Source organism: Paenibacillus sp. FSL H8-0332, assembly GCF_037963835.1.
Taxonomy (GTDB): domain Bacteria; phylum Bacillota; class Bacilli; order Paenibacillales; family Paenibacillaceae; genus Paenibacillus_AQ; species Paenibacillus_AQ rhizoplanae.
On record NZ_CP150145.1, the window covers coordinates 6,684,171 to 7,145,543 of the forward strand.

Genomic DNA, 461,373 nt, shown 5'->3' on the forward strand with positions numbered 1-461,373 from the left:
CGCTCCGGGTTCCAGTCAAGCATTCCGTTGTCATTATAGAAGCTGATTCCGGCCTTGTTCACCTCACCGGGCAGCACACAGGTATTGGAGATGCTGGCGATAATGCCGCTTGCAAGCTTCAAGGACACGGTGCCCACATCGGCTACGGTCACCCCTTCATGCTTCTCATGCATAATCCGGTTGCCGAACATGCCGTAGACCTCTGTCACCTCACCAGCCAAATAACGCACCAGGTCAACGATATGCGTCGTCTGCTCCGTGAATTGTCCGCCAGACTGCTCCTGATTGCGCCACCACGCCACGCCGGGCATTCCGCCCATCCATTCTCCGGTAATCATCCCTACCTTGTCTCCGGCAAGCGTCTGCTTCAGCCGCTGGATATTCTCCTGATAGCGGAAGTGATAGCCTACCGAGGTCAGCAGCTGATGCTGCTTGATATCCTCCAGCAGACTGGCCGGAATGGCCGTACTTGAGCCTAGCGGCTTCTCGATGAAGAAGGGGATATCCCTGCGGATCAGCGCCCGTTCAATCGCCCCGTGCGACTGCGGCGGCACACAGACGTAGACGGCATCCAGCTTATGGCTGTCCAGCATCTCGGTAATCTCCCCGTAGCCTTCGGCCCCGTAAGGGCGGGCCATTTCCTCCCCCTTGGGCTTGCTGCTGCCGCAAACAGCCTTCAGCGACACATCCTCCATGCCCGCCAGCAAATCTGCATGTACCTTGGAGAACCAGCCTGTTCCAACGAGTCCGATATTAAGCGTCATGTCATTACCTCCTGAGTTGTCTGATGAATGCCTTTTCAATAGATTATACCCGCTTAGGTCATGACAGAGTAGTCCTGCCACTCCTCAGGAAGCAGCTGCCGGTAGGAATGCTGCATGAAGCGGTCGTCTGCGAGTATAATGACCCCGCTGTCGTTCTCGCTGCGGATCAGCCGTCCTCCGGCCTGCTGCACCTTGCACATTCCTGGGTAAATATACGCATAATCGAAGCCGTTCTTGCCCTGCGACTGGAAATAGCTCCGCAGCAGATTGCGCTCCAGACCGACCTGCGGGAGTCCGACCCCCACGACCATCACCCCGTTCAACCGGTCACCGGGCAGATCCACCCCTTCTGAGAAAATACCGCCCAGTACGGCAAAGCCGAGCAGCGGCTCCGGGTTGTCAGGACGGAAGGCCGCCAGGAAGCTCTCCCGCTCCGGCTCGCTCATGCCACTGCCCTGCAGCAGCGTAGGGACTTCGGGGTACTTCTCAGTGAACACCTCATAGACATTCCTCAAGTACAGATAAGAGGGGAAGAAGACCAGGTAGTTTCCCTTCTTCGAGACCAGGCCTTTGAGGGCATCGCTAAGCGGCTGTATAGAAGCCTCCCGGTCATGAAACCGGGTCGATACCGGCAGCACAGCTACCTGCCATTGCTCTTTGTGAAAAGGCGAGGCCAGGCTCAGACTGTAATCCTCCTCTCCCGCACCAATCATATCCCTGTAATACGAGAGCGGTGAGAGGGTCGCAGAGAATAGAATCTGGCTGCGGAAGCTCTTGCCCATTTGCTGCAGCAGATGCGACGGATCGAGATTGAACAGCTTCAGATACACATCTCCGCTGCGCACCTCGGCATAAGTAATGTAGCGTTCATCGTAGGTTTTGAAGGTACGGAGCATCCCCTGAACAGCGTAATAGGTATCCAGCAGGCTGACTGTCCCGTCCTCCTCCGCCTGCGCAGAGCTTGCCGGGGAAGAGTTGTTCAGCAGCTCCAGCTCGGCTTCGGCCGCGAAGTTCTCCAGCAGCTCCGGCAGTTCTTCCGGATAGTCCGTCCACTCTCCCGCCCGCTTGTCACCGCAGCTCTTGCGCAGCGCAATGAAGAAGGCATTCACCGCTTTGGCGGCAGTGCCGAGCCGGGGATTCGCCGCTTTGTAGGTCCGGCTGAGCGCCAGGAAGGGCGCCTTGGTCAGCGAAGCAGAATACATCTCCCGGCCCCGGTCCACCAGATTATGCGCTTCATCCACCAGCAGCACGGTGTTCTTCTTACGCTCCTCAGACATGCGCTTCAGACTGATGCGCGGATCGTAGATATAATTGTAATCGCAGATGACGACATCGCTGGCATAGGCAGCATCCAGGGAGAATTCAAACGGGCAGACCCGATGCTTATGGGCATAGTCCGCGATCGTCTCCCGGGTCATCAGCGTCTCCTGCTCCAGCATATCAATCAGCGCGCCGTTGATCCGGTCATAATACCCCTCCGCATAAGCGCAGGAATCATTGCCGCAGATTCCCTCCTCCCGGAAGCAGGCCTTATCCTTCGCCGTCAGGGCAATGACATGCAGATGCAGCCCCCGGCGGTTCAGCATCGTGGCCGCCTCCTGTGCCGCGATCCGTGTAACGGTCTTGGCGGTCAGATAGAAGATACCGGCCGCTTTGCCTTCGCCCAGCGCTTTGATGGCCGGGAACAGGGTAGACATGGTTTTGCCGATGCCTGTCGGTGCCTGGGCGAAGAGATTGGCCCCCTCGGCTATCGAGGTGTAGACGGCGGCAGCGAAATGGCGCTGGCCGGGCCGGTAAGCCGAGAACGGAAAAGACAGATCCGGGATGCTCTCTCCTCTCTTCGCCTTGTAACGGACCATCATCTCAGCATACGGTGCATACCTGCTTACTGTTTCTAGCGCAAAGGCCGTCAGTGCTTCGCGGGTCATCTCCCGGTAGAGACTGTACTGCGCCTCGCTTCCCCGCTGCACATAGGTGAGCTTCACCTGTATATAGGGAAGCGCAAGCTCCGTTGCCAGCATGTAGGCGTACATGTAAGCCTGGGCCCAGTGGACCTCCTTCCCTTCAAGCGCAGGGTCCGGAATTCCGGCCATGGACTTGATCTCCTCCACCGTCAGGCTCCCATCCTCAGCTGTAAGCAGACCGTCGCAGCGCCCGTCAATCTGGAACAGCAGGTCCCCGTAAGGAATTGCGGTCTTCAAGTAGACCTCCTTGCGGTCCCCTTCCTTATATTGCTTCTGAATCAGCTGATGGCTGCGCGTCCCCTCCGTCATGGCGGCTCCACTGCGGAAGCCCGGCTCCAGACTGCCGCTGCTGTAGGCAAATTCCACGAGCGCCCTCACGGACAGTGTGATTTCTGTATGCTCCATCTGTCCCCACCTCCAATAATTTCCGCCAGCTTCCGTTGCGTAAGGCTCATATTCTTCGTTTAACGCCGATATTAACGCGCCTGAGGGTATGGTCTGCGCCGGGTGCATTCAGGCCGTAGTTTACGCGCGCTCCAGGGAGTATACGGCCGCTTCTGATTTTGACATTCGTTCCCTGGCACTGCATAATAAGTTCTATTGATAATGGTATTCTTATGTCCTCATGCTGCTGTTTCCTCTCAGCCGGGAAACATGTTCATTCTTCAGAAAGAAGGCGAAGCTGTGTCATCCCAAACTGTGAAACGATGGCTCCTTAAGCCATTTGTGTTCTTTTCCATTCTTTTTCTGTTCAAAAGCCTCTTGGCCTGGGGTGTAATCTTTGATGATTTACAGTTCTGGCAATCCGTATTGACGGAGCTGCCCTTTGTCTGGGCACTGTTTTTCCTGATTGAGCGCTTTGCCTCCAGACGGAAGCTCGGCTATTACATGACGGTCAATCTGCTGGTTACCGCGATCTTTTTTGCCGCCATTATGTACTTCAAATATTACGGGGTCATTGTCACTTACCATGCCGCCGAGCAGGTGAACCAGGTCACTGCCGTCAAGAACAGCGTGTTCTCATTGATGGACCCTTATTATCTGCTGATCTTCACCGATATTATCGTGCTGGGCTTCTACTTCTTCATTAACAAGAACGGACGCAATTATAAAAAAGACCAGATCAACCGGCGCAGTGGCCGGACGCTGCATGTCGTACTGTTCGCGGTCTCGCTCGGACTCTGCCTGTTCAATATTCTTCCGAATAAGGCCAGCATGAATGAGATCAAGAAGGCCCAGGAGATGGGCATCCTTAATTATGAAGCATACACGATCTTTGCCAAAGATAAAACCGAGCTGGTCCAGGCCAGTGAAATCACACAGAGCACGATTAACCAACTCAAGGGCATCGACTCTTCGGCAGTATCGGCTTATGCTGGTGCCGCCAAGGGCAAAAATCTGATTATAATCCAGCTGGAGTCCTTCCAGAGCTTCCTGCTGGGTCTGAAGGTCGACGGCCAGGAGGTTACCCCTAACCTGAACCGCCTGATGGAGCAGAGCCTGTACTTCACGAACTTCTATCAGATGGTCGGCCAGGGCAATACCTCCGATGCGGAATTCGTGGTCAATTCATCCTTCTATATTCCTCCGCAGGGTGCGGCTACCATGTCTTATATCGACAAGCAGCTGCCGAGTCTGCCCCGTCTGCTGGGAGACAACGGCTATCAGACGGCCACCTTCCACACCAATGTGGTGGAATTCTGGAACCGGGGTGAGCTGTACAAAGCACTGGGCTGGGAGAATTATTATGACCATAAATTCTTCGGAGACGAGGATGCCTTCTTCTTCGGTGCTTCCGATGAAGTGCTCTACCGCAAATCCTCGGAAAAGCTGAAGGAAATGAACGACGCCGGGAAGCCGTTCTATGCCCAGGTCATCTCCATGTCTGCGCATCACCCGTTCACTATTCCTGCAGAGAAGCATAAGATGAAGCTTCCTGAACGGTATGAAGGTACCTTTGTCGGAGATTATGTCCGCTCACAGAACTACGCGGATTATGCCTTCGGACAATTCGTGGATGAGCTGAAGGCGGACGGATTATGGGAGGACAGCCTGATTATGGTCTATGGCGACCACATGGGACTGCCCATCTATTCGCTTGATAATGACGACAAGGAACTAATGAAGGAAATCTACGGCCATGAATATAGCTACGCAGATATGCTCAATATCCCGCTGCTCATTCATGGCGAGGGACTGGCTCCGCAGAAGCTTGAGCAAGTAGGCGGAGAAGTGGATATTATGCCTACGGCTGCCAGCCTGCTGGGGGTATCGATGGATCACAACCTGCATTTCGGCCAGGATCTGCTCAGCCAGTCCTACAATCTGCTGCCGCAGCGCTACTATCTGCCTACCGGATCGTTCATTTCCAGCTCCGCCCTGCTGATTCCGGGGAACAGCTTCGAGGATAACACCCAATATCCGCTGGCTGCCGGAGGTACTGCTCCTGCCGGCAACGAGGATGAATACAACCGCGCTCTGCGGCTGCGCCAGCTGTCGGACAGCTACGTCACACAATTGCCGGACAAAGAACCTGCCGGAGAATAATTTCTTGATAAGCAGATTCACAAGTGGACAAGTGGAAACGGCTTTGCCGTCCTTTTAAAGGCCGGCACCGTTTCAGCGAGAAATAGAAGGATAAGTTATCATGTGAAACATATAAATTCGTATATTTAGACACAAGGCAGCGCCTCTCCGTAACGGGAGAAGCGCTGCCTTGTTGTAATGTTTATATTAACGTTCCTGATTCTCCAGCATGAGATAATAATCCGCGAAGTTCTCCAGCTCTTCCGGCTCTAGAACGGCCAGATGCTCCTCCAGCAGCAGCAGCGAACGGCGCTGTGCTTCATCCAGCACCTCTTGCCCTTTAGTGGTGATCGTGACGATCACCGCTCTGCGGTCGTTCTCGTCTGGAACGCGGGCGATCAGCCCCAGCAGCTCCAGCCGGTCCAGCATGACGGTGACTGCACTGGATTTCACTTCCATCTTGTCCGCCAGTTGAATCACCCGTGCCTGCTTCTCCTGAAAGATCATATGCAGCAGCCCGAATTGCGGCACGGTCAACCCTAATTCCTTATGCATTGACATCTGCGACATGATTCTGCGCTGAACCTTCCACATGGATAATCCCACACGTTCGATCAACGGATTGATTTCTTGCGACATCCCTTTCAGCTCCCAGTCCGTTCGTTCTGCCTCAAGCGTACCATTATACCGGTTAGACATACAAACATTTTTGGAAATAAAATAGGATTCCACGCCTATTAATCTATGATTTTTTATACATAATCCATCATTTTCCGACATAAAAATTCTTTTTTTTTGACGTCTGCTCAAACCTGAGCGTATGCGCTATAATCGTAGCAGTGATAACTAAAACTTACTTAATATTAAAGAGTCAGGACTGGTGATATTTGTTATGAAATTAGCAACAAAATTAACATGGATGATGCTGATTGTATTGCTACTGGTTGGTTCATCCATAGGCTTCTTCGGTTATCATGCAGCTTACAAGCAGATCGATGAAGCTGCAGGCATTGAATTGGTAGGCTGCGCGAATATAACAACCGGCCTTATCGATCCTGCCGACATAACCGCTCTGGCTGCCGGGGATACCGGCAAGCTAACTGCGATTGAAGACCGCATCGGATGGATCAGTGATCACAAGCCTATTTTCAAAGAAGCCTTCATCTTGTCACTGGACGGCAAGGTGCTGGCGGCTGACAAAAACTTCAAAAAACGCGGCTACAAAGCTGGAGACCCCTTCTACTTCTCAGATGAAGATAAAGAAATGATAACTGCCATGAAGCATTCCGCCTACTCGAAAGTGTATACATATCAGGGCACCTCCCTCAAAACCGGCTACGGTCCCATCTATCAGGACCATGACCCTACCAAACCCATCATTGCATTAATGGCGATTAACTTCGACGGCCCGTTAATTCAATCCCGGACAATGGATATCATTACCCAGCCCTTCCTGATTGGCAGCTCGATTCTAATTATTGCGATTCTCGCCGCCTATCTGCTGATCCGCCGGATGGTCAGCCCGCTGACCAAGCTGTCCGCATCCGTCAACACGGTAGCCAAAGGCGATTTGACCCGGGAACCGCTGCTCTTCACAGCCAAGGACGAGATCGGCAAGCTTGCCCGCGACTTCAATGCGATGACCCTGAATCTACGTGACCTAATCACACAGGTCAACGATACGTCCATGCTGGTTGCCTCCTCTTCCCAGGAGCTGTCCGCCAGCGCCCAGGAGACCAACCGCGCCGGAGAGCACAGTGTTAATGTCACCCTGGATCTGGCCGACGGGGCACATACCCAGCTGCAGAATCTGGAGGGCAGCTTCAAGGCCATACAGGATATGTCGCATTTCATTACCGAAATTGCAGGCAATGCCGACAGCGCAATGAACCAGGCAGCCATCAACTCCCAGAAGGCCCGTACAGGCCGGGAATCTATGGACTCGACCACCTCCCAGATGGCCATTGTGGGCGCAAGCATCTCGGATCTATCCGGCATTATTGAGACGCTGGGCAGCCATTCCAAAGAGATTGAGAATATCGTCGGCACCATAGCCAGTATTGCCGAGGAAACGAACCTGTTATCCCTTAATGCGGCTATTGAAGCTGCACGGGCCGGAGAAGAGGGCCGCGGCTTCGCCGTTGTGGCAGGCTCTGTACGCAAGCTGGCTGAACGTTCGGCCGGATCTGCCCGCCAGATCGGTGAGCTGGTCAGTCTGATTGTCCAGCAGATGGACAAGGCTGGAGACACCATGAAGCATTCCACGGCAGAGATGCATCACGGTAAAGAGATGATTATCGCGGCCGGACATTCCTTCTCCGAGATTGAGGCCTCTGTCTCCGAGATGTCTACTCATAGTCAGCAGATTTCGGCCACGGTCCGAGAGCTGGCCCTGCTCTCTGACGGACTTGTCACTTCGATTCAGAAGATCGTAGCGGTCTCCAATCAGACGGCCGAGGGTGCAGAGACCTTGTCCGCCTCGTCCCAGGAACAGCTTGCGGCCATGCAGGAGGTCGAATCCTCCGCTGCATTCCTCTCCTCCCTCGCAGAGAAGCTGCAGGTATTGGTCGAGAACTTCAAAATTTAGGACGGAACTTTATATATTATTCGAACAAAATCATCCTGCGGGTGAACGATGCTAATGCCTCCCTCACCGGCCGCTTTTAAGGAGCGGTAATGTTGCACTTTTGGAAGGATTTCTCTATCCCTTTTACTGGTTGAAGTACATTGTTGCATTATTTGCACAAATTTCGGTGTTCAGAGCAAGTTATCGCTGAATTTGTTGCAGTTCGTGCAGGATTTCTCTTAAAATGTTACTAGCTGTGATGCATGGGGCCCTTCACTCGGCGCAGCAGCACCCATATGTATTCAGTTTTTCGATTACATGCCTGACTGGCTTATCCACAATAAAAGAAAATCATAATTTCCTAATCAGAAACAAAAGGCTGCCCTGATGTGGTACACCCCCACATACAGGACAGCCTTTTATTCCATCGCAGCCAGTCACATTAGGCCGTATTCTCAATAAACCATTGGCCCAATTCTTTAACCGGCATCGGACGTCCGTAATAGAAGCCCTGCATCACCCGGCAGCCCAGCGATTGCAGCAGCTCAATCTGCTCCGTAGTCTCCACGCCCTCGGCCACAACCTCCATGTTGAGATTGCTGGCAATGGCAATAATGTTGCTGATGATCGCTTTCTTGGAATGCATCTTGCTCTTGCGGATGAAGACCTGATCAATCTTAAGGGTGTTGACCGGAATCTCATCCAGATTGCCAAGCGAAGAGAAACCGGTTCCGAAATCATCCAGGGATACCCGCACCCCCAGCTCCCGCAGCTTGGAGAGCTGGGCTACCGTCTCCTCCATATTGTTCATCGCAATCGATTCGGTAATCTCCAGTTCAAGGAAATGCGGCGCAAGGCCCGAACGCGTTAGCGCCTCTTCCACTACCTCATACAGGCTTTCGCCTTCAAACATCCGCGCCGACATATTGATCGAGACTGCTACACTGGCAACCTTCGCCTGATGCCAGAGCATATTCTGTCCGCACACCTCATGCAGCATCCAGTATGTAATAGGGACAATCAGGCCGGTCTCCTCGGCGATCGGAATGAACTCTCCCGGAGAGATGACGCCATGCTCCGGGTGTCTCCAGCGCAGCAGCGCTTCGAGCCCCACGGTGACATTCAGCAGCGAATCCCATTTGGGCTGGTAGACCACCATGAATTCCGAGCGGGCCAGCGCCTTGCGCAGATCCTTCTCAAGTGACATCCGCCGTACCTGGTGACGGTTCATCTCCAGATCGAACACACTGAATTTATTCTTGCCCGAATCCTTGGAGGTATAGAGCGCCGTATCGGCTGCTTTCATTAGCGCCGAACGGTCGGTGCCGTGCGCCGGAGTCATGCTGATTCCCACGCTCGCAGTCACGTACAATTCATTGCCTTCAATGCTGTATGACTTCTTAAGCTCCTGGAGGATATGCTGTGCCACTTCCTCCGCCGCCACGACGGCGCAATCCGGCAGCGCTATCAGGAATTCATCGCCGCCAAGCCGGAACACCTTCCCCTGCCCGCCCACGCAGCAGGTTAGCCTGGCAGACACCTCGCGCAGCAGCAAGTCTCCAATATCGTGCCCCAGCGTATCATTAATTGACTTGAAGCGGTCCAGATCAACAAAAAACACAGCACCCGAGATCCCGCCGAAGAAATCATCCTTGAAGTAGCGCTCCAGCCCATGCCGGTTCGGCAGCTCGGTGAGCGGGTCATGATAGGCCATGCGCTCCAGGACATCCCTGTCCAGAAAAACGGTACCGCCGGAGATCGCCAGCACAAACAGGGTAACCAGTGAAATCCCCGTCAGGAGCACCACATCGGTCTCCAGCAGCATGGGCGCGGCCGCCTGCCAGTTGTAATTGTGCAGGTCGCTTGCTCTCAGACTCGTATAATGCATACCGGTAACCGCCAGGGCGATGAACAATGCCGAATACAGCTTCCAGCGGCTAAAGCCTGTATGATCCTTAAATCTGCGAAACATTAATACTCCGATGTAAGAAGCGGTAAAGGCAATTAGTACGGATACAGCCTGATCCACCATCCTGTAATGAATCTTGGCTTCCATCTCCATGGAGGACATTCCTGCATAATGCATGAACGATATCCCGCCGCCCAGTATGCCGCCGGCCGTAAGGAACCGCCAACTTCTCTGGCGGGGAGCCGTCACAATCTGAAGGGCTGCATAACAGAAGGACAGCACAATAAGCAGAGACAGCGCAGCCATCCCCGGATGGTAGCTGACCTTGAACGGCAGACGGCTGGCCATAATGCCGACAAAATGCATCGCCCAGATACCGCCTCCAAGCACACAGGTACCCGAGAGCAGCCAGAGACGCCTGACTCGGCCCGCGGAATGGGAAACCTGAGAAATCAGATTAAGCGCGGAGTACGCTGCGGCGGCAGCAAGCGCATAGGATAGTAAAACAATCCAGATATTATTGTGGATTCCCATTTGATCCATAGTTGACCTCTTCACCGGTTATAGTATCAGCGTCGTTTCAGTGTCTATCTGAAGGTAAAATCAATATACGAATAGCGGATAAATGGAAGAGTATATAAAGATTACAGGTATTCTCTGAAAACTTACTTCAGCTGTATTTTACCTTGTATTTGCCGGGCTGTCTAAGTAAATACTGGAACTTGGACCCTTTTTTGAACACCGGCAAAAATTGTCCATATTTGGCCTCAGCCGCCTGCGCGGAGGGTTGGAAAATTGCCGTCCTGCGGCAGGTCCGGCCGGAAGACCCTGTGCCAGATCCAGCCATTTGCAGCTACCAGAATTACCATATAGATGTATATTCCCGCAGGAATCAGGGTGAAGACATAGTGCACTCCGGCCAGCCCCGCCAGAATGAACAACTGTACAAAAGCGCTGCCGGTGAATTCCTTCCGCTGGGTGGCCTCATACTTCTCCGAGAACGGGAGCGCCTTCGGGAACGTAAGGAAGCAAATAACGGCATACAGCAGCAGAGCAAGCAGAACGACTATCATATCTGCAATAATCCAGGGGCCCATAAGCGCGATGAACACCGCCGCCTCCAGCAGAAAGAGCGGAACCAGCAGCTTCACGACCGCTGCCTTCAGCATTCCCCGGTAGACCAGCCCCTTGCCCGGCAAAGGAATCACCTGGTAGATCCATGCCCCCTTGTAGCTGGCCGAGTAACGGATCATCTGTACGACTGTCATCAGCAGCAGTGCACAGTAGTAGATGAACAGATAGGACTTGGAGCTTCTGACCCCGGCCAGATCGCCGCTCCATACCTGATTGAAGATGAAGATAAAAGGAAAAATCATCGAGAAGCCGACGGTCGGATATACCCGGAGCTTGAACTCGCGTTCATTCTTCATCATCGACCAGGTGAAGCGGAAGAATACGGCCTCGGCCTTGTTCCGGCACACAATCTCCGACAGCACCCGGGCCAGCCACCCGCTATCCCGGCCCCCTGCGCCATGCTCAGCCAGCTTCTGAAGGCTGCGTTCAAATAGCGGCATCAGCCGGATATAGGCGGCGAACATCACGGCAGGCACCACTACAGAGAGCGCCGTCAGAATAATCACTGCCCGGCTTCCTGTTCCGCCGTCCAGCAGCTCAAACGGCGCCCCGAACCAGACCGGAGCCAGCAGGAAATGCCACCAGGCGGGAGTGAAATCCAGGCCCAGCGCCGATAGATTGAACATCCGGCTAACCAGCTGCGCGCCGACAGTTACTGCCACAGACAGGATAATCTGTACATAGTTGATGATGTCCTTGAGCTTTTCCCCGTCAAAGAACCTCAGGATCAGCAGATAGATTAGCGCCGTGAACACCAGAATGAAGCCGTCCATCAGCAGAATCTCAGCCGCGTACACGAAGAAGAAGCCCGGCCCGTGCCGGAATAGAGAGAACAGCAGCGAAGGGCCGGTGAAGGTCAGTGTTAAGGTCAGCAGGTAGATCAGAATATGTAAGCTCTTGGCCATGTTCAGTGTGCGGCGGTCCACCGGCTTGGAGAAGAGGATATTCTTATCGCGTAAATCCAGCATCACCGTCGAGAAATCGGAGATCAGCGTCGTGGTGATCAGGAACATCACTATACTGAACAGCAGACTCATCATCAGCATATGATGATCTCTGGGCACAACCATGGCGATCAGCATCAGCCCCAGCAGCAGATAGATCCACTGTATCCTAAAGGCGGAGCCCTCCATCTCCAGCTTGGAATTCTGTGACCCGGAGAACAGGGTAGGTGTCCGCCTGCCATCCATCGTCAGCTTGACCTGAAGAATGCGGCGCATGAGCGCATAATCGGCTCCCAGGCCCTTAAAGATCCACTGTACCCGGTCAAGCAGCTTCAGAATCCGGAATTCAGTCATGCGCCGCACCCTCGCCAATCACGGCCACGAACTCACTGGCGATATCCCTGTATTGATCGAACCCGGTCAGCTGATTAAAAATCTCCTCCAGCGACCCCTCACGGCTCTGCTCCCGCAGCTGTGTGAAGGTTCCATCGGCTACAATCACGCCTCCATCCAGCAGGATGATCCGGCTGCTGATTCTCTCGACCACATCCATAATATGCGAGGAATAAAAGATCGTCTTGCCCCTGGCCGCAAGCGTGGCGAAGATCTCCTTAACCACCATTACACTGTTGGCATCCAGCCCGCTGAGCGGCTCATCCAGGAACAGAATATCCGGGTCATGCAGCATACTGGCAATCAGCAGCACCTTCTGCTTCATTCCTTTGGAGTAGGAGGCAATCCGCATATCATAGGCCTTCTCCATGCCCAGCAGTCCTATCAGCATCCGCGCTTTGTCATCAGCATCCGCCTGCTTCAGTCCATACAGCTCACCGGTGAAGGTCAGATACTCCCGCGCCGTCAGGCTGTCATACAGCTCCGCCACCTCTGGCACGTAGCCGATCCTTCTTTTATACGCCGTATCTCCGTCCGAGATATCCCTGCCAAAAATCCGTATGGTCCCGTTGTAGCCCTCCACCAGCCCGAGCATAATCTTGACGGTAGTGCTTTTGCCCGCACCATTGGGTCCGATGTAACCGATAATCTGTCCCCGGTAGACATTCAGATCAATCCCCCGCAGCACCATCCGGTCACTGTAATTCATCCACAAGCCCTCAATTGAAATGACCGGCTCTTCCGATAAGCCCATTGACGTTTCTCTCCCTTCGGTAAGCATACTCTTCGTTCCAGTAACAGAAAGTACCATTAACCCTATTCTAGCAAATTTTAGCACTTGATTCCTGTGATTTATCGCAGCGGGAATTCTGCATAGATCCGAAAACAGCAAAAAGAGCAGCCCTTAGGCTACTCTTGATGAATTTGCTATGCTACATCATGAAAAATAATTACCTTAGGCTGATTCGCTCACGTCTCCGGGCTGACTCCAGGCAGCTCTCGATCAGCTTCATATTCAGCAGCGGGTCCTCTTCCGCAATCCAGGGCTTGCCGCTGAAGACCGCCGTAGCGAAATGGTCAGCCTGCTGGACGTACGGGTTGGCTCCGAAGGCTTCGACTCGCCGGGGCTCTCCGCCGCCGTACACGAAGAACTCCGCATCATCGAATCTCGCATTGAACGGCATCGGAATCTCAATGCGTCCCTGCGTACCGAGCACCTCCAGCAGCTGACGGTTGTACGCCCACATCCCGCAGTCGAAGATCAGGCTCTTCCCGCCGGGAAACTCCACTAGCCCGGAGGCCATCATATCTACATTATCATGCTCCGGCGAGAACAGCGCGTGCACGGTTACGGCCTCCGGCTCTGTACCGAACAGCAGCCGCGCGGCTGTGAGCGGGTAGCAGCCGACATCATAGAGTGATCCGCCTCCCCAGGCAGCGTTGAAGCGGATGTTGGAGGTATCCGTAGCATCGTTGTAGGTGAATGTGCCGCGGATGGAACGCACCGCACCAATCTCGCCGCTGGCGATAATCACCTGCAGCTCATTGATGCGCGGATGATGGCGGTACATGTAGGCCTCTGCCAAGTGCACTCCCGCCTTCCGGCAGGCCTCTATCATCTCCGCCGCCTCACGGCTGTTCAGCGCAATCGGCTTCTCACATAAGATATGCTTGCCTGCTTCAGCCGCACGGATCACCCACTCATAGTGGAGATGATTCGGAAGCGGAATATAGACGGCATCCACCTCCGGGTCGGCAAGCAGCTCTTCATAGCTGCCATAGGCCCGTTCAATGCCGAATTCGGCGGCTACGCTACTGCTCTTCGTGAGTCCGCGGCTGGCAACTGCATGAATTACCCCGGTCTCGGACTCCTGGATAGCCGGCATTACCGAGCCTGTAGCGATCTGCGCGCAGCCCATAATTCCCCAGCGAAGCTTCTCTGCCATAGTTATCACCTTCCTTATCTTAGTGTGACCCATATAACAGCTATACCCAGCACAAGGATTCTTGCCGCACTCATAAGCACGAAATTCTTCACCGCCAGGATGAAGGTCGTGCCTTTATGCTGCTCCTGATAGAAGCGTGCAATATTGCGGCGCAGCGGAATCAGGGTCAGCAGGAGCAGCAGAACCAGCACCGGATGGACTCCGAGCAGCACCAGCACAATCAGATCGGCAAAAGACACATAATACAGCAGCCTCCACAGCAGCAGCGCATTCTCCCGTCCGATGTACACCGGCAGCGTGTATCTGCGGTTGTCGATATCATCCTCGATATCGCAAATATTGTTCGCCAGCATAATTCCGGCAATACCTAGAATAGCCGGGACGGAGAACCAGAACAGATACAGCACCTCAAGGAAATTGATATGCAGGCTGATCCATTCCCCCTTCAGCAGCAGAGTGACCACCGCCTGATCCGAATGGATATAAGCCGAGATAAAAATAATAACAAACCCCATGAACAGCCCGGAGAACAGCTCCCCGAGCGGCATCCGCGAGATGGGGATCGGTCCGAAGGAGTACAGGATGCCGATCAGGAAGGAGAGTCCCCCGAGCAGAAATACCAGCAGTCCGGTCTGGAACACCAGGGCAATGCCCCCGCCTGCCGCCAGCACAAGGAGAATGACGATCAGCGCCACCACTGTAGACTCCTTCAGCTTGAAGCGGACAATCGGATTATGGGTCTCATACCCGTAGCCATGGGTTTTGGCGGCTTTTTTGAAATCATAATAGTTGTTGATCGCTGTTGTCGCCATATCAAAGCTTAAGAGGGATACCAGCATCAGCACGAAGCGCAGGATGTAGAAATCCTCGAACCGGTACAGGGCATACAGCGTTCCCAGCAGCAGCGGGAGCATACTGGCGACCTTCGTCGGCAGCTCGACAAACTTGAAGAAAGTTCTTATATTCACGGCCATTCATCCTTATCAGTCATATGGGCACGTTACTGTGCGGTGGTTGTAATAGTAATCGGCGACCATTCTGCGATAACCGTCTGTCCGTGCGCCGACACGCTGCCTTCCGGGGTCAGGTCCTTCTCCGTCATGATGCCCAGAGCAATGGTGAAGCTATTGAATTTCACGGGCACATTCCGCTCGCGCCGCACTTCATTACCATTTACATAAAAGACAGCTTCATTGTTGCCCCGGTGGTAGGTGATGGCGTACGTGTTGAATTCGCGCGGCTTGAAGTCCGTATCCTCCTTGAAAATACAGAAGTATTTGGTTCCCCCTGTCTCGGGTACGGTTACCCCGGGGAACGGAAGGATTCCGTACACACTGGCGTATTTGTCGTTACCAGCGAAAAAATCAAGCGCAGCGCCTGTGGTGAAGTCCAGCAGATTCAGCGACACATAGCCGTCATAAAGATCCCCCGGAGCAGTGCCCTGCGTGCGGGCGCGGATCTGCAGCTCGAAGCGGATTTCACCTTCCTCCGGGATGTCTACCGGCTGGGCGGAATAATACATATGCTTGGCATTATCCAGAATCTGCACCTGATCATGACGGCGGCTCAGCTGAGCCCGCACATACAGATGATCATTACGGACGATCACCACCGCTTCCGGCTCACGATACGCCCAGAACGAGCCGTCCGGCAGCTTGAAGCCGCCGGTTTGCCAGACCTTCCCTTCCTCCAGAATCGTATGGAAATTCCCGATTACCGTTTGCTTGCCCTGTACAGCAGGCATATCTTTGTTCGCTGGCAGATGCTTGTCCATGAATTCTCCCGCTTTCTGTAATGTAGTCATGTATCAATGCTTATATTAGTAGAATAGACCCTGGATCAGCAGCGCTGCCGCCATGATCACCCCGCAGCGTACGGATGCGCGCTGTGAAGCACCCATGAGCGGCAGGTAGGCTTCCGAAGGGTTCTCCGGCTGGAGGCTGCGGTAGATCCGTATCGGTGCAATAGCCGTCAATAGAGCGAGCAGCGCATATACCGGCAAGATATGAAGCAGCACACATGCAATCAGCGAAGCATAAGAGATGTAGAGCAGTACCTGTGAGAAGATCAGCGCCCTGCGCTCCCCCCATACCACGACCAGTGTGCGCTTTCCAGCCTGCTTGTCAGCTCTCCAGTGCAGAAAGTGATGATTGAACAGCAGCAGGGTGGTGAGCAGGCCGCTTGGCAGCGACAGCAGCGCAGGCTTCAGACTGAACGCTCCGGTCTGAACGAAATAAGCGCCCAGCACCGGCATTAATCCAAAGGCCAGGAAGATCGCAAGCTCGCTGTAGCCCTTGCCCCGGTATCCGAACCGCAGCGGCGGCGCCACATAGAAATAAGCAATCAGCGCCCCTCCGGCCACAAACCACAGAATCTCCCAGCCGCTATACAGGCTGAGCAGCAGACCGCAGCCAGCCGCAACAGCCAGCAGCCCCCAGGTCAGCAGGGCAAACAGCGACTCACGCATGACGCCCCCGGACAGAAATCCGGAGTTCGTAGAGATGGCTCCAGGAGTATGCTGGGCCTCTGTATCGGTTCCGTTGCGGAAATCCCACAAGTCATTCACCATATTGGAGAATAAATGGGCCGCAGCCGCTCCGACGAACGTTATCACAAATAAAAACGGATGGAATACTCCCTGCCATACATATGCCCCGACCGTTCCCAGGACAACCGGTATGAGCATAACGGGAATCACTCCAAACCGTGAGGCTTTCTTAAATATGGTCCACTTCTCCATCATGCCAAGAAATATCTCCTTTTATAATTATTTGATAATGATTATCATTAAATTATTATACATCAAAATTCGACACTTTGGGCAGATTTACGCTGCAAAATATTCCCTAATCGTGGTACACTATTATGGATGGTACTTATTTCCTATTAACTCTTAAATAATGAAGGGGATCAGATGAAACTCCGTAAAAAAATAATCATCTTCATTAGTTTTGTCGCTATCCTCGGAATTGGCGCCACCTATCTGATGCTTCACGTGTTTCTGTTGAACCGCTTCGAGAAGCTGGACAAGGCAGAGCTGGAGCGCAACCTGAGCAAGGCTGTTGCTGCTTATCATCAAGAGCTGGAGAAGCTGAGAACCGGGCTGCTGGATGTTGCTGTCCGGGATGAAACCTATCAATTCATAGAGACCGCAGCGGCTACCGGCTCTGCGGACTCCGGCAGTACGGCTGCCGCCTTCATCCGCAGCAGCCTTGAACCGACTACTTATCCAATGAATCATTTCGATATGATTGCCCTGCTGGATCTGGGCGGACAACCGCTGTACGGCGGATCTTATGATCTGCCGGCAGGAACAGTCACCCCGTTAACCCAGGAACAGCTAACGCTAATCAAGCTGATCAGAAGCCGTCTGCCTGTGCCGGGAACTCCCGGCGAGAGCCGGAGCGGCTTCGTTAATCTGGACAAGGGGACTATGCTAATTACCCTTACCCCTATTCTTAACAGCAGCAAGGACAAGCCGGTCATCGGAACGGCCATTGCCGGACGGATGCTGCACCAGGACGGGATCGCACAGCTCTGGGAGGATACCCTGTCCACGATGGAGATGTCGCGCCTCTCCACCCCCCTGCTTGCGGACAGCGGAGGCGAACGCATCTGGACCAGCCCTGTCTCAGGCGGGCAAATGTCCATTCATACCCTGCTAGACGACCTGTTCGATGCTCCGGGAATGGTCCTCACCCTGAAGGAGCCGCGCCAGTTCTACAACAGCGGGATGAAGTCGCTCTCCACCTTCCGAATGTTCTATTTCATCTCTATTATGTTAATGTTGGGTTCCAGCATACTCTTCGTCAACCGGTTTATTCTGAGAAGGATGTCTTCTCTGGTACGCAACATCCGTATGATCGGCAGCAGCAAGGATCTGTCCATCCGGATTCCCAGCTCCGGGCAGGATGAATTCAGCGAAGTCGAGGTCGAATTCAACCGGATGATTGATTCACTGGAGCAGACCCACGATGAGCTGCGGCAGCAATCGATGCTGGACCCGCTGACCCGGCTGCCCAACCGCTCGCTGTTTTTTGACAAGCTGAATGAAGCAATTGCCGCCGTCAAGGGAAGTGACCGCCAGATCGTGCTGGTCTTCATTGATCTGGATCATTTCAAGACGGTGAACGATACCCTGGGCCATGACTTCGGCGATGCCATCCTGAAGGAGACTGCCTTCCGCATCACACAGGTTGTCGGCAGGCATGATGTGGTCTCCCGTCTCGGCGGGGATGAATTCACCATCCTGCTCTACGATGTTCCAGATGAAGACAGCATTGCCCGGCAGCTCTCCCGGATTCAGGAAGCCCTCTCCATGCCGCACCGGATCAAGGGGCATCTTCTATATAATACCGCCAGCATCGGCATCAGTATTTATCCGCAGAACGGGGAAGACGCCGATTATCTGGTCAAGCAGGCAGACCTGGCCATGTTCCATGTCAAGGAGACCGGCCGCAATAACATTTTTCAGTATTCAGAGGATCTCGAAGCAGGTATCCGCCGTAAAAAAGTGCTGGCCCAGCAGCTTCTCTCCGCTGCCGCCGGGAACGAGTTCGAGCTGCACTACCAGCCGATTGTCAGCACAGGACAATTCCAGGTATCCAAGGTGGAGGCTCTGCTGCGCTGGAATAGTCCAAGCTATGGAAACATCTCACCGGCTGAATTCATTCCGCTGGCGGAGAGCAGCGGCTCCATTGTCGGCATCGGCAGCTGGGTGCTGCGCCAGGTCTGCGCTGATATGCGCGAATTCCGCAGCCGGGGTCTTGAGCTTACCGCAGCGGTAAATATCTCCGCGCTACAGCTCATGCAGCCAGGCCTGCTGGAGCTGCTCTTAGAGCTGCTGGATGAATATGAGCTGCCGGCCTCCAGTCTGGAGCTGGAGATTACGGAGAGCGTGCTCGTCTCCGGGGATGGCATCTTCCTGTCACTGCAGCAGCTTCGGGCCCATGGCTTCCGGATCTCACTGGATGACTTCGGCACCGGCTTCTCCTCCCTCAGCTATCTGCGCCGCTTTCCGGTCGATGTGATCAAGATTGACCGCTCCTTCATCTCCGAGATGTCACGGGAGGCTCAGGGGGATGTACTCGTCAAGGCGATTATCGAGCTGAGCCATAACCTGGGACTACGCGTGGTCTCGGAAGGCATTGAGCAGAGAGAGCAATTTGATATGCTGTGCGAGCTGGGCAGCGACGAGCTTCAGGGATACTATATCAGCAGGCCGCTTCAGGCCCAGGCCCTTTATTCTTTTCTGGAGCAGGGGAGTTATTACACCAGACGATAAGACACTTCTTTTATAGGCAAGCTACTGACGATATGATATGATAGGCAGGCTGATAACAGCACCCGCCTTAGGGTGCTGTTATCCTATGCGTACACTTATGAAAATTGGAGGCTTTCATTGTCATGTCAGCTCAACCTCACACCGCTCAGTCCGTCAAAATTGTTACCGCCGACCCCAGCGCCATCGGCTTGTTCGGACTAGCCATCGTTACCCTGGTCGCTTCTTCACAAAAGCTCGAAATCACAACAGGTCTCAGCTACTGTATTCCTTGGGCCATCTTCCTCGGAGCCTTCGCCCAGCTATTCGCATCCATCCAGGATGCCAAGCACAACAACACCTTCGGCATGACCGCTTTTGGCGCCTATGCGTTCTTCTGGTTCGGCATGGGGGCAAGCTGGCTGATCAAGCTCGGTGTGTTCGGTGCAGTGCTGGCAGAGGGCGTTGATCCCAAGCAGCTGGGATTTGTTTTTGCAGGATATCTTGTGTTCACACTCTTCATGACGCTCGGCGCCGTTGAGGCTAACCGTGTGCTGCTGATCATCTTCATCCTCATCGACTTCCTGTTCCTCGGCCTCTCGATGGATGCCTTCGGCGTTGCTGCGGAATTCTTCCACAAGCTGGCTGCCGTATCGGAAATGGCTATCGGTATCGTATCGCTCTACGGCTGCGGCGCATCTGTGCTCAATGCCCACTTCGGACGTACCTTCCTGCCCATTGGTGCCCCGCTAGGCATCTTCAAAAAATAGCATCCGGCCTTACAGCCGGTCAACCATCCCCTTCTTTCCAAAAGCCCGGATAAATACTTACTGCCCCTTTATGCAGACGGTGTTTATCCGTTTTTGGATTCAAGCGTTTTTTGTTAGGAATCCCCTTGCGCAAATACGATAAAAATGACATGCTATAGAAACATTAACGACATATATCGACATTTTTCTGCGGTCTAGGAACCGCTTTTCATAAGCTTTGACATCTGCGGCTTTCATTTTTCCGGTATCGGGGGCAATCTATGGCTTTCCTTAGTAAAAAGCCTTTAACCATCATCATTGGCTTCATTATCGCTCTGCAGCTCAGCCTGTTCTATTACTATTCCGTTTCCCTGGCCCGGGAATACAGAGCCGTGAAGGCCGATCTGGCCTCCCAGGCGGTCATGCTGGCTTCGAACATCGAAGAGAGAGTGGCCATTGTGAAAGGGGTCAGCTCCTTTATTCAAACCGTCGGCTTCGATGCCGATCCTGCGCTGATCCATAACTACCTGGTCACCGCACACGCCAAGAACACCGGCAACGTCACCAATATCATGATCGCTCCGGACGGTCTGATCCGCTACCTCTACCCTCTTGAAGGCAATTCGTCACTGATAGGCAGAAGCCTGCTGCTGGATTCCTCCCTGGCCTCTCCCGGCATGATCCAAGAAACGCTCCGTTCCCGCAGCATTACAGTAGACGGTCCGCGCACACTTGCCCAGGGCGGCTATGGCATGGTGATCCGGCAGGCCATCTATAAGAACAATTCTCTGGAGGGCATCGTCTCCGTCACCGTGAAGGTAGATAATATCGTTAACCAGCTTGTGTATAAGGACAACAATATATATGTCACCACCAAGGATAATACCTTCCTGTTCGGCAATGAACCCCATACGAAGGACCCGCAGCTTACCGTTCCCGTGAACACCTACAACCAGCATTGGCTGATGGGTATTTCCCTGCCCGCCCACAAGAAATGGCAGGTGCTGCTCAGCGTGCTGTGGATCGATATTGCTTTTCTGCTGGTGATTGCCTTCATTCTTTATATCTTCTGGTATCAGAGCCGCTTTAACCGTGAACTGGAGCGGGTAGTCAGCATCCGGACCCGTGACCTGCGGATTTCCAAGCGTCTCTATGAAAAGCTTGCACATTACGACAGTCTGACGGAGATCCCCAACCGGCGTTTCTTCATGGACGAATTCGAGCGTCTGCTGCAGAGCTCGGAGCCGACGCAGACCTATACCTTATTCTTTTTCGACCTGAACCGGTTCAAAGAGATCAATGATACGCTCGGCCACTCTACGGGGGATCAGGTGATCAAGACCCTGGCTGGACGGCTGAAATCCGGGAGCCTGCCCTTCAAGCTGTTCGCACGTACCGGCGGAGATGAATTCGTGATGATCTTCGCGGGCCTGCCGCACACGGATATTCCTGTGATCGCCGAGCGGATCAGCACGCTGATCTCCCAGACCCTCCTGATCGCCGGAGCTCATCTGAGCCTGTCCACCAGCATTGGCATTTCCCTGTACCCCGAGCATTCGCAAAATACGGACGATCTGCTGAAATTCGCCGATATGTCGATGTACCAGGCCAAGTTACAGGAGGGCACCAACTACTTCATCTTCGACTGGGAGCTGCGCGAGAAGCTGGAGCAGAAGACGATGATTGCCAAATATCTGCACTCCGCCCTGGAGCGGGAAGAATTCGTGCTCTACTATCAGCCCCAGATCAATGCCGTCACAGGGGAAATGATCGGGATGGAGGCGCTGATCCGCTGGAATCACCCCGAGAAGGGGCTGATTGGACCGGGGACATTCATCACCGCCGTCGAAGAAGCCGGACTGATGATCCAGCTGACCGACTGGGTGCTGCGTGAGGTGTGCCGCCAGCTCTGCGAGTGGCGCAGCCTGGGGATGCCGCTGCTGCGGACCTCGATTAATATCTCCAATAGCTGGTTCTACAACCGTAACCTGATTGAGAATCTGTTCGCCGTGCTGGAGGAGTACGGGCTGGATACCGATGTGCTGGAATTCGAGATTACCGAGAGCACCGCGCTGCTGGAGGAGCATTATCCGCTGCTGCAGCAGATGCGCGATCACGGGATCATCGTCTCCATCGATGATTTCGGGACGAAATATTCATCGCTGAATTACCTGAAGCATTTTCCCGTGAACAAAATCAAAATTGACCGCACCTTCATCACCGGCATCGGCGTCAGCTCCATTGATGAAACCATCATCAAATCCATCGTCTTCGTCGCTTCCCAGCTTGGCTATGACCTGATTGCCGAAGGGGTCGAGACGCAGGAGCAGCTGGCCTTCCTGCTGCAGCACAATTGCCCGCATATCCAAGGGTTCCTGTTCTACCCTCCGCTGCCTGCCGATGAGATCCGCAAGCTGGCTTCCTGAGCCCGGCAAGCCTCTTTGCACGCGGAATGGAGGATCGGTATAATTAGCTTAATTCGATGTTAACCCGAAAGGATTATGAGACCATGAATACATTGACTACCGGCGAAATGGCCGGAACCGCCCTCTTTGCGCTGATCCTCGCCCTCCTGGCGTACCGCATTATCCGAGGCATGCCAAAGATGGCCGGAGACATTACTGCCTTCCGCAAACGGACCCTCGTCTGGACCCAGGTCGCCCTGGTGCTTACCGTCCTTCAGCTCAACTTCAAGGCCGGGGACTGGCGCTTCGGCATCATCCTGGGCCTGATCGTCCTGTTCACCGGCAGCATCTGGCTGTCCGCCCGCCGCTATGACAACGCCCGCCAGGCTCAGTCTGCAGCAGATCAGCAGGAGAACAATAAAGAATAACCCGCGATATGAAGTGAATTCAAGCATCGAATATGCTGTACTGTTACTATACAGAAGTCTTGAGCTTGGACTTGTGCTCGTACATTGCCTTGTCGGCATACGTAAAAACAGTATGAATATTATCCCGGCCCCTTGTAATAAAAACAGAGTATCCATACGCAAGCACAATAGGGAATACCCGGTTGCTGTTGATATCTTTGGCTGCATGATCGAGCTCATTCAAAGCCCTGTCCACTTCCGCCGCTGGTATATCCTTGCACAGCACACAAAATTCATCACCGCCGATTCTAAAGGGGCTTCCGATGCCCTTGAAGCTCTGTTTAATGACATTTGCACAATCCAGAATGGCTTCATCTCCGGCAGTATGTCCAAAGCAGTCATTGATTGTCTTCAATTGATTCAAATCTATGACCACAACCACCACTTGCTCGCTGGTATTTCCGTAATGTTCTATAGCCTTTTCAAATGCAGCACGATTCTTGATCAGGGTAGGTGCATCATAAGTAAACTGCAGCTCACGCAGATAAACATAGTACATCAACAGGGATATTGCGACGCTTGCCCATATCACGATGATATCGGCATACATGATTTGGATCACCATGCATAGGACAGGCACGAGTAAAATGAGGATTAATACCTTGTTATCCTCCTGTTCGTATCCTGCGTGATTTCTCAGAAGAGCCATGGTGAGCCCAATAACATAATACGTACTTACGATTGCCGGCAACATAAAGAAGCTCCCGCGTATATAATGGCCTGTGGCATCTACATCAAAAACCCAAGCTGTCCGGTAGCTAAGCATACATATACATGCATTAATAAGGAGCGGTGTCCACAGCAGCAGGCTACTAAGGACACTACGCTTGCTGTTCCTGTTTAGATAAAGCAAAAGCAAGGGCACAAGGGGGCTAAGAGAAAAGCCCAGACTATTCATAATCCGGTGCGGAATTACATAGCTTGCGCTACTGTTATTCCCAAGATAGACTGTTCCGGTCTCCAACAACAGCAAAACAATGGTGGTAACCGCCGCACACAAATAAATTTTGGTTTTTTGACGGTTAACGACGTTATTCTTCTTCGCAAAGCTGATGGTCAAGCATAATGAAAATATACCAAGGGTATTCTCAACAATAGTAGCTGTCATATCTTTATCCCCACCAGCCCATCCTGTCCTTATTAACTGAATTCCGTCACCTGTTGCAGCTTTCCTAGATTATACATCCATTTCCGGACGTTTCCCATCATTTCCTATAGCCAGTATAAGAACCACATTGCTCAACGCTTCCTAACTTTAGGATTTTGCAGCTTGACATTTTCGCAGGCATATTTCCCCTCTCCACAACCATACTAATGACATTCTATGGATACCGATGGAGGGCTGATGAATGGGCAAAAAACTGAATCTGCTGATGTTCAGCGGGGAGTATGACAAGGCAATGGCCGGGCTGATTCTGGCGAATGCGGCCAGGGATATTGAGGTGGAGGTTACGATGTTCTTCTCGTTCTGGGGGCTGTTTCTCGTCCGGGACCCGGAGACTATGACGCTAGAGGATAAGAGTATCTACGAGAAGCTGATGGACGTCATTACTCCCAAGGGGCCGGAGCAGCTGCCGCTCTCGCGGATGAACTTCAGCGGGCTTGGCAAGCTGATGCTGGAGGAGATGATGGAGGACCAGGGGGCACCGAAGCTGATACATTTTCTGAAGGGGGCGCGCAAAAAGAACATCAAGTTCTACGCCTGCAAGCTCTCGGTGGAGATCATGGGCTTCAAGCCGGAGGAACTGCTGCCCGAGGTGGAGATTATCGATGCCGCCGCATATCTGAAGGATGCGCTGGAGAGCGATATCCAGCTCTTTATCTGAGGGATATGGGCTTTAACCTAATTACGCCACCGGGCATATACTGAGGCTGACGAAGACGGATTGGTTACGCCCGGCGGGTACGCGGAGGCTACGGCCCGCATGATACTTGCCTTGCGCAGCACCAGAGCCTGCCGGAATCCGTCTGATTGATAGAGCATTCATTGCCTGGAGGGATTGCCCGTGCTGAGTATCCACCGCGCCGCTGCGGCAGACGCGCCTTCTTCACTGCAAGAGCATTTCGCGGCATTCCGTGAGCACACTGTCGGCAGCCGCCATCTGATCTCCACCCCCTACGGACGTCAGCCGCTGCTGTATGCCGACTGGACGGCCAGCGGCCGCCTGTATGAGCCGATTGAGCGCAAAATACAGGAGACCTTCGGCCCCTATGTCAGCAATCCGCATACCGACTCCAACACCACGGGCCTGACCATGACCCTGGCTTACCATGAAGCACGAAACATCATCCGGCAGCATGTGAATGCCGCCCCCGCAGATGCCCTGCTCTTCTGCGGCAACGGCACCACCGGCGCGGTGAACAAGCTGCTGCGGATCATGGGCCTGAAGCTGCCGGAATGGCTGAAGCCGGAACCCCTCTGCGCACCGGAGGAGCGCCCGGTTATCTTCGTCAGCCATATGGAGCATCATTCCAATCTGCTGCCCTGGCAGGAGAGCTTCGGCGAGGTAGTTACCGTTCCCTCCGGGCCGGGCGGAGAGATGGATCTGCAGCGGCTCGGGGAGCTGCTGGAGATCTACCGGAACCGCCGCTTCAAGATCGGCTCCTTCACCGCCTGCTCCAATGTCACCGGCATCGACACCCCGTATCACCAGCTTGCTGCGCTCATGCACCGGCATGGCGGGGTATGCTTCGTGGATTTCGCAGCCAGTGCCCCTTACCAGGAGATCAATATGCATCCGGCAGCCCCGCAGGAGAAGCTGGACGCCATCTTCTTCTCGCCGCATAAATTCCTCGGCGGCCCGGGAACCGGCGGCGTGCTGCTGTTCGACACCGCGCTTAGTAACGGCCGTCTGCCGGATGAGCCCGGCGGCGGCACCGTGGTATGGGTGAACCGCTGGGGCGGACGCCGCTACATTGATGATGTTGAGGTGCGCGAGGACGGGGGCACCCCCGGCTTCCTGCAGGCGATCCGCACCGCGCTCTGCGTGAAGCTGAAGGAGCAGATGAACGGAACCGGACAATATATGATCGTCCGCGAACAGGAGCTATGCGGGAATCTGCTCTCGGGGCTTGCGCAGATTCCCGGCTGCTCCGTGCTGGAGGGCGTACACCGTAAGCGGCATGGTATTGTCTCCTTCACGCTGAAGGAGATTCATTACAACCTAGCGGTACGGCTGCTGAATGACCGCTTCGGCATTCAGGCGCGCGGCGGCTGCTCCTGTGCCGGTCCGTACGGCCATCAGCTGCTCGGGCTGAACCCGGCGCAGTCCCAGGCGTTCATCCAGGCGATCCATGCCGGGGACCAGTCGCTGAAGCCGGGGTGGGTCCGCCTGTCCCTGCACCCGATCATGACGGACCGGGAGGTCGAGCATATGGTCTTCGCCGTACAGTCTATCGTCAGCAATATTGGGGAATGGAGTAAGGATTACCGCTACAATGCTGTCACCAACAGCTGGCTTCATACCGGGGAGAGAGGCGTTATAGAGGAGAATGAGGAGATCCGTAAATTATTTGTGCTGTAGCGGAGCGTTGCCGCGCAGCTCCCGCTCCCGCGCCAGCCGGGCGAATCTGGCTTCAATCGCTTTAACCCCCCAGAGTGAAGCTCCGATAAACAGCAGCACATAGATGATCTCCGCCGGATGACGGATGAACCGCTGCACATCATTGCCGATATAGGATACCGCAAATACCATAATGGCTTTGCCGGCGCACAGCGCAATCAGGTACGAGCGCAGCCGCATTCCGGCCAGCCCCGCCGCCATATTAATCACCACGAACGGACCCACCGGAAACAGACTAAGCAGGAACACATAGCTGAACCCGCTCTGGCGGACCCAGGTCATCGCTTTGGCTACCTTGGGCCGCTTGGCCCATTTGCTGAGGTAGGGATGTCCAGCAATTTTGCGGATAATCAGGAAAGTGACCGTACAGCCTGCAACCAGACCGATCCAGGAATACAGGAACCCCAGCCATAACCCGTACACCGCCCCATTCAGCCCCACAATCGCTATAGTCGGCAGCGGGGGCACGAACGATTTCATGAAGGTAAGCCCCACACCGGGCAACGGCCCGAACGAGCGGTATTGCTCCAGCAGCAGAAGCAGGCGCTCCTCGGTCAGCCATGACATAATATTTAAAAAGAACATTTCTTCAGCGCTCCTCAAGTACGATCTGAAATTCAATTATACAACACTTCCGGCGGGAATTAGAAGGAGGCTGGACAAGCGCAAGCTGCCGGAGATATGATGAAATTATGAGAACCTTTGATTATAGTCTGCTGGCCAAAAGAGTGCTCGCCCTGTTATGCATCGGCCTGCTCACCGCAGTGGTGCTGATTCCCCTGCTCGGCTCCTCGTCTGCCTGCTACAGCCCACGGTCAGGATGGGCCGATTTGTCCTCCTGCACCTTCGATAATTCTGCCGTCTACCCGCTCAGAGGGGAATGGGAATTCTACTGGCAGGAGCGGCTGGAACCCCAAGAGACCCTATCCCGAACCGCAGAGGCGCCGGCCTATATGCCCGTGCCCGGCGCTTGGGGCCGGGGGTCAGAGGCTACCGGCTTCTCCCGCTACGGATATGCGACCTACCGTCTGCTGGTTCAGCTGCCGCCGGGAGTTCCCGCCTTCGCCCTCAAGGTGAGCAATATCCGCAATGCCAGCGAGGTATATGTAAATGGCGAGCGCCTGGGCGGAAGCGGAACGCCGGGGGAATCCCGGGAGACCAGCAAGCCGCGCAACCATCCGTATTCCCTGACTTTTCACAGCAGGGATAACCTGGCGGAGATTCTGATACATACGTCTAATTTCACTTATTCTAACGGAGGCATTGCGGAGCCTATCCGGATCGGCACTCCTGCTGCTATAGCTGCCATCGACCAGCGGAACCGGACCTACGACACTTTGCTGGTGGCAGGTTTTGCTTTTATCGGCTGCTATTTCATCGGCCAGGGCTTGCAGCGCAAAGAGGACAAGTCTTCGCTCCAGCTGGCCGTCTACTGCTTCGTGATCGCCCTCTACATGCTGACTCACAGTGAGAAGCTGCTCTTCGAGTACCTTCCATCCCTCTCCTATGAAGGATTCAGCAAGCTGCAGGCGGTGTCGGGTGTAGTCGGGTTCTATTGTGTATCCAGCTATACCCATTCTTTGTTTCCCGCACTCTATTCCCGGCTTTTCAAGCGGATCTGCTTCGTATATGCCTTGTGCTTCTGCACCATTGTACTGTTCACCACACTGCCTGTATATTCGCGGATTACAGGGGTGCTGCTGGCCTTCAGCTTCATCTCTGTCTGCTATACCTTCTATGTCATGGTCAAGGCTGCCTGGCAGAGGGAGACCGGTTCTAACTATCTGCTAATCGGTGTGATTGCCGCAGTCATGTTCACCTTATCCTTAGTCAGCAATCTGTTCTTCGGTACCGAACTCTACGCGGTTCCGCCGGTAGCCGGCCCAATCTTCATTCTTGCCGAAGGGCTGTTCCTGTCTGCGCGCCACGCCCATGCCTACGAGACCATTAAGCAGCTGTCCCGGCAGCTGGAGCGCAAGGACAGGGATAAAGACGAGTTCCTGCTGAAGACCTCCACCGAGCTGCGTACGCCGCTGAATGCCATCATTAACGTGGCTTTATCTATGCATGAGGGAGCCGGAGGACCGCTAAGCCCGTCCCAGCGGGAGGATATGCGGCTGATTCTCGGTACTGGCAGAAGGCTGGCCTTCCTGGTCAGGGATATTCTCGATTACGAACAGATCAAGCGCCAGCGCATCACCCTGCAATGGGGGACTGTCGATATTCAAGGGGTAGCGGCCATCGTCATTGAGGTCTTCCAGTTCCTGAATAAAAAGGGCAGCATCCGCATCAAAAATCACATCCCGCCGGGCCGCTTCCTGGTCCAGGCCGATGAACAACGGCTGATGCAGATCCTCTATACCCTGCTGGATAATGCGCTGAAATTCACGGACCGCGGCAGCGTGGTCATCGAGGCCGCCTGGCAGGAGGAGTTCCTCTCCATTGCTGTCACCGATACCGGAAAGGGCATTCCCGAAGATCAGCTGGACTTTATCTTCCGCGACTATGAGCAGATCAGCGAGGCCGATTCCCTTGAGTCCGGAGGCCTCGGGCTGAGCCTTGCGATCAGCCGTAAGCTGGTAGAGCTGCATGGCGGGAGCATCTCAGTCTCTTCCCTGGTTGGCCGGGGCAGCACATTCACCTTCACGCTTCCGGGCAATGTGGCGGAAGCCGCCGCTGCTGCCCAGACCGGAGAGCAGGCGCTCTTAAGGCAAGCGTATACCCCGCCCGAAATGCTGGATGATCTCTGGAAATACAGGTCGGCTGATCCGCCGCAGTCCAGCGGACAAGCCGTTCCCTATGCGCCGCGAATCCTGATCGTAGATGACGACTATGCCAACCTGAAGGCACTGACCAACCTGCTGGCGCTGGAGAATTACAGCATCGCAAGCCGCAGCAGCGGCAAGGAGGCGCTGGCGCTGCTGGCTGTAGACCGTAATTTCGATCTCTGCATAATCGATGTCATGATGCCCGAAATGTCCGGGCTGGAGCTGTGTAGGATCATCCGCCAGACCTACACCCCGCTGGACCTGCCGATCCTGATGGCTACAGCCGGGCAGCAGCTTCACTTCAACGAGGCGGCGTTCCGCGCCGGAGCCAATGATTTTATCCATAAGCCTTATATCTGGAGCGATCTGAAGGGACGGGTCAACACGCTGGTTCAACTACGGCGCTCTGTCTCCGAACGGCTCAGCTCGGAGATCGCCATGCTGCGTGCGCAGATCAAGCCGCATTTTCTATACAATGCTATTAATACAATCATCTGGATGAGTACACGTGACACCGAGAAGACGCAGCAGCTGCTATACGATCTAAGCCATTTCCTGCGCGGCAGCTTCGACTTCAGCAACCAGGAGACCGCCATTCCGTTCGAGAAAGAGCTGGAGCTGATCGAAGCCTATCTGTCACTGGAGCAAGCCCGGTTCGGGAAACGGCTGAATGCCGAGTATCGTATTGAGGTCAGTGAATTCCCGTTGCCGCCGCTGATTGTTCAGCCTATTGTAGAGAATGCTGTTCGTCACGGACTGATGGAGAAGATCGATGGAGGAACGGTGGTCATCTCCACCCGGCAGGCGGGTGGTGATATCCTGATCACCGTCTCGGACAACGGGAAGGGAATGAGCGATGAACAGCTAGCCTCGTGGATGAAGGACGACTACCGGTCTTCGCATGGCGAAGGCACCGGAATCGGCCTGCGGAACATTAACCGCCGGCTGCTCACACAGTTCGGGCGTCCGCTGATCCTTACACGGGGAGCCAGCGGAGGTATAGATGTACTGATAACTATCCCATGGAAGGAGGAGGTCTCCTGAGTATGAGTATCTCTGTAATGGTAATTGATGACGAATGGCCGGCACTGGATCAGATGAAGCGGCTGCTGCTCCAGTGTGAAGGCGTTTCCTCTGTCCTGACGTACGATAACCCGCACGAAGCCCTCGCAGCCGCTGCCGAGCTGAAGCCGGATGTTCTGTTCTTGGACATCCAGATGCCGGAGCTGTCCGGCCTCACTTTTGCCGAGAAGCTGTTGCCAGTATCTCCGGACACAGACATCGTATTCGTAACCGCCTACCGGAATTATGCTGTCGAAGCCTTCGACCTGTCTGCGATGGATTATCTGCTGAAGCCCGTTGATCCTTCGCGGCTGCTGAAGACCTGGAACAAGCTGCTCAGTAAGCGTCTATCGCCAGCGGCCGCCGGGGCAACCGGAGCAGCCAGAGAAGCAGGGAGGACAACTGCGTTCCGTCTCCTGGGGGATTATGAGCTAACCAGCCCTCAAGGCTTAGTGAAGTGGAGAACACATAAGGCCCAGGAATTATTTGCGTATCTGTGGATTCACAGGCAGGGCAGTGTCAGCGTCATTCTGAATGATGTGTTTCCGCAGTGGAATTACGAGAAGGGCAAGCAATATCTGCACACTACGGTCTACCAGATCCGCACCACCTTGAAGAAAGCCGCGCTGGAGGACAAGATTGAGCTGACCTTCGGCAGGGAGAACTACAGGCTGGAATCGAGGGGGATTGAGGGGGACATTGAGAAATTCCAGGAAGCCGCAGCTCTTGCAATGCAGAATAGCCAGCTGGAGGAACTGCAGAAGGCCTGCGCCCTGTACACCGGTGATCTGCTTCAGTCGCTGGACAGCCTCTGGGTGTATTCTGCCCGTGACAAATACCGGAGGCTATATCTCAAGCTGCTGGAGCAGCTTACCCTAGGATTGGTGCAGGCTGCACGGCCACACGAGGCCGAAGATTACGCCGTGCGCCTGACAGAGCTGGAGCCGCTGGAGGAGAGCTACGCCCTGCGGTTAATCGCCATCTATTACGAAACCGCCAAACCCCTGCGCGCCCAGCGCAAATTCACCCAGTTCAGTGAATCCTACATCGCAGAGACCGGCGATGCGTTGCCGGACTGGTTCGTGGACGAATACCGGGGGCTGGGTAGATAGGGGCTGGGGAATTTTCAGGGGCAAATTGGATTGTGTTATACTATCATAAAATAAATCCCAATATTCAAGTGAGGTGCTATCCTAATGCTGCCCCAAAGAGAAGAATTACAACGGTTACTAAAAAAGGCAAACCAGCATGCAGTCGCAGAAGCTAAGAAAGCAGGAGCTTCCATCTATTATATAAAAAACGGGAAACGAATTCGTGAAGATGCCACTGGGCAAAAATTCGAAATTACTTATGATGTAGCCGGTAACCGGACTGAGCTTGTTAGTCATGAGTGAATCTAAATCTGTAATGACGGTTTTTGCCGGAACTAATGGAGCTGGGAAAAGCACAATTAGTTTCCAGTTGAGGGGCTATGTTGGAACCATTATTGATCCTGACCAGATTGCTAAGAGGATTAATCCGGAAAATCCCAGAAGTGCAGATCTGTCTGCTGGACGAGAGGCTGTAAAGCAAATAAGGGAACTAATCAGTCGTAAAGAAAACTTCGCTATAGAAACTACTCTATCGGGAAGTTTTGTCTTACGTCACATGAAGACAGCTAAGCAACAAGGTTATAAAGTCGTCATGTATTATATTGGATTACAAGATGTGCAAATGCATATAGATCGGGTAGCTTCAAGAGTGGAGCAAGGAGGGCATTGGATTGCCGAAAAAGATATCCGCTGGAGATACGGTGAATCCTTGAGCAACCTGAAACCTGCATTAGAGATCTCAGATGAAGTCACCATTATCGACAACACCAGTGAACCTGAGGTGGTGATGGAAATCCAGAACTCACAAATCGGCTTTTGCAGAGATGAAATTCCTGCATGGGCTAGAGGAGCTTTAGAATTTTATATATAATCCCGGCATTTTTTCGATATTTTACGCCATGGTTCGACGTTTATCAGTATTTTATCAGTGACAATTGTTACCATTGTTCATATACAAGATCATTCATGCATAGGGATGCATCATTATGATGGCAATGGGGGATGTAACATGAATAAAAGGAATAGATTCAAGCGGGCAATCAGAGGGATGAAGGTACTGCCGCTTATGATGTCCATGATTCGTGAGGCTGCAGCGGATAACACCGCACCTGCGATGTCTGTTGAGGTTACCACTGACAAAGAAACCTATAATCCGGGGGAAGAAGTTACCGTGCTGGTGCATTTAAAAGACTTCGCGCCAAATGACCACGGCTACAGCTATCTTAATTTCATCATTCAATATGACAGCCAGGTATTCGATAACCTTGAATATACACAGCACTCGGTCTATGCGGAAGGAAATTATACGGCTGGGAGCGAGGTCGATAACCTGTTCCAGTTCAATTTCCAGAGCCCTGTGGATGGCAGTATCTATCTCGGAAAAAACACAAGTATGCGCGGCATTGATATTCAGGTTGAAGCGAGCAGCGGACAGCAGACGATTCCGGCGGTAGATCAGACTCTGGTTACGTTCAAGCTGCGGGTCAAGGAACTTACGCTTGCCTACTCCTCAACGATCAGCCTGGCCAATGAATTCACCAGAATCCGCACCTCCGAAGCCGCGAACAGCTTCTATCTCTACTCGCCCGATGTCACTGCAAACTCCCCGGCAAGGCTTGAAATTACCCAATCCCCGTCCGTCTCCGTCTTCTCTTCAGGGTCCAACACGAACCAGTTACTCTAATTGGAAACGGCTTTGCTGCTTCCACGCATTCCGCTTACAGAAGGGACTCTTGGGCGGAAGCAGCCTGCCTGCTTCCGCCCACAAGCAGCGTCGTCACATGCTTGCGCGCGTCCGCTGTGAGCAGCAGCAGCTCCACCGGCCCGCCGGCCGGCTCACTGCGGATGAAGGTAACCTTAGCACCATCCAGGTCCTCATAGATCCCGACAACCGTGTAGCCCAGCCCGATTAGATTATCGATTTCCTGCCGTTCCCGGTCGAACTCTGCAAATGCTGACATCTCAGACCCCTCCTCCGCTGATTTCTGTCTGGGCCGGGCGGGGAGCTTCGGCCCCGAAGCGCTTGCGGTGCAGGTATTTACCCTGGCCTGCGGCACCGACAAATGCCTTGTCCCGGATCACGAACTCTCCCCGGCTCAGCACAGAGACCGGCTCTCCCTTGACCTCCAGCCCCTCGAACGCATTATAGTCCACATTCATATGATGGGTCTCTGCCGACAGTGTCCGTTCCACTGCCGGGTCGAAGATCACAATATCGGCATCGCTGCCAACTGCAATCGTTCCCTTACGAGGGAACAGGCCGAACAGCTTGGCGCTTGAGGTGGCGATGATATCCACGAATTTGTTCAGCGTGATCCGGCCCTTTTGCACCCCTTCGGAGTAGAGGATACTGAACCGGTCCTCGATGGTCGGGCCACCGTTCGGGATCTTCGAGAAATCACCCCGCCCCAGCTCCTTCTGCCCCTTGAAGTTGAATGAGCACTGGTCAGAGCCAATGGTCTGCAGCGTCCCGCTCCAGAGGGCATCCCAGAGCACATCCTGGTTCCACTGTTCGCGCAGCGGAGGGGACCAGACATACTTAGCGCCTTCGAAGTCCGGCTTCGCCAGCGCCGACTGATCCAGCACCAGATACTGCGGGCAGGTCTCACCGTAGACGCGCAGCCCTTTCTTGCGGGCCTCTGCAATCTTCCAGGCCGCCTCGGCGCAGGTGACATGCACCACATAGAGCTGTGAATCCGTCAGTCCGGTCAAATAAGCCGCCCGGCCAGTCGCCTCACCCTCCAGTTCAGGGGGACGGGTCAGCGCATGATAGAGCGGATCGGTATTTCCTGCGGCCAGCGCCTGGTCCACCAGATATTCGATAACATCGCCGTTCTCGGCATGCACCATTACCAGCGCCCCTTCGCGCTTCGCCGCCTGAAGCGTCTTATACAGAACCCCGTCGTCAGCCTGGAACGTGTTTTTGTAGGCCATGAACACCTTCAGCGAGGTGATGCCCTCCTGCTCGATAATCTGCGGCAGCTCGCTGAGCACCTTGTCATTCAGCTCTGACACCATCAGGTGGAAGCTGTAGTCGATGACCGCTTTATCCTGCGATTTGTGATGCCAGATATCTACGGCCTGCTGGAGCGGCTGCCCCTTCGTGGTCAGGCAGAAATCGATCACCGTGGTGGTTCCGCCATATGCGGCGGCAATCGTGCCGGTCTCGAAGTCATCGGCGGTAACCGTACCGCCGAAGGGCATATCCAGATGGGTATGGGGATCAATCCCTCCCGGAAAGACATAACAGCCGGAAGCATCAATGATCTCCGCTCCCGGCGCTTCCAGATTCAGGCCGATTCCGCTGATGATTCCATCCTCAATCAGGATATCCCCCGTATACGTATCTGCCGCTGTAACGATAATTCCGTGCTTGATGATCTTCTTCATCTTAACCCACCTCCGCTTCCGAATACGCACCGTTGACCCCGCTGATGATCCGGCTGCGCTGATTCCAGCTCATCGGGGCCGCCCCGCTCTCAAGGGTAATCATATCAATGGCTCCGTCTGCCGGGCAGACAATCGAACACAGATTGCAGCCTACACAATCTTCCTCACGCACTTGCAGAATCGCCTTACCCTCCGCATTCGTCAGCATATCGATGCATTGATGAGAGGCGTCTTCACAGGCAATATGGCATTTATTGCAGTTGATACAGTTCTCCTCGTTGATCCGCGCAACGACTTGATAGTTAAGGTCAAGATCGCCCCAGTTGGAATACTTAGGCACTGACTTGCCAATCAGCTCGGTTACCGAAGCCAGTCCCTTCTCGTCCAGGTAATGGTTCAGACCGTCGATCATCTCCTCCACAATCCTGAAACCATGATGCATAACCGCTGTGCAGACCTGAATTCCTGTCGAGCCCATCAGCATGAATTCGACGACATCCTGCCAGGTGGAGATGCCGCCGATGCCGGAGATCGGCACGCCGACTTCGCGGTCCCTGGCACATTCCGCCACCATGCTAAGGGCAATCGGCTTGACAGCCGGGCCGCAATAACCGCCGTGCGCTCCCTGGCCGCCGACATTCGGAATCGTATTCCAGCTGTGGATGTCCACCCCGGCCAGACTGTTGATGGTATTGATCAGGCTGATTGCATCCGCCCCGCCCTTGACGGCATGCCGGGCCACAACGGTAATGTCGGTGATATTCGGCGTCAGCTTCACAATGACCGGGGTGGTTGCCACCTCCTTGACCCAGGCGGTCTGCGCCTGCACCAGATCAGGCTGCTGGCCCGAAGCTGCGCCCATGCCGCGTTCAGCCATGCCGTGCGGACAGCCGAAGTTCAGCTCCAGACCGTCTACGCCGATGGCCTCCACGCGCTTCACAATCTCATGCCACTTCTCCCGCTTCGGCTCCACCATCAGGGAAGCAATGATCGTATGGTCCGGGAATCTCCGCTTCGTCTCATAGATTTCCTTCAGGTTGACCTCCAGCGGACGGTCGGTAATCAGCTCAATGTTGTTGAAACCCGCTACACGCTGTCCGCCAAAATGAACAGCGGCGAACCGGGCCGAGGTATTGATGACCGGCTCTCCGAGCGTCTTCCACACCGCGCCTCCCCAGCCTGCCTCGAACGCACGCTGCACCTGATAGCCTGTATTGGTAGGCGGCGCAGAGGCCAGCCAGAACGGATTCGGTGACTTGATGCCTGCAAAATCAATACTGAGATCTGCCATTGCCATTCCCTCCCCCTTCTATGAAATCCGCGTTATACGGCAGAGCCGACTACGCTGTCCTGACGGCCTGACCACTGCTTCACAATCGCATAGGCAGCCTCCTTGCCCTGCTGCGCGGCAGAGACCACCATGGCCTCCCCCGTCCCTGCGCCAAAAACAATATCGCCGGCAGCATAAATCTGCGGATCAGAAGTGCGTCCGGTAGCGGGATCAATCTCCACTACACCCCGCGTATGCTTAAGCCCCAGCGCCTCAATAAGGTCAATCCGCCGCTTCTGGCCGATAGCCACCACTACGGCATCCACCGGGAGCAGGAATTCCGAGCCCGCCACCGGCACGGGAGACAGGCGTCCATCCGGCCCGGCCTCACCGGTCAGCTCCATCCGCACACATTCCAGTGCCGCGACATTCCCCTGCTCATCCCCGACAATCCGCTTCGGCAGGGTCAGCCAGTTGAATTCCACACCTTCCTGCTTAGCGAATTCATATTCAAAATCATAAGCCGTCATCTCCCCGCGCGTCCGTCGGTAGATCATCTTCACGTTCGCCGCGCCAAGCCGCACCGAGCAGGTGGCCGCATCAATCGCCGTATTGCCCGCACCAATGACAGCCACACGCTGTCCCATCAGCTCCAGAGCAGGAATCCCGGTCTTGGTGGTCTCCACCAGCTCGATCGCATCATAGACACCGGACAGCTTCTCGCCTTCAATCCCCAGCGGAGGGACGTAGCCCATCCCGGCCGCCAGCACAATCGCATCATATCCGGCCTTAAGCTCTTCTATGGAGATATCCACGCCCACCTTCATTCCCGTGCGGATCTCTACGCCCAGCTTCTCCACCTGCTCCACTTCCCAGAGCGAGATGTCCTGCGGCAGCCGGAAGGAGACAATCCCATGGGTATCCAGGCCTCCGGCCAGCGGCTTCGCCTCATAGATCACCACCTGGAAGCCTTCGCGCGCCAGCTCTCTGGCCGCAGACAGACCTGCCGGTCCGCCGCCGATCACCGCTACCTTCTTGCCGTTAGGCTCACCTGCCCGGAAGAGCTGGAGCCCGCTGCGGATCGCCCAATCCGTGGCATAACGCTGCAGCAGGCCAATCTCAATCGGTGCGGAAGCGCCGTTCAGCACACAGGCCCCCTCGCACAGCTCCTCCGTAGGACATACCCTTGCGCAGCTTGCGCCGACTGGATTAGCCTCCATGATGGTCTGCGCCGCCCCTCTGAGATTGTCGGTAGCGATTCTTTTGATGAAGGATGGGATATTGATGCTGGTCGGACAGGCCTGGATACACGGCGCATCATAGCAGTACAGACAGCGGTTGGATTCCTCGGTCGCCCCCTTGCGGGTAAGCCCCGGCTCTGCCTCGGCAAAATTACGCATGAACAGTTCAGGTGTCAATGTGGTTAATGGTGAAGAATGCTCCATCGGGTACCCCTCCTTCTGGCCAGAGTAGCTTCCACTCTCAGCTTTGATTTATGTTATATAATATAACATTATTACGATGACCGCCTTAATATTTTGCATACTTGTAAGAATTATTGTAGTAAAATAAACTTCAAGCCGATAAAATCGCTAATCACGCTCCAATTTAAGTTAAGTTTCCTGACATATTATATTCAAACTATAGTCAATCCGTTTTTTCGTTACATTAGACAGATTGTCTAATTTCAAAAGTCTATTTTTTACCTGTGAGAATGGCCTGAGAACGGAGAGGCTGCAAAGCACCGGCTGAGAACTAATTGAACGAGGGGGATGCTTATGGATTGGGAACTTGTATTAACGGTCCGCGACGCACTGAAGCGGCCGCTGTTCGCAGAAGCTGAGCTGATCGGGGGAAGAAACGGCCTGAACCGGGCAGTCCGCTGGGTGCATGTACTGGAGAGCGCGAGCCTGGAGAGTCTGATTCACGGGGAAGAGATGATTCTGACCACCGGAATGAGCGCAAGCACAGATCTGGGTGCTGCCCTGTCTTTCATGCAGAATCTGATCGATAAGAACGCCGCCTGCCTGTGCATTGAGCTGGGAGCCTACTTCAGTACCATTCCGCAGGAGATGACCGATCTGGCGAACCTGCATGATTTTCCGCTGATCCAATTCACCCGCACTGTACGATTCGTCGACATTACACTCGATCTGCATTCCCTCATCATCAACCGCCACCACCGGATGCTGCAAGAGCTGGAGAGCATCTCCCGCGAATTCCACCGGCTGACCCTAACCTCCCAGGGAACCCTTAAGGTCCTGCAATTGTTATGTAAAAGCACCCGCACACAGATTCTCTATATGCAGCTGCAAGGCAAACCTCTCTTCTTCCCGGCCCTGGCGCCCGAGGAGCAGCGCCCGCTGCTGGGCTTCTTCGAGACCTTCAGCGAAGAGATGGAGGGAGCAGCGCCGGAGGCCGCCCCCTATATCTGCGAATACGGCCACAAGACCATCGCCGTGAAGCCCGTTGGGGCCTTGGACCAGACCTGGGCCTATATCCTGATGGTCTGTAATCACAAGCCGCAGGAATTCGACTGTCTGCTGCTCGATTCAGCCTCTTTATCCATCGCACAGGAGCTGCTGCGCACGCGGTACATGGAGGAACGGAAGCTGTTCTCGGAGAATCTGTGGGTGGAGGAGCTGGTCGGGGGACGCAGCCAGGACGACAACCGGCTCAAGGGGCTGGTCGGCCCGGACTTCAACCTGGTCAACGAGCTGCCCTACCGGGTCTGCCTGATCGAGATCGAGAATCCCCGGGATGTCAAATGGAACAGCTCGGAGAATGACTGGGAATCCATCACCTTCCATCTCTCACTCATCCTGCGCTCCATCTTCGAGAAGTACTCCCTCCGGCCGCTGATCACCCTGAAGAACAACCGGCTGACCGTCATTGCCCTGGATATCCAGTCCAAGCTGCCTGGCAAGCTGCGCCTGCAGCAGGCGCTTGATTCCCTGCAGCTTATCCGCGCGGACGAGAAGCTGAAGGACCTGCAGCTCGTCATCGGAGTCAGCAAGTCCCACCGGGGCCTGAAGCATGCTCATGCCGGTTATCAGGAAGCCATACAAGCGCTGTCCCTTTATTCCTGTTACCAGAAGCCGGTCCTCATGTATGAGGAGTTAGGCGTCTTCCAGCTGCTGCTGAGCCTGAACGACGGCAAGACGCTAGAGAATTTCATCAGCAGCTATATCGGCCCGCTGATTGACCATGATGAGTTGAAGGGCAGCGAGCTGCTGCTGACGCTGCGCGTCTACCTCGATCATGACGGGTCGAAGCAGATCGCCGCCCGCAGCCTCTTCATCGTCAGGCAATCCCTCTACTACCGGCTGGACAAAATCACCGAGCTGCTCGGCGAGGACTTCATGCTCCCGGAGAACCGGATCTCCATTCAGGTCGCCCTGCGCGCCTACCAGTTCCTCTACCCGGAGAAATTCACTCTGCCCAGCTCCCGTTCAGCACAGCTGTGAAGGTATCGATGATGAACTGCACATCCTCATCGGCCGAGGATAACGGCGGAGCGAAGGTGAGCACATTATTGAAGCCCGCCACCGTATCGCCGTTCTTGCCGATGATCAGCCCCTTGGCTTTGCAGTCCGCAATAATCCCCTTGACCACACTTAGCTCAGCAGGCACCCTGGTGGCCTTATCCGCCACCAGCTCAATCCCAAGGACCAGCCCGAAGCTGCGGATATCGCCAACCAGCTTATGCTCCAAAAGCCCGGCGAACCCGTCCGCCAGCCTGCGGCCCAGAATTCCGGCACGCTCCACCAGCTGTTCCTGCTCCAGAATCTCCAGGTTGCGCAGGGCAAGCGCACAGGCAGCCGGATTGCCGCCGAAGGTGTTCACATGCCGGAAGTGCCCGTAGTCATCGCTGTTATCCTTGAAGGCCTCATAGATCTCCTTGCGCACAGCGGTAGCCGATAACGGCAGATAGCCGCTCGTCAGCCCCTTCGCCATCGTGACAATATCGGGCTTGATTCCGAAATTGTGGTGTCCGAACTTGCGGCCGGACCGCCCGAAGCCGCAGATCACCTCGTCGATAATCAGCAATACGCCGTGGGTCCGGCAGATCTCCTGCACCCGGTCCATATAGACCTGATGCGGCACAATCACGCCCCCGCCGGTAATGACCGGCTCCATAATCACCGCCGCTACCGACGCTACGCCTTCCCAGACGATCATATCCTCAATCGCCTGCGCACACTGGAGGTTGAACGCTTCTTCGGTCATGCCAGCCGGACGGCGGTAGCTGTCCGGCGGTGCTACATGCAGGAACCCGCCGCCCAGCGGCTCGTACTTGTACTTGCGCTGCGCCTGCCCGGTCGCCGCCAGGGCGCCCAGCGAGCTTCCGTGGTAGCCCCGGTAGCGGGCAATGAATTTATGGCGGTCAGGCTGGCCGGTCTGCTGCTGGTACTGGCGGGCGATTTTGAAGGCTGCTTCGTTCGCTTCCGAGCCGCTGTTGGAGAAGAAGATGACATACTCATCCTCCAGCCATTCATTCAGCTTCTCGGCCAGCGCGATGGCCGGCATATGGCTCTGCGTCAGCGGGAAATACGGCAGGCTCAGCAGTTGGTTGTACGCCGCCTCCGCCAGCTCCTTGCGCCCGTACCCCACATTCACACACCACAGGCCGGACATGCCGTCCAGGAATTTATTGCCGTCGATATCGGTAACCCACGAGCCGCTGGCGGAAGCTGCAATCATCGGCGGATGCTGCTCACTGTAAGGGGTCATATTATGCCACAAATACCGCTGGTCCTTTTTAACCGCCAGCTCGCTTTCTTTGCCCAGACTCTGCACGGCACATTCTCCTCCTTGGCTATCCTTCTTTTAGTAACGCGCGGTAATCATTTTCTTGCGGGTGTAGAATTCCACACCGTCACGGCCGTTCGCATGCAGATCTCCATAGAACGATTTCTTGTATCCTGAGAAAGGGAAGAATGCCATAGGTGCCGGTACACCCAGATTGACGCCCAGCATCCCGGCATCGATCTCCTCGCGGAATTCGCGGACCGCCCTGGCACTGTCAGTATAGATGCAGGCCCCATTGGCAAAAGAGGATTGATTCGTCACCGCTATCGCCTCCGCCAGATCCTTCACCCGCACCACTGACAGCAGCGGCGCGAAGATCTCGTCACGCCAGATCTTCATACCCGGCTGCACATGATCGAAGATCGTCGGGCCGAGGAAATAGCCGCGGCCCGCGGCCGCAGCATCCTTCCGGCCATCCCGCACCAGCACCGCCTTCTCGGCAAGCCCAGCTTCAATGTAATCGATCGTCCGGTCTTTGTTCGCCTGCCGGATGACCGGGCCGAGGAACACGCCCTCCTCCTTGCCGTTCCCGATCCTCAACCCGTCCGCGGCCTCTGCGATCCGGTTCACCAGCTCATCGGCAATATCCTCCTGCACCACAACCACAGCGCAGGCCATGCACCGTTCGCCCGCGGAGCCGAAGGCCGCGGATAGAATATTCTTCACCGCATGGTCCAGATCGGCATCCTTCAGCACAATCGAATGATTCTTCGCGCCGGCCAGCGCCTGCACCCGCTTGCCGTGCGCAGTCCCCTGCTTATAGACATATTCCGCCACCGGCTGTGAGCCGACGAAGGAGACCGCCTTCACCTCCTCATGCGCCAGCAGGCCGTCCACCACCTCATGTGCCCCGTGTACCACATTCAGCACCCCCGGCGGGAAGCCCGCTTCTGCGAACAGCCCGGCCAGCCGGTTCACCAGCAGCGGTGTCCGCTCGGAGGGCTTCAGCACAAAGGTATTGCCGCAGGCTATCGCCAGCGGGAACATCCAGCAGGGCACCATCATCGGGAAGTTGAACGGCGCAATGCCGCCCACAACGCCCAGGGGATAACGGTACAAGCCGGACTCTACGCCTGTCGCGATATCCGGCAGCTGGCTGCCCATCATCAGCGTGGGAGCACCGGCGGCGAATTCCACGCATTCGATGCCGCGCTGCACCTCGCCCAGCGCTTCCTCCAGGCTTTTGCCGTTCTCCAGCGTAATCAGCTCGGCTAGTTCCCTGCTGTGCTGTACCAGCAGCTGCTGGTACTGGAAGAAATAGCGGGCCCGGCGTGGGACGGCCACTCTTTTCCACGCGGAATAAGCTCTGGAAGCTGCCCGCACGGCTGCATCCAGCTCCGCACGGCTGGAGATCGGCACATAGGCAATCACTTCACCTGTCGCCGGGTCGAACACTTCCTCCTGCCGCCCGGATGAGGACTCCACCCAAGCTCCGTTCACATAGTTCATCACTTTACCGGCCTGACCCGTGAGCAGTGTCATCGTCTGCACCTCTTTTCCTGTGTTCGTCCGCTACCCTAGAAGAGATGACCGCCTTACCAGGCGGCCATCCGCTGCAGCTATGAAGGAATCCTGTTACCTGTTATTTTGCCGCCATCTCCACAATCTCGTTCGTGTAGGCCCCCTCCACCTTGGAAGCCGTCTTAATGACCCCGAATTTCAGCGCGATATCGGCGGTCTGCTGGAAAGCGGCAGCATCCGTATAGCCCAGCTTGGCAGCATCGAAGCCCTCCGGCTGGATCAGCTTGGCAACCTCCGTCATCATCGTCAGCTGATGCTCCCGGGTCGTGCTGCCCGCTTCGGCAAGCTTCATCACACTGTCCACAGCCGCTTCGGGATCAGCAATCGCATCCGCCCAGCCCTTCAGGGAAGCACGGACGAACTTGGCCGCCGTCTCCTTGTTGCCCTCCAGCCATTCCTTATTGGCGAACAGATTGTCTTCGAGCATCGCCACACCTTCGTCATTCATATCAATGACACTCAGGTCCTCTGCCTTAATGCCCGACTCCAGCACCACCTGGTATTCGTTATAGGTCATGGCCGAGGCCGCATCCAGCTCACCGCCGAGGAACTGATCCATCGTGAACCCCTGCTTGGTGAAGTTCAGATCCTTGCCTGAATCCAGCTTGTATTTATCAAAAAGCGCCAGAATCTCAAACTCATTGCCGCCCATCCAGTTGCCCACCTTCTTCCCCTTCAGCTCACCAGGTGTAGTGATGCCCGCCTCCTTCTTGGATACCAGCACCAGCCCGCTCTTCTGGAAAATCTGGGCGATCTGCACCAGCGGCATCTCCTGCTCCTGGCTGGTCAGCAGGCTCGCCACCCAGTCCACCCCGATATCGGCCGAACCGCCGGCCACCTGCTGCTCAGGCACGATATCCGGCCCGCCCGGCAGAATCTCGACCTTCAGGCCCTCTGCCGCATAATACCCTTTGTCCTGCGCCAGGAAGTACCCTGCGAACTGGGCCTGCGGCACCCATTTGAGCTGCAGCTTCACGGTGACCGCCTCAGCCGCCGGTTCTGTGGTTGCCGCCGCTTCCGGCGAAGCTGCCGCCGCATTCCCCGCAGTCGCTTCTGCTGCGGAGGGACTGGCGTTGTTGTTGCCGCCGCAGCCCGCAAGCAGAGAGATCAGCATTAGAACCGCAGCAAGCCATAACCCGCCACGATATTTGCCCTGTTTACCCTTCATCATAGCAACTCCCCCTACCAATCATTTTTTTGTAAGACGGCTTGATACAGCATGATTGCGCTCTTGTTGCTATATGCATACGGCTTGTGCCTGGCAGCTTCTCTATCTCCCGCGAGGGTACAAACCGGATGTAACAGTTCCAGGGTTGCGGGTATTACACACTACGTACGCCGGGAAGGGTGCCACTTGATAAATACCTTTTCCAGCCGCTCCACGACCAGGTAAAAGATTACTCCGGCAATCGCGGCAAGCACGATGCAGGCCCAGCCCAGCGGCATCTTCGCCACCTTGATCGAATTCGAGAGCAGATAACCCAGCCCCCGCGAGGAGAAGAAGAATTCCCCGACAATCGCCCCGATCATGCTGGCGGTAGCGTTGATCTTCAAGGCGGTGAATACATAAGGCAGACTGTTCTGAATCCGCAGATGGCGGAATACCGCCCGTTTGCCTGCCGCATAGGAATGCATCAGGTCCAGCGCCAGCGGGTCCACAGCGGCCATGCCCTTGTAGGCATTGATCGCCATCGCAGCCATCGTGGTCGCGGTCACAATTGCCGCCCGCGAGCCGATGCCGTCTCCGAACCACAGGTTCATGATAGGGGCAAGCGCCACAATGGGCACGGCATTGAGTGCAGCTACCATCGTGAGGCTGCCGCCGCCCCAGCGGGGCCAGGCCGTAGCAGCCAAGGCAATCAGGAAGCCGCAGCCGGAGCCGATCAGCATACCAAGAACGGCTTCAGTGAGGGTATACCCGGTGTAGGAGAGCAGCAGACTGATATTATCCCGCATCGCTTCAGCGATGGCCGAGGGTAGCGGCAGCTGATATTTCTTCAGATCGAAGATGCGGTGAAAGATCTGGAGCTCCCACAGCAGCAGGAACAAAACTCCGGCAAGCAGCGGCAGCACGAACCCGGGGTTCAGCCATTTCAGGAATTTCCATGGATCTCCACCCTGGTCTGTATCTGGCGAAATAACGTTGTTAGATGACGGAAATTCGTGGACCGTATTACTTTCCATTAGCGGCTGCCCCCTTGGGGACGGAATTCCGGCTGCCAGGGGGCTACCAGACGTTCCACCAGACTCATCAGCCAATAGCTGGCCATACCCAGTAGAGCACCGACCAGTACCGTGGACCAGAACATATACGTATGGGAGGGTCCGTAATAGAGATTACGGAGCATAATAACCCCGATCCCGCGCTGCGCACCCATCAGTTCAACCAGAATTGCGCCCGTTACAGCCAGCGGCGCTGCAATCTTCAGCCCGCTGAACAGCCCCGGCAGTGCTGCCGGGAAGCGCAGCTTCCAATATACAGCCCACGGCTTAGCGGCATAAGAGTGCATCAGCTCCAGGGCAGAAGGGTCCACACTCCGCAGACCGCGCAGCATATTCAGTGCCACCGGGAAGAAGGTGATATAGCCGGAGATGATGATCCTCGACATCTGCTCATCCCGCACAATTCCGTATATGATCGGCGCCAGCCCCAGAATCGGAATCATCTGCGAAGCAACGGCATACGGGAAGGCAAGCTGCTCTATCGTCCGGGAGAAGCTCATCAGCACGGCCAGCAGCACTCCGGAGAGCGCTCCGATCAGGAAGCCCACCCCGGCATTGCCGAAGGTAGCTCCCCCTTCCCGGAGAAGGGTGCCGCTGTACTGCCACAGGGTGAGCGCCACCTCGTGGACATAAGGCAGCTTGGACTGGGCCAGCGGCGTCTTTGCCACATGCAGCAGCCACCAGGAGACCGCCTCCCACAGCACCAGCAGGCCGCAGATCCAGACAAGCAGCGGCAGAGCGCGTCTCTGCATTAATGCACGGTTCAGCTTCATCCCTACACCCCTTCGAAGCTGTCGCGGATACGGGCAATCAGCTCGAAGAACTCCGGACTGTTCCTCATGTCCGCTGTACGCGGACGGGGCAGCGGAATATCAACAACCGCCGAGAGTCTGCCCGGATGCGGAGACAGGACGAATACCCGGTCCGACAGGAAGATCGATTCGGGAATGCTATGGGTAACGAACACAATCGTGCTCTGCACCTTACTCCAGACGGAGAGCAGCTCTTCATTCAGCCGCTCGCGCGTGAATTCATCCAGCGCGGAGAACGGTTCATCCATGAGCAGAATTTCCGGCTCCATAGAGAGCGCCCGGGCAATGGCTACGCGCTGCTGCATCCCCCCGCTGAGCTGCCAGGGATACTTGTCAGCGAACCCCTGCAAGCCCACGAGATCAAGCAGCTCCAGCGCTTTGTCCTCACGGACGGATTTCTTGACGCCCAGCAGCTCCAGCGGCAGCGTAATATTATGCTTGACCTTCCGCCAGTCATACAGCACCGGACTCTGGAACACAATGCCGTATTTTTGGGCCAGCCGGGCCTCCTTGGCGCTTTTACCTGCCACCATGATATTCCCTGCCGTTGGTGTTATAAGATCTGCCATCAGCCTCAGCAGCGTAGTCTTTCCGCACCCGGAAGGACCCAGCAGGGAGACGAACTCCCCCTTGGCAATATCGAGACTTACCTGATGCAGGGCCAGCACATCTGCCCTCTCTGTCTGGTAACGCATTTCGACCTGCTCCAGCTGTATTTCAGGAATTTTTGCTGCTACTAGTGACATCTCCCGTCCCCCTCCATCCCTGAATCTATTAAATGTTAATTAACATAACATAATTATCGCAATATCTGCACTTATTCTTATATCATGTAGGATTAATTAACATGTTACACGTTGCCCGCGAATCCCACATTAGACAAAGCGTAACATTGAGACTATGAAATTCCGTCACTTTGTCTAGGGAGCCGCTTACAGTGTAAATAATAGAGATGATTGCCGATAAGAATAGTAAGTAACTATAAGTGGAAACGGCTTTGCCGTCCTCTCAAGGACGGTACCGTTTACATTTCATTTTGTGTCCAGGAGACTATTCACAATGTCCAATGCTTATCCCAATCCATGGAGGCGCTCCCCATGGCATCTATGATTTCCAACTACATTATTATCGTTTCGATCTCCGGTGTGCTGAATGCCTTGCTCGCCCTGTTTGCTTTTTACAGGAAGACTGACTTCTCAGGCCTGCGCGCATTCATCGTCAGCTCCGCCGCCTCGGCGGTATACACATTCGCCTTCGCGCTTGAGCTCTCAGGGAACTCGATGGATCAGATTAAGTTCTGGATCAAGCTGGAGTATCTCGGGATGCCGTACATCGCGCCCTCCAGTCTGCTGATGATCATGCATTTCGTGGGCCTGGAGCGTCTGGTCTCCAAAAAACTGCTGGTCCTCCTCTACTCCGTCCCCGTGATCTCCACGGTGCTTGTCTGGACCAACGACTCCCATCACCTGTTCTATAAGTCTATCTACTTCCGGGGAGACGCACCTACACCGCTGGTGGATATCGTCATGGGACCCTGGTATATCGTGCAGGGCAGCCTGACCTTCGGCTGTATGCTGGCCGGTATGTGCCTGATCCTCTGGCGCTGGGGGCGGATGCGGCGGGCTTATCTGCGGCAGATGCTGATTATTTTTGTCGGACAATTCCTGCCTGCGCTGGGGGCCTTCCTCTATCTGATGGACCTGACTCCGTATGGAACAGACCCTGTTCCCGTTGTGATGAGCGTAACCTCGTCCCTGTATATATGGGCCATTCTGTCCAGAGGGATGCTGACCGCCGCGCCGATTGCCAGAGAGAATCTGTTCGAGAGCATGCGCGACGGCGTACTGGTCATGGACCTCTCCGACAAGCTGGTGGACTATAACCGGGCCGCTGCCGAGATGCTTGAGGATCTGGATGCCGCCGCCATCGGCCGCCCGCTGGCCCAGCTCTTCCTGCCTGCCGGCAAGGAGGCGGTCGATTATGTAATGAATTCCAATCCGCAGATCAGCGAAGAGCAGGAACTGGTGTGGCATTCCGGCGGAGAAGTCCGTTATTATCAGGTCCGTTCCTCCCCGGTGCAGAAGCATGACGGCCACCTTGCCGGGCGGATGATCATGCTGATTGATGTTACCGAACGCACCCTGCTCCAGGAAAAGCTGCTGCAGCTCGCCACCATCGACAGCCTGACCGGTATCTACAACCGGACCCACTTCATGGAGCTGAGCCGGCAACGGCTGAAGGAAGCGGCCGACTCCGCTGCCCCCTTCTCGGTCATCCTGCTGGATATCGACTTCTTCAAGAGCATTAACGACCGCTACGGGCACCATCACGGGGATATGGCCTTGCAGCATGTAGTAGGCGTATGCCGCCAGCATGTCCGGGAGGGGGATGTCTTCGGACGATACGGAGGCGAGGAATTCGTCTTAAGCCTGCCGGGAGCCCCCTTGAAGGAAGCAGCCCTGATCTCTGAGCGCATCCGCAGGGACATCGAGCACAGCACCTTCTCCACCTTCACAGGAACAATTAAAATCACAGCCAGCTTCGGCGTGACTGAAGCCTTCCGCCGTTCAATCTCACTGGAGGAGCTGCTCTCGGAAGCAGACCATGCCCTCTACTCCTCCAAGCGGAACGGCCGTAATGCTGTTCATCTGTATGGCGTCTCCTCCATCACCCGCTTCAAGCCCATGTGATGGAGGCAAGCCCTCTTTTCCTGCCCCGCATGGCACCTCCCGCTTCCCCTGCGCATAACAAGTAGAAACAGCTTTGCCGTCCTTTTAAAGGACGTCACCGTTTCAGCGAGAAATAGAAGGATAATTTATAGCGTGAAACATAAAAATTCTTATATTTGAATAAATGGCACCCGCCGGGTATATCTGCCTGCTCTTTTGGTGATACCAGCTTCCATAGCCCCTTTTTTCTCCAGTTCTTTCCTGGATCCGCACTGATTTCCGTCATTCCTGTTCTCCTCTTGTTTGCATAGGCGGGTTTTCAGTTTAATAAGAGTTAGCCGATCCATTCGGTCTTAATTCCGGTAGTTGCGAGGGGGAGGGGACTATGATCAAGATTGGGCTGACCGGCTTCGGAGACCATGAGGAGCTGTACGGCAAAATCAAACCCGCCGACCGCCTGCCCGCCTACAGCGCCCATTTTCCCATTGTGGAGATTGACAGCTCCTTCTATGCGGTTCAGCCGGTCCGAAATTACGAGAAGTGGGTACATCAGACGCCGGAGGCGTTCCAATTCATTGTAAAGGCTTATCAGGGAATGACCGGACATCTGCGGGGGAAAAAGAATTACTACGATACGCCGGAGGAGATGTACCGGGCCTTCCATACCTCTATCGCTCCAGTCCGCTCAGCGGGGAAGCTGGCGATGGCCCTGTTTCAATTTCCGCCCTGGTTCGACTGCACCAAAGACAACGTGGATTTCCTGCGTGAAGCGAAGGAGCTGCTGCTGGATGTGCCCGCTGCCATCGAATTCCGTAATGATTCCTGGTACAGCCCTGAGATGCGCGAGCGGACTCTCCGGTTCCTGGAGCAGGAAGGCTGGATTCATACGATAGCCGACGAGCCGCAGGCAGGTTCCGGCTCCATTCCGATTGTCCCTGTCGCCACCCGGCCGGACCTCACCTACGTGCGGCTGCACGGGCGCAACACCGCAGGCTGGAATCAGAGCAGCCACCCGGACTGGCGCAAGCTTCGCTATCTGTACCGTTACAGCACCGAAGAGTTAACGCAGTGGCGGGACCGGCTGCTGGAGCTTGAACAGACCTGTAAGAATATTTACGTGGTATTTAATAATAATTCTGCCGGGGATGCCACTCCTAATGCCCAAGAGCTGCAATCGCTGCTTGGGATGGACGGCGGACTGGCCCCGCGCCAGCTGGACTTATTCAACTGATGTACAGAGGTCTACATATATCTCTTCTACTCCTTGCTGAAGTGCCAGTATTACCAGAATCTCCAGATCAGATAACTGTCGGAGTCGTCTTACCCATGTAAAGGAGGCCTACCTATATGAAGAGAAATCATACTATGATGCAATTTTTTGAATGGCATGTCGCGGCGGATGGACAACACTGGAAGCGCCTTGCCCAGATGGCCCCGGAACTGAAGGCGGCCGGAGTAGATGCGGTGTGGGTTCCCCCTGTTACCAAGGCTGTCTCCCCCGAAGATACCGGTTATGGGGTCTATGATCTCTATGACCTCGGTGAATTCGATCAAAAGGGTGATGTGCGCACGAAATACGGAACCAAACAAGAGCTGATCGATGCCATTGCCGAGTGCCTGAAGAACGGCATTGCGGTCTACGTGGATCTGGTCATGAACCATAAAGCCGGAGCGGATGAGACGGAGGTGTTCGAGGTCATTGAGGTGGACCCGAATGACCGTACCAAGGATATCTCCGAGCCGTTCGAGATTGAAGGCTGGACCAAATTCGATTTCCCGGGACGCGGGGATGAATACTCCAGCTTCAAGTGGAATCATACCCACTTCAACGGAACCGATTTCGATGCCAAGGACGGCCGCAACGGCGTCTTCCGGATTGACGGCACGAATAAAGGCTGGAATGAGAATGTGGATAGCGAATTCGGCAACTACGACTATCTGATGTTCGCCAACATTGATTACCTCAATGCAGATGTGAAGCAGGAAATGTTGAACTGGGGCAAGTGGCTGGTCGATACGCTGCAATGCAGCGGATACCGGCTGGATGCGATCAAGCATATCAACCACGAGTTCATCAAGGAATTCGCCATGGAGATGAAAAAGAAACGCGGCGAAGACTTCTACATCGTCGGTGAATTCTGGAACTCCAATCTGGAGGCCTGCCGCGAATTCCTGAACACTGTCGATTACCAGATCGATTTGTTCGATGTCTCTCTTCATTACAAGCTGTACTCCGCTGCACTGGCGGGCCGGGATTTCGACCTGACGCATATCTTCGATGATACGCTGGTTCAGACGCATCCCGCGAATGCTGTCACCTTCGTCGACAATCATGATTCCCAGCCTCATGAGGCGCTGGAATCCTGGGTGGGCGACTGGTTCAAGCAAAGCGCCTATGCCCTGATTCTGCTGCGGCGCGACGGATATCCCGTGGTCTTCTACGGGGATTATTACGGCATCGGCGGCCCTGCCCCAATGGAAGGCAAGAAGGACGCCATCGATCCTCTGCTCTGCGCCCGCTACACCAAGGCTTACGGGGAGCAGGACGATTACTTCGACCATCCGAACACCATCGGCTGGGTCCGGCGCGGCGTTCAGGAGATCGAAGGCTCCGGCTGCGCTGTAGTCATCTCCAATGGAGACAACGGAGAGAAGCGGATGTTCGTGGGCGAAGCGCGCAGCGGAGAGGAATGGGAGGACTTCACCCATAACCGCGAGGAGTCCGTCACCATCGGCGAAGACGGCTGGGCCGTATTCCCGGTGAACGGCGGCAGCGTCTCCGTCTGGGCGCTGCCCGAGCCGAAGCCGGCCGATGCCTGCGCGGAGGAGTGAGGTAGCGGGGCTGCGGGCAATGTAACTTCTAAAAACAAACAATGCCGTCCCTTGTGTTATGGGGACGGTATTGTTTTATCTACATTCGCTGAAATCAGGTGCACTTGTGCTCTTCATTGCCACACTTTAATTTCTCTATTCTCCTGACGATTTCAACTACCGAGCACTCACATCCCATTTTATCCACAAATTATCCTTACAGTTAATTCGAGACACAACTCAGGCAACTCGGCAACCTCAACCGCATCTGGCCAACTTTTGACTCAATCAGTGGAATTTATCCCTCTGATTTCTGCATCCCGCCTACCTTTGGCCCGATCAGTGGGATTTATCCCTTTGATCTCAGCATCTAGCCAACTTTTGGACCAATCAGTGGGATTTATCCCTTTGATCTCAGTATCTAGCCAACTTTTGGCCCAATCAGTGGGATTTATCCCTCTGATCTCAGCATCCGGCCTACTGTCAGCGTATGCGCGCAGTCTCGTCGTAGAAACAAATTAGTCTTTCGTAGGATTCAGCTCCAAAGCTACTTATCCACAACTTTATCCACATTTTGTGCACAACGGACTGAATATCAGATGAGGAGCTGTCTAGTAAACTGTTAAACAACGCAAAATAGGCGATTCCAAGCCTCAATGGCTAGGGAATTGCCTATTCGAGTGGAGCAGATATACCTTAACGTTAGCGGCTTGTGGTTGTGTTGTCCCCGTCAGCCCAGACGCCTGTGTCATGGTTCAGAATACGTTCGATCGGATATACCTTCCAAACCGCTGTTACTACAGCCGAACATAGGACTGCTTTGAGCAGGTCGCCCGGAAGAAACGGCCACATGCCTGCCGTCAATGCCTTGGTCAATGAATCCATGCCAGTGGAATAGGCCAGCCACCCCACACCGCCCGGATAAACTAACAGTGCCCCAAAGATAAAGTTGGCGGCCAGCAGCTTCACGAAGGTATATTTGTCCTGCTTAATGCGTTCCGCGAAAAAGCCGATTAGCCAGGCCACGAACGGCCAGGAGAAGATATATCCGGCGGTAGGGCCAACCAGGACCGCTAATCCTCCGCTTCCGCCCATCACCTGGAATCCGGCAGCAGCGAGTCCGATCACGATCAGTACAGCAAGCGTCCCGTAACGGGCCCCAAGGATAGAACCAGCCAGCATTACCGCGAGGGTCTGCATGGTAATGGGTACCGTGGAGAAGGGCAGCGAGATTTTCAAATAACTCAGAGCTATCATGACAGCGGCGAATAAGGCACTGAATATCAGGCCGCGGGTTGTCCATTTCTTCATGGCCGGGAGGTCCCCCCTTTTTTAAGGATCACTATAACACCCCCCTCCAGATACATCAATCCTGAAATGTTTGTTATAATGGGTAGCAATTGTTGACTAGAGCTGGACGGAAAGCAGGCATGAGGATGATCAGGGCGCATAATGTAAGCTTGTCCGTGCGGGAGGGGCAGCATCGCCGTACGGTACTGCAAGGGATTAACATTCAAATAGAGCCCGGGGAATGGGTAGCCCTCACAGGAGCCAACGGCTGCGGCAAAACCTCACTCATCCGCTCCTTCAACGGACTGAACACCCCCTCCGGCGGCAGTCTGTCCGTGGCCGGACTGGACCTGCGCCTGCCGGAGAACCGTACGGCAGTGAAGCAGCGGGTACAGCTTGTATTTCAGAATCCCGAAGCACAGACGGTTGGCTCCACCCCGTTCGAGGATATCGCCTTCGGGCTGGAGAACCGGGGACTGGAACGGGAGCGGATGATAGCACGAATCCATGAGATTCTACAGCAGGTAGGACTAAGCCATAAAGCGGAGGCAGAGGTATCTACGCTGTCCGGCGGAGAACGCCAGCGCTTGGCGGTAGGCTGCTGCCTGGCACTGGAAGCTGAGATGATTATCTTCGATGAGGCTACCTCGATGCTGGACCCTGAGGGAAGATCGGATATTCTGGAGCTGGCCCGGGGGCTATGGCAGGCCGGCACTACCATCCTCTGGGTCACCCAGCGGATGGAGGAGCTGGCCGCAAGCCCGCGCATCGCGGTGCTTGGCGAGGGACAATTGCTCTATGACGGCAGCCCGCGCAGCCTGTTCTATACCTCAGAGCTGCCGGAGACCCTCGGCTGGCTTCCTTCTCCGGCCGTCCGGGTCGGGAAGCTGCTGCTGAAGCAGGGCTGGCCGCTTCACCTGCTGCCGCTTACCGGACAGGATCTGGAGGAGCTGCTATGAGAATTCATACGCAGCAGCTCTCCTTCTGCTATGAAGGCGGCAGGCCAGCGGTTCAGGAGATCTCTCTGGATATCCCTACAGGTACGCTGACCGTTCTTTGCGGGGTGAACGGGAGTGGTAAGTCTACGCTGCTCCGTCTGCTCGCGGGTCTTGCACAGCCTTCCTCCGGGCAGATACTTTACGATGACGGGAAGAAGACGGACAACATGACCGCCGAAGCGGTATCCATGGTATTCCAGCAGCCGGAGACGCAGCTGTTCGCGGGTACGGTGCATAAGGATATTGAATACGGCCTAATGGAGCGCGGGCTGTCCAAAGAGAAGCGTCCGGAGATCATCGCCAGCGCCCTGGCGAAGACCGGGCTCGCTTACGATGAATTCGCCGGGCGCTCACCCTTTCTGCTTAGCGGGGGTGAGAAGCGGCGCGTATGTATTGCGGGTGCCCTAGCCGTACAGCCCGGGCTCCTGATTCTGGATGAGCCGACCGCAGGGCTGGACCCGCAGGCGGCGCAGGCACTGCTCGAAATGGTGCAGGAGCTGCGTAGCAGCGGCCTGACCCTAATCATCGGCACCCATGATCTGGACAGCTTCCTGCCGGTTGCCGACAAGGTTATCGTGATGAAGCAGGGCGTAATCCATTATGACGGTCCTGCTCCGGCATTGACTGCCGATCCCGGCCTGCTGGCAGACGCCGGACTCACGCCCCCCGTCTATGCTTCCATGGGACGCAGAGCAGTGCAACGCGGCTTGCTGGGAGCAGTCCCGGACAATCTGGAGGAGCTGCTGGCCGCACTGGAAAAGCACCCGCTGCCTATACCGCAGGCGGACAACTGGCCGGCAGGCTCTGGCGACTCTACAAGCAGCGGCGCACCAACACCCGGCAGCCAGAATACCAAAACCAGCGAACAACACAGCGCGGAATACAGCTTAGAAGGCACCTGGAAGCGAGTTAATTCTCCTCGATCCTCCAGAACTGAGAGGGTTCAGACGATAATCAGGCCTGGCAATCCAAGACAAGAACAGAACACCCCGCGCAGGCCCGGCTGGCAAGGAATCGATCCCCGGGCCAAATGGCTGGGGATGATTCTCGGCTCGCTGGTCCTGCTAGGGATGAACACTCTTCTCCCGCTGCTGCTTACCGCCGGGCTGCTGGCCGGGCTCGCGGCTTCGGCCCGCATCTCCTGGCGCCGGGCCCTCCGCTTTTTTCGCCCGTTCCTGCTGATGTTCCTGTTCCTCTGGCTGCTGGCCGGGCTTAGCTGGAGCTCTCCCGACTTCGCACTCGGGCCGCTCAGCTTCAGCTACGAAGGACTAATGCGCGGGGGAATCAGCGTGCTGCGCTTCCTACTGCTGATTGCCCTCGGCTTCCTGTTCACCGAGACGACCACCGGTGCCCCCTTGCGCGAGGGTCTGGAATGGGGCATCGCTCCGCTGCGGACCCTAGGCATCCGCACCCGTAACTGGTCACTTGCTGTATCCGTGACCCTGCAGTTCGTGCCGTGGATTCTCGGTAAGCTGGCCCAACTACAGCTTGCGCTGGGCTCACGCGGAAGACGGGCCCGCGGGGTGGCCCGCTGGTCCCCGAGACAGATCGCCCTAATCATCGTGCCTCTGCTCATTCTTGTCCTGGGTATGGGCGACGAGCTGGCGACAGCCGTAGAATCACGGGGGTATGATCCCGCCAAGCAGCGGACCCCCGTCTATCAGCTCCGCTGGAGCAAGCGCGATACGCTGGCAGCGCTAGGTATCCTGGCGGTTGCAGCTATGCTGTGGTGGGTAGCGCGGATTAGCTGAGCGGATTCGGAGCGATTCAGCGAACAAAATCACCTTAGCGGATCGATCATGCGATAACTTATACGTGCTTCGCAGCTAATATAGTTAACCCCACCTACTTACCGCCCACTTGTGGGGCATCCGGCGAACTCAGGGGCAACAGTGCCCCTGAGTTTTGCTCCATTGGCCTTAATTCGGCCTACGCTCCTTCGCGTCAGCTCATTGTATGCTGTTTTTCACATACAGTCTTGGCCCCTCATTTACTCATTCAGCATGCGTCCGGGCACTCCCCCCCCCCAATCCTGTGCACACTCCTAATCACAAGCAAGCCGCCCCCTCCGGCTATCGGAGAGGGCGGCACCTTTTTTTGCAGCTACAGCAGCTTTATTTACTTCAATGTACTCGCAATCACCGAGATATCACCGGAGGAATAATCCAGGAAATACGCTGTTTTCGACTTTACATTAGCGTACAGGAATTTGGTGGTGCCATTCTTCGGCCATACCTGATCCTTCAGCAGCACCGCGCCTCCCTGAGAGAATAGGGACCATGAGCGCCCCTGCAGATCCCCCACAAAAACCTGACTATTAACGGCCTCCGTAACCCAACCGGAAATGACACCCTCCTCTTTGAAGATTTGTTTTACAGAAGCCGATTCTTTTCCGGTGGATTTGCTGATTAACCGGAAGACTTTCTGAGCCTCATCGGCTGAAGGACGGCTGACATTCCCCGGCACAGGCTGATAAGTGTAGGAAGTGTAGGCCGCATAGAAGTTCCCGCTGGATTGAATGGAGAAGTCCGTATTGAAGTCCTTGATTACCGTCTCATTTCTTGAATACAGATTAACCAGCTTCACCAGATAGTCCGTGCTCATAATGCCTTGTGCCTGATACTTAACCGCCAAATAAGGATATCCCTGAAAATCCCAATCCATTACGGATACATTCTCATATCCCTTATCAACAAACTTGGCATTGTAAGTAACACTCGGCTTCGCCCAGGGATACTGATAAAGGCTGAAGGTGTCCCCCGCTTGGACCATGATCCGTTCATTGATTTTGCCGGTTGGAGCTACCCATTTCACTTTATCCCCTGCCGTTTTTAGCCGGATTCCCGTTTTGCTGAGGAGACGTCCATTTGAGGAGAATACGGATTTTGAAATTTCAGTGCCTTTACCTTGTTTAAGCAGCACAATTTTCGGGGGACTGCTCATCACCTGTAAGTCCAGGATACGGCTGGAGTCCTCTGATATCGTAGTCACAGTGTTTGTATGTAAGTCAACAATATCTGCTTTATTATTCACATGATCCACAAGTGCCACTGTATTTCCGCTAACCCATACCACATCCGTCTGCTCATTAACCGGCTGCTTTTTGGGACTGGCATTCGCCGGACCGGCGGAAATCAGCAGGCCCATAGTCAATGCAGTAATAACCAATAACTTCTTGAACATAGAATGATCCTCCTGTTACGCTATTTTCCGTCTACTACAAGGCTTATTCGCCAACCGCCAGCAGGCTATTCATCTCCCTCCTCCTCCTCCGGATGCCTGGAGACCAGCCTCACCAGATCCAGGGTCAACAGAGGGAGCGTCACCGCAGCGGGATAGGCCAGATAACGCGGCTCCCATACCGGGTTGAACTTCTCCTTATACCGGCGCAGGCCGGAGAAGCCGTACCAGTGGCCTCCGCGTTCAAAAACCAGCCGGGCCAGCTTCTCCTCCCGCAGCGCGCCAAAGCGGCCCCCGACATTAGACAGCGGGGCAGACCCCAGATTGAAGCTTTTGTATCCGCGCGCTTTCGCCCATGCCAGCAGACACAGAAATAGGTAATCCATAGTCCCGTTCGGGGTATCCTTGTGATGGCGCATCAGATCCACCGAGACGCTCTTCTGCCCGTCATAACCAGGAGCCATGGAGGCAAAAGCCAACAGATGGCCCTCTGGTCCGCGCAGCAGCGCCAGCGGTGCGAGCTGGAGGTACGGCTCGCTGAACCAGCCCAGCGAGTAGCCTTTTTCCATTCGCCCGGCCAGCCATTCCTCTGACAACAGGCGAAGCTCCTGCAGCAGCTCCTTCGAATGCTGTGCCTCTGTGATCTCGAAATGGTGGCCCTCGCGCTCGAACCGCCCCTTCACATTGCGCAGGCTAGCGTTCCGCGAACCGCTAATGCTGAATTCCGCCAGCGGGACCAGCGCCTCTTCCCCCAGCTTGAAGAACCGGTAGCCCTGCTCATGATAGAGCGGAAGATACGCCGGGGTCGCCTGATAGAAGACCACAGAGAGTCCATACAAATCCGCAGCCTGCCTGAACTCACTGATTCCGTTATTAAGCAGATTCATCGGCCCCAGCGGGTCACCCAGCACCACCAGCTTGTCCCGGACTCGGGCGAAGGCGAACAGCACCCTGCCTTCCTGGGCCCAATAGAAGCTTTTATCGCCGAGAAACAGCATGTGGCTTAAGGCATTGCCCCAGCCTTCTGAGAGGAAGCGCTCCAGCCGCGCCATATCCTTATCCGCGAAAAGCGTATCTGCCTTGTGCTGCGGCCTGAGAGCTACAAACATCGTCAGCAGCATCCAGGAGAAGATCAGTCCTCCTGCTGCCGTAACGGCCACATTACTGTGCTGCCGCAGCCATTCCGGCTGGATGCCGGGCGGAAGATGCTTCAGGAAGCCGTGATGGGTATAACTCGCCAGCCCGTAATAGCTTAGAGCTACAGCCGAAGTCAGGAGCAGCCACCATAAGATACTTTTGGCGCTAAACGGAACGCTGATCCGGTAGAACCGGCTTCGTGAGATCCAGAGGATCAGCGCTACCACCAGCAGGAACAGAGCCTCCTCGTAATCGAACCCTTTCGTAAATGCAAAGACCGCCCCGCTGAGCAGCAGCAGGCTTGTCCAGACATAAGCCCTGCGGACACGCAGGGAGATCCCCCGCGACAGCAGAATCAGCATAAAACCGATCAGCACGGACAGATGGTGCGAGATCTGCATCACGGGCAGCGACAGCAGCTCCTCTGTCACCTTCAGCCGGTAGAGCAGCTCAGGCGTAGCTGCGGACAGCAGCAGAAGCAGGCCACTGGCCAAGACCAGCTTGCCGAGTGCCCATACCCCCAGATCGCTGAGGAAGGTATATTGGCCGGGCCAGCCCCATATTTTCTGCCAGACCGTCAGGGGGGCTTCCACTCTGTCGCCGCTGCGTTCAGCGCCCTTCGTACCCGGCAGCCCGAACTCCAGCGCAGCCAGCACCAGCCCGATCAGCCAGGGGATAATGTAATAGAATAATCTGTAGATGAACAGGACTGCCATGGCATGGTCGCTCTTGATGCCCAGCTGGGTAAGTCCGAGCAGCGCAATCAGATCGAACGCGCCGATGCCGCCTGGAGCCATACTTAGAATTCCGGCTATCGCAGCCACAACATAGATACTGAAGACGGTGAGAAACGGAGTGCTCCCGAGCAGCTCACCGGCAATGAACCAGAAGGTCAGACCGGCGAACACCCACTCCAGGAAGGACGCACCCACAGAAGCAACTACAGTAAGCCAGGCGGTTCTCCCCTCGCCCCGGTTGACCCATTTGGCGAAGAGCGCGGAGCGCTGGAGGAGTACAAAGAACGGCAGATACAGCGCCATCCCCCAGACCGCAAAATCAAGCCAGCGATGCGCCTCCAGCAGCCGGTCCGCCGGCAGAAGTCCGGTAATCGTCCCCCATCCGAGCAGCGACAGCCCCGTAATCATCAGCGGTGACAGAAACACAATCGCCGGCGCGAGCAAGGACGCAGGCACACTGCTCCGCTTATAGAGCAGCGTTCTAAGGCCCGCGCCAGCCAGACCGGCGAACCCGATCATATTATTGAACGTATTGGCAATCCAGGCATAACGGAAAGTCCGCAACCAGCCGATCTCAAGGCGGAAATGCCGCCGGATCAAGTAATCATAAGTACTCATAACCGCCACCGACAGCAGCGATATTCCCAGCATCTGCATGATAGAGGGTACGGGAACGGATTTCAGATCACGGATGATTTTGCCTAAATGAATCTGCTTCAGCTCATGCTGCCCCTCCAGATAGACCAGCCCGATAATCAGCAGCGGAAAAAGCGCCCGCACCGCCTTAATCCGGTAGATGGATATCAGCAGCCGTACGATTTTAAAGCGTTCCAATTTATTTTTGATTACAGTATGCATGACTTCACCTGTCCTCACTGCCGAACGCTCTTGTTGCCTGAACATATTCAGCCCTCTTCATGCGAACCCATTATAACAAGATCCGCAGCAGAACTCCCGTATAATGGTCACACGCTTACAAGAGTTAGACGGCGGGCGGAGGGTAAGTCCCTGCACAGAGGCTATATTTGTTCCAGTGATGGTGTGAAGCATATACAACTATATTTGCATAAAAGCACCCGGACTGCGATTAGTCCGGGTGCTTTTATCATCGTGCCAAGGGTCGTCATCCCCTACCGGAGAGCCTGTAACCACGGCAATGGCGGCTCTCTTCAAATATATCCCTTTTCTCTACAATCAACGTTAAAATGCGCTGAAGGTTTGCTGAATATCCGGTCTTTACTCCTTGCGCGCCCTCCGGTTCACCAGCATAACGCTCAGCAGGATGATGACCAGCCCGGCGATGGTGTTGGCATAGATCTGCTCCTGCAGGAAGATTACGCCCCACAACAGGCCAAATACAGGCACGAGGAAGGTAACACTAACGGTCTTGACCGGTCCGACACTGGCAATCAGCCGAAAGTACAGCAGATATGCCACAGAGGTGCAGATCAGCGACAGGCCGAGGACAGAATATACAGCGGCGGAAGAAGGCAGATGATCCGGGGCAAAAAACACCGCCAGCGGCAGCAGCACCACACTTGCGCCCAGCTGCTGTCCCGCAGCAAGCGCCAGCGGAGTGAGACCGGAGCCTACGCGTGACGCGTATAATCCTCCGAACGCATAGCAGAGCGCAGCTCCAAGTGAATAGCCTACAGATAAAAGAACCGTGCTGGTCAGCGGGAGCGGACTCCAGCCGACCAGCACGCCCACACCCACAAGGCCTATTATCAGCCCTACTGATTTGGCCGCCCCCGGCTTCTCCTTCCGGGTTCCCCACGCCGCCAGTGCCGCGAACATCGGGGTTGTAGCATTCAGAATCGCCGCCAGCGAGGCGCTCAGATGCAGCTCGGCCATACAGATCAGCGTGAACGGAAGTGCCGCGTTAATCGCACCGAGCAGCAGGAAAGACTTCCAGTGCTTCAGGAGGCCCAGCCTGCGCCGGGTCAGCAGCGCATAGAGCAGCAGAGCAGCTCCGGCAATCGTAACCCGCAGCTCTGTTGTGAAGACCGGACCAAGCTCCGGCGAGGCAATCCGCATGAACAGGAAGGAAGCTCCCCAGGCAAAAGCAAGCAGCAGCAGGGTAGCAAAGTCCTTGCGGCTCACGGCTTGACCTCTCTTCTGCACAGCAGCAGATAGGACAGAATGGACAGGAGGCCTGCTCCCGCGATGACCAGCGCCATCGGCAGGGCCGAGCCGCTGCCGCCAAGTCCGACCAGCGGAGCCGCGCAGCTCCCCAGCAGCAAGGGAAGCAGACCCAGGAGCGCAGATGCGCTGCCTGCCGTCTCTCCCTGATCCTGCATCGCCAGCGAGAAACTGGTCGTGCCCACAAGACCTACACTCGCAACCACAGCGAACAGACAGATCAGGATCGGCAGCAGCCCGCCTCCGGCGAGGAGGGTAATCAGCAGCAGAATACCTCCGGAGGTACTGAGCAGAAGGCCGCAGATCAGCAGCTTGCGCTCACCCACCCTGGCCGACATCCGCCCGGCAATCTGCCCGGTCAGAATAATGCCGAAGCCGTTCACGGCGAAGATCAGGCTGTACATTTGCGGGGATACCCCGTAAATCGTCTGCAGAACAAAGGATGATCCCGAGATATAAGCGAACATGCCTGCCATAACAAAGCCTTGAGAGAGCGCATAGCCCATGAATCCGGCATTGCCAAGCAGAGTGCGGAAGGTACGCAGGGTCCCTCTGAGCCCGCTGCGTATACGTCGTTCCTTAGGCAGGGTCTCCGGCAGCCGCAGGAGAATGACCGCCGCGAAGAGCAGTCCGCATACGAACAAGACGACAAATACGCCCTTCCAGTCCGTCACTCTCAGCAGCTGCCCCCCGATGACCGGAGCTGCAATGGGGCCCAGTCCGTTGACAATCATCAGCAGCGAGAAGAACCTGGTTAATTCCGAGCCGCTGTACATATCGCGGACCGCCGCGCGGGAGATCACCACCCCTACCGATCCGGCCAGGCCCTGGACGAAGCGCAGCACAATCAGCAGTCCGATGGACGGGCTGAACGCACAGAGGAGCGAGGACACCGCATAGATGATCATTCCGAACAACAGCGGAATCCGGCGCCCATGCACATCACTGAGCGGTCCGGCTACAAGCTGGCCCGAAGCCAGCCCCAGCAGGAAGAAGGTCAGGGTAAGCTGAACCATGGCCGGACTGGTATCGAAATAGAGGCCAAGAGCAGGCAGGGCAGGCAGATACATATCAATCGACAGCGGACCAATGGTAGCAATGGCTCCCAGAATCACGGCAAGCTGCAGCCGCTGGCTTCTGGACGGCCCGCCCTCGGCTAGGCTTGTCACCGAATTTTGCTTCATCATAAACAGGATACATCCTTTCTTGCCCGTAACCTTTAGTAAGACGGCAGAGCCATTTATGTTCAGGTCCGTTTATATATTTCTCCATACTACCCGATTATCGCCGGATTGTTCAATGAATTTATGGTTGGGCGGGAAAGCGCGGCAGCGGGTGGCCGGTGAAATTAGGGGGACTGATGCAGAGGGTGCAGATGAGTAGGTGCTGTCTGATAAAAGCGGGTTTGATAGGCGGCTTGATTGGTGTGGCTTAGGAGGAGTGGCTCGGCAGGCCTGCATGGAAATCCTGCAGAAAATACAACAATGTTGCTCATGTCGGGCGGCTTATCAGCAAATCCTGCACGAAATGCAACATTCGCAGCCCTAACTTGCCCCAAATCGCCAGAATTCCTGCAAAAGATGCAACAATGAGCCATAGCCAGTAACAAATTTAGAAAAGTCCTTCACGAAGTGCAACAATGCAGCTAGATAGGAGCGGCCTGCGCGCAAATCCTGCACAGTGTGCAACATTCGCAGCCCGCACACCCCCAACTCTGCCCATTGTGTTCGGTTTTCGCGTACTTCCTGTCCGCCCTCCCTCCCTCCGACAGCACACAATAGACGATAAGCATCACTTCGAATACAACAAAAAACCGCCTGCCGTAGCCGCCAATCCTCTCTGTGATCGGCAGGCCCGCAGGCGGTTATTCCAGGTGGTGCTGTGGTTACTTCACTGAATCGCTAAGAGCGGCCAGCCAATCTCTTGCCGCCTCCGCCTCGGAGGCGCTCAGGCGGTGTCCCTGATTGCCCCAGTGCGAGGTAACCTCTGCTCCGGCTCCGCTGAGCAGAGCTTCCAGCTCCCGGGTCTCCTCGGAGCGGATAATTGGATCATTGGTCCCTGCCCCGATAAAGACCGGAACCCCCTGCAGCGGAGGAATTGCCAGGCCGCGCAGCGGAACCATCGGGTGCAGCAGCACTGCCGCCCGGAAGAGCGGTCCGTAATGGAAGAGCAGGCTGCCCGCGATGTTCGCACCGTTGGAATAGCCGACGGCCACCAGATTACCGGCATCGAAGCCATATTTTGCAGCCGCTTCTTCCAGGAACTGCTTCACCTCATGGGTGCGGAAGATCAGATCCTCCTCATCGAAAATCCCCTCCGCCAGCCGCCGGAAGTAACGCGGCATACCATTCTCCAGTACGTTGCCGCGGATACCCAGCACAGATGCTCCGGGTGCCAGCAGCTCAGCCAGCGGCAGCAGATCACGCTCATTGCCGCCTGTGCCATGGAATAAAACCAGCGTTGGTTGTGTTACGTCCGTACCTTGCTCAAATACATGAATCATACCGGCTTCACCTCCAGTTCGCGGATTTCAAACGGGCTTAGGTTCGCTTCAATCGCCGCACGCTGCGGCTCAAACCATGCCGGAAGCATCAGCTTCTGCCCCAGCGCCTCAGGTGCTTCATCACGGGCGAAGCCTGGAGGATCGGTGGCAATCTCGAACAGAATTCCGCCTTCTTCCCGGAAGTAGATGGCATTGAAGTACTGGCGGTCCTGCACCGGAGTCGGCTGGTAGCCGTGACTCTGAACCCGGCGGCCCCACTCCAATTGCTCACTGTCATCTGCGGCCCGCCAAGCAATATGGTGAACCGTACCTGTACCGCCGCCCCCCTGCGGAACCGGAGTGGCCTTCAGATCAATAATATTACCGATATTGCCGGAAGCTCTGTACCGGATGTAGCCGTCCCCTTCAGCGATACGCTCCATTCCCAGGGTGCGGGAAAGTGTATCCGCTGTCCGGTCCGGGGCCGTGCTGTAGAGGACAGCACCTCCGAAGCCTTTGACCGCATGCTCTACCGGAACGCCGCCGAACGACCAGGTGCTCAGCGCCCCCTCTTCACGCTCCACCAGTTCAATCCGCAGTCCGTCATAATCCGGGAAGGAGAGATACGACTCGCCAATCCGGGTAACCTTAGTCACAGGAATCTGGTAAGCGGCCAGCCGCTGCTCCCAGAATCCGAAAGAGCCGGCCGGTACAGCATAAGTGGTCACACCGACCTGGCCGCCGCCGATTCTGCCTTTACGGCCATGAGCCCATGGGAAGAAGGTGATGATCGTCCCCGGCGCACCCTGCTCATTGCCGAAGTAAAGGTGGTAGACCTCGGGGGCGTCGAAATTGATAGTTTTTTTAACGAGCCGCAGGCCCAGAATTCCGGCATAGAAATCAGCATTACGCTGAGCGTCTCCCACAAAAGCGGTAACATGATGAATCCCTGCAGTATGCATAGTCATGAGTGAACCCTCCTGATAGTTGTGATGATGATGCGCTTATTTTAATTGAAGAATATTGCGTCCAGTGAAATCGAACCCGCGCCTGTCAGCGCTATACCTACAGCGACCACCAGCACCGTTAATGGAAACTCAATCCCGTTCGCCGTGGACCAGAATCCGTTAGGAGCATGCACCTTCACAATGGCACCGAGCATCGTTGCCGCAATCAGCACCGCAGCCACCGGAGTCAGCAGACCCAGAGTGAACAGCAGCCCACCCACCAGTTCCATCAGACCTGCCAGCACAGCCATACGCACGCCCGGCTTAATGCCAATCGACTCCATCCAGCCGCCTGTCCCCTTAGGCCCATATCCGCCGAACCAGCCGAACAGCTTTTGTGCACCATGCCCGATGAACGCTACACCAATCACCAATCTCATCAACAATAAACCTACACTAACCATTTTAAACACTCTCCATTCTCTTGGTTTTAATTATCTTAACATTAAGACATTGGCTAAAAAAAAGCTGAGCTATTATTCTCTCCATTAGTTCAGCGTGCTGAAAAGCAGTCAACCATGCCATCGCTGGGCTGCTACGGACTCACTTCTATACGCCCTTGCCCAGCTTCTTCAGCAGCAGTGTGGCCTGAGCCTTCTCTTCGCTGTCCAGTCCGCCCATCAGACTATGAATAGAATCGACATGCTGCGGAAAAATATTGTCGAACAGCTCACGCCCCGCCTCCGTAATCTCGGCATACGTAACACGGCGGTCATCCTCGCAAGGAACGCGCTTCAGCAGTCCCCGCTTCTCCAGCTTGTCGATATTGTAGGTGATGCTGCCGCTGGTGACCAGAATCTTCTCGCCAATCTGCTGAAGTGGAATCCGATTTCTATGATACAGCACCTCCAGCACCATGAACTCCGCCGATGCCAGCCCGTGACTCTTCATATCCTTCACCGCCTGATCCATCAGGCTCTTGTACGCCTTCGACAGAACGACGAACAACTTCAGCGATGCTGCCTGCTCTTGTTCCTGCGTAGTGTCCGGTTCTGTTCCTGCTGTCTTGTTTTTGCTGCTCATATACTGCACCTCCTGTCCGGCTGCGTTTATCTTTAAGTTAATCATCTTTAAGTTAAGATAAATATACGTTATTGGGAGAAGTCTGTCAAGGGTGGGAAGTGAATTAATTTCATTCCGCCCACCCGGCCTCTGCAACAAACACTCAACCTTCAACTCCTGCGGTAAATACTCCCCCCAACCCGCGCAACAATTATCTCCTCCAACTCCCGCAACAAACAAGTGGACAACTGTATCTTAATTATTCTATTTTCGTAATTTATACGGAAGCAAGTGGAAATCTACATCTAATAGAGCTGAATTTCGCCACTTTGGGTGAAGCATCCTTAATTAAGTGCCTTTTATCCAGCTGCTGTTTTAGCAGGGTTTATTCGTCCATCAGCAAGTGGATAAAATCCATCTATCTCCCGCTCCGCATATTTGATTTGTTCTCTAAAACGGCGTAGACTTTCATAATACTTCAAATGAATCCTATCCCGACTTATACCAAGGCTACAAAAGGAGGCTGATTATGCAATCGATGGATCATCATCATTCCGGGGCCGCCGCGCGCAGTGCTGCGGCGGAAGAAGCCCCCGCGCCGCGCGTGCTGATCGTGACGGCAGTCGCGGCTGAGCGCGAGGCGGTCCTGCGCGGCCTGGCCGGCAGCCGCCGCTTCGACGTCATCGCGGCGGGCGCCGGCACCGCAGCAGCAGCGGCGGGCACCGCCGCCGCCCTGGCAGCCGGCTCGTACGGCTGCGTCATCAGCGCCGGGATCGGCGGCGGCTTCCCGGGCCGGGCACCCGTAGGCTCGCTGGTCGTCGCCAGCGAGATGCTGGACGCGGCCCTCGGCGCAGAGACGCCGGAGGGCTTCCGCAGCGCTGCCGAGCTGGGCTTCGGCAGCGTGTCCGTGCCTGCACCGGGCGCTGCGGTGCAGGCCCTTGCGGCCGCGCTGGCAGCGGCCGGCCTCACGGTAAGCACGGGCACCGTGCTTACCGTCTCGACCGCGACCGGCACCGCCGGGACGGCCGCGGCTCTGGCCGCACGCCACCCGGAGGCGGCGGCGGAGGCGATGGAAGGCCACGGGGTCGCCGTGGCCGCCCAGGCTTTGGGGATCGCGGCGCTGGAGCTGCGCGCGATCTCGAACCCGGTCGGCCCGCGCGACCGGGCCGCGTGGAAGATCAATGAAGCGCTGGACGCTCTGGCAGCGGCGGCGGTTATTTTACGGGAGGTGCTGTAATGACACAAGAGCTTCATATTGCTTTTTCCCCTTGTCCGAACGATACCTTTGTCTTTCATGCCTGGGCGCATGGCCTGATTCCCGGCGCACCCAAGCTGGATGTAATGTTTGCCGATATTGATATTACAAACGGCCTAGCGGCAGACGGCGCAGGGCCGGAGGTGCTCAAAATCTCCTACGCCGCCCTCCCCTGGGTGCTGGACAAGTACAAGCTGCTCTCTTGCGGCGGTGCGCTGGGACGGGGCTGCGGTCCGCTGGTACTCACGCGCAAAGGCGCAGGTGCCATCAAACATCCGCGCGAGCTGTCCGGCCGCAGAATTGCCGTCCCGAGCGAACGCTCTACGGCATACCTGCTGTTCCGTCTTTGGGTAGCACAGCAGGTGCAGGGCGGTCCGGCTGAGATCGTCGTTATGCCTTTTGATGAGATCATGCCTGCCGTACAGAAGGGAGAGATTGATGCCGGACTCGTCATTCACGAAGCCCGCTTCACTTACCCGTCCTACAATCTCAATCTGCTGACTGACCTCGGCAGCTGGTGGGAGAGCGATACCGGCTTGCCCATTCCGCTGGGTGCGATCATTGCCCGCCGCGATCTGGACCATGACGCCATTACCGGCTGGATTCGCAGCTCACTCCAGTATGCCTGGGACCATCCTCTCGACTGCCAAGAATACGTGCTAAGCCACGCCCAGGAGCTATCGCCGGAGGTGGCCAAATCGCATATTGATCTCTACGTCAATGAATTCACGATGAGCCTTGGCGAGGACGGCTATGCGGCCATCTCTGCACTGCTTAACCGGGCTGCTGCCGAAGGGCTTGTACCCGCTGTTGATCCTTCGCTTCTACGTTAGTGAAATCAGTAGATAATCCATCCCGCGAGGAGGCTATTCCTATGATTCCTTCAGGCAACAGCAAGGCTAATATCGACCGTTTCCTAGGGTACCAAAATGACTACGACCGTTACCGGCCGGAAGCCCCGCCGATGGTTATTGAACTGCTCACCAGTTACCTGGGCCGCCGTCCTGCCCATGTTGCAGATATAGGCTGCGGCACCGGCCTGTCCACCTTTCTGTGGGAGGCTGCCGCCGATGCGGTAACCGGAGTGGAGCCTAACACGGATATGCTGGGCAAGGCTCAGGACAAGCTCCGTCTTCTCGGCAGCGGAGCGGGTAACCTGTCTTTTGTGCAGGGCTACTCTAACCAGCTTCCTTTCGATACGGAGAGTGTGGACATTATCACCTGCTCCCAGTCGTTCCACTGGATGGACCCGGACAGCACTCTTCAGGAAATCGCCCGTTGTCTGCGGCCCGGCGGAGTCTTTGCCGCCTACGACTGTGACTGGCCTCTGGTGCTGCAGCCCGCTATTGAAGCCCGTTACAACCGGCTGATCGCGGCTTCAGACGCCCTGCTTGCAGAGCTTCAGCCCGGTGCCGACCAGGCCAGCAAATGGGACAAGGAAGGTCATTTGAACCGGATCAAAGCCAGCGGATGGTTTACGTACGCGAGAGAGATTGTTTTTCACAATATGGAATCATGCGATGCTCATCGCTATATCGGGCTAGCCCTCAGCCAGGGCGGCGTCCAATCCCTCCTGAAGCTCAGCCCGGCCTCACTTGAGCAGGATATTGCCGAATTTTCGGCAGAGGTAGAGGAGTTTTTTCAGGGCCGGACCTTGCAGGTACCGATTAGCTACCGGATGCGGACCGGCGTGAAATAGGCCTTATTTTTACTGCATTCTAGCTTTACCCCAGCATATGCCCTATACTTAACACCAGCGAGACGAAGAACGTCCCGGTTTCCCTCTGTGGGGGAGCCGGGGCGTTTTCTATTTTCCGTGTTGCGCCATCAACCTGACCTCTCCTCAATCATTGCCGTGGTATAGAGAGTAAGGATGAGGAATAGTGCTATTACATAATCGCAGCGGCGAGACTTACCCTGTTTCTTTCTTAGCGTTGCAACCCTATGACATACAGCATCAGATGCATGATTGGGAAAAAGGCTTCGACTGGTCCATATATTTCAGCCAACGCGGAATCGAAGTCTATAAGATGGTGATATGCGGAAATGCAGTTATTCAAGGGGCTATATCTCTTGAGGGAAAGGAAGATCATGTCTGGGTACATCTTATTGAGAGTATTCCTCCACAGCGCAAGGAGTTTAGCGGAGTTGGATTGCATTTACTCGCCTTTGCTTGCAAGCGAAGCAGCGAACTTGGATTTGGTGGTGCTGTCGCCTTGCAATCGAAAACCAAGCCAAGGCTGATACATTATTACACGAGTATCGTTGGGGCTTCACATTTTGGCGGCGGCCTAATCGTTATTGACGAGACTGTCGCCAAACGTCTCATTATGTTATACTTCCCTTAAAGAGGTGATGATCGTGAAGAAGTATCCCGCTGCTGATCTCGATGATGTTGTCCGCCAGTATGCTGACGGTCATTACGTGCAACAATCGATGCCTGGCCCCAATCCGGAACGCGATAAAAAGGTCAGTGACGCTATTGCTAAGTTGAAAAAGGAACGTTCGTCTGCTCGGGTTCGCCAATAAAAAGGCGAGCCTTTTTTATTGGTGAAGACTGGGCTGGTTCCCCCAAAGCACAAAATCACCCTACTCGTAAAAGATGCCGAGCCTTGTGTTCGTTACATCTCCCCTCTCGTCAGCACATTGCAATGTATTCAGTTTTCCGCATACAACCGGCCCATGTACCTTCTCACAAGCACATTGTATTCGGTGTTCCGCACACATCCTAGGCTCATCCTGCGGATGATTCACAACCCAAAAAGCCCCCGCCTGTGCATACGCACAAACGGGGGCTTCTCCGCAGGAATGCTGCCTGCCAGCTACTTCTTATTCATCTTAAACATCAGGAACAGCTCATTATAGTGGGCAAGCATCCGCTTGCCGAGGTTGTCGTAGACCTCCAGCCGGTCGGTGAGCTCGGCGGGCGGGTAGAAGCGCTCGTCACCGGAGATGTCCTCCGGCAGCAGCTTCAGGCCGGGAACGTTCGGCGTGGAGTAGCCAACGTATTCCGTATTCTGGGCCGCCACATCAGGCCGCAGCATGAAGTCGATGAACTTGTGTGCGCCTTCGACATTGCCTGCAGTACGCGGAATGACCATGTTGTCGAACCATTTATTCGAGCCTTCCTCCGGCACGACGAAGTCCAGCTTGTCGTTGTCATCCATGATCTCCGAAGCGTCGCCGGACCAGACAATGCCGACCGCCGCTTCTTCGTTGGCGAGCAGCATTTTGACCTCGTCGCCCACAATGGCCTTCACATTCGGGGACAGCTTGTTCAGCTTGGTGAGCGCCTCCTGCAAATGCTCCTCCTTCGTGTCGTTGACGGAATAGTGCAGGCTGTTCAGCGCCATGCCCATGACCTCACGGGCTCCGTCCACGAGGAAGATATTATTCTTCAGCCTCTTGTCCCACAGGGAATCCCAGCTGCTGAAATCGATGCCCTTCGTCATCTCCGGGTTGAAGATGATCCCCACCGTCCCCCAGAAATAAGGAACCGAATACTTGTTACCGGGATCGAAGGACAGATTCATGAACTTGGAATCGATGTTGGCGAGATTCGGCAGCTTGCTGTGATCCAGCGGCAGCAGCAGATTCTCTTCCCGCATCTTGGCGATCGCGTAATCAGACGGGATTACAACATCGAAGATCGTACCGCCCTGCTCGACCTTGGTCAGCATCGCTTCATTGGAATCGAACGTCTGGTAGATGACCGTAATCCCGGTCTCCTCCTGGAATTGCTTCAGCAGATCAGGGTCCACATAGTCACCCCAGTTGTAGATCGTGAGCGTATTCCCGCCAGAATAGCCCTGAGCCGAGTTCAGCCGGGAGGCCAGGAACATCAGTCCGAAGGCGACGATCAGAATCGCCAGGAATGTATTGACTAGCTGCTTCATCTAGGCACCCCCGCTTCGGCAACCGGCTCGGCAATCTGTACCGCCGGGCGGTTCTTACGCTGGTTCAGGTAGTAATAACCGATGACCAGCAGAATCGTGAAGAGGAAAATCAGGGTCGATAGCGCATTAATCGACAGCGAGACCCCTTGCCGCGCCAGAGAATAGATCTCCACCGACAGGGTGGAATAGCCGTTACCCGTGACGAAGAAGGTAACTGCAAAATCATCCAGGGAATAGGTCAGGGCCATGAAGAACCCGCTGAAGATTCCCGGCTTGATGATCGGCAGGATAACCTTCGTAAGCACATCGCGGCGCGAAGCCCCGAGATCCCGCGCAGCATCCGTCAGGGTCGGGCTCATCTCCTGCAAATGCGGCAGGATCATAATGACCGCAATCGGAATACTGAACGCCACATGCGAGAGCAGCACGGAGGTGAAGCCCAGCTTGATCCCGACAATCGTGAACAGGATCAGGAAGGAGGCTCCGATAATGACATCCGGGCTGACAATCAGCACATTGTTCAGCGAGAGCAGCGTGTTTTTGGCCCGGCGGCTGCGGACATGCTGGATCGCCAGCGCGCCGATCACCGCTATTATGGTCGCAATGGTCGATGACAGGAGGGCTATGACCAGTGTGTTAATCACAATAATCATCAGCCGGGTGTCGGCAACCACCTCACGGTAATAATCCAACGTGAAGCCCTCGAACTTATGCATCGTGCCGCCGCTGTTGAACGAGTAGTACATCAGATAGAAGATCGGCGCGTACAGCACCAGGAAGACCAGCACCAGATAGATATTGGCGATGCCGTTCTTGTTCTTGACCCTGCGTGTGTTCTTCATCCGCGCACCCCCTTCCGCGAGCCACCGGTCAGAATCATGAACAGCGCCATAATGGCGATCAGGAACACCGCAACGGTTGAGCCCATGCCCCAGTCCTGAGTGACCAGGAAGTGCTGCTCAATCGCGGTGCCGAGCGTAATCACCCGGTTCCCGGCAATCAGACGCGTAATCATGAACAGCGACAGCGCCGGAATGAACACCGCCATACAACCAGAGCGCACACCCGAGATCGTCAGCGGAAAAACCACCCGCCGGAACGTCGTCCACCCCGATGCGCCCAGATCGCGCGCAGCATCCACCAGCGACAGATTCATCTCATCCAGCGCACTGAAGATCGGCAGAATCATGAATGGAATGAAAATATAGACCGACACAAACACGAAGCTGAAGCCCGTGAACAGAATCTGCTGCTCGCCCAGACCCATCAGATCAAAGAAATTATTGACCGGACCGAAGCTGCCGAAGATCCCGATGAAGGCGTATGTTTTGAGCAGCAGGTTGATCCAGGTTGGCAGAATAATCAGCAGCAGCCACAGCTGCTTGTGCTTCGTTCGCGTTAGCAGATATGCGGCCGGATAAGCCACCAGCAGCGAGAACAGCGTGATCAGAAAAGCATACCAGAACGAATTCAGCATCATTCTCATATAAACCGGCGTGAAGAAATTGACGTAGTTATTCAGCGTCAGCTTCCCCTCCAGATCGAACAGGGAATAGTAGACCACCAGCAGCACCGGCGCAATGACAAACAGCGCAATCCACAGGTAGTACGGAATGAGATAATACGACTTGCCCTTAGTCTTCATGGCTCTCCACCTCGGCGTAAGCCTCCAGACGCTTGTCGAACTCCTCCTCCGTTTCACCGAAACGCATAACATGGATCGCTTCCGGGTCAAAATACAGCCCGATCTCGGAGCCAACCTCCGCCTTTCGGGTAGAATGGACGAGCCATTCATGACCGGAGCCGTCATAGCAGCTGATCTCGTAGTGAACGCCGCGGAACAGCTGGGAATCCACACGCACCTTCAGCTTTCCCGCTTCAAGAGTCGCTATCTCCAGATCCTCAGGGCGGATCACAACCTCCACCGCTTCATTCGGCTTCAGACCGGCATCGACACATTCGAACCGGTGGCCGCCCCACTCCACCACATAGTCCTCAATCATCACACCAGGCACGATGTTCGACTCTCCGATGAAGTCGGCCACGAACCGGTTAATCGGTTCATCGTAGATATCATTAGGCGTGCCGCTCTGCTCAATTTTGCCGCCATTCATAACAAAGATCCAGTCGGACATCGCCAGCGCCTCTTCCTGGTCATGGGTGACGAAGATGAACGTGATGCCCAGCCGCTGCTGCATCTCCCGCAGAATATACTGCATCTCCGTACGCAGCTTCAGATCAAGTGCAGACAACGGCTCGTCCAGCAGCAGCACCTGCGGCTCGTTGACAATGGCGCGCGCAATGGCGACACGCTGTCTCTGCCCGCCGGACATTTCATTAATGGCCCGCTGATCATAGCCGACCAGGTTGACGAAGCGCAGCGCTTCCTGCACCTTTTGCTGAATGACATCCTTCTTCAGCTTCTTGATGCGCAGTCCAAACGCCACATTCTCGAATACGTTCAGATGCGGAAACAGCGCATAGTCCTGAAACACCGTATTAACCTGCCGCTCATTGGCGGGAATGTGGTTGATTTTTTTGCCGTTCAGATAGATCGAACCTTCAGTCGGCTCCGCGAAGCCGGCGATTAGACGCAGAATGGTCGTTTTTCCGCAGCCCGAAGGGCCCAGCAGCGTGTAGAATTTACCGCGTTCAATTTCGAAGCTCACGCCTTTGAGTACAGCCTCTTCGTCGTCGTATTGCTTAATCACCTGGTCAAAAGAAATAATAGTGCCTTCCGGGGTAGCTATAGCTAACAACCTCCCTTACTTATGTAGTACAACCTATTTTACCCGCTTCTTGCGGGAGACAATCCGGCAGCAGCATGCTCAGCACGGATAAGCGACAATTCCTGCCTTGGTTCGACAGCTTCAATATATAGCATATAGGAATGTTCCGATATATGCGATAGCTTACATTGTGAAATATAGCACAGAAACTTAACAAGTTCGTAAAATCTTGGCCGCGTCCGGTCTGTTTTGAGGTGCTATAATGAAAACGACTGAAAGATCATAAAAATTTTCTTATTTTCACGAAAGAAGTTGACAACATGGACGAGGGGTTACAGGACCGCCTTGAGAAATTTGGATTATCACTATATATGATACGCATTACGCTGGCTGCTTCGCTCTCCTGGCTGGCGGTACACAGTATTTATGGAGATCAGTATCTCTACTTCGCGCCGCTGGCAGCGATTCTGATCACCCAGAGCAGCGTCAAGGCCTCTCTCGAAAAAGGGGTCTACCGCATGACCGGCGTGCTCCTTGGCGGCATCGTCAGCCTGATCGTAGGCAAGTTCTTCGATGTGGGCGCGCTGTCGATCCTGCTGATGCTGCTGATCGGCATTGGGGTGGCTACAGCCTGCCGGATCAATATCCAGGCCGTCTCCCAGGTCGGCGTCACCTCAGTTCTCGCACTTACCTTCTATCATGACCAATATATCGTCTGGAGAGTCGCCGAGACGCTGATCGGTGTGCTGATAGCCCTGATTATCAATATGATTATCGTGCCACCCAAGAGCTTCGTCAAGGTCAAGGACCTGGCGCTGAAGGGCAGCCTGACATTATCCGATGCCTTAACCGGATTCGCTGCAAGCGGCCGGGATGCCGCACAGGCCAAAGCTGCTCTTGAGAGCTCCGGCGAGCTGCTGAAGAAGAGCGACCGGCTGCAGAAGGAGATGCATTACACGCTGTCTCATTACCAGTGCCGTAAGGACATTGGCAAGCTGACACAGACGACCTCCCATCTCATCAAGGTGCACTCCTATGTCAAAGCCATAAGCGAAGAGATCGCCCTGCTGCCGGCCCATTATGCCGCAGCTGACTGGATGCTGGAGGTTGTAACCGCAACGGCAGACTGTATCGCACTGTATGGCACACGGACGCTATCGGATGCCGAATGCAGCGGACGTTCACTCCCCGAGAGTCTGAGAAGAGCCCGCGATGTGCAGCTAGCCTGGTTCTCGGAGCTGCAGGATCAGTGTTCGCTCGCGGCATTCCGTGATCTCGGTGCGGTGTTCTCCCACCTGAACCGGATTCTTGAAGAGATTGAACGCGCCGATTACGCGGCTCTTTCCACCGCACCACAACATGTCAAGGCACAACCTGCACGCGCCATCCAATTCATACAAAAAGGACTCTTCCACAAGCTATAAGCTTGGGAGGGTCCTTTTTTGTATTCTATCAAGGTCAGTCACTCCGCACCCATCCGACTCTCAAGCTCCCCACAGAAGCGGTTGGATAAAGTACATCTAATCCGCCGAATTCTATGGAATCCCTTAAAAGCGAGCAAAATAAGTGTTGTTTATCCATCTGCTGTTCCCATAGGAGGTATTCCACCAGCAGCAAATGGAGAAAATCCAACTAATTACTACATGTATCCCGGTGACGCAAAATGGGATATCCAAATCTCACCTGCGTACATTGCCGCACTCAGAGCTAAATGCCTAAAACGGTAGTTAATCTGCGGGCAGATATCTCCAGCCCCCGTAAGCCGTAACGTTCTCGGCTCCGGCGGCGGCATAGCCTTCGCAGATGAAGCCGGTCACTTCCCGGCCGTCCGCAAGTATCACCCGCCCCAGGCCCAGCGGGGCAGGAATGAGCGACGCGAACGACCCCAGCGATGCCACCGGCATCTGCCACAGCTCCAGCTCGACAGCACTTCCCCCTGCCGCCTGTCTCAGCAGGCCCGGCTTAGCCGGCACGGTAGGGAGCTTAACCAGCTCATAGCATGCAGCAGTCCGCGCTTCCTGCCAAAAGCGCGCGCCATGCTCCAGCATCTGCTTCTCCAGCGGGAAGCCGCGCATGTGCAGCCCGCAGACCGCCAGGGTAACCATGCTGGACGCTGGTAGTTCGGCACCAGCAGCAGCACCAGTACCTCCAGCCTCACCAGCTTCAGCCCCAGCAGAAACACCTGTAACACTAGCACTTCCGCTACCCTCCGACTCCAGCGATTGGTGCTCTGCCAGAAGTTGAGTCCCGGCCCCAGCAGAACTACTCGCACTCTCACCAAGACCATCCTCCCACCCCGGAGAATCCCCCTCCGCCAGAACCTCCGCGGCTCCGGCAAGCAGATGCTCGCTGTCCGCCAGAGCGAACAGCGTTATGCCGAACGGCAGGTTCTCCGCCGCTTCCCCGGCGGGAATTGCAACCGCCGACAGGTCAAGCAGGTTGCAGTGATTGGTGTAGCGGCCCATATCGGAGTTGGCCCCTACCGGGTTTGCAGCCACCTGCTCGCGGGTCCAGGTTCCGCCGCAGGTCGGCAGGACCAGCACCGCGTCCCGCAGCAGCAGCTCCGCTGCCCGCTTATACTGCTGCAAGCGGTGCATGGCCTGGAACAGGCTCGAAGCGGTGTGGCGCTCCGCTGCCCCGGAGGAGAGAATCGACTCCGTCACCGGCAGCACAGCTTCACGGTGACTCTCTACGAATCCGGCCAGATCCGCCCAGCGCTCGGCTACCCAGGGACCGTCGTACAGGATGGCTGCCGCTTCGGAGAACAACGTACAGTCCACCCGTTCAACCGGCAGCCCCAGCGCCTGTACCGCTGCTTCGGCCCGTTCCCAGGCCCGGTGGTATTCGTCCGCATGGGGTCCATAGAAGTCCAGCGGCGCTTCCGGCAGCAGCAGCTTCCCCGGCAAAGCGGCAGCTTCCCACTTCACGGAACGTGACCACGGATCGGCTGCATCGAAGCCACGTGCTGCGCGGTCCACCGTGAGTGCATCCTCCAGATTGTGCGCGAATACAGTGACACAATCTAGGCTGGCACACGCCGGCACTACGCCGCGCACCGGCCAGGCGCCTAGGCTGGGCTTGTAGCCGACCAGCCCGTTCAGCGCAGCCGGCACACGGCCCGAGCCTGCGGTATCGGTGCCCAGGCTGAACACCGCCTGGCCCCGGGCTACGGCAACCGCCGAACCGGCGCTGGAGCCGCCGCTGATGTATTCGGGACGCAGGGCATTATGCGTCTCGCCGTAAGGGCTGCGCACACCGACGAGTCCGGTGGCGAACTGGTCCAGATTGCTTTTGCCGACAGGGATCGCCCCCGCAGCCACCAATCTCGCCACAACTGCTGCATCCGCGTCCGGCTGATAAGCGAATTCAGGACATGCCGCCGTCGTGGGCAGCCCCTTCACATCGATGTTATCCTTCACCGCGAACGGAATGCCCCACAAGGGATGCTCCTGCGGATTCAGCTCTTTGAGCGCTGCCAGGAAGGGAGCGATCTGCGCCGCGGCGGGCGGTTCAATCCAGATGTTCATCTCCTTGTCCCGCTCAGCGCGGCGGATGATCTCCCGGATGACCTCCTCCGGGTCCAGCGTGCCGTTCAAATACTGCCCCCGCAGCCAACCGGCAGTCAGCTTGGCGGGCCATTCTGTTGTTGCTGTCATCAGGCTTCATCTCCTTCTCTGTGTATCGGTGCCGGACCTGCGACCCTTGCCCATCTCATGCAGCTTCAGCGCGAGCTGCAGCTCCAGCATATCGTCACCGTCATCCTGGCTTAATCCCAGCAGCTCACAGGCCCGGTCGATCCGGTAGGTGACCGTATTATAATGAGTGAACAGCTCGCCGGAGGTCCGCTTCACGTTGCGGTTGCACTTGAAGTACAGCTGGAGCGTCTGGAGCAGCGAAGCGTTATGCTTGCGGTCATACTCCAGCAGCGGGACAATATACTGATCCCTGTACTCGCTGATTTCCTCCAGCTCAGGCAGATGGTACAGCAGCCGGAAGACACCCAGCTTCCGGTAATCGACATAAGACCCGCTGTAACCGCTGATTTGGCGGATACGGGCGATTTTGCGGGAGGATTCATAGCTGAACCGCACCTGATCGGGGCCATCCGCAAGATCGCCAATACAGAAGGCGCAAGTCTCACTGACAAACACCCGGTTCATCTCGGCCAGCAGACGCCCCAGCGTCTCCTCCAGCGGAAGCTCCGGCTGCTCCGGCACGGTCAGGACCAGCTCCCCTTCAAGGATGGTGAGCTTCACATGCTGAAGGTCTGCCCGGGCACGCACCCGCTTCACTACCTGCTGCAGCTGCTTAAGCTCGGGCTTATCCTCCAGCCATCCGGCGGATACCGCACGCAGCGGGCGCTCCGGGAGCGGACAGCCGCAGGCCGCGCCGCGCAGCTTCAGATCCTCGGCAGCAGCAATCCGGCCGCTGATCCAGTCCTGCAGGAACTGGTCCACATACTTCAGCTCCACCTCGCGGCGGGCCCCTGCGTTGATCATCTCCAGCCCGACCAGCACACCGACCCGGTCAATCGTTAACTGATCCACTACCGACAGCTCGCTGTTCCACTCCAGCAGCACCAGCAGACATTGGTCTGCCCCCTTGTCATTGACGGCCGAGACATAGGCGCGGATACGCCGTTCTCCAACTGTGAGGAATGTAATGCCGAGACTGCCTTCCTGGCGGAGCTGTATCCAGGCCGGAAGCTGCTCTTCTAACTTCAGCGCCTCCGCCTGCGGAGAACAGAAGACCTGATCGGTATCATCCAGCAGGACGACCGGATTATGCAGCATGCCGTCCAGAGTCAGCAGGAAATCCTCAATCCCGTCGCCATGGAGCAGCTGCTTCGACAGCTTCTGGAACCGGCTCTGGAGCTGCGAGAGCTCCCGCGCCTCCTGCACCAGCACCCGCTCCATAATGTCGCGTACCACATCGGAGAAGGAGGTGGAGGCGGGCAGCTCGAAGATCGGGAACCCCAGCTGATCCGCGAGTTCCAGCGCCCTCGGCGGAATCTCATCGATATAACGTTTGGTTTTGATCCCGAGCGCGGACACTCCCTTCTGGTTCAGCTGGGGAATAATCTCTGCGATCAGCTCCGGCCGGTTATGAAAGGGGAAGCCGCTCGTAATCAGGAACTCCCCCGGACGCACCCAGTCAATGACATCGGGAACCTCCATTACATTGACCCGGTTAATATAACGCCCAAGGCCCCCGGCTCCGGCCAGCAGGGCCGCTTCCTTCAGGTCGGGAATCAGCAGAATATCGCTGCAGGTCAAACCGGTAATTACATTGCTGCCCATGGCTCCGCCGCCTTTACTATAGCTTGGAAGAATAGATATCCTCGATTAGTGTAGTGCCGAAGAAGCTGTTGGACGGCACCTCCGCCTCCGCCGGTACAAAAATACTGATCTGCTCCGAAGGAGAATCCCCTGTATTCCTGACAGAATGGACTACGCCCGCAGGCACATGGAACGTATCTCCGGCCCGGTAGCTGTGCCACTCCCCGTCACATAGCAGCTTGACCTCTCCTACGGTAATATGAATGATTTCGACTACATCATGATAATGCGGCAAGACTTGGCCACCGATCCCCAGCTTCTCCCACAGAATCGAGCTCATCCGGATACCCAGGCGGTCCGCTTCCTTTGCCGAGACAATCTCCCGGTGATACAGCTCTATGTGATTCGGCATAAGCTCCCATGTCATATCTGCTGCTGCCAGCACTTTCGTTTCCTGTGTATGCATATTCGATTCCCCCATGATGGATAAAATGTAGTTGTATCCCAACTCTGCTACTTACGGCGGAACACAGCCGCCACCGGCCCTCCGCCCTTTGGCCCCTGATGCTCGCCTCCGCCGGAGACGTAGATCATCGGGTCGCCGCCGACATAGGCCAGCACACCGCCGACTACAGCCCGCGCATGGCGGGTATGATTGATATCCGAGTCATCCAGCATGATATGGCGGCGTCCGCGGATGACACCATCGGGATCGGCTTCTGCCTTGGCCAGCACCTGCACCAGCTCTTCACCGGGATAACGGTCCAGCAGGCCCTGAAGCGCAGCGCCATCCACAGCATCCTGCATGACGGCATGGTCGATGTGGTACGGGCCGTCCGCAGACAACGAATTCCCGAACACAATCACTTCACAGCAGGACAACTCACTGCCCGCCGAAGTGGAGGCTACCGCGCTGAATTGAGTCCAGTCCGTGCAGATCTCTTCTTCCTGCAAGGCTGCACGATCCACCTCACCCAGCGCTACCCCGGCACCCAGTGCAGAGGCCCCTCTGGAATATCCCATCGATTTATAAGTATCCTCTGTGATGAGCGATACCTCACGGCTATGCGCGTCATAGATCTGCTCAGCGGTAAGCAGCGGACACTTGATTTGTACAAAATGCACATCTCCTGGCGAGGTAATGCCCGCATCCTTAACCGCACGGGCTACAGCATCCGCCACGGCGTCTACCTGAGGGAGCCGTCCCAGCTCCTCCGGCCGGAAGCTCCGGGTTCTTGCCACACCAATGGCGAGCGACTTCAGGCCATCAGCAACCACACCCGGCTCCCCCCGTCCGCTGCGGCTGATGACCGTGAAGTGCGGGCTGAGCACCCCTTCCGTACCGCCGGACATCACATAAGAGATGTCGGCAGCTCCTCCTTTTGCCGCTTCAGCAAAGAATCCTTTCAGCGCCATAACCGCATAACCCCGCGTAAAATCATTCACACAGCCGTTGCCCTCCGTCTTCCCCAGCACCGCGACCACTTCCTCCGGCCGGAACAGGCCTGCTTCCACCGCTGCGCTTAATCCCGACATATCATGCGGCGCGCCTGCTGGGATGCGGATTACCGAGCAGTTCATCATAGATCATCGCTCCTTGTCCAGAAAATAACCCGTTTCTCCAGCAGCCCGATACCCCAGAACAACAGCAGGCCGCACAGCGCCGAAGCAATAATGGCCGAGAACATCACCGGCGTATCCATATGATAGGAAGAGACAAGCACTACATAACCGAGTCCCTTATTGGCACCGACGAATTCGCCGACGATGGCTCCGACAATGGCAAGCGAGGTGGAGATTTTGAGGGCAGAGAAGATATAAGGCAGACTTGTCGGCAGCCGCAGCTTCCAGAAGATTTCGCTCTTCGTCCCTTTATAGGTCGAGAACAGCTCCCAGGCTTCGTATTCAATGGCCTTAAGACCTTTAACACTGTTCACCAGAATCGGGAAAAAGCAGATCAGCATCGAAGCGATCACCTTCGAGGTATATCCGGTCCCCAGCCAAACGACCAGCAGCGGGGCCAGCGCCACCAGCGGCGTAGTCTTAAGGGCGATGGCCAGCGGGAACATCCCCTTCTCAATGGGCTTGGAATGCACGAAAATCACTGCGGTAGCCAGGCCGAGGATATTGGCAAGAATGAACCCGGTCAGAGCTTCGCCCAGCGTAACCAGCGTATGCGACCAGAGCGAGCCATTAATAGCCGAGACTACCTGCGTAGGCGCAGGCAGCAGATACATAGGAACCGACAGGAGACGTACAGCCAGCTCCCATAGAAGCAGGAAGCCGAGCGCAAACGTGACCGGGTACAGGGTGTCTTTGATTTTGACCGTCATAGATGCTTCACCCGCTTTCTCAGTTCCTTGACAATCCGGTGGAATTCCGGCAATTCTTCCATACCTGCCTCACGCGGGGAGGGCAGCGTTACCGGAATGATATCCGTCACACCGGCGGGCCGGGGAGACATCATCACGACCCGGTCTGACAGCAGCGCGGATTCATGGATCGAATGGGTGACCATCACAATGCTGCTTAGACTGGTCTCCGGGCTCTCCCACAGCCGCAGCAGCTCGAAATTCAGCTTCTCACGCGTCAGCTCATCCAGCGCACCGAACGGTTCATCCATCAGCAGCACTGTCGGATCGGCCGCCAGAGCCCGGGCAATCGCTGCCCGCTGCTGCATCCCGCCGCTGAGCTGATGCGGGAAGTGGTTCAGATAATCCTGGAGACCGACCAGGCGCAGGGCACTTTCCGCTTTTTCACGTGCCTCAGCCTTGCTGAATTTCTTCTTCTCGCCCAGTTCAAGCGGCAGCATTACATTCTGCAGCGCACTGAGCCACGGCATCAGGACCGGCTTCTGAAAGACCATGCCCAGGGACAGATCCGGGGAAGCATACGCCACCTCTCCACCGGCTTCCGGGCTTAACAGCCGCAGCATCAGCCGGAGTGTTGTGGATTTCCCGCAGCCGCTCGGTCCGAGAATCGAAATGAACTCATTGCGGTATACATCAAGGCTGACCTGATCCAGCACAGGCACGTTGCCGAAGGAAAGAGAGCAATTGCGCAGGGAGAGCATGGTTTCCCGGGTACCGGGATGCTGCGCGGCGGCAGAATTCAGCTGTTCTTTGATCGCTGTTGTCATTATCGGGTCCCTCCTTATTTCAAAAACTCGTTGGTGAACAATCCGCCTAGGTCCTGTTCCTTTTTCACAAAGCCCAGCTCGACCAGATTCTTCTGCAGCGTCTCCCAGGACGCCTCGTCCATCGATCCCAGCGGGAGCTTCTCCGGATCAAGCAGCGGAATGCTGGCCTTCATCATATTGACCTCATGCTTCAGATCCAGCTTCTCGCCATATTTCAGACCGAATTCCGCCGCCTCCTCCGGATGCTTGACCGCATAATCCCAGCCCTGCATAGACGCCTGCACGAAGCTTGCGACCATCTCCGGGTCCTTCTTGATGACAGACTCCGTAGTGAACAAGGTATCGGCATAGAAATTGATGCCATAGTCGTTCGGGTCGATAATATTCACTTCCTTGCCCTGCTCCTCTACAGCCAGAACTTCATTAATAACATATCCGGGCCAGGCCTTAACCTGACCGGTTAACAGCGGACTCAGATCATATTTGACCGGCATTTCTTCGATTTGCGAAGGGTCGATGCCCGCGCTTTTCTCCATGGCACGGAAGGTCAGCTCTTCGTTGCCGCCCAGCTTAATGCCCACCTTTTGCCCGACAAGATCCTCCATCGTCTTAATCCCGGACTCTTTGAGCGTGAACATGACGAACGGGGTTTTGCGGTAGATCGCGGACAACGCTTTGACCGGGACGCCTTTCTCTCTGGCGATAACGACCTGGTCAGCACCGGTAACTCCGAACTCCTCACTGCCGGAAGCTACCATCTGCACAGCCGGGAAATCCGAGCCCCCCGGACGGATCTCAACATCCAGCCCCGCTTCTTTATAGAAGCCTTTTTCCACTGCGGTATAAAAGCCGGCAAACTGCGCCTGGTGAATCCACTTCAGCCGGAGCACCACCTTTTTCAGCTCGCCCGAGCCTTCCGCTCCCTGGCCTTCGGCCTTCCCGGCTTCCGTATGGTTACCGCAGGCAGTCAGGAGCAGCATTAGCGAGGTTAACAGCATCAGCGCTTTCGTTCTGGACTTGTTCCACATGGTTATTCCCCCGTTTATGAATGATTTAGTATTGCTCCAGCGCACGCAGCACCGCTTGTGAATCACTTACACTGCCGAACACCCCGCCCTGCATTTGAACCATACTCAGCGCCGCCAGGTGATTCGCTTCATCCGTTGCTCCCGTGCAATCCGCAAGGATCAGACACTCGTACCCGCGGTCATTGGCCTCCCGCATCGTGGTGTGTACACAGACATCGGTAGTAATACCGGTCAGAATCAGATGGGTAATTCCTTTATTCTTCAGGATCAGGTCCAGGTCCGTTGCATAAAAGCTGCCTTTGCCCGGCTTGTCTATAATGTACTCTCCGTGGGCAGGCGCCAGCTCCTCAATGATCTGCCAGCCGCGCTCCCCCCGCACGAGGATTCGTCCCGCCGGTCCTTCGGAGCCGATCTCGGCCCCGATCTGGCGGCTGCGCCACCTTTTGTTCGCCGGCAGATCCGACAGATCCGGCTTATGCCCCTCGCGGGTATGGATCACGGTGAACCCTTCGATGTCCCGGATACGTGCCAGCAGCCGCTGAATGGGCTGAATCGCTCTTGCCGTTAATGAGAGGTCATAACCCATTCTCTCGACGTAACCGCCCTTGCCGCAAAAATCCGTCTGCATGTCGATAATCATCAGCGCTGTCTTCGCCGGGTCAACTGCCCCGTCATAAGGCCAGATGTAAGGTGTTGCTGCAATCTGCATGATTTATGCTCCTCTCCTGATGTCGCTATCTCCATTAATGTTATTTTAGTTAACATTAATTCGCGTTTCCTTGGTATGAGTTAGATTATATTACAATGAATTTGGGATGTCTTCGGTTTTATTACGAAATAATATACTGAATGTTTGTGTTTATTTACATATCTAACATATACATTACACAAAAACACAAAGCTTGGTCGTCGCTGCCGTGAACATTTGGCCGTCCGCTGCTTTTTTCTTTTTCCACCTGCCGGGCGCAGAGGACAGTTCCCCCTTTTCTTGTTCTCATGGCTTCCATAAGATGTAAGCGCTGGGAAACCAGTTTTTTTGTCGAAATAGAGCTGCATATTTCGAGTTTTTTGATAAATAGGCATAATATAGTTGAAAAATAGCTCTTTAAGTACTAGAATTAAGCTTGTTTGCAGAAGTTAATGCCACGCAAGAACTATTTATGACTCTTTTTGTCGATTACAGTCGACTACAAATAACCACCTCTACAGGATGTATATCATTGATCTATTTCTAAAGGCAAACTTCCCGAAAGGGCAGGACGCAAAGCCATGGGCCTAAGAACGCCAAATCCCGCGTTTAAGGTCGCCAGGCTGCCAATAGAGACCACTTAAGCCGGCTGTTCACGGGAAGTCCTCCCGGGCTTGATGATGTTCTTTTTCTGTACGAATTGCCATTGATCATACGAAAAAGTGAGGTTACAACCATGCCGCAGCATTATATCGAACCAAGCCGATATGAATTCGTAGAGTCCCTGATGCTCGAACGTAAAGGGCTCCTGGATTCATTCTCTGTGGAGGGCCGAGCTTCTGACGGGACACATGGAGATAAGAATGGAATTATCCTCGTGCAGGACAACCAGATATTCATTACGCCTCCGCTGCCCGGAGGCGCTCCCGCCCGGATTTCTGCGATCCACCCTGTTGTCCTGAAGATCAACTGGAAGACCGTTACAGAACCAACCGAGGTGACGAAGGCGGATTATATCACCTGGGAGATCTGCGAGAAGCCGCAATACGAAATTACCGTATCGCCTGACAAGCTCAAGGTCCACTTCACTCTATACCGTGCAGAGAAGTACGCCTGGAATCTGGTCAACTGTCCCGCTGCTTTCGAGGCGGTCGTCCGTGCCCAGCCCAACCCGGCGATGCTGCTGTCCACGCTCACTATAGAACAGATTATCGCCTCACTGGACAACCGTTTTATTCTGCGCAACCTGAACATTCCCGCCCTGTACGCGGAGCTGGAGAACCCTACATATCTTCCCGTATGCATCGCTGAAGGAAGAGCCCCGCTGCCCGGCAAGGAAGCACGGCTGGAATTCCTGCTGCCTGAGCATACACTAGAGGGGAACCGGATGTTTCAGGGACAGGGAGCCCCGGATCAGAAGCCTGCGGAACCCTTGGAGTATCTCCGTTTCCCGGGAGCCCCCTTTACCTTCGCAGGCGAAGTCTTCGCCCGCAAACTGCCGCCGGAAGAGGGCATTCCCGGCTTCGACACAGACGGCAGAGTCCTGCCCCCTCCCCCGCCGCAGGATATCTACTTCGCTGCCGGTAACCATGCCAAGCTCCTCCCCTGTGGTAATATCGTGGCCCGGCATACCGGCAGACCCCGCATCTGCGGAGGAAACGGCAGCGTCCGGATATGTGATTTCCCTCCGGTCCGTCTGCTGACCAGGGAGACGGCGGATACTGCGGGCGATGTTATGTTTGCAGGCGACGTCATTGTACCGGGAGATCTGGAAGGACCTGTACGTATCGAAGCCCTGGGTAATGTGTACGTCTATGGAGATATACGCCAATCCACAATTATAGCTACCGGCAGTATTTATGTTAGCGGCCAGGTCACCGGCAGCGGCCTGTACGCCGGACACGCGGGGGTACAGCAGCATCGTCTGCACAGCCTCGCAAGCCTGCTGCGGACTGAGGCGGACGGACTGCGTGAGGCAGCGCGCCAGCTGGCCAAGAACGTGGAATCCCGCCAGCAATCCGTGAAATACGGCCTGGTGGTCATGCTGCTGCTGGAGGGTAAATACAGCCACCTCGAAAGCCTGATCCGCGATCTCCAGGCTGCGCTGAGCCGTATGAACGGGGCGTTCGGCTCCGGCACGGACCAGCTCTGGCAGATGCTTGAGGTATTCGCCCATCCGGGACAATTCACCGGGTACATCACAGACAGTGTCCTAAGCCGCTTCTCCAGGCTGCTCCTCAAGCTGGGCGAGGAGATTGAGCTGCTCCAGGAGGAGCATGCGGTGATTAATCTTGCCCGGTCGCAGGAGAGCCGCCTGGAGTCTGGCGGCAAGCTGCTTGTGCGTGATTCCTGCTAAGACTACTACTATATAAGGAGAAGTGAGAGCGTGCGATATAACCGTCTGGGCAATAGCGGCCTGCAGGTATCTGCTCTGGGTCTTGGAACCAATTCATTCGGCAAACGCGCAGATCAGGAGACCTCGGTCCGCATTCTGCACACCGCTATGGATCAGGGCATCAATTTCATCGATACCGCCAATATCTATGCCGGCTCTGAATCGGAGCGGATCATCGGCCTTGCGCTTGAAGGCAGACGCCAGAGCGCAGTGCTGGCGACCAAAGCCGGATTGCCGAAGCATGAGGGACCCGGCGGCAGCGGCTCTTCGCGCCATCATCTGATGCAGGAGCTGGAGGGCAGCCTGCGCCGCCTGAAGACAGACTATGTGGATCTGTATCAGATCCACACCTTCGACCCCTACACACCGCTGGAGGAAACACTGCGCACGCTGGATGATCTGATCTCCGCAGGCAAGGTGCGGTATATCGGAGCCTCCAATTATGCCGCCTGGGAGCTGATGAAAGCGCTCGGGATCAGTGAAGCCCGTAACTGGGCGAAATACATCTCCATCCAGTGCAGCTATTCGCTGGCTGACCGCACGCCCGAAGCCGAGCTGCTTCCGCTCTGCCTGGATCAGGGCCTGGGCATCATCCCGTACTTCCCTCTGGCGGGCGGCATCCTTACCGGCAAATATGCCGGAAGCAGCCGCGCCCCTGCCGGCTCCAGAGCAGAGACTGATCCGAACTTCCGCCGCTTCCTTACCCCGGAGCGCATCTCGCTCGGGGAGCAGGTTCAGGCCATTGCGGAGGGGCAGGGCACCTCACCTGCGGCTCTATCCCTGGCCTGGCTGATGAACCGGCCCGCCGTCTCCACGGTGATTGTCGGCGCGACTACAGTAGAGCAGGTAGAGCATAATCTGCAGAGTCTCTCTGCTTCGCCGGATGCGGGGATACTTGAGCAGCTCGACCAGGCCAGCGCCGCCTTCCGCACCGGCGAGCCGTTTGCGGTCTACCGGCTGCCGTAAGCGCTGACGTTCATATCCATATACAAACAAAGCGAGCCCCCGTATACGGAGACTCGCTTTTGTGTATTTTGGCTAATGATGAATTTGTATTATACCGCAGCGATGAACCGTTCCATGTCTTCCTGTACGGTAGTAATACCGCCGATGCCGAAGGTATCTACCAGAACCTTGGCTACATTAGGCGACAGGAAGGCCGGAAGTGTAGGGCCCAGGTGAATGTTCTTCACGCCCAGATGCAGCAGCGCCAGCAGTACAATCACCGCTTTTTGCTCATACCAGGCAATGTTATAGGAGATCGGAAGATCGTTGATATCCGCAAGACCGAAGACTTCCTTCAGCTTAAGCGCTATAACCACAAGAGAATAGGAGTCATTGCACTGGCCGGCATCAAGCACGCGGGGAATTCCGCCGATATCGCCAAGCGCCAGCTTGTTATATTTGTATTTGGCACAGCCTGCGGTCAGGATCACCGTGTCACTCGGCAGCTCTGCCGCGAAGTCGGTGTAATAATTCCGGCTCTTCATCCGTCCGTCGCAGCCGGCCATGACGAAGAATTGCTTGATGGCGCCGCTCTCTACTGCTCCAACCACCTGATCCGCCAAATTCATTACAGCCGCATGGGCGAAGCCGCCGATGATCTCGCCTGTCTCAATCTCCACTGGAGCGCTGCAGCTCTTAGCCTGCTCGATCAGAGCTGAGAAATTCTTCTCTCCGTCCGCGCCTGCCGCGATATGCTGAATTCCCGGATAACCGGTATTGCCGGTAGTGTACAGCCGGTCCTTGTAGCTGTCCTTCGGCGGCACGATGCAGTTCGTGGTCATCAGAATCGGACCGTTGAAGCTGGCAAACTCCTCATTCTGCTTCCACCATGCATTGCCGTAGTTGCCTACGAAGTGGCTATACTTTTTGAAGGCCGGATAGTAGTGGGCCGGCAGCATCTCACTGTGCGTATACACATCTACTCCGGTACCCTCGGTCTGCTTCAGCAGCGCCTCCATGTCCTTGAGGTCATGACCGCTGATCAGAATACCAGGGTTCGTGCCTACTCCAATATTGACTTTGGTGATCTCCGGATTACCGTAGGCTGCGGTGTTAGCGCGGTCCAGCAGCGCCATCACATCCACGCCGAACTTGCCGCATTCCAGCACCAGAGCCGTCAGCTCACCGCCGCTCAGATTGTTATCCAGCGCAGCTGCCAAGCCTTTTTCCATAAAAGCATGTGCTCCTGCTTCGTAGAAGCCCAGTACCGCGGCATGCTCCATGTAGGCAGCCATTCCCTTCAGGCCATAGGTCAGCAGCTCGCGCAAGGAGCGGATATCCTCATGCTCCGTAGCAAGCACCCCCACCGTGGCCGCCTTGTCCATCAGCTCTTCATCCGTCACTGCATTCCAGATCGCCGCGTCATGCTCCGACAAATAGGCCATCACTCCGGCATCAGCCACTCTGCTGCGCCACAGATCCCGCAGGGCCAGCCCTTCCCGGATCTTCGCAGTAAAGTATTCCGGCACAAAGTTGGCATTGGTAATCGTAGCGAACAAGCTCTCTATGATAAATTTCTCCGACACCGCATCAGTAATCCCCAGCTCACGCCCGCTGCGCGCGAAGATGGCAATACCCTTAAGTGTATACACCAACAGATCCTGCAGATTCGCTACCTCACTGGTCTTGCCGCACACCCCCTGAATCGTACAACCCGTCCCCTTAGCTGCCTCCTGACACTGGAAACAAAACATTTCGCTCATTACCTGATCACTCCTTATCATTAATGGAATCGCTCTGTGCCTCGCCTTTACAGTTACCAATAATTGTAGTAGACTTTCGTCTATCAATCGGTAACGAATGTTACCAATCACTACACATCGGGAGGAAAAGTATGAGACCGGAGCCTGCTTCGCTGCAAGCCTGCCTGCTATTTCGCGGAAAATCCGCAGATGAGATCGAACAGCTGCTGCATACATTGGCTTACGCGGTCAGCTCCTACCATAAGAATGCGATTATTCTGGCAGAGGGTGATCGGGCAGAACGGCTTGGAATTCTGCTCTCCGGCCGCATCGAGGTGCAGAAGACACACCCCACCGGCAGCAGTGTGACCATCGCACATCTGAAGGAAGGCCAGACCATCGGGGAAGCCGTATTGTTCCGCAGGAATAACACCGTGCCCGCTACGGTTACAGCCACAGGCCCCTGCAAGGTAATGTTCATCAGCAAGCAGGAGCTGCTGAGATTATTCGCGGCCGACACCGATATCCTCACCCGCTTCATCGAGAATCTGTCCGAACGGCTGGTGCTCGTGAACCGGAAGATTGAGAACCTGTCTGCCGGGCCGCTGCGCCGCCGTATCGTAGACTTCCTGCTGGAGCAGGGAGAGCAGCAGGAATCCGATATCCTGAAGCTCCCGTTCAGCCGGAAGGAATGGGCCGAGCATATGAATACCGCCCGCCCTTCCTTGTCGCGGGAGCTGGGCTTCCTGCGCGATCAGGGCTGGATCGAATTCAAGGGCAATGAAATCACCCTGCTGAACCGGAGCCGGATGCAGGATTACATCCAGACTCTGCCCTCTTCGGCAGGCAACTTATAGAGACCGCAAATGACCAAGGAGGGTACAAGCATGTCACCGTTCACTGCACAACAGATCGACCAGCTGCTGGCTGAGCACAGACAATGGTTCGCCAGCGGAGTCACGAGAACCCCCGGCTTCCGGCTGGAGCAGCTTCAGAAGCTGAAGGAGGCCATCTCACGCAATGAAGCCCGGATTATTACAGCACTGAACCAGGATCTGCACAAAAGCGAGTTCGAGGCTTATGCGACAGAAATCGGATTCACGCTGGACAGCATCGGCTATATGATGAAACATCTAAGGCGCTGGATGAAGCCGGTCAGGGTAGGTTCCCCGCTGCATCTGTTCCCGGCCAGGAGCAGAATTATCGCCGAGCCTTATGGGACGGTGCTAATTATCGGGCCGTTCAACTACCCGTTCCAGCTGCTGATTGAACCGCTGATCGGCGCCATCGCCGCCGGGAACTGCGCCGTACTGAAGCCCTCCGAGAGTACACCGGCTACCTCCGCTGTCATCGAGGATATGATCCGAGAGACCTTTGATCCCGCCTATATCAGGGTAGTACAGGGCGAGAAGGAAACGACGAATCTGCTGATTCATGCCGCGTTCGATTATATTTTTTTCACCGGAAGTGTGCCTGTAGGCAGAATTGTCATGGAAGCGGCGGCGAAGAACCTGGTGCCCGTCACCCTTGAACTGGGCGGCAAAAGCCCCGTAATCGTAGACCGGAGCGCCGACCTGGAGACCGCCGCGAAGCGGATTGTCTGGGGGAAGCTGATCAATGTGGGGCAGACCTGTATTGCGCCTGATTATCTGCTGGTCCACAGCGAGGTGGCAGCGGAGCTGATTGAGCGGATGAAGCGCTGCGTCACCGATTTCTATGGCACCGACATCAGGCATAACACAGACTACGGACGGATCGTGAATGAACGCCAGCTGCGGCGGATCGGGGCTATGCTGGAGCGGGACCGTGAGAAGCTGATTCTCGGCGGGACCGTGATCCCGGAGGAGCTGTATATCGAGCCGTCCCTAATCTATCCGGCGGATTGGAGTGACGCTTCGATGGAGGATGAAATCTTCGGCCCGGTGCTGCCGATTATGGAGTACAACCAGCTTGAAGAGGTCATTCAGAGCATCAATGCCCGTCCCAAGCCGCTCGCCCTATATCTGTTCACCGGAGATAAGCAGGTCGAGCAGCAGGTGATGAGCCAGGTATCCTTCGGCGGCGGCTGCATTAACGATACCATCTCCCATGTAGCCAGCACCCGGCTGCCGTTCGGCGGTGTCGGGAACTCCGGGATCGGCGGCTACCACGGCAAATACAGCTTCGACCTCTTCTCCCATCACAAAAGCATTGTTAAGCGAAGCACCCGACTCGATTTCGGGATTGTCTACCCGCCTTACGGCAGCAAGGTCAAGCTGGCGCGGAAGCTGCTGAAGTAGCGCGGAGTGAGACGGATAGCGCCATTGTCACGTGAATTTGCCGCATGAACACATGGCATCTCGGGCTTCAAGTTGCAACAATTACAACACTTTCACTGATGCAGCGTGTATTTAACCAATTAGAGGCGGCTGTGCCGTCCTTTTAAAGGACGGCGCCGTTGGATTTGCTCATTTAGTCCGCGTCCGGGGAATTCAGGTGCACTATTGCTCCTCATTGGCTCATCTAGCCCGCGTCCAGTCAATTCAGGTGCAATTATACTCTTCATTTCCTCATTCAGCCCGCGTCCAGGGAATTCAAGTGCACTAATGCTCCTCATTGGCTCATTTAGCCCGCGTCCAGGTAATTCAGGTGCACTATTGCTCCTCATCACTCTCCTTCAACCACACTCGGCAGAATCAGAGGTCCCTTTGTTCTGAGCACAACTTCCCTCAAAAAAAGAAAGCCACCTAATCAATAGGTGGCTGATGCTGCTACCAATACAGTAACCCAACAAGATGCAACAAACCCAATAAGCCCATTGGATATATAATTAATCTAGAGAATAGGTTCTTAAAATTATTACTTGGATGCTTCTCAAAGAAAAAATGAGCGATCGAGTGAAGAATTAAAAATATATCTATTATTATGAAAGATAACAGATATTGACTTATCAAGGAAAACAGTAAAAAGGCATATAGCGGCAGATGCAAAATTGTAAATACTTTGAAGGCACGTTCATCTGTCAACTCTCTCAGGAAGATAAACATTCTCCATTCTTTGGCTCGGATTGCATCCATTTCGTGCACAAGCAGGAGAGCAAAATTAATCGAAAAAATCATTAGTAGAATTGATGACAAACCTACACCTCACTTATTGATATACTCAGGAGTTAATCACATCCTAAATAGATAGTTACGTTTCGAGACACGGAAGGGTTCCATGTGAACTACATAATCCCACTTCTTCTCCATGTTGCCGTATTACTCTGCGAGAAAACCCGGACTTATCCGGTTCACAGCTTAACCTCACCCCTCAACCCGCAATTCGCCCCGCCACCCAGCCCGCGACCTCTTTCTCCGGAATAGGCTTGCTGATATAGTAGCCCTGAATCTTGTCACAGCGGGTCCGCTCCAGAAAGGCAAGCTGTTCCAGGGTCTCCACCCCTTCAGCGGTAACGTTCAGTCCCATATCATGGCCGATGGTGACGATGGAGCTGGCCAGCGACATATTGTTCGGGGTATCGATGCTGTCGATGAAGGACTTGTCGATCTTCAGGGTAGTAATCGGGAGCTGCTTCAGATAGCTGAGTGAGGAATAGCCCGTTCCGAAGTCATCCAGCGCAATGCCAATGCCCCTCTTCTTGAGCGCTTCCAGCTTAGAGCTGATCGCCTCGAAGGATTCCATGAAGATCGACTCGGTAATCTCCAGCTCCAGATATTCCGGCGCAAGTCCGGTATCCTCCAGCACGCTCAGCACCATCTCCGTGAAGTCGCCTTGCATCAGCTGAATGACGGAGATATTAACCGAGATATGATAGCCCTCATAGCCCTGATTCTGCAGATCCTTGGTGAACCGGCAGGCGGCGCGCAGCACCCACTCACCTATGGGAACGATCAGGCGGCAATCCTCGGCAATTTTGATGAAGGATAAGGGGGAGACGAAGCCGAGCACCGGGTTGTTCCAGCGGATCAGCGCCTCGAAGCCCCATATCTCACCGGAGCCGGTATCCACCAGCGGCTGGTAATGCAGCGACAGCTCATTATTGGATATGGCGCTTCTTAAGTGATTCTCAATAATCATCCGTTCGTCAAAATACTGCTGCATCTCCTGCCCGTAGATCATATAGCTGCCCTTGCCTGCTTCTTTCGCCTTATACATGGCAATGTCGGCATTCTTCAGGAGCTCCTCCGCATTCTTCCCGTTCTCCGGGTATTGGGCAATTCCGATACTGGCCGAGATATGCACCACACTCGCATGAAGCTGGAACGGTTCCTTGAAGCCCTGTACCAGGGAATCCGCATAACGGATCACCTCACCCGCCTCAGCCACATCCTTGAACAGAATCACAAATTCATCGCCGCCGAAGCGAAAATGCTTACTGCGGCCGTCAGAGCGGCTAAGCAGCCGTTCACCAACCTGTACCAACAGCTCATCCCCGAAGGTATGGCCCATGGAATCATTAATGTACTTGAAGTTATCGATATCCAGGAAGAACAGCGCCGCATGGCCACCGGAATGCTCCTTAATGAATCTTTGTAGTTCTTCGGACAATGACAGCCGGTTCGGCAGACCGCTGAGTACATCGTTATAGGCCAGCAGCCGGTATTTCTCCTCACTGGTCTGCAGCAGCGTCTGATTCTCTACCACCTTGTTGTACTGCTCCAGCAACTCATCCTGCAGGGCAGTCAGCTCCTCATAGGTCGATTCCAGTTCCTGATAGCTCGTCTGCAGCTTGCTCTCATAACCCTTGCGGTCCGTTACATCCACCATCGACCCGGCAAACCGGATATATCCGCCGCCCGCATTACGCAGTACCTTGCCCCGCGCCTGAAACCACTTGTATTCGCCTGCCTTGCTCCGCATCCGGTATTCAGCGTAGTAGTAAGAAGAACGACCCTCCAGATGCTGGATGCGCAGCCGGTTCTCCTGCTCGGCATCCTCCGGATGGAGGATATCCCGCCAGCCGCCGCGGCTCTCATTAATCTCATCCCGGGCATACCCGAGCAGCTCATACCAGCTGTCCGAGAAATAATAGATCATCGTAGACATATCAACGTCCCAGATTACCGCATCCGAGCCGTAGGTTGCCAGGCTGAAGCGTTCATTGCTTTTTTCCAGGTTGCTTCTAATCCTTCTGACCAGCTGCACATAGAATAACAACACCAGAATGAAGGCTACCAGCACCGCAAAAGCAGCCACGATGCTCAGCACCAGCACCTTATAGGTCTGATAGAACGAGAACGGCTCGTTAATCACTTCGCTGCCCTTCGGCAGCTTATCCGGTGATATCTTGAACCGCTGCAGCTCGTTATAATCGAACACCTTGCGCACATTGCTGTCGGTTACGACCGGGATCTTCCCCGCCTGCTCCCCCTGCAGGATACGCTGCGCCAGATCGGCCGCCGTCTGGCCCTGAATTCTACCGCTGATCAGACTGCCCCCGAAGGCGCCATGATTCAATCCAAAATCATAAATATGATACACCGGAACACTGCTGCTCTTGCCCAGTTCACCTGCAAATCTGTCGAACTCGACAATTCGTCCGGTAGAGTCGCTAAAATATGTAGTCATCAGCACAATACTGTCCGGAGACAGCGCCGACGCCGTTGCTTGGATCTGTTCCATGGACAAGCGGTTCATGGGGAACAGCTCAAGTCCCAGCTTCATTGCGTCGATCTGATCCATCACCATCTGGCCGGTTGACAGCCCGCTCTCCGAATTATCATAGACAATATACACCTTCTTCAAGGAAGGATTGATGTCCATGGCCATTCGGATGGTAGGTGTGGGATCTATTTTTTCGATAACGCCTGTAATGTTGTGGGGATTCGGGATAGCGGCCACTCCCAATTCGTTGATCCCGCTGAAAATGATCGGAGCATCATTCAAAAGCTCGTGGCGGTACTTCATCGCGAAACTCAGCGCCGCATCGTCCGTTGTGATGATCGTATTAATATGGATGTTCTGATACTTGAAGCGAATGGTCTCGTAGAAATTCCCGAGGTTACCCTGCGTGGGGTACCTTTTCCAGTCCATATATTCAGTGTAGATGACGGGGGGATTAGCTGTGCCCTTGAAACGTTCCTCTATTCCGGCACTTTGGTCATCGGTCCAGGCAAAGCCCTTCTGATAGGAATGCAGCACCAGCACATTCTGTGCGGGCAGCTCTTCGGCAGCGGCGTGGGCAGCTCCTGTTGTACACCATAAGATAAACAGAGGCAAGAGCAGGGTTCTTAACAACCTGAGATGAATTTGATCTACACGCATTCGCACACTCCCGTTCATCTATCTCAAAGTCGGATTCTGGCAAGTAGAAGGAACACTTCTGGCATGAGGCTTACAAACGAGGACTGCTTGGATACAATTATAGGGGGTAACTGTGTTTTTAGGAACAACAAAAAGCCTAAGCATTCCTTATAGGATCTTAGGCCATTTAATAAATTCAGTATTCAGGTATTTTGCATGGTACACACAGCTACTGCTTCAAAATTTCCGGCAGCACTTCAACCAGCTTCTCTCTCACAAGCGGATCAGTTGATACACCCAGGCTTGCATCAATGAAATACACTTTGCCCGCCTTAACAGCCGGGAGATCTCTCCAGATCGGCTCGGAAATCATTTTTTTGGCCGCTTCGCCTTCTTCTGCATCCATGTAGACGATAAAAATACGGTCACCCGCCAGCTCCGGCAGGATTTCAGAAGAGATATCGACGTAACCGTAGCCTTTCGGATCTTCGATCAGCTTTTGAATCGCTTCTGTCGGTTTAAAGCCGTTCTTATCATATACAAAGCTTGCCAAATAGCTGGTCGTATAGACGCTCAGTCGGTTAGCTTTTAACATATGCTGAAATACCGAGGCTGTTTCGCCCGCTTGGATCGTTCCATCCGCCTTCATCGCCTTCCACATGTCAGCTACCTTCTCTTCATGTTTGCTCAGAAAGGCTTCTGCTTCCTTTTCATGACCGAACCATTCACCAACCCGTTTAATACGCTCTGCCATGGGGTCCCACTCGTTCGTTACGAGAACCGGGGCAATTTTGGACATCACTTCAATTTGTGCGCCATCCGTAACCGAGGTGATAATCACATCCGGCTGAATCCCGATCAGCTTCTCTGCACTAATAGGCCAGCCTACATCAGGGATATCTTTAATTTGCTCTTTATATACAGCATTCTCCAGACCGCCTTGAACCAATCCTACAGGCTGGATGCCCAGTAACAAAATATCGCCTACCGTATTATCTGTATATACGACTCGCTCCGGTGAGCTTGGAATCTCCACTTGTCTGCCCGTTGAATCCGTAACGGTTCTCATTGCAGGTGCCGCTTCTTCTGCATGGTCTGTTGCAGTTGGCACTGCCGCTTCCCGGCCCGAACTAGCCTTGTTGCCGCTGCCGCAGGCGCTGATCATCATTGCCATTACAATAAACATAAGGCCTGTCCATAACCATGGTGTCTTCTTCAATATAGCTTTCATTCTGCACATCCCTCTCGAATTATCGATAATGATTATCAATATCAATTATTATATCGCTCTGCTCAGCCGCACCACAATGGATAGAACGGCTGTTTTTTTGCACCAATCGGATGGATCAGCGGGGAAGCGGATGCCTTGTAATGATTGTTCATTTGGTATAGAATCAGTTCAATTGATAATCATTCTCAAAAGGAGCTGTTTGCTTTGAATTTGAAGATGCTGCATGCTGTCAGCCCGGTAAACTCCCTGTCCTTTCAACTGCATGGCTTGCTGCAAGGCAACTTCTCTGACCCCATAGTCGTACCACAGCAGGAGCTTGCAACACACACGCTAATCTTCACACAACAGGGAGAAGGATGCCTGACTTGGGACAATGAAGAGTTCTCCATAATGTACGGAACCTGCTTTCTGCTGAATCCCCATTGTACGATTGAGATCCGCAATTCAGGCCAATCCCCGCTCTCACTGTGGTTTTTAACCTTTTCCATGCATATGAACCAAAGTCACCCGCCCGCCTTACTAGAGGCCGGAGAATTCACAGTCCCGCACTTCGAGGTGTTGGTCCGGGAGTTACAGGAAATCGCCCAGCATCAGTATACAGCTGACACACTGCAGCAAATGGCGGCACATCACAGCTTCCAGAAGCTCATGGGCAGTCTGCTTCAACATCTGGGACCACACCAAAAAACAGAAAATTCCCGGCAGGCTGTGCTGGAAATCATTGCTTCGCTGAAGGAAAATTACCAGCAGGACGTATCCGTTGAGGAGCTTGCCCGGCAAGCTAAAATCAGTAACCGCCGTTTTACCCATTGGTTCAAGCTGTTGACCGGCACCAATGTGTCGGGCTATATGACCGCTTTACGGATCAATCATGCGAAGGAGCTGCTGCTGGGCGGCGGACGCCTCCAGGAAATTGCGAATACGGTTGGCTATCGGGATGAGTATTATTTTAACCGGCGCTTCAGGCAAACCGTAGGAATATCCCCCGGTCGATTCATTCGCAATCATCACAAGAAGCAGGTGAACATTTGCGCAATGAGCTGTCTCGGCCATTTGCTTGCGCTTGGTATTCGCCCCATTGCTGCCGCCAACAACCTGACGAACAACCTGCATCTGCGCGAGCTAAGCTACGATATTCACAAGGTCAACAGCATCCCGATGCAGCTTGATGAAATAGCAAACCTTCAGCCCGAGCTCATTCTGGCTCCCTGTCAAAATGATTACGACAAGCTGTCGGCCATTGCTCCGACATTATTATTGTCAGGGAACGAACATAACCCGCTGTCCTTGCTTCGGATGCTTGGGGAAACGTTAAATAAGCAGCAGGAGGCCGAGCAGTGGGTTGTGCAATACAACCGGAAAACCCAGCGGCACCGGGCGCGGTTAGCTGCGATTTACTCGAGGGATGAGACGTTCTCCTCTATTGAAATCCGTTCGGATTCGATTTATGTATTCGGCAATTTCTGGTGCAGAGGCGCTTATAATTTGTATGACGGTCTGGAGCTCTCCGCACCAGTCATTATTCAGCAGGAAATGATAAATAAAGAGGCGTATCGTATTATTACTGAGGAGCAGCTCCCGCTTTTTGTAGGTGATCATCTCTTTTTGACGATAGTCGATCCCGGACGGTATAAGCAATTATCTGCGACTGCAAGATGGAAATCACTGCCGGCGGTCAGGAACAACCAAGTCTATCACACACCATTGGAGAAATTCCGGGTAAGCGACCCCATCTCGCTGCATAAACAACTGGACACGCAAATGAAATTGCTGCTTGCACGCTGATCAGGCAGCTATACGGTGATATTGGCCCGGGATTCAGCAATCATGCCTTAATATGAAATGAACTTAAGAATCCATCTCGCTGCACTAACGCAATCCTTGATGTACAAGGTTGCGTCCGTGAGCTGGTCAGCATTCTTAAGTTCAGCTAATATAACTATTACTTCCGCTATTAGTCTTTCTGCCCGCTCTCTTCATCCTCAATTACGCCTAATGCGCGATTCTTCTCTTTAAACTTCTCATTATGCGAGGATACATAGGCCATCATCGGGGCTTCAGGGTCCAAATATTGCTTGGCGCTATTGAGTGCCATAATGCCATCGGTAAACGTCCCGGCGATCAGCTCCACTTTGCAGCCATATGTCACGAAATCGCCTGCGGCGAACACGCCCGGGAGGTTCGTCGCCATATGCTCGTCAACGGTTACATGCCATGGTCCGAGATCTAGCCCCCAACCCTCCACCGGCCCGAAATCGCATTTCATCCCGTGATTAACGATAACCGCATCGACTTCCAGCAACTCACGTCCTCCCGTTTCCAGATGAGCGATGGCGACCTGTTCAATGCTGGTGCCATTGCTGCTATGCAGAGCTTCTATGGTATAGGGCGTACATATTTTCACTGATGAATTCCTCATATTCGAAACATGCCGCTCATGTCCGCCAAATTGGCTGCGGCGGTGTACAATCGTTACGCTTGCTGCAATCGGCTCCAGTTCATTCGCCCAATCCACCGCCGAATCGCCGCCTCCCGAGATGAGCACATGCTTAGCCCGGAAGCCCTCCAGCTCCTGAACGGTGTAATACAAGTTCGTTACTTCGAAACGGTCTGCTCCTTCGATCTCCAGCTTGACCTGCTTGCGGGCACCATAACCGATGGCCAAAATGACGGTTCTTGTATGATGCCGCTCTCCACTCGATGCCGTCAGCACAATCGTGCCATCCTCCTGGCGTTCAAAGCCTGAGATTTGCTGACCCAGTACAATCGTCGGCTCGAAGGTTCTGGCTTGCTCCACTAATTGGGCGATCAATTTCTCTCCGCGGATCGGAGTTACGCCCCCTACATCCCAGATCATTTTTTCAGGATAGGTCAGGATTCGCCCGCCCAGTTCTGGCTGCGACTCGATCAGCTTTGTCTTCAGATCGCGCATGCCGCTATAAAAGGTTGTGTACAATCCGGCTGGACCGCCACCGATTATCGTTACATCATAAAGCTCCATTGGTTTATCCATCGTCTGCCTCCAGCTTCTATAAGTTCGCTGGTAGTGTATATTTATTGCCGATAGCTGACAATGGACACAACTGCATGCCTTTATCAAATCATCTGTCTTAAAGTACATTACATTATTTGGAAAACTAAAAGATGATGCGGGATTCAGGAAGTCAGCGAACCACGGAACTACACTGCCCGGCCGAGTTTGCTCCCAACGGACCTGAGAGACCCTATTCCCAGAATAACACCACGTTTTGCAGTTTAACGGACGGAGTGGACCTTATCGTCTCTCTACGAGATGTTTAAGAGTAGAAATTCCAAGAATAAGCTCCATGGGGTCCGTTCCTTTGCCCAAGTAGTGACTTTCATCCGGAATAAGTGCGCCTCAGTCTGTATCGCCTTGCCAAACACCCTAATGAACAACTACCCCCCTCTTCATCTGGGAATACAACTTGAAGGGAGGACCTCCACTTTTGTACTCCTTCAGGTATTATAGAGATCCATCCACCTTTTTAAATCTGACGCTGTACTAGATAAAACTTGTCCTCCAAGATTCGTCTCAGTTTAATGGGGCGAGTCTTGTTCTATCTATTAAACATACGTAAGCGTCAAATAGCCTGCACCAGTTGGCCATCGTCCACGGGAACAAGGTGAAGGCCGCCGGGAGGGGGAGCTGATAGGGACTAGTTGGATTTCCTACACTTACTGATGAACAAATAAACGCGTCTAGAACAGGAGTTGGATAAACAACACTTAAATTCCCCCATTTCACCCAAAGTAGGCAAAACCAATATAAACAAATGCCCTTTTTCCACTTGCTTCCTTATATTCTTGAGAAATCGAGGAATTAAGGTACCTTTTTCCACTTACTTAATCCAGGTTATTTGCCAACCGGCTCGCCTTCTTCTTATACTCGGACAAAAAGCCCTGTTCCCCACTCAAATGTGGAGAACAAGGCTAGCTCAATCCCCCTTGCCTGCGGAGCGGGGGACTGTGGAATACTACGCCCCCGCTCCCGCTGCGCGGACGCGGATTCCACTGCACGGCCACAGCCTCCCGGGGGTGGCTAATGCCCGAACAGCTCAAGCAGCTTCCCGGCGTCCAGCGCCGCCGTGGAAGGCAGCACCAGGTCGGCCGCGCCAAGCTGCTCGGCCGCCCCGATGCCCACAGCCTTCATGCCCGCCGCCCGGATCGCGGCCACGCCTGCGGCTGCATCCTCCACGCCGATGCAGTTGCCCGGCGTGACCCCAAGCAGCTCTGCCGCCTGCAGAAAAATCTCCGGATCGGGCTTGCCCTTCCGGAGCTCTGCCGCGTCGGCAATCGCCTGGAACCAATGGGCTGCGCCGAGGCGCTCCAGAATCTGCGGCGCATTCAGGCTGGCCGAGGCCAGCCCCACGGAGATTCCCCGCTCCCGCAGGGAATCCAGCAGCTCAGGAATCCCCGGCAACAGGTCCGCCGGGGTGATCCGGCCGATCATCTGCCGGTAGTGATCGTTCTTCTTCCCCGCCAGCCGGAGCTTCTCGGCCTCGGGCAGCCGCGCTAGCTCGCTGCCCTCCAGCACGATCTCCAGCGATTCCATCCGGCTGACGCCCTTCAGCCGTTCATTCTTTTCCCGGCTGAAGGGAAGGCCCAGCTCATCCGCGAGCGCCTGCCAGGCCAGATAATGGAATTCAGCGGAATCGGTGATCACGCCGTCCAGATCGAAGATGACGGCCTCCAGCCGCTGCGCCAGCGAAATCCGCACCGGCTCCTGCGGAAGCAGCCGCAGCGGCTGCTTCTTATTCCTGATCTCAAGCGCCGTCCCCTCCAGCAGCGTGTACACTGCCGCCTCCCGTTCAACGAAGATATCCAGCAGCTGACCGCCCACTGTAACCTTGAAGCGGTAGCTCTCCCACTGCTCCGGCAGGACCGGAGCGAAGCTCAGCTCTCCCTGAGCCAGCCGCATGCCGCCGAAGCCGTTCACAATCGACATCCAGGACCCGGCCATCGCCGCCATATGCAGCCCGTCCTTGGCATTGTGGTTGATATCGTCCAGATCCATCCGTACCGTGCGGCTGAAATAACTGTATGCCCCGGCCAGATCGCCGATCTCCGCAGACATAATACTGTGGATGCAAGGAGACAGCGAGGAGTCATGCGTCGTTAATGGCTCATAATAATGATAGTTGCGGAGCTTATCCGCCAGGCTGAACTTGTCCCCGAGCAGGAACAGAGCCATGACCAGATCGGCCTGCTTCAGCACCTGATGCCGGTAGATGACCAGCGGGTGATAATGGAGCAGCAGCGGATACTGATCCGCAGGCGTGTGCTCGAAATCCCATTTTTGCTTACTCAGAAAGGTGTCATCCTGGGCATAAATGCCGAGCGGTTCGTCAAATGGAATAAACATCGCTGCGGCGGCAGCTCTCCAGCCCTCCACCTCTTCGGGAGTTAACCCGATCGCCTGCCGCAGCCGTTCGTAATCCGCAGGATACTCCCGCTGAAGCAGCAGAGCCGTCTCATAGGCATAGCTGAGCTGGTCCTGCACCATGAGATTAGTATAAGCATTGTTGTTCACAATCGCGGTATATTCATCCGGTCCTGTTACTGCATCTATACAAAAGGCGCCTCCGCGCGCGGGGTTATAGTGGCCCAGATCGGCCCAGAACCTTGAGGTCTCGAACAGCATCTCTGCCCCCCGGTTAACCAGAAATTCCATATCGCCTGTGGCCTGGACATATTGCTTCAGGCCGTAGGCAATATCGGCATTGATATGCGCCTGGGCAGTGCCTGCGGGGAAGTAGGCGGAGTTCTCCTCGCCGTCAATGGTCCGCCACGGGTACAGCGCCCCCTTCTGCGACATGACCGCCGCCCGCTCCCTGGCCTTGCCGAGTGTTGCATAACGGAATTCCAGCAGCGCCCGGGCGATCTCCGGCTGCGTGAAGGTGAAGAACGGCAGCATGTACATCTCCGTGTCCCAGAAATAGTGCCCCTCATAGCCTTCCCCGGTTAAGCCCTTCGCTCCGATATTCGTTGCTCCGTCCCGGCCCACGGATTGCAGCAGCTGATAAGCATTGAAGCGGATGCCCTGCTGGAGTGCAGGATCACCGCTAATCTCCACATCCGCATGGGCCCAGAAGCTGTCCAGATACGCCTGCTGCTCCCCGGCCAGACCGGCGAAGCCCAGCTCATTGGCCAGCGCCAAGACTTCAGCACTCCGGCCGGGCAGCTCCTCCTCCCCGTAATCTTTGGAGGTATGATACGTTATATATTTGGTAAGTGTCACCGTCTCTCCGCTGCGGACAGCAGCGGCGTAACAGACGGAGATGCGCTGCCCGATTAATTGGTGGCTCATCTCGCGCCCGGACTTCGCCTGCAGTGCATGGCTGACAGCGGTCAGCAGCGCAAATCGCGTGTGGCGGGTGCGCTGCATCATCCACAGCTTCCGGGCGGCAGCGTCATATCCGGTATCCTCCAGCAGCAGGCGGGACTCGCCGCCGCCCGCCCCCAGCCTCGGGTCACCGGTAACCTCAGGCCGGGCAATCTCGCTGTCCACCGCTGAATCGAACTTCAGCGTGCCGGAGAAATTCAGCGCCGTCACCGCATAGTCGATAGCAGCCAGGTGCTTATGCGTCAAGGCAACCATCCGGCGGATCACCAGCAGCACCCGGTGCCCGGCGGGAGATTCCCACTCCAGCTCCCGGTGCAGCATACCGCTCCGCATATCCAGCCGGCGCTTATACCGGTGCAGCTTCCCCTGATCCAGCCGGAACTCATGGCCTTCGATGCTGAGCCGGATGAGACGGGCATCGCTCACATTCAGCATGGCCTGGTTGCGGGAGGGGTACCCGAAGGCCCCCTCAGGATAGACAACCGGCTCAGAATCAAAGAAGCCGTTCAGATAATTTCCGGCTACCGAAGTCCCCGCCTTGCCGTGATAGCCTTCCTCGAAATTGCCGCGCATGCCGATATAGCCGTTGCCGAGTGCAAAGACACTCTCGCTCCGCTGATTGTATTCATCCTCGTAGTGTTCCTCTTCAATACTCCACTCCCTGTAAGGATATAATGCCGGTGGAGCTTCATGGGACTTCATCTTCATCGCTACTTTCTCCTCCTGATTGCAGACTTCTCCGGCCTGCCGGCAGATCAGCCTTTGACTGAGCCGCCCATCAGACCCCGGACGAAATACTTTTGCAGCAGGAAGAAGATCGCCAGCGGCATCAGCATCGAGATAAAGGCTGCCGAGGTCAGCAGATGCCAGTCATTGCCACGTGAGCCGACCAGATCGGCGATCTTCATCGACATGACCTGCACCGACGGCTGGTTCCCGATGAAGATCAGCGACACCAGATAATCATTCCATACCCAGAGGAACTGGAAGATCCCGATGGAAGCGAGCGCGGGCACGGATAGCGGCAGAATCAGTCTGCTGAAAATAGTAAAGTGGCTGGCGCCGTCAATAAAAGCCGATTCAAACAGATCCTTCGGCAGCTGGCTGATGAAGTTGTACATAAAGTACGTAACCAGCGGCAGCCCGAAGGCCGTATGTGCCAGCCAGATTCCAAGATAACTGCCGTTCAGTCCAAGCGCCGTGTAATCCTTGAGTACCGGGATTAGCGCAACCTGAATCGGAATGACCAGCATCGCAATAATGATGACGAACAGCGTCTTCCGTCCCGGAAACCGTAGCCAGGAGAAGGCATATGCGGCAAAAGAGGCGATCAGCACCGGAATCACCGTCGCCGGAACAGCAATCGTCAGTGTATTCCAGAACGCCTGCGATAATCCGCTCCCCTTCTGTACCGTTTCACTGCCGTCTGCTTCCTTGAGTGTGTACTCCTTGCCGGACAGCACATTCTTGTAGTTGTCGAGCGTGAGGTCAGGCACCGCCTGCCAGCCCTGTTCCTGCATATTCACCGTGCGTGCCCTGCGGTTCTCCCACATCAGGCGGCTGCCGTCCGCCTTCACGCCTGCCTTCAGCTGTTCATCCGTATAGGTCTTGCCATTCACCTCAATCGGCTCCCGCAGATCAACTTCCTTGGGGAGCTGCACCGTCTGGCCCGCTTTCCATTCCTGATGGGGGAACACCTTCCACCAGCCCGTCTGCAAAATATCCGCTGCGGGTCGGAAGGAGGAGGCGAAGAGTCCGAACGTCGGCAGAATCCAGAGGAAGCAGATGACGCCCAGAATCAGATTGACGGCCGTTTTGCTGCCCTTTTTTTTCTTGGTGCCCACCATTAGAATCCCCCCTGCTTGCGGAATTGCCGCAGATTAATAAGGATAACAGGCAATACCGCGATCAGGAGCACGATAGCCAGCGTAGAGCCGTAGCCGAAGTTTCGGTACATGAAGAACTGCCGGTAGAACTGCGTCGCTACAACTTCTGTATCGTATTGACCTCCTGTCATCACCATGACAACGTCAAATATTTTCAGCGTAAAGACAATAATCGTGGTGGTCACCGTCAGAATCGTCGTGGAGATGTAAGGAATCATGATGCCAAAAAAGATCTTCACCTCACTAGCGCCATCCACCCGTGCAGCCTCCAGAATATCCTCGGGCACTCCTTTGATGGCCGCTGAGAAAATAACCATCGCAAACCCCGTCTGCATCCAGATCAGAATGATAATAAGGAAGAAGTTGTTCCACGGCTGCAGCATACTCGTCCAGGCCTGCGGTTCACCACCGAAATAGGTCACAATCGCATTCAGCAATCCAATCTGCTCATCGCCCGGCTGATAATAATAGACGAACTTCCAGATGACCCCGGCGGCAACAAAGGAAATAGCCATCGGCATGAAAATAATAGATTTAGCGATCCGCTCATAGCTGCTCCGGTCGGCAAGAATGGCAATCAGCAGCCCGAAGCAGACACAGGCCAGCGTGCCCACGAACACCCAGAGCAGGTTATTGCGCAGGGCAGTGCCCATCAGACGGTCGCTGAAGATGGCGGCATAATTGCTGAGTCCGACGAACTTCTCGGAGGACGCGTTGAAAAAGCTTAAGTACAGCGTCCGCAGGGCAGGCAGAATCAGCAGCCAACCGAGAATAAGGACCGCCGGTCCGACAAAAACATAAGGCAGCACCTTGCTGCGGACATGGTCCGGGTACTGCTCCACTGCCCAGGTCAAGGTGTAATAGATCAGATATACGCCCAGCACGCCCCACAACACGGCAAGCACCGCAGTAAGCAACGGATGAAGCGTTGAATCGCGGAAAAACAGGAAAATCAGCCCGTTGACCACGATATTCGCAAGCAAAACGCCCAGTGATAGCAGGACTGCCCTGCCGCTGATTCTCTGCCTGGCCCGTGCCCCGGCGGCACCCGGCTCCGGCCTTATTTGTACATCCATATCGGTTCCCCCTATGGGCTCTGTTAGAGCAGAGCCCTCTTCATAAGCACCCGTTAACACCAACCGAAGGGCAGGCTTGACTGCTCAAGACCGCCCCCTTCAACCTCTTGGCGCCTAAGTCCCGTGCTTCCTGGTCCTTAGTTCTTCCAGCCTGACTGAATCTGCTCCAGGGCCTGATCCAGCGTAGCAGTTCCGCTCACATAGTCAGTCATGCCTTTCCAGAAGGTACCTGCACCCACCTTGCCCGGCATCAGGTCCGAGCCATCGAAGCGCAGAGTCGAGGCATCCTGTACCAGCTTCGCCATCCGGCGGTCGGATTCGGACTGGTACCAGTCCAGGGAAGCATCATTCATCGGGGCAATGACACCGCCGGATTGCACCCAGCTTTTGATCGATTCGCCAGTAGTGAAGAATTCCATTACAGCGCGTACCTCCGGGCGGTCATTGAACATGGAGTAGATATCGCCTGCCACCAGGACCGGCTTGCCATACTGCTCATCAATCGGCGGGAGATAGAACCAGTCATAGTCTGTATCCACCTTGGCCGTTTCCGGGAAGAAGCTGGTAATGAAGTTCCCCATCAGGTTGAACCAGGCCTTCGGCGGATTGTCGAACATCGGCTTCGGGGCATCACCGAACGCAGTAGTGACAATCGATTTAGCACCGCCGTAGACATAATCCTTGTTCAGCCAGATCTTGGACATCACTTCCACAGCGTTCTTCACTTCCGGCGAAGTGAACGGCAGCTCACCGCTTACCCACTTGTCGTAATTCTCAGGCGTCGTGGTCCGCAGCATGATGTTCTCGACCCAGTCTGTTGCCGCCCACCCGGTTGCCGCGCCGCTCTCGATACCAATCGCCCAGGCTGGATCACCGTCTTTGGCGATTTGCTCCGTCAGAGCCATCATTTCATCCCAAGTCTGGGGAACCGTATAGCCCGCTTCGTCAAATTGCTTCTTCGGATACCAGACCAGGCTCTTCACGTTACTGCGGTTCCAGATCCCGGCCATAATCTTGCCATCCTTGCCGTCCATGGTGGACATATCCAGCCAGCTCTTATTGTAATTAGCCGTCAGCTTAGCCTGATCCAGCACCCCGGTCAGATCGATGACCTTGCCGGTCTTGGCAATGGAGGCCAGAAGCCCCGGCTGCGGGAAGTCCGCGATATCCGGCGCATTGCCGCCATCGACCCGGATATTAATCGTAGCTTCGAACTCCTTGGAGCCTTCGTATTGAATATCAATGCCGGTTTTCTCTTCAAAATCCTTAATGCTGCTCTCAAACTTCACCTGGTCCGCATCGACAAACGGGCCGAACATCGTGACCTTCGTGCCCTTATATTCACCCTTCATCGCCAAGTCCAACGGACTTCCGGCCGTTGCTGGGTCTGGAGCATTCGTCGATGTTCCGTTGTTATCTGCCGAAGGTGCCGGTGTTGCCGCTTCTGTTGCTGCCGGAGCTTCCGTCGGCGCAGCAGCGTTATTATTCCCGCCGCATCCGCTGAGCATCATGGTGAAGGATAGACACAGCACCATCGCGAGTGACAGTTTACGTGCTGGAGCTTTCTTCATTGTTTCATACATCCCCTTTAATTGTTTTTAGAGACTGCATCAAGCCAGCTTCATTACCGGAACCCTTCCGGCAGCGCAGCAACTCACCTCCTCAACCTAATTCACAGACAACAGGCACCTTCAACACCGTTAATTCACCCGCGCACTTTCCCGTATCCCCCTTAATGTATGCGCTTCCAACAGTCTGTTAGTACCTTCTGCTGTGGGAACGTTTCCTGAAACAGTTCCTTAAACGGTTTCGGAAACGATTCACTCACCTTCCTCTAACTCGGCATTCTGAAAAGCTTTTCAGAACAGTGTAAAGAAACCGTGCTGCCCTATCAGGCAGCCGTGCTTCAGCCCGCCGGATCTACATCTCATTTCTCACGCGAGGATTCTCTTACGATTAGCTTATGCTCCATCTTCTCTTTCATGACAGCCACCTTGCCTGTGGTCAACAATTCATGCAGCTTCTCCGCCGCCCGGTATCCCAGCTGATAGATGGGCTGTGCGATTGTTGTCAGCTTCGGAATGAACATCCCCGACATCCGCAGATTATCGAAGCCAATGACCGACACCTGACCCGGAACCAGAATATTACGGTCCTTCAAGTAAGAGATCGTTCCCATGGCGAACTCATCTGCTACACAGAATACAGCAGTTAGTTCCGGATATTCAGTAAACAGCTCATGCGTTGCTTGATAGGCGTGCTCAAAGCGGTGGTTCGCGTACTTGATTTTCCCGATATTATGCTCCAGCCCCGATTCGCTCAAGGCTCTCACGAACCCTGCCATCCGCGGTGGCCCGGACACTGAATTATCATGATTGAAGCCGATCATCCCAATCTCTTGGTGCCCCAGCTCAATCAGGAATTTCACAGCATCATACGCCGCCTTCTCATCATCCACCTCCACCGACGCTACTTCGTACTCATCGGAATGGGAGGAGACCAGCACGAATGGAATTCGGCAGCCTACCAGCTTCTCATAATACTCAGGGTGCAGAATATCACTGGCGAACACAACACCATCCACCTGCTTCTCATGAAAAGTATCCATATAGGACAGTGTCCGCTCCTTGTCACGGTCTGTATTGCAGATCATCAGACTGTAACCGAGCTTAATGCAGGCATCCTGCATTCCCCGGATCACCCCTGCGAAATACAGGTTCTCAATATCGGGAATGAGTAGCCCGAGGGTGAATGACTTCCTGTAAATTAGACCCCGTGCAAATGCATTAGGCTGATACTTGAGCGCTTCTATCGCTTCGATGACCCGGCTGCGCTTGCTCTCCACGACCGTATCCGGTGCATTCATTACACGGGACACAGTGCTGATGGATACTCCGGCCATCTTGGCGACATCTCTGATTGTTGGCTTCATATGTCTGACTTCCTTTGTGATCTTTTGGCTCGAAACGTATGCCCTCCTTATCAGGATTGGCCTAGCCGCTTAAGTTAGAAAAGCTTTTCAAAGCGATTATAGCAAGGCTCCCTTAAATTGGCAAGCAAATTGTTATGCGCTTACATTTTTACCTGTGGAGCCCTGGCTGTACGGTTGTTACAGTTCAAAGTCAGTTCAACTCACTCCAAATTCACTCCACAAGTTAATGTACTTTTCCCCCTGTAAGTCCCCTCCCTTCCATGACGCTTACTTAAAGTGTGTAAATTATATTATTTCATGTTATAATTGTCGGGTATATTGATTTATGGCTGCAAATACTGTTACTGATGCTGTAGGCATCTACTATAGGAGGGATTCATGTGAAGCAATTGCACGACATACCATTCTCCGTACTGGATTTAGCCCCTATCCGGGAGGGCGGAACGGCGGCGGATTCTTTTCATAACACCCTTGATTTGGCCCGTCATGCTGAGAAATGGGGGTATAACCGTTACTGGCTGGCAGAGCATCATAATATGACCGGCATTGCCAGCTCCGCTACCTCCGTTGTTATCGGACATGTGGCAGCCGGAACTAACACCATCCGCGTAGGTTCAGGCGGCATCATGCTCTCCAACCATGCCCCGCTGATGATTGCCGAGCAATTCGGCACACTGGAGTCCCTGTATCCGGGACGGATTGATCTGGGTCTGGGCAGAGCCCCCGGCTCGGATCAGGCAGCCGCCAGAGCACTGCGCCGCGGCCTGGGCAGCGATGGCAGTGAATTCCCCGAGCAGCTAAGTGAGCTGCGGGCTTATTTCGACCCTGAAGGATCAGCCTCCCGGCCGGCCGGTGTCCGCGCTGTACCCGGTGAAGGACTGAACATCCCGATCTGGCTGCTTGGCTCCAGCGGCTTCAGCGCCCAGCTTGCGGGCCAGCTGGGTCTGCCTTTTGCTTTTGCCAGCCACTTTGCACCGGATTATCTGCTGCCGGCCCTGCATCTGTACCGCACCAGCTTCAAGCCTTCGGCTGTACTCGACAAGCCTTATGTTATGGTGGGCTTGGGAATTACGGCAGCGGATACGGTAGAAGAAGCGCGCAGACTTGCCACTTCCCAGCAGCAGCAATTCCTGAACATTATCCGTGGCCGCACCGGCAAGCTCCAGCCGCCTGTAGACAGTCTAGACGGAATCTGGACCTCCCAGGAGAAGGCGCTGCTTATGAGCAAACAGCAATACTCCATTGCGGGCGACCAGGCCCTGATCGAAGAACGGCTGCTGCAGATTCTCGAAGAGACAGGTGCAGATGAGTGGATTATCGCTTCACAGATCTATGATCACCCTGCGCGCCTGCATTCTTATGAGCTTGTGGCCGACCTGTTGAAGAAGTAATAAGGCCATTAATCTGATTATAGGCCAGTCTATATATTTAGCCCATTTAACTACCTGTGGAGAACTCCATGGGGTAGCTAAATGGGCTATTTTAGCATTGCCTTTCCAGACCCAATCGTTCTTTATAAAATACAAAATTAAGTAATATACAGAGAAATAATGAGCTAACAGCAGTAAACATTAAATAAATGCAGTTTATTTAGATCAAATGCCCGAATTCATTTACTTAAAGTATCTATTTCTGTTTTTCTTTATGCTTAATTTTGATTATACTGTAATTATCATTCGTTATAACGAACAAGTGGATTGTTTTTCTCTTTCAGGTCCACTCAGGCTAGCTCAGGCTCGTCCACGCCCATTCGGGAATCGTCCTAAATCGTTCTAATTAGTACTATCGCTGTAATTCGTAGTAGTTCTTCAAGAAACTACTTTATTCGACAAACTATGATTCAAAAGCGCGAACCGGGGCGGATTGTGGCTGGAGGCTCCTGAAGGTCTGCAAAGAAAGGGGCTTAGAGAGTGAAGAAGAGACATAGATCCATAATAGGCGCGTATATTCTGGCCGTTCTGGCAGGTGTAATCTGGCATGCCGGAGGGGTCAGCGCTGAGGATACGATCAAGCTCACTGTGAACTCGCATACGACCAGTACGGCAACCATGAACAACATGCAGCCGGGAGATACGATGGCTTCGGATTATACGATTATCAATGACGGAAAAGATCCGTTCGATTATTCAGTTGCCTTCCAGTTCCGCTCCGGGGACGCAGATCTGTACAATATCCTGCAAATGACCCTGCAAAAAGAGGGAGTAATCCTCTATTCAGGGGTAATGAGCGAGGCCCCGGGCGTGGTGACCATCGGCTCCCTTGACGGAGGCGCAGCGGAAGCAATCGAAATGAAGGTGTTGTTCCCGCCGGAGGCAGGCAACGAGTTCCAGGAGAAGAAGGTAAGTGTGGCCTTTGAATTCACAGCCACAGCGGAGCCTGCGCCTACAGCCGGGCCAACCTCCACACCGCAACCGACGACCGAACCGGCAGCTTCAGCCACACCTTCACCTGCGTCAACACCGGACACTACGGGCAGTCCCGGCAGTACACCGGCAGCAACAACCGTCCCTACGGATTCAACAGCCGGTACAGTCTCTCCTGGCAGTACACCATCGCCATCACCAGCAGCGTCGGCAACACCGCCTGCGGGTGGAGTAACTGTAAGTGAAGATCCTGTTCCGCTGGGCGGAGGGGAAGAAGACGGCGGCAACCGCCCGTCTGCGACGCCGGATTCCGGAGCCGCTGCACTTGGCAGCACGCCAGCTCCTTCACCAGGGGAGGAGGTCAACCTCACCGGTGACGCGCTTCCGCTGGGCGGACCAGAGGAAGACGGCAGGCTGCCAGACACGGCCAGTCCTTGGTACAATCTGATTGCCGCCAGCCTCGTTGTCGCCATGATCAGCGTACTTGTGCTCCGCAGGCTGGGCCAGAAGAAGTAACTATACGTATTTGTAAGGAGGAGAGAGCATGAAGATGCGCAGCGGGTTTATCTTAGCCGTGAAGCTGATCTTCCTGCTCTCTGTGTGCGTTATGGTGTATTCCGCCTTCCAGATCCTCAAAGCGCCCGCCGAAGCCCGCGAAGCCCTGAGAATCTGGGACAAAAAGAGGGAGGAAGCTCAGCTTCCCGTAAGTCCCGAAGAAGAAATGCCGCTGCCTGAAGGTATGCTCAGCAGCGCGGAAGCACCGGCAGGCGACACACCTGCTTATATAGCAGGCGAGGTAATTGGAGAGATCTATTTTCCGAAGCTTAAGAAGCGGGTTGCCATTCTGGAGGGAACCGGACGGGCGGAGCTTAAGCAGGGTGCCGGACACGATGAAGCAAGCGCTGCCCCGGGTACCTCCGGGAACAGCGTGCTGGCCGGACACCGCGATACCGTCTTCCGCAGCCTCGGTGAGCTGGAGACCGGAGACCGGCTTGAGCTTGCGACAGCGGATGGAACTTTTACCTATGAAGTGACCGGCAGCCGGATTGTTGATGGAGATACACGGGGAGCGATTAAGCCCAGCAGAGACCCCATACTCACCTTGATTACCTGTTACCCGTTCTCTTATGTAGGCTCAGCGCCCGACCGCTACCTGCTCTCGGCCAAGCTCGTCTCCAGCCAGCCTCCGGGGCAGCAGCCCTAACCCGCTTTCCCGTCTCCTCCCAGCCCGCCGTCCCCTTTCACTTCACACCATCCGCCTAAAGTATGAGACCCGGGCCGGATCGTGATAATATAGACATACGAAGCTGAAGAGGAGATGACCCGCATTGAAGGAAGAGTTAATTAGACGTTTTGTATCGTATGCTGAAATGGATACCCAATCCAGCGAGGACAGCGAGACCTGCCCGTCCACTCCAGGCCAAATGGTACTGGCGCATAAGCTGGCAGAGGAGCTGCAGGAGCTGGGACTGACGGAGATTACGGTGGACGAGCATGCCTATGTCATGGCCTCCCTGCCCGCCAACACGGATAAAGAGGTTCCGGTGATCGGCTTCCTGGCCCATCTGGATACCGCTACGGATTTCACCGGCACGAATGTGAAGCCGCAGATTGTAGAGAACTATGACGGGCAGGATCTGGTGCTGAATGAAGCCCAGAATATTATCATGTCCACGAAGAGCTTCCCGGAGCTGACCGGTTACAAGGGGCATACCCTGATTACGACCGACGGCACCACCCTGCTGGGGGCGGACAACAAGGCGGGTATCGCTGAGATCATGACGGCTATGGCCCATCTGCTGGCGCATCCGGAGATTAAGCATGGCAAGATCCGGGTCGCTTTTACCCCCGATGAAGAAATCGGACGCGGCCCGCATAAGTTCGACGTTGCCGCCTTCGGCGCTTCCTATGCCTACACCGTGGACGGAGGCCCGCTCGGGGAGCTGGAATATGAGAGCTTCAATGCCGCCGCCGCCAAAATCAGCTTCCACGGAGTCAATGTTCATCCCGGTACAGCCAAGGGCAAGATGATCCATTCGTCCAAAATCGCCATGGCCTTCCATCTCCGCCTGCCCGCCGGTGAAGCCCCTGAATTCACAGACGGCTATGAGGGGTTCTACCACCTGATCTCCATGCAAGGCAGTGCCGAGCACAGCAAGCTGCATTATATTATCCGTGACTTCGACCGCGAGCAGTTCGAGCACCGCAAATCGAATATCGCCGCGATCGTGGAGGAATTCAAATCTACGTACGGGGCGGACAACATCGTGCTGGAGATGAATGACCAATACTATAATATGCGCGAGAAAATCGAGCCCGTCCGGCATATCGTCGATATCGCCCGGGAAGCGATGGAGGGCCTCGGAATCACACCGGTTATCCGTCCAATCCGCGGAGGGACTGACGGCTCACAGCTCTCTTATATGGGGCTGCCTACACCGAATATTTTCACCGGGGGCGAGAATTTCCACGGCAAATTTGAATACGCCTCTGTAGACGTAATGCTCCAGGCTGTAAAGGTTATCGTTGAGATTGCCCGTCTGGCGGAACACAAAGCGTAAATAAGATTATATTAAAAACAGCAAAAACCCCGTGCCGCCCTGGAACAAAGGGCGCACGGGGTTCTTAACATGCTATGGGTTCAGACGTTATCCGTCTGTTGCTTTATTTCTTAACCGGCAGCCAGCCCGGTGTATGGATCAGTGCTCTCCAGAGCGGGTCCGGGATCACAAGCTCCGCCTGGGCGTTCGGATCAAGCTCAGTCTTAATCTCATCGGCACGGCCCCCGGCCAGCTTCTGTACCCAATCCGGTTCAATCAGAAGCGGACGGCCCAGGGCTACCAGGCTGATGCCGCTGTCCAGACTCTTCAGGGCATCGGCGGCAGAGTAGAGCGAGCCTACGCCAATCACCGGAGCCTTCTCTCCTGCCCGGTCTACAATCTGCTCAATGCGCGGACGGCTGTCCTCCGTTCCCCGGTGCGGCAGCGACCACAGCTCCATGAGGGAGGCGTGCAGGTAATCCAGACCCTCCGCTGTCAGCGCATCAATTAGCGCAAAGGTCTCAGCCATCGTAATCCCCGGTGTCTCAGGCTCTTCAGGCGAGAAGCGGTAGCCTACAAGGAATGCACCTTGTGCATGCTGCTTCACCGCAGCCTTGACACTGCGCAGAACGGCCAGCGGGAAGGCGAGCCGCTTCTGCAGATCTCCGCCCCAGCAGTCTTCGCGTCTGTTGGAATGCGGCGAGAAGAACTGCTGCAGCAAGTACCCGTTCGCACCGTGAATCTCAACGCCATCGAAGCCGGCCTCAATTGCCCTGCGTGTCGCTTCTCCAAAATCAGCGATAATTCCGGTAATCTCTTCGTCTGTCAGCGGGCGCGGAGCCTTACCCTGTCCGCCGCCAGGCAGCTCAGCCGGCACATCGCTTGCACTGACAGGCTGTCCGTCAACCAGCTGCTCAGGCGGGCATTGGCGTCCGCCATGGAAGATCTGGAGCACGGCCTTCGCTCCTTCGCCCTTGATGGCCTCCGCCAGCTCACGCAGGCTTGGAATCAGCCCGTCATGGTCAGCTCCGAATTCGCCCGCGAAGCCCTTCCCGCCACGTGAGACATAGACACACGCGGTAATGACCATCCCCGCCCCGCCCGAACGGCGGATATAATAATCCAGCTCGGGCCGGGAGACGGTTCCATCCTCATTGGAGGAGAAATTAGTCATCGGCGCCATAACCACACGGTTCTTCAGTTCAATCCCGTTCTTGAATTCGAACGTCTCCAGCAGCGGACTATATTCTGTCTTCAGCATACCTACCAGCCTCCATTTATATAAATCTTCATAAATGTTAGTATACAACTTAATTTTGCACAATACAAATTTAATTCCTTTGTTTTCAGATGCTATTTATCACAGGGAGGTGCATCTTTCCAGATGACCTTTTCCCCGTAATTCTTGCCCCAATCATACATCATGCGAAGTACAGGCATCAGCGTATGTCCATACTCTGTCAGGGAGTACTCTACCCGCGGAGGAACCTCCGCATATACCTGCCTGAATACCAGCTGATCCTCCTCCAGCTCTCGGAGCTGGTTGGTCAGCATTTTCTGGGTGATATGGGGGATCAGCTTCTTCAATTCGCTGAACCGCTTGGTTCCTTCCAGACCCAGGTGCCACAGTATAATCAGCTTCCACTTGCCGCCGATCACAGCGAGTGTGAGTTCCTTCTCGCAGTTGATCTCCTTCAGGTTGATACGGTCTTTAATTTCAGTCGCCAATATTCAGCCCCCTTCCGGCTATAATCATATTACAAATCCATCATGGGCCGCACATAGGCAGCAAAGGATGCCCTCCCGTCAAGGAAAGCATCCGTGTGATAGCTTCATTATATTCCAAGCTCTATTCTATTCCAAATCGCATGCTATTCCAAATTGGCATGCTTGCCGAACATCCGGCCGGAGGTCTGCCCCGTCTGCTCCATGATCCGCAGAATGACTGCATCATAGAATACAAGCAGCGTCTGTTCAAACAAGGAGGCCATCGGCTGCAGCGTAGTATAGCCGCCGTCCGGCCGTTCCTTGGGAGCGCCAGGCAGCTTGACTGTATAATCTGCGAGACGTCCAAGCGTCGAGTCCCGCTGGATGGTTACCAGGACTACAGCCGCGCCGATTGCCTTGGCTTTCTCAGCCATGGAGACCAGTCCCTTCGTCTCGCCTGAGCCGGAACCCAGTACAAGCACATCGCCGGGGCCGATGCCCGGCGTTACCGTCTCTCCGACCACATAAGCTGTCCGTCCAGCCTGCATCAGCCGCATGGCGAAGGCCCGGCCCATCAGGCCGGAACGCCCGGCACCGGCCACGAAGATCTGACCTGCGCGCAGCAGCAGCTCCGTCAGCGCCTCGCCCTCTCCCGCATTCAGCCCGGAGACGGAGCCTTCCAGCTCCTTCACAATTTCCTGTGCGTAATGCTGCGTGTCCATGGCTGCTTAAGCCTGACTTACAAGGCGCTTCATCTCAGCCGCAGCCGCCTTCATGTCTGCTTCGCCCGTAATGCCCCCGCCCACGATTACCAGATCGGGCTGCGCAGCAATCACTTCAGGCAGCGTACTTAGCTTAATACCGCCAGCGATTGCAGTTTTAGCCCGGGTAACCACGCTCTTAATATCTCTTAGGTCCGCGAAGGAATTCTTGCCTTCGGCCTGATGGTCATAGCCGGAATGCACGCAGACATAATCCACACCCAGCGCATCCACTTCAGCGGCTCTGGCCTTGAGATCCTTTACATTGATCAGATCGACCAGGATCTCAGCGCCTGTCTTCTTCGCTTCCTCCACCGCGCCGCGGATCGTTGAATCATCGGACACGCCCAGCACAGTCACGATGCCCGCGCCTGCTTCCACTGCCTTCATAACCTCGTATCCGCCCGCATCCATGATTTTGAGATCGGCCAGCACGGTAAGTGCCGGAAAAGCGTCCTTGATCGCTTTTACAGCGTGCAACCCCTCATTAATTACCACCGGTGTTCCAATCTCAACGATATCTATATATTCGGCAACTTCCGCAACAACCGCCTTGGCTCCAGAAATATCCACCAGATCGAGCGCTAACTGTAATTTCATAGGGGTAAGGTCTCCTCATCGATAAACTATTTTAGTAAGTACTGTTTCTCAGTTTAGGGATATACTGCCGAAAAGGGAAGTAGGCACTTTTTCGTGATGTAGTTACCTGGAGGATACTATTGGGCGAAACCGGGGGATTTTTAGGCAACATGTCTGAAATCCTACTGCATTTTCACAAAAGCTGTGCTACCATACATTTGATTCAAATATTCACGGCCGTAAGGAATCCTAATAAGAAGGTGTATGATGGAAACAAGCAAGCCCAAAACATTCAATTTAATGAAGCTGACCTGGCCGATCTTCCTGGAGCTGTTCCTGTTCATGCTCATGGGCAGTATGGATACCTTCATGATCAGCTCCGTGTCCGATGATGCAGTCTCCGGTGTCGGAGCGGCCAATCAGATTATTGCCATAGCCATTCTGGCGCTCAGTGTCATCGGGAACGGCGCGGCGATCGTCGTGTCGCAATACCTCGGCTCCAAGCAGCCTAAGGAAGCCGCCCGAGTCATCGGCAATGCGGTTACCCTGAATCTTGCGGTAGGGATTGTCCTGAGTACGGTCATGCTGCTGTTGGGAAGCCATCTATTGCAGGCGCTGAACGTGAAGGGTGACATTCTCGATTATGCCCGCTCGTATATCAACATTGTCGGAGGTGCCATCTTCCTGCAGGCACTGATCAACGCGCTGGCTGCCACCATCCGCACCCACGGCTTCACCAAGCAGACAATGGCGGTATCGCTGCTGATGAACGTCATCCATGTCGGCGGTAACTATCTGCTGATCTTCGGCCATTTCGGACTGCCTGCGCTCGGTGTAGAGGGTGCGGCCATTTCAACCGTAATCAGCCGTTCGATCGCTCTGCTGATCTTCTTCCTGCTGCTCTACCGGATTATGGAGGTACGCGTGAAATGGAGCTTTTACATTCACCTCTCCAGGAAATACGTGCTGCAGATTCTCAAAATCGGTATTCCATCCGCCTTCGAATCGGTAATGTACCAGTGCTGCCAGCTCGTCTTCACCCTGTACATCACCTATTTGGGGGCCGAGGCCATGGCTACCCGTCAGTATGCAGTCAATATCTCCAACTACATCTTCCTGTTCAGCGTAGCAGTGGCGATGGGGACCTCGATTATTGTCGGGCACCTTGTAGGTGCAAAACGGACGCAAGAGGCTTACTCACGGGTATTCACCAGTGTGAAATGGGCACTGCTGGTCACGGTCATCATGGATCTGATCGTCATTCTGTTCCGCAAGCCGCTGCTGGGCCTGTTCACAGATAATGAGCTGATTATCGCCATGGGTGCCCAGGTGATCCTGCTCAGCTTCTTCCTGGAGACCGGTCGCACCTGCAATCTGGTCATTATCAACTCGCTCCGCGCATCGGGCGATGCCAAGTTCCCGGTCTACATGGGCCTGATCTCCATGGTGTGTATGAGTCTGCCGCTGGGGTACTTCCTGGTGTTCACACTTGACCTCGGTCTGGCCGGGGTATGGCTGGCTACTGCGTTCGACGAATGGGTGCGGGCCGTCATTATGTACTTCCGCTGGAAAAGCAGAGCCTGGGAGAAGCATGGCCTGATCCAGCACGAACCGCCAGAACCGCCCGGGGCAGCTCCGGTAGCCCCGGCGCACTAATTCTGCGGCAGCTCTCCGCACAAATAAGGGATGCTAATCAGCCACCGGAAAATACGGCTGATTAGCATCCCTTTGTCGTAAGCTTGTCCCGTGCTCAGTTCCCTTTGGCTACTGCAACCTTATGTCTGGCTGCGAACTGCTCCGGCGTGACCGCTTTGCCGAACAGCGCCTGGATCATATCCAGATGGACCTGGGCAGCATGCGGCTTCATCTGCACATCCGCGAACAGGGTAATACTGCTGGCATTGTTCAGTTCATTCAGCAGATCCACATACAGCTGCGGCAGCTCCTCATTCGTGGTATCGACCTTGGTCGCCGGAATCACCCCCGCACTCGTCACCGAAGCCTCGCCCCATTTGAAGACGAAGTATTCGACAAAAGCCTTGGCCTCCTCCTTCACCCTGGACGATTCCGCTACGAACAGCCCGACACCCGGACCGCCTACCCAGTCGCCCGAATTCCCCTTCCCGCCTTCCACCGTAGGGAATTTGAAGAAGCCGACCTTGTCCTTGAAGGCCTGCGGAATCTCCGGGTTGGTCGTGAAGTTGGGCAGCTCCCAGGTACCGGTCAGGTACATGGCCGCCTTTTCTTCCATGAATTCCGATTTGCCCTCATCATACGACAAGCCGTTGAAACCGTTGTTGAAGGCGTTCATATCGACGAGGTTCTGTACTTCCGCCGCAGCCTCCACCAGTCCGGGATCATCGAAATAGCCCATCCCCTTCGTTGCCCGCTTGAGCGTCTCACTTCCGGCAATGCGGTCCGCCAGATACATATACCACAGCGAGCCTGTCCAGCGGTCCTTATTGCCCAGCCCCACCGGAGGCACACCATGACTGGAGAGCGCTCTCACAACGGCCTTGAACTCCTCATACGTTGAAGGCACTTGAAGATTATATTGGGCGAAGATCTCTTTATTATAAAAGATCGGCGAGATGTTCATCTCCAGAGGCAGCGCATAGGTCTTGTTATCGACAACATAAGACTCCGTAGTGCTCTTCACGAACTTATCCTTAAGCTGCCCGCCGTTCAGGATGTCATCCAGCGGAGCGAATAATCCGCCTCTTACATAAGGCTCCATGAAACCGGCCGCCCAGGTTATGCCCACATCGGGAAGGTCATTGGAGGCGGAGAGCACCTTGAGCTTGCTTTTATACTGCTCATTCTCCAGCACATCCTGCCTGATAATGATACCCGGATGCTCCTTCTCATATTCTGCGATAATCTGGCTGACCAGCTTATACTGCTGCGCGGAGAGTCCGGCGGGCCAGATGTGCATCATATGAATGGTTATTTTGGGGGAAGAGGCACCGTTAGCTGCCAGCGCACTATTATTGTCTCCCGCAGAGCTACAGCCTGCCAGAACAAGCACCCAGACGCACGCCAGGAGCAGACCCTTGGTTATGTGGTTCCTTCGCATTGCCATTGCCTCCCAATCTCACATTGCAAAAGGCCGCTATCATCCATGTAATCGCTATCAATAAAATTCTAGCATCGTAACCTGAGGCGGATAAGGGCACACTTATTGGCTAAAATACCACTTTTATTGGATTTCCTGCATCCCGCCCTTCATCTGTTGCCGGTAACGGCTCGGGCTTATGGCCTCCAAGGACTTGAATACCTTGATGAAATATTTATCCGTGCGATACCCCACACGCTCTCCGATCTCCCCTACCGGCAGCGCAGTCTGGAGAAGTAACTCCTTCGCCCGCTGAATCCGCAGACGGGACAGATATTCAGTGAAGGAGACCCCGGCCTGCTCCTTAAACAGCACGCTGAAATAGCTGGCATTCAGGTGAATCAGCCCTGCTACCTCAGCCATCGTCAGCTGTTCGTGCAGATGCTGCTCCACATAGGCAATCGCCTCCTTAACCGGCTGCCCCATCCCGGCCTGCTCCGGGTCAATCTCCAGCAGCTTGTGATCCACCAGCTTCTCCAGCTTCACGTGGCGCTGCTGCTCCTCTTCCCGCTTCAGCGCATCCTCGACCACTGTCAGCAGCTCGGACTTGTCCAGCGGCTTCAGCAGATAATTGACCGCTCCCAGCCGCATCGCCTGCTGCACATAATCGAATTCCGCATAGCCGGAGATGACAATGATCACCGGCTTCCGGGGAGAATCCTGCAGCGAATGGATCAGATCCAGCCCGCTTACCTCCGGCATACGCACATCTGTAATCAGCAGATGAACGCGCTCATGCCGCAGCCGCTCCCGCGCTTCCACCCCATTGTCACAGGTCTCCACGATATACCGGCCTGCCGCCCATAGTTCCAGCGTCTGCTTGATCCCCTGACGCGTTCTTGGTTCATCATCTACGATTAGAATCGTCCTGTTGCCCAGGCTCATAGGTATACCCTCCAGTACTTGGAATTTCAAACCTTATTACGGTCCCTACGGATACCTCGCTCTCCACGATCAGGCCTTCCGTGTTCATGCCTGCTTCCGCGTAGTACAGCTTCAGCCGCCGCTGCACATTCACCAGCCCCACGCCGCCGCCCTTGGCAGAGACCGGCGGCCCGCCATCCAGTGCATGGCGCAGCGCCAGCAGCGTGCTCTCATTCATGCCAGGGCCATTGTCCGACACCTTCACCGCGGTCCACCCCTTGCGGGAGGAAGGGGTGATTACCACTTCAATAATGCCGTTGCCGATGCGGCTCTCCACGCCATGGAGAATCGCATTCTCGACAATCGGCTGAATCAGCAGCTTGGGCACGGGCACAGCAGCCTCATGCGGGTCCAGCCTGATGTCCCAGGACAGGCGCTCTCCCATCCGCATCTCCATAATCCGCAGATACCGCCTGATCTGCTCCACCTCTTCACTCAGCGTCACCCATTCATCCTTGTTATGAGGGCTGCCAATAATATAGCGGAACAGCCTGGACATAATCACGACCAATCCGGCCAGCTCCTCCTCCCCCTTCTCCTCCAGCGACCAGTTGAAGGCCTCCAGCGTATTGAACAGGAAATGGGGATTGATCTGCGCCTGTAAGGCTTTAAGCTCGGTCCGGCTCTGCAGGACCTCCTTCTCATAGACCACCCTGATCAAATCATTAATGTTAGCCACCATACCGTTGTAGGTATTATTCAGCTCCCGCAGCTCTATGGTTGATACCTTTTGCGAATTGGGGGTCAGCACCCCCATGCGGGATTTGCGCATCGCCCGGATCAGGTGAATGATCGGCCGGGTAATCATCGTAGACAACAGGAAGGACATAATCAGGAACAGCAGCGTTCCAATCCCGCCCGACAGCAGCAGCACCGTCCGCAGCACGGACAATCCCTTGGTGACATAGCTGACAGGCGTCAGTACCAGCAGCGTCCAGGACGTCTTGTCTGAGCGCAGCTTGACCTGCACATACTCCTTGCCCCTGAAGTTCACCGTCTGATCCCCGCTCTCCAGCAGCGGCAGCAGATCCTCCTGCGGCGTTCCGCTGCTGCCGAGGAACTGGCCTTCATCATTCACGAGCAGTACAGACTCCCCGCTGTCACTGCCGGAGAATGGATCGTCAAGCTGGAAGTAGCTGCGCTGGATGCGGGCCATCAGGTAGCCTCCCCGCGAGAACCAGCGGTCCATCAGGCTGACCTGGCGAATCGCCAGCAGGCTCTGGTCATCATGCGGGTCAACGCCAATCCAGACCAACCGCCCCTTCTCGGCATTAGCCTCACTGATATGCAGCTCGTTAATTCTGCTCTCCAGGCTGCCTTCCTTAATCGGGAACAGCAGCCTGTAATCGGCGGTATATAGCTCCAGCGAGCCTACACTCGGCATGTAGGCCTGATAGCTGGAGATAATCTGCAGCAGCGACTGGCGCTGATTGAAGGACACCTCATTGCCCTCCAGCTCCTCCAGCAGCAGTTGCTGAACGGTAGGATGATTGGCCACCTGCTCCATCAGGCCGTCAATCTGGCCGGTCAGCGCGTCCAGCCGCCCGTTGGCCTGAACCGCCGTCTGCTGGATATGCCGCTCGGCATTATTTTTGAGCAGAATTGAGACACGGTCATACACAAATGCCCCGGAAACCAGAATAATAATGAGCATCACCAGCAAAAAACCGATGAATATCTGATTGCGCAGTGTGTTGAGCTCTCTGAACCTCTGAAGCATCAGAATTCCCTCTTTCGTTGGCAGCGTTTCCAACTCTATTCTCCAAACCCCGGGAGTTTTGTCAAGAGAAATCATTGTCCGCAGGCAAGAGACGGCCCCCGAATTCCCGAACATCTACCAACAACAAAGAGCCCTTTTAGCACAGCTCTCCCGGTTCAAGGAGCTGCCCTAAGGGCTTACTCAGAAGACTACTTAGATGAACATTAACGGAGTGATCCATTCGAAATGCAGGGCCACCCACAGCAGTGCCAGCAATACTGCGCCGATGCAGTAACTCATGACTTTGCGGCGGGTCGGCTCCAGATAAATATCCAGCGGAATCAATATTATAATCATACCGATTGCGATGATGTTCAGCATAGGCTTATGATAAAAAATCCCCGCTGCATTCAAGGCAATCACAAAGAACGTCAGAAGCAAAAAGTATTTTCTCATAGCTACATCATCCCTGTATTTACCATTATTGTCAACCCCGATGATCACCCGGCACGCAGAAAAGAAACAAAAAAAATAGCCCATTGCGGGCAAGGAACGAACTGCTGTATTATGGGTTGCTATCCTCTAATTCTGTATGATCCTATTAGAGAGCGGCAGCCTAATGAATAGTAACACTCTTCTTAATGGCCTTCGCGTCCAAATTCTTATTAACGAGCGTAGGCAGCATCTTCATGCTTCGGGTCATTGGCGAATTGCATTGCCAGCAGGTAGGCACATGTTGAAAGGCAAAGTTGTCGCGTATCCACCCGGTGCATTCTTCCTTGGTGCAGAACCAGACGGCCGTTTCTTCCTGCGGGAGATCTACCAGCGCTTTTTTACGAAAATACATAAGTACCCCTCCTAATAGCTTGGTTAGTGCGTCCTACGGACTGTTGTGGCAGAACGGATGCTTGTTCTCTCTTACCCGGTTATAAAAAAAACTACCCTCAACGGATGTTAAGGGTAGCTTATTTGTGATATTACAGTTTTACAACGTTTTCAGCCTGTGGACCACGAGCGCCTTGAGTTACGTTGAACTCAACGCGTTGGCCTTCGTCCAAAGATTTGAAGCCGTCGCCAGTGATTGCGGAGAAGTGTACGAATACGTCGCTTCCGCCTTCAACCTCGATAAAACCGAAACCTTTGTCTGCGTTGAACCATTTTACTGTACCTGTTTGCATGATATTACCTCCAAAGTTTATTTAACACATGTCCTTTTATTCCTACGTATTGTACGAACAAATAAAAATTCACACATTGGAAAAGGATTCAAAACACAAATTGATAACCTTTTACAATATGTGAATTAAGGCGTTAAATTTATGATTGACTTCATTGTAGCACACTAATTTTCCAAATGCAAAGGTTTCTTGCCAATCACACAAAATAAATTTTAAATTTTAGAGAAAACTTGCCGGGCGCACGGCTTCTTGGGATCAGCCATGCGCCGCCGGCAATAGGATTCAGTCGATATATCCGGCCAGTCCCTTGTCCATCAGATAATCCATTTCTGCATCCAGAAGGGTCTCCACCGTTAACTCGTCCAGCTTCACATCGCGCTGCGCAGTCACATAGTCGACCAGATCATCATTATCGATATCAATCTCGCCTTTGGCGTTGGCCTTAGCCTTATTGATGAACGCCTGCTCATGCTTCAGCACCAGCCGGATGACCTCCGGGGCCACCTTCGTCTGTGCAGATAATACCTCCACCAGTTCCTGCTCGTTCACTTCATTACTCATCTTCGTTCGTCAGCTCCTTGGCATGTATGAACCCTGATTGTACCACAGGTCCCCTTCAGGCGTGCAGCCCTATCTCCACCACGGAAGAACCGGATACCCGGCAGACCCTGCAATTACAGTCTCCCCGATTCTTGGTGTCACCAGCCGTACCCCTCTCAGCGCCGCAGCAGCCGAGATACGCTCCACCGGATCGGTCCAGTCATGCATCGACAGGGTGAATGCGCCCCAATGAATGGGGATCAGCAGACCTCCCTGCACATCAATGTGCGCTTCTACAGTCTGTTCCGGCAGCATATGGATATCCGCCCAGCGCGGATCATATTGGCCGCATTCCATCAGCGTGAGGTCGAAGGGTCCATGCGTACGTCCGATCTCAGCAAAATGTGGACCATACCCGCTGTCCCCGCTGAAGAAGACCTTGGACTTCTCCCCTTGAATAATCCAGGAGCACCACAGCGTGGTGTTGCGGTCCAGCAGACTCCGCCCGGAGAAATGCCGCGCCGGAGCGCAGGTGAAGGTGATCCCCGCGTAGGTGAGTGTATCGCCCCAGTCCTGCTCACGGATCTTCTCTGCGGCCACCCCCCAGCGGCGCAGATGAGTGCCGACACCCAGCGGTACAATGAACAGTCCCACCTTATCCTTCAGCTGGCGGATGGTTCCATAGTCCAGATGATCATAATGATCATGGGAGAGCAGAACCGCATCCATCTGCGGCAGAAGGGAGACCTCCAGCGGAAGCTGCTTGCTGTAGCGGCGGCCGCCAATGAACGGGAACGGCGACGGTGCACGGCCCAGCATAGGGTCCAGGAACAGGGTCACGCCATCCATCTCCAGCAGCACCGCCGAATGCCCGAACCAGGTAACCCGGGTGTCGCGGCCCTCTCCAATAGAGGACGGCAACAGCGGCTGCGGCTGAAGAGGCTCAGGGGGTCTGGAGCGGGGGTTGCCCTTAATGAAGTCTCGCAGAATAGAGAGTCCGCTGCTTCCGGCCTTCTCCCCGCTCAGGTCTGCAGTCTGCGGATAAGCGAATTTGCCTTTGCTGTATTGAGCGGAACGGAGGTTACGGGTCTTCTCCTGCTTCCCGGCCCTCCGCCCGAACGCCGGATAGACGGTCATTAGAAGATAGGCAGCCGCAGCAAGCACGAGCAGTACTGCGCAAACGATGATCAGGGTCATGCAGTAATCCTTCTTTCTGTAGGTTCGTGTCGCATCTACTATTTCGTCCGTCCCAGCTTGCGGGCAACGATGAGAATAAGCAGCAGCGAGACCGCAATAATAATGGCATTGAAGCCCCAGCGTCCCTGAAGCCACCAGCTTGTGCCGGGCGGATCTCCTACCGTTACCGGTACAGGTGTCTCTGCACCCAGCGCGGCCTGCACAAGCTTTTCCCCGCTGATCCGGTCTTTGAAATTAATAATATCATACTGCGGAGCGGTTGCCAGCGTGTTGCCATAGAGCAAGGAATAAGGCGTCTTCTCCCCGCCCGCGAATACAAGCCGGTCCACCAGATATTCGATCTTAAGGTCCGTGATGGAGATGGGGGCATCGTCCAGATTATAGATGACCACCCGCAGGGAATCAGAAGCGGCTGGCACCACCGGCTGAATCTCCGTCCGGGAGATCCGGGTATCCTTGAAGTCCAGCCGGTACAGCTCCCCGCTCCCAGTGACCGGGAGCTTGATCCCGGCACTGTCATACAGTTCATAGCGCCGCAGGAAATTCCCGGTGCTGCCGAGCATCACCTTCCCAATCTTCAGCCGGTCCGTGTTGCTGATCATGATCTCGGTACGGTTCTCCACCTGCTTAATCTCTGTCTGCGGCGTCTTCTGCCGCATGAATGCAGCCGTGCTCCACTCCCTGCTGCTGTCCACCAGCGTCAGGCCGGGGAACTCCAGCCCTTCCGGGTTGTTCTTCACCACAAGCCGGTAATAGCCGAACTTGTAGCTGCGCTCCAGCGTAATGCTGTCCGCACTTAACCCGTTTGTGGCATACAGATCCCCTGTGCCGAGCAGCTCCCAGGCCTGCCCGTCATAGCCGCCCCACACCTCCACATGCTTCAGGAAGGAATCCGCGGGCAATTCGAACACCAGACGGTTCCCCTGAATATCGACATGCTCGGCAAGCGGCTTAATCTGATAATCCAGCAGGGTATCTGTCCCTTTCACTGCCTTGTGGGTCAGGGCTGAGGAGTAGACCGCACTATGCTCCTCCACCGTCTCCGCTCCACTCTCCATATAATAGGGAACCGGAGCGCCGGTGCTGTCCTGTATGCGCAGATCGCGCAAGTCCTCTGCTGCCGAGCGGTACACCGCTTCATCCAGATACAATTCATAGTACGGAGCCGCCTCCGGGAGGGAGATTTCACGCGAGAGCTTCCATTGCCCGCCGCCCGTCTTCTCCGCTCCGCCGGATGCCGCTGCCGCACTATGCGCCGGAGAAGCGCCGGGACCCAGCATGAGTCCGCCCAATACAGCGAGCAGCACAGCTGCTCTAGCTCTCCGGCCTGTCTTGCTCAGCAAGCGCATAAGCTTCCTCCATTCTGACTGTTATCCGCTGATAGAGGTAGGATATCCCCAGCAGGCAGAGTCCGAAGCTGAAGTACGCGATGATCTTGCTGCCGGTGTTCAGCAGGGTCAAGTCATAGAGCAGCAGCTTGCCGGTTGCCAGCAGGGACAGCGCCAGGCCGAAGCGGCGGATATACAGATATCTTTTCCAGAAGCCATACATAATGAACAACACCGCCAGCAGCAGATAGAGCAGACTGAAGGCCAGTCCGCCATCACGCACCTGCATCTGCACCGCCAGGAACGCCGTAACCATCACCAGCAGATAGATACCCATAGCTACCGGGTACAGCTCTATATTCTTGTAATCGCGCAGCAGCGTTGTCCGCAGCAGCCTGGCACTGTTGAACCATACGAACACATTGAACAAAATAAGCAGACCCAGCGCCACAAGATCTGCGGCAGTGCTGCCGGACCAGCCTTCCGGGAGACTGGGCAGACCCAGCGTAATGCCGATACAGATCGCATAGGCGATCCCATGCAGCACCAGGACCATAATGCCGACCACCCTGTCATACAGAACGTTCACCTTCGGCAGCGCATAAGCGAGTCCAGAGGTTAAGAGACCCGCCAGCAGCAGCTTGTAAAAGGCATTGTGCGCCAGATCCTCCGGCACCATCCAGTCGTACAGGCGCAAGGCTTCATACACCACATACCCGTAGAAATTGACGATAGCCGCATATTTGAACCAGACGGTAGCCCGCACCTCCGCAGGCGTGCTGCGGAGCAGCGTCTCCTGATTCGAATAACGGACGGCATACAATAAGGCTACAATCATCATTCCCGCCGTAATAAACGTATATTTCAGATCGAAATAGGAGTTCGTGTAGTAGATTACTGCGTTATACTCCGAGAGCTGCAGCAGAACGTCGAATCCGAAGAAGGTCAACAGACAGAGGGAAAGAATGCCCCAGCCTGCGCGTTCCACCATTTTGAAGCGGTACAGATGTCCGTAGACCGTAAGCGCCACGCCTTCCACCAGCCAGCCGATCGACCACCAGGCCGCCCCAAGCTGGAACGGAATCATCAGAATGGCGAAGGTCAGTGAGGTGACATAGAACAGCAGACGGCTCTCGCGTTCCTGCGGCATCTGCTTCTCCAGCAGCACGCCAAGCCCCAGATACATGAGGCAGAAGGCCAGCGCCAGCGCGCCTTTGAAGTCATCCAGCCCGGCATTCAGGAACAGAACATACAGCGTCATGCAGCTAACGAGCGTGTTACAGCCCAGCAGGCAGAAGTCCAGCCAGTTAAGCTTCGTCTTGAACTTGAACGGGTACCAGAGCGTAATGCCCAGATACATGACGAAGGTCAGCACAGCGCAGAGAATGCCCGCAGCATAGCTATCCGCCAGATAAATCAGCAGCAGGATAGACGGCGTGTTGAACAGGAAGCTGATATAATTGACCACCACCCAGCGCTTGCGCAGAGAGATCAGCAGAATCAGCAGGTTCAGCACGAACAGATACCCCATCGCCGCATACACCGCACTGCCCTCCAGCCCGAAGGCTCCAATATAAGAGAAGAGCGGCAAATAGCCCCCTACAAGCCCCATGGAACAGATCGTCCGTGACTCATAGCGCAGCGACAGCAGCACAGCGGACAGCGTGACCAGCACCGACAGGCCGATCCCGGCCCATAACCCGATAATCTCCAGCAGAAAATAACTGTAAAATATCGAGCCGTACAGCACCGACACCCCGCCGCCAATCAGCCCCAGAGCGAAGGCCCCCCGCCCCTTGCGGAACAGCCACTCCCCGCCCGCCAGCATGACTGCCCCCAGCAGGAAGAAGGCGCTGCCCTTCATATAATCATTGAACCAGGTGGAGTAGGTGTATCTGAACCCGGCCCCTACCGCCAGGATCAGCAGCAGAATTCCCAGACGGTTGATCCAGTTCAGGCCGATCTTCATTTCGATCCGGTTCTGCTTGCGGCGGCGCAGCAGGGTCTCCTCGTCAACCCCTTCCGCAGCCAAATCATCCAGACCGCTGTCCATCGTCCCCCTGAGCGAACGCTCTGTCTCCTGCTGCCATTGTCTGCGCAGCAGAATACTCTCCTTCAGCTTCGCCTGCACCTCATCCAGGATATAAGTGATCTGGTTCTTCTCCTGGCCCAGCTCGCGGGTCCCGATACTGTACATCTCCTCTATCCGCCGCTTGGCGTCCTGCTCGAAGGATGTCAGCCGGTCGAGATAAGCATGGTCCCGCGAGGCAAAATAAGTCTGCAGCTTCTGCCGAGACACCCGCAGAATGCCCAGCTTCTCATCCAGAATCTGCTCGGCCAGCGCAGTCCGCAGCTCCGAATTGTCGCGCTCAAGCCTCGCAGCCTGAGCCCTCAGCTCCGCCAGGCTCTGCCTGTTCGATCCATTTTCCTGCCGTAACACTTCATTCTCGCGGACGAGATCACTGCTCTCGTATTCTTCAATCAAAGACTGGTATGCCTTCAAAAGCCCGTCCTGCTGCTGCTGCACAGCCCTCATCCGATCTCGGAAATCCTCCATAGCCGCCCCCCAGTATCTGCTAATCGGCAAATTGTTAATATATTGATATTACTATAGTTCTAATTACCACCACAGACCTAACAAAAATCACATCACTTAGTTAAGATCCTGTCACATTTTTGTCTTGGCAGACGTTATAGGTTTATTATTGTTGTATATTCGGGAGATGGGGAGAATCGGACATTGAAACTGAACCTGCAACAACCGCACAAACGTTATATCCTCATCCTGCTGCTACTGGTGGTGGTCTTCCTGCCTGTGCCTTTCAGACATAAAGGGATGACCAAGCTGAATATTACCGGCCTTGATGGAGCCAAAATCACGACAGATGCCTATGCGCTGACAGCGGATCATAAGCTGATGGTGGATAAAGATATCGCTGAACGGATTCTGGATGCGCGCATCGGCTGGGAGAAGGAGGCTCCGCTCCCCAAGGGTGTGTACTACAAGGATCATGTGGCGGTACTCATGTATCACCATCTGACGGAAACCCCGTTAATGCTCTATCCTGGCGTATTACCCGCCGTACAATTTGATGAGCAGATGCAGCTGCTGAAGCAGGAAGGCTTCCATGTCATTACGATGAAGCAGTACCGGGAATTCATGCTGGACCGCGCACCGGTTCCCGATAATGCGGTTCTATTGACGTTCGATGACGGCTATGAGAGCTTTTATAAGCTGGCTTTTCCCATTCTGCAAAAGTACGGCTACACCGCAGTGAACTTCATCATTGTCTCTGATGTGGACAACACAAATAAGCAGCAGGTGCCCAAGCTGACCTGGGAGCAGATGCGGGAGATGAAGCGCGCCGGAATGGGCTTTTATAATCATACGTATAATCTGCATTATTATGGAGTAGTCGATGCAGAGGGCGGCACCCGCCCGGCAGCGAGCTCCCTGCTGTACATTCATGATGAGAACCGGAATGAACTGAATGAAGAATACTACAGAAGAGTAACCGGGGACCTGGCCCATGCAGAGCGCAGGCTGAAAGAAGAATTGGGCAATACGGATTCGGCTATCGCTTTCCCTTACGGCTCCTATAACGAAAAGCTGCTGGAAATCTGCGATTCACTCGGCATCCATCTGAAATTCAATATCGGGCTGGGCCTGAGCTCCAGAACCACGCTGAACGCTCCACGAATCAATGAAGGGAACCGGACACTTACCCCGGCGCTGTCCATCCAGCAGCTGAAGCAATTCGAGCCGCCGATGATTCTGACCGTGAATGCCAGGAAGGTTCTCCTTACCGGAACTCCGCCGGAGCTGCGGAACGGGAAAGTCATGATCCCGCTGGATGCGCTATGCTCCGAGCTAGGCGTAGAGATGCATTACGACCGCAGCAGCGCGGTCCTGAAGCTGACGCGTCTTTAGCCAGAACAAGGCCGGGTGAGGCCGCGCCTATCGCTTCGCACCGGATTCGGGGAGGAGCGCATCCGCCTCGGTTCCCGCCTCCCTACCCCTTAGCCGCCTGACGCACCAGCGGTTCGCGGCCCAAGGTTACCCGGTTCTTCCCCGTAGCCTTGGACAGATAGAGGGCCTCGTCCGCCTCGCGGTACAGGTCCTCGAAGGTCACATCTGCTTGATCCGTAAAAGCAATGCCGATGCTCACCGTAAGCTGGATGTGATGCCCCCCGTCCAGCTCAACGATGTGCTCACTCATAGCGGTGCGGAAGCTCTCCGCCTCCTCCAAGGCCGCAGCTTCGCTGCCGGCGAAGAAGCAGACGGCGAACTCTTCGCCGCCTACGCGCCCGGCAATCCCTTGGTTATGGTATACCTGCATAATCTTGCCCGACAAATCCACCAGTGCCTGATCACCGGCCATATGCCCGTATGTATCATTAATTAATTTGAAATCATCGATGTCGAACAACAGCAAGGCCATTCCCGCACCCATCTGCGCCGAATAATTCTGCACCAGCCTCATGAAATGTCTGCGGTTGTACAGCCCGGTCAGATCGTCTACCGTGGCCTGATGCAGCAGCTCCCGCTCAACCCTCTTCTTCTCGCTAAGATCACTGAAGACCAGCAGCATCCCCGTACCCTTCGCCCGGACCTGCTCTATGGCAATGAGTGCAACCCCGTAACAGGACCCGCTCCGGCCGGGAGGCTCGATTTCGAACTGCCCCTCTCGCCGCTCCGCATAACAGGCCGATAGCTGCCCGTGCTGCTTAAGCAGCGGCTGAATGCTAGTGCCCATCCAGGTCTCCGGCTTCTCCTCCAGCAGCTCGGAGAGCATGGCGTCCGCCGCCTCATTCACATCCATGATGTAATCGTAGCGGTCCGTCAGGACGATGCCGTCCTTCATATTCTCGAAGATTTTATTCTTAGCCAGCGGGTATAAGGACAATCTGGGATCGCGGAACAAGGTGAGGTAGGCGGCCACGATGGGCGGCAGGTAGGTGAAAGCCGTGAAGCCTGTAATCGTAATCTGCAGCAGCGGAAGCAGGAACACCGACAGGACCGGAACCAGCAGACTGAATAACAGCAGCGCATTATGGCGGAAATAATATTTAGGCCCGTTGAGGAGGGAAATGGCCAGCAGATACACCGCATACAGTCCGAATAACTGATCGTACGCAATGAAGATCATGCTGAGTACCGTGGGCTTCAGGGCGATTCCGGTAACACCCGCCACCGTAGCCAGTCCGACCTCACTGCGCATCAGATGGTGGTAGGAGTCGGTGAAGATCAGCAGTACATCCACTGCCACGGGGATACAAAAATAAATAAGCCTCTTGGACAAACCCTCAGAGGAGCGGGACACATACTCTTTAATAACCGCATAGGTGAAGATCGCACTCAAAAAAAGCGGGCCCTGCTGCACATTCTTCCACCATAGCTTAGCCTCGAAGGAACCGGGCAGAATCTCTCCGGCCGTAGCCGCGAAGATCATGCTGACCAGCAGCATTAATATCCATAAATAGCATCTTCCTGGTGTATGGCGGTGCTTGTAAGAACCGATGCCCATGTAGAGACTTAGAACGCTGCCCATTACCAAGTAGAACGGATAACCCTGCATCCACGGCATGTCATATTTCTCCTATTTTCGAGATAACTTTGCCTTATTATATCCTACTCTTTCGTACAAATGAATCATTATGCCAAAAGTAAGCACACAAAACAAAGAGGATACTCCTTCACCATCTGCATGGATGCGGGAATACCCTCTATAGCAATACCATTATTTCTTCTGAGCGAGACGTTGTTTGAACTTGTCAACGCGGCCGCCAGTTTCGGTATCTCTTTGTTTACCTGTGTAGAACGGGTGGGATGCAGAGCTGGAGTCTACACGGATCACTGGGTAAGTGTTGCCGTCTTCCCATTCCATTGTTTCACCGGATGATTTCGTGGATGAGCTCAGGAATTTGAAGCCTACGCTAGCATCGAAGAAAATAACCTGGTTGAACTTAGGGTGTATGCCTTGTTTCATTGTAGTAACCTCCTTTCCGTACTGATACAACTTATGAAAGATGTTGAAGCCATCTCTTGGTCTATTTGAACAATCCGGTTAGACGAAGGGAGATGCGTAAATCTTCCGATTTTTACACGCCATACTATCATAAGTGAAATGAGCCGCTGAGTCAAGAGCCTGTCCTAGAGCGATTTCACCATTCCGCCGTCGATCAGCAGGGACTGTCCGGTAATATAAGTATTGGCAAAAGAACCGAGGAATACCGCCGCCTTGCCGAACTCCTCCGGCGTGCCCGTTCTTCCCAGCGGAATCGCCTTCAGGGCTTCCTCCTGAATCTGCGCAAGTGTGATACCCTGCGCGTCCGCCCGCTTGCCGTCAAGCTGGAGTATCCGGTCTGTGCCGATCCGTCCGGGGGCCAGACTGTTGATCAGGATGCCCTCCGGAGCAAGCTCCGTAGCCAGGCTCTTGTTCAGCGCGCTCACGCCTGCGCGGAACACATTCGAGAGAATCAGCCCCGCGATGGGCTGCTTGATCGAGACCGAGCTGATGCTGACGATCCGCCCTCCCCCTGCGCTGCGCATATGCGGCAGCGCCTCGCGGATCAGGCGGACCGCGCTCATCAGCGTAAGCTCGAAGCCGCCGCTCCAGTCAGCGTCGGCCATATCCCCGAAGCTGCCGCCCGGAGGCCCGCCGGCGTTCGTGACCAGCACCTCCAGGCCGCCGCCGAATTCGGCGGCCGTCCGCACCGCCCGGGCAATCTCCTCCGGGCGGGTCACATCCAGCTCCGCTACGGCGACCTCCTGTCCCGTAGCTTCACGGATCGCCTGGCGCGCCGTCTCCAGCTGCGGCAGGCTCCGGCTCGCAATCGTCACCCTCGCCCCTTCACGGGCATACTCCAGGGCTGTCGCCAGCCCCAGCCCCTTGCTCGCTGCCGCAACGATCACCGACTTCCCCTCAAGACCCAAATCCATTGTCCAGTCCTCCTGTCAGATTGGTTGCAGTCCCCTCCTGCTTCCTCTCATTATACATCGTATTCCAGTTCTTTTTTGGCCTGGACAATGAAATCCAGCGGATTCTCGATGGTGTCGGCCGCATATTCCACCGCACCAATCTTCAGACCCAGATTCACCTTGTATTTGCCGGAGAACTCCGAGTCATTCAGTTCCTGCAGCCGCTGTTTGATCCGCTCTATGACAATCTTGGCCCCTTCCCGGTCCGTGAAGAGCAGAAGTCCCCAAGTAGCATCCTCCTTGTCCAGCAGATACAGCGCATCATTGGTACGAATGCTGGACTGGCTGAGCTGGGAGACATCGTAAACGGCTTCAGACAGCTGCTCTTCCGGGATCAAGCGGCGGATCTCATTCCAATACTTCACCTTCACCACAAGCAGCGTCAGCGGGATTTTATAACGGACCGAGATTCCGGTGAACAGGCTGGCATCCTTCTGAAAAGAAATGCTGTTGCGCAGATCCGTATTCTCATCCACAGCGGCCAGATTATTCGTGCGCTTCAGCAGCCGTTCGTTCTCCGCCTGCAGCTCGCGTGTGCTTGCGGTGAAGACCCACAGCACCACTGTAAGCAGCGGGGTCATAATCAGCCAGAAGTACGTATCTACGCCGATGGATGCGCCCTGGGTTACCGTCTGATAGACCACGAAGAAGCCGTAGCCGAAGACAAACGCCAGATTCAGCGTAAGCCCCGCCGTGACTGTAGTGAAATACGTGACCAGTGCCAGGATGAAGGATACATTCAGAATAATAATGTTCTGGATATAATGGTCCGGAGATCCTGCGATATATACGATACAGGCAAAGATCAGGACCAGAAACGCCAGGAAACCGAGATCCGAGGTCAGACTGCTGCGGTTACGTCTCACGCTTGATCACCACGTTTCTTCTTATGTTTGCGCAGCAGCAGAAGCAGCGCCACCACCACCAGCGTCACAATCATTACGGCCGCGATCACAAAGCCCAGCACATCTGTGCGCTCCATAATCTTCGCCACCGCCGAATCCTTGGCTGCCCCGGAGATCAGCTTGAAGCGGTAGGCATTAACCCCGCCATCCTTGTCCGTCACTACCCCGTCACCGTATACCTTCCATCGGTCCTTCTCACTCCCGATCAGCTTGGAGACGAGGAAATAGTTCTCGGAGCGGACACCCGTAACCGCCAGCAGGCCACGCCCGCTCTCGTAGGGGGAATCCAGCAGCTGCAGGGTGCCGATCCCGGCTCCATACTGCTCCTCGATAGCCATTTTCTCATTGGACAGCAGGGTGGAACCGTCCTTGCTGTATTTGAAATAGAGCTTGTCATTGTTGTCGCGGATCACCTTGTTATTCTTATAGGTCCCAATGGCAATGATATTGTTGTCCTTCAGATTACCCGCTGCTGCGCTATCGTTGTAGAAGTGGACATCTCCGGTATTCCCTCCGGCATACTTGCCCAGCATACCAAGGATATTGCCCAGGCTCCGGTAGGTGTAATCATCCCGTTCCTGCGGCAGTACCACAGCCACACGGTTGAAAATGCCGTCCCGCAGGAACGGATACGGATAATTGCCCAGCAAAAGGTCCGTGCGGTCCTTCGTGTTCAGGCGCATCATAGATTCCTTGCTGATATAGGCCCAGGGCATCTGCTCCCTGTTAGGTGTACAGAGGGCGCTCGCCAGCTCCAGATCAAAGGCCACCGTGACCGAGAAATTGCCGGTGATCCCCAGACTCTGCGGCACATTCAGATTCAAAACATCCCCGTTGGCCAGCTCCTTCGTCAGCTTCTTGCTGCCGATGGGCGTATTATTGATGCTCACCGTCACCAGGGAACGGTTGAAGTCCAGATTTCCGGCATAGCGGAAATCCAGGCTGATTCTGCCATCATCTGCAATGGAGCGGTTGGACGGCAGCGATACGAAATACGTCTGCTCCTGATGATTCGGCCCGGTGAGCTTGTCCCCCGTCTCTGTGAACGTTATATTCGTGCTGATCGGCGGGGCCGGGTCCGCTACATCAGTAGCAGCATCAACAACCTTCAGATTCTTGCTGATCTGGCCCATCCGTTCACTGCTGGCCATCAGCCTGCCGGCTTTGATCAGCAGGCTCTCATCCTTGGAGGTCACAACCAGTGTCGGCAAGGATTCCTTGTTCACCAGCTGAATGACCGCATGTGTGCCAAGGTCATCCGCCGTACTCACCAGCTTCTTCATCCGGTCCGGCAGATTATCGTACATGGCTACCAGAACTACTGCACGCTTGTCCTGGACAGTATCTTCACGATAAGGGAGCAGCGCAATGGTCCTGTCGTTCAGCGTATTGCCTTTGGCGAACCCTGAGAGGGCGTAGGTGGCGCTCTCCAGCTCTGCCCCGCTGGCCTTCTGCGGCACGGCGAGCAGGCTTTGGTCTGCTTTTACCGTATCCATTCCCGAGAATCTGGCACTGAAATCCTGAATGCCCCCGGTGATTGCCTTAGGCGTATATTTCACAGCAATACTTGAAGTATTGAACAGATGCAGCCAGCTATCCTGTGTATCGTCCAGATTGCAGAGCTGATACCCCTCCGTATTGGTTCTCAGGTTGCCCCGGATGCCCAGCGTATTGGTTCCTACTGTAAGGAACCCTTTGGGCGCCTCAATGCTCAGAATCTGCTCCCCGTTATTGTCCCGGGACGGCCGGAAGGAATAGAACGGGATGCCGTTAAGCGACAAGGTTACACTCGACACCTGATCCTCATTAATCTGAGAACTCTGATAATGCAAGTTAATCCTCACCGTATCCACGTTCCAATAGTCCATTACCGTGAAGTACTGCTGCTGGGAGCTGGTCCCTCTCAGAGAGATATCACTGCCCGTGAACGAAGTTTCATACGTCTGCCCGGCTTCACCAGGAAGCCCTTCCGCCTGCGCCGCAGGGATTTGAACCAGGAAGAGGGAGAGGCAGAGCAGCGCGGTTATTATCTGTTTTTTCATCATGTTCTGTATCTCCTGTATATCTTATTTCTGGACCTCCGGCGCTTTAGTAACGCTCGGTTTTGTACCATTTGGCTTCCCGTTTGAGAATGACGTCTTTGAGATAGTTATACAGTCCGTAAGCTGCAACCACCATCCAGAGCTGGCAGTAAGAGACATACATCAACATAATGATCCACAGGTTCGACAGGCTCATCTCCCCCTTCTCCGTCGTCAGGGTCACGAAGATCCCGACCACGAACAGGACAATGGCAAGCAGCCACAGGAAGCTGCTGAGTCCGGCGATGGTGGTATGAACATACCCCATGGCATGTAGGACAAGCAGAACATCAGAGGTCACCAGTGAGATCAGGAGCAGGAAATAGATCGAGACATAATACAGAATATCGAAGCGGATCTTCGCAGCCTTCCGGTCGAAGAGGAGCGGAAGGTTCTTCACAATGACATAGATATTACCCTTGGCCCAGCGTGTCCGCTGCTTGAACCATACCTTCACCGTCTGCGGCTCCTGCTCCCAGGTGACCGATTTCGGCTGGAACTTGATCCGGTAGCCCATCATATAAATGCGGAAGCTGATCTCCGTATCCTCGGCAATCGCCTTCACATCCCAGCCGCCGATGCTCTCGACAATCGATCTGCGCATAATGAAGTTCGTCCCCGGGATCGTACAGAGCTTGAACAGCTTCCAGCGCCCCGCTTGAGCCATCCATTGAAAGGACAGGGTCTCAATATTAATGAACCGGGTCAGCAGGCTGGCATCCCGGTTACGTGTTCTGAACTTGCCGATCACCGCCCCAAGCGTCGAATCGTTAATGATCTCCGCTACAAGATACTTCAGCGCTGTGCGCTCCGGTGTATTATCGGCATCATAAATGGCGATGAGCTCCCCCCGGCTGCGGGCGAAGCCGATGTTCAGTGCATTGGATTTTCCTTTGCCGCCTGTAACGGCATCGGTATTGATGATAATCAGATTGCGCTGCGGATTCCTGCGCTGGATCTCATCGAGCAGCTCCGCGCTATTATCCGAAGAATTATCGTTAATGACGATGATCTCATACCGGTCATGCGGGTAATCGAGCGCCAATAGGGATTCCACCGTTTTGCTGATCACGACGCCTTCGTTATGTGCAGGGACCATGATCGTAACCACCGGATACTCACCTGTGATCTCCGGATCAGCTTCATTTTCAGTTTCAATGTAGTACAGATATCCCGCTATAATCAGCGCCACATTCACCAGCAGCAGTGACCAGATGCAGATGACAGCAATCACCATCAGCACGTCAGAAATCGTCATATTATTCTCCTAAGGTCGCTATTTTTTGCCGAAATTACCTTCTCAAATATTTCCTCCGGTACAGCCTGTAGCCGATGGTAAGCAGACCGCCGAACAAGAGCAGCGCCGACAGGATCACGATGATGAAGAATTGATTCTGCACGCTGAACAGCTTGTTGAAGCTGGTAGCCTGTTTCTCCTTGTACTCGTAGTCAGCGATAACCGTCTGAGGAGTATAGTCAACATTCAGCACGTTACCGTCCACCTTAATTACTCCATCAGCAGCTTCGAGGGTATGCATATCTGTTGTCACGGTATGGGCATCCTGCTTATAGTCTGCAAAGGTGTACCACTCTGCATTCAGTCCCTGCAGCATGTCCTCCAGCCCGCGCTCATCCCCCGGCAGGTCAAGCGTAACAGCCATGTTCAGCGGAAGCTGCGGCATAGCCTTGCCTATTCTGCCGATTCCCTGTAACAATTCCGGCGGCAGACTGTATAATGCGGAAGCGAAGGCCGCCGAGGTATCTGTCTGCTCCATATAATGGGTCTCCTCATCAGGGTAGAGTACCGCTGAGTCGAAGAAGCCCATGCCTGCGGTGGAATACTCCTTGTCATAGGTCCAGTATCCCTCGGCAGCGACACCCAGCGGCGCCACGCCCCCCTCGGCCAGTACATTGATGAATTGATTCATCTTCCCGTGCAGCGAACGGTCATTGGAGTTGATCGGCGGCCGGACTGCCGGGGCGTTAACAACGATACTGCCGTTTCGGGCCTGAACCGTTCTCAACGCTTCCAGATACCGTTTCATCGCGGGGAAATCTGTATTGCCGAACACCGGCCGGATACTGGCGATGAAGGGAATTCCGCTCTGATACAGCCTGTCCGCCATCTTCTCCAGCAGCTCCAGATCCGAGAAGGGATAAATCTCTTTGATCAACAGGTACATATGGGGCTGTGCGGTGTAGTGCAGCCAATCCTTCAGCACATAGGCCGTAGCCATGGCAGTGAAATCCCCCTGCTTCAGATAGGGCACATAAGCGGTTTTGCCGCTTTTAGCCGCATAAGGCGCCTGTACTTCACCATCGTCCAGAGACCATTCTCCATACGTCCGCCCGCCCTTGGAGGCTGTAATATAGGGCATCTCTTCTACATCCGGCGTAACCCCGGTGAACCCGCCGATGGAGAGGCTTGCACCTGGCCCATGCCACATCCCTGTCTTCAGGTGCAGCGCCTGCTGCACGCGCGCAGGCGGTTTGTATCCAACATGCAGGACCGCCCCCTGATAATCTGCCGCATCCTGCAGATAAGCCTGATTCGTAATCTCAAGCTCATCATTATTCACAACAGTGATCACTCCAGAATAGGCTGACATGCTGCCCTGCTCATAATCAGATATATTCTTAAGCGTGACCTGTGCGCTGTAGGCTGCGAGCAGCCGCTGCAGCTCCGCCACGTTCCCTTCCCTGCCCGCGCCTCTGGCCAGGCCATCGAACAGCAGCAGAATGCGCTGAGCTGGCACTGGAGAGGCTGCGGCAGATTCGGCCCGGGCAGGCGGCAGAAGATATCCGGTCAGGAAGATCAGTACCACAATGACTATTCCTCTACGTCTCAAATGCCAACCCCTCTGTTCAGAGTAGGATAATCCTGGGCCGGCAAGGCAGGCGGTGCAGCCGGCATGGATTTCCTCGATGAAATTCCGCGGCCGATCACGCTGGCTACGGCTTGGAAGGTGATCAGGTCAAAGGCTAAGGTGAACAGAAATTCATGCTTGGCAATATCGGCATCACCGGCTCCAATAATGGAGACTACAATACCCGAGAGTCCAACCAGCATGGTCGCCAGAATCACAAGCAGCCTCTGCATCCCCCGATAATCCCGCGAGCGGACCGCACTTACGAAGGATGGCATATAGATCCCTATAGTTACGGCCATCCAGAGGAGAATGAAGGCGAAGGGACGGGGGGCCAGCTTCTCCTTGAGCGTGCTATACGCTGTGAAGAAATGGCTCTGGGCCCGGAATTCCTTGCCTGCGGATAGCTCATAGTTCCCCATGGCAGCCGGTTTGATCTTATAGGCGCTTTCGGCGGCCGTATCAAGAATCGAGCCGAGCTGATCCGGATGGGTAACATAGTATTTGAGAATAGAGACGAAACCATACCGGCTGTAGAAATCTTTTTCCAGCAGCTCTGATTTCACATCCACAGTTCCGTATTGGTCATAGTAGGTATTCCCCTTGAGAATGGCGTACTGTTCATTGATCCCGAAGGATTGCAGCGCAGTCTCCGGATTCTCCGATTCCATCAGCACTCCGCGCGTCATCGCATGATACTGGTTAATATTCACGAACTCTTTGGAGATATTAAGATAAGTGGCAATCCCGGTAAACATCATTAGAGCGGCGGAGGCAATGGTGATCCAGCGGAACAGCTTATCCCGGCGAATCCAGATTAACGGGATCGCAAGCAGGGAAATGACCATGCCCACAGGAGCGTTCTGCTGCTTGGAGGTCGTAAGAATCACGGTGCTGATCACCAGGATCGCCAGCATCGCGTAATCGTTGTATCTTTTACGGTACAGCAGCAGCCAGGAGGCAAACACCAGGATCATTGTGACCATCACCAGACTTTCACCGAAGAACGAACTGAAATAAGCCGTATATCCCGTATCCCCGAAGATGAACACCGCCAGAACCGCAACCAGCATCCCCCGTTTAAGGGACATCTTGAGCGTAATGGCTTCAATCAGCAGGTAGATCGCAGCGACATACAGCAGGGTATAAATCACAGCTTGGAAGCGGATATCGAATACTTCCTTGCTGAAGAACAGCTTATTGAGAAACAGCGCAAGCTTAATGAACAGCGACTGGGAAGATACCACCATCGTGCTGTTCTCGTTATAGTATTGGAAGATTCCGAACTGCTTCACGAAATACCCGAAATAACGGCTGTCATAATCCGACAGATCGAAATATAAGCCATTGCTATATATAATCCGGTAATAGTCTCCATTATCCGCCATCCCCACATAGGGAAGGGTAAACAGCGAGATAATAGTAACCAGCAGAACGCCAAAAGCTGCAACAAACGCAGGCGTAACCCGAAGACTGCCAAGCATCATTCCGGGCCGGGTGGATGTTTCTAAGTTGTTGTCTATCATTCCGATTCCCCTTTTGTCATATTATGGAGCCTTGTAGGAATACGCCAGGAGTGCCATCAGGTTATCGAAAGAGTAGGCTTGCCGGGCAGCAGGATCACCGAACCCGCCATAGAGCGGACTCGCAGGATCTGTCACCCTGAATTCGTTCATTCGTTCAATACTGGACTGATAAAGTGAACTGTCGCCCAGCACGGCTCCAATCATGGCTGTGAGCGCATAGATTGCTGTAGAACGGATATCATTGGCTGGTTGACCTTCACGTGTATATTGCCCGAACAAGGTTCCCGCTGCGACCTGAGCTTTGATATAGCTTATACTTGCCGGCTTCTGACGGCCGGTCTCTGCCAAATGAAGAATAGTGAGCAGAGATTCGACGGAGTTAATGCCTTCAGAGCTGTATTTACCAGTCTTGTAATCGAAGCGGGTCTCATAGAATGGAAAAGAATCGGACAAATATCCCTCCTCCAAAATTCCGCTCATATTCATCAACAAATTCTCTTGTAATTCGCTAGATATCGACAATTTCTGCAATACACTCAGATCAATATAACACAAAGTTACCGATTCGTTTACCACTTTGTATAAATTGTCAAACATGTCAAACATATAATCTTTTTTGATGTTGTTTTTATAAAATCTTTTACCATATTTATCGGCTTCTCTAGTATATTCCGGTTGGTTAAACACCTGACCCGCTTCCAGCAGTGCCCCGATCATCCGCAGGTCGTCTACCGCTGCATTCACGTTGAATTGCTTCTGCTGCTTGGGGCTGAAGCGGTAGCTGAAGCCGCCCTCCATATCGAAGGTTCTGCGGGCCTGCGTCCACTGCCGGTCGAACAGCTCCTGATTGCGGGTCCGGACAGCGGCCTCCATTAGGAGGGATGCGGATTCGCTTAGAATCTCATGGCCTGTAGCCACTTCTGCCGATTCAGAGGTCTCCTGTAAATTCGTATATACCCCATCGGGTCCTGTAAGCTGTGTATTTATGAAATTGAATAGTTCCCGCTGTTCCAATGTAGGCTCAAGCTGCAGCGCTTCATCCGGCCGTATAGTCTCAGAAGGAGAGACCGCCGGAGTATAGCCGGGAGAGGAAGGTGCCGGACTGGACGAATTGCCGCCGCAGGAGGTTAGCAAGAGCAGCGACATCCCCAGAACAGCAGCCTTGCTATATCTGCTTCCCAATCGATCACATCCTTTGAGACAAGCTTAATTGAATTATCCATAATAATATAACGGTAATTATTGTCACATTATTAACTGTTTTATCAAACATTATGTGTCCATTTCATAGCTTTGGCCCTTTTCATCCTGAAAAAGAGCTGATTCCGTGTCATGACGACCGGAACAGCTCTATTGTGAATTGCCTTATGAAATCCTACAGCTTGATCTAGCTCTCTTTAATTCTCCGGTACGTGGCCTCATCGGCGACGATGTAGAGTCTGGCGTCTGCCGGAATCGGCCGGTCAAGCTTGCGGTTAATGCCCAGATCGCCCCGGTCGGACAGCAGAGTCGCCCCCTGGCGCAGCAGATCCTGAAAGGCCTCCCCATAGGTTGTCCAGCCGCTGCGGCGGGGGATCTCATAAATATCATCCCCGTGCTCGCGGCTGAGCAGCTGGGTGATCACCTCGGAATTGCCCTCCTGTAGGGCAGAGCGTACAGCCAGTCTGGAGATCGCATCATGGGAGAGCACGAACTCGTTCACATGCACATGCTTGAAGTTCTGAATGTTCTTTTCCTGCATAATCTCTACGGTTGTATGTACCTGCGGGGCAATCCGTTCAATGCTGGAGGCGATCAGCAGGGACTTGCCGTCACTCAAGGAAGCTTCGTCGATACGGGTGTCGCTGAACACAATCGCCGCTCTGGCGCTCCCGATATTCGCCTTCAGCAGAATGTCATCGCTTGCAGCATCGCCGCTGATGAAGTGGACCTGCTCCATAGATTCCAGTGGATGCCGACCATTCTCATCGATAATGACCACTTTGCATTCCCTGTCGTAACACAGAATCTCATCCACTGCCGCCTGTGTCTTGCGGTTCCAGTTAATCAGCACCACATGATTGTGTCCGTGAAAAGTCAAGGTTCCGGCTCCTCTCCTGCGCTGCATCTCGCCCATGGCTTCAACAATCTTGCCGATCACCAGACTGAGCAGACCGATGCCAAAGATATATAAGAAAATCGTAAACACCTTGCCGGTGACGGTAGCGGCAAAGTAATCGCCATACCCGACAGTAGCCATGGTGGTCATTACCCAATAAAAGGCGTTGAACCAGCTATGAAACGTGTCCGGCTCCAGCAGGAAGGCGATGGTTGCGCTGAGAAGAATGAAAGCCAGAATAATAAAAGCAATAGACTTCTTCTTCAAATGAAGCAGCTTGCCGGATAATTGGATTATAAAATGCAACGCTCATCCCTGCCTCCCGGGTGAATTGAGCAGGCAGGCAGTAACTGCGCAGAACCCCTTACGGGACGCAGCCGCTGCCCGCCTGCCAAACGGGTCTACCTAAATAATCAGACTGCTGACCGCGAAGGCCGTCCCGATGAACACCATGCAGAGCATGACGCCGACCGCAACATTCCCCTTCTCCAGCTGCTCCGAAATCCGGAAGCCTGGAGTGAACAGCTCGAAGATCCAGTACGAAGCAATCAGGCAGACATACCCCACCGCGAACCACAGCATCATGAACCAGATGGAGGTATTGGTATAAGCGGCCACGCCAAGAATGACCGCCGTCGCCAGGAACTTGCCGCCAAATGCCATCGCTACCGCCACATTCCCCTTCTTCAGCTCCTCCATATCCTTGAAGGGAGTCATGAGCGCGAAGATTACCATCCCCAGCACTTGAAGCAGAACAATGGTCAGAATACTGACCACCAGATTAATTACAATCGTCATTTAGCCCACCCCCGAAATTTCGCATAGGCCGAATCATAGTCGGCGAAATCATGTACTTCCTCCAGCACCACAGAGACTTTCTTCTGCTTCTCCAGCGCGGTATAACGCTTGTCGTCAATCGGCTGCTTGATCCGGTTGCCGGAAGGCAGCTCCAGCACTGCGAAGTTTCTGGTCTTGCTCTGGTATTCCGTCTTGTACACGCCAACCAGATCCACATCCGTTGTGATGGATACCTTGAGATTGGCCAGATCCTCCGTGGCCGCCTTCTGGTCGGCATAGGACTTAAGCGTCGTCCAGGCGGACAACTTGATCTCATTCTTCTGGTCGGCATCCGTTACCAGCTCGGCGTCCATGAACTGAAGCGTCCAGATGGTGTCGCCTGTAGCATAATTCCCGTCATTGGGAAGCAGCTCATTATCCGGCAATACAGTCATATCGCTGCCGACCAGATCGCCAACCTTGCCCTCTACCACCCGGTAATCCCATGGCACACGTGATACATTATCCGTTGTATCGGTACCCGTATGAAATACACTGCCGCTATTCGCTGAACATGCACTCAGCAGCAGAACCCCCAGAAGCAGCATTGCGGTCAGCAGAACGCCCCTTGATCTACGTCCTGTCGCCCGCCCCTCTCTATCCTTGAACATCTTCAAGCCCCCTCACTCCTAGCGCGATAAAATGACTGGCATTGCCTGTGATCGGCCCGCCGGCCCGGCCAAGCAGCCCGCAGGGCGTTCCGTTAATGACGAACATGCCGGTCAGCAGATGCAGCTCGCCCTCCGCTGTCATGATCCGGGCCATTTCGGCCCTTTTCTGATAGACCACGGGGAAAAGCTGGCTGCTGTCATAGCCCTCTTCGTCCTCGATCTCAAGCGTGCCGCTGTCATCAAAGATCCGTACAGATCCGCCTTCGCGGCCGAATACAGATTTGGATACAAAGCTCTCTGAGAAGACTGCCTTATTGTACGTCGGCAAGATGTACCTGGATATGGCCTCGCGTTCCGGCTCCGTGAACAGCAGGCCAAGCTCGTACATTCCCCAGACAGCAGCCATCAGCCCCTTGGACTGGAGGATGATGCTATGCGGTCCGTTGAACAGCTGGAGCTTCCCGCTCTCAATGGCATAGGCCAGAGCCTCACCGCCTTCATCTACGGCCATCCACTCCTTCGGATACAGCGCGAACATCCGCTCTATGATCCGGTCCTCCCCGTCCTTGACCACACCCTCATCAATCGACAGATCCAGGCAATCGACACAGCGGATATCCAGTCCGCTATGCGCGGCCAGCGCCTCAATCGTCCCGCTGTCTTCCTCATGGCTGCCGTAGTCCACACAGGCTACCGTGTCCGGGCGCTCCACGCTCCAGGCTGCGGCCAGCTGCTGCTTCATGGCTGCATTCGGGCTCCCGATGCCTGCCTCTGCGCAGATCCATGGCGTAGCAATGGAAGCTTCCACATAGCCGGTCGGAGTATCCGCATTCAGCTCCAGCAGCTTGATCGTACCATCCCCCGCCACGGCAAAATCGAACCGGGCATACCGGCTGATCAGTCCTTGCTCCGGCAACGGGCAGTCATCCAGCATCTGCCACAGCACCGGGGGAATCCCGAGCAGGTCGTACAGGTCATGTCTGAGATGGACATAACGGACAGCTTTATCCAGAATCGCCCAGAGTGCTGCGGCGGCTTCCTTCAATTCCTGATAGGTCTCAATGCGCATCACAGCCACCGCATCCAGCCAGTATTCCTCGTCCTCCAGATCGGCCCAGGTGAAGCCCAGCTCATGCAGCCGCTCTACCCGGGGAGCGCGCTCCAGACCGGACTGGTCTATATACTCGAATGCCTGCTCCGCCTGGATCATCCGCCGAACCCGCTCTTGCCGGAGCGCACCGAGCTTTTGCCGGAGCTTTTACTGGAGCCGGATTTGGATTTACTCGAACCCAGCCCGCTTGAGGTGCCGCCGATGCCGCCCGATTTGGAAGAGGTATTCCTTCTGGTAATGGAGCCGGTGGATGAGGTCGAGGTCTTTGGCTTGACAACCGAGCCGGCCACCGGCTTGTTCTGGAATCGTCCGCTATTGTAGGAGGGCGGCTTATAGGTATTGCGTGTACCTCCATAATAAGTAGGCCTGTCATTGTACCAGCCTCTGGAAGAGTAGAACGAACCGCTATTGAAAAGCATGTGGTACAGAAGCACATCATCCCAGCCGAACCCCGAGTTATACCCGCCGTAATTGTTGATTACCGTCGTGCCGCCGGAGGTTACTGCGCCTTGCCCTTCCTGAACCTGTTCTTTCTGGTCTTCCGGATAGGGAATACTCCAGTCTACATTCTTGTCGAAATATTGCTTAACCTCCTCGGTAGACCAGGAGACCAGCTTAGGCTCCTCGCCGCCGGTGCCGCTTGCACCCGCTCCTCCGGGAATGAACAATGCGTTAGCCAGCAGCGCAATGCCGAGCGAGGTGGATAATACGCGGACCGGTTTGCCGTCCGGCGTGAACAGCCTGCTTATTGCAGGCTCTTTAACATTTTCGTCTTTTGCCAACTTAGGCCCTCCTTTCCTGGTATTCATCCTTAACCTTCCGTACGCATGGGAACCAGCAGAAGCTCCAGCTTCCCTTCATCCACATTCAGCCGTCCCTCTACCGTCTCGAATTCGCGGCCGCCAACGACAATATAATTGACATGCTCCAGAGCCGTAACCATATTCATGCTCCAGACGCGCTCTTCAATCATCTGCAGGTTACCTTCGGGCAGCTTCTCGAACAGGATGACCTTCAACCCGTTATCCATTCCTACTCCATCTCCTCTTGAATACTGGTATGCTTCTGATACGCTGCTATGACTCTTTCGTTTCAACTCCCGCAGCCTTGAATATGTATACCACAGGATATAAACAATAATGACAACAAGCAGTAATGCAGTGCCATGCTACGGGCTTACAATACCTTCTGTACCCAGCTGTCCATGACCTGGTCAGGGCGGATGCCCAGTTCATTCTCCAGGAGCTCCTTGTATTTATCGTAGTGTGTCCTGAATCCGATGAAATCTCCCAGGTCGGCATAACTCCTCAGAATCAGCCTGCAGAGCTGGTCGGAATACGGATCTGCCGCCTGCAGGTCCAGCAGCCGCTCCAGCGCCAGCCGGGGCCGCCCGGAGGACAGCTCATATTCGGCGGAATGGAGCGCCATGCGGATATACCGGACCTGCAGCTCTTTGCGCCGGATCTCTGCCCAGTCGTAATGATGCTCTTGCAGGTAGTCTCCACGGTATAGCTTCAATATATTTTCACGGCGCAGCCATTCCTCTTCCGACTCCACAGGCGTACCGGCATAGCCCAGCTCGAACTCCTCGACATCCAGCAGCACCTGCTCCTTGGTCAGCCTGTACCGCTCCTGCGAGAACTCGACAAGCACCTCCATATCCCAAGCCTTCAGCAGCTTGCGGATATGGTATACCGTCGTATGCAGATTCGCTACGGCTTTCTCCGGCTTGAAATCCGGCCAGACAAGATCCACAATGGTGTCCTTGAGTACCCACTGGCCGCGGTTATGCAGCAGCAGGGCGAATACCTCCTGCGCCTTGCTGGTTCTCCACTGCATCTTGCGCCCCGGCTCCGTGCTGTCTATGAATTCCAGCCGGTGAAAGCAAAGGATCGACAGCTCCTTAACGGGTGCCGCAGACGCCGAAGGCGGCGGTATCTGCGCTTCAGAGCTCTCCTTGCCGACCTCCAGCCGCTCCAGTGTTTTGCTTAAGCGCTGGGAGGTCACCGGCTTCAGCAGATAATCCGCAGCATTGAGTTCAAAGGCTTCGATGGCATATTCGCTGTATGCGGTAATATAGACAATCCGGGTGCTCCGGTCCAACCCGGCGATGTATTCACCGGCTTCCAGCCCGTTCATCTCCGGCATGCCAATATCCAGGAATACGATATCCGCCTTCTCCTGTTCCAGATGCGCAAGTCCCAGGCGTGCCGAGGTGTATTTCCCCGTAATCGTAAGACGCCCATCCTTGAGGAGCAGACGCTCCAGGTGCTGCAGTGCCGGCTTCTCGTCGTCAATCAGTATCGCCTTCATCTGTCAGACTCACCTCCTCTTCGTCATTCTCAGGTGTCTTTAGGTGGGGATGGTGTACGATATGGCAGTCCCCCTTCCCGGTACACTGTCGATATTCAGACCTGCCCCGTACATCTTGAGCAGACGGCGCTGAATATTGCGCAGTCCGATGCCCCCCTCTGTCCGCTCTTCCGAGAGGACCTCCGCAATCTTCTCCGGAGTCATGCCTACACCGTCATCCGTAACCGCTACCTTGAGGCAGCCGGGCAGCAGCTCGACTCTAAGCCGTACCGTCCCTCCGGCCTCCTTCTGCATCAGTCCATGATTAACGGCATTCTCAACAATCGGCTGAATGCTCAGCGGCGGAACCATAGCCATCACATCCTCCGGCACATCGAACTCGATATTCAGCCGTTCATCGAACCGCGCCTGCTCCAGTGCCAGATAGGATCTGACCAGTCCCAGCTCCTTCTCCATGGAGACCGTCTGGCCCCGGTTCTGGAAGTCGAAGCTGCTCCGCAGATACTGGCTGAGGTCCAGCAGCAGCTCTGTGGCCTTGTCCGGGTCCACCGGACAGACCGAGATAATGGCATTTAGCGCATTATATAAGAAATGCGGCTTGATCTGTGCCTGGAGGAAGGCAATCTCCGACTGGACGGATACGCGGATCGACTTGCGCATATCCAGCAGGGTCTGCATCCGCGCCTTGAATTCGCGCACCTCCACCGGCTTGCTCAGATAATCATTCGCCCCGGCCTCGAAGGCTGCAAGGATATCATCGGGGCGGCTGCTCGCCATAAGCACCAGAATCGGCAGCTCGGACAAGGTGAATCGTTCACGGATGGCCTTGCAGAGCAGAAGACCCGGCATTTCCGGCATCACCCAGTCGGCAATCACCAGATCAAGCTCAGGATGCTGCTGGATGATCTGGATCGCTTCAGCTCCGCTGCTGGCCGTAATTACCGAATGGTTCTCCAGCTGAAGTACGCCTACCAGCACGCGCAGGTTAACAGGATCATTATCCACTACCAGAATGGAGCAGCAGTCTTCAGAAGGCAGCTGCACAGGTTCTTCTCCGGGAAGCGGGTACGAAGGCGCCGTCTCCCAGCCGTGAAGCTCTCCGAATTCCTCCTCCAGCAGCGCATTACTCCTCTTCAGGATCGGCTGGGTGAAGCAGAAGATGGAGCCGTGCCCCAGTTCGGAATGCACCTCAATCTCCCCGCCCGTCAGTTCTACCAGCCTCTGGGTAATGCTGAGGCCAAGCCCGTTCTCACGGTAGACCTTACTGGCGGCAGGACCGCTTGGATCATTGGCATCGAAGATCGTGCGCAGACGTTCAGGCGCAATCCCCTGGCCGGTATCCGTTATGATAATGGCAACATACTCTTCTTTAACCTCAGCAGACAGCGTTATCACGCCTCTGGGCGTATAATTCACTGCATTGGCGAGTAAATTATGCAGAATCTGGGCGAAACGCTGCTCATCTGTCTCCAGCAGCGGAAGCTGCCCCGGCAGACTCAGCCGGAATTCCAGCTGGCTGTTGCCGTAGACCTGACGGGTGACCTCCATAATGGAGGAAGCGGACATGCGGAGATCGACGGCCTGCCGGCGCAGGAAGAGCGAGCCGTGATTCAGCTTCGCGAAGTCCGACATATCATGGATAAGAGCCGTAAGCCGCTTGCCGGTAGAGACAATCGTGAGCAGTTGATCCTGCTGGGCAGCGCTGATGGAGCCGGCCGTACCCTGCGCCAGCACCTTGGCCATGTTGACAATCCCCTGCAGCGGCCTCCGCAGCTCCTGCGAGGTATCGGAGATGAAGTCATCCTTCAAGCCGTCAAGCGACAGCAGACGGCGGGAGAGCTGTTCCACCTCTTGGAAGGAGGCTGCGTATTGCCGGGTCATTAAGATCGCCTGCACGAACCCGAACAGGAGAATCTCGTAGGAGATGATGAAATAGCTGAAGGTCATGCCCATGAAGCTGACCAGATAATAGATGATTACCACACTCAAGCTCTCGATGCTGACCATCATCAGGAACATATTCTTCGGATTTCGCCGGGTACCCTGGACCATGGAGTAGAGTACGAAGCCCAGGCTTACCGGGCCCCAGGTCAGCAGCAGAACCTCCAGATAGCTGAACAGATAGGCCGGGACGAATACAGCAATCAGCAGCAGGAATGCCGTAACCAGCCTGGAGGCCTTAATCATCCCAATGGACATCGGGTAGTTCACTGAATTGGCGACATAGTGCAGCAGATAATAATAGACCAGTGTAGAGGACGCAAGCTGCAGCTTGAGTATAATCTCGTAAGGGAATCCGGGCAGCGCTGCCAGGATGAGCTTTTCGCCATGCGTAAAAATGTAGACAAAGGCCGCTATGCAGAACAAGCCCAGATACAATGTGACCCCCCGGCTCTCCCTTACCTTGGAGAACATTAGCAGGAAGAGGGATAACACGAAGAACCCGATCAGTGCAGCCCCGTCTACAAACAGGGCAAATTCCCTGTGCTTCAAAATAGCGGCCTGATTACCGATCACAATCGGCTGAACGATCCCGCCTGAGGAGTAGCTGTAGTTCGCCACCTGCACAATAATCTCCATGGTATCCCCGGTTACCGGGGCGAATCCCATAAAAGGCATGTTATTCTGTCTGCCCTCAGAGGCCGAGGCTGCCGGGGTTCCGCTGCTTCCAATCTCCTGCCCGTTCAAATAAACCTTGCCTGCACTGCGGATGTTGCTGGTACGCAGACCATAGACTACCGCTTCCCCTGGGGTAATCTTCGCCTGGAGGCGGTATGTAGCATAGCCTTTGGCTCTACGCTCCCCCTGTTCGGAGATATCGTCGTTCCATTTCCCCGGAACCTGAATCATCGTAGAGGCGGCGGGGACCTCCTTACCTGCGTTCAACGGATGGAAATCCGCGGGCGACAGCAGTACATCACGGTACAGCTCCCACTCTCCATCCAGCTTCATAATGCCGTCGTGGCGTGAGTCCCAGGAGCGAAGGTCAATCACACCCTGCACCGCCTGCGGCCTGTCTCCCTTGATCTGATGTGTCTGGAGGACCGAGAGCAGCGGAACGATCAACACCAGCACCAGACTGCCGAGAATGCTCAGCCAATACTTTCTCATGTCCTCTGCCAGTCCCTTCTAGTTGTCATTGTATAAATTATACAACAGGCTCCGTTCATCTGAAGCAAAAAAAAAGCCGAGTTCCATTTATTTCGGAATCGGCTGTTCATCTTATTAGAGTTGCGTGTGTGGAATATTTTACTTGGTTTCCGGAGCGGCGGCTGCAGGAACCGCACTCTCCTGAGTCTTCGACAAGAAGATATTCAGGATGATCGCTGTCAGCGACCCGGATACGATTCCGTTCTGCAGCAGCATTCTGGCGAATTCCGGCAGCTGGTCGAACATGGACGGAAGCACGGCAGAGCCAAGGCCCACCGCGATGCTGCAGGCGGCAATCAGCAGATTGCCGTCCTTGCGCAGATCCACATCGGACAGAATCGACATACCGGAAGCGGCAACCGAGCCGAACATGACGATCATCGCCCCGCCCAGCACCGCATTCGGCACCACTGTAGTCAGTGCCGCCAGCTTCGGCAGCAGCCCCAGCACGACCATAATTCCGCCCGCTGCAAAAATAACATTCCGCGTCTTCACCCGCGTCAGCGACAGCAAGCCGACATTCTGGGAGAATGCGGTGTACGGGAAGGCGTTGAACAGGCCGCCCAGCATGATGGCCAGCCCCTCGGAGCGCAGGCCGTTCACGATCTGCTTCTGCTCCACCTGCTGGTCTGTCGCCTTACCAACGGCAAAGTAGACTCCCGTTGATTCGACCATAGACACGATATTCACGATAATCATTGTGAAGATCGCGGTGACGCTGAACTGCGGCCAGCCGAAGTAGAACGGCTGTGCGACACTGACCCAGGAGGCTGTGGTCACGGTAGAGAAATGCACAATGCCCATGGCATAGCCGATCACAGTGCCTACTACCAGACCTACCAGCACGGATACTGAGCGCAGGAACCCTGTAGTCAGCCGGTTCACGGCCAGAATAACGAGCAGGGTGATCAGAGCCAGCAGCAGATTGCGGGGCTGCCCGAAGTCGGCGCTTCCCTGGCCGCCGGCTACATTATTCATCGCGACGGGAATCAGCGACAGCCCGATAATTGTGACTACCGAGCCGGTGACCACGGTCGGGAAGAACTTCAGCAGCTTCCCGTACACCGGGGCTGCCAGCACCACGAACAACCCGGAGATAATGATTGCGCCGTAAGCCGTCGCCAGATTGGAGCCTGAAGCGATGGCGATAATCGGGCTAACCGCCGTGAAGGTACAGCCGAGAACTACCGGCAGCCCGCTTCCGAAATATTTGCTGCCCATAATCTGCAACAGGGTCGCCAGTCCACAGGTGAACAGATCCGCTGCAATCAGATACGCCATCTGCGTACCGTTCAAATTGAGCGCTCCCCCGACAACCAGCGGTACAATGACCGCTCCGGCGTACATCGCCAGTACATGCTGAAGCCCTAGGGCAAATACCTTCTGTTTGCTTAACATCCTGCACACTCCTTGAGTAATCCTTCATTATCTATGAAATGAATCTCACCCGGCGACATCGAAGCAATCCGCGCCAGGGAATACACCGGAATTCCGCGCTGCTCCAGCAGACCGCGTCCCTCCTGGAAGCTCTTCTCGATGACGCAGCCGACCCCGGCCAGCTGCGCCCCGGACTCTGCTACGATATCGCATAGCCCTACAAGTGCCGCACCGGTAGCCAGGAAATCATCGACAATCAATACGGTATCGTCCGGCCCGAGATATTTCTGCGAGATGCTGATCTGGTAGTCCTCCTGACGGGTGAAGGAGTGTACCGGTGCCGAATACACCGCTTCGGACAGGGTGATTGCCTTCTTCTTCTTGGCGTAGATGAACGGCACACCCAGCGCAATCCCCGCCGCCATGGCGAACTGAATACCACTGGCCTCTACAGTCAGCACCTTGGTGATCTGCCGGTCCCCGAAGACCGCTGCGAATTCCTTCCCGATCGCAAGCGCAAGCGCCGTGTCTACCTGATGGTTCAGAAATGAGTCCACTTTCAGTACAGTCTCCGATAGAATCAAGCCTTCTTGTCTAATGCGTTCTTCCAATACTTTCATTACAGCGGATCTTCCTCCTTAGAAATAAAAAACGGATAAAATAAAAAAGGACAGATTCCCTGAGTGTTTCTCTCAAGTGAATCTGTCCTTCTGGGTTTTTGTCCCTTGGTGGTGTAACACATATACGTGTCCGCATCGCTTGGACCAGCCCTTCCCGTGCCGCAGCACAAGAAACGGAACCCTAGATGCGCTATTTCACTCATAGTCGGATAATTACTGTGGTTATCCGGTAGAAACTTATGGGCCATATTCCCAAGATTATATGAGTTATGATGATGTCTGTTTTGAAAACCTTCGTATATCTTACACGCTCTAATCGCTGCTTACAAGCAAAATTTTAAGTATATTGCGGTGATTTCAAAGTTTTCATGAAACTAGACGCAGAAGTGGTTACAACTCCAAAAAACCTTGTAAATATCAGCTGTCCGGTGTTTTCTACAGGTCATCTATATCACTGAAGCCCTATAAAAGATATAATTATATAGATTAGTACCCTAACTGAACAAAGGCGGCGGACAATGAGAATAAAACAACAAGTTTGGTTAGCAACATCAGCTTCTATACTGCTGCTAGGCAGTATGATTACTATATCTATCCTCTTTATGGAGGGTGGCTCGCGCCTGCTCGCAGCAGGAATGGGTGCGGGCGGCATTCTGGTCAGTATCGGCCTTCTTTACAGTATTCAGCGTAATATAGACCACGGCCTGAACCGGATCAAGGAGATCTCGCAGGATATTGCCGCAGACCAGCTTAACCCTGCTGTTGCGGCTACGGTGCGGAAGGATGAATTCGGGCAGCTGGCAGCTTCCTTTTTCGGGCTGGCGGCTGACCTTCACCATAGAACCTCAGAAGAGCGCGAGCTGCGGCTTAGAGCTGAGGAGCAGGCCTGGATTAATACGCAGGTGTCTGAGATGGCGCTGCTGCTTCAAGGCTCTGTCCAGCTGAAGACGGCCTCGCGTGTGTTCATCGGCAGGCTGGCTACCGCTGTCGGCGGAAGCTATGGGGCTATATATCTGAAGCAGGGCAGTCAGCTGAACTTCGCAGCCGGCTATGCCTTCGATGATTCCGCAGGACAACAGGAGGCCATCCCGCTGGGCAGCGGCCTGGTCGGACAATGCGCATTGGACGAGCAGATGATTGTTCTGTACGATCTCCCGGAGAATTATATCAAGGTCCGCTCCGGTCTGGGGGAGGCGGCGCCTTCCTCACTGATTATCGTTCCTATCAAGCATGAGCAGGAAGTTATTGCTGTCATGGAGCTGGCTTCCTTAAGCCCGTTCAGCTCCAAGGAGATGCAGCTGATTGAACGCACCGCACAGAACATGGGGGTGCTGATGAATACCCTGGCGGATGTCGCCAGAATTGAAGAGCTGCTGAGTGAGACACAGGAGCAGAAGGATGAACTGGAAGCTCAGACTGAAGAGCTGCAGGCCCAGACTCAGGAGCTGGAAGCTCAGACCGAAGAGCTGATGGCGCAGACCGAGGAACTGCGGATGCAGACTGAGCAATTGTATGACCAGAAGACAGAGCTGGAGATGCAGGCGGAGAGCCTGCTAAGCTCCAATGAACAGCTCCAGACGCAAATGCAGCTGACAGAGGAGCAAAAAGCCGAGATTGAGGCCCAGGCCGATGAGCTGAAGCAGCAGACGCAGGAGCTATACGCCTCCAATCTGGAATTGCAGGATCAAATGGAGATTTCGCGCCGGCAAACCATGGAGATCAAGGCTCAAGCCGATGAGCTGCAGGCCCAGACGAATGAATTGCTGGAGCAGAAAGAGCAGCTCCAGACCCAGACGGAAGAGCTTCAATCTCAGACTGAGGAGCTTCTATCCCAGACGGATACACTACAGGCCCAGACCGATGAGCTGCAGGTCCAGAAGGAAGAGCTGGCCGCCTCCCATGATCAGCTTCTGCTTCAAGTCAAGCTTACCGAGAAGCAGAAGGAGGAGATTCAGGCGCAGGCACAGGAGATCTTCATGGCCGCGCAGTACAAATCGGAATTCCTGGCCAATGTCTCCCATGAGCTGCGAACACCGCTGAACAGCCTGCTGATCCTCTCGCAGATTCTGGCCGAGAACAAGGACGGCAATCTGGAGGCGAAGCAGCTGGAATACGTCCATACGATCTTCTCCGCAGGCAAGGATCTCCTGCAGCTGATCGATGAGATTCTTGATCTGGCGAAGCTGGAGGTCGGCAAAATGACCCCTGTGATCGAGCCGGTCTCCCCGCAGGATCTCAGCAATCATATCTACCGCCATTTCGAGCAGCAGGCCAAGAAGAAGAACCTGCGGTTCGATGTCCATTCTGACAACCGGCTGCCTGATTATCTGATGACCGACGGCCACCGATTGCAGCAGGTCTTGAATAACCTATTATCCAATGCCATCAAATTCACACCGGAGCAAGGCTCCGTCTCCCTGTCGATCCGCAGCAGCGGCGAAGAGGTCATCTTCGCCGTCAGCGACACCGGTATCGGCATTGCCGCCTCCAAGCTGGACAGCATCTTCGAGGCCTTCCAGCAGGCGGACGGCACCACCAGCCGCAAATATGGCGGAACCGGCCTCGGCCTTACGATCTGCCGGGAGCTGGCTACACTGCTCGGCGGAAGAATCGAGGTTGATTCCGTAGAGGGCAAGGGCAGCACCTTCTCCCTGATCATTCCCGCCGTGGAAGCAGGAGAGGATGCCCGGACCCTTGCTGCCGCAGCTTCAGCAGCAGCCTCTCCTGAGATTCCGGCTTCCGAGCCTATCCGCCGCGAGAATCCGGCCTTCCGCGAGTCCTTCGTGCCCGACATTTCGATCTCCAATCCGAAGCTGCTGCAATATGCTGAGATGGATGATGACCGGAGTAATCTGCTAAGCGGGGATATTATTCTCCTGATCATCGAGGAGGACGCCGAATTCGCCGCCCGGCTGCTGGAGCTGGCGCGCAGCCGGGGCTTCAAGGCCATCGTCGCCTTCCAGGGCGATCAGGGACTTGCCCTGGCCCATGCCTACAAGCCTGATGCGATCCTACTGGATCTGCATCTTCCCGTTCTGGACGGCTGGTCCATTATCAGCCGCCTGAAGAGCCGGCCGGAGCTGCGGCATATCCCCGTGCATGTCATCTCAACAGCTGAAGAGAACCAGCAGAGCCTGTCGATGGGCGCCTTGTCCTTCTGGAAGAAGCCGAATGATTATGCGGAGCTGGAAGCAGCCTTCCTTCAGATCGAGACTTATATCCGCCGTCCGGTGAAGAGTCTGCTGATTGTCGAAGACAATAAGATTCTGCGCAGCAGCCTTGTCGAATTCATCGCCCATCCCGATGTGAACATTATTGCGGTTGGCACCGGAAGAGAAGCAATGGAGCATCTGGCCAGCCATCATTTTGACTGTATGGTACTGGACCTGGGCCTCTCGGATATTTCCGGCTTCGACCTGCTGGAGCAGGTCAAGACCAACCGCAAGCTGCAGACCCTGCCGGTGATCATCTATACAGGCAAGGATCTCAGCAAGACAGATGAGCAGCGCCTTAAGCACTACGCCGAGAGCATTGTGATTAAAAACGTGCGTTCAATGGAACGGCTCTATGACGATACGGCCCTGTACCTCCACCGCAAGTATGCAGACCTTCCGCTGGACAAGCAGCGTCTGATTGAGAACCTTCATAATCCGGAAGCCGCTTTTGCCGGAAAAAGCATTCTGCTTGTGGATGATGATATGCGTAATATCTTTGCGTTATCCAGCGTGCTGGAAGGTTATAATATGGAGATCAGCTTTGCCCAGAATGGCAGAGAAGCCCTTGAGCATCTGAAGACCCACCCCGGCACCCAGCTCATATTCATGGACATCATGATGCCAGAGATGGATGGTTACGAGACGATGGAGCATATCCGGCTTAACCCGGACTATGATCAGATTGTCATTATCGCGCTGACCGCCCGCGCCCTGGAGGAAGACCGGGTCAAATGCCTTGAAGCAGGGGCCAACGATTATATATCCAAACCAATTAATACCACACAGCTGGTGAGCGTGCTGAAATTATGGTTGATTCAATAGGAGGCAGCATGGAGTATCCGATTAATATTTTAGTTGTAGATGACCGGGCAGACGAGCTCCTGTCCCTTCAGGCCTTGCTGGCCGATTCGCCCTACCGGCTGGTTCAAGCCCTCACCGGCATGGATGCGCTGAAATGTCTGCTGGAGCAGGAATTCGCCCTGATCATTATGGATGTGCTGATGCCTGGGATGAACGGATTTGAAACGGCGAAGCGGATTAAGATGCGTCAGAAGTCACGGGATATTCCCATCATTTTCTTAACCTCGCTTACCTCCGAGCTGGAGAACTATATGATGGCCTACTCAGCCGGGGCGATTGACTACCTGACCAAGCCGTTCCATCCGACCGTGTTAAAAAGCAAGATTGACGGCTTCGTCCGTCTCTACCAGACCCGCAAGGAGCTACAGCTCAAAACGCAGGAGCTGGAGACCGCCAACAGCATCCTGACTGAGCTGAAGGAGACCGCCGAGGTGGCCCTGCGAATTAAGAGCGGCTTCCTCGCCATGATGAGCCACGAGATCCGCACCCCGCTGAACGGGATTATTGCCATGTCAGATGTGCTTCGTTCCTCCGAGCTGTCCGCTGACGACCAGGAGATGGCCGAGATTATTCATACCAGCGGTCACGCGCTTGTATCTGTCATTACGCACATCCTGGACTTCACCAAGATTGAATCCGGTAAAATGGAGCTCGATTACGAGCTCTTCAATCTTCACTCCTGTGTCAAGGAGACCGTTGATCTGTTCCGGGCGCTGGCTAGAGAACGCAGCCTGACCTTGGAGACCTCTATTGATCCTGACATTCCTGCCCTGCTTATCGGTGACCCCAACCGTTTGCGGCAGGTACTGAATAACCTGATCGGCAATGCCATCAAGTTCACGATCACCGGCGGCGTCAAAGTGCATGTCCATCTCCGGCAGGTCATGGACCAGCTGCTGGAGCTGGAATTCATTATTGAAGATACCGGTATTGGCATTCCGGCGGACAAGATGAACTATCTATTCCAGCCGTTCACCCAGATCGGAGCCACCATCAACCGCAAGTTCGGCGGAACCGGCCTCGGACTGTCCATCTGCAAAATGCTGGTCGACCTCATGGGCGGTAGGATCTATGCCAAGCCCGATGTAGTGGGCGGAGCTACCTTCATCTTCACCATCCAGGTCACTGAAGGCCATCCGGACTGAGTCCAACAGCATACAAGATACAAGAAGCTCCACCTTCAGATGATGAAGAGGGAGCTTCTTTGTTATTGGTCAGGACTATTGTAGAATGGAATGGACCAACTGTGGAAGGGGATGAACTCTATAGATGGGAACCTCCAGATTCCCTTTGTTCCAGCAAAACTTCGTGCTGCAAGCGCGAAGTACAACTCATCATTGGGAAGGCACTGGCCCCCTTTCCTTAAAGACATTTCGGAATGGCCGGGCCTATTACAAAACAAAACTCGGCCATATGCTGTTGAGCGAGAGGGCTACCTCCTGTTAAATGAAGGGGAGCAGTACGCTATAGCCATTGAGTCAGAAACCGAAGTCGACTCTTTTTGTGTATTTTTCAAGACTGGCTTTGCTGAAGAGGTTCATAGAGCCGTTCATTTAGGAATAGAGAAGTCCTTAGACGATCCATTTTCAGAAACAACGCACCCGTTGCAATTTTACACCAAGTCATACCGCCATAGTCATTTGATAACTCCGCTTATCGAGAACTTCAAGAACTCCTTACCTGTACTCGGTAGCGAGAATCTCTGGGTCGATGAACAGTATCAAAATCTAATTCATGCACTGCTTAACGTCCATCAGAAGATTTCTCAAGAAATTAATACCGTCCCCGGTACGCGTCCGGCCACCAGGGAGGAGCTGTTCCGGCGGTTGACCGTAGCATACGAATACTTGCATGCGTACTACAACCAAAATGTGTCTCTTGAAGAAGTCTCAAAGGTCTCATGTCTCTCTAAAAACCATCTGATCCGCAACTTCCGCCACTTTTTCAAAAGAACGCCACACCAGTTCATCCTCGAAAAAAGGATGCTTGAAGCACAGCGTCTCCTTGCTCAAACGGAAAGCAGTGTAACCGAGATTAGCCTAAGTATTGGCTTCGACAATGTCTCTTCCTTCAATAAGGTTTTTAAACAAAGAACGGGACTCTCACCCCGGATGTTTAGAAAAAAGTGATTTTGGAAAAGTAACGCTTCATCCGCACATGTTACATTTACTGCGTGGAACATACAATATAACAAGGGAGCGATATTGAAATGCATTCAGAATTTCAAATTAAAGGCATTGGGCAAATATCCATTCGGGTACATGACATGGAAGCTGCTACCCGATTCTATCAAGATACCCTAGGCCTAAACCTGTTATTTCAGATCCCAAACATGACCTTCCTGGAGTGTAACGGGATTCAGATGGTCTTGGGTATTGCTGAAGACCCGCGATTCGATCATCCCAGCTCGGTGTTCTATTTCAAGGTTGACAATATTCAAGCATCGTACGAAACGTTAGTCGGGCGGAATGTACATTTCCTGGACAAGCCGCATAAAGTGGCTGAGATGGGTCAAACCGCAACCTGGATGACGTTCTTTCAGGACCCCGACCAGAATGTACATGCACTGATGAGTGAAGTACCTGTGTCTTAATAATCAGCATTCTCCCCTATTTGAAGACTCCACATGGAGAATAGGCCTAAACTCTGATTTTGGTCTAATGTATTACTTTTGTTTTACCCACTCTCTCGTTCATTATTATGGTGGCACGAAAAAAGCACGCAGACGACTGCGTGCTGTGCTGGCCGAAGTATACTTACATCAGACCATTCAAAGGGAATTATCAAACATTAGAATACAAAAGAATACAAAACCACCTTATTAAAAAATAAGGTGGCTAGGGACTTTTAGCAAGCTACGCAAGCTTGGCACGCCGTCTTGGCTATTCGTTATTGTATGCGCCAATTTTAACTTATATTCGTACTAAAGTCAATCCATCTTAGATCCATTCATTTATTTTTGAATTTCCCATCCGTTCAAATAGAGCACAAGTAACATCATCATTACCATACTTATTTTCAATATTCCAAAAATTATGTAAAAACAACTTTATTTCTGTTAAATCAATATACATTCTTAACACTTTTAATACATCGAATAATTTAATTACATACTGTGATCTCATAGGTGATAAATGTAAATCAGAAATGATATGATTATTTACTTTTAAATTATGTGATGTCCTAAACCGATTAACCAGTTCAAAATGAGCACAGGAATTTCGTAGCTCCCTAATTATCTCTAGAGAGTTTATGAACTTCTCCTTCTCGTAGGGCTTCAAATTAAAATCTCTTAAAATCCCATCAAGCGTACGCTTTTTTAATCCATACATTAATATAATTAAATCGTTTAACATGAGTGTTTTAATGACAACCCAGAATGGTGGATTATTATAATCATTAATATATGAGAATTTCAGCTTACAATCATCAATATAGTTTAAACCTTGTATAGTTTCTTCTCTTTGTATATTTATGTTGAGAGATACAGTTGATCCTGAGGTTGTACTTACTGTATTAAGTGCAGCTAAAAGTGTTTTTTGGTTTGAGTTATAGAATGTACAGATGCCCGCTTTTACTTCCCTTATCGAAGAAGATCCAAAACGGCCAGTAAAGACTCCGTTTAGTATTGTCTTCGAAGGCTGATACGTTACAATTCCGCTAAATGCACCTCTGAATTTTCCTCTATACTTATAATTACTTCTAAATAACTCAACTTTCGCAGAGTCAAAATTGAGTTGACCCCAAGCCGGTGTTAAGGTGAAGCTGGTTTAAGTAGCGATCTTGCCAACATAGAAAAACACCGCTTCCTTTGGTAAAGTGAGATTGTCGAGATCCACTAAACCACAGAAGAGGTGTCCCTTCCATGATAAAACAAAAGTCGTCCCTAGATCAACTCCCACCTGAAATGAGACCTGCTTTTCAGGAACTCGGTGTCTTGAAGCACTTGAGAAAAGCAGGATTCAAAAAGACGTTTGGTTATACCTGTTCCCATCTATTTATGCTCGTTTTTGTCTTGCTTTTTCATCAGAAGAACTGGTTTCGTCTGCTCGAAAGTTCCAAAGGTGAAGCGTTTCCTGGCAAAGATGCCGTCTACCGGTTTCTGAATCACAGCCAATTTGCTTGGCGGCGTTTCTTGACTTCACTCAGCAGCGACACCGTTCAGCGAGTCGAAACCTTGACCTCCGTCACGCGAACTTCCGTGTTCATCGTCGACGATTCCATGTTTGAACGAAATCGCAGCAAAGCCGTAGAACTTCTGGCTCGGTTCAAGGATCACGCCACCGGTGCTTATTATAAGGGATTTCGTATGCTGACTTTAGGCTGGTCGGACGGCCATACGTTTCTCCCTTTGGACTTCGCCTTGCTCAGTTCCGTGAAGGCTGGACTAACCGGTATTCATCCGGAAATCGATAAGCGATCCTCTGGGTACAAACGCCGAAAAGAAGCTCTTCTTTCGGCCCCACATCTGGTTTCTGAACTGCTGGATCGGGCCATCGCCTCGGGTGTTTCTGCGACTTACGTACTCATGGATAGCTGGTTCACTCATGCGCCCTTAATCGGGCGAGTGGTGGAACGAGGTCTTCATGTCATTGGCATGGTGAAAAACGACAACAAGCGATATCTCGTTCATGGCAAGCGGGTCGATCTCAAAGGTCTTTACCGATCCGCTACACAAGTGCAAGGGAAGCAGCGGAATATTTTGCGTCAGATTCATACGGAACTGGTTCCTGGTATTCCGGTCGTTGTGGTCTTTGTTCGCCATCGCTCCAAGAAAAACGAGTGGCTCGCGATTCTATCGACGGATCTCACACTGACGGCACCGGAAATCATTCAAATCTACGCTTTACGCTGGGATATCGAAGTCTTTTTTAAATGCACGAAATCCTTGCTACGCCTGCAAAAAGAGTTCCAAGGTCGTTCGTACGATCTGCTCATTAGCCATACCACCATTGTCTTTTCCCGTTATATACTGCTGGCTTGGCAGCATCGGCAAAGTACCGATCAACGGACGCTCGGTGGACTGTTTTATTTGCTTTGCGATGAAGTGGGTACCTTGGATTGGGCAGTAGCTTTACAACAACTGGTGGAATTGATGAACGAGATCGCCAATCAAGTCGGCAAAAAGCTATCCGCTATGATTAAAAGTCAACTCCAGCACTGGATCGCCGCTCTGCCCAATTACATCAAGGCGTACTTGCCGATTTCAGGCTGCGAAAGTTGAGTAAATAATTTATGTGTTTTTTCTTGATCATTGGAATGGTAAAAATATTTCACATATTGTTTTGGACCATCAGTTAATCCTGGTTTATTATAGTGATTTATGTCTATATAGTTGTTGTTTTCTGCCAAAGTTGAGCAATGATTTTTACAAAAATGATATGAGATTGTTGTTTTTAATTTAGTTTCAAACTCAGATATTTTCTTTAGTATTAGGCTCGAAAATTGTTTGTCAAAATCATGGAGCCTTAAAAAATTATCAAATGACTTTTTAGTATATTTCTTAGGTGAACGTTTTGCATCATCAAGTAGGAGTGTCTCATGACCATTTATAAGATCAAAATAGTTCTTATCTTTAAGATGTTCTTTAGCAGAGCTCAAATTATTAATTTGCAAACCCCTATTTTTCAATAACCGAATCTGATCAAAAATAGTATTAAATGCTTTGTCTCTTGGCACCAAAATCCCCCCTTCTAACTATTTTACAAAAATTTAGAATCTATTAATAGACAATATAAGTACTATAATAAATTTCGCCCTACTTATGATAGCTTCACTCTAACAGTAGTCCCCTGCCCCCTATCCCCCCACCGCCGCAATCAGCACCGGCAGGACCAGGAAGGAGGCCAGCGTCGTCCAGACGATACAGCGCGAGACCAGTGCAGGCGAGCTGCCGAAGCGTTCGGCCAGGACGACGGAATTGACTGCCACCGGCATGGAGGCCAGAATCAGCAGCACCGCGAACAGAGTGCCTGTGATGTTCAGGGCGAGCAGCACTAGCGCGGCCAGTAGCGGAGCCAGCACCAGCCGGACGGTCAGCCCCGTCCAGAAGGCCAGCTGCACATTGCGCTCCGTATGCGCGGCTCTGACCTTCACCATTTGCGCGCCGAGAATCGCCAGCACAACCGGCGAATAGGCCCCGGCGACCATCGAAACCCCGGAAGCCAGCTCATGCGGCATATGCAGGCCCAGCGCCCGCAGCAGCAGCGCCAGAATGGCGGCGTAGATGGCTGGCAGCGAGAAGACTGACTTCAACGCGCTGCGCACGGAGAACTGTGACCGGGCGGCAAAATACACGCCGATCGTATTCACGATCACCATCTGGGCGATGACATAGACCGATGCCTTGTCCAGGCCCAGCTGGCCGAAGGCCAGCAGCACCAGCGGCAGACCGTAATTGACGCTGTTCGTGAAGGTGGAGATGAGCGTGAGACCGGCGGCCTCCGGCGGAGCCAGCTTCAGCATTTTACCGATTAGGGTCGCCACACCCCACAGCAGAAACAGATTCAGCAGCGAGAATGAGAGTGTCTTATAGACATCATCGAAGGAGATATCTGCCGTAGCCAGCGTGTCGAGAATAATAGCCGGACTGAGAAAATACAGGTACAGCGTCAGCAGAGGCTTCGTATCAAGCTGCTTATACCGTCCAAGCAGCGCTCCGGCGGCCACCGGAATGGACAGCGGTACTATGACCTCAACAAGTGTCGTGAGTACAGTCTGAATCACAAGCCAGGACTCCTCTATGTAGTAGTTATTTCTACTATAACCCTCCCGGCAGGGAGCGTCTAAGACAAGGAATCAATATCCTTGATAGCAATTGCCTATGGCAGCCAGACATACCCAAACCCCACAAAATGGGGAGTAAGCCTCGATGGTGACTCAAGTACTTTGCGGGGGAGCCCAAAACATAAAAAAAATCCCGCGCCCTTAAATTAAGGGCCACGGGATTCCGGTTAAGACTTCGGTTTACAGCATTTTGATCTCAAGCAGCTCGTATTTGATGACACCCATCGGGGCATTGACGCTGATGATATCGCCTACCTTTTTGCCGATCAGCTCTTTGCCGAGAGGGCTCTCGTAGGAGATCTTGTTGTCCAGCACATCGGCTTCCGCCGGCCCAACCACTCTATATTCGATCTTCTCCGAGTACTCCACATCATTGAGGATAACGATGCAGCCTACGCTGACTGTGCTCAGATCCAGATTGCTGGCATCCACGATCTGCGCCTTGATCAGCATCTTCTCCAGAATCATAATGCGGGTCTCCATGAAGGATTGATCCTCCTTGGCGGAGTGGTATTCGCTGTTCTCCTTCAGATCGCCGTAGCTGATCGCCAGCTTAAGCCGGGCGGCAAGCTCCTTACGCCCTGCTCCCTTCAGCTCTCTTAGCTCTTCCTCCAGCTTGGCCAGGCCTTCTTTGGTCAAAAATACTTCATCATTGTTGGACATGTATACAACTCCTATTATTTGCTCGCTTTATAGTATTCTAACTCATAATCGCCCAACATGCGAAGAGAAAGCGCTATAACGCATGATAAAGGAGTATTTAGGGCAGAGTCCCGGCTTCAAGCCTCCGCCTGCGGAGCAGGGGCCGCTGCAAGCTTGCCGTTCCCGCCTCTCAGGAGGAAGGTCAGCGGAATAGCCAGCAGCCCCACTGCCGTAGCGATCAGGAAAATATCCTGTACGCCCATCGTCATCCCCTGCGCTTTCATAATCAGGTAGCCTTAGCATAAGGCCGGTATTATCAATTATACTAGGGAGACATATGACAAAGTAACCGGTAAAGGACGGAATCTAACTATGGCTGATGAACAGAAGGACAAGCACCTCGAAGCTCTGAACCAGGAGCTGATTACGCTGATCCGCCACGGCTCGCTGGATAAGAAGCATGGCGGGCTGGACCGCTCCTCGTATACCCTGCTCCAACATCTGTCGATGCACGACAAGGTAGGTGTTAAGGCGCTTGCCGAACAATTCGGCCTCGACACCTCTACCATCAGCAGGCAGACAAGCGTCCTGGAGGCGAAGAACTATGTGGAACGGGTGCCTGATCCGCAGGACGGGCGCTCCAGCTATTTTCAGCTTACAATGCTTGGTGCACAGACCTTCGCTGAGGCCCGGGACATCCGGCTGGAGCGCTACGGGCAGATCTTCGAGGACTGGTCCCCGGAGGATTGCGGACTCTTCAGCGGACTGCTCGCCCGGCTCAACCGCACCCTGCAGCAAAAATAGCACGAAGAGGATTGACGGATGCTGGCGAAGCTGGTAGATTAGATTAAATTAATCATACAAGTTAACTCGGAATTACATTTTAGCCAAAGGGGCCGGTCTGCATGAACTTTATTTTCTTTTCCCCGCATTTCCCCAAGAACAGCGCTGAATTCTGTACGCACCTGCGGGAGCAGGGGGCCACGGTGCTTGGGATTGGCGATGCAGCCTATGACCAGCTGGAGGACAAGCTGAAATCGGCACTGACCGAATACTATAAGGTAAGCAATCTGGAGAGCTATGAGGAGATTCTGCGGGCTGTCGGCTATTTCACCCATAAGTACGGCAAGATTGACCGCTTCGAGTCACTGAATGAATACTGGCTGGAGCAGGATGCGGCTATCCGGACGGACTTCAACATCTACGGCACCAAGTCGGATTTCGTCCATAACCTGAAGCAGAAGTCCAAGATGAAGGAGTTTTTCCACAAAAGCGGTGTTAGCACCGTTCAGTTCTCCACAGGCACAACGCGTGAGAGCGTGGAGAGCTTCATCCAGAGCGCCGGCTTCCCGCTGGTGGTGAAGCCCGATCTGGGCTCCGGGGCCAGTAATACGTACAAGATTAATAATGAAGAGGAGCTCCAGCACTTTTTTGACACGAAGCCGGGGGATGTAGCCTTCATTATTGAAGAATTCATAGACGGGGTCATCCTCACCTATGACGGGCTGGTGGACAGGGACGGGAATGTACGCTTCGCGGTCAGCCACCTGTTCGAGAACAGTGTGATGGATGTCGTCAATACGGACAATCACCTCTACTACTTCTGTCTGCGGGAGATCAGTCCGGAGGTCGAGGAGGCGGGGCGGAGCATTTTGCAGGCTTTTGACATCCGGGAACGGTTCTTCCATATCGAGCTGTTCAAATCGCACAAGGATGGCCGGATCATTGCCCTGGAAGTGAATATGCGCCCGCCCGGCGCCTGGATGACCGATGCGATTAACTTCGCCTATGATGTTAATATCTATAAGGAATGGGCCAGCATGGTTGTGCACAATGAGGTCGGCGGTCCATACGAAGGCAAATATTATACCGGCTATGCCAGCCGTAAGAATCATAAGCATTACGCTCACAGCCATGAGGACATCTATCGTGAATTCGGCGGGAAGATTGTTGGTTATGACGAGATTGAAGAGGTCTTCAGCAGAGCGATGGGCAACAGCGCTTATCAGTTCCGTTCACCCGAGCTTTCGGAGGTCAGAGACATTAGAGGCTATATTCAACAAGAAGAGGGATAGGATGTGTTAACGGATGAGGATTAGCTACCATAAGGAGTACAGCCACAACCTGGGCAGAGACATGGAGTATAAAATATACGGCCACGCCGGCAAACCGATGCTCGTCTTCCCCACCTCGCTTGGACGCTTTTATCAATATGAGGATTCGGGCATGATCGATACGCTCTCGTCCTTCATTGAAGCGGGCAAGCTGCAGATCTGGGCCTGTGACAGTCTGGATGAGGAGACCTTCTTCTCCACCCACTGGAACAACGAGGACCGGATACACCGCCATGAACAGTATGACAAATATATTGCGCATGAGCTGATTCCCGGCATCCTCCATGAGAGCAAACGCAGCAACGGCGGGACCGACCAGCGTATTCTGATCTCCGGCTGCTCGATGGGCGCTTATTACAGCGCCAGCTTCTTTTTCCGTTATCCGCACTATTTCGATACCTTGATCGCCCTGAGCGGCGTCTACTCGACCTATTATTTCTTCGGCGACTATATGAGCGGGGACGTCTACCTCAATTCACCGCTGCATTACTTGCCGGGGCTGACGGATGAGCATTATCTGAACCAGTACCGCAGCAGCACAATTATCGCCTGTGTCGGTCAAGGGGCGTATGAGGACGAGATGCTGCATGAGACCCGGCTGCTTCAGGAGGTGCTGGGGCAGAAGGGCATTCCCGCACGGATCGACTACTGGGGCCATGATGTCAGCCATGACTGGCCATGGTGGAACAAGCAGATTCATTATTATGTGGAAGGCTGCCTGGGCTAGTGAAGCCGGGGCTTGAACGCGAATCCATTTGTAGATTTGCACAAAAAAAAGGAACTGCTGAAATCAGCAGTTCCTTTTTTTTGAGACCACTGCCGCCTTGTCCTATGCAGGAACATGCTCCGAACAGAACTGTAGCAGCGCGGCTTGCTCATCTTCTTCCATATCGAAATCGAGCAGCTGGCCTGATGAGGTCTCCAGCAGATCGTAGCTGACAATGCTTGTCTGCTCTTCTTCCACTTTGACTATCACGCGTGCGGACACGCCGTTCTCCACGTACAGCTCATCATCCTCCGGCACATCAATATTCACGACGAACTCATATCGCTTGCCGCTTAGAATATTAAAAGGATCTCTTACGTTCTCCACGGTGTAGCTTGTAAATGTCAACAAGTTGCATTCCTCATTTCTCAATTCACTGCCAGATTATTGTAACACAGTATCTGCGGCTTTGCCTTTGGTCTTCTTGATTTGCTTGCTGCGCAGTTGTCCGCAGGCCGCATCAATATCGACGCCCTGCTCCAGCCGGGTGCTGACGCTGACGCCCTGCTTCTTCAGCGTATCGAAGAACGCACGCACCGACTCCCGCTCGCTCCGCTGATACTGGCTGTGCTCATCCACGGGGTTATACGGAATCAGGTTGACGTTCGCCAACTGGCGGCGGTCTCCGATTAACTCGGCCAGCTCCAGCGCATGCTCCTCGCGGTCATTGATATCCTTCAGCAGGATATATTCCAGCGTGATTCTCCGGTTCGTCTTCTCCAGATAGTAATCAATCGCCGGCATTAACTTCTCTATAGGAATGGCCCGGTTAATCTTCATAATCTGTGTCCGCAGCTCATTATTCGGGGCATGCAGCGAGATCGCCAGATTAACCTGCATATTGGCGTCGGCGAATTCTCTGATTTTGTCCGCCAGGCCGCTGGTGGATACGGTAATTCCTTTGCCGGCTATCGCCAGACCCTTGTGGTCCTTGATAGTAATCAGGAAGTTCAGCAGATGCCGGAAGTTATCGAACGGCTCGCCGATGCCCATAACCACGACATGAGTCACCTTCTGACCCAGACCGGCCTGATCCAGGTAATGCTGCACCTTCATAATCTGCTCCACGATCTCGCCGCTGGTCAGGTCCCGGCTCTTCGCCAGCAACCCGCTTGCACAGAAGCTACAACCTATATTACAACCGACCTGAGTGGTGACACATACGGACAAGCCGTATTTTTGCCGCATCATCACCGTCTCAATCAGGTTGCCATCCTGGAGGCGGAAGAGGAACTTCACCGTACCGTCCGCTGATTCCTGCTTCACATGCTCTTCCATCGTCTGAAATACATAATGCTGTTCCAGCAGCTCTATGCATTCCTGATTCATTCCGTCCATCTCGGCGAAGCTGGTGATCCGCTTGCGGTACAGCCATTCCCAGACAGCGGTGGCCCGGGATTTCTTGTGGCCATGCTCCAGCAGCCATGCCGTCAATTGCTCCAAAGTCAATCCATAAATGGATTCTTTATTCATTTCATATCCTCTTTTCAAAACATTAAAGTTCAATCTATCTACTCTACCTTGACAGGGACATTAGCAGCAACAATACCTTATTGTCTCAAATTTCGTTTATTAAAACAAGAGGAAACACTGCGGAGTTAGGTGCTTTTGAGCCGGGAAAATAAAAAGCGCAGTCCGCAGGGACCACGCCTTTTCGCCAAACCTTATTTATACAGAACCTTCTCGACATTGTACTTCGCGCGAAGCTTGTTCACGATGTATGTCTCATAAATCTCTCTGTCCACTGGATCTTCGATGATACAGACTTCAATGCGGGTAACCTCGTCGCGGTGGGGCTTCATTACGGATACATTGTCCTCGAAATGCTTCTTGATCCGCGGTCTCAGCTTGCGGGCCTTGCCCACAAACAGCAGCTCGTCCTGATCATTGTAGAACATGAAGATGCCGCCGGCTTCGCGGGTAATCAGGTGGAAATCGGTGAATCCGTAAATATGGCTCAGCTCAGGGTTAGCTTGCTTGTAAATAATAACTTCCGGTGACGGAATGGTAATGCTGATCATTAAGCTTCACTTCCTCATTGGATATAGAAATAAATAGTATCACAGAATGGGTAACGTGACTATTTCTATCTTGTGCAAATTACCCTTGAGCTATAAGAGGAAATTAAAAAATCCGGCTGAGCGGCTACAAATCATGCAGGTAATTGATCAGTCACTAATATATACACTCCACTCTCAGGCCCATAGGTTACTTGCGCTTCGGCTTCAATTCAGGCATGTTCAGCGTAAGCGCCATATTGCACAGCATCGAATTAGCCAGGAAGGTGCTCACCTTGACCTCAGGATGCGCAAACCCGGCAACAGTGAACTTACTCTCCATCAGACGATTGACCTCCAGCATTCCAGCCTGCATGGCCTGCCGGATCGCTTATTCATATAGGCCTCCCCTTTATGCCGAAGCATCCGCTCCAGCAACGATTGGTTATTGATCAATCACTCTTCATAGACTGATGAAAAGGGCAGCCCTTCGCTTCCGCTACCTCATGCTTCCCAGGGTCCGCCTGTTGCTTCTTCCGGTAGACGAAGCGCGGGCTTAGCTGCAAATCACGCAGCTTGTTATCATTCCAGATCGGCGTGGAGGAAGGCGACATCGGCGGGATCAGCCAGCCCCATTTACCGGATACCTCACGCCCCTGCTGCTTCTCCTGCTCCTGGAAGCGGACGAACTGGTCTGCCGCTGTATGATGATCCACAATACTAACCCCCGCTTGCTTGAAGGAATAGAGGACGGCACGGTTCAGCTCCAGCAGCGCCCGGTCCTTCCACAGCGAGGTATTAGTGGAGCGGTCAAGGCCCAGAAGATCAGCCACCGCAGGCAGACGGTTGTAGCGGTCCGTATCCCCGAAATTCCGCGAGCCGATCTCCGTCTCCATGTACCAGCCGTTGAATGGCGCTGCCGGGTAACGGATGCCGCCGATCTCCAGGCACATGTCCGAGACAATCGGAACGGAATACCAGCGCAGCCTTAGCTCCGTGAATTGCAGGATCTCCGGGTGGCTGAGCGGCACCTCCTGTACAAGTCCTGCCGGGATAGGGAAGCAGCGGGGTTCCTCCCCGCCGATGCCGATCACGAGCGGCAGAATATCGAAGTCCCCGCCGGTACCCTGCCAGCCCAGCTTCAGGCAGACTGCGGTGAATTCGTCCGAGGCCGGGTCACCAGCACGCGGATGCTCCCCTTCCCCGGGATAACCGGCATAGCGGATGAGCTGATGATTCCAGATCCGGATAGCATGGCCTTGCTCCTCTTCACTGCGGAAGACGGTAATGACCGGCCGGATACGGCCGCCGTTATTGGCATGCCCCATATGATGCAGCAGCGCCTCCGCGACCTCCGCTACAGTCTCTGCTCTGCGGGCGTCAATCACATCTAAGGAATGCCAGAATAGTCTTCCGATGCAGCGGCTGTTATGGCGCCAGGCCATCCTTGCCCCGTGTGCCAGCTCTTCTCCCGTATGCTTGTATGTACCTGTGCGCTGCACCTCTTCGCGTATGTCCGCCAGACGCAGGTCCCGTTCGCCCTCTGTTAACCCCAGTTCCTGATAGCAGGCCGTGATGAAGGACTCCGCCTGCCGGATCAATTCCTGGGTGTCATGCTGTGGAACTGTGTATTTCATCTTCTCTCTCCTATCCGTGCGTTCCCTGCTACAGTACCCTCAGCGTATCATCTCTGCTCCAGCTCTGCCAGTCTGGAGATAATCCGTCTTTTGCGGTAGAGCATCCGCGCAGCCTCTGTGACCTCTTCAAGCGTCTTCCGGTTGAGGTAAGCGCCGAAGAACATACCTGCGACCGGAATGGTCTGGAGCAGTTTTTTCCAGCCCCAATTGTCGCGGTATACAGTCACTACCTCCTTCCAGCCCTGAATCCTGGACACGGTCTCCTTGGTTGCGGCGAGAATGTTGCCGTCCCCGCCTGCCTGCAGATTCAGCTCCTTCAGCAGCGTGCGCTTCCCCACCACATCGGAGGAGGCGAACTGCATCACCTTCACGGTGAAGATCCGCTCCGCCTTATCGGTCGGATCGTAGCCATAACACAAGCCAATCTCCTGAATCGCCTTCAAGGAGAGGCCCAGGACGGCCGGAATATCCGCAGCCAGTGTGAAAATCCCGCCGAAGCCCGTGGTCGCCCCCTGCGCCGTAGCCGTATTCCGGCTTCTATCCGCGAGCCGGAGCGCTACGGCATCCATTACAGCCAGCGGGAACGGCCCGTCTTCCGAAGCGCCCGCCGCCCGGCTTGTCTCTTCCATCAGCTTGCCCACCTTGCGCCCGGCCACCAGATAGTTGCCGCCGTTCTGGATGTAGCCGCCCAGTTCATCGAGCAGCCGGCCTACCTTATCATGGATAACCTTTGGCGTAATTGCATCAAGCAGCTTGAAGGGCAACCGGGTAATCCGGTCCCAGATCATCAGCCTATTCTGCTCTTTCTCCCACTTGGTAATTTCCTTAAGCGCAGCATGCAGCATCTCCGGTGTCTCCGGAGGACTCCATGAACCGGTGTTGTCCGCTTCTGGCATAGGTTGTACCTCCCCTGAATGGTCTCGTCATTACCTTATAACCTTTTTTACAGCAAATGATTGCACAAGCCCCCATTCGGGCCTCGGATACCATTAACAGCAAACAGGCACTCCCGGATCAACTCCGGGAATACCTGTTCATCATAGCCTGGTTCAGGCTCTAATCCTGGGACTCGCCTGCCTGCCCATCCAGCGAAGACAATCTGCGCTTCTCTTCCTCCAGCCTCTCTTGGACCAGCTCTACCCCTTGTCTGCCGACCGAACCTTCCGGGGCATGGTGCACGGCTTCCTCAGCGTGCTCCAGGCTGTTTTCTGCCTGATCCAGCATCTGACTGGTCGGATGACTCGAAGCCTGGGTTACAGCGTTGTGCAGCTTCGTCACCGCATCATGCGCCTGATCGACCGTACTGTTGGTACGCAGACTGGATTCGTAGTGCTTCATAAGATCCTTCCCCCTCTATCACAATGTCCGTACTTCTGTAGGATGGATTAGGGAAGGAAATCTTATGCGGATTGTAGGCGCGGGGTTCACCCGGGGCGAATATCTAACTGGTAGTGGCGGGCAGCAACTGGCGCTACGTGTGAGTTGGGGGAACAGGCTGGGGTCCGCAAATCACGGTACTGGGGGCTGTGTGCGCCTGGGCGGGTGGAGGGGATTGTCCCCTTTTCGCACACTCTTTTTCCATGCGGACCGTACGGTCGTTATTACTCTCAAAACCGTGGCCTTGCGCTCCATGCGGACTGGAGAGACCTTATCCCTCCAAAAGCAAGGCCGAATTGGGCCAAATGGGAGTAATAAAGGCTCTGGAGTCCGCATGGGTTCGAAAACAGGCTGATTTCTGGAAATAACGGCGCTGGGGTCCGTACGTACCTGAGTGGCGGAGGTTATGAAGTTACAGCGCCCAGGTCTGTGTGTACTCGAGTGGTGGTGGCTATGGAATTACAGCGTTGGGGTCCATATGGGCCGAGTGGTGGTGGGCCTGGAGTCCGTATGCACCCTGGCGGGTGGAGGGGATGGAATCCTAAGCGGCGCCTACACCAGGAACATGGCGACAATCGTCATGGCCGCCAGACCCAGCAGGACCGGCTTCAGATTGCGCCGGGCCAGCTCGAACGGGCTGACGCCGCAGATCGCAGCGGCGGGAATGAGCGCCCACGGAATCAGGGTGCCGCCGCCGACCCAGATGGCGGCCACCTGCCCAAGGGCGGTCAGCGTTGCCGCGCCGGAGTGGATCGCGGCGGCGAACAGCCCGGCAATCGAGCCGGCCAGCGAGATGCCGGAGAACCCGGAGCCGTCGAGGCCGGTGATCGCGCCGATCACCGTCAGCGTTACGGCGGATGCCGCCCCGTTCAGCGGTACGTGATCCGCCAGGGCCACGCCCAGGTCGTTCACGATGCCGTGCGAGCCGTCCGGCAGCACCTTGCCGTACAGCTCGGTGAAGGCGGCGTCGCCCAGATAGAAGAAGGCGGCAATCGGGATGACTGGCCCGAAGACCTTGAAGCCGAAGATGAAGCCTTCAATAAGATAGGCTGTGATTTTTTCCAGCCCCTGCCCCTGGCCGCGATGGGCCAGCAGGGTAACGACAATCAGGATCAGCACGGCGGTTCCCCCGACCAGCGCGGTAGCATCACCGCCTTGCAGGTGAAGCACGAACATGCCGGTCACATCCAGCAGGAAGAGCAGCGGAATGGCGATGGCCAGCCCTTTTCGCAGACGGTCACTCATGAGGACTTGCCCTTCATCTTCCGTCCCCGCATCAGTCAGCGGTTCTGCTGCTCCTGGCGAAGCGACCCGGCCATCTCTCCAGGTGCCGTTCTTCTGGTCCCGCTTCATCATCCAGAATGCGCTTACCGTAGTGACAATCCCCATCACAGCAACCAGAGGGATACTGGCCTGCATTACACTGGACACCGGAAGACCGGCGGCATCCGCCGTCAGCTTCGGAGCGCCTTGAATAATATAATCGCCGGAGAGGGCGATCCCGTGCCCGAACAGGTTCATGGCTACCGCTGCGCCCAGCGCAGGCAGGCCGACCCGGACCGCCACCGGCAGCAGAACTGCCCCGACCAGCGCTACCGCAGGAGAAGGCCAGAAGAAGAACGAGGTTACCATCATAATCAGTCCGATTCCCCAGTAGGCCATCGCCGGTGTGCGCAGGAACCGGGTGAGCGGCGATACCATCGTCTCGTTGATACCTGTTATAATCAGAATCCGGCTCATCGCCACGATAATGGAGATAATCATTATGGTGCCGAGCAGCTCCTTAGTCGCATAGACAAAAGAGTTAAAGATCCCCGACACCGACCCGCTAAGCGTCGCCGTTGCCAGCAGCCCGAGCGCCAGAATCCCGGTCACACAGATCATGGTTGTATCACGCCGCTTGATCAGCAGCGCCAGAATGAACACAATAAACACCAGATACACCCAATGAATCGCAGTAAGCTGGATACCCATTAGCCATGCGCCCCCTTTCCACTTACAAATAGCAAGCAGGTGCTATATGCTATGCAGGAGGATAGGCCATTGTTCGCCTCAGGGACGCGGAGGATAGCAAAAAGACCCCCGCCTCCACATCACATGGATTCAGGGATCTTATTTGCGGATTACACGCTGTTACCGGTGCCTGCCTGCTCTTCTGGCCCGGAGGAACGCGAGCTGCTTGAGTCTGTCCTGATCGTATAAGCTGCCCGCGATTTCCGGTTGCCCGGTATGTAGATGGGTAATCTCCTGCACTGCTGCCGGTCTAGCGGCGTCAGGAAGAAGGGTGGAGGTGCCGTCCCTGTGAACAATCAGGCTATGGCCGGGCGAGGGGTACGGCTCGCGCACATACTCGTCAAGGTAGCCATAGACCTTACGCTGCATCACAGGATCTTTGCTCATCTGCTGCAGAATATTCGGAGCGATTACAAGCTCCCGCTGATCCCTCCGGTCTCCTGCATTAGTCTTCTTCCCCTTGCTGCCGCCTTTGGCTACCGCCATAATTCGGACGGACAGACCGTACCTTGCCTTGATTCTGCGTGCCTGATCCTCAATTGCCGCTCCCACAGCCGCCATCATCTCCGGGAAGCTGAGCGAAGATGACCCGGCTGAAGTGTGGTCCGCCTGTTGCGATGAGCGGGTCAGCGAAGCGGCGTTGATTCGTGATATGGGAAAATACATCGGACGTTCCTCTTCTCGCGCGTAAAGTTCAGGACAACTCTTTATCGGCGAAAAGAGGAGAATTACTTATAAAGAGGCTATTCCTTAGCCAATGCGCCCGCTGCCGCATCCTCGCCCCCAAGCCGCCCGGAGGTGAAGGAGTAACCCAGTCCAACTCCGTTGCCTACATAGGTATCATTGAAAAGCACTCCTTCAGACTCCACGCCCACGGCATACAGTCCTTTGACCGGCAAACGCTTATCATTCAGTACCTGGAACTTGGTATTGACCAGCAGACCGCCAACCGAACAGAGGTTGTTGATCTCGGCAATAACGGCGTAATAAGGCCCGCTGCTGCCCATGGGAACCAGATATTCCTTCGCCTTGCCGAACTCCGTATCAGTGCCCGTCTTCGCTGCTTCCTCATAGAGCTTGAATTCAGCGGCAAATACTCCAGGGTCCATCCCTGCATTCTTCGCCAGCTCCTCCAGCGTATTTCCCTTGAAGCCATCGCCGTTCGCTACCATGGATTCGAAGACTTTGTCGGCATCCTTCCAAGGCTGCTCCAGCGTGAACTTGTCTTTATAAGATGCATAGAATTCCGGCGGCATACCCGGCAGCTTAGGTGCCTGAAGCCCCTTCATCCCCTTGGTCTTAAGCGCATCGAGCTGCGCCTGCGAGACAATAACCAGATGATAAGCTCCGTTAAAAGCACTGGTATTCGCTGCCGCAACCGCAGTCAGCGTCGCCGCCTCATCTCTGAATCTTGCGCCCGAAGGGCCAACATTCATCAGGGTTGGCAGGTAAGACAGCATCATCGGATAGCTGGCTTCAAACGGCTCGTACTGTGTCTTCAGCTTGTCTGTAGCTCTGGCCAGCGTCTGGTGAAGCATCTGTCCGCCGAAGTTGTCCGGCACCTTCGCGCCGATCTCCCAGGACATCTTCAGCCCTTCGCCGATGTTCTGCCCAAGCCCGCCATTAAGGCCTTCGAAGCCAAAAGCTTCCTTAACCATCTCTTTATTCCCGGCATACCCGCCGGTAGCCATTACAACGCTTGCCCCTGCAATCTCCAGGGTGGTTCCGTCAGACTTCTTAGCAACGACTCCGGTCACCTCTCCGTTAGCGCCAGTCATCAGCTTCTGCGCGGTGGCCTCCGTGATCACCTGTCCGCCGCCCTTCTCTACGGATGTTGCAAGCATCTTGCGCAGCAGCTCCTGGCGGGTCTCATAAGGAGGCAGCATATGAAGCTGTTCCCCGGCGAAGTTAAGGAAGGTAGTGGTGTAGCCCTTGCCGGTCAGCCAGTCATAGGTCTCGCCCGACTTCGTGACGTACTGGCGGATCGCCGCCGCATCCACGCGCCAGTGATTGTTCACGATCCAGTCGGCAATCTCCTTCTCGACTTCTACTTTAAGCCCGCTGCTTACTGCGGCGGAGGAGTTGTAGAATTTGCCCGCCCAGGACAGGTTGCTCGCGCCGCCGATCGTCGCTGTTTTCTCGATCAGGATCACCTTTGCGCCCTTATCAGCTGCCGATACCGCTGCCGACACACCGGACGCACCTGCACCAACCACGACCACATCTGCGGACAGCTGCTCGGTCTTGCCTTCTCCCGATTTCACTACAGCCTTTGTTTTAAAAGCCTCCACATTGCCGCCCGCCTGCTTAAGCGCGTCTTCCACAGCGGTCAGAATCGCCTTGCTCGACTCGGACGCACCGCTGACGGCATCAATATTCAGGGTCTGGCCGGATAGAATCTCCTCCTTGACCTTGTTGATCGCCTCCACCCCGATTCCGGCGGTTTCGTTCTGGCTGACCACATTGATCCCGGTAATGACCGAATGATCGTCAAGAGTTACCTCAACCTGAATCTTGCCGTCCTTGCCTTCGGCCTCTGCTTTATAGGTTCCCTCTTTGAAGTCTGCCGGTACAGCACTTGTATCCGCTGGCTGTGATGCCTGCGGCGAAGCGGACGGCTGCTCTGAGGCTGCCGGTGCGGCGGAATTGTTACCGCTGCAGCCGCTTAGGAGCGACAGGACCAATACCAGACATACGGTGAATAGAAACACCTGTTTTGTTGCTTGCTTACGCATCAATTTCTCCCCCTGTGTGGTTAATGCAGCCCCGTTTCTCTCTCTAATAGGACTGCTGACTACCGCACACAGTGTAAACCTTGGTACTGTACCAAGGTCAATGAACAATATGTGAAACTTTTCTCAAAGTAGGGCGGACCCTTCATCCGATTCTACCGGGATATTAATCTCCAGATACGTTTTGCTGCCGTTATTCGTGCGCTCGGTGAACAGAATTTTACCGCTGATGTCCCCGCTAATCTTATAATTCCGTGCCTTCACATAGTCCAGCATGAACCCGAACGCTCCCCGCTCCAGGTAATCCTCGTGGCCGCTGACAATGACAGCAGAGATGCAGGTCGCCGGCTCCAGAACCTCCACGCCATCGTTCAAGCAGACCCCGAGCTTCACCTGATCCTCCGCAAGCAGGCCAAGTCCCCAGCTATACTCCAGATCCCCTAATCCACAGATACATTCGCCTGCCTTATTCTCAACCCGGAAGGAATAAAAGGTGAACGGCAGCAGCTCCATCCACGCCTGGACCGTGTCTTTGAGATCCTCCTTTTGCAGCAAATGATTCTTGTTCGTCTGCTGAATCCGGTACATGCCCGGCACCTGCTTCATCTTGCACGTATATAGGGATGCGCCGACCTGCGCCAGCTCCGACTGAATCTCCTGAATCTTGCCGAGCAGCAGCGTGCTGCGCCGGATCTCCTCCTCCAGCTGCATACCCGCAGCAGCAATCGACTCCACCACTTGCTCACACGGCGCGTCCTTGATCAACCCGGCCACATCCTGAAGTGGAATCTGCATGCTCCGGTACCATCTGCTCGTCAATAGATTCCGCGCATCCAGATCGTTGAAATACCTGTAGTTATTATGCTGATCCTTCATCGGCCGGACAATATCATGTTTCTCATATAAGCGCAGTGTATCTGCCGTCACTCCCAGAATGGATGCAAATTCACCGATTGAATACTTCATCAGCAGCCCCCCAGCTTACTTGATCGCATACGTTCATGCCTATCGTTCATGTAGTTAATGATAGAGGGTTTGGCCGGGAGACATTGTGGATTATGTCACACCGCTTCTGCCGGAGCACCGGGAGGAGCTTTTGCTGTCGCAGGTGACGGCGGCATGGTCTATACTTGAAAGATACGGAAGAAACTGACGAACGGAGGCGACTGTCATGCCCGCACAGCTAACAGACAAGGTCGCCGGCCTGCCCTTAACGCCTGGCGTATACCTGATGAAGGACGGCCTGGGCCATGTGATTTATGTCGGCAAGGCGAAGCAGCTGAGGAAGCGGGTCCAGTCTTATTTTTATAATAATAAGGGACATTCGCCCAAGGTGAAGCAGCTGGTTAAGCATATCCGCGATCTGGACTACCGGCTGACCGATACGGAGCTGGAGGCCTTCATGCTGGAATGCCAGCTGATCAAAGAGATCAAGCCGATGTATAACCGCAAAATGAAAAATCCGCTCGCCTACAGCTATATTTCCATCGTGGACAAAGCGCCTTACCGGCAGATTGAGATCGGCTATGAGCCAAGTGCAGAGGCGGGCAGCCTCGTCTATGGCCCTTATACCAGCCGGAGTACGGTGGAGAAAGCGGTGCTGGGCATCAAAGAATCACAGCGCATTCTGTGCAGCAGCCCCCATTCCCGCAGCTCCCGCTGCCTGAACCATTCGCTGGGCCTATGCATCGGCATGTGCGGAGGCGGGGAGGCAGCAGTGCTACAGTATGAAGCCGTCATAGACGAGATGATCTGCTTACTGGAAGGCAGAGACAGCGGAATTGTAGCCGGACTGGAAGCCCGGATGGAGGAAGCTGCGCTGCGGTTCGACTTCGAGACCGCCGCCAAATTCCGCGATTATCTGGGTGCCGTCCACTCGCTGCTGCAGAAGGAGCAGGTGATCGAATTCACCGGAGCGAACAAGAATATTATCGTGCTGGAGCCGGTGGACGAGCAGTCCCATAAGCTGATCCTCATCAAGGGCAGCATGATCCTCTACCGCACCCTGCTGGCTAGAGACGCGCTGAACGAGGGGCAGCTCACCGGGATGATCGCAGCATCCGCCCGGGAGGTCTTCCGCAGCAGCAGCCAGACCGCCGCTACCGAAGAGATGAGCCGCCACAAGATCGACGAGGCACAGATCATCTACAGCTATCTGAAGAGCAGCTCCAGCCATTATCTGCTCGTCCCGCCGGAGTGGCTGGACGATGAGGGTGTAACGGGGTTAGAGGAAGGGATAGCGGTACTGGTTCAGTCTTCAGTCTTGGATATGTAGCACTTGATTCTGCCTCCCCCTTAATACACCGCCTGCGGCGCAAACTGCCCGGTGCCTTTTAACGTATAGTCGTAGAATTCAAGAATTAGCCTGTTCATCGTCTCTATACAGTAATATTTATCGATATCCGCCTGCCCGCGCTGCAGCATATTCGCAAGTATCGGGGAGAACAGCGGCAGATCCGTGAGACTCAAGTGCTTGGCTCCCTCAAAATGAACGGTATACGCATCCTTGAAGTTCGGATTACCGGTCTTATTCGCTGCATAAGCAGAGTTCTTGCCGAGCTGTCTCCACACATCGTCTGTATAGATGTTCAGCAGAGGTACGCGGTAAGGCTCTTCTTTGGCCACCAGATCATTCATCTTCCGGTCATACACAAGCTCGGTGAAGAACGGGGCATCCAGATTTACGACAGCATCCACATCACTGCGCTCCCGGCCAACCGCCACGCTTGCCGCACCACCCATGGAGTGGCCGATTACGCCAATGTGCTTAGTGTCGATCAGTTGGTATACAGGTTCCTGGTCACTTCCCCCCTTATCCAGAATCGTATCGATTACCAGATTCATATCCCCGGTTCGCAGCTTCATCCATTTTTGCGTAAGGCCGTACAGCTCTTCCACGGTGTATACTCCGTCTTTATTGGAGTCGTTAACCTCACGCATATATTCTGCATTAACCATAGTGACCTTCCCGTCCGCGCCTTGTGTATAGAAGGAATGGTAAGGATGATCGATGGATACCACAACATAGCCGTGACTGGCCAGCTCCGTGAAGGTTGAAGCGTTACTCTCTCTAACCCCGAAGGCTCCATGAGAAAAGACTATCAGCGGATACTTGCCCTCCGCATGGCCCGGATACCAGAATTCCACATTCACCCGCCGGTGCTCCCCCGTATCTGTAAACTCCTCCACTCGGGTAGTGTCTGTATAGGTGTAGACAGCCGTTCTGACCTCATATTTCCCAGTTACTTCAGGTGTACGGTACTGCGGGAATAGAATAGGCGGGATAAGTGCAATTAGCAGCGCCACAGCGGTTAGCAGCCTTTTCCACACCCGGGTTGAACGCCTGGACGGTCTCACGCCTGTCTTCTTGCGGATCAGATCAACCGAGCCTTTCAGCGCAAAAACAAACAGTAATACCGCCAGTAATACCCAACTGAAGCTCCAATCGATAACGGGGGACCATGTCAGTATAACGAATACGATAAACAGGGTAATTCTAATCCAGCTTATGAGCTTGATGCGGCTGTGCATAGAGATTCTCCTTTTCGCGTTAAGTGATGAACTCATCATAAAAAACTGCGAAAAGGGTGTATACCCATTTACGGTAAGCTGTAGCTACAGGGCAATAAGATGCACAATACCCCCGCGCGGCACTCCCTACGGAATTACTCACGGATGTCCTGCTTCACTACCTTCAGTCGCTCATTAATCTGCTCCGCTTCCTTCTTATCCTTCTCATAGGACAGCAGACGGACAATGGCATAGACTACAGCGATTTGCAGGGCAAACAGAAGTGCAGCGGATACACTGGCTACAGCTCCGATCAGGCTGGCAAGGGTAATCAACAGAAGCTCCAGCAGGAGAAAATGAATAACGATTCTCACACGCATCGCCTGCTCGCTTACCTCGTCAGGAGCGTACAACATCAAGCCTGTCAATGCACCAAGCAGGGAGAAGCCCATAATCGTATAGATGGATGTCAGGTCAAAGGCGAGTTCCGGCATGAAAATCTGCCGCAGCACCGTAATGATTATGATAATGGATGCGAAGATAACCAGAAAATCGCGGATGATGTCTTTGGCAACCTCAGAACGCTTCATGCTGTAATCCCCCTTTATAATCCAAGTCTTTGTTTCAGTACGGGCACATACTGTCTTGAAATGACTACACGTTCCCCGTTATCCAGCAGTGCTGTGAACCGGCCGCTGAGGGACGGACGCACGCTCTCGATCTTGGCGATATTCAGAATCGTGGATTTGGAGGCGCGAAAACAGTTCTTGTCCCGGCACAGCTCCTCCAGCTCATACAGCTTCTGCTTCACTTCATGCACCTGGTTCTCGCTGTAGACAAACACTTTGCCATCCACAGCTTCGAAATAATAGACATCACTGAGCTTGATGCGGCTGACCCGCTCTTCCTGTACTCCCAGCAGGACCAGAGTCTCTGCCTTAAGCTTATGTACTATCTGACTGATCTCATCAGTTGCTTCATAGCATCTGATGATGATTTCCTCTTGCTGCTCCCTGCTGATTTGCTCGATGGAAATTCGGATAGGATCACCTGCGATAATTCAGATTTGAAGGTCTGTTGCCTAATTAATGTACATGATACGGGAACCGCTCCCATACGACAAATATAACTTTTACACAGGTACGCCAAAAGGCTGCCCTCCGGTTGGACCGGTCAGACAGCCTCATATGCGATGTGGAGCTTCCAGGAATGTGATGCCCTAGTCCTTACTCTGGCGCATTCCCCTGCCTGTTATGATACCGCCCTCTAGGCACGACCAGCGGGGAACCGGAGACCGGGTCAGGGATGACTGTGCAATCCAGTCCGAAGATCTCTTTGACCCGCAGGCTTGTGATGACCTCTGCGGGCGCACCCTCCGCAACTAGCCGACCGGAATGCAGTGCAAAGATATGGTCGGCATACCGGGCGGACAGGTTGATATCATGCAGTACCATGACGATGGTGGTTCCATGCTTGCGGTTCAGATCGGTGAGCAGGTCCAGAATCTCCACCTGATAGGTGATATCCAGGAAGGTGGTCGGCTCATCCAGGAACAGGATATCGGTCTGCTGGGCCAGGGCCATCGCAATCCAGACCCGCTGCTGCTGCCCGCCTGAGAGCTCATCAATATTACGGTTAGCGAATTCGGTGATATTCATAATCTCCATCGCTTCGGCCACGGCCTCGTAATCCTTCCGGGACCAGCCCCCAAGCAAGGATTGGTGCGGGAATCTGCCGCGTCCCACCAGATCGGCAACCGATATCCCTTCCGGCACAATCGGTGATTGCGGCAGCAGCCCGATGACCCGGGCCAGCGCTTTGGCCGGAATCTGCGAGATCGGCTTGTTGTCCAGCGTCACCTGGCCTGCGGTATGCTTGATCAGCCGGGCCATGGTTTTGAGCAGGGTGGATTTCCCGCAGCCGTTGGAGCCGATAATCACACTGATCTGACGATCCGGGATCACCAGGTCTATCCCATGAATAATCGTCTTATTCTCATAGCCCGCTATCAACTGCTCAGCTCCAAACACATGTGCCTTGTTCATTATAATTCTCCCTTTCGATTCATGCGGATTAACAGGAAGATCAGATAAGGCGCTCCGAGTAATCCGGTAATGATGCCTACAGGGAATCTGTACTCAAAAGCAAATTGTCCAATCAGATCGGACGCCAGGACCAGATTCACACCCACCAGACCTGCGGGGATGATGCTGGAGGCACCTGTACCCACCAGTCTTTTAGCAATCGGCCCTGACAGGAAGGAAACAAACGCAATAGGTCCGGTAGTAGCCGTAGCAATCGCCACCATACAGACAGAGCTGACAATCAGTGCAATTCGGGTCCGGTCTGTGCGGACTCCAAGCGAGGTAGCCGACTGCTCCCCCAGCTCGAGAATACTCAGATGCTTGCCCAGCAGTATGATGACAGGCGAACAGATCAGCACGATGATCACCAGCGGCGGAAGCTCGCGCATCTGTGAGCCGTTCAGGCTGCCGGTCAGCCAGCGGACCGCTGAAGGGATGTCCTTCTCGGAGCCGATCAGCAGCAGGTAGGAGATCACGGCATCCAGCATCGCCTGAAGGCCAATTCCGATCAGAATTAACCGCCCGATGGAGAAGGTTCTTCCCCTGGAGAGCACGTAGATCAGCAGCACGGTAGCAAGGCCAGCGATAACCGAAGCAACAGAGACTACAGCTCCGCTGGCTTGCAGGATCACAATACAGTATACCGCCGCCGCACTTGATCCGGAGGTAATGCCAATGACATTCGGATTCGCCAGCGGATTGCGCAGCATTGTCTGGAAGGTGTACCCGGCAATGCCGAAGGCGAATCCGGCAAAAAGACCCGCCAGCATCCGCGGCAGCCGGATCACATTCACGGCGAAGGAGACACCCCTCAGCTCTTCCCCGGAGAGTACGCGGATGACCTCCGAGGCCGGATAGACGGTATTACCGAGCAGAAGCATCGCGCAGCACAGTACACAAGCAAGTACTGCAAGCAGGCTGGTAACAATCAGGCCCCGGCGGTATCTCTGACGTCTGCCCGCCATAATGAATTCAATCGTTTCATTTCTCATAAGGATCGCACTTTCGACTTCATCGCTAATAGAATCAGGATCGGTGCCCCTACAAAGGCCGTGACCACACCGACTTCAAGCTCTCCGGGGCTGCCAATCAGCCGGCCGCCTACATCGGAGACGGTCAGAATAATAGCCCCGGTGACCGCTGACATCGGGATCACGAACCGCAGGTCCGAGCCGAGGATCAGACGGATTACGTGAGTGGACAACAGACCGATGAACCCGATAGGCCCGGCCAATGCCGTCACCGCTCCGCATAATAATACCCCCGCCAGCGCGGCGATCAGCCGCAGCGTCCCTGTGCGGACACCGAGTCCGGTCGCCACATCATCGCCCAGAGCCAGCGCATTCAGGGCCGGAGCTGTAATGAAGGCAATCAGCATGCCGATCAGCAGGAACGGAAGGAAGGTTGTAATGCCGCTCCAGGTTCCCGCACCCACACTGCCCACCTGCCAGAACCGGAACTGGTCCATGACGTAAGCGCGCGGAATCATGATGGCGGTAACCAGAGAGGACAGGGCCGCACTGATCGCAGCACCCGCCAGAACGAGCTTAATGGGCGTGGCTCCGCCACGCCCCATCGAGCCGATTCCGAATACGAATACCGCTGTAATTGCAGCTCCGGCTAAGGCTAACCATATATATTGGCCCGCAGTGCTTATGTTCAGGAATGCAATTCCGCAGACCACGAACAAAGAAGCTCCCGTGTTCACCCCGAGGATGCTGGGATCGGCAATCGGGTTACGGGTCACCGCCTGCATCAAGGCTCCCGATACACCGAGCGCCCCGCCGCACATCAGGCTGAACACCGTCCGGGAGATCCGCTTGCGGACCACGTTTGCCCCATAGCTGTCCACCTCTGGACGGAATAGCCCGTCAATCAGCTCATTCCAGCCTACATGACGGGCTCCCAGTACCAGTGAGGCAATGATGCACAGGACCAGCAGGACCATGCAGCTCACCAGCACGAGGATGAAATTCTTCGGCATATGCAATTTTAGCTTGTTATCGTCCGAGACCGGTGAACTCATCATTTTATTTTATCAATAGCTCCCCCAATTAAGGCAAGGTATTCATCAATCGTATACGCAATGGACAGTGGGTTCGGTGTTCCGGCAGCTACCAGCGGAGTATCACTGTCGATAAAAGCTACCGATCCCCGTTCAATGGCTGGGATTTTGCCGATCAGTGAATCTGCTTGGAGCGTCTTAAGCAATTCGTCATTTCCATAACCCACGATCAGATCCGCATCATACAAGGCTTCCACATTCTCGGAGCTTAAGCTGAGCGAGTAGCTGGTAGGGTCTGTAATTTGTTTGGTAATACTCTCGGGATACGTCATGCCCAGCTCATACAGGAATGCGACCCGGGAGTCCACAGGTGTATAAATATGCAGTTTCGACAAATCCTCAGCGGAGAAATTGACCCAGACTACTTTTTTGCCGGCAATCTGCGGATATTTGCTCAGCTTGTCCTTAACCAGGGCTTCGGTGTCTTTGATGAGCTGCTCGCCTTCAGGCTTCATGCCCATGCCTTCTGCGTTCAGCAGCACCTGCTCACGCCATGTCGTAGCCCAAGCAGCCGTCGGGTAAGCTACCACTGGAGCGATCTGGCTCAGTGTCTCATAGTCTTCCTTCGTCAGGCCCGAGTACGCGGCCAGAATAACATCAGGGTTGGCGTCAGAGATCGCCTCGAAATCAAGACCATCCGTATCCTGGAACACATTCGGATCGGTTACATTCAGCTCCTTGAGCTTATCTGCGGTCCAAGGCAGCAGTCCGCTGCCATCCTGCACGCCGAAGTTCGCAGCCGAGAAGCCTACAGGGACAACGCCCAAGGCCAGAGCCACATCATGGTTAGCCCACTGCACAGTAACTACGCGTTCCGGCTTGCTCTTAATGACAGCTTCACCAAGCGCATGCTTGATGGTAACCGGATAGGTCACAGCATCCTGCGCCGCTGGTGCTTCTGTGCTTGCCGCTTCGCTAGTTGCAGCTGCTGTCGGTGCAGGGGAAGGTGAAGCTGCTGAATTCGACTGGTTAGACGAGCAGCCTGCCAGCACTATAGTTAGCGCTAATGGAATGAATAATGTCTTGAAAGAGAACTTTTGGGTACGGTTCATGTGTGGACCCTTCCTTATCTGAATAGGTTTTTTATACGATAATGAGAATCATTATCGATAAATATATAGGTGTTTGGACAGGTTGTCAATGTAAAATCTGGATTCTGCGCTCAACAAAAGCCCGTAAGCGGCACCTGTTACAGTGAGCCGCTTACGGGCTTGATCTAATCCTGGCCTAATATAGAAGGTTAACTCTTGTCCACAAAATTATATGCTCTTAGTCAAGGTAATGGACTGATCGGCGTTGCCCCATTGTACGTTCCAGCCCAGCAATTCGGTGATGAAGCGGAGTGGAACTACGGTTCTGTTGTCTTCGTTCACAAAGACTTTGGCGCCGACGGATTTTCTCATGCCGTTGACTTCCATGAAGTCTTTGTTCATCCAGAACACAAGTGTGTCGTTGCCTGCCTTAATGGTAACCTGCTGAGCTTGTTTGTCCCATTTCACATCCGCCCCGATGCCTTCACTCAGATAACGAAGCGGGATGTAGGTCATTCCGCTCCAGATGAACGGCTTGGTATCCATTTGAGTTACTTTTCCGTTAATGTTCAGAACGCCGCTGCCCACCTTCATCCAGACTTTCATCATGGAAGCAGGATCTGCTGGTGTTGCAGGTGCAGGTGCTGCTGCATCCTGGAACTTATCGTTGAACTGCGTAACAATCGCATTGCCCAGCGCTTGGCCTACCCCGAACATCGTCTTGTAGCCCTCGCGGTTCGTCTTGTACGATACGTCATAGTTGCCCGCTGCATATTGCGTAAGCACCTGCTGCACTTGATTCTCGTGAGTGGTCAATGCGGATTGCCCCGCTGACTTCGGCAGGTTGCCTGCTGTAGCCGAATCAAGGAAGGCTGCAAATTCAGTGGTGAAGCCAGCGATACGCGCTTCTACTGCTGCTTTTGCCGCTGCATCATTGTTCTTCACTGCCGTTACGAAATCAGCCTGGGCATTCACATGATTCGTTACCCATATCTTCTCAAAAGCCGCTGCCCCTTCTGCACCATAGATGGAAGCAATTGCTGCCTTGAAATCTGCCGTATTCATAGCTTCGGCTGCAATCAGCGCATTGGAAGCCGCTCTTCCGTCATATTGCTCCTGCATTTGCAGGACGGACAGAGCAAAGTGTTCACCCGCTAACTGGTTGAGTGCGGATCTCAGATCAGCAGCCTTGGTATCTGCCTTGGTATTCTCGAATTTAGCAGGCATTTGCGTGGTAATCGCACTGGACAAAGCCTTGCTGATGCCGAACATCTCTGCGTAACCCTTACGGTAGGCTTCATACGCGCCTTTGTAATCACCGGCTGCATAATCCTCGAACACTTCCTGGACATGGTTCTCATGACTGCGGATAACCTGCTTCGCGGCAGCTGCCGGAAGCTTGCCCTCTGTTGCCGTACCGAGGAAATTTCCGAACTCGTCTACAAAGCCGCTTACTTTATCTTCTGCAGCTTTGACGGCTGCGGTGTCCTTGTTCTTCGTCGCCTTCACCAGATCATCGGTATACTTGTTATGTGCGCGAAAAATCCGTTCGAATTCAGCTGCACCTGCATCACCGTACAGTGAAGCAATGGCGGGCTGCATATCGAGCGCGTTCTGATCAAGCGCCTGGTAGGCCGCTGCCGCATCCTTGGTACCGTCATAGGCCTTCGTCATCGCGGTTACGGCAAGGGTGAAATGCTCGGAGAGCAAATAATCCAGGCCCGCTCTCAGCTCTGCAGCCGGTGTATTCACCGAAGCCTTCATCATTGTGTTACCCGGCATTGTTGCTGCACCTGCCAGTGCCGGCATCATCAAGGTCAAGCTCAACATCGGGACGACCAGTTTCTTCATCTTCATCTCACTTCACTCCTTAGGTTGGTTTCATATGTGGTGTTCACGTTGCCTGTTTGTCTGTACATACACTGAAACGCAGGGGATTCAGGTTTGGATCACAATCTCGGCTAAAAAAATAAACACTCCCCTCAACCTTCGCCCCCCAATCGGCTTGTATCTCCAGCCGCAGCGCGGCTTACACCGTATTTTGCTCCCTATGATCTACATCCGGCCCGCGCGTCTACCGCTCAGATCATGCAAACGCAAAAAAAGGCTGCCTGCCGGTTGCCGAACACCCGGTATAGGACAGCCTCTTCTCATAGCAGGCCCTGCCAGAGTATAACTGGCGGGCTTACTCAACCAACAGTGATTAACCCAGCAACGCGCGTACGCCCTCACTCAGCGGGGTAAGCGGACGGTTCAGCAGCTTCGCGAGGTCGCCGCTCTCGATATTCAGCGCGCCATCACGGATGGCTGCCTGAATGGCAACGACGATCGGCAGCGCCGCTTCCGGCACGCCTGCACCGGCCATAATCTTCGCATAGGCGGTGTCATCCACCTGCTGTACGGCAACTTCTTGGCCCAGAACCTCGCCAACTACCGCTGCCAGCTCTGCCTGGGTAAGTGGAGTACCGGACAATTCGTAGATGACACTCTCACGGCTCTCTCCAGCCAGAACAGCAGCAGCCGCTTCAGCATAATCGCCGCGTGTAGCCCAGCCTACCTTGCCGTCTCCGGCGGAGGTCAGCCAAGGAGCACCGGCCTTCACGGCCTGAATGGAGCCGACTTCATTCTCCAGGTACCAGTTGTTGCGCAGGAACGCATACGGAATACCTGATTCACGGATGAACTCTTCTGTCGCACGGTGTACCGGCGCCAGGAACAGGGAGCTGTTATCGGCCTCGCCTACACTGGTGTAGACGATGAAGCCTACACCTGCACGGACAGCTGCGTCTACAGCTGCCTTATGCTGGCGGATACGGGTGTCGTTGTCGCCGTCAGCCGAGACGATCAGCAGGCGCTCCACTCCGGCAAAAGCGGTATCCAGCGTCTCCGGCTGATCGAAATCACCATGACGCACATCTACGCCGCGGGCCTTCAGTGCTTCTGCCTTCTCCGGGTTTCTGACACTGGCTACAATATTCTCAGCGGGTACGGTCTTCAGCAGAGTCTCTGCTACGATGGAACCAAATTTACCTGTTGCTCCTGTTAATGCGATTGTCATCTCATATTCCTCCATTTGGGTTCTTGTATTTCAATCTCAGCTATAAGCTCTCGTTGACATCGGCAATCATCACTCATGTAACCATTGTAGTTACAAGTTGGCCGGATGTCAAATAGATTATAGGATTCACCCAACTGTCTTAAAATATCGGTAGATCTGCTCCAGCTTCTTGATCTGCTTCCCCTTCTTGCTCTCCATGTTACCGAACTCGAAGAACTTCACCTTACGGATGCCCACATAGTTGAACAGGGCCTTGCGCATCAGAATCTTATGCGAGTTCCCCAGCCACAGCAGCGGGTAGTGGGTGGGCCCCTTCATGCTGGAGATGCAGACCACGCTCTTCCCCTTGAGCAGCCCCTCCGGCAAAAGCCCGCCCTTATCCCGGTAGGCGAAGCCCGATGCGAACATCCGGTCGATGTAGCCCATCAGCATCGCTGGCGGGCGTCCCCACCAGATCGGATAGACCAGGACGATCTGATCGGCCCACAGCAGCTGCTCCCTGTACTCTGCCAGCTCCGGTTCCCGGTACATATCCCGTCTGCGCCGATTCTCGTGGAACACCAGCACCGGATCGAATCCGGCCTCATACAGATCAAGTACCTTGACTTCGGTAATCTTCGCATTCTCCTTGCTGCCGCGCAGTACTTCCTCCAGGAAGGCATAGCTCAGGCTCTTATGGTTCGGATGGGTGTAGATCACAAGTGTATTCATCAGTGGTATTCCCCTTTAGTTGTCATTTGATAACCAAAACATAACACAGCCGTAAATTACTTGTCAAATGATAATTGTTTTTTGATAATTATTCTGGTATCGTGACCTCTGAGGTGATCTTATGGACAACAACCATCTATTTCAGAAATTCATAGCCTTTACTGCTGCCGTCCATCAAATAACAAACGATATTTCCAGAGATGTGAACTCAGACGGCTTAACGCCGCTGCAATATAAGATTGTCGAGTATATCGCCGTCAGCCAGCCTGTTACGCTCAGCGAGATCAGCGACTGCATGAACATGTCGATGCCCAATACCAGCCGGGAGCTGAAGAAGCTCAGCGAGAAAGGGCTATGTACCCGCATCACCGACCCCGCTGACCGCCGCAGGCAGGGAATTACGCTCTCCGCCGCAGGCGCGGCGTTGATGAATGAGGCCTTCGGACAGATCGCTGTCCGGTTCGAGCAGCGTATTGCGGCCCTGAGCGCTGAGGAACGCAAAGAGACCGAGCAGGCGCTCGATCTCTTGCAGCAGAAGGTATTTTATTTGAGCTAAGAATACATCCTATCTCCATACATAAGCGGTTATTTCACAGCGACGCCCTTTGCGGGAATCTCCGCAGGGATCTCTTCCTTCCGCCGGATGAAGAAGGACAGGATCAATGCAACCACTGCGGCTCCTGTCGTGACCATGGAAGCTACATTCATCCCGTGAATTAAGCTATGGACATTGCCCGTCTGCTTCAAGCCGCCGCCGCTGTAAGTCATTATAGTGACAAGCAGGGCGGTTCCGATGGAACCAGCGACGGTACGCAGGGTGGTATTCACGGGAATCCCGTGGCGGATCAGGGCGGGCGGCAGGGAATTCATTCCGCTGGTGATGACAGGCAGCAGGGTAAGGCTGACGCCGACCATCCGCAGAGAGTAGCCAACCATAAGGAACGTATAGGACGTATGCTCCGTCAGATTCGAGAACAGTAATGCAGAGATGACCGTCAGGCTGAGTCCGGTAATTACCATCGTTCTGGCACCTATTTTATCAAATAACTTCCCCGCTATAGGCGACATGATACAGATCAGAATTGCGCCAGGCAGCAGCATCAGACCCGACTTCAGCGCGGAGTAGCCAAGCATGGTCTGCATATAGAGCGGCAGCAGCAGCTGCGCGCTCAGCATGATAATCATCAGAATCATACTGATTACAGTAGCCATAGTAAAAGCAGAACTGGTGAACACCCGCAGCTCCAGCAGAGGATTCTCCATCGTCAATTGCCGCCAGACGAAGAGTCCGAGCGCAATGAAGCCAACTGCGAGGGAGATCAGCACCTCGGTGCTCCCCCATCCTTTGCTGCCGGAGACGCTGAAGCCATACAGCACGCCGCCGAAGCCGAGCGAGGACAACGTCATGGATAAAGCATCGGCTTTGCTTTTCACCTGTGGCGTAACGTTCTTCACGAGCAATACCCCAAGGAGGGTGAGCAGCAGCGAGCAAGGGGCCAGAATATAGAACAGCAACCGCCAGGAATGATTCTCCACGAGCCAGCCGTTCAGCACAGGTCCGATCGCCGGAGCGAAATTAACCGCAAGCCCGATCATCCCCATCGTGAACCCCCGCCGGGCAACCGGGATCAGAATGAACGTCAGTGTCTGCACCAGGGGGAGCATGATGCCCACACCAACCGCCTGCACGACTCTTCCCGTGAGCAGCAGGCCGAAGCCCGGAGACACCGCGCACAGAAGCGTTCCCGCGCTCAGCATCCCCATGGCGAAGACGAATACCTGCTTGGTGGTGAACCGCTGAATAAGAAAAGCCGTAATAGGAACTACAATGCCCGTAACCAGGGCAAAAGCGGTCGTTAACCACTGCACGGTACTCGCAGATATCCGGAACTCGCCCATAATGTTCGGCAGTGCCGTATTCAGCGAGGATTGATTCAGCAGCCCTGCCATAGTTCCGATAATTAGAATAGCCATGATAAGGATCGTGCCCTTCGGTGCCTTTTCCATTTCCGTTCCCCTCCACTACTTAAAATCTGCAATAATAAAAATCTGCAATTCCGCCCGGCTTAGGTCTGGTCGGCATACCGCCACCAGGCAAGCGTGCCTATGAGGCCAACAGCGCCGGTGAGAAACGGAAGCATACGGCTAACCAGCTCCAGATGTGTGCTCTCCTCTCCTGAGGCACCGCTGAGCAGTCCGGGAATAGCCCACGGAATATACTCTACAATGCCCAGCGCCCCGCCGAACTGAGCGATCACAATGGTAAGCAGGACGATGCCCAGGGGATACAGGAAACCGCGCCCGATACAAGCCATCCACGCTACAGGGATGCTCAGAACAATCACCATGAGACAGATCTGTGCGTACCCGCTGAATCCCTGAACAATGACCTCCAGACTCCATCCGTCCAAGCCGGTAAGCCATGCCGTGATGCACCCGGATATGAACATGAACAAGGATAGAACTTCACATAATAACGTAGCAACAACAATCTTCGCAGCGGCCACCCCATACCGGGACAGCGGCAGGGCCAGCAGGTCCTTCACCGTGCGGTCGGAATATTCCCGGCCGAAGCTCCAGCTGTACACGAACCCGAAGCCGATCAAGCCTCCCATGGAGACGATAATACCCAGCTCCTTCAGAAATCCTGCCATATTGATCTCACCCTCAAAGGCGCTCTGGGAGCCAATGGTCCCGGAGAACACCAATCCGACCATTACCGGCACCAGGATGCTGACCACCAGCGAGATCACGAACAGCCTGGAACGGCGAAGCTTCAAGACCTCCACCCACAGGGCCGATAGCCATTGATTCATCCTCTCACTCCTCCTTCAGATCCAATGACTCTTAGAAAATAATGCTCCAAATCCTCTTCCTCCACCTGTATCAGCGTAGGCGGCATATCCGCATACACCAGCAGCTTGGAGATATGTTCCGGATTCGTTACGGCTCGTTCTTCCTGAAGCAGCAGTGTGCCCTCTGCGTTCTGTTGCACAGCATAGCCTGCTTGAGTCAGCCTGCTGCGCGCGCTTGCCGGATCGCGGGTCTGCACCAGCAGACTCCTGCGGAGCAAGGGATGAAGATCCTCCACATCCGTCTCTTGCAGCAGCTTCCCTTGATGCACGATGCCAATTCTGCTCGTCAGCCTGGAGACTTCGCCAAGAATATGGCTGGAGATAAAAATCGTCACTCCCTGATCCGCCGCAAGGTCCCGGAGCAGCTCCCGCACCTCCACAATCCCCGCCGGGTCAAGCCCGTTCGTCGGCTCATCCAGAATCAGCACCTGCGGATGATGCAGCATGGCCTTGGCGAGACCCAGCCGCTGCCCGTTACCGAGGGAGAGCGTCCCGGCTTTGCGGTCCCGGTAAGCGGTAAGCTGGAGCCTGTCGATAATACTGTCAATGGCAGAGCGGTCCGGGATGCTCCGCAGTCTGCGGATAATCTCCAGATTCTCGCGGACCGTAAGCTCAGGATAGGAGTAGGGAGTTTCGACCATGTACCCCACCTCCGCCCACAGCTTATGGCTGCCCGCATCGACCCGCCGTCCGAACAGGTAGGCCGAACCGGAATCGGGGCGGATCATGCCCAGGAGCATGCGGATGGTTGTTGTTTTGCCTGCTCCGTTCAGTCCCAGGAATCCGTAGATTTCGCCCGGGTTGACCTCAATTGACAGCTGATCTACAGCATGATGGCTGCCGAAATGCTTGGTTAGTCCTTCTGTCTGAATGATTGCGGTCATCATCATCACTCCTATGCTTTGTTTAAAACTAACTAGTTGTTTATATTTAGTCCAAAGAAACAGCCGCCCTTACAGTAAAGACGGCTCCATGACGCCATGGATAATAAATTGCACAATCTGCTGTGTGGTCTGTTCTCTAATCTGCGGAGAGTCCGGGCTGCCGAACAAGTGCTCAAACCTTGAAGACGACTGCAGTGTCATAGCAATCACGTTCATGATCAGCATCGGAAAGAGCGCGGGGTCCAGATCCTGACGAAGGATACCGTTCCTCTGGGCGGCCATGGCAAGTTCATGCATCTGAGGATCATCTTCCGGACGGTAGGTAATCTGATTCCAGGTCTTCCAGCCCTCCGCAGCTTCCCAGAAGAGGATTCTCAGGTAACTCCGGTGCTCCAGCAGGAAGGAGACGGTCTGACGGGTCCAGTACTCCAAGAAAGTCTTGAAAGCGGACGCGTCCTGTAGTACCTGCTCATCCTTCAGCAATTCGCTGATGAACGAGCCTGTGATCTGTTCGCCAGTCTGGTCCGCCCGCTTAACCACTTCCGTATATAGCCCTAGCTTGTCGCCATAATACTGATAAATCAGGCTTTTGTTGTACCCGGATGCCTTCGCGATGGCATCAATCCGTGCCGCTGAGTAGCCGGACTCGGCAAAGATCTCCTCTGCTGCATCCAGAATAATCCCCCGGGTGCGGGCGGCATCGTATATTTTGGCGTTGCGTTTGCCCCCTGTTGTGGTTATGGTTTCCATCTCCTTTTTTCTAACTAACTGGTTAGATTATAGTCTGTACCTTTGCGGACGTCAAGCGGGGCTCTTGCAGGCCTTGTCTGCTAACCGTTACCAACAATTGGCACAGAACCAATTCACACCAATAACGTCTAACAGGAGAGAGTTAAATCTATCCATAAGGTGATGAATCCATGACAACAAGAACAACTATGCTGCTGTCTCTGCTTGGACTGGCCCTGTTATTACCAGACCGCGTCCATGCAGATGCAGCCCCTTCACCCCAGCCCATCTCCATCTACCTGGACGGGCAGCAACTTCAGCCGGAGACCCGGCCGCTGAACATCGGGGGGACCGTACTGGTTCCTATGCGCGGCTTGTTCGAAGCCCAGGGGGCTGAGCTCTCTTGGAACAATGCAAGCAAGACGGTAACTGCCGTCAAAGGCGGAACTGCACTCACCTATACCTTAGGCTCGTCCACAGCTCTGCTGAACGGGAAGACCGCTCAGTTGGCTGTGCCGGGGCAACTGTCGCAAGGCTACAGTATGATTCCCCTGCGCTTCATCAGTGAAGCCCTAGGTAGCCAGGTGAGCTGGGAGCCGGCTTCGGGCTCCGTCATGATCTCCTCGGCAGCCGCCTATGAGACCTCGGTCACATGGGGGGTCAATCTTCGCAGCAGCCCGGATGCCGGTAGCAGCGCCACTAGTCTAGGCCTGCTGCCCGCCGGAAGCAAGGTCCATGTCATCCGTGAGGTTAATGCCCTCTGGCTGGAGGTGCGGACTGCGGATAATGGGAGAGGATATATCTCCTCCAAGCCGAAATTTACGGATTACAGAAGCCCTTCCCTGCTGCAGAAGCAAGGGGAAGCGCTGATCGCCTCCGGTCAACAATACCTGGGTGCCCCTTATGAATTCGGCGCTTCTCCTGACCAGACGGATACATTCGACTGCTCTTCTTTTGTGAAGCGTGTATTTGGGGATATGCTCGGAGTTGAGCTTCCCCGTGTCTCCTACGATCAGGCACAGGAAGGCCGGAAGGTTGGCATGGACGAGCTGCGCACCGGAGATCTGCTGTTCTTCACCGCCAGAGGTCTTGACATCGGACACGTAGCCATCTACGCCGGATATAACCGGATACTGCATACCTACTCCAAGGAGCAGGGTGTACATATGGAGGATTTCGGCAGCAAGTGGAAGCAGCGGTTTGTTACCGCGCGGCGGATTCTATAACGGGGGAGAGAGCATTCGGCAATCCCCTGTAAGAGATGGGAATAAGTTCCTTATTTCCATCTCTTCCGCTCTTGCTTCATGCTATGCTATGCCTTGCGCACAAACTCCGATTTTAGCTTCATTGCGCCGAACCCGTCGATTTTGCAATCGATATCATGGTCGCCTTCCACCAGCCGGATGTTCTTCACCTTGGTGCCTATCTTCAGAACGGACGAGCTGCCCTTGACCTTGAGATCCTTGATCACCGTTACGGTGTCCCCGTCAGCCAGTACATTCCCGTTAGCATCCTTGATTACCTTCTCTTCTTCACCGCTCGTACTTCCTGCATCCAAAGACCACTCATGTCCGCATTCCGGGCAGACCAGAAGCTCTCCGTCCTCATAGGTGTACACAGAGCTGCACTGCGGGCAATTTGGCAATTCATTCATGATTTCATTTCTCCATTCCTGCTTAAGCATGTGTTATAGGGATAAGTCTGTCTAAGTTTAACATATAACTTGATAATACTCAGTTATTAAATTAATATCTAATTAGATGTTAATTTAATAAAAAGGTGGGATTATTATGATCCAGTTAGAAGCTGTTACCGAACCACTGTCTCTGGAGAGTCTTGACATACAAGCCTCCATCCTGAACTCACAGCCTGAATTCAATCTGATGGTAGAGCATAAGCCTTACCTCGAACCGCTGGAGCTGCAAGCAGAGAACCGTAAGAACCTCGTCATGGGTGAGAAAATGCTGTACATCAAGTTCCGTGAACGCGTCGCCGGTCTGCTCACCTATCTTCCTGACTACGGCCCGGATCACTATCCCTGGATTGGCCTTCTGGTAATTCACCGGCACTATAGCCGGCAAGGCTTAGGGAAGGCTGCCGTGCATGAACTGGAGAGAATACTTCAGCAGCAGGGCTTACAAGCCGTTAGGCTGGCTGTCCAGCTCGAGAATAAGGCCGGTGAGGCATTCTGGACCCTGAACGGATATGGCCGGATCAGAAGTGCAACGGATAACCATGATAACCAGGTGGATGTCTACGAGAAGCAGTTTGGATGAGCGGCGGGAGTGGTAATAATTAGAAGGTAGCTTGTATACGTTATAAATGACCGTGAAGGAGTGAATGAGGGCATGAATAAATTGGAATCAGAATCGGAGCATAGCAGCAGCCAGCCTGCCGCTGAGGCCGTAGATGCCATAGAGAACCTGTCCGGTGTCCATCCCGGATACCGCCGCGCCCATGCAGCGGGAGTCTGCTGCCGCGGCCTCTTCCGCCCGAGCGGACTGGGGAAGGAATTCACGGAGGCGGGACATCTTCAGGAGCAGCAGGTGAATGCCGTTGTCCGCTTCTCGGGCAGCTCCACCGATCCGGCACTTGCCGATCTGCTCTCCCCTGCCAAGGGGCTGGCTGTCCAGTTCGTCCTGCCGGATGGCGAGGTTACGAATCTGGTTGGAGTGACCGTGCCTGTCTTTTTTGCGCGGACCCCGGAGTCCTTCATCGACATTGTACACATGGCCCACCGGTTGCGGACCGGGACACTCGGACCGATTGAGCTGATGAAGGAAATTGTCAGCCACTTCAGCGAGAGCAAGGAAGCTCTGCTCGCTGTGAGACGGCTGAAGCCGCCTGCCAGCTACGCCGAATGTCACTATTACTGCATACATGCTTATGTGCTGGTCAATGCAGAGGGCAGGCAGCAGCCTGTCCGGTTCGAATGGGTTCCTGAGACGGGCGTGCGCACACTGACGCTGGAGGAGGCTGCGCAGCAGCCGGACCGCTATCTGGAGGATGAGCTGGAGCTGCGCTTCAAGGATGAGCCGGCCATCTTCCAGCTGGTCGCTGTTCTTGGGGAGGAAGGCGATGCTACGGATGATCCTACCCATGCCTGGCCCGGGGACCGACGGAGAATCGATCTCGGGCGGCTGCATATTTCAGAGATCATTCCCGATCCGAAGGATCTGCTCATGGACCCGACGGCCCTCACAACCGGCATGCTCCTCTCGGATGACCCGATTCTTAAGTTCCGCAGCGCGGCCTACGCCGAATCTTATGGACGGCGGATCGAAGGAAGATAGCAGTTGCCTGCTGCGGCAGACATATACCGGCCCAGCGCCAAAGGGACAATGCGCCCTTTGGCGCTTTTTGATTCAAACAATGTACTTAGTTGGTTAATGGATAGTAATCCGGTTACAAGAGAGAGGAGTGCAGTATGCAGCAGGCCATGGTCATCATGAACCCGTCGTCCGGCAAGGCAGAGGCGCGGGATTATATCAGAGCAGCGGAAGAGGTGCTGCAAGGCGCAGGCTATCAGGTTACCGTCCAGGAGACCGCAGGGGAAGGAGATGCCACCGCCTTCTGCCTCCAGGCATGCGCCGAGCGCTATGATCTGGTGGTTGCCATTGGAGGAGACGGGACGCTCCACGAGACGATGAACGGCCTTGCAGATCAGCAGCACCGCCCCACACTTGGCATTGTACCGATGGGCACCGTCAACGATTTCGCCCGCGCGCTGCAGATTCCGCTTGTTCCTGAAGAGGCCATCCAGAGCCTGGCTTCGCCCCGGACCCGAAGAGTCGATATGGGCCGGCTGAATGACCGGCTGTTCGTCAATGTGGTAGCCGCAGGCTCTCTGGCAGGCTCCCTCTCCTCGGTTAGCTCCGAAGACAAGAGCCGGCTCGGGTTCCTTGCTTATCTAAAAGAGGGCATTAAGGAGCTGGCCAGCAATACTGCACATACCCTGACGATCACTCACGACGGGGAGATCTGGGAAGGCTCCTCCCCGCTGTTCATTGCGGCCCTGACGAATTCCGTGGGCGGCTTCGAGAAGCTTGCCCCCACTGCCGCTGTAGATGACGGCCTGCTCCATTGCTTCATCGTCAAGGACCTGCACCTGCTGAATTCCGTTACGGTCAGCATCTCCCTGCTGCTCGGCAATCTGCGGAATCATAAGGATATCATCTACTTCACAGCCAAGGAGGTCTCCGTCCGCTCCACTGAGCAGGTACAGACGAATGTGGACGGCGAGCAAGGTCCGCCGCTGCCGATCTCCTTAAGCACCATTCCGCGCCACATTCAGGTCGTGGTGCCGGAGGACTGACCGGCTCAGGCGCCTCAGGCGCTCCAGACTACAGAATACTGGAATCCGTGAAAAGCCTCTTCCTCAGCTGATTCCGTGCAGCTCTGCGAAGTCCTCACCGAGCGTCCATTCCAGACGTCTGACCCATTCACGCTGCACCTCCTTGGGCGCTATTTGCAGGCGTTGCAGGATATTCCATACCCTGTACAGACTCGCCGCCTTCATCTGGGGCGCAGTGAAGGATAACGGGTTAACAGACAGATAGCCCCGCATGAAGGCAGTGTTGAGCAGCACGGATTGTACGGGATAATGGTGCTTCGTGAACCAGCAGACCCAGGCGACATCATTCAGCGGGCTGCCCCATTCCGCCCATTCCCAGTCCAGCACATGCAGCAGATCATCGGCTTCACAGAGCAGATTATGTACTCCGTAATCGCCATGGGTCAGGACCCACGGAAGCTCCCCGGCCTCCGCAGCAGACAGAAAGTGAAGTGACTGCCTGCCGAGAGCGGCGGGGACGAATTCCAGCTTTTGAATCACCTGACTGAGTGCAGACCTGTTGCTAAGCCGGATCTCTGTCTCTTGCGGCTGATAAGGGCGGGAATGAATCTGGGCAGCCAGCAGCTGCCCCATTCTGCTGTAGATCCGCTCGGCTCTTGTCCAGTCCCTGGCATCCAGAACGGATTGGGCGTTCCCGCCCTGCATGCAGTCCATGATGATGATGCGCATCCCCTCCATCTCCGACACCTCATGCACCACCGGGGCATCACAGCTTCCCTGCACCAGCCGCATCACCTGAACCTCATTGAGGGTGTCTTCATTGGACAGATTTGTTATTTTGGCTACAAGCGGCGGCTCCGCCCCCGCCATCAGATAGGTGAGATTCGTATATCCCCCTGTCAGCCGCTTCAGCCGGCAGGCATATCTTTCTTCCAGACCTCTGATGATGTTCTCAATCATGATATGAATTCCTCTCTTTTCCCTTCAGTAGACCCTATGCCAAGAATATCACATGCTCCATTTCATTACAGATTAAGCTATTCTGCACAAGCAGATCTATGGTGCGGTCCGCACTGTACGACAAAGAGACCGGCAAGAGAATTCCGGCCAGTCTGCTTGGGCCATGCCTTATAGCGGTCACCCTGCACAGCCAAATACCTGCCCTGAACGGGCTTATGCTTGTAGCCTGGCCGGAATGTACAGCTTGTGGATCAACACTATTTGACCGATATGATAGGCATTATGAGTTGCCGCATTGCTGATGATCTCCCACCATACAGCCGGTACCGGGAACCCGTTCACCTGCTCTTCCAGCCCTTCCTCAGACAGCAGGCTCTGCCAGTTCAAGAGCGTCTGCAGCAGCCTTCCGCGCAGCTCACTGAACGCAATATCTGCCGGAAGCCGGAAGCTGAGGTTATTATCCTTAACCGGAGGCAAAGCGTCCATATGCCCTTCGCGGTACCGTGTCTGCCAGGCTTCATTCCAGTACAGTAAATGCTGGGTAAGCTCAGCTATGCTGCTGACTCCTTCAACCGGCTTCCAGAACGCTTCCTCCTCGGTCACGTTCTCCACAGCCTGCATATAAGGAAGATGCCAGCTGGGATCATTAGCACCGGCCAGCAGTTGATTGGCAAGCACATCCTTGGCATGAACCATTCCTTCACTCTCCTCTTCTTCGCATTTTGTTATATTCTAAGTAAAGCCCCCTTCCCCTACCGGGAACGAGGACTTCTCTACTGGCTGGAGGGCTTGTATTCGCTCAGCTTGCCGTAATAGACCAGATGGAGCCGTTCGCTCTGCCGGAAGTCATCCGGGGTGACGAGCGCAGGCAGCTTGTTCCACAGCTTAATGCCCGAGCGCTCCAGAATCTCAGCAACGAACTGCGAACAGAAATAGGAGTTGCTGAACTCCACCGGCTCCTTCAGCGCAATGCCGATGACGCCGAGGATATTGTAGAGATACTTCTGGCGGCTGCGGATGAAGACCTGGAGCACCCGCTTCATTTTCTCAACCTCACGGTCTGTAACCTGAAGCTCGTAGATGACGCAGGTAGTCTCCGGGTATTTGCTGTAGGTGCCTGTGCGGATATCCTCCTTCACGAACCCGCCGTTCAGCGGATTGGCCGGATGCTTCCTTCCAAAGCTATATAGCTCGGACAGCTCCCGGTTAAATGAGATCGAGGCATGATTATACGGCGCTTTGGTATAGCCCTGAATGAGCCTCGTGAACAGCGTTCCCGTATTGGTGAGCATGATGTACACTGACCGGTCTGCTGACATTGCAATTTTCCCCTTATAATCTGTTTATAGGCCTTTTGTGGCAGTGATCCCATAACTCTTTGGAATCCTGCACATAATACAACATTATGCTCATGAAATGAGCTTAAATCCAAAATTGTTGTCTAAAAGACAGCATTTCGCCTTCTCCAAACGGCTTAACGGGATAATTCATGTATTTGATGCAACAATCCTCTCGAACACCCGGTTACCAATGATTCAGAGTTGTAGAACGTACAACATTTATGTCTGTAGTGCCTACTAAGGTCTCTATACTGCACAACGAATCAAGTGTAAGCTTCAAATTAAGCTGGACGCTCTGTCTATTTTAGCATAAAATCCCTGTATTGAAATGCCACTCCGAGACAAGTTGGTGATTGCAAGTGGACCGCTCCTTATTCACACTAGTTCTGATCTTTGCAGCTCTATCGGTTATACATGGACTGTATCTTGTGGTCAGCAGATTGCAGAAGGACAAGGATTATACCGGAATCGGCTTCCGCATCAAAACCTGGTGGGGCATGCTGTTCATCTTCTGCCTCGCTACCCTGTCCAATTCTGTCGTGTCCCTGCTGTCCCTGATGGTGCTGAGCTTCTTCGCCCTCAAGGAGTATTTCTCCATGATCCGGACCAGAAAAGCGGACCGCAGGCTGTTCCTATGGGCTTATCTGTCTATTCCGCTGCAATTCTACTGGGTCTACATTGAATGGTACGGGATGTTCATTGTCTTCATTCCAGTCTATGTGTTCCTGCTGTTGCCGCTCCCCCGGCTGATCAACAAAGGGACCCTTGGCTTCCTGCGCAGCGTCAGCGCTACCCAGTGGGGACTTATGCTGATGGTATTCGGACTGAGTCATCTGGCTTACTTCCAATTCGCAACGCCGGAGTACGGGGCAGGTCTGGTCCTCTTCCTAGTGGTACTGACCCAGCTCAATGATGCCGTTCACTATCTGGCTTCGATCTACTTCGGCAGACACAAAATCGTCCCGACCGCAAATCCCCACCTGACCTGGGAAGGATTCGTCTGCGCGTTTGTGGTGACAACAGCGGTATCCTATCTGATGTATCCTCATCTGACACCGCTGAATCCGGTCTTCGGTTATCTCTCCGGCATGCTGGTCAGTCTCAGTGGATTCTTCGGCAGCCTGACCGTCTCCGTGCTTAAGCGGGATCTGCTGATCGGGGATGATGACAAATTCGCCGCACTTCAGACAAGCTATCTGAGCCGCATCGACAGCCTCACCTATACCGCACCGGTGTTCTTCCATGTAATCCGCTACTATTTCGACTTCATGTAGCCGCTGGGCATACCCGCTTGTTACCCCGAAGCGCAGCAACAGAGACTATCCGCGAGCGGATAGTCTCTGTTTGGCTGCGGGGATGCCGCTCACCATACTGCTTATTCCTTGCTTGCCCCTGCATTGGCTGGAGCCGTGGTGCCTGCATCGGCAGGTCTTGTCGTGCCCGCGTCAGCCGGCGGCGTTCCTCCTTGGCCGCCCGGCCCGCCGCCGGTCCGGTTGCCTCGCCCTCCGCCGCCCGCTCCTCCCATCCCGCTTCCGCCTGTGGTTACACCCGATGCATTCACCCAGGTCACCGGACTGGTGATGTCAAAAGCAACGAATTTGCCGCCCCCGCTGTACGTCCCGCCGGTATTCAATCCGTCTGTTGCTGTTCCGGTAGAACTGCCGCCGGTATAGACCGTATAAGAGCCGCCATTCAGCTCTGGAGCGCTGACCACTACGGTCTGGAAGCTCTTCGCTGGAGTGAAGGTCAGGATGCCCTTACCGTCAGCGTCTTCCAGGTGAACCATCGTTCCGGCCTGGTGGGTGGCAGCGAACTCCACGCTTACCGAATACTGGCCGGAGTCTTCGCCCGGAGCCTGTGCCATTCCTGATGCACCTGCGGCTACCAGGAACCCGCCTGTGATGTTGAAGGCTCCGTCATAATCCAGGGCACCGTTGCCGGAGTTCTCGGGGCCATTCACAATGACGGTGCCTCCGGTCATAGTTACCGAGTCGTTGGAGTCCAGGCCATCGCCTGCGGCATCTACAGTCAGGGTCCCGCCGCTAATGGCCAGCAGGTTGCTGCCGGTGCTGCTGAACGTATCATGAGCCTGCGTTCCTGCTGCCGTATTAGTATCGTTGCCTCCGGCCACATTGACTCCATCGTCTGTAGCTGTCACATGGATCTCACCGCCGGATATGGTGATATCCGCCCCTTCTATCCCTTCATAGCTCCGCGTAATATTGACGGTGCCGCCCGATATCGAGACCAGAGCATCGGCGTGAATCCCGTCATCCCCTGTAGTGATCTGGAATTCCCCATCCGTTACCGAGATACTGCTGTTGCTGTGCAGCGCATCATCTGCGGCATCCACCGTGAAGCTTCCGCCGTTCACCGTCAGGACGCCGCCTGCCTTCATCCCTTTGGCGCTGACGGATTCTGTCTCCGCCGCTGCTGCGGTGCCACTCTCCACTGCTTGGGGCTGGTCAGCCGCCGGCTCAGCATCCATCGCAGGCGGCGTACCCCCTTCTTCCCCGGGAGCAGGGAAGGCTCCATCCTCCGGATGCTGACCGAAGCCGCCGCCCATTCCCGGCCCGCCCTGATCGCCGGTCTTCACTGCGGCATTCACATAGCCGCCTCCAGTCACCAGTGTATACGTGCCGCCGTCGATGACAGCAGCGGTCTCCGCTTGAAGCCCGTCATTACCGGCCGTAATGTCGAAGGTTCCGGCGGCAATAGCGATGAAGCCCTTGGCGGCATCCTTGTCATTCGTTGATTTGATGCCGTCGCCTTCTGCATGAATTGTAATACCGCCGTCCTGTATAGCTACCAGGTCCTTACCGACAATACCGTCATCTGCTGCCTGCACTTCGATCGTGCCGGACATGATTTTGAGATCATCCTTGCTGGTGATGCCATCGTTATAGTTGCCGGTTACCGTCAGCTTGCCGGTGCCGTTAATCGTCAGGTCTGCTTTGCTGAAGACCGCCGCACTTGGCTCATCCTCAGCTCCGTCTGCGAACACGTACGCAGCTCCATCTGTCACACTGTTATCCGTCCCTTCCTGCAAGGTGATGACCACTTTACCGGCTTCCTTGATGTATATCGGAGCACTATCACTGTCCGTCAGGTGAGCGCCATTCAGCACCAGCCTTACGGTCCCTTTGTCCTGCTCATCTACGATAATCTGGCCGTCACTCAGTGTGCCGCTAAGCACATAAGTGCCTGCTTCCGTAATGGTTACTGTGCCTTCTTGCACCGTTGCGCCTGCACCGTCTACCACAGCAGTAGTTCCAGCCAGAGTTATAGCAGTCGAATCCGTTGCCGTCCAGGCGGTTACAGCATCCTCTTCCTCCCAAGCCACAAGATCCGTTGCCTTCACACTTGCCAGCTGCACAGCGGCAGAGGTACTGCTCTGCGCGGCCGAAACTGATGTACTCACGTTGTTACTTGTATCAGATGGCGTAGCGGCTTTTACACTGCATGCCGACATGACTGCGGCGCATAGCAGCACCAGTCCTATCCGGCTGCCTGTTCTGAAATTCTTCATCGGTCATCATTCCCTTCTTGTAGCGGATTAGTATTCGTTCATGACAGGTGCCATGGTCAGTGAGAGATCCAGGTTCCCGTTACGTGTGCGGATGGCGTCCAGCAGCTCCTTCTGGCTCGTCTGCTCATCAATCGTTACAGCGTAGACCAGCTCATACAGGCTGCCCAGCTCAGTAGTTCTGATCTTCTTCAGCTCGTAGGCCACATTGAAGGCGTTGAAGACCTCCGCGAAGGCTTCCTCATAACCTAGATTCTCAGGGATCGTTACCTTCAGTGTCTTGTGCATCGCCTTCTTAAGTCCAAAGCCCGTACGGCTAAGCACGGCCATCAGAACGCAGAGGATAAGAGTGAAAAAGACCGCGTAACCGAAGGCCCCTACCCCGCAGGCCAGCCCGGAGGCCATGGTGAACAGGACAAAAGTGATATCCTTCGGATCACCGGGAGCGCTGCGGAACCGGATGATCGAGAAGGCACCCGCCAGGCTGAAGGCCCGGGCCACATTGCTGCCGATAAGCAGGATGATGATCGCTACAATGACCGGCAGCAGAACCATAGTCAGTGTGAAGCTCTGTGAGTATCCCGCAGGGCTCGTCTTCATGTAGGTGAAGCTGATCAGCCCGCCGAGGATAATGGCGATGACGATGGTCAAGGCAGCATTCATGAATGTTAGTTCCGAAGTAGACTCAGCTACGGAAAATATCGAATCAAGCATAGCAGACACACTCTCTTTCTGATTGGCTGGTTCGCAGCATTTTTTTATATTCGTTGCCGTATTTGGAGAAGCTGGTGCGGTACATCTGATGCTCCGACAGCATCCTGGCCAGCCAGACCGGAATGGTCTTCTCCGCCTTCACTTCCATCAGCCATTGCCCCGGCTCCAGCAGCTCCTCGCCATACACGCCATGCTCCATCTTCAGATCATACCGGCGGCAGCGGATATTGGTGTCGAAGGTGATGCGGAGGTCCCGGTTGTTTTTGCAAAACATGGCTTTGCGGTCATAGGACAGATACAGCTTCGGCTGCAGATCATAGCGGGTCAGCAAGTACTTGATCTCCCCGATCACCTGCTTGTTCATATAGCTCTCGAATTCAGGCTCCCTGCCGCTCTCGATGAATGCATAGGCTTCATCCAGCTTCAGCGGGGTTCTTCTTTTGTTGACCAGGCCCAGCACCTTCTTCTTGATCTCCAGATAGACTCTGGTGTCGCCTTCAGGAATGCCGTAGGCTCTGATGCGCAGCTTCTCCCTGTACTTCGGCTTCGCCAGGCTGCTGCGGATCAGGGAATTCTGCGGGGTGTCATAATACAGATTGGTGATGGAATAATATTCGTGCTGCTTGTTGTATGCATCAGGCTCCATATATTCCAGCAGTTCGTGATAGAGCTTCAGATAGGATTCATGGTCGAACAGATACTTGTTCTCGTAACGGTTGAAGACCTCAATAGCCATGGGGATCAGTTCCTTTCAGGGGTGTAATGGGTGCCGCTTGCTTATGAATGTATCTTAGCCTCCGAACCTTTAGTGAATCTTAAATGGATTAAGGTTGATTAAAGGTCACCTTGATATAATGGCACCAGCGGCAAATACATTACTTAAGAAGAGGATGAGCCAGCCCATGAGAATATTAATCGTAGAAGATGAGGTCCATCTGGCGGAGGCCTTAACCCAAATCCTCAAAAAACACAATTATTCGGTAGACGCGGTGCATGACGGCCGAGCCGGTCTCGATTATGCGCAGAGCGGGATCTATGACCTGCTGCTGCTGGATATTATGATGCCGGAGGTGGATGGAATCAGCGTGCTGAAGGAACTGCGCAAGGACGGAATCTCCACACCGGTTATCATGCTTACCGCCAAAGGGGAGATTACCGACATGGTGACCGGACTCGATCATGGAGCAGACGATTATATCGCCAAGCCGTTCGCTTCGGAGGAGCTGCTGGCCCGTATCCGGGCTGCGCTGCGGCGTAAGGGCGAGGTGATTCCTGACGATGCTCTGAAGTTCGGGGATCTGGAGCTGAATACGGCCAACCCGAAGCTGACGGTGAAGGGCAAGGAGATGAAGCTGAATCTGAAGGAGACGGAGCTGCTGGAGCTGCTGATCCTAAGGAAGCAGGCAGTCACCTCGAAGGAGCAGATCATTGAGAAGCTATGGGGGTTCGATTCCGATGCGGAGCATAACAACGTGGAGGTCTATATTTCTTTTTTGCGTAAAAAGCTGGCCTTCCTGAACTCAGAGGTGCGCATCAGCACGATTAGGGGCGTAGGGTATGTGCTGGAGGGAAGTGCCTGATGTTCAATAAACTCCGAACCCGGTTCCTGATTGTCAATCTCGTCACCATCTCCATTATCATGCTGGTGGCCTTCGCCGCCATCTACATCTTCACGTACCGCAATGTGCAGGGAGACATCTATATGGCGCTTCACCGGATTGCGGACATGCAGCAGCGGGGTCCGGGCGACGGACAAGGCCCACACGGTTCAGGTGGCGGCGGGGCAATGCCCGCGGGTCAGGGGCCGATCGACCCTTACCAGCCGGAGCGCTCCGTCTCGTTCACGGTGCAGACAGATGCCAGCGGCACGATGACCGGCAAAGAATCGAAGTTCACGATGGATGATGAACTCTATAGCGCCGCGCTGAAGGAGGCGCTCAGCCAGGGCAAGGACACCGGCCGGTTCACGCTGGACGGCAGCCGCTGGATCTTCATGGTGAAGCCTGTAAGCAGCGGACAACAGTTTGTCTTCATGGACATCACCGCCCAGCAGCAGATCCTGACGAACCTGATCTATACCTTCGCGGCTGTCGGCCTGCTGACGCTGGTCATCCTCTACTTCACCAGCCGCTACTTTGCGGGGCGCTCGATTGCGCCGGTGCGGGAGGCTTTTGACAAGCAGAAGCAGTTCATTGCCGACGCCTCCCATGAGCTGAAGACGCCGTTGACGATTATTAACACCAACGCGGATGTGCTGCTGGCGAACAGTGAGGATACGATCCGCAATCAGGCAAAATGGCTGCAGTACATCAAGTCCGAAACGGAGCGTATGACGCGGCTGATAGGCGATCTGCTGTACCTGACGGAGATGGATGACTCCCGGACCGGGAAGCTCCACAGCAAGTTCAACATGAGCGAGGCGGTAGAGAATATTATTCTAACCATGGAGGCCGTCATCTTCGAGAAGAATATCACCTTCAGCTACGACCTTCAGCCTGAGCTTACCGTACACGGCAGCAGCGAGCAGATCAAGCAGGTGGTCATGATTCTGCTGGATAACGCTGTGAAATATACGAATCCTAAGGGCGCTGTCCATATCTCCCTCCATAAGCAGAACAGCGATGTCCTCCTCTCCGTCTCGAATACGGGGGAAGGCATCGCTGCTGAACATCTGACGCGGATTTTTGACCGCTTTTACCGTACGGATACCTCCAGAGCACGCAAGCAGGGCGGCTACGGCTTAGGTCTGGCTATCGCTAGGTCCATTGTGGACCAGCACAACGGGAAGATCTATGCGAAGAGCGTAGCCGGAGAGTCCGTGACATTCTATGTGCAGTTGCCTTGAAGGGGCAATCGGTTATAATGGGGACTTATGTGAAATCTATTATATTCCAGGAAAGGTGTGTGCTTATGCCTTCTATAGGACCCGATCCAAACGCAATTTACCCAAATCCCCAGATTAAGCAAGTCCGCTTCATCAAAAATACGCTGACCCGCCCCAACATCATCGCCGGAGACTTCTCCTACTATGATGATCCCGACGAGGCGGTGACCTTCGAGAGCCGTGTTACCCATCACTATGAGTTCATCGGCGACAAGCTGATTATCGGCAAGTTCTGCGCCATCGCCAGGGGTACCGAATTCATTATGAACGGCGCCAACCACCGGATGGGCTCCGTGACCACCTACCCCTTCAACATTATGGGCGGCGGCTGGGAGCAGGCCACTCCTGCACTTGCCGACCTACCCTACAAAGGCGATACTATCATCGGCAACGATGTCTGGATCGGCCAGAATGCCACCATTATGCCTGGTGTGACCATTGGCGACGGGGCAATTATCGCCGCTAATGCTACCGTCACCAAGGATGTTCCCGCATACCATATTGCCGGAGGCAACCCGGCCCGGATGTTGCGGCAGCGCTTCGATGACGAGCTCATCGCCCTGCTGCTGGAGCTGAAGTGGTGGGACTGGAGTCCCGGGAAGATTAGCGCCCATCTGGAGACGCTATGCAGCAGTGATCTGGAGCAGATCCGGGCTCTTGCAGGTCTAGACTGAAACGAAAATAAGGGGTGCCCTGTCAGCTATGTACTAGCTGGCTGGGGCACCCCCTTCAATATTGTTGCTTTAATTGATTTCCAGATAATCAATATAAGCATCCCAAGTCCCGTCATCGGCGGTAACCACCAGCTCAATCACCTGATTGCCGGTTCCATGGTTGACATTGCTGATCGTATAGACCGCAGGGCTGCTTCCGCCATAGTAGAAGGTCCCCTTCGTCACCCCACCGATCTTGAGGTCCACCCTGGCCATATTGGCGTTATTGGAGGCTCCGCGCAGAGAGAAATTATGCGTGCCGCTGGCGAAATTCTGGGTGTACTTCACAGAATCATTATTCGCGTATAGGGCGACTCCAGCGAAGGGGGAGCTGATGTTAGCAGTGTATTGACCGGCCTTGGTCATGCTCTCCGCCTCTACCTTCGTTGCAGCGGGGCCAGGACCATTGCCGCCATCAGGTGCAACCGCCCTGCCGGTGCTTGGCGAGATCATGCCTGAACACAGGCCGCGGTTCTTGAGGTTCTGCGCAATCTGCGGAACCGCCTGGAGCGTGGGCTGATACTGGTCATGCATCAGGATGACATCCCCATTCTTCATCGTGCCCACAGCGGCCACGATCTGGGCAGTTCCCGCTCCGTTCCAGTCTTGCGAATCCACGTTCCAGAGCACTTCAGTCAGGCCGTTCTGGGCCTCGATGGACTTGAGAGTCGCGTTAGTAGCCCCGTACGGCGGACGGAACAGCTTCGGAGCAGTGCCGGTAATGGATTGCAGCGTCTGCTGGGTATTCGTAATCTCCGATGAGATCTGGGAGGTGCCCACCTGTGTCAAATTCGCATGCGACCAGGAATGGTTACCAATCCACATCCCTGCGTTCTTTTGGGCGAGTACGAGCGAAGGATTGTTCTGTGCATTCTGCCCGACATTGAAAAAAGTGGCGCGCAGGCCATTCTGCTGCAGAGCATTCAGCAGGTTCGTCGTGTTGCTTGGATTCGGCCCGTCATCATACGTTAGAGCTACATAGCCGGCCGAGCAATCGGCAGCGAACACCTTCTCCCCGCCCACCGCCAGCGACCCCATAAATAAAGACACGACCAGCGATCCGATGGCGGCCCATTGGATGACTTTGGATTTAATTTGGATTGAATACATGATTCTGCACGCTCCTCTCAAATATAGATAACGTTTACATTTGTAACTATAACAATTATTCCCTTTTATGGCTAGCTGTAATTCTCATAATCTGGAAGAATAAATAGTAGATAGTATGCGATGACCCCCTACCACGACGCCTGCCAGCCAACAAGTGGAATAACGTATCTTAATTCGCCGATTTTGGAGCAATCCAGGGAAGCAAGTGGAAAAACTCCAACTACTATTGTCCGTTTCGGCTTCTTTGACTGATATGTGATCATTTAAGTGCTGTTTTTCCAACTCTTGCTGTAATACGGCCCATTCGTTCTTCAGCAAGTGGAAGAAATCCATCTAATTCCGCTCCCCGGCTCGCCTTCAGCGAAGCACTTCTCAGCAGCATTCGAACGAATTCAATAATTTTCCATATTTAAGGCTGTCCCGGATGAATAGGTTATCATTTTACCCGTATGATATAAAGTTCGACTTTATCATGAACCATATACGAGGAGGAAGATGAATGACCTTTGGTTTCAGGACACTGGGGAAAATGCTTTTGGCTTTAACACTGCTTGCAGGTACCGCCGCTATTGCCGGACAGCCGGTGAAGGCTGAGGGGGCAGTGAAGCTTTTTTATCACACCTCGGGCAGCCGGATTGTAGATTCGCAGGGGAACCCGGCCGTGTTCAACGGACTCAACTGGTTTGGCTTCGAGACACCCAACTACTCCCCGCACGGATTATGGTCGCGCTCCATGGATGATGTGCTCGATCAGGTCCGCGCAGAAGGGTACAACTTGATTCGCCTGCCGTTCAGCAGTCAAATGTTCGATCCGGCTTCCCAGGCCAACAGCATTGATTATGCCAAAAACCCGGACCTGGCCGGTCTGACTCCCATCGAAATCATGGATACCTTAATTGAAAAAGCCGGCCAGCGCGGCATTCAAATCTTCCTGGACCGACACCGCCCTGATTCCGGCGGGCAATCGACGCTCTGGTATACCGCCGCTTATCCTGAATCCCGCTGGCTCAGTGACTGGGTGATGCTGGCTGCACGGTATGCGAATAATCCTACGGTAATCGGTGCTGACCTGCATAATGAGCCTCATGGCACGGCAAGCTGGGGGACCGGTGATCTCAGCACAGACTGGCGGCTCGCAGCTCAGCGGGCAGGGAATGCAATCCTTGCAGTGAATCCGCACTGGCTGATCATCGTCGAAGGGATCGAGCAGAATGTGCAGGGTAACACCAGCAAGTACTGGTGGGGCGGCAACCTCACCGGGGTGCGGAATTATCCGGTAACGCTTACCGTTCCGAATCAAGTGGTCTATTCTCCGCATGATTACGGTCCCGGGGTGGCGGAGCAGCCGTGGTTCAGCGATCCTGCTTTTCCGGCGAATCTGCCTGCTATATGGGATCAGACCTGGGGTTATATCAGCAAAGAGAACATCGCTCCTCTAATCATGGGTGAATTCGGAGGACGCAGCGTGGATACTCTCTCGGTTGAAGGGAAGTGGCAAAATAAACTAGTCGATTACATCGGCACGAATGACCTGTACTGGACCTACTGGACACTGAATCCCAACAGCGGGGATACCGGCGGTCTGCTGCAGGATGACTGGGCAACCTGGAACCGGCCGAAGCAGCTCATGCTGAACCGGATCATGAAGACGGTCACCTTCCCTCCTATTGAACAGCCTGGAGGCCCAGGGACAGGACCTGTAACCGCCACTCCGCTCTACCGCAGTGATGAGGCCGGCAACAACGTGGGCTCCATCCGGGCAAGTCTTCAGCTAAAGAGCACTTCCACCGTCCCCGTCCCGCTCAGCCAATTCACGATCCGTTACTGGTTCACCCAGGACGGCAGCTCCGCACACACCATGGAGATTGACTACGCCGTTGTTGGCAAAAATAATATCCAGACCACCATCGTCCCGCTCGCGGTCCCGGTCCCTGATGCCGATGCCTACGCTGAAATCTCCTTCAAGGACGGGGCAGGCAGTCTGGCTGCTTCTGGCTCGACCGGAGAGATCCAGTTCCGTATTCATAAGGATAACTATGCGAATTATAGCCAGGCCAACGATTACTCCTTCCGGCCGCTGCTGACCAGCTTCACTGCCAATGACCGGATCACTGTCTACCATAACGGGACGCTGATCTACGGCGTAGAGCCGTAAACAAGAAACGGCTACGAGGCTGTCCCAAAAGCAGGTTTTCTACGGCGGAAGACAGTTCTCTTCATTCTTAAAACCACAAAAAGTGAGCAGAGCAGCGATTCCCCCATTCGGAGGATCGCTGCTCTGCGTTTTTGGTCATTGGGGGCTCATGGGAAATCCGCCCGTGATCAGCGGCATTACCCGCTCCGCCAGTTCGGAGGAAGACTCTGATCTTCCCTCCAGATTCCAGCGGTAGGTTACGCCATATAAGGACCAGCTTAGCAGGGTGGCGGCAGTTGCAAGCGGCTTCGAATCTGTAGCCGCAGCTGATCCGGAGATCAGCTGCAGGATAAGTTTCTCGAGATGCAGCTTAATATTCTCCTCAAGCAAGAGAGCTACAGAATCATATCTTTTGAAACAGCGGTGGCTGTTTTCATGATAATTACATAATGCAACTATCAGCTCTTGAAGCGTCTTCTCGGTCAACGGTCCTTTTGCATCGACTTTATGGAGGACCATATTCGTAAAGGCATCTAACAAAAAGGCTTCGAACAGCGCATATTTATCCTGGAAATGTGCATAAAAGGTGGTCCTGTTAATCGTAGCTGCTTTGGTAATGTCGCCGACGGTTATCGAGTTGAAGTCCATGATATTCAATTGCCGGACGAAGGCATCCACAATTAATTGACGGGTCCGAATCACCCGCGGGTCGTTCGGATTGGGGGGAAGTATGCCAGCCATCCAAGGAGCGCCCCTTTCAGAAGAGATTATAATCCTCTTATTATAAACATGTGCTCTGTACACAACAAATAGGATCTGCCAATACGACAGTTTTTCCGGCTTCTAGCTTAAGCAACAACTTGGGCAGTTTGTTGGTTGAAGGGAGGATTGGAGCTTGTTACTATTGCATTCATACCCCGCTTTGAGAATAATCATTCAACCTACAGGAGGCGTTAACCATGGCTAAACAACAGGAGCAAATCCATTCACTGGAGACCTTATTTGAACCGTACACGGTTCAACAATTAACTATACCCAACCGGATTGTAATGTCACCGATGGCGCGTGCTTTTTCACCGGAGGGAGTACCGGGTGAGGATATGGCAGCGTATTACCGCCGCCGTGCTGAGAATGGGGTGGGGCTAATCATCACCGTGGGTATGATTGACCATCCGGCAGCAAGCAGTGATCCGGGACTGGCTAATCTCTTTGGTGAAGCCGCTCTGAACGGCTGGCGTGAAGTCGTCAGACAGGTTCATGAGGCCGGCGGTATCATTTTTCCGCAGTTGTCACATATGGGAATGATTCGGCCCATGGGTTCCCAGCCTCACCCGGATGCACCATCAATCGGGCCATCAGGACTCGACATGCAGGGGAACAAGATAAGCGGGCCGATGACAGAAGAAGAAATTGCCGGGGTCATTCAGGCCTATGCCGATGCGGCAGTGAATGCACAGCAAGCTGGCTTCGACGGAATAGAGCTCTCCGGCGGTCACGGCTTGTTGATTGACCAGTTCTTCTGGGAAATAACCAATCAGCGGACGGACCGCTATGGCGGCGATTTCCTGAAGCGTACCCGGTTTGCAGCCGAAGTTGTCCAGGCCGTCCGCGCTGTAGTCGGACCGGATTATCCGATTTCCATCCGGTTGTCCCAGTGGAAGATGGCGGATTACACGGCGAAGCTGGTGGATACACCGGAGCAGCTGGAGCAATTCCTGGATGTGCTGGTACAGGCAGGGGTGGATATTTTCCACATCTCGACCCGCAGGTTCTGGGACCCGGAATTCGCGGGCTCGGAGCTGGGTCTTGCCGGATGGGTGAAGAAGCTTACCGGGAAGACGACGATTGCCGTTGGTTCCTTAGGCATGGACAATGATCCCGCTGAAGGCGGGGATGCAGACCATCAAGGGATGGAGGAGCTGCTGAAGCGGCTGGACCACCAGGAGTTCGATCTGGTAGCGGTTGGACGCGCACTTCTGGGTGATCCGGCATGGGCGAAGAAAATCCGTGAAGGCAGGTTGGAGGAAATTCAAGCCTTTACTCCAGAGGCGGCGGCCCAATTGTACTGAATCATAGATAATCTCCAAGAACTGCTCTACTACCCTTGCTCTTCAAATAAAACGCACGGGATTGAGAAATTCTCTCTGTATCCGTGCGTTTTTTTGATTATTAACCCAGATCACTCTGCCTGTTCCCCCAGCCTGACCCGCATCTCTGCGTAGGCCTCCGGGGTGCCGACATCATCAATCGTCCCCTCCGTATAATAGGCCCGCATCTCCTGACGGGAATGCAGCCACTCGGGGAAATAACTCGGCGCGTCCGGGTTGCCCCCTTCGGCCAGATAACGGGAGAACAGCGGCAGCGTGGACCGCTTATAGATATAGAGAGCGAATACGCCTATGTTCGAGCGGGGCTCCTGCGGCTTCTCCTCCAGCGACAGGACCCGCATCTGCGCATCCAGCTCCGCCACACCGATACTGCGAAGCTCAGCCGGATCATCCACCTTACGGACAAGAATACAGTCGGTACCCACCTGATGAAAATACTCCAAGTACCCCGCAAGGCCGAATCCCAGCACATTATCGCCTGCCAGAACCAGCAGATCCTCCTGCGGCTGTTCCCGCTCCAGCACAAACTGGATATCGCCAATCGCGCCTAACCGGCCCTCAGGAGAAGAAGTGCCATCGTTCAGTACCCGAACCGGCTTCAAGCCCTGATACTGCTGCTGCCACTGTTCAAAAGCATGAAAAAAGCGGTCATTCGTCACAATGAGAATCTCTGAAATCTCCTCCAGCACCTCCAGCCGGGCGGCCAGCAGATCCAGGATCGTCCGGCTCCCCTGAACAGGCAGCAGCGGCTTGGGGGTATCCCGGGTTAACGGATAGAGGCGGGTGGCATATCCCGCAGCCAAGATTAGTGCAATCATCCCTTGTACGCTCCTCTACTCTGGCTTGGATGCGGCAAACAAGGACTCGGACAGCAGCCTCATTGTTTGTCTGTATATGGTATGGGCCGCCTCCACATCACCCAGGAACCCGCCCATATACAGGTGGATTACACCGTGCAGCGATGCCCATATGGTGCTGACGAGGGTCCCGGTCTCTTCCTGATCCGAGATCTGTCCTTGCTCCTGGGCAGTGCTGATTAGAACCAGCAGGCGGTGTATGGCGGTCATCGTCCCCTGCATACTCTCCGCATCCGGCTTGAACTCGGCAAAAGCCCCTCCGAACATCAGCTTATAGTAGCTAGTATAGTCCTGTCCGAACTGCCAGAACGCTTCGCCCAGATCCAGCAGATGCTGCAGCAGATCTGGCGACGGCGGCACCTCTTCGAAGCGCTGGGCCAGCAGCTTGCAGCCCTCCAGATACAATTGCTGGGCCAGACCCTCTTTATTGACAAACAAACTGTAAATGATCTTGGTGGAACAGCCCATTCTTTGCGATACTCTGCGCACAGTGACGGCCTCCGGCCCCTCTTCCTGCAGAATCGCAGCGGCCGCATCCACCACAAGCTTACGGAGATTCTCCGTATTTTGCAGACGGGCTTCCTGATATGTTTTTAATACCCGCTCCGTGGAGGGTACAGGTTTGTCTTTGCTACTGATAAGAATCACCTTCATTCGGTTATCATGTTATGGACCAGCAACAGAGTTGCCGGGTTCTAACAGGAATTCTAAACATTTGAACATAGGTTGTCAATTGAACCCTCGCGCTGAAAAAAAAGGAGTTGACACAGGCGCGTCCTTTTGGTTACTATGATTCACATAGGAAACAATGTTACCAAAACAAAACATTGTACCAGAAGGAGTAGAACTTATGAATATTAAAGGAAAATGGTCGTTGATCACCGGAGCCTCTTCGGGAATCGGGGAACAGTTCGCAAGACAGTTAGCCAAGGAAGGCAGTCATCTGGTGCTGGTAGCTAGAACCAAAAGCAAACTTGAGGCGCTCGCCGCCGAGTTAACGCGCAGCCATGGAGTCCAGTGCCGGGTTATTCCCCTGGATCTATCGCTCGAAGGCGCTGCCGGAGAGCTGTACCGTCAATGCCAGCAGCTTGGCCTGAGTATAGATCTGCTGGTTAACAATGCGGGCTTTGCCACCCACGGCCTGTTCGAGGAGATCTCCGGCGAACGCCAGCATGAAGAAGTGATGCTCAACGTCACTGCTGTAGTCGATATGACTCATTTATTCCTTCCCGGCATGCTCCACAGAGGGGCGGGCGCGGTGATCAATGTATCTTCTACCGCAGGCTTTCAGCCGCTGCCTTATATGGCCGTCTACGGGGCGACCAAGGCCTTCGTCTTGTCCTTTACCGACGCGCTGTGGTGGGAGAATCGTAATCGCGGCGTCCAATTCTTCGCCCTGTGTCCAGGCTCCACGGAGACTAATTTCTTCAACGTGGTGGGTACAGAGGACGCCTCTGTCGGCGGCGCGAAGGATTCGCCGGAGCGGGTAGTAGCCCTTACCCTGCGCGCTATGGCCAGAGGGAAACAGTACGTTGTTCCGGGACTCCGCAACTACCTGAGTGCCCAGATTACCCGGTTCATGACCCGCAGACAAGGTCTGCGGCTGGTTGGCGGTATGCTTCGCCCCACACACTCTAAGGAGGATCTATAATGTCCACAGTAACCAATCCACGTAAACGTTCCACCGGTCAACACATCCGCAGATGGAGCTTGGTCCTGCTCGGGGTCATTGTGCTGGGAATAGCCGGATTCCTGCTGATGCCTGCCCCGGTGGAGCCCGCTGTATGGTCTGCACCTGCCGCCCCTTCTTTTGAGACGGAGGGTCCCTGGAAAGAGAACACTAAGCTTAGCTCCGCAGAGCTTGTGACAGACCGCGCGAAGTTCCCGGAATTTATCACTTTTGATGCTGCGGGGCGGCTGTATACAGGCGACTCTGACGGCACAATCTACCGGGTGGCCTTCGATGCGGAAGGCAAGGCGCAGCCGGCAGAAGTGTTCGCCGATACCCAGGGAACACCTAACGGGCTGAAATTCGATGCGGACGGAAATTTGATTGTGGCGGATATTCAGAAGGGGCTGCTGTCGATTGACAAGGATGGAAAGATTGAAGTGTTGGCCACTGAAGTAGATGGAGGACCGATCTATCTGGCGAATGAGCTGGACATCGCGCAAGACGGATCCATCTATTTCTCCGATACCTCTAACTATGGCAAGGTCATGTTCAAAGAGATCGCCGAGAACAAACCGCATGGACGATTGTTGAAATATGATCCGCAGACCAAGCAGACAACCGTTCTGCTGAAGGATTTGTATTTTGCCAACGGAGTCGCATTGTCTGCCGATGAAGATTTCGTGCTTGTTGCTGAATCGTACCATTACCAGCTGACCCGGTATTGGCTGAAGGGGCCCAAGCAAGGCACCTCTGATATTTTTGCGGAGAATCTGGCAGGGTTCCCGGACAATATCACCCGGGATGCTCAGGGACACTTCTGGGTAGGGGTATTCACGACCCGTCTGGCTTTTGCCGATTACATGCATAGTCACCCCTGGGTAGCAGCAACGATGTCCAAAGTTCCGCAGTCCCTGTTGAATGGAGCAAGTGCCCCGGTGAAGCACGGACTAGTCGCAGAATACGGACCCGAAGGAGAGCTGGTGAACAGCTGGCATGATCCGGAAGGAAGCTTGTATGGCATCACCACTGCCGTAAGCCACGGGGAGTACTTATATCTCGGAACCGCACCAGGCGGCAGCCAGGGAGTTCACCGGGTGCTTTTGAAGCCGTAAGATTGTTACATTAATCCACTCTGCTGCCGGGTTTGAGGCAGTCCAAACAGCAGCCCTCTCCGGCAGGAGGGGCTGCTGCTGTTGCTGGAGAATGGAGGGATTCAGGTCCCTGACTCCAGACGCTATGCGCGTGAACGATACGCCACACCGTCGATCTGGACCTTCAGTCCACCCGGGCCGCCAACATGCGCAAATTCGGTAGAGATGGTTTTCCGTGCCGGATAGTTGCCCTGGAATCTGCGCTTGAACACCTCTTCCATGACTGGAATATCCCACACATCCCGCAGCATAATATCGACCTTCACCACATCCGCAAGCTTAAGACCCACCTGTCCCAGACGATCACTCATATGATTCAGTGCACCTTCCACCTGCTCTTCCACTGTTCCGCCCACATTGCCCACACAGAAGTTTAGGAAAACAAAATCCCCCGCTTCCACAAACCCCGAGTACGCATACTCCTCGTTCACATCATGTCTAATGATTTCGCCCATCCTGGTTCTTGTCTCCTTGTCGTTCGAGATATATGTTTGAAACACAAGTTATGTATATAAGACGCATTTAAAAGTCTTGAACTTGAAGCTTCGTCGTCACTGCAGTGAACATTTGGACTTCCGGCCGCTGTTGTCCCCAGATTTCTTGATTAATACCGCTCTTTGCGGTGGAAATCCGGTGACAAAGCGGTCGCTACCGCTCCTACAGTTCCAAATTTCCCCTCCGCTTCTTTTGCTTTTTGTTTATTTCTTTAGTGCCCTTTATATAGAAGAACCCCCCTTTAAAATTTCTCTCAACACATTTTTAGCTAACAGAACCTTATCGCTGTTGGACTCACGAAGCATCTCCACAATTTCTTGAATGTTATTCTCCTGTTCAGTGAACTCCATTTTTTCCTCTACATAAGCAAAGAGCTGAATCAGATTAACGCCTAAGGTCTCAGCAATTTTGGATAAATTCAATAGCGATACATTCTTTTCGCCCCGTTCGATTTGCCCTATATAGGAAAAATGAAATCCACCCTTCTCCCCAAGGGATTCCTGCGAAAACCCCTTTTCCTTGCGAAGAATCCGTATTCTCGCCCCCACAAGCTTGAGTATTTCTCTGTCTTTCACAGTCTTGTCTCCTTGCTGTCTGGGATACGGCCAGTATAACTGAAGAAGCCGGATATCCGCTCGTCTGGTTTTTAGCAGGATAATTATGGTAGAATTGAAGGTGAACGGAGGAGAACCATGAAACGATTCCTTGCCTCAAAAACTTTTCTAATCACATCTATTCTGTTCAGTCTGCTATTCATTGTGAATCTGACTGCAACACCTGACGACACATCCATAGATATTGTACTCAGCATTCTCAAATCTGTCTTAGCAGGAGTGATAAGCGGATTCTTGATTGGCGGATTGATCTTTCTTTTACGGAAGAAGAACAAGATTTGAACCTAACTCCACATGCACTCAAACAATTTGACCAAGGCACTCCTGTAACAATCCATGATATCCCCCGGCCTGTTCGTCTGTCAGCCCTTCCCGCAGTGCTTCGAACAACGCCAGACAGCGCTTGAAATTCCCGTCATGCCTGGACTGGTGGGCCAGCCTTAAAGATTGCATTGTCCAGTCCAGCCCCTCCTGCAGTCTGCCTGCCCGTCTATGATATAGAGCCAAATGATAACAATAGCTGAAATAATGCGAGAGATTATCTGCATCTTCATAGTCCCCAAATCCGGCACTCTGCTCCGCGAACCTATGCAGCAGATCGTCCACATCCAGCCTATAATGCACCGCAGCCTGCACAATAGTCCCTAATCCCGGCAACAGCTCTTCAGGATTATCCTGCAAGAACTGGGTATACCCCTCCAGAAACTCCATCCTGCCGGACAAAATCTCCACGATATACAGGTTGGCACGGGCCAAATACCTGAATTCCTCGGCAATCTCCTCCCCTTCTCCCCCTAACTCCTCCATCCAGCCAAGCTCGGCATAGCAGTATATCGTCTCTCTTGCCTCGTCATACTTCTGCTGTTTCTGATAGGCAATGCCCTGCATCAGATGACTGAACCCGAAGTAATACACAAGCGGACGCTGCGTATCCACAAGTGGTACCGGAAGCCCTTTAGCCTTGTGATACTGCCGCTCCTCATAGATACACTGCGCGAAACTGTAAAGAATACCCGCCGTGTTCAGCATCTTGTCCCAATCCTCTAAGCGGTATGCCATTTCCAGCATTTCAACGATAATGTCCGGATTAAGTAATTTCAGAATGGAAGGGCGCATGGATGGGGCCTCCTTTTTCTTTATCTATCGTGTAAGAATATAGTACAATAAATCAAATATACTACTATAAAGTAGTATTATCAATATATTATACCGCCTTTATGGCCCTGCTATTTACGCCTATACTCTCCTACCCTTTAGGAGAGGTGATAACTATGACAGACTTACGGAATGCAGTCGGAGACAGAATTCGGGCAATAAGAAAAGCAAAAGGGCTTACCCAACAACAGCTAGCGGAATTATCCAACTTGGATGATGCATACATAGGAGCCGTAGAACGCGGTGAACGGAATTTTTCGATTGATACACTGGAGAAGATAGTTGCCGCTTTGAACATTCAGCCGTTGGAATTGTTTCAAAATATGGATGATCTTAATGAGGTCGAAGCCGCGCAGCGGGGAGCCATTGATGAATATGCAGTCGTGGTTAGTGAGTTAAGCGTTAAGCAAATAAGTACTTTGAATAAGATTGTCAGAGAGGTACGGAGAGCTTTTGAGGATTAAACATACCTGAGGTGATCCCATGAATTTACCGGAAAACCTCAGGACAGTCACATACGATCACCCATTATTGTTCCTCTGGAATATCCACAATAATATAATTTTCCTTCAGCTTAGGTTGAGGCACTTCGGCTTCTTTATAAATAACCTCATTCCAATTCTCCTTATTCATCAAACCATACCCCGTGGAAGTGATATGAGGCATCCAGCGAAAGCTTGCGAAGGTCGTAGCTGTAAAATCCGGTAAGGAACCATTCTCCTGCGTAAGGGAGCGGTTGATGAAATACAGGTTATCTTGCTTGCCGGCCTTGTCACCAGTGAGAGCTTGCCACTTAAGGTAAGCTGTGTTCTTCGTCAATTGATAATAACGAATTACATTATTATTGACCTCGATGAACCGGTCTTTGGTCTTTGCCGGAAAATAATATTGGAGACTGGCGGTTTCCACAGAGGGTTCAAAGTCCTCCGTGAGCTGTGACACTCTGGGAAGATTAATCGCAGCATTCCTTGCCGTGCTTAACTCGCTGCTCTTCAGATCAGCCAACAATTTCGCGCCTGGTTTTGACACAAATGCCGTTTGGGTGTTGGGATTCCAAGTTACGGAACCGTCCAGAGCTTCGGCAACAAAACGTAAAGGAATCATGGTCTTTCCATTATGAATAAATGGAGCAGCGCTTAAGGACACAGAGGCTCCATTTTTCAGTGCTGTTCTATTATTTATGGTCAACTGCAGGCTGGTGCCGCTCCCCTTCACCGTTACCTGCTTAGTCGTATTATTCCAGGCAAACGTTAACCCGCCCAAGCTTTGGAGTGAAGTCAGGCTAAAAAACACCTGATTGTTCTTATTAAGAATATCTTTGGTATCTAAATCGTTATTATTCACAACTACTTGTGTTCCTTTTGGAGTCGGACCCGCTGCGGATGCCGTATGCGCTACCGGTGCCAGCAGCGCAGCACATAGAATAACAGACGAACCTAGGAGTAACTTCCTCATCATCACAACCTCCTGAATTTTACATTCCTTTATAGTAGAGACGCAAAAAAATCCAAAAAGTTCCTAGTCTAATCCAGCTCCGCACGTGAGAACAGATCGCGGATGAGCGCGTCATCCTCACAAGCCTGCTTGAAGGCAGCCGCGAAGGCGACAAGTGCATCACCGTCGGAAGAATAGGCGCAGAACATACCCGCCTCCGGGTCAAAGTGGATTATGCCTGCCATCTCAGGCATCTTTTCCACCAAGAATACCGCTGCCAGCGAGCCCCAATCATACCCGTTGCCCTCGAAGCCTTCCTCTTCCCGCGCTGCAAAAACCTCGGCCTTGTAGCTGCCGGCGTTCAGGATTACCGACTTCCCGTTATCCTGCTCTACTATAATGAAAGGCTTCAGGTCCACAGCATCCGCTATTTCTGCCTGCTTCAGCTTCTTCAGCAATTGTTCCTTCGCCTCATCCGTGAACCGGAGCGCCCCCTCCGTCTCCACGATCATTCCCTGCCGGACCTGATCATCCAGCCAGTCCGAGATGAAGCCCGGGGCATATCCGCCTGTGCTGAATTCACCGCCGAACGCGATCATTTTGGAATACACCTCAAGATACTGGTCACGGCTCGTATTCGGGTAAGCGCTGGTATAGAGCCAGAACTGGAGATCATACATCAAGGTGGAGCGTTCGTCCGCGTGAAGAGAGAAATGGCCCTTCTCCTCTACGATGGCGGTGCAGATCTTGCGGATAATCCCTTCTATACCGTCCACTTCCGTAACCTTATCGCACAGCTCCTGAAGCAGCGGAGAGAACGGCGCGGACGCTACCTTCTGCAGATCCTCCTGCTTATCCTCCTCCGAGGTATCATAGACCTCCTCGTTCACCAGCCCGCGAATGAAGGTCTCATAGTCCGGGGCCAGGAACGTAATCTCATAGTTGCTCTCCTGGTCCACATGAATCACCTCAGGTTCCCCTTCCGGGCCGCAGTGACGGTAATCCAGCATAATGACATCATGTCCTGCGGAAGGACAGTCACCGAAAACCACGCCGATATCGGGGTAGCCCCACTCCTCAATCATGAAGCGGCTGCCCAGCTCCCCGCAGAGGGAATAGCTTTTGTCACGGCCGATCCCGGCAATTCCGGATATTGCAACATGATCTTCAGACCAGGAAGTGGGTTCATTCACCGGAAAACACGTATTGAGCGGAATCCCGCCGTTATGCTGCTTCATCATGGAGATGTAAGAGGCCGGCAGCTTATAACCCAGTTCCTGCTCCACAGAGGCAATCAGCTCGTCACTGGGCAGCGGGGACACATACTCCTTCAAGGCATAATCACTGTCCTCCCAGAAATCCGCGCAGTAGTCGAGGAATGCACCAAGGTCTCTACCGCCACCCTCTCTATTCACCTTCAAGGCCTCCAGCTCTTCGGTGCGTCTTGCCTGCTCTCTTATCTCACGCCGTGCGCCTTCCCGGCTCCACTCCAGCATTCTCGCAGTATCCCCGTCTCCCGGCTCCAGCGCCTCCGCACGTTCAAACGCATGAATAGCCTGCTCATACTGCTTCAGGTGATAGTAGGAATACCCTATGCGGAATTGCCACAGCGGATCATCCCCGCCCTCCTTGGAGATCCTGAGCAGGTGGTCCAGCGCCTCCCCGTATTCACCCAGGTTATTGTAAGCTCTGCCTAATTGGCCGATACACTCATAATCTCTTGCATCCGGCGGAATCTCCAGAATACGGTCAACAATCTGCTGATATTCATCTTCATCATGCCAACGCTTCACCTGTTCCAGCAACGCCTCATCCATGCCTTTGGCCCCCCTAATTGGACACTGCAAAACAAGCCTGTCCCCTATTCCGAAGGACTGCTTATTGTCAGTATACTCGCTATTACCCATTCACCGGAAAAGCACAAGTAGAAACGGCTACGCCTTCTTTTAAGGTGAACCCTATAACGGTCCATCTCAAAAAGAGGCCGCCTCGGCCGGACACCCGGCATCAAGACAACCTCTCTATGAACGTTCAGCCTATATTCCTTCAAGTTACTGAATGGATTGCAGGTGCTCTTCGAGCCGGTCCCAGGTTTCGGTGATCCCTTGCTCCATCCCCATATCCATGACCGTCTTAAGCGCTTCCTCCGAATCATACTTCGACCGGCTGACCAGCTTCGTCCCGCCCTCAACCTCTTCGAACCTCATACTGACCAGTGTGGACGGCATCCCTTCCGTCTCATTGCCTTCGGCATCGGAGAAGTAATCGGTATAGTCGAATCTCTCGCCATCGACAATCTCATGGTAGACGCCCTTGCCCCAGGATTCCATTCCGAAGAATTCCCCCTGCTTCTCATCCACACACTTCATACAATAATGCCAGATGCCGCCCGGACGAAAATCAACAGTGCAGAAGGGAACAATCCAGCCGCGCGGGCCCCACCACTGCTTCAGATGCTCTGCCTCAGAGAATACTTTGAATACCAGCTCACGCGGGGCATTGAATACACGTTCCAGAACCAGCTCAAGACCTTCTACCCGGGAAATCATTGTGCCAGACATTCCTAATCCCTCCTGATAGTCATTCATTTGTCTTCGGACTGCAGCTGCCGCAGATAGTCATCCAGATTGTCGAAGCGTTCATTCCACAGCTTGCGGTAAGCTTCCAGCCAGGCATCCATAGCCTCCAGCGGCTCCGTACGCAGCCTGTAGTTCCGGCGGTTAGCCGCCGCTTCCACCTCAACCAGTCCGGCTTCCAGCAGCACACGCAAATGCTTCGAGGCCTGAGGCTGACGGAGCGCGAGCCGCTCGGCGATATCGCCTACGCTCATAGGCCCGTCCTTCAGGATCTCAACCATCCGCAGGCGGGTAGGCTCAGCAAGTGCGCTAAATGTCGTTGTGTCCATCATTTCCATATTCCTTTTATTCAGCCTTTTAGTATCTGGGTACATTCTCAATATAGCTTATCAGGAATATTCCCGTCAAGGAATATTATTAGGATTGCTTATCTCTATTTAAGCAGATTTTCACCTACTTCTTCCAGCGAAGGAAGGAGATTCTTATGATCTATTGGCGATGACATAACGATCAGAATCGTATAATTCCCGTATTTATCACACTGATTCCCAAACTCCTCAAGACCCTGTGTAGAGTCGGACATGACTTTTAACAGATAATTGTGTTCTCCGCTGATGCGGTAGCACTCTACGACATCGGGATGGGCACGGCAGAAGTCCACAAAAGCATGACACTCTCTGGAGTGGAAAAGGATATAAGCTGCCGCCTGCTTCCCGATCTTCTCCGGCGAGATAATCGTCCGGTACTCCTTGATCACCCCGCTTTCCTCCATATGCTTAACTCTTTCCGTTACTGCTGGCTGAGACAGACCTACGTTCTTCCCCAGCTCTGTCATAGAGATTCTCGCCTGATTTTGCAGATGGAACAGAATTTGCTTATCAATAGAGTCCATTGTTGACCTCTCCTTTAATTTTAAGATTATTTATTTGAAATCCCTTAACTTTAAATGTATGAGACGGATTTTAACTTTAATGGCTCATGTATTCAAGTTAATTTATTTTATATACTTAACTTACAATAGTAAAGCAGAAATAGTTACTGCTTTAACTGTAGCGAAAGGATGTTGAGTATGCTCTATTCGAACACCATGAACCCTAACCGTCTCCCGGAACGCATCAACAAGGTCATTGACAAGACATTAACAGACAAGCGCCTGGCAGGTGTTGTCATAAAGGTAGCATTAGACGGGCAGCTCATCTATAGCCGTGCTGCTGGTTATGCGAGCCGCGAGCTAGACCAGCCTATGCGGGAGGACGCCTTGTTCCGGCTCGCCTCGGTATCCAAACCGTATACTTCTACGGCTGCTCTGATTCTGGTGGCCCAAGGACGCCTGAAGCTGGATGACCGTGTAGACCGGTGGCTGCCGGGCTTTCAGCCACGGCTTGAGAACGGAGAGACTCCAGCAATGACAGTCCGTCACTTAATGACACATACCGCCGGTCTGACCTACCGCTTCTTTCAGGAAGAAGGCGGTTCCTATGAGCAGGCTGGCGTATCCGATGGCATGGATCAGTCCGGTATCACGCTTGAAGAGAACCTGAAGCGGCTCGCGTCTGTTCCGCTTCTCTATCATCCTGGCACCCAGTGGAGATATTCTATCGCAACAGATGTGCTGGGAGCAGTGATTGCTAACGTTAGCGGAAAGACGCTCAGTGAAACGGTCCGCTCACTTATTACTCGCCCCCTCGATCTGACGGATACCAGCTTCGTTGCCGTGGACCCGCAGCGCCTGGCCTCAGCTTATGCCGATGATGTTCCCGGACTGCGGCTAATGGAGAATCCGGACAGATTGGCCTTTGTAGAAGGAACGGCAGGCTTCCACCTTGCCCCGGACCGGGCGTTAGACAGCACTGCCTATCCATCCGGGGGAGCCGGGATGGTCGGCAGTGCGGGAGACTTCCTGCAGCTGCTGGAGACGTTGCGCAAAGGCGGTGCGCCGCTATTGCCGGAGTCTCTGGTCCGCGAAATGACGGCCAACCAGATTGGCGATCTGCCCATGCCCTTCTGGCCGGGACGGGGTTTCGGCCTCGGGATGACCGTCCTTAAAGATCCTGTTGCCGCCAACACTGCGGAGTCCCTTGGCACTTGGCGCATGGGCGGCACCTATGGCCATTCGTGGTTCGTCGATGTCAAGCAGCGGCTAAGCGTGGTAGCCTTCACCAATACCGCACTGGAGGGCATGTCGGGTCCGTTCACGGTTGACCTGTGCAATGCCATCTACGGCAGATTGGACCCGTCATGAACAACACCAATAAGACCATTGCGATGAGCAGCGGCACAATTGCTTCTCCGCAGCAAAGCCCCACTCCCCCTGTTCCAGAGCGTCTTCCCTGGGCTGGATTGATTGCTCTGGCAATGACCGGGTTTATCTGTATTCTGACGGAGACGATTCCCGCCGGGCTCCTCCTTCAGATCAGTACGGGTCTTGGAGTAACGGAGGCCATGGCAGGTCAGCTTGTTACCCTCTATGCCCTGGGCTCGTTACTCGCCGCCATTCCATTGACCACAGTAACACGCGGCTGGAGGCGGAGACCTCTGCTGTTACTATGCATCCTTGGCTTCCTCGTATTCAATACCGTTACTGCCGTATCTTCGAGTTATCCTCTGACCCTTGCGGCCCGTTTCTTCGCGGGTGTGTGCGCGGGTGTCCTGTGGGGAATGATCGCAGGCTATGCACGGCGCATGGTACCGGAGCAGCTTAAGGGACGGGCAATGGCTATTGCAATGGCGGGAACACCGCTGGCCCTGGCGCTCGGAGTCCCTGCCGGAACATTCTTGGGTGACCTTGCAGGCTGGCGTAATATTTTTGGAGTCTTGTCGCTGTTCGCTCTGCTGCTAACCCTTTGGATACTCTGGAAGCTGCCGGACTATCCGGGAGAAGCTGCGGATAAGCGTCTCCCGCTAAATAAGGTGTTTACAAGCCCCGGAGTGCGGCCGATCCTGTTTGTCGTGCTGGCCTGGGTACTGGCCCACAATATCCTGTACACCTATATAGCACCGTACCTTACTCAGGCTGGACTATCCGGGCGCGTGGATCTGGTGCTTCTTATTTTCGGGATTACAGCGCTTCTTGGCATCTGGTTAACAGGCGTGTGGATTGATCGTCATCTGAGGCTGCTGGTTCTGATTAGCCTGACTGCATTTGCGCTGGCATCTGTTCTGCTCAGCCTTGGAAGCGGCAAGCCTGTTGTAATCTATCTAGTAGCTGCTGTATGGGGCTTAACGTTCGGGGGAGCAGCCACGCTGCTGCAAACAGCCATTGCTACAGCTGGCGGAGAGAGTGCAGATGTAGCGCAATCCATGCTTGTAACCGCATGGAATCTGGCCATTGGCGGAGGCGGTATAGCCGGTGGAATTCTTCTCGAAACAACGGGCGTTGTATCCTTCCCATGGGCGTTGTTTGTCTTGCTGGCCCTTTCGGTATGGATAGTCCGGCGCAGCAGAACGCATGGATTCCCTCCCGGAACTGAGGATATCCAGCGCAATAAATAATTCCACTCCAATAAATGTAAGGCAACCTCACCATTCTCGTTCATCTGCTCCTGGTACCATCCGGTAAAATGAGGTGAGGTGCACTTATACACTTCATTGGCTCATTTGGCCCGCGTCTGCTGAATTCAGGTGCACTTATACACTTCATTGGCACATTTAGCTCGCGTCCGCTGAAATCGGGTGCACTAATACACTTCATCGGCTCATTTGGCTCGCGTCCGCTGAAATCAGGTGCACTTATACACTTCATTGGCTCATTTGGCCTGCGTCCGCTGAATTCAGGTGCACTTATACACTTCATTGCCTCATTTGGCCCGCGTCAGTTGAATTGAGGTGCACTAATACACTTCATTGCCTCATTTGGCCCGCGTCTGCTGAAATCAGGTGCACTTATACACTTCATTGGCTCATTTGGCCTGCGTCCGCTGAATTCAGGTGCACTTATGCTCTTCATTGGCTCATTTGGCTCGCGTCTGCTGAAATGAGGTGCACTTATGCTCACATAACACCTTATATTTGCACAAAAACAGCCGGGATCCCTCCCGGCTGTTCTGCTTGAATAGCGGTAGATTCCGCTATCTCTCCACACCGCTGCTACCCCTTCTTAATCGGCGCTGCGAGAATCTTCTTCCCGCGCGGGGTCTCTCCCGCGCCATCCGGCTCCAGCGTAACGGCGATGGTATCATAAGCCTTCGGGTCAAACGAATAATACAGTGCTCCGTTTCCGCCCTGTGAGATGAAGGTGCCCGCATTTACCGGCGAGTCCCCTTTGATCAGCCATACCTGATAGACCTCGGTGCCGGTAAGCTCCGGCAGATCTTCTGCCTGAAGCACAAGGTGGGTGCCGGTAGGGTCTGCGACAATCGTTGCTGTGCCCTTGGCGGTAATTCCCTCTCCTGCCGGGCTAAGCGCTACCGCCTCATTCACCTTAAGCCCCTGGAGCGGTCCTGTGCCGGAGGCCAGCTGCTGCTTCAGCTCCGCTACATTTCCGCGCAGCTGGCCAGTATAGACCACCAAGAGCAGCACAGCAACAGCCAGTCCAAGGCTTAGGAACCCTCTGAAGCGGGTTCTCTTGGGCTCCGGGATGCTGAACTGGGGCAAGCCCTGCTCTGCCTGAGGAGTCTTCGCCGGCTCACGATCCGTAGCCCGCTCTGCAACAGGCTGAATATTCAGGCTGGTCTCCGTTCGGGCTGCCGGTGCACCCGCATTCCCGGACTCCAGTACCCGTGACAGGATGCGATCCTTCATACCGGAGGGCGGGTCTACCGGCTCAGAGGCAAGCGGAAGATGGTTAAGTACCTGCTGGTATTCCTCTACCAGCTCCCTGCATTCCGTGCATTTTGCCGCATGGGCAGCGAATTGCTGCATTTCCTCTGCCGTCAGTGCGCCCAGCGTATATAATTCGGCCAATTCACAGAGTTCCTCATTGTGTTCACTCATGCGCATGATCCCTCCTTCCCCAGTGCCGTAACGATTTGTGAAGCTGCTTCATCGCCAGCCGGACTCTTCCCTTGACCGTTCCCAGCGGGATAGCCGCAAGCTGTGCTACCTCCTGCTGGGTATAGCCCTGATAATAGATCATATCCATTACTTGCTGCTGGTCGCGGCTTAATCCCAGCAGCGCCTCTCTGATCTGTTCCCCCGCCATCTGCAGCTCAACGAGATCTTCGGTAAGCGTGCTGTGGTCCTGAACCTGCTCCAGATTCCCGGAATCGCCAGATTGACGAGGCAGCCTGGCATCCCGCTTGCGGAGATAATCGATCGCCAGATTGCGGGTCACTGCGAACATCCAGGTGAGCAGCTTACCCTTGCCGAAGTCAATCTGCCCTGCATTCTTCCACAGGCGCAGGAACAGCTCCTGCATAACCTCCTCAGCAGCCATCGAATCCTTCACGATCTGGTAAGCAAAGCTATAGATGACCCGTTCATACCGGTCATAGAGCAGTTCGAGGGCATTCGAGTCTTTCTGTGCAATAAGCAGAATTAACTGCTTATCGTCAGCTGTGTCATTCAATTGCCATCCCCCATTCAACAGAAAATATAGTAGTGCCAGTGGTTCCATGCTGAAAAACCTGCGTCCACTGAGTATAACCGCTTTGCACAGTCGTCTCAACCTGCCGGCCTGACTGCTGCGAGCATCCGGCAGCCGTTATTGAAGCCCTGCCCGCTTCCATATATGATAGCTATATCATATCTGCAAAAGGGAGGATCATTTCCGTGGCCGTACTGATTAATGAACAGATTAAGGCAGCCGAGGTCGAGCTGACCGGGCTGAAGGGCGAGAAGCTCGGCACCGTATCCAGAAGCGAGGCGCTGTCCAAAGCCAGAGCCGCAGGGGTCGACCTGGTCTGCACCTCGCTGATGAGCAGCCCGCCGCCCTGCAGCCTGGTCGCCAAGGGCAAAGGCAAGGCGGCTGCGCAAGCTGCCCGCAAGGGCAGTACCAGCCGCCCGCAACAAGGCAGCGGGAGCAGCCAGGAGAAGGTGAAGGAGCTGCGCTTCACCGCTCATATTGAAGAGCATGACTACGACACGAAGCTGCGTCAGGCGGACAAGCATCTGCGCTCCGGCAAGCCGGTGCAGCTCGTTGTGAAGTCCTCCGGCTCCAAGGAAGCCGCCGCTGCGAAGGCAGTGCTGGAGCGGCTCGTGGCCGATCTGAAGGAAGCCGGAACCAAGGCCTCCGGCCTGCAGACTAGCGGCAAAGGCGCACAGGTTAGAGTTAATCCGCATATGTAAGTTGTCTTACAGGGCACACTTAAGCCTGAATTGTGTGCGGGTTAAGAACTGGCTGGATTCTACTTCTGTTGCACTTTGTACATTAGCTGACCCCGAAATGGGTTAAACCGGTTCGGCCCCCTAATTATGGAGACATTCTGCTAAAAACTCGTGTTTTCGCAGGATCTTGTTTACAGCTTTATTTCTATCGGTTTTAGCTTGCCTGCTTTCCATGCGGCGTGGTATTGCTTGGGGCTCATGCGCTGCAAACTGCCATGAAAACGGCGCTCGTTGTAAAAATTAATATAAACTGCGACCGCTTCATAGGCTTCTTCAAACGTTTCAAAGTACCTTTTCGTGTACAAATCTCTCTCCAAAATACTGTGAAACGACTCAATGTAGGCGTTCATATTCGGCGTTTTTGGAGGAATCCGCTCATGCTCCAGAGGACGCTGCGTTTCCGCACACAGCTCGCCAAAGACGTCGCTTAGGAATTGCGGGCCGTTATCGGAACGGATCACCGGTGAGGGATCTCCAGGCTGTAAACGTCGGCCCAGCGCCTCCCTTAACGTGGCACAGACTTGCTTCGCTGTACAGCTCGCGCCCACGTGGTAGCCGACGATACAGCGGTCAAACACATCAATCATATCAAAGATAAAAAAGAAGCGGTCGTAGCCATGAATGTATCCATATTTAATGTCAATCTGCCAGAGTTGGTTGGGGCCGGTGACCACTCGATTTCGCGCTAAACGTCGAGGGTATTTTAGGTTCCTCACCGGCTTTTTCTGAAGCAATCCGAGCTTCTTGCACAGCCGGTACGCCTTCTTGTGGTTGAGGATTAAGCCCTGCTGGACCGATAGGGCATACGCCAGGTTCCGGTAGCCATAGCCGTTCTCCTCGCCCTCTACCAGCTCACTCAGCCACTCCTCGATCTGTAGGTCACTGACCCGCAGACCGCCGGTAGTGAGGGAATAGGCGGGGATCGGACGACCCGAAGTCACGACCGCATCCGGGGCACTCCAAAGCCCCAGGAAACGTTTTTTATGCGCATAATAGGTGGAAGGTTGAACCTCCACGATACGTAGAACCAGTGTAGCCGAATAACCCCGCTTTATCGCTTCGTCGGCCAGTTCGAGTTTGTCTTGTAAGCGGGGTTGGCTTTTTTTAAGAGTTCACGCAGCAGTTCGATTTCCAGATCCTTTTCACCCAATAACTTAATGGCCGTCTCCATCTTCGTCTCCAGATCTTGGACACGCTCCGCATCTTCAATCCGTTCTTGGACGGACGGAGTGGCCTCTTCTCCAAATCGTTCTTTGTAGAACTTCACCCAATTGGCAATGGTGCTGGGAGAGACGGAATACTTTCGGGCCAGGAAGGAAACCTTGGTTCCATTGATCGCTTCTTGGGCTACTTTGATCCGCTGTTCGTCATACAACTTGTTGCTTCTCATCGGCTCCACTCCCTCTTCTTAGTGTACCTCTTACATGTCAAGGTCTCCACTTTGATTAGGGGGCTTAAGAGAAACAATTGATTCTGTTGTACTCTGTACAGCAGAATCGAGAAAAATCAGGGTTTCCGGGCAGAATTCACGAAATCCATTGTATAAAATACAACAGACGATCATTTAGCTTAGCAAATTGCGAATTCTATTGCAGAAAATACAATCAGTCTACAAAACTGCTACAATGCCGCATATAGCAACGGTCGGAGTCCTGCCCATACCTAACAGGTGCCATCCTAAAAGGACGGCACCTGTTATTACAATACGGCTAACAAAGCCGTAACCTCTGCTCTAATTGCTAATCTAATCCTCTAATCCTCTAATCCCTAATCTCTAACCTCTCATCTTTGATCTTCCGATCATCTTCCGCCCGTCCTCGCCCATACCTCTTATCGCCCACCCATCCGCTCCCTTAGCATATGGTCATTTCCCGCCATGAAGCCGCTCCACAAACCGCTCCTTCCTCAGCACATGCAGCAGCTCACCGTTGCAGTCCTCATAATCGCCAGTCAATCCGGCCAGCTCCTGCTCCATCCGGAAGCCCAGCTTCTGGATTACCCCGAGCGATGCGGTATTGAGCGGATCTGCCTTGGCGTATAACTGCTCCAGTCCGATTACACCGAAGGCATAGTCCGCCATCGCCGCAGCAGCTTCGGTAGCATAGCCCCGGCCCCAGTGTTCACGCCCGATCAGATAATACAGCTCCGCATCCGGCGCCCTGAACTCCAGCACGCCGACCCCGCACCAGCCGATCAGCTGGCCGGTCGCCTTATGGCAGATGGCGAATGAATACTTGAACGGCAGCTCGAACGGCGTATGATAGCTGAACATCAGCCAGCGGAACATCCCCTCGTACTCATGCAGCGGCATGACCTCCATATGCATGAAGGCCAGCACCTCCGGGTTCTGCATCAGCTCGAACGAAGCCATCAGATCACTTTCCATATAGGGACGAATGATTAACCGCTCCGTTTCGAGCTTCATCCTGGACAATGCCAGATTCATAATACACATAGCCTCACCTTCAAGTTCTATCTGCCACCCAGCATAGTTCAGGCACAGGATAGTCCACAAGGTAAAAGATAGTTTAATCCGTTTGCCCCCTGCCGTTATTCCACAGCGTACTGAAGGACGGGCAGTCCCGGAGCAGGGAATCGAAATCCCCTTCCCCCGCCAGCCTGCCTTGCTCCATGACCAGAATCTGGTCCACGCCGCTGATGAAATTCAGCCGGTGCGCGATAATAATGACCGTCTTATGCCTGAACTCCGCGAACACCGTCTCCATCAGGCTGCGCTCCGTAATATTATCCAGGGCCGATACCGGCTCATCGAGGATGATCAGATTCCGCTTTTGCAGGATCGCCCGGGCAAAAGCCAGCCGCTGCCGCTCCCCGCCCGACAGCTTCAGCCCCCGCTCCCCAACCCGCGTCTCCAGCTTCTCCGGCAGCTCCAGTACCTTCTCCTTCAGGTGAACCTTGTCCAGCACCGCATACAGCTCTTCATCCGGCACCTGCTGCTCAAACACCATGTTGCCCCGGATAGTGGTGTCGAAGATCGGACTGTCCTGCGATAGGTAAGAGATGTGATCATAGTAGCTGTCCAGACGCAGCTCATCGATATCCGTGCCGTCTACCAGCAGCTGGCCGCCGTTTTTTTTGAGCAGGCCCGTAATCAGCTTAATGACCGTTGACTTGCCGCTGCCGCTTAAGCCGACCAGAGCCACTGAGGTTCCGGGCGCAACTGAGAAGGACAGCCGGTCCAGCACCTGCACCTCTCCGTAGCTGAACGATACGTCCTTGAATTCGATGCTGCCCTGTAGCTGCGCAAGCGCCTTGCCCTGTTCCAGATTCCGGTCCTCCGGGGCATTCAGGAATGCCTCGAACCGCTGATAGGTCACCCGGTTCAGCTTATAGCCGACGAATAATACGTTGAAGATGGCGATTGGCGTATAGATTTTCTCAATGAACATGAACAGCGCGACCATGACCCCGATAGAAGCCTGCCCGGAGACCACATTCTTCACGCCGTACAACAGCACAATCACCTTAATGACCGTAATGAATAATTCGAATAAGGCGAAGAAGGATTCATGAATCATCTGCAGCTTCGCACTCTGCCTGATGATCTGCTGTGCCGCCTTGTTCAGTCTGCCGATTTCCTGCGCGTACTTCTTGTTGGTGCGGAAGACGACCAGCTCCATGAAGCCGCGGACCCCATACCGGGACATGGCCTCCTGCTGCATAAGCACCGATTCCTTGATCCGGTAGAGAACTTTCAGCAGAACATTCGTTAACAGGAAGATGACCACGTACCCGCCCGCAATCACCAGCATGATTCTGAGGTCATAGTAGCTGATGAAGAGCAGGCTGAAGAGAATGGTGGGCAGCAGCTCATGCAGCGTCTTCAGGATAAAAGAGAACAGAATGCTGTTCCCGGCCGCCGCGCCGTTCTCAATCACCTTGATCATCTGGCCTGTGCCCATGTTCTGATAGGCGGAATAATCCATTCTGGAGATTTTGGACAAGGCCATAATCTTCAGTCTTTCCGTGATGCTGTTCGATAGATAGGCGCTGGGATATTCATCCGCATAATTCAGCAGGACATTCAGGCCGAGCAGCAGCCCGTAGAGGACAACCCCATATAGGATTTCACGGAAGCCTGTTCCCGCCACCGCCTGATCCAGAATACGCTGAAAGACAACAATACCCAGACTGCTTAAGAGCTGAATGGCACAGCCGAGAACTATATACAGAGCGGCCCACCCTCTGAGGTGGACAAGACATTTCTTTAACATGATAATAATCTCCAATCTTATACATAAGAGTATGGCAAAAAGCCGGGAACTCTCCTCGCACCCCGCGCCAAAGACTCCTGCCCCGGCAGTATAGTCTTCAAGCGGAATAACTCAGTGTCCCGGCTCACATAGAATGACCTTCCAGGCACCGTTCAAGAATCCAGTTAGCTGTGACCAAGAGGACAGACCTCCCCCTTGGTGGCTGGTACGCGTTCTACCCAGCCCGATAACTAGTTCCTTGCGACGGTACGGAATGGCATCCATTTCACCTCTTTGATAAGATTGACTTTCATTGTAAGCTTCGGCCAGACCGGCCGTCAAGCCCTAGTGCTTAGTCTCTTTTGCCGCATCCGAATCTTCATCGGGACTGGCATCTGAATCAGCATCTGCGGCGGAATCCGCTTCGGAAGCTTCTTCTGCATCCTCGCTATCCTCGTCCGCAGCGGCCAGCGCCGCCTTCTCACTGCGGCTCCATTCCAGGAATTCGAGGGTATCCTGATCCTCAGGGTCCAGCTTATTCGCCCTCTTGAACGCCTTGATCGCCTGATCGTACTCGTCCAGATAATAGTGGGCGTAGCCGACACGGAAATGCCACAGCGGGTCTTTTTTACCCTTGTCCGCTGCCTTATTGAACCATTTAAGCGCTTCCCGGTAGCGGCCCAGATTGTTGAGCGCCCGGCCCAGATGTACCGCCAGTTCTTCATCGATCAGCGGTGTCGGCACCTCTTTGATGCGGGATACGATCTCTTCATATTCGTCCGCCTCATGCCAAGCGTTCAATTGCGCGATTAATTCTTCTCTCATTACCCATAGCCTCCCGGTTAATCATTCCAAGTTCTCTTAGAGATACTTTATCATTTTCACACCAAGTTTCCCACTATTGCCGTGCGCTAGGCCGGGATAATGATCTGGAAGACGGTTCCCTTGCCCTTCTCGCTGGTGACCTCAATACGGCCCTTGAGCTTGTTAATCGTGTTATAGGCCATGACCATTCCGAGCCCCGTCCCGTCCGCCTTGGTGGAGTAATACGGCTTGCCCAGGCGCGAGATCTCATCCTTCGTCATTCCGACACCGGTGTCGCGGATGGTAATGATAATATTCTGTCCGCTCGCGAAGACAGCAATAGACAGGACCGCATCCTCCACCCCATCCATCGCTTCAATCGCATTCTTGTACAGATTAATCAGGCATTGCTGCATCTCATTACTGTCATAATGGGTGCTAAGCGGGTTGTTGAAGCTGAATTCAACCGCAACCTTGTGGATCGTGGCATACGGCAGGATCACATTCTTAGTGTATTCACATTCAGCCATCAGGTTGGAGTAGACCCGGCTCTCCGACTGCGGCTTGGCAAAAGACAGATAATCGCTAATAATCTTCTCCGCCCGGTTCAGCTCAAGAAGTGACAGCTCAACATACCCCTTCTCCTCCGGAGTGAGGTTCTTGGAGAGATTAAGCAGCTGGAGGAATCCGCTGGTCACAGTTAACGGATTGCGCATCTCATGGGAGACGCTGGCCGCCAGCTCACTGACCACATTCAGCCGCTCCGACTGCATGATCCGCTCACGGTTCCTGAGGTTGGTAAGGATCTGTTCCAGCAGGATCATTAGGACTGCCATGACCACCGCATGCGTAGTTAAGGCATAGAAGGCAAGCGTCCAGAACTGGGTATCCAGCTTATCCATGATCTGCCCCAGGATGATCAGATAACAGCCCATAGTCAGGACCACGATGAAGGTAGCCCACAAGATCCGTCCCTTGGGCTTAGAACGGAGAAATCTGGCGCTTAGGGAAGGAACCAGAATGAGGACTGCTGTCGAAAAAAGTAAAGATTGGACGGTTCCCTCACCGCCTATGTAAAAACGGTACACATTCAGAATCACATATAAAGGCAGGGTATGTTTGTACCCTCCATACAAGGCTGCAATCACAAACGGAACATACCGCAGGTCAAAGATGAACCCGGTCTCCAGCCGGATCGGCTTGGCGATACACAGGATCATGGTGGCGGCGATGAGCAGTACAAGAATCTTATGATTGTAGGCGTGGGGCCTGTTCTCGAAGAAAATCAGAAATATCAGCACCGGAAACAGCATAAACAAAAAATTGAGCAGTAACGTCTCAAACAAGGCTAACTTCCTTTCGGTTCTAATGCTGGTGTCAAGAGATACGTTTGTATTCTGAGCACTACACCTAGAACATTACGCTAACCTGATAATAGAAGTAAAGGAATTATTGTATGCGTTTTTTTCCTCCTGAAATCAAGGATACCTGCGAGAAATGTCGAATACGTATGCTTTGAAGGCATGATGCACAGTATTGCATAATAATAGCTACTGAAGGAGCGGGTATCCATGGCTTTTACCATTAATAACCTGAAAGACAATTCCAATGTTGTCATTAAAGAGCAGCTAGGCGGCTTCAGCATCATCGAATACAAAGAGGATCTCAGCACCACCACCCGATATGAAGCGGAGACCAACTTCTTCATGAGCAAAAGTAATATGCGCAACAAGCAGCTGATGATTGAGCTGAATAACAATGAGGTGATGCTGAGCGCCGGGGCCATGCAGTATATGATCGGCAATATCGAGATGACCTCCGGCATCAAAGGCGTAGGGGGACTGATGCGCAATATGCTATCCGGGGCGGCAACCGGAACCAGCGCAGTCAAACCGCTCTACAAGGGAACCGGAACGATCCTGCTGGAGACCACCTACAACTACCTCTGGCTGATTGATGTGGACAACGACCATATCGTGATCGATGACGGCATGTTCCTCGCCTGTGAGACCACGCTGGACATCTCCGTGGCAGCACGCAAGAACATCTCCTCTGCCGTCCTCGGCGGTGAAGGGCTGTTCAATCTGAGCGCGCGCGGCAAAGGGATTCTGGCCCTCGAAGCTCCCATTCCTTCCGAGGAAGCCGTTGTGGTCGAATTGCAGAATGATGTGCTGAAGGTGGACGGTAACTTCGCCCTCATGTGGTCCAACTCCCTGGACTTCACGGTCGAGAAGTCAGGCAAGACCCGTCTGGGCTCCGCCGCCTCAGGCGAAGGCCTGGTCAACGTGTACCGGGGGACCGGCATGGTCTGGCTGGCCCCGCTCATGAATTACAGAAACAGCCTGCTTCAGGGCGGACCTACTGCTTAATTCCCTATTTTCACTAAAAGGAAGTGCATCCTATGTCTATCCAAGCTGTACTGTTTGATTTCGATGGAACCCTTGCAGATACCCTGCCGTTATCATTCCGTGCCTTCCAGGCGGTATTTAAGCAGTACGATAATAGAGAGGTTACCCGCGATGAACTTGTCGCGATGTTTGGCCCAACCGAAGAAGGCATCATCGGCGGAAATTTCACAGATCAGGCTTCGGTTCCACAAGCAATAGAGGATTATTATTCAATATATAAGCAGGGGCATTTCGAAGAATTCCAGAATAATGAGCACATCCTTGGATTACTTCAAGCCTTGAAGGCTCAGGGAATGAAGCTTGGAGTCATTACCGGTAAAAGCAGACGGGCCTATCAGATATCGGCCGGAGCGCTGGATCTGGAGCGTTTCTTCGATCTCTCGATTACCGGCGATGATGTGGCGAAGCCAAAACCTGATCCCGAAGGTATACATTCGGCATTGCGAACACTGGGCATTGAACCATCCCAGGCCATATTCGTAGGGGACAGCAATGCGGATATTCTCGCAGGCAAGGCTGCCGGAATGCAGACCTACGCTGTCCGCTGGCTACCCACCTTCCAGAGTCAGGCCTATGATCTTGCGCCGGACGGCATTCTGGAGAATGTCGCGGAGTTCCAGCGGCTTCTCCAATTGAATAACATTATACCAATGACCTACCATTCCAAGCAGCAGGCAGCGGACATTAAGGCGTTGGAGCAGCAGTGCAGCCAAGCCGATTCTATCCAATTAAGCTCAGACCTAGAGCATCTCGTCAAGGAAGACGGCGACCATGCCCTGCTCTGCTACCGCGAAGATCAGCTGATCGGCCTGCTTAGCTGGTTCGCTGCCGGGGGCAATGAGGCGCAGATCAATGCCATGGTTCATCCGGGTTATCGTCGTGAGGGCGTATTCCGCAGTCTTGTAGCGCGGGCAGGGCAGGATATCGCGCCACTGGGCATTCACAAGCTCAGCTACAAGATTCCCGGAGGCTCAGAGACGGGGCACAGGACAGCCTCGGCCCTTGGCGCCCGCTTCAGCCGGTCTGAGTACGCCATGTCCTACGATTCCCTGACAACGCTGAAGCCGGTTCCGGAAGATCTGCATCTGCTCCCGGCTACACTGGCGGATTGGGAATTCATTATATCCTGCTCCTCCCAGGCCTTCGGAGAATCGGAAAAAGAGACGCGCGAGTACTTCACTGAGACGGATGAGCCGGAGCGGGTAACGTATATCGCTTGGACAGGGAGTGAAAGAATCGGCCTGATCCGGGTCAACTATATCAATGAGGATACGGCTTTTATTCATAATTTCTGTATATTGCCCTCCTGTCAGGGTAAGGGGGTTGGCGAGAAGGTGCTAAGGCAGACCCTCGGCCTACTCTTGCAGAAGCCTTATCCGGTTATCCGCCTCAGTGTAGTCACTGAGAACGTCCGGGCCTTAAATCTCTATATCCGTGCCGGATTTAAGATTAACTCAGAGTACAGATATTACAGCGGCAGCCTGAACCTTGAACCGTAATTGCAGCTTTAACTACAGTCAGCACATGCCAAAAAAGATCCTCTTTCTGATTAAGAAAGGGGATCTCTTCGAATGCAGCATAAAAATCTTAGAGCGCTTGCTAAGACTTCTGCTTACCCGCCAGCTGCTCCTGTGCCAGACGCACCATCTCACGAACCATGGAACCACCGATGCGGCCGCCAATCTGTCCGGCCGACTCGGTGGTCAGATTGCCGTTATTTCCGGCCTGCAATGGGATGCCCAGCTCTTTGGCTACCTCGTATTTCACATCGTCTGGGTGATTGGGATCTACGTGATATCCTTCCTGCCTCATAACCTCCGCTTTGAACGTCTGCATTCCCTGGGCGGACCCTGGTACAGCATATTGTCTGCTTCTTCTCGCCATTTACGGACACACTCCCTTGCTGTCTTTCCTCTAAGTTGCCCAGGAGTGTGGGCCTTCATTCCCTGTCGTTCCTTAAGACTGCATCCCGTCCTCAATCCGCTGCATGAATTCTTCCACCGCGCTGTAGCCCAGTTGCTTGAGATACCAGTTGTTCGCAGCCGCTTCAATCAGACCGGCTACATCGCGGCCCGGCTGAAGCTGGACTTCGATATGCGGGATCTGCACCCCGAGATATTCGGTGAACTGGGGCACCAGCTCCAGCTCATTGTTGAGCGAATTCTCCTGCCAGGGGGCAAGCTCAATATCGAGCACGATCCGCGTCTCATCCTGGAAGGCCCGCCGCCCGTACTGCCGCACAACGTTGATCAGGCCGATGCTGCGCAGCGCCAGGAATTCACGCGTGGTCTCATTATGGGTCCCGAGGAGGGTCGCCGGACCCAGCTTCTTCAGCACCACAATATCATCAGCCACGAAGCGGTGGCCCCTGCGGATCAACGTATGCGCCGTCTCGCTCTTGCCAATCCCCGACTTGCCCCGCAGCAGGATGCCGATCCCCGATACGTTAACGCATACCCCGTGGATCGACAGTTCCGGCGCCAGCGTCTTCACCAGGAAGCTGTCCAGCTTAGCGATGAACTCGATGGTCACCTCCGGCGTCCGCAGCAGCGGAATGCCCTCCTGGTCACAGAACAGCGTCAGATAAGGAATCTCCTGCTGGCCGCTGGTCACGATGAAGCACGGCGGATGGTATTTGACGATGTTGCCGATATGCAGCATCCGCTCCTCTACACTCAGCGTTAACAGGTAGTTGATCTCTTTACGTCCAAGGACCTGCACCCGCTCCATCGGAAAAAAATCAAAATAACCAACAAACTCCAGACCTGGTCTGTGCGTCCTTGAACGAGTGATGTTCCGGTCCATCCCGCCCGCTCCGGCGAGCACCTCCAGCTGGAATTTCTCTACAAGACTCTGCACGCTAATAGACTTCATGCGGTCCCCTCCCAATCCAATATTTTCCGATAGATTTATCTAAAAATCTTGTAATCTGCACACGCTAATTATATATTAAAAACAATATATAAGACCTTAGACCCACAAAAATCAATAAATACTATTAAAATCAAGAAGGTGTAATATATTGGCCTTAGCCTCTTGGATTGACCTGATTATGTGCTTCCTTCTGTTCCTGCTGCTCATCTATATCGTGGCTACGGTCACCATTACCAAGCTGCACAAGGTCTATTTAGCGTTCCATTTCTCCATGCTGATCTGGCCCTACTGCCAGTTTGCCATAAGGACCGTCGATGATCCTCTCTATCAGCTCTTTTATGTGAAGCTTGCGTTCGTGGATGCTTCTCTGCTGGGTCTGGGTTGGATCTTCTTCACGATTCTGCTCGCAGGACAATCCCAACTCCTTACTAAAAAAGTAATGGCCGCGCTGCTGATCCCTGCAGTCCTGACCTCCCTTGGAGTGGTGCTCAATCCTTATGGATGGTTCGTTCGTCCGGTGAACGGCGGATATGTGGAGCGGATCTACGGACCTATTTTCTGGATCAGCATGACCTTTCTAGTGATTAATGCCCTCGTGTCCATGTATGTCGTATACGTGGCTCTGACCTCTAATCAGGCCGCGAGGATCAAGAATCAGGTTATGTATATGCTCAAAGGCATTACGGCGTTATTCGTCTTCCTGATGATCGATGTCCTTCTCAATGTCATTCTGGACGACTATCTGCCGGTAATTCCGGGCTTCACTTCACTGGGTATAGTGGTGTCAGCCACGTTCTTTGTGATTACGATCCACCAGGACAAAGTATTCGATATCGTAACTATCGCCCATCAGGATATTATCAATACCATGGAATACGGAATTCTTGTCCTGGATGATCAGGAGCAAGTCGTAGAGATCAATCATGCCCTGCACCCCTATATCCCGCTTGTGACCGGTGCGACGTTCAACATGAGCAGCTATCTGCCGGATGGCCCGCCTATGGAGATTGAACCCTTCCTGCAGAAATACCGCGAGTATCCGCTGGAGTCGGCTGAGGTTGAAATTCTGCATCCTCTGATCCAAATGGTTGTCAGTATTCATGCAGCACCGATTATGGTGAGCGGCAGCAGGGTCGGACGAATTGTTACCTTCCAGAATGTTACTGAGATCCGGCGGCTCATCGATGAGACGAACCAGCAAAATCTCATCCTGAAGGAACGCAACGACTCGCTGGTGAAGGTGCAGGCGGAGCTGTTCCAGTCGAACGGTAAGCTCAGGAAGCTTGCGATCACCGACAGCCTGACCGGCTGCTACAACCGGCATTTTCTGATGCAGCAATTGGAGCAGGATGTGCTACGGGTTAGCGATACCCGGACACCTTCGACTATTATACTGATCGACATCGATTTTTTCAAAAAAATCAACGACCAGCACGGCCATCTCGCCGGAGATGTGGTCCTGTGCAGCACGGTAGAGCTGCTGCAGCGCAGCCTGCGGCCTTCCGATATCCTGGCCCGCTACGGCGGAGAGGAATTCATCATCTATTTGCCGGATACGAATGGAGCCGAGGCGCGGCTGCTGGCCGAACAGCTCAAATCCGAGGTTGAACACAACACCATCCGCATCGATTATATCGATGAGCCTGTGTCCATCACCATCAGCCTGGGGCTGCTCAGCATCGCTGAATTCAAGATCCCGCCTGCCATGGATGCGACCACCTACCTGAACGAACTGTTCAAGTCTGCCGATAAAGCCCTGTACGCCGCGAAGCATCAGGGCCGGAATCAGATTGTTGCGGCGGAGGTATAATTATAACTAACTCAACTTTCGCAGCCTGAAATCGGCAAGTACGCCTTGATGTAATTGGGCAGAGCGGCGATCCAGTGCTGGAGTTGACTTTTAATCATAGCGGATAGCTTTTTGCCGACTTGATTGGCGATCTCGTTCATCAATTCCACCAGTTGTTGTAAAGCTACTGCCCAATCCAAGGTACCCACTTCATCGCAAAGCAAATAAAACAGTCCACCGAGCGTCCGTTGATCGGTACTTTGCCGATGCTGCCAAGCCAGCAGTATATAACGGGAAAAGACAATGGTGGTATGGCTAATGAGCAGATCGTACGAACGACCTTGGAACTCTTTTTGCAGGCGTAGCAAGGATTTCGTGCATTTAAAAAAGACTTCGATATCCCAGCGTAAAGCGTAGATTTGAATGATTTCCGGTGCCGTCAGTGTGAGATCCGTCGATAGAATCGCGAGCCACTCGTTTTTCTTGGAGCGATGGCGAACAAAGACCACAACGACCGGAATACCAGGAACCAGTTCCGTATGAATCTGACGCAAAATATTCCGCTGCTTCCCTTGCACTTGTGTAGCGGATCGGTAAAGACCTTTGAGATCGACCCGCTTGCCATGAACGAGATATCGCTTGTTGTCGTTTTTCACCATGCCAATGACATGAAGACCTCGTTCCACCACTCGCCCGATTAAGGGCGCATGAGTGAACCAGCTATCCATGAGTACGTAAGTCGCAGAAACACCCGAGGCGATGGCCCGATCCAGCAGTTCAGAAACCAGATGTGGGGCCGAAAGAAGAGCTTCTTTTCGGCGTTTGTACCCAGAGGATCGCTTATCGATTTCCGGATGAATACCGGTTAGTCCAGCCTTCACGGAACTGAGCAAGGCGAAGTCCAAAGGGAGAAACGTATGGCCGTCCGACCAGCCTAAAGTCAGCATACGAAATCCCTTATAATAAGCACCGGTGGCGTGATCCTTGAACCGAGCCAGAAGTTCTACGGCTTTGCTGCGATTTCGTTCAAACATGGAATCGTCGACGATGAACACGGAAGTTCGCGTGACGGAGGTCAAGGTTTCGACTCGCTGAACGGTGTCGCTGCTGAGTGAAGTCAAGAAACGCCGCCAAGCAAATTGGCTGTGATTCAGAAACCGGTAGACGGCATCTTTGCCAGGAAACGCTTCACCTTTGGAACTTTCGAGCAGACGAAACCAGTTCTTCTGATGAAAAAGCAAGACAAAAACGAGCATAAATAGATGGGAACAGGTATAACCAAACGTCTTTTTGAATCCTGCTTTTCTCAAGTGCTTCAAGACACCGAGTTCCTGAAAAGCAGGTCTCATTTCAGGTGGGAGTTGATCTAGGGACGACTTTTGTTTTATCATGGAAGGGACACCTCTTCTGTGGTTTAGTGGATCTCGACAATCTCACTTTACCAAAGGAAGCGGTGTTTTTCTATGTTGGCAAGATCGCTACTTAAACCAGCTTCACCTTAACACCGGCTTGGGGTCAACTCAATTTTGACTCTGCGAAAGTTGAGTAACTAATCTTTCTCTATACATCTGTCTTTCTCCCATAGGATAATGAATAGCAGTTGGAGCCATTCATTAAAGGGGACGCTGCTAGATGAACCAAGATCATCTTATCCGTGAGATTAACCAATCCTACTCGTTACGTATTGAGCAATTCAAGCTTCACCGGGAGATGATTGGTTCGGTTTATTTTGTAGAGGGCGGGGGTAAGCGTTATGTGCTCAAAATATACCGCAGCTTCAAAACAGCCGATGCCATGCAGTCTCTTCGGATTCTTGACTATTTGCAGACTCATTCCTTTCCGGCTGTGACGGTCCTGCGGACTGCCAGACACAAGAACCACATTCTTCTTGAAGCCCAGGAGGGCTGGCTTACCGCTGTGCTCTACGACTATGTAGAGGGTGACAATCCTGATGGACTTGCCGAAGCGGAGCTTATTGGTCACCAGACAGCCGAGCTTCATAAGCTAATGCGCAACTACCCTGATGAACCACTGATTCACCGGACAAAAGATGAATATATTGATGATTATCTCTCTATTATGAGCGAACTGGACTGTGATTCAAATTCTATGGCTGCTCTTGAACAATATGGAAATGAATTGTGGGGCCGTATGTCAAAGCTCCCAAAGGGCTTTTGCCACGGAGACTTTCATACAGGCAACATGATTAGGGACTGCCACGGGCAGTATATCTTTATGGATTTTGATGATGCCTCCGGCGACAATCCCGGCATGGACGTGGCATACATGTCAGACGCTACTCATTTCAATCGATATCACGACACAATGTATGATGCTACTCAGCGTTTATTCGAACGCTTTTATACCGGGTATTGTAAGGTAAGAACCCTGAGTGACAATGAGATCTACGCGATTTTCGACTTCATTGCGGTAAGGCATTATCAGATTATATCCCGCATTGTCCGCTGCCAGGGCCTACAGTCTGTATCGAAAGAATTCTGTGATGAGCAGTACGGATGGCTTATGAGATGGCAGGAGATTTGTATGAGAAAACGGCACTAGCCCAATGCGGCCAGTGCTTTTTTATATGATTTCGATTATTTTATTTTTGCTGGAACCTTTTTGACTAAGCCGCCGTCTATGATCACAAATAAACCACAAACTACTCTTGCGAGGTGACTGGACATGAAGAATACATTCAAGATGATAACCCTATCCGCAGCCACCGCTCTGGCGCTCAGCTTCACAGGACAACAATTCGCCTCGGCCGCAGCCTTCAAGGATATCGATAACGTGCAGGATAAAGACAAGATTATCGCGCTTCAGAACAGCGGCCTGATTAAAGGCATCAGCGCGGATCTGTTCGGCCCGAACCTCAGCATCACAGCCGCCCAGGGGGTGCAGATGATCGTGAGTGCGCTTGATCTGAATCTGGATACGATCCGGTTCGTGAAAGAGCCGCATGCCACCGACTATTTCAAGAACGCGAGTGACTACGCCTGGTACGCACAGGCGCTGATTATTGCCGGTGTGCACGGCTTGGACCTGCCGGCAGATCTGAAGCCTGGTGAGAAGCTGACCCGCGAAGAATTTACCTACCAGCTCATTGATGCGATGGAGAACACGAACCGTCTGCCGATGATTAAGCCAGTGGTGGTGGAGTATGCCGATCAAGATCAGGTGAAGGCAGACTACTCCGGTGCCCTTCAGCGTGCGCTGAATTACGGTGTCCTGAAGCTGGACGGCAGCGGCAAGCTTAACCCGAAACAGGAGATCACCCGTGCGGAAGCGGCAGTAGCCATCAGCAATGCACTGGCCTATCTGAAGGCACATCCGGCACCCGGTGCGGTGAGCGGGACGATTACCGCAACTGAGGCCGTCCAGTACATCAAGGACGCTGCCGGACCTGAGACGAACCTGCAGATCAAGATTGATCCGAACATGAGCGTAACCCGTGAATCGTTCACCTATCTGCTGATTAACACGCTCCAGACCAGTGGCCAACTGCCGATGATTAAGCTGATCCCGGTGGAGATCAAGGATAATGACAAGATCAACACCCTGAACTCGGGAGCCATTCAGACCGCGCTTGCCCTCAAGATCGTGAAGCTGGATCAAGACGGAAGCTTCCGTCCGCAGGACGGTGTCACCAGTGCTGACGCAGCGGCAATGGTCAGCCAGGTGAAGGCCATCCTGAGCGGAAAGTCTGCGAAGTAAGCAACCGCCCCTTGATCTTTGCCCCTTCTGCCGAAAAGGCGGGAGGGGCTTTTGCTGTATTTTACAGCATCAGCACCATCAGATCCTCGTCCAGATACTCGCTGCCAAGCTTCATCGCCTTCGGCTCTGTGCCGTAGCGGATGAATCCCAGGGATTCGTAGAGTCTTTTGGCCGGAACGTTATTGGAGGTTACGGTCAGCGTAAGCTGCTCCAGCCCCCGCGCGGCCTTCGCCCGGGCAATCAGCTCCAGCATCAGCGCGCTGCCCACGCCATGTTTACGGGCATCCGGATCTACATATACTGCATAGACATGAGCTTTGTGCTGAATCTTGGGCCTGCTCTCCCGGAACAAGGTAGCCATTCCCGCCAGCCTCTGCTCCCCGTCCAAGAAGGCACCCAGGGTGAAATGTTCGTCCGAGGAGTCCAGCTTAATCCGGGTCGTCTCGGTGGACAATTTCACTTCCGATTCATAGGAGCTTAGAAAAGCCTCAGGGTGCTGCTGCAGCGATTGCAAGCGAAGCGCCCGGTAGCTTTCGGCGTCCGAGGGGGCCAGTGTTCTGATGTACATTTCCTTCCTCCCTTACAATATGGATGCAATAAATTGACAAAAGGCAAATATTTGGTTATATTTAGGTTTGTAAAATTATATTTTGCGCAATTTAAATTCCTATCACTTGAAAAGAGGGACTCGTTATGATGACTGTAAGTTTAATTCTTGTTGCCTTAGTAGCACTAGAGCATGTGTACATACTAGTACTGGAGATGTTTCTGTGGACCACCCCGAGAGCACAGAAGGCATTCGGAACCTCCCCTGCCTTCTCCCGGGAGACGAAGTCGCTTGCTGCCAACCAGGGCTTGTATAACGGCTTCCTGGCAGCCGGTCTAATCTGGGGCCTGCTGCATCCGAGCGCTGACTTCGGATACCAGCTGCAATTGTTCTTCCTGATCTGCGTGGCGGTTGCGGCGATCTATGGCGGACTCACCTCCAAGAGATCCATTCTGCTGATGCAAGGACTCCCGGCCTTCCTGGCGCTGGCGGCCACACTGATCGCACATCTGTAAGATTCGCGGGCCTACGCAGGCAGCTTCCACACTTGCCTCACAGCTTCTGCGCGAACTGGTTCAACTGCTCGGACATTGCCCGGATCTCCTCAAGGTTCGACACTTGTACAGTCACCTCCTCCTTACCCATTCGTTCACTTCAGAGGGCATCCGGCCCACTCACAAAAAAATAAGCCAAAGCCCTCAGTCTATTACTGAAGGCTTCGGCTTATTATCGTTTTTCTATTGCGCTACGCTTGATCCTATGAAATCCTTCAACCGGTCCAGCTGCAGCAAGTGGTGGCGGTAGTGCATCTCGATCAGCAGATACCATTCTGCTGCAGTCAAGGGGCCGAATCGGGGATGAGGGACGGTACTGTGCTCAGATGCCTGCGCAAGCTTCGGCAGGGTCTCCCGCATACGGTCCATCACGGTGTGCAGACCCTGGATCAACTGCTCCTTGCTCTCCGGCTGCACCGGCGTATACTGCGGTGACGGCGGAACATGAACGCGTACAGGCGGGAAGCTGCCCCCAGCAAAAACCGCTTTACCATCCGGGGTCATCTCTGCTTCATTCCCCGCCGCTTCCCCGTTCCCGGCCAGACACTGATCGATATTACGAAGCTGCATGTACAGCGCCGATTGTATCAAATGCTGGACCATCTGCCCGAGAGACCACTCTCCCTCGGCAGGCTGCCGCAGCAGCTGCTCCATACTTAAGGTATCTAATTCCATAAGATAGTGATTCGCAGTCTTCTCAAACTGCTCTAAGGCTTCTATAAGATTCTTATTCATAATATTCAGGCAGCTCCTTTATTCTTCGGTCTGCCCTGAGTATACACAACCGCTCCTGACAACGTTATGTCAGTAGCGTTCCATCATTCCCGCCGCTTCCGCCCGCACAAGCTTCCGCAAGGCTTCCGGCTCCAGGACAACCGCCCCTGCTCCCCAGCCAAGCACCCATTGCAGCAGGTCCTCGGGCTGGCGCACGCGAAAGGTCATAAGTCTGCCGTCAGCCTGGTCCTCCACTGCCTCCAGATAAAAGTTACCCGATTCAGCCGCCTTGCCCGCGATCTCCGGCTGAACCAAAATGCGCACGCGTACATGGCGGTCATCCTCCGGCTGGTACTCATGCAGATCGAAATCCGCAGGCGCCTGAAACCTGTCATCCAGAACGGTAAGCCCGCTCATTCTGGATAACCGGAAATGACGGATCTCCTGCCGCAGTCCGCACCAGGCGACCAGGGTCCAGGCGCCTCTGTTCAGGACTAGTCCATACGGCGAGGCCGTTCGGACACTCCGGTGACTTCCGTCAGCTTCCTGTCTGCCCTTCGTATACCCGAAGCTGATCTTCCGCTGCTCCAGAATCGCGCGGCGGATCTGCTCCATGTACTCCTTCTCCTGTCCTTGCAGCTTATCTTTACTGGTACTCAGCAGCAGGATGCTCTGGCGGAGCCGGGCGGCAAGCTCCTTGACATCATCCGGCAGAATCGCTTCAATCTTCCTGCCTGCTGCAGAGGCCCGTTTACCATACTCCGTATCGAACCGCTGCTCCACGAAATCCGTTCCGATCAGCAGGGTCACTGCCTCCTCCGCCGTGAAGCTGACCGGGGGCAGAAAATACCCTTTTACCAGCGAATATCCCTGACCTGTAGCTCCTACCACCGGCACTCCAGCTTCACTAAGCGCTTGGATATCGCGGTAGATGGTTCTTACGCTAGTCTCGAAGACGGACGCCAGATCCTCTGCCCGTACGACCCCTTTGCGCTGCAGCTCCAGTACGATGGCTAACATGCGGTCTGTCTTGTTCATGCGGCGGCTGCACCCTCTTCATTCTGAAATCAGTTTATGTATTGATTATACTGATTTCCTGATCACTTTTCTCCTTACGGCTTCTGATGGAGTACAGAACGAACAGCAGAATGAACCAGAACGGAGTGAACAGCAGCGCCGGACGGGTCTCATCGGCAAAGAGCATGATCACAAGAATGGCAGCAAACAGCGTCAGGACGGCATAGTTCATCACCGGGGTGAATGGCGCTTTGAATTTGGAAGTGGCATGTAAGTCCGGGCGGTTCCTTTTGTACTTGATATGGCAGACCAGCACAACACCCCAGACCCAGATGAAGCAAATGGCGCTGATCGTAGTCACAATGCCGAAGGCCTGACCCGGAATGAGCTTGCTGAGCAGTGCCCCGGCAGAGATCACTATAGTAGAAATGAATAGGGAATTCGCAGGTACATGATTCCGGTTCAGCTTGCCGAGCTGAGGGGAGGCCTGATTCCGTCTGCTCAGATTGTAGAGAATCCGGCTGGTCGAGAACATCCCGCTGTTGCAGGCGGAGGCCGCCGAGGTTAAGACCACGAAATTGATAATCCCCGCAGCAACCGGAATCCCGACCAGACTGAAGGTGCGCACGAACGGACTTTCAGCCGCGCTAAGCTGGGTCCAGGGGTTAATGCACAGCAGCACGAAGAGCGCGCCTACATAGAAGAACAGAATCCGCAGCGGAATTTTGTTGATCGCGGACGGGATGTTTTTCTCCGGATTAGCCGTCTCCGCTGCCGATACCCCCACCAATTCCACGCCGACATAAGCGAACACCACCATCTGGAAGGAAAATAAGAAGCCCTTCACCCCGTTCGGGAACACGCCCCCGTGCTCCCAGAGATTGCGGACCGACACTGAGCCTGCATCCGTCTTGAACTGGGTCACCAGCAGGACAATCCCCAGGCCGATCAGAGCCAGAATCGTAACCACCTTGATCAGAGCAAACCAGAATTCGAGTTCGCCGAAGCTTTTGACCGTGAGCAGATTGAGCCCAAGCAGAATGATCAGGCAGATCACGGCCGGCACCCACTGCGGAATATCGAACCAGTACTGCACATAGACGCCCACCGCAATCACATCGGCCATCGCCGTCATAATCCAGCAGAACCAATAGGTCCAGCCCGTAATGTACGCCGCGCGCGGCCCCAAGTAATCCTCAGCAATGTCTGTAAAAGATTGATACCCCGCCTTCGAGAGCAGCAGCTCCCCCAGCGCCCGCATCACAAAAAACACGGCAATCCCCACGATCAGATACGTGAGCATAATGGAAGGGCCGGCCTGCTGAATCGCCTTGCCTGAGCCCAAGAATAATCCTGTGCCGATCGTTCCTCCGATAGCGATAAGCTGTACATGCCGGTTCGCCAGCTCCCGCTTTAATTCTGTCTGTGCCATTTCTGTTCCCCCTTAATGTATACAACGCTGAAAATACGCAAAAAAGAGACTGGATGTCATCCAATCTCCCGGTTCATAAGAAGTTCCAAATAAGCTTCTGCAGCGGCAGCTAATCCGCACGGCAAAAAACAAATCCGGTACTCTTCTGTCCTTCTGCCTGAGATTGTGAACCCTTCGGCGCTGCGGCACTCCGCAGTCTCTCCAGAAGCTGCTCCTGCTATAGTGTGATCCATAGCAATCATAGCTCTTGTACTGTATTAAATTGGTGATGCGTTAATGCATTCCGATATTCTAACATACTACTTGCAATGTGAGCAATCATCTGTGAAAAAAGTCTCAATGCTTAGCAGGAGTTTTGCCCAATGAAGTCATTTTTGAATAAACAGGGTCATTTGCAAGAGAGAATTCCGTTCCTCCGCTCTACTATAATAAATTCATCCAGAACAAGTAGAGTGAGGTTAGAACTTATGGCAAATCCTGCACCACAAGCTATGAACACCAAGCTAGCGACACCGCACCAGGGCCGTTTCGGCCGTCTGCTGCACAATATCGTGCGATACCGGGTGCTGCTGCTGATGCTGCTGCCCACATCGATTATCTTTTTCATCAACTGCTATATTCCGATGTTCGGATTATTCATCGCATTCAAGAACATCAACTACATTGACGGCATTATGGGCAGTCCCTGGGCCGGGCTCGATAACTTCCGGTTCCTCTTCGCCACCTCCGATGCTCTGCGGGTAACCATCAACACCGTGGGGTACAATGTGGTCTTCATTATCTCAGGCCTTATTCTCTCCGTCTCGCTGGCCATTGCAATCAATGAGGTGCGAAGCAAGCTGGCTTCGAAGTTCTTCCAGACCGTGATGATTATGCCGAACTTCCTGTCCATGGTCGTGGTCAGCTTCATCGTCTATGCCTTCCTGCACCCGGAGTACGGCTTCCTGGTCAAGCATATTCTGCCAATGTTCGGCTACTCCTCGGTGAACGCTTATATGCATCCTAACGCATGGCCTTACATTCTGTGGATCACCAAGATGTGGCATTCTATCGGGATCGGCAGTGTCATCTACCTTGCAGCCATCACCGGCATCAGCGAAGAATTGTATGAGGCTGCGGTGATGGACGGGGCCAGCAAATGGAAGCAGATCACCAAGATTACCCTGCCGCTGCTTACGCCGATCATGGTGATTCTCACGATTCTTAACATGGGCGGCATCTTCCGCTCTGACTTCGGGCTGTTCTACCATGTGACCCTGGACTCCGGTGCGCTGCGCTCGACTACGGACGTCATCGACACCTATGTCTACCGGGGCCTGATCCAGCTCAACGACCTGGGGATGTCCTCAGCGGCGAACTTCTATCAGTCCATCGTCGGCTTCTTCCTGGTCATAGGCGCGAACGCTCTGGCCCGCAAGCTGAACCGCGATACGGCTCTTTTCTAGAAACGGAGGATTCTAATGACTACTGCATCCCGAACCAGCGCTTACGCCAAGGGCTCTACCACCGCCCAGATTATACTTCATGTGTTCTTCATCGCCTTCAGCCTGGCGTGTATCCTGCCGATCCTGCTCATTGTTGCCATCTCCTTAACAAACGAGAAGACATTGACGCTGCAGGGATACAAATTCTGGCCCGATCATATCGACGCATCCGCGTACCAATATCTGTTCAAGCATTCGGAGACACTAGTTAAAGCGTATGGCGTCAGCCTGACCGTTACCCTTATTGGGACTGTTCTGGCCGTGCTGCTGATTGCGCTATATGCGTACCCGCTTTACCGGAAGGATTTTCCTTTTAAAAAGACATTCAATTTCTACCTGCTGATCACCATGCTGTTCTCGGGAGGGCTTGTCCCCTTCTATCTACTGTACGTGAACTATCTCGATCTGAAGGACTCGCTGGTTGCGCTGATTCTGCCCGGCCTGTCCAATGCCTTCTATATCTTCATTACCCGCACCTTCTTCCAGCAGACGATCCCGGAGGAGATGATTGAATCCGGCAAGCTTGACGGGGCTTCGGAATGGCGGATATTCTTCCAGCTGGTGCTGCCGATCTCTCTGCCTGTGCTGGCTACGATTGGTCTGTTCACAACGCTGATGTACTGGAATGACTGGTTCAACTCCATGCTGTTCATTAATGACACCGACAAGTTCTCCCTGCAATACGTCATGATTCAGATGATCCGCCAGGCGGAATTCTTCAAAACCCAACTTGCAGGCAGCGGTGTCGCCCTGATGGTACAGGAATCCGTTCCGACCGAAAGTCTGCGGATGGCTATGGTCGTGCTGTCGATTGGTCCGATTCTATTCATCTATCCGTTCTTCCAGAAGTACTTCACCAAGGGCCTTACTATAGGGGCAATCAAAGGTTAAGCGGTCTGACTCTGGCGTAAATGCCGGTTAGAATATATGATCTAATTATCATTCGAGGAGGTTCATACAAATGAGAACAACAAGAAGCTCGGGCACGGTGCTTGCCGCTCTGACTGCCGTGATACTGGGCATTACCGGATGCGGCGGGGGCAATTCAGGTGCATCCGCCCCGTCCAAGGCAGAATCGACAGCAGCAGCTACAACAGCAGGCACGGAAGGCAGCACGAATCCTGACACCTCAACGTTCCGGAAGCTGAAAGTGTACACGGTCGGGAATTTCCCGCAGAATGATACCAAGGCAGTTGTAGATGAGATCAATAAGTATCTCAAAGAGAAAATCAACGCCGAGATTGACTTCCAGGGACTCCCTTGGTCCTCATGGGCCGAGAAGATGGCACTGGCCTATCAATCCGGTGAACAGGTCGATCTGACCTTCGCCCCCAACTGGGCCGACTTCGCCAATAACGTAGCCAAGGGCGCGTTCCTTCCGCTGGATGATCTGTTAGCCAAATATGGACAAGGCATCAAGGATACCCTTGATCCCCGCTTCCTTGACGGCGGAACCGTAGACGGCAAAATCTATGCGATTCCTACCAATAAAGAAATCGGCGAGAGCCATACTATTATGTTCCGCAAGGATCTGGTGGATAAATACGGATTCGATGTGAACTCGATTGCGACGCTGGAGGATCTGGAGCCATGGCTGCAGACGATCAAGGAGAAGGAACCGGCCATCGCGCCCATCTGGCTCTCCGGCAGCGGCTCGGATACCCTGGGCTACTTCGACAAGACCAAAGAGAGCATGAAAGAGAACTTCCGTTATGAGCTGGTGGCCGGCGCTCCTGCCGGGATCGTCCTTGATACCAAGACCGATAAGATGGTGATCAGCTCGATGGAGTCCGACACCGCAATCTACCGGATGAAGCTCTACGGCGACTGGTTCAGCAAAGGCTACATCAATAAAGATGCTGCAACGACCAAAACCAGCACTGAAGACGCTTTCAAGGCAGGCAAGACCTGGATGAAATTCGGTTCAGACAAACCGGATTCCGACAAGGAAGATTCCATTGCCACCGGCATTGAGCTGGTGAAGCTGAAGGGGAATGAACCCGAGATCAGTACAGCCAGCGTCAGCAACTCCATGATGGCCATCGGACGCACCTCGATTGATCCCGAGCGGACCATGATGCTGCTGAACCTGCTGCACACCGACCCGGTTCTGGTCAATCTGATTGATTTCGGGGTGGACGGCAAGCAGTATGTCAAGGTAGAAGGCAAGGACAACTTCATCAAGCTGCCTGACGGCATTGCTACACGCGCCGATACAGGTTGGGCACCTGGAATTGAATGGATGTTCGGTAACCAGAGCCTGACCTATCTGTGGGAAGGCGAAAGTGCCGACAAGTGGGAGAAGTTCAAGGCTTATAACGAGAGCGCCCATAAGGTGAAGTCCTTCGGCTTCAACTTCAATACCGACGCTGTCAAAACACAGGTCTCTGTGGTCAGCAATATTATCAAGGAATTCCGCCCGCTGCTGGAAACGGGCAGCCTGGGAGTAGACAAGGTGCTGACGGAATACAATAATAAGCTGAAGGCTAACGGCATTGAGGATATCCGTGCCGAGGTTCAGAAGCAATATGATGCCTGGAAGGCCAAACAATCCTAAACAAACAAGTGGAAACGACTATGCCGTCCTTTTAAGGACGGCACCCGTTTCAGCGAGAAATATAAGGATAAGTTGTCGTGTGGAACATACAAATTCTTATATTTTAAGCTAAGGGGAAGGACGGATGCCGTCCTTCCCCTTTCCTGCCGCTCAGGCTGAATGTACCTAAGGATAAGGGGGAAGACTGTGAAACTATCATTGCGATTCAAAGTGAGTGCCCTTGTCTTGCTGCTGGTCACGCCGCTGTTCCTCTTTCTCTCCTACACCAATCTCTATTCGACCAACATTGTCCGGGAGAAGGTGGCGAAGTCTGCCTCGGACACGTTGACCCTGCACTTAGGTACACTCGATGAGCTGCTGGAGCAGACCAGCCATTATCTACTGCGCACCGCCAATGAGAACATGCTGCTGGAGCTCTATTCCGACAGCGGCCCCGACAGCGTCAATTATTACCTGTCCATCCGCAAGCTGATGGACCAGTGGTACAGCGATGTCAGTTACTACACCATTATCCGCAGTGTGTTCGTCTACCATCAGGAACGGGATGAGCTCTTCCTGAGCAGCCAGAGAGAGTATTACCAGGAGAAGGAGGTCATTACCTCCGGGCTGTCTTCACACCTCAAGGCCCCTAATCTTCAGGCCTCCCTGAAGTGGGAGACTGTGACCCTCGGCGGAGAGCCGGTGCTATTCAAGGTACTGCCGGACAAGAGCGGACGGCTTCTCATGGGGGTACTGGTCAGCATTGATTCGCTGGCCCAGCCCCTGACCCAGCTGGAGTCTACCGGAGGAAGCGGACAGGTCGGCGTGATCGATAATGACGGTAAATTACTCTGGGGCCAGTTCGCCAGTGAAGATCTTGCGCTCATCCGCAGCCAGCTTACTCAGCCTAACCCTCGCGCGGATGCCTCGATTCGCCTGAGTAACGGCAATTCGTATCTGCTGATTGACAAGCCTTCGCAGTATTCGAATCTGAATGTCTTTTTCCTGCTGGATGAGAAGTCGATTCTGGACGAGCTGCCGATCTTCCAACGGATCATCAAGGTGATTCCCTTCGCCATTATCCTCGTAATGGTTATCCTGCTGGCTCTGCTCAGCAGGCTGGTGTTCAAGCCTATCCAGCAATTGACCAGCGGGATGCGCATCCTGGGGAAGGGACAGCTGGAATATCGGCTGAAGGACGGCAGCAGCAGGGAGTTCCAGATCATTACAATGCAATTCAACCAGATGGCCGAGCAGATCGGCAATCTCAAGATTGATGTGTATGAGGAGCAGATGAAGGTGCAGCAGGCCGAGCTGAAGCATCTCCAGGCGCAGATCAATCCCCATTTTTTCATGAATTCCCTGAATATCGTCTTTCATCTGGTAGAGCTGAAGCAGTATGCGCTGATCAAAAAAATGATTGGACATCTGGTCTCCCACTTCCGCTTCATTATGAATACCAATGACGCCTGGATTCCGCTGCGCGGCGAGCTGGGTCATATTCAGAATTATATCGAGATTCAGATGGTCATGTATCCGAACAAGCTGTCTTATGAGGTGCAGCTTCCGCAGGAGCTTGAGTCAACGCTGATACCGCCGCTGCTGATCCAGCCCTTCGTCGAGAATGCCATCAAGCATGGATTCATCAACAATTCGAAGCCCTTCAACGTTGGCATAACAGTCAGTGAAGAAGCCGGGGAGAGCGGCAACTGCTGCATTGCCATTCAGATCCGCGATTCCGGGCCGGGCTTCTCCACGGTTCAGCTCGACATGCTCAATCATGGCGTATATGAGCGCAAACCGACAGATCGCCATCTGGGAATATGGAACGTATACAGACGCATGCTGATGTTCTATAACAACCGGGCACGGCTTACCTTCCACAACGCTCCAGAAGGAGGCGCGGTTGTGGAAATCAGACTACCCGTTCAAAAGGAGCTGTGACGTTCAATGTACAGAGTTCTAATCGTTGACGACCAATACTTCGCCTTGCTCGGCCTCCAGCAGGGGGTGGATTGGAGCGCGCTTAGCGTGTCGGATGTCTGTCTGGCGGAGAACGTGGATCAGGCGATTGCTGTTCTTGAACAGCAGCCCGTAGACCTGCTCATCTGCGATATCGAAATGCCGGGCAGAAGCGGCCTGGAGCTGCTGGCCTGGGTGAAGCAATCCGCTCCCGGCACGCTGACGATTATGCTGACCTGCCATGCCGATTTCGAGTATGCCCAGCGCGCGATTTACCACGGAGCCTTCCATTACCTGCTCAAGCCTGTAGACTATGAGGAATTGATGAAAATCTCCCGTGAGGCGCTCGCCGAGATCAGCAAGCAGAGAGAGCAGCAACAGTTCGAGGCCCTAATTCAGAAGTACCGGAGACAGTGGGAGCATCAGCTCCCCCTGCTGGTGGAACGGTTCTGGCAGGATATTCTCAGCCAGCGGGCGGCGCCCGTGCTGGAATCGCTCACCCTTCCGGCGAACACCTACAATCTGGATCTGCAGCCCGGGGACCGCTACTTCCTCGCCCTGCTGGGGCTGGAGCAGTGGAAGGAGAACCTTAGCGCACGGGATGAGACGATTATGGAATATGCGCTGCGCAACATGGCCGATGAGCTGCTGCTAAGCGGGCTGGAAGGCACTGTGCTGCAGGATCAGGTAGGGCATAATCTGGCGGTCATCTACGTCAGGGGCGATATAAACGCCGTCCGGCATACGCTGGAGCAGAATGGCCGCACCTTCCTGGACACCTGCGAGCGGCTGCTGCATTGCTCCCTGTCGATCTACATCAGCGCGGGCGTCCCCCTGTCCGGAATCATGAGCGCTTACACGGAGGTCACTGAGCGGGAACAACGCAACCTGAACCGTTCGCGTCAGGTGTTCGGACCGGAGGATCAGGCGTATGGCCGAGATCAGCCGCTTGCGCCCCTGCCTCAGGCAGCGCCTATGCATATCTTCGGAGAGTGGGCGACCCTCCTGGAGCTTGGCGAGCTGGAGGAGCTGGAGCGCCGCGTGACGCTATGGTTCTCGGGCATTGAGCCTGGCCGCTGGACAAGTGAGCTGCACCGTCAGCTTATCCACGGCATCCTGTTCATTGTACACACCGTTCTCGCCAAAAAAGGCTTATCCGCACACGCCTCAGCCGAGCTGAAATCGCTGATGGATAAGGAGAATTATCCGAAGCAGTCCGCTTCGCTCCAGCATTGGGCGCTGGAATGCCTGCGATCCGTAATGCGCTTATTGCAGACAAGCAATAACGTATCCTCGGCCACAGTCGCCAAGATCCGGCAGTATATCCGCTCCCGCCTGAGCGAAGAGATTACCCGCGACGAACTCGCGGCCTATGTCTACCTGAACCCGGCCTACTTGTCCCGGCTGTTCAAGAAGGAGACCGGGCTATCGATCTCCGATGTGATTATTCAGGAACGGCTGCAGAAGGCCAAGCAGCTGCTGGAGGAGACCGAGCTGAAGATCACCGATATCGCCGAGCAGGTCGGCTACACCAGCCTCGGCAGCTTCTCCAACCTGTTCAAGCGGATCGTCGGCGCAACGCCGCAGCAGTACCGTGCGCGGAATAAGAAGTGAGCGGGGCGGGCGGGGCTATTGGGCATACGAACCGCCGGGCGGGGACATCGTGTTCGGTTTTGCGCATACATTGACCCACACACCGCCGCGCTGGCGCATTGTGTTCGGTTTTTCTCATACATCTGGCACACGCTTTCCGGCGGAGCAGGCAGATGTCCTCTGGAACTGGTCTTCGTACTCATCATACCTGCCAAACAAAAAGAGCGAGAGGGCTATAGGCCCCTTCGCTCTTTTTAACATCAACTCGCTATTTACTTTGACAAGTGACTCAATTACTTAATAATCACGTATTCCAGACCCACAAGCTTCGCGTAGGTAACGATCTGGTCGGTAGTCAGGTTGAGCGAGACTACGGTATGGTGTCCGCCGCCATTCTCGATCCAGGCTCTGACTCCGTCCTGGAAGTTAGGCTTCACCTGCCACAGTACACGGGCTACCGGAAGATTCGGAGCCGGAACGGTGGGTTCGAAGGCAGTAACTTCGTTGATTAGCAGCTTGTAATGAGTGCCGAAGTCAGCCATCGATACCACGACGCCTTCGCCTGCCTTGCCGTCGAAGACAAGACGGGCAGGGTCTTCACGGTCGCCGATTCCCAGCGGGGACACAATGATCTTCGGCTGGTTGCTGGCCAGGCTCGGATCAACCTCCAGCATGTGGGACTGGAGAATCGCTTCCTGCCCGGCAGCCATTTCGTAAGTATAATCCTCCATGAATCCAGTGTTCAGGTTGTGGCTCATCACCTTCATCAGGCGGTCCAGGGCCGCAGTCTTCCAGTCCCCTTCGCCGGCGAAGCCGTAGCCTTGGGCCATCAGGCGCTGAACAGCCAGACCCGGAAGCTGCTTCATGCCGTGCAGGTCCTCGAAGTTAGAGGTGAAGGCATTGTAGCCGCCTGCATCCAGGAAGCGCTTAAGGGCAATCTCGTAGCTCGCCTGCACCTTCACACTGGCTTCCCAATCTTCCTTGCTGTACGTGCCATAATCAACGGCATACAGCTTAGTATATTCTGCGAACAGGGCATCGATCTCTTCCTGCTTCACTTCATTCACATAGGCTACCAGATCGCCGATGCCGAAGTAGTCCACGGTCCAGCCGAACTGGATCTGGGCTTCTACCTTGTCGCCTTCGGTAACGCCCACGTTACGCATGTTGTCGCCGAAGCGGGCTACCTTGATATTGAAGCCTTCGTTATACGCTACGGCAACGTCCATCCACTCGGCAATTTGCTTCTGGACTTCAGCACGTTCCCAGTATCCTACAACGACCTTATTCTGCTTCTTCAGGCGGGCATTGATGAAGCCATACTCACGGTCACCATGGGCAGCCTGGTTCAGGTTCATGAAGTCCATGTCAATGGTTGCCCAAGGGATGCTCTCATTGTACTGGGTAGCCAGGTGCAGCAGCGGCTTCTGCAGCAGCTTCGTGCCGCGAATCCACATTTTGGCCGGGGAGAAGGTGTGCATCCAGGTGATTACACCGGCAACCTCATCACGATAGTTCACTTCTTTCATGATGGAAGTGATTTTGTCTGCGCTAACGGCCAGATCCTGCAATACCAGCGGATAAGGAAGTACCCCGCTGTTGTTGAGCGCATCGGTCATTTCCTGGGCGTGAGCCTTCACTTCACCCAGCGCTTCATCTCCATACAGGTGCTGCGATCCTACGACGAACCAGAATTGCTTGTCGCTTACTGTTGACATATCATTCATCCTCTTCTCTATGAGTTTGGTAAAAGTCAGTTATTTCTGTCCGTAATACGCGTCCTTGCCGTGCTTGCGCAGATAATGCTTGTCCAGAATCCGCTGCGGCAGCTCCTCGGCGAACGTATTCAGCTGGCGGGCGAAGTGGTTCATCTTGGACACTTCCTCCAGCACGACACTATTCATCACAGCGGCGTGGGCATCCTTGCCCCACGTGAACGGCGCGTGGCCCTTCAGCAGAACGCCGGGAATCGCCATCACATCCAGCCCCCGCTGTTCAAAAGTCTCAATGATCACATGCCCGGTCTCTGCTTCATAACCGCGGTCAATCTCTTCCTGTGTCAGGAACCGGGTGCACGGTACAGAACCATAGAAGGTGTCTGCATGTGTCGTCCCCATAACCGGAACATCCAGTCCGGCCTGCGCCCAGATGGTTGCCCACGTAGAATGCGTATGCACGATGCCACCGATCTCGGCGTAATGCTTGTAGAGTACAGCATGGGTCGCTGTATCCGAAGAAGGCCGCATCTCTCCCTCCACCACATTGCCATCGAAGTCCACAACGACCATATCGCTCGGCTTCATCTTGTCATAGCTGACTCCGCTAGGCTTGATAACGAACAGACTGCTCGCCCGGTCCACCGCGCTCACATTGCCCCAGGTGTATTTGACCAGCCCGTGCTTAGGCAGCTCCAGATTGGCCTCGTACACCTCTTCCTTCAGTTGCTCCAGCATGTGTTAATTCCCCCCGTTCTCTACGAGATGATCTACAGCGGCCTGCTCAATCGCCAGACCCGCCGTGTAGCGTTCCATGAACAATCCAAAGCCCTTCACATCTGCCGCAACCGGATGAATGGTCTCGCCTTCGATATCCTTGAAGACCTTCTGGTCGAGGAAATCATCCAGACGCTCCTGCTGCGCTCTGTTCTTCATATAAGAAGCCAGAATCGCCATGCCCCACGCGCCGCCTTCTCCGGCTGTTGCCATCACAGAGACCGGAACATTCATCGCAGCAGCCACGATTCTCTGTCCGACAACAGGCGTCTTGAACAAGCCGCCGTGCGCCAGAATGCTGTCGATGGACACCTGTTCCTTCAAGGTCAGAATATCCATGCCAATCTTCAGTGCGCCAAAAGCGGAGAACAGATGCGTCCGCATAAAGTTGCCCAGCGTGAATCGGCTCTCCGGCGAGCGGACAAACAGCGGCCGTCCCTTCTCCATCCCGGTGATGTTCTCACCCGAGAAATAGCCGTAGCTGAGCAGCCCGCCGCCATCGGCGTCTGCCTCCAGCGCTTTGTTGAACAGAACACTGAATAACTTCGCCGGATCAGCCTTGAAGCCCATCGCCTCTGAGAATTCTCTGAACAAGCCGACCCAGGCATTGATATCGCTGGAGCAGTTGTTGGCATGCACCATCCCTACCGGACTGCCATCCGGGGTAGTCACCATGTCAATCTCAGGGTATACCGCTGTAAGGTCCTTCTCCAGCACGATCATGGCGAATACGGAGGTGCCTACAGAGATATTACCGGTCCGTTTGCGGACACTGTTCGTTGCGACCATTCCCGTTCCGGCGTCACCTTCTGGAGGACAGAGCGGAATGCCTGCCAGCAGGTCCCCGGAATCATCCAGCAGTCTCGCTCCGGCTTCTGTTAACACGCCAGCCTGCTCGCCTGCTGCGTAGACCTTGGGCAGAAGATCACTCAGCTTCCAAGGGTAATTCTTAGCGGCAATCAGCTTATCGAACTGGCTGACCATAGCCGGGTGGTAATCCTGTGAAGCTTCATCTATAGGGAAGACCCCGGAGGCATCGCCAATCCCGATCGCCTTACTGCCGGTCAGCAGCCAATGGATGTATCCGCCCAGCGTCGTTACGAACGTTGCCTGCGGAACATGCTCTTCCCCGTTCAGAATTGCCTGATACAGGTGGGCAATGGTCCAGCGCTCCGGAATATTGAACTGGAACAGCTCTGTTAATTCCTTGGCCGCCGCACCGGTTGTAGCATTACGCCAGGTCCGGAACGGAACCAGCAGCTCGCCCGCGCTGTCAAAGGCCATATATCCATGCATCATTGCTGAGAATCCGATCGAACCGACAGTAGTAAGCGTAACCCCGTATTTCTGTGCAACCTCCTGCTTCATCTCGCGGTAAGCCGCTTGCAGCCCCTTGATGATATCGGTGAGGGGATACGTCCAGTACCCGCCTTCCAGCAGGTTCTCCCACTCGTAGCTTCCGGATGCAACCGCCTCGAATCGCTGATCAATCAGGACGGCCTTGATACGTGTGGACCCAAATTCGATACCCAGTGATGTCTCTCCCTTAAGTATCGCTTGCTTGATGTTCTGATCCATGCCCACGTTACTCCTCTCTAAACCAAACTGTGTTAGTTACGAATCTAAAGAATGCGCTTCCTTTATGAACAGGTTTAGTATATTTTTTGTTCGTACATTTGTCAACAATAGATATAAGATATACCTACAAATTTACCGGAAAATCACCTATATTTTACGTGAATCATGATATATGGTAGACACCGGAGGATATTAAGCTTATATTCAAGCTATAATATGTACGTACAACTACAGAATATTTCTTGTTTTATATAAGAACAACTATGAAAGAAGTGACCCGTGTGAGAACCAAGTACCAGATCATATTCGATGAACTCAAAAGCAATATCCTGTCCGGCACCTACAGTGTGGGCGAACAAATCCCTACGGAATCTGCGCTGCAGGAGATGTACGGCGTCAGCCGCCAGACCGTGCGGAAGGCCATTCTGGAGCTGTCCAACGAGGGGTTCCTGCGGAGCGAGAAGGGCTCGGGCACCTATGTCAGCCACCAGTTCCGGTCCAAATCCGGGAATGGCGCGGGCAAACGGACCATCGGCGTAATAACCACTTACCTCTCCGATTATATTTTCCCCTCCATTATCCGGGGGATTGAAGGCAGGCTCAATGAGGACAACTATTCCCTGCTGCTCGCCAGCACCAATAATGATGTGGCCCAGGAGAAAAAGGCGCTGGAAATGATGCTGTCCTTCGGGGTGGACGGGCTGATTATCGAGCCTACGAAGAGCAACCTGTACAACCCGAATATCGCCTACTACCTGTCGTTCAAGGAGCAGGATGTCCCGTTCATCATGATTAACGCTTATTATGAAGAGCTGGAGGTGCCGTTCTTTTGTCTGGATGATGTACAGTCCAGCTATCTGGCGACCCGGGAGCTGATCTCGAAGGGCCATACCCAGATCGGGATTATCGCCAAAATGGACGATCTCCAAGGCAAGTACCGCATGAAGGGCTACATCAAGGCGCTCGGCGAAGCCAAACTTCGCTTCCACCCGGAGCAGGTGCTCTCCTTCGATACGGAATCCAAGCGTGATCTGTCGGCGAACCTCAAGCAATTCCTGAAGGATAACCGGGAGGTGCTGACAGCCCTTGTATGCTATAACGATGAGGTGGGACTCGAAGTGGTTAACGTCTGCAAGCAGCTGGAACTTTCGATCCCGGAGGAGCTGTCGATCATCGGCCAGGACAATTCCTACATTGCCAAGAACGCTGGCATCAAGCTGACGACCTTAACCCACCCGCAGGAACAGATGGGCCGGGATGCGGCGGAATGGGTCATTAAGAAGCTCCAAGGTAAAAAAGATCTGAAGAGCAGCACCTACTATCTGCCTGAACTGGTAGAGGGGGAGACGGTGCGGGTGCTGGAGCCAGCTCCTGCGGAATAGGAAAGTCCGCTCCGGAAGATGACACAGAGACAAACAGCCCTGACCGCTTCATGACCATTAGAGGCCATGAAGCGGTCGGGGCTGTTCTTGTTCAATCCGGCTGAACCGGGGGACCTGCTTAGTCCATCAGCGTAGAGATGCTTATACTTTCAATCTTAGCGCCCTTGACATGAAACAGCATGTAATCCACATAGTTGCTTGGGGCGAACCGGTAGTCATCCTCTTCCTCAGGTGCCCCGTCTCCGGTCAGCTTGCCTTCGGGATAGGCTTTTTTGAGCGTATCGAGGCTGTCTCCAACCTTGACATTACGGACGGTGGTGTACTTCGGATCAGTAATTTTAATGCTGAAGATGAAGAACTGCTTGCCATCAGAGGCATCCAGCGTCTTAATCTCAAGGCCCGGGAAGGTATACGTCTTCTCTGTTCTGCCGATCAGGGTATCCATATTCTTTCCGTCATCCAAGGAATAAGTGTGTGATTTCTTCGCCGTTGCCTTTCCCAGCATACTCTCCAGCTTGGCATCATCCACAATGTCGGAGAGGGCGATAGTGTGATCCTTATAGACAAAAGCCAGCTCCTTCAGAATCACATTCCCTTCCTTCTCGATAGTGCCCTCCTTGATCGCCTCGGAGCCTCCCGCTGCTGAAGCCGCAGGGGTTGGCTCGGCCGGAGCCGCGGTTGCAACTGCTTCCGTTGCCACAGGCTCGGCAGCTGGGGTAGCCGAAGCTTCCGGTGTCTCTGTGGATGCTGCTGTAGGTGCAGGAGCGGCCGAATCGGATTGGCATCCGGTCAGAAGTGTCATTAACAATACTGCGGACAGCAGCAGCGCTGCCGGTTTTTTAAATGTTCCCATAAGTAATCCCTCCATGAATGTACGCGATAGACGCGTTGTTTGTTTGGTATGAGGTTAGTATACGAAAACCATTTATTAGTGTAATAACAGAGTTGTATCATTCTTGTAACGCCTGTTCACAAGAGCGGCAGATGGATGGAGACGGTGGTTCCGGTTCCGAGCTGGCTCTCTATATCCAGGTGCCCGCCGAACTTCTCGGCGATCTCCTTACAGATGGACAGCCCCAGCCCCGTTCCGCCTGCCGTGCTGGCATTCCGTGCCCGGTAGAAACGTTCCTGGACGCGGGCAATTTCATCTGCGCTAATGCCAATCCCCTGATCGCTGATCTGCACAATGGCTTCCTGCTCTCTGATCATCACTTCAATGGTTATCCGGGTGCGCGAATTGGAATACTTCACGGCGTTGTCCAGCACATTGGCGATGGCATGGGACATCAGTACCTGATTCACATAGACGAAGGCCGGCGGCCCCTGCCGGATCGTAAGCTCTACCCCCTTACTGTCCGCCTTAGCCCGCATTCCGGTGGCTACCCCTGCGGCCAGCTGTGCCAGGTCCGTCTTCTCGGCATCGATTCCATCCTGCCCTGCCTTGTCAAAGCGCGATAGCATGAGCAGCTCATTGACCAGCCGGGTCAGCCGGTCCGATTCATTCACCAGATGGAAGTAGATCCGCTGCAGCTCCTCATCCTCATCTTCGCCTTCATATAGGTATTGAGAGAACCCCTTGATAGCAGCAAGCGGCGTCTTCAGCTCATGGGATACGTTCGAGACAAACTGCTTCTGATACTGGATATAGTCACTGAGCTGAATGCCCATCCGGTTCAGGCCCGCCGCCAGCATGCCCAGCTCATCCTTCCTGTTCAGGTGCACCTCCCGGAATTGCTGGTTGGAGAAGCTCTCTGTGGCGCCAAGCAGGTATTTGATCGGCTTCGTCATATTGCGGGCAATGAACAGGCTGGAAAGCGTAATCAGAATAATGAACCCTCCCGCACCGGCGAACAGGATATAGCGGATCTGGTCCATCATCGTATAGAAATAAGAGACATCCTCCACGAACTCGTACACATAGCTGTTCTGATAATATTTGTCTTGGATCGGAACCGCGAAGTACAGCAGGTGATCCTCGGAGACCGTGTAAGCATAATTACCCTTGAGAGCGTTGGCGATATTCCCGGGAAAAATGACGGGGGTCTTGTTATTGATCACAATTCCGTCAACGGCAAGCCCCAGCAGCTTCTGGCTGCTGTCGTAGATGCGCACCTCCTTGACGGAGGCTTTTAACGTCTCCAGCGCGCTTCTCGCCACCGCCTCCATCTGCCCGGCATCCACCTCTTGTTCGTGCCTGGAGAGCACCTCCCTGAAGGACATCTCGCCCAGATCTGCCTTCTCCATCATTTGCTTCTCTATAGTTACGAAGCTGAAATAGTCAATCGCCTTATTAACCGAAATTATGATAACGGCAAAGGACAGCACCGAGAACAGCAAATACATTAGCACCAGCCGGGTCGCATATTTCAGGCAGAGCCACCTCCCAGCTGATAACCGAAGCCGTAGACGGTCCTGATATATTTCGGATTCTCGGCATCATCCTCCAGCTTCTTTCTTAAGCGCATAATCGTCATATCCACGCTGCGGCTGTCGCCCATGAAGTCATAGCCCCAGACGATCTCCAGCAGCTCATCCCGGGTATAGATTTTGTCCGGACGCTTCAGCAGCGTCTCCAGAATCCGGAATTCCTTGGCTGTCAGAGCCACCGGAACGCCGCCTTTCTGCACCACCCGGGTCTCCAGATCGAAGGTCAGCTCCTCATGAGTGATCCGGGTATCTTCAGCTTCTGCAGGTAGGCCGCTGTTCTGGGCTCTTCGGAGCACCACCTTGATCCTCGCCAGCAGCTCCCGGTTATCGAACGGCTTGGTCATGTAATCCTCGGCCCCCAGCTCAAGCCCCAGTACCTTATCTATAATCTCATTCTTGGCCGACAGCATAATGACGGGAACCGCCTGCCGCTTAGTGATCTCCTTACATAGGTCATAGCCGGAGCAATCGGGCAGCATCAGATCCAGTACCACCAGATCCGGCTGAAAAGCATCCAGCGCAAGCAGTCCAGCGCTCCCGTTCTCCGCTGTCCGCACCTCATAATTCTCTCTGCGGAGCACAAGCTCAATCAGATCTCTAAGGGCCGCTTCATCATCGATTACGAGAATTTTGTTCATCCGATCCCTCCTCCTTCTAATATTAACACCGCGAGAGAACATTAATCTCTCTGTCACCGTTCGAACCCCCGCGCCAGCCGATTGTGTTCGGTTTTCAGCCCTGTTAGAGCTTGGAAAAAATTAACCTTCGGCAGATGGTTCACCTATTGCATTTTCCAACATACCTTGAATAAACCAACTAGAAAGGGGACAAATCAATGTATCTGCTCTGGGTAATCATCATAGGGGGACTCATCGGCTGGCTAAGCGGCAATCTAATCGGGCGTGATGTTCCGGGAGGCGTGCTGGGCAATGTAATCGCCGGGTTCATCGGTTCCTGGCTGGGCACCGAGCTGCTTGGTCCAAGGGGCCCTGTAGTAGGTGGCTTCCACATTGTTCCGGCCATTATCGGCTCCATCGTTGCGTTACTGATCTTCTTTGCCCTGGCCCGCGGCGGCGCCTTCCGGCGTCGTTAATCCTTCACGCCAGCTGCTGCAAAGTCAACACAGAGCCCCTCCTGTTCACCCAGGCAGGGGCTCTGCCATGTCATCCTTACAGAATCCTTAGAATCGGCCCTTAGAGTATAGGGAGAGAAAGGATGATATACTATGCAGGATAATATTCTGGAAATACAGAATCTATGTAAAAGCTTCAAGCGCCAGACAGCCGTCAACAACGTATCGTTAACAGTCGCACGCAATTCGGTCTACGGGCTGCTCGGTCCAAATGGTGCAGGCAAATCGACCCTGCTCAAAATGGTTACCGGGATGCTGCGTCCTGATTCCGGGAAGATCTGCTTCCAGGGGCAGGAATGGACCCGGAAGGACTTAAGCCGGATCGGCGTATTGATAGAAGCACCGCCGCTGTACGATAATCTGACCGCCCGGGAGAATCTCAAGGTACGCACGCTGGCCCTCGGACTGCCGCAGTCGCGTATTGAAGAGGTGCTTGCTGTTGTCGATCTGACCGCTACCGGAAAAAAACGCGCCGGACAATTCTCCATGGGGATGAAGCAGCGGCTCGGCATCGCCATTGCGCTCCTCAACCAGCCGGAGCTGCTGATTCTGGACGAGCCGACGAACGGGCTGGACCCGATCGGGATTCAGGAGCTGCGGGAGCTGATCCGCTCCTTCCCGGAGCAGGGAATCACCGTCATTCTGTCGAGCCACATGCTCTCCGAGGTGGAGCAGACAGCCGACCATATCGGCATCATCGCAGGCGGCGTGCTGGGCTATCAGGGGGCGATCTCCCCGGATCAGGATCTGGAGGCGCTGTTCATGCAGGTCGCAGCCGCCCACCGGAGGGAGGGTGCCGCCCATGCTTAATATCGTTAGCGCTGAACGCCTGAAATGGCGGCGGACTTTCATCCCCAAGCTGGCCTGGCTCGCCCCTGTATTCACACTGCTCTTATGCGCTGTTCTGATGGGCGGCAGCTTTTTTCAGAGCGGATCTTATAATTGGTGGTACACGATGCTGTTGCCCGGAGCGCTGAGCCTGACCTGTTCGCTGGCACTACAGAAGGATGCGAAGCTGAAGTACCGCGGATTGCTGGCCCTGCCGGTTGCACCGGGAACGCTCTGGGCCGGGAAAATTATCGCCTGCGCGTATTGGCTAATGGCTGCGCTCCTTCTGTTCTTGATTGGCGTTACGGCAGGAAGCCTGCTGTTCGGTCAGACCATTCCGCTGTCCAGCAGCCTCGCGGGCACCGCGCTGATCTTCCTCACCTTCCTGTGGCAGATCCCGCTGTGCCTGTTCCTGGCTGTACGCCTCGGATTATTCGCCGCAGTGCTGCTGAATCTGTTCGGCAATGTGATGGGCATTCTTGTCTTCAATAGCGGGGGCTTATGGGATTACATGCCCTATACGATTACCTTCAGACTCATGTGTCCGGTGCTCTCCATCCTGCCGAACGGCCTCCCTGTCCCGGCGGATAGTCCGTTAAGGAACACAGACATGATTCTTCCGGGTACGCTGGTCTCCCTCGGATGGTTCGCCGTCCTGTGGCTGCTTAGCACTCTATGGTTCCGCAGACAGGAGGCGAAGTAGCATGAAGGCACTGCCGGGTCTGCTAAGGGCCGATCTGCTCAAAATGCAGCGCACCCCGTTTCTCCTGATCCATCTGCTGACCCCGCTGATCGGGGCCGGCCTGTTCCTGGCCTATTATTCCATCTCTGCTGCGAGTGAAGCGGGCAAGGTGATGGCGTTCATGCAGGCCATTGCCTGTGCCTACCCTACTGTGATCGGGCTGGTCTGTGCGATGACGGCGGAGCAGGAAGCCGTTGCCGGGCGGTTTCAGGGGATGCTTGGCCTGCCTGCGGGCAGGACAACAACCTTTTTTAGCAAGCTGCTGCTCCTGCTGGGTTTCAGCCTGGGGGCTGTCCTGATCACTTTCGCCCTGTTCGGCACAGGCTTCAGCCGGGTCCTCCATCAGGGCAGTCATGGACTGCTCTTCTACGGTACAGGAGCGGTCATTATCTTCGGAAGCAGCCTGTTTCTGTATCTGCTTCATCTCACAGTCAGCCTGCACTTCGGCCGGGGAGCATCCATCGGGATCGGGATTGCGGGGAGCCTGATCGCCGCCCTGATGCTAACCGGTCTCGGCGATGCTCTGTGGCCTTATATCCCTTTTGCCTGGGGAGCGCGCTTCGTCTCACTGTGGGCCTTCGCTCATACAGGCCATTCGATATCTCCAGCCGTATCTGGACAGACTGCCGGACTGTGGGTCTGTATCACCGCAACATTAATGCTGGGCCTCCTAAGTGTATTATGGTTCCAGAGGTGGGAAGGCCGCCCAGCGGATGACTAGACTTCAAATGAACTAATGAGGGAATGACTATGGCCAAAATACTTGTGGTAGACGACGAACCCGCCATCCTGTCTCTGATAGCCAACGCGCTCAGTACCGACCGCCATCTGGTAACCACCTTCTCTGATTCCGCGCTGGTGCGCCGGACCGACCTCGGTGCGTATGACTTGATTCTGCTGGATGTGATGATGCCCGGCGTAGACGGCTTCACCCTGTGCCGGGAGATCCGCACGGCGGTGGATTGTCCCATTCTTTTTTTGACGGCAAAGACGCTGGAAAGTGACCTGATGTACGGACTGGGGCTGGGGGCGGATGACTATATTATGAAGCCCTTTGGCATAGGTGCGCTGCGGGCGCGGATCAACGCTCATCTGCGGCGGGAGAGCCGGGAGAAGCGCAACATTCTGTACATGGACCCTGTGCGCTTCAACCTCTCCGGTAAAGAGTTATACGCCCGAGAGGACAAGGTCCCGCTGACCAAAAGTGAATATGAAATCTGCGAGTTTCTGGCCCGCCACCGCGGTCAGGTCTTCTCCAAGGAGAATATCTATGAAGAGGTCTTCGGATATGACGGGGAGAGTGATAGCAGTGCCATTACGGAGCATGTCAAGAACATCCGCGCCAAGCTGGGCCGGTACGGGCTTGAGGCCATTGAAACCATCTGGGGGATAGGATATAAGTGGAAGCTGTAAAACAACGCAAACCCGTGCGGCTGCGCACCTTTTTTCTGCAATACCTGCTGCTGTTAAGCCTTGGTACCATTCTGCTGCTGGGAGGACTGCTTGGCGCGTTCACACTGGCGTTCGCCTGGGGTGCGGTGCTGCCTGCCAACTATGACGAGAAGGAGATCACCCAGTTCAAGCAGCAGCTGGCTGCGGGTACAGCGGATACGGCCCCGCAGGTCCCCGACCGGCTGGATTACACCGTATTCACCTTGGACGGGAAGCCGCTGGGCGGCAATCTGAATGCTAAAGAGGCGGAACAAGCCTGGAGAATTACCCGGCAGGGGGACTACAGAGGCTCCTACTTCTACACCACCGCCGAACATGGACAGAAGCTGTGGATCTTCCGTTATGTCTTGACGCCGCAATACGCCTCTCCCCTGCTGCGCCGCTCGCTGCCGAACCCCCAGCTGCTGGCCCCCGTACTCTTCGTGCTCGGGTTCCTGGTGATGGCCGCCCTGCTCGCGGCCCGGTTCGGCCGGAAGCTCTCGGAGCGGATGGCCGGACTGCAGGAAGCGACCGAGAACATCCGGCGCGAGAATCTGGAGTTCGCCGTCCATCCCAGCGGCATTGTGGAGATTGATGAGGTACTGGGCTCGCTGGACCGGATGAAGGATGCCCTGCAGACTTCACTGGAGAAGCAGTGGGAGCTGGAGCGCTCCCGCAGAGAGCAGATCTCCGCGCTGGCCCACGACATCAAGACGCCGCTGACCATTATCCGGGGCAACGCCGAGCTGCTGCAGGAGATTGTAGAGACGGAGCCGCAGCGTGAATACAGCGGCTATATCCGCCGCAGCGCTGAAGACATTGAAGCCTTCGTGCAGGAAGTCATTGACCTGTCCAGCCAGCAGGCCGGCTCCTCCCGCCAGAAGGCGCTGGTCCCGGCAGCAGAGATCATAGCTGAGCTGGAGCTGCAGATGAATGCCCTCAAGGCAGGCAGGAACCTGAAGACCTCTATCCGGCAGGAGAAGCTGCCGGAATACCTGTTCATTCACAAGGAGCTGCTGCTGCGGGGCATGATGAACGTGATTACCAATGCCGCCGAGCATACCCCGCCCGGGGGCAGCATTGCCCTGCTTGTCCAGAGCGGGCCGGATGCGGTTCAGTTCACGGTTACAGACACCGGTAGCGGCTTCTCGGCGGCCGACCTCCGGGAGGCCACCAGCCAGTTCTACCGGGGCGACCCGAGCCGCAGCTCCGGGAATCATCACGGAATGGGGCTCTATATTGCACGCTCTGTGGCCGAGCAGCACGGAGGCAGTCTGCACCTCAGCAATGTCTCCCCATCCGGGGGCGGGAAGGTCACGATGCGCATTGCCGCGCCTGAGTAGCGGCACATCCAGTTCGTGGCTGAATTCCATTGTTCTTAATATTGCTCTTCCTGCGTTCATGGATGATTTCATCCGATTTAATAGATTCAGACTTCTCCCCAGTTCCGCTGATACAAGCGGCGGGAGGGTGTGTGTTCCGTATGCTCTGTGTACAGGTTGGTCGCGGTTATAAGCGCAGCCACCTTGTCCAGGAAGACCGCCTTCGGCAACTCCTGGCCGAGAATCACCTCGTAGACCTGCTGCAACTCGGCCAGGGTGAATTGCTCAGGCATTAAGAGCAGCGCGATTCCGGTTCTTTCCGTCTCCTGACGCAGCCGTTCAATAGCATAGGTAATGATCTTGGCGTGATCAAAAGCAAGTCCGTCATTCGACAAGACGGCATATTGCACCGATCTGGCCGCCGGTGTCGCCGTCACCGTCTGTTCTACCACTGCAGTCAGCGCCTGTTTTGCGGCCTCCAGCCGCAGTTCATAGGTACGGGTGCGGATGCAGCCTTGCTCCAGCAGCTCTTTATGCTCCTGCCGGAGCTGGTAGCTTACCTTGAACCAGGCCGCAGCCTCGGCATCATCCCCTGCCTCTAATTGGCTACGGCGGCTGTCGACCAGCGCCATATAACTGCTGCTGATCACCCAGGTGCGGGGATCGCGCCCGGGGTCTGAGAAGATGCGCAGCTGCTCCAGATAGACACCGGCCACGCCGGTCTCCTCCTCCAGCTCTCGCGCGGCCGCCTGATCTGTGGTCTCGTCCGGCTGGACGAAGCCGCCCGGCAGTGCCCACTTCCCGAGGCAGGGATGCCCGCCTCTGCGGATCAGCAGGAGGCTCAGCCCCTTCGCTCCAGCCCCGGGTTCCTGATCCGCCGCTGCATCCGCAACGGTGAAAATCACCATATCCGCCGCCACGGAAGGCCGTTCATAGTCCCCGGCCCGGTACTGCTCCAGGAATTCACGCTCTGTAAGTCCGTTGGCATCTCTCAATTCCACATTCTCCGCCTCCTCTGCCCTCTGGTTCAATGCTCCAGCTCTCCGAAATAATTCCCGTACGGCTTGAATTTTGCCAGTACACTGTCCACCTTGCTTATACGTTCCGTAAGCGTGCCCCTAAGGGTTATATAGGGAATCCGCCGCTCCTTCAGGTCTGCGATAATCTGCTGGTGGAACACATGCCGCTTCTGATCCCCGCTGCGGTCCCACGTATCGTCATACGGAATATCATCGTCGCACAGGAAGAACAGGTCGTAGCGCTGCGCGTTCTCCAAGGCCAGCCGGGTTAGCAGCTCGGGTGCCTTCCCATGGTAATCCAGCGCATACATATAAGTGGTAATCGCATTCGTATCGACGAATAAATACCTATTGGCGTCAAGCAGTGCCTGCTCTTCCCGCTCCAGATGCCCCACCGCGATCTCGTCAAAAGCCTCCAGCCCAATCCGGCGGTCCACCTGATGCTCTGTCCAGTAATCCCGCCCGTATTCACTGGCGAAGGCCGTACCGTATCTCCGGGCAAGTGCTTCGGTGATCGTAGACTTGCCGGTAGACATGGCCCCTACAAATACGACCTTGGTAATTAGATCGCGGTACACTAGCCCGCTGACATAACCCCGGTATGGGTAAGGGTCCGAGCGGACCATCGTGGCCGATACCGGAACCTGCACCCTCGCCTCATCCACCCGCCGGTCAATAGCACCCAGCGCCAGACTCATATGCTCTCCATAGAATTCACTCGAATAAAAATGGGTCACCTGCTCGCCCTTCAGCAGCCAGAGAATATACTGCTCCTCCCGGAGCTCATGCTCCCTGTCATCCGAGTATCCACCCGGACCATCCCAAGCTTCAATTACCCGGACCGCAGGATAGAGGCTGCGAATCCAGTTCGCCCGGATCTGTAGCGGCACCGGAGAGACGGTCGTCTCGTAGATCACCACGATCAGCTCGTCAACCTCCCGCAGTGCGGTCTCGAACATGAACTGGTGGCCTTTATGCAGCGGGGCAAACTTTCCGAGTGTTAATCCAAGTGTCTTCATGACAGCGCCTCCTTAGCCCCTTTGTTCCAGTTGTAGTAACCGTAGACCGCGTTAATCAGATAGGCGCTCCACATCACGATCATCAGCAGACCCTCCCCGCTGCCTTCCAGCGTCCGGATCACCCAGAGCAGAACGGTGAACATATTCAGTACGATATAGACCAGCCACTGCTCCTTGAAGCGCCGCACCATAAGGAGGGTAGCCACAACGGATAACACGGTAGTCAGGGCATCGATGTAAGGTGAATTCTGCGCGGGAATGAACGATAAGCCGAAGCCCAGCAGCAGTGCCCCCGCCACACAGACTGCAACGGTGAGCAGGAGGCCCCTCGTTTCCATTTGGCGCATGGACAGCTTGCCGCCGTGCATATTTCTTTTCCACATATAGAAGCCTACAATATTCATGGGCACAAAGAATAGCAGATTCAGCATAACCTCGCCAAATAATCCGTTGATATAAGCCAAATAGGCATATCCGAACGTATTATACATCCCGAATCCATAGCTCGCCAGCTTCCCCTTCGCCGTCAGCACCACGCATAGTACCCCGGTGATGAAGACCGTGAACCCGAAGAGCGAATCCTTGGAGATCACCGTAAAAACAAACGCGATCAGCGTAAATATCACCAGCCAGGCGAGTTCAAACCCGCTCCAGTTGCCGGGTACCTTCTTCATGCTCATCCCTCCGATTCCTCTGTATCTTGCAAAACGGATTGCTTATTAATGACTCTTATTAACTAATTGATAATTACATTTTGTTAATATCAAAATAACAGAATTTATGAGGAAGCACAAGCATTTTATTTACTTCCATTTGTTGTTGCTTAATCCTCTATATGCAAATATTATAGATTCATATACTCCAAGAAATAACATCATTTTCCACACCCTATTTCAATCTTATGAGGAGGATCAGCAGCAATGTTCAAGAGAAGGATCATGAAACGGAGCTTCACCCTGTTTGTCATTCTGGTATTGGTATTATCGTCTCTTCAGCTCAAGCCTGCTTTAGCACAGGAAGACACGGGCGGGAAGCAGGAAACAACTTACACAGGAGAGGGTTATGAGGTAACCTACACGATTTCCTCCAAGTGGGAAGGCGCCTTTAACGCAGATGTTACGATCAGGAATACGGGTAACCAGACGCTGGAGAACTGGAGTATTGATTTTACATCCCCTTATGAAATTACGAATATCTGGAACGGACAAGTACAGGCCTACGAGAACGGAGTTTATACCCTCAAGAATATAGGCAGCAATCAGGACATTCCGGTGGGTGGCAGTGTGAATTTCGGCTTCACGGCTTCATTTGAAGGAGAGCTGCTGCTACCGGCGTCATTTGATATGCACAGCACTGGACAGATCGTACCGGGCGGGCAATACGAGACAAGCTTCACAGTGACAAGTGATTGGGGAAGCGCTTTTAACGGCGAAATTGCCATTAAGAATATATCGCAGTCAGCCATTGAGGATTGGACGCTGGAGTTCGATTATGACGGGAACCTGGACCGGTTCTGGACGGCTGAAATTACCGGGCATACCGGCAATCATTACGTCATACATAATGCGGGCTATAATGCCAACATTCAGCCGGGCGAGACACTGATCCTAGGCTTCTCTGGGAACCCGGGGAATGTTGTAAGTGTCCCTTCGGGCTATCAGCTAACGCAGATCTTAACCGGGGAAGAATCCCCGGAGCCTGAGCCGGGCAGGGTCTCCGTGCAGCTTGAAACGTACAGTCTCCAGCTTCAGAACAGTCCGGACGGAGACTATTACTTCCTGACCTCCAAGATGGACAAGCTGACTGGTACGCTGGGAGGAGTATCACAGGTCAAGGCCTTCAATTATGAGATTACGGACAAGAATAAAGCAGTCCTCCAGCAAGGGACGATCCCTGTAAGTGCAGCATGGTCTGCAGAAGGAATCGGGCTTGGCATCGGATACAATCTGCTGAAGCTGCGCGCACAAGTTCAAGATGGGACTGAAGTGACCAAAGAGTATATTATCGTGAACTTCGACGAGAACAATCTGGATAACCTCGGGATTGACCGGGAGAAGGACAGCGATAAGGACGGAATCAGCGATTACTATGAGGAGCATTATGGCCTATCCGCTACCAGCAAGGATACTGATGGTGACGGCTTAAGTGACCGGGATGAGCTGCTCGTGCTGAAGCTGAACCCACTTGAAACGGACAGTGATAAGAATGGGACCGCTGACGGTGATGAGGACTACGATAAGGATGGATTAACCAACCTGGAGGAGCTGATGCTGGGCACCAGCCTCATCAGCGAAGACAGTGACGGCGATAGTCTTACGGACAGCGAAGAGGTTCATACGCACAAGACCGATCCCCTGAAGGCCGACACCGATGGCGACGGACTCTCTGACGCGTGGGAACTCCAGATCGGAAGCGACCCGCTTGTGCCTGAGACGAAGTTTGCAAGAACAATGAAGGCAGAGGATGTCGGGGGCAAGGCTGTTCCAACTGTTGCTGTAGAAGGGATCACTGCGGAGCAGGTAGACAGCTTATCTGTTCAGCCGGTCCAGGACGGCATTCTTAATGATACAACTATTCCCGGATATATTGATCAAGGCTATAATTTCTCCATCGACGGAAGCTTTGAGAAGGCCACAATCTCCTTTGAGTTCGATAAAAGCTTACTGAATCAGGCAGGCTTTGTGCCGCGAATCTACTATTACAATGAGGAGTCGCAGCTGTTCGAAGAGCTGCCGGATCAGCAGGTGGCCGGGAATATGATCTCGGTCCAGACGGTTCATTTCTCCAAATACATTCTGTTAAACAAAACAGTATACGACCAGGTCTGGTTATATAAGTTCCTGTATGATGAGGGACAGGAGCATTATGCGGGGATGGATATTGCCTTCGTCATCGATTCCTCGGGCAGTATGTCAGATAATGACCGGAGCAATGTGAGAATCAGCGTAACCAGACAGTTCGTCAATCTGCTGACGGACAGTGACCGCGGGGCTATTGTTGATTTTGACGACTCTGCCAAGGTGTTATCCGGCTTCACTTCAGACAAGACCGTGCTGAGTCAGGCTGCGGGGCGGATTGATGCGAACGGCGGAACGACTCTGAGCAGCGGGATTTCCAGTGCAATTAATCTGTTCGCCACCACCAGCAGAGCGGAGGTTCTGAAGTACATTATTATGCTTACTGACGGGGAAGGCTCTTATGATACCGCACTAACCAAACGGGCTGCCGATCAGGGTATTGTGATTTATACGGTAGGCCTGGGCAGCAGCATTTCGACGAGTGTCCTGACCAGCATGGCCCAAGGCACCGGCGGCAGCTATTATCATGCAAGTAATGCCAGCCAATTGTATGGGATCTTCGATACCATTGCCGAGACTTCCGACCTGTACAAGGATACAGACCAGGATGGCATCAGCGATTATCATGAGAAGGAGATGCAGGCCGGAAGACTGCGTGTCGGTACTGGCGGTGCGGCGGTCAGGTTGAACTATCTGGATGCGGACAGTGACAATGACGGGCTTAAGGACGGGCAAGAGATCCACATTGTCAAAGCTGGCAACAAGGTCTACGCTTATATGTATTCCAATCCCAACCTTACCGATACGGACGGGGACGGATTAAACGATGCGGTGGACAGCAGAAGACTGATTCCAGATGTAAGCGAGGCCCTGATCCTTCAATCTGAGTACAGAGAAGGAATTCTAAAGAAAGCACCGCAGGGAACTTCCCCAGTCTCCGATGACCTGACGTTCAATGACTATACGTATTTTGAGTTACTCAAGCTGGACCCGGTATTCTCGGTGGCCAGAATTACGCCCGAGTCCATGATCTGGGGCGAGATGGCTCTTCTGTTCGTTGTCGGCAAAATAGGTGCAACGGATGATATGAAATTCGTTCTTGGCGATCTGATCTCAACGTTCAAGTACAGCAAAACCATTAATGAAGGAACCTCGGTAACCCTTGGTGACACCTTCGATACCAGCAACTATATTAAGTATCATAACAGCAAGCTGGATAATGCCGTCATCTCGGACGCCAGCACCCAGAGGTATGTACACTTAATCCAGGATTTCGTGGTGCAGGAGCTGCGCAGTAATCATGGCGATCTGTCCAGGCTGAGATTTGACCCGAACGGAAGCCAGAGTGTGGTGAATAGTTACGTGAATCAATTCTCGACCAGCCCGTATCCGGTATTTACGGAGAAGACCAATCTGGCGTTATCTCTGGCCATCCATGCCTTCCATGGTCATAATATTACCATTAAGGACTTCAACAACAACGGAGATCAATTCAGCGGCAAGCTGGTGTTCCATTTCTATGATCATTTCGGCCTGGATGCTGATGATGAGATCAATAATCCGGGATTTGTGGACTGGTTCACTTTGCAGCACTACGAACGGTTCAACGGCAAATATGTACCGTTCATTACAACGATTGACTACGAGCTGCCTTTTAGCGGCTCCGTGTATTAATTTCAATCCAATCTAGGCAGGTGAAGCTATTGAGTGTCAGGACACGAGTCTTACTTGGCATTACAGTTATACTGATGCTTGCGGGAATAGGCTCCATCATCGGTTACGATTCCTCCAAGGCAAAATATAAACTATTCCGGGAGCATCGCGCACAGTTTGATGCTGTGAAGACGGAGGCCCTTCTGCTGATGGACAGCCTGGATGAGCGGAGCGATATCGGGAATACGTTCATCTACTCTGATAATGCCGTCCCTCCATTCCATGACAGTATGAATACGAAATTGCAAGACAATATCCGGCAGATCGCCGCATGGTCCGGGGACAGTCTGGACTTCGTGCGCTACAGCAGGCAGGATGGAAAGCCGCTCCTCAGGTTCATATTCGACTGGGAAAGGGAGCATGGTCCCACCTATCATATCGTGTATTGCGTAAGTCAGAGCATGGTGGAGCAGGCCTATGCAGCAGAGCCGGTTAAGTATAAGCTGACTCTACTTGCAGACGGCTGGTACGGGATCGAGATAGAATAGTTTTAACAAAAAAAGGGGTGTCTCACGCCATGTGTAATGGCTGAGACGCCCTTTTTTTTGAATACATAGGTTACCCGTTCTGTTCACTCGCCCACCCTGTATTTTGGTTTTTCTTCAGGGTATGTTATCATTCCTAAAGTAAGTTAAATTTTAAATGTCCAGGAGGGATACCTGATGAAAAAGAGATCTATTCAATATCTGTCTGCTGGAATCGGGTATTCGACTGCTGTTTTTTTCTAGAATTAATGTTGACGGGATAGTTCTGTCCAATATTAAGAAAAACTACAAAAAAACAGCCCATTTTAAAGGAGACTTATAACCATGAGCCTAAATAACAATGTCATTCAAAGATATAACCCTGAAAATATAGCGAAACCGGTCGGCAGCTACAGCCATGTGACCAAAATCAGCAGAGATGCTGAAATGTATGTCTTTTCCGGTCAAATCGGAATTGATCCGAACAATAATATCCCTGCCGATTTCAACCAGCAAGTAACCAATACCATGAGTAATATTGTCGACATTCTGTCCTCACAGCAGCTAACCCCGGACCATGTCATCAAAATCAACATCTGGGCCACGGAGGAAATCGATTGGGATCATTTCTATTCCATCTGGAATAACGTGTTCGGCCCCACGCCTCCCTCCATGACGGTTGCCTACATCCAAGGATTAGGGCTGCCTGAGCTGAAGATTGAATTAGATGTTTGGGCCGCTGGTTAACACCTAAATATCATCCACCTCACCCAAAACGTACTTTAGAAGACATTCTAAAGATGCGTTTTGGGTGTTTTAGTGTTTTCCTGCGCGATTGGCTGGGTACCCTTCCATGGATCATACTAATCGAATCTTTTTCATGCCCAAAATTATATTTTTTTCCCAAAGAGTGTAACTTTCCCCTTATTCTCTACGTCTTTGATATTGTATTGCATTCTTTATTATTTAGATTTCTCAGAAACTATTTCTTTTTTAAATTTTTATGGGGTATCCAGTTGGAATCATACAGGGTCCTTATCCTATAACGAGGTGAAAACTCAGATTGATAGCGTTGGCAGTCCTGTCTACGTAAGCTGGAAATGGAATACTGCTACCGGTGGCGGGCACGAAATAGTTATTTATGGGTACGACACATTTGGCGGAAATGACTGGATTCAACATATGAACCCGAGCGGAGGTACAAGGAGGAATTTCCATGAGGAAGAAAACGCTACTGGCAAGTATTGCCTCATTTTTGTTGCTTCTACACTTACTCTCCCCTATACAGGCTCAGGACATTGCAGAAGATGTGGTTTCTTTTGCCAACACCCAGGGGTTGAGCTTAATTAAAGAAGGGCTGTCTAAAGACCCCGGAGGATACGGTTACGCTAATGAAGCGGAGATTAGTGAAGTTACCGTAGGTGAAGGAATGCAGATTCATTTTATTGATGGGGCAAAGCTGAGGACAGCTTCTGATAGTTTACTTGAAACAGTCACCCCTCAGGAGAGCTGGGAATTTCTTATTCTGTCAAGTGGGGTACCCAGATCCAAGATGGTCATTCAAAAAGATTCAAACGGTTCGTATCAGGTTACCGAATTCGGGGGAAACCCTGGAACATTAGCTTATGCCATCCAATCTCTGCAGGCTGAAGGAAGTGTGAGTGAGCCTACTCTTATCCGTGAGCGGGACGAATATATAGCTGCCTTCAAAAAAGATAATCAGGAGCTCATTATTGTCCCACAGCAGGCCTCATCAGCAGAGTCAAAAGGATTAAGCAGCAATTCAGAACCTCAACCACCGGAAAATTTAATTGATGTACTACAGTCCCTACAAAATGATTCATCCGATAACGGGAAGGATGGTTCGGGAACCGTTGCTTCTGCATCCAATGCAGATAATAATACTCCCTTAATAAGACCTATTATGATAAGCATTCTTATTGCTCTAGCAGCGGTGTTCGTATTCTGGGTCTATCTCAGAAGACGGAAGCCCTCTAGTCCAATGTAAAAAGAAACAGGCCGCCTTCCAGCATTGGAAAGCGGCCTGTTTATCAACTATCTACAATATCACTCCGCCTCCATCTTCTTTGGCGCCCGCTCATAAGCCACAGGGTAACTCTCGCTTCCCAGCAAAATGCGTTTACCCTGGAACTCGTCATAGATGTTCACCCGCACCGTGGCACCGGTGAGCGCCTTGTACGCTTTGTTGTTCAGCGGGAAGGACAAACTGCCCGTGGCTCCCGCGCCAGACGGTCCGTCTCCCAGAGGCAGAAGCTGCTCCGACGGCTGCCCGAACGGATCGATCAACTCGGCCACCAGCTTATGCCCATTCGCCTCTGCAACATACTGTTCACTGCGGGTGAACCGGTAGTTGATCTGCGTCTCTATGGACTCCCGGTCTTCAGGCATCGTGGCGGTCACCTGGTTCACGGACAGGGAGTACGGGAACAGCTCCAGCTTCTGAAGGGACGGCTGCGGAGCAGGATTGGCCGGACTCAGCCCCAGGCCCACGGTCTGGATGTAAGCGGTCGGCACTGCGCCAGGTGCGGTCAATTTGCCTTCGGCGATGCCTTCCCCAAGGAAGAGGGTTAGATCCGACGCATTGATCTCCGGCGGAAGCTTACTCCAGACGGTTACGAGACTCTTCTCTTTGGGGTTCAGGGCCGCGGCGGACTGCGAGATTACCGCCTCGAAATACTGATGGTCCGGGGTCCGGTAATACCCTACCAGCTGCGCCGGCTGGGTCTTGCGTAATTCCTCGTTGGTCATTACCAGCTCAGTATAGATCAGCTTGGAATCCGTGCCCGGATAGATCCGGCTCTGCCGCTCCAGAATCTCTGCCTTCTTCCCGGCCAGCTCCAGGCGTAAGGGTTCACCGGCCGCTACGGTTCTTAAGGTATTCTCCACCTGGCTGGTGAACAGCGTGAGGAAATTCGCCTGGGTCTCTTCCGAAGGATACTGGAGGATCACCTTCAGCTTAGTCAGATTATAAGAATAGGGAAGGTTCCCCGTAATATACAGAACCGCTGTCTCCTGCGGGGCCAATTGGCTCTTAGAGCCTTCGATCACCATCTGCGAACTGCCGCTGATATCGAGATCCCCTGCCTTCAGAAGCGCTGTAAGGGCCGGAAGCTGCACATTCGTGGACCCTGAGTTGCGGAGACTGATCTTGGTCACGACCTGATCGCGGTCCGACCACGGCAGACGTTCCACCGCTTCCAGCTTCACCACGAAGGTACCCAGACTGTTCTGCAAGGGGTACTCAGTGGCCAGCAGATGATTCGGCTGCAAGGAGTAGGGAATCTGATAGTAAGCCGCCGGGAAGGCGATCCGGCCCTCTTCTGCCGGCTCGTTCATCTGTAGCTGGAGCACTCCCTGATTAAGCTTCAGGGGCAGCTCTGCACTGAGTTCGACTACCCGCTCCTCCAGCGGCCTCAGACTCAGACTGGCCAGTGCCTTATTGCTGACCGGATAGCTGTACCCTTCGGCAGTCGTCAGGCTGAAGGGGTAGGCCGGAATCGTCACCGCTTGGTTGCCTGTGTTGCGCAACCGGAATTTCAGGCTCCATTTCGCCAGATGATCCTCCGAATACACCGCCGCGCTTGCGAGCTGCGTCTCAATTGTATCGTTAGCAACCTTAAGCTTCGCGACGGCATTAGCGGGTACGGTGAAGTTGGGCGACTGTGCAGCAGGCAGCTTATACTCAGCCACCGGCAGGTTCAGCTGCAGCGCGCTGTCTTCCTGGACGAACTGCAAGGACATATTATCCGTCTTCGTATAGGAGGGGATGTCCGCCAGATATTGCACGGTCCGTTTCTCCTTGGGCTGAATCTGGTAATTGGCAGGGGCGGCATTCAGTTCAAATCTGGAGCCTCCCGAGGATATCAGATATCCCTTCAGACCTGTGTCCTTAAGCAACTTGGTACCCGAATTGGCGAAGCTGATGCCCACCCTGGCGTACACTTTTCCGTTAGCCTTAACGATCTGCAGGCTCTCGGCCTTACTGATCACCGGCACACCCGCCAAGACCAGCTTCTTGCTCTGCCCTCTGGCAGTGGCTACCGAGTAGGAACCCGGAATCGTGAACATCCCCAGCTTCTTCTGGTAATTCGCCTGGCTGAAGTCCCAGCCGAACAGGGCGATTCGGACTCCGGTTATTTTGGCAGCCTTACCCGCATTGACGTAATACGTAACCGGTTGACTGCTGTTAGCCGGAATAGACTTGATGGCAGCACTGCCTGTTACCGGTTTACCTTGAATCACAGCGCCGCTGGAAGTGGTGACCTTGGAGAAATAATCGATCAGGCTTACATTACTGCCCGTTCCGTTGTAGTAATTCAAGGTGTACGTGAGTATATTCCCGCTCTCCTGAGGCTGAAGCGCTGCATTCAGCAGCTTCACACTCATACCGCTTTTCAAGGAGACCGCCCCCAGTCCCTCCAGCGTGGACACGGCGGCTGCAGCCTCTGTTCCCGCTGAAGATCCGGCGGCTGCCGTATAGGCTCCGAAGGCGATGGACTGGCTGAGAACCGCCAGGCTTAGCATGGCAGCAGCATATTTTCTTTTGGAATGATACATGATTCTGATTCTCTCCTCCCTTAACTTCGCTTACGCTTGCGGCAGCCGCATCTCGAATCTTGTCCGTATCTCGTTACTCTCCACAGACAGAGTTCCCTCATGCTGCTCTACGATGTTCCGTGCAATGAACAGACCCAGACCCGTGCCGCCCTCCTGATGAGTCCGCGCCCGGTCCCCGGAATAATACATCTCGAAGATATGCACCTGCTCCTCCGGCGGAATGGGATTCCCGTAATTGATCACCTCAACCGCTACTGCACCTGAATCAGGACGGCTGTTAATATCCACATATACGCCTTCCTGCCCATAGCGGGCGGCATTAGTAAGCAGATTTCCTAAGACCCTTACCAGCAGATCACCATCCCCATAGACACTTAAGCCGGGGGTAATATTCAGCCGGGAGGTCAGACCGTTCCGCTCAAATACCGGGTATAGCTCCTCGTTCAATTGCCGGAGCAGCTCGCCGATATCCAGGTGCGTCTTCACCATAGGCAGTGTGCCATAGTTCATCCTGGTGATCTCGAACAGTCCGTCGATCAGCTTCTCCAGCCGCTGGGACTTGGTGAAGGCAATGGTTGCGTAGTGTCTGATCGTCTCCATCGGCAGCTTCTCCTCCTTAAGAATCAGATCCAGATAGCCAAGCACAGAGGTAAGCGGCGTACGCAGATCATGGGCCAGATTAACGACCAGCTGGTCTTTGCTGCTCTCAGCGAAATCGCCTCTTTGCACCGCTGTCAGCAGCTTAGCCCCTGCCGCATTCAGATCCTCGGCAATCGCACTGAACTCATCCCTTGAGGCAATCTTCACCTGATTCTGAAATTCCCCGTTAGCCAGATGATGAATCCCGCTGGAGATCTCGTTAAGATAACGGATATAAGGCTTGGTGAACTTGAAAAAGAAGATCAGCATGAGCGGAATGAACAGCATCAGAGATACGTTGAAGTCCCCGAGCTTGTAGATGAACCGGCGCACTTCCGCCTCCGGGTCCTCCAACTTCACCCCGGAGTAGTAGAGCTGAAGCAGCTTGAAGATCCCATAGGTCAGACCGGCTGAGAGCAGCATGCTTACCCCCAGTAACTGGACTAATCTGGCTCGGAAGCCCCGGGCCCGCTTATTCATTGAACGTGTACCCGACGCCCCAGATGGTTCGGATGAACCGGTCCTTGTTCTGGTCCTCGCCCAGCTTCCTGCGAAGGGTACGGATATGCACCATCACGGTATTGCCGGATTCATAGTACGCTTCACCCCACACCTGCTGAAAAATACTCTCCGCACTGAACACCTGCTTAGAGTGGCTGGCCAGCAGATAGAGGATGTCGAATTCCTTGGGCGTGAGGTCAATCGCCTTCCCGTATAGCGTAACTGTATGCCGGTCAGGGGCTATAATAAGCCCGCCCGACTCCAGCACCGGGGCCTGATGGGCAGCCGGAGGCTGGCTGAACTGCAGGGAACGCCGCAGCTGGGAATTGACACGGGCCAGCAGCTCCATAGGGTTGAAGGGCTTAATCATATAATCATCCGCTCCCATCACAAGGCCGGTAATCTTATCGAAATCTGAGGTCTTGGCACTTAAGAAGATAATCGGCAGGTTATGCTTCACCCGGACCTGGCGGGTCACCTCGTACCCGTCCAGCTCCGGCATCATAATATCCAGGATCGCCAGATCAATCGACTGTGACTGAATGGCCTGTACCGCTGCCCGGCCGTCAGGCACCTTGATACAGTGATACCCTTCCTTCTGCAAGTGCAGGGCAATCAGGTCGGCAATCTCCTTCTCGTCCTCTGCGATTAGAATCGTGGTTCGCTTCATTCCGGGACCTCCCAGGCCGTGATCTACTCGTTAAGGTACGTTGTCGCCTTGTTCTGTATCAGCTTGGCCACATCCTCTGCCGTCTTCTGTCCGCTGAAGAACGCGTTTGCTTCCTCGCCGATGATGCTCAGAATCTTCACATCCATCATGGCGAAGTTATCCGCTGTATCCATCATGTCTTGGAACACCTTGAATTGCCCCTCTGGAACACTTGCAAGCTTGCCGTCCGGGAGCTTATACGTTCCGCTCTTCACCTGCTGCTGAAGCTCACTGAACTGCTTGTCATTAAGCGATCGGAGCAGGGAGAAGCCTTCTCTGCTCTGCAGGGACTGAACTTCATCAGAGAGCAGGAACTCCATGAACGTCCAGGCTTGTTCGGCAACCGGCGATTTGGCTTGTATCGCAAACGTATAGTTCGGAATAATTCTCATGGCCCCGGAGTTTCCGCTATGCGGCTTATACAGCAGCTTCGGATTGGCAAAATTGGTATACGGAACGTTGATGAAATCCGCCGGGCCCTGTATAACGGCAGAATAGAACAATTGATTCTCGGTCTCGACTGGCTCGGTGGTCATCAACTTCTCTTGATACATCTCATTAATCTCCCGCATCATAAATATGAAGGCAGGGGAATCAAACTTGGCCTTGCGGGCAGCTACGTCTACGAACTGGTTATAGCCGTCGACCACCATCTCCTGAAGCAGCATATCCGGCGGATTATTCGGAAGCGCGTAGCGGTGTGCGGACCCCGCCTGTTGCTCCGACGCAATCAGCGATTTGGAGATTTTCTTCCATTCCTGCCAAGTCCAGCTCTTATCAATGATCTCTGCTTGCTTAAGTACATCCCCGTCTCCAAGGAACGCTCTCAGGCTGAACCCGGATGGAATGATATAGGTGCCCCCGTTCACCTTCAGGGCATTCAGCACATTCATTTGCAGGTCCTCCTGCTTCAGCGTCTTCGACTGCTTGAGGTAATCCTCCATATCAAGGAATAGCTTCTTGCTCACGTAATCACTGGCGGGCAGACTGCCCGTTTCATAAATATCGGCTCCTTTGCCTGAGAGCAATGCTGTACCGGCGGTTTTCTGATACTTCTCATAATCCGGCCCCTCCATCTTCTCGCCGATCCCCTTATACGCCTGAATCTGCAAATCTATATCGGGATAAGCCTGTTCAAACTTCTGCTCTACCGCACGGTAGAAGTCACTATCCTGCTGAACCGATAACGTAACAACCGTCTTCCCCACGGTGCTTGGAGCTTCTGCACTGCTCCCGGAACTACATGCAGACATCATCGTTGTAAAAGCAAGGCTCAGCCCCAGCCAGCCCATTCTCTTAATCATCTTCATCTGTCACTACCTCCAATAATTGTTCGTATAGTAGGCCGTACTCCTAAGGTTATTGCAGACGTACGCGGTTCCCGTCCTGCAAGGGCTCACTGCTCTCCAGAATAATCATCTCGTCCCCATACAGATTATCCGTCTGAATCATACTGTCCGGGCCGTTCGTGATACTGGAGCGGATCTGAACCTCGCGGGCGACAAACGTATTACCTAATGCCCCCCTCTGCTCCTCAACTACATAGACAAAGCTGCGCCCGCCCGTCTGATGGATGGCCTTAGCCGGTACCACCACACCTTCCTGAAGGGACGGCTTCTTCATCTGGAACTGAACCTGCTCCCCCCCCTGAAGCGAACCCTCATTCATTACAATGAAGACCGTCTTCTGCGCGATGTCCTCCGCCCTGCTGGTATCCTCACTGGCCGGACTTCCGGCACGCGCCTCAGCGCTCTTGATCTCTGCAATCTTTCCCGGCAATATCCGGGCCGATGGCCCCTCAGCAGAATGAACCTCCACCTCAAGCTTCTCCCCCAAGGTAATTCCCAGGCTGGATAATAGCCCCGCGTCCGCTGTGAAATCGAATTGAAATCCCTCTCGGCTGCTCGACAGCACCAGATCCGGCTCGCCCGATGACGGTATCCCCGGAAGGGCATTCAACCGGGTCACAATCCCGTCGAAGGGTGCCTTAAGCTGCTGCTCCGCAGTTAACCTCTCTCTCATCTCGGCGATTTTACGCGCCTGTCTGGCCTGCTCCTGCTTGCCTGCTTCAATCTCGCGCCGGGCCTTGCGAATCTGGAGCTCATCCCCTTCCGCATACGTCTGAATGAACTGATCTTGAAGTGTCTGCTGCCCTAGTTTTTGCTGATCCAGCAGCGCGATTTCATCCTGCAGCCCGGCTTCGGCAGACTGGCTGTCATAGACGATCAGCCTCTGCCCCTTCTTCACCCGCTCCCCCTCCTGCACAAGCACCTCCCGGGGCTTCCAGCCGCTCTCATTCTGGAGCTTCACTTCATTCACGGGCCGCAGCATCCCGCCGCCCTCCAGCGTGAATTCAAGGCTCTTGCTCTGCGGCGTGACCGTCGTCACCTTGGGCAAGGTCAATGACTGCAGCGTATTGCTGAAGAAGGTGAAGAAGAGTAACACGCCCAGCAGCAGCAGGGAGGCTATTTTAATGTTTTTTTTACGCCTGCGGTCTGCGGGCACTCCTGCAATCTCCATTTCCCCGTTCTCCTCCTTTCCTCATAAGTCCCTCACATGCGAGCCCTAGCCCTTGATCCCGGATAACTGAATGCCCTCAATGAAATACGTCTCCGCATACAGAAAGAGCAGTACCATCGGGGCCATGTAGATGACGGAAGCAGCAAACGCAAGCTCCTTCTCTTTGCTGACATTCGATAAGTAGACAGATAAGGGCTGACGCAGCGGATCATCCAGGAAAATCAGCGGCTGCTCCACCATATTCCAGTAATCGACGAATAAGAGAATCGTAAGCGCGGCCAGACCCGGCTGAACCATGGGAACAATAAGGGTACCAAAAATCCGTAAATGTCCGGCACCATCCATCTTGGCCGCTTCGATATAGGCATACGGGATATCCAGCATGAACTGCCTGAGCATGAACACACCGAAGGCCGCAAAAATACCAGGCAGAATAATGGCCCCCGGGCTATTCAGCAGCCCCAGCCGGTCGGCCATGATGTAGTTGGGCACCAGAGTTACCTGAAAGGGCATCAGCATCGTCAGGACATAGACCAGAAACAGGAGCTCCCGGCCCCGGAATCTCAGCTTGGAGAAGGCGTAAGCAGCCAGCGCAGCTATAAGCGTCTGCCCGGCAATAATGGGCACCACCAGGAACACCGAATTCCAGAACATCGACAGGTACATCGGGCTGTCCAGCAGCACCTTACCGTATTGCTCCAGGGAGACCTGATCGGGCAGCCATTTCAGATTGGCGAACGGATCGCTCCTGCCCTCTATGACTGTGTTCATTTGTCCGACGGGACCGTAATTGATCTCAATCTCGCGGCTGCTCATGAACGAATTGATGAGCGTGACCCCAATCGGGAACAGCATCAGGAGGGCAACCGCCCCCATCAGGACGGTTAACGTTAGTTTTTGTATGACTTTACCAACTGCCAAGACCTCTTTCACCTCTATTCCATATTTCGACGGTACCGGCGTTCCATGGCGAACAGCCCAAGAACAAGGATCAGAATGCCGCCGACCATCAGGGTAGATGCCGCTGTCATCTTCGGGAGGTCGAGGGACAGGAACATATTGTTCATAAAATGCTGCAGCATATAGATACTGTCATGCGGATACGGCCCGGCCAGCAGAAACGTCTCCCGGAATACCTTGAAGGAGTTAATGATCGACATCATGACGACAAAAAACATCGTAGAGGTTAAGTAGACCAGCGTAATGCTCCGGAACTGCCTGAGACGGCCGGCCCCTTCAATCTGGGCGGTTTCATAGTAATCCTTCGGGATCTGCTGCAGTCCGGCCAGGAACAGGATCACGTTGTACCCGATGTTTTTCCACACATACATCATCATAATTACATTCCGCGCTGCCTCCGTCTTCATCCAGTCCACCCGGGCCAGACCGAAGCCGCTCAACCACGCATTCAGCGCCCCGTTCCAGTCGAACAGGATCTGCCAGACCAGGATAATGGACGCGACAGGCACGACCAGCGGGAGAACGTAAGCAGTCCTTAGCCATTTCTGAAAATACAGCTTCTTATGAAGCAGCAGCGCTAACCCCAGCGACAGCACGATCAGCAGCGGAACACTCACCAGGCTGAAGTAGAAGGTATTGAAGGCCGCCTTCCGGAAGGAGTCGCCCGCAATCAGCTCCCGGTAATTATGCAGGCCCACATACTGCCCGTCCACCGCACGGTCCATGAAGGAATAGAATACGCCCATGCCAAACGGAATCAGATAAAACAAGGCAAACCCGATGCTACTAGGTGCCAGAAATAACCAAGCCACCGATGAATCCTTACGGGCCCAATTCTTCAAGTTGCTCCCTCCCTGTACTCAAGAATAGGCGCAACTATTTAAGAAGAAGTCGGGTAAAGATTAAAACTTTCTTAAATTCCCTTCACCACACAGCAAAAAGCCGCGGACGGATGTATTCTCCATTCGCAGCTCTTGCAAGGCACCGCATACTTTACTTCAAATCCGCAACCTCCATCACTTTATCCCTGAACCGGTACGTCACACTAACTTCTTCAATAATTGCTGTGTCGTCGTAGGCCAGAAAACTCTCGAACGCTAACGTATCGTTATCCTGCCACACAAGATGGTTCGCATAACTGTAATTCTCATGATCACTGCGCGTCCAAGTTTCCAGCTTACGCTGCGCGCCATGTCTGATTCTCGCCGACTCTACCAGCTCCGGGCTGATCGTCCCCTTCTCCACATTCAGGATTTGCACAAATTCACTCTTGTTAGAGCTGGTGACCACCGCAAGGAGCTTGCGGTCCGGGGACGGGAGGATCTCCTTAATGTACATCGAAGGGGCCGCGAAGCTGAAATACGGTTCCAGCACATCACCCTTGATCCGCCACAGCACATTCTGGGTGCCGTAATCCGAATAGTTGTTGAATAAGGCGAATACGATGCTCCCGTCGGCCATTTTGTGGAGATACGGACTCTGGTAGCTTTTCGACAGGATATCTGTGGCAAAAGCAGCCGACTCCGCGATCTTCGCGGAAGCACTGGTCAAGAAGGGCTGCAGCTTCTGCAGCGCCAGCTCCCGCGCCTTGGGATCATTGAAGCTCTCCACCAGCCGGTTCACTGCAATATATACCTTGTCATCGTTCCCGCTGGCTAACGCCTTGAGGAATTTGTCGGCTTCATACTGCGCACGGGGGGCCAGCTCCATATCCTCCGCTGTCAGATAACGGATGTAGGGCTCCTCTGTTTTATTTCTGGTGTATTCTGTGGCAAGCAGCACGGTAGAAGTTGAGCTGTACACGACCAGACAGGCGACCAGTGCGATCCAACTTTTGGAGAACCTGTGTCTCCTGCCCCTGCCCCTTACTCCGCTGTGTTCAGCCGCCGCAATCAGCTCCTCGTCAATCAGTCCGATCTCTTTATACAAGTCCTCCCGCTTCATAGGTGAACGCCCCCCTGGTCTAAATGAACTCTAAGCTTGTTCCGGGTCCTGAATAGGCTCGACTTCACCTTACTGCTGCTCATATCGAACCTGCTGGCGAGGGATTCTATCGAATCCGCATACCAATACCGCCTGATGAATAAATTTCGTGCTCCCTCCTCCAGCCCATACAGGAATTCATTGATTAACCGGGCCGTTTCGCCTGCGGCATGCTCCGTTTCAACCGTCTCCGCCGCAGGCAGGCAGTCTTCCAGCTCCTCCAGAATCACCTCGAACTGGCGGCTCCGCTTCTTGGCCGTATTATAACCATGCTTGTCGAGCGCAATATTGCGGGTGATTCGCCCCAAGAATACCGGCAGCCTCCTGGGCAGGTTAGGCGGAATAGCGTTCCACGCAGCCAGGTATGTATCGTTCTCGCACTCTTCGGTATCGGAAGGGTTCGCGACAATGTTCCTGGCGATCGCCCGGCAGTAAGCACCATATTTGTTCCGGGTCTCCGTGATGGCCTGCTGTGAGCGATGTAAGTATAGCTGAATGATTCCCTGATCTTCCATCTGCTAGTTTCTCCTTTGGTATCCTCTTATCTATATAGTAGAGAATTCCGGGTAACGGTTGCACTTATACGCTAATTATTTTTAGCACAAAAAAATCCTGGCACATAAGCATCACTGCTTACACACCAGGATGGGGATATAAATCTCTTGTTAACCGAGGACCGGCGGGTTCAGCTCAGTGGTGCTGTCACCCTCCGCATCTGCCGGTTTCGGGATGACCTTAATGTCCACAATCAGGGAATCCGTCAGCTCCGTATCGGCCCAGGCTGTGCCGTCCCATACCTGCTTGCGGTAGATGACGGTTATCTTGTAATCACCTGCTGAGGAGGGAGCATATGCAGCCTGATACACCTCATCCATTACGGTGAATACGCCCGCCACACCTTCCTCCGTGGAGCTCCATGCTTCCGGATAATAACGCTCATCTCCGGGGGCGACAGGTGCTACGCTCTGGTTATGGCCTTCAGCCGTCAGGCTGAATGTTTCCCCTGCAAAGGGACTGCCCGGGCTAACACTGAGCCGGTTGCCTTCAGGCGTAACCGCTTCATACACATCTTGGGTTACCGTCTTAAGCGCATTGGCCGTCACCTTGTGTATCCCTGTAACGCGGGCATTATCGAACACAGCATTCTGGGAGGTCGTTCTGAAGCCGATCCGCCCTGCGGTTAATTCCGTTTGCGGGTTCGTCCATTCGAGCTTCAACTGGCCGTCCACAAATCCTAGAATCCGATTGCCTTTGATGACCGCCTTCAGGGTATACCACTGGCCCGCAGCCGCATCGGCAAAAAGTATACTAGACACGGGGGTCAGCGTTCCGTTAACCGCCTTGAACAGCTCCAGCTTCTTGTCGTTGACGTTGATCCGGTACATGTAATAGTTATTGGCGTCCTGCACCCGGAAGAGAATACCGGCATTGGCATTCGCGATGGGAACCTTCACTTTGGCTTCAAAAGCAATATCCTGCCACACGCTCCCAGCTGTAATAAGTCCCGTCGTATTCCCCGTCGTCTGGATCAAGGCTTTCGTACTGCCGTCAGTGGTTACGCTCCAGGTCCCGCTGGCAGCCGTCCAGCCCGCCAGATTGCCATCCTCAAAGTTATCCGTGAACCGGACCGAATTAGGATTGGCATCAATCGGGGTCTCCTCCACATCGGTAACCTGAATCGTGAAGCTTTTTTCCAGAGACAGGCCATTGGCGTCAATGCTCTTCACCCGGATGCTATAGCTGCTCTTCGCTTCATAATCCGGCGTGGTGCGGAGGATCAGCCTGTCTCCCTGCGGGGCAATGGAGAAGCTGCTGTTATCGGCGTCTCCCTGCCCGGGAACCAGCGCGTAAGTAAAGGTCTGGCCCGCATCCGGATGGGCTGTCGTGAAGGTGCCCACTACACCGCCTGGAGTAGTCAGCTCCGGCACCTGGGTTGAGCTGAGAGTGATATCAGTGGGCGGATTGTGAATGGCAGTCACCTTGGCATCGTCATACCAGACCCCGGCTGAAGTGGTGCGGAAGCCGATTCCGCCCGAGGTTAATTCATTGACCGGATTGGTCCATGTGGTCTTCAGCACACCATCCACATACCCTTTGATGGTATTGCCCTGAACCGTCGCCTTAAGCGTATACCATTGGTTCTTGACAGGCACAAACGAAGTATTCGAGACCTGCGTCAACGTTCCAGCCACAACCTTATAGAGCTGCAGCTGGCTTGTGCTGGCATCGATCCGGTACATATAGAAGTTGTTCTGATCCTGCACCCGGAAGACAATGCCTGCGTTCTCGCTTCCATTAATGAGAGGTAGTCTGGCTCTGGCTTCATACGTGTAATCCGTCCAGGATGCACCGGCCTTGGCGGTGATCAGCGCCGTCGTGGTCTGGCTGGTGGACAGCACCCGGTTCCCTGTTCGATCGGTTACCGCCCAACTGGTTGCACCTGAAGCCATAGTCCAATCCGTGGTCAGCCCGGAGGTGAAGTAATCGCTGAACCAGGCCTGATCCGTATTTGCGAAGACCACCCCGCTTACATTCTCATTCTTGATGCTCACCTTCAGGTCACTGAGATTCTTCGCCAGCTTTCCTTTGACCACCACATCTGCAAAAGTTACCCCGTTCACCATCCCGCCTCTGGTAGGGTTGCCCTGAATAGGGGAATCTCCTCCCGTATCGCGGACATTGATGTTCCGGAGAATGACATTGCTTACATCGCCGGATGTACTGGTGGAGACCCGCAGCCAGTAATTCCCGAACTGGTTGATGCCCACCCGTTCAATATCAATATTCTCGAAGGTCACATCCTGGGCCCAGCCTTCGACCGGGAGCGGATTCTCTGTGTAAGCATGATCCACCAGCAGCGCCCGCGCGCTCTGATAGACATACGAATTGCGGATGGTTACGCCAATCTGGGGCGTGCATATGCCCATGCCCAGCTTGAAGGCGGCGCAGCGCGTCCAGGCGAAGCAGTCCTCGAAGACCACATTCTCCAGATGCTCGATGGCTCCCGGCCAGTCCTTGGACATTCCTTTCTGCGGCCAGGTCTTGGTGGAGAAGGTATCGTCATCCGAGATGGCAAGCGCATGCTTCACCAGCACGTTCTGGCTCTCATTAATGTCGATGGCATCATCCTCAAGCGTAAATAAATCCTGGTATCCCTTATAATTGGTGATGGTCACGTTATCGGAGCGGACCACCAGGAACGCCCAGAAGCCGCCATCCCGCAGGGTTAACCCGTCAAACTTGAAGTTGCTGGTCGCCATCGGCACCACCAGGTTATTGATGAACCCTTCTCCCTGCTTATGGGTTGCAGGCGGATTGGTCATCTTGCGTTTGCGCATTTCTATCCCTTTACCATCGATGGTTCCGCGTCCCCGCATGGTGATATTCACGGAATTGGTCGCGGTGCGGATAAAGTAGGTTCCATCCGAGATCGAATCCTTGCGGAAGTCATTCCGGTAGTCCTCGCCCCGGCCTGTGCCGACAATGACTGCACCCCCGGCCAGGTAGAACGTAACATTGCTTTTCAGGGTCAGGTTGCTGCTCTTATACACGCCTGCCGGAATATACACAATGCCGCCCCCGGCCTGATTGGCTGCATCAATCGCCTGCTGGATGGCACCCGAGGTGATCGTTGCCCCCGTCTTGTCAGCGTTGAATGGCGCAGCGGTCACATTGTAGATCCCCGGGCCGGAGGACGCAGGGATGTCTGTCTCCAGCGGATCGGCGGCGATCACGAGTCTTTTGCGGCGCTTGTCCGGGTCCTTCTCATTCGGGTCTTCGTTCGCAGGTGCATTAATATCCACGATCACATAGGTTGAGGCCGACAGGGTGAAGGTCAGCTTGTTGCCGTTGACCGTTCCTGTGATGTTCTTGGCCAGCGGACTGATCGAATACGAGGTAATCGGCTTGTCTGCCGTCACCTCAAGGCTAACCGTTCCGTCAAAGGAGAACTGGGCGTAGTCATAATCAGGCAAATACTTGATGACGGGGACCGCCTCATTGTTCACCTTCAACGAATAGACAGCAGACGGAGTATAGATAGACGGCATCGGGTAATTCTGGATGGTTGCCGGGGCAGCGGCGGCCACCTGCGGCACCGGTTCCGGTTCCGGTTCAGCCGCACCGGCGGTCTGCGGGATGAACCCTGTGAATGCGACAGCAAGCACCAGCAGCAATCTCATTACTTTGTGAGTAAGCATAAATACCTCCTCCAGATCAATTTTGGCTCCAGGCAACCGCTTTCAATTTCCAGCAGGATACATAGAGTCATTCCCTACTATAATCCCGGGCCAAAAAGAAAGGAGGGTGGCAAACCCACTCTCCAGGGACACAATTATACTGTTCTAAACCGCTCTCCGGTCTAGATTAAAGCGCCGAAATGGCCCTCACATCCGTGACCGCGCTGCTTCCGGTATGACCCGCTGCTTTCCATATGCAATTGGAAACGGCTTTACCGTCCCATTCTTATATTTTGAAAAATCTACGAAAACAATTTACATAATATTCTATATATGGTATCCTCGATGTGGATGCGCTTACATATTATGTCGGGAGAGGAGGAGGCGACTCCGTTTCTGTAGAGGGAAGGCGAATAGGGTTCACCAATCGAATGAAGGAGGACATATGAAATGAAGAAAATAATGACCCGAATTGCAAGTCTGGCTCTGGCGACAGTCCTGCTGTTGCCTGCAATGTCTTATGCATCACCTGTGACAGAGGAGCAGGATCTGAGCCTGTCTGCGGATGCCGCTGCGGCTGTAACCAGCACCATCACTCCCGCTCCGCAAGGCTATGACGGATACCGCAATAATATTCCGCACGGCAACGTACAGCAGATTTCTTATTATTCGACTACCGTAGGCAAATCGAGAAACGCGATGGTGTACACCCCTCCGGGCTATACCCCTTCCAAGACCTACAACGTTCTCTACCTGCTTCACGGCATCGGCGGGGATCAGAACGAATGGCTGAACGGGATGAATCCGCGGAACATTCTGGACAACCTGTACTCCCAGAACAAGCTCGCGCCGATGATTGTCGTGTTCCCGAACGGCCGCGCTATGGCGGATGACCGCCCGATCGGCGATATTTATGCACCGGACAAGGTAGCCGCCTTCGAGCGGTTTGAATTCGATCTGATTAATGACCTCATTCCTTACGTTGACTCTCACTTCCCGGTATACAAAAACAAGCAAAACCGTGCCCTGGCCGGCTTATCCATGGGCGGCGGACAGACCCTGAACTTCGGCCTGAAGCATCTGGACAAGTTCTCCTGGATCGGCGCGTTCTCCTCTGCTCCGAATACGAAGTCGGCTTCACAGCTGATCACCAATCCGGCGCAGACGGCCAGCCAGCTGAAGCTGCTCTGGATCTCCTGCGGCGCTTCGGACGGCCTGCTCTATGTCAGCCAGAATTTCCATAACAGCCTGACCAGCATGAACGTTCCGCATCTGTGGTATCTGGATGTAGGCGGACATGAAGGCAAGGTCTGGAGCAGCGGACTGTATCAGTTCTCGCAGCGGATCTTCAAGTAATCCTGGTCATAGCCTGCCTTCCCCTGATCCGCTAAGGTAGGGGGAGGGCAGCATTTCAAGATGAGCCCGGCCATACTACAAGGAGGGCAATAAGATGGATGCAATAATCGATTACTATGATTCCTATGATGAGGAGGGAAGGCTGTTCAGGGATAACGGGCATCAGATCGAATGGATCACAACGATGTCTTACTTCAAAAGGCTGTTTAAGCCGGAAGCCTACATTCTTGACGGCTGCGCAGGAACGGGGAATTACTCCTTTCAGCTTGCAGAATTGGGGCATAAGGTAGTTGCCGGAGATATTGTTCCTCATAATGTAGATATCATCAGAGAGAAGCAGCGCATACGCCCGGTATTAGCTGATATGTATACAGGAAGCATCACGGATTTATCACGTTTTGACAGCGGAATTTTTGATGTTGTTTTGAACATGGGAGCCTTTTATCATATCGGCAATGAAGACCGGCAGCTTGCCATGACCGAATGCCTGCGCGTACTGAAGCCGGGCGGATTACTCGCGGTCTCCTATATTAACAATGCCGCCGTTTCGGTATTAAGCATAAGTGATAGACTCAGGAACATGGAAGATGTACTTACCTGGCATACCAACCAGACGAAGGATGGTCTATTCCTACATATGTCCCCCCTGGAAATGGAACACATGGCCGCAGCCTATCATACAGAGATCGTTGCCCATCTTGGAACAGACGGAATCGGCTATCTTCTAGCTAACCATATTAATGGGGCGCAGCAAGAAGATTTCGAACACTGGCTTCAGTTTCATCTGCGGACCTGTGAGGATAAGAGTCTGCTCGGGTATAGTTTGCATGCACTGGCGATTATGCGCAAAAGATAAAAAACGGACCCGCCCAGCTGACGATTTACGCTACCATTCACGACCGCACATGGGCACATCCGGCCAACTTCCCTCGCGCCGGCAGATTGTATTCGGTTTTTCGATTACATCTGGCCCACGCGTCCACGCAATGCCGAATGTGATCGGTTTTTCGATAACATTTTGGTCGATGCACTCGCCAGAGAGCAAAAGAAAGCTGCACGCTCTTCGCATGCAGCCCTTCTCAAGCCCTCTTATGGTGTGCCAACACGTAACCACGCTGCTGGAGTTTTCCTGATGAAATGCTTCTCTTCTTCAGCAATACTGCGGCAACACCTGTACAACGTATGGGAACTTCAACGTTCGTCTTATTCATGCCTGATCCTCTCCGCTGCTATTTGCCCGCTCTATCCAAGCTCCGTATAAATCTGGAACGTCACCCCGAACTTGTCCGTCAGATCGCCGAAGCCCGGGCTGAACGGCTCCTCCCGAAACGGCATATTAACCTCCCCGCCCTCCTGCAGCGCATCAAAAATTCTCCGTGATTCCTCCACGCTGTCCGTAGTAACGCAGACCGTTACCCGCTTCCCGCTCTCAACTGGCGTACCGCCGGGAGTATCCGAGAACATCAGCTCCGTGCCGCCCACCTGGACCTTGGCATGGGCCACCAGACTCCGCACCTCATCCGGGAACGTGTCCGGGAGGTCCGGCATATCACCATACGTCAGGATAGAGAGGACTTCAGCACCCATAGTCTGTGCATAGAATTGAATAGCCTCCTGCGTGCGCCCCTCCAGGGTGATGTAGGGAGTAAGTTTGATTGTCATTGATTGTTCCTCCTTGAATTCGGAATGGTGTCGCTTGTGCGATTCATTAGTATAGACGTTCCGGCCGCGGCAGAATCATCGGTGTTCCGGCAATCCGAAGCGAATAAATAATTCAGCATCTATAAAATGATGAACATGCGCGATCTTCCCCCCGCTCAGTTCAAGCACATGAATCGCCCACGGGACCAGCAATCCGTCTTCTCCAGAGGGAACATACTGGGCAACGGCGGGCCGGTTCCCGTTCACCCGGACCGGCAGCAACCGCGAGCCCACACAGTGACTGCGTGTGATCTGGTAGAAGGCCGCGAGATCCGCGCCGCCTTGCACCCACATCGTAAATGGCGGCATCGACAGGCTGCCGTTCTCCTGGAATAAGGCTAACAACGCATCAATATTGTATTGTTCAAAAGCCTCCACGTATCTGGTAATCAGCCCTTCGTCCACTTCGTCATCGTCAACCTGCAAGGCCCCGGACCGGAGCTGTGCCTTGGCCATGGCCGCCCGTGCCCGCTGCATCGCGCTGTTCACCGCAGCCACGGTCATCTCCAGTGCCCCGGCGGTCTCAGCTGCCGACCACCGGAACACCTCCTGCAGAATCAGCACGGCACGCTGCCGGGGCGGCAGCAGCTGAAGCAGCGCAATGAAGGACAGGCGAATGGTCTCGCGGCTGATCAGGATATTGCCAGGGTCATCCACATGGCCCGGAGCGGGCCAGATCCAGGAATGCTGAGGCAGGCTCTCCCTAGGCTCCGTAACGACAGCGGCCGGTTCCGAGAGATCCATCGGCAGCGCCCGCCGCTTGGCGCTTCTCAGCCGGTCAAGACAGACATTGGTGGCAATCCGGTACATCCAGGCTCGGAGAGAGGCCTGCTGCCTCATCTGCTCCTGGTGCTTCCAGGCCCGGATCATAGTATCCTGTACCGCATCCTCCGCCTCGAAAATGGAGCCCATCATCCGGTAACAATACCCGGTTAGCTCGGAGCGCATGTCCTCCAGCCCGTCCAGGGTCTCGTAGGTCGCATGGTTATGATTCACTTATGACATCCTCTCCTTCATGACAATCATCCGCACTCCTCCTTATTCTTCACTCCTATGAATACAGCTCGCATCCCTTCGACAGAAGCCACGCTTTCATCTTGGCGAATACCTGCCCGGCAGCCTGCTCATAGAAAACGGCTACCTCCTGTCCACCCGCCAGATTCAGGCGGATATAGCCGCCCAGATTCCGGTAGAACAGGTAGCAGACGTAAGGATTCTCAATGCAGAGATCCGGCGGAGCCTCCGCACGGCACAGGTCAGCCAGCTCCGTGAGCGCCAGCTGGCCCTCTCCCGGCACCATCCGCAGGAAGAAATGCTCACGGGTTCCCGTCCATGGCTCATAATAGACGCTCTCCTCCTGGCTCCGCCCATACATCCGGCGGTAGATGCCGTCCAGGATCAGGGCATAGCCAACATCCTCTTCCTTTTCCCCGGCTGGCAGCGGGATCGCTTGAATCTGTTCTGCATGACGGGGCAGCCACAGTAGTCCGTCCACCCGGGGATGGACCGCCAGGAAATCACCGTCCACGGTGGTCCCGATAGCGGTACACTCCCCGATCTGCTGCTCCGTTATAGGACTGTCTTCATCATGCTCCCATAACCCGTATTCAGCAAAAGGCCGCAACACCTCTGTGTCAGGGATCTGCACATTCATCCAGCCCCGATACGTTCCTTCGCCGTACTGCTGCAAGAACCGGGTATAGGCTGGCGGATACAGTCCTGCGTTCTCTGCTTCAAGCTGCTTCCTGAGATGCTCTGACAGCCCCTTGGGCTCAGATACGATATACATTCGTCATTCCCCCGGTTTCCTGCGTGAGTTATTCATCAATAACCTTATTCTGCGGCTTCCGTCAGCCAAGCTTGCATCACTGGAGATTCTGCCTGGTTCAAGCGCAGGGCAATGTCCGTATTCCCCTCATCCGGCGGCATCACTTCGGCAAGCACGCATACGTCCTCACGTGGCTGATTGAGCGCGAACAGACCCTCAGCATCCAGCATCCGCATCGCCAGCTCCATAGCCCCCAGCCTCATAGTGAACTCATCGTTCCAAGCATCATCCTCAAGCTCCGCAATAGACGGACGCGCCTGGAATAACCGCTTGACCTCATCGAAATGCTCATCCCCGAAGCAGCAATACGGCGAATCGGCATAAGACCATTTGATCAGCTCGGCGATCTCTGCTGCCGGTGTGCTGCCGCCCTCTGACTGCCTGGCCGCTTCCTGCTCCAGCGCTTCCCGCGACCAGGCGGAGAGGCTTGGTGCATGTCCCTCGCCCGTTGTATATAGAGTGCAGTAATAATAATGCTCCCCATTCGCAAAAAGCGCGCGGAACGACCTCCGCGCCGCCTCCGCAATCTCCGCCGCCAGCCGCTCCACTTCCTTCTGTGCCACATTCATGGCTACTTCCTCTCGTCGATCAGCTGTTCCAGGAATCCGGCAAACGTCACGGCGTATTCCTCAATCAGATCATTCATCAGGTCATAACGCATGACCGGGAATTCCCCCTGTTCATCCGGGGAAGAGGTGTCGAAGTAATACAGCTCATCGCTGTCCGGCACAAACAGGTCCATTCGATGTGGAAACCGGGATACCCACCATTCCTCCGCCAGATTCAGCCTGTGGATATACAGCAGATCCCAGTCGGTATACTCCCTATCCTCAGGAGCAACCAGCGTCAGAATTTGACCGTCCCCCAGGCTCCCACCTCCATAACGGGCCAGCCACCAGCGGTAAGACGGCGGCAGCTTGAAGCCTAGCTCCTCCTCAGCTTCGGCAATCCAGCTCTCCTCGGCCCCATGGCCGGGAAACCACCTTATAGCGGAAGGCTTGCTCAATTTCTCTGTCAGACGCTCATACATAGGTATGCTCCTCTCTCCCACATAGAGGGATGATTATAGATTATCAGGATGAACAGCAGCTGGCGCATCGTCATTCATGCGCAGCAGGATATACTCAATCTCCTCCAGCGGCAGCTTCGAGGTCCGGCTAACCTCATGGAGTCCCATCTCCCGGGAGAGGAGGAGGCGTGCCTGATGGATTTTCCCTTCCAGCCAGTTATTCGCCAGCATCCAGCATTTCACCCGTTCCAGCAGCTCCGCTTGGGCAGTCTTACCGGCATGCTTGGTATATTTGGCAATGGACTCTGCCAGATAGCTGTACAGGTGAATGCCCAAGGCCTCGCGCTGCTCATTCTTGGACATACGCTGGTACACTTCATAGCTGAGGCTGATATCCAAATAGAGGGTATGATCCCCGCTGTCAAAGCGTCTGAACGTTCTCCGTCCATAGCTATCAGGCAATACCCGGAACACCACAAAGATATCATAGGGAAATTCCCATGTATTCGCCAGTTCCTCTAACGGAATCAATTCATCCCTGAGTACACCCACACATGTTCCATGGGTATCCAGCGTAAAACCCAGTTGCATATTAGCCCCCTCCCCCGCTTATAGCACGCTTGATTTATTTTCCCCTTCTATAGGCATCTGCCAGTTGGACCAGATACCAGACAGCCGCACCGGTCAAGGCTGCGAACAGCAGATTAATACAGCCGAATACAAGAAATAACTTGGCTTTGCCCGGCCCGATCCGCACAGCAGCAACAAGCTGAAGAATCGCAGGGAGCAGGAACATCAGCCAGGAGACGGTGATCAGCTTTTCGGTCTTGAAGCTCCACCATACCGCACAGCACGATAGAGCGAGCACTCCCCAGGTACAGATCAACTTCAGCGCCATCTGCTCCCCTCCCTTTCATGGATAACCCAATACATCAGTCAGGCCCTGATTGCCCATGGATTACGAGTCCATATTGTCTGACCATCCAGGAGTTGCTTAAATCTTCAGCCGCAGCACGGCTTATGCGTACAGAGGGCTTCTGTTCCTCCATCGCCTCCGGGTCTTGCGCCGAGAAGCGGAGAGGCTTGGTCATTTTTTGAATAGAGCCGGTGATTTCCTTATACAGGGCATAACTCAGCGGCTTGTGCTCCCGGACATCCTCATAGAGATAATACTCCCCTTGCTCATCCTGAGCATTGACCCGGTGCCCCTTAGGACAGGAGATCAGGATACAGGGCAGCTCGTTCTCTGCCCATTGCCCGTGATAGGGAATAGAAATCCCCTCATTTCTCGCAAAAAAACCAAAGCTCTCTGTGTCCGGCAGAACCGACATCGAATAGATGAAGAAGGGGCGCACCCCGCTCTCTTTTTCCGCAGCTGTATAATATTGATAGAAGGCGCGATACGCCTCCACCACCTGATTCTGATCATGCTCTGTATGGGTATAATTGGTTAAATAGTACCGCACTTGCGTTGGCTCCAGAAGCTCTACGACTCTCTTAAGCTCCTCGGGTGTGATGAAGAAGCGCAGCTTGTAGAATCCACTGTTTTTTAGCATCTTCTTCTACCATTCATAGGTAACAAAGCGTGCTCTGAGCGTCTCTTCATACGGTAACCATTCCGCATCGCTCCATAGAGACATTCCAGTAATTTCGGACAGCCGCTCCACCGCTTGCTCCGGGCTGGTAAGGCTGATGAATCCGCCGAAGTTCTCCTCCTCAGCTTGCATCCCGAGCACCCGCTGGATATATTCGTCTGCTATACGCTCTTCCCGCAGCTGTTCATAATCCTCCCGGGTCCAAGGCTCACAGAAGATTCGTTCGGCCTGGATCTCCCCCTGCTCAAAGAACGACAGCTCGAAGATCTCCTCATTCATATATGCCACGGTCATCACCGGCTCCTGTAGCAGCGCGGACAACGTTCTGCCAGCCTTTTTCACCGTACCCCACACGAAATAATCGTGAAGCACGCTGATCCAGCCCTCATTACTTTGGCTTACATAGATAACGGCCTTACGCTCCGGCGTCTCAGGATAACCCAATACTTTGCCATGCTTGCCGGTCAGCTCCTGTAAGGCTTGCAGGGTCTTCTCCAGGTCACCTGACTTGATATGCAGATTTGCAAACGATCTTCCCACGGGTGGATGGCCTCCTTTAATGGCTTGTTAATAGTTACTTGGCATACTAACATATAAACTAGATTCCATTCATTTTACCAAATAAATGTAAGGAGGGGCTACCTTGAATAAGAAATTCCTCTTGGCCAGATGGCAAGACGACCAGCTCTCTGAAGTGAACCGGCATCTGGCCGCGATTTCAGGTAAACATAATCTCCATCAAAAAGACCGCTCCTTCCCGCCTTCCCCTTATGGACAGACGGAGGCAGGACTCAAGGATTACCGGGGAGTTACCCTGACTGAGAGCATACAGTACCTCACTCTGCAGGATATTGATTTCTCTTATTCACGCTTCGAGGATTCGGCAAGCTTGAACACCTCTACATTTACCAATTGTTTCCTGGACGAGGTCAGACTGGACAAGAGATTCGTGACGCATACCTTCAATCACTGTTCCTTCCGGGGAGCGAAGCTGAATGGTGCCAGAATGAGCAAGGCGTTCCATGATTGTGATTTCACCGGCTGCAACTTAAGCAAAGTGATAGCTAATGATGTATCCTTCATCCGCTGCCGCTTTGATGGGGCCAATTTCCGCAGTGCCTTATTGTTGTATTGCCGGTTCGAGGAATGCAGCTTTGACGGGGCGCTGTTTCAAGACGGCTCCATAGCAGGAAGCCGCTTTGCGGGAGAGGCATGCTTGCTGCCTGAGTGGGGAAATACGGTATTGGATCATGTTAAGTTTGAGGAGTGATGTAGGTATATAGCACACCCCTCCACTATTTCCAGGGGAGGGGTGTGCGGATAAAAACTTAAGTATAGTGCAAAACAATTTCAAAATAATGTTATCCTTCGAGTATCCGAATAGCAGCTATAACAGCCTCCGCCTGACTCAGTGGAATTTTGTCTTGTTCTCTAAATACATAAATATTTTGCATACGCAAATACTCTTCATGAAAATTCATGTCAGTAAGGAGATCATGTAGATAGCGAAAGTCTTTAATCAAACAATCTGACGGAATACCACCAGAACGTACTTGCTCTTCTTCCCGCTCTAGTCCAATTAGGTACTGAAGGTTGGCTTTTTCTGTAAATAAATTTCGGATTTTTTCGTTAGTAAAAAGCACCATTAAATCATACAAATGTTTAGCAACATCAAATGCAAAATCACTTGGATTATCTGTTCTGGAGTTTATATATTGTCTGTATCTTTGATAATAAAACTCGGTAGCAAATACTTTGTCTATAAAGATCCGCTCTAGTTTTATGGTTAATATCTTAAAAGGCCGAACATTAAACTTTGTATCTAGTATTACTTGTGATTCTTTTTGGGCGTACAAGTAAAGAGCTGGGGCTATCAGCATGGGCTCTACAGGTTCGCTTTTAGTAAACGAAGTAGCTTCAATCTTCACTCTTCCAAATCTTTGTAGTGGATCAGTCCCCTCACTACCATTAAAGATGGGGTCATATCCATAAACTGTGGTTATATTGCCCTTGCCTTTGCTCGATTGCTGATCATCTAAAAGCTTTTTTAAGCACGAGTAGCCCTCCGCTGACAATTCTAGCCGTTTTTTCTTTTGGGTGTTTGAGCTTACATCATCCACGCACACCGTTAAGTCAATATCCTCTGAGAACCGATTAATGGACAACAACGCTTTATATAGTGCAGTTCCGCCTTTAAAATAAGCCTTCCATTGTTCTTGATTCCGAGCCAGCTCCTCAAGCATCAGCGTAACATAATAATCTTTTTCTAAAACATCAGCCCTTATGCCAGCTTTCATACTAACTTGCAGTATGATTTCCTCAAAATCATCCTTACTTTCATGCAATATCATAACCGGGTACCCTCTGCAACTTTACCTAGGCGCCAAACTATATCCTTAGTGTAATTCATAGCGGCATATCCTAATAGCTTGCCATAGTCTAACTTGTTAGCTTCAATAAATTTGTTAATTATCCCTTCAGGGTGGGGAGCATCCCAGACCACCTGGTCTTTATTCTCAATGGCATCTAGGATCTGCAAATATAAATAGTTATCAATATTCACTTCCATACGCGGCTTACGTAATACAGTATGCAGCTCTTTCACAACCTTTGGAGCAGCTAAGTTAGTTGCAATAAAATTATATTTGGGCATTTGAGTTGTAAGCCCCAATCGGTGTTGGAGCGATGCTCCTGTTTCATAACCGACTCTAACATTTTCTTTAGGGGATACGTACATTTTTTTTACAACCTGATCCGGATTTAAATGGGACTTTCCAAATGCAGTGGTTTTAGGCTTGTAGTAGATCCCCTTCCTAAAGCTCTCCAATACTACACCATTTAAACGGTTTAAATTTGTATTCACAATTTTCCTTGCCTGAGTTTCTTCAAGCCCAAATTCCTCCATAACCCTCTCAGTAACTTCAGCAGTAAAAATTGGAGTTCCATATGGCGACTGAGCAATATAATTCGTAATGAAATCAACATACTTCCCCTTAATCGCTAATGTCATATATAAGCCACCTCCAATGCACTTGTTATTATTGTATACAAAAAACCAACAAATGATACATATATAATAACACCACATAAGTGTTGAAGGCCATCCTTTATACCATTACTCCTTTATATTTCCGCCTCTCCCTTAATAATGCTCATCATACTTCTCCCAGTAGCTATAATAGCTTCCTCAGCCGGGCGTGAGTTCCATCCCAGGAGACGCTTCGCCTTCTCATTACTCGTTGACATGTCCTGGCCCAGAAGGGTTGCTAACATTCTTAACTTGGGATTGAACAATGCCGCAGTTCGGCTACATCACGGACATCTACATAATCGGAATATATCTTCGGAACCGGCTTTTTCATAAATAATAACGATCCATCCTAGCCATAATAATGCAGATTCTCTCATTCCACCCAAAGGAGCAGTTAATCTTGAAAAAGCTATGGCTAATGGTGTTCACCCTCACGCTTGTATTCAATCTGGCGCAAGCCGCAGTACCGGTGCAGGCCCAGGCGGTCCCGAAGAAGGAGGCTGCCTGCATAAGCCCGCAAATGGTGCAGCTGAAAAGCGATATGCAGCAGGTGTGGATTGACCACACCATATGGACGCACAACTATATTGTGAGCGCCCTCAACAATAACCCGGATCAGAAGGAAGTGTTGGCGCGGCTGCTAAGGAATCAGGAGGACATAGGCAATGTCTTCAAGCCTTATTACGGGGAGGCGAACGGCAACAAGCTGGCCGGACTGCTCAAGGAGCATATTCAGATTGCCGGACAAATCGTCGCGGCCGCTCAGAAGGGCAATGCGGCGGAGGTGAAGAAGCTCCAGGCGGATTGGCACAGGAACGCCGATGAGATTGCCCGCTTCCTGAGCGGACTGAATCCGAACTGGTCCTTCAAAGGAGTGCAGGACATACTGTACGAGCATCTGCAGCTCGTCACGGACATCGTGCTTGATATCCTCAAGGGAGACTATGCTGCTTCTATTGCTGCCACCGACAAAAACGAGGTCCACATGATTCATTTTGCAGACCTGCTGACGGAAGGTATTGTGAAGCAGTTCCCGGAGAAATTTTAGGGGAGCAGACAGGCTTTTCACCATCTCGCAAAGGAGGGTGAAAAGCCTTTTTATTGCAGTCAACAGATCTTTTTCAGCAAATTGATCCTGTTTGATTAACATTTTTCACCATAAATTATTTCCAGAAACTCCAAAACAATTTCTGAAGTCACATCTTCCTCCGGTAAATATATAAACCGACTTAAGCGGAGAATATCCGGCTTATATAATTCAAGGAGTTTTAGAGTAGCATCAGAGTCTTTATTTCTAGCCGCCTGTAAGAGGTTTAAAAATTCGTTGTTTGTGATAGGTTCTGAAGCAATTTTCTTTTGCATTTATTTACCCCCTGTTGGCTTATGTTTAGTTGGTGGGCAACCTCCGCTTCTGACAAGCCTTCTAAATAGATTTTTTGCAAAATTAATCTCTCATGGAGAGAGAGCGTACGAAATATCTGCTCGACCACGACCCGGTTATCCGAAGATTCTGTAAAGGAAGGAGCCGGCAAATCACGCTCATAGCTTTGCTCGTGCCCTCTGAGCTTCTTAGCCCGGTACTGCAATCTCCAGCCAATGCGATAAATTTCAGTCTTGTAGCGGTTGTATTCACTCTGTTCCAAAGTGGTTCTCTCCCTCCAAATTAATATTACATATGTAAGTAGGGAAATTTTGAGAGGAAAACAACAACCAAATAAGAACATTTGTTCCTATTAATCAAACCATTTTTTTATATTTTGTGAAATGGTTGTGAAACAAGAAGGTCAGTTTCCCTATCCTAAAAGCAAAAATTGAGGAAGGAATGAATACATGAAGATTGAAGATGTGGTACCTTTGATAACCAATGTAGGTTTTCCGGTCACACTCTGCTTTATTTTGATTCATTATGTGCTGGATACCATAGGGGAGAAGTTAGAAAAACTGGATACTTCGTTGCATTTACTCACTCAAGCAATTCAGTCCTTGGCGGAACAAGAAAAAACAGGGAATATCAAAATGGTACGTAAATAGGTCGCATTGGTTCAACAGACTTAGGGAGCTGCGATAGCCGCAACTCCCTAAGAAAAACTAGTTTTTACAATCCCTATTTATATTTACAGCCAGTGTTGTAAATGCTTGATGTTAAATTTATACCACTGCTAGATTTATGGAGAAGTTAGTAATTGTTCGAGCATATCCGAAAATGACTTATAGTCGAACTCACTTACTATAGAATAATTTTGAATCGTTTCTTTCTTGCTTTTATCATAAACGTAAACATAATTTTCATTAAGGAATGCGACACGGAAGAGGAGCTTTTGATTTTCTTTTGAATAAATAAACAAATCATACTCAGAGGCAGCATCTACTTTATCAAAATTAGATGTTTTCTTTAATTTGAGATTAGACATTGGTTGGAACACATTTCGAATCTGATTTTGATCAATGACAGTTACATCTCTACTTGGGACCGAATCTGTTTTAAGAGGTAATCGGATTATTTGAAGAGTAACGTTTGTTTCATCAATCTTATTGAGTACTGCTTTATCCATAGTTGTAGATAAGCTCATAAAATAATAAATCCCGTAAATAATAATTCCAACAATTACAATTCCCGCTATTATCCAGTTTGACTTACGCTCCTTCATTACAATTCACTTCCTTTTTTAGTATTAATATACTGATCCACAATCTTCACTTTCCAATTATATACCAATCCAACGGAAAATAGATGCTTTAAATTCATTTCTAGGCTCAATAAAGAAGTAACGATAATACGTAACAAAGAGAACCTGATACTTAACCGTATCAGGTTCTCTTTGTTAAACAATCTTACACTATTTCCCAACCACTGCCTGAATGTGCTCTCTCGATAACCCCTTTACCGGAAACAAAACGAATAATCGTACCATTTTGTAAAGAAAATTCAAGAAATGGGAAACGAATTTGAAAAAGGTCGTACCGAGTCAACGGCTGCAATGTGCGAGCCATTTCAGTCATTGCGGATACACCATTCTGAATAACTTTTCCTGTATCATTCCCTACTCCACCAAACAAGCTTGCTACAAGACTTGCCACTCCAACCGTAACCCCAGCAGCCGTATTAGTCACAAAAATAAGTCCAAGAATAGTAGCCGATATTCCCCCCAGCGCCCCACTCAAGGCTACAGTATCAGCCGAGGAATCGCCCCAATGCCCATGAACATAGGAGTAGTTTTGTGCGTCACGCATTTGTTGAAGTTGAGAAAGACTAACCGTTACAGAAGCTGCATACTCACGACTTGTTGCCATAAAAAATCTACCTCCAGAAGAATAATTTTGTTTGAGAATCCAAGGCGCCTTGTTTTGTTTCTCACTTATAGGGATATTTTTTATGGCTTTTAACAACTCTTAATCACTATTTTTTAAGGAATGGATGTGGCGGAAAGGAATCTTGGAATTGTAGGCGCTGCAGCAACCAGACGTCCAAAACTTTCTGGAATCAAGGCCAAGCCCCAACAAATTCATAAAAATACAGAGATCAACGATATGTGTTCTGCGCCACAAATAACAAACAGGCCTTCCACCCCCTCACAAGAGGGATCGTGAAAAGCCTTTTCCAATCCAGTGCATATTGTTCAATAAATCTTCCCCAGCAGCGCGATCACTTCATCAAGCGTAAGGCCGAAGGACTTGTAATACGCAATGTCGCCCTCCATCTGCTTCAAGACCATCTCGTTACGTATCCGCAGCATCTCATCCGGTGAGAATTCGGCCACAAAGCAGCCTTTGCCCGTTACCGTATTAATCAAGCCGCTCCGCTCCAGCTCCTCCCAGGCCTTCTTCACCGTGATGACACTGACATGCAGCTCCAGAGCAGCCTGCCGGATGGGGGGCAGACAATAGCCGCTTTCCAGCTCGCCACCAAGAATCTGTGCGCTGATCTGTTCGTGCAGCTGCTGGTAGATCGGCTTGTCGGAGGTGCTGGAGATCGTTACGTTCATAAGATCTCCACTTTCAGGAATCTCCGTACCGCAATCCGGTAGGCAAGTAGGGTGAAGGCTGCGAAAATGAGTATGCCCCCGATCAGAATCGAGAACTGAAGCGCCGTATTCTCTGTCCCGGAGCCGTAGAATATGCTGTGCATCCAGCTATTCTGGATTCCTTCCCATTGGACCAAGCCCGCGAACAGGATCGCCGCAGCCGTTGATGCAGTCGTGGCCGCGCCATACTTATATGCCGTCTTATAGTACATAGTAATAAATATAAGGTTGAACACCGCCAGCATAATGAAGCACAAGCCCCAGAAGCCCATATAAGGCGGAAAGAAAATATAAGTCAAATGCGGGTAGAGGCGAAACGTAAAAATACTGAAGATCATGGCAATGAGCAGATGCATAAGCTCAAGAATGACAACAACGGCTATTCTGGACTTCACGATGTCCGGTTTGGTTACAGGCATCATTGTGCTGAATATGAGATCATTCTGGCTCTTAAATCCGCCGAACATGTTCGGTACGGTGATGAAGCAGAAATACAGCGGAACCAGGAAGTAAACCCAGCCCGGAATAAGCATCAGACCGCCCATAATTAAAGGTAATACGAAGAACCAGGGATTAACGCCTAGCTTCAAATCTTTCAGCACCAGATTATACATATACACCCTCCTTTTTGGCAAAGTAGATCATGATGTCATCGAGAGTCGGGATGGCCGTGCTAAGCGCCCAGGCGGGCTTGAGATCCCGGGTATGGATCAATCCGGTGAAGCCGAAGGAGTTGATTTTGTAGGAGATCAGCTTCCCCTTCACTTCGTTAAGCTGGGACTCGCTGCCGCTAAGTAACCGGTACGACTCCTTGAACTCGTTCTTCTCGCTACTTGCCACAATCTGTCCTTGCTCAATGAAGGTGATATAATCCGCACAGCGCTCAAGGTCAGAGGTTATATGAGTGGAGAACAGAATGCTGATCTCGCCGCCCATGATGAGCTCCTGGAAAATATCCAGCAGATCGTCTCTGGAGACCGGATCGAGTCCGCTGGTCGGCTCATCCAGAATCAGCAGCTTGGCGCCATGCGACAAGGCCAGAGTCAGGCTGTACTTCACCTTCATCCCGGTGGACAGCTCCGCTATTTTTTTATTCTCATCCAGCTTGAACCGGTTCAGATAGCTGTAATACGTCTCGTCACTCCAGTTCTTATAGAACTTCTTCGTAATACCCGTCAGCGTCTTAAGCCTGCTGCGTGTATAGAAATCGATATCGCCGAAGGCGCAGCCGATGTCCTGCTTCAATTCTGTTTCATGTTCAGCAATGTTCTTGCCCAGAATGCTGATCTCGCCGCTGTCGGCTTGAACCATATTCAGAATCGATTTGATCGTGGTGGTCTTGCCCGCACCGTTGACCCCGATGAAGCCCATGATATAACCCTGCTCCAACTGAAAAGAGACGTCTTTGATCTGAAAATTAGGATATTTTTTATTTAAATTCCGGACATCTAAAGCCAGCATAACTAACCCCCTCAATAAATTGTGTATTCCGTGTATACACAATGTATCATGGGGGTTATGCAAAAGTCAATCCTATACGGCTGCAGACGTTGAGGATTCCTTCCGCTTGCGCTGGAAGAACGGCTTACCTTTGGACCAATTGATGAACGGCTGTTCTATGGCGTAATACGAAATAGTAGCCGCTGCGTAAGAGATGACCACAACAGACATACTGATGCCCAGCCAGCGCCACACATCCCTGACTCCGGAATAATGGAAATCCTGAATGCCGTATTTCTCGATTAAGGTAATGAACAGATAGTGCCATATGTACAGGCCGAATGACACTTTGGCCGTATACCGGAACAAGCGGTTATCCAGCACACGCCCGGCGTACCGGCTGAATGGTGCCGAGAACAGCACGATTCCGAACAATATGGCATAGACCGGGAATAGATACGGCTGCTGCTGGAGACTGAAGTCGAATTCGCCTGCGTGGCGCATCCGCCAGATCAGAAGACCGGCAAGACCCAGAGCAAGCACTGCGGCGGCATCGAACACGCCCAGATTGCTGAGCCGTTCCACTCTGGAGCGGCGCTGCAGCAAGGCATTCGTGATGCCCGCCGCCAGAATCCCGATGGTGAAGTGCCCGAAGAAGCCGACCGGATTGTATCTCGGCATCCAGAATTTCGCGCCGCCGACCTGGCCATAGTCCCAGCCCCGGCCCTGCTCGCTTGGAGTAAACCAATGATGAATGAGGGCATTGGCAGCAAGCACCAACCCAAATACGGCGACCCAGAACAGGATCGCCTTACTGAAGGAATGCCGCTTGCCGAGCATGAATAACACCGCCATGAACAGCGGCATCAGCAGGTAGCAGAATACCTCGAAGCTGATCGACCAGAGCGGCCCGTTCAAGTCGGAGGGGAAGAATGTGGTGTAGTGGAAGCCCGATGTGAAGGTGAAGGCTGTGACAATACGCCGCCCTAAGTACTCCATCGGAATATCCAGCCTCCAGGTCAGGAGCAGGCAGACCAGCAGGGATACATAGAAGCCGGGCATGATTCTCGCGGCACGGCGCAGCGTATACGTCCGCAGGCTCGGATACGGACCGTTATTCAGATACGCACTCCAGAAGGGGAACGACAGCAGGAAGCCGCTTAGCAGAAAAAACAAGCTGACCCCGCTGTTCCCCAGAAGCAGCACGGCTTGCAGCTCCTGGAGCCAGGGTTTTTGTGCGGGCATGATCAGCTTTTGCGATAAGTGATGCAGGATAACAGATAAGCAAGCGATTGCACGAATACCATCCGCTCCAGATAACCGGGTACTGCCCAGACGAAGGTTTGACATCAGCTCAACTTCCTCTTTTCATGAGTGATTCCTGAACGGATGGCCGCCAGCAACACAACCACCATAGCCGTAAATTCACTGCTCCTACTCGCTTAGGCGATATACACCGGTATCAGGTACTCCTATCTTTCAATACATGATGGATAAATCCTTCCGCTCTCCCTCATTCTGCCAAAATATTTCAAAGATTGCTCCGGCTGGCCAGCACATTATCGAGGAATTGCACTGCATCACTGTTGAACTTCCACCCTATGCCGAACTTATCCACGATCATCCCAAAGCATGAAGACCATGGTGTGCTGGAGAGCGGCATGATAACCGTCCCCCCCTGGGACAGATGATTATAGTACGCTTCGAGCTTCTGCTTGTCCTCAATGACCAGGCTGATCATGATGTTGTTCCCCTTCACCAGTTCACCTGTGACCTGCTGCATAGAGGGCAACAGATCGGACATCATGATGGTACCGCCTGGGAACTCTATCATAGAATCCATAATCATCGCTAACTCATGGTCCGGCAGGGGATAGCTCGGGTCCTGCGGAATATCTCCGAATTTGATCTTTTTCACTGTAGTAGCCTGCAATGCCTCCGCATAGAACTCAATCGCTTCCCCGGCAACACCATCGAAATTAATATAGGCAATAGCTGACATAGAGCATAACCTCCTTCTTAAGATAAATGTAGTATAATACACGATAGGTGACGGCCGTATGTCACCGTTTCACACTTAACTCAAGAAAGAGGGAACCGGATGGACAAGGTGGAGCGGCTGATTACCATCATTATGATTCTGCTCAAAAAAGACATTGTGCCCAGCTCAGAGTTCGCACAATTATTCGGCGTGTCCAAACGGACGATTCTCCGCGATATGGAAGCGCTCAGCCTGGCGCACATTCCTATATACGCCACACCCGGCGTGCAGGGCGGCTACGGCATTATGGAAGAATACAAGATGGACAAGCGGCTGCTGAGCAGCTCCGACCTGGAGAATATACTGGCTGCGCTCGGCGGGCTGGGGCAAATTCTGATTAGCGAAGATGTGGCCATGACGCTACGAAAAATAGAAGCGATGGTGAGTCCAATCGCTCCTAAGGGGTCGGTTCAGCTGTCCTTCTATGATTGGGAGGGCCGCGCAGAGCTTGCCGGAGCCTTGAAGACCTGCCAGGAAGCCATCGCCGGGAGCTGGCTGCTGTCCTTCGGCTACACCGACAGATCCGGCACTCCGACTACACGGACAGTGGAGCCCTACCAGCTTCATTTCAGTGAATCGAGCTGGTATCTGAAGGGCTTTTGCCTGGAGCGGATGGGGGCACGGATGTTCAAGCTCTCCCGGATGGAGCAGCTGGAGCGGAAGGAACAGACCTTCAGCCCCAGAGCGGACATGCTGAATCAGGCACGGGAAACTGAGGTTCCGCCGCAGTTAACCGAAGTGAAGGCACTGATCTCGCCGGGGATTAAGGATCAATTCGTTGAACGGTATGGCCGCAAAAGCATCGAAGCCTATAACGCGGAACAGCTGCTGGCTACGTTCTATATTCCGCAGCACCCGATCGGATATCAATTCCTGGCCGGCTTCGGCACCCATCTGGAGATTATGGAGCCGAAAGCCTACCGTGAAGAATTCCGTAAGTACCTGCTTGAAATGATGAGCCGGTATGCGTAGTAATTACGGTGCTAAGGGAGCAGGCTGTTAATCCAGCTCCTTAAGGAATTCCCCAATCCGATCCATATAGCCCGGAACTGTGATGTGGCGCGGAGCGAAGAGGCTGATCATGAGCGCCCTGAAGCTGGAATCCGCTGTCTTCCGGCTCAGCATCGAATGCTCAGCCTCCGGGAAGACCGCTACGGTCAGCAGTTCAGGCTGGATAATCTTGCGGTACACCCGCTCCGTCTCCTGCCAGTCTACATGAATATCCTGCTGGCCCAGCAGCAACAGCACCGGGGAATGGAATTGCTTAAGATCCTGCCCGGCATCCGACAGGTAATTCTTGCTGACAAAGGTCCACCGCTCCCGCGTCATCGGTTCATTTTCCTTCACCGCAGCCAGATAGTCTTCATAGCTCGCCTTCCGCGCCAGAAGCTGTCCAACTTCGTTGTTAGCCGCTTCTTCGGTTGCTATCTCCGCCTCCGATTTCCCTTCCTGCAGCATTTGCTGCCGGGTATGATAGGCTCCTTGGCGCAGCCAGTTGATGGCCGGTGAGACCAGAATGCTGAAGGCGAGCGGCTCCTTGCCCGCCAGCTTGGGAATCACCCAGCCTGCCTGACTGGCACCCCACACCCCGATCCGGTCCGGATCGATATTCGGCTGCTTCCGGGCCCATGCGATAGCCTCGCGGGCTTCCTCCACCCGGTCATCTATACTCTGATCCAGCCAATTTCCCGCCGAACCGCCGATTCCTCTTTTATCAAGAGACAAGGAGGCATACCCCAGACCGGCTAACCGCTCCCATAGCGGCTTATACCCGTCATCATGTGAGGCATTAATCGGCCCGTCCCCATGAATGAAGAGGACCAGCCCCAGCTTGCCGGGAGATACGGAAGACCCCTTGGGCAACACCAGCGTACCCGTCAGCTCGCCCTCAGGCGACGCAATCCGGATGGCCTGCTCAATCATCTCAAAGCGGTTCTGCTGCACAATGTATATCCCCGCACCGCTAAGGAGCAGCACTATAGTTAGCAGAGATATCCATAGCTTCTTCGTTGTCTTCATTTCTGTATCCGCCCCTCTTCTGAACCATGTATTCCCAGCGCAGTTCATTGAACAATAAGTACAGGGTATAACGTATCTCCCGGGCTTCCGTGTGGAAGGACCACTTCCCGTATAGCTGACGGGCATGCGGATTACCGGCTGATACATGCAGGCTAAGTCTATTCAGTCCCGGGTCGGTATCTACAAGCTTCTGCGCCCACTCTACAAGCAGTCTTCCTACCCCTTTGTTCTGATGCTCCGGCTGGACCGCAAGATCGGTAATATAACACTCGCCTGATGCCGGGGTATGGTCTAGTACATAGAGGCCGATCAGCATTCTGATCATGCCCCGTTTGCCTAATAGCTGTGAGGTTCCCGGTAACGGAGGCGTCTGCCTTTTCCCCAAAAGGCGGGCTTCAGGAGTACGCTTAATCGCGATGCTGCCAATCACCTCGCCCTGCTGCACAGCTACCATCCTGTGAGTATAGGGATCAGCCGGAGCATACTGAAGCAGCATTTCGAAGCACCCTGCCAGCTCTCCCTCCTTCAGCCTGATCCGGTTCTGGAATTTCCCCTGAAAAGCTTGAGCCAGCAGTAGCCCCACCGCATGATTATACTTAGCTTCCATGGGTTCGATAGTTATTGGCGCTGTACTTATTGACGTTGTACCTGTTGGCATCGTTCTCATACGGAACCTCTCCCTTCCACAGGTACAGCCGGGCCGATGCAGGCCCTCAGCTCATAATGCAGCTTGCCCGGAACGAACAGGGAGAGATAAGAGCGTTCAATGACCACCAGCGGTCCCGCGAGAGGAATCGCTTGTGCAGCAGCATGCTCCAGTAATTGACTGATCCACTGTTCCAGCTCCTCCTCGCGGGCCACACATTGCAGAGTCAGATACTCCCCGTCCGGCAAAATCACCCCGCCCGCATCCGGCTGCTCCAGACACAAGGTTAGCTCACCCGACTCCTCCAGCACATAATAAATATCCGATTCGAACAGATCCGGTATCCCTGCCGCCTGCTCCGCAAGCAGCGCTGCACTAAGCTTCCTGTGTGAATCCAGCTTCATCACCTGCACAAGACTTGTAGCCTTGTACTTCACGATCTGAAAGGTCTCAGGCGAGGAGCTGTAGCTCTGCTGTTCCTCCAGCATCTTGCGGATGAACTGCCGTAGCTCCTGAAGACGCACCAGCTCCTGCTCAATCCCTTCGAGAGAGTTCTCCAGCAGCCCGCGATGCTGCTCCGGACTATAGCTCATACATTCGTTAATCGACTGAACAGGCACTTCAAGCTTGCGGAGCAGCAGGATATGCGCGAGCTGATACACTTGATCCATACTGTACATTCTGTACTGATTCTCACCGGTATAAGCAGGCTGCAGCACACCCTTCTCTTCAAAATACCGGATCTGGTGGACCGATACATTCATCAGCTTGGCCAGTTCACTAATCGTTATTTCACTTCTCATCCTAATCACTCCCCGGACTGCGGCTTGGAATATCTCTACGATACACCCTGGGTCTGACCTAAGGTCAAGGGGAGGATTCGAGATCCCGGGCCAGATGGATAAAAGCCTCAATTGCCGGGGAGAGCCACTTCTCCTCATGCCAGAACATTTGAGTTGCAAAAGATACTGCGCTCAAATCCCACGGCAGGGAGATCAGCTCCCCCCGCTTCAATTCTTCGCTTACGGCCATTTCAGGCAGGATGGCGATGCCCATGCCCAGCTTCGCACATTGTTTGATGGCCTCTGCGCTGTGAAACTCCAGTTCCGTAATGCCCGCCATCCCCTTCTGGGACAGGCTGCGCTCGAAGAAGCTGCGGTAGGAGCACCCTTGCTCCGTCAGTAAGAACGTTTCACCGTGGAAGTCCTGGATAGCCAGCGCCGGACGCGACGCCAGCGGATGATCGGGAGCGGCCAGAAGGCAGAAGCGTTCCTCCCTTATTTTTTCTCCGCAAAATCCGCTCTCGCCCTTCATCTCATCCAGCATGAAGATAACATCGACATCCCCGTCCCGCAGACTCTGTCTGAGGCTGGGACTCACGAGCGGCAGGAAGATCAAGCGGACTCCGGGGTTGAGCTGGCGGAACCGGTGCAGCACGGCGGGAAGCCGGTAGGTGCATAACGTCTCATCTGCGCTGATTACGATGGTGCCTGTCAGCTCGCCGGGCTGCTTAAGGGCATGCTGCGCCTCCTCCACCATACACAGGATGTTATCCGCATAACGCAGAAACGTTTTTCCGGTATCGGTTAACGTCACATTTTTGCCGAGCCGGTCCACCAGCTTCACTCCTAATTCTTCCTCCAGGGCCTTCATTTGCATCGTAACCGTTGAGGGAACATAGTTCTGCGCTTCGGCGGCGCGGGCGAAATTAAGCGTGGAAGCCAGCGTATAAAAGGTTTTAAGTTGGCGCAATTCCATCTGTTGTCACTCCTTAATTCAAAAAAAATGAACGTTCCATTCAGAAACGTTTCTTTGACTTAACCTTAGCAGCATCGTAGAGTGATGACAAGAACGGCGGCCGATTCCGTTATGAATGTACAAGGATATGAAACCACAAGGAGCGAATGAACTTGAATAACCGATTGACGATATATATTCTGGCACTTGCCGTTTTTCTGATCGGGACGATTGAATATATTATTACCGGTGTGATTGAGATGATGGCCTCAGATCTTGGCGTATCCACCTCCCAAGTGGGGCTGATGGTGACTGTATTCGCGCTGTCCGCAGCAATTATTGCACCGGTTCTCATTGCGCTGACCCTCAATATGGACCGCAAAAAGCTGCTGCTGACCGCCCTCGTCGTGTTCATTGCCAGCAACGGGCTGATGCTGCTGAACCTGCCTTATGAAGCTATGTTAGGGGTACGGGTTATCCAAGGGGCAAGCGGGGGTATAGCTACCGTAGTCGCCATGGCCGTAGCTACACGGCTCGTGGAGAAGGAGCGCAGAGGCAATGCGATTGGCATTATTCTGATGGGACTGAGCAGCTCGCTGGTTCTGGGCGTTCCGGCCGGCACTTTTTTCAGCGAGTACTTTGGGTGGAGGGCTCTGTTCATCATCGTCGGGGGGCTGAGCCTTGTTCCGCTGTTCATCATCTCTGCCAAGGTCCCTGCCATCAAAGAAAAAGAAGCCGTCACCCTCAGGATGCAGCTGTCTGTGCTGAAGGATTCCAGAATTGTTACTGCTCTGGCGATCACCTTACTATATGTAGGGGGTTACGCTACACTCTTCACTTATATTACCCCTTACCTGCAGGCCGCATCCTCACTGTCTGTGACCGAAATCAGCGGGGTGCTCTTCCTGGCGGGAGTCTGCAGCTTCATGGGCTCCAAGTTAGGCGGGCAATTGGCTGATTCCAAAGGATCGAAGTTCACCATAATTACGGGACTTCTGTTACAGGCAGCCACGCTCCTCCTGTTCGCGTTGGCAGGCGTTCATGTGATCGTCCTCCTCCTGGTCCTGATGATCTTCATGCTGGGGACCTGGAGCATCTCCCCCGCGCAGCAGCTCCTGCTGGTCACCCTGGTTCCCCGGAACCCGGATATGGCCCTGAGCGTAAATACCTCCTTCATCCAGTTCGGATTCGCGCTGGGATCGGGCTTAGGCGGCTATGTGATCAGCCGTACCTCTGTGCTCCACCTGAACTGGGCGGGTCTCGCGGCTGTAGCGGTGGCTCTCATTCTGGCCATCCGGCTGTTCAAGACTCATAAGGCTTGATCGCCTTCGGGGTATAGGTTGGGCAGGTTTAATACAGCAAGTGGAAACGGCTTTGCCGTCCTTTTAAAGGACGGTACCGTTTCAGCGAGAAATAGAAGGATAATTTATCGTGTGCAACATATAAATTCTTATATTTCAAGACAAAGAGGCTATCCCAAGGGATGGCCTCTTTACACGTATACAAAAGCTGGCAGGCTTGTGGTCAGCCACACGCCAATCTTTTCTATAGATGATTGACCGCGACTGGCGGCTCATGCCCATCGGTTCCATTCGTCAGGCCCAGCGTTTGCGCTGCGGAAGCATGAATGTCGTTCAATAGCTTCGGGTTAGCGGACAGGGACAGGCCGTAGGCAGGAATCATCTGCTTAATCTTCGGCTCCCAGGCCTTGATCTGCTGCGGGAAGCACTTGGCGATTACCTCCAGCATGACAGATACGGCCGTTGAAGCCCCTGGAGAGGCTCCCAGCAATGCGGCGATGGAGCCGTCAGCGCTGCTGATCACTTCCGTTCCGAATTGAAGCATGCCTTTGCCGGCTGCTGTATCCTTAATAATCTGCACCCGCTGGCCCGCCACCACCAGCTCCCAATCCTCGCTGCTGGCATCCGGGATGAACTCCCGCAGCGCTTCCATGCGCTGTTCTTTGGACAGCATGACCTGCCCGATCAGATACTTGGTCAATGACAGGTTCTTCGCTCCAGCTGCAAGCATCGTAACCAGATTATCCGGCTTGACCGAGGTAATGAGATCGAACATGGAGCCATATTTCAGGAACTTGGGCGAGAAGCCGGCAAACGGCCCGAAGAACAGGGATTCCTGCTTATCGATCACCCGGGTATCCAGATGCGGAACAGACATCGGAGGCGCACCCACCGCAGCCTTACCATACACCTTGGCATGATGCTGGGCTACAATCTCCGGCTTCTTGCAGACCATGAACAGTCCGCTTACCGGGAATCCGCCAATCTTCTTACCTTCCGGGATGCCGGATTTCTGCAGCAGATGCAGACTTCCTCCCCCGCCGCCGATGAAGACGAACTTGGCGTTATGACGCTCTGTTACGCCGCTGGTGAGATTCTTCACCTTCAGCTCCCAGGAGCCGTCCTTCGCGCGCTTCAGGTCATCCACCTGATGATTATACCTAATATCGGTGTTACTGCTCTGTAAGTGGTTGAACAGTATACGGGTCAGTGCGCCGAAATTCACATCCGTTCCCGAATCGATTTTGGTGGCCGCTATCGGCTGGTCCAGCTTCCGGTTCTTCATCATCAGCGGAATCCATTCCATCAGCCGCCTTGGATCATCGGAGAATTCCATGCCTTGAAACAGCGGGCTATTTGAAAGCGCTTCAAATCGTTTTTGTAAAAACGCTACGTCCTTCTGACCTTCCACAAAGCTCATATGTGGCACAGGTACAATGAAATCCTGCGGATTGTGTATTCGTTTCTGGCTCACCAGATAGGACCAGAATTGCTTGGAGAACTGAAATTCCTCGTTCACCTTAATCGCCTTGCTGATGTCGATCGATCCGTCCGGCTGCTCTGTAGTATAGTTAAGCTCGCAGAGTGAAGAATGCCCCGTACCCGCATTATTCCATTCACCCGAGCTTTCCTCCCCGGCACCTGCACGCCGCTCTAATACGGTTATCGTCCATTCCGGTGCTAATTCCTTAAGCATTGCACCCAGTGTTCCACTCATGATTCCAGCACCTATAAGAATAACATCTGTATTGGTTTGTTGATTACTCATACTCTACCGTCCTTCTACCCTACGATTTGCAGGAAGAATGCAGTCACTCCTGCTTAGGCACCATAGCAAGCCAGCGTGGACCAAGTCACACACCGTTTGGATCAATCCTGATCCTAGTTTATCACTAATGAAACTAAATTTTAAGATTTATCTTAATTTTTATAAACTTTTTCATTAATAATCACGGGCTGCATCGAACCAGCCCTGCGCCAATTCCTCTGTTATAGGCTGCCCGATCTGGTGCTCTGACTGGCTGAGTTGCCATACAGCTTCGCCAAGGTCTTCCCTCTCGGAAGTCTCAACGCCCTTCAGTGAATTGAAGCGCAGAGTGAATGCAGTAATAGCTGCTTCCGCCTCTTCAAGATTGCGGGCCTCCGCCATAGCTGCTTCTGCAGCATCGTAGGCTTCGTTCGCCAGCTTGGCCAGACGCTTAGGCCAGGCGGAGAACGGGCGTCCATACTCACTCACCCACCACTCGAGCTTTCTCAGCTGACTCACAGAGGCATACTTGTCCCAAGGGCGGACCTTGGCCCGCGCCTTCATCTGCTGCCTTAGACGCTTGCCGCCGGCCTCTTCCACATTGAAGGCTATGAACTGATCGAGCAGCGGCCACGCCTCCAGCGAAGGCAGACCGTCAAGCTCCGGCATGAAGCGCAGCTCCAGGCTGGTCAGCCCGGTAAGGCGGGCAAGTGCGTCAAGATCACAGAAGCTGCCCCACAAGCTCAGGGATTCCAGGTTCGGGAACTGCTCCAGACCCGCCAGCGAGACGGGCTGACCCAGCGGCGGGCTATTCAGCGCAAGAGTCGTCACCTCGCGCAGCATGCCCAGGTCCGGCAGCTGGTACGGCGCATCGCTCTTGCGCCGGCTTGTGTCCGGCACCAGGGCCAGATAATCCGGCAGATGGCCGGAAGCCGAGAAGCGCGTCAGATCGCCGGACAGGCTCAGGCGGTACAGCTTCTCCGGCAGCTTCATGCGGAGTAATCCGCCGGACTGCAGGCTCATTGTAATATTCAAGCCGTAGATATCTGCCCGGCTGGCATCCAGCTCCGCAGCTTCCGGCAGAACAGGCGTCCAGCTCATCTCCTCAATAGGACGCTGCTCTGCCCACTCCAGAAATCCCGTGTCCCCGCCGGTATACCGCAGATAACGCGGCCAGGGAGAGCCTGCGGGCGTGGCGAACGGCTCGAAGACGGACCAGTTCATGCGCTCATCCGCAGCGACCAGCAGTTCCGCTGGTTGCTTCAATTCCTTGGGGCCGATCGATAAGCTGCCAACCCCAGCCTTACGGACCAGTGTGTGGCTGCCGGGGCCTGTGAGGTCAATGACGTAGTTCCCTGGTTCTGTAATCGGAGCCGGGGGGAGCGCTTGGTTATCTGTGGACATTTCAGGCATTTGCTTCATCCTTTCTGCTCGATCCTACCTGTATTTGCTATACTAACTCAACCATACGATATCCTGGGGTTCACAGCAACTTTGCCTGATCTGGCGGAGGGTAACACTGCATGCAAGTGATGGAGACGGTTGCGGGCGGGAGAACGGTTGTGGGTGAGAGAGCGCTGTCATACTATTTCCTCAGCAGCAGCTAACAAGTGGAAAAACGTATTTTAATTTACCAGTTTCTGATGATTACACCTGAGCAAGTGGAAAAAATACAACTACTGTCGCTGATCTCTCCACTTTGCCTGAATCATGTACATATAAGTGCCTTTTTTCCAACTACTGCCCCGGTATAGTCTATCTGCGCATGAGCAAGTGGAAAAAATCCATCTGTTTCCCCCTCTCCCACCCTATCGCTTATCTCAAATGAGGAGTAAGACGAGAAAAAGCCCGGGCCCTCTCCGGCCCAAGCATTGATCTCTCTCATTAAATTGGATTGGGGTGCAGCACAGGGACAATACTTGTTCTAGTCTAAGAGCGAGGTAACGCCCAGTGCAGCGAACAGAAGCAATCCGAGTCCCAGCAGAATGCCTCCCATCAGCGAATACCGAACCTCCCGCTGAAAAGATGCAGTACCTGGGCCTCCAGGTGCCGGTGGGCCGGGCTGGGCTACCACGCCTTCCAGACGGGTACGCCGGCCCGTGCGCCGCCGTTGATAGCCAATAATGAGTAATACAATCCCCAGCAGACTCAAGAAGCTGCCGGGGTAGACGAATGCCATCCACAGGTTGTCCATAGTACACCTCCCTGTTCGTGATCTTGATCTATACTTAACCAGGTCACGGTACGCCAAACAGGGAGATGCCGCCAGGCTAGAAGCAGGTGAACGAGCTGACCCGGTTCAAATCAACGCCGTAGTATCCCCAGAAGAAGCCGTTCCATCTGAAGCCTGCGACCGAACTTCTGCCCACGAATACCGGGTAAAACCAGAACTGCTCACCATTATTCAGCCAGATATAGGTGTTGCGGAACAGGCATCCTCTGATGCCTCCGGGGTCAACCGCATAAGCTGTGACCGCCGGTGCTTGCGGTACGAATTGCGGTGGCGGTGCAGTCGGTGCTGCTACTCCTCCCGGCGCACCCCCAGGCGTCCCCGGAAATCCTCCAGGCCCTCCGCCTGGAATCCCCGGCAAACCCGGTATCCCCGGAGTCCCCGGCCCTCCCGGCAAGCCTGGTCCACCCGGAAATCCCGGTATCCCCGGAAATCCTCCGCCGCCTCCCGGCACTGGTATAAATCCCATATACATCGCTCCTCTTTCGCTTCATTAGGCATAATCATCATATGCATTCGCGGAGAAGATGCCTGGGCGGATGCCCAGTTGCAATGGGCTTTTAACTGCATCCCGCCCTAGCAGAGGGTAATCGGCATTACAGCTTATAGATGGTGTACATAGCCGTCTTCCTCCTCATGGATCATCAGACTATATCGTAAGAGCGGAACTCACTAATGAACTCCTCCAGCCAGTCTTCCGTATAATCCAGCGCACCGCTGTCACTGATGAACTCGACATCAAGTCCCATCACCCACAAGCGGCGGGCAATCATAAACAGATCAATTGCAGACTCATCTTGTTCGGACAACTCTCTGACCGAGCGGTAGCCCGACATTAACGCCTGCCACAGCGGTTCCTTCTTCTCCTGCGGCAGACGTTTTCTGTGCCGGACCTGGGCCAAATCGTAAGCTCGCCAACCTTGTGCCGCCCATTCAAAATCATAATGCGTAAACGTATCGCCCTCCTGGAAGGCATTGTTATTCCCGTGCAAATCTCCGTGGCAAATGCCCCAGTCCAGGCCCGGACTAGCAGCGTTGATCCGCTCCGTTAATGCACCGGCGAACTTGCGCAGGTACGCAGCTGAGCGGTGTCCCTCACCGAGATAATCTACAATACGGTCCAGCGGCTGGGAGATCAGAGCACGGGTATCCAGATCCGGTCTAGGCAAATCTAAGGAGACCTTGTCCATGGCAGCATGCAATTCAGCAGCAGATTTGCCGAAGGAGGCACATGATTCTTCATCATGCAGCACGTTCTCAGTGCCTGTCAGATAACTGTAAATCACGGCAACTCTAGGGCCCTCCGGCGCATCGATGACCGTATATAAGCTGCTGTTCTTTTGAGGGAGTGGAACGGAAACCTTTGTATTTACTGCGCTCAGTTGGTGCTCCAGCTGTGTCAGGAGGGACAATTCATAGACAACATCACTTTCAGCTATCGATTGGCGGTAGATCCGAAGAATATAAGTGCCTGTGCCGGTACGGATTCTGTAAGTATCGTTTAAGCCGCGTAACCAGAACAGGCAATCTCGCCAATCTCCAATGTCGTACAGAGGACTAAGGCAATATTCCAAATACTTTGGATCTAGAACGGAACGCATGGCCGTCGGTTTATTATACATTTAGCTCCCCCCTAGCTTGCTGCTCCAGCCGGACAACGGTCTCCTCGAACGTTTTGACCGGGCTGTAGCCCAGCTCTTTTTTTAATTTGTCGCAACTATACGCCGTTCTTATTGGGTCTCCACCTGGTATAACGAACTTCTTGTTCAGGGCAAGGCCGATACGCATCGTAAAATCTTTTTCCGGATAATTTCCGTCAATTGCGTTATAGCACTGGTTCCCGGCCGCAGGCTGCGTCGCTGCAAGTACACACATCTCAGCAAGGTTGTCCGCATGCACCCAGGGCGTTAAGTCCTCCGGATGAATCCAGTCCACTTCCCCGGAATCGGCAAGCTTAGCGATCAGTCTGTCGCCCCAGTGCGAGTTGAATTCGGAGCAGATTACTCCAGGACGCAGGATCACACTTGTCAAACCGTTAGCCATTGCAGCTTGTACGATCCGTTCCGATTCACATTTGGTTGAAATGTATACCTCCCCGTGGCCGAAGGCAAGGCTGCTTGCCTCATCCAGCTGCACCTCTCCATCAAAATGACCATAGACGGACACCGTCGAAAGATGCACGAAGCGCTCCACTCCCGCGGATATAGCCCCGTCAACCAGACTCTGCACCCCCTGAATATTGGACGCCTCGGCAACCGCCCGATCCTCCCCCAGATACGCCGCAGCGTGAATGATAATATTCACACCCCTGAGCGCTTCCGAGATGACAGCTCTATCTGTCAGGTCTCCAATGACGGGTGTAATGCCGAGCTCTTCACATAGCGCGATCTGGTCCGTATTTCGGATAAGCCCTTTGACCTCCGCTCCCTCGCTGAGGCATTTTTTTGCAATTTTATCTCCTGCTGTGCCCGAAACGCCTGTCACCAGAACGACCTTATCACGAAGTCTCATGGGCCTCCTCCTTTAACCTAGCTAATCAGACTATTCACTCGATGAGTTACTATTCTTACTATACATACTATCGGCGATCACCGGACTTTCCTTTGCCGTAATATGGCGCGGAGTAATCCGGCATACTTGAACCGGTCCGCCGAATACCGCCGATCTGTATTTGTCTACATGCTGCTTGGACAGGGGCCGGTTGTGGTAGCCGGGTACATATTTGTTCATCATCTCTTGAAGGACCTGCGTCGCTTCGTCCAGATCCGTAATCGGCTCCGCCTGTCCGAATATCATCACGCTCATGTAGGCGGTATCTGTCTTGGCAGGCACGGGATCGGTGATGGTTCCATACTCCTCACATACCGTGAAGCACACCTCTGAATTTGCACTCATCACCTGATTGCGTCTTCCGTCTCCCGCCCCGTGAAAATAAAGCTTCCCATCCATCCACACATAATTAAGCGGCACAACATAGGGGTGATCTCCGTCAACCAACCCGAGATAGCCAATCCTTGTCTGCTGCAAAAAAGCCTCAATTCTTGCTTCATCCTTGCACTCTCTAACCTTATACCGTACAGAATTCATATCAACATCGCTCCTTGTCACCTCTGTATTATTACGGTAGTATATCAGCTAATGGACTGTACTTTAACATCCAAAGAAACGAATCTTAAGCAGTCCATAAGTCTGATTCCAAGCCGAATTGGCAATGTGGAGGGAAGCCCGATGTTGAAGGTAGACCGCAAGGACAAGAAGCCGATCTGGCAGCAACTGCTGAATCAGGCTATCCATAATATTAGAAGCGGCATCTGGGCGCCCGGCGAGCTGCTGCTCCCTTCCCGTGAACTGGCCCGCCAGCTAGGGGTATCCCGCTCAACGATCCAGACCGTCTATGAGGAACTGTTAAGCAGAGGGTATACCGTGACCTCACGGCGGGGCGGAACACGGGTTAACCACTGGAATCAAGTAACAGAGCCTGTGAAGGCAATCCTGTCAAAAGGGCCCGTCCCTCCCTCGCTCCCCCTGTTAAGCTCAGCAGTCAATCAGCTGCATGACTGGTTCGGAGGCCAGCAGCAGGAGACTGAGATCGATTTCACTCCACATGAGCCTTATGTGGACAGAGTTTTTCAGAATAACTGGCGGCAATCGCTGCTCCATGCCTCCGCAGCCATGAACTTATCGGATTGGTCCTACGGGAATCCCTATGGCCTCCTGGAGTTACGGCAGCAGATTCAGCGCTATTTATGGCTTGAACGGGGTATCCGCGTCGATACCCGTCAGATTCTCCTGACCTCAGGAGCCCAGCACAGTCTTGACCTGATTGCCCAGTCGCTTCTGACCGAAGGCGATACGGTATCCGTGGAAGATCCCGGCTTCCCTGCGGCGTGGATGGCGATGAACTACCGGCGGATGCGTGTAGTCCCGGTCCCCGTTGACGAGCAGGGTCTTAAGGTTGACGAGATCCACCCGGAGTCCAGAGTCGTCTTCGTCACCCCCTCCCACCAGTGTGCCGTAGGCTGTGTAATGTCAGAGCCGCGCAGGCAGCAACTGCTGCATAAGGCTGTGCAGGAGCAGCTCTGGATCATAGAGGACGATTATGACAGTGAATTCCGCTATCGCGGCGATCCGCTCCCCACCCTCTATAGCCAAGCGGCGAATAACACCCTATATCTGATGAGCTTCTCCAAAATGATTGCCCCCGGCATCCGCATATCGGCAATTGTCGGCCCGGACCGGGCCATCGCCCAGCTGGCCCGCGTACAGGAGCTGACGTACCGCCACCTTCCGGTCATGGATCAGCTCACCTTGACCCACTTCATCCAGAAAGGGCATTTCATGCGCCATATGAGAAGAGTCCGCAATGTGTACCGCCGGAGGCATGAGGCCATCACCAAGGCTATCACCGCCAGCGGTCTAGGGGAGAGGTTCACCTTGAGCGGCGCAGAGACGGGCCTGCATGTATTCCTTGAAGCGGAGCCGGCCTATGACGAGGAAGCCGTGACCCGGTTAGCCCTGGGGCAGGGAATACGGATATACCCTCTTGCACCCTACTGCCTGGAGAGCCGGAGAAAAGGCTGGGTGCTCGGATTCGCCAAGGTAGACGAGACCCTGATTGAGCAGGGAATCCACCGGCTGGCCGGGCTGATTTTATAGGCGGAGCCCATCCGCTCAGCCTATTCCGGCGCTTGAAACATTATACCAGACAAGAATAAGCCCGCCGTCACGGTGAAGTGACAGGCGGGCTTATAACGTTGGAATTCTTACTGAACAGCGTTAGACAGCTCTGTGAAAATAACCCCCAGGGCAAATGCGCCCGCATCCGGGTGGCCGATGCTGCGCTCGCCTACCGTCCCGGCCCGGCCCATCCGCGCGACGATAGCTTCTGTGCGTCTGGCCCCCTCAACAGCCGCTTCGGCCGCCTTGGCGAAGCCCTCCTTCAAGGACACCTGCTGCTGCGCACTGCTCTTCCAGGCTTCGGCACAAGGAATCAGCGCATCGATCAGCGTCTTATCACCCACAACTGCCCCGCGTCCGAAGGAGCGTTCACCGGTAGCCTGGATGCCCTGAACCGCTGCTTCCAGCATTTCGGCCATCTCCAGCGTATTCAGCGAGGTCCGGCCTGTGGCATATTTGCCTGCTGAACGGAAGGCCGAGCCCCAGATCGGACCGGAGGCTCCGCCGCAATGCTCCATAATGATCAGGGAGCAGGCCTGAAGGAAGCTACCGATATCCGTAGAGTGATGCTGAAGCAGCTCCTTCCATTCCCGCTTCAATTGCTTGAAGCCCTTGGCGACGCTCATCCCGAAATCTCCATCACCTGCATGGGCATCCAGCTCACAGAAGGGTCCCTCATTCGCGATAATAATCTCGCTCATCTTATCCACCAGATAGATGATATTCTCCAGCTGCAGCCGTTCGTCACGGAGGACAGCGAAGTCCGGATCGGTCTCGGCCGTCAGGCTCACCTCAGCCTGAGCCTCCTGCTGCGGAAGAGGGCTGACGTATTGCACCGGCTCCAGGTCGCCCGTTAACCGGAGCGCCGGAGTATCACAAGGCTCAGCAAGCCATCTGCGCAGCTCATCATCTAGCTTCATCAGGCTGATGGAAGCGCCGGCCATATCTATGCTGGTCATATAGTTGCCTACAAGAGATTGGCGGATGATGATCCCCCGTTCTCCCAGACTACGGATCACGGAGTGATTGAGCAGGTACAGCTCCTGCAGAGGCGTTGCGCCGAAGCCGTTGACCAGCACCACTACCTCTCCGCCGTCCGGCTGCTCCAGGTTCAGACTGGCCAGTAGGGCAGAGATCATACGTTCCGCCAGCTCATCGGCGGTCAGCAGCTTTTCTCTGCGGATGCCCGGTTCACCATGAATGCCGACCCCATACTCCATCTCATCCTCCTGAAGCTGGAAGGTAGGCGTACCCTTGGCCGGAACGGTGCATGAGGTAAAAGCAAAACCAAGACTGCGCACATGAGCAGCCGCATGCTGCGCGGCCTGCTTCACCTCTGCCAGCGGCAGTCCGGCCTCGGCAGCCGCCCCGGCAACCTTATGCACCAGAATCGTGCCAGCAACCCCTCGGCGTCCCACCGTATACAGGCTGTCTTCTACGGCAATATCATCATCAACCTTCACATAGTCCACAGCGAGGCCGTCCTCGGCCGCCAGATAAGCCGCATTCTGGAAGTTCATCATATCGCCGCTGTAATTCTTAATGATCAGCAGAGCGCCCTTAGGGCCGGTATGGTTGCGGATCGCCTGATAGACCTGAATCTGTGACGGGGAGGCGAAGACATCCCCGCAGACTGCGGCATCCAGCATTCCCGGTCCGACCAGCCCGGCATGGGCCGGCTCATGGCCGCTGCCGCCGCCGCTGATCAGCGTTACCTTGTCAAGATTGGGCGTAGACCTGGAGATAATTTTGTATTTGCTGTCGAATGTCAGCTGGGGATGAGCCATCACCAGTCCGCTGCACATCTCACGGACGAGACCCGCCGGGTCGTTGATTATCTTTTTCATACGCGCTGCTCCTTGCTCTTCTTGAAGGCTTCGCCCAGCTTGTCAGCAACAGCAAGGGCAGCGGCAACCGCTTCAGCGGTAACCGGGAACGGCATCGAATGAATCGACTCCTCCGGGATACACGCCTTGCGGGCCACTTCCATCAGCTCCTCATGAGAGATGGAAGCGACACCAATATCGGCCAGGCATACGGGAAGGCCCACGGAATGGCAGAAGGACAGCACCTGATCGATCTCTGCCTGCTGCGCATTCTCCAGAACGAGCTGTGCAATCGTGCTGAAGGCTACCTTTTCGCCATGGTAATAATGATGGGTGCCTTCAAGCGCCGTCAGGCCGTTATGGATAGCATGTGCGGCAGCCAGACCGCTGCTCTCGAACCCGAGCCCCGACAGCAGGATGTTCGTTTCAATAATATTCTCCAGCGCCGGTGTCACCACGTTCTGATCGCAAGCCAGCTTGGCTAAGACGCCATCCTCCAGCAGTGTATCGTAGCATAAGCGGGCAAGGGCCAACGCGGCTTTGGTGCCTTTGGCCTCCGTAATCACGCCTGCATGCACTCCGCAAGGTAGCCCCGCATTGACATTGGAATAGGATACCGCAGTAGCTCTGGCCTCGAAGTAGGTGGAGAGGGCGTCGCCCATCCCGGACACCAGGAAGCGGGTAGGAGCCTGCGCAATAACAGTCGTATCAATCAGCACAACCGATGGGCTGGCTTTGAAGTAAGCATAATCCTCGAAAGCGCCTTCAGAAGTGTAAATCACAGCGGAATGGCTGGTGGGTGCATCGGTAGCTGCAATGGTAGGAACGATAATTAGCGCATCGCCTTCTGCCACACATTTGGCCGTGTCGATTGCCTTGCCGCCGCCAAGACCGATTGTACAAGCACACTTATGCTCGCGGGCCAGCTCCTGTAGTCTGGAAATCTCCTGCCGGGAGCATTCGCCCTGGAAATCCCCCTTCACGAGGGTAATGCCGAACTGACTGCTGGTGGCATCGAGCTTCGCTTGCACACGCTTCACATCATCCGGGTGCGCAATCAGCAGAGCCGATGTGCCGAAAGTACTGACGAAGTATCCCAATTGAAGCAGCTCATCCTCACCTTGTGTGTACTTAGCCGGGCTGATAAAGGTTCTTCTCATTCTTTCATTCCTCCTCGAGTCGTATGTCCCCATTATAGACAAATGGATAGAGTGGCGCATGGGACAAAGCAAACGAATTAATATGCTGAAAAATAGTATTATTATGTTGCCCTGCATCTGAATTATAATTATCTTGTTCCCACTTGTGACTGTAGATGGAAAGGGTGAGCCGAATGCAATCCAAATTCGATTTGAAATATATCATTGATATGGACGAATGGGGCAAGCTTCAGGAATCGTTGTCCCTTGTGACGCGCATGGCCATCATTATGGTCGATTATAAAGGTGTGCCGGTTACGGCACATAGCCGCTGTCAGGCCTTCTGCCAGACCGTACGCAGCGACAAGGAATTCTCAGCCTATTGTCAAAAATGTGACGCGCGCGGAGGTCTGGAGGCTGTGCGGCTGAGCCGGCCCTATATCTACCGCTGCCACTTCGATATTCTCGACATTGCTATACCTATCATTGTCGATAATCAGTACATCGGTGCGCTGATGGCCGGACAGATCCGGCTGGCGGAGGGAAGCGGCCCGAATCTGGAGCAGATTGTGTCCCGTCCGCAGCAGGACGCCATGACGGAGGATCGGGCCCGTAAGTACGAACTGCTGCCCGTCATGACGTATGAGGAGGTTGTGGCCACCGCCGATATGCTCTATCACTTGTGCAACTATGTGGTCAAGGAATCGATTCTGAAGCATGAGCTGCTGGAGCGGAACCGGCAGCATGAGGCCTTGAACCCGCAGGAGTCCAAGCTCCAGCTTGAGCAGCCGCCTCTGCCCGTAGAGCCGCCCTCGGCTCCCAAGACTCCCAAGACTCCGGTCTCTTCGGGAAGCGCATACAAGACGGAATGCATAAGTCCTACGCTGCAGCCTGCTTTTGACTATATGCTAAGCCACCGGGAGGAGAATTTCTCGCTGAAATCGCTGGCGCAGCTATGCCATATCAGCCCGAGCTACTTCAGCCGCCTGTTCACCAGGGAGATGGGCGAGCATTTCTCGCTATATGTCGCGCGCATGAAGATCGGGTGGGCGAAGGAGCTGCTGGCAACAACAGATTGGTCAGTCAACGAGATTAGCAATCACTTGAATTTTTGCGATGCCGGCTATTTCATTAAGATCTTCAAAAAATACGAGTCGGCAACTCCCCTGTCCTACCGTGCTTCTCTTAAAACAAATCCAATATAACATCAAGGAATAACCAGGCCGTTCTTGAACGCCAGCTTCACATCATTCTCACGGACATAGGCGGAATTGTCCCAGGATTCTCCCTCCTGCAGCCGCTTGTAGGTCTGATGAATATTCCGGCGCCAAGGCGACGGCCGACTGTTGAAGTAATTCGTGAAGAAGCGCTGCGCCTGCTCTTGTGTGCCGAAGCACAGCAGATAGGCCAGCGGACTGGATTCAGCATCGCAGATGCCGGGGAATCCTGCGCCGCAGGCGGCAAGCTGCTCCAGTGCGCGGGGACGGTCTGCGAACAGAGCGAACAGCGGCAGGACACGTTCCCCAATCAGCTGACCGATCTCCTGCCGGGAGGAATCCAGCTGTGATCCGGCGACCTGCCAGACGATGGTGCTTGACGATTTCTGCGGCCTGCGCAGCGAGCCGAACAGAACGGTATCGTCCCCTCTGCCGGTTTGTCCGGCAAGCCATTTTTTGAGGGACTTGCTGGCAATCCGCAGGTTCACGGTCATCCGTACATCGGTGCGGGTGTTGTAAGACTGCGGATTGAAAGAGAGCTCAAATACGGTGTCCTTGTCGGCCGCTGTTTTTTTCCATACCGTTCCGGCCTTATTGGATTTGAAGCCCTCTGCCTGGAGGAACTGCTGCCCGGTCTGCTGGCAGGCCTGAAGGAATTGGGCTTTGGGATCAAGCTTACGGTTAGAAGGGCCTTCAGACCAGACCTCCCACTGGGCATAACGTTCGTCCAGCACGGGCTGTAGGCGGTCATAATTCTCCCAGGTGTTCTCCACATGATAGATGCTGGGGTATTCACGGCCTTGTTCAGCCGCCTGGCGGTTGAAGACCTCACAATAATCATTAAGGTAGCTTCCATACTGTGCGGCGAAGAGCGATTGACCGTCGTAATAATCGGCGGCGAAGGCATTGCCGCGCTCGTCCAGATCCTCATCCCAGAATTTCCCGTCGCAATACTCCAGCAGGTAATCCAGTCCCGTGAGCTCACGGCGTTTCAGCCGCTTCAGCGCCTCCGCCGACTCCTCAAGGTGAATTTCCCCCGCCATACCGCGGCCCAAGGCCCAGGCCAGAAACATCCCGATATGAATCCCGCCATTCTCTTCCGGCAGATCTGCAGGATAATCTCCCCCGGAATGCCAATCGATCCGGTCATATGCCATATAGGTCTCCTTTCGGCCAGCAGGCTCTAGCTCCCGGCTTCCTTTTTTAGTTTGTCATCAAGGATGGAATTCAGTACAATGATCAGCATCGGAAGGTACTACCATAGATTATGATATACAGAAGGTGACACCGCAATGGAAAGTGGAGATTTGAGGATTTTTCAGGCTGTTGCCCGTGAGGGTTCGATTACGAAGGCTGCGCAAGCCTTGAACTATGTTCAGTCCAATGTGACCAGCCGGATTCAGTTCCTGGAGGCCGAGCTGAAGGTCCCGCTGTTTCACCGGTCCAATCGTGGGATGACATTAACGCCTGCGGGTGAGAACCTGCTGGAATACGCGAATGCCATACTGCTGCTAATGGACGAGGCTGTACAATCAACACAATACTCGGAGCACCCGGCCGGCCCGCTGCGGATCGGCTCTATTGAGACGACTGCGGTCATTCATCTGACTACGATGATCGCCGGCTACCATTCCCGCTACCCCGATGTCCATCTGTCGCTCATCACAGGCGAAACGCATGACCTTCTGCACAAGGTGCTTGATCATAAGCTGGATGGTGCCTTCGTCTATGGACCTATAGACCAGCCGGATATAGGGCATGTTGCGGCTTACGAAGAGGAATTGGTGCTTATCGCTGAACCCGGGACAAGTGAGCTGCATGAGTTGCTGCACAGGCCCATGCTGTTCTTCGACGTTGGCTGCACACACCGGGTCAAAGCGGAGCGCTTCCTGCGCGAGAGCGGGATGCACTCCTATCAGATCCGGGAATTCGGCACGCTGGAAATGATTCTAAACGGAGTATCTGCCGGGCTCGGCGTATCGCTGCTGCCTAAGTCCTCAATCCGCAAAGCAGAAGAGGCCGGACGAATCACCTCCCACCGCCTGCCCGAAGAATACCGGAAGCTACAGGTATGGTTGATATACCGCCGCAACACCGTGCTCTCCAGTGCAATGTCCAGGTTTGTGGAGATGGCCGGGCAGGGATAGATAACCGTGACTGAAACCATTGAATTCGGTTTTTCACATACATTTGGTCCACGTACTCCCCATCGGTGCATATAAAAAAGATCAGAACCTATTCCCCCAGGTTCTGATCTTTTCGCATCTTACACTCTATCTATTCGAATTCGACATCATCCAGGCCAGGAATTCCTCAAACGAATCGGCTACCTTCTCAACCTCTTCAAATTCAGGCTCACATCCATAAACAATAGCCCCGCTATCCGTTGCAATGGCATAGAAGGAATATCCATCCTCCACAGACATTACGATCGGCAAGTGATGATCCCACCAGGCCGTGATCTCGGACTGCCAAGCTGAATCACCCGCTGCGGCCTCCACACTAAGCATTTCAAATTCATTCCACCGGAAGGCGCTCTCCGCGCTATGATTGAACTCAGCCTCACAAATAAACCAGGTTTGCTCATCCGGTGCAACGCAGGTTTCAACTACACTTAGAAACTCTGAGTACTCTTTGGGCAGTCCTTTATATCTGGAAGTAATGCCGCTATTCAAATGCAGCTGAGCACCGGATTTCTTCCTTATCTCCCAGCCGTTTGCCTCCGCCCAAGTGATAAAATCCCCAATATGAGTTTTTCCTTTTCCATTATCCATTGCCAATTGATACACCTGCCCATCCGCTTAAGAAATGGAAACTCCTACACTAATATACCATTTCCGCAGGTTAGCTTACATACAGCAGATCATTCCGTTACCTTAAGTTGCCACGTCGCATCCCTTCCCTTCCACTTCTTACCGTTAGACACATAGTATTCTCTTTCCACCGAACCGTCTTTTTTAGTAAGGCTGATTGCAAATATCTGCCCTTCTTCTATCAGCGTTGGGTATTGATCGTACGGAAGAACACCATTCGCTAGCGGCAGCTTGCTGACATCTTCGTAAGCCCCCTCCAGTCGCCAAAACTCCCGGGAGGCGTAATCCTTGAATCCGCTTATATCCTGCTTCCCATAATACGAGGCCGCATACTTCTTGCCCTGCAAAGTGATGTGATCCACTCGGGTAGGCTTAATATCCTTCACTATCCAGCTCAGATCCTCCGTATACAGGTTGCCCCCATAGTACTTATGTAATTGATTGGCCATGCAAGGAACAGATTGTGTGACATAGTCCAACTGATCCACTCCAGTATGTGCTGAGCCGTAAATGCCCATAATGCTCTCGTTGCCCAGCTTTTCAAATTCACGGATGAAATTCTCCGTCATCTTATTCTCCCGGTATACATCGTCATAACTCCTGTAGTATCTCAGCCCCTGCTGAATTGCCTCGGTCGTTAAGGTGTGCATCTCCGATCCGGTGAGATTGTTGTCCGCAAGATAAGATAAGAACCGCTTACCGGTTTTATCCCCTTGATGCCCAATATCTGTTCCGTGAAAAATAGTATCCGGACATCCGCTTTTTATTTTTCGAAAAAAAGTCTTCGTATAGGGAACGTGACCCTGAGTCCCTTCCCCATCCTGATAGAGCTCCTCCAGAATGTCGTCATTGTCCGACTGCATCCATAGGTTCAAGTATTCGGCAGCGTAATAGGACTGTTCCACGAACAGGTGTCTCATTCCCTTGTTGTGGTAATAATCAGACCAAGCTTCATATTCCTTGTCCATAACCTTGGCAACCCCATGGGCTTCGCCATACAGATAAATCTGGCCGGTCGCTTTTGTCGATAACGGGGTTGCAGCAGGCGTTGCCTGGGCCAATTGGGCAGGAGGTGCCGATGGACTGGCTGGTTGTGCAGACGGTCTTGCTATTTCACCACCAGAAGAGTTGCTGCTACAAGCTGTCAGGCTGCTGATCAGAAGGATAGCGATTAGGGCAAGCAGCAGAGGGCTAGCAGACCTTATTCGCGCCTGAGCCGCTACGCCGCTGTATGTATTGGAACTTTTTACATCCATAAGAAATATCACCCTTTCATCATTAACTCCTACAAGTTAATCACAAATTATGGATGTCCTCAGTGCTGTATGTCATGCGTAGAGTTACATTATTCTTCTATTGAAATCAGTAAAGCACCTGCCCTATGAGAGCAGCAGGCGCTTGGCAGCAATTATGACTTCCGTACAGGCCGGACATACTTGAAGTACCGCTCCGGGTTGAAATAGAAGTAGATGATCCGGCCGGGGCTGGGATCGAAGCAGTAGCCAGTACCTGTATAATCAAAATTGGCCATCGCCTGCTCCATCCGTTCCTCGACACTGCGGTTCTCCTGCTCATAATCGAATGGCCCGTGCTCGAATACGATATACTCGGCCTCGGGGACATCCGCCATCAGCATCTGCGCGGGGACTTCTCCTTCATACTCATAAGGGAGACGCACCCCATAACACTCTGTACGCGGAAATCCCCAATCGCAGAGCCTGCCGTCCGGGTCATTCATATAGGCCATAATCTGGCCGTTACCGCTGTTCGTATCGCTTCCGCCGTCATCATCCAGCTTCCCCTTGATACTATCCAGCAAGCCGCTGATGGTCTCGCAGTCCTGCCCTGGAATCAGGCTCTGCTTCTGCCAGAAATCCCAGTACCCGTTGCTCTCGTAGTTCTTAATGTGCAGGAATTTGTGCGCCGGAATAGTTACGAAATAAATCTTAACCTCTTCTGTAGATTTGATCATGCCAACCTCTCCTAGTCCGAAAAAGTAGCGGTCAAACGGGTTGATTTTGGTACGAAGGACGACAGGATACGGGTGTCTCCGGTACTCGCTTGGGGCCACACCATAGGTCACCTTGAATGCGCGCGTAAAGGCTTCATGAGAGGAGAATCCATAGTCGAGCGCAATATCCAGAATGCTTTTCCCGCTATCCCTTACCTCCTTCAGTGCAAAAGCCAGCTTCCGGTGGCGAAGGTAATCCCTAAGCTGCATCCCGGATATCTCTTTGAATTTCCTCGTCGTATGAAACTCCGAATATCCCAGCTTGTCAGCAAGAGATTGCAGCGTTATGGCCTCACTGTTATGCTGCTTAATACTTTGGTCCATATCATCGACAATGGTCTGGATCTGCCTGTGCCACTCATACACCGTCCGCTCACCCCCTCGTTCCAACCGCTCTATGTTCATTCTAGAATACTGGAAAAGGCATTTCTTGATTCTACTTGCGGCGCCCGCATCGGTGCAGGCAATGAAGCCCTCATTCCCCATCTGCCCAAGCAATACAATTGATCCCCGGCAGCTCACGCTCCTCCGTCCAATGCTTCTGGATGAAGTAACTCATGGCTCTATCCTTTCATTGGGTTGATTTTCTTGTCTAATATACTATTTCTGTAAGCTGCCGCGTTTTCCCTTCAAAAGTTAAAGCCCCCCTTGGCAGGATGGCCTTAGCACATGTCTAGATTAACCCTTCGCCTGGATGGCTACGGGGTAATAAAGATCGAGCTGGAACGCTTCGTTAACAAACATATCCCCGTTGAACAGGAAGTGCTCCTCCAGCCACTGACCCGGGCCCGGCTGATATTTACTGCTCTGCACCCATTCATTTAAGCGATTCCAGGCTTCGGGGATATCGAGACCGTATAAGCTGGAGACGGCATAGAGACCGCCACTCACCTGCTTGATCCGTACCTCGCCCGAGGGTTCGGTGTCCTCAGAGACCGTAGCCCACATCTCATAACCATGCTCATTCTGCGCGCCAGGCTGATTGAACCCGAAATAGCGGGTGGCCGTAACCTGGTCAAACCCCTTTTCCTTCACCCATGCATACAGCACATTCCACGCCTCATCCTCCGGCTGATTCCCTGCAGTAGTCTGATAGTACGCCACCTTCATCGGCTTCAATTCAATAAACCGGACCTGATGATCCCCCAGCTTCACTAATTGATGTTCCATTCTTCCTGATTCCTCCGTCTCTATATTTAATTCTCCTTCACGGAACATGGCAGCAACGTCCAGATTAAGCTTCTTCGACTGCTCCAATAACAGACCGATGGCATTGCCCTTGGCAACCCCCTGTGCCTGCAATAATTCCACATACCGTTCGAGCAACTCCCTCAATACCAGCATGTTGCTGATCTCCCGCTGAACCTCTCCCAGTTTATTGCAGAATACACCGACCGCCGTTGACAGTTCAGATGCTAACAGTACCGCTGTAATGTCCTTTACGGAGAAGCTTAACTGCTTCAGCAGCAGAATCAGTTCAAGCCTTCTGAGCATCTCCTGGCTGTACAGCCGTTTGGCGCTGCTGGGCTCCCTGATACTCGCGATCAGGCCTATCTCCTCGTAGTATCTAAGCGTTCGGCTGGAGATGCCGTACCGGCTCGACACCTCTCCGATTTTACTCAACTGAGTGGTAATCATGAATTCTCCTTTCCTGTGGCTATGAAGTACTTCATGGCTCTATCCTACAAGTTTACGTGCACGTCAAGTCAATACCTATATTGTAAGGAATTTCTATAAAAGAAACCTGAACGATTGGTTTCCCGTAGTAAATATGAATTAACCGACATGGGAAGTGATTTATTTGACTGGATTTATGGGTGTTGTAATCCTAGCCGTAGGATTGGTTATCGCCATTTGGCCTCAGGTGGCCTGGTATTTACGGCTGGGCTGGAGGTTCAAAAATTCGGAGCCCAGCGGGCTGGCCTTAGGGGCGGAACGGGTAACCGGTGTGATCCTGGTGATCGCCGGGTTCATCCTGATTGTATCCAGTTGCTCCTCAGGAAACACTGAGCGCCGCTGGTCAGAGCAGTTCAAAGGGAAGCTGGACTCGGGGCAGGTTCAGGAAATCAGCATCGGCATGATTAACCCCACCGTATTAAACGAAGAAGAAACAAATAGAATGATCCAAATGATACAGGATGCTGAGCTTAGACCTTTTGATGCAGGGAATTCGTTCGGAGCGAGCAACACCGGGACCATTACCTTTAAGGACCAGACCCGTGTAGATATGGTGATTCTGGGCCCGTCCGGGGGGATCGAACTGCATCCCGATGATGCACAGAGCGAATATGAGATCATGAGCGGATCACTGAAATCGTGGCTGAAGAGTTACGGGAACTAGACATGGCTTTATGCACAAAAAAGCTGGAGGCTACCCGTCGGGACCTTCAGCTTTTCCTTTCGTTACCTGCCCTCAAACCGTTTAACCGCATCCTCCGTCACGGGCTGAAAGAGGTTCACCAAATTGCCGTCGGGATCACGGAACAACATCGAACGGTTCCCCCACGGCATCGTCGTTGGCTCCTGTACCCAATCCTCAACAGTTGGCTTCAAGCGTGCATACTCCGCTTCAACATCGTCAACGCGGAACTCCATAATGACCGTGCGGTTACTGGCTGCCACAACAGTATCTGTGCCGAATAGCTGTGCTGTCTTGGAGTGGCCGATGGCAAGTGTACATGAAGGCATTACGAATTCGGCAAATACAGGAGCGGGCCGTTCCGCCATCACCCCCGTCACTTGTTCATAGAACTGCACCAGACGATCGATGTCGTCAGTAATGATACGTATCGAAGCGAAATTCATAAGATTCATCCTTTCTTGAATGTTTACATGTCCAATGATAAAAAAACGCTACTGACAACGTTATGTCAGTAGCGTTTTTATTGTAGACGAAAAACCGATCACATCGGGCTGGCGCAAGGCTATCGGGCCGAATCAGTAGCGTCTCTATGTCCTGTCCCTGTACCCTCAGCCTATTCTCAGGGCAATGTTCCCCAGCTGCTCCGCGCGCTCCATCCGCTGAAGGGCAAGCGGAGTATCCGCTAAGGAATACACGCTATCCATGATAGGGTGTATCTGATGCTGCTCCATGAACTGAAGCATAGCGGTGAATTCTTCATGGCTGCCCATAGACGTTCCAAGCAACTGAAGCTGCGGGAAGAATATCGCTCTTGCCGGAATGGTGAGATCATCACCTGAGCTTGCGCCGAACATGACGATTCTCCCGTTAGGCTTGATGACCTCGAAGTATTGCTCGAATGTCGCCGGCCCTACACTATCAAGGATCAGGTCTACAGGCCGATGCTGAAGCTCCTCCCGCCAACGGCTGTTGCTGTCTATAACCCGTGTAACCGGTAATTGTAGAGCTTGCGCACGCTTCGCTTCACTTCTGGATGTAACCGTAACCCGCGCCCCAGCCGCCGCAGCCATTAGAGCAGCAAAGGTAGCCACCCCGCCGCCAATGCCAGGAATCAGCACATGATCGCCCTGCTTCAGGTCCCCTCTGGTAAATAACGCCCGGTACGCAGTGAGTGCCGCTAAGGGTAACACACCCGCCTCTTCCCAGGACAGATACGCTGGCTTAGGTACTACATTCTGCTCTGGCACAATGACATATTCCGCAAAAGTCCCGTCTGCAGGGTATCCCAATATGTCAGGCACCACAGGCACCTCATCCGCCCGATCCCAGCCCAGACATGGATTAATGATGACCTCCATCCCCTGAGCCAGGCCGCTTACCCCTTCACCCGTCTCTTCAATAACGCCCGCCCCGTCTGAACCAAGCACGCAAGGATGAACCGGGCCGGGCGCGCCTTCTGTAGCAGAAGCAGCAGCGATGATGAATAAATCCCGGTGATTCAGTCCGGCTGTCTTTAACCTTACCTTGACCTGCCCTTGTTCAGGACGCTTGTCCGGGTGATTCGTATATTGCAGACCCTGCGGTCCAAGTGTAATTGCCTTCATCTTCATATCCTCCTGTTACGCTGTAGTGGCTTCATACAAAGTGTAGGCTGTTACAGCGGTCAGGTAAAATGATTAGAAGAGAAGGTGAGTATCATTAATAATGATAGTGCTACTGCGGGGTCAAGGGACGGGCCTTAACTCCCCTGCAACAGCCGGAAACGCCCAATAGCAATGATGATCGCCAGCACTATAAAGAGGATGTTGATCCACACATTCGATTCGCCCCGCAGTAGATGGAAGACTAGACCGGAACCTGCGGCAGCAGCCAGACCCATAGCGGCGAGCGGAGTGAGCTGCGGCTGGATTCGGAGCGCCATCGGTAAAATCAACCCTAAGACCCCCAGCAGCTCAGCGATGCCGATCCCCATGCGAATTGCAGCGGGCCATATACGGCCCAGAACCTGTCAGTGAACCGGAAACTAACCAACAAGGCTAAAGGCACCCAAGCGGGTGCCTTTTCTTTTTCAAGCGATCTCATTTCCCTTAGACTATAGGCTCTGTCCGTTAGAAGCGATAACCTCCTTGTACCAGTCGAAGCTCTTCTTCTTGATTCTGCGCAGGGTTCCGTTCCCCTCATTATCTTTATCGACATAGATGTATCCGTAACGCTTCTTCATCTCGCCTGTAGAGGCACTTACAATATCAATCGGTCCCCAGCTCAGGAAGCCCAGCAGTTCAACGCCGTCTTCAATCGCTTTGCCCGCTTCAATCATATGGTCCCGCAGGTAGGAGATCCGGTAATCATCATGGATGCTCTGATCTTCTTCAACCGTGTCCACAGCGCCGAACCCGTTCTCGACAATGAAAAGCGGCTTCTGATACCGGTCGTAGAGCTGGTTCAGCGTGAATCTCAGGCCCGTGGGATCAATCTGCCAGCCCCACTCCGATGCTTTCAGATAAGGATTCTTGACCCCCATAGCCAGGTTGCCCGATACCATCTCCAGACCACTCGGATCAGCGCTGGCACAGCGGCTCTTGTAATAGCTGAAGCTGATATAATCAACGGTATGCTGCTTCAGCAGTTGTTCATCCTCTGCCGTCAGATCCAGCTCAACGTCATACTCCTTGAACCATCGTTTCACGTAAGTAGGGTAGTATCCTCTGGCCATAACATCCGTGAAAAAGAAGACTTGTCTGTCCATCTCCATGGCTGTGAGAATATCATCCGGATGGCAAGTATGCGGGTAATACGGCCCTGCGGCGATCATACAGCCCATCTGCGAGCCCGGAATAATCTCATGGCAGGCCTTCGCAGCCAGTGCGCTGGCTACATGCTGGTAGTGCGCCATCTGGTAGATGATCTGCTTCTTGTTCTCGCCTTCCTCAATGACCGTTCCGCCGCCGACGAAGGGAATGTGGAGCAGCACGTTGATCTCGTTGAAGGCAATCCAGTATTTCACCTTGTCCTTGTAACGCTTAAATACAGCAATCGCATATCTCTCAAAGAACTCAATCAGCTTGCGGTTTCTCCATCCGCCGTAATCCTTAACAAGTCCGAGCGGCATCTCATAATGGGATAGCGTCACAACAGGCTCAATGTTATATTTTCGCATACAATCGAATAATTGATCATAAAACTGCAAGCCAGCTTCATTGGGAGTCTCTTCGTCCCCGTTAGGGAATATTCTTGTCCAGGCAATGGAGGTACGGAGCGCCTTGAAGCCCATCTCAGCGAATAACGCGATGTCCTCCTCGTATCTGTGGTAGAAATCTATAGCCTCATGGTAAGGATTCTTCTTACCCGGATGCTCATAGGGCGGGTTAAAGATGCCGTTGGCCAGAATGTCAGCAATCGATAGCCCTTTACCGTTCTCCTGATAAGCGCCTTCCACCTGATTAGCCGCAATCGCGCCCCCCCATAAGAAGCCTTCCGGGAATTGCATGTCTGTCTGTTTCATTATCTCTTCTTCCCTTCTATTGGTTCATACATTAAGTTTCAGTAGAGTATCCTTTTCTTTCACGGTAGTCTGGCTGACAGCCGTAATGCCTGCGTAGTCGCTGGTATTAGAGATGATTACCGGAGTGATGATATCGAAGCCCTCCTGAATAATGCTCTCCCTATCGAATTCAAGAATCAGATCGCCAACATTTACCCGGTCACCTTGATTCACATGGAGCGTGAAGTGTTTGCCGCCCAGCTTGACCGTATCAATCCCGACATGAATCAGAACCTCTGCCCCGTCGTCGCTGGTAAGGAGAACAGCATGCTTCTTTTTGAAAGCCACCGACACAACACCGTGAATTGGGGATACAACACGGCCCTCACTAGGCAGAATTGCGATGCCTTTACCCATCGTCTCCTGCGAAAAGGCAGGATCGCTGACTTCGCTTAAGCTTTTAACCTCGCCTGCAATGGGAGCATAGATTTCTTCGTTTTGCAGCTTTTTGGCAGATACAGGTTCACTCTCAGACGGCTCGGGAAGGTCCGTACTGTTCTCTTCCGCTGGCGCCTCTGTAACATCCTTGAAGCCCAGAACATAAGCGACAACAGCCGCAACGACAAAGCTGACACACACTGCCAGAATCATCAATGAAAATTTATGTCCGATGTACAGCGGCAAGGACGGCAAGCCGACTTTCCCCAGCGCATAGGCTGCCACCTGGAAGATACTTAAGATGAATGCACCTGCCGCACTGCCGATCAACCCGGCAATAAACGGCTTTTTCAACTTGAGGTTCACCCCGTAAATAGCTGGTTCTGAGATGCCCATCAGCGCGCTGATCGTTGAGGCTCCGGACAAGGACTTCATGCTGCCATTCTTGGTTCTCAGGAATACGGCGAATACAGCACCGGCCTGCGCGATATTAGCAACGGTCATAATCGGCATAATGTAGTCGAAGCCGTTCTGGGCAATGGCCTGAAAGACCAGCGGAATGAGGCCGTAATGCAGTCCGGTGATGACCATCAGCGAGAATGTGGCTCCAAGCAGCGTTCCGGCGATTACACCAAAATGCTCATAGAAATACATGTAGCCATCGGCAATGGCATTACCCGCATAAATTCCTAATGGGCCAATCACGATTAATGCGATAGGTGCCACAATTAACAGGATCAGCATCGGCTCCAGGATGGTCTTCAGTACATTCGGTACAATTTTGCGGACAAAACGTTCTACATAGGACATGATCCATACGGTTGCAATAATAGGAATCACAGAGGAAGAGTAGGATACCAGCTTGACCGGCAATCCCAGGAAGTTCATCGACGTTATACCGTCGGCCATAAACTTGGCAAAGTTAGGATGGAGCAGCACGCCCCCTATCACAACAGCCAGATACGGATTGACATTGAATTTCTTGGCAGAGCTGAAGGCGAGCAGCATTGGCAGGAAATAGAATACGGCATCTGAAATAATATTCAGAATTTTGTAGAGATCCGTATTTGCTGCTGTGGCATTGAACATGACAATTACAGCCAGCAGCGCCTTGATCATCCCTGCTCCCGCTATAGCTGGAACAATGGGATTGAATATTCCCGGTAATATATCTGCAAAAAACTTGCCAACTGAAGCCTTAATCCCGAGCTTCTGCCCTTTATTGTTACCTTGTTGTTCAGCGTTCTCCTTGGCAGAGCCAGCATTGTTTTTGGCAATCTTGCTTAACTCTCCATACACCTTGGATACATCGTTGCCGATGATGACCTGAAATTGCCCGCCGTTAATGTTAACGTCCATCACTCCAGGCAGCTCCTTTAGCTTTATTCGGTCCGCCGCCCCATTATCCCGCAGATTGAAGCGGAGTCTGGTCATACAATGGGTATAATCCTGTATGTTGTCTTCCCCGCCTACTAATTTTAGTATTTCTTTCGCCAGCTTTTGTTGATCCATGGTACAGCTCACTCCTCTTCATTGATAAGAAAAATATAAGAAAAACCTAAACGGGTGAAAGAATACCCCTGAATAACATAGGGATAATCCATTACCAGTTTAGGTTTTGCCTGCTCCGCAGTAGCAACCCCAAACAAGGGTTATTTTAGATGTACGACTCTTTCAATATGAATCGTTAAATACATAACTTCTTCATTGGTCAGTGTGCAATTGTATGTTTTTCGGATATAATCTTGAATCTTCCGTCCACACAAGAAGGAATCCTTATACTGCTGCTTGACCATCTCATACAACTCACTATCGGTATTCTCAATATGTGTGCCATTTAATATTCTCCGGGCAAAGAATTTGAGATGGGTGACGAACCTGTAATACGTAAGCGACTCTTCGTCGTAATCGATTTTGAAATGATACTTCACGATATTGAGAATCTCATGCATGATCTTGGTGATTTTAACTACATTCGGGATCTCTTCATTCATATGCGCATTCACCAGATGGAGCGCAATATGAGCGGCCTCGTCTTCCGGGAACCCGATTCCCAGCTCCTCATGGATCAGTAACAGCGCTTTCTCACCAATCTCGAATTCATCCTTGTAGAATTTCTTGACCTCCCACAGCAACACATTCTTGATATGGTGTCCCTGCCTGAAGCGTTCGATGGCCGAATGGATATGGTCGGTCAGACTAACATAGATGCTGTCGTGCAGTCTCTTCCCCAGATTCATTTTGGCGAGATTAATAATACGCTCCGAAATCTCCATATGCGCAAGCGGGATCTCGGATAGAAGCGTCTTCATTTTGTCGGATATACTCTCATTATCCATGAAGACCTTCTCAATTTTATCTTCTTCAATGAGGTCGCCCGGCTTCTTTTTGAACGCAATCCCCCTGCCTATTACCACCACTTCTTTATTCTGGTCATTCACAGTAATGATGGCATTATTATTCAACACTTTTGCAATTCTCATAATAACCACCTTTATCACAAAATAAAAAAAGGCAAGACCACAAACTTCGCCATATAAATATAGCTCTGTTAATGGTATTGCCTACATACGTAGTAACAATCCGTTATCTATTTAATTATGGACCGATTATATCATGGATTTTTTAGTTCAACAAGACTTTCTTGCAACCCTTTTCATGGAAGCTCACTACTGCTCAAACAACCTCCCGTCCTCCATCCGGTACACCTTATCGCAATATTCAAGCATGCGCTCATCATGTGTGACCATAATCGCCGCTTTGCGGCGTGTTCTCACCTCTTGGGCAATCAGGGAGACCACTTCATGGGCACGCTTGGTGTCCAGGCTTGCGGTAGGTTCATCCGCCAGGATGATGCCGGGATCATTAATGAGCGCACGGGCAATCGCTGTCCGCTGCTTCTCACCGCCTGACAGCTCCTCCGGGAAGCTGTTCAGCTTCAAGCCCAGGCCCAGCTCTTCCAGCAGTTTAACGGCGAACGCTTTATCTTCTTTGCTCACCTTCCCTGACATCTTTTTTACGATGAGCAATTGGTCCAGCACACTTAGATAGGGAACCAGATTTGAAGATTGCATAATGAATCCGACTTCTTTCAGCCTTAGATCCGCCAGTTCCTGTGCTGTGAGCTTGGATATAGGATGTCCATTCAGCTTAGCCTCTCCTTCTGAAGCCTTCAGCAGTGCTCCGGCAATAGACAGGAATGTGCTTTTCCCTGAACCCGACGGTCCGACGACAGCAACGAATTCACCCGGCTCCACGGATATAGACACATGATCGAGTGCTGCGATCCGGTTGCTTCCTTCGGCATAATACTTGGTGACTTCACTCATGTGTAATCCCTTAGTCATTGTCATTACTCAGCCCTCCCAAGCGCCTTGAGCGGATCAATCTTGGTAATCTTTCGAACCGATACCAGCGAACTTAACATAGCAATAACCAGCAGGATAACAGAATACGTGACAACAAGAGTAGTCTCCAGCTTGAACGGCATACCCTTAGGCATAATGGCTGCTGTTCCATAAGTCAGTAAGACTCCGACTACAATGCTGGTCAACGATAACACAAGCACTTGCGATACAATGGCTTTGCTTAAGAATCTGTTACTGGCACCTATAGCTTTCATAATGCCGAACTGATTGGTTTTTTGCATCGTCATTACGTAAAAGAATACCCCAAGCACGAAGGCGGCGATGGCGAGCAGAAATGCCAGCATCATTAGAATAGTCCCGTTCTCTTCTTTGTACCCCGGCATTCCTTGTACTGCTGCCGACCGCGTAACGGTGTCTATATTGGCGAGCTTGCTGTTCACGACGCCCGGATCGATATCCTTGCCTTGCAGCATAATCGCATTAACTGGCCCGGAAATGCCTTTATCTGAACCCGGAGCCGCGAAGGCAATCTTCCGCCATTCGGCCATTGGAGTGAATACGGAGGCAACGTGGTTATAGGTCTGATTCTCCACAAATCCTATAATCGTCAATGATTCCGTCGTGCCGTCTAATTGAAAAGTATCCCCGACGCCATAGCCCTCGTCCTTCATGGTCGAATTCACTATCACACCCTTAGGATTCTCAGCAGATAGGCCTTGCCCTTCCACGACAGACGGTTCCAGGAAGCTTCCCGGGTTAATTCCTATAATCGCAATATCCAGCTTGTCTTCATTCTTGGTGCTGTTTGCCCTCATCGCTGTTGCCATGCTAGTTCCCATAGGTGCAGCGTCACTCACGTTAGGCAGCAGCTCCACCTCCGCCAATAATTGATCAGACAGCAGTGACTTGCTCATTGAAGACTGAGACCCTTCCTCGAAAATGACATAGTCTGCCTTCATCGTCTTAAAGGTTGACGCAGCCAACGTAGATAGACCATTCCCTAAGCCTGATAAGATAAATACGAGCCAAGCTAGGAGCACGAAAATAATGATGATCATTAAAAATCTCATTTTACTGTGCATCAATTCTTTCATAGCTAAAAACATTCTTTTTCCACTCCTTATTTATATTATCGACACATGTGTCAATTTTAACCTGCGCTACAACCGACATCCGACACATTAAATTAAACACCATATTTGACACTTGTGTCAAATTAGATTCAGGGCGGCAATCAGCTCTTGGCCCCTCCAATCCACATTTGAAACAGCAGCTTACCCCAAGCAGGAGTAGGGATATTCAGCATATTAGGCGTATCAATCAGGTTAAAAAACACACCAATAAGTACAGGAAGTGGGATATCCTGCCGCAGGTCTTTATTCTGCTGGGCGCGTTCAAATAAGCGGGATAATTGAATTTTAAGCGTCTGATGTCCTGCCTCAATATATTCGAGATCTCTCGCCGCTGCAGCAGAATTAGCTGTGTTAATCTTACTGGCATTTCCCAAAAGCTGATGTAACGCAGACTCCTCTACGTATACGAGAAGCAGCTGTTCGAGGGCATCCATGGGCTCAGCCTCATCAATGGCTAAAGCCTTGTCTAGTACCGCTGACATTACGCGCTTCATACAAGCCGCCACAATCTCTTCCTTATTCGCATAATACTGATAGATAGTGCTTCTGGCCCCTGACAGATGCTGTGAAAGCAGCTTGAGATGAAACCCGTCATATCCATGCTCAAGCACCAATTGTTTGGTCGTATCCAGCAGTTCTGTCTCTGTAAAAGACTGTTTTCTTCCCATTGCATCTCTTCCGTCCTGTCCTTGGTGATAGATATCATTAGTTTAGCATTGTTAGTGAACATTTCCCAATGGCCGCCGCGGATCACCTCCCCTCTTTTGATTAGGATAGGGCTACTAACGTAAGTATCTGTTTCACAAAGTTATCAATCACTACCCTGTCCGGACGGGATTTCAGGAACACCGTAAGTCCTATTAACGAAATGACAAGTGTCTGCGCCAGATCCTTAGCGTTAATCCCCGTATCCAGCTCCCCTGACCGCAAGCCCCGTTCAAGCGTTTCCTGGAAGATGACCGAGAGGTACATCTGATGTTCTCTGGTCAGGATCGCAAATTTCTCATCATGAGGAGCGAGCTCCACCATTGAATTAATGCAGAAGCACCCCGTGCTCGGGCTTTTCCCGTATTCTTTGGACACCACATCCTCAAAAAAGGTACGGAACGCCTCCTTAACTGAAGAATGCTTGTGCAGACTGGTGCGGACATAGGCAGCATGGGAACTAGTATATTTTCGCAGGGCAGCTTCAAATAAGCCTTTTTTATCTCCAAAGGCAGAGTATAGGCTTGGACGCTGAATGCCCATTCTTGCGGTTAAGTCGCTTAAGGAGGCCGCTTCGAACCCTTTTTCCCAAAACACATGCATAGCTGCCTCTAGCGCCTTATCCTGATCAAATTCACGTGGCCGGGCCATAAAACTCCCCTCATTTCATATCGAATGGTATATTACGATTGTATTTGGCGAAGATCCTTCTGTCAATCAGACCATTCTATATATCTTACACCCCAGTTGCCTCTTGACAGTTGATTTTGCTTGGCGTTATATTTATCAGGGATTATTTCATACCGATCAGTATTTAATTATATCCATATATCGAAGGAGGCGTTATGTTTGGCGGGCTTTGTGAACGAACCGAAATTTAATGACGTAGCAGCAGAACCAGTATTTGCATCTTCAATGTCCCGCAAGGTTGCACTTCTGTTTGCCATCACCTGCGGACTCGCCGTTGCTAACATCTATTACGCCCAGCCCTTACTGGACGCGATCTCCAGCGAATTCGGGATTACGCATTCTTCCGTCGGCATCGTGATTACAGTGACTCAGATTTGTTACGCCCTTGGACTGCTATTGCTGGTGCCGCTCGGCGATCTGCTCAATCGGCGCTGGCTGATTGCCGGACAGATGCTGGTATCCGTGCTGGCTTTGATTATAGTGGGTACTGCCCCCACCAGCATGGTGTTATTCATAGGCATCGCTACGGTAGGATTGCTGGCGGTAGTGACACAGACGCTCGTTGCTTTTGCAGCCACCTTGGCTGCCCCGGCTGAACGCGGGCGCACGGTCGGTGTGGTGACCAGCGGAATTGTCATTGGTATTCTACTGGCGCGGACATTCGCCGGCGCGTTAACGGATCTGGCCGGTTGGCGTTCGGTCTACCTTGTCTCGGCAGGACTCACGTTAATCATGGCAGGTGTATTGTTCAGGGTGCTGCCGCAATCTGAGCCCCGGAGAGAATCCTTATCCTACCCGCAGCTTCTCCGTTCGATGTTCACCCTGTTCGCACAAGAACGGCTTCTGCGAATCCGTGCTGTGTTATGCCTGCTGATATTTACCGCCTTCAGTATCTTGTGGACTTCCCTGGTGCTGCCTCTCAGCGCTCCGCCGCTATCTCTGTCACATACTGCGATTGGAGCGTTTGGTCTCGCCGGAGTTACCGGGGCGTTAGCAGCAGCGCGGGCAGGCCGTCTGGCCGATCGGGGGTTAGGTCAAAAGACCACCGGTGTGGCGCTAACTCTGCTACTCATCTCTTGGCTGCCGATCAGTTATACTCCACATTCGCTGCTCGCGCTAATCATCGGGATTATCCTTCTTGACCTGGCCGTACAAGCCGTACATGTCACCAACCAGAGCATGATCCTTAATCTGCGCCCGGAAGCCCGCAGCAGGCTTACTGCCGGTTACATGGTCTTCTATTCCATTGGCAGCGCCACCGGATCGATTGCATCTACCAGTATGTATGCATACTCGGGCTGGAATGGAGTGTCCCTGCTCGGTGCAATAGTCAGTGCTGTGGCTCTGATATTCTGGGCATTGACCCGTCATATGAAATGAACAATCTAACGACTTTATGTTCCCTCAGTAAGGTTTGTCAAAATCTGAAATTTCCATTATTGTTATCCTTATCTTACATTTGAGGTTATGGATGCAGAAATGGAGGCCCGGAATTTCTTGAGACCACGGTTGTTAACACGTTCCTTCTATTATCTATGGACGACCCAGACAGCCGCGAATGCCGCCGATGTCTTGTATATTATGGCGCTGACCGTGCTGGTGCTGGACCGGACCGATTCCCTTGTATCGGCGGCGCTGATGCCGCTGATGCGCAGCGCCGCCCAGATGGTGAGCGGCTTCATCGCCCCGCTGCTTATCAACCGGTTCAAGCTGCCCTCACTGCTGCTGATCTCCCAGACAGGCCAGTTCCTGCTGTTTGTGGTGCTGGCTCTGTACCTGCAGCTTAACGGTGCTGCTGCTTCACTCACCCTGGTCTTTGCCCTGGTATTTGTCATGTCCTTCCTGGACGGCTGGACCGTTCCGGCCCGTAATGCGCTGGTGCCGCGGCTCGTAACGCGGGAGGAAGGGCTGCTGCAAGCCAACGGTCTGATCAGCGTCAGCGATCAGGTCGTGCAGTTTGCGGGCTGGGGACTGAGCGGCCTATTGGTCGCATTCCTTGGGCCCAGCCCGGCGCTGCTGCTGACAGCGGCCATCTACGGGCTGGCAGCCGCTTTCACGCTTGGCGTCAGAGAGCCAGCAGAAGCAATGGCTCAGATGCAGGGACAGCCGGCAGACTCGGAACCGGAACCTTCTTCTTCGAAATGGAAGACCTTGACCGAAGGCTGGCAAGTCATCTGGCGTATGCCCCGCCTGCGGATGCTGACCTTCATGGACATCATCGACATGCTTGGAGGCTCGGTCTGGGTCGGTGCGTTCACGCTGGCCTTCGTCCAGGTGGCGCTGAAGCAAGGCGAAGAATGGTGGGGCTTCATTAACGCAGCCTATTTCGCAGGAACGGTCGGCGGCGGGCTGCTGGTCCTGTCGGCAGTGCATCTCATCGGCAACCGTTATCTGGGGGCGATGCTCATCGGTATGGCAGGCTATGGCCTGCTCACCATGGTGTATGCTCTGACTACCCAGCCGTATATAGCACTGGTCCTTGTCCTGCTGATGGGACCGTTCGCGGAGCTGGCGGTGATTAACCGGCGCACCCTGATCCAGCGCAGCACCAGCAGGCAGATGCTGCCCAAGGTGCTGTCAGCGCAAGCTTCGCTGCTGCATCTGGTGTTCTGCATCTCGCTGCTTGTCATGGCGGGACTAGCCGAACGGTTCGGGATCGTGAACCTGTATCTGCTGGCGGCGGTTCTGACATCGCTGGCTTTGGTGGTCGGCTTGCTCGGCCGCCGGGCATTCCGGGACGAACCTGAGTCATCAGCACCTAGCCGTCCAAGCCTGTAATTGTATATCTGTCTGGTATGAAATATCATACAATTAGGCACATGGATGATTAGAAGGAGAGATTTGGGATGCAGCATAATGGACCTCTGGTAGATGAGCAAGAATGAGCGAATTCCTGAAATTAATGAAGGACGTACGGTTCCGAAGAACCATGCGGATGATTTTCAAGTTCGCCTGGGATTTCTGGTGGCTGGGCAAGCTGAAGTACTTGATGTCACGGCGGCGCTTTGCAGCGAAGCAACGGGCCTTATACCGCAAGCAAGCGGCTTATTTCACGACAACCGCCATGGATATGGGCGGGCTAATTATCAAGCTTGGGCAGCATGTGAGTGCGCAGGTGGATATGTTGCCGAAGGAAGTTATCGATGAATTGTCCAAGCTGCAGGATTCTGTAGAATTCGTAGATTTCTCCGAGATCCAGCAGAAGGTAGAGCGTGAACTCGGAGCATCTATAAGCGAGAAGTTTGCTGAGTTCAGCGCGACTCCTATTGCAGCAGCTTCCTTCGGACAGGTCCACCGGGCCACCTTGCGGACAGGTGAGCAAGTCGCCGTGAAGGTGATGCGTCCCGGGGTCGAAGATATTATCGCGATTGACTGGAAGTCCATCCAGGTCGCCATTTCGTTATTGAAACGCCAGAAAATGATTACAGACTTCATGGACCTTGATGCCGTGTATGATGAGTTTCATGACACCATTATGGAGGAGCTCGACTATCAGCAAGAAGGGCGTAATGCCGAAGAATTCAAGCAGCAGTTAGCCCACCGGAAGGATGTCGTGATTCCACACATTCATTGGTCCTGTACTACATCGCAGGTGCTGACCATGGAGTTTATGGAGGGTGTCAAAATCAATGATTCCGCCACGCTTGAGGCCTGGGGTGTTGACCGGACCCAACTGGCGACGTCGCTGATCGAAATGTTCGTGGAACAGATTCTATTGAACGGGCTGTTTCACGCCGACCCGCACCCGGGCAATGTTCTCGTGCAGCCTGACGGCACCATTGCCTTAATCGATTTTGGAATGGTCGGGCGGATTCCCGGGGATATGAAGACCCAGATGGTCGCCCTTCTGCTGGCCGTATATCTGAAAGACGCCCACGGCGCCATCGATGCCCTGAACCGCTTGAGATTTTTAAGACGCAATGTAGATCTGGAGGTCTTCTCCAGGAATCTTACGTTATTATTCGAACAAATCAACGGGGATACGTTCGACCTGAGTTTTGTGACGTCAGGCGACAATGTGGAGGAATTACGCAATTTCCTCTACTCCCAGCCTTTTCAGTTACCTGCCAATACCACATTCCTGGGCAAAGCCATAGGCACCGTGTACGGCCTCTGTACCGGACTGGACCCTGAGCTTGATCTGGTCGGGACGGTTAAGCCTTATGTGGAACAGGTGGTGCGGAGGGATCTGCGGGGAAGTGTCATCTCCAAAGTTGTAGCGGATGGCAAGGATATGCTCAAAGACATCCTTCCGACGACCAAGAAGTTCATGTCTGCAATCGATAAAATGGATAGCGGAGGCTTAAGGGTCAAGCTGGCGAGTTCCCTCGAGCAAAAATTAATCGAGACGCAGAATAAAAATACACAGCGGTTGATTGCCACCATCATTGGCGCAGTATTACTTCTGGCCGGGGTCAACCTGTGGAATGAAGTGAATCCCATCGTCTCTTATGTACTCGGCACTCTGGGGCTGCTCATTATGCTGAGCCAGCTTAGGGCGAGAGGAGGCCGCCGGGATGAAAGACATGCCAGACAAATAAACACTATGCGTGAACGCAGCCGCTTGGAGAAGCCGAAATCTAACTCGAATAGATAACAATGCGCACTTTACTTATGCTATAGAACAACGCACAAGCCCATGGCTTGTGCGTTGTTCTATAATTATGGAGCGAACCCAACCATTTCCCGGTGGCGAATCCCACGGTTTTGCTTCCAATTCCTGAGCAATACGCTGGCCTAGACGCTGAGTAACTCCAAGTCATACAGAAAAGGTAAGGTTTAAGAGCTTTTTTTAACCATTAGGTCCAGCTTATTAACATAAGGGGTGAGCGCCTCCAATAACTTCTCTTGATCCTGTATTTCTTCTGCCGACAGCCGATCCATATGAACACTTCCGTCTGGATCAGTTACCTTGGCATCATAGCTTTTCAACTGATTTATTATGGGTTCAAGCTCCCTATACTCCTGTTCAGTAAGCCTCTGTTCAGCCTTCTCAAGCAAGCTATCCCAGAAAGCGCCACGATCTGCGCCAGATACCTTTGCCTGGGATTTATCCGTTTCGTTCATTTTCTTAAAATACGGTTCAAGCTCCACCAGTAATTTCTTGTAAGCCTTCTGTTCATCTGCATCAAGCTGTTCTATGTGAAAAGCTCCCTGGGAATCTGCCGCCAACTGATTGTACTCGCCTAATTCCTTCAATAAGGACATAACCGTGGCAGCTTCTTCCTCGCTAAAATTATGCTTCAACCTCTGCAGCTTGGCCTCTAACTCCTCATATTTCTGCGGGGTTAGGCCAATCACAGCCGCTGCTTCTTTCGAACCATACATACTATCCGCCAGATAATGATATCCGGCAAACGCTCCAGTAGGAATTAATAAAGTAGCTGCCAAAACGCCTGCTACGATCCACTTCTTTTTCATTCGTCTTCCCCCTTGTCCGGTTACGGTCTGATTTAGTATTCTCTCCTTCAGTTCCGGTGGGGCATTTAAATTTCCGGCCTCTTCCTGCAGAACTGTTCGCAGCTTTTCATTGAAATTCATGCAGATCCTCCACCTTTCCCTTTAAAAGAGTCTGATTCTCTGGCTTCTGACGAAGCTTGCGCAGTGCAGCATGAATACGGGATTTCACGGTACCCAGAGGGATCTCAAGGATCGCGGCACTTTCTTCCTGTGATAATTCATTTAAATAATGCAGAATAATCACCTGCTTCAGCTTATATGGAAGACTTTCTACGCTTGTAAGCAAGGAATGGTTAGAGATCTTGTCGACAACCTTACTTGTGAATTCAGGCTCCACCACCAAATTGACCTGCTCTGCCTTCTTAAGAATTCGGAGATGCGTCCATCTCTTTCTCCGGTAGGCATGAATTTGTCGCACTGCTATTCCCATAAGCCAGGGTCTAAAGGGACGACTGATGTCAAAGTGTTCAAGAGATCTGCGCATTTGAATATAAATCTCCTGAACGATATCGTCCACCTCAGATGTTTCGCGAACGAGGAAATGAACGGTTTGATATACATCCCTGATCGTAGCTTCATATAGCTCACTAAATGCTTCACGACTGCCGGCTAGCGTAAGCGTAATGAGCTGAGAATATTCTTTTGGATGCTCCATTCATCACCCCTCCCTTCGGTCTTACACTATATATTGGGGAATAAAGAATATTTCGTTCGATTTTTCTTCGGAAAAATACGGAATAAACCGATCAAAGTCCACTAAGGATTTTGATCGGTTTATTGTTGTCTGCCTAACATTCACATTCCCCGTTAGTTGAGCAACAAGCTCTCGAAATGTATTATCAGTGAATCCAACGGATTCCCGATTTTCACATTTAATTCTTGCTCAACTTTAACGGCTGATTCCACCATAGATAATTGTGCAACAGAAATTTTCTTGTTTTTTTCTGATGCGAGTATCCCCTTTATGTACTTTGATAATTCTTCAACATATTGCTCATTTTTACCTTGCATGATTAGCTCAAATGTATTCTCTATGACACGTGCCTCAATATGAATTGGCTTATCCTGTATAGAAGCAAATTCATTAAGCCTTCTCATTGTCCCTTCGACGGTTGCTGGATTAGTGAATAATAGAACCTGTGGTTCTGTAATACTGCAGACCGAACTAAAGAAAGGCTCATCAATTTTTATTATAGGAATAGATGTATGAAGCCGGTCTTCTTCAAGAAGAGCAATATAATTAGTGCATGTGATAAGAATAGCCTCAACATTTGCTTGTGCTATCCATTCTATTTGTTCGATGACTTTATTTTTGGCTTGTCCTTCATCGAAATTGTTATCTGATGTAATTCTACTCATCAAACCAGGATCCACAAAATGAACCAATTCCAACTCATCAGAGGTAAGAGCGTTTTGAATATACTGGATATTTGAATAGTGGGCGTGTAAACAAGCAATCTTTTTCTTCATGATTTTATCTCCTTAAACCCGTACTTTGAGCAGTCCCGCTCCTTAATGATATCATGTTTCTCCAAAAAACTGCCCGTTTTCGATACCCTCTCATTCCAATGGCTTCCAGCTTTATTTCCACCGGTTTACTCTGGGATATAAGGAAGATCCAGTGTCTTCGGAACGTTGATCACATGCTGCTCTGTATAAGTGCGGATGCCCTCTGCGCCGTATTCACGGCCGATACCGGACTGCTTGAAGCCGCCGAACGGGAACCGGACATCGAGCCCCTGCACAGCAGCCGTGTTGATCATGGTCGTTCCCGCTTCGAGCTGACGTGCGACCAAGATGGCCTCCTCTTCTTGCCCCCACACCGAGCTCGTCAATCCATAGATGCTCTCATTGTGCAGATGAATCACCTGCTCCACATCGTCAAAGGGCAGAATCGGAACGGTAGGACCGAACTGCTCCTCCACCACAATAGGATCATGGTAATCGCAGTCCAGAACAAGCGTAGGCTGCAGGTAATACCCTTGTTCAAACCGCTGCTGATCCAGAATTTGGCCGAGAGGAATGACCTTAGCCCCACGCTGGCGCGCATCTTCAATCAGACCCTGCACGTAATTCTTCTGCTTCAGGTTATTCACCGGACCTACTGTCGTATTGGCATCAAAGGGATCACCGATGCGAATCCAGCGGTTAGCCGCCTCGATATATTTTTCAACAAAAGCATCATAGATAGAACGGTGTACGTATACACGCTTGGCAATCATACAAATCTGGCCTGTCGTCAGGAAGTTAGAAATAACAATCCGGCGCATCGCCCGCTCATCTTGAACATCAAAGCTATCCAGGAAGATCGCCGCATCATTACCGCCCAGCTCCAGCGTCATATCCTTAATCGTATCCGAAGCTGCTTTGATGATGTGCTTGGCAGTTGCGGTTCCGCCTGTGAAGGCGATTTTGGCGACAAGAGGATTACTAGTCAGTTCAACACCCACATCGGCATCCCCATGAACGACATTGATGACACCCGCCGGGAACTCACCTGCGATCAGCTCTGCCACCTTCGCCGCCGCCAGTGGCGCAAATGGACTCGGTTTGAGCACAATCGTATTGCCTGCAAGTAAGGCAGGAGCGATTTTAATCGTAGATAACGCAATCGGATAGTTCCATGGACTGATCGCTGCCACCACACCCATTGGATCATAGGACAGGATGGTTTTACCATGGTCATGCTCCTGAACCTCTTCCTGTAGAACGGATGCAGCTTCATTACAAGCGAACTCCATCCACATTAACGAGACATAAATCTCACCATGGGCATCATATAGGGGCTTGCCATGCTCTCTGGACAGCAGATGGACAATTTCATTCTCCGCTGCTCTAATCTTCTCTATTGCCTTACGCATCCGGGTAATACGTTCATCAATCGAGGTCTTCTTCCATATATTAAAAGCTTCTGCCGCCGCTTCAATCGCTTCCACCGCTTGTTCCTTCGTAGTGACAGGGAAATAGCCTACGATTTCCGCCGGGCCCGCCGGATTCTCTTTGGCTGACTGCGAACGGGAGGGTACATGGTGACCATTAATGAAGGCCTCCACAATAACGGTCTCTTGGTCTGCCTTCCACACTTCTTCGGCAATTTCCTTCACATAACGAAGCTTACGCCACTGTTGTTCTTCCGTTAGAATATTGCCTTCCTCTGTAGAGGAGAACCCGCATTGCGGGCTCAAGCACAGCTGCTCAAGGGGCACATAGGTTGCTGCTTCGGCAATCCGGGTTTTAATATACTCTTTATCTTCTAGTTCGCCTGTTTTGGATGTGAGCAGACCCAGCACGATTTTCAAATCCGGCCGGTTCACATATTTCAAAGGCTCGAAGCTGCCTGAACGCTCATCGTCAAATTCCAGGAATAAGCCATCTACGTCTAAGCCTCCAAATATGACCTCAGAAGCGTAATCATAACCGCCGCTTGAGAAGTAGTTGGATTTATAGTTCCCCCGGCAAATGTGCATAGTCACAACTAAGTCTGCCGGTTTATGAGCCAAGGTTTCGTTAATCATGCGCTGCATGATCTTGAGCTCTTCCGCCGGTTCCAGACCCTTTGCCCGCAACTTATCGTGACCCGCTTCTGAGAAAAGGTCTGCCCATGCTGTATCATCCAGTTGCAGGTACCGGCATCCGGCATCATAGAACGCTTGAATGGCTTTTTGGTACGCCGCAATCGTATCCTGAAGGAATTGCTCCCGGTCGTTATAACTATTGGCCCCAGGCTCCAGCCGGTAGATCAGCATGTTGGGACTTGGAATGGTTTGCTTCGCTACGGCGTCACCTGCATGCTTTAGCAAAAACTCAAAATGCCCGATAAAGGGATGGCTGGAGAAGTCTACTTTACCCACCACACGAATGCCACCCTTACGGGTCTGCATATTATGGAACTTGGGCCCGTCGATCTCCTCATACAGCTCTACGCCGTCTAGGCCGCCCAGAAAGTCAAAATGCCACCAGCTTCTGCGGAATTCCCCATCCGTTACTGCGAATACGCCATTCTCCTTCTGCTGCTCAATAATCCGGATAATCTCTTGATCTTCCACCGCTCTTAATGCTTCATATGTGATGTTGCCAGCTTTATATTGTTCACGCGTCTGGCTTAAGTTCGCAGGACGCAGGAAGCTGCCTACATGATCATTGCGAAAGGGTATCATCGCTACATCTCCTTACAACTTTTTAGTGTACTGAGTATAGCATGAGGGCAAGAAATGCAGGTTATATGTAAAAAGCATGATTGGTCATAGCTTTTCGCGATAACTGAAGCGTTGCTTGGGTAAATGCAGAATAACGTTAAATTGATCGCCGTGAATCTCAACTTTGATCTCCCCGCCATGCAGCTCAACGATGCTTTTTACAATGGCCAGTCCTAGTCCGGAGCCCTCCGTCTGGCGGGATACATCCGCTCTTTTGAAGCGTTCGAATAGCTCTTCCGCAGCAAAATCAATCTCATACGCAGAGGTGTTTTGAATTTTGAATACTACCTGATCTTCCGTTTCGTCCAAATAAATATAGATTCTGGTTCCTGGAAGCGAATACTTCTGCGCGTTGCCAATTAAATTCTCGAATATACGCCACATTTTATTGCCGTCCAAATACGCATGAATGGGGAAGTTCGCGATTCTCTCCCGGATCACGAGCGACGCTTGTCCCATATTGGTATTGGACTCAGCAATCGACTGCGTCAACAAGGTTGCCACATCGACGTACGCTATATCCAGCTCTACGGTGCCGCTGGCCATCTTTGAAACTTCGAACAGGTCTTCAATCAACAGCTTCAGCCGCAGCGCCTTGCGGTCCAGGGTGTCAATATAGGATCGGGCGGTCTCCGTAGGATACGCTTCTTTTTTTAATAAATCGACAAAGTTGATAATGGAAGTAAGGGGGGTCTTCAAATCATGCGATACGTTGGTAATCAGCTCTGTTTTTAACCGTTCGCTCTTCATTTGATTCTCCAGCGCGCTTTGATACCCTACTTTCATATTGTTAATGTAATCAGCAAGCTGGGATAGAGCATCCTTGCCGGTATCCTGAATCGCATTCTGAATATTCCCTTCGGAAATTTCTTTGCTGCCGTTGAGAATGGCGACGAAACGTCTGAGCTTGACAAGGATATATGGAACCACGACCAGTACATAGAGCAGTTCATACAGTATGAACCAGCTCAGTTGGTAACTGCTGTAATAGGTGGCAGCTAACCAAGCACAAATGCCGGCTATCGCAGTTAATAAAAACAAGATCATAAGGACAAGTGTTATTCTCCAGTTTTGCAGACTGTTTCTGATACCGGTTCTCCACATATGGAAGTAATCTATCAGCACACTGCCGTGCCATAAGGAGCGCTCATTCGGAGGCGCATTGAAATAAAGAAATAATCTGCCTGACAAGATGCCGAGGATAATAACGGCAAGCAGTTTCTGGACGAAGCTCAGAATTGAAAAATCCAGATTCAGCCCAAACGCGTATGAGTACTCTATCACCGCAAAGCTCCATAAGATAACGGCGACAATGAAGACAATAAGGTCAACCAGGAAACGCCGGTCTACTTTACTTTTTCTCAATTTTGTATCCAATTCCCCATACCACCTTTAAATATTTCGGGTCTTTGGGATTGATTTCGATTTTCTCCCGAATATTTCGAACATGTACGGCAACCGTATTCTCTGAAGCAAAGATGGGTTCATTCCATACGAGCTCATAAATCTCTTCGATCGAGAACACTCTGCCCTTGTTTTCCATCAGCAGCTCCAAAATTTTATATTCCTTCGCGGTCAGTCTGACATCCTCTCCATCTACCTCAACAGTCTTCGAGCTTTTGTTTAGCACGAGTCCTCTTACTTGAATGATCTCTTCCCTGTCTGACTGGAAGGAACCTAAGTTTGTAAACCGGCGCAGTTGAGATCGGACTCTAGCAACCAGCTCGAGAGGATTGAAGGGCTTCGTTATATAATCATCGGCTCCAACGTTGAGGCCCAGAATCTTATCGGCATCCTCCGACTTGGCAGAAAGCATAATGATCGGTATATTTTTATTTTCACGGATTTTAAATGTCGTCTTGATTCCATCAAGCTGCGGCATCATGATATCCATTAGAATGAGATGAATGGTTTCCCGTTCAAGGATTTCCAGGGCCGCAAGGCCGTTAGAAGCCGTAAATATATCTACATCATCGCTTTTCAAGTAAATCACGAGTGCCTCGCGAATCTCCGGTTCATCGTCCACAACAAGAATATTATGTTTAGCCATTAGTTGTCGTCACCTTCATTAAGATATTAATCATACTTCCCGATCCGTATAAAATCCATGCACCCCGAAGCTATATAATAACTGCTTAACCCGACTGCTGTTGACGGTGTGAACATAGCTTTTTACCCCGAGCTTATTTAGGGCTGGAACCAGGTTGGGGTTCATAATCACGCGATAGAGCGGCATAGCGACCGCAGTAATCTCTTTGTCCCTAGCAAACTCTACAATACTCTCAGCGGATGCGCCAGTTTTGTACAGTGAATACATTTTGTTAGGAAAAGGGTAGATGTCCATTACCATGTGGTACATTTCCGGGCTGAAGATCTCCGGTATCATCCGCTGGAGCAGCTCGGGATCAGTATTGCGCGCCTCATTAACCAGTTTCGTAAACTGCTCCCGAATTTGCGCTTGGCTGCCTGCCTTCGTATCTAAGATTAAGTCAAAATCACGATATTGCTGCATCAGCTGCAGGATATCCGGTAGGGTAAGAGGCTGGAATCTGCCCATAATAAGCGAGTTCTCAAACTGAAGCTTTGTTACAGTTCTTCCGCCATGAGCGGCCAAATCCGGCTGTAGCTTGTCCGACCAACCATGTCTGGCTACAAGCTCCCCGTCCGTCGTCTGCACAAGATCAACCTCGAACAGACGGTATCCTTTATTGTAATTGCTTATGAATGCTTCATAAGAATTTGTGTAGCTGGCGCCTTCGACTTCACCAAGTGCATGTGCAATAAGCCTATTGTCCTCCCACCCGCTGGTGCCAGGTGTAGACGAGATCCCCTGTGTCTGACCTGACCATACAAGCCCCCAACTACACCAGACCAGTCCAGCCGAAATGACGATTAATAAGCTTAACATAAGCGTTTTCTTCATTCTCTTCATTCATTTCACTCCTTTGTTATCCCGATAGAAGTCATATTACAGGACCCAAATGAAGAAGAGCTGGTAAAAAAACGAATGAATTTATGAAGTTTGTATACATTTCAGGCTTAAAAATGAATGGTCTTAGAAACATTAAAACTCATTTTTTAACTCCACTTTCCATGCGTAATTCTGAGAAACAAAAAAAGGAAGGTCCAGTGAAGGACCTACCAGTAGTGCACCTATAAATTGGAAGCCATAAATATTTCATTCTCTGTGTGGTGCCTTCTAACAGATAGAACTATTTATAATCATTCAAAGGTCCCTGATCCATGATCACTTCTACCATATTGGAGTCCCCTGCCTTAAGAATCGGCCTATACTCTGAATTTGGCCTACTGTAAAGCTCCAGCGGACTTATGATAACGCCATTTGGCGTATTATGAAGTATCCCGGGTACACAGGTATAGATCGTATCATTATTATTTGCATTCTTGGCGGAGATCGTAACTGAGGTTCCATTATGATTATCTATACTCATGGACACCTTATATCTGTAAAATGAACCGGTTCCATTGGATTGCGCTGAATAAACTACAGGAACAACCGCAAGAACATCATCTCTTAGTCTTAACTTTATGACCTCTGTCTTCTTTGATTTTTTACCTCTCCCCACATCGCCCATATGCTCAACTGTCCCTTTACCATAATTTTTGAGGGGAGGTGTTCCCGTTGCACCAAACATAGCTACATCAATCTGCTTTCCATCCTTTGTATAGACTAAAGCATAAATGTCATAATCCGTTCCAGTCTCCCAAGATACCGTAGCCGTAATTTCTGGCGTTTTCTCAATGATAACCGGCTTCTGCCCTTTATCGAGATTGATCTTCCCCTTTACCTTCTCAAGGTTGATGGACATAGCCGAACCAGGTTCCTTTGATACAGGCTCTTGAATGATCTGAGGTTTAGAATGCTCACTTGGCTCATCCGCTTCTACTTCAACACCATAGTTTTTGCATAACCCTTCAAGCCCGGAATCAAATCCGCGCCAGATTGATTTTACCTTGGTCTGACCGTTCCTTAGATATAATTCAAGCACTACAATTCCATTCTCGTTCGTAAAACTGGATGGGGATAAGTGAATAATCGTATTTTGCGTACATATCTCTGCTTCCAGATTCTTCACATTCGCGAATCCTGTGCTGTTATCCTCTGTCAGAGTTACAGCTATTTTGGTTATACCTTCAGGGACCTTATCCATGTCGAAATTCAGCTTATAAACTTTGGTATTACCGGCTTGCTCGGCTGGTAAAAGCGTGGCTACACCTGAGGAACTTGTGGGCTGATTATAAAAGATGATTCCGCTATCTCCTTGCACCTTATCAGCATCCGTTAAGAGGAAGGCTGTTAAAGAAACGTCTACCAGAGTAGAGATTTCGTGGCTAATCGTAATGCTACCTTTTGCGGCACTTAAAGTTGTATTTGCTCCCATTTGCAGAAATTGATTCACTCTAACCACTCCCATCCATTTAATGGCTCGTGCTGTCTCAATAATATTAACACAGGGAGGAAATACTTGGGATATAAAACTATAAAGGGCCCCGTTGAGTTAACCGGCACAGTATAATACTCCCCTAATCGCGTCCCGTCAAGAAATAATTTGAGAATGAGCGGCATAGCGAGGGAGACCCCCTTATGTTATTAAAATAGGAATGGATTCCCGAGTATGCAGAGTGATATCGCTTTTTCCAATGGGGCCAGTGTCACGTAAAATAGTCTTCAGATCAATGAGAAATACGGAAGGGAGATCTGTATGAATAGCGTGGACAAAATCAGATTTTCACTCTTTTTCGGGGAAGAGCCCGAGGCAGCTTGTTACGGGTATATAGAGCGGAATCGGGATGGTCATATGATCGCGCTCTACAATAGTAATGGTGAGGAGATCGATATGTATGGCGGACATCAATTTGTCAGGGTACAGGCGCTTGGCAAATTTGATGATGAAGACCGCGATAATTTCTACTCCTTGTTAGAAGGTGATGGTGTAGGGTAACCAGTAGGATTGACAAACAGCCGAATTTTCACTTTACACCGCAGTCTTTAAGTGGTAATATCATTTCTATAATTCCATAAATATAGAAATGATGGTGGAAAGGAGACTGTAATGGCTGATGTCGATCACGATCTGGTGCAAGCTGTCAAAGTATACAAGGCTCTAGGGGAGCCTACACGGCTAAAAATAGCCTTAATGCTAATCAAGCAAGAGAATCAATGCGTTACCGCGATCAGTGAACAGCTTGGTCATGTAGCCGGTTCAACGTTATCCCATCATCTCAAGCAACTGACGGAATCGGGTGTAATCCAGGCGCAAAAGAACGGTTCGTTTATTCACTACAGCGTTGATCAAGAAGTGGCAAAGAAGTTTGCGCCATATTTACTGGCGTAAATTTTTTTTAGTAACATTTCTATATTTTTAGAATTATAGAAAAACAACAAGAAAAGCTAAAGAATTTGAAAGGGGAACAATCAAATGATTAAATCTTGGAAAGTTTATATTTTAGCGATTATCAGTTTTTTAGTGGGAACCTCGGAATTTGTAATAGCCGGGATATTGGATCTGGTGTCCAAAGATGTAGGCGTAACTATTGCTGCGGCCGGCCAACTCATTTCGGTTTACTCCATAGCTTACGCAGTGGGTACTCCGATTCTCATTGCGGCTACCTCCAAACTAAGCCGGAGAACACTTATGCTGGCTGCTTTGGCGCTGTTTTTTATAGGGAATTTAATTACGGTGTTCTCGACGGGCTATCCCATGCTTGTTGGTGCGAGAGTGATCTTAGCGCTTAGTACAGGTGTCTTTACCGTGGTTGCCCTAACAGTTTCTGCTCAAATTGCCGGGCCTGGAAAACAAGGCACCGCCATAGCCACGATCATGATGGGATTTAATCTATCGCTTATTTTAGGCGTTCCTCTGGGAAGAGTCATTGCCAGCACCTACGACTGGAAAATAATTTTTTATGGAATCGGCGCTCTTAGTTTTATCGCCATGCTGGTCATTTTAATGGCATTGCCCAAGTCACAGGGAGAAGCCAATGTACCTCTTAAAGAACAACTCGCCCTGTTGAAAAGACCGCAGCTCTTATTCACCTTGTCGATTAGCTTCTTTTGGATGGTCGGTTATACGGTCGTTTACACGTTTATTACACCATTTCTGTTGGACATTACGGGCATGAGCAATGGGATGGTGAGCATCGCGCTATTTTCATTCGGCATAGCAAGTTTGTTGGGCGCCCAGGCTGGAGGATTTGGTGCAGATAAATTAGGTATTCCGCGTACGCTGAATGGAAGCTTGATTATCCACGCGGGTATTCTGATCCTTATGACCCTCTTTGCCCATACATCCTTAGCTGTCTTTCCGTTGCTGCTGTTATGGTCGTTTTTTGCTTGGTCTACGGGGCCCATTCAACAAGTCTATATGATTAGCTTGGCACCAAGCGCAGCGGGAATTCTTCTGAGCTTGAATACCTCCTTCATCCAGTTGGGGATTGCTGCCGGAGCTGCCATTGGCGGTCTTGTGGTGGAGAGTCTTTCCTTACAGTCCATCGGCGTGGCTGGCGCAATAGGTGTTGCCATCGCACTCCTCCCGGCTATATTATCGTTCTCGATGCGAAGTCAGTCTGCGAATGGGATACAATCCGATACAAGCAAACAGTGAAACAAGGCTTATTGACGGATTAATCTACGGCTGAAAATGGAAAAACATCTGTATAGATTTCATTCCGATCTTCGGCCAAAAGTTACTCTTAAGCGCTTCATACCGTGAACCTCACCGATTCTGTGCTCCCCACTCGCACAGCTGCTCCAACACAGGTAGAAGGGTCTGCGCTTTCGGTGTCAGCGAATACTCCACTTTGGAAGGAATCTGCGGATACTCCACGCGCTTCACCAGCCCGTCAGCCTCCAATTCCTTAAGCTGCGCGCTGAGAACCTTGTACGTCACCGCTCCGAGCTGTCTCTGCATTTCGTTGAACCGAATCGGGGGTTTGGCGGACAGCAGATACAGAATCGCCATCTTCCACTTCCCGCCGATCACCGACATTCGAACGTACAACCATAACCTCTGGGATCACGGGATTTCGCAGGGGTACCTTGTCGACAACACGCTGTATATCTCGGGACAGTTCTCCCATAATGCGGAGGGCAACTTCGTCGGAGCAGGCGATATTCAGGCACAGATGACGCAGACGCTGAAGAATGTGGATACCGCGCTACAAAAGTTCGGAGCGACAAAGGATAATCTGGCTTACGTGGAGCTGTATCTGACGAATACGCAGGAGCACGGGGAAACCGCGATCGGCCGGCGGGGAGCATGATCGGGGTGACTTACCTGGTATTTCAGGAACAGTGGGTAGAGGTGCGGGCTGTGGCGCATGTTGGCTAAGAAAAAGAGACAGGGTTCAATTAAACAACGCTACTGGCAGAGTAATGTCAGTAGCGTTTTAGAATTTGCGGAATCTCTCCATCAGAGTAGTAGCGGATTGCCTTACCCGTTTTTCCAGCATACTCAATCTCATTTCTTGTGCTGTTGCCAATGTAGCCATTTACATCAATCACGAAGATTTCGTCAGAAATATCAATCTTTCTAAAATGCAGATCTCCCAGTAACTCCGCTTGTTCTTCCGTGATTTCAAAACCTATAGTTTGTTCAAAGAAGGCTAAACTAATCACTATGTTTCCTTGTAGTGTAAGAAATGCATTAGCTTGTTCAAATTGCTCCTTGAATTTTGTAGAACCGCATAATGTAATTATTTTCATAAGCATATCCTTCCTGAGCCGTTTTAGGTGTTTTTTCAGGTAACCCGTACACTGTTCGAATTCTTGCTGAAGCTTGGTTAACCACTTGCCTTCATATAGCACTTCAACCCAGCTATGAATGATCTCCTGGGGAGATAATTGGTAATACCACCCTTTCATTGCCCCCTTTTGCAGTTTCTTATCAATGGAAAATCCGTGCATACGGCATGGCAGCACCATACTCTTCACTAATGAAGAACATGGCGCTGTTAATATTTCGCAGTTATGCGACTGAAGAGACATTGGTAGCTAACTTCTATTAGATTGAGCAGCAGACAGACGCCTGTATTTCCAGAACCGTACCCATCCACCTGGCGACTTCCTGATGGGCCGGGTGGATAAGGTATTCATCCATGTCTTCTAAGGAAGCAAACTTGGTGATCAGGATCAAATCGTATGCTGAAGGACCAGGGCGAACATTAGCTTCAGCTTCAATAACACATGATTTAGTATCATCTTTGGGTTCCCCATGTTCCTTATCTGATTGGCCTTTGTCTACTTAATCCGATCCTTTAGACAGCCGGATCGCAAGCTGCTTAATCTTATCGTTGCGAATCTGAAAATTAAAATCCAAATAGAGAGGGTCCGGGAGGCCGGTTTTGTCGAAATCCCCGTCAACCTTAAAAACCACCACGTTTTCTTCCCCATGCTGTTTATCCTGTATGGGTTCAAGTGTTATGTTAGCTCCAAAATGATATTCGGCACTCCATTGTTTTATAGCAGCTTTGCCTGCCCACTCTTTACCTTCATCGAGAACAAGTGCATCTTTCGAAAAGCAGTCGACATAAGCATCCGGATCGGGTTTATTGGTAGCGGCTATAAAATCTAGTATAACTTGCGGAAGCAGATTAAGATTAGGCTCCATATGATCAACTCCTTTGTAATCTTTGAATACGAGGCTAGTGTAACCCACAGAACCTGACAGCTGCGTGTCTAGTTATCTGTAATATTTATTTGTTCAGGATAAACCTGCCCGATAAGGGAATACCTCAACTGAGCTTCAGATACTGAAGTAGAGGGGTATCTTTCACTTTTTTGATTGATTCACATTCAGTTGATTGAATTGATATAAAATTGAAATAGTTAGCTTATTTCTTTATACATTTGATGATAATGGTTGGAGGACTTAAACGTGCCTTCATCCCCGAATACCATGTAGTCGGTGAACTTTCGTCTGTCTCAGGAACCCGTGATTCTTCAATTACCCGTTCTATAAAAAAGCCAGCATTTGAAAGTTCATTTAATATTGTGCTGACTTTTCGATGGTGCATGATCACGGGTACTCCACGCCAAGTTACCTTATAAGGTCCTTCGGAATGATAGGATTGAGTATAGGTCATTTTGTCATCCTCATACATCAGTCTGCTTTGTATGGGATGTTCCCAACTAAATACCAATACCCCGCCGTTTTTTAGTCTTTTGTAGATGTTAGATAGTGTCCGTGCCATATCGACTGTCCAGCCTAATGCATAAACAGAGAATACGATATCAAAATATTCACTGGGCAAGTCATCTATGTTTTCCATAGACATTTGTTGTATGTTCCCGGTCAATCTGTTCTCCTGGAGCAGTTCCTTAGCGTAATTAACCTGAGTCGTCGATAAATCGATTCCCCAGACATCCCCTGCGCCTCTGCTTGCCATGTACAAAAGCGAGTGTCCACTGCCACAGCCTATCTCAAGTACTGTCTTGCCAGCAACATCACCTAGAAGATGCAATTCATCCTCTGTGGGTGCATATGGCCCATATTGCGGCAAAGCATGTATTCCAAAATATTGATCAGCTACTTCATCCCATCCTGCTTTGTTGATCTCAAGCATTTCTTTCTGATCTTGCATGACTTCCCCTCCTATTGGTCTTCTTTAGTGCATCTATTACCCCTGCCTTATGTGATCGACGTTCCGGTTCATCAGATGTCGAACCACCCTACCAGGAGATCATTCATTGCTGGGTTGAAATGCTATATGAAGATAAATGGTACCAACGTGCAAAAAGAAGGAATCGTTCAGGATTTCGGAATTTACGACAGTACCTTTTGTATTACACTGGCCGTAGCCATCCTGCAACCATGCTAATCATTCAGTCATAAATTATCCTTACCTCCTGCTTCAATAACCGCTCAAATTCAGCACCATTAATCATAAAATATGAACTACACTTAAGCTACGGCAAATAGCACAAACCAATGGCTTGCGCTTTTGTTTCTAATTAGCATGCCTACAATATCCTGAATATCAGATAACAATCGCTAAAACTCCGCGCCGTTGATATTTAGCAATTCTTGACTCCCCAGTCGCACAGCTGTTCCAGTGCAGGCAACAGTTTCTCCGCCTTATCCGTAAGACTGTATTCCACTTTTGGCGGCACCTGCCGGTACTCCTTCCGCTCAACCATCCCATCTGCTTCCAGTTCCTTGAGCTGGGCGCTTAAGGTCTTGTACGTAATTGCCCCAAGCTGTCTTTTCATTTCATTGAAGCGAACCGGCTGCTTCTACATCTCCGGCCAATTCTCTCACAATGCAGCAGTTGAATTTGTATGTAGATTAAGCAAGTCAAGTTAAAAAGGCCATCCTTTACAGGATGGCCACATGCATTGCTTCCGCGATAATCAAGAAATCTTCACGGCTTATTCCGAAGTGGCCGGTACGGAAGGGGTAGCCCCAATTCCGCTGGCCACGTGTGAAGGCCAACCGATCAAGTAAGCCCTTGATTCTCGCCTCCTGGCAGGGAACATATTCAATATTCCTACGGTAAGGTACGAACGTCGCGGACATCGCATATTCGTATACACGGTCGTCCATAACCCGGCCAATGGCGGTGAACGCTTGCAGCGGCTCGCCTTCTCCTATCTCCATGCGGGGAGAATAATACACAAGCCAATCCCCAGGGTGCATCCTGCGTAACGGCGCTGCTTTACCACATCTGGGCAAAGCCGCCACTAACGCCCCCCTGCGCGTGGTTCGCTGAGACGACCCCTATCCAATATGAAGGACTTCCATTTTCCGTATCCTCGAATTTACGCAACGTTTCTTTCGTATCCATTACCGAACGCAACTCCTTTTTACTTAAGCTGAATCCAGTATACTAAAACGCTACTGACAGCGGTTTGTCAGTAGCGTTTTAGTGAGGCTTTCGAACAGAACTTCCTTATTATTGAAATATCTTATCCCGTTAGTTTACAGCCTAGCGAGTTCGAAATTGTACCAAGACAGATAAATGCATAAAACTGCCTCTGCAAAGTAGATTATGGAAATTTTAAGATTTCTCCGCATTAGCATACTTACGATATCCTGAATATCGCTCTCTGCTGAGGTGACCAAAAACTCTTCATTCTGATATGCAAACAGCTGAACCAAATTAACTTCAAGCGGCGATTTAATTTTTTTATCGTATTATTCTTCACATGCTCCAAGACTTTACAATGATAAACTTGTTAATATGCCTTATGAGACTTTAGGAGGGAATATAATGAGCAAATACGACGAAGCCATGAAGCTGCTGGAAGAACAAGTGGGGAACAAGGACGGCCTAATCTCTTTGTCCACCATCGCGCTGGAACCGGGGGCCAATGGCACAAGCCGTCCCGCCGCCCGCATTGTGGATGCCTATTATGAGGACGGCGCGTTCTACACCGTCACTTACGCGACCTCAGGCAAGATGCAGCAGATCGCCCAAAACCCCGAAGTCGCCGTATGTATCATCGTCGAGAACTTTACGGCAGATGGTATCGGTGAAAACCTGGGCTGGGTATGTGACGAGAAAAACGCCGGGATGATGACCAAGCTGCGCACAATATTCGCCGATTGGTATAACGAAGCCAATAACGATGAGGACCCTAACACATGCCTGCTGCGCATCCGCCTGACCAAGGGCCTGTGGAATGACGCCCATAAAGGGATCAGAAATGAGATTGATTTTGTCAATAAGACGGCAAATTAAGCGGTCTGTGTCATTTAAAGAAACCTGCGACAGCCACTCCCCCCAATTAGAGCGTCTCGACCAATTTCTTCGAAAATCCCGTGCTATTATCCTCTGTCAGAGTTACAGTTATTTTTGTTATACCTTCAGGGACTTTCCCCATGTCGAAATTAATTTTATGAACTTTTGTATTGCCCACTTTCTCGGATGGTAAAAGAGTAGCTACACCCGTTGTTTATGGATGAAACTTTCCATATAATTGACCTTACTTAAGCGGGTATAATCTATGTATGTCACAGTGAAGATGGAACGCTAGAGGAGGCAACGCCTATATGGAGAAGCATGATTTTTCATCCGCACTGGGGGAATTCATCAAATCGCGCAGACATCGGCTTCAGCCTGAACATGCGGGAATCAAGCCCTTGCCTGGCCGAAGACGTACTCCGGGACTTCGAAGGGAAGAAGTCGCCTATCTGGCCAATGTCAGCGTAACTTATTATACCTGGCTAGAACAGGGCCGGGAGAGGAATCCTTCCCCGGAAATCTTGTCCAACATCAGCCAAGCGCTGCAACTGGATGCAGACGAGCGGAAGCACTTATTCGACCTGGCCGCACCTGATTCAATCAGCTTCAGCATGACCCGGAGTTCAGAACAACCCGATACCGGATTTTTGCAAAACCTTGTGGATCAAATGCGTTATCCTTCTTTCGTTGCCAATGAGTTTGCCGATATGATCGTCTGGAATCGGGGAGCGGAGCTCGTTGTCGCGGACTTCAGCCGATTGCCGGAAAGCGAACGAAACATGGTGACGCTGGTGTTTCTGGATCCGGAGTACCCCAAGAAACTTGACAACTGGGAAGAATTTGCCCGTTTCATGACGGCGTTAATCCGGGCAGGCTTCGACAGCAACAAAAACAACCCCATGTACATGGAACGATATGAGCGTCTTAGACAGAATAGCGAAGACTTCATACGGTTGTGGGAGTGGCATGAGATCCGGCAAAAAAGCTCTGCCCCGGTCCATTATCTCCTTCCAGGCGGACAGGAATTGTCATTCACGATCCATTGCGCGGCCCTCGATAATAATCCGGGACTGCAATGGTGCTTCTTCGTTCCTACTCCTGGTTCGGGAACGGAAGAGCGGCTAGCGGACCTGCTGAAGCAAGACGCCGAAGGGCGGCCGCAAGCTTAGCCTGTTAGTTCCGTTAATAGTAAAGAGGCACAGTGGTTAGCCCCTTCTATCGTTGGTATGATCATAACCATATCAAGACGAGGGGGCTGTGTCATGAATACATATTCATATCAGGGCAAGCTGGCAGTGGTCACCGGGGCTTCATCCGGAATTGGCGAAGTGTATGCCGGGGCGCTGGCGGCACGAGGCTGCCATGTCGTACTAGCTGCACGCTCAGCCAAGAAGCTGCAAGCATTGGCCGGCGAAATTCAACGTAAGCATGGGGTGCAGGCCTATGCCCTGCCCTGCGATTTGTCCAAAGCAGGTGCCCCGCGCCAGCTAGCCGAATCCATTGCAGCGCTCGGCCTAACGGTAGATATTCTAATTAATAACGCAGGCATTGGCACACATGGCCGCTTTGAGGAGATCGATCCAGAGCGCGAGCAAGCGGAAATTATGCTGAACACCGCGGCTCTTGTCGACCTGACGCATCATTTTCTGCCCGGCATGCTGGAACGCAAGGAAGGAGTCGTCGTCAACGTGGCTTCAATGGCCGCGTTTGCACCTTGCGCCTATTCGGCTGTCTACGGTGCAACCAAGGCTTTCGTGTTATCTTTCTCCGAAGCGTTGTGGGCCGAAACCCGTGGACGCGGGGTGCGCGTCCTTACCCTTTGCCCGGGTGCGACGGATACAGGATTTTTCGATGCTGTCGGCAGCAGGGACATGGCGGCAGGTAGCGCATTGTCCACTCCAGAGAAAGTCGTTCAAGCCGGATTTCGCGGAATCGACAAAGGCAGCAGTTATATCGTCGGCGGGCGAAATAATTACCTGGCCGCTCAGATGGGCCGTTTTCTTCCCCGGCACAGGGCAGCTATGCTAATGGAACGCATCTCGCGCCCCAAAGAACATTGAGGAACCCAATTTAGATGCCATTCTCACGCGTTGTTCACCGTAATGTATCTAAGCATAAAGTACGGTTTGACTCCAAAGCTTACGGCAGCAGTCCCATATACATAAGCTCGGACGGATTAGCCGGGTTGTGGCCCAAGCCGACTCGATCTCCCGCGCGCGGAATTTGGATTTTCGATACGAGCGTTTCCAATGTCTTCTGATACGTGCTCCCATCGTTCTCCGTCACGTTCAACACGAGGATGACGATCGGATCGAAATTGATGAGCTTTCCCGTATCCGTTACGGATACGACGATGGCGGTTGCGCTAAGCGGCACGGTGCCGCTCGATGCCAATTGCGCCTGTTTTGCCGTATCCAGACTTTGGTTGATGAGATCCCTATGTTCTTTGGAGACCATAGTTTTCATAACCAGCCCCGACATTCCTTTGTTCATTAGCTTTTCTGCCTGCTCCAGACGATCCTGCGGTTCCTTCTTCTTTCCGAACAATCCCCACATACGCTTCACGCCTCTCCTCGTTTGATTTGTCGTTGTATTTCCAATGTATACGATTGCCAGTAAACCTGACAATAGTATCGGCGACATACAAACAAGTGAGGGATAACGCGGGTTTTCCTTCCAATTCACGTTGCGTTTTTCCCCAAATAGGGCTTTCTTGCAAAACTGCGGGCCTCAGACGTTATTCAAGACTCCACTTGGTTCAACATTTTTGTATTTAAACCTGACGGGAAGGCCCTCCCCCGCCGTTATTCCTTAATAGATACACCAGCTTCCGATAATACATGGACGATTCCTTATAGCGGCGGCCTTCCTCACACACGACCGCCAACGCTTCGTACAGCTGCTCAAGACGCATCGCATGCTGGTTGGCTTCGAAATAAGGCAAGCATTCCAGCGCACGGTTTTGAAATCTCTCCATGTCCCCTTGGGACAGCGCCAGCTGGCTCTCATAGAAAGCCAACGCCATCTCCTGATCCGTATTGGTTCCGGACATTCGCAACCGCTCAATCCCTTGCAGGAGCAATCCCCAATTTTTCTGGGCAAAAGCGGCCTCACACCGATAAATGGTCGTAACCGGCTCTAGCTTCTTCCGGGTTTCCTCCGGCTCATTTGCGATCATCGCCTCGAAACGGGCGATTTCGTCCAACGCTTTATCCAGCTCTCCAGTCATCGTCAGCATAACGATCCGGTTGTTCATAATCGCCGTGACCACATCGCCTGGCTGCTGCAAATAAACGAGGTTGGCTTCGGCCATCGAGAGCGAATGCAACGCTTCCTGCACAAGGCCCATCGCGAAACAATAGCCGCTGTATGCCACATACAGGCCGGATAGACGGTGAAACAGCCGATCATCGACGACTTGCCGCATGGTCTGCTCGAATACCTGTTTCGCCTGCTCGAACTGCTTCAGCAGGATGCATGCTTCCATCCTGATGTTTTGCGCCATCAACCATACTTCCGTCCCCGGTTCCACAAGCCCGCTTAAGCGGTTCACATCATTCAGTACGTCGTAGTAACGGCTTTTGGAGCGGAAATACTGGATTTTGTACAGCAGAAGCGCTTTTTTTAAGGGTACCGGTAGATCAACTTCGTCGGGCCTTCCGTACTTCTCCAAATAATGATTCAAGTAGGACTGATGCAAGTAGTCGTAAGCGGTCAGATCGTTGATTTGCTGATAGTATACGGCTTTCATAAGGGCAGTCGTCAACTCTACGACGAGCACATCATCCCGATCGTCCAGAGCATCCACGTAGCTATCGGATACCGCCCCCCCGGACATCGTCTGGAAAATGTGCTCCGCCCGCTGCAGCGCCTGCTCATCGGCAGTTGCTGCGGCAGTCAAATAGGTGACGGGGACGCCGAGACGGCCCGCGATATGCTCCGACAAATCGTCGGCTAACGGATACCTGCCAGCCAATATGTTGGCAAAATGGGCCTGCGTAACGAGTCCCTCCACGAGGTCTTTCCTCGATATTTTCTTCTTCTTGCACAGAAGCTCGATGCGTTCCTTGAGCATAAGATTCTCCTCTGCCCTTTCATCAGTTATTCATATAAGCAAGTATACTATAACTTTTGAGGTGGATCAGGAATAGGAGCGGTTGAGCGCGTTGAATGTGAGAATCATTGAAGATCCAATACCTGCATCCGCATACGTCGCAATGTTAGGTTGTAAACCCTGGTCCGTATACCTCAAACTCATAGATTCTTGCCGCAGCATTCGTGGTTTGTGTAGGTACCGTTACGTTAAGCTTAATATATCGGGCCGATACTGCTGTTATATTGTCTGCCGTAATACCGAGCCTATTGTTGGTTACATTGACCACCGTGTTCCAGTTGGTACCATCAGTGCTGACCTGGATATTGTAAGCCTTCGTGTTATAGGAGGGAGTCTCTCCGCCCTCCGCTGCGTGCTTGATAACAAACCGGTTCACTTGCTGCACGGAGCCGAGATCAAGCTGCAGCCAGCGGTTGCCGGACTTGGAGCACCATTTACTGTCATTGATGACGCTGCCTTCCACGGCTTTGGCTGCAGTCTGCGAGACATTGCATGTGCTGTCAACCGTCGCCGGTTTATTTAATGCCACATTTGGAGGTCCGTATACCTCAAACTCATAGATTCTCGCCGCAGGGTTTGTGGTTTGCGTAGGTGTTGTAACATTCAACTTGATATATCTTGCCGATACTACTGTTATATTGTCTACCGTAGTGCCTTTCGTATTGTTGGTTACGTTAACTGCCGTGTTCCAGTTCGCACCATCATTACTGACCTGAATATTGTAAGCCTTCGTGTTATAGGAGGGAGTCTCTCCGCCTTCTGCTGCGTGCTTGATGATGAATTGGTTCACTTGCATCACGGAGCCAAGATCAATCTGCAGCCAGCGGTTGCCAGACTTGGAGCACCATTTACTATCATTAATGACGCTGCCTTCCACAGCTTTGGCCGCATTCTGCGAAGCGTTGCACGTACTGTCCACTGTCGCGGGTCTATTCAATGCTAAATTCGGAGAACTCACTATTATCGTGTACGTAACCTTATTCGCTCCAGATTTCGAGGTTACGATGACCTTCATGCCCGTCTCCAGTGTCGTTGCTTTCGTTATTCCGTCTGCATTGTAAATCTCGAACGTTGCATTCGCCGCTGGCGTGATCGCAGCCTTCAACGCAGCTAGATTAATGCCATTTCCGACAGTGATCGTCTCATTCGTTGTCCCGCCGGCACTCACCGTGCCAATCGCCGAGGTCAAAGTAGCCGCGCACAGCACGTTGGCTCCCTGGGCGACCCATTTTGCATACAGCGTTAGGTCTCTAGTAATTAGATCTGACTCCTTATAGGCCTGCGTCAGCGCACTATCATAGTACCAGCCTTCGAAGCTGTAGCATTCCTTCACCGGAGTATATTGAAACACCACTTTACCTCCGGATGCCGACACAAGCTGTGGGCTAATCGCCGAGCCTCCGTTCGTCTCATAGGTCACGACTAGTTGGTTGGGGCTACCCCCTTGATCGCCTCCGGCAATTGCCGGAGCCCCTAATGACATTACCGAAACGATGATAGCTATCATCATCAGATACCCTCTTATCTTCGCCGTAATCCTTTTCTTCCCCCAACGAATCCCTGACCCTTCCATGTTCGTGCCCCTTTCTCCTACCCTAATGATTACGGACTTTCGCACCATTCATTAGGGTATTCACACCAACGCGGAAGAATGCTTATTAAGCGTGGAGGTTGTATGATTATATATTGACTTGATATATATCGAAGTGATATATTGTAGTTGTGATATACAAATTTGCCCAACCTATAAGGAGGCCGTATTTTGAACAGTCAGGATGTTATTTTAGGCATACTTATGAAAGAAGCGTCTACTGGGTACCAAATAAAACAGTCATTAGAAAATGTATTCTCTAATTTCTATAGTTCCAGTTATGGAACGATCTATCCCACTCTTGCCCGAATGGAAAAGGAGGGGTTAATCACTAAGGAAAATGTGCTCCAGGACGGTAAGCCTAACAAAAATCTTCTAACTATAACGCCTAAAGGCAGAGAATGTTTTAACGCCTATTTACTAGGCCCGCTAGAAGGAGACAGCATCAGGAAATCTGATTTTATGATGAGGCTGTATTTTGGTGAATTCGTCGGATATGACAAGGTGATTGTGTGGTTGAAGCAAGCCCAAGAGGCATCAAACACCAAATTAGATCAATTACTTGAGCAATATTCGCTGTATAAAGATGAAATGCATCCAGCACAGATCATCTGCATCCAAATCGGGATAGAAGAATACAAGGCTAAACTTACAACCATTGCTGAGGGATTGGTAAGCCTGGAGAAGTTAGTGCAAGAGCAGAATTTATAGGAGGAATGGTTATGAACACGATTTTTATCACGGGTGCTTCATCAGGCATTGGGAGAGCTACAGCAAAGCATTTTGCTGAAAAAGGATGGAACGTAGTTGCCACGATGCGTTCACCTGAACAAGAAACTGAGCTTATTACACTGGATAATGTGTTAGTGCTAAAGCTTGATGTTGAAAAAGAGACTACTATTCAAACTGCGTTAGCAAAAGCGATTGAGCGGTTCGGTACTATTGATGTTCTTCTCAACAATGCTGGATATGGAACAATGGGTCTAATAGAAGCCGCTACGGAGGGGCAGATTAGAAGACAGTTTGAAGTGAACGTTTTTGGTCTGATCCGTATGACAAAAGCCATGCTGCCACATTTCCGGTCTAATCAAAAAGGGATGCTGATCAACATCTCTTCTATGGGTGGGAAAGTGACCTTCCCTACGATGTCTTTGTATCATTCGTCCAAGTTTGCAGTGGAGGGTTTTTCTGAGTCCGTCTCTTATGAATTAGCATCACAAAACATCAAAGTAAAGTTGATTGAACCCGGTGCTATTCATACGGACTTCGGTGGAAGATCCATGGAATTCTTTTATAATGATGATTTAACAGACTACAAGCTATTTACTGCTGCATTTCGGGCTAAATTGGGTGATATGGAAAAACAACCGGCCTACGCCTCGCCTCCAGAAATGGTTGCCGAAACCATATACCAAGCGGCCACAGACAGTACAAGTCAATTCCGGTACATCGTCGGAGATGATGCAAAGATGCTCATTCAGATGAAAGAAAATACGGATGAAGAAGAGTATTTAACTAATATCGCCCAGCATTTTGCTTGAAAAGAGAATAAGTGCCTGATTTTCGGCTATGAACGTCGTTAGCAAGAGGTATACTATACTCATCCTAAAACATGCAGGTGTAATCATGATTCAAAATGAGGAACGCAAATTAGAGTATTATAAAGCCCTTATCGAGAAAAAATCTGACTATGAAGGCGTCTTCTATGTGGGGGTCACCTCCACCGGCGTATTTTGCCGGCCTACTTGTCCAGCCAGGAAACCAAAGTACGATAACTGCGAGTTCTACGAGACAGCACAGCAGGCACTTCTAGCTTCCTTCCGCCCATGCCAGCGCTGTCGGCCCTTGTCCCATCCGAATCAAGTCTCCGATATCGTCCGGCTACTGGTCGAGGCCGTTGAGCAAAACCCGGAGAAGCGGTGGAAGGGACAAGACTTCAAGGCACTATCCATTGATGAATCGACCGCCCGCCGTCAATTTAAAAAGCGCTTTGGCATGACATTCGTTGAATATGCCAGGTCCCGTCGAATGGGATTGGCTTTGAAGAGCATCCGATCGGGGGGAAAGCTAATTGATACACAATTAGCTTCTGGCTATGATTCCAGCAGCGGATTCCGGGACGCCTTCTCCCGCATTATGGGCGCAACGCCTACGCGGTTAGATGATAGCCTTATTCTTAGAGCATCGTGGCTGGACACGCAACTCGGCCCTATGATGGCAATAGCGGACGACAATGAGCTATATCTCCTGGAATTCGTAGATCGCCGGGGTTTAGAACGCGAGGTCGAACGGTTAAGGGCAAGACTACAAGCGGCAATTATACCTGGGCAGACCACCCCTATTCAGTCAATTGAGAATGAACTGAGTCAGTTTTTTGAAGGAACGTTAACCGAATTTAAGACGCCTCTCCATCTAATGGGATCGCCATTTCAGAAGAGCGTGTGGGAACAGTTAATGAAGATTCCACCGGGCGAAACCCGCTCTTACGCTGATATCGCACTGGCGCTTGGCAAGCCCACCGCATATCGTGCGGTAGCACAAGCGAATGGGGCCAATCAACTGGCGATCGTCATTCCCTGTCATCGTGTAATTAACGTCAGTGGTGAACTCGGCGGGTATGGCGGCGGAGTCGCACGCAAAGAATGGCTGCTAAATCATGAGAAAATCGGGGGTCAAAAAAATGAAAAATCAACTTGAACAGGCACAGAAGTTACACGATCTGCACAGAAGCGGCAATCCGCTAGTCCTTATCAATGCCTGGGACGCCGGAAGCGCGCAAATTATTCAAGGAGCAGGGGGCCAAGTCATTGCCACCGGCAGCTGGTCTGTAGCTGCTGCACATGGATACGAGGATGGAGAGAAGCTTCCTTTCGACCTCGTTCTATCCAATCTTCAGCGGATAAGCAATAGCGTAGATCTGCCCATTACAATTGATATAGAAGGCGGTTATGGATCATCTCCCGAAATGATCAAGAACAATGTGCTAAAGATCATCGGGTGTGGAGCCGTAGGAGTCAATCTTGAAGATCAAAAGATCCATGAGCCGGGATTATACGCCATAGATGAGCAAGCCTTGCGTATCGCAGCTGTGCGGGAAGCCGCTGAGCATACTTCGATTCCCCTTTTTATTAATGCTCGAACTGATGTCTTCTTAGAGACACCAACAGATGAGCATGACGAGGCTCACTTGGATGCTGTCCTTCAAAGGGTACATGCCTATACAGAGGCCGGAGCTCACGGAATTTTTGTGCCGGGTTTGTGTAACGAGAGGCTGATCGAGAAATTATGCCAGCAGTCTTCAATCCCTGTTAATGTTATGATTTCCTCGGACTCACCCCCACTCCAGAAGCTGGCATTATTAGGCGTCGCTCGCATCAGCTACGGCCCGCATCCGTACTTGATCTTGATGGATGCATTAAAACAAGCTGCTGTGAGAGCCCTAGCATTACAGGAATTGTGAATGAGGCAGGACTAATTAATCTGGTACCCTTTCCATACACTTTATAAATTGGAACTTCTATGTTGTCTATGAAATCCCCAGCCCTAGCTGGTAGCCCGTGCCCATGGGTATGATTTTGGCGCTAATGTGAATGAAGGAACCTCACCGATTCTCTGCTCCCCACTCGCACAGCTGCTCCAACACAGGTAGAAGGGTCTGCCCTTTCGGTGTCAGCGAATACTCCACTTTGGGCGGAATCTGCGGATACTCCACGCGCTTCACCAGCCCGTCAGCCTCCAATTCCTTAAGCTGCGCGCTGAGAACCTTGTAAGTCACCGCTCCGAGCTGTCTCTGCATTTCGTTGAACCGAATCGAGGGTTTGGCGGACAGCAGATACAGAATCGCCATCTTCCACTTCCCGCCGATCACCGACATCGTATAACCGAATGGTGTGTCTTGGATCACCGTCTCCTTGCCCTTCAAATCAGAAATGCCCATATTCACGCTATCCTTTCGGATAGTAGCCCACTTGTTTGTGCGTACTATCCCTTTATTTTCGCTCAGTCTATAATAGCTTTACTTTGAAGTAAAGGGGCTAAAGCAATGACAACCATTCGAACGTACAACCATAACCTCTGGGATCACGGGATTTCGCAGGGGTACCTTGTCGACAACACGCTGTATATCTCGGGACAGTTCTCCCATAATGCGGAGGGCAACTTCGTCGGAGCAGGCGATATTAAGGCACAGATGACGCAGACGCTGAAGAATTTGGATACCGTGCTACAAGAGTTCGGAGCGACAAAGGATAATCTGGCTTACGTGGAGCTGTATCTGACGAATGCGCAGGAGCACGGGGAAACCGCGATCGGACTGTTCAAAAAGTATGTCGGAGAGCATCGGCCGGCGGGGAGCATGATCGGGGTGACTTACCTGGCATTTCCAGAACAGTGGGTAGAGGTTCGGGCTGTGGCACATGTAGGTTAAGAAAAAAGAGGGGGCCTCCTAACCTTTGATCGCAAATACGATGGCGCGGGGCTAATTCGTCAGGTATTGAGGATGGTCCTTAAAACCGTTAGCTTATCTTACCCCCGCCTGATGTGATCGACGTTCCGGTTCATCAGATGCCGAACCACCCTGCTATAGATTATTTTCTTGAACGGGCTGAGCCCTTGCGGATGAGCCGTGAAGAAAGCATCGGGACTATCGTAAATCCCGAAATCCTGAACGATGCCTTCTTTTTGCACGTAGGTATCATTTTCGTTCCAATAGATCTCCGGCTTTTGAAAATTATCGGTTGCAACGCCATACCCGCAAAATGAACCCGTACACTGTTCGAATCTTTGCTGAAGCTTGGTCAAATAGGGGACATCCAGTATAAATCCCTCAATATTCAGCCACTTATCTTCATATAGCACTTCAACCCAGCTATGAATGATCTCCAGGGGGGACAGTTGGTAATACCACCCTTTCATTGCCCCCTTTTGCAGCTTCTTGTCGATGGCAAATCCATGCATACGGCATGGCACGCCCACAGCCCTTAGCAGCGCCATAAATAGCACTCCCTTTGTATTACACTGACCGTAGCCATCCTGCAATACTACCGATGCCGGAATATCATCCGCCCGGTTATAGCCGAACCGCATTTCGTCACGAACGTAGTTATAGATGCCAAGAATTTGGTCCTTCCTGGACATCGAATCCCACTGGCGGCTGTGAACAATTTGCTGGATCAATGGGTGAGAATAGTTCAGCAATTCGGTTTCCTTCAAGTATGCACTCATGGAACACACCTCCTGCACCCATTGTAAGGTTAATGCAGGCAAGAAACTTTTAAAAAGACGCTATCTTTGCGAATATCCTTCGCCGTCATTCCCAGCAACTGCTTGCTGGTGGCGGCTAAATGGGACGGACTGTCAAATCCTGCTGCCATAGCCGCATCCGTAATGCTGAGCCCCTCAAAAATGAAATAGGCCGCCTTCTGCAGCTTATGCAGCACCATGTACCCGCTAAGCGATATGCCAGTATTTTCTTTAAAGAGGTGCGACAATCTGCTGTTGGATAAACCAAATTGCCGGGCGTATTGACTGACGGAGTGTTCGGATTTGGTGCAATCTTTGATGAGCTGAATACACTCTCTTATTCTCGGATCAACAATAGCAGTATTCACCTGCTGTACGCCCAATAGCATCATGAGTTGTCCCAGAAAAGAACGATAGCTGTCCGGGTCCTTAACACCAGCATACTCTTTACGCACAAATTCGCGAATGCTCTTCATCATTCCTTGCGGAAATATATGAACCTGCTTCCCCGCCAGAACCCGCTTAAAGCTTGCAGCCATTTCAGAGGTGCTGTCTATCAGAAGGAGCATCAACGGGTGTCCCGCTTCTTTTAAGCGATGAACGACGTTCGAATTGATAATGATACCTGGACCACTCAAGCTTTGCCCTGCCACCTCAATGTCAAATTCGCCCATTAATGAGATCGTCACCTGTAAAAAAGAATGCCGGTGCTCTTCCGCATCAATCGAATCTGACACCACCATCAAGTGATGCTCCGCTCCATATAAATTCATCATGTTCTAATCACGGAAAATCCAGCTCATCATCGATGACACGGAATATCTCCCTACTACGCACCGGGTATCGGGCATCCAGTTCCTCCCACTTCTGCTTCGGTAAAATCAAAAATTCGTGCGTATCGGAAAGATACGAGGCCTCAAATAGTCGAATTTCGTATTTCTCCCGGATCAGCTCCTGAAAGCCGCGAATCGTGATATAGCGATCATTTCCGGTAAAGGTAAGCGCAATCGAATGCATTTGTCCATTGTAGGTAACATCCAGTCCTTTGTCCGTAGGCGTCACCTCGACCGTTTCATCGGGAAGCTGTTTACCGAACAAGCGGACGATCTCCTCGTCCTCCTCTCCCCAATCTACAATGACGCTGTACACAAAAGCAAATTGCTGCAGCTGTCGCCCATCTCCTTCGAATAGCAATGTCAGCTCGCTGTCGCTTGGCATTCTCATCCCAGTATCCTCCTTGTGTTCACTTAATTAATATACTCCCGACGCCGTCATATACAAAATACATAGCATATTCCTGCAAACTTAGGCAAGCATTGCAGGGTATTTCAATGATAGCTGCTGTATAGTAATTAGTGAAAGGCAGGTGAGTATATGGATTGGTTAAACAGATTTAACAGCGCAATTGATTATATAGAAAGTAACCTTGATAACGAAATTGACTATTCTTATATTGCAAAAATTGCTTGCTGCTCCGAGTTCCACTTTTCGCGAATGTTCTCATCTTTAGCCAATGTTACCCTCGCTGAATATATTCGTCGTAGAAGGCTTACTAAGGCGGCTTTTGAAGTACAGAAACATAGTGCAAAGATTACTGATATTTCTATGAAATACGGATATAGTTCCCCTGATGCTTTTACAAGAGCCTTTCGCCAACTGCATGGCGTTACACCTGCATCCGTTCGTGAAAGCAATGTTCAGTTGAAAGCATATCCTCGCATGTCCTTTCAGATTACCATAAAAGGAGTCACTGAGATGGAGTATCGAATTGAAAATATTGATTGTAACCTCCGTTTTGCAGTTAAAAGGGAAACGGTAAAAACTGAAGATGCTTTTAATACGGTTCCGCAATTGTGGGCCACAGCACAATCAAATGGATTTCTTCAAAAGCTGATAGACATGTCCTGGGAAAATCCAAAGTGCCAACTTGAAGGGTTACTTGGTATCTTTGGTAAAGACGCGGCAATTAAAGAGGATACCTTTGATTTACTCATGGGGTGTAGATATGACGGAAATATACCGAACGATATGGAAGAACTAATTCTTCCTCCCTCTGTATTTGCTGTTTTCCCCAACGATAACGTTAATGCTTGGCAGCGCTTATATACAGAATGGCTTCCTACATCTGGATACGAGCTTGCCAATCTCCCTTGTATAGAGAATTTTTTGGCTCCAGGAGCCAAAATAGAACAAGAATTATGGGTTCCAATCATTGCCAAGTAGCAACGAAGGTACCCGATCTATAAACGTTATCTCCTCAATATCATGTCTTACAGTGGAATGACCCTCTTGAATCCCTCTGCCCACACTTAATAACATAATGTCTTCATAGTGCTGGGGAATATTGAGCACTTTAAAAAGAGCATCTTTATCATAACCTGACATCGTGATTGTCTGGTACCCTTTTTCGTTCAAAATAAGGACTAAGGTCATTGCAGCCAGACTGCCATCGCGGACCAGCTCTTTTAAATAATCTTGATTAGACATGTTTCGATAATAACCAAGGGCTGCATTTGTTAAATGCGTTTTAGTCTCTTGGGTGAAATAACCTTTCTCCAAAGCCTTGTCTTGAATAGCATGGATATTCTCAGCATGAAAAGTACGGTAATCCCCCAAGATCAAAATCAAATAACTGGAGGTTTCAACCTGCTCCTGATTATATGCAATGGGTCTAACTTTAGCTCGCAACTCCTTATCCTCGATGAGTAAATAACGTGTACTCTGAATGTTATTTCCGTTTGGTGATTTGGCTGCCAGTTCAATCGAATCAAGGATTTCCTTTCTTTCAATCGCATAGTTTGGATCATAATGTCTGACCGATTTCCTTTGTAAAATAATATCCTGCAAACTCACTTTAACGCCCCCCATAGATTAGATTTGCTATAATCATATTATCTGGAGCGTCTGCAATTGAAAATACTGCACTTTATAGTCACTAGGTTACTTCAAAGTAAGGAGGATATCATGAATAAAATAAATACAGGTTTTGATGTGGTACAAAATATCATTAGTGGTAAATGGAAAAGCATTATCCTGTATCAATTAGGATATGAGCATAATCGCACAAAAGACTTACTCAAGATTTGTGAAGGCGTCTCACATAAAGTTTTAAACGAACAATTAAAGCAACTGCAACAGGATGGATTAGTTAATCGAGCCGTGTATGCAGACGAGGTTCCCATTAGAGTAGAATACTCAATAACAGACTATGGACGGACATTGCTTCCATTATTAAAAGAAATGTGTGATGCGGGCGATAACCATCTTAAAAGAGAGGGGATCACCGCAGGTAACCATAAAATCTGCGAACATTCTAAATCGCTGTGATCAAAACATGAACTGTAGAGTTACTGCTTAACTCATCTGTTGTTTTGAACAAGCATACTGTTAAAGAGCCAGCGAAAGTTCCATCTGAAATACTGGGGCAGATGCCAATCCTCATACCCTTTTAAAACCCCTTGTTCCAGCCAGTAAGACTCTGATTGCCCGCTTTTTACAGCTCCAGAAACATAAGTGATCGTTTTCTCCAAAAAGCGTATGACATCCGTGATTCGATCTGTATTAGATACATCTCCGTGCCCCGGAACGACAGTATCGATCTTGAGATCTTGTTGCATGCGTTTAAGGATGCGTATCCAGGCGTACGGATTACCGTAGGGAATGACCGGAATGGTCTTAGTTGATACCAAATCACCTGCAATCAAAGTTCGCTCCTCTGGAACGTACACCACGGCATCACTTAAAGAATGACCGCCTCCGTAAGACAACACTTCGATGGTTCGCTTTGTTCCCCGAATCACGAGTTTGTCGTCAAAGGTTATCGCGGGGACCACCCTGCGAAGGGAAGGGATCGTATCATACAGCGCATGCTGCACGGAAAGATCATAGTCGATTTCAGTGAGCATATGAGGATCTCTGTGCTGTGAACGTTCATGCTGTAGGCTAGTTATTAACTTGCGAATGTTTTGTTGCATGACATCAATATTCACTTCACCCATATCAGCAAGCAAATCTCTTGTCCACACAGTAGATATCAATTCGCTGCTCATAAATTCCTGATTGCCGTTGACATGATCTCCATGGAAATGTGTATTCACTACGTATTTGACCGGTTTGTTCGTTAATTGTTCAGCAGTATGACGTAACAAAGCAGCAGAATTCGGCAGATTGGTGGTATCCACTACCACGGTTAAATCCCCAAGATCAATAATGGCTGCATTCCCCAGAGAGCCGCTGCCGGGAACCGAAATAGCCCCCCAGATACCCTCCGATGCTTGTTGAATCGTGAAATATTCGTTATTCATTATGACACCCCTTTAGTGTTTGTTCCTGTATTCGAATGAGTAACGTTAACTTACAAGTTAGAGTCAACTGGAAGTCAAGAGATTTTTCAGGGTATAATATCTTTCAATATCAGCTTTCATAAAGGAGGAACAGAATTCCGATGCTCACCATCAGTCAAGTGTCAGAAAAAACAGGACTAACTCCGTATACCATTCGTTATTATGAAAAAATCGGCGTACTACATGAACCCATGCGTAGCAATGGAGGGGCACGTGTCTACCAAGAAAGCGAGGTTTCCTACATTCAATGTCTAAATAAACTAAAAAAATTGGGCTTATCGCTTGAGGAGATTACGGAATTTACTCGTGAGGGCTGTGTCATGGATAAAATTCAACAAGGGGAGAAACCATCTAATTATAGTCCTACGTTAAAAAAGCGGATTGAAATCCTTGAGCAGCATCTGATGGAACTGGAATCCAGGCGACAAGAAATTGACTACATGATTTCTCTCGCCGCAGAGAAACTTACCCTATACCAAGGACTTACGAAAGAAGACATAGTAAATACTAAATAATCGCCGTACAAATAAACCCGCAGAAGTCCGTTTACGCTTCGTTCCGAGTGGAGTGTGAATACCCTGCTCCCATCGTCGATATGCTGTAAATATAGGCTCCTGCGAGCTTTTCTTCGAATGACCGTCTTTCAACCTACCTACACAATCTCTTTATTAAAATGTCCTCTTGTGTCTCTTTCCTGATTGAAGGCCACATTATTCATCGAGCCATTTAATTTGCCTGAGGCCATATGAATGACGTTCACAACCTGCTCTTTAGATTCAACGGTGAAGTTTAATCGGAGTGCCTCGATTCCTTTGAGGTCTGGCAGCTCATCCAGAAGATTAAGCGTCTTCCCATTAAGAATAGTCGCTGTACAATCCTCATGGGAAAGGATAGGGAACGTTCCTTGCTCATCTTTTAACTCATAGCTCTTCGTTCTGCAAATTCTGCATTGATTCATTTTTCTCATCGGACAATATTTGGTGAACATCAACGGGGCCTTGCCATACACAATCATTTCCAGCGCAGGATAGCCGTCATTTTCTTCAACATAGGCATTTATTACATCTTCAATTTGGCTCTTATTCATTTCATAAGATAAAGTGACTCGTTTGGCACCTAATTTATATAGTTCATAGCAGCTAGTAGCATTAATAACATTTAGAGAATAGTCCGTAACGAACGGATTTGTTCCTCTATAGTGATGAATGCCCCCATATCCTCCGATCAGCAGCTGCCCTTCTTTTTGCTCATAATCATTCTGATTTCTTCTAACCACATTGTCAAAATAGATTTCCGTAATTCCACAGCTCACGCAAGCATCATACTGTTCCTTAGTCGTTACAGAGGCCGTGAGGTATGGTTGTACAGGGGCAAAGCTTATTTTTTCTTTTGCTTGCACAGCCTTGGTTCTTTTCTTCTGGCTGTTAAGCTTTAGGTCATATAAGCCCAGTACAATATCTCTTCTTGCTGCATTTAACAGTTTAGCTGGAATAAACGCATTGCCTTCCTCATAATCGACCTTATTAAGCTCGAAGATAGTATCATTAAGTCTGGAGAATTGCTTGATGACCTGGTCTTTGGTGGTTGGATTATTAATGGCTTCGCCCAGTATTTCCTCGCTTTCATAGGAATAATTAAAGCCTAAGCCCTCCGCCTCTATGACAAGCTTTGAACCTGGATATGCATATACTCTAAGATCCAGGTCGAACCGCTTAAATTCTTTTTCCAGTGACGCTTCTAGTTCTTTATGGTAGAAATAATCCTTCGTTTTATAGACTATATCTCCCGTAGACATCTTTTCTTTGACTTTGATATAGCAGACATCATCTGCTGTGTTGATTAAGTCGCCGTCTTTGTTGTATAGCTTGGCAACCGTTAAATTAACATCTTCATTGTTATGGCTTATTCGGATGGTATCATTTTGATTTAAAGTACGTGTAAGTGTGATTTCATACCTGTCCTTCTCAATCCTGCTAATGGTTCCAATCTCATAACCAAAGTGATTAGGTCTTGAGATGTTTGTAATATTCCTCCGGTCCTCGTGGAACAAATAGCCTTTGGTAAAGGTCCGATTGAATGTCTTCTTCAGATTTTCTTTATCTGCTTCGGTGATTTTATGATCTAAAGCCCTGCGATATTTGGATACCACATTAGCCACATACGTAGGCACTTTCATTCGGCCTTCTATTTTTAAAGAATCGATTTCTTTTAGATCATGAATGTAATCGATTGTGTTCAAGTCCTTAGTAGACAGAATATAGCTTTTGCCTAAAGATGTACCTGTTGTCTGATCAATCAGATCGTATTCCTTACGGCAGGAACCCACACATCTTCCACGATTTGCGCACCGAAAGCCGCTTAGTCCTGACATTAGGCAGTTTCCTGAATAAGATACACATAACGCACCGTGAACGAAAATTTCTAAAGGGATGTCAGCTACTCTTTTGATCTCTTTTACGGTTTCAATCTTAACCTCACGGGACAGAACCACTCTTTTCGCACCAAGTTCTTTAAACAATAAAGTTCCGTCTACATCGTCTATTCCCATCTGAGTGGAACAATGTGCTTCCATATCATAAAAGTTTTTAACGATATAATCGAAGGCAGTCAGGTCCTGGACGATAATGCCATCCACACCGATTTCATTTAATTCGTGTATCTGCTCTTTCATCTCTTCCACTTCGTTTTCGAACACGATGGTATTCATGGCAACATAGATTTTAACGTCCCTCAGGTGCGCATACGTAACAGCCTCTTTTAACGTTTCCAAGTCAAAATTAGAGGAGTATGCGCGTGCACCAAATTTTTGCATGCCTAAGTATACTGCATCACAACCATTAGATATTGCAGCTTTTAAAGCTTCCATATTTCCTGCTGGCGCTAATAATTCAGTCATAAATGATCCTTACCTCCTGCTTCTTTAACCGCTCAAACTTAGCACCATTGATCATAAAATAAGAAACTACATTTAAGCTACGGCAAATAGCACAAACCAATGGCTTGCGCTTTTGTTCTAACAACCTTATTTGCCTTGAGAGGCTTGTCTCATGATTATTCTTTATAATAATTCCTTCAGTACATTTTTAGCCACGCGTACCTTCTCCTCATTGGCCTCACGGAGCATGCCTACAATATCCTGAATATCACGCTCTGCTGCGGTAACCATGAACTCTTCATCCTGGTACGCAAACAATTGAATGATATTCACCTCAAGTGATTCTGAAATCTTATGTAAATTCAATAAAGAAACGTTCTTCTCCCCACGTTCAATCTGCCCTATGTATGAAAAATGAAATCCACCCTTCTCCCCAAGTGCCTCCTGCGACAGTCCCCTCTCTTTCCGAAGAGCACGAATCCGGGCTCCGACCTGCTTCAATATTTCCTTATCCATCACCGTATTCACCTCTCCATGTCCAAAGTGTAGACAAGTTTCTTAAAGGTAAACACCAATTAATAGATATTATTATTCATTATAATACTTATAGGTATTATCACACAATAATGCCTCTACCGCCCATCCACCATCTATCCATGCCAAGATTCCCTCTTGTTCTAAGAGCGTAAGTAACTCAACCGCATCACTCGCCGAAGTGCATCGAGAAACGTCCGGCGCTCTTGCAGCTCCTGCAGGACATTGATTGAGACACAGCGAAAAATGTTGTAATAATCATCTCCGCCATAATAATACCTTACTTCTGCTTTACTCGACTTCCTATCCAAATATAAAAGCCCAAACGCATGCAACGTTTGGGCTAATAAGCAGGTAAATGCGGCTCTTAAATGCTTTTCTCTTATGAGCGACACACAGCACTCCACATGTGATACATTTGGAAATCTCCATTTTTCAAGTGACTATATATTAAACCAATACACATCGTTTTGCTTTAGAAATTTAAAATTCACTTTTTCAACAAGTTTTCTAGAAGCAAGGTTGGACTCCACACACGACCATTGGGGCAGTAACCCTCTTTCTATACATTCATTAACAAACGTTTGAGTAAGTATCTGCCCGAGACTCTTTTTTCGGTGTTCTTCCTCTGTTGCAATGTCAATTGCAATATAATGATTAAATCTGGCAGTTCCAACAATAACAGCAACAATTTTATCAACACACATGATGCAAAAAGCTAAGCTCTTATTAAAAAAGTCGTCTATGCTCTCCCAAGACCCTAGTATTCGTTTAGTAAGTATTTCTTGATTTTCAATCTTCCTCTCTCTTATCAGATTCCAAAAAATGAGAAGTACCCTAAACAGATTAATCTGCCTGAACAATATTCCGTACATGAAGTTAATTCTGAATTCTTATATTCGCGTAAGCAATACACAGCACTCCACATCTGTGGAGCATTTACGCCCCTATTCGCAGATAGAGCATTGCCGCTTCCACCCTCAATTCGATCCTCTGCTTTACCACTACTTATGATACGGTTCAGCTTAACGAGTCTATCGGCGAAAAAATCAGGGCAAAAATCTATTTAAAATTGAATTAAATGCCGATATAAGCCTTAAGTCAGATGTACACTTAAAAAAATAAATTAAGGAGCGTTTTTCTATGAAAAGGAAAGTTTCAAAATCGATTCTTCTAGCGTTAGTAGCTTGCTTACTCATTCCAAGTGTAGTTGCCGCAGCAGGGGATACTTCGCCACCTACAAAGACTTCTAAAGATTTCACAGATTTGGCAGGTCTGGATGCGGCTCTTCTTGCCAAAATTGATGCATTGCTAGCAAAGGGATATATAGAAGGTAATGGCACTGACAATTTTGATATTACGGGAAACATGACGCGTGCGGAATCTGCTAAACTTGTAGCTAAAATTTTTAACTTAACCGTCCCGTCAGAAGCCATTTCGTCCTTTAAAGATGTAGATGGTACGGATACTTCTTCGGCTTGGGCAATTCCGTTTATTGAAGCGGCAAAAAAAGCTGGAATCATTGATGGCATGACGAACAGCACATTTGCACCAAAGGATAACGTAACTACCGGGCAGCTTGCTACAATGCTAGTTAAGGGGTTTGGTAAAAAATCCGAGGTGAAAACGACGACTCCATGGTACCAGGGTTACTTAGATGTTGCCAAATTAAGTGGGGTTGATTTAGGCACCGATGGAGCCAAGTTTGCTACTCGCGCCGATCTTGTAGTCGGATCCTATGCAGCAACAGAAGCTATAGACAAAGCTAAAGCTGAAGCATCAGGAACAACACCAAAACCAACACCAGCACCAATACCAACCCCATTACCAGCAGTAGCACCAGCACCAGTAGCACCAACACCAGTACCAACACCAGTACCAACACCAGTACCAACACCAGTACCAACACCAGTACCAACACCAGTACCAACACCAGTACCAACACCAGTACCAACACCAGTACCAACACCAGTACCAACACCAGTACCAACACCAGTACCAACACCAGTACCAACACCAGTACCAACACCAGTACCAACACCAGTACCAACACCAGTACCAACACCAGTACCAACACCGACGCCAACACCAATGACTCCACAAGCCGCGTTGGAAGCGATTAATGCTTACTATGGCCAGCCAGAGCCAAATGTCGATGCGCCTGACGAATCCATATTTGAAATTGCTGGAGTAACAGGTGTCACTCAGTCGAACTTAATCTATATTGATTATGCATTGAGCACGGACGCGAAATCTCCATGGACCGTAACTGATATTCAAGCGATAGTTAATGAAGTTCGTGCTGGACTAGCGTTGACAGAGATCAGTAATTACTTTTGGGATCCTGGATATGCCCCTAAGCCTGACGCAACAACATTTGCCGTTGCAGGGATAACGGGAGTAACCACTAACAACTTAGACCAAGTCTTGGAAGCCATTGGGTATGCCCATGATCACAGATATGAATATAACCCGCCGTTTTCTTTAACTAACAGCAATCAGCTCCAAGCTGTCGTTAACGATTTGTTGGAATACAATGAATTAAACTAGAATAATAGCGGCGTAAGGGAGGTGATCCCTACGCCGCTATTTTCTTTATAAATTTGATCTTTAGGTTTGATTAGGATGACGGTACCTGGGGACAGCGCCTGCCACGGAATTATTTCGCCATACTTATGATACGGTTCACCGCGTAACCAAAACACAATTTCTTTTATGTCTTTTCTATCCGGTTCGACTTCTATCATACTTCTAGTGGATCTCGACAATCTTACTTTACCAATCGAAGCGGTGTTTTTCTATGTCAACGCCTCTATCGAAGTATTCAAGCTAGTTTAGATCAAATGAAAAACAAGCAATTCAAGAATATTAAGAGTCCCTTATTATTAAGATAAAAATGATGCATACGCGTTCCTAACATAGAATTACTATTCCCATTAAGACAATATAATGATCGTCTAGCAATTGTCTTAGAACATAGAAATAAAAAAGGTTAGAGCGCCTCTCAAAACAACCGAAGCTCTCATTTTTCGCCCTACTTATGATACGGTTCGTAACGGTTGGAACGGCAAGTTTTCGTAATGAAACCCTCCAAAGTCACTTGGAGGGTCCCATCTCTACTATTTCATAAACACTAACATACTGCTCGGCCATAACAAGTGTAAAACCGGCCTTTTCAAGCACTCTGCGAGAAGGCAAGTTCTCGTGCTCCGCTTTCCCCACAATTTTCGGCTCCACTCCAAGATCACGAAGTCGGCCCCCTCCATCCGCTCCTCTCTGTACACCTCTGCAGCCAACATGTCCACCATGATATAGCTTGATTCCGGCAGCCAGTTGTTGTACAGATAGTCATAAGCACCTTCCAATGCCGAGTTGGTGAGTGTCTCACGGTCTCTTGCTTGAAAAGTAACTCGCGCGTAAAGCCCAACAGGAAGAGTAAAGCTGCGCATGCCTTCAGGAATTTCAATTAGGTTGGTAACCTGCATACCTAACATATACGTCCCCATACTCATATCCTTTTCGCATTCGCAAACAAGTCCAAAACACTTGGTGGCAACTGATTGATGAGAAATCATTTCGGGCTGTTCGTTGCCAAAGAAATTACTAATCAGCTGGTCGATGATTTGTTGCTTCTCCTCGTTCTTGTTGTAAGGTACTCGTGCGGTAGAGCCAATAACATAGATTGGTTCCCTGAGTTCAAATGTGTCCACGTTGTATTGTGTCGTATTTACTATCAACTCAAAAGGTTCCTTTCCATTGCAGATTCTACCTTGGAGTGCGAGAAGTTCCTGCTCGATGCTGGATAGGAGGCGTCTCTCCAAGCGAATATCCTCCAGACGTGCTTGAACGTGATCGATCCACAAATCGGGCTGAATATCCAATAGTAGGGGATTTCCTCAAGGGAAAATCGAAGCCTCCGTAGGTACTGAATGCGCCGCATCCGCTCAAACTGCTCGCCCTCATAAAAGGCATACCCGTTGACAGGGTCAATATCAGCTGGCTCCAGAAGGCCAATATCCCTGTAGTACCTTAGTGTTTTTTTGGATACTTGATGCAATCCTGCAAACTGCCCGATTGTGTAAACCATGTTCTCACCTCTTGTTCATCATAATCCGTTCCCCAAGGGCGCAGTCAAGGTCTCTATTTAATGATTAATAATCCATCTGAAAGGACATCTCTATGCGTTATTCCACAACTGAAGAACAACCTTTGAATAAACTCCTACACGATTTATCAAATAAAACATGCCGTTATTTACGGTAGGGTTCACCGGAATGTTCCTTAAACTAAGATACCTCTATCGGAAATTGTCTACACACTCCTGCAGAAAAGCTTCCAGCTTGCGCGGCTCTCTGCCGAGCAGGCGCCTCACCGTGTCATTTGGACGTTCTGGAACCACCATAGACATGGATTGAATTTCCACAACATGGTTCGCCAGCCAAGGAGGCATATTCCCGTGTTCAATAAGATTACGGAGTAGTTCTTGAGGTTCCATGTTGATGTAACTTATTGGCCGATGGAGCAGGGCGGACAGCCGGGCCGCGATCTGAGGATAGCTGTAAATCTCTGAACCCGTAAGCGTATATATTTGGCCTGATACCTCAGGGTTAGTTAGAGCTTCTGCGGCAACATCTGCGATATCACGGCAGTCAATGAAGTTACACGGTGAATGGCCCATGGAGCCGAAGAAAACATTTTGGGTTGTAATCGTTGGTGCAAAGCGCATTAGGTTTTGCATGAATGCATAAGGGCGCAACACGGTATGGGTGAGACCTGATTCCCTCAGCACTTTCTCAATTTCCTGATGCCAGCCCGCGACTGCTACTGGAGAGCTCTGCTCAAAGGCAGGGCTGGATATTTTCACGATGTGCTCGATTCCAGATTCACCTGCAATCTGAATGACTGAAGTTTCCAATTCGATTTGTCTTGGACTGTTGGACATGGCGAGGAAGAGCTGGCTGGCACCTGTAAAGGCGCGGCGCAGCGATTCGGGTTCAGCAGCATCTGCCAATACGACCTCGATCGCCGACCGCCCTTCTCCTCCGATCTGCTTACGCAACTTCTCTGGCTCTCTACTCAGAGCCCTGACGGGCACGCCAAGATCAGCCAAACGTTCCACCAGCGCACTGCCTATCGTACCTGTTGCTCCCACAATAACTATCATTTTTTTCTTCTCCTTTTGGATAAAAAATTATTTGTGACGGCGAGACGCCACCGCCAGGTCACTATCGTGCTTGCTATGAATCCAGACAACGGGAAATCGATCCAGGCGCGATCGACCCAGGCCAAGTGATGGCCCGGCATCATAAGTTCTAGTACACCAGATGTCACCCATGCCGCGCATAGGCCATACAAGGACCCGGCTATTGCGAACCCTCCTACCACAACCAAGCGAGGTGCACCTGTGACCCATCGCATATGGCCCACTCGGCTGCGCAATATAAGGCCAATCATCAAGGCCATCAAGGCCGATGCACCGCCGATTGTGGTCAATGCTCCGATTTGAAGCCCCTTATCAGCAGTAACCAATCCCCCAATACCTGCCATAGTGGCAGGAGCAGCATAGGCCATTACAACTTCACGCCATAGTGCAAAGGGCTTTTTTCTGGAACCCACAGTCTTGATACCGTAAGCATCATCTGTTGGATTCGGGTATTTCATCTGGTCCATTTCGTTGCCCCCTTCTTTCTTCGAGATCAATCCATTTGAGTACTTTCAGCGAATTATAATTAGGTGCCTAACTATATAGGAGTGAAAATAGGCTAGCATTACTAGCCCATTCTACTCATTACTGATGTTTCACTTTGGTTTCGAGCCTGGTTCCTCCATAAGTGCAGAGATGCCTTGTGTAACCCGGCCTAGCAAGTCGAGGAATACGCTGCGCTCGTCTATACTGAGTAAGCCCACCGTGGCCTCCAGCCAAGCGAAATGCTCAGGAGCCATTTCACGTAGCTTCTTCGCTCCTTCTTCCGTCAAAATAACCGATCTCTGGCGGCCATCTTTTGAGCTTAAGCGTCTAGATACTAGGCCATCTCGTTCAAGAATGTCGATCAGACCAGTCACTGTAGCACGTGTAACGCCTAGATGCTCTGCTAATTGCGAAGGCAGCTCTTCTCCTTCGTAATCTTCGAGATCTGCCAATACACGATATCGACCTGTTGATAAGCCGAATCTGGAGAAATGAAGCTCCGAGGCCTGACCAAGCTGGGCTCCCGCTGCCATTAGCCTAGACGCGACGAGTATAGCCTGTGCGTCTATGTCCAGGTTATAGCGATCAATCTGACGCTGGGATTGTACAAGGGAGGGAATAGCCTCCATGTCATTTATTTTTCTAATGTTGTTGTTCATACATATAGTATGGCTCCTAATTACTTTTGTGTCAACCCGCAATGTAGTGTCGTCTGTTACATGGCCTTTTCGGCCACATCATGAACTAGATTTCTTATCCACTTGCGGGAGTAAATCCGGGCGTATCCGAAGCCAAAGCGGACAACCTCCTCCAGGGAGATGACGAGATACACAAGGTACACAGGCTGGTTCCAGATATAGGACAGCAGCAGCCCGGATGGGACACCTATCAGCCACGTTGTGGTCGATTCCAAGGTGAACACGAACTTACTGTCTCCCCCGCTATTTAGAATTCCGCCAGCTATAATCATATTGGACACCTTGACCCAAAGAAATCCAGCAAACACGATAACGATATACATGCTCATTTGCTTAGCATCCTCGGAGATATTGAATGCAGAGACATACAGCTTCGAACCTGCCGCAATAATAACCCCGACAATCAGAGAGACAATGATGCCAAGGCGAATGAACCTTTTCGCGTGATCAAGTGCAAGTTCAGTTTCGTCCGCACCCAAACGGTTACCAACCATTACTCCTGCTGCACTGGCCAGACCCGATAATAAGCCGATGCAAAGACCCTGCAGCGGGAAGGTAATAGTCATCGCAGTCATTTCCGTTGACCCCATACGGCTATAAATGATCGCATATACCGTTTCGCCCAATACCCAGATCAATTCAGTCAGTAGCAGCGGATAGGTCGTTCCAAAAAATTTGCGAATGAGCGGTTTAGGAATGATGAACAAGTTCTTTAACCCGACAGCTCCCGGTAAACGATATCGGTACACGGCACCAATGATCAACAAGCATTCTAAGACCCTCGAAACAAGGGTAGCAATGGCCGCGCCCTTCAGACCAAGCGCAGGAGCGCCGAAATGGCCGTATATAAGCACGTAATTCAGTATAATATTCAAACCCACTGAGATTAAACTTACATACATCGGCCATTTGGCATGGCCCGTACTGCGCAAAATCGCAGAATACATCATCGTGAGCATAACAGGCACAAAGCCGATCGACATGACCTGAAGGAAAATGTACCCCTCATCTATTACATTCACATCTGTAGTGAACAGGCTCAAAAAGAGCGGCGAATCCAGGAAGACAGCCACAGAGAACAGGAAAGAGAACGTGAATCCTGCGATCAGCCCGAGACCCAGCACTTGGGAGACACTTTTGGAATCCTTGTTCCCCCAAAACTGGGCAGCATAAATGGATACGCCCGTCGATAAACCGGCTAAGACAACCGCGATGATCCCGTATATTTTGGTAGATATCCCCACAGAGGCAATGGACACATCTCCAAGCTGCCCGACCATCAATTGATCCGTCAAATTGAGCAGTGCCATCAGCAAGCTTTGAAGCGTAACGGGCACAGCGATTTTATACACACTTTTATAGAACTCTTTGTTCTCTGACATGATTCGTACACAACCCCCATATTCTAGATTTTTCCATTAATTCATAGCCATTGCAGTCTATGACTTAGTGTGAGGTCATATCACCTTTTTGTAGCGCATGAGTGTGTAATTATCATTTGGCTGAATTTCTACAACCTTGAACTTCTTCGCAAAGCTCAATTGCTGATACCCGTCTCCATCCACTAAAGTAATGTTCGTGGAGCCGCCGATGATGATCGGGAGCTGCATCAGAATAATTTCATCGACGATATCCTGATTGAAAATATGCCAGTTCAAAAATCCGCCACCTTCGACCATCAGGCTGGTGATCCCGTAATTTTCCTCTAACTGACGTTCAAGCTCCACAAAATCAACGGTATCCTTGCCGCAGATGAGGCACTCCTTCCCTCTTTCCCGGATCTGCTTGATCTTATCTTCATCCCGTCCTTTCTCGGTCGTGACAATAATCGTCTTTCCCTGATCCGAAAGCACATTGCAGTCCATCGGAATATCCAGGGTAGTCGTCGGTATGATACGGATTGGATTTTTGTTCTCCTCATACCGATTCGTAAGAAATGGATTGTCGGTCAGGATTGTATTTTTACCAACCATAATGCCCTGCACATTCCCCCGGAATAGATGGATGAATTCCATATCCTCACTGGAAAATAAAGAAAAAAGCTCTTTACTCGAATTCCCGGCTCCCATCGTGAGCTTTCCGTCGATTGAAATTTGGCTGAATATCGTTGTTTTCATTTCTCTTCTCCCCTTATCTGATTAGTTTTGTAATGCGCCCCAGGATGCTTGGAGGGTCTGTTCCATTTTTTTCAGGGCTTGTTCGGGATTGCTTAAGGGCAACTCGGTCAGACCCGCATTGAGCGCCTCCCAGACATGGATCATGAAGGGGTAAGTCGGCATCGGCCGTGTGTGGTCCAAAAGCGACAAAATCATTCTTTTATTAGGTGCAGCAGAGGCACTTAGGCGGTGTAGCACCTGCTCCTGAGCCGGAATTCGCTGCACGCCCTGCGTCCACAGGGTTTGGCATTCGTCACTCAGCATAAAACGCGTGAATGACAAAATATCTTCCCGCTCCTCCGTGGTTAACGAAAAATTCGGGTAGATCAGGCCGATGGAAGAAGACATAGATAGCGATTGCTGGCCTTCTATGACTGGAAGCTGGCAAACCTCAAGCCTATCGTTCATATGCTTGTCCAGATGGTTGTAGATCCACTCCCCACAAATAATAGCGCCGATCTTACCGTCAATGAACTGCTCTAGCAGTCCTGTAGAACCGTCGAGACTGACGAGTACGCCCTGATCCATCTTGTCGCGGATGAACTCAAGCGCTTGCTTCATCTCAGGGCTGACGATATTCGGCTTTCCATTCTGTACAGGCCAGCCACCGAAAGCTGTAAGGAACGGAATAAACCAATAGCCCTGTTGTAGATCCGCCCCAATGGGTACGATTCCTTGGGCGGTTAACCTCTCTGCTGCCTCTTCAAACACGTCCCATGTCGCCGGTGCACTGGGGTAAATCTCCGGATTGTAATATAGAACCAGATGATTGCCCCGCAAGACCGGGATACCATACTGGACACCCTCCATTTGCATCGTGGAAAGGGCCTCCTCAGTCAGCACATCTTCAAACAACCCGCCCGGAACCTCGGAGTAAAGACCATTGTCGACATAGGAGGACATATCGGCAGGAACCATCGCCAGATGCGGACCTTGGCGGGTATGTTTGATTCGGTTCAAGCGCGCAGTCAGATCCGTAATGTTCATCACTTGTGGCGTAATTTGTACGCTGAAGCGCTCTGTATACAGCTTGCAAATCCCCTCCAGCACTTCAATCGAGGTATCTCCCGGACCGTCAAACTCATGCCATAGCACGATTTCCTTGTTGTTCTTTTCCATTCGCAGCCTCTCTCCCTTTTCTAAAAAATGTTTATGAGCACTAGAGCCTGATTAGGCGCAAGCTGCAAGAACTCGAACGCCTGACCTACGCTGCTACCCGTTAAAGAGCTATCCAGTGCTACGGTCAATGGGCATCGGCCGGGTACGGCCACGTTTAAATCGACTTGGCAGAAAGCATCGGCACTCAAGTTAAAGCAGCACAGCATCATCTCATCCCCTTGCATATACCCGTATATAGCAGTACCTTCCGGGGATTGAGCCACGAAAAAGTTCTCCGGCTTCACGAGGTGATGCCAAGCTTCCTTAAATTCACTTAGCTCCGCCAGCAGCGGCAGCATGGGTGCAGGATTAGTCCAATTAATTTGCATGACATTAAAAAAAGCGCGGGAAATCTCCTCACCGTTCGTGTTGTCACCAAGACCACAGTTGAGGGGCTGCTCCTCATTCATTTCATAGCCTGTTGTCACGTAAGGAATTGCGTTCGGAAGAAATTGATTAAATACTGCGATCATCCGGGCAACCCCGACACCGCCACGGCTCGTGATCCGGGGAGTATCTGCCGTTTCTGCACAAGCAAACACATGAATATTCAACTCGGGCAGTTCCTCTAAGAATGAAACCAGGTTCTCCTTAGTAATCTCCGTCATAACGTTCCATCCGCTTCCAAGCATAATGTTGTAGCCCGTATTCGCTGCCTTCCTGTGATTGCGGTTGAACAAGTCTTCACTGATCAGGAGCGCATTCGGATTCATCTCTTTAATCGTGTCAAAAATGCGAGTCAACAACGGAATAGGAAGCACATGTCCGATGTCGATGCGGAAGCCGTCAATCCCATACTTTTCGAGATTAAAGCGTACTGCCTGCTCCAGAACGTCCCATAACTCCAAATTCGGCTCCTCTCCCGGGTAGTCATTGCATTTAATCGTATCAAAAAGGACATATGGCGCCTGACCCCTGCTGATAAGATGTCTCACTTGCGGAGAGAAATCTTTATAGAGGCGCAAGAACGTAATGTCTGTCCAAATCGGCTGCACATCGTTAATCCAATCCGAATGTGCCGGAGAGGTTGTTATTCCCATCTCTTGCTCCACCAAAGTTAATAACTCGTCTCCACAATTAGCAGCTCTTTCCTTCAACTGCTGCCAAAGGCTGGGATAAAGTTCATGGGGCGGCGGTGAGAACTTCCGCAGGAATGCTGCGGTCTCCTGGCTGTGGTAGACCGTCTCCAAGTGGTCAGGCGTACATTCCTCAAAGAATCCAAGCTCAGGAATCGGCGGCGGCGCAAAGCCTTCTAATTCCTCAAGCTTGATCCAGTACACCCATTCGGGATGCTCAGTAATGAATGCACTGTTTCTCGCCGTTACACGAGGAATGAAATCGACAACAGTCTTGATATCGAGCAAATGACAAGCTTCTACCAAAGCGCTAAGCTCATCGTGGATGGTGAACTCTTCCATACCGTCCAACAAGCTGTCATGCAGGTTCTGGTCCAAGTGGAATAACGATTGCACAGCGTAAGGTGACCCGATATCCCCCTTCAGATTTAACTTGCTGTACTGGTTTACTGGAAGCATATACAGAATATTGACGCCCATTTTCTTTAACAGCGGCAGAAGAATAAGGAATCTTAGAAAAGTGCCCGATTCGACTGTTCCGTCATGGTTGTAATCCCAGGCCGTCGAATAACGAATTAACGCAGAATAGATCGTGCTTTCGTCTAAATTCGTGCGTTCCTTGAGCAAATACCTCCAGGAAAGCTTGTCTACATACCTCAAATGCTCTGTCAAAAAATCATACGGATGCACACATATTTCACCGTCTTTTTCGAAGAGAATAGGCTTATAGCTGCACTCGTTCCACACTGCAGGTATCCAAATCGGCTCTACCTCTCTGGCCTTGTGCATAGACAAGTAATCCTGAACAAGTCTAAATTTGCCTTCTTTGCCCATGAATAGATCCACCCCTCGCTAATTACAGTTCCACGTTAGGGAACAAAAACCGTCTTCACGGTGTCACTCTCAACCACCTTCAAAGAATTCAATTCATAGCCGATCAACTCGTTGATTGCTGCTTCGTGCTGATTGAGCTTAACTTTTCTAGTCACCAGTTTCTCCAGTTCAGGTGTCTCAGCAGCAAACCGTATAGCTTCCTCGAACATGTAGCGGTATTCGCCTGCTGCGATAATTTTGATGGCCTGCTGTACGAATTTGGTAGGAGAAAAGGTGTACCGGTAATTCGCATTAATACCAAAAGGAACGATGCGGCCTCCACGCTCAATCCATTGCTCCGCCATTTCGAGCTGAGTGCCTACCGTGTCGATAATCACATCAAACTTATGTCCCGAGCAGATCTCGTCTACGGTAGCTTCATGTAATTGGGAAGGTGTCAGAGCATAATCTGAGATTTCTCTGGCAAAAGCCAACCGGTAAGGATTAATTTCCGTCGCAACGGTAAGTGCCGCCTTGGATTTACTCACAATTTGACTTAGCAATCCCATCGGACCCGAACCAAGAATGAGCACCTTATCGTCTGCAGTGACATTAGACTCTTTGAAATTGTGCAGCACACAGGCAAGAGGCTCGATCAAAACCCCTGTTTCCCAGCTCATATGGTCAGGAAGCAGGTGTGCAAACGTTTGTACAGTAGAGTAAAAAAAAGTGAATGTCCCATTTCGATTCAAACCTGCAATAGGCATCCCATTTCCATCGGTGCCTATGCAGAGGTGCGGCTGTTTCTTCAAGCAAAAATAACATTTCTCGCAGCTTTGATTCGGATCAATAACTACGCGGTCGCCTACCTTAACGCGGTCAACGTTGCTGCCGGTTTCAATTACGGTCCCTACAGCCTCATGACCGCGAATAACGCCTGGAACCCCCTCCTCTTTCCCCGTGATGACTGCTAAATCTGTTCCACATACACCCGTCATCTCAATCCGGATCTTGACTTCATCCGGTGCTGCAATTGTCGGCTCTTCCCATTCGCAGAGCTCCAGCTTATGATTCGATGTCCACACAAGCGCCTCCATACGCATTCACTTCCCCTTTCACTTCTTTACTATCCATATTCACCCAGAATATATCATAGCTGCCACGTAAAAGTAAGGTGAATTTTGTCGAATAATGTTAATAAATACATTTTATATAAAACTATAATAGTAAGCGCTTTAATTTTGACATTCGGATAACATACCATAACAGCTCAAAGGGAGTGTTTGCACACTCCCTTTGAGCTGTTCTTTAGGATAGGGAACTTACAGTAATGACGACATTCCCCTTCTTATGTTTTTGTTCGACATAACGATGGGCATCCGGAATTTGTTCCAGCGAATAGCATCTATCAATAACAGGCTTAAGGGTACCGGCCTCAAGCTGCTCTTGGAGGAAGATAAGATCTTCAACGCGAGGCTTGTATGACATATCCACACTCACATACTTCCCGTTCGTACGCAGAGCTTTTTTGAATGCTGATTTTTTGATTTTCGATATCGTTTGCCCAACAGCATCAAAGATCAAATCATAGCTTTCTTCATGCGCCATAAACTTCTGTTTCGTATAATCTATGACCCGATCGGCTCCTATAGATCTTACCAGCTCAAGATTAGCAGTACTGCATACCCCTGTTACATCTGCCCCATAATATTTGGCAAGCTGGACCGCATAAGTTCCCACACTTCCAGAGGCCCCATAAATAAGCACCTTCATTCCGCTCGCGAGTTTCCCCTTCCTTAGAAAGTTCAACGCGGTGAGCCCCCCGACGGGAACAGCGGCAGCCTGCTCATAGCTCACATTGACCGGCTTCATGACCACCAGTCCATCTTCAGGCAGACATTTGTACTCGGCATATGCACCGAAGTCGAAACCACAAGACGCAAATATTTGATCGCCAATCTTAAAGCGTGTTACATTTTTGCCTGCGGCTTCAACTTCCCCGGCTAACTCAAACCCCAATACCGTTACCTTTTTGGGCCTTAAGAGACCATTGTACAATCTTGCAAGGAACGGGTCAGCCTTTCGCATACGCCAGTCCCCCGCTGTTACCGTTGCCGCATAGATTCTGACAAGGACTTCGTTATCCTTCGGTGCAGGTTTCTCTAGTTCCTTCAGGTGAAGCACATCAGGCGAACCGTATTTGGCATATACCATTGCTCTCATCCTTTACCCCCTATCTATTTCCCACTTGGCTTCTCTGAATTTTCCCCGAAAAAGAATACCTCTTCGAGCGGCAAGTTAAAGGTGCGGGCTATACGAAAAGCCAACTCCAGTGAAGGAGAGTAATTTCCTTTTTCAAGAGCTACGATCGTTTGTCTGGTTACACCTGCCTTGTCGGCCAGCTGCTGCTGGGTCATTTCATTAAGATCGAATCGTAATTTTCTGATGTAATTGCCAACAAGAACTTTGCCCATCTTAGACTCCTCTCCTGTAGTAATACAGTCTCGATATTGAACCGGTTACGTCTGACAGAAATCCAGCGGCGATTAGGACGATGAACATTACCTTCAAAGGCTGGTCTATAACCAATGAGCCCATAGCCAATAGGAAGCCACTGACAAACATAGCAAATGAATTTCGGAGGGCCAACAAGTCAATGCGCTTATCCAGTTCGTCCGCGAATGCAGGTTCCTTTTCACCCGTCGTCATCCGGAAGATGATGTTAAAAACAATGCTGATCACGATATGTGCCGCGATGGAAACCAAGGTCAATACAAGAATGAAGGAACCCCAGTAATGGAAGGTTACTTGTGATTCCAACACTTCATTTGGATACTGCGGGTACCTGTACAGCAAATACACTGTAAAAATGAGTAGAGTGCTGATTAGCGATACGATGCTCTTCTTTTCCTGATAAGTCATGTATGACACCGCCTTTAGTATAGTTCACTAAACATAATGTATACCAAACTATACACCGTGTCAACTTTATCATACAAAAAAAACCGTCAACACCCCAGGATAATGGATATTGAGTATGTTATGAATACTGACTTATAGTCTTCTCCAGTAACTCTCTGACGGATTCCTGCAACTCCCTTGGAGAGACCACCTTCACTTCCGGTCCGTATGCAAGCAGCTTCTGCGCCGTGAACGGGAACTCTTCCACAGGAATACAGCCGCGCCATTCCCTGTCCAGAACTGAAGCGAATATCCGGTCCGATTCCGCCAGCCTTACGCCCATATCCGTAAAATGTAATATGACTTCGGTGCTATCCCTGGTCTCCCCGGCCTTCATCCATGCTGCAAGCGTTGGAAGTGACTCCTCTATTCGGTGAGGCCCTTCCTCCAGCTGCTCCATCCGATCGACCCGATACAGGCGAATCTCACCCTGCTTGCTGGCGGGCATATACCAATACCCTTGTTCATAATAAATCCCGAGCGGATAGACCTGCACATTCTTCTTGCCGCTGCGGGAATGATAAGCAAATGAAATCTCTCTCTTCTCCACGGCTGCACCTAACACCTGGGTCGTTAACGGCGCTGGGCGTATCGAAGAGTGCTGAAGAACGGCAAGATGCTGCTTCGAACGACTAATCAGATCCCGCACATCATCCGGCAATCCCGAATAATACTGATCTGCCAGTTGAGCCCGGATGATTCCATAGGGAAAGTCCGGAATATGCTCCAAATATTCAATCATCAGGAATAATCCCAACGCCTCGTGCTGTGTTAATTGAAGGGGTGGCAAAATCCGGTTCGGCAGCACCCGGTACCCCCCGTGTATGCCTACCTCCGAATACAGAGGAACCCCCATCTGCTGCAGATAATCCAGATCGCGTTGGATCGTCCTTAGCGATACTCCGAATCGTTCTGCCAGCTGGCGGGCCGTAAATTTGGTCCTTGAATCCAATGTCCGCATAATTTCCAGTCTTCGATTAATCAATGGCTCCACCTAACTACGTCATATTTTGTCATAGTTCAAGTGTATCATTGAATCTAGAAGGGAGCGATTAACAATGTCAAAACATAAAGTTGTGCTGTACATCGCTATGAGTCTGGATGGTTACATCGCAAGGCCCGATGGCTCTGTCGATTGGTTGTATGAGATCGAAGGAAATGGAGGGGATAATGGGTATAGTGAATTCTATGGAACTGTGGGAAGCGTAGTGATGGGGCGAAATACTTATGAAGAGGTGCTGAAGCTAGCCGATGAATTCCCCTATGCAGATAAACCGGCTTTTGTCCTTACGCGTTCCGGGCAACCGCCTGCGCCACATGTTGTTTTTACAGGCGAATCCATTGACCGGCTTATCCCCCGGTTACAACAAACCTCAGAAGGCAAGGTCTGGATTGTAGGCGGAGGATTGCTTGTACAGAGTGTCCTGAAGCTTCAATTGCTGGACGAGCTCCAAATTGCGCTTATTCCCACCATTCTGGGAGAAGGCATTCCCTTATTCCCTTCCGGAACAGTGCCAGAGAATCTAACCTTAACCCATACCGAGAGAATGGGTCAGATCGTGATGCTTCATTATCAAACACTTGGGTCATAATCTCCATGATCGAGGGGTACTTATGATACGGTTCAGCTTAACACTCTAACAGCGAAATTAAAGAGTATTCGTGTGGGTGCCCTTTAATTGTGGTATAAATTCAATTGTCAACGTTGATTGGAGTCTCAATAAAACAGCGGCAGGCTAGGACTATGTCCTCTATTTGTTCTTCACCGCTTTAACCAAGCTCTCGATAAACTGAATAGGAAGGGTGGTATCCCGGGGATTCCCGGTGGCAGCCGAGTTCACGACGATCACTAGATCCAGGTCGGGTACGATGGTCAGATATTGGCCGGCATAACCCATACCAAAAACTGCCTCGTGCCCGCCGTACTGATTCATCCACCAATGGTGGCCATATTCGCCGAAAAACACATTTCCCTCCGAATGCCGAGAGGTCGATTCCCGGATCCATGCTTCGGAGACGATGCGCTTGCCATCCCATACGCCACGGTTAAGCACCAATTGGCCAATCTTGGCCAGATCCCTTGGCTTCATCTTCAGGCCGAAGCCCCCTGAATTCGAATCGTCCGGTGAACGGGGCCACTTCATGCTATCAATTCCGAGAGGACCCAACAGATGCTCCTTGGCAAAATCGAGTTCGGATTGCCCAGTCGTTTTCCTGAGAATCGCCGCCATTAATTGGGAACCGCCTGTATTGTAATTCCATATTTCACCTGGCCTAGAATCCATCGGTTGGCTGAGTACAAATTGGTTCCAGTCCTTGGTCTCCGTCATAGGCTGGATCATATAATTCCAATCAGTCCATTCCGGGAAATGTAAGCCACTTGTCATGCTGAGCAAGTGCTCTAATGTAATGGATCTCTTATCGGGTGAATCGAACAACTCCTTATATTCGGGGAAAAATGGCTCTATCGGCTCATTTATTCCTTTCAGATAACCTTTGTCGATAGCTATCCCGATCAAGAGCGATGTCACGCTCTTGGTGATCGAGTTTATAGCCAGCTTGGTATCCGACATGCCATCCTTGTAATACTCGGAGACAATTGTGCCGTCCTTAACAACTAGCATGGAGAGAACCGGCGATTCCTTGGCATATTGCATCACTGCTTCGACTTCCTTGGGATCCATCTCAACCTGCTCTGGAGTGCCGATCGGCCACTCCCCGTTTGGCAAGTTGATCACCTTGGAGTTGCCGGGGGACAACGCAGGGGCTAAGGACTTTTCCGGAGAGCAAGCGGACGTGGTAAGGATCAGGCAAGCTGCCCCTGCCAACACGGCTAGCTTGGCATAACGGAATATTTCGGTCATACATGAACACACCCTTTAAGGTTATTCTTCTATCTTCCCTTATGGTAGTGTAATGGGCGTGGATCGTCTTCCAATTTCTTGCTACCCGATTAACAATTCTTGCTATAATAGAGATCGGATTTAATCAATAATGGGAATAAGGGAGGGCGGTGAAACGGATGGTGACAGCCAAAGCCTTGGAATTGGAATACCGGTACCGGGTCAACCATGTCGTCAACTACATGGAGGAGCATCTTACGGATCCATTAACCCTTAAAGAAGTGTCGGACGTGGGCGCCTTCTCCCCCTTTCACTTCCATCGGGTGTTCAAAGCGGTGATGGGTGAGAACGTGCACGGGTTTACCCGGCGGATCCGCATCGAGAAGGCAATCAAGCTACTGTTGTTCCACCCAAACCGGAGCATAACTGATATCGCCTTGGATTGTGGTATGCAAACCCCGGCCCACTTTTGCAGAGTGTTCCGCGAGCATACCGGCCTGAGTGCTTCCGAATGCCGGGACAGGTTTCCTCTCCAGACGATTGCGGAACGGTTCAGGGCCCGGTTCACCTTTGAAAAGTCCACCGAACTGTCCCGCAAGCTGGCGGAACTCTCGATTGAGATTCGGAACCTTGCTCCAATGACTGCTATCTACGCCCGGTATAGGGGAACCATCAATGAAGGAAAAATCAATTCGGACATTACGGGGCTATTTGAGCGGGTAGCCTCGTGGTTGGACGCGAGAGAAGCACTAAAAAAAGGAAGTATGACGGTCGGACTCATCCTCGACGACCCTTTCATCACGCCGGACGGCAGACACAGGTATGACGCTTGCATTACAACGGAGCAACGGATGACGCCGACTGGCGATCTGGGCATCCGGACGATTCCTGGAGGCAAATACGCCATTGTGCGGATGACCGACAGACCGGATACGGTGAAAGATCTGCTGCACCTGGTCTCCATCGAGTGGCTTCCCCTAAGCCCGTATATATGGGACGTTTCACGTCCGGCCCTAGAGATTTACTTCCCCAACTCCCTTCACCATCCGGATGGACAGTGCGAAATGGAATTCGGCATCCCGATCAAACTAAATGAAGCAAGCTTCTGGTAGCTGAACACCCTCTCGTTCCACTGCCAGCAAGGACTTCACGTCAAACTGTTCCCCCTACTTATGATACGGTTCGTAACGGTTGGAATGGCAAGTTCCCGTTTCTCTTCAAAAGTTTTAAGGCCATCCTTTACGGGATGACCTTGTATCATTTACCGGTTCAACTTTGACTTTATCGGATGTAGTAAATCCAATTGTACCACCTTATCGATTTCCTCATTGCTTAAATGATACTGGTTGATGTAATTCAAATGCTCTTCCTTTGAACCATACATACAATCGGGGTCTCCCCAGTTTGGTTCATACTCCTCATGGTGCTCGACCCACTCGGTGAGCCATCCCCATTCCTCGAAGCTGCCCATGGGAATCATGTGAGCTGCGTGTAAGCCACCGGTGAAATGCTTCTTCACGAACGGTTCACGTACCTCTAGATCATCAGGTATCGTTACCCCTCTCTCGTACCCATGGTCCGATCCATCCGGTTGGACTCCATTCGGATGATTAAATCCATAATGCCGCAGATCAGGCTTGAGTTGGGCCAGCTTCGTGTCCATCATAAACTTTTGCAACTCCATCCCCGTTTCATACTCCGGTGATTTTCCAATTACTTGGATCGAAGCCACTGGTGAAGGTGGAAGGTAAACAATCCGTACCTCCTTAAGCGTGGATAAATGTTGATCTGCCTTGATCAAATCGTTCATGGATAGGTCCTCCTTGAGATTACTTTTGGATAAAGGAAGGGCTTCAACGATCTGTAGCAGAGTTTTATCCATCCAGACTCCCGGGTTCAGCTTCACTTCGGCATGGAGCTTGAGTTGATCTACCAAGTTTTGCAGTACATTGTGAATGACAGACAATGCCGTCATTTCGCTGGATAGTTCATACATCTTTTCTTGGAACACAGCAAGTGCGATCCTGGACTCATCACTCTGCAGAATCCTTTGAATTTCCTTCAACGGAATTCTCAGCTTTATTGGATGACCGCATGCATCGCTTCCGCGATAGTAAAGAAATCTTCTTGGTTTATCTCTAATTCCAGGCATAATGATCATTAATTGATTTTAGTCTAATCAGACTATATAATGATTCAATTAGTTTATATTAGGTATGTAAAGGAATGAAGATTAAATGATAAAATCATTTTTAATGTTGGGTCAATCTAATATGGCAGGCCGTGGATTCTTGCATGAAGTCGACCCTATATATAATGAAAAAATAAAAATGCTGCGTAATGGACAGTGGCAGATGATGACAGAGCCGATTAATTATGACCGTCCGGTTTCCGGTGTAAGCCTGGCGGCGTCTTTCGCCGATGCCTGGTCGAAAGCCAATTCTGATGAAGAAATTGGTTTGATTCCTTGTGCAGAAGGTGGCAGTTCTTTGAATGATTGGCATCCGGAGGGCATCCTTTTTCAGCATGCTTTGTCCGAAGCCCGCTTCGCCTTGCGGTCCAGTCAAATCTGCGGAATTCTTTGGCACCAGGGTGAGAGCGACAGTTATCATTCGCTGCATGAAACTTATTACGAGAAATTAACCCTTATCATCGAGACCCTAAGAAACGAATTGAATCTTGATGAGGTGCCGTTGATCATTGGCGGACTTGGTGGTTTCCTTGGTAAGACTGGTTTTGGGCAGCAAGCGACAGAGTATAGACAGGTCAATGAACAATTGCAGCGCTTCGCTAACGAACAGCAAAATTGTTATTTTGTAACGGCGGCAGAGTTGACCGCGAATCCTGATGGCATTCATATAGACGCGGTTTCGCAACGCAAATTCGGCTACCGCTATTTCGAAGCTTTTTCGAACAAGTGTCATGTATTGGAGCCCCTCCCGGGGGAGGAGCTATCGCTGAAAGTGGAGCGCGACTATTCAAAAACAGAACAGATCTACCTTCTTAGCATGGATTTGGCTTTGGGTAAAATCACTTACGCGGAATTCGAAGCGCAGATGGTGAAGGTTATGCAGCCTTGATCCCTTTAGCGTAACGGGTTTATCGGCGAAAACAAAGTGGCGGCCTGGAAGGCCGCCACTGTTGTTTATACTATGAATAGTCACGCTCTGCTGCGGTAACCATGAACTCCTCACCCTGGTAGGCAAACAACTGAATGATATTCACCTCAAGCGATTCTGCAATCTTATGTAAATTCAATAAAGAAACGTTCTTCTCCCCACGTTCAATCTGCCCTATGTATGAAAAATGAAACCCGCCTATCTCCCCAAGCGCCTCCTGCGACAGGCCCCGCTCTTTCCGCAGAGCACGAATCCGGGCTCCCACCTGCTTCAATATTTCCCTATCTATCACAGTATTCACCTCTGTCCAAAGTGTAGACAAGTTTCCTATACAAGTCTAGCCCATTATCCAGGAAAACTTGCTCGTTTGGAGCTAAATGAATAAGTCGTTTGAGCTTTTCAGCAAAGTATTCTCGCCGGGTTCCAGTTATACTAAAAGGATAAGTGTTGAAACGTTTGTCAAGAAAATTATTCTACAGGTAAGCGCAGACTGGCATAACCGAAAGGATGATTAAGAAATGGAAACTAGAGTAATCGCAGGTACAAGTAGGGCGGGACGTCCATGACTATGAGATCAAGCAAAATGGTCAAGGTGCCTATTGAACTGGTAAAGTTTCCGAATAAAAAAGGGAGTTTGAAGCTGGATGGGATGTCCGTTATCGAAATCTGTTTTTACACGCAAGGCATAAAAGGAACCTTTTTTTTGCAGGATCATCTTCTGCTAATCGTCAAGTCGGGTGTCTATACAGTTCGCTTCGGTGATCAAGAATATACGATGCGGAGCAACGAAATGATGTTTATTCATAAATCAATGGGAGTCGAGTACGAGAAAGCGGGTGAACCCAATTCCGATTACATCCTCGACTATATGATGTTTTTCCTGAACGAGAAGATAGTAGATGAATTCCTCAAGTTCGCTGGTTTAAAACCGATTTGTCTCGTGAATGATGTTGTTCCGATAACAGTCTTTCCGATCAATGACCGCATTGGAAGCTATATCGAGTCGTTAAAACCCTATTTCGAGCACCCTGACGAAGTCCAAGAAGGACTGGTTCGTGTGAAACTGATGGAATTGCTGTTTCACATAGCAGATTCGAATGATCGTTTGTTGCATCAAATGATGCAACCCATAAGCAAGGACAGAGACAGCATCACAAAGATCATGGAGGAGAACTTCATGAATCCCGTTTCCCTTAACGACCTGGCCTATTTGTCTGGCAGAAGCCTGGCGGCGTTCAAAAGGGATTTTCAAGCAATATACAACACCTCCCCGCTCAAGTGGGTTCGCAATCGAAGGCTGGATAAAGCCGAGGAACTGTTAGCGGAAACAGCGTTATCTGTTACTGATATCTGTTTTTCGACCGGATTCGAAAATATCGCTCACTTTTCCAAAGTATTCAAGGAAAGATTCGGACTTCCACCGTCAGAGTTTAGACGGCAGCTGAGGTTGAAGAAGGACGCCTAAAGAGGCTTAAAAATGAGCTAAATAAACAAATAGAATGAGCTTGTAGGCAAAGAAATGTATTCGTCTCCTTGATATTCTTATCTCATGCGGTAAACGCGGCCGTATTAAAACAAGAATGTAGGGAGGCAATTTTATGAATAAATCTAAGATCGTATTAATTACAGGTGGAAACAAAGGTATCGGTTTTGAGACAGCAAGACAATTGGGAAATATGGGGTATGAGATTTTAATAGGAGCAAGAAGCGAAAATAAAGGACATGAGGCCGTAACGTTATTGGAAAAGGAGAAAATTAAAGCTAAAACAGTGGTTCTTGATGTCACGAACCCCAGCTCCGTTCTCTCCGCAGCAGAATGGATTGAGCAAGAGTATGGATTGCTTGATATCTTGATTAATAATGCAGGCGTGTTTTTCGAAGAAAACACCTCTCCAAGTGAATTGGAATTGTCTGTTCTCAAGAGTACCTATGAGACAAACGTTTTCGGTGTATTTTCTGTCACTAAAGCAATGCTTCCATTGCTCAGAAATTCTTCTGCCGGAAGAATCGTTAATCTTTCCAGCGCATTAGGTTCCTTAACCTTGAATTCAGACTCAACGTCGGAATTTTATAATGCGAATTCGCTCGCCTACAATAGTTCTAAAACGGCTGTAAATGCTTTTACCGTTTCCTTTGCTAAAGAATTAAGCGATTCTCCTATTAAAATCAACTCCGTTTGCCCTGGATTTACAGCTACCGATTTAAATGGTAATAGTGGATATCGTTCAGTCGAACAAGCAGCTTCCATTGTAGTGGAGCTTGCCACAATACTTAGTGATGGTCCGACTGGTGGCTTTTTTGATGAGCGTGGAGTTGTGGCTTGGTAAAACAGAAAGGAATAAGTTATGTAGAAATCCATGATACCGTCAAGAAGTTTGTGTAAGTAGGAATTTGCATCGGGACGCTGAAGAAAAGGGTCTGCTGTTGCCTTCGCGAAGGGCGTAGCCCAAGCGAAGGCGCGGGAGGCTTTTAATTCTCTTCCCCTTTGCTATTTGGATAACGTTCCTCAAACAGCTCCGTCAACCGCTGCTTTACAAGCGGATCGCCGAAGCCTTTTATGATGCGATTCTCGAAGTTCTCACTTATGGTACGGTTGACCGCGATAGCTGAAGCGGCATGCTTTTGAAACTGCCGTAGAATTCTTAAGTGTTACAAACACCTTTTGTGGGCTCCCCTTTCGTGGGAGATTTGTTGTATAGTGTGTCCAATTTATACTAATGAATGTGGTTCATAAAGTTCTTCTAACCTGGTAATTTCTTCAGGTGTCAATTTAACCTACAACGCCAAATCGGCATCTTCGAGATGGCTGGTCTTGGTCGAACCGATAATTGGGGCGGTGATCCCTTCTTTTTGCAGCAACCATGCAAGAGCAACTTGTGTGCGTGGATCCTTGGTTAGCAGCAACTTCCGCAACTCTCTCTACTACTTTACGATCAGCCTCTTCCGTTTTAATAAACAACGCTTTAGCTATCTGATCATTCTCGGATCGTGAGGTCTGTTCATTCCAATCGAAAATGCCCCATCCGCCAGAATAGCGGAAGGGGCATTTTCTTTCTTACTGGGCAGAGTGAGAATTCTCCCCAGGCATCCTTGTCATATGTTTCCCCCTTAAAGGCATTCGTGTGGGTGCCCTTTAATTGTGGTTTGGCCATTTCTGCTATTCTTGCTAATTTTGTTTCCATTTTCCCCACCTCTGTGTGTGGCCAATGTGTCCTTACCAAGATTGATTAGGGTGTCGCCTGCCTTTCCTCCGCCCCCATTACAGGGGTTTCACAGGTCTTATGCGGCAATACGACTCCCTGAACGCCGTTTGGCATTCTTACGTGTTACGGCTTGTTTGCCATACTCCTGCAAAGGTTCCTAAAGAGTACTTCTCTCGCAGAAGAGCGCCAGGGTCTCCCGAGTTGCTGAGTAACCATGGGTATACATGCCTGGCTCTTCAACCCCGGGGTAGCTCCTCCATCCTCGCCTTTTCGGCTGGAGTCATGTTGTCTTCCGGGGAAATGAGCCCGTCGACCTTCCCGTTTGCTGCGTTTCGAGGCTCCATCACTTTCAGGCCTGCATCCTAACTGTCTACGCTTAAACGGCAGGGTTACCCTTGCCGCTCCAAGACTCGCTATTGGTGGCGTGGCTTTCGCCTTTCCAAGCAGGGGTTCCACCTGCTAAGTTACTCACCCTAGGCTCGGTCGCTCCATTTCTGTACAGGATTTTTCCGCCCACATCCGCAAAGAAGACGTTCGCCTAGTGACCGTGAACGAATCTTCTTACTGGACGTATCTATACGAAGGCGCCCTAAACGATATAGAAAATGCCGCTGTTCTGCTGTGCTAGCCGGAGCAAGCGTTTGGCGTGCCCAAAGCGCTACGTGCTTTTTTATGCACCTATGTCTCCTTGGATACGGAAACGTTCTCAAAGTACTACAGCAAGCGTTGGCCGATTGAAATTTTTTTCGCCAGTCCAAGAATAGCCTAGGTTTCGACACGTACCAGGTACGCTCAGCAACCGCTTTTACCCGCCTGTGGACGCTACTGGCGTGGACACATTTGTACTGTACCACCGGTTTGGGATAGCCTTGTCCATTTGGAGATGGATTACGTGCTGTTCGTAAGCAAGTCCAACTGGATCGGCTTCAGTTTGTCTACGATTGCGGTCAGAAAGGCATTCCGTTTCATGTTGTTTGTGAGCAGTTTAAATTGGCCTAACTTCAATTGGGATTTTCTGTATCCTTTTTTGCTCATTTATAGATCTAAGGATGTAGGGCTGGCGAAGGAAAGGCGGATGTGGGAAATCCACTTGCGTAGTTTGATGGGAGTTCTGGGGAGTAGTTCTTCATCTTACTTACTCTACTTGATAAAACAGTCAGAAGTGCAGTTCTTTAAATTTTTTGGAATATGAACGTCCAATGGGGAACTGAACTAGATTGGACATTATAACTCTATCAGAGGTAAAACTATGCACATAATTCAGATTTACAATAACAGAACGATGAATTAGCAGGAATTGTGCGGGGTTGAGCTTCTCTGCATATCCTGATAGTGTACCTGATACTACAATCGGATCATTTTTCTGAACTAAGGAGATTTCAACTTTGTTCTGGCATAATTCATGCTTGATTTTGACTAAGGAGACAATATCTGAAGTTCTAAGAATGAGCTGTTCATTATTTACTTTAACGGAGAGAAAATGATGGACTAATGAGAGAAGATAGTGACACAACAATAGTAACTTTTCCTGAAACAAATCATATACTATAGGTTTTAAGATGTATTGAAAAGCTTGAACATCAAAACAGTTCAACATATATTTTTGGTCGTGAGCAATAAAAATAATTTGCACATTGTGATCAGGAAATGAACGTATCTCGCGTGCGGTTTCTAATCCATCCATACCAGAAAGTTCAATCTCAATAAAAATAGCATGGAATAAATAATTACTGTTCTTACAGTAGTGGTTAAGCAATTCTTCCCCCGAGAAAAAATAATCTATACTAAATAAGAATCGACTTGTTACAGAGAACCTCAAAAAGAAGAATTTTAAAAGATCATGAGTTTCTTTATTTTTATCACAAATCGCTATGTTAAACAATCGTTCTCACACTCCAGGGAAAAATGTATTTAACTAACATAATAAAGTATATAGTGGGACTTTACGACATTATTTATTTAAAAAAAGACAATTTTATGTAATATTATTCATTATTTACGTTAACATAGGAAATAACGACTCTCACATATGGATTCAATTTAATATATAAATTGCATGTTATATTGAGTTTGTAGCTCAGTACTATGCTGAAGTTTGTGAATTAAATAACAAGTTGTTCTTAAGTCACATAGAGTTCAGAAAGGAGCAGTAAGATGAGTGTACTGCAACAGCACGTTGAAATAGAAAGATTGTTGACATTGAAAAGCGACCATGAGCTGAAACGAATGGGGAAGATGTTTGCAACAAATAATAATAAATACTTCTATGATACCGGCACGGGGAAAGTGCTTCTTTTAGACCAAGATTCTTATGAAATTATGGATGCTTTGTTTAACCGGTCTGAAATTAAAAGTATTGATGATCTGAAGGAAGTACTGAATGGCCGGGCCATTGAAAAATTTGGGCTTGCTGTCGCTGAGGAAAAGCTTTTTCGCGCTTTTAAGCCGGACAAGCTGTATACTCTTGGGCATTATGAAGATTTGGAGCGCCAGGTGAATAGCGAGTTCAGACAGTTGATTCTGGAACTTACAGGTCGATGTAATTTGCGATGTGGATACTGTATATACAACGAAGATTGTGATTTAAACCGGAATTTCAATGATGATGATATGACGATTGAAGTAGCGAAAGCAGCAATCGATTATACCGCCCAGCACACAAAAGAAAAAGCTGCGGTAACTTTTTACGGAGGAGAGCCTTTATTAAGATTTGATTTGTTAAAATGGTCTATTGAATACTCTCTTGATATTATGAGCGGAAAAGCCCTCTCCTTTTCCCTAACGACTAATTTAACACTTGTCACTAAAGATATTGCCGAGTATTTGGCCGCAGTGCCTAATTTGAGTGTTGTGTGCAGCCTCGATGGACCAGAATATGTACAGAATTCTTATAGAAAGTACAGTAATGGATATGGCAGCTTTTCAAAAGCTATTCGCGGTTTAGAGCTATTATGCGAAGCATTCAAAAACAGCAGGAACGTATTGTCCATAAATGCTGTATTTGCTCCCCCCTACTCTCAGCAAAAATTAGATGATATCAATTCTTTTTTTCAGAAATTAACCTTCTTACCTAAAGGGATAGATATAAATATTACGTATGCCGCTAAAGGTAGTATACCCGATACTAAATTAAGTATAGAAGAAGTACCTAAAGATGAGCAAAATATGATCAATCCTTTGTGGGATTGGATGACTGACCAAATAAAGCAGCATCCTTCTATTCGGGAGGAAGAAAATACAATTTATGCGGCCTTGGTGGAAAAAATTCTAATAGATGTCGAGAACCGGTTTGTCGCAGACGAACCTTCTGAATTTTATCCATTCAATGGATGTTGTGTCCCTGGGGCACGAAGGCTTTATGTAAATACTAAGGGTGATTTATATATTTGTGAGCGTGTCGGCAATTCTCCCTCTATTGGTAATATTTTTGACGGTATCGACTTTGGTCGTATCCACAATTTTTATGTCGAGGATTACTCTAGAGGAACGATTGAGAATTGCAAAAATTGCTGGGCGATACGATTATGTTCCACATGCTACATTGACAGTTATACAGAATCGGGTTTTCACCGAGAGAACAAAAGAAAGCAGTGTAGTTCTCAAAAGAAATCTATTCTTGAAGATCTCGTTTTTTATCATGCTGTACGTGAAACATCTCCCGAAAAACTGGAGTTCTTAAAGAATGCCCGAGTATTCTAATGATATTTTTCTTTCCTCTATATTATAGGAGAGTCTAATATATAGAACTCTAAGGGAGGAGGTGTAAAACCATGGAAGTTGTAAATCCATTGTTTCGTAAGCAAGATAATGCAGTAACAGCAGCACATGCTTGTAATTGTATTTGTAATGAAGCATCAGAAAATCATAGCAGCGGTTCTTGGAGAGGTTGGGTATGGGGCGGCGGTCCTTGTGGTTGTGCATGCAATAGCACTGAAACTAATAGCAATTCTAATTACGATAAAGCAAATGGCTAATACTAATGCAAATGATGAAGAGGCGATCTGGAGAGATTCAGATTGCCTCTTAGTACTGTGATTCTACAAGTGGAGGATTTAGTATGAATGATACAATTACTTTTTTTCAACAACCTGGGGTGTACATTGTGGAAGGGAATTATCCAAGGACTTATGCCTCTATCTGTATTAAAGCTGGTTGTGAGATTGAAACTGCGGGATTCAATGGGATGGCCCATTTAGTTGAACATATCTCCTTGTCATACCGACTTCATCAAGCCAACATTGCTGAAAGAAACGATAAGTATATTAAAGCAGGTTTTCAATTTTCGGGATACACTAACTATGGGCAAACGGTGCTGCACATTTCTTTTCCCACTTCATCAATCAATGTTATGAAATTCTCTGAAATCCTGAGAGGGATCTTCAGTAGATCAGTTCTAGAAGAAGATGTGTTTGAGATTGCAAGATCTGAAATTCTTGATGAATGCCGTAATATGAAAAGTCATTGGGATTGGCAGAAGAAAATAATTTACTTTATTACAGATAACCTGGTAAATGTACTGCCTGTTGGAAATATAAAAGATATTGAAGGATTTAAAATTGAGGATGCGGTGTCTTTTATGCATTCATTTTATACCAAGGACAATTGCGCGCTAATTATTCAAAGTGGTTTGGACATTGGTGAAATTACGCGTTTAATACTCCCTGTTATGAATAATTTAGTATATTCAGAACATCTTCCCCCTATTAGATCAGTACTTGAAGTTGTGAAAAATGAAAATGTCCGTACACTTCTCCTTAAAAACTCAAATGACTTCACCTTAGTAGAATTTTTTATCCAAAGAACGTATGAAACACTAGACCTACCAAAAAAAATAATAAGGATGCTATTTGAAATCATTAGCAAAATTAAAATTGATAGTTACATTTTTGATTCTGGTTATAATAGTCTATTTATAGAAAACTTGGTGTCTGACAAACATATTACAGAATTCTTCTATTTCACGGTATTTACCTTTAAATTTTCGAATGAAGTGGACAATGTTTCGCGATTTGCTGAAGAGACAATACAATTTTTAAAGTATTATGAGTTTTCAGAAGCTGAGTTCCGGCAGGCCAAGCAGCTTCTGAAGGATTTCACTAGTGAACCGGATACATCAGATCACGATGATATTTTTGAAAATTTATCAGCAAACTTTTTCTACGATGAGCCTGTTCATATTACGCGTCAGCATTATCGACAAATTAGAACAATCTTAAGCCGAATTAAACCTGATGATGTTAGAGCGTATAGCCGCTGGGTGTTCACTGGGCCGTGTAAAATTGTCATTTCGTCATGATTAGCAAACTTACTCCTTTTAGGGAGGAGATACAATGAAAAAAATAAAAACTGTCTGCCGAATTTTTATGAAAACAATCGCGTTGCTTTGGAAAGCAAGCCCTGCAAGTTTTACCCTGATTTTACTCATTGATTTTAGCTCAGGATTGATCATTCCTTCTAAATTATGGGTTTGGAAGGAGGTTATTGATCAAATTGCAAATGTAATCACTCAAAAGAGAAGTTCCTTGGGAGACATATATATTTGGTTGTTTGTTCATTTTTTATTAACGTTGTCGGGTTCCCTTTTGAGAAACATTTCCACTTATATGCAAAATATATATTCGGCGATTTTGAATAAAACACTTACTAGTGAAATTCTGCATAAAATTCCATTAATGAATATGGATCAATTTGATAATTCAGATACTTACAATCGAATTCAAAAGGCCAATGATGAATCTTTGACTAGAAGTATAAGTATCCTGCAAACATTGGTAGGCTTTATTCAGAATTCAACTAGCTTGCTAGGGATTGTGGGGATTTTACTCTACTTCAGCAAATCAGTTGTTTTTCTTTGCATCATTTCAGCGGTTCCAATGTTTTATATTAGCATAAAAATCCTGAATAAGTGGTTCGATGTGTTTAACAGACGATTTGAGCGAAACCGTTTTGCCAAACACCTAAAATCTATCTCTATCAAAAATCAGAATGTGAAAGAGTTGAAAATATATAAATCCTATGCTTATTTGACAAGTGTTATCTTGGGAACATTGAACGAATATTTAATCGAAGATAAAAAGATCCGAAAACGTTTCTTATTTGAAACTTCGTTAGTTGAGAGTCTTGACCAAATGATTTTTTACTTCATAAAGATACTAGTCATTCTACTTTCAATTCAAAATAAACTTACCATAGGAACTATAACTATGTATGTTACTGCTGTGGATAATCTGAAAAATTCTGTATCAAATATCTTATCCTTGTTATCTACTGCCTATGAAGATAGTTTATATATGCAAAGTATTTTTGAACTGTTGGAGACATCAACCGAGGAGGAACAATCTGACCGGGAGTTCCCTATTGACTTTCAGATAATAGAGTTTAAAGATGTATCCTTCATTTACCCTAACACCCAACAATACGTCCTCAAGAATATCAACCTTAGATTGGAAGCAAATCAAACGTATGTCCTTGTTGGCTTGAATGGTTCAGGTAAGACAACCTTGATCAAGCTGTTGCTAAACTTGTATACGCCCACAGAAGGAGAGATTCTAATTGACGGGGTCAACATTAACACCCTCAACCAAGAATCGTATTACAAGCATGTTTCTGCAGTTTTTCAAGATTTCATTCAGTATCCTTTTGACATAAAAACGAATATCGGTTTAGGTAACCCGGAACATATTGATGATATCGAACGGATTATTGATGCTGCCAGATCTTCGGGTGCAGATTCTTTTATTTCAAGACTTCCAGAGCAGTACTCAACCAAGCTGCAAAAAGAATGGTCCGGCAGTATAGATTTATCTTTAGGACAATGGCAAAAGTTGGCAATAACACGTGCTATGATGAAGTCATCCGAAATTTTGATTCTTGATGAGCCGTCGGCCTCCCTGGATGTGGTTGCAGAGCATGAGATTTATGAACGTTTTCAGGAAATGAGAATGAGCAAGTTATGCTTGATGGTCACTCATCGTTTTGTGAACACTGCTATGGCTGATGGGATTATAGTGTTGCAGTCGGGAGAAGTAGTTGAGAAAGGGAATCACACTGAACTATTAGGACTCAACGGAGTATACGCACAGTTGTATCAGATGCAAGCGGAATCATATGCCGTTTGATTTGTTCACACAATATACACATGATTTCTTCTCTTTTTTATCCGGCTGAAGAGTTATACATAGTAGGAAGGAGGGGAAGGGTTGGAGGAAGAAGAATGGATAAAACGTATTCGACAAGGAGAATCACAATACCTCACACTGCTGATTAGACGCCATTATTCGAGCATACAGAAATACTGCTATTGGAAAATCAGGAGTATGGATGATGCCGAAGATCTGACCCAAGAAACCTTTTTTCGCTTTTGTCGCAATACGGATTGCTTGAAGCATGAAGGGAAATATCTTGCTTATTTGTACACTATTGCTCGGAATGTATGCTGGGATTATCTGCGGATCAAAAGAAGAAATCAGCTAATGGAAGACCGTGAAAGGAGCGACAGTCTAGTAAGCGAGACGTTCTCGATGGAAGAGCAAGTGGACAATGCGCAAATCGTACATCAGTTGCTTCAGTTATTGGCAGAGGATGAGCGGGAACTGGTGTTTATGCGTTTTACTTTGGATCTAACGTACAAAGACATTGCGAGAATAACAGGGATGAATCAATGGGTGGTGCAATATAAGATAAAACGCGGATTAAATGCTATGAAGCAATACCGGGAAAGGAAGGAAATAGATGGTGAAAAAGCATCGCCCCGTTCAAGTTATGCTGAGAAACTTCCCTTCACCTCCGGTTGATCTTCAACGGATGGAGGATACAATAGCTGGGGCCCAACAGATATTCAATGATACCCAACAAAGCAGAAGAACATCATGGAAGGAATTTTATTGTTCCCAACTTCATTTTATCAGCAAAAAGGTGTGGATCTTACATCTCTTCATTGTTCTTATGATGAGTTGGCTTTTGAATCATGTCTTGTCATTTGGTTCCTTCTGGAGTAATGGGAGGCAAGTACTGATGTTCGTTTCCATTGCCTCTCCCTTACTGGTAGTAGCCGGCCTTCAAGTGCTTGTTCGTTCGTTTAGTTTCACGATGATGGAGATTGAGCTAAGCACCAAGCACTCGTTGGAGAAGCTTATGCTCGCCCGTATGAGTTTGCTGAGCCTGGTCGATGTTCTCTGTATATTCTTATTATCTATATTTTTTAGCTTTAGATTACAACAGGAGATTAGCTTAATCTTCATGTACCTGCTTGTGCCGTTTCAACTGACATGTTTGGGATGTTTGTCTATTCTAAGCCGAACGCGAAGTAAAGACTGCGGAATCTACTGCTTGGTTTTTATAGGAGCGCAGGTGCTGATTCAAGTAATTTTATCGTTTGTTCCATCTTTGCAGTTGTACGATAAGTCGTCTATGGGCGGGTGGGTCGTCATTATGCTGCTGTCTATGTTCGGGCTTGTCCTAGAGGTACGGAAGTTGCGTTTGTCTTGCCGCAGTTTGGATACCGTATCTATTAAAAATATAGTGAGAGGTTAAGGAGGGAGAAAGTTGCTGGAGTTGACCTTAATAGGGGTAAGTAAACAGTTTTCTGGAAAACTAGCTGTCGATAAGGTTAGCATTAAATTTACAAGTGGTGTATACGGGCTGCTTGGAGCCAATGGCGCCGGTAAAACAACGATCATGCGAATGGTCTGTGGTATCTTAAATCCCACATCCGGGGCGATTCAGATGAATGGGAAAGAAATTATTGGAATGGGAGAGGAATATCGGAATTTATTGGGGTATCTTCCCCAAGACTTTGGTTACTATCCCGACTTTAGCGCTGAGGAATTTATGTGGTACGTCGCAACTCTTAAAGGGCTGCCTATGCGAATAGCCAAAGCCAGAACGAAGGAACTGCTCCTGACTGTAGCATTATCTGAGGTTTCCAGCAAGAAGATTCGCACGTTCTCCGGCGGTATGCGGCAGCGGTTGGGTATCGCTCAGGCCATGCTGAATGAACCCAAGGTGCTGGTTCTGGACGAACCCACAGCGGGCCTGGATCCTAAGGAAAGGGTGAGGTTTCGCAACCTGATTGCAGATTTGGCCCGTGACAAAATTGTGCTGTTGTCTACTCATATTGTTTCCGATGTGGAGTACATCGCCGATCAGATTCTGGTTATGAAAAAGGGAGAATTAATGATGAGAGGTACCGTCGGGGAATTAACAGCCAGCATGGACGGCTTTGTGTGGCGTTGCAGTGTGCCTGCTAAGGAAGTCGATCAGTGGAATTCTCGATATTGTGTAAGTAACTTGCGTCATGAAGGGGAGCAGGTCGAAATGCGCATCGTATCCAGTAAGAAACCGGCAGATGAGGCTCAACTGGTCGCACCCACACTTGAAGACTTTTACCTGTATCATTTTCAAGATGAGCAAGAGGACAAACTTAAGAAAAGCAGGGGGGTGTAAGTGATGGATAGGTTAACACGCTTTGAATTGAGAAAAATTATAAAGCGAAAATCATTTCTTCTGGCTGCTTTAATTCTCTTGGTTTTGCTGATTTTTGTAACGATGATCAATATTTTCTCGGAACGGATACCGCAGGAAACTGGAAAAACGGTAACCGGACTTCAAGCAATTCGCTTGAAAAAACAATATGATTTACAGCATACAGGAGCCCTGGATGCCAATAAAATTGCGGGTGCGATTGATCGTTATCACGAGGTTAGGGGGAATTCGGATAACCTGGATCCTAAATCAAAAGAGATCACAGACGGGGCATATGCTAAATATGAAATTAAGGATAACCTTATCCTTAGCCTGATTCGGACGGGATTCTCGCCGTTAAACGATTATAATCATTATATTATTGATGATTTGACACGATTGGACGCAGTTCATTTCTATGATAAGCGTACAGAGAAAGTCAAGGAATATCTCAACATGGATTATACATACGGAAATTACTCTGACCAGGATAAAGACTATTTTTTGAAGTTAAATAAGAAGATTAGCACTCCCTTTAAACTTAATTATAAAAGTGGGTGGGAAAATGTATTAAATAATGCATCAGGCATGATTTTAGCGATTTCCTTTGTGATGATTATCTGCATCGCTCCTGTATTCGCATCGGAATATCAGAGCGGGGCTGATGCGGTAATTCTTTCATCCCGTTATGGCCGAAGCAAATTGATACATGCAAAATTAAAAGCAAGTATTCTGTTTACAACTGGACTATATGGCATCAGCATTCTGTCATACATCCTAATCACATTAGGTGTTTATGGGTGGGCGGGCTGGAACTCAAATGTACAGATATTAAGTTTGATAGCTCCTTTTCCAATGACAATCCTTGAAGCTTTTGTGTGGACGGCTCTAATTGGCTATTTGGGATGTTTGATGATGATGTCTATCACGCTAGTATTGTCATCCCGATTGAAGTCGCCATTCCCTGTGATGATCTGGTCTGTTGCCATTCTCTTTGGTTCAATGTTCATCCCATACAGCAAGAGCAGCAGAACCATTAATCATCTTATACAACTTCTTCCCAACAAAATTATGGATGGTTATGAAGCGATCACCCATTATGAAGTGTACCATTTGTTCGGTCAAATTCTCCCGCGTCACTTAGTTATGGTGGGCGTTTCCTTTATTGTGACCGTTCTGCTAATGCCTATTGCCTATAGGGGATTTAAGAAGCATCAAGTTGCTTAATGAAGCTGTAAATTGGCTTTAAGCATAACAAAAGGCTACCAGTCTTCTTTAGGCTGGCAGCCTTTTGCGTATGTACAAATTGTGCGACTATAAACTACAGCCTACATCCCTGCGCTCAGAGTCAGATTTCGCTGTGACAGCTGAATTGTCCAGCTATATACCCCTCACTGGTACAGGCTTGCTGTTATGGATTCCCGTACAAAAATCATGGAGGCTGAATGAACGTCACTATGGAGCGCTGCAGGGACTCAGCAAGAGCGAGACGGCAGTCCAATATGGAGACGAGCAGCTGCATATCTAGAGACGCAGCCTGTCGGCGCGGCCACCGCTGCTTACGCCGGATGATCCACGTTATGCACGTAATGACATCCGCTACAAAGAGGTGCGACCAGGCGATATTCCCCGGGGGGAGAGTCTGGAGGATACCATACACCGTGTCGGTGACTTCTGGGGCAACCGCATTGTGCCGCTGATCCGCAAGAAGGAACGGGTGCTGATCTCCGCACATGGCAACACCCTGCGCGCCGTGATTAAGTTCATGGAAAATCTGGATGAGGCTACGCTGCTTGAGCTGAATATCCCTAAAGGGGTTCCGCTGGTCTACAAGCTGGACGACGATGTGAAGCCAATCAGCCGCTTCTATCTCGGCGAGCCGGAAGAGGTTCAGGACAAGGCCCGCGGGGTGGCGAATCAGAGCAAGGTGACGGAGTAGAGCAGGCAGACGGGTTAGAGCAGCGAGAAATGTAGATAGAGCACAGGGGAATATTCCCCTGTGCTCTAATTCGTTCTTATGTGCCGATACAGCGTCAGTCTTACATTTTGTCCAAATCATGCCTGTTGATTAACCGCTAAATGGTAGAAAAAGAGCCGTCAACCCGGTAAAATGTTTGTACCCCTACAAACGAACCGGAAGGTGACGACTCCATGAAAAATTCTAACACGATTCTCCCCATCCTTCAAATTGTCCTTACACCCGAAGAAGTCGAATCCATCGTCCAAACGGTTGACTATGTAGATAAGGCGCGAAAATTCACTGTTTATCATTTGCTTGAATATTGGTGCGCCGCAGCCAGTGAAGAATGGTCAGGGTATCGTTTCGGCGCGGATCATGCCGCTTGTAGCGGCTTGTCTCAAGTTCACTATTCCTGTTTTTCCGGTAAAGCAGCAGATGTTCCGTTTGCTGTATTTAAAGAACTGTTTCAACTGCTTGTCCGCAAATGTAATCGTGAAACCCGGCGAAAGCTGGCTTTTCCGAAAGAATTGCTGCTGATCGATTCTACTACGATGACAGTCGGGAAAACTCGCTTGCCTTGGGCTCCCTACCACGGAGAACGGGCTGCGGTTAAACTGCATGTCGCCCTACAGGCTCAAAACGGACAGCCGCTTGGTGTCACGGAAACGATTGGCGCAAGGCATGATGGCCCTGTATGCGAATCTTTGGAAAACCCCGACTTTATTATGATAATGGACCGTGCTTACGGCAAATTGGAACGATTGGATCGCTACAAACAAGATGGATAGTCCTTCGTCATTCGGCTTCGCGACAATGTTCATTTAGAAAAACCTTATGCGCTGCGGCGTCAAGCCACTGCTGATTCTCCGGTCATACGTGACATCACCTGCCAACTGGGAACGCCTCAGTGTCGTTCAGAGCAGCGTCATCGTGTGATCATCTTTCATGATTTTGAAGGTAGGGAAATTCGCGTCGTGACCATGGGCGTTACAGCTGAACAAATCGCCCAAATGTATAAAGCTCGCTGGCAGATTGAAGTATTCTTTCGCTGGATCAAACAACATTTAAATATTCCCACGTTATTTGGCACGACGGAAAATGCGGTGTATGGCCAACTTTTCTCAGCACTTATCGTCTTTGTGCTACTCAAATGGCTATTTGATGGGGCAAAGCAAGGATTCTCTCGTCATGCTGATTTTTCTTTTGTTCGATTTGCTCACTTGCTGCTTCTGGATAGACTACCGATTGAATGGACGATAAGCATACATCGTCTGATTACATTTGAGTACGGATTAATTTGAGTTACATATTCTGGTTAATCAACAGGCCTGTAAAGGTAGCTCTGTATGTCATTCTTTATTGAGATAAGACGTTCAGGATGGGAATCGTTCTTTAAAGGTGGCCACTCGTTTCTCCAGAATCCCTCTGCCTTCTCCGCTTAGGGCCCTCTTTTAATCAACCCATGATTTTGGTTTTGAGTCAAAAATTTACCCTACTTATGATAAGGTTCCCCCCGATTAATCTTCACTGCCCGGTAAACCTGCTCCACCAGCACCAGCCGCATGAGCTGGTGGGGCAGCGTCATGCGGCCGAAGCTCATGCGCTGCTGGGCGCGGCGCATCACTTCATCGGAGAGGCCGTGGCTGCCTCCGATGACGAAGACGACATGGCTCGTCCCGTAGGTGCCGAGCCGGTCGATCTCGGCGGCAAGCTCCTCCGAGCTCCAGAGCTTGCCGTCAATCGCGAGCGCAATGACATGCGCCTCGCTCTTAATCTGCGCGAGGATACGCTCGCCCTCGCGCACCTTCACCTGAATAACCTCTGCGTCGCTGAGGTTATCAGGGGCCTTCTCATCCGCCACCTCAATCATCTGGAACTTGATGTAGGGCGTTAACCGCTTAGCATATTCCGCGATGCCAAGCGTCAGATACTTTTCCTTCAATTTGCCTACGCATATCAGTTGAATTAACATATTTCCTCCATCGGTCTCATCTTGTCATGTCCCTGTATTTTATCACATCCCTGCCCATAACATGCCCTGCTTAAGAGACATTCCCCGCACACCCTGTACCCGACAAAAGAAGAGCCATCCTTCACGGATGGCCCTAAGACACTTCAGATAGCCTGTAATTTACTGCTTAGACAAATCAACAACTAACTGCTGTGTAATCTTACTCTCCTTCATAGTGGTGAAATCCAGGCGAAGCGACTGCGGCTTATTCAAGAAGAAGTAGCTCTCTGAGACGATTTTCATCTCATGGTCTGCATAGGTATAGGTAGAAGCTCCCTCTTGCGATTTATAATCACCGGTTCCGTTCTTGACCAATAGCGATGGGTAATATTCCATATAGAAGGTCTCCATAAACTCTCTGTTTTTAAACAAAGCTTCGTCTGAGGATAGTGTGGTTACAGTCGTGAACGGTGTCAATTCCAGCTTCACTTTAATCTTATGCCCTGCCACATCAATCGTTTCCTCCGGCGTCAGTGTCCGGGTCTCCTGCTTCCAGACCTTGGGGTTGATATCAAAAGCCACCTTCAGCACAGGGCTATACTTCACGTTGGACTTGATTGCATCATACTTCTTCAGCAGTTCAGGACTGTAGCTGAACGATGAGGTCTGGTCCGGGTCGTCCGCATGGGCCTTTTCGGCGGCAGCGAGCATTTCGGCATCCAGCGCCTTTAACTGATTCAGCTCAATGGCGGTTAAGGTGCCTAGCTGAAACTCAGCAGCTACTTTTTTGGGAGGCGTGGTCAATGGACTGCTTAACCGGATTTTAGCAATTCCATATAGAATATGATCTTTCTTTGCCGGACTTGCGCCTATGACTAGAGCATCATTGAATTTCTTGCCACTGATGACCTTGCCTGTAATCGCATCGGACAATTGGAGACTATGACCCTTTGGCGGCATGAACACGAATGCTCTCTTACTGTCGGCTTGGGCTGTAAAAAGGATGATCAGCTCATATTTGTCTGCGATGAGGCCGTTCACCGTCAGCTGATAACCGTCTTTTTTGACGACTGTGTTCAGCGGCTGCACCAGATTGTGTTTGATGGCATACTCAACCTGTCGATAACCCTGAATCTCGGGATTTACAAAGGGGGCAAGCGCTGCCGACGGTTTCGCGGCGGTTGCCGAGGCGGCCAAAGCTTGACCTGTCACGGCAAAAGGGCTAAGCACCAGCGCTGCGGTTGTCATGACTGCGACGATGGCGGTAGATAGCCGGTTCCTGGAGGAACGCCGTTTATTTGGCGCTGACCATTGCTTTTGTTCCTGTCCTGGATGCGTCTGTGCCGTATGTTTAATCTCCATTGTATCCCGCTTTATGCTATTCATTACTACACTCTCCTTCAATATAAGTTGGTTGTTTCATCCGGATCAGCTCTGATCCTGTCCGGGGACATCAAAGGTCATCTGGTATGTATGCTCAAGATCCTTCATTCCAGTAAGCTTCGCCGGACTCTTCATGAAATCCAGCCGCAGAGATTGCAGCTTATCCAACAAATAATAGCTTTCTGTAACCATCTTCATTTCATAGTCTGTAAACGTAATTGATGAAGTGCCTGGCTGCTGCCTATAGTCTCCCGTTCCAGTCTTGCTCCACCACAGGAATGGAGAACCGTACTTCTCATGGAAAGATTTCATAAATTCCTTATTCTTAAACAAAGGTTCATCTGAATAAAAAGTGGCTATGGTTGTTAAGGGTGTCAATTGTAATTTCACTCTGATCTTGTGTCCCGCTACGTTAAGCGTTTCTTGCGATGTTATGGTATGCGACTCCTGCTTCCAGTAACTTGCCCTCACATCGAAGGTGGTCTGAAGTGCCGGAGACTCCTGAATGTTGGAATCGTTGGCTCCCAGTGTGCGTAAATGGAACTCTACCTTAATCTTTGAAGGCGGGTCCGTCAAAGGAGTACTGAACGGAAGTCTGGCTATCGCATCTTTAATATGCTGCTCCGGGCTGCTGCTGCTGACCAGCGCGTGGGTCCGGCCGTTAATCACCTTGCCGGTAATACCATCCGTAATGATGCATTCTACGAAATGAGGACCGTCAGAGAATAGTGACCTACCGCCGTCCACTCTCGCAGTATAGAAGAGAATCAATTGATTCTTGTCTGCCATGAAGCCTGTGATGTTGACCTGGTAACCGTCTTGTTCAATCTCCACATTCATCGGCACCAGAAGATTATGCCGGGTCACATACTCCGTCTGTTGTGCACCTATGCTCGTTAACGGCATCAGTGTCTCTCCTTGATCCGTTGGCGTTTCTACGCGTTCCCCCGCAGCAACGCCTTCTGCATGAGTACCAGCGGAATTGGCCACAGGTTCCGTGACAGCAGAGTCACCGGGTTCCCCAGAGACACCTGTAAGCATCACGATGCTGAGCAGAGCGACCAGAATTACAGCTGCTGCGGAGATGCGGTAGGAGCCTTTTTTGAAAGATTGAATCATACTGATTCTTCTTCGAATCTGTTGCCGCTGGTGCGGGTTAGAGAAATAAAGATGCCCCCTCCGCTCCCGGACTCGTGAGAAGCGCTTCAGGAACTCTACCAGAGTAAGCCCGTAATCAATTGCCTCCTCTTCTCCCAATACCTCCAGCACATAGGCGTCGCACGCAACCTCCCGATCGATCTTCATCCGCCGGATCGCCAGCCACATCAGGGGATTGAACCAATGTATCGTTGCGGCTAGGCTCCCTAGCAGGTTCCACAGCATATCCCTCCGCTTGCAGTGGGCAAGCTCATGCGCGAGGATGTGCCGCAGCCGGGAAGCATCCAGTTCCCGCAGAGCTTGCTCCGGGACAAAGATCCAAGGACGCAGGAGTCCTGACAGATATGGGTTGTTAGCGGAACCTCCGGTATAGATAGGTATCGCTCTCCTTATTCCAAACTGGCGTCTGGTGGCAAGAACCACCTTAAGAATCTCCGGGGCATTCACCCGTCTAAGCCGTCTGCGTTCGCGGTGCATCCGCCTTATGTACAGGAGTCCATTCAGCAGCATAAGCATGACGCCCAGCAGCCAGATCCCTGTGCCTATCTTCAACCAGAGCGGATAGTCTACGGCTTGCACAGAGCTGCGGTTATCCGTTGCCGCTCCATCCTTCTGCCGGGCTGTGTCTGTCTGCCCTTGTGCATCCCAAGCGGTGTTATTAGCCGGATATATAGCCTGATCTCCCTCTCCGGGCGCAAGCTCCTGATAATCACCCTTAGAAGCTCCGGTGTCCGGCCCCTTGTCCAGGATAGTTGTTAACAAATGCTTACTATTGCCGAGAATATGCAACATGCTGACAGGGCTGTCCGGTACAGCAGGCAATAACAGCCGGGCGATAACAAGCAACCACAGGAGGTAACGCACCCGGGCGTTGATGAATCTCCGCAGAACATTATGAATGAACAACACGGCCAGAATCACCATGCTTGCCGCCAATGTCTGTTCTGCTATACCGGCAAACCATCCGTAGACCATATTCATTCCTGCTTACCTGAGTTGCCGCTGGTGCCCTGCGACTTCTTCTCCTTGAGCAGCTGTTCGAGTTGTTCAATCTCCTGCTTGGACAGCTCAACATCCTCCAGGAAGCTGGTCACCATTAACTGGGTAGCTCCGCCAAAAACGCGCTTCAGGAAGGAGCGGCTCTCGGCCCGGACACACTCATTCTCTGACACCAGCGGATAATAGAGATAGCTCCGGCCGGATTTCTCATACGCTATCGCCTTCTTCTTAAGCAGCCGGGTGACGAAGGTGCGCACCGTCTGCTCGCTCCATTCCACAGATGCAGGCAGGAGCCGGGTGATTTGTTCCGAGGTGAGCGGATGATGCTCCCAGATAATCTTCATAATTTCCCATTCAGCTTCTGAAATCTTCGGGGTTGTACTCATCATAACAGCTCCATTCCGTGGCGGCGGCATTCAATCTACAAGTGTAAATACAAGCTCTGTTCTATACATTACACTTGTAGATTGAATTTGTCAAATATGCCCACATTGTGATGATTGAACGCGAAACGACACCCAAAGTGGCTAAGTGGCCGTAACCATAGCAAAAAGCACAAGCCAGCGGCTTGTACTTCCTGCATCCTATTCATAAGACTTACTTACTCCTGTCACTCAGTTGCAGCTTACAAGCCCGCCATCAAAGCCTTAACCGAACTGTCGCTCTCCAGCGCGCGGATAATCACGGCCACCGCTTCGGCGCGGGTAGCCTGACTCTTTGGAGCGAACGCTGAAGCAGAGATGCCCTTCACCAGGTTAGCAGAAGTGGCCTGGCGGATGGCGTTAGCTGCCCAGTAGCTGCTGCTGACATCCTTGAAGCTCGCCGGAATGCCAGTCTGGAGCACACCGAGATCAAGCACACGGCCGATAATCGTGACCATCTCAGCGCGGGTAATGGTCGCTCCCGGCTTGAAGCTGCCGTCTGCGTAGCCGGTTACGATGCCTTTATCGGCCAAGGCACCGATATAGCCTGCCGCCCAATTGGAGGCAGTATCCCCAAATTTAGAGGCCGCCGATGTAGTGCCTAGCCCGAAGGAACGGGCGATCATCGCTGCGAATTCAGCTCTGGTCACCGGTGCATTAGGACGGAAGGAGCCGTCCGCATAGCCGCTGATGATCTGCAGCTTCACGGCTGTAGCGATGGTGCTGCTGCCCCAGTGTCCTGCGGTATCCTTGAAGCTGATGCTCTGATTCTTCGTGGCTGTAATAGCTTCAGTCACGGTCTTGTACACCGCTTCTCTGCTCACCACTCCGGATTGGAACGGGTTAACGCCGCTCTGTGGCTGTTTTTCCGGTTCAGCAGGAGTAGTGCTGCCATTCCCTGGAGTGGTACCGGTGGTCCCTGGTACCGTGCCGGTATTTCCAGCTGGAGTACCCGGCGTTCCGCCTGGATTACCGCCGCCAGTTCCTCCGCTTGTCGTATCTGTAATACTAAGCGCGATCTGATCGCTCAGGTACACTACCTGGGCGTTATATTTGCTTGGCAATCCTTCAACCTGCACGGAAGTAAACTGCCCGCTGCGCTGGCTGACGCCATGCGTAAGGAGCGGAATCAGGCCGCTGCCTGGAACGTAGCTGTTCCCGAAGTTCACCTTCAGCTTCCCGTCAGCCTTCACCGCACCCTTAACCTCAAGGATATCGTTTGCTCCAGTAAGGCCCAGTACAAGCGTACCTTCGGAGGCCTGGGTGAAGCTGCCGCCGATCACCATTTTACCGTAGACGTTCTCAACTACAGAACCGCCGGTATTCGTCACATTCCCTTTGCCGAAGGCTGTTGCCGAGTCTCCTTCCAGGACACCTGCGTTCACCTCTGTACCACCGGAATACGTGTTGCTGCCCGCCAGCTTAAGCGTGCCTGTACCCTCCTTGGTCAGTCCGCCCGTCCCGGAGATATCATTGCGCCAGCGGTCTGCAGCGTGGAAGCCGCCCTTCGCAGCGTCCATCGCTACCGTTACATGCTCAGCGAATGCACCGTACCCGTCGGCAGCGGCGAACAGGTTCAATCGTCCCCAGCCTTCGGGATCATCCAGCAGTGGATAACCGGAGGGGAGTGCCGTTGTTACGAGAACTGCTCTACGCTGATCCGCACTCAGGTAAGGCAGGCGGGTCTCCAGCAAGACCTCTGCTCCCTTAGGAGCAACGGCAGGCTCAGTATTAGAGTGAATCTGCGGGAAGCCGTAGGTCAGCCGCTGGGTATACTGGGCCTTATTCTTCGCATAATCGGTGAACCGATCTTCTGCGGTACCTGTCTGTGTAAGCAGCACTTCATGAGCCTGAGTATAGGCCGCCTGCTTCAGCGCCGTATTATCCGGGTCTGTCAGTGCCCCTGCTGCGAAGGCCATCGCCGTCACCCGTCCGCCCATAACATCCAGCGGTGAGTGCATCCCGGCGACGACACGGTTGTTGCCCATCTCCGAGGCCCGGGCCATCAGCTCCTGGAAGCGCTCAGGTACGGAATACGCCAGAGCCAACGCAGCTAGATAGGAAGCGTTGGTATGTCCGCTCGGGAAGCCGCCGTCTGTGGCAGGCGTACTACTTCTCGCCGGCACCAGCGTCGGCACGATAACAGAGGTATCCTTCCAGCGGAATGGACGCATGTAGCTATAGAATTTCTTGGCCTGACTCGTTGAAGCATAATTGCCGCGGACGATTCCGATCAGGTCGACCATTTTGCCCAAGCTGGAACTGGAATCGCCGGCCTTGTTGCTGTCATTGCCATCATTGTATTTCACGGAAGTCGCATCATCTGGGATGCTGTTAATGGTCGTGTAGGTTCCTGACATCGTACGGTACACCTCAGACAACGGACCAAGGCCGTCAGCCGCTCCATAGGTCTGGTTCCGCCGGTCATCGTAATACGCCGCCTGCTCCTCTGCCGGAGTGCGGGTCTTTGACAGATCAGCCACATATTGAATGTTGTAATCCAGCACATCGTTGTTCAGCTTCGTTCCGGTATCCCAGGTGGCGCCCGGTGTCCAAAGATCCAGGAAGCCGGAGAGAACACCGATCGAGGGGTTGGAATACACCGCCGTATTCACAGGTGTGTTATTCTTATAAGTATCTACGAAATGTCCCCATGCCGGAGCAGCCGGCAGCCCGGTTAATGAATTACCCGTGGCCGCCTCTGCAGGATGTACCGCGATCGAATTCGTGAGGAGTACCAGACCTGCCGTAACAGACAACAGCTTTCTTTTCGACTTCAAGTTCAATGTGTCAGCCCCTATCTTGTTATTTTGATTGCCTGAATCGGACTCAATATAGCACCTGCCTCCACCGCTGCTCAATAACACAATTTCGCAATTCTATGATTTTGGGAACAATTCAGCTTTTTTCCGGCCATTTAACATTGATTTAACATGAATCCCGAACAGATTTGTGAGGGGCTAGTGTATAATCCGCCTGGGAGGAGAATACATCTTGCGAAAATGGAACTCTGCCTTTGCCGCCCTAGCCGCTTCATACATCTCTGTTGTGTTAGTCATTGTCCTCTTACTCTGCTCTGCCTTCTATCTGTATTTCTCGAACCATTATAAGGAAGAGCTTCAGGGCCGCAACCGGCTCATCCTTGACAATACCGCCCGTACCCTTGAAGCCTCCGTGCTTCAGCGGGTGCAGCAGATCTATCTGGAAGTCTCACTGAACCAGCGGGCTGCGCTCCGTATGCTGCCAGATGCTTCACTTCCAGCGAATCTCAGCAAGGTGAGCAGTCTCCAGGAGTCGCTGAACATGCAGGTATCCAATCATTCGGACCTGATACAAGCCGTACATCTATATGCTCCCAGGCAGCATCTCCTGCTGTCCTCGCTGTATGGGCTGAAATTCCGTGCGGATCAGCAGGCGGGTGCCGCCTACTGGATGGATTGGGTGAACGGCATGAACCTTAATTCCCGTAACAGCCTCTGGACAGAGGCCCGGTTCGTGCCGGACGATATCGTCTCCAGCATCCCCGGCGGCAGCGGCAGCCAGCTGATCACCTATGTGCACAGCTATCCGTTCCAGTCCCCCGGGGCAGCCAGTGAGCTGCTGATTGCCATTGATCTGAAGGAGAGTGCGCTGCGCGCCATTCTGCAGAATATGATGCCTGCCCGCTATCAGAGCAGCTTCATTGCTACGCCCTCCGGCGGGATTGTGGCCGGCTCGAATCCGGATGCTGCGGCCCAGGCCGATACCTATGCTGCCAGTATCTCGAATGCGCTAGCCTCTCCTGAGACATCCGGGAACATGAGCCAGGAGATCGGAGGCAGCACCTACGTGATCTCCTATCAGGACCTGCCGACCACCGGGTGGAAGCTCTTCAGTGCGGCTCCGGCGAACCTGTTCTATGAGAAATGGCTCGTTGTCCAGAGGGTCATTCTCTCCTTGTGTCTGCTTGCTATATTGGTAGGAATCTGTCTGTCCGGCATTCTGGCCAAATTGAATTACAGTCCGCTTAAGCGGCTGCTTCGCACTATTAAGGACCTCTACGGCCCGGGGCCTGAGGTGCCAGGAGTGCGGGGACAAGCCCTTAACGAATTCGGAATTATTGATTCCGCCTTCAACCGTCTGAACAACAAAGTGACCACACTGGAGGGGACGCTTGAGGCCAGCAGTCCGCATATCCGGCAGAACATGATCCTGAATCTCCTACAGGACAGCCCTGCCCCAGGCAGCGTAACCGTAGATCCGCAATTCCTGGGACTCTCTCCGGAGCACCGTCATTACTGCTGCCTGCTCCTCAACACCCGTGGAGCCTACGCCCGCATGAGTCTAAGCGGCTTGCAGGCAGCCATGAGCGGGATGACCGGGACGCTTGAGGCGATCCGGCTTCACGGAAGCCGAATTCTGGCCGAGGAGCTGCCGGACAAGCAGACGGTTGTCATTATCGGCGCGCGCGAAGCCTCCGGGACGCTGCTCGAACAGCTCTCGGACCGGATTACAGCAGCGGCGGAGCAGCATTTCCAGCTGAATATTCAGCTCTCGCAGGGCTGCTGGGTGGATGCCATCAGCCTTCTCCACACAAGCTACGCTGAAGCGCAGACCTTAATGAAATATGCTTATTTTCTGCCGGAGAGCAGGGTCTTGAAGGACCGGGAGCTGCTGAAGAGGGAGCAGAGTCTTGACGAGATTCCGCAGCCTGTGCTGATGAGATTCAAGGACAAGCTGCAGAACCGGCAGCTGGATGAGACTCTGGCCGCGCTGGAGCAGCTGATAGCCGTCATGCGGGAAGGCAGCTACCCGGCGGATTATTGCCACTTCGTGCTGGCGAACACCGTATTTATGTACTCAGATTATCTGAAAAGCATCCGCTACACCCCTTCCGCGCACGGGCCTCTGGATCTGTATAACGAATACATTGCCCTGCCGGATATCCGGCATTTGCAGGAGTGGTTCGCCGCCTCCATCGGCACCTTCATTATGGAGACGCAGAAGCGGAACAGTGACCGTGCACTCTCGACCATTGAAGCGGCCAAGGCCTATATCGGGGAGCATCTGTCCGGGGATCTATCGCTGGATGCCGTATCCGCCAAGGTCTTCATCAGTCCCAAGTATCTAAGCAAGCTGTTCAAGGAAGAGCTGGGGATCACCTACACCGACTATATCACCGGCATACGGATGGAAGAGGCCCGGCGGCTGATCGAGAAGAACAATATGTCGATCGAACAAATTGCCGGCAAGGTCGGTTATGGAACGACTCCATACTTCATCAAGCGCTTCAAGGAGATCTACGGCTGTACGCCGGGGAATTATCTGCGAACCGTGAATACACTGCCGCCGCAGGCGGAGATTAGCATAGGATAAGGAGGGTGCCTTATGTATATGTATAAAAGATTAATGCTCTTGCCCCTCCTGGGGCTGATCTGCGGCTGCAGCGGGCAGCCAGCTTCACTCTCGTCTGCGCCTGGACAAGAGCTGCTGGATACATCCGTTTCCGCTTCTGATTCTGTTGATTCTGCTGATTCTGCTGTTCTTGCTGCCTCTGCCCCGAAGCTCAAAATCTCCTGGACCATGCATCAGAATCTGCCGGTTGCGGAGGATGCCGTAATGGTGCGGGAGCTGGAGCAGAAGTTCAAGGTAGATCTGGACTTCTGGAATCTGCCGAATAACAAATACGAATCCCTGCTCGACCAGAGGCTGGTGCAAGGCAGCATTCCCGACCTGTTCCGGGTCCGGCAGACCCAGGATCTGCTGAAGTACCAGCAGCAAGGCGTGCTCGCCCCTATTCCTGAGGAACTGCTGAACACCTACGCTCCCAATATTCTTAAGGCCATCCGCGAGAATGCACCCGCCTATCAGCAATATGGCCGCATTAACGGGGCCTATTACGGCATTCCGGTCATTAACCCTACCAACATCTATCGGGTCCCTGTGGTCTACCGGCAGGATTGGCTGGACAAGCTCGGCCTTAAGGTGCCGGACACCTTGGCCGATTTCGAGAAATTCATCTATGCGGCTACGAACGAAGACCCGGACGGCAACGGTATCCGGGACACCTACGGCTTGTCGCAGGAGGGCATGAATGTGGTCTTCGGCGCATTCGGGCAGATGGTCTTCACGGATCAGCTCTACTTCAGCCGGAAGGATCAGGGGCTGGTCATTGGCGCTCTGGAGCCGGATATGCAGGAAGCACTGCGTTATCTCCGCAAATGGTACAAGGACGGGGTCATTGATCCCGAGTTCATCACCGGGGAGAATAGCGGAGGCTACAAGCATCTGTCGCACGCCTTCATTAACGGACGGATCGGCATGACCTCCATGGGCAATTATTATCACTGGACACAGGCAGGAGATTATACGGACTGGAAACTGGATGACCAGAAGGCAGCCAGGCTGGTTCCGGTAGAAGCAATGTTTAACGTCAAGGAGTTAACCGCGAAGCATCCGCAGGCCAAGATCGCTTTCGGGCGGCCGGTTAGCGGTCCGGACGGCAAACGCGGCTCCAAAGCCTACGATATGCTGATGAGCTTCACCGCCATTGGCGCGGATGCTACCCAGGAGCCGGGCAAGCTGGAGAAGATCCTCCAGCTGCTGGACTACGTCAGCGCAAATCCTGACCCCGATGAGGCGGCATCTCTGCAGTATGGTATTCAGGGGACACACTGGGACTGGGCCGGAACGGACAAGAAGGACATCATCCTGCTGCCGCCGTATAACCATATGTTCAGCTACCAGAATACGATCGGCGCGGGGATCGGCATGACCCTGCCCATCCTTCCTGCCGGACGGAGCGAGCAATGGGCGGCAACCCTGGGGCTGGATCACGACGGCATCTATAATGCCCTGGAGGTGGCTACGCCCTCTCTGATCAGGAACAGCCCTGGGCTTATTAAGCTAAGAGACCAGGCGTATATTGCCTTCATCACCGGAGAGCGTACGCTTGAGGAATTCGGAGAGTTCGTGGAGGAGTTCCTGGCGTCGGGCGGAGCGGAGGTACTGGCGGAAGCAAATGATTCCTATAAGAAGCTTGATCCATAAGTAGAAACGGTACCATCCTTTTAAAGGACGGTACCGTCATTATTGTGCAGATGCTCCAAGCATATCAGCCAGCTCCCTGTGCCGGTTCCGCGGATGCTCCGCAAGCATGGAATCGAGCAAGCTGCGAACCGCAGGGTGGGAGGACTGCAGGAACTGCTCCTTGCTGTCGTTATATTCCACGACCCTGCCCTGATCCATGACAGCCAGTGCGTCTGAGATCATACAGGCGGCCTTAATATCATGGGTGATGAACAGATATGACAGGCCGAACGCAGACCGCAGCTCCCCCAGCAGCCGCAAAATATTCGCCCCATTAATCATATCCAGACTACTAACCGCCTCATCCAGTACGATGAGCTTCGGCTTCAGCGCAATCGCCCTGGCGATATTGATCCGCTGCAGCTGTCCTCCGCTGAACTGGTAGGGCTGCTTCTGCATGTCCGCCGCACTTAGTCCGACACACTCCAGCAGCTCGCCTACCGCCCGCTTCTGCTCCTGAACGCTCAAGGACTCGTAATTGGACAGCGGCTCGCCAATAATCTGCTCGGCTGTCATCCGGGGATTCACGGCAGAATAACAATCCTGGAAGACCACCTGCAGATCGCGGCGGAGGGTCCTGCGCGCCTGCGGGCTCAGCTTATACAGATCCTGGCCCTGAATCAGCACCTGGCCCGCGCGGGGCGGCTCCAGCCCGAGAATAACCCGGCCCAGTGTGCTTTTACCGGCTCCGCTTGATCCCAGCAGCCCCAGGCAGGTTCCCTCTTCTATATGAAGAGACACGCCGGACAGCACATTATCCTGCTTCTCCGAACGCCTCCACCGGCGGGATGGAGCGTAGGTATGGGTAACTTCCCTGACCTCAAGCATGTATTCTGCCGCTATTCCAGTCATAGCTGGCCCCTAACTGCGGACTAAGCTGAAGCAGCGGCCTTGCTGCCAGCAGCTCCCGGGTGTATTCATGCCGGGGATGGTCGAACAATTCGAATACATCGGCGGTCTCGACAATCCGCCCGTGCTGCATGACCGCAACTTCATCAGCCAGCTCCGCAATCACGCCGAGGTCATGGGAGATTAACAGAATGGCAGTTCCATGCTCCTGCCGCATCCGGTCCAGCTGCCGTAGCACCTGGAGCTGATTGGTCACATCCAGAGCGGTAGTAGGCTCATCGGCAATGATCACGGAGGGCTTCAGGCACAGGGTGAGCGCCAGCATCACCCGCTGGAGCATCCCGCCGCTCAGCTCATACGGATACTTTTGCAGCAGCGCTGCGGGATCGGGCAGATTCACATCGGCCAGGGAGCGGATCGCGCAGGCTCTGGCTTCTTTTTTCCCCAGCTTCACATGTGTACGGATGGACTCCACGAATTGCACACCAATGGTATACACCGGAGAGAAAGCCGTCATCGGATTCTGCATAATCAGCGCAAGACTACTGCCGCGAAGCCTGCGCATGTCCTTCTCCGGGAGTCCGTTCAGCTCACGGGTATGCAGCCGGATACTGCCTTCGATCACACTCGTCTGCCGGTCCAGCATCTGGAGGAGCGCCAGTGACGTAACGGTCTTTCCGCTGCCGCTGCCTCCCACAAGACCCAGCACACGCCCCGGCTTCAGCTCCAGGTTAACATCCTCTATGAGGGGCAGATATCCTGCCGCCGTCTCCACAGATACCTTCAGACCCTTCACCTGCAGCACATATTCCGCTTGTTCCATGATTCGCTCATTCCTTCTTTCAGGAGCCTCGTTTGATCCCGTACCGTTCAGACAACGCCTCGCCCAGCAGATTAAACGAAGCTACAACCATAATAATCATCAGGCCCGGATAGAGCATCAGCTCGGGATGATTGCGGATGAAGGATTTCCCTTCGTTCAGCATCGCCCCCCATTCCGGTGTAGGCGCCTGGACGCCCAGGCCCAGGAAGGACATCGCGGAGATATCCATAATCGCCCAGCCCATCTCAAGCGTCCCAATCACCACAATCGACGGCAGAATATTGGGAATAAGATGCCTGCTCATGATCTGCCAGGGGGAAGAGCCGCTGATCCGCGCTGCCGTGATGAAATTCCGCTCCTTCAGGCTGACAATCATATTCCGGAACATCCGGGCGAAGTACACCCACTGCACCAGCATCAGAGCAATAACCAATTGAGACAGGCCCGGCCCCAGAATCCCGATCAGACCGAAGACCAGAATCATACTGGGAAAAGACATAATGCCATCGCACAACCGCATCAGCACAGCATCCAGCCACCCGCCGATGTACCCCGAAACCACTCCTGCGAGCAGTCCCACCCCTAAGGAAGCGGCAAAAATAAGTGAAGCAAAGCCCAGCGAGATCCGTGTTCCATACAGTAGCCTGGATAGATTGTCCCGGCCCAGCTGATCTGTGCCCAGAAGATATTCCCACGAGGGCGGACTGAGCTTCGCTGCCAGGTTCACCCGTATCGGATCATGCGGTGAGATCCACGGGGCCAACAGGCCAGCAAGACCAAACAGGATCAGCAGGCTGCCGCAGATCATGATCACTTTCCTGCCTTTGAAACGGCTGCTTAAGTTATTCATCCTTGGCTGGCCCTCCCTTTACGCGCAATTCGCGGGTCCAGGAACAGCTGGAGCAGATCGGCGATCAGATTGCTCCCGGCAATCACACAGACCGAGAGCATGACATAGCATTGAATCACCGGAATGTCACGGTTAATGATCGCTTCAATGAAGTACCGGCCGAAGCCCGGCCAGGAGAATACCTGCTCTACGATAATCGCTCCCGTCAGCAGCTTCCCCAGATTGATGCCCAGTCCTGTAATAAGCGGCGCTATGGCAATTCTAAGCACGTATTTATACAAAATCACACGTTCCTTAATCCCTCTGGCCCGGGCATATCGGACATACGCCTCCTTCAGCTCCTCCAGAACGGTCGTCCGCAGCAGGCGCGCGTAGATGGCAATCAGCCAGAGCGCCAGGGTAATAGACGGAAGAATCAGATGCTGCACAGACCCTCTGCCCTCCACAGGCAGCCATTCCAGCTTGACCGAGATGAAGAACATCAGCAGATAACCGATCCAGAAGACCGGAACACAGGCACCGATATAGGCAAACACCCGGATCACATGATCTATCAGCCGGTTTTTGTAAATCGCCGCTAACACCCCAAGTGGGATGCTGACCACCAGCGCCAGCACGATACTGGCGGACGCAAGCTGAAGCGTTGTGGGCAGCTTCTGGGCAACCTCTCCCCATACGGGCATATTAGACAGGTAGGAATGGCCGAAATCCAGCCGGAGCAGCCGGCCCACCGATTGAATATATTGCGTCAGCAGCGGCTGGTCCAGCCCGAATTCATGCCGCTTGGCGGCCAGAACCTCATCATCCGGCTGGATATGGGCCGCCGCCAGATAGGCTTCAGCCGGGTCCACCGGCCCCACCCGGATCATCACGAACATCAGCAATGTCGAGAACAGGATGATGGGGATGATCGCTAGCACTCTTTTTCCGATATATACGCCCACTTAGAACCCTCCCGAACGGCTGCTACTTCTTCTCAATGCCATGAAGCGGGTATTCATCCCGGTTGGACGGGAACTTGAATTCAGCCACATTGTCCCGGTACACCGCCATCTGCTTGATGTAGGAGATCGGAAGGATCGAAGACTGTTCCTGCAGCGTAGTGAGCACAGAGCCGAACAGCCCGGTACGGGCTTTGTCATCCGTGGTAGCCATACCTTCCTTAATCTTCTTGTCGATCTCAGCCTTCATTGGCAGAGCCGCCAGAGTATCTGAGACCCCGTAGCCCGGCTGTAAAACGGCAGTCATGAAGGAATGCGGGTCATACGGCGCACCAAAGGTCGAGTAGAAATTCATATCGAACTCATTGGCCTTTCTGCGCTGGATGTAGACAGTCAGCTCGACGCCGGTGATTTTCAGATTCACACCGATCCCCGCCCATTCAGCTTGCAGGGTCTCCGCCATGGCCTTCATGGTCAGATCCGCCTTGTCATACATCAGTTCCAGCTCCAGCGCCTGTCCATCCTTCTCCCGCACGCCCCCACCTGAAGGCAGCTTCCAGCCCGCTTCATCCAGCAGCACATTCGCCTGCTCCACATCATATTTTACCGGGCTCACCTTAATATTGGCATAAGGCAGATTCGGTGGCAGGATATTGTCCGCCTTCTCCTCCAGTCCCAGCGTTACCCCTTCAACCATCGCTTCTTTATTGAAGCCCATGCTAAGCGCCTGACGGACCTTAAGATCAGCCAGCTTCGCGTTCATGGTATTCAGCACCAGATTGCGGGTTGCGATTGGCTCCGACAGCTTAGTGACGTACTTTCCGGTGCTCTCAAGCTCCTTGTAGGCATCATAGCTGATGAGACCTTCGCCATAGATCAGGTCCAGATCGCCTTTTTCAAAAGACAGCACACGGGTCTCCGCATCCGGGATTACCTTCACCACCACCTTGTCCACCTTCGGCTTTTCGCCCCAATAGTAGGGATTCGGTGTAAAGGTTGCCGATTCATCCTTCTTATACTCGCTTAGCACCCAAGGTCCGGTTCCAATCGGGCTCCGAATGCCCTTGGACGTATCGCCATCCTCGGGGAAGCCCGCCTCGCCAAGGAAGCGTACCGGCCGCACCACTGCAAGATCGTACAGTGCCGGGTAATATGATTCCGTCAGCGTGAGCCGGAACGTAGTGTCATCAAGCGCTTCTGTCTTCTCAATCAGCGGAATCATGCCCAGCCACGTGTGCAGCTTCTTATTATGTAAGACCGCATCCATATTCTTCTTCACCAGCTGTGCGTTAAAAGCCGTTCCGTCCGAGAACTTGACGTTGCTGCGGATCTTGAACGTGTATACCTTGCCATCCGGCGATAGTGTCCAGGATTCGGCCAGAGCCGGGACAAGCTTCCCGTCTTGATAACTGACAAGCGGCTCATAGATCATAGACTGGGCTAACAGCTGGGACGGGTTATATAAATGCGGATTCATCGGTCCGATATCCCGGGGCCACGCCATTGTAATAGTCTTCGTAGCTTGCGCGCCTCCGGCGTCCGCTGATTTCTCCGTATTATTCGATGAACAGCCTGCAGCGACCATGGATATAACCAACAATACGAGCAGGCCTTGCAGCAGCTTCTTACCTTTAGATGCGAACATAGCGTTGACTTCCTCTTTTCTAATCGAGAATGATTATCATTATAAATTAAAATATTACTGCACCTGACACAATTCTGTCAATGGTAACGGTTGTATGCTCTATACATACAAGTGGAAACGGCTTTGCCGTCCTTTTAAAGGCCGGTACCGTTTCGGCGAGAAATAGAAGGATAATGTATAGCGTGAAACATATACATTCTTATATTTTCAAAAAACCACCCCAAGATCTGGAGTGGCGATGATGTCATACGTTATATGTCAAACGTTATATGATTGATTAAACCTGTTCTTGCCCTTCTTCTTCCGGCTCCCCGAATCCCTCATCTGGGCCAGGACTGACGTAAGCCTGCAATACAGAATCCAGCAGCCCGGGGAAGCGCTCGTCCAGATCTTCCGTCCGCAGGGACAGAATTCGCTGGGTACCCTGCACCCGCGTATGAATGACACCCGCTTCGCGCAGCGTCCGGGCATGGTGGGTCAGCGTGGACTTGGCAATCGGCACCTTGAAGCTGTTGCAGGACTGCGGGCCGTGGTTACAGATCTCCGACACTACATATAGACGGATCGGGTCGCTAAGCGCATAGAGCACCGAGGCGAGCTGAATGTCCTTGCGTTCCGGATGATGGAGCTGCTTCATGAATAAGACTCCTTCAAAGTATATAATAGTACTTCTTTTCACGATGATTTCCTAATTGCATTTTACATTAGCGCATGCTATATTTCAATAGTTCGTAAGTAATCGAACTATACAATAACTTAATGAAGGAGTGGCTTTCTCATGACCTCATCACCTGCTTCTGAGGGCGATCAAGAGCATTCAATGGCTGCTCCGCAAGCGGCTCTTCCACGGGAAGGACTGTTAACTCTGCTATTCAGCGTTGCTGTCGTCCTCGTGATTATGAACACAGCGATGTTCAATTTGGCCCTGCCTGATGTAACCGAGACCTTCGGCATCACCGCAGCGTCCGCCTCCTGGATTGTAACCGGGTATTCCATCATGTTCTCAATTGCCTCAATCACATACAGCCGGCTCTCGGACTTCCTGCCGATCCGCCGGCTGCTGGTTATCGGGCTGCTCACCTTAGGGCTTGCTGCTGTGGCCGGATTCTTCAGCACCAGCTTCATTTTCCTGCTGATTGTACGTATTCTGCAAGCCTCGGGTGCAGGCGCCGTGATGTCGCTGTCGCTTGTCCTGTTCACCCGCTACATTCCGCAGGCCCGGCGCGGCAAAGCCATGGCGACGATCATGTCGGCCGTCTCCCTGGGACTGGGTCTGGGTCCGGTAGCCGGCGGCTCCATTGTTGAATACCTCGGCTGGACCTGGCTGTTCGCGGTCACTGCCGCCATTCTGCTGCTGGTGCCGCTGTTTCTGATCCTGCTGCCTAAGGAAGTTCCGGCCAGCGGCTCATTCGACGTCCTGGGCGGGATCTTCCTCGGCGTGGGTACCACCGGTCTGCTGCTATTCCTGACCAGCGGACTGTGGATCGCGTTGATCGCTGGTATCGCCGCCATTGCCTTATTTGTAGGGCGTATCCGCACGGCCCCTGATCCATTCGTGCTGCCCGCGCTGTTCAGCAACCGGCCATATCTGGTACTGGCACTGATCGGGGTTGCCTCTTACCTGTGCAGCTTCGCTACCCTGTTCCTGCTGCCGCAGATTCTGACTCACCGCTTCGGCTTCAGCGCCAGCCATGCCGGGCTTGTCATCTTCCCGGGCTCGCTGCTGGCCATCTTCGTCTCGCGCCTGGTCGGACGGATGATAGACCGCTACGGCAACACCGGAATTCTGCGCTTCGCACCGCTGCTCGTTCTGGCCGCCACCGTATTGTTCGCCTTGTTCGCCGGAAAGTCATGGGTTGCTGTCATGCTCGTCTACATGATCATGAGCCTGTCATTCACTGTACTGTCGAGCAGTGTGTCGAATGAAATCTCGCGCATCCTGCCTGCTTCGCAGATCGGCTCCGGGATGGGGCTTTTCCAGCTGCTGCAGTTCTTCAGCGGTGCCTTCAGCGTCGCGATGGCCGCCAGCGCACTGGAATGGCAGCGCAGTCTGCCGCTTCAAGCCGCTTACTCCAATATCTACTGGGGCTTGTCAGTTGCGGCAATCGTGGCGATTGGCTCCGCCTTCATCTACCTGCGTAGCAGTCAGCGCAGCCCGCTGTCCGAGATGGTGAAAGCCGCAGACTGCTAAATCTGCAACTGCACCATTCGCGCATACGCCCGCACGCCAAAACACCCTGCAGCCTTTCACGGCCACAGGGTGTTTTTTATTCCAGCCGCCCTCAGACGACCAGATATTCCGCATTTTGTTCACATTCCGCACATTTTGCCGGCGGGTCCCAGTCCGAGAACTCCGTCTCCTTCAGATCGACTACATCCGGTGCATCCTCGTACTCGTCCACAAATTTGTCGATGGCCAGCTCTACGTGTTCCTTACAGACTACATACATTCAATCAAGCATCCCTTTCTGTGCCGCTGCGGCGTAGACTTATACTACTGTTCTACCACACTTCCCCGCAAAAAGGAACCTCCCGCTGCGCAAAACGCGCCCTTATTCCCGCCCCGCAAACTTCCGGACATCCCCGGCAATAAATCCGAGCGCCTCCTGCCAGAAATCCAGGGAATATACATCAATATCCATCAGCTTCGCAGCGTCTGCGATGCTCCGGGTACTGGTCGCTGAGAGGAACTGTTCATAGCGGCTCACGAACGCCTGCCCCTGCTTTTGGTACTGGGCATACAGCCCCTTGGAGAACAACAGCCCGAAGGAATAAGGGAAGTTCAGGAACTCATTACCTGCCATATAATACCCAGCTTTGCTAATCCACTGGTAAGGATGAATGGACCCGGGCAGCAAACTATCCCCGTAAGCGGCAGCCATCGATTCCAGCATCAATGCGTTCAGCTCCTTTAATGGAAGGGGACCGGATAACCGGCGGGCATAGAGCGCGCTCTCGAAGCAGTACCTGGCATAGAAATCGACAATATAATACCCTGCATCCGAGAGACTACGTTCCAGGATTGCATCCGCTTCCTCCGCAGGCAGCGAGTTCAAGAGTTCAACATGAATCAGACTCTCGCAAAAAATCGACGCCGTCTCCGCAATCGGCACCGGATAATCCATGTTGACCATCGTATGCCCTGCGAGGCGGCTGGTATGATACGCATGCCCAATCTCGTGGGCCAGCACACTCACATCTATATATTGGCCGTGGAAGCTCGTGATGATCCGGCTCTCTCCAATCGGGACAATATCGACACACATCCCGAAATTGCCCTTCCCGCTGCGCGGCTCGGCATCGATCCAGCGCTGCCCGAACACCTTGCGGGCGAACCCGCCCAGCTCGGGGCTGAACCTGCTGAACCCCGCGATAATCATCGCCTGGGCCTCAGCATAGGTTACGCGGACTGAAGACTCCGTGCCGATGGGCGCAAAAATATCCCAAAACGGCAGCTGTCCCCCCGCGTGCCCCAGCCGCCCAGCCTTCTCGGCATAATATTGCCGGAAGACCGGCAGGCTCTCCCGGATGGCCTGAAGCATCACCTCCAGCGTCTCCTGATCCATCCGCGCTGCTTCCAGTACCTTATGCAGCGGGGAGGCATAGCCTCTCAGTTCATAGACGGCCGCCGCCTCACCGGACACAGCATTGATACAGGCAGCACTCTGCTCCGCTACGCTGCGGCAAGCCTCATGCTCTGCTTCAGCCGCTGCCTGCCGCACCGCGGGATCAGGGTCGTAGACCAGATTACGCAGCTCCGCCAGCGTCACACTGCGCGTCACCCCGGCCAGCTCCAAATCAGTCCGCAGTGTAGAGAGCGTCTGCATGTACAGCCGCTCCCACGCCTTCGAGCCGGTGCTCTGCATCCGGGCAATCACCGCTTCGCCTTCCGCACTGAGCATATGCTGCGATTTACCCTGTAATCCGCGCAGATAGAAGCTATGCTGCTCCAGATAAGCGCTGGAACGGAGACTCCGCTCCAGTTCATCTGCGCTTACCCCTGCCAGCCACTTGCTGAAGCGGACCAGGGCTTCACCCGCCCCGCCGGTCACCTCTTCCAGCTCGTCCATCAGATTGACGGCTTCCTCACACTGGCTGTCCGCACTGAACCGCAGCTCCGCGTAGCTGAACAGACGCAAATATAGCTGTTGATACGCATTATATTGTTTAAGGAACTCTTCCATCAGGTCCGCAGCAGCCCGCCCGCTAACAGGCTGCGAGGCCGACCATGTATTCAGCCCCCCGGCAAGGGTCTCCACCTGCCTGCGGTCCTGCTGAAATCCCTCCGACTCGAACGAGGAATAGATCCGGTCCAGATTCCAGGTTAATTCACACGTTGTTGAATCCATTGATTAATCTCTCCTTATTTATGATCGCAGGAGCCCTCCGTTATCACATGCTTCCACCCCGTTCATTTGTTGTCCCTGTCAGGATCATCCATTTCAGTATACCTTAATTGCTGAGTTTGTCGCATACATCCGGCACACGTACCGAAGAAGCCCTCTCTGCCCGATACCAGACAGAAAGAGCTTCTTCCATTTACCTTATTTACTGTCCGCCGCATTCTTCGCCTGACCCGGCCGGTCCAGCTCATATAGCCTGCGGTAGCGGGGTTCCCGCTCCATCAGCTCGGCATGGGTGCCGCGCATCTCCACCTGGCCGTTCTCCATGAAGATGACCTCGTCCATCTGCTCGGCGCCCACCAGATGATGCGTGACCCAGATCAGCGTCTTGTCGGCCATTGCTTCGAACATCGTAGCCAGCAGCTCGCGCTCCGTGCGCGGGTCGAGACCAACGGTTGGCTCGTCCAGCACAACCACTGGCGTATTCTGCAGCAGAATACGGGCCAGGGCCATCCGCTGGCGCTCTCCGCCGGAGAAGCGTTGCCCCGCCTCGCGTACCGGAGTATCATAACCCTCCGGCAGCGAAGAGATCAGCGTATCCAGCTTCGCCAGGGCTGCCGCCTGCTGGACCGCTGCCTCCGAAGCCTCCGGGTCCCCGAGCCGGATATTGTTCGCCACCGTGGTGTCGAACAGATGCGGGCTCTGGTTCAGCACCGCGATGAGCTGCGGAATCCGCTCACCATAAGCCGCAGCATCGATACCGTTAATCGTCACGGAGCCAATGGTGGGCGCTATCACGCCCTGCACCAGCTTGAGCAGTGTCGATTTACCGGCTCCGCTGCGGCCGATAACTGCAACCTTCCGCCCCTGCGGCAGCGTAAGGTCCAATTGCTGAACAGAGAAGTCGTCCCCTGCCGCATAGCGGTAGCCCGCCGACTTCAGTTCAATCTGAACCTGTCCGCTGGCCTTAGCAGCCTCGGCAGCAGCAGCGGCCTGAGCCGCAGCTTCGGCATTCCTGCCTTTTTCCGCCTCAGAGAGTACACCCTCCGCCGGAGGCTCCACGCCCTCCAGCCGCTCCAGTGAATTCCGGTATTGCGGAATTTTCTCCACAGCCTCGGATACGGGCAGGAAGGCATCCGCTACCGGGAAGACTACCAGCACGAACGCCGCAATCAGCGTTCCGGCAATCGCCCCCTCGGCATACTGCCCGGCCGCCCAGTATAACAGAGATAACACCGCCAGGCCGACAACAGCCTGCCCGATGAACATACGTAGCCGTGCCCAACTCCGCAGCGAACCGTCTACGCGGGCAACCGCCTGCTCGTCAGCCTCGTACGTATCGACGAACTGGCTCTGCCGCCCGCTTATTACCCAGTCGCTTAAGCCAAGCACAGCATCTGTCAGCTTTTGATACAGCCGATTGCGCTCCTGCTTCACCTGACGCTGACGCTTCTGGGTCAGCAGAAGAGAGATCAGCGGCAATACGACAACCAGTACCAGCATGTAGAGTCCCATAAGCAGAGCAAAGGCCACATCGAACGTCCCGAGCGCAATCATCGCCGCTGCATAGATCAAGAGCGCGATAATGCTCGGAAAGACGGTACGCAGATACACGTTCTGCAAATATTCGATATCATCGGCAAGCATACCAAGAATATCTCCGGTACGGAAGCGCGAGGACAGGAACAAGGCCTGCGGTTCCAGCATATGGTACAGCCGGACCCGCATCTTCGACAGAATGCGCAGAATCGTGTCGTGTCCCACGAGCCGCTCCACATAGTGGATAACAGCCCGGCTGGTCCCGAAGGTTCGCACACCGACAATGGGCACATAGATCATCAGTATATTTTCCGGCGGAATCGAGGCCTTCGAGATCAAGAAGCCTGAAGTATACATCAGCGAGGACGCAGAGAAGATAGTCAGAGCGCCCAGCAAGATGATTAACACGAACCGCCAGAAGTAGGCAGAGTAATAGGGAGCAAACCATCCTTCACGTTTCAATGGATTCCCTCCAATTGACTTTGAATAAGCTCATAATAAGCACCCTTCCGCGCAGTCAGCTCGTCGTGTGTGCCTATTTCAGCCACCCGTCCCTGCTGCATAACGACAATCAGATCCATGTCGATCATCCAGTGTAGGCGGTGTGTAGCCAGGAATACCAGCTTGTCCTCGAAAAGCGGCAGCATCGTCTCCTTCAGCTCATATTCCGTCTCAATGTCCAGATGGGCCGTCGGCTCATCCAGCAGCATGATCGGGCGGCTGCTCAGCAGGGCGCGGGCCAAAGCCACACGCTGCTCCTGCCCGCCGCTGAGCGAGCGGCCGCCGCCGCCGATCATTTCGTTCAGACCTTCCGGCAGCGAGGATACCAGCTTCGATAAACCTGCCGACTCCAGTGCGGCAGCTACCGCTTCCTGGGAAGCCTCAGGATAATAGAACCGGACATTATCAGCCAGGGTGCCGCTGAAGATATACGGGCGCTGTGGAATATAAGCCGTCTGCTTCCGCCACCCCTCATCGGTCAGCGCACTGACCAGACTTCCATTGATCGTAAGGGTTCCGGAGGTGGGATGCAGGAAACCGCCCAGAATATCTACGAGTGTAGACTTACCTGCGCCGCTCTCCCCGATAATTCCAATCTTGCGGTAACCGCTGAATTCAAGATTCACCGCTTCAAGTGAAGACACTCCGTCCGCTTCATATTTCACGCCAACCCCATCAAGCTTCAGACGGCCGTTATTGTTCCACGTGAAAAAGTCGCCAGACCAAGCTCCGCTCTGACCCGCCATCTCCTTCTGCCCACCCGGCTCCAGCAGCTTCGCCTGGACCGTCTCACGGTCAATGATGCTCTTCATCGCTTCACCGGCTTCCTTGCCGTCCAGTGTGGCATGGAAATCTGCACCCACCAGCCGCACCGGCAGGAAATATTCCGGCGCGAGAATCAGGATCGTCAGTCCGGTAACCAGCGTCATCTGCTCATTGACCAGACGCAGACCGAGGCTTACCGCTACCGAAGCGACAGACAGCATGGTGAAGAAGTCCAGTGCGAATGAAGACAGGAAGGCGACTCGCAGCGTACGCATAGTTGCTGAACGGTAGCGGTCACTGACCTTGGCAATACTCTCACTGTGGCTGCGGCTGCGTCCAAGAAATTTCAGCGTCTCCAGACCGCGCAGCGAATCCACGAAGTGATTCGATAAGGTACGGTAAGACTTCAGCTGACGGTCCATCTGCTTGCGGGCCGTCATCCCGATCAGGATCATGAATACAATAATGATCGGCATCGTTAAGGTAAGAATGACACCGCTGGACGTATCCAGGGTAAACACATAGACAAGCAGCAGAGCAGGCGTCACCGCCATACCGACCATTCGCGGAATAATTAGCTCCAGGTAAGTGCGGAACTTGGTTACTCCTTCAAGCACTAATGTGACCATATTTCCGGTGCCCCGGTCGCCAGCCAGCCTTGGTCCCAGCTGGAACAGCTTGTCCATCATCTGTCTCCGCATGCTGCTGCCGGTCGCTTCCGCGAAGCGGTACGCCGCCCGGCTCATCAGCAGAGCGCAGGCATGACGCACAAGAAACGCAAGAAGGAACAAGAGCGCTCTAGCCCCTTGTTCCTTCAGCGGTTCTCCCGCAAACAGCGCAGAGACAGCTTCTGCGAGCGACTTCGCCAGCAGAAGAATGGAGAAGCTTTGCACCAGGGTTAGGAAGCCAACCAGCAGAAATACAGGCTTAACTCCTTTGTACCCAAGCAAATTTTTATCCATTAGTATTCAAGATGCTCCTTCTCGTGAACCCGTTTGTGGAAGATGAAATAACTCCAGATCTGATAGCCCAGCACGAACGGCAGCAGGGTCAGCGCTACAATAGTCATCACCTTCAGTGAATATTGACCGGAGGCAGCATTCGTAATCGTCAGGTTGAACGCCTGATCCAGCGAGCTGATCATAACCCGCGGGAACAGTCCGATGAAGATCGAAGCAACAGACAGCGCCATCACAGCCCCAGTCATCCCGAAGGCATAGCCGTCCTTCTTCTTGGTCATGAAATATCCGGCCAGCAGATACGCGGCTACACCCAGAATAACTACAATCCACAGCAACGTTCCGTGTTTATCGAAGATATCCGTCATAGTATATGTCATCACAACGAAGGCTACCAGCAGCGCCGCCAGTGGAATCAGCAGCTTCTGGGCCAGCTTACGCGCCCGTTCCTGCAGATCACCAAGCGTGCGGATCGTAGTGAACATCAGCCCGTGTACCAGACACAGCAGGACAACCGTAATCCCAGCAACCACCGTATAAGCATTGACGATATCGAAGAATCCGGCATACATCTGCATATCCTTGTCGATCGGCAAGCCTTTGATGAAGCTGGCGAATACTACGGCGAGCAGGAACGGCGGCAGGAAGCTGCCGAAGAAGATGCAGACATCCCACGTTTTTTGCCAAGCCTTGGAATCACGTTTGCCTCTGAACTCGAAGGCAACACCACGGGCGATTAACGCCAGCAGAGCAAATACAAACGGGATATAAAAGCCGCTGAACAGCGTAGCATACCAATGCGGGAAGGCCGCGAACATTGCGCCGGCACCCGTAATCAGCCATACCTCATTCGCATCCCAGAACGGCCCGATCGAATTGATCAGTATCCGGCGCTCTGTATCATTCTTGGCCAGAATCTGTGTCTCCATCCCTACGCCGAAGTCGAATCCTTCCAGGAAGAAGAACCCGACGAACAGCACCGCAATCAGCAGAAACCATAATTCATTAAGTGACATTGGTTAGCCCTCCTTGTTATACGGATCGTGGGATTCACCATGTTCGTTATCCATAGCATAAGGACCTTTTTTGATCACTTTGACGAACAGGCCGACCAGCACTGCACCCAATATGGCATAGATTGCGTTAAAAGTAATCACCGAGAACAGCACCTGTCCGCTGGTAATATTAGGCGATACACTGTCTTCTGTAGTCATAAGTCCGAATACAGTCCATGGCTGACGCCCGATCTCTGTCATAATCCAGCCGGCCGTGTTGGCAATCGGTGGAAGCAGCAGTCCCCAGAACATGAAGCGCATGAACCAGGTATTGGGTCTGTCCATCTTTTTACGCCACATAAGGTAGATGGCATATACCCCAAACAGCATCATCAACGTGCCGGCAGCAACCATGATCCGGAAGCTCCAGAAGGTTGTTTTGACCGGCGGAATATAATCTCCTGGTCCGTAGGCTACTTCATACTCCTTCTGCAGCTCCAGCATCCCCTTCACATCACCGGAGAATTTACTGTAGGACAGGAAGCTCAGCAGATACGGAACCTGAACTTCGTTGCTGTTGGTCTGATTCTTCACATCGATATTGGCAAATACCGTCCAAGGTGCCGGGTCGCCGCTCTCGCCCCACAACGCTTCGGATGCGGCCATCTTCATCGGCTGTGTCTCTACAAGATATTGGGCCTGTGCATGTCCTGCGACCGCTACTCCGAAGGAAGAAATAACCCCTACGATCGCTGCAATCTCGAACGATTTCCGGAAAAAGGCGACGTCCTGCTTCTTCAGCAATTTGTAAGCACTGATCCCTGTCACCAGGAAGGCGCCTGTAGCGTAGGCGGCAAGCACTGTATGCGGAAATTCCACCAGCAGCTGGCCGTTCGTAATCAGCGCGAAGATGTCATTCATCTCAGCCCGCCCGTTATTCAATGTGAAGCCGACCGGATGCTGCATGAACGAGTTAGCCAGCAGAATCCAGAATGCCGACAGCATCGTCCCCAAGGCGACCAGCCAGATGGATAATAGATGAATCCGCTTGGATACCTTATCCCAGCCGAAGATCCAGATTCCGATGAACGTGGACTCCAGGAAGAAAGCCAGCAAAGCTTCAATCGCCAGCGGAGCCCCGAACACATCACCGACGAAGCGCGAGTAGTCCGACCAGTTCATTCCGAACTGGAACTCCTGCAAGATCCCTGTTACTACGCCTACTGCGAAGTTAATCAGGAACAGCTTCCCCCAGAATTGCGCCATTCTTTTGTACTCTTCATTGCCCTTTCTTACGTACATGGTCTCCATAATAGCAATTATGAGCGCAAGTCCGATCGATACTGGCACAAAGAAATAATGAAAAATTGTCGTCGACGCAAATTGAATACGTGACAGCAGTACTGTATCCATATTTCTCCCCTTCCTTCTCCCCATTCGTTATGTCTATTTTGTCAAATTTCCGACGCCTTAAGTGTGATAATTATCACATCAAACACCCTGTTTAGGTATGAAATTTAAAATATTTGTGACAAATATCACAATATTGCACATAGAAAGCAAAAAAAATAAGACGGTTTCACCGTCTTACATTTTCCAGCATGTATAGTATATAGTTGTCTTGGCTCATAAAGGCATTGGTCTAGGTAATCGAAGTACCCTTCTTAAGCGATTTGAGATCGCCATTTGAATTAAGCAATTGCGGCAGCATCTTCATGCTACGAACCATTGGGGAATGACAGAGACGGCAGGAAGGCGCATGTTCAAATGCGAAATTATCCCTCATCCATCCATTACACTCATCGTTGGTACATGCCCATATTGCGGTATTTTCTTCTGGTACTTCCTCCAAAGGCTTCTTCCGGTAGTTCATTGCCGTTCCTCCTTCCTTTATGTTGCAAGCCCAGTAACGATAAAAAAAGACCGTCCCAACTTTCACAAGCGGGGACGGTACCTTCTATTAATTACAGTTTTACAACGTTTTCGGCTTGTGGTCCGCGGTTGCCTTGAACAACGTTGAATTCAACGCGTTGGCCTTCGTCCAAAGTTTTGAAGCCGTCGCCAGTGATTGCGCTGAAGTGAACGAATACGTCGCTTCCGCCTTCAACTTCGATGAAACCGAATCCTTTTTCTGCGTTGAACCATTTAACTGTACCTGTTTGCATGTGTGTTACCTCCACAAATTTAAATTAATATGTTCTTTTTATCTTCAGACAAAGAAAAAATTCACACATTGAGAAAGGTTGTATCTTTGATTGACAGCCCTTTTCAATGCGAGAATTAGGTATCAATTGTATGAATAAATTCATGTTACCACACCTGAATGACAAAGGCAAGCTGTTCTATCCTAATTTCTCCGTTTTTCCCCTTATAAGGACCTCTTCCCAATGTAAGGGCTACCAGTTGGATCAAATAGTAATATTTATTCCCATTGCTACCATTTACCCCATTTTTTCAGCCTTGAAACGACCCCGCCCTCTTCAATTTTTCTTGAAAAGGACAGTCGAACCGTTTCCGTAATCCTGACTGCATCCTTATTATATACGGCCATTTCCAATTTTATTCCTCAGGCTTCTCAAGAAGCTGGACCGTTGTCTGTTTCACTTCGCCATTGCGGTAAAAGGTAATCTTCAGCTTATCCCCGATCTTGGTATGATCGTACAGATATTTGCGAAGCGACAGCGTGGAAGTAATCGGCTTGTCATTGAACTTCGTGATCACATCGTTAAGCATCAGGCCTGCATCCTTCGCCGGTCCCACAGCATCCAGGACCACAACCCCATCGGTTACTACAGACGGAAGATTAAGCTCCTTGCGCTGATCATCAGCCAGCGGCACATACGGATTATTCAAATCAACTGAATATACCCCAAGATACGAACGGGCTATCCGGCCTTTGGAAGTCAGCTCATTGGCTGTATCCAACACATGGTTGGCGGGAATCGCAAAGCCCAGTCCCTCCACACCCGTATCGGAAATCTTCATCGTATTAATACCGATTACCTTACCGTTCAGATCCACCAGTGCGCCGCCGCTGTTGCCCTCATTAATGGCAGCGTCCGTCTGGATCACTTCCTGCTCCCAGTCGTACACGCCATCCTGGTTCAGTGACACCGGTATCGTCCGCTCTGTATAGCTGACAATGCCGGAAGTCAACGTATCTCCAAGGCCCAGCGGGTTGCCGATGGCAATCACAGTCTCGCCCAGGCGCAGCTTGGAGGAATCCCCGATCTCAGCGATCCGGTCGATTCCCTTGCCGTCAATGGACAGCACAGCAATATCGCTCACCTTGTCAGCGCCTACCAGCTCCGCCTTGTGTGTATCACCGTCTACCGTAACCACTTCCAGCTTGCCGGAACCCTCAATGACATGATTATTCGTGATGATAAATGCCTTATTGTCATCCTTCTTATAGATAACTCCTGAGCCTAGAGCCGATTCATCGAGAATATTAAGTTCCTTATTGTCTTCTTTATGATTAATGATGCTTACTACCGCAGGGCGGACATGGGCAGCAGCCTGAATAATCCGGTCGTACGGATCTGAGCTGCTCGCAGCCACCTTATCAATAACTACCGGAGCCTGGGCTCTCTCCGTGGTGAACTGCCCCGTCACCAGACTGAACAGCAGCACAGCCACTACAGCACTGCATACAGAGCTGATCAGCGAAATCTGCCAGGTTGCCAGAGACCGCTTCGATTTGCGGACAGCCCACTTGCCGTCTGCATATCCACCGGATGCTTTAGATTTGCGGCTTTTGCGCCGTGACACCTTGGTTGAATAGAAATCATCATCGAATAATCCCACGTTACACTCTCTCCCCTCTATTGCCACCGCATTCAAGACCTGAACGCCAAGCAACCACGCCCGAGCTTAACCGCTATATCTCTTAGACTTTACGAAGTGCTAAAAGGTTTCACTTTGTTTATTCACCACATTCCAGTGGGTTCTAAGCGCAAGGGATGTCTATTATTCTAATAAGCTACTAAAAAGTTTAACAGCTTGTATCCGGAATATTTTGCAACTTAAAAGACTACAATAGGATTAGAACGTTCTATATGATTGTATCACAGGCAGCCGTGCTGCCCACATTTTTTCTGCGTTAAAAAATTGTAAATTATTCACATTTTCACTACAATCCATTTCACAAGGAGGGTCGGACTATGGAGTCTTTTTCAACAAGTAAGGATCTGGTGCAGTTCATTGGTAAGCTGGGGGACCTTAAGGATGAACACTATCAGCTGGTTCTTGTCCAGCATGCAATGATTGAGCTGTTGATTGATAAAGGGCTATTCTCCCGCCAGGAGCTGGAGCACAAGATTACCGAGGTTGACCGCCTTATGACTGGCTCACCTTATCCCATGGCGTAGGCCGGTCATAGTAGGTGTCGCATAGCCTGAACTCACTGTCTTTGTAAAAGCAGCCCCGGTCCTCCATAGCTCCGCGCACGGACATCTTCGCCAGATCCATCATATTATGGTCTCTGCTCAGATGGGCCAGATAGGCGCGCTTGGTCCGCCCGCTCAGAATCTCGCTGAGCGCTGTGCCTGCCGCCTCATTGGACAGATGCCCCAGATCGCCGAGAATCCGCCGCTTCGTATTCCAGGGATAACGCCCCATCCGCAGCATTTCGATATCATGATTGGACTCCAGCACCAGCACATCGGCATCCGATATGGCCGTTCTCACCTTGTCGCTGACATATCCGAGGTCTGTCGCTACACACAGCTTCTCCTTGCCGTCATAGAAATTGTATGCTACCGGCTCCGCAGCATCGTGGGAGATGGCGAAGGATTCCACCCGCATACTACCGAAATCCCGGTGCTGCCCGGTCTCCATAATAACCCGGTTATGCTCCTCAATCTTGCCGATCCCTTTCTCTATGGCTCCCCAGGTGTTCGAATTCGCATAGATCGGAAGATTATACTTGCGGGCCATCGCGCCCAGCCCCTTAATATGATCCGAATGCTCGTGGGTCACAAGAATCCCGTCCAGCTCCACTCCCGTCAGTTCGCGCATGGCCAGCAGCTCGTCAATCCGCTTCGCGCTCAGACCCGCGTCGATCATAAGTGTGGTCTCGCCGTTACGCACCACTGTCACATTCCCGGTAGAACCGCTGGACAGTACTGTAAATGAAATCCCCATATCTCTCCTGCTCCTTCTACTCTGTTGTCTTCGGACTGATAATGTCCGCACTGATCGCATCCATATAATAAGCGCTGCCGTCCTCCAGCATGAACCGCCACATCGGCGAAGCCACCTGGCTCTCGGAGTTGAACAGCTCGCCGTAATAGCCCAGCTCAATCTCCTTCACTGCAGAACCCGCAGGAAAATACTTCTCGATCAGACTGCTAAGCGCCTGCGATGCCGGGAGCACCTTCTGCAAATCCTCGCTCCGGCTTGCTGCGATCTCAATCTTCGGCCAGCGGTAGGCCACAATCTTCTGGTCACTGTTAATCAGCTCCAGCCGCACTCTGAACAGAGACCACTTGTTATCCACCAGCGGATGGAGGACGAACTTACCGACCTCACTCTCCTGTGAATCGAACCGGTAATTGGCAATGTCGGGAATCTGGGTCTTCAGCAGATTGCTAAGCTCCGAGAACGAGGAGTACATCAGCTTGCTGTCGATCGGCTCCTTAAGCTTCACAGGCAGTTCATTCTGCTCTTCGGCCGAATAACGGTACGTGATATCAGGCAGCTGCGGAGTGGCAGCCGGAATCGGACACAGCAGCCGGATGTTCTTCTCCTCCATCACCGCCTGAGTCTCTGCGGACAGGGAAGTGAAGTCAAGTCCCGCACTGACCTGATCGCGCACATCGATCCATAGCTGATAGCACAGCAGCAGATTCAGCACCAGAAAGGCATATATCAATACACTCTTGGCCCTTCCCCAGTCCATAACGTCCCTCCTCGAATCGGTACTCTATCCGCTTGGCTTAACTCCGCTCTAATTCAATGTATGCTCACTGCCATCGCTAAGCGTAACCCGCCAGACCGGATGAAGCTGCAGCTTCTCCCCGGCCAGCGCAGGCATATAGGCAGGCGTAAGCTCAATGATCCGCAAGGAGCTGCCGATCTGCGCCAGCCGCTGCTTCAGCAGTTCGCCGCCGGGCAGCTCGACAATGGTCTTCTCAGACTTGTCCTCATTCGTGTACATCAGGGAGCGCTCATAGGAAGAGACCGTTCCCTGCTGGAGCTCCAGATGGATTACGCCATACTGAAGCTGCGGATTGCTCATGATCGGATAGGAGCCGGACGGATAAGCGCCATAATATTGTTGAAAAGAAACCTTGCGGTCCTGCCGGCCCTCCTCCGTAGCAGCCAGCCTGTAGGTTCCGTTCCAGCCGCCATGGTTATTGACGAATTCCACCGCCTCCAGCGCATCCTTTGCCGGTGTGCTGTCCCCGTCCGGAAGTGCAGCCGGGTCGCTATAACTCATCCAGTTCTGCTCCTGGTCCACCTGCAGGCTGCGTTTGCTGTCCGTGTATATCTTGGAACCGTCCTTCTCAGGAATGTATCTTGTATTGCCTGCATCGAAGAACAAATTGCTCTGCATTTGCTCAATGGTATACATACCCGCAGGCATCACGACTTTAACCAGCGGAACATCCGCCTCAGGGACATAATACTCACCGTTCACGGCTGTATACAGAGTCAGATTCTTGCCGAAGTCCACATGCTGCTGCACATCCTGAACCGTAAGATCGGCCTTGGCCGCCTCATACACAATATCTCCGCGTGTGCTGAAGAAGATAACATGGGCTTTGGAGTCATTTTTGATATTATAGATCCAGATCCGGTCAATGCTCTCCCCCTCGAACAGCGAATCCGGCGAGATCTGCATGACCCGCTGCAGCAGCGTTACCGGAATGCCTGCCCCGAACGACAGCTCAATGCCCGGATTCTCGCTGCGGATCTTGTCCCAGTCGAAATCCTGTACGGACCGCCGCTGGAAGCTCTCGAAGCTGCGTCCCTTCAGGCGGTTCATAATCAGATTATAGAAGGTGGAGCTGGGGTAGAACAGCGTATGCTTGTCCCCGCCCATATGAATAATCATTTTATCGGGGTAGAGCAGGTTCTCCACCTTTTCCTTCAGTCCCATATTATCCGTCTTCACATATAAGGTCTTCGACAACACTGCCGAATCACTGCCGGGCAGCCTGTAGATCAGATAATAGCTCTCTACAAGACTTCCGAGTATAAGCAGGACCAGCATCCATGACTTGATTCTCTCCTTCACGCCTCACTCCCCCTTTGCTTCATCAAAGGCAGCGTGAACGTGACCAGCGAGCCCTCATTCAGCTCCGATTGCAGGGAAATGGAGCCGCCGTGGGCTTTGACAATTTCCCGGGCAATGGACAGCCCCAGACCTGTTCCGCCCATATTCCGCGAGCGCGCTTTATCGACCCTGTAAAAGCGTTCAAAGATCCGCTCAATATCCTTCTTCGGAATCCCTATACCGGAGTCGCGGACAGACACAGCCAGCATTCCGTCCTCGTTCTTATGCGCCTCCAGCTGAATCGTCCCGCCTTCCGGCGTATACTTGAGGGCATTGGAGACCAGATTGCCCAGCACCTGATCAATCTGGTCGCGATCCAGCCAGGCTGTAGCGACATCCTTACGTACTCTGGTGCTGATGTGAATCCGCTTCTGGCGGATCTGGAAGGAGAAGCGGTCGGCCACATCCTCCAGCATCTCTGAGATGTCCGTCTGCTGAATGCGCAGGCTGGATTCCTTGGAATCGAGCCGCGACAGATGCAGCAGATCCGTAACCAGCCGGATCATGCGCTCCGTCTCGTTGCGAATAACTCCGACGAACCGCACCGCAAGCTGCGGATCTTCCAGTGCGCCGTCATCCAACGCTTCCGCATAGCTCTTGATCGTCGTAAGCGGCGTCCGCAGCTCATGCGATACATTCGCCACGAACTCCCGGCGGGACTCCTCCAGATTCTCCTGCTCCGTGACATCCTGCAGCACCGCAATCGTCCCGGCGATCCTTCCGCCTTCGCGGCGGTGAATCGGGGTGAAGGTCACCCGCACAATATTGGGGTCCTCGCCAACCATGGGAGACAGATGGAGCATAGCAGACTGAGGAACGCCCTGGGTCACCGAGACAGACTGCTCAGGCTCCAGACCCAGCAGCCCGCCAAGCGAGGCTCCTGCCGGAAGCGGTCCTTCCGCGCCCAGCATCAGGGCGGCGCGTGTATTCATCAGAATGACCGCTCCGCTCTCATCCGTGGCTACGACACCGTCACTCATATTGGCGAGAATGGACGACAGCTTCTCCTTCTCCTCTTCGTTCTGCAGCAGCGCCTCGCGCAACCGGTCCGTCATGTAGTTGAAGGCCTGGCTGAGCTGACCAATCTCATCATTGCCGAACACAGGAACCTTCCGGTTGAAGCGCCCTTCAGCCACAGCCGTGGCATGCTTGGTCATCTCCTTAATCGGATGCGTAATCGTATGCGCCAGAATGACTCCCAGCACGGCTGTCAACGCCAGCGCCAGCAGCAGCCCCGAGAGGAACACACTGTTAATCCGGCTCATGGTCGCATATAAGTCTTTCATATCGGCAGCGATATAGATGGCTCCAACCACTTTATCACCAGAGATTACCGGCTTCGCCACTACCTTCTTGCGCACATTATCATCAGCGATGATATATTCCTCATTATCGCTGATGCCCTGCAAGGCGCGGCTAACTACGGTCTGCGTGTTCCGCTGGCCGACATAGTCATTCTGGGAAGGGATCGAGGTGGTAATGATCTTGCCGCTCGCATCCAGCACCTGAATTTCTGCGCCATTGATATACAGATTGTTCACCATGCCGCGCAGGCTCTCCACCGCCGATTCTTCATCGGCGGTTCCCGTCTCACTGCCGAATTTGTCAGCGGTGAGGATCGAGAGCATCTCGGCCCGGGCCTTCAGGTCCTTGGTGAAGTTATCCGTCAGCGAGTTCTTCATCGAGCTGACAAAGTATACGCCGATCAGCTGCATCGCAATCAGAATCAGCAGCACGTAAATCACGATAAGCCTGGCCTGAATCGTCCGGAAAAAGGACAGTGCCTTCATTACAACCCTCCGTTTTTGGGGCTATGCATCAAATAACCGAGTCCGCGCCGGGTATGAATATACTCCGGCTTGCTGGGATTCTCCTCAATTTTTTCTCTGAGCCGGCGGATGGTCACATCCACCGTCCGCACATCGCCGAAATATTCGAACCCCCACACAGCCTGCAGCAGATGCTCCCGGGTCATTACCTTGCCCGCATGGCGGATCATATAATAGAGCAGCTCATATTCACGATGCGTCAGATCCAGCGGCTCACTATCCTTGTAGACCATATACATATCCGTATCAATGAATAATCCGAAATGATAGACCCCCTGCTTGCTCTCCACCGCATCACTCGGAGCTTCCGATGGGGATGGCTTATGCTGGCGACGCATTTGGGCCTTAACCCTGGCCAGCAGCTCACGGGTACTGAACGGCTTGGTCACATAATCATCCGCACCAAGCTCCAGACCCAGCACTTTATCGATCTCTCCATCCTTCGCAGTAAGCATGATGATGGGAATATCCAGATGGGCAGCGCGTACCTCACGGCAGACATCCATTCCGTCCTTGCCGGGCAGCATCAAATCCAGCAGCATCAAATCGGGGCGTTTGGACAGAGCCAGCTCCACCGCGCTGTTGCCGTCAAAAGCGCAGATGACCTCGTAACCCTCTTTTTCCAAATTGAATTTCAATATATCAGCAATAGGTTGTTCATCATCCACTACCAGAATCGTTCCCATTTGCATATGCTCAGCTTCACCTTTCTAAACGATACTCAAAACCCTGATTCCTTTATTTTAACATACCTGCCTTGACGTCACATCTAAATAAGGTACCAGTTCAAAGAGAAATAAAAACCGCCCGAAATGATCCGGACGGCGGAGAAGAATTATAGAATGGAAGCTTAGCTGTTACTCATTATTTCAGGAATTTCATCGGATTGATAGCAGTCCCGTTCTTGCGGATCTCGAAATGCAGGTGCGTCCCCGTCGAGCGCCCGGTGCTGCCCATAATGCCGATGGAGCTGCCCTGACCCAGCTTCTGTCCGGCGGAGACCGAGATGCTGCTTAAATGCCCATAGTACGTAACGTATCCGTTGTTATGGTTAACGATCACCACATTGCCGTAACCGTTCTGGACGCCGGCGAAGCTTACCGTCCCAGCATCCGCAGCCTTGATCGTGCGGTTGCCCGATACCAGATCGACTCCTTTGTGTGCTCGTCCCCAACGCTCGCCGTAGCTGCTGGAGATCATCGCTCCGCTAACCGGCCAGGCGAACATTCCTGTGCCTTCACCTACAACCTTGGTGCCGGAATAGACCACTTCAGGCAGAGCAGCCTTCACGACGCTCTGACCCAGCCACTCCTCCTGAACCACCTGTCCGTTCTCCTTGGTCAGCCTGTACTGCATCGTTTTGAGCCCGGTTTGTCCGGGGCGGACTACCTTCCGCTTGCCTGCCGGCAGCTGGTCGCTCTTGCGGATGATAACCTCAGGCTCCGTGACCACCTCTTCAGTTACCTGTTCTACGGTCACTACCGTCAGGTCAGGCTGTGGCACCGTTAGCTGCAATTGATCCCCAATCTGCAGGCTAAGCTCCTTCACTCCGGGATTATTGCCGAAGATCTCAGCCTGGGTGATGTTGAACCGGGAAGCGATGGCGGAGACGGTGTCGCCTTCCTGAACAGCATAGCGCAGAGGCGCCTCCCTGCCTTCAGTCAGTACCTTCACTGCTTCTTCTACACTAAGTACCTTATTAGGATCTGCCTTCACCGGCACGATGTTAACTTCTTCCCGAATCTTGACCGACTCCACCTGATCATTGGCGGCTGAACCAGCTGCTCCAGCCTTGGCAGCCGTTTTCTTCAGCTTCGCTCCCGAAGCTACAGCATTCTGCGGAGCATAATGCGCCTTGACAGCCTGAAGCACCGCCGCTGCCGTCTCCTGATCCTTCACGATCCCGAGCGGTTCCCCGTCTACAGCCAGTTGTACGCCTACGGCATATGCTTTGAGCATACCATCCAGCTTGTCCAGTGTAGCTTCGCTGTTAACCTCCGGCTTGTAAGCCCGCTGGGCCTCGGTAGTGATGCCCCCGGTTTGCAGTACCATTACAGAGTCAGGATACTTGAGCTGATATTCCCGTCTCTTCTCCTCAAACAGCTTGTTCAAATCTGCTTGCTGGTTCAGTGCTCCAATCTCCTCGCCGTTCACCAGCACTTTGTAATAGGTGACGGTATTCGCTGTTACCTGCCTCTTCTGTGCCCCTACCAGGAAGGTGGTCAGAAGAATCAGACCGGCTGAAGCCAGCAGCCATGAACGCCGGCGACGCCGGGATTTCATCTCCGGTTGAAAGACGCGGGGTTCACCCGTTGTTATTGCATCCTTGCCTTGTTCACCTGCTGCACCAGATCCTGCGGAGGCTTCTACGCGGTCCCGTAGGTTCCCCATCCGGCGCATAAACTTAAATCCTTTCATGAAACTCTCCCTTTCAGCTGTAAAAACAAGAATTTATATACTTCGCGCGTTGATTTGCATGACTAAGAATATGACTGTATGACGCAGACGGAAAAGGTTACAAAATATTAACCCTTATTAGTCCTTTTTTACTGTACCATAGCCTGAAGAAAAATTTCAACTTTGATCCCACAGCAAAACCCGCGAAATTCGCGGGTTTATTCCCATAATATGCGTTTTAAACGGCGATGTCGTGTCCAAAAAGTGACAATTATTAATTCTGATTTGTTCCCTGGCTGTCCGGTGTAAGCATTTTCATCAGCGCCTTATATTCATCCTTATCTACATATTTCTCAATGATTCCCTGCAGTTCCGTTACTTCGCTCTCTGTCAAGCCGCCCTCCAGGGCAGCGGAGATCTTGATCATTTCCTCCTGGGGAAGCTTGTTCATCAGAATATTGAAAATATTGGATTTCTCATTAGCAGGAAGATTCTCCTTCAACTCGTTCATAGCCTCCGGAGTCATCACCAGGTTCTGGTCCTGCCCACGCACACTTTGTTCTTCTCCCGCA

At 52.3% G+C, this 461,373-nt stretch carries 422 protein-coding genes, 8 pseudogenes and 3 riboswitches (2 of these 433 running past the window's edge); of the genes and pseudogenes, 134 read left to right on the forward strand and 296 right to left on the reverse strand.

Annotated features, from left to right (window positions below):
• A protein-coding gene (locus NST43_RS29090; protein ID WP_339220837.1) for a Gfo/Idh/MocA family oxidoreductase crosses the window boundary here: on the reverse strand, positions 1-764 show its 5' portion. The gene continues 205 nt to the left of window position 1, outside the view; 764 of the gene's 969 nt are visible here — the first part of the coding sequence; it begins with the start codon at positions 762-764; its stop codon lies off the left edge, out of view.
• Between the two features lie 53 nt (positions 765-817).
• Positions 818-3,133: an ATP-dependent DNA helicase gene (locus NST43_RS29095; protein ID WP_339220838.1), complete on the reverse strand. Its 2,316-nt coding sequence runs from the start codon at positions 3,131-3,133 to the stop codon at positions 818-820.
• A 249-nt stretch (positions 3,134-3,382) separates the two neighbouring features.
• On the opposite strand from NST43_RS29095, the gene NST43_RS29100 reads away from it, so the two are divergent.
• Complete coding sequence (locus NST43_RS29100; RefSeq protein ID WP_339220840.1) at positions 3,383-5,275, forward strand: LTA synthase family protein; 1,893 nt, start codon at positions 3,383-3,385, stop codon at positions 5,273-5,275.
• Between the two features lie 186 nt (positions 5,276-5,461).
• Here the strand turns inward: NST43_RS29100 and NST43_RS29105 are convergent, their stop codons facing one another.
• Complete coding sequence (locus NST43_RS29105; RefSeq protein WP_339220841.1) at positions 5,462-5,953, reverse strand: MarR family transcriptional regulator; 492 nt, start codon at positions 5,951-5,953, stop codon at positions 5,462-5,464.
• Positions 5,954-6,146: 193 nt separating this feature from the next.
• On the opposite strand from NST43_RS29105, the gene NST43_RS29110 reads away from it, so the two are divergent.
• A complete protein-coding gene (locus NST43_RS29110; RefSeq protein ID WP_209989213.1) occupies positions 6,147-7,841 on the forward strand; it encodes a methyl-accepting chemotaxis protein in 1,695 nt (564 codons plus the stop codon).
• 421 nt (positions 7,842-8,262) lie between these two features.
• On the opposite strand, the gene NST43_RS29115 is transcribed toward NST43_RS29110, so the two are convergent.
• The 7 genes from NST43_RS29115 to NST43_RS29145 all read right to left on the reverse strand — a co-directional run bounded on the left by NST43_RS29115 (position 8,263) and on the right by NST43_RS29145 (position 16,889).
• A complete protein-coding gene (locus tag NST43_RS29115; RefSeq protein ID WP_339220843.1) occupies positions 8,263-10,272 on the reverse strand; it encodes an EAL domain-containing protein in 2,010 nt (669 codons plus the stop codon).
• 224 nt (positions 10,273-10,496) lie between these two features.
• Positions 10,497-12,161 (reverse strand): hypothetical protein, encoded by a 1,665-nt coding sequence (locus NST43_RS29120; RefSeq protein ID WP_339220845.1) that lies wholly within the window; start codon positions 12,159-12,161, stop codon positions 10,497-10,499.
• Positions 12,154-12,954, reverse strand: coding sequence for an ABC transporter ATP-binding protein (locus tag NST43_RS29125; RefSeq protein WP_339220847.1), 801 nt, complete (start codon positions 12,952-12,954; stop codon positions 12,154-12,156). Before NST43_RS29125 ends, NST43_RS29120 begins: the two co-directional genes overlap by 8 nt.
• Positions 12,955-13,150: 196 nt before the next feature.
• A complete protein-coding gene (locus NST43_RS29130; RefSeq protein ID WP_209989224.1) occupies positions 13,151-14,146 on the reverse strand; it encodes a Gfo/Idh/MocA family oxidoreductase in 996 nt (331 codons plus the stop codon).
• A 14-nt stretch (positions 14,147-14,160) separates the two neighbouring features.
• Positions 14,161-15,114: a 1,4-dihydroxy-2-naphthoate polyprenyltransferase gene (locus NST43_RS29135; RefSeq protein ID WP_209989227.1), complete on the reverse strand. Its 954-nt coding sequence runs from the start codon at positions 15,112-15,114 to the stop codon at positions 14,161-14,163.
• A 32-nt stretch (positions 15,115-15,146) separates the two neighbouring features.
• The gene (locus NST43_RS29140) at positions 15,147-15,890 is read right to left on the reverse strand and encodes a DUF6081 family protein (RefSeq protein WP_339225555.1); all 744 of its coding nucleotides are present in this window, start codon (positions 15,888-15,890) and stop codon (positions 15,147-15,149) included.
• 75 nt (positions 15,891-15,965) lie between these two features.
• Positions 15,966-16,889, reverse strand: coding sequence for a prenyltransferase (locus NST43_RS29145; RefSeq protein WP_339220850.1), 924 nt, complete (start codon positions 16,887-16,889; stop codon positions 15,966-15,968).
• A gap of 171 nt (positions 16,890-17,060) precedes the next feature.
• Here NST43_RS29145 and NST43_RS29150 point away from each other — a divergent pair, with 171 nt between their 5' ends.
• The 4 genes from NST43_RS29150 (at position 17,061) to NST43_RS29165 (ending at position 22,988) form a co-directional block, all read left to right on the forward strand.
• Entirely contained in the window at positions 17,061-19,430 is a 2,370-nt protein-coding gene (locus NST43_RS29150; protein WP_339220852.1) for an EAL domain-containing protein, read from the forward strand.
• A gap of 122 nt (positions 19,431-19,552) precedes the next feature.
• Positions 19,553-20,176 carry a GPR1/FUN34/YaaH family transporter gene (locus NST43_RS29155; protein WP_036692138.1) on the forward strand — a complete coding sequence of 208 codons (624 nt, stop codon included), beginning with the start codon at positions 19,553-19,555 and terminating at the stop codon, positions 20,174-20,176.
• A gap of 260 nt (positions 20,177-20,436) precedes the next feature.
• Positions 20,437-22,581, forward strand: a complete 2,145-nt coding sequence (locus NST43_RS29160) for an EAL domain-containing protein (protein ID WP_339220855.1) — start codon at positions 20,437-20,439, stop codon at positions 22,579-22,581.
• 83 nt (positions 22,582-22,664) lie between these two features.
• On the forward strand, positions 22,665-22,988 hold the full coding sequence (locus tag NST43_RS29165) for a hypothetical protein (RefSeq protein ID WP_339220857.1): 324 nt from the start codon (positions 22,665-22,667) through the stop codon (positions 22,986-22,988).
• A 46-nt stretch (positions 22,989-23,034) separates the two neighbouring features.
• Here NST43_RS29165 and NST43_RS29170 read toward each other — a convergent pair whose 3' ends face one another.
• Positions 23,035-24,135, reverse strand: coding sequence for a GGDEF domain-containing protein (locus tag NST43_RS29170; RefSeq protein WP_339220859.1), 1,101 nt, complete (start codon positions 24,133-24,135; stop codon positions 23,035-23,037).
• 241 nt (positions 24,136-24,376) lie between these two features.
• Between NST43_RS29170 and NST43_RS29175 the strand changes: the two genes are divergently transcribed.
• Positions 24,377-24,853 carry a DsrE/DsrF/DrsH-like family protein gene (locus tag NST43_RS29175; protein WP_076080972.1) on the forward strand — a complete coding sequence of 159 codons (477 nt, stop codon included), beginning with the start codon at positions 24,377-24,379 and terminating at the stop codon, positions 24,851-24,853.
• 17 nt (positions 24,854-24,870) lie between these two features.
• On the opposite strand, the gene NST43_RS29180 is transcribed toward NST43_RS29175, so the two are convergent.
• Entirely contained in the window at positions 24,871-25,011 is a 141-nt protein-coding gene (locus tag NST43_RS29180) for a hypothetical protein (RefSeq protein ID WP_339220862.1), read from the reverse strand.
• Between the two features lie 22 nt (positions 25,012-25,033).
• Here NST43_RS29180 and NST43_RS29185 point away from each other — a divergent pair, with 22 nt between their 5' ends.
• On the forward strand, positions 25,034-26,551 hold the full coding sequence (locus NST43_RS29185; protein ID WP_339220864.1) for an aminotransferase class V-fold PLP-dependent enzyme: 1,518 nt from the start codon (positions 25,034-25,036) through the stop codon (positions 26,549-26,551).
• Here the strand turns inward: NST43_RS29185 and NST43_RS29190 are convergent.
• Positions 26,537-27,175, reverse strand: a complete 639-nt coding sequence (locus NST43_RS29190; RefSeq protein ID WP_209989252.1) for a TVP38/TMEM64 family protein — start codon at positions 27,173-27,175, stop codon at positions 26,537-26,539. The two genes, NST43_RS29185 and NST43_RS29190, sit on opposite strands and share 15 nt — an antisense overlap.
• Positions 27,176-27,282: 107 nt before the next feature.
• Here NST43_RS29190 and NST43_RS29195 point away from each other — a divergent pair, with 107 nt between their 5' ends.
• The 5 genes from NST43_RS29195 to NST43_RS29215 all read left to right on the forward strand — a co-directional run bounded on the left by NST43_RS29195 (position 27,283) and on the right by NST43_RS29215 (position 33,195).
• Positions 27,283-30,402: an ATP-binding protein gene (locus NST43_RS29195; protein ID WP_339220866.1), complete on the forward strand. Its 3,120-nt coding sequence runs from the start codon at positions 27,283-27,285 to the stop codon at positions 30,400-30,402.
• A gap of 2 nt (positions 30,403-30,404) precedes the next feature.
• Positions 30,405-31,532, forward strand: a complete 1,128-nt coding sequence (locus tag NST43_RS29200; RefSeq protein ID WP_339220867.1) for a response regulator — start codon at positions 30,405-30,407, stop codon at positions 31,530-31,532.
• Between the two features lie 84 nt (positions 31,533-31,616).
• Positions 31,617-31,814: a hypothetical protein gene (locus NST43_RS29205; protein ID WP_036728216.1), complete on the forward strand. Its 198-nt coding sequence runs from the start codon at positions 31,617-31,619 to the stop codon at positions 31,812-31,814.
• Positions 31,807-32,382, forward strand: coding sequence for a zeta toxin family protein (locus NST43_RS29210; protein ID WP_339220870.1), 576 nt, complete (start codon positions 31,807-31,809; stop codon positions 32,380-32,382). The genes NST43_RS29205 and NST43_RS29210 overlap by 8 nt, the downstream gene beginning before the upstream one ends.
• Before the next feature lie 138 nt (positions 32,383-32,520).
• Positions 32,521-33,195, forward strand: coding sequence for a cohesin domain-containing protein (locus NST43_RS29215; RefSeq protein ID WP_339220872.1), 675 nt, complete (start codon positions 32,521-32,523; stop codon positions 33,193-33,195).
• A gap of 34 nt (positions 33,196-33,229) precedes the next feature.
• Here the strand turns inward: NST43_RS29215 and NST43_RS29220 are convergent, their stop codons facing one another.
• From NST43_RS29220 to NST43_RS29235, 4 genes are read right to left on the reverse strand one after another with little or no spacing between them, the layout of a single operon-like run.
• Positions 33,230-33,472, reverse strand: a complete 243-nt coding sequence (locus NST43_RS29220) for a hypothetical protein (protein ID WP_209989272.1) — start codon at positions 33,470-33,472, stop codon at positions 33,230-33,232.
• Between the two features lies 1 nt (position 33,473).
• Positions 33,474-34,901, reverse strand: coding sequence for a dihydropyrimidinase (gene hydA, locus NST43_RS29225; protein ID WP_209989274.1), 1,428 nt, complete (start codon positions 34,899-34,901; stop codon positions 33,474-33,476).
• Position 34,902: 1 nt separating this feature from the next.
• Complete coding sequence (preA, locus tag NST43_RS29230; protein WP_339220875.1) at positions 34,903-36,192, reverse strand: NAD-dependent dihydropyrimidine dehydrogenase subunit PreA; 1,290 nt, start codon at positions 36,190-36,192, stop codon at positions 34,903-34,905.
• A 32-nt stretch (positions 36,193-36,224) separates the two neighbouring features.
• The gene (locus tag NST43_RS29235) at positions 36,225-37,616 is read right to left on the reverse strand and encodes an NAD(P)-dependent oxidoreductase (RefSeq protein WP_339220877.1); all 1,392 of its coding nucleotides are present in this window, start codon (positions 37,614-37,616) and stop codon (positions 36,225-36,227) included.
• Between the two features lie 333 nt (positions 37,617-37,949).
• Between NST43_RS29235 and NST43_RS29240 the strand changes: the two genes are divergently transcribed.
• The gene (locus NST43_RS29240; protein WP_339220878.1) at positions 37,950-39,638 is read left to right on the forward strand and encodes a PucR family transcriptional regulator ligand-binding domain-containing protein; all 1,689 of its coding nucleotides are present in this window, start codon (positions 37,950-37,952) and stop codon (positions 39,636-39,638) included.
• Here NST43_RS29240 and NST43_RS29245 read toward each other — a convergent pair.
• The 6 genes from NST43_RS29245 to NST43_RS29270 all read right to left on the reverse strand — a co-directional run bounded on the left by NST43_RS29245 (position 39,604) and on the right by NST43_RS29270 (position 46,285).
• Positions 39,604-40,971 carry an aspartate aminotransferase family protein gene (locus tag NST43_RS29245; RefSeq protein WP_339220879.1) on the reverse strand — a complete coding sequence of 456 codons (1,368 nt, stop codon included), beginning with the start codon at positions 40,969-40,971 and terminating at the stop codon, positions 39,604-39,606. The two genes, NST43_RS29240 and NST43_RS29245, sit on opposite strands and share 35 nt — an antisense overlap.
• A 30-nt stretch (positions 40,972-41,001) precedes the next feature.
• Positions 41,002-42,465, reverse strand: a complete 1,464-nt coding sequence (locus NST43_RS29250) for a CoA-acylating methylmalonate-semialdehyde dehydrogenase (RefSeq protein WP_209989291.1) — start codon at positions 42,463-42,465, stop codon at positions 41,002-41,004.
• Positions 42,466-42,565: 100 nt separating this feature from the next.
• Positions 42,566-43,675, reverse strand: a complete 1,110-nt coding sequence (locus NST43_RS29255) for an ABC transporter substrate-binding protein (protein ID WP_209989294.1) — start codon at positions 43,673-43,675, stop codon at positions 42,566-42,568.
• A 158-nt stretch (positions 43,676-43,833) separates the two neighbouring features.
• Positions 43,834-44,688, reverse strand: coding sequence for an ABC transporter permease (locus NST43_RS29260; RefSeq protein WP_339220880.1), 855 nt, complete (start codon positions 44,686-44,688; stop codon positions 43,834-43,836).
• Complete coding sequence (locus NST43_RS29265) at positions 44,688-45,500, reverse strand: ABC transporter permease (protein WP_339220882.1); 813 nt, start codon at positions 45,498-45,500, stop codon at positions 44,688-44,690. The genes NST43_RS29260 and NST43_RS29265 overlap by 1 nt, the downstream gene beginning before the upstream one ends.
• Positions 45,501-45,502: 2 nt before the next feature.
• Positions 45,503-46,285: an ABC transporter ATP-binding protein gene (locus NST43_RS29270; RefSeq protein ID WP_339220883.1), complete on the reverse strand. Its 783-nt coding sequence runs from the start codon at positions 46,283-46,285 to the stop codon at positions 45,503-45,505.
• Between the two features lie 351 nt (positions 46,286-46,636).
• Between NST43_RS29270 and NST43_RS29275 the strand changes: the two genes are divergently transcribed.
• On the forward strand, positions 46,637-48,229 hold the full coding sequence (locus NST43_RS29275) for a histidine kinase N-terminal 7TM domain-containing protein (RefSeq protein WP_339220884.1): 1,593 nt from the start codon (positions 46,637-46,639) through the stop codon (positions 48,227-48,229).
• A 94-nt stretch (positions 48,230-48,323) separates the two neighbouring features.
• Here the strand turns inward: NST43_RS29275 and NST43_RS29280 are convergent, their stop codons facing one another.
• Positions 48,324-48,494: a hypothetical protein gene (locus NST43_RS29280; RefSeq protein ID WP_339220885.1), complete on the reverse strand. Its 171-nt coding sequence runs from the start codon at positions 48,492-48,494 to the stop codon at positions 48,324-48,326.
• Positions 48,495-48,593: 99 nt separating this feature from the next.
• Between NST43_RS29280 and NST43_RS29285 the strand changes: the two genes are divergently transcribed.
• Positions 48,594-49,439: a DUF72 domain-containing protein gene (locus NST43_RS29285; protein WP_339220887.1), complete on the forward strand. Its 846-nt coding sequence runs from the start codon at positions 48,594-48,596 to the stop codon at positions 49,437-49,439.
• Positions 49,440-49,555: 116 nt separating this feature from the next.
• Positions 49,556-51,040: an alpha-amylase gene (locus tag NST43_RS29290; protein WP_339220888.1), complete on the forward strand. Its 1,485-nt coding sequence runs from the start codon at positions 49,556-49,558 to the stop codon at positions 51,038-51,040.
• 681 nt (positions 51,041-51,721) lie between these two features.
• Here the strand turns inward: NST43_RS29290 and NST43_RS29295 are convergent.
• Positions 51,722-52,330 (reverse strand): biotin transporter BioY, encoded by a 609-nt coding sequence (locus NST43_RS29295; RefSeq protein WP_339220889.1) that lies wholly within the window; start codon positions 52,328-52,330, stop codon positions 51,722-51,724.
• Between the two features lie 125 nt (positions 52,331-52,455).
• Here NST43_RS29295 and NST43_RS29300 point away from each other — a divergent pair, with 125 nt between their 5' ends.
• A complete protein-coding gene (locus NST43_RS29300; RefSeq protein WP_339220890.1) occupies positions 52,456-53,268 on the forward strand; it encodes an ATP-binding cassette domain-containing protein in 813 nt (270 codons plus the stop codon).
• Positions 53,265-55,058: an ATP-binding cassette domain-containing protein gene (locus NST43_RS29305; protein ID WP_339220891.1), complete on the forward strand. Its 1,794-nt coding sequence runs from the start codon at positions 53,265-53,267 to the stop codon at positions 55,056-55,058. The genes NST43_RS29300 and NST43_RS29305 overlap by 4 nt, the downstream gene beginning before the upstream one ends.
• 367 nt (positions 55,059-55,425) lie before the next feature.
• On the opposite strand, the gene NST43_RS29310 is transcribed toward NST43_RS29305, so the two are convergent.
• The 8 genes from NST43_RS29310 to NST43_RS29345 all read right to left on the reverse strand — a co-directional run bounded on the left by NST43_RS29310 (position 55,426) and on the right by NST43_RS29345 (position 65,015).
• Complete coding sequence (locus NST43_RS29310; protein WP_339220892.1) at positions 55,426-56,490, reverse strand: hypothetical protein; 1,065 nt, start codon at positions 56,488-56,490, stop codon at positions 55,426-55,428.
• A gap of 65 nt (positions 56,491-56,555) precedes the next feature.
• The gene (gene mprF / locus NST43_RS29315) at positions 56,556-59,219 is read right to left on the reverse strand and encodes a bifunctional lysylphosphatidylglycerol flippase/synthetase MprF (RefSeq protein WP_339225556.1); all 2,664 of its coding nucleotides are present in this window, start codon (positions 59,217-59,219) and stop codon (positions 56,556-56,558) included.
• Positions 59,220-59,597: 378 nt separating this feature from the next.
• Complete coding sequence (locus NST43_RS29320; protein WP_339220894.1) at positions 59,598-60,464, reverse strand: DMT family transporter; 867 nt, start codon at positions 60,462-60,464, stop codon at positions 59,598-59,600.
• Positions 60,461-61,687: a multidrug effflux MFS transporter gene (locus NST43_RS29325; RefSeq protein WP_339225557.1), complete on the reverse strand. Its 1,227-nt coding sequence runs from the start codon at positions 61,685-61,687 to the stop codon at positions 60,461-60,463. The genes NST43_RS29320 and NST43_RS29325 overlap by 4 nt, the downstream gene beginning before the upstream one ends.
• Positions 61,688-62,388: 701 nt before the next feature.
• Positions 62,389-63,006 (reverse strand): alpha/beta hydrolase, encoded by a 618-nt coding sequence (locus NST43_RS29330; protein WP_339220896.1) that lies wholly within the window; start codon positions 63,004-63,006, stop codon positions 62,389-62,391.
• Positions 63,003-63,953 (reverse strand): ring-cleaving dioxygenase, encoded by a 951-nt coding sequence (locus tag NST43_RS29335; protein ID WP_339220898.1) that lies wholly within the window; start codon positions 63,951-63,953, stop codon positions 63,003-63,005. The genes NST43_RS29330 and NST43_RS29335 overlap by 4 nt, the downstream gene beginning before the upstream one ends.
• A 41-nt stretch (positions 63,954-63,994) precedes the next feature.
• A complete protein-coding gene (locus tag NST43_RS29340; RefSeq protein ID WP_036728167.1) occupies positions 63,995-64,396 on the reverse strand; it encodes a DoxX family protein in 402 nt (133 codons plus the stop codon).
• Positions 64,397-64,541: 145 nt separating this feature from the next.
• On the reverse strand, positions 64,542-65,015 hold the full coding sequence (locus tag NST43_RS29345; protein WP_209989333.1) for a MarR family transcriptional regulator: 474 nt from the start codon (positions 65,013-65,015) through the stop codon (positions 64,542-64,544).
• A gap of 508 nt (positions 65,016-65,523) precedes the next feature.
• On the opposite strand from NST43_RS29345, the gene NST43_RS29350 reads away from it, so the two are divergent.
• The 5 genes from NST43_RS29350 to NST43_RS29370 all read left to right on the forward strand — a co-directional run bounded on the left by NST43_RS29350 (position 65,524) and on the right by NST43_RS29370 (position 68,778).
• The gene (locus NST43_RS29350; protein ID WP_339220899.1) at positions 65,524-66,231 is read left to right on the forward strand and encodes a futalosine hydrolase; all 708 of its coding nucleotides are present in this window, start codon (positions 65,524-65,526) and stop codon (positions 66,229-66,231) included.
• Positions 66,231-67,082 (forward strand): 1,4-dihydroxy-6-naphthoate synthase, encoded by an 852-nt coding sequence (locus NST43_RS29355; protein WP_339220901.1) that lies wholly within the window; start codon positions 66,231-66,233, stop codon positions 67,080-67,082. Before NST43_RS29350 ends, NST43_RS29355 begins: the two co-directional genes overlap by 1 nt.
• Before the next feature lie 41 nt (positions 67,083-67,123).
• The gene (locus NST43_RS29360) at positions 67,124-67,948 is read left to right on the forward strand and encodes a methyltransferase domain-containing protein (protein WP_339220902.1); all 825 of its coding nucleotides are present in this window, start codon (positions 67,124-67,126) and stop codon (positions 67,946-67,948) included.
• A 184-nt stretch (positions 67,949-68,132) separates the two neighbouring features.
• Positions 68,133-68,597, forward strand: coding sequence for a hypothetical protein (locus tag NST43_RS29365; protein ID WP_339220904.1), 465 nt, complete (start codon positions 68,133-68,135; stop codon positions 68,595-68,597).
• 13 nt (positions 68,598-68,610) lie between these two features.
• Positions 68,611-68,778 carry a hypothetical protein gene (locus tag NST43_RS29370; RefSeq protein WP_339220905.1) on the forward strand — a complete coding sequence of 56 codons (168 nt, stop codon included), beginning with the start codon at positions 68,611-68,613 and terminating at the stop codon, positions 68,776-68,778.
• A 293-nt stretch (positions 68,779-69,071) separates the two neighbouring features.
• Here the strand turns inward: NST43_RS29370 and NST43_RS29375 are convergent, their stop codons facing one another.
• Genes NST43_RS29375 through NST43_RS29390 form a run of 4 tightly spaced genes read right to left on the reverse strand, consistent with a single transcriptional unit; the run spans position 69,072 to position 72,904 of the window.
• Positions 69,072-70,145, reverse strand: a complete 1,074-nt coding sequence (locus NST43_RS29375; protein WP_339220907.1) for an ABC transporter substrate-binding protein — start codon at positions 70,143-70,145, stop codon at positions 69,072-69,074.
• Complete coding sequence (locus tag NST43_RS29380) at positions 70,142-70,987, reverse strand: ABC transporter permease (protein WP_209986466.1); 846 nt, start codon at positions 70,985-70,987, stop codon at positions 70,142-70,144. The genes NST43_RS29375 and NST43_RS29380 overlap by 4 nt, the downstream gene beginning before the upstream one ends.
• Entirely contained in the window at positions 70,984-71,790 is an 807-nt protein-coding gene (locus NST43_RS29385) for an ABC transporter permease (RefSeq protein WP_339220908.1), read from the reverse strand. Before NST43_RS29385 ends, NST43_RS29380 begins: the two co-directional genes overlap by 4 nt.
• On the reverse strand, positions 71,780-72,904 hold the full coding sequence (locus NST43_RS29390) for an ABC transporter ATP-binding protein (protein WP_339220910.1): 1,125 nt from the start codon (positions 72,902-72,904) through the stop codon (positions 71,780-71,782). The genes NST43_RS29385 and NST43_RS29390 overlap by 11 nt, the downstream gene beginning before the upstream one ends.
• Before the next feature lie 290 nt (positions 72,905-73,194).
• Between NST43_RS29390 and NST43_RS29395 the strand changes: the two genes are divergently transcribed.
• On the forward strand, positions 73,195-74,298 hold the full coding sequence (locus NST43_RS29395) for an FUSC family protein (RefSeq protein ID WP_339220911.1): 1,104 nt from the start codon (positions 73,195-73,197) through the stop codon (positions 74,296-74,298).
• Positions 74,299-74,601: 303 nt separating this feature from the next.
• On the opposite strand, the gene atzF is transcribed toward NST43_RS29395, so the two are convergent.
• The 9 genes from atzF to NST43_RS29440 all read right to left on the reverse strand — a co-directional run bounded on the left by atzF (position 74,602) and on the right by NST43_RS29440 (position 83,318).
• Positions 74,602-76,530, reverse strand: a complete 1,929-nt coding sequence (atzF, locus tag NST43_RS29400; RefSeq protein ID WP_339220913.1) for an allophanate hydrolase — start codon at positions 76,528-76,530, stop codon at positions 74,602-74,604.
• Positions 76,531-76,536: 6 nt separating this feature from the next.
• Positions 76,537-78,174 carry a PucR family transcriptional regulator ligand-binding domain-containing protein gene (locus NST43_RS29405; RefSeq protein ID WP_339220915.1) on the reverse strand — a complete coding sequence of 546 codons (1,638 nt, stop codon included), beginning with the start codon at positions 78,172-78,174 and terminating at the stop codon, positions 76,537-76,539.
• A gap of 16 nt (positions 78,175-78,190) precedes the next feature.
• Positions 78,191-78,619, reverse strand: coding sequence for a cupin domain-containing protein (locus NST43_RS29410; protein WP_209986489.1), 429 nt, complete (start codon positions 78,617-78,619; stop codon positions 78,191-78,193).
• A gap of 47 nt (positions 78,620-78,666) precedes the next feature.
• A complete protein-coding gene (locus tag NST43_RS29415; protein WP_339220917.1) occupies positions 78,667-79,737 on the reverse strand; it encodes a ring-opening amidohydrolase in 1,071 nt (356 codons plus the stop codon).
• Complete coding sequence (locus tag NST43_RS29420) at positions 79,734-80,486, reverse strand: ABC transporter permease (protein ID WP_209986493.1); 753 nt, start codon at positions 80,484-80,486, stop codon at positions 79,734-79,736. The genes NST43_RS29415 and NST43_RS29420 overlap by 4 nt, the downstream gene beginning before the upstream one ends.
• Positions 80,483-81,292, reverse strand: coding sequence for an ABC transporter ATP-binding protein (locus NST43_RS29425; RefSeq protein ID WP_339220920.1), 810 nt, complete (start codon positions 81,290-81,292; stop codon positions 80,483-80,485). Before NST43_RS29425 ends, NST43_RS29420 begins: the two co-directional genes overlap by 4 nt.
• A 14-nt stretch (positions 81,293-81,306) precedes the next feature.
• Entirely contained in the window at positions 81,307-82,320 is a 1,014-nt protein-coding gene (locus tag NST43_RS29430) for an ABC transporter substrate-binding protein (RefSeq protein WP_339220922.1), read from the reverse strand.
• A gap of 25 nt (positions 82,321-82,345) precedes the next feature.
• Complete coding sequence (locus tag NST43_RS29435; RefSeq protein WP_339220924.1) at positions 82,346-83,029, reverse strand: isochorismatase family cysteine hydrolase; 684 nt, start codon at positions 83,027-83,029, stop codon at positions 82,346-82,348.
• Positions 83,030-83,183: 154 nt separating this feature from the next.
• Positions 83,184-83,318, reverse strand: a complete 135-nt coding sequence (locus NST43_RS29440; RefSeq protein WP_339220926.1) for a hypothetical protein — start codon at positions 83,316-83,318, stop codon at positions 83,184-83,186.
• A gap of 228 nt (positions 83,319-83,546) precedes the next feature.
• Positions 83,547-83,639, forward strand: a riboswitch (cyclic di-GMP riboswitch).
• A gap of 75 nt (positions 83,640-83,714) precedes the next feature.
• On the opposite strand from NST43_RS29440, the gene NST43_RS29445 reads away from it, so the two are divergent.
• Together NST43_RS29445 and NST43_RS29450 are read left to right on the forward strand one after the other, a co-directional pair.
• Complete coding sequence (locus NST43_RS29445; RefSeq protein WP_339220927.1) at positions 83,715-85,364, forward strand: flagellar assembly protein A; 1,650 nt, start codon at positions 83,715-83,717, stop codon at positions 85,362-85,364.
• 30 nt (positions 85,365-85,394) lie between these two features.
• A complete protein-coding gene (locus NST43_RS29450) occupies positions 85,395-86,369 on the forward strand; it encodes an aldo/keto reductase (RefSeq protein WP_339220929.1) in 975 nt (324 codons plus the stop codon).
• A gap of 89 nt (positions 86,370-86,458) precedes the next feature.
• Here NST43_RS29450 and hcp read toward each other — a convergent pair whose 3' ends face one another.
• Complete coding sequence (hcp, locus tag NST43_RS29455; protein ID WP_209986511.1) at positions 86,459-88,111, reverse strand: hydroxylamine reductase; 1,653 nt, start codon at positions 88,109-88,111, stop codon at positions 86,459-86,461.
• A 131-nt stretch (positions 88,112-88,242) separates the two neighbouring features.
• Between hcp and NST43_RS29460 the strand changes: the two genes are divergently transcribed.
• Both NST43_RS29460 and NST43_RS29465 read left to right on the forward strand, forming a co-directional pair.
• A complete protein-coding gene (locus NST43_RS29460; RefSeq protein WP_209986515.1) occupies positions 88,243-88,947 on the forward strand; it encodes a Crp/Fnr family transcriptional regulator in 705 nt (234 codons plus the stop codon).
• Between the two features lie 30 nt (positions 88,948-88,977).
• Positions 88,978-90,369: an aldehyde dehydrogenase gene (locus NST43_RS29465; protein ID WP_339220931.1), complete on the forward strand. Its 1,392-nt coding sequence runs from the start codon at positions 88,978-88,980 to the stop codon at positions 90,367-90,369.
• A gap of 471 nt (positions 90,370-90,840) precedes the next feature.
• Here NST43_RS29465 and NST43_RS29470 read toward each other — a convergent pair whose 3' ends face one another.
• The 3 genes from NST43_RS29470 to NST43_RS29480 form a co-directional block, all read right to left on the reverse strand.
• A complete protein-coding gene (locus tag NST43_RS29470; protein WP_339220932.1) occupies positions 90,841-91,188 on the reverse strand; it encodes a DUF6713 family protein in 348 nt (115 codons plus the stop codon).
• Between the two features lie 193 nt (positions 91,189-91,381).
• Complete coding sequence (locus tag NST43_RS29475) at positions 91,382-94,336, reverse strand: ABC transporter substrate binding protein (protein WP_339220934.1); 2,955 nt, start codon at positions 94,334-94,336, stop codon at positions 91,382-91,384.
• 208 nt (positions 94,337-94,544) lie between these two features.
• Positions 94,545-95,546, reverse strand: coding sequence for an ABC transporter substrate-binding protein (locus NST43_RS29480; protein ID WP_339220935.1), 1,002 nt, complete (start codon positions 95,544-95,546; stop codon positions 94,545-94,547).
• 204 nt (positions 95,547-95,750) lie between these two features.
• On the opposite strand from NST43_RS29480, the gene NST43_RS29485 reads away from it, so the two are divergent.
• On the forward strand, positions 95,751-97,331 hold the full coding sequence (locus NST43_RS29485; protein ID WP_339220936.1) for an AraC family transcriptional regulator: 1,581 nt from the start codon (positions 95,751-95,753) through the stop codon (positions 97,329-97,331).
• Positions 97,332-97,500: 169 nt separating this feature from the next.
• Here the strand turns inward: NST43_RS29485 and NST43_RS29490 are convergent, their stop codons facing one another.
• The 6 genes from NST43_RS29490 to NST43_RS29515 all read right to left on the reverse strand — a co-directional run bounded on the left by NST43_RS29490 (position 97,501) and on the right by NST43_RS29515 (position 107,804).
• Positions 97,501-98,559, reverse strand: coding sequence for an NAD(P)/FAD-dependent oxidoreductase (locus NST43_RS29490; protein WP_339220938.1), 1,059 nt, complete (start codon positions 98,557-98,559; stop codon positions 97,501-97,503).
• Between the two features lie 1,047 nt (positions 98,560-99,606).
• Positions 99,607-102,618, reverse strand: coding sequence for a beta-phosphoglucomutase (gene pgmB / locus NST43_RS29495; RefSeq protein WP_339220939.1), 3,012 nt, complete (start codon positions 102,616-102,618; stop codon positions 99,607-99,609).
• Positions 102,619-102,665: 47 nt separating this feature from the next.
• Complete coding sequence (locus NST43_RS29500; protein WP_339220941.1) at positions 102,666-103,757, reverse strand: carbohydrate ABC transporter permease; 1,092 nt, start codon at positions 103,755-103,757, stop codon at positions 102,666-102,668.
• Positions 103,757-104,872: a sugar ABC transporter permease gene (locus NST43_RS29505; protein WP_339220942.1), complete on the reverse strand. Its 1,116-nt coding sequence runs from the start codon at positions 104,870-104,872 to the stop codon at positions 103,757-103,759. The genes NST43_RS29500 and NST43_RS29505 overlap by 1 nt, the downstream gene beginning before the upstream one ends.
• A 137-nt stretch (positions 104,873-105,009) precedes the next feature.
• Entirely contained in the window at positions 105,010-106,443 is a 1,434-nt protein-coding gene (locus tag NST43_RS29510; RefSeq protein WP_339220944.1) for an ABC transporter substrate-binding protein, read from the reverse strand.
• A 356-nt stretch (positions 106,444-106,799) separates the two neighbouring features.
• On the reverse strand, positions 106,800-107,804 hold the full coding sequence (locus tag NST43_RS29515; RefSeq protein ID WP_209986559.1) for a LacI family DNA-binding transcriptional regulator: 1,005 nt from the start codon (positions 107,802-107,804) through the stop codon (positions 106,800-106,802).
• Between the two features lie 380 nt (positions 107,805-108,184).
• On the opposite strand from NST43_RS29515, the gene NST43_RS29520 reads away from it, so the two are divergent.
• From NST43_RS29520 to pepT, 4 genes are all read left to right on the forward strand, one after another.
• The gene (locus NST43_RS29520; protein WP_209986561.1) at positions 108,185-109,195 is read left to right on the forward strand and encodes an LLM class flavin-dependent oxidoreductase; all 1,011 of its coding nucleotides are present in this window, start codon (positions 108,185-108,187) and stop codon (positions 109,193-109,195) included.
• A gap of 519 nt (positions 109,196-109,714) precedes the next feature.
• Complete coding sequence (locus tag NST43_RS29525) at positions 109,715-110,683, forward strand: hypothetical protein (RefSeq protein WP_339220945.1); 969 nt, start codon at positions 109,715-109,717, stop codon at positions 110,681-110,683.
• Positions 110,684-110,711: 28 nt separating this feature from the next.
• On the forward strand, positions 110,712-111,371 hold the full coding sequence (locus tag NST43_RS29530) for a sortase (protein WP_339220947.1): 660 nt from the start codon (positions 110,712-110,714) through the stop codon (positions 111,369-111,371).
• A gap of 124 nt (positions 111,372-111,495) precedes the next feature.
• Positions 111,496-112,728: a peptidase T gene (gene pepT, locus NST43_RS29535; RefSeq protein WP_339220949.1), complete on the forward strand. Its 1,233-nt coding sequence runs from the start codon at positions 111,496-111,498 to the stop codon at positions 112,726-112,728.
• 103 nt (positions 112,729-112,831) lie between these two features.
• On the opposite strand, the gene NST43_RS29540 is transcribed toward pepT, so the two are convergent.
• The 4 genes from NST43_RS29540 to hxlA all read right to left on the reverse strand — a co-directional run bounded on the left by NST43_RS29540 (position 112,832) and on the right by hxlA (position 115,775).
• Positions 112,832-113,968 (reverse strand): NADH-dependent flavin oxidoreductase, encoded by a 1,137-nt coding sequence (locus NST43_RS29540; protein ID WP_339220951.1) that lies wholly within the window; start codon positions 113,966-113,968, stop codon positions 112,832-112,834.
• 92 nt (positions 113,969-114,060) lie between these two features.
• The gene (locus NST43_RS29545) at positions 114,061-114,435 is read right to left on the reverse strand and encodes a helix-turn-helix domain-containing protein (protein ID WP_209986577.1); all 375 of its coding nucleotides are present in this window, start codon (positions 114,433-114,435) and stop codon (positions 114,061-114,063) included.
• Between the two features lie 143 nt (positions 114,436-114,578).
• Entirely contained in the window at positions 114,579-115,136 is a 558-nt protein-coding gene (hxlB, locus tag NST43_RS29550; protein ID WP_339220953.1) for a 6-phospho-3-hexuloisomerase, read from the reverse strand.
• A 6-nt stretch (positions 115,137-115,142) separates the two neighbouring features.
• Entirely contained in the window at positions 115,143-115,775 is a 633-nt protein-coding gene (hxlA, locus tag NST43_RS29555) for a 3-hexulose-6-phosphate synthase (protein WP_209986584.1), read from the reverse strand.
• Positions 115,776-116,021: 246 nt separating this feature from the next.
• Here hxlA and NST43_RS29560 point away from each other — a divergent pair, with 246 nt between their 5' ends.
• Positions 116,022-117,410 (forward strand): MATE family efflux transporter, encoded by a 1,389-nt coding sequence (locus NST43_RS29560; protein ID WP_339225558.1) that lies wholly within the window; start codon positions 116,022-116,024, stop codon positions 117,408-117,410.
• 94 nt (positions 117,411-117,504) lie between these two features.
• Here the strand turns inward: NST43_RS29560 and NST43_RS29565 are convergent, their stop codons facing one another.
• The 10 genes from NST43_RS29565 to NST43_RS29610 all read right to left on the reverse strand — a co-directional run bounded on the left by NST43_RS29565 (position 117,505) and on the right by NST43_RS29610 (position 128,292).
• Entirely contained in the window at positions 117,505-118,830 is a 1,326-nt protein-coding gene (locus NST43_RS29565) for an extracellular solute-binding protein (RefSeq protein ID WP_209986587.1), read from the reverse strand.
• Between the two features lie 123 nt (positions 118,831-118,953).
• A complete protein-coding gene (locus NST43_RS29570) occupies positions 118,954-119,754 on the reverse strand; it encodes a response regulator (RefSeq protein WP_339220955.1) in 801 nt (266 codons plus the stop codon).
• Positions 119,717-121,513 (reverse strand): sensor histidine kinase, encoded by a 1,797-nt coding sequence (locus NST43_RS29575; protein ID WP_339220957.1) that lies wholly within the window; start codon positions 121,511-121,513, stop codon positions 119,717-119,719. Before NST43_RS29575 ends, NST43_RS29570 begins: the two co-directional genes overlap by 38 nt.
• Before the next feature lie 192 nt (positions 121,514-121,705).
• Positions 121,706-121,948: a hypothetical protein gene (locus NST43_RS29580; protein ID WP_339220959.1), complete on the reverse strand. Its 243-nt coding sequence runs from the start codon at positions 121,946-121,948 to the stop codon at positions 121,706-121,708.
• Positions 121,949-122,108: 160 nt separating this feature from the next.
• Positions 122,109-122,339 carry a cold-shock protein gene (locus NST43_RS29585; RefSeq protein WP_209986599.1) on the reverse strand — a complete coding sequence of 77 codons (231 nt, stop codon included), beginning with the start codon at positions 122,337-122,339 and terminating at the stop codon, positions 122,109-122,111.
• 130 nt (positions 122,340-122,469) lie between these two features.
• Positions 122,470-122,670, reverse strand: coding sequence for a cold-shock protein (locus tag NST43_RS29590; protein ID WP_019914790.1), 201 nt, complete (start codon positions 122,668-122,670; stop codon positions 122,470-122,472).
• A 282-nt stretch (positions 122,671-122,952) separates the two neighbouring features.
• Positions 122,953-123,231: a hypothetical protein gene (locus NST43_RS29595; protein ID WP_209986602.1), complete on the reverse strand. Its 279-nt coding sequence runs from the start codon at positions 123,229-123,231 to the stop codon at positions 122,953-122,955.
• Positions 123,232-123,300: 69 nt separating this feature from the next.
• Positions 123,301-124,407, reverse strand: coding sequence for an MBL fold metallo-hydrolase (locus tag NST43_RS29600; RefSeq protein WP_339220961.1), 1,107 nt, complete (start codon positions 124,405-124,407; stop codon positions 123,301-123,303).
• Positions 124,408-124,445: 38 nt separating this feature from the next.
• The gene (locus NST43_RS29605) at positions 124,446-125,756 is read right to left on the reverse strand and encodes a DUF3999 family protein (RefSeq protein ID WP_339220963.1); all 1,311 of its coding nucleotides are present in this window, start codon (positions 125,754-125,756) and stop codon (positions 124,446-124,448) included.
• On the reverse strand, positions 125,722-128,292 hold the full coding sequence (locus tag NST43_RS29610) for a DUF2339 domain-containing protein (protein ID WP_339220964.1): 2,571 nt from the start codon (positions 128,290-128,292) through the stop codon (positions 125,722-125,724). The genes NST43_RS29605 and NST43_RS29610 overlap by 35 nt, the downstream gene beginning before the upstream one ends.
• A 183-nt stretch (positions 128,293-128,475) precedes the next feature.
• Between NST43_RS29610 and NST43_RS29615 the strand changes: the two genes are divergently transcribed.
• The gene (locus tag NST43_RS29615) at positions 128,476-129,666 is read left to right on the forward strand and encodes a polysaccharide deacetylase family protein (protein WP_339220966.1); all 1,191 of its coding nucleotides are present in this window, start codon (positions 128,476-128,478) and stop codon (positions 129,664-129,666) included.
• Positions 129,667-129,748: 82 nt separating this feature from the next.
• Here NST43_RS29615 and NST43_RS29620 read toward each other — a convergent pair whose 3' ends face one another.
• The 19 genes from NST43_RS29620 to NST43_RS29710 form a co-directional block, all read right to left on the reverse strand.
• Complete coding sequence (locus NST43_RS29620; protein ID WP_339220968.1) at positions 129,749-131,323, reverse strand: diguanylate cyclase; 1,575 nt, start codon at positions 131,321-131,323, stop codon at positions 129,749-129,751.
• Positions 131,324-131,476: 153 nt separating this feature from the next.
• The gene (locus NST43_RS29625; RefSeq protein ID WP_209986617.1) at positions 131,477-131,725 is read right to left on the reverse strand and encodes a type B 50S ribosomal protein L31; all 249 of its coding nucleotides are present in this window, start codon (positions 131,723-131,725) and stop codon (positions 131,477-131,479) included.
• Positions 131,726-131,889: 164 nt separating this feature from the next.
• Positions 131,890-132,678: an SDR family oxidoreductase gene (locus NST43_RS29630; RefSeq protein WP_339220970.1), complete on the reverse strand. Its 789-nt coding sequence runs from the start codon at positions 132,676-132,678 to the stop codon at positions 131,890-131,892.
• A 50-nt stretch (positions 132,679-132,728) separates the two neighbouring features.
• Positions 132,729-133,583: a GGDEF domain-containing protein gene (locus tag NST43_RS29635; protein WP_209986620.1), complete on the reverse strand. Its 855-nt coding sequence runs from the start codon at positions 133,581-133,583 to the stop codon at positions 132,729-132,731.
• Complete coding sequence (locus tag NST43_RS29640) at positions 133,580-135,667, reverse strand: cellulose biosynthesis cyclic di-GMP-binding regulatory protein BcsB (RefSeq protein ID WP_339220973.1); 2,088 nt, start codon at positions 135,665-135,667, stop codon at positions 133,580-133,582. The genes NST43_RS29635 and NST43_RS29640 overlap by 4 nt, the downstream gene beginning before the upstream one ends.
• Before the next feature lie 43 nt (positions 135,668-135,710).
• Entirely contained in the window at positions 135,711-136,961 is a 1,251-nt protein-coding gene (locus NST43_RS29645) for a glycosyltransferase (RefSeq protein WP_339220975.1), read from the reverse strand.
• Between the two features lie 34 nt (positions 136,962-136,995).
• On the reverse strand, positions 136,996-138,552 hold the full coding sequence (locus NST43_RS29650) for a hypothetical protein (protein ID WP_339220977.1): 1,557 nt from the start codon (positions 138,550-138,552) through the stop codon (positions 136,996-136,998).
• The gene (locus NST43_RS29655; protein WP_339220979.1) at positions 138,549-140,096 is read right to left on the reverse strand and encodes a hypothetical protein; all 1,548 of its coding nucleotides are present in this window, start codon (positions 140,094-140,096) and stop codon (positions 138,549-138,551) included. Before NST43_RS29655 ends, NST43_RS29650 begins: the two co-directional genes overlap by 4 nt.
• A gap of 21 nt (positions 140,097-140,117) precedes the next feature.
• The gene (locus NST43_RS29660) at positions 140,118-141,278 is read right to left on the reverse strand and encodes a glycosyl hydrolase family 8 (RefSeq protein WP_339220981.1); all 1,161 of its coding nucleotides are present in this window, start codon (positions 141,276-141,278) and stop codon (positions 140,118-140,120) included.
• Positions 141,279-141,483: 205 nt separating this feature from the next.
• Positions 141,484-142,500, reverse strand: a complete 1,017-nt coding sequence (locus NST43_RS29665) for an ion channel (RefSeq protein WP_339220982.1) — start codon at positions 142,498-142,500, stop codon at positions 141,484-141,486.
• Between the two features lie 99 nt (positions 142,501-142,599).
• A complete protein-coding gene (locus NST43_RS29670) occupies positions 142,600-142,992 on the reverse strand; it encodes a DUF350 domain-containing protein (RefSeq protein WP_209986638.1) in 393 nt (130 codons plus the stop codon).
• The gene (locus tag NST43_RS29675; RefSeq protein WP_209986641.1) at positions 142,989-143,642 is read right to left on the reverse strand and encodes a hypothetical protein; all 654 of its coding nucleotides are present in this window, start codon (positions 143,640-143,642) and stop codon (positions 142,989-142,991) included. The genes NST43_RS29670 and NST43_RS29675 overlap by 4 nt, the downstream gene beginning before the upstream one ends.
• The gene (locus tag NST43_RS29680) at positions 143,629-144,852 is read right to left on the reverse strand and encodes a glutathionylspermidine synthase family protein (protein ID WP_339220985.1); all 1,224 of its coding nucleotides are present in this window, start codon (positions 144,850-144,852) and stop codon (positions 143,629-143,631) included. Before NST43_RS29680 ends, NST43_RS29675 begins: the two co-directional genes overlap by 14 nt.
• The gene (locus tag NST43_RS29685) at positions 144,849-145,535 is read right to left on the reverse strand and encodes a hypothetical protein (protein WP_209986647.1); all 687 of its coding nucleotides are present in this window, start codon (positions 145,533-145,535) and stop codon (positions 144,849-144,851) included. The genes NST43_RS29680 and NST43_RS29685 overlap by 4 nt, the downstream gene beginning before the upstream one ends.
• A 29-nt stretch (positions 145,536-145,564) precedes the next feature.
• Positions 145,565-145,783, reverse strand: a complete 219-nt coding sequence (locus NST43_RS29690; RefSeq protein WP_209986650.1) for a hypothetical protein — start codon at positions 145,781-145,783, stop codon at positions 145,565-145,567.
• 146 nt (positions 145,784-145,929) lie between these two features.
• Positions 145,930-147,066 (reverse strand): response regulator, encoded by a 1,137-nt coding sequence (locus NST43_RS29695; protein WP_339220988.1) that lies wholly within the window; start codon positions 147,064-147,066, stop codon positions 145,930-145,932.
• Positions 147,067-147,105: 39 nt separating this feature from the next.
• Positions 147,106-150,177, reverse strand: coding sequence for an ATP-binding protein (locus tag NST43_RS29700; protein WP_339220989.1), 3,072 nt, complete (start codon positions 150,175-150,177; stop codon positions 147,106-147,108).
• A 138-nt stretch (positions 150,178-150,315) separates the two neighbouring features.
• Positions 150,316-151,614 carry a nucleobase:cation symporter-2 family protein gene (locus NST43_RS29705; protein ID WP_339220991.1) on the reverse strand — a complete coding sequence of 433 codons (1,299 nt, stop codon included), beginning with the start codon at positions 151,612-151,614 and terminating at the stop codon, positions 150,316-150,318.
• Positions 151,608-152,213 (reverse strand): xanthine phosphoribosyltransferase, encoded by a 606-nt coding sequence (locus tag NST43_RS29710; RefSeq protein WP_339220992.1) that lies wholly within the window; start codon positions 152,211-152,213, stop codon positions 151,608-151,610. Before NST43_RS29710 ends, NST43_RS29705 begins: the two co-directional genes overlap by 7 nt.
• Before the next feature lie 182 nt (positions 152,214-152,395).
• Positions 152,396-152,499, reverse strand: a riboswitch (purine riboswitch).
• Positions 152,500-152,815: 316 nt separating this feature from the next.
• Here NST43_RS29710 and NST43_RS29715 point away from each other — a divergent pair.
• From NST43_RS29715 to NST43_RS29735, 5 genes are all read left to right on the forward strand, one after another.
• The gene (locus tag NST43_RS29715) at positions 152,816-156,250 is read left to right on the forward strand and encodes a response regulator (protein ID WP_339220993.1); all 3,435 of its coding nucleotides are present in this window, start codon (positions 152,816-152,818) and stop codon (positions 156,248-156,250) included.
• Positions 156,251-156,258: 8 nt separating this feature from the next.
• On the forward strand, positions 156,259-157,434 hold the full coding sequence (locus NST43_RS29720) for an ATP-binding protein (protein ID WP_339220994.1): 1,176 nt from the start codon (positions 156,259-156,261) through the stop codon (positions 157,432-157,434).
• A 90-nt stretch (positions 157,435-157,524) separates the two neighbouring features.
• Positions 157,525-158,418 carry an AraC family transcriptional regulator gene (locus NST43_RS29725; RefSeq protein WP_339220995.1) on the forward strand — a complete coding sequence of 298 codons (894 nt, stop codon included), beginning with the start codon at positions 157,525-157,527 and terminating at the stop codon, positions 158,416-158,418.
• 80 nt (positions 158,419-158,498) lie between these two features.
• Positions 158,499-158,882: a VOC family protein gene (locus NST43_RS29730; RefSeq protein ID WP_209986690.1), complete on the forward strand. Its 384-nt coding sequence runs from the start codon at positions 158,499-158,501 to the stop codon at positions 158,880-158,882.
• 1,272 nt (positions 158,883-160,154) lie between these two features.
• Positions 160,155-161,513, forward strand: a complete 1,359-nt coding sequence (locus tag NST43_RS29735; RefSeq protein ID WP_339219482.1) for a transposase — start codon at positions 160,155-160,157, stop codon at positions 161,511-161,513.
• Here the strand turns inward: NST43_RS29735 and NST43_RS29740 are convergent.
• The 4 genes from NST43_RS29740 to NST43_RS29755 all read right to left on the reverse strand — a co-directional run bounded on the left by NST43_RS29740 (position 161,471) and on the right by NST43_RS29755 (position 164,001).
• A complete protein-coding gene (locus NST43_RS29740; RefSeq protein WP_339220997.1) occupies positions 161,471-161,968 on the reverse strand; it encodes an Abi family protein in 498 nt (165 codons plus the stop codon). The two genes, NST43_RS29735 and NST43_RS29740, sit on opposite strands and share 43 nt — an antisense overlap.
• Positions 161,969-162,088: 120 nt before the next feature.
• Positions 162,089-163,015, reverse strand: a complete 927-nt coding sequence (locus NST43_RS29745) for an AEC family transporter (RefSeq protein WP_339220999.1) — start codon at positions 163,013-163,015, stop codon at positions 162,089-162,091.
• Positions 163,016-163,255: 240 nt separating this feature from the next.
• Positions 163,256-163,738, reverse strand: a complete 483-nt coding sequence (gene greA, locus NST43_RS29750; protein ID WP_209986700.1) for a transcription elongation factor GreA — start codon at positions 163,736-163,738, stop codon at positions 163,256-163,258.
• Between the two features lie 116 nt (positions 163,739-163,854).
• On the reverse strand, positions 163,855-164,001 hold the full coding sequence (locus NST43_RS29755) for a hypothetical protein (RefSeq protein ID WP_339221001.1): 147 nt from the start codon (positions 163,999-164,001) through the stop codon (positions 163,855-163,857).
• An 88-nt stretch (positions 164,002-164,089) separates the two neighbouring features.
• Here NST43_RS29755 and NST43_RS29760 point away from each other — a divergent pair, with 88 nt between their 5' ends.
• The 3 genes from NST43_RS29760 (at position 164,090) to NST43_RS29770 (ending at position 166,558) form a co-directional block, all read left to right on the forward strand.
• Positions 164,090-164,521 (forward strand): MarR family transcriptional regulator, encoded by a 432-nt coding sequence (locus NST43_RS29760; RefSeq protein ID WP_209986706.1) that lies wholly within the window; start codon positions 164,090-164,092, stop codon positions 164,519-164,521.
• A gap of 101 nt (positions 164,522-164,622) precedes the next feature.
• The gene (locus NST43_RS29765) at positions 164,623-165,792 is read left to right on the forward strand and encodes an ATP-grasp domain-containing protein (RefSeq protein ID WP_339221002.1); all 1,170 of its coding nucleotides are present in this window, start codon (positions 164,623-164,625) and stop codon (positions 165,790-165,792) included.
• Between the two features lie 13 nt (positions 165,793-165,805).
• Positions 165,806-166,558, forward strand: coding sequence for an alpha/beta hydrolase-fold protein (locus NST43_RS29770; RefSeq protein WP_339221003.1), 753 nt, complete (start codon positions 165,806-165,808; stop codon positions 166,556-166,558).
• Between the two features lie 102 nt (positions 166,559-166,660).
• On the opposite strand, the gene NST43_RS29775 is transcribed toward NST43_RS29770, so the two are convergent.
• The 11 genes from NST43_RS29775 to NST43_RS29825 form a co-directional block, all read right to left on the reverse strand.
• On the reverse strand, positions 166,661-166,948 hold the full coding sequence (locus NST43_RS29775; protein ID WP_036722763.1) for a DUF6509 family protein: 288 nt from the start codon (positions 166,946-166,948) through the stop codon (positions 166,661-166,663).
• Between the two features lie 33 nt (positions 166,949-166,981).
• On the reverse strand, positions 166,982-168,070 hold the full coding sequence (gene rlmN / locus NST43_RS29780) for a 23S rRNA (adenine(2503)-C(2))-methyltransferase RlmN (protein ID WP_209986714.1): 1,089 nt from the start codon (positions 168,068-168,070) through the stop codon (positions 166,982-166,984).
• 191 nt (positions 168,071-168,261) lie between these two features.
• Entirely contained in the window at positions 168,262-168,618 is a 357-nt protein-coding gene (locus NST43_RS29785; protein WP_339221005.1) for a nucleotide excision repair endonuclease, read from the reverse strand.
• Positions 168,619-168,805: 187 nt separating this feature from the next.
• A complete protein-coding gene (locus tag NST43_RS29790; RefSeq protein ID WP_339221007.1) occupies positions 168,806-168,970 on the reverse strand; it encodes a hypothetical protein in 165 nt (54 codons plus the stop codon).
• 76 nt (positions 168,971-169,046) lie between these two features.
• Entirely contained in the window at positions 169,047-170,231 is a 1,185-nt protein-coding gene (locus tag NST43_RS29795) for a nitric oxide synthase oxygenase (RefSeq protein WP_339221009.1), read from the reverse strand.
• A gap of 47 nt (positions 170,232-170,278) precedes the next feature.
• Positions 170,279-171,127, reverse strand: a complete 849-nt coding sequence (locus NST43_RS29800; protein ID WP_339221011.1) for an EcsC family protein — start codon at positions 171,125-171,127, stop codon at positions 170,279-170,281.
• Between the two features lie 160 nt (positions 171,128-171,287).
• A complete protein-coding gene (locus tag NST43_RS29805) occupies positions 171,288-171,569 on the reverse strand; it encodes a hypothetical protein (RefSeq protein WP_339221013.1) in 282 nt (93 codons plus the stop codon).
• A 591-nt stretch (positions 171,570-172,160) separates the two neighbouring features.
• Positions 172,161-173,582, reverse strand: a complete 1,422-nt coding sequence (locus NST43_RS29810) for a hypothetical protein (protein WP_339221015.1) — start codon at positions 173,580-173,582, stop codon at positions 172,161-172,163.
• Between the two features lie 159 nt (positions 173,583-173,741).
• The gene (locus NST43_RS29815) at positions 173,742-174,287 is read right to left on the reverse strand and encodes a hypothetical protein (protein ID WP_339221017.1); all 546 of its coding nucleotides are present in this window, start codon (positions 174,285-174,287) and stop codon (positions 173,742-173,744) included.
• Positions 174,288-174,364: 77 nt separating this feature from the next.
• Complete coding sequence (locus NST43_RS29820) at positions 174,365-176,356, reverse strand: FAD-dependent oxidoreductase (RefSeq protein ID WP_339221019.1); 1,992 nt, start codon at positions 176,354-176,356, stop codon at positions 174,365-174,367.
• A gap of 123 nt (positions 176,357-176,479) precedes the next feature.
• Positions 176,480-177,319, reverse strand: coding sequence for a MerR family transcriptional regulator (locus NST43_RS29825; RefSeq protein ID WP_339221021.1), 840 nt, complete (start codon positions 177,317-177,319; stop codon positions 176,480-176,482).
• Between the two features lie 205 nt (positions 177,320-177,524).
• Between NST43_RS29825 and NST43_RS29830 the strand changes: the two genes are divergently transcribed.
• Positions 177,525-178,628, forward strand: a complete 1,104-nt coding sequence (locus tag NST43_RS29830; protein WP_339221023.1) for a UvrB/UvrC motif-containing protein — start codon at positions 177,525-177,527, stop codon at positions 178,626-178,628.
• A 20-nt stretch (positions 178,629-178,648) separates the two neighbouring features.
• Here the strand turns inward: NST43_RS29830 and NST43_RS29835 are convergent, their stop codons facing one another.
• The 10 genes from NST43_RS29835 to NST43_RS29880 form a co-directional block, all read right to left on the reverse strand.
• A complete protein-coding gene (locus NST43_RS29835) occupies positions 178,649-179,884 on the reverse strand; it encodes a dienelactone hydrolase family protein (protein WP_339221025.1) in 1,236 nt (411 codons plus the stop codon).
• Between the two features lie 134 nt (positions 179,885-180,018).
• Positions 180,019-180,453, reverse strand: coding sequence for a DUF3021 family protein (locus NST43_RS29840; RefSeq protein WP_339221027.1), 435 nt, complete (start codon positions 180,451-180,453; stop codon positions 180,019-180,021).
• 14 nt (positions 180,454-180,467) lie between these two features.
• Positions 180,468-180,923: a LytTR family DNA-binding domain-containing protein gene (locus tag NST43_RS29845; RefSeq protein ID WP_339225559.1), complete on the reverse strand. Its 456-nt coding sequence runs from the start codon at positions 180,921-180,923 to the stop codon at positions 180,468-180,470.
• A 166-nt stretch (positions 180,924-181,089) separates the two neighbouring features.
• Positions 181,090-181,908 (reverse strand): ABC transporter ATP-binding protein, encoded by an 819-nt coding sequence (locus NST43_RS29850; protein ID WP_339221029.1) that lies wholly within the window; start codon positions 181,906-181,908, stop codon positions 181,090-181,092.
• Positions 181,908-182,939, reverse strand: coding sequence for an iron chelate uptake ABC transporter family permease subunit (locus tag NST43_RS29855; protein WP_339221031.1), 1,032 nt, complete (start codon positions 182,937-182,939; stop codon positions 181,908-181,910). Before NST43_RS29855 ends, NST43_RS29850 begins: the two co-directional genes overlap by 1 nt.
• Positions 182,936-183,976 (reverse strand): iron chelate uptake ABC transporter family permease subunit, encoded by a 1,041-nt coding sequence (locus tag NST43_RS29860; RefSeq protein WP_209986744.1) that lies wholly within the window; start codon positions 183,974-183,976, stop codon positions 182,936-182,938. The genes NST43_RS29855 and NST43_RS29860 overlap by 4 nt, the downstream gene beginning before the upstream one ends.
• The gene (locus tag NST43_RS29865) at positions 183,973-185,064 is read right to left on the reverse strand and encodes an iron-siderophore ABC transporter substrate-binding protein (protein WP_209986745.1); all 1,092 of its coding nucleotides are present in this window, start codon (positions 185,062-185,064) and stop codon (positions 183,973-183,975) included. The genes NST43_RS29860 and NST43_RS29865 overlap by 4 nt, the downstream gene beginning before the upstream one ends.
• A gap of 207 nt (positions 185,065-185,271) precedes the next feature.
• Positions 185,272-186,900, reverse strand: coding sequence for a copper amine oxidase N-terminal domain-containing protein (locus tag NST43_RS29870; RefSeq protein WP_339221034.1), 1,629 nt, complete (start codon positions 186,898-186,900; stop codon positions 185,272-185,274).
• A gap of 346 nt (positions 186,901-187,246) precedes the next feature.
• Positions 187,247-188,101 carry an SDR family oxidoreductase gene (locus NST43_RS29875; protein ID WP_339221036.1) on the reverse strand — a complete coding sequence of 285 codons (855 nt, stop codon included), beginning with the start codon at positions 188,099-188,101 and terminating at the stop codon, positions 187,247-187,249.
• A gap of 126 nt (positions 188,102-188,227) precedes the next feature.
• On the reverse strand, positions 188,228-188,812 hold the full coding sequence (locus tag NST43_RS29880; RefSeq protein ID WP_339221038.1) for an NAD(P)H-dependent oxidoreductase: 585 nt from the start codon (positions 188,810-188,812) through the stop codon (positions 188,228-188,230).
• 121 nt (positions 188,813-188,933) lie between these two features.
• Here NST43_RS29880 and NST43_RS29885 point away from each other — a divergent pair, with 121 nt between their 5' ends.
• The gene (locus tag NST43_RS29885) at positions 188,934-189,368 is read left to right on the forward strand and encodes a MarR family transcriptional regulator (protein ID WP_339221040.1); all 435 of its coding nucleotides are present in this window, start codon (positions 188,934-188,936) and stop codon (positions 189,366-189,368) included.
• Positions 189,369-189,397: 29 nt separating this feature from the next.
• Here the strand turns inward: NST43_RS29885 and NST43_RS29890 are convergent, their stop codons facing one another.
• The 4 genes from NST43_RS29890 to NST43_RS29905 all read right to left on the reverse strand — a co-directional run bounded on the left by NST43_RS29890 (position 189,398) and on the right by NST43_RS29905 (position 193,301).
• Positions 189,398-190,819, reverse strand: coding sequence for a DHA2 family efflux MFS transporter permease subunit (locus NST43_RS29890; RefSeq protein ID WP_339221041.1), 1,422 nt, complete (start codon positions 190,817-190,819; stop codon positions 189,398-189,400).
• A 59-nt stretch (positions 190,820-190,878) separates the two neighbouring features.
• Positions 190,879-191,628, reverse strand: coding sequence for an ABC transporter permease (locus NST43_RS29895; RefSeq protein WP_339221042.1), 750 nt, complete (start codon positions 191,626-191,628; stop codon positions 190,879-190,881).
• Complete coding sequence (locus NST43_RS29900) at positions 191,625-192,551, reverse strand: ABC transporter ATP-binding protein (protein ID WP_339221044.1); 927 nt, start codon at positions 192,549-192,551, stop codon at positions 191,625-191,627. The genes NST43_RS29895 and NST43_RS29900 overlap by 4 nt, the downstream gene beginning before the upstream one ends.
• A gap of 69 nt (positions 192,552-192,620) precedes the next feature.
• A complete protein-coding gene (locus NST43_RS29905) occupies positions 192,621-193,301 on the reverse strand; it encodes a TetR/AcrR family transcriptional regulator (RefSeq protein WP_339221046.1) in 681 nt (226 codons plus the stop codon).
• Between the two features lie 170 nt (positions 193,302-193,471).
• Between NST43_RS29905 and NST43_RS29910 the strand changes: the two genes are divergently transcribed.
• Positions 193,472-194,506 carry a stalk domain-containing protein gene (locus NST43_RS29910; RefSeq protein WP_339221047.1) on the forward strand — a complete coding sequence of 345 codons (1,035 nt, stop codon included), beginning with the start codon at positions 193,472-193,474 and terminating at the stop codon, positions 194,504-194,506.
• Between the two features lie 86 nt (positions 194,507-194,592).
• Here the strand turns inward: NST43_RS29910 and NST43_RS29915 are convergent, their stop codons facing one another.
• Positions 194,593-194,934, reverse strand: a complete 342-nt coding sequence (locus tag NST43_RS29915) for a zinc ribbon domain-containing protein YjdM (protein WP_339221049.1) — start codon at positions 194,932-194,934, stop codon at positions 194,593-194,595.
• Positions 194,935-195,070: 136 nt separating this feature from the next.
• Here NST43_RS29915 and NST43_RS29920 point away from each other — a divergent pair, with 136 nt between their 5' ends.
• The 3 genes from NST43_RS29920 (at position 195,071) to NST43_RS29930 (ending at position 197,595) form a co-directional block, all read left to right on the forward strand.
• A complete protein-coding gene (locus NST43_RS29920) occupies positions 195,071-195,556 on the forward strand; it encodes a GNAT family N-acetyltransferase (RefSeq protein WP_339221051.1) in 486 nt (161 codons plus the stop codon).
• 72 nt (positions 195,557-195,628) lie between these two features.
• Positions 195,629-196,573, forward strand: a complete 945-nt coding sequence (locus tag NST43_RS29925) for a catalase family peroxidase (RefSeq protein WP_339221053.1) — start codon at positions 195,629-195,631, stop codon at positions 196,571-196,573.
• 134 nt (positions 196,574-196,707) lie between these two features.
• Positions 196,708-197,595 (forward strand): YegS/Rv2252/BmrU family lipid kinase, encoded by an 888-nt coding sequence (locus NST43_RS29930; RefSeq protein WP_339221055.1) that lies wholly within the window; start codon positions 196,708-196,710, stop codon positions 197,593-197,595.
• Positions 197,596-197,658: 63 nt separating this feature from the next.
• Here the strand turns inward: NST43_RS29930 and NST43_RS29935 are convergent, their stop codons facing one another.
• From NST43_RS29935 to NST43_RS29945, 3 genes are all read right to left on the reverse strand, one after another.
• On the reverse strand, positions 197,659-198,534 hold the full coding sequence (locus tag NST43_RS29935; RefSeq protein ID WP_339221056.1) for an aminoglycoside phosphotransferase family protein: 876 nt from the start codon (positions 198,532-198,534) through the stop codon (positions 197,659-197,661).
• Between the two features lie 213 nt (positions 198,535-198,747).
• Complete coding sequence (locus tag NST43_RS29940) at positions 198,748-199,230, reverse strand: DinB family protein (RefSeq protein ID WP_209986777.1); 483 nt, start codon at positions 199,228-199,230, stop codon at positions 198,748-198,750.
• Positions 199,231-199,307: 77 nt separating this feature from the next.
• Positions 199,308-199,853 carry a hypothetical protein gene (locus NST43_RS29945; RefSeq protein ID WP_339221058.1) on the reverse strand — a complete coding sequence of 182 codons (546 nt, stop codon included), beginning with the start codon at positions 199,851-199,853 and terminating at the stop codon, positions 199,308-199,310.
• A gap of 380 nt (positions 199,854-200,233) precedes the next feature.
• Here NST43_RS29945 and NST43_RS29950 point away from each other — a divergent pair, with 380 nt between their 5' ends.
• Positions 200,234-201,148, forward strand: coding sequence for a phosphatidate cytidylyltransferase (locus NST43_RS29950; RefSeq protein WP_339221060.1), 915 nt, complete (start codon positions 200,234-200,236; stop codon positions 201,146-201,148).
• A 101-nt stretch (positions 201,149-201,249) separates the two neighbouring features.
• On the opposite strand, the gene NST43_RS29955 is transcribed toward NST43_RS29950, so the two are convergent.
• Entirely contained in the window at positions 201,250-203,295 is a 2,046-nt protein-coding gene (locus tag NST43_RS29955; protein ID WP_339221061.1) for a carbohydrate-binding domain-containing protein, read from the reverse strand.
• 1 nt (position 203,296) lies between these two features.
• On the opposite strand from NST43_RS29955, the gene NST43_RS29960 reads away from it, so the two are divergent.
• Positions 203,297-203,434 (forward strand): hypothetical protein, encoded by a 138-nt coding sequence (locus tag NST43_RS29960; protein WP_339221062.1) that lies wholly within the window; start codon positions 203,297-203,299, stop codon positions 203,432-203,434.
• Here the strand turns inward: NST43_RS29960 and NST43_RS29965 are convergent.
• Both NST43_RS29965 and NST43_RS29970 read right to left on the reverse strand, forming a co-directional pair.
• A complete protein-coding gene (locus NST43_RS29965; protein ID WP_339221063.1) occupies positions 203,431-204,114 on the reverse strand; it encodes a DUF4956 domain-containing protein in 684 nt (227 codons plus the stop codon). The two genes, NST43_RS29960 and NST43_RS29965, sit on opposite strands and share 4 nt — an antisense overlap.
• Positions 204,107-204,850, reverse strand: coding sequence for a polyphosphate polymerase domain-containing protein (locus tag NST43_RS29970; protein ID WP_209986791.1), 744 nt, complete (start codon positions 204,848-204,850; stop codon positions 204,107-204,109). The genes NST43_RS29965 and NST43_RS29970 overlap by 8 nt, the downstream gene beginning before the upstream one ends.
• A 166-nt stretch (positions 204,851-205,016) precedes the next feature.
• Here NST43_RS29970 and NST43_RS29975 point away from each other — a divergent pair, with 166 nt between their 5' ends.
• The 3 genes from NST43_RS29975 to NST43_RS29985 all read left to right on the forward strand — a co-directional run bounded on the left by NST43_RS29975 (position 205,017) and on the right by NST43_RS29985 (position 207,672).
• Positions 205,017-205,694, forward strand: coding sequence for a response regulator transcription factor (locus tag NST43_RS29975; RefSeq protein WP_339221065.1), 678 nt, complete (start codon positions 205,017-205,019; stop codon positions 205,692-205,694).
• The gene (locus NST43_RS29980; RefSeq protein WP_339221066.1) at positions 205,694-206,959 is read left to right on the forward strand and encodes a HAMP domain-containing sensor histidine kinase; all 1,266 of its coding nucleotides are present in this window, start codon (positions 205,694-205,696) and stop codon (positions 206,957-206,959) included. Before NST43_RS29975 ends, NST43_RS29980 begins: the two co-directional genes overlap by 1 nt.
• Before the next feature lie 65 nt (positions 206,960-207,024).
• The gene (locus tag NST43_RS29985) at positions 207,025-207,672 is read left to right on the forward strand and encodes a Vat family streptogramin A O-acetyltransferase (protein ID WP_339221067.1); all 648 of its coding nucleotides are present in this window, start codon (positions 207,025-207,027) and stop codon (positions 207,670-207,672) included.
• Positions 207,673-207,741: 69 nt separating this feature from the next.
• Here the strand turns inward: NST43_RS29985 and NST43_RS29990 are convergent, their stop codons facing one another.
• Positions 207,742-208,821 (reverse strand): polysaccharide deacetylase family protein, encoded by a 1,080-nt coding sequence (locus NST43_RS29990; RefSeq protein WP_339221068.1) that lies wholly within the window; start codon positions 208,819-208,821, stop codon positions 207,742-207,744.
• A 499-nt stretch (positions 208,822-209,320) separates the two neighbouring features.
• On the opposite strand from NST43_RS29990, the gene NST43_RS29995 reads away from it, so the two are divergent.
• Complete coding sequence (locus tag NST43_RS29995; protein WP_339221070.1) at positions 209,321-210,976, forward strand: cellulase family glycosylhydrolase; 1,656 nt, start codon at positions 209,321-209,323, stop codon at positions 210,974-210,976.
• 135 nt (positions 210,977-211,111) lie between these two features.
• Here NST43_RS29995 and NST43_RS30000 read toward each other — a convergent pair whose 3' ends face one another.
• Positions 211,112-211,696, reverse strand: coding sequence for a TetR/AcrR family transcriptional regulator (locus NST43_RS30000; RefSeq protein WP_339221072.1), 585 nt, complete (start codon positions 211,694-211,696; stop codon positions 211,112-211,114).
• Between the two features lie 218 nt (positions 211,697-211,914).
• Here NST43_RS30000 and NST43_RS30005 point away from each other — a divergent pair, with 218 nt between their 5' ends.
• Positions 211,915-213,024, forward strand: coding sequence for an NADH:flavin oxidoreductase (locus NST43_RS30005; RefSeq protein ID WP_339221073.1), 1,110 nt, complete (start codon positions 211,915-211,917; stop codon positions 213,022-213,024).
• 110 nt (positions 213,025-213,134) lie between these two features.
• Here NST43_RS30005 and NST43_RS30010 read toward each other — a convergent pair whose 3' ends face one another.
• Both NST43_RS30010 and NST43_RS30015 read right to left on the reverse strand, forming a co-directional pair.
• Positions 213,135-213,881 (reverse strand): sugar phosphate nucleotidyltransferase, encoded by a 747-nt coding sequence (locus NST43_RS30010; RefSeq protein ID WP_339221075.1) that lies wholly within the window; start codon positions 213,879-213,881, stop codon positions 213,135-213,137.
• 15 nt (positions 213,882-213,896) lie between these two features.
• A complete protein-coding gene (locus NST43_RS30015) occupies positions 213,897-214,574 on the reverse strand; it encodes a TetR/AcrR family transcriptional regulator (RefSeq protein WP_339221076.1) in 678 nt (225 codons plus the stop codon).
• Positions 214,575-214,770: 196 nt separating this feature from the next.
• Between NST43_RS30015 and NST43_RS30020 the strand changes: the two genes are divergently transcribed.
• Both NST43_RS30020 and NST43_RS30025 read left to right on the forward strand, forming a co-directional pair.
• Positions 214,771-215,571 (forward strand): SDR family oxidoreductase, encoded by an 801-nt coding sequence (locus NST43_RS30020; protein ID WP_339221078.1) that lies wholly within the window; start codon positions 214,771-214,773, stop codon positions 215,569-215,571.
• The gene (locus NST43_RS30025) at positions 215,571-216,704 is read left to right on the forward strand and encodes an SMP-30/gluconolactonase/LRE family protein (protein WP_339221080.1); all 1,134 of its coding nucleotides are present in this window, start codon (positions 215,571-215,573) and stop codon (positions 216,702-216,704) included. Before NST43_RS30020 ends, NST43_RS30025 begins: the two co-directional genes overlap by 1 nt.
• A gap of 122 nt (positions 216,705-216,826) precedes the next feature.
• Here the strand turns inward: NST43_RS30025 and NST43_RS30030 are convergent, their stop codons facing one another.
• From NST43_RS30030 to NST43_RS30040, 3 genes are all read right to left on the reverse strand, one after another.
• Complete coding sequence (locus NST43_RS30030) at positions 216,827-217,198, reverse strand: RidA family protein (RefSeq protein WP_339221082.1); 372 nt, start codon at positions 217,196-217,198, stop codon at positions 216,827-216,829.
• A gap of 261 nt (positions 217,199-217,459) precedes the next feature.
• Positions 217,460-217,813, reverse strand: a complete 354-nt coding sequence (locus tag NST43_RS30035; RefSeq protein WP_339221084.1) for a helix-turn-helix transcriptional regulator — start codon at positions 217,811-217,813, stop codon at positions 217,460-217,462.
• Between the two features lie 339 nt (positions 217,814-218,152).
• On the reverse strand, positions 218,153-218,968 hold the full coding sequence (locus NST43_RS30040; RefSeq protein ID WP_209986821.1) for a DNA-binding protein: 816 nt from the start codon (positions 218,966-218,968) through the stop codon (positions 218,153-218,155).
• Positions 218,969-219,123: 155 nt separating this feature from the next.
• On the opposite strand from NST43_RS30040, the gene NST43_RS30045 reads away from it, so the two are divergent.
• On the forward strand, positions 219,124-219,471 hold the full coding sequence (locus NST43_RS30045; protein ID WP_339221086.1) for a helix-turn-helix transcriptional regulator: 348 nt from the start codon (positions 219,124-219,126) through the stop codon (positions 219,469-219,471).
• Positions 219,472-219,535: 64 nt separating this feature from the next.
• On the opposite strand, the gene NST43_RS30050 is transcribed toward NST43_RS30045, so the two are convergent.
• The 5 genes from NST43_RS30050 to NST43_RS30070 all read right to left on the reverse strand — a co-directional run bounded on the left by NST43_RS30050 (position 219,536) and on the right by NST43_RS30070 (position 223,909).
• A complete protein-coding gene (locus NST43_RS30050; RefSeq protein WP_339221087.1) occupies positions 219,536-220,465 on the reverse strand; it encodes a copper amine oxidase N-terminal domain-containing protein in 930 nt (309 codons plus the stop codon).
• 65 nt (positions 220,466-220,530) lie between these two features.
• The gene (locus tag NST43_RS30055; RefSeq protein ID WP_339221089.1) at positions 220,531-222,258 is read right to left on the reverse strand and encodes an Imm51 family immunity protein; all 1,728 of its coding nucleotides are present in this window, start codon (positions 222,256-222,258) and stop codon (positions 220,531-220,533) included.
• Between the two features lie 234 nt (positions 222,259-222,492).
• The gene (locus NST43_RS30060) at positions 222,493-223,002 is read right to left on the reverse strand and encodes an SRPBCC domain-containing protein (RefSeq protein ID WP_173134092.1); all 510 of its coding nucleotides are present in this window, start codon (positions 223,000-223,002) and stop codon (positions 222,493-222,495) included.
• A gap of 23 nt (positions 223,003-223,025) precedes the next feature.
• The gene (locus tag NST43_RS30065) at positions 223,026-223,346 is read right to left on the reverse strand and encodes a winged helix-turn-helix domain-containing protein (RefSeq protein WP_209987492.1); all 321 of its coding nucleotides are present in this window, start codon (positions 223,344-223,346) and stop codon (positions 223,026-223,028) included.
• 104 nt (positions 223,347-223,450) lie between these two features.
• Complete coding sequence (locus NST43_RS30070; RefSeq protein WP_339221092.1) at positions 223,451-223,909, reverse strand: Lrp/AsnC family transcriptional regulator; 459 nt, start codon at positions 223,907-223,909, stop codon at positions 223,451-223,453.
• A gap of 177 nt (positions 223,910-224,086) precedes the next feature.
• Here NST43_RS30070 and NST43_RS30075 point away from each other — a divergent pair, with 177 nt between their 5' ends.
• Together NST43_RS30075 and NST43_RS30080 are read left to right on the forward strand one after the other, a co-directional pair.
• Complete coding sequence (locus NST43_RS30075; protein WP_339221094.1) at positions 224,087-225,259, forward strand: serine hydrolase domain-containing protein; 1,173 nt, start codon at positions 224,087-224,089, stop codon at positions 225,257-225,259.
• A gap of 23 nt (positions 225,260-225,282) precedes the next feature.
• Positions 225,283-226,509, forward strand: coding sequence for an MFS transporter (locus NST43_RS30080; RefSeq protein ID WP_209987495.1), 1,227 nt, complete (start codon positions 225,283-225,285; stop codon positions 226,507-226,509).
• Positions 226,510-227,103: 594 nt separating this feature from the next.
• Here the strand turns inward: NST43_RS30080 and NST43_RS30085 are convergent.
• Both NST43_RS30085 and NST43_RS30090 read right to left on the reverse strand, forming a co-directional pair.
• The gene (locus NST43_RS30085) at positions 227,104-227,949 is read right to left on the reverse strand and encodes an anti-sigma factor (protein ID WP_339221096.1); all 846 of its coding nucleotides are present in this window, start codon (positions 227,947-227,949) and stop codon (positions 227,104-227,106) included.
• Positions 227,942-228,523: a sigma-70 family RNA polymerase sigma factor gene (locus tag NST43_RS30090; protein ID WP_209986842.1), complete on the reverse strand. Its 582-nt coding sequence runs from the start codon at positions 228,521-228,523 to the stop codon at positions 227,942-227,944. The genes NST43_RS30085 and NST43_RS30090 overlap by 8 nt, the downstream gene beginning before the upstream one ends.
• 203 nt (positions 228,524-228,726) lie before the next feature.
• Between NST43_RS30090 and infC the strand changes: the two genes are divergently transcribed.
• Positions 228,727-229,242 carry a translation initiation factor IF-3 gene (infC, locus tag NST43_RS30095; RefSeq protein WP_339221097.1) on the forward strand — a complete coding sequence of 172 codons (516 nt, stop codon included), beginning with the start codon at positions 228,727-228,729 and terminating at the stop codon, positions 229,240-229,242.
• 170 nt (positions 229,243-229,412) lie between these two features.
• Here the strand turns inward: infC and NST43_RS30100 are convergent, their stop codons facing one another.
• The 6 genes from NST43_RS30100 to NST43_RS30125 form a co-directional block, all read right to left on the reverse strand.
• Positions 229,413-230,351, reverse strand: coding sequence for an IS3 family transposase (locus NST43_RS30100; protein ID WP_339225308.1), 939 nt, complete (start codon positions 230,349-230,351; stop codon positions 229,413-229,415).
• A complete protein-coding gene (locus NST43_RS30105) occupies positions 230,333-230,671 on the reverse strand; it encodes a helix-turn-helix domain-containing protein (protein WP_039310863.1) in 339 nt (112 codons plus the stop codon). The genes NST43_RS30100 and NST43_RS30105 overlap by 19 nt, the downstream gene beginning before the upstream one ends.
• Positions 230,672-231,145: 474 nt before the next feature.
• A complete protein-coding gene (locus NST43_RS30110; protein WP_339221099.1) occupies positions 231,146-231,727 on the reverse strand; it encodes a GNAT family N-acetyltransferase in 582 nt (193 codons plus the stop codon).
• Positions 231,728-231,809: 82 nt separating this feature from the next.
• Entirely contained in the window at positions 231,810-233,516 is a 1,707-nt protein-coding gene (locus NST43_RS30115; protein WP_339221101.1) for an ABC transporter ATP-binding protein, read from the reverse strand.
• Between the two features lie 324 nt (positions 233,517-233,840).
• Complete coding sequence (locus tag NST43_RS30120; protein ID WP_339221102.1) at positions 233,841-234,320, reverse strand: tetratricopeptide repeat protein; 480 nt, start codon at positions 234,318-234,320, stop codon at positions 233,841-233,843.
• An 86-nt stretch (positions 234,321-234,406) separates the two neighbouring features.
• On the reverse strand, positions 234,407-235,645 hold the full coding sequence (locus NST43_RS30125; protein ID WP_339221103.1) for an ATP-binding protein: 1,239 nt from the start codon (positions 235,643-235,645) through the stop codon (positions 234,407-234,409).
• A 225-nt stretch (positions 235,646-235,870) separates the two neighbouring features.
• Here NST43_RS30125 and NST43_RS30130 point away from each other — a divergent pair, with 225 nt between their 5' ends.
• Complete coding sequence (locus NST43_RS30130) at positions 235,871-236,668, forward strand: AIM24 family protein (RefSeq protein WP_209986862.1); 798 nt, start codon at positions 235,871-235,873, stop codon at positions 236,666-236,668.
• A gap of 32 nt (positions 236,669-236,700) precedes the next feature.
• Positions 236,701-238,206: a GNAT family N-acetyltransferase gene (locus tag NST43_RS30135; RefSeq protein ID WP_339221104.1), complete on the forward strand. Its 1,506-nt coding sequence runs from the start codon at positions 236,701-236,703 to the stop codon at positions 238,204-238,206.
• Positions 238,207-238,306: 100 nt separating this feature from the next.
• Here NST43_RS30135 and NST43_RS30140 read toward each other — a convergent pair whose 3' ends face one another.
• Both NST43_RS30140 and hprK read right to left on the reverse strand, forming a co-directional pair.
• The gene (locus NST43_RS30140; RefSeq protein ID WP_209986866.1) at positions 238,307-238,591 is read right to left on the reverse strand and encodes a small, acid-soluble spore protein, alpha/beta type; all 285 of its coding nucleotides are present in this window, start codon (positions 238,589-238,591) and stop codon (positions 238,307-238,309) included.
• A gap of 72 nt (positions 238,592-238,663) precedes the next feature.
• Positions 238,664-239,581 carry an HPr(Ser) kinase/phosphatase gene (gene hprK / locus NST43_RS30145; protein WP_339221105.1) on the reverse strand — a complete coding sequence of 306 codons (918 nt, stop codon included), beginning with the start codon at positions 239,579-239,581 and terminating at the stop codon, positions 238,664-238,666.
• A 148-nt stretch (positions 239,582-239,729) separates the two neighbouring features.
• On the opposite strand from hprK, the gene NST43_RS30150 reads away from it, so the two are divergent.
• A complete protein-coding gene (locus NST43_RS30150; protein WP_339221106.1) occupies positions 239,730-241,391 on the forward strand; it encodes a diguanylate cyclase in 1,662 nt (553 codons plus the stop codon).
• Positions 241,392-241,402: 11 nt separating this feature from the next.
• Here NST43_RS30150 and NST43_RS30155 read toward each other — a convergent pair whose 3' ends face one another.
• Positions 241,403-242,761, reverse strand: a complete 1,359-nt coding sequence (locus tag NST43_RS30155; RefSeq protein WP_339219482.1) for a transposase — start codon at positions 242,759-242,761, stop codon at positions 241,403-241,405.
• A 241-nt stretch (positions 242,762-243,002) separates the two neighbouring features.
• Between NST43_RS30155 and NST43_RS30160 the strand changes: the two genes are divergently transcribed.
• On the forward strand, positions 243,003-243,932 hold the full coding sequence (locus NST43_RS30160) for a phosphotransferase (RefSeq protein ID WP_339221108.1): 930 nt from the start codon (positions 243,003-243,005) through the stop codon (positions 243,930-243,932).
• A 123-nt stretch (positions 243,933-244,055) separates the two neighbouring features.
• Positions 244,056-245,087, forward strand: a complete 1,032-nt coding sequence (locus NST43_RS30165) for an S-layer homology domain-containing protein (protein WP_339221110.1) — start codon at positions 244,056-244,058, stop codon at positions 245,085-245,087.
• 61 nt (positions 245,088-245,148) lie between these two features.
• Here the strand turns inward: NST43_RS30165 and NST43_RS30170 are convergent, their stop codons facing one another.
• Entirely contained in the window at positions 245,149-245,655 is a 507-nt protein-coding gene (locus tag NST43_RS30170) for a GNAT family N-acetyltransferase (RefSeq protein WP_339221112.1), read from the reverse strand.
• A gap of 125 nt (positions 245,656-245,780) precedes the next feature.
• Between NST43_RS30170 and NST43_RS30175 the strand changes: the two genes are divergently transcribed.
• Positions 245,781-246,149 carry a DUF1304 domain-containing protein gene (locus NST43_RS30175; RefSeq protein ID WP_173134153.1) on the forward strand — a complete coding sequence of 123 codons (369 nt, stop codon included), beginning with the start codon at positions 245,781-245,783 and terminating at the stop codon, positions 246,147-246,149.
• A 222-nt stretch (positions 246,150-246,371) separates the two neighbouring features.
• On the opposite strand, the gene NST43_RS30180 is transcribed toward NST43_RS30175, so the two are convergent.
• The 3 genes from NST43_RS30180 to NST43_RS30190 all read right to left on the reverse strand — a co-directional run bounded on the left by NST43_RS30180 (position 246,372) and on the right by NST43_RS30190 (position 249,351).
• On the reverse strand, positions 246,372-246,923 hold the full coding sequence (locus NST43_RS30180) for a DinB family protein (RefSeq protein WP_339221113.1): 552 nt from the start codon (positions 246,921-246,923) through the stop codon (positions 246,372-246,374).
• A gap of 69 nt (positions 246,924-246,992) precedes the next feature.
• On the reverse strand, positions 246,993-247,940 hold the full coding sequence (locus NST43_RS30185) for a YafY family protein (protein WP_339221115.1): 948 nt from the start codon (positions 247,938-247,940) through the stop codon (positions 246,993-246,995).
• Between the two features lie 34 nt (positions 247,941-247,974).
• Positions 247,975-249,351 carry an amino acid permease gene (locus tag NST43_RS30190; protein WP_339221116.1) on the reverse strand — a complete coding sequence of 459 codons (1,377 nt, stop codon included), beginning with the start codon at positions 249,349-249,351 and terminating at the stop codon, positions 247,975-247,977.
• A gap of 135 nt (positions 249,352-249,486) precedes the next feature.
• Positions 249,487-249,566, reverse strand: a riboswitch (glycine riboswitch).
• Positions 249,567-249,842: 276 nt separating this feature from the next.
• Here NST43_RS30190 and NST43_RS30195 point away from each other — a divergent pair.
• The 5 genes from NST43_RS30195 (at position 249,843) to NST43_RS30215 (ending at position 256,947) form a co-directional block, all read left to right on the forward strand.
• Complete coding sequence (locus NST43_RS30195; RefSeq protein ID WP_339221118.1) at positions 249,843-250,796, forward strand: ABC transporter permease subunit; 954 nt, start codon at positions 249,843-249,845, stop codon at positions 250,794-250,796.
• A 15-nt stretch (positions 250,797-250,811) separates the two neighbouring features.
• Positions 250,812-251,726, forward strand: coding sequence for a carbohydrate ABC transporter permease (locus NST43_RS30200; RefSeq protein WP_339221119.1), 915 nt, complete (start codon positions 250,812-250,814; stop codon positions 251,724-251,726).
• A gap of 70 nt (positions 251,727-251,796) precedes the next feature.
• On the forward strand, positions 251,797-253,392 hold the full coding sequence (locus tag NST43_RS30205) for an ABC transporter substrate-binding protein (protein WP_339221120.1): 1,596 nt from the start codon (positions 251,797-251,799) through the stop codon (positions 253,390-253,392).
• A gap of 186 nt (positions 253,393-253,578) precedes the next feature.
• Positions 253,579-255,315 (forward strand): histidine kinase, encoded by a 1,737-nt coding sequence (locus NST43_RS30210; RefSeq protein ID WP_339221121.1) that lies wholly within the window; start codon positions 253,579-253,581, stop codon positions 255,313-255,315.
• Between the two features lie 6 nt (positions 255,316-255,321).
• Positions 255,322-256,947, forward strand: a complete 1,626-nt coding sequence (locus NST43_RS30215) for a helix-turn-helix domain-containing protein (RefSeq protein ID WP_209986905.1) — start codon at positions 255,322-255,324, stop codon at positions 256,945-256,947.
• A gap of 272 nt (positions 256,948-257,219) precedes the next feature.
• Here NST43_RS30215 and araA read toward each other — a convergent pair whose 3' ends face one another.
• From araA to NST43_RS30230, 3 genes are read right to left on the reverse strand one after another with little or no spacing between them, the layout of a single operon-like run.
• A complete protein-coding gene (gene araA / locus NST43_RS30220) occupies positions 257,220-258,644 on the reverse strand; it encodes an L-arabinose isomerase (protein ID WP_036691681.1) in 1,425 nt (474 codons plus the stop codon).
• Positions 258,645-258,683: 39 nt separating this feature from the next.
• Positions 258,684-259,379, reverse strand: a complete 696-nt coding sequence (locus tag NST43_RS30225) for an L-ribulose-5-phosphate 4-epimerase (protein ID WP_036722865.1) — start codon at positions 259,377-259,379, stop codon at positions 258,684-258,686.
• A 3-nt stretch (positions 259,380-259,382) separates the two neighbouring features.
• Entirely contained in the window at positions 259,383-260,996 is a 1,614-nt protein-coding gene (locus NST43_RS30230; RefSeq protein ID WP_339221125.1) for an FGGY-family carbohydrate kinase, read from the reverse strand.
• 281 nt (positions 260,997-261,277) lie between these two features.
• On the opposite strand from NST43_RS30230, the gene NST43_RS30235 reads away from it, so the two are divergent.
• Positions 261,278-262,378 carry a GntR family transcriptional regulator gene (locus NST43_RS30235; RefSeq protein ID WP_339221127.1) on the forward strand — a complete coding sequence of 367 codons (1,101 nt, stop codon included), beginning with the start codon at positions 261,278-261,280 and terminating at the stop codon, positions 262,376-262,378.
• Between the two features lie 118 nt (positions 262,379-262,496).
• Here NST43_RS30235 and NST43_RS30240 read toward each other — a convergent pair whose 3' ends face one another.
• From NST43_RS30240 to NST43_RS30250, 3 genes are all read right to left on the reverse strand, one after another.
• On the reverse strand, positions 262,497-263,231 hold the full coding sequence (locus NST43_RS30240) for a hypothetical protein (RefSeq protein ID WP_339221128.1): 735 nt from the start codon (positions 263,229-263,231) through the stop codon (positions 262,497-262,499).
• A 116-nt stretch (positions 263,232-263,347) separates the two neighbouring features.
• Complete coding sequence (locus tag NST43_RS30245) at positions 263,348-264,721, reverse strand: HAMP domain-containing sensor histidine kinase (protein WP_339221130.1); 1,374 nt, start codon at positions 264,719-264,721, stop codon at positions 263,348-263,350.
• A gap of 23 nt (positions 264,722-264,744) precedes the next feature.
• Positions 264,745-265,443: a response regulator transcription factor gene (locus NST43_RS30250; RefSeq protein WP_209986917.1), complete on the reverse strand. Its 699-nt coding sequence runs from the start codon at positions 265,441-265,443 to the stop codon at positions 264,745-264,747.
• 197 nt (positions 265,444-265,640) lie between these two features.
• On the opposite strand from NST43_RS30250, the gene NST43_RS30255 reads away from it, so the two are divergent.
• The 6 genes from NST43_RS30255 (at position 265,641) to NST43_RS30280 (ending at position 270,281) form a co-directional block, all read left to right on the forward strand.
• Positions 265,641-265,898, forward strand: a complete 258-nt coding sequence (locus NST43_RS30255; RefSeq protein WP_173134188.1) for a GlsB/YeaQ/YmgE family stress response membrane protein — start codon at positions 265,641-265,643, stop codon at positions 265,896-265,898.
• A gap of 132 nt (positions 265,899-266,030) precedes the next feature.
• Positions 266,031-266,747: a lantibiotic protection ABC transporter ATP-binding protein gene (locus tag NST43_RS30260; protein WP_339221133.1), complete on the forward strand. Its 717-nt coding sequence runs from the start codon at positions 266,031-266,033 to the stop codon at positions 266,745-266,747.
• Positions 266,740-267,468 (forward strand): lantibiotic immunity ABC transporter MutE/EpiE family permease subunit, encoded by a 729-nt coding sequence (locus NST43_RS30265; RefSeq protein ID WP_339221135.1) that lies wholly within the window; start codon positions 266,740-266,742, stop codon positions 267,466-267,468. The genes NST43_RS30260 and NST43_RS30265 overlap by 8 nt, the downstream gene beginning before the upstream one ends.
• Before the next feature lies 1 nt (position 267,469).
• Entirely contained in the window at positions 267,470-268,228 is a 759-nt protein-coding gene (locus NST43_RS30270; RefSeq protein ID WP_339221137.1) for a lantibiotic immunity ABC transporter MutG family permease subunit, read from the forward strand.
• Positions 268,229-268,257: 29 nt separating this feature from the next.
• Positions 268,258-268,920, forward strand: coding sequence for a response regulator transcription factor (locus NST43_RS30275; protein ID WP_339221138.1), 663 nt, complete (start codon positions 268,258-268,260; stop codon positions 268,918-268,920).
• A complete protein-coding gene (locus NST43_RS30280) occupies positions 268,908-270,281 on the forward strand; it encodes a HAMP domain-containing sensor histidine kinase (protein WP_339221139.1) in 1,374 nt (457 codons plus the stop codon). The genes NST43_RS30275 and NST43_RS30280 overlap by 13 nt, the downstream gene beginning before the upstream one ends.
• A gap of 86 nt (positions 270,282-270,367) precedes the next feature.
• Here NST43_RS30280 and NST43_RS30285 read toward each other — a convergent pair whose 3' ends face one another.
• The 3 genes from NST43_RS30285 to pnuC are packed head-to-tail and all read right to left on the reverse strand — an operon-like array spanning position 270,368 to position 272,972.
• Positions 270,368-271,261 carry an NUDIX hydrolase gene (locus NST43_RS30285; protein WP_339221140.1) on the reverse strand — a complete coding sequence of 298 codons (894 nt, stop codon included), beginning with the start codon at positions 271,259-271,261 and terminating at the stop codon, positions 270,368-270,370.
• Between the two features lie 26 nt (positions 271,262-271,287).
• Positions 271,288-272,298, reverse strand: coding sequence for an AAA family ATPase (locus tag NST43_RS30290; RefSeq protein WP_339221142.1), 1,011 nt, complete (start codon positions 272,296-272,298; stop codon positions 271,288-271,290).
• Positions 272,295-272,972 carry a nicotinamide riboside transporter PnuC gene (gene pnuC / locus NST43_RS30295; protein ID WP_339221144.1) on the reverse strand — a complete coding sequence of 226 codons (678 nt, stop codon included), beginning with the start codon at positions 272,970-272,972 and terminating at the stop codon, positions 272,295-272,297. The genes NST43_RS30290 and pnuC overlap by 4 nt, the downstream gene beginning before the upstream one ends.
• A gap of 246 nt (positions 272,973-273,218) precedes the next feature.
• Here pnuC and NST43_RS30300 point away from each other — a divergent pair, with 246 nt between their 5' ends.
• The 4 genes from NST43_RS30300 (at position 273,219) to NST43_RS30315 (ending at position 279,281) form a co-directional block, all read left to right on the forward strand.
• Positions 273,219-276,770: a DUF3289 family protein gene (locus NST43_RS30300; protein WP_339221145.1), complete on the forward strand. Its 3,552-nt coding sequence runs from the start codon at positions 273,219-273,221 to the stop codon at positions 276,768-276,770.
• A gap of 29 nt (positions 276,771-276,799) precedes the next feature.
• Positions 276,800-277,297 carry a hypothetical protein gene (locus tag NST43_RS30305; RefSeq protein WP_339221147.1) on the forward strand — a complete coding sequence of 166 codons (498 nt, stop codon included), beginning with the start codon at positions 276,800-276,802 and terminating at the stop codon, positions 277,295-277,297.
• A 321-nt stretch (positions 277,298-277,618) separates the two neighbouring features.
• Complete coding sequence (locus tag NST43_RS30310; protein ID WP_209986949.1) at positions 277,619-278,020, forward strand: RidA family protein; 402 nt, start codon at positions 277,619-277,621, stop codon at positions 278,018-278,020.
• A gap of 469 nt (positions 278,021-278,489) precedes the next feature.
• Positions 278,490-279,281 (forward strand): hypothetical protein, encoded by a 792-nt coding sequence (locus NST43_RS30315; RefSeq protein ID WP_339221149.1) that lies wholly within the window; start codon positions 278,490-278,492, stop codon positions 279,279-279,281.
• Positions 279,282-279,340: 59 nt separating this feature from the next.
• On the opposite strand, the gene NST43_RS30320 is transcribed toward NST43_RS30315, so the two are convergent.
• The 10 genes from NST43_RS30320 to NST43_RS30365 all read right to left on the reverse strand — a co-directional run bounded on the left by NST43_RS30320 (position 279,341) and on the right by NST43_RS30365 (position 293,362).
• Complete coding sequence (locus NST43_RS30320; protein ID WP_339221151.1) at positions 279,341-281,851, reverse strand: hypothetical protein; 2,511 nt, start codon at positions 281,849-281,851, stop codon at positions 279,341-279,343.
• Positions 281,852-281,881: 30 nt separating this feature from the next.
• On the reverse strand, positions 281,882-282,970 hold the full coding sequence (locus NST43_RS30325; protein WP_339221153.1) for a HAMP domain-containing sensor histidine kinase: 1,089 nt from the start codon (positions 282,968-282,970) through the stop codon (positions 281,882-281,884).
• Complete coding sequence (locus tag NST43_RS30330; protein WP_339221155.1) at positions 282,963-283,661, reverse strand: response regulator transcription factor; 699 nt, start codon at positions 283,659-283,661, stop codon at positions 282,963-282,965. The genes NST43_RS30325 and NST43_RS30330 overlap by 8 nt, the downstream gene beginning before the upstream one ends.
• 23 nt (positions 283,662-283,684) lie before the next feature.
• On the reverse strand, positions 283,685-285,010 hold the full coding sequence (locus NST43_RS30335; protein WP_339221157.1) for an extracellular solute-binding protein: 1,326 nt from the start codon (positions 285,008-285,010) through the stop codon (positions 283,685-283,687).
• A gap of 49 nt (positions 285,011-285,059) precedes the next feature.
• Positions 285,060-286,220 carry an RND transporter gene (locus NST43_RS30340; protein ID WP_339221158.1) on the reverse strand — a complete coding sequence of 387 codons (1,161 nt, stop codon included), beginning with the start codon at positions 286,218-286,220 and terminating at the stop codon, positions 285,060-285,062.
• 45 nt (positions 286,221-286,265) lie between these two features.
• Positions 286,266-287,141, reverse strand: a complete 876-nt coding sequence (locus tag NST43_RS30345) for a carbohydrate ABC transporter permease (RefSeq protein WP_339221160.1) — start codon at positions 287,139-287,141, stop codon at positions 286,266-286,268.
• 14 nt (positions 287,142-287,155) lie between these two features.
• Complete coding sequence (locus NST43_RS30350; protein WP_209986972.1) at positions 287,156-288,022, reverse strand: sugar ABC transporter permease; 867 nt, start codon at positions 288,020-288,022, stop codon at positions 287,156-287,158.
• 151 nt (positions 288,023-288,173) lie between these two features.
• Positions 288,174-289,124, reverse strand: coding sequence for a hypothetical protein (locus NST43_RS30355; protein ID WP_339221161.1), 951 nt, complete (start codon positions 289,122-289,124; stop codon positions 288,174-288,176).
• A complete protein-coding gene (locus NST43_RS30360) occupies positions 289,121-289,678 on the reverse strand; it encodes a sigma-70 family RNA polymerase sigma factor (protein ID WP_339221162.1) in 558 nt (185 codons plus the stop codon). Before NST43_RS30360 ends, NST43_RS30355 begins: the two co-directional genes overlap by 4 nt.
• Positions 289,679-289,828: 150 nt before the next feature.
• Positions 289,829-293,362 carry a family 16 glycoside hydrolase gene (locus NST43_RS30365; protein ID WP_339221164.1) on the reverse strand — a complete coding sequence of 1,178 codons (3,534 nt, stop codon included), beginning with the start codon at positions 293,360-293,362 and terminating at the stop codon, positions 289,829-289,831.
• A gap of 429 nt (positions 293,363-293,791) precedes the next feature.
• On the opposite strand from NST43_RS30365, the gene NST43_RS30370 reads away from it, so the two are divergent.
• On the forward strand, positions 293,792-294,697 hold the full coding sequence (locus NST43_RS30370; RefSeq protein ID WP_339221166.1) for an alpha/beta hydrolase-fold protein: 906 nt from the start codon (positions 293,792-293,794) through the stop codon (positions 294,695-294,697).
• Between the two features lie 94 nt (positions 294,698-294,791).
• The gene (locus NST43_RS30375; protein WP_339221168.1) at positions 294,792-295,553 is read left to right on the forward strand and encodes a class I SAM-dependent methyltransferase; all 762 of its coding nucleotides are present in this window, start codon (positions 294,792-294,794) and stop codon (positions 295,551-295,553) included.
• Between the two features lie 386 nt (positions 295,554-295,939).
• On the opposite strand, the gene NST43_RS30380 is transcribed toward NST43_RS30375, so the two are convergent.
• The 9 genes from NST43_RS30380 to NST43_RS30420 form a co-directional block, all read right to left on the reverse strand.
• Complete coding sequence (locus tag NST43_RS30380) at positions 295,940-296,359, reverse strand: VOC family protein (RefSeq protein ID WP_339221170.1); 420 nt, start codon at positions 296,357-296,359, stop codon at positions 295,940-295,942.
• Between the two features lie 75 nt (positions 296,360-296,434).
• Complete coding sequence (locus NST43_RS30385; protein WP_339221171.1) at positions 296,435-297,394, reverse strand: sigma-70 family RNA polymerase sigma factor; 960 nt, start codon at positions 297,392-297,394, stop codon at positions 296,435-296,437.
• A 55-nt stretch (positions 297,395-297,449) separates the two neighbouring features.
• Complete coding sequence (locus tag NST43_RS30390; RefSeq protein ID WP_339221173.1) at positions 297,450-298,187, reverse strand: hypothetical protein; 738 nt, start codon at positions 298,185-298,187, stop codon at positions 297,450-297,452.
• A 44-nt stretch (positions 298,188-298,231) separates the two neighbouring features.
• The gene (locus NST43_RS30395; RefSeq protein ID WP_339221175.1) at positions 298,232-298,795 is read right to left on the reverse strand and encodes a DUF4303 domain-containing protein; all 564 of its coding nucleotides are present in this window, start codon (positions 298,793-298,795) and stop codon (positions 298,232-298,234) included.
• 2 nt (positions 298,796-298,797) lie between these two features.
• Positions 298,798-299,256 carry an SMI1/KNR4 family protein gene (locus NST43_RS30400; RefSeq protein ID WP_339221177.1) on the reverse strand — a complete coding sequence of 153 codons (459 nt, stop codon included), beginning with the start codon at positions 299,254-299,256 and terminating at the stop codon, positions 298,798-298,800.
• A 33-nt stretch (positions 299,257-299,289) separates the two neighbouring features.
• Positions 299,290-299,826 (reverse strand): hypothetical protein, encoded by a 537-nt coding sequence (locus NST43_RS30405; RefSeq protein WP_339221179.1) that lies wholly within the window; start codon positions 299,824-299,826, stop codon positions 299,290-299,292.
• A gap of 34 nt (positions 299,827-299,860) precedes the next feature.
• Positions 299,861-300,133: a hypothetical protein gene (locus tag NST43_RS30410; protein WP_036691592.1), complete on the reverse strand. Its 273-nt coding sequence runs from the start codon at positions 300,131-300,133 to the stop codon at positions 299,861-299,863.
• 34 nt (positions 300,134-300,167) lie between these two features.
• On the reverse strand, positions 300,168-300,791 hold the full coding sequence (locus NST43_RS30415) for a hypothetical protein (RefSeq protein ID WP_209987011.1): 624 nt from the start codon (positions 300,789-300,791) through the stop codon (positions 300,168-300,170).
• 6 nt (positions 300,792-300,797) lie between these two features.
• Positions 300,798-301,370: a hypothetical protein gene (locus tag NST43_RS30420; protein WP_209987013.1), complete on the reverse strand. Its 573-nt coding sequence runs from the start codon at positions 301,368-301,370 to the stop codon at positions 300,798-300,800.
• Positions 301,371-301,473: 103 nt separating this feature from the next.
• Here NST43_RS30420 and NST43_RS30425 point away from each other — a divergent pair, with 103 nt between their 5' ends.
• The gene (locus NST43_RS30425; RefSeq protein WP_339221182.1) at positions 301,474-302,100 is read left to right on the forward strand and encodes a pentapeptide repeat-containing protein; all 627 of its coding nucleotides are present in this window, start codon (positions 301,474-301,476) and stop codon (positions 302,098-302,100) included.
• A 91-nt stretch (positions 302,101-302,191) separates the two neighbouring features.
• On the opposite strand, the gene NST43_RS30430 is transcribed toward NST43_RS30425, so the two are convergent.
• Both NST43_RS30430 and NST43_RS30435 read right to left on the reverse strand, forming a co-directional pair.
• Positions 302,192-303,181 (reverse strand): nucleotidyl transferase AbiEii/AbiGii toxin family protein, encoded by a 990-nt coding sequence (locus tag NST43_RS30430; protein ID WP_339221184.1) that lies wholly within the window; start codon positions 303,179-303,181, stop codon positions 302,192-302,194.
• A complete protein-coding gene (locus NST43_RS30435; protein WP_339221185.1) occupies positions 303,178-303,840 on the reverse strand; it encodes a hypothetical protein in 663 nt (220 codons plus the stop codon). The genes NST43_RS30430 and NST43_RS30435 overlap by 4 nt, the downstream gene beginning before the upstream one ends.
• A 421-nt stretch (positions 303,841-304,261) precedes the next feature.
• Between NST43_RS30435 and NST43_RS30440 the strand changes: the two genes are divergently transcribed.
• Entirely contained in the window at positions 304,262-304,909 is a 648-nt protein-coding gene (locus NST43_RS30440; RefSeq protein WP_339221187.1) for a glycosyltransferase, read from the forward strand.
• Positions 304,910-305,004: 95 nt separating this feature from the next.
• Here the strand turns inward: NST43_RS30440 and NST43_RS30445 are convergent, their stop codons facing one another.
• Together NST43_RS30445 and NST43_RS30450 are read right to left on the reverse strand one after the other, a co-directional pair.
• Entirely contained in the window at positions 305,005-305,223 is a 219-nt protein-coding gene (locus tag NST43_RS30445) for a helix-turn-helix domain-containing protein (RefSeq protein ID WP_339221189.1), read from the reverse strand.
• Positions 305,175-305,585, reverse strand: a complete 411-nt coding sequence (locus tag NST43_RS30450) for a sigma factor-like helix-turn-helix DNA-binding protein (protein ID WP_339221191.1) — start codon at positions 305,583-305,585, stop codon at positions 305,175-305,177. Before NST43_RS30450 ends, NST43_RS30445 begins: the two co-directional genes overlap by 49 nt.
• Before the next feature lie 106 nt (positions 305,586-305,691).
• Between NST43_RS30450 and NST43_RS30455 the strand changes: the two genes are divergently transcribed.
• Positions 305,692-305,892 (forward strand): hypothetical protein, encoded by a 201-nt coding sequence (locus NST43_RS30455; protein ID WP_339221193.1) that lies wholly within the window; start codon positions 305,692-305,694, stop codon positions 305,890-305,892.
• A gap of 134 nt (positions 305,893-306,026) precedes the next feature.
• Here the strand turns inward: NST43_RS30455 and NST43_RS30460 are convergent, their stop codons facing one another.
• The 7 genes from NST43_RS30460 to NST43_RS30490 form a co-directional block, all read right to left on the reverse strand.
• Positions 306,027-306,509, reverse strand: a complete 483-nt coding sequence (locus NST43_RS30460; protein ID WP_339221195.1) for a hypothetical protein — start codon at positions 306,507-306,509, stop codon at positions 306,027-306,029.
• Positions 306,510-306,693: 184 nt separating this feature from the next.
• A complete protein-coding gene (locus NST43_RS30465; RefSeq protein WP_339221197.1) occupies positions 306,694-307,152 on the reverse strand; it encodes a hypothetical protein in 459 nt (152 codons plus the stop codon).
• A gap of 326 nt (positions 307,153-307,478) precedes the next feature.
• Positions 307,479-307,844: a GntR family transcriptional regulator gene (locus NST43_RS30470; RefSeq protein WP_339221199.1), complete on the reverse strand. Its 366-nt coding sequence runs from the start codon at positions 307,842-307,844 to the stop codon at positions 307,479-307,481.
• The gene (locus NST43_RS30475; protein WP_339221200.1) at positions 307,841-308,497 is read right to left on the reverse strand and encodes an ABC-2 transporter permease; all 657 of its coding nucleotides are present in this window, start codon (positions 308,495-308,497) and stop codon (positions 307,841-307,843) included. Before NST43_RS30475 ends, NST43_RS30470 begins: the two co-directional genes overlap by 4 nt.
• Entirely contained in the window at positions 308,490-309,344 is an 855-nt protein-coding gene (locus tag NST43_RS30480) for an ABC transporter ATP-binding protein (protein ID WP_339221201.1), read from the reverse strand. Before NST43_RS30480 ends, NST43_RS30475 begins: the two co-directional genes overlap by 8 nt.
• Positions 309,345-309,416: 72 nt before the next feature.
• The gene (locus tag NST43_RS30485; protein ID WP_339221203.1) at positions 309,417-310,673 is read right to left on the reverse strand and encodes an acyltransferase; all 1,257 of its coding nucleotides are present in this window, start codon (positions 310,671-310,673) and stop codon (positions 309,417-309,419) included.
• A 181-nt stretch (positions 310,674-310,854) separates the two neighbouring features.
• A complete protein-coding gene (locus tag NST43_RS30490; protein WP_339221205.1) occupies positions 310,855-311,325 on the reverse strand; it encodes a VOC family protein in 471 nt (156 codons plus the stop codon).
• Between the two features lie 99 nt (positions 311,326-311,424).
• On the opposite strand from NST43_RS30490, the gene NST43_RS30495 reads away from it, so the two are divergent.
• A complete protein-coding gene (locus NST43_RS30495; RefSeq protein ID WP_339221207.1) occupies positions 311,425-312,336 on the forward strand; it encodes a YafY family protein in 912 nt (303 codons plus the stop codon).
• Positions 312,337-312,363: 27 nt separating this feature from the next.
• On the opposite strand, the gene NST43_RS30500 is transcribed toward NST43_RS30495, so the two are convergent.
• The 4 genes from NST43_RS30500 to NST43_RS30515 all read right to left on the reverse strand — a co-directional run bounded on the left by NST43_RS30500 (position 312,364) and on the right by NST43_RS30515 (position 315,787).
• Complete coding sequence (locus NST43_RS30500; protein ID WP_339221209.1) at positions 312,364-313,383, reverse strand: alpha/beta hydrolase; 1,020 nt, start codon at positions 313,381-313,383, stop codon at positions 312,364-312,366.
• Complete coding sequence (locus tag NST43_RS30505) at positions 313,328-314,050, reverse strand: GNAT family N-acetyltransferase (protein WP_339221211.1); 723 nt, start codon at positions 314,048-314,050, stop codon at positions 313,328-313,330. Before NST43_RS30505 ends, NST43_RS30500 begins: the two co-directional genes overlap by 56 nt.
• Positions 314,047-314,832: a MerR family transcriptional regulator gene (locus tag NST43_RS30510; protein ID WP_339221212.1), complete on the reverse strand. Its 786-nt coding sequence runs from the start codon at positions 314,830-314,832 to the stop codon at positions 314,047-314,049. Before NST43_RS30510 ends, NST43_RS30505 begins: the two co-directional genes overlap by 4 nt.
• A gap of 64 nt (positions 314,833-314,896) precedes the next feature.
• Positions 314,897-315,787, reverse strand: a complete 891-nt coding sequence (locus NST43_RS30515) for a LysR family transcriptional regulator (RefSeq protein ID WP_339221213.1) — start codon at positions 315,785-315,787, stop codon at positions 314,897-314,899.
• Between the two features lie 152 nt (positions 315,788-315,939).
• Here NST43_RS30515 and NST43_RS30520 point away from each other — a divergent pair, with 152 nt between their 5' ends.
• Positions 315,940-317,088 carry an MFS transporter gene (locus tag NST43_RS30520; RefSeq protein WP_339221214.1) on the forward strand — a complete coding sequence of 383 codons (1,149 nt, stop codon included), beginning with the start codon at positions 315,940-315,942 and terminating at the stop codon, positions 317,086-317,088.
• 223 nt (positions 317,089-317,311) lie between these two features.
• Here the strand turns inward: NST43_RS30520 and mqo are convergent, their stop codons facing one another.
• The 7 genes from mqo to NST43_RS30555 form a co-directional block, all read right to left on the reverse strand.
• Positions 317,312-318,835 carry a malate dehydrogenase (quinone) gene (gene mqo, locus NST43_RS30525; RefSeq protein WP_339221216.1) on the reverse strand — a complete coding sequence of 508 codons (1,524 nt, stop codon included), beginning with the start codon at positions 318,833-318,835 and terminating at the stop codon, positions 317,312-317,314.
• A gap of 174 nt (positions 318,836-319,009) precedes the next feature.
• Positions 319,010-320,218: a hypothetical protein gene (locus NST43_RS30530; RefSeq protein ID WP_339225560.1), complete on the reverse strand. Its 1,209-nt coding sequence runs from the start codon at positions 320,216-320,218 to the stop codon at positions 319,010-319,012.
• A gap of 520 nt (positions 320,219-320,738) precedes the next feature.
• Positions 320,739-321,008 (reverse strand): hypothetical protein, encoded by a 270-nt coding sequence (locus tag NST43_RS30535; protein WP_209987065.1) that lies wholly within the window; start codon positions 321,006-321,008, stop codon positions 320,739-320,741.
• Positions 321,009-321,084: 76 nt separating this feature from the next.
• Complete coding sequence (locus tag NST43_RS30540) at positions 321,085-321,513, reverse strand: collagen-like protein (protein ID WP_339221218.1); 429 nt, start codon at positions 321,511-321,513, stop codon at positions 321,085-321,087.
• A gap of 175 nt (positions 321,514-321,688) precedes the next feature.
• The gene (locus tag NST43_RS30545; RefSeq protein WP_339221220.1) at positions 321,689-322,666 is read right to left on the reverse strand and encodes a phosphotransferase; all 978 of its coding nucleotides are present in this window, start codon (positions 322,664-322,666) and stop codon (positions 321,689-321,691) included.
• Positions 322,659-323,555, reverse strand: a complete 897-nt coding sequence (locus NST43_RS30550) for an NAD(P)-dependent oxidoreductase (protein WP_339221221.1) — start codon at positions 323,553-323,555, stop codon at positions 322,659-322,661. The genes NST43_RS30545 and NST43_RS30550 overlap by 8 nt, the downstream gene beginning before the upstream one ends.
• A gap of 30 nt (positions 323,556-323,585) precedes the next feature.
• The gene (locus NST43_RS30555; RefSeq protein WP_209987075.1) at positions 323,586-324,131 is read right to left on the reverse strand and encodes a pyridoxamine 5'-phosphate oxidase family protein; all 546 of its coding nucleotides are present in this window, start codon (positions 324,129-324,131) and stop codon (positions 323,586-323,588) included.
• Between the two features lie 141 nt (positions 324,132-324,272).
• On the opposite strand from NST43_RS30555, the gene NST43_RS30560 reads away from it, so the two are divergent.
• Positions 324,273-325,700 (forward strand): PLP-dependent aminotransferase family protein, encoded by a 1,428-nt coding sequence (locus tag NST43_RS30560; RefSeq protein WP_339221223.1) that lies wholly within the window; start codon positions 324,273-324,275, stop codon positions 325,698-325,700.
• Positions 325,701-325,807: 107 nt separating this feature from the next.
• Here NST43_RS30560 and dhaK read toward each other — a convergent pair whose 3' ends face one another.
• Both dhaK and NST43_RS30570 read right to left on the reverse strand, forming a co-directional pair.
• A complete protein-coding gene (gene dhaK / locus NST43_RS30565) occupies positions 325,808-327,568 on the reverse strand; it encodes a dihydroxyacetone kinase subunit DhaK (RefSeq protein ID WP_339221224.1) in 1,761 nt (586 codons plus the stop codon).
• Positions 327,565-328,707, reverse strand: coding sequence for a glycerol dehydrogenase (locus NST43_RS30570; protein ID WP_339221226.1), 1,143 nt, complete (start codon positions 328,705-328,707; stop codon positions 327,565-327,567). Before NST43_RS30570 ends, dhaK begins: the two co-directional genes overlap by 4 nt.
• A 173-nt stretch (positions 328,708-328,880) precedes the next feature.
• Here NST43_RS30570 and NST43_RS30575 point away from each other — a divergent pair, with 173 nt between their 5' ends.
• Complete coding sequence (locus NST43_RS30575; RefSeq protein ID WP_339221228.1) at positions 328,881-329,891, forward strand: PocR ligand-binding domain-containing protein; 1,011 nt, start codon at positions 328,881-328,883, stop codon at positions 329,889-329,891.
• 2 nt (positions 329,892-329,893) lie between these two features.
• Here NST43_RS30575 and NST43_RS30580 read toward each other — a convergent pair whose 3' ends face one another.
• Entirely contained in the window at positions 329,894-331,060 is a 1,167-nt protein-coding gene (locus NST43_RS30580) for a hypothetical protein (RefSeq protein ID WP_339221230.1), read from the reverse strand.
• Between the two features lie 135 nt (positions 331,061-331,195).
• Between NST43_RS30580 and NST43_RS30585 the strand changes: the two genes are divergently transcribed.
• Positions 331,196-332,050: a LysR family transcriptional regulator gene (locus tag NST43_RS30585; RefSeq protein ID WP_339221232.1), complete on the forward strand. Its 855-nt coding sequence runs from the start codon at positions 331,196-331,198 to the stop codon at positions 332,048-332,050.
• Positions 332,051-332,176: 126 nt separating this feature from the next.
• Here NST43_RS30585 and NST43_RS30590 read toward each other — a convergent pair whose 3' ends face one another.
• The 4 genes from NST43_RS30590 to NST43_RS30605 all read right to left on the reverse strand — a co-directional run bounded on the left by NST43_RS30590 (position 332,177) and on the right by NST43_RS30605 (position 336,365).
• Positions 332,177-332,692 (reverse strand): SMI1/KNR4 family protein, encoded by a 516-nt coding sequence (locus NST43_RS30590; RefSeq protein WP_339221234.1) that lies wholly within the window; start codon positions 332,690-332,692, stop codon positions 332,177-332,179.
• A 74-nt stretch (positions 332,693-332,766) separates the two neighbouring features.
• Positions 332,767-333,972, reverse strand: a complete 1,206-nt coding sequence (locus NST43_RS30595; RefSeq protein WP_339221236.1) for a hypothetical protein — start codon at positions 333,970-333,972, stop codon at positions 332,767-332,769.
• A gap of 152 nt (positions 333,973-334,124) precedes the next feature.
• Positions 334,125-335,093 (reverse strand): helix-turn-helix transcriptional regulator, encoded by a 969-nt coding sequence (locus NST43_RS30600; protein ID WP_209987097.1) that lies wholly within the window; start codon positions 335,091-335,093, stop codon positions 334,125-334,127.
• Between the two features lie 312 nt (positions 335,094-335,405).
• Positions 335,406-336,365 carry an effector binding domain-containing protein gene (locus tag NST43_RS30605; protein ID WP_339221238.1) on the reverse strand — a complete coding sequence of 320 codons (960 nt, stop codon included), beginning with the start codon at positions 336,363-336,365 and terminating at the stop codon, positions 335,406-335,408.
• Between the two features lie 163 nt (positions 336,366-336,528).
• Between NST43_RS30605 and NST43_RS30610 the strand changes: the two genes are divergently transcribed.
• Positions 336,529-337,068, forward strand: a complete 540-nt coding sequence (locus tag NST43_RS30610) for a DUF6199 family natural product biosynthesis protein (protein WP_339221240.1) — start codon at positions 336,529-336,531, stop codon at positions 337,066-337,068.
• Between the two features lie 62 nt (positions 337,069-337,130).
• Here NST43_RS30610 and NST43_RS30615 read toward each other — a convergent pair whose 3' ends face one another.
• From NST43_RS30615 to NST43_RS30660, 10 genes are all read right to left on the reverse strand, one after another.
• Positions 337,131-337,532 (reverse strand): VOC family protein, encoded by a 402-nt coding sequence (locus NST43_RS30615; RefSeq protein ID WP_339221242.1) that lies wholly within the window; start codon positions 337,530-337,532, stop codon positions 337,131-337,133.
• A 165-nt stretch (positions 337,533-337,697) separates the two neighbouring features.
• Entirely contained in the window at positions 337,698-338,693 is a 996-nt protein-coding gene (locus NST43_RS30620; RefSeq protein WP_339221244.1) for a zinc-binding dehydrogenase, read from the reverse strand.
• A 134-nt stretch (positions 338,694-338,827) separates the two neighbouring features.
• Positions 338,828-339,091, reverse strand: coding sequence for a DoxX family protein (locus NST43_RS30625; protein WP_339225561.1), 264 nt, complete (start codon positions 339,089-339,091; stop codon positions 338,828-338,830).
• Between the two features lie 90 nt (positions 339,092-339,181).
• Positions 339,182-340,591 carry a 6-phospho-beta-glucosidase gene (locus NST43_RS30630; RefSeq protein ID WP_339221245.1) on the reverse strand — a complete coding sequence of 470 codons (1,410 nt, stop codon included), beginning with the start codon at positions 340,589-340,591 and terminating at the stop codon, positions 339,182-339,184.
• A gap of 24 nt (positions 340,592-340,615) precedes the next feature.
• Complete coding sequence (locus tag NST43_RS30635) at positions 340,616-342,520, reverse strand: beta-glucoside-specific PTS transporter subunit IIABC (RefSeq protein ID WP_339221247.1); 1,905 nt, start codon at positions 342,518-342,520, stop codon at positions 340,616-340,618.
• 140 nt (positions 342,521-342,660) lie between these two features.
• Positions 342,661-343,491: a PRD domain-containing protein gene (locus NST43_RS30640; RefSeq protein WP_339221249.1), complete on the reverse strand. Its 831-nt coding sequence runs from the start codon at positions 343,489-343,491 to the stop codon at positions 342,661-342,663.
• 186 nt (positions 343,492-343,677) lie between these two features.
• Complete coding sequence (locus tag NST43_RS30645; protein WP_339225562.1) at positions 343,678-344,355, reverse strand: ABC transporter ATP-binding protein; 678 nt, start codon at positions 344,353-344,355, stop codon at positions 343,678-343,680.
• 5 nt (positions 344,356-344,360) lie between these two features.
• Entirely contained in the window at positions 344,361-345,482 is a 1,122-nt protein-coding gene (locus NST43_RS30650) for an FtsX-like permease family protein (RefSeq protein WP_339221251.1), read from the reverse strand.
• Positions 345,483-345,610: 128 nt separating this feature from the next.
• The gene (locus tag NST43_RS30655) at positions 345,611-346,177 is read right to left on the reverse strand and encodes a TetR/AcrR family transcriptional regulator (protein ID WP_339221253.1); all 567 of its coding nucleotides are present in this window, start codon (positions 346,175-346,177) and stop codon (positions 345,611-345,613) included.
• 100 nt (positions 346,178-346,277) lie between these two features.
• Positions 346,278-346,865 carry a TetR/AcrR family transcriptional regulator gene (locus NST43_RS30660; RefSeq protein WP_339221255.1) on the reverse strand — a complete coding sequence of 196 codons (588 nt, stop codon included), beginning with the start codon at positions 346,863-346,865 and terminating at the stop codon, positions 346,278-346,280.
• Positions 346,866-347,129: 264 nt separating this feature from the next.
• Between NST43_RS30660 and NST43_RS30665 the strand changes: the two genes are divergently transcribed.
• The 3 genes from NST43_RS30665 to NST43_RS30675 all read left to right on the forward strand — a co-directional run bounded on the left by NST43_RS30665 (position 347,130) and on the right by NST43_RS30675 (position 351,501).
• A complete protein-coding gene (locus NST43_RS30665; RefSeq protein ID WP_339225563.1) occupies positions 347,130-348,284 on the forward strand; it encodes an MFS transporter in 1,155 nt (384 codons plus the stop codon).
• Between the two features lie 117 nt (positions 348,285-348,401).
• Positions 348,402-349,682, forward strand: a complete 1,281-nt coding sequence (locus NST43_RS30670; RefSeq protein ID WP_339221257.1) for an MFS transporter — start codon at positions 348,402-348,404, stop codon at positions 349,680-349,682.
• Between the two features lie 124 nt (positions 349,683-349,806).
• Positions 349,807-351,501, forward strand: a complete 1,695-nt coding sequence (locus NST43_RS30675) for an AarF/UbiB family protein (protein WP_339221259.1) — start codon at positions 349,807-349,809, stop codon at positions 351,499-351,501.
• Positions 351,502-351,683: 182 nt separating this feature from the next.
• Here NST43_RS30675 and NST43_RS30680 read toward each other — a convergent pair whose 3' ends face one another.
• The 9 genes and pseudogenes from NST43_RS30680 to NST43_RS30720 form a co-directional block, all read right to left on the reverse strand.
• Positions 351,684-352,445 carry a DUF3600 domain-containing protein gene (locus NST43_RS30680; RefSeq protein ID WP_339221261.1) on the reverse strand — a complete coding sequence of 254 codons (762 nt, stop codon included), beginning with the start codon at positions 352,443-352,445 and terminating at the stop codon, positions 351,684-351,686.
• Positions 352,432-353,019: a sigma-70 family RNA polymerase sigma factor gene (locus tag NST43_RS30685; RefSeq protein ID WP_339221262.1), complete on the reverse strand. Its 588-nt coding sequence runs from the start codon at positions 353,017-353,019 to the stop codon at positions 352,432-352,434. The genes NST43_RS30680 and NST43_RS30685 overlap by 14 nt, the downstream gene beginning before the upstream one ends.
• Positions 353,020-353,171: 152 nt before the next feature.
• Positions 353,172-353,834, reverse strand: a complete 663-nt coding sequence (locus NST43_RS30690) for a hypothetical protein (protein WP_339221263.1) — start codon at positions 353,832-353,834, stop codon at positions 353,172-353,174.
• 125 nt (positions 353,835-353,959) lie between these two features.
• Positions 353,960-355,447 carry an aldehyde dehydrogenase family protein gene (locus tag NST43_RS30695; protein ID WP_339225564.1) on the reverse strand — a complete coding sequence of 496 codons (1,488 nt, stop codon included), beginning with the start codon at positions 355,445-355,447 and terminating at the stop codon, positions 353,960-353,962.
• Positions 355,439-356,521, reverse strand: a pseudogene (locus NST43_RS30700) (5-methyltetrahydropteroyltriglutamate--homocysteine S-methyltransferase); the annotation flags it as partial. The gene NST43_RS30695 and the pseudogene NST43_RS30700, both read right to left, overlap by 9 nt.
• Before the next feature lie 84 nt (positions 356,522-356,605).
• Positions 356,606-357,937 carry a HAMP domain-containing sensor histidine kinase gene (locus NST43_RS30705; RefSeq protein WP_339221265.1) on the reverse strand — a complete coding sequence of 444 codons (1,332 nt, stop codon included), beginning with the start codon at positions 357,935-357,937 and terminating at the stop codon, positions 356,606-356,608.
• Positions 357,912-358,610 (reverse strand): response regulator transcription factor, encoded by a 699-nt coding sequence (locus NST43_RS30710; protein WP_339221266.1) that lies wholly within the window; start codon positions 358,608-358,610, stop codon positions 357,912-357,914. Before NST43_RS30710 ends, NST43_RS30705 begins: the two co-directional genes overlap by 26 nt.
• Before the next feature lie 30 nt (positions 358,611-358,640).
• Positions 358,641-359,492, reverse strand: coding sequence for a phosphatidylinositol-specific phospholipase C/glycerophosphodiester phosphodiesterase family protein (locus NST43_RS30715; RefSeq protein ID WP_339221267.1), 852 nt, complete (start codon positions 359,490-359,492; stop codon positions 358,641-358,643).
• Positions 359,493-359,772: 280 nt separating this feature from the next.
• Complete coding sequence (locus NST43_RS30720) at positions 359,773-360,981, reverse strand: TerD family protein (RefSeq protein ID WP_339221269.1); 1,209 nt, start codon at positions 360,979-360,981, stop codon at positions 359,773-359,775.
• Between the two features lie 303 nt (positions 360,982-361,284).
• On the opposite strand from NST43_RS30720, the gene NST43_RS30725 reads away from it, so the two are divergent.
• From NST43_RS30725 to NST43_RS30735, 3 genes are all read left to right on the forward strand, one after another.
• Positions 361,285-361,524, forward strand: a complete 240-nt coding sequence (locus tag NST43_RS30725) for a hypothetical protein (protein WP_076085696.1) — start codon at positions 361,285-361,287, stop codon at positions 361,522-361,524.
• Positions 361,525-361,635: 111 nt separating this feature from the next.
• Complete coding sequence (locus NST43_RS30730; RefSeq protein WP_339221271.1) at positions 361,636-361,917, forward strand: metalloregulator ArsR/SmtB family transcription factor; 282 nt, start codon at positions 361,636-361,638, stop codon at positions 361,915-361,917.
• 84 nt (positions 361,918-362,001) lie between these two features.
• Positions 362,002-363,186: an MFS transporter gene (locus NST43_RS30735; RefSeq protein ID WP_339221272.1), complete on the forward strand. Its 1,185-nt coding sequence runs from the start codon at positions 362,002-362,004 to the stop codon at positions 363,184-363,186.
• A 111-nt stretch (positions 363,187-363,297) separates the two neighbouring features.
• Here NST43_RS30735 and NST43_RS30740 read toward each other — a convergent pair whose 3' ends face one another.
• Positions 363,298-363,570 carry a helix-turn-helix domain-containing protein gene (locus NST43_RS30740; protein WP_339221273.1) on the reverse strand — a complete coding sequence of 91 codons (273 nt, stop codon included), beginning with the start codon at positions 363,568-363,570 and terminating at the stop codon, positions 363,298-363,300.
• Here NST43_RS30740 and NST43_RS30745 point away from each other — a divergent pair.
• Positions 363,560-363,912 (forward strand): annotated as a pseudogene (locus NST43_RS30745) (RidA family protein). The gene NST43_RS30740 and the pseudogene NST43_RS30745 sit on opposite strands and share 11 nt — an antisense overlap.
• 47 nt (positions 363,913-363,959) lie before the next feature.
• Here the strand turns inward: NST43_RS30745 and NST43_RS30750 are convergent.
• From NST43_RS30750 to NST43_RS30775, 6 genes and pseudogenes are all read right to left on the reverse strand, one after another.
• Positions 363,960-364,286: a hypothetical protein gene (locus NST43_RS30750; RefSeq protein WP_339225565.1), complete on the reverse strand. Its 327-nt coding sequence runs from the start codon at positions 364,284-364,286 to the stop codon at positions 363,960-363,962.
• Between the two features lie 298 nt (positions 364,287-364,584).
• Positions 364,585-364,761, reverse strand: a complete 177-nt coding sequence (locus NST43_RS30755) for a Dabb family protein (protein WP_339225566.1) — start codon at positions 364,759-364,761, stop codon at positions 364,585-364,587.
• Between the two features lie 63 nt (positions 364,762-364,824).
• Positions 364,825-365,190 (reverse strand): nuclear transport factor 2 family protein, encoded by a 366-nt coding sequence (locus NST43_RS30760; RefSeq protein WP_339221275.1) that lies wholly within the window; start codon positions 365,188-365,190, stop codon positions 364,825-364,827.
• A gap of 223 nt (positions 365,191-365,413) precedes the next feature.
• Positions 365,414-366,163, reverse strand: coding sequence for a methyltransferase domain-containing protein (locus tag NST43_RS30765; protein WP_339221276.1), 750 nt, complete (start codon positions 366,161-366,163; stop codon positions 365,414-365,416).
• Between the two features lie 433 nt (positions 366,164-366,596).
• Positions 366,597-366,812: pseudogene (locus NST43_RS30770) on the reverse strand (helix-turn-helix domain-containing protein); the annotation flags it as partial.
• Positions 366,813-366,897: 85 nt separating this feature from the next.
• A pseudogene (locus tag NST43_RS30775) lies at positions 366,898-367,366 on the reverse strand (EVE domain-containing protein).
• A 426-nt stretch (positions 367,367-367,792) separates the two neighbouring features.
• Here NST43_RS30775 and NST43_RS30780 point away from each other — a divergent pair.
• On the forward strand, positions 367,793-368,263 hold the full coding sequence (locus tag NST43_RS30780) for a pyridoxamine 5'-phosphate oxidase family protein (RefSeq protein ID WP_036722995.1): 471 nt from the start codon (positions 367,793-367,795) through the stop codon (positions 368,261-368,263).
• 70 nt (positions 368,264-368,333) lie between these two features.
• On the opposite strand, the pseudogene NST43_RS30785 reads toward NST43_RS30780, so the two are convergent.
• Positions 368,334-368,474 (reverse strand): annotated as a pseudogene (locus NST43_RS30785) (tellurium resistance protein); the annotation flags it as partial.
• 100 nt (positions 368,475-368,574) lie between these two features.
• On the opposite strand from NST43_RS30785, the gene NST43_RS30790 reads away from it, so the two are divergent.
• Together NST43_RS30790 and NST43_RS30795 are read left to right on the forward strand one after the other, a co-directional pair.
• Positions 368,575-369,435 (forward strand): helix-turn-helix transcriptional regulator, encoded by an 861-nt coding sequence (locus tag NST43_RS30790; protein WP_339221280.1) that lies wholly within the window; start codon positions 368,575-368,577, stop codon positions 369,433-369,435.
• 93 nt (positions 369,436-369,528) lie between these two features.
• On the forward strand, positions 369,529-370,326 hold the full coding sequence (locus NST43_RS30795; protein ID WP_339221281.1) for an SDR family oxidoreductase: 798 nt from the start codon (positions 369,529-369,531) through the stop codon (positions 370,324-370,326).
• Between the two features lie 79 nt (positions 370,327-370,405).
• Here the strand turns inward: NST43_RS30795 and NST43_RS30800 are convergent, their stop codons facing one another.
• From NST43_RS30800 to NST43_RS30810, 3 genes are all read right to left on the reverse strand, one after another.
• Positions 370,406-370,822, reverse strand: coding sequence for a hypothetical protein (locus tag NST43_RS30800; protein ID WP_339225567.1), 417 nt, complete (start codon positions 370,820-370,822; stop codon positions 370,406-370,408).
• A 217-nt stretch (positions 370,823-371,039) separates the two neighbouring features.
• On the reverse strand, positions 371,040-372,341 hold the full coding sequence (locus NST43_RS30805; protein ID WP_339221282.1) for a helix-turn-helix transcriptional regulator: 1,302 nt from the start codon (positions 372,339-372,341) through the stop codon (positions 371,040-371,042).
• A 145-nt stretch (positions 372,342-372,486) separates the two neighbouring features.
• A complete protein-coding gene (locus NST43_RS30810) occupies positions 372,487-373,890 on the reverse strand; it encodes a discoidin domain-containing protein (RefSeq protein WP_339221284.1) in 1,404 nt (467 codons plus the stop codon).
• Positions 373,891-374,142: 252 nt separating this feature from the next.
• Here NST43_RS30810 and NST43_RS30815 point away from each other — a divergent pair, with 252 nt between their 5' ends.
• The 4 genes from NST43_RS30815 (at position 374,143) to NST43_RS30830 (ending at position 377,431) form a co-directional block, all read left to right on the forward strand.
• Positions 374,143-374,682: a PadR family transcriptional regulator gene (locus tag NST43_RS30815; RefSeq protein WP_339221286.1), complete on the forward strand. Its 540-nt coding sequence runs from the start codon at positions 374,143-374,145 to the stop codon at positions 374,680-374,682.
• Between the two features lie 11 nt (positions 374,683-374,693).
• Positions 374,694-375,512, forward strand: a complete 819-nt coding sequence (locus NST43_RS30820; RefSeq protein WP_339221288.1) for an SDR family oxidoreductase — start codon at positions 374,694-374,696, stop codon at positions 375,510-375,512.
• A gap of 85 nt (positions 375,513-375,597) precedes the next feature.
• Entirely contained in the window at positions 375,598-376,668 is a 1,071-nt protein-coding gene (locus tag NST43_RS30825) for a trifunctional transcriptional activator/DNA repair protein Ada/methylated-DNA--[protein]-cysteine S-methyltransferase (protein WP_339221290.1), read from the forward strand.
• Positions 376,652-377,431, forward strand: coding sequence for an isocitrate lyase/phosphoenolpyruvate mutase family protein (locus NST43_RS30830; protein WP_339221292.1), 780 nt, complete (start codon positions 376,652-376,654; stop codon positions 377,429-377,431). Before NST43_RS30825 ends, NST43_RS30830 begins: the two co-directional genes overlap by 17 nt.
• 141 nt (positions 377,432-377,572) lie before the next feature.
• Here NST43_RS30830 and NST43_RS30835 read toward each other — a convergent pair whose 3' ends face one another.
• Positions 377,573-377,908: a helix-turn-helix domain-containing protein gene (locus tag NST43_RS30835; protein ID WP_339221293.1), complete on the reverse strand. Its 336-nt coding sequence runs from the start codon at positions 377,906-377,908 to the stop codon at positions 377,573-377,575.
• 105 nt (positions 377,909-378,013) lie between these two features.
• Between NST43_RS30835 and NST43_RS30840 the strand changes: the two genes are divergently transcribed.
• Complete coding sequence (locus NST43_RS30840; RefSeq protein WP_339221295.1) at positions 378,014-378,397, forward strand: RidA family protein; 384 nt, start codon at positions 378,014-378,016, stop codon at positions 378,395-378,397.
• Between the two features lie 98 nt (positions 378,398-378,495).
• On the opposite strand, the gene NST43_RS30845 is transcribed toward NST43_RS30840, so the two are convergent.
• The 3 genes from NST43_RS30845 to NST43_RS30855 are packed head-to-tail and all read right to left on the reverse strand — an operon-like array spanning position 378,496 to position 380,436.
• Positions 378,496-379,194 (reverse strand): transglutaminase family protein, encoded by a 699-nt coding sequence (locus NST43_RS30845; RefSeq protein WP_339221296.1) that lies wholly within the window; start codon positions 379,192-379,194, stop codon positions 378,496-378,498.
• Between the two features lie 29 nt (positions 379,195-379,223).
• Positions 379,224-379,988 (reverse strand): AraC family transcriptional regulator, encoded by a 765-nt coding sequence (locus NST43_RS30850; RefSeq protein WP_339221297.1) that lies wholly within the window; start codon positions 379,986-379,988, stop codon positions 379,224-379,226.
• A gap of 7 nt (positions 379,989-379,995) precedes the next feature.
• Complete coding sequence (locus tag NST43_RS30855; protein ID WP_339221298.1) at positions 379,996-380,436, reverse strand: hypothetical protein; 441 nt, start codon at positions 380,434-380,436, stop codon at positions 379,996-379,998.
• 150 nt (positions 380,437-380,586) lie between these two features.
• Between NST43_RS30855 and NST43_RS30860 the strand changes: the two genes are divergently transcribed.
• Entirely contained in the window at positions 380,587-381,435 is an 849-nt protein-coding gene (locus NST43_RS30860; RefSeq protein ID WP_339221299.1) for an AraC family transcriptional regulator, read from the forward strand.
• On the opposite strand, the gene NST43_RS30865 is transcribed toward NST43_RS30860, so the two are convergent.
• Positions 381,409-382,080: a nitroreductase family protein gene (locus NST43_RS30865; RefSeq protein ID WP_339221301.1), complete on the reverse strand. Its 672-nt coding sequence runs from the start codon at positions 382,078-382,080 to the stop codon at positions 381,409-381,411. The genes NST43_RS30860 and NST43_RS30865 overlap by 27 nt on opposite strands.
• A 96-nt stretch (positions 382,081-382,176) precedes the next feature.
• Between NST43_RS30865 and NST43_RS30870 the strand changes: the two genes are divergently transcribed.
• Positions 382,177-382,539, forward strand: coding sequence for a winged helix-turn-helix transcriptional regulator (locus NST43_RS30870; RefSeq protein ID WP_339221303.1), 363 nt, complete (start codon positions 382,177-382,179; stop codon positions 382,537-382,539).
• Positions 382,540-382,571: 32 nt separating this feature from the next.
• Here the strand turns inward: NST43_RS30870 and NST43_RS30875 are convergent, their stop codons facing one another.
• Positions 382,572-383,516 carry an MBL fold metallo-hydrolase gene (locus tag NST43_RS30875; RefSeq protein ID WP_339221305.1) on the reverse strand — a complete coding sequence of 315 codons (945 nt, stop codon included), beginning with the start codon at positions 383,514-383,516 and terminating at the stop codon, positions 382,572-382,574.
• Positions 383,517-383,656: 140 nt separating this feature from the next.
• Between NST43_RS30875 and NST43_RS30880 the strand changes: the two genes are divergently transcribed.
• Complete coding sequence (locus tag NST43_RS30880; protein WP_339221306.1) at positions 383,657-384,070, forward strand: MerR family transcriptional regulator; 414 nt, start codon at positions 383,657-383,659, stop codon at positions 384,068-384,070.
• A 137-nt stretch (positions 384,071-384,207) separates the two neighbouring features.
• On the opposite strand, the gene NST43_RS30885 is transcribed toward NST43_RS30880, so the two are convergent.
• The 3 genes from NST43_RS30885 to NST43_RS30895 form a co-directional block, all read right to left on the reverse strand.
• Positions 384,208-386,451: a U32 family peptidase gene (locus tag NST43_RS30885; RefSeq protein WP_339221308.1), complete on the reverse strand. Its 2,244-nt coding sequence runs from the start codon at positions 386,449-386,451 to the stop codon at positions 384,208-384,210.
• Between the two features lie 162 nt (positions 386,452-386,613).
• Positions 386,614-386,949, reverse strand: coding sequence for a helix-turn-helix transcriptional regulator (locus NST43_RS30890; protein WP_339221309.1), 336 nt, complete (start codon positions 386,947-386,949; stop codon positions 386,614-386,616).
• 458 nt (positions 386,950-387,407) lie between these two features.
• On the reverse strand, positions 387,408-387,839 hold the full coding sequence (locus tag NST43_RS30895; protein ID WP_339221310.1) for a GNAT family N-acetyltransferase: 432 nt from the start codon (positions 387,837-387,839) through the stop codon (positions 387,408-387,410).
• Positions 387,840-388,107: 268 nt separating this feature from the next.
• On the opposite strand from NST43_RS30895, the gene NST43_RS30900 reads away from it, so the two are divergent.
• On the forward strand, positions 388,108-389,514 hold the full coding sequence (locus NST43_RS30900) for an S-layer homology domain-containing protein (protein WP_339221312.1): 1,407 nt from the start codon (positions 388,108-388,110) through the stop codon (positions 389,512-389,514).
• Here NST43_RS30900 and NST43_RS30905 read toward each other — a convergent pair.
• The 15 genes from NST43_RS30905 to NST43_RS30975 form a co-directional block, all read right to left on the reverse strand.
• The gene (locus NST43_RS30905; protein ID WP_339221314.1) at positions 389,511-389,711 is read right to left on the reverse strand and encodes a hypothetical protein; all 201 of its coding nucleotides are present in this window, start codon (positions 389,709-389,711) and stop codon (positions 389,511-389,513) included. The genes NST43_RS30900 and NST43_RS30905 overlap by 4 nt on opposite strands.
• Positions 389,712-390,083: 372 nt before the next feature.
• The gene (locus NST43_RS30910; protein WP_339221315.1) at positions 390,084-390,674 is read right to left on the reverse strand and encodes a GyrI-like domain-containing protein; all 591 of its coding nucleotides are present in this window, start codon (positions 390,672-390,674) and stop codon (positions 390,084-390,086) included.
• 23 nt (positions 390,675-390,697) lie between these two features.
• Positions 390,698-391,051, reverse strand: a complete 354-nt coding sequence (locus NST43_RS30915; protein ID WP_339221317.1) for a MerR family transcriptional regulator — start codon at positions 391,049-391,051, stop codon at positions 390,698-390,700.
• A gap of 210 nt (positions 391,052-391,261) precedes the next feature.
• Positions 391,262-392,128 carry an SDR family oxidoreductase gene (locus NST43_RS30920; RefSeq protein WP_339221319.1) on the reverse strand — a complete coding sequence of 289 codons (867 nt, stop codon included), beginning with the start codon at positions 392,126-392,128 and terminating at the stop codon, positions 391,262-391,264.
• Positions 392,125-392,634, reverse strand: a complete 510-nt coding sequence (locus tag NST43_RS30925) for a hypothetical protein (RefSeq protein ID WP_339221320.1) — start codon at positions 392,632-392,634, stop codon at positions 392,125-392,127. The genes NST43_RS30920 and NST43_RS30925 overlap by 4 nt, the downstream gene beginning before the upstream one ends.
• 129 nt (positions 392,635-392,763) lie before the next feature.
• Complete coding sequence (locus tag NST43_RS30930; protein WP_339221322.1) at positions 392,764-393,312, reverse strand: MarR family transcriptional regulator; 549 nt, start codon at positions 393,310-393,312, stop codon at positions 392,764-392,766.
• A gap of 56 nt (positions 393,313-393,368) precedes the next feature.
• Positions 393,369-394,733 (reverse strand): MATE family efflux transporter, encoded by a 1,365-nt coding sequence (locus NST43_RS30935; protein WP_339221324.1) that lies wholly within the window; start codon positions 394,731-394,733, stop codon positions 393,369-393,371.
• Positions 394,734-394,808: 75 nt separating this feature from the next.
• Positions 394,809-395,468: a dihydrofolate reductase family protein gene (locus NST43_RS30940; RefSeq protein ID WP_173134492.1), complete on the reverse strand. Its 660-nt coding sequence runs from the start codon at positions 395,466-395,468 to the stop codon at positions 394,809-394,811.
• Positions 395,469-395,489: 21 nt separating this feature from the next.
• Complete coding sequence (locus NST43_RS30945; protein ID WP_339221326.1) at positions 395,490-396,626, reverse strand: extracellular solute-binding protein; 1,137 nt, start codon at positions 396,624-396,626, stop codon at positions 395,490-395,492.
• Positions 396,627-396,646: 20 nt separating this feature from the next.
• The gene (locus tag NST43_RS30950; protein WP_339221328.1) at positions 396,647-398,575 is read right to left on the reverse strand and encodes an alpha-amylase; all 1,929 of its coding nucleotides are present in this window, start codon (positions 398,573-398,575) and stop codon (positions 396,647-396,649) included.
• 35 nt (positions 398,576-398,610) lie between these two features.
• Positions 398,611-399,651, reverse strand: coding sequence for an alcohol dehydrogenase catalytic domain-containing protein (locus tag NST43_RS30955; RefSeq protein WP_339221329.1), 1,041 nt, complete (start codon positions 399,649-399,651; stop codon positions 398,611-398,613).
• A 211-nt stretch (positions 399,652-399,862) separates the two neighbouring features.
• Positions 399,863-400,777 (reverse strand): NAD(P)-dependent alcohol dehydrogenase, encoded by a 915-nt coding sequence (locus tag NST43_RS30960; protein WP_339221330.1) that lies wholly within the window; start codon positions 400,775-400,777, stop codon positions 399,863-399,865.
• Between the two features lie 14 nt (positions 400,778-400,791).
• A complete protein-coding gene (locus NST43_RS30965) occupies positions 400,792-401,028 on the reverse strand; it encodes a helix-turn-helix transcriptional regulator (protein WP_339221332.1) in 237 nt (78 codons plus the stop codon).
• A gap of 1 nt (position 401,029) precedes the next feature.
• A complete protein-coding gene (locus NST43_RS30970; protein ID WP_339221334.1) occupies positions 401,030-401,476 on the reverse strand; it encodes a hypothetical protein in 447 nt (148 codons plus the stop codon).
• A gap of 118 nt (positions 401,477-401,594) precedes the next feature.
• Positions 401,595-402,500: a YafY family protein gene (locus tag NST43_RS30975; protein WP_339221336.1), complete on the reverse strand. Its 906-nt coding sequence runs from the start codon at positions 402,498-402,500 to the stop codon at positions 401,595-401,597.
• Between the two features lie 73 nt (positions 402,501-402,573).
• Between NST43_RS30975 and NST43_RS30980 the strand changes: the two genes are divergently transcribed.
• On the forward strand, positions 402,574-403,107 hold the full coding sequence (locus NST43_RS30980) for a dihydrofolate reductase family protein (protein ID WP_339221337.1): 534 nt from the start codon (positions 402,574-402,576) through the stop codon (positions 403,105-403,107).
• A 159-nt stretch (positions 403,108-403,266) separates the two neighbouring features.
• Here the strand turns inward: NST43_RS30980 and NST43_RS30985 are convergent, their stop codons facing one another.
• Positions 403,267-404,379, reverse strand: a complete 1,113-nt coding sequence (locus NST43_RS30985) for a serine hydrolase (protein WP_339221338.1) — start codon at positions 404,377-404,379, stop codon at positions 403,267-403,269.
• 158 nt (positions 404,380-404,537) lie between these two features.
• Here NST43_RS30985 and NST43_RS30990 point away from each other — a divergent pair, with 158 nt between their 5' ends.
• A complete protein-coding gene (locus NST43_RS30990) occupies positions 404,538-405,470 on the forward strand; it encodes an AraC family transcriptional regulator (RefSeq protein ID WP_339221339.1) in 933 nt (310 codons plus the stop codon).
• 149 nt (positions 405,471-405,619) lie between these two features.
• Here NST43_RS30990 and NST43_RS30995 read toward each other — a convergent pair whose 3' ends face one another.
• Positions 405,620-406,423 carry an effector binding domain-containing protein gene (locus NST43_RS30995; protein ID WP_339221340.1) on the reverse strand — a complete coding sequence of 268 codons (804 nt, stop codon included), beginning with the start codon at positions 406,421-406,423 and terminating at the stop codon, positions 405,620-405,622.
• 172 nt (positions 406,424-406,595) lie between these two features.
• Between NST43_RS30995 and NST43_RS31000 the strand changes: the two genes are divergently transcribed.
• Positions 406,596-407,438 (forward strand): sialate O-acetylesterase, encoded by an 843-nt coding sequence (locus NST43_RS31000; protein WP_339221341.1) that lies wholly within the window; start codon positions 406,596-406,598, stop codon positions 407,436-407,438.
• Between the two features lie 118 nt (positions 407,439-407,556).
• On the opposite strand, the pseudogene NST43_RS31005 reads toward NST43_RS31000, so the two are convergent.
• Positions 407,557-407,769: pseudogene (locus NST43_RS31005) on the reverse strand (helix-turn-helix transcriptional regulator); the annotation flags it as partial.
• A gap of 270 nt (positions 407,770-408,039) precedes the next feature.
• Here NST43_RS31005 and NST43_RS31010 point away from each other — a divergent pair.
• Both NST43_RS31010 and NST43_RS31015 read left to right on the forward strand, forming a co-directional pair.
• Entirely contained in the window at positions 408,040-408,942 is a 903-nt protein-coding gene (locus tag NST43_RS31010) for an AraC family transcriptional regulator (RefSeq protein ID WP_339221343.1), read from the forward strand.
• A 133-nt stretch (positions 408,943-409,075) separates the two neighbouring features.
• Positions 409,076-409,804, forward strand: coding sequence for an SDR family oxidoreductase (locus NST43_RS31015; RefSeq protein WP_339221345.1), 729 nt, complete (start codon positions 409,076-409,078; stop codon positions 409,802-409,804).
• 382 nt (positions 409,805-410,186) lie between these two features.
• On the opposite strand, the pseudogene NST43_RS31020 reads toward NST43_RS31015, so the two are convergent.
• From NST43_RS31020 to NST43_RS31030, 3 genes and pseudogenes are all read right to left on the reverse strand, one after another.
• A pseudogene (locus NST43_RS31020) lies at positions 410,187-410,487 on the reverse strand (aldo/keto reductase); the annotation flags it as partial.
• Positions 410,477-410,659, reverse strand: coding sequence for a hypothetical protein (locus tag NST43_RS31025; RefSeq protein WP_339221347.1), 183 nt, complete (start codon positions 410,657-410,659; stop codon positions 410,477-410,479). The gene NST43_RS31025 and the pseudogene NST43_RS31020, both read right to left, overlap by 11 nt.
• A gap of 1,177 nt (positions 410,660-411,836) precedes the next feature.
• Positions 411,837-412,562 (reverse strand): LytTR family DNA-binding domain-containing protein, encoded by a 726-nt coding sequence (locus tag NST43_RS31030; protein ID WP_339221349.1) that lies wholly within the window; start codon positions 412,560-412,562, stop codon positions 411,837-411,839.
• Positions 412,563-412,834: 272 nt separating this feature from the next.
• Between NST43_RS31030 and NST43_RS31035 the strand changes: the two genes are divergently transcribed.
• From NST43_RS31035 to NST43_RS31080, 10 genes and pseudogenes are all read left to right on the forward strand, one after another.
• On the forward strand, positions 412,835-414,379 hold the full coding sequence (locus NST43_RS31035) for a radical SAM protein (protein ID WP_339221351.1): 1,545 nt from the start codon (positions 412,835-412,837) through the stop codon (positions 414,377-414,379).
• A gap of 71 nt (positions 414,380-414,450) precedes the next feature.
• Positions 414,451-414,654, forward strand: coding sequence for a hypothetical protein (locus NST43_RS31040; RefSeq protein WP_339221353.1), 204 nt, complete (start codon positions 414,451-414,453; stop codon positions 414,652-414,654).
• An 83-nt stretch (positions 414,655-414,737) separates the two neighbouring features.
• A complete protein-coding gene (locus tag NST43_RS31045) occupies positions 414,738-415,976 on the forward strand; it encodes an insulinase family protein (protein ID WP_339221354.1) in 1,239 nt (412 codons plus the stop codon).
• Between the two features lie 34 nt (positions 415,977-416,010).
• Entirely contained in the window at positions 416,011-417,798 is a 1,788-nt protein-coding gene (locus NST43_RS31050; RefSeq protein WP_339221355.1) for an ABC transporter ATP-binding protein, read from the forward strand.
• Between the two features lie 81 nt (positions 417,799-417,879).
• On the forward strand, positions 417,880-418,473 hold the full coding sequence (locus NST43_RS31055; RefSeq protein WP_339221356.1) for an RNA polymerase sigma factor: 594 nt from the start codon (positions 417,880-417,882) through the stop codon (positions 418,471-418,473).
• A 751-nt stretch (positions 418,474-419,224) separates the two neighbouring features.
• Positions 419,225-420,124, forward strand: a complete 900-nt coding sequence (locus NST43_RS31060) for an ABC transporter ATP-binding protein (RefSeq protein ID WP_339221358.1) — start codon at positions 419,225-419,227, stop codon at positions 420,122-420,124.
• A gap of 3 nt (positions 420,125-420,127) precedes the next feature.
• The gene (locus tag NST43_RS31065; protein ID WP_339221360.1) at positions 420,128-421,369 is read left to right on the forward strand and encodes an ABC transporter permease subunit; all 1,242 of its coding nucleotides are present in this window, start codon (positions 420,128-420,130) and stop codon (positions 421,367-421,369) included.
• Positions 421,370-421,502: 133 nt separating this feature from the next.
• Complete coding sequence (locus NST43_RS31070; protein WP_339221362.1) at positions 421,503-421,670, forward strand: hypothetical protein; 168 nt, start codon at positions 421,503-421,505, stop codon at positions 421,668-421,670.
• 9 nt (positions 421,671-421,679) lie between these two features.
• Entirely contained in the window at positions 421,680-422,081 is a 402-nt protein-coding gene (locus NST43_RS31075; protein WP_339225568.1) for a 2,3-bisphosphoglycerate-dependent phosphoglycerate mutase, read from the forward strand.
• 212 nt (positions 422,082-422,293) lie between these two features.
• Positions 422,294-423,403: pseudogene (locus NST43_RS31080) on the forward strand (IS4 family transposase).
• A gap of 191 nt (positions 423,404-423,594) precedes the next feature.
• Here the strand turns inward: NST43_RS31080 and rlmH are convergent.
• The 5 genes from rlmH to NST43_RS31105 all read right to left on the reverse strand — a co-directional run bounded on the left by rlmH (position 423,595) and on the right by NST43_RS31105 (position 430,735).
• Positions 423,595-424,074: a 23S rRNA (pseudouridine(1915)-N(3))-methyltransferase RlmH gene (gene rlmH / locus NST43_RS31085; RefSeq protein ID WP_339221363.1), complete on the reverse strand. Its 480-nt coding sequence runs from the start codon at positions 424,072-424,074 to the stop codon at positions 423,595-423,597.
• 159 nt (positions 424,075-424,233) lie between these two features.
• Positions 424,234-425,439, reverse strand: a complete 1,206-nt coding sequence (locus NST43_RS31090; protein ID WP_339221364.1) for a DUF4179 domain-containing protein — start codon at positions 425,437-425,439, stop codon at positions 424,234-424,236.
• A gap of 42 nt (positions 425,440-425,481) precedes the next feature.
• Positions 425,482-427,575, reverse strand: a complete 2,094-nt coding sequence (locus NST43_RS31095) for a M56 family metallopeptidase (RefSeq protein ID WP_339221366.1) — start codon at positions 427,573-427,575, stop codon at positions 425,482-425,484.
• The gene (locus NST43_RS31100) at positions 427,572-427,979 is read right to left on the reverse strand and encodes a BlaI/MecI/CopY family transcriptional regulator (RefSeq protein ID WP_339225569.1); all 408 of its coding nucleotides are present in this window, start codon (positions 427,977-427,979) and stop codon (positions 427,572-427,574) included. The genes NST43_RS31095 and NST43_RS31100 overlap by 4 nt, the downstream gene beginning before the upstream one ends.
• A 239-nt stretch (positions 427,980-428,218) precedes the next feature.
• Complete coding sequence (locus NST43_RS31105) at positions 428,219-430,735, reverse strand: S-layer homology domain-containing protein (RefSeq protein WP_339225570.1); 2,517 nt, start codon at positions 430,733-430,735, stop codon at positions 428,219-428,221.
• 274 nt (positions 430,736-431,009) lie between these two features.
• Between NST43_RS31105 and NST43_RS31110 the strand changes: the two genes are divergently transcribed.
• Together NST43_RS31110 and NST43_RS31115 are read left to right on the forward strand one after the other, a co-directional pair.
• A complete protein-coding gene (locus tag NST43_RS31110) occupies positions 431,010-433,370 on the forward strand; it encodes an AraC family transcriptional regulator (protein WP_339221367.1) in 2,361 nt (786 codons plus the stop codon).
• A 12-nt stretch (positions 433,371-433,382) separates the two neighbouring features.
• The gene (locus NST43_RS31115) at positions 433,383-435,044 is read left to right on the forward strand and encodes an ABC transporter substrate-binding protein (protein ID WP_339221369.1); all 1,662 of its coding nucleotides are present in this window, start codon (positions 433,383-433,385) and stop codon (positions 435,042-435,044) included.
• A gap of 39 nt (positions 435,045-435,083) precedes the next feature.
• Here the strand turns inward: NST43_RS31115 and nikE are convergent, their stop codons facing one another.
• The 6 genes from nikE to NST43_RS31145 form a co-directional block, all read right to left on the reverse strand.
• Complete coding sequence (nikE, locus tag NST43_RS31120) at positions 435,084-435,911, reverse strand: nickel import ATP-binding protein NikE (RefSeq protein WP_339225571.1); 828 nt, start codon at positions 435,909-435,911, stop codon at positions 435,084-435,086.
• On the reverse strand, positions 435,904-436,755 hold the full coding sequence (locus tag NST43_RS31125; RefSeq protein WP_339221371.1) for an ABC transporter ATP-binding protein: 852 nt from the start codon (positions 436,753-436,755) through the stop codon (positions 435,904-435,906). The genes nikE and NST43_RS31125 overlap by 8 nt, the downstream gene beginning before the upstream one ends.
• 19 nt (positions 436,756-436,774) lie before the next feature.
• The gene (nikC, locus tag NST43_RS31130) at positions 436,775-437,605 is read right to left on the reverse strand and encodes a nickel ABC transporter permease subunit NikC (protein ID WP_076081890.1); all 831 of its coding nucleotides are present in this window, start codon (positions 437,603-437,605) and stop codon (positions 436,775-436,777) included.
• Positions 437,602-438,549: a nickel ABC transporter permease gene (gene nikB, locus NST43_RS31135; protein ID WP_339221374.1), complete on the reverse strand. Its 948-nt coding sequence runs from the start codon at positions 438,547-438,549 to the stop codon at positions 437,602-437,604. Before nikB ends, nikC begins: the two co-directional genes overlap by 4 nt.
• A gap of 22 nt (positions 438,550-438,571) precedes the next feature.
• Positions 438,572-440,191 (reverse strand): nickel ABC transporter substrate-binding protein, encoded by a 1,620-nt coding sequence (nikA, locus tag NST43_RS31140; protein WP_339221376.1) that lies wholly within the window; start codon positions 440,189-440,191, stop codon positions 438,572-438,574.
• Between the two features lie 277 nt (positions 440,192-440,468).
• Positions 440,469-440,828, reverse strand: a complete 360-nt coding sequence (locus tag NST43_RS31145; protein ID WP_209987316.1) for a helix-turn-helix transcriptional regulator — start codon at positions 440,826-440,828, stop codon at positions 440,469-440,471.
• A 141-nt stretch (positions 440,829-440,969) separates the two neighbouring features.
• On the opposite strand from NST43_RS31145, the gene NST43_RS31150 reads away from it, so the two are divergent.
• Entirely contained in the window at positions 440,970-442,382 is a 1,413-nt protein-coding gene (locus NST43_RS31150) for an MFS transporter (protein ID WP_339221379.1), read from the forward strand.
• 91 nt (positions 442,383-442,473) lie between these two features.
• Here the strand turns inward: NST43_RS31150 and NST43_RS31155 are convergent, their stop codons facing one another.
• The 9 genes from NST43_RS31155 to NST43_RS31195 all read right to left on the reverse strand — a co-directional run bounded on the left by NST43_RS31155 (position 442,474) and on the right by NST43_RS31195 (position 453,100).
• The gene (locus NST43_RS31155) at positions 442,474-442,641 is read right to left on the reverse strand and encodes a CxxH/CxxC protein (protein ID WP_063776434.1); all 168 of its coding nucleotides are present in this window, start codon (positions 442,639-442,641) and stop codon (positions 442,474-442,476) included.
• A 102-nt stretch (positions 442,642-442,743) separates the two neighbouring features.
• Positions 442,744-444,540 (reverse strand): M3 family oligoendopeptidase, encoded by a 1,797-nt coding sequence (locus tag NST43_RS31160; RefSeq protein ID WP_339221381.1) that lies wholly within the window; start codon positions 444,538-444,540, stop codon positions 442,744-442,746.
• A gap of 195 nt (positions 444,541-444,735) precedes the next feature.
• Entirely contained in the window at positions 444,736-446,535 is a 1,800-nt protein-coding gene (gene cydC / locus NST43_RS31165) for a thiol reductant ABC exporter subunit CydC (RefSeq protein ID WP_339221382.1), read from the reverse strand.
• Positions 446,532-448,301 carry a thiol reductant ABC exporter subunit CydD gene (cydD, locus tag NST43_RS31170; RefSeq protein WP_339221383.1) on the reverse strand — a complete coding sequence of 590 codons (1,770 nt, stop codon included), beginning with the start codon at positions 448,299-448,301 and terminating at the stop codon, positions 446,532-446,534. Before cydD ends, cydC begins: the two co-directional genes overlap by 4 nt.
• Complete coding sequence (cydB, locus tag NST43_RS31175) at positions 448,301-449,314, reverse strand: cytochrome d ubiquinol oxidase subunit II (RefSeq protein ID WP_339221385.1); 1,014 nt, start codon at positions 449,312-449,314, stop codon at positions 448,301-448,303. The genes cydD and cydB overlap by 1 nt, the downstream gene beginning before the upstream one ends.
• Before the next feature lie 3 nt (positions 449,315-449,317).
• On the reverse strand, positions 449,318-450,706 hold the full coding sequence (locus NST43_RS31180; RefSeq protein WP_339221387.1) for a cytochrome ubiquinol oxidase subunit I: 1,389 nt from the start codon (positions 450,704-450,706) through the stop codon (positions 449,318-449,320).
• Between the two features lie 229 nt (positions 450,707-450,935).
• Positions 450,936-451,166, reverse strand: a complete 231-nt coding sequence (locus NST43_RS31185) for a cold-shock protein (RefSeq protein WP_173134614.1) — start codon at positions 451,164-451,166, stop codon at positions 450,936-450,938.
• A gap of 91 nt (positions 451,167-451,257) precedes the next feature.
• Complete coding sequence (locus NST43_RS31190; RefSeq protein WP_019914582.1) at positions 451,258-451,458, reverse strand: cold-shock protein; 201 nt, start codon at positions 451,456-451,458, stop codon at positions 451,258-451,260.
• A gap of 394 nt (positions 451,459-451,852) precedes the next feature.
• Positions 451,853-453,100, reverse strand: a complete 1,248-nt coding sequence (locus NST43_RS31195) for a trypsin-like peptidase domain-containing protein (protein WP_339221390.1) — start codon at positions 453,098-453,100, stop codon at positions 451,853-451,855.
• Positions 453,101-453,456: 356 nt separating this feature from the next.
• Here NST43_RS31195 and NST43_RS31200 point away from each other — a divergent pair, with 356 nt between their 5' ends.
• A complete protein-coding gene (locus NST43_RS31200; RefSeq protein WP_209987336.1) occupies positions 453,457-453,663 on the forward strand; it encodes a hypothetical protein in 207 nt (68 codons plus the stop codon).
• Here the strand turns inward: NST43_RS31200 and NST43_RS31205 are convergent.
• The 7 genes from NST43_RS31205 to NST43_RS31235 all read right to left on the reverse strand — a co-directional run.
• Positions 453,632-454,438, reverse strand: coding sequence for an MBL fold metallo-hydrolase (locus NST43_RS31205; RefSeq protein ID WP_339221393.1), 807 nt, complete (start codon positions 454,436-454,438; stop codon positions 453,632-453,634). The two genes, NST43_RS31200 and NST43_RS31205, sit on opposite strands and share 32 nt — an antisense overlap.
• 16 nt (positions 454,439-454,454) lie before the next feature.
• Entirely contained in the window at positions 454,455-455,195 is a 741-nt protein-coding gene (gene yycI / locus NST43_RS31210) for a two-component system regulatory protein YycI (protein ID WP_209987339.1), read from the reverse strand.
• Positions 455,196-455,243: 48 nt separating this feature from the next.
• Positions 455,244-456,536 (reverse strand): two-component system activity regulator YycH, encoded by a 1,293-nt coding sequence (gene yycH, locus NST43_RS31215; RefSeq protein ID WP_339221394.1) that lies wholly within the window; start codon positions 456,534-456,536, stop codon positions 455,244-455,246.
• Complete coding sequence (gene walK, locus NST43_RS31220) at positions 456,533-458,365, reverse strand: cell wall metabolism sensor histidine kinase WalK (RefSeq protein ID WP_339221396.1); 1,833 nt, start codon at positions 458,363-458,365, stop codon at positions 456,533-456,535. The genes yycH and walK overlap by 4 nt, the downstream gene beginning before the upstream one ends.
• Positions 458,365-459,096 carry a response regulator YycF gene (gene yycF, locus NST43_RS31225; protein WP_339221397.1) on the reverse strand — a complete coding sequence of 244 codons (732 nt, stop codon included), beginning with the start codon at positions 459,094-459,096 and terminating at the stop codon, positions 458,365-458,367. The genes walK and yycF overlap by 1 nt, the downstream gene beginning before the upstream one ends.
• Before the next feature lie 172 nt (positions 459,097-459,268).
• Positions 459,269-460,822, reverse strand: a complete 1,554-nt coding sequence (locus tag NST43_RS31230) for a M23 family metallopeptidase (protein ID WP_339221398.1) — start codon at positions 460,820-460,822, stop codon at positions 459,269-459,271.
• 253 nt (positions 460,823-461,075) lie between these two features.
• Positions 461,076-461,373, reverse strand: the 3' end of a protein-coding gene (locus tag NST43_RS31235) for a hypothetical protein (protein ID WP_339221399.1). It continues 386 nt past the right edge of the window; the window shows 298 of its 684 coding nt (coding positions 387-684); its start codon lies beyond the right edge, outside the window; it ends in the stop codon at positions 461,076-461,078.

What these genes read in the sequence shown, in the direction of transcription:
- NST43_RS29500 (WP_339220941.1), bottom strand. Translation starts at nt 103,757, where the DNA reads ATGGTGGGCACCAAGAAAAAAAAGGGCAGCAAAACGGCCGTCAATCTG.
- NST43_RS30480 (WP_339221201.1), bottom strand. Translation starts at nt 309,344, where the DNA reads ATGCTGGCTTTAGATGTCCGGAATTTAAATAAAAAATATCCTAATTTT.
- NST43_RS30470 (WP_339221199.1), bottom strand. Translation starts at nt 307,844, where the DNA reads ATGAACGTAACGATCTCCAGCACCTCCGACAAGCCGATCTACCAGCAG.
- NST43_RS30045 (WP_339221086.1), top strand. Translation starts at nt 219,124, where the DNA reads ATGACAGACTTACGGAATGCAGTCGGAGACAGAATTCGGGCAATAAGA.
- NST43_RS30615 (WP_339221242.1), bottom strand. Translation starts at nt 337,532, where the DNA reads ATGAATTTCGCTTCGATACGTATCATTACTGACGACATCGATCGTCTG.
- NST43_RS30800 (WP_339225567.1), bottom strand. Translation starts at nt 370,822, where the DNA reads ATGTGGGGATTGTTCGGAAAGAAGAAGGAACCGCAGGATCGTCTGGAG.
- NST43_RS31145 (WP_209987316.1), bottom strand. Translation starts at nt 440,828, where the DNA reads ATGAAGCAGCTCCATCATCCGGAACGCAAGGACATTCAGCTCGCCTCG.
- NST43_RS29675 (WP_209986641.1), bottom strand. Translation starts at nt 143,642, where the DNA reads ATGTTCAAGGATAGAGAGGGGCGGGCGACAGGACGTAGATCAAGGGGC.
- NST43_RS30830 (WP_339221292.1), top strand. Translation starts at nt 376,652, where the DNA reads ATGAAAAATCAACTTGAACAGGCACAGAAGTTACACGATCTGCACAGA.
- NST43_RS31065 (WP_339221360.1), top strand. Translation starts at nt 420,128, where the DNA reads ATGGATAGGTTAACACGCTTTGAATTGAGAAAAATTATAAAGCGAAAA.
- NST43_RS31035 (WP_339221351.1), top strand. Translation starts at nt 412,835, where the DNA reads ATGAGTGTACTGCAACAGCACGTTGAAATAGAAAGATTGTTGACATTG.
- NST43_RS29765 (WP_339221002.1), top strand. Translation starts at nt 164,623, where the DNA reads ATGAACTTTATTTTCTTTTCCCCGCATTTCCCCAAGAACAGCGCTGAA.
- NST43_RS29680 (WP_339220985.1), bottom strand. Translation starts at nt 144,852, where the DNA reads ATGATCCAGGCGGAGCAGGCATTCGAGTATATAGACCAGTCCGGTCTG.
- NST43_RS29330 (WP_339220896.1), bottom strand. Translation starts at nt 63,006, where the DNA reads ATGATTCATGTATTTGAGCAAGGTACGGACGTAACACAACCAACGCTG.
- NST43_RS30875 (WP_339221305.1), bottom strand. Translation starts at nt 383,516, where the DNA reads ATGAATAACGAATATTTCACGATTCAACAAGCATCGGAGGGTATCTGG.
- NST43_RS30330 (WP_339221155.1), bottom strand. Translation starts at nt 283,661, where the DNA reads ATGAAGCGAACCACGATTCTAATCGCAGAGGACGAGAAGGAGATTGCC.
- NST43_RS29190 (WP_209989252.1), bottom strand. Translation starts at nt 27,175, where the DNA reads ATGTTCTTTTTAAATATTATGTCATGGCTGACCGAGGAGCGCCTGCTT.
- NST43_RS30680 (WP_339221261.1), bottom strand. Translation starts at nt 352,445, where the DNA reads ATGAATTTCAATGAAAAGCTGCGAACAGTTCTGCAGGAAGAGGCCGGA.
- NST43_RS29145 (WP_339220850.1), bottom strand. Translation starts at nt 16,889, where the DNA reads ATGATGGAGAAGTGGACCATATTTAAGAAAGCCTCACGGTTTGGAGTG.
- NST43_RS29790 (WP_339221007.1), bottom strand. Translation starts at nt 168,970, where the DNA reads ATGCAGGCTGGAATGCTGGAGGTCAATCGTCTGATGGAGAGTAAGTTC.
- NST43_RS30225 (WP_036722865.1), bottom strand. Translation starts at nt 259,379, where the DNA reads ATGCTGGAGCAACTGAAGGAAGAGGTGTACGAGGCCAATCTGGAGCTG.
- NST43_RS29335 (WP_339220898.1), bottom strand. Translation starts at nt 63,953, where the DNA reads ATGACTATGCATACTGCAGGGATTCATCATGTTACCGCTTTTGTGGGA.
- NST43_RS30620 (WP_339221244.1), bottom strand. Translation starts at nt 338,693, where the DNA reads ATGAAGGCAATTACACTTGGACCGCAGGGTCTGCAATATACGAATCAC.
- NST43_RS31160 (WP_339221381.1), bottom strand. Translation starts at nt 444,540, where the DNA reads ATGGATTCAACAACGTGTGAATTAACCTGGAATCTGGACCGGATCTAT.
- NST43_RS30455 (WP_339221193.1), top strand. Translation starts at nt 305,692, where the DNA reads ATGAAGATTGAAGATGTGGTACCTTTGATAACCAATGTAGGTTTTCCG.
- NST43_RS30955 (WP_339221329.1), bottom strand. Translation starts at nt 399,651, where the DNA reads ATGGAGGCGCTTGTGTGGACATCGAATCATAAGCTGGAGCTCTGCGAA.
- greA (WP_209986700.1), bottom strand. Translation starts at nt 163,738, where the DNA reads ATGTCCAACAATGATGAAGTATTTTTGACCAAAGAAGGCCTGGCCAAG.
- NST43_RS30055 (WP_339221089.1), bottom strand. Translation starts at nt 222,258, where the DNA reads ATGGATGAGGCGTTGCTGGAACAGGTGAAGCGTTGGCATGATGAAGAT.
- NST43_RS30430 (WP_339221184.1), bottom strand. Translation starts at nt 303,181, where the DNA reads ATGATATTGCATGAAAGTAAGGATGATTTTGAGGAAATCATACTGCAA.
- NST43_RS29130 (WP_209989224.1), bottom strand. Translation starts at nt 14,146, where the DNA reads ATGGCAGAGAAGCTTCGCTGGGGAATTATGGGCTGCGCGCAGATCGCT.
- NST43_RS30320 (WP_339221151.1), bottom strand. Translation starts at nt 281,851, where the DNA reads ATGTATCATTCCAAAAGAAAATATGCTGCTGCCATGCTAAGCCTGGCG.
- NST43_RS29285 (WP_339220887.1), top strand. Translation starts at nt 48,594, where the DNA reads ATGATCAAGATTGGGCTGACCGGCTTCGGAGACCATGAGGAGCTGTAC.
- NST43_RS30110 (WP_339221099.1), bottom strand. Translation starts at nt 231,727, where the DNA reads ATGAATCTGGCATTGTCCAGGATGAAGCTCGAAACGGAGCGGTTAATC.
- NST43_RS29880 (WP_339221038.1), bottom strand. Translation starts at nt 188,812, where the DNA reads ATGAATACACTTGTGATCTACACCCATCCGAACCATAAGAGCCTGAGC.
- NST43_RS29100 (WP_339220840.1), top strand. Translation starts at nt 3,383, where the DNA reads ATGTTCATTCTTCAGAAAGAAGGCGAAGCTGTGTCATCCCAAACTGTG.
- NST43_RS29155 (WP_036692138.1), top strand. Translation starts at nt 19,553, where the DNA reads ATGTCAGCTCAACCTCACACCGCTCAGTCCGTCAAAATTGTTACCGCC.
- NST43_RS30960 (WP_339221330.1), bottom strand. Translation starts at nt 400,777, where the DNA reads ATGAGAGCAATGGTATATGCCAAATACGGTTCGCCTGATGTGCTTCAC.
- NST43_RS30075 (WP_339221094.1), top strand. Translation starts at nt 224,087, where the DNA reads ATGCTCTATTCGAACACCATGAACCCTAACCGTCTCCCGGAACGCATC.
- NST43_RS31025 (WP_339221347.1), bottom strand. Translation starts at nt 410,659, where the DNA reads ATGGAAACAAAATTAGCAAGAATAGCAGAAATGGCCAAACCACAATTA.
- NST43_RS29900 (WP_339221044.1), bottom strand. Translation starts at nt 192,551, where the DNA reads ATGACCGCAATCATTCAGACAGAAGGACTAACCAAGCATTTCGGCAGC.
- NST43_RS30545 (WP_339221220.1), bottom strand. Translation starts at nt 322,666, where the DNA reads ATGTATAATAAACCGACGGCCATGCGTTCCGTTCTAGATCCAAAGTAT.
- NST43_RS29380 (WP_209986466.1), bottom strand. Translation starts at nt 70,987, where the DNA reads ATGAAGAACACACGCAGGGTCAAGAACAAGAACGGCATCGCCAATATC.
- NST43_RS30870 (WP_339221303.1), top strand. Translation starts at nt 382,177, where the DNA reads ATGAATAAAATAAATACAGGTTTTGATGTGGTACAAAATATCATTAGT.
- NST43_RS29735 (WP_339219482.1), top strand. Translation starts at nt 160,155, where the DNA reads ATGATAAAACAAAAGTCGTCCCTAGATCAACTCCCACCTGAAATGAGA.
- NST43_RS29220 (WP_209989272.1), bottom strand. Translation starts at nt 33,472, where the DNA reads ATGTCAGCATTTGCAGAGTTCGACCGGGAACGGCAGGAAATCGATAAT.
- NST43_RS29250 (WP_209989291.1), bottom strand. Translation starts at nt 42,465, where the DNA reads ATGACACTGCTCACGGGTCAGGCCGGTAAAGTGATGAACTATGTGAAC.
- NST43_RS29395 (WP_339220911.1), top strand. Translation starts at nt 73,195, where the DNA reads ATGGACGAGGGGTTACAGGACCGCCTTGAGAAATTTGGATTATCACTA.
- NST43_RS29325 (WP_339225557.1), bottom strand. Translation starts at nt 61,687, where the DNA reads ATGAAGCAAAATTCGGTGACAAGCCTAGCCGAGGGCGGGCCGTCCAGA.
- NST43_RS30925 (WP_339221320.1), bottom strand. Translation starts at nt 392,634, where the DNA reads ATGGACCAGATGAAATACCCGAATCCAACAGATGATGCTTACGGTATC.
- NST43_RS30645 (WP_339225562.1), bottom strand. Translation starts at nt 344,355, where the DNA reads ATGACTAAGGGATTACACATGAGTGAAGTCACCAAGTATTATGCCGAA.
- NST43_RS29720 (WP_339220994.1), top strand. Translation starts at nt 156,259, where the DNA reads ATGGAGTATCCGATTAATATTTTAGTTGTAGATGACCGGGCAGACGAG.
- NST43_RS30395 (WP_339221175.1), bottom strand. Translation starts at nt 298,795, where the DNA reads ATGAATGTGGCACAGAAGGAAGTGGAGCGGCTGGCGGCGGAGATTGCG.
- NST43_RS29895 (WP_339221042.1), bottom strand. Translation starts at nt 191,628, where the DNA reads ATGAATCAATGGCTATCGGCCCTGTGGGTGGAGGTCTTGAAGCTTCGC.
- NST43_RS30155 (WP_339219482.1), bottom strand. Translation starts at nt 242,761, where the DNA reads ATGATAAAACAAAAGTCGTCCCTAGATCAACTCCCACCTGAAATGAGA.
- NST43_RS30900 (WP_339221312.1), top strand. Translation starts at nt 388,108, where the DNA reads ATGAAAAGGAAAGTTTCAAAATCGATTCTTCTAGCGTTAGTAGCTTGC.
- NST43_RS30310 (WP_209986949.1), top strand. Translation starts at nt 277,619, where the DNA reads ATGAGCCTAAATAACAATGTCATTCAAAGATATAACCCTGAAAATATA.
- NST43_RS30015 (WP_339221076.1), bottom strand. Translation starts at nt 214,574, where the DNA reads ATGAAGGTGATTCTTATCAGTAGCAAAGACAAACCTGTACCCTCCACG.
- NST43_RS30950 (WP_339221328.1), bottom strand. Translation starts at nt 398,575, where the DNA reads ATGGGCAAAGAAGGCAAATTTAGACTTGTTCAGGATTACTTGTCTATG.
- NST43_RS29440 (WP_339220926.1), bottom strand. Translation starts at nt 83,318, where the DNA reads ATGAGAACAAGAAAAGGGGGAACTGTCCTCTGCGCCCGGCAGGTGGAA.
- NST43_RS29600 (WP_339220961.1), bottom strand. Translation starts at nt 124,407, where the DNA reads ATGACCCTGATCATCGTTTGCGCAGTACTGCTCGTGCTTGCTGCGGCT.
- NST43_RS29625 (WP_209986617.1), bottom strand. Translation starts at nt 131,725, where the DNA reads ATGAAACAAGGCATACACCCTAAGTTCAACCAGGTTATTTTCTTCGAT.
- NST43_RS30750 (WP_339225565.1), bottom strand. Translation starts at nt 364,286, where the DNA reads ATGAAAATAATTACATTATGCGGTTCTACAAAATTCAAGGAGCAATTT.
- nikA (WP_339221376.1), bottom strand. Translation starts at nt 440,191, where the DNA reads ATGTTCGCATCTAAAGGTAAGAAGCTGCTGCAAGGCCTGCTCGTATTG.
- NST43_RS30030 (WP_339221082.1), bottom strand. Translation starts at nt 217,198, where the DNA reads ATGGGCGAAATCATTAGACATGATGTGAACGAGGAGTATGCGTACTCG.
- NST43_RS29355 (WP_339220901.1), top strand. Translation starts at nt 66,231, where the DNA reads ATGACACAAGAGCTTCATATTGCTTTTTCCCCTTGTCCGAACGATACC.
- NST43_RS30275 (WP_339221138.1), top strand. Translation starts at nt 268,258, where the DNA reads ATGGCCAAAATACTTGTGGTAGACGACGAACCCGCCATCCTGTCTCTG.
- NST43_RS31010 (WP_339221343.1), top strand. Translation starts at nt 408,040, where the DNA reads ATGACTATGAGATCAAGCAAAATGGTCAAGGTGCCTATTGAACTGGTA.
- NST43_RS29630 (WP_339220970.1), bottom strand. Translation starts at nt 132,678, where the DNA reads ATGGATTTGGGTCTTGAGGGGAAGTCGGTGATCGTTGCGGCAGCGAGC.
- NST43_RS30240 (WP_339221128.1), bottom strand. Translation starts at nt 263,231, where the DNA reads ATGGGAACATTTAAAAAACCGGCAGCGCTGCTGCTGTCCGCAGTATTG.
- atzF (WP_339220913.1), bottom strand. Translation starts at nt 76,530, where the DNA reads ATGACAGCAACAACAGAATGGCCCGCCAAGCTGACTGCCGGTTGGCTG.
- NST43_RS30190 (WP_339221116.1), bottom strand. Translation starts at nt 249,351, where the DNA reads ATGGCACAGACAGAATTAAAGCGGGAGCTGGCGAACCGGCATGTACAG.
- NST43_RS31015 (WP_339221345.1), top strand. Translation starts at nt 409,076, where the DNA reads ATGAATAAATCTAAGATCGTATTAATTACAGGTGGAAACAAAGGTATC.
- NST43_RS29235 (WP_339220877.1), bottom strand. Translation starts at nt 37,616, where the DNA reads ATGGAGCATTCTTCACCATTAACCACATTGACACCTGAACTGTTCATG.
- NST43_RS30710 (WP_339221266.1), bottom strand. Translation starts at nt 358,610, where the DNA reads ATGGCTAAACATAATATTCTTGTTGTGGACGATGAACCGGAGATTCGC.
- NST43_RS29885 (WP_339221040.1), top strand. Translation starts at nt 188,934, where the DNA reads ATGGACAACAACCATCTATTTCAGAAATTCATAGCCTTTACTGCTGCC.
- yycF (WP_339221397.1), bottom strand. Translation starts at nt 459,096, where the DNA reads ATGCAAATGGGAACGATTCTGGTAGTGGATGATGAACAACCTATTGCT.
- NST43_RS29505 (WP_339220942.1), bottom strand. Translation starts at nt 104,872, where the DNA reads ATGGATGTACAAATAAGGCCGGAGCCGGGTGCCGCCGGGGCACGGGCC.
- NST43_RS29340 (WP_036728167.1), bottom strand. Translation starts at nt 64,396, where the DNA reads ATGGTTAGTGTAGGTTTATTGTTGATGAGATTGGTGATTGGTGTAGCG.
- NST43_RS30065 (WP_209987492.1), bottom strand. Translation starts at nt 223,346, where the DNA reads ATGGACACAACGACATTTAGCGCACTTGCTGAGCCTACCCGCCTGCGG.
- NST43_RS30105 (WP_039310863.1), bottom strand. Translation starts at nt 230,671, where the DNA reads ATGAGAAGCAACAAGTTGTATGACGAACAGCGGATCAAAGTAGCCCAA.
- NST43_RS30170 (WP_339221112.1), bottom strand. Translation starts at nt 245,655, where the DNA reads ATGTACATCAGAACACTGGCCCCCTCGGACGCCGAAAGCTACCGGGCG.
- NST43_RS30765 (WP_339221276.1), bottom strand. Translation starts at nt 366,163, where the DNA reads ATGCAAGATCAGAAAGAAATGCTTGAGATCAACAAAGCAGGATGGGAT.
- NST43_RS30135 (WP_339221104.1), top strand. Translation starts at nt 236,701, where the DNA reads ATGTCTATCCAAGCTGTACTGTTTGATTTCGATGGAACCCTTGCAGAT.
- walK (WP_339221396.1), bottom strand. Translation starts at nt 458,365, where the DNA reads ATGAAGGCACTGTCCTTTTTCCGGACGATTCAGGCCAGGCTTATCGTG.
- NST43_RS29170 (WP_339220859.1), bottom strand. Translation starts at nt 24,135, where the DNA reads ATGACAGCTACTATTGTTGAGAATACCCTTGGTATATTTTCATTATGC.
- NST43_RS30990 (WP_339221339.1), top strand. Translation starts at nt 404,538, where the DNA reads ATGGTGACAGCCAAAGCCTTGGAATTGGAATACCGGTACCGGGTCAAC.
- NST43_RS30980 (WP_339221337.1), top strand. Translation starts at nt 402,574, where the DNA reads ATGTCAAAACATAAAGTTGTGCTGTACATCGCTATGAGTCTGGATGGT.
- NST43_RS30175 (WP_173134153.1), top strand. Translation starts at nt 245,781, where the DNA reads ATGATGACTGTAAGTTTAATTCTTGTTGCCTTAGTAGCACTAGAGCAT.
- NST43_RS30290 (WP_339221142.1), bottom strand. Translation starts at nt 272,298, where the DNA reads ATGAAGACACTTGGATTAACACTCGGAAAGTTTGCCCCGCTGCATAAA.
- NST43_RS29260 (WP_339220880.1), bottom strand. Translation starts at nt 44,688, where the DNA reads ATGGAAAGTAATACGGTCCACGAATTTCCGTCATCTAACAACGTTATT.
- NST43_RS29305 (WP_339220891.1), top strand. Translation starts at nt 53,265, where the DNA reads ATGAGAATTCATACGCAGCAGCTCTCCTTCTGCTATGAAGGCGGCAGG.
- NST43_RS30555 (WP_209987075.1), bottom strand. Translation starts at nt 324,131, where the DNA reads ATGAATTCTGTACGGTATAAGGTTAGAGAGTGCAAGGATGAAGCAAGA.
- NST43_RS30985 (WP_339221338.1), bottom strand. Translation starts at nt 404,379, where the DNA reads ATGACCGAAATATTCCGTTATGCCAAGCTAGCCGTGTTGGCAGGGGCA.
- NST43_RS30115 (WP_339221101.1), bottom strand. Translation starts at nt 233,516, where the DNA reads ATGTTAAAGAAATGTCTTGTCCACCTCAGAGGGTGGGCCGCTCTGTAT.
- NST43_RS29645 (WP_339220975.1), bottom strand. Translation starts at nt 136,961, where the DNA reads ATGACGATTTCTGACGTGCTGATGGTGATTGCTGTCATCTGCATCTGG.
- NST43_RS30205 (WP_339221120.1), top strand. Translation starts at nt 251,797, where the DNA reads ATGAGAACAACAAGAAGCTCGGGCACGGTGCTTGCCGCTCTGACTGCC.
- NST43_RS30300 (WP_339221145.1), top strand. Translation starts at nt 273,219, where the DNA reads ATGTTCAAGAGAAGGATCATGAAACGGAGCTTCACCCTGTTTGTCATT.
- NST43_RS29925 (WP_339221053.1), top strand. Translation starts at nt 195,629, where the DNA reads ATGAATAAATTGGAATCAGAATCGGAGCATAGCAGCAGCCAGCCTGCC.
- NST43_RS30585 (WP_339221232.1), top strand. Translation starts at nt 331,196, where the DNA reads ATGGAAAGTGGAGATTTGAGGATTTTTCAGGCTGTTGCCCGTGAGGGT.
- NST43_RS30410 (WP_036691592.1), bottom strand. Translation starts at nt 300,133, where the DNA reads ATGGCGCTGAAGTTGATCTGTACCTGGGGAGTGCTCGCTCTATCGTGC.
- NST43_RS31155 (WP_063776434.1), bottom strand. Translation starts at nt 442,641, where the DNA reads ATGTATGTAGTCTGTAAGGAACACGTAGAGCTGGCCATCGACAAATTT.
- NST43_RS30865 (WP_339221301.1), bottom strand. Translation starts at nt 382,080, where the DNA reads ATGGGGGGCGTTAAAGTGAGTTTGCAGGATATTATTTTACAAAGGAAA.
- NST43_RS29985 (WP_339221067.1), top strand. Translation starts at nt 207,025, where the DNA reads ATGCCTTCTATAGGACCCGATCCAAACGCAATTTACCCAAATCCCCAG.
- NST43_RS30040 (WP_209986821.1), bottom strand. Translation starts at nt 218,968, where the DNA reads ATGCGCCCTTCCATTCTGAAATTACTTAATCCGGACATTATCGTTGAA.
- NST43_RS31190 (WP_019914582.1), bottom strand. Translation starts at nt 451,458, where the DNA reads ATGCAAACAGGTACAGTTAAATGGTTCAACGCAGAAAAAGGATTCGGT.
- NST43_RS30650 (WP_339221251.1), bottom strand. Translation starts at nt 345,482, where the DNA reads ATGTTTTTAGCTATGAAAGAATTGATGCACAGTAAAATGAGATTTTTA.
- NST43_RS30560 (WP_339221223.1), top strand. Translation starts at nt 324,273, where the DNA reads ATGTTGAAGGTAGACCGCAAGGACAAGAAGCCGATCTGGCAGCAACTG.
- NST43_RS30245 (WP_339221130.1), bottom strand. Translation starts at nt 264,721, where the DNA reads ATGTATTTGCTGTTCTCGGTGCTGTCCTTTGCCGTTATCATAATTTCG.
- NST43_RS30820 (WP_339221288.1), top strand. Translation starts at nt 374,694, where the DNA reads ATGAACACGATTTTTATCACGGGTGCTTCATCAGGCATTGGGAGAGCT.
- NST43_RS30255 (WP_173134188.1), top strand. Translation starts at nt 265,641, where the DNA reads ATGTATCTGCTCTGGGTAATCATCATAGGGGGACTCATCGGCTGGCTA.
- NST43_RS30215 (WP_209986905.1), top strand. Translation starts at nt 255,322, where the DNA reads ATGTACAGAGTTCTAATCGTTGACGACCAATACTTCGCCTTGCTCGGC.
- hxlA (WP_209986584.1), bottom strand. Translation starts at nt 115,775, where the DNA reads ATGAAATTACAGTTAGCGCTCGATCTGGTGGATATTTCTGGAGCCAAG.
- NST43_RS31230 (WP_339221398.1), bottom strand. Translation starts at nt 460,822, where the DNA reads ATGAAAGGATTTAAGTTTATGCGCCGGATGGGGAACCTACGGGACCGC.
- NST43_RS29175 (WP_076080972.1), top strand. Translation starts at nt 24,377, where the DNA reads ATGGGCAAAAAACTGAATCTGCTGATGTTCAGCGGGGAGTATGACAAG.
- NST43_RS29240 (WP_339220878.1), top strand. Translation starts at nt 37,950, where the DNA reads ATGGATTGGGAACTTGTATTAACGGTCCGCGACGCACTGAAGCGGCCG.
- NST43_RS30675 (WP_339221259.1), top strand. Translation starts at nt 349,807, where the DNA reads ATGAAGGACGTACGGTTCCGAAGAACCATGCGGATGATTTTCAAGTTC.
- NST43_RS29540 (WP_339220951.1), bottom strand. Translation starts at nt 113,968, where the DNA reads ATGCTGAAGACAGAATATAGTCCGCTGCTGGAGACGTTCGAATTCAAG.
- NST43_RS29295 (WP_339220889.1), bottom strand. Translation starts at nt 52,330, where the DNA reads ATGAAGAAATGGACAACCCGCGGCCTGATATTCAGTGCCTTATTCGCC.
- NST43_RS29795 (WP_339221009.1), bottom strand. Translation starts at nt 170,231, where the DNA reads ATGAAATACACAGTTCCACAGCATGACACCCAGGAATTGATCCGGCAG.
- NST43_RS29415 (WP_339220917.1), bottom strand. Translation starts at nt 79,737, where the DNA reads ATGATGAACTGCTCGGTAATCCGCATCCCAGCAGGCGCGCCGCATGAT.
- NST43_RS30505 (WP_339221211.1), bottom strand. Translation starts at nt 314,050, where the DNA reads ATGAGAACGATGCCAACAGGTACAACGTCAATAAGTACAGCGCCAATA.
- NST43_RS30860 (WP_339221299.1), top strand. Translation starts at nt 380,587, where the DNA reads ATGGATTGGTTAAACAGATTTAACAGCGCAATTGATTATATAGAAAGT.
- NST43_RS30550 (WP_339221221.1), bottom strand. Translation starts at nt 323,555, where the DNA reads ATGAGACTTCGTGATAAGGTCGTTCTGGTGACAGGCGTTTCGGGCACA.
- NST43_RS30020 (WP_339221078.1), top strand. Translation starts at nt 214,771, where the DNA reads ATGAATATTAAAGGAAAATGGTCGTTGATCACCGGAGCCTCTTCGGGA.
- yycI (WP_209987339.1), bottom strand. Translation starts at nt 455,195, where the DNA reads ATGGACTGGGGAAGGGCCAAGAGTGTATTGATATATGCCTTTCTGGTG.
- NST43_RS31095 (WP_339221366.1), bottom strand. Translation starts at nt 427,575, where the DNA reads ATGAATATGGTCTACGGATGGTTTGCCGGTATAGCAGAACAGACATTG.
- NST43_RS29905 (WP_339221046.1), bottom strand. Translation starts at nt 193,301, where the DNA reads ATGGAAACCATAACCACAACAGGGGGCAAACGCAACGCCAAAATATAC.
- NST43_RS29865 (WP_209986745.1), bottom strand. Translation starts at nt 185,064, where the DNA reads ATGAACCGTACCCAAAAGTTCTCTTTCAAGACATTATTCATTCCATTA.
- NST43_RS29195 (WP_339220866.1), top strand. Translation starts at nt 27,283, where the DNA reads ATGAGAACCTTTGATTATAGTCTGCTGGCCAAAAGAGTGCTCGCCCTG.
- NST43_RS31045 (WP_339221354.1), top strand. Translation starts at nt 414,738, where the DNA reads ATGAATGATACAATTACTTTTTTTCAACAACCTGGGGTGTACATTGTG.
- NST43_RS30760 (WP_339221275.1), bottom strand. Translation starts at nt 365,190, where the DNA reads ATGGAGCCTAATCTTAATCTGCTTCCGCAAGTTATACTAGATTTTATA.
- NST43_RS29990 (WP_339221068.1), bottom strand. Translation starts at nt 208,821, where the DNA reads ATGTATTCAATCCAAATTAAATCCAAAGTCATCCAATGGGCCGCCATC.
- hxlB (WP_339220953.1), bottom strand. Translation starts at nt 115,136, where the DNA reads ATGGACACGCAGCATTACGCACAGGAAATTGTGAAGGAGCTGGAAGGC.
- NST43_RS31185 (WP_173134614.1), bottom strand. Translation starts at nt 451,166, where the DNA reads ATGAACTACCGGAAGAAGCCTTTGGAGGAAGTACCAGAAGAAAATACC.
- NST43_RS29590 (WP_019914790.1), bottom strand. Translation starts at nt 122,670, where the DNA reads ATGCAAACAGGTACAGTAAAATGGTTCAACGCAGACAAAGGTTTCGGT.
- NST43_RS31090 (WP_339221364.1), bottom strand. Translation starts at nt 425,439, where the DNA reads ATGAATAGCATAAAGCGGGATACAATGGAGATTAAACATACGGCACAG.
- NST43_RS29670 (WP_209986638.1), bottom strand. Translation starts at nt 142,992, where the DNA reads ATGACGATTGTAATTAATCTGGTGGTCAGTATTCTGACCATTGTTCTG.
- NST43_RS29215 (WP_339220872.1), top strand. Translation starts at nt 32,521, where the DNA reads ATGAATAAAAGGAATAGATTCAAGCGGGCAATCAGAGGGATGAAGGTA.
- NST43_RS29930 (WP_339221055.1), top strand. Translation starts at nt 196,708, where the DNA reads ATGCAGCAGGCCATGGTCATCATGAACCCGTCGTCCGGCAAGGCAGAG.
- NST43_RS29300 (WP_339220890.1), top strand. Translation starts at nt 52,456, where the DNA reads ATGATCAGGGCGCATAATGTAAGCTTGTCCGTGCGGGAGGGGCAGCAT.
- NST43_RS29800 (WP_339221011.1), bottom strand. Translation starts at nt 171,127, where the DNA reads ATGCCAGAAGCGGACAACACCGGTTCATGGAGTCCTCCGGAGACACCG.
- NST43_RS29430 (WP_339220922.1), bottom strand. Translation starts at nt 82,320, where the DNA reads ATGTGGAACAAGTCCAGAACGAAAGCGCTGATGCTGTTAACCTCGCTA.
- NST43_RS29310 (WP_339220892.1), bottom strand. Translation starts at nt 56,490, where the DNA reads ATGTTCAAGAAGTTATTGGTTATTACTGCATTGACTATGGGCCTGCTG.
- NST43_RS30335 (WP_339221157.1), bottom strand. Translation starts at nt 285,010, where the DNA reads ATGAAGATGATTAAGAGAATGGGCTGGCTGGGGCTGAGCCTTGCTTTT.
- NST43_RS30375 (WP_339221168.1), top strand. Translation starts at nt 294,792, where the DNA reads ATGGATGCAATAATCGATTACTATGATTCCTATGATGAGGAGGGAAGG.
- NST43_RS29840 (WP_339221027.1), bottom strand. Translation starts at nt 180,453, where the DNA reads ATGAAGCGTTCTGAGGTTGCCAAAGACATCATCCGCGATTTTCTGGTT.
- NST43_RS30535 (WP_209987065.1), bottom strand. Translation starts at nt 321,008, where the DNA reads ATGGACAACCTGTGGATGGCATTCGTCTACCCCGGCAGCTTCTTGAGT.
- NST43_RS29140 (WP_339225555.1), bottom strand. Translation starts at nt 15,890, where the DNA reads ATGCCTGCTGTACAGGGCAAGCAAACGGTAATCGGGAATTTCCATACG.
- NST43_RS29560 (WP_339225558.1), top strand. Translation starts at nt 116,022, where the DNA reads ATGGAAACAAGCAAGCCCAAAACATTCAATTTAATGAAGCTGACCTGG.
- NST43_RS29725 (WP_339220995.1), top strand. Translation starts at nt 157,525, where the DNA reads ATGGACCAACTGTGGAAGGGGATGAACTCTATAGATGGGAACCTCCAG.
- NST43_RS31200 (WP_209987336.1), top strand. Translation starts at nt 453,457, where the DNA reads ATGGAGTCTTTTTCAACAAGTAAGGATCTGGTGCAGTTCATTGGTAAG.
- NST43_RS29350 (WP_339220899.1), top strand. Translation starts at nt 65,524, where the DNA reads ATGCAATCGATGGATCATCATCATTCCGGGGCCGCCGCGCGCAGTGCT.
- NST43_RS30855 (WP_339221298.1), bottom strand. Translation starts at nt 380,436, where the DNA reads ATGAGAATGCCAAGCGACAGCGAGCTGACATTGCTATTCGAAGGAGAT.
- NST43_RS30595 (WP_339221236.1), bottom strand. Translation starts at nt 333,972, where the DNA reads ATGGATGTAAAAAGTTCCAATACATACAGCGGCGTAGCGGCTCAGGCG.
- NST43_RS29270 (WP_339220883.1), bottom strand. Translation starts at nt 46,285, where the DNA reads ATGTCACTAGTAGCAGCAAAAATTCCTGAAATACAGCTGGAGCAGGTC.
- NST43_RS30325 (WP_339221153.1), bottom strand. Translation starts at nt 282,970, where the DNA reads ATGAATAAGCGGGCCCGGGGCTTCCGAGCCAGATTAGTCCAGTTACTG.
- NST43_RS30790 (WP_339221280.1), top strand. Translation starts at nt 368,575, where the DNA reads ATGGAGAAGCATGATTTTTCATCCGCACTGGGGGAATTCATCAAATCG.
- NST43_RS30735 (WP_339221272.1), top strand. Translation starts at nt 362,002, where the DNA reads ATGATTAAATCTTGGAAAGTTTATATTTTAGCGATTATCAGTTTTTTA.
- NST43_RS30575 (WP_339221228.1), top strand. Translation starts at nt 328,881, where the DNA reads ATGCAATCCAAATTCGATTTGAAATATATCATTGATATGGACGAATGG.
- NST43_RS29970 (WP_209986791.1), bottom strand. Translation starts at nt 204,850, where the DNA reads ATGGCTATTGAGGTCTTCAACCGTTACGAGAACAAGTATCTGTTCGAC.
- NST43_RS29095 (WP_339220838.1), bottom strand. Translation starts at nt 3,133, where the DNA reads ATGGAGCATACAGAAATCACACTGTCCGTGAGGGCGCTCGTGGAATTT.
- NST43_RS29585 (WP_209986599.1), bottom strand. Translation starts at nt 122,339, where the DNA reads ATGTATTTTCGTAAAAAAGCGCTGGTAGATCTCCCGCAGGAAGAAACG.
- pnuC (WP_339221144.1), bottom strand. Translation starts at nt 272,972, where the DNA reads ATGAAGAAGGTACCCGGCAACTGGAGCGGGTTTGAACTCGCCTGGCTG.
- NST43_RS30365 (WP_339221164.1), bottom strand. Translation starts at nt 293,362, where the DNA reads ATGCTTACTCACAAAGTAATGAGATTGCTGCTGGTGCTTGCTGTCGCA.
- NST43_RS30010 (WP_339221075.1), bottom strand. Translation starts at nt 213,881, where the DNA reads ATGATTGCACTAATCTTGGCTGCGGGATATGCCACCCGCCTCTATCCG.
- NST43_RS30945 (WP_339221326.1), bottom strand. Translation starts at nt 396,626, where the DNA reads ATGGAAAAGAACAACAAGGAAATCGTGCTATGGCATGAGTTTGACGGT.
- NST43_RS30120 (WP_339221102.1), bottom strand. Translation starts at nt 234,320, where the DNA reads ATGAGAGAAGAATTAATCGCGCAATTGAACGCTTGGCATGAGGCGGAC.
- NST43_RS29715 (WP_339220993.1), top strand. Translation starts at nt 152,816, where the DNA reads ATGGAGGGTGGCTCGCGCCTGCTCGCAGCAGGAATGGGTGCGGGCGGC.
- araA (WP_036691681.1), bottom strand. Translation starts at nt 258,644, where the DNA reads ATGTCAACAGTAAGCGACAAGCAATTCTGGTTCGTCGTAGGATCGCAG.
- NST43_RS30050 (WP_339221087.1), bottom strand. Translation starts at nt 220,465, where the DNA reads ATGATGAGGAAGTTACTCCTAGGTTCGTCTGTTATTCTATGTGCTGCG.
- NST43_RS29940 (WP_209986777.1), bottom strand. Translation starts at nt 199,230, where the DNA reads ATGGTTCATGCCAAGGATGTGCTTGCCAATCAACTGCTGGCCGGTGCT.
- NST43_RS29410 (WP_209986489.1), bottom strand. Translation starts at nt 78,619, where the DNA reads ATGCATACACAGGAAACGAAAGTGCTGGCAGCAGCAGATATGACATGG.
- NST43_RS29705 (WP_339220991.1), bottom strand. Translation starts at nt 151,614, where the DNA reads ATGTTAAGCAAACAGAAGGTATTTGCCCTAGGGCTTCAGCATGTACTG.
- NST43_RS30920 (WP_339221319.1), bottom strand. Translation starts at nt 392,128, where the DNA reads ATGATAGTTATTGTGGGAGCAACAGGTACGATAGGCAGTGCGCTGGTG.
- dhaK (WP_339221224.1), bottom strand. Translation starts at nt 327,568, where the DNA reads ATGAAAAAGATAATCAACGACCCGGCGGGTCTCGTCCGTGAGATGTGC.
- NST43_RS29160 (WP_339220855.1), top strand. Translation starts at nt 20,437, where the DNA reads ATGGCTTTCCTTAGTAAAAAGCCTTTAACCATCATCATTGGCTTCATT.
- NST43_RS29425 (WP_339220920.1), bottom strand. Translation starts at nt 81,292, where the DNA reads ATGACAACAGCGATCAAAGAACAGCTGAATTCTGCCGCCGCGCAGCAT.
- NST43_RS29755 (WP_339221001.1), bottom strand. Translation starts at nt 164,001, where the DNA reads ATGAAAGCGCAGGGGATGACGATGGGCGTACAGGATATTTTCCTGATC.
- NST43_RS29700 (WP_339220989.1), bottom strand. Translation starts at nt 150,177, where the DNA reads ATGAGAAAGTATTGGCTGAGCATTCTCGGCAGTCTGGTGCTGGTGTTG.
- NST43_RS30895 (WP_339221310.1), bottom strand. Translation starts at nt 387,839, where the DNA reads ATGTACGGAATATTGTTCAGGCAGATTAATCTGTTTAGGGTACTTCTC.
- NST43_RS30250 (WP_209986917.1), bottom strand. Translation starts at nt 265,443, where the DNA reads ATGAACAAAATTCTCGTAATCGATGATGAAGCGGCCCTTAGAGATCTG.
- NST43_RS29875 (WP_339221036.1), bottom strand. Translation starts at nt 188,101, where the DNA reads ATGACAATCGCATTAACAGGAGCAACAGGTAAATTTGGTTCCATCGTA.
- NST43_RS30340 (WP_339221158.1), bottom strand. Translation starts at nt 286,220, where the DNA reads ATGGAGATTGCAGGAGTGCCCGCAGACCGCAGGCGTAAAAAAAACATT.
- NST43_RS30970 (WP_339221334.1), bottom strand. Translation starts at nt 401,476, where the DNA reads ATGACTTATCAGGAAAAGAAGAGCATCGTATCGCTAATCAGCACTCTA.
- NST43_RS29180 (WP_339220862.1), bottom strand. Translation starts at nt 25,011, where the DNA reads ATGCTCTATCAATCAGACGGATTCCGGCAGGCTCTGGTGCTGCGCAAG.
- NST43_RS29110 (WP_209989213.1), top strand. Translation starts at nt 6,147, where the DNA reads ATGAAATTAGCAACAAAATTAACATGGATGATGCTGATTGTATTGCTA.
- NST43_RS30445 (WP_339221189.1), bottom strand. Translation starts at nt 305,223, where the DNA reads ATGCAAAAGAAAATTGCTTCAGAACCTATCACAAACAACGAATTTTTA.
- NST43_RS30355 (WP_339221161.1), bottom strand. Translation starts at nt 289,124, where the DNA reads ATGAAGCGGGAGGACTTGTATAAAGAGATCGGACTGATTGACGAGGAG.
- NST43_RS29385 (WP_339220908.1), bottom strand. Translation starts at nt 71,790, where the DNA reads ATGAAGACTAAGGGCAAGTCGTATTATCTCATTCCGTACTACCTGTGG.
- NST43_RS30635 (WP_339221247.1), bottom strand. Translation starts at nt 342,520, where the DNA reads ATGGATCAACAAAAGCTGGCGAAAGAAATACTAAAATTAGTAGGCGGG.
- NST43_RS30500 (WP_339221209.1), bottom strand. Translation starts at nt 313,383, where the DNA reads ATGAAGACAACGAAGAAGCTATGGATATCTCTGCTAACTATAGTGCTG.
- NST43_RS30935 (WP_339221324.1), bottom strand. Translation starts at nt 394,733, where the DNA reads ATGTCAGAGAACAAAGAGTTCTATAAAAGTGTGTATAAAATCGCTGTG.
- NST43_RS29275 (WP_339220884.1), top strand. Translation starts at nt 46,637, where the DNA reads ATGGCATCTATGATTTCCAACTACATTATTATCGTTTCGATCTCCGGT.
- NST43_RS29565 (WP_209986587.1), bottom strand. Translation starts at nt 118,830, where the DNA reads ATGCGAAGGAACCACATAACCAAGGGTCTGCTCCTGGCGTGCGTCTGG.
- NST43_RS30475 (WP_339221200.1), bottom strand. Translation starts at nt 308,497, where the DNA reads ATGTATAATCTGGTGCTGAAAGATTTGAAGCTAGGCGTTAATCCCTGG.
- NST43_RS29255 (WP_209989294.1), bottom strand. Translation starts at nt 43,675, where the DNA reads ATGATGAAGGGTAAACAGGGCAAATATCGTGGCGGGTTATGGCTTGCT.
- NST43_RS29490 (WP_339220938.1), bottom strand. Translation starts at nt 98,559, where the DNA reads ATGGATAAACCAATGGAGCTTTATGATGTAACGATAATCGGTGGCGGT.
- NST43_RS30180 (WP_339221113.1), bottom strand. Translation starts at nt 246,923, where the DNA reads ATGAATAAGAATCTTATAGAAGCCTTAGAGCAGTTTGAGAAGACTGCG.
- NST43_RS30605 (WP_339221238.1), bottom strand. Translation starts at nt 336,365, where the DNA reads ATGATTACCACTCAGTTGAGTAAAATCGGAGAGGTGTCGAGCCGGTAC.
- NST43_RS30730 (WP_339221271.1), top strand. Translation starts at nt 361,636, where the DNA reads ATGGCTGATGTCGATCACGATCTGGTGCAAGCTGTCAAAGTATACAAG.
- NST43_RS30930 (WP_339221322.1), bottom strand. Translation starts at nt 393,312, where the DNA reads ATGAACAACAACATTAGAAAAATAAATGACATGGAGGCTATTCCCTCC.
- NST43_RS30140 (WP_209986866.1), bottom strand. Translation starts at nt 238,591, where the DNA reads ATGGCGAGAAGAAGCAGACAATATGCTGTACCAGGGTCCGCCCAGGGA.
- NST43_RS30685 (WP_339221262.1), bottom strand. Translation starts at nt 353,019, where the DNA reads ATGGAGCATCCAAAAGAATATTCTCAGCTCATTACGCTTACGCTAGCC.
- NST43_RS29475 (WP_339220934.1), bottom strand. Translation starts at nt 94,336, where the DNA reads ATGCGTGTAGATCAAATTCATCTCAGGTTGTTAAGAACCCTGCTCTTG.
- NST43_RS30915 (WP_339221317.1), bottom strand. Translation starts at nt 391,051, where the DNA reads ATGGTTTACACAATCGGGCAGTTTGCAGGATTGCATCAAGTATCCAAA.
- NST43_RS30530 (WP_339225560.1), bottom strand. Translation starts at nt 320,218, where the DNA reads ATGTCCACAGATAACCAAGCGCTCCCCCCGGCTCCGATTACAGAACCA.
- NST43_RS30495 (WP_339221207.1), top strand. Translation starts at nt 311,425, where the DNA reads ATGGACAAGGTGGAGCGGCTGATTACCATCATTATGATTCTGCTCAAA.
- NST43_RS29125 (WP_339220847.1), bottom strand. Translation starts at nt 12,954, where the DNA reads ATGGGCTTATCGGAAGAGCCGGTCATTTCAATTGAGGGCTTGTGGATG.
- NST43_RS29530 (WP_339220947.1), top strand. Translation starts at nt 110,712, where the DNA reads ATGAAGATGCGCAGCGGGTTTATCTTAGCCGTGAAGCTGATCTTCCTG.
- NST43_RS30580 (WP_339221230.1), bottom strand. Translation starts at nt 331,060, where the DNA reads ATGGCATATGACCGGATCGATTGGCATTCCGGGGGAGATTATCCTGCA.
- NST43_RS31205 (WP_339221393.1), bottom strand. Translation starts at nt 454,438, where the DNA reads ATGGGGATTTCATTTACAGTACTGTCCAGCGGTTCTACCGGGAATGTG.
- NST43_RS30715 (WP_339221267.1), bottom strand. Translation starts at nt 359,492, where the DNA reads ATGAAGAGAATGAAGAAAACGCTTATGTTAAGCTTATTAATCGTCATT.
- NST43_RS29760 (WP_209986706.1), top strand. Translation starts at nt 164,090, where the DNA reads ATGGCTGATGAACAGAAGGACAAGCACCTCGAAGCTCTGAACCAGGAG.
- NST43_RS30360 (WP_339221162.1), bottom strand. Translation starts at nt 289,678, where the DNA reads ATGGAAGATCAGGGAATCATTCAGCTATACTTACATCGCTCACAGCAG.
- NST43_RS30780 (WP_036722995.1), top strand. Translation starts at nt 367,793, where the DNA reads ATGAGCAAATACGACGAAGCCATGAAGCTGCTGGAAGAACAAGTGGGG.
- NST43_RS30885 (WP_339221308.1), bottom strand. Translation starts at nt 386,451, where the DNA reads ATGACTGAATTATTAGCGCCAGCAGGAAATATGGAAGCTTTAAAAGCT.
- mqo (WP_339221216.1), bottom strand. Translation starts at nt 318,835, where the DNA reads ATGAGTAATCAACAAACCAATACAGATGTTATTCTTATAGGTGCTGGA.
- NST43_RS29465 (WP_339220931.1), top strand. Translation starts at nt 88,978, where the DNA reads ATGTCACCGTTCACTGCACAACAGATCGACCAGCTGCTGGCTGAGCAC.
- NST43_RS29830 (WP_339221023.1), top strand. Translation starts at nt 177,525, where the DNA reads ATGCCCGCACAGCTAACAGACAAGGTCGCCGGCCTGCCCTTAACGCCT.
- NST43_RS29695 (WP_339220988.1), bottom strand. Translation starts at nt 147,066, where the DNA reads ATGAAGGCGATACTGATTGACGACGAGAAGCCGGCACTGCAGCACCTG.
- NST43_RS30940 (WP_173134492.1), bottom strand. Translation starts at nt 395,468, where the DNA reads ATGAAAACAACGATATTCAGCCAAATTTCAATCGACGGAAAGCTCACG.
- NST43_RS29640 (WP_339220973.1), bottom strand. Translation starts at nt 135,667, where the DNA reads ATGATGAAAAAACAGATAATAACCGCGCTGCTCTGCCTCTCCCTCTTC.
- NST43_RS29435 (WP_339220924.1), bottom strand. Translation starts at nt 83,029, where the DNA reads ATGCAGATTGCAGCAACACCTTACATCTGGCCTTATGACGGGGCAGTT.
- NST43_RS30825 (WP_339221290.1), top strand. Translation starts at nt 375,598, where the DNA reads ATGATTCAAAATGAGGAACGCAAATTAGAGTATTATAAAGCCCTTATC.
- NST43_RS29815 (WP_339221017.1), bottom strand. Translation starts at nt 174,287, where the DNA reads ATGTATTTTCCCATATCACGAATCAACGCCGCTTCGCTGACCCGCTCA.
- NST43_RS30070 (WP_339221092.1), bottom strand. Translation starts at nt 223,909, where the DNA reads ATGGACTCTATTGATAAGCAAATTCTGTTCCATCTGCAAAATCAGGCG.
- NST43_RS29810 (WP_339221015.1), bottom strand. Translation starts at nt 173,582, where the DNA reads ATGGGTATCCAGCTTACTGCGATTCATTGGGTGTATCTGGTGTTTATT.
- NST43_RS29205 (WP_036728216.1), top strand. Translation starts at nt 31,617, where the DNA reads ATGCTGCCCCAAAGAGAAGAATTACAACGGTTACTAAAAAAGGCAAAC.
- NST43_RS29910 (WP_339221047.1), top strand. Translation starts at nt 193,472, where the DNA reads ATGACAACAAGAACAACTATGCTGCTGTCTCTGCTTGGACTGGCCCTG.
- NST43_RS29165 (WP_339220857.1), top strand. Translation starts at nt 22,665, where the DNA reads ATGAATACATTGACTACCGGCGAAATGGCCGGAACCGCCCTCTTTGCG.
- NST43_RS30370 (WP_339221166.1), top strand. Translation starts at nt 293,792, where the DNA reads ATGAAGAAAATAATGACCCGAATTGCAAGTCTGGCTCTGGCGACAGTC.
- NST43_RS30740 (WP_339221273.1), bottom strand. Translation starts at nt 363,570, where the DNA reads ATGTCGGTGATCGGCGGGAAGTGGAAGATGGCGATTCTGTATCTGCTG.
- pgmB (WP_339220939.1), bottom strand. Translation starts at nt 102,618, where the DNA reads ATGAAGATGAAGTCCCATGAAGCTCCACCGGCATTATATCCTTACAGG.
- NST43_RS30845 (WP_339221296.1), bottom strand. Translation starts at nt 379,194, where the DNA reads ATGAGTGCATACTTGAAGGAAACCGAATTGCTGAACTATTCTCACCCA.
- NST43_RS29980 (WP_339221066.1), top strand. Translation starts at nt 205,694, where the DNA reads ATGTTCAATAAACTCCGAACCCGGTTCCTGATTGTCAATCTCGTCACC.
- NST43_RS29575 (WP_339220957.1), bottom strand. Translation starts at nt 121,513, where the DNA reads ATGCTTCAGAGGTTCAGAGAGCTCAACACACTGCGCAATCAGATATTC.
- NST43_RS30570 (WP_339221226.1), bottom strand. Translation starts at nt 328,707, where the DNA reads ATGAGAAGAACCTTTATCAGCCCGGCTAAGTACACACAAGGTGAGGAT.
- NST43_RS29105 (WP_339220841.1), bottom strand. Translation starts at nt 5,953, where the DNA reads ATGTCTAACCGGTATAATGGTACGCTTGAGGCAGAACGAACGGACTGG.
- NST43_RS29580 (WP_339220959.1), bottom strand. Translation starts at nt 121,948, where the DNA reads ATGAGAAAATACTTTTTGCTTCTGACGTTCTTTGTGATTGCCTTGAAT.
- NST43_RS29620 (WP_339220968.1), bottom strand. Translation starts at nt 131,323, where the DNA reads ATGCCGTGGATGCAGGGTTATCCGTTCTACTTGGTAATGGGCAGCGTT.
- NST43_RS31180 (WP_339221387.1), bottom strand. Translation starts at nt 450,706, where the DNA reads ATGGATACAGTACTGCTGTCACGTATTCAATTTGCGTCGACGACAATT.
- NST43_RS30465 (WP_339221197.1), bottom strand. Translation starts at nt 307,152, where the DNA reads ATGGCAACAAGTCGTGAGTATGCAGCTTCTGTAACGGTTAGTCTTTCT.
- hydA (WP_209989274.1), bottom strand. Translation starts at nt 34,901, where the DNA reads ATGAAGAAGATCATCAAGCACGGAATTATCGTTACAGCGGCAGATACG.
- NST43_RS29770 (WP_339221003.1), top strand. Translation starts at nt 165,806, where the DNA reads ATGAGGATTAGCTACCATAAGGAGTACAGCCACAACCTGGGCAGAGAC.
- NST43_RS30260 (WP_339221133.1), top strand. Translation starts at nt 266,031, where the DNA reads ATGCAGGATAATATTCTGGAAATACAGAATCTATGTAAAAGCTTCAAG.
- NST43_RS30005 (WP_339221073.1), top strand. Translation starts at nt 211,915, where the DNA reads ATGGCTAAACAACAGGAGCAAATCCATTCACTGGAGACCTTATTTGAA.
- NST43_RS30515 (WP_339221213.1), bottom strand. Translation starts at nt 315,787, where the DNA reads ATGGAATTGCGCCAACTTAAAACCTTTTATACGCTGGCTTCCACGCTT.
- NST43_RS31040 (WP_339221353.1), top strand. Translation starts at nt 414,451, where the DNA reads ATGGAAGTTGTAAATCCATTGTTTCGTAAGCAAGATAATGCAGTAACA.
- NST43_RS30390 (WP_339221173.1), bottom strand. Translation starts at nt 298,187, where the DNA reads ATGTATATCGTATCTGAGCCCAAGGGGCTGTCAGAGCATCTCAGGAAG.
- NST43_RS30660 (WP_339221255.1), bottom strand. Translation starts at nt 346,865, where the DNA reads ATGGCCCGGCCACGTGAATTTGATCAGGATAAGGCGCTAGAGGCAGCT.
- NST43_RS29915 (WP_339221049.1), bottom strand. Translation starts at nt 194,934, where the DNA reads ATGAATGAATTGCCAAATTGCCCGCAGTGCAGCTCTGTGTACACCTAT.
- NST43_RS29965 (WP_339221063.1), bottom strand. Translation starts at nt 204,114, where the DNA reads ATGCTTGATTCGATATTTTCCGTAGCTGAGTCTACTTCGGAACTAACA.
- NST43_RS30965 (WP_339221332.1), bottom strand. Translation starts at nt 401,028, where the DNA reads ATGGGCAAAGTTCTTGTTGGCAATTACATCAGAAAATTACGATTCGAT.
- NST43_RS29995 (WP_339221070.1), top strand. Translation starts at nt 209,321, where the DNA reads ATGACCTTTGGTTTCAGGACACTGGGGAAAATGCTTTTGGCTTTAACA.
- NST43_RS30230 (WP_339221125.1), bottom strand. Translation starts at nt 260,996, where the DNA reads ATGGATCAGAACATCAAGCAAGCGATACTTAAGGGAGAGACATCACTG.
- NST43_RS29935 (WP_339221056.1), bottom strand. Translation starts at nt 198,534, where the DNA reads ATGATTGAGAACATCATCAGAGGTCTGGAAGAAAGATATGCCTGCCGG.
- NST43_RS29510 (WP_339220944.1), bottom strand. Translation starts at nt 106,443, where the DNA reads ATGAAGAAAGCTCCAGCACGTAAACTGTCACTCGCGATGGTGCTGTGT.
- NST43_RS29460 (WP_209986515.1), top strand. Translation starts at nt 88,243, where the DNA reads ATGAGACCGGAGCCTGCTTCGCTGCAAGCCTGCCTGCTATTTCGCGGA.
- NST43_RS30025 (WP_339221080.1), top strand. Translation starts at nt 215,571, where the DNA reads ATGTCCACAGTAACCAATCCACGTAAACGTTCCACCGGTCAACACATC.
- NST43_RS30085 (WP_339221096.1), bottom strand. Translation starts at nt 227,949, where the DNA reads ATGAGTGAACACAATGAGGAACTCTGTGAATTGGCCGAATTATATACG.
- NST43_RS30905 (WP_339221314.1), bottom strand. Translation starts at nt 389,711, where the DNA reads ATGATAGAAGTCGAACCGGATAGAAAAGACATAAAAGAAATTGTGTTT.
- NST43_RS30160 (WP_339221108.1), top strand. Translation starts at nt 243,003, where the DNA reads ATGAACCAAGATCATCTTATCCGTGAGATTAACCAATCCTACTCGTTA.
- NST43_RS29730 (WP_209986690.1), top strand. Translation starts at nt 158,499, where the DNA reads ATGCATTCAGAATTTCAAATTAAAGGCATTGGGCAAATATCCATTCGG.
- NST43_RS29605 (WP_339220963.1), bottom strand. Translation starts at nt 125,756, where the DNA reads ATGCGCTTGCTGAGCAAGACAGGCCGGAGAGCTAGAGCAGCTGTGCTG.
- NST43_RS30690 (WP_339221263.1), bottom strand. Translation starts at nt 353,834, where the DNA reads ATGAAGAAAAAGATTGCTTGTTTACACGCCCACTATTCAAATATCCAG.
- NST43_RS31150 (WP_339221379.1), top strand. Translation starts at nt 440,970, where the DNA reads ATGACCTCATCACCTGCTTCTGAGGGCGATCAAGAGCATTCAATGGCT.
- nikC (WP_076081890.1), bottom strand. Translation starts at nt 437,605, where the DNA reads ATGAATAACTTAAGCAGCCGTTTCAAAGGCAGGAAAGTGATCATGATC.
- NST43_RS30460 (WP_339221195.1), bottom strand. Translation starts at nt 306,509, where the DNA reads ATGAAGGAGCGTAAGTCAAACTGGATAATAGCGGGAATTGTAATTGTT.
- NST43_RS31100 (WP_339225569.1), bottom strand. Translation starts at nt 427,979, where the DNA reads ATGAGTACAACCCCGAAGATTTCAGAAGCTGAATGGGAAATTATGAAG.
- NST43_RS30640 (WP_339221249.1), bottom strand. Translation starts at nt 343,491, where the DNA reads ATGAGAATTGCAAAAGTGTTGAATAATAATGCCATCATTACTGTGAAT.
- preA (WP_339220875.1), bottom strand. Translation starts at nt 36,192, where the DNA reads ATGGCAGATCTCAGTATTGATTTTGCAGGCATCAAGTCACCGAATCCG.
- NST43_RS29405 (WP_339220915.1), bottom strand. Translation starts at nt 78,174, where the DNA reads ATGGGCAGCAATGTAATTACCGGTTTGACCTGCAGCGATATTCTGCTG.
- NST43_RS29870 (WP_339221034.1), bottom strand. Translation starts at nt 186,900, where the DNA reads ATGAAGATGAAGAAACTGGTCGTCCCGATGTTGAGCTTGACCTTGATG.
- NST43_RS29120 (WP_339220845.1), bottom strand. Translation starts at nt 12,161, where the DNA reads ATGACTGAATTCCGGATTCTGAAGCTGCTTGACCGGGTACAGTGGATC.
- NST43_RS29855 (WP_339221031.1), bottom strand. Translation starts at nt 182,939, where the DNA reads ATGAGAAATGAAACGATTGAATTCATTATGGCGGGCAGACGTCAGAGA.
- NST43_RS30850 (WP_339221297.1), bottom strand. Translation starts at nt 379,988, where the DNA reads ATGATGAATTTATATGGAGCGGAGCATCACTTGATGGTGGTGTCAGAT.
- NST43_RS29345 (WP_209989333.1), bottom strand. Translation starts at nt 65,015, where the DNA reads ATGAGCAGCAAAAACAAGACAGCAGGAACAGAACCGGACACTACGCAG.
- NST43_RS30195 (WP_339221118.1), top strand. Translation starts at nt 249,843, where the DNA reads ATGAACACCAAGCTAGCGACACCGCACCAGGGCCGTTTCGGCCGTCTG.
- NST43_RS30435 (WP_339221185.1), bottom strand. Translation starts at nt 303,840, where the DNA reads ATGACATTAGCGATTAAGGGGAAGTATGTTGATTTCATTACGAATTAT.
- cydD (WP_339221383.1), bottom strand. Translation starts at nt 448,301, where the DNA reads ATGGATAAAAATTTGCTTGGGTACAAAGGAGTTAAGCCTGTATTTCTG.
- NST43_RS29805 (WP_339221013.1), bottom strand. Translation starts at nt 171,569, where the DNA reads ATGAAGCACTACGAATCCAGTCTGCGTACCAACAGTACGGTCGATCAG.
- NST43_RS29570 (WP_339220955.1), bottom strand. Translation starts at nt 119,754, where the DNA reads ATGAGCCTGGGCAACAGGACGATTCTAATCGTAGATGATGAACCAAGA.
- NST43_RS30415 (WP_209987011.1), bottom strand. Translation starts at nt 300,791, where the DNA reads ATGCTAAAAAACAGTGGATTCTACAAGCTGCGCTTCTTCATCACACCC.
- NST43_RS30400 (WP_339221177.1), bottom strand. Translation starts at nt 299,256, where the DNA reads ATGTATGAGCGTCTGACAGAGAAATTGAGCAAGCCTTCCGCTATAAGG.
- NST43_RS29945 (WP_339221058.1), bottom strand. Translation starts at nt 199,853, where the DNA reads ATGTCAGCAGACCGGTCAGTGTACATCATGCTCACCAATACGGGAACG.
- NST43_RS29860 (WP_209986744.1), bottom strand. Translation starts at nt 183,976, where the DNA reads ATGATGAGTTCACCGGTCTCGGACGATAACAAGCTAAAATTGCATATG.
- NST43_RS29850 (WP_339221029.1), bottom strand. Translation starts at nt 181,908, where the DNA reads ATGAACAAGGCACATGTGTTTGGAGCTGAGCAGTTGATAGCGGGCTAT.
- NST43_RS30490 (WP_339221205.1), bottom strand. Translation starts at nt 311,325, where the DNA reads ATGTCAGCTATTGCCTATATTAATTTCGATGGTGTTGCCGGGGAAGCG.
- NST43_RS31115 (WP_339221369.1), top strand. Translation starts at nt 433,383, where the DNA reads ATGTATATGTATAAAAGATTAATGCTCTTGCCCCTCCTGGGGCTGATC.
- NST43_RS30485 (WP_339221203.1), bottom strand. Translation starts at nt 310,673, where the DNA reads ATGTCAAACCTTCGTCTGGGCAGTACCCGGTTATCTGGAGCGGATGGT.
- NST43_RS29920 (WP_339221051.1), top strand. Translation starts at nt 195,071, where the DNA reads ATGATCCAGTTAGAAGCTGTTACCGAACCACTGTCTCTGGAGAGTCTT.
- NST43_RS30200 (WP_339221119.1), top strand. Translation starts at nt 250,812, where the DNA reads ATGACTACTGCATCCCGAACCAGCGCTTACGCCAAGGGCTCTACCACC.
- NST43_RS30795 (WP_339221281.1), top strand. Translation starts at nt 369,529, where the DNA reads ATGAATACATATTCATATCAGGGCAAGCTGGCAGTGGTCACCGGGGCT.
- NST43_RS30725 (WP_076085696.1), top strand. Translation starts at nt 361,285, where the DNA reads ATGAATAGCGTGGACAAAATCAGATTTTCACTCTTTTTCGGGGAAGAG.
- NST43_RS30665 (WP_339225563.1), top strand. Translation starts at nt 347,130, where the DNA reads ATGTCCCGCAAGGTTGCACTTCTGTTTGCCATCACCTGCGGACTCGCC.
- NST43_RS29470 (WP_339220932.1), bottom strand. Translation starts at nt 91,188, where the DNA reads ATGATTTTTTCGATTAATTTTGCTCTCCTGCTTGTGCACGAAATGGAT.
- NST43_RS29200 (WP_339220867.1), top strand. Translation starts at nt 30,405, where the DNA reads ATGAGTATCTCTGTAATGGTAATTGATGACGAATGGCCGGCACTGGAT.
- NST43_RS30655 (WP_339221253.1), bottom strand. Translation starts at nt 346,177, where the DNA reads ATGGGAAGAAAACAGTCTTTTACAGAGACAGAACTGCTGGATACGACC.
- NST43_RS29975 (WP_339221065.1), top strand. Translation starts at nt 205,017, where the DNA reads ATGAGAATATTAATCGTAGAAGATGAGGTCCATCTGGCGGAGGCCTTA.
- NST43_RS29785 (WP_339221005.1), bottom strand. Translation starts at nt 168,618, where the DNA reads ATGATCAGCATTACCATTCCGTCACCGGAAGTTATTATTTACAAGCAA.
- NST43_RS29290 (WP_339220888.1), top strand. Translation starts at nt 49,556, where the DNA reads ATGAAGAGAAATCATACTATGATGCAATTTTTTGAATGGCATGTCGCG.
- NST43_RS29150 (WP_339220852.1), top strand. Translation starts at nt 17,061, where the DNA reads ATGAAACTCCGTAAAAAAATAATCATCTTCATTAGTTTTGTCGCTATC.
- NST43_RS31050 (WP_339221355.1), top strand. Translation starts at nt 416,011, where the DNA reads ATGAAAAAAATAAAAACTGTCTGCCGAATTTTTATGAAAACAATCGCG.
- NST43_RS29360 (WP_339220902.1), top strand. Translation starts at nt 67,124, where the DNA reads ATGATTCCTTCAGGCAACAGCAAGGCTAATATCGACCGTTTCCTAGGG.
- rlmN (WP_209986714.1), bottom strand. Translation starts at nt 168,070, where the DNA reads ATGAATAAAGAATCCATTTATGGATTGACTTTGGAGCAATTGACGGCA.
- mprF (WP_339225556.1), bottom strand. Translation starts at nt 59,219, where the DNA reads ATGCATACTGTAATCAAAAATAAATTGGAACGCTTTAAAATCGTACGG.
- NST43_RS30510 (WP_339221212.1), bottom strand. Translation starts at nt 314,832, where the DNA reads ATGAGAAGTGAAATAACGATTAGTGAACTGGCCAAGCTGATGAATGTA.
- NST43_RS30405 (WP_339221179.1), bottom strand. Translation starts at nt 299,826, where the DNA reads ATGCAACTGGGTTTTACGCTGGATACCCATGGAACATGTGTGGGTGTA.
- cydB (WP_339221385.1), bottom strand. Translation starts at nt 449,314, where the DNA reads ATGTCACTTAATGAATTATGGTTTCTGCTGATTGCGGTGCTGTTCGTC.
- NST43_RS30265 (WP_339221135.1), top strand. Translation starts at nt 266,740, where the DNA reads ATGCTTAATATCGTTAGCGCTGAACGCCTGAAATGGCGGCGGACTTTC.
- NST43_RS29610 (WP_339220964.1), bottom strand. Translation starts at nt 128,292, where the DNA reads ATGGAGGATTTCCGAGATCGGATGAGGGCTGTGCAGCAGCAGCAGGAC.
- NST43_RS29280 (WP_339220885.1), bottom strand. Translation starts at nt 48,494, where the DNA reads ATGACGGAAATCAGTGCGGATCCAGGAAAGAACTGGAGAAAAAAGGGG.
- NST43_RS30540 (WP_339221218.1), bottom strand. Translation starts at nt 321,513, where the DNA reads ATGGGATTTATACCAGTGCCGGGAGGCGGCGGAGGATTTCCGGGGATA.
- NST43_RS30000 (WP_339221072.1), bottom strand. Translation starts at nt 211,696, where the DNA reads ATGGCTGGCATACTTCCCCCCAATCCGAACGACCCGCGGGTGATTCGG.
- NST43_RS30185 (WP_339221115.1), bottom strand. Translation starts at nt 247,940, where the DNA reads ATGAACAAGACAGACCGCATGTTAGCCATCGTACTGGAGCTGCAGCGC.
- NST43_RS30130 (WP_209986862.1), top strand. Translation starts at nt 235,871, where the DNA reads ATGGCTTTTACCATTAATAACCTGAAAGACAATTCCAATGTTGTCATT.
- NST43_RS29690 (WP_209986650.1), bottom strand. Translation starts at nt 145,783, where the DNA reads ATGGATAACGGGTTGAAGGTCATCCTGTTCGAGAAGCTGCCCGAAGGT.
- NST43_RS31125 (WP_339221371.1), bottom strand. Translation starts at nt 436,755, where the DNA reads ATGGAACAAGCGGAATATGTGCTGCAGGTGAAGGGTCTGAAGGTATCT.
- rlmH (WP_339221363.1), bottom strand. Translation starts at nt 424,074, where the DNA reads ATGTTAATTCAACTGATATGCGTAGGCAAATTGAAGGAAAAGTATCTG.
- NST43_RS29420 (WP_209986493.1), bottom strand. Translation starts at nt 80,486, where the DNA reads ATGACGGTCAAAATCAAAGACACCCTGTACCCGGTCACGTTTGCGCTC.
- hcp (WP_209986511.1), bottom strand. Translation starts at nt 88,111, where the DNA reads ATGAGCGAAATGTTTTGTTTCCAGTGTCAGGAGGCAGCTAAGGGGACG.
- NST43_RS29655 (WP_339220979.1), bottom strand. Translation starts at nt 140,096, where the DNA reads ATGATAGACAACAACTTAGAAACATCCACCCGGCCCGGAATGATGCTT.
- NST43_RS29595 (WP_209986602.1), bottom strand. Translation starts at nt 123,231, where the DNA reads ATGAGTAATGAAGTGAACGAGCAGGAACTGGTGGAGGTATTATCTGCA.
- NST43_RS30315 (WP_339221149.1), top strand. Translation starts at nt 278,490, where the DNA reads ATGAGGAAGAAAACGCTACTGGCAAGTATTGCCTCATTTTTGTTGCTT.
- NST43_RS29890 (WP_339221041.1), bottom strand. Translation starts at nt 190,819, where the DNA reads ATGGAAAAGGCACCGAAGGGCACGATCCTTATCATGGCTATTCTAATT.
- NST43_RS30810 (WP_339221284.1), bottom strand. Translation starts at nt 373,890, where the DNA reads ATGATGATAGCTATCATCGTTTCGGTAATGTCATTAGGGGCTCCGGCA.
- NST43_RS29515 (WP_209986559.1), bottom strand. Translation starts at nt 107,804, where the DNA reads ATGAAGCCAACAATCAGAGATGTCGCCAAGATGGCCGGAGTATCCATC.
- NST43_RS29265 (WP_339220882.1), bottom strand. Translation starts at nt 45,500, where the DNA reads ATGAAGCTGAACCGTGCATTAATGCAGAGACGCGCTCTGCCGCTGCTT.
- NST43_RS30080 (WP_209987495.1), top strand. Translation starts at nt 225,283, where the DNA reads ATGAGCAGCGGCACAATTGCTTCTCCGCAGCAAAGCCCCACTCCCCCT.
- NST43_RS30270 (WP_339221137.1), top strand. Translation starts at nt 267,470, where the DNA reads ATGAAGGCACTGCCGGGTCTGCTAAGGGCCGATCTGCTCAAAATGCAG.
- NST43_RS30380 (WP_339221170.1), bottom strand. Translation starts at nt 296,359, where the DNA reads ATGACAATCAAACTTACTCCCTACATCACCCTGGAGGGGCGCACGCAG.
- NST43_RS30165 (WP_339221110.1), top strand. Translation starts at nt 244,056, where the DNA reads ATGAAGAATACATTCAAGATGATAACCCTATCCGCAGCCACCGCTCTG.
- NST43_RS29115 (WP_339220843.1), bottom strand. Translation starts at nt 10,272, where the DNA reads ATGGATCAAATGGGAATCCACAATAATATCTGGATTGTTTTACTATCC.
- NST43_RS29210 (WP_339220870.1), top strand. Translation starts at nt 31,807, where the DNA reads ATGAGTGAATCTAAATCTGTAATGACGGTTTTTGCCGGAACTAATGGA.
- NST43_RS30840 (WP_339221295.1), top strand. Translation starts at nt 378,014, where the DNA reads ATGACAACCATTCGAACGTACAACCATAACCTCTGGGATCACGGGATT.
- NST43_RS30880 (WP_339221306.1), top strand. Translation starts at nt 383,657, where the DNA reads ATGCTCACCATCAGTCAAGTGTCAGAAAAAACAGGACTAACTCCGTAT.
- NST43_RS29825 (WP_339221021.1), bottom strand. Translation starts at nt 177,319, where the DNA reads ATGAAGTATTCAATCGGTGAATTTGCATCCATTCTGGGAGTGACGGCA.
- NST43_RS30060 (WP_173134092.1), bottom strand. Translation starts at nt 223,002, where the DNA reads ATGTCTGGCACAATGATTTCCCGGGTAGAAGGTCTTGAGCTGGTTCTG.
- nikE (WP_339225571.1), bottom strand. Translation starts at nt 435,911, where the DNA reads ATGCTTGAGGTCAGGGAAGTTACCCATACCTACGCTCCATCCCGCCGG.
- NST43_RS31000 (WP_339221341.1), top strand. Translation starts at nt 406,596, where the DNA reads ATGATAAAATCATTTTTAATGTTGGGTCAATCTAATATGGCAGGCCGT.
- NST43_RS30450 (WP_339221191.1), bottom strand. Translation starts at nt 305,585, where the DNA reads ATGTTCTTATTTGGTTGTTGTTTTCCTCTCAAAATTTCCCTACTTACA.
- NST43_RS29835 (WP_339221025.1), bottom strand. Translation starts at nt 179,884, where the DNA reads ATGCACAGCCGCATCAAGCTCATAAGCTGGATTAGAATTACCCTGTTT.
- NST43_RS29480 (WP_339220935.1), bottom strand. Translation starts at nt 95,546, where the DNA reads ATGAAAGCTATATTGAAGAAGACACCATGGTTATGGACAGGCCTTATG.
- NST43_RS30805 (WP_339221282.1), bottom strand. Translation starts at nt 372,341, where the DNA reads ATGCTCAAGGAACGCATCGAGCTTCTGTGCAAGAAGAAGAAAATATCG.
- NST43_RS30630 (WP_339221245.1), bottom strand. Translation starts at nt 340,591, where the DNA reads ATGAAACAGACAGACATGCAATTCCCGGAAGGCTTCTTATGGGGGGGC.
- NST43_RS29820 (WP_339221019.1), bottom strand. Translation starts at nt 176,356, where the DNA reads ATGCGTAAGCAAGCAACAAAACAGGTGTTTCTATTCACCGTATGTCTG.
- NST43_RS30835 (WP_339221293.1), bottom strand. Translation starts at nt 377,908, where the DNA reads ATGGGCATTTCTGATTTGAAGGGCAAGGAGACGGTGATCCAAGACACA.
- NST43_RS29375 (WP_339220907.1), bottom strand. Translation starts at nt 70,145, where the DNA reads ATGAAGCAGCTAGTCAATACATTCCTGGCGATTCTGATCGTCGCCTTC.
- NST43_RS29710 (WP_339220992.1), bottom strand. Translation starts at nt 152,213, where the DNA reads ATGAAAGTATTGGAAGAACGCATTAGACAAGAAGGCTTGATTCTATCG.
- hprK (WP_339221105.1), bottom strand. Translation starts at nt 239,581, where the DNA reads ATGAAGTCTATTAGCGTGCAGAGTCTTGTAGAGAAATTCCAGCTGGAG.